Annotated in this window: 373 protein-coding genes, 1 tRNA gene, 1 other RNA gene, 1 CRISPR repeat array and 1 riboswitch (1 of these 377 only partly in view); of the genes, 176 read left to right on the top strand and 199 right to left on the bottom strand. The window is 52.6% G+C overall.

The window, feature by feature from the left end:
- The 6 genes from ACAW75_RS04425 to ACAW75_RS04400 form a co-directional block, all read right to left on the bottom strand.
- Positions 1–65, bottom strand: the 5' end (the start) of a protein-coding gene (locus ACAW75_RS04425) for a serine/threonine-protein kinase (protein ID WP_370727466.1). 1234 nt of this gene lie to the left of the window's left edge; the window shows 65 of its 1299 coding nt (coding positions 1–65); its start codon is at positions 63–65; its stop codon lies off the left edge, out of view.
- 6 nt (positions 66–71) lie between these two features.
- Positions 72–1661, bottom strand: coding sequence for a serine/threonine-protein kinase (locus tag ACAW75_RS04420; protein ID WP_370727465.1), 1590 nt, complete (start codon positions 1659–1661; stop codon positions 72–74).
- Positions 1662–1664: 3 nt separating this feature from the next.
- Positions 1665–2738 (bottom strand): PP2C family protein-serine/threonine phosphatase, encoded by a 1074-nt coding sequence (locus ACAW75_RS04415; RefSeq protein WP_370727464.1) that lies wholly within the window; start codon positions 2736–2738, stop codon positions 1665–1667.
- Between the two features lie 172 nt (positions 2739–2910).
- The gene (locus ACAW75_RS04410; RefSeq protein ID WP_370727463.1) at positions 2911–3942 is read right to left on the bottom strand and encodes an FHA domain-containing protein; all 1032 of its coding nucleotides are present in this window, start codon (positions 3940–3942) and stop codon (positions 2911–2913) included.
- A gap of 162 nt (positions 3943–4104) precedes the next feature.
- Positions 4105–4974 (bottom strand): alpha/beta hydrolase, encoded by an 870-nt coding sequence (locus ACAW75_RS04405; protein WP_370727462.1) that lies wholly within the window; start codon positions 4972–4974, stop codon positions 4105–4107.
- A 22-nt stretch (positions 4975–4996) separates the two neighbouring features.
- Positions 4997–5401, bottom strand: a complete 405-nt coding sequence (locus ACAW75_RS04400) for a hypothetical protein (RefSeq protein ID WP_370727461.1) — start codon at positions 5399–5401, stop codon at positions 4997–4999.
- A gap of 243 nt (positions 5402–5644) precedes the next feature.
- On the opposite strand from ACAW75_RS04400, the gene ACAW75_RS04395 reads away from it, so the two are divergent.
- Together ACAW75_RS04395 and ACAW75_RS04390 are read left to right on the top strand one after the other, a co-directional pair.
- Entirely contained in the window at positions 5645–6055 is a 411-nt protein-coding gene (locus ACAW75_RS04395; RefSeq protein ID WP_370727460.1) for a hypothetical protein, read from the top strand.
- Between the two features lie 154 nt (positions 6056–6209).
- On the top strand, positions 6210–6797 hold the full coding sequence (locus ACAW75_RS04390; RefSeq protein WP_370727459.1) for a DUF4405 domain-containing protein: 588 nt from the start codon (positions 6210–6212) through the stop codon (positions 6795–6797).
- A 104-nt stretch (positions 6798–6901) separates the two neighbouring features.
- Here the strand turns inward: ACAW75_RS04390 and ACAW75_RS04385 are convergent, their stop codons facing one another.
- The 4 genes from ACAW75_RS04385 to ACAW75_RS04370 all read right to left on the bottom strand — a co-directional run bounded on the left by ACAW75_RS04385 (position 6902) and on the right by ACAW75_RS04370 (position 12806).
- On the bottom strand, positions 6902–8401 hold the full coding sequence (locus ACAW75_RS04385) for a DUF6600 domain-containing protein (protein ID WP_370727458.1): 1500 nt from the start codon (positions 8399–8401) through the stop codon (positions 6902–6904).
- A 164-nt stretch (positions 8402–8565) separates the two neighbouring features.
- A complete protein-coding gene (locus ACAW75_RS04380; protein ID WP_370727457.1) occupies positions 8566–10197 on the bottom strand; it encodes a serine hydrolase domain-containing protein in 1632 nt (543 codons plus the stop codon).
- Between the two features lie 68 nt (positions 10198–10265).
- The gene (locus ACAW75_RS04375) at positions 10266–11282 is read right to left on the bottom strand and encodes a glycoside hydrolase family 5 protein (RefSeq protein ID WP_370727456.1); all 1017 of its coding nucleotides are present in this window, start codon (positions 11280–11282) and stop codon (positions 10266–10268) included.
- A gap of 102 nt (positions 11283–11384) precedes the next feature.
- Positions 11385–12806 carry a Gfo/Idh/MocA family protein gene (locus tag ACAW75_RS04370; protein WP_370727455.1) on the bottom strand — a complete coding sequence of 474 codons (1422 nt, stop codon included), beginning with the start codon at positions 12804–12806 and terminating at the stop codon, positions 11385–11387.
- Between the two features lie 105 nt (positions 12807–12911).
- Here ACAW75_RS04370 and ACAW75_RS04365 point away from each other — a divergent pair, with 105 nt between their 5' ends.
- Positions 12912–13163 carry a DUF3820 family protein gene (locus ACAW75_RS04365; RefSeq protein WP_370727454.1) on the top strand — a complete coding sequence of 84 codons (252 nt, stop codon included), beginning with the start codon at positions 12912–12914 and terminating at the stop codon, positions 13161–13163.
- A 1-nt stretch (position 13164) separates the two neighbouring features.
- On the opposite strand, the gene ACAW75_RS04360 is transcribed toward ACAW75_RS04365, so the two are convergent.
- From ACAW75_RS04360 to ACAW75_RS04310, 11 genes are all read right to left on the bottom strand, one after another.
- Entirely contained in the window at positions 13165–13920 is a 756-nt protein-coding gene (locus ACAW75_RS04360; protein WP_370727453.1) for a DUF1835 domain-containing protein, read from the bottom strand.
- Between the two features lie 367 nt (positions 13921–14287).
- Positions 14288–15442, bottom strand: a complete 1155-nt coding sequence (locus ACAW75_RS04355) for a sigma-54-dependent transcriptional regulator (RefSeq protein WP_370727452.1) — start codon at positions 15440–15442, stop codon at positions 14288–14290.
- 52 nt (positions 15443–15494) lie between these two features.
- Positions 15495–16550: an exo-alpha-sialidase gene (locus tag ACAW75_RS04350; RefSeq protein WP_370727451.1), complete on the bottom strand. Its 1056-nt coding sequence runs from the start codon at positions 16548–16550 to the stop codon at positions 15495–15497.
- An 87-nt stretch (positions 16551–16637) separates the two neighbouring features.
- The gene (locus ACAW75_RS04345; RefSeq protein WP_370727450.1) at positions 16638–17690 is read right to left on the bottom strand and encodes an FUSC family protein; all 1053 of its coding nucleotides are present in this window, start codon (positions 17688–17690) and stop codon (positions 16638–16640) included.
- Positions 17691–17839: 149 nt separating this feature from the next.
- Positions 17840–19015: an acyltransferase family protein gene (locus tag ACAW75_RS04340; protein WP_370727449.1), complete on the bottom strand. Its 1176-nt coding sequence runs from the start codon at positions 19013–19015 to the stop codon at positions 17840–17842.
- A gap of 39 nt (positions 19016–19054) precedes the next feature.
- Positions 19055–21607 carry a family 20 glycosylhydrolase gene (locus tag ACAW75_RS04335; RefSeq protein WP_370727448.1) on the bottom strand — a complete coding sequence of 851 codons (2553 nt, stop codon included), beginning with the start codon at positions 21605–21607 and terminating at the stop codon, positions 19055–19057.
- Positions 21608–21817: 210 nt separating this feature from the next.
- On the bottom strand, positions 21818–23551 hold the full coding sequence (locus tag ACAW75_RS04330) for a GMC oxidoreductase (RefSeq protein ID WP_370727447.1): 1734 nt from the start codon (positions 23549–23551) through the stop codon (positions 21818–21820).
- A gap of 40 nt (positions 23552–23591) precedes the next feature.
- Positions 23592–24146 (bottom strand): gluconate 2-dehydrogenase subunit 3 family protein, encoded by a 555-nt coding sequence (locus ACAW75_RS04325; RefSeq protein ID WP_370727446.1) that lies wholly within the window; start codon positions 24144–24146, stop codon positions 23592–23594.
- 213 nt (positions 24147–24359) lie between these two features.
- Positions 24360–24752 (bottom strand): putative toxin-antitoxin system toxin component, PIN family, encoded by a 393-nt coding sequence (locus ACAW75_RS04320; RefSeq protein WP_370727615.1) that lies wholly within the window; start codon positions 24750–24752, stop codon positions 24360–24362.
- 8 nt (positions 24753–24760) lie between these two features.
- Positions 24761–24997, bottom strand: a complete 237-nt coding sequence (locus tag ACAW75_RS04315; protein ID WP_370727445.1) for a hypothetical protein — start codon at positions 24995–24997, stop codon at positions 24761–24763.
- Positions 24998–25060: 63 nt separating this feature from the next.
- Complete coding sequence (locus ACAW75_RS04310) at positions 25061–26137, bottom strand: Gfo/Idh/MocA family protein (protein WP_370727444.1); 1077 nt, start codon at positions 26135–26137, stop codon at positions 25061–25063.
- Positions 26138–26357: 220 nt separating this feature from the next.
- Here ACAW75_RS04310 and ACAW75_RS04305 point away from each other — a divergent pair, with 220 nt between their 5' ends.
- Together ACAW75_RS04305 and ACAW75_RS04300 are read left to right on the top strand one after the other, a co-directional pair.
- On the top strand, positions 26358–27242 hold the full coding sequence (locus ACAW75_RS04305) for a DUF808 family protein (RefSeq protein ID WP_370727443.1): 885 nt from the start codon (positions 26358–26360) through the stop codon (positions 27240–27242).
- A gap of 138 nt (positions 27243–27380) precedes the next feature.
- Positions 27381–28751, top strand: coding sequence for an NAD(P)/FAD-dependent oxidoreductase (locus ACAW75_RS04300; RefSeq protein WP_370727442.1), 1371 nt, complete (start codon positions 27381–27383; stop codon positions 28749–28751).
- Between the two features lie 75 nt (positions 28752–28826).
- Here the strand turns inward: ACAW75_RS04300 and ACAW75_RS04295 are convergent, their stop codons facing one another.
- On the bottom strand, positions 28827–29225 hold the full coding sequence (locus ACAW75_RS04295; RefSeq protein ID WP_370727441.1) for a hypothetical protein: 399 nt from the start codon (positions 29223–29225) through the stop codon (positions 28827–28829).
- A 116-nt stretch (positions 29226–29341) separates the two neighbouring features.
- Here ACAW75_RS04295 and ACAW75_RS04290 point away from each other — a divergent pair, with 116 nt between their 5' ends.
- On the top strand, positions 29342–29929 hold the full coding sequence (locus tag ACAW75_RS04290) for an O-methyltransferase (protein ID WP_370727440.1): 588 nt from the start codon (positions 29342–29344) through the stop codon (positions 29927–29929).
- A gap of 168 nt (positions 29930–30097) precedes the next feature.
- On the opposite strand, the gene mtaB is transcribed toward ACAW75_RS04290, so the two are convergent.
- Together mtaB and ACAW75_RS04280 are read right to left on the bottom strand one after the other, a co-directional pair.
- Complete coding sequence (gene mtaB / locus ACAW75_RS04285) at positions 30098–31447, bottom strand: tRNA (N(6)-L-threonylcarbamoyladenosine(37)-C(2))-methylthiotransferase MtaB (protein WP_370727439.1); 1350 nt, start codon at positions 31445–31447, stop codon at positions 30098–30100.
- 107 nt (positions 31448–31554) lie between these two features.
- Complete coding sequence (locus tag ACAW75_RS04280; protein WP_370727438.1) at positions 31555–32553, bottom strand: phytanoyl-CoA dioxygenase family protein; 999 nt, start codon at positions 32551–32553, stop codon at positions 31555–31557.
- Between the two features lie 232 nt (positions 32554–32785).
- On the opposite strand from ACAW75_RS04280, the gene ACAW75_RS04275 reads away from it, so the two are divergent.
- The 3 genes from ACAW75_RS04275 (at position 32786) to ACAW75_RS04265 (ending at position 37088) form a co-directional block, all read left to right on the top strand.
- On the top strand, positions 32786–33631 hold the full coding sequence (locus ACAW75_RS04275) for an AraC family transcriptional regulator (RefSeq protein WP_370727437.1): 846 nt from the start codon (positions 32786–32788) through the stop codon (positions 33629–33631).
- A gap of 103 nt (positions 33632–33734) precedes the next feature.
- Complete coding sequence (locus ACAW75_RS04270) at positions 33735–36191, top strand: TonB-dependent receptor (protein ID WP_370727436.1); 2457 nt, start codon at positions 33735–33737, stop codon at positions 36189–36191.
- 57 nt (positions 36192–36248) lie between these two features.
- The gene (locus ACAW75_RS04265) at positions 36249–37088 is read left to right on the top strand and encodes a DUF4249 domain-containing protein (protein ID WP_370727435.1); all 840 of its coding nucleotides are present in this window, start codon (positions 36249–36251) and stop codon (positions 37086–37088) included.
- Between the two features lie 53 nt (positions 37089–37141).
- On the opposite strand, the gene ACAW75_RS04260 is transcribed toward ACAW75_RS04265, so the two are convergent.
- Complete coding sequence (locus tag ACAW75_RS04260) at positions 37142–39043, bottom strand: SPFH domain-containing protein (protein WP_370727434.1); 1902 nt, start codon at positions 39041–39043, stop codon at positions 37142–37144.
- Positions 39044–39507: 464 nt separating this feature from the next.
- Here ACAW75_RS04260 and ACAW75_RS04255 point away from each other — a divergent pair, with 464 nt between their 5' ends.
- The 6 genes from ACAW75_RS04255 to ACAW75_RS04230 all read left to right on the top strand — a co-directional run bounded on the left by ACAW75_RS04255 (position 39508) and on the right by ACAW75_RS04230 (position 49801).
- A complete protein-coding gene (locus ACAW75_RS04255) occupies positions 39508–40542 on the top strand; it encodes a glutamine synthetase beta-grasp domain-containing protein (RefSeq protein WP_370727433.1) in 1035 nt (344 codons plus the stop codon).
- Between the two features lie 280 nt (positions 40543–40822).
- Entirely contained in the window at positions 40823–43012 is a 2190-nt protein-coding gene (locus ACAW75_RS04250) for a glutamine synthetase III family protein (protein ID WP_370727432.1), read from the top strand.
- Between the two features lie 490 nt (positions 43013–43502).
- A complete protein-coding gene (locus ACAW75_RS04245; protein WP_370727431.1) occupies positions 43503–44066 on the top strand; it encodes a hypothetical protein in 564 nt (187 codons plus the stop codon).
- A gap of 98 nt (positions 44067–44164) precedes the next feature.
- Positions 44165–45004, top strand: a complete 840-nt coding sequence (locus ACAW75_RS04240) for an AAA family ATPase (protein ID WP_370727430.1) — start codon at positions 44165–44167, stop codon at positions 45002–45004.
- A gap of 96 nt (positions 45005–45100) precedes the next feature.
- Positions 45101–46321 carry a vWA domain-containing protein gene (locus ACAW75_RS04235; protein ID WP_370727429.1) on the top strand — a complete coding sequence of 407 codons (1221 nt, stop codon included), beginning with the start codon at positions 45101–45103 and terminating at the stop codon, positions 46319–46321.
- A gap of 192 nt (positions 46322–46513) precedes the next feature.
- Positions 46514–49801, top strand: coding sequence for a carboxypeptidase-like regulatory domain-containing protein (locus tag ACAW75_RS04230; RefSeq protein WP_370727428.1), 3288 nt, complete (start codon positions 46514–46516; stop codon positions 49799–49801).
- 2 nt (positions 49802–49803) lie between these two features.
- Here the strand turns inward: ACAW75_RS04230 and ACAW75_RS04225 are convergent, their stop codons facing one another.
- On the bottom strand, positions 49804–50745 hold the full coding sequence (locus ACAW75_RS04225; RefSeq protein ID WP_370727427.1) for a sugar phosphate isomerase/epimerase family protein: 942 nt from the start codon (positions 50743–50745) through the stop codon (positions 49804–49806).
- A gap of 137 nt (positions 50746–50882) precedes the next feature.
- Between ACAW75_RS04225 and ACAW75_RS04220 the strand changes: the two genes are divergently transcribed.
- The gene (locus tag ACAW75_RS04220) at positions 50883–51497 is read left to right on the top strand and encodes a deoxynucleoside kinase (RefSeq protein ID WP_370727426.1); all 615 of its coding nucleotides are present in this window, start codon (positions 50883–50885) and stop codon (positions 51495–51497) included.
- A 60-nt stretch (positions 51498–51557) separates the two neighbouring features.
- Here the strand turns inward: ACAW75_RS04220 and ACAW75_RS04215 are convergent, their stop codons facing one another.
- The 6 genes from ACAW75_RS04215 to ACAW75_RS04190 form a co-directional block, all read right to left on the bottom strand.
- Entirely contained in the window at positions 51558–52169 is a 612-nt protein-coding gene (locus tag ACAW75_RS04215; RefSeq protein WP_370727425.1) for an AlbA family DNA-binding domain-containing protein, read from the bottom strand.
- Between the two features lie 90 nt (positions 52170–52259).
- Complete coding sequence (locus ACAW75_RS04210; protein WP_370727424.1) at positions 52260–53183, bottom strand: EamA family transporter; 924 nt, start codon at positions 53181–53183, stop codon at positions 52260–52262.
- Positions 53184–53256: 73 nt separating this feature from the next.
- Positions 53257–55599 carry a metallophosphoesterase gene (locus ACAW75_RS04205; RefSeq protein WP_370727423.1) on the bottom strand — a complete coding sequence of 781 codons (2343 nt, stop codon included), beginning with the start codon at positions 55597–55599 and terminating at the stop codon, positions 53257–53259.
- 242 nt (positions 55600–55841) lie between these two features.
- Positions 55842–59276, bottom strand: coding sequence for a DUF7133 domain-containing protein (locus ACAW75_RS04200; RefSeq protein ID WP_370727422.1), 3435 nt, complete (start codon positions 59274–59276; stop codon positions 55842–55844).
- Between the two features lie 251 nt (positions 59277–59527).
- The gene (gene dnaK / locus ACAW75_RS04195) at positions 59528–61465 is read right to left on the bottom strand and encodes a molecular chaperone DnaK (RefSeq protein ID WP_370727421.1); all 1938 of its coding nucleotides are present in this window, start codon (positions 61463–61465) and stop codon (positions 59528–59530) included.
- Between the two features lie 348 nt (positions 61466–61813).
- Complete coding sequence (locus ACAW75_RS04190) at positions 61814–62365, bottom strand: hypothetical protein (protein ID WP_370727420.1); 552 nt, start codon at positions 62363–62365, stop codon at positions 61814–61816.
- 183 nt (positions 62366–62548) lie between these two features.
- Here ACAW75_RS04190 and ACAW75_RS04185 point away from each other — a divergent pair, with 183 nt between their 5' ends.
- Positions 62549–63016: a nuclease A inhibitor family protein gene (locus ACAW75_RS04185; protein ID WP_370727419.1), complete on the top strand. Its 468-nt coding sequence runs from the start codon at positions 62549–62551 to the stop codon at positions 63014–63016.
- Between the two features lie 88 nt (positions 63017–63104).
- On the opposite strand, the gene rplT is transcribed toward ACAW75_RS04185, so the two are convergent.
- The 7 genes from rplT to rlmD form a co-directional block, all read right to left on the bottom strand.
- Positions 63105–63446 carry a 50S ribosomal protein L20 gene (gene rplT, locus ACAW75_RS04180; protein WP_207327564.1) on the bottom strand — a complete coding sequence of 114 codons (342 nt, stop codon included), beginning with the start codon at positions 63444–63446 and terminating at the stop codon, positions 63105–63107.
- A 152-nt stretch (positions 63447–63598) separates the two neighbouring features.
- On the bottom strand, positions 63599–63796 hold the full coding sequence (rpmI, locus tag ACAW75_RS04175) for a 50S ribosomal protein L35 (RefSeq protein ID WP_370727418.1): 198 nt from the start codon (positions 63794–63796) through the stop codon (positions 63599–63601).
- A gap of 169 nt (positions 63797–63965) precedes the next feature.
- Positions 63966–64523, bottom strand: coding sequence for a translation initiation factor IF-3 (gene infC, locus ACAW75_RS04170; protein ID WP_370727417.1), 558 nt, complete (start codon positions 64521–64523; stop codon positions 63966–63968).
- 158 nt (positions 64524–64681) lie between these two features.
- Complete coding sequence (gene thrS, locus ACAW75_RS04165; RefSeq protein WP_370727416.1) at positions 64682–66640, bottom strand: threonine--tRNA ligase; 1959 nt, start codon at positions 66638–66640, stop codon at positions 64682–64684.
- 107 nt (positions 66641–66747) lie between these two features.
- Positions 66748–67953 (bottom strand): tetratricopeptide repeat protein, encoded by a 1206-nt coding sequence (locus ACAW75_RS04160; protein WP_370727415.1) that lies wholly within the window; start codon positions 67951–67953, stop codon positions 66748–66750.
- A gap of 123 nt (positions 67954–68076) precedes the next feature.
- The gene (locus ACAW75_RS04155; protein WP_370727414.1) at positions 68077–68985 is read right to left on the bottom strand and encodes a class I SAM-dependent methyltransferase; all 909 of its coding nucleotides are present in this window, start codon (positions 68983–68985) and stop codon (positions 68077–68079) included.
- Positions 68986–69098: 113 nt separating this feature from the next.
- Complete coding sequence (gene rlmD, locus ACAW75_RS04150) at positions 69099–70547, bottom strand: 23S rRNA (uracil(1939)-C(5))-methyltransferase RlmD (protein WP_370727413.1); 1449 nt, start codon at positions 70545–70547, stop codon at positions 69099–69101.
- 176 nt (positions 70548–70723) lie between these two features.
- Here rlmD and ACAW75_RS04145 point away from each other — a divergent pair, with 176 nt between their 5' ends.
- Together ACAW75_RS04145 and ACAW75_RS04140 are read left to right on the top strand one after the other, a co-directional pair.
- Positions 70724–72991 (top strand): T9SS type B sorting domain-containing protein, encoded by a 2268-nt coding sequence (locus ACAW75_RS04145; RefSeq protein ID WP_370727412.1) that lies wholly within the window; start codon positions 70724–70726, stop codon positions 72989–72991.
- 239 nt (positions 72992–73230) lie between these two features.
- Positions 73231–76653, top strand: a complete 3423-nt coding sequence (locus tag ACAW75_RS04140; protein ID WP_370727411.1) for a ThuA domain-containing protein — start codon at positions 73231–73233, stop codon at positions 76651–76653.
- Positions 76654–76737: 84 nt separating this feature from the next.
- Here ACAW75_RS04140 and ACAW75_RS04135 read toward each other — a convergent pair whose 3' ends face one another.
- A complete protein-coding gene (locus ACAW75_RS04135; RefSeq protein WP_370727410.1) occupies positions 76738–78660 on the bottom strand; it encodes an alpha-amylase family protein in 1923 nt (640 codons plus the stop codon).
- A gap of 83 nt (positions 78661–78743) precedes the next feature.
- Positions 78744–81446, bottom strand: a complete 2703-nt coding sequence (gene dnaB, locus ACAW75_RS04130) for a replicative DNA helicase (protein ID WP_370727409.1) — start codon at positions 81444–81446, stop codon at positions 78744–78746.
- A gap of 402 nt (positions 81447–81848) precedes the next feature.
- Between dnaB and ACAW75_RS04125 the strand changes: the two genes are divergently transcribed.
- From ACAW75_RS04125 to ACAW75_RS04110, 4 genes are all read left to right on the top strand, one after another.
- Positions 81849–82802 carry a PhoH family protein gene (locus tag ACAW75_RS04125; RefSeq protein WP_370727408.1) on the top strand — a complete coding sequence of 318 codons (954 nt, stop codon included), beginning with the start codon at positions 81849–81851 and terminating at the stop codon, positions 82800–82802.
- Between the two features lie 109 nt (positions 82803–82911).
- The gene (locus tag ACAW75_RS04120; RefSeq protein ID WP_370727407.1) at positions 82912–84228 is read left to right on the top strand and encodes a T9SS type A sorting domain-containing protein; all 1317 of its coding nucleotides are present in this window, start codon (positions 82912–82914) and stop codon (positions 84226–84228) included.
- Positions 84229–84249: 21 nt separating this feature from the next.
- A complete protein-coding gene (locus ACAW75_RS04115; protein WP_370727406.1) occupies positions 84250–84735 on the top strand; it encodes a GNAT family N-acetyltransferase in 486 nt (161 codons plus the stop codon).
- A gap of 2 nt (positions 84736–84737) precedes the next feature.
- Positions 84738–86861 carry a ComEC/Rec2 family competence protein gene (locus tag ACAW75_RS04110; RefSeq protein WP_370727405.1) on the top strand — a complete coding sequence of 708 codons (2124 nt, stop codon included), beginning with the start codon at positions 84738–84740 and terminating at the stop codon, positions 86859–86861.
- A gap of 14 nt (positions 86862–86875) precedes the next feature.
- Here ACAW75_RS04110 and ACAW75_RS04105 read toward each other — a convergent pair whose 3' ends face one another.
- A complete protein-coding gene (locus tag ACAW75_RS04105) occupies positions 86876–87838 on the bottom strand; it encodes a lysylphosphatidylglycerol synthase domain-containing protein (RefSeq protein ID WP_370727404.1) in 963 nt (320 codons plus the stop codon).
- A 32-nt stretch (positions 87839–87870) separates the two neighbouring features.
- On the opposite strand from ACAW75_RS04105, the gene ruvC reads away from it, so the two are divergent.
- The 3 genes from ruvC (at position 87871) to ACAW75_RS04090 (ending at position 91076) form a co-directional block, all read left to right on the top strand.
- Entirely contained in the window at positions 87871–88449 is a 579-nt protein-coding gene (gene ruvC / locus ACAW75_RS04100; protein WP_370727403.1) for a crossover junction endodeoxyribonuclease RuvC, read from the top strand.
- A gap of 460 nt (positions 88450–88909) precedes the next feature.
- Positions 88910–90331, top strand: coding sequence for a glycoside hydrolase family 125 protein (locus tag ACAW75_RS04095; protein WP_370727402.1), 1422 nt, complete (start codon positions 88910–88912; stop codon positions 90329–90331).
- A gap of 31 nt (positions 90332–90362) precedes the next feature.
- Positions 90363–91076: an EcsC family protein gene (locus tag ACAW75_RS04090; RefSeq protein WP_370727401.1), complete on the top strand. Its 714-nt coding sequence runs from the start codon at positions 90363–90365 to the stop codon at positions 91074–91076.
- Positions 91077–91149: 73 nt separating this feature from the next.
- On the opposite strand, the gene ACAW75_RS04085 is transcribed toward ACAW75_RS04090, so the two are convergent.
- The 3 genes from ACAW75_RS04085 to ACAW75_RS04075 form a co-directional block, all read right to left on the bottom strand.
- The gene (locus tag ACAW75_RS04085; protein ID WP_370727400.1) at positions 91150–92112 is read right to left on the bottom strand and encodes an alpha-E domain-containing protein; all 963 of its coding nucleotides are present in this window, start codon (positions 92110–92112) and stop codon (positions 91150–91152) included.
- 114 nt (positions 92113–92226) lie between these two features.
- Positions 92227–92685 (bottom strand): HAD family hydrolase, encoded by a 459-nt coding sequence (locus tag ACAW75_RS04080; RefSeq protein ID WP_370727614.1) that lies wholly within the window; start codon positions 92683–92685, stop codon positions 92227–92229.
- Complete coding sequence (locus ACAW75_RS04075) at positions 92631–92990, bottom strand: HAD hydrolase-like protein (RefSeq protein WP_370727399.1); 360 nt, start codon at positions 92988–92990, stop codon at positions 92631–92633. Before ACAW75_RS04075 ends, ACAW75_RS04080 begins: the two co-directional genes overlap by 55 nt.
- A gap of 98 nt (positions 92991–93088) precedes the next feature.
- Between ACAW75_RS04075 and ACAW75_RS04070 the strand changes: the two genes are divergently transcribed.
- From ACAW75_RS04070 to ACAW75_RS04060, 3 genes are all read left to right on the top strand, one after another.
- On the top strand, positions 93089–93814 hold the full coding sequence (locus tag ACAW75_RS04070) for an NIPSNAP family protein (RefSeq protein WP_370727613.1): 726 nt from the start codon (positions 93089–93091) through the stop codon (positions 93812–93814).
- 516 nt (positions 93815–94330) lie between these two features.
- On the top strand, positions 94331–94780 hold the full coding sequence (locus ACAW75_RS04065; protein ID WP_370727398.1) for a hypothetical protein: 450 nt from the start codon (positions 94331–94333) through the stop codon (positions 94778–94780).
- A 292-nt stretch (positions 94781–95072) separates the two neighbouring features.
- Positions 95073–97133 carry an alpha-1,4-glucan--maltose-1-phosphate maltosyltransferase gene (locus tag ACAW75_RS04060; protein WP_370727397.1) on the top strand — a complete coding sequence of 687 codons (2061 nt, stop codon included), beginning with the start codon at positions 95073–95075 and terminating at the stop codon, positions 97131–97133.
- A 39-nt stretch (positions 97134–97172) separates the two neighbouring features.
- Here ACAW75_RS04060 and ACAW75_RS04055 read toward each other — a convergent pair whose 3' ends face one another.
- The 9 genes from ACAW75_RS04055 to ACAW75_RS04015 form a co-directional block, all read right to left on the bottom strand.
- The gene (locus ACAW75_RS04055; protein ID WP_370727396.1) at positions 97173–97415 is read right to left on the bottom strand and encodes a hypothetical protein; all 243 of its coding nucleotides are present in this window, start codon (positions 97413–97415) and stop codon (positions 97173–97175) included.
- 98 nt (positions 97416–97513) lie between these two features.
- Positions 97514–98989, bottom strand: coding sequence for a M48 family metalloprotease (locus tag ACAW75_RS04050; RefSeq protein WP_370727395.1), 1476 nt, complete (start codon positions 98987–98989; stop codon positions 97514–97516).
- A gap of 10 nt (positions 98990–98999) precedes the next feature.
- Positions 99000–100199 carry a chromate efflux transporter gene (chrA, locus tag ACAW75_RS04045; RefSeq protein WP_370727394.1) on the bottom strand — a complete coding sequence of 400 codons (1200 nt, stop codon included), beginning with the start codon at positions 100197–100199 and terminating at the stop codon, positions 99000–99002.
- Positions 100200–100264: 65 nt separating this feature from the next.
- Positions 100265–101221, bottom strand: coding sequence for an isopenicillin N synthase family dioxygenase (locus ACAW75_RS04040; RefSeq protein ID WP_370727393.1), 957 nt, complete (start codon positions 101219–101221; stop codon positions 100265–100267).
- A 333-nt stretch (positions 101222–101554) separates the two neighbouring features.
- Positions 101555–102244: a superoxide dismutase gene (locus tag ACAW75_RS04035; protein ID WP_370727392.1), complete on the bottom strand. Its 690-nt coding sequence runs from the start codon at positions 102242–102244 to the stop codon at positions 101555–101557.
- A gap of 204 nt (positions 102245–102448) precedes the next feature.
- Complete coding sequence (locus ACAW75_RS04030; protein ID WP_370727391.1) at positions 102449–103399, bottom strand: TssN family type VI secretion system protein; 951 nt, start codon at positions 103397–103399, stop codon at positions 102449–102451.
- A gap of 103 nt (positions 103400–103502) precedes the next feature.
- The gene (pgeF, locus tag ACAW75_RS04025) at positions 103503–104252 is read right to left on the bottom strand and encodes a peptidoglycan editing factor PgeF (protein WP_370727390.1); all 750 of its coding nucleotides are present in this window, start codon (positions 104250–104252) and stop codon (positions 103503–103505) included.
- Positions 104253–104294: 42 nt separating this feature from the next.
- Positions 104295–105218, bottom strand: a complete 924-nt coding sequence (locus tag ACAW75_RS04020; RefSeq protein ID WP_370727389.1) for an aspartate carbamoyltransferase catalytic subunit — start codon at positions 105216–105218, stop codon at positions 104295–104297.
- Positions 105219–105340: 122 nt separating this feature from the next.
- Positions 105341–106885 carry an alpha-amylase family glycosyl hydrolase gene (locus ACAW75_RS04015; RefSeq protein WP_370727388.1) on the bottom strand — a complete coding sequence of 515 codons (1545 nt, stop codon included), beginning with the start codon at positions 106883–106885 and terminating at the stop codon, positions 105341–105343.
- Between the two features lie 457 nt (positions 106886–107342).
- Here ACAW75_RS04015 and ACAW75_RS04010 point away from each other — a divergent pair, with 457 nt between their 5' ends.
- The gene (locus tag ACAW75_RS04010; protein WP_370727612.1) at positions 107343–107693 is read left to right on the top strand and encodes a DUF6252 domain-containing protein; all 351 of its coding nucleotides are present in this window, start codon (positions 107343–107345) and stop codon (positions 107691–107693) included.
- A 417-nt stretch (positions 107694–108110) separates the two neighbouring features.
- Here the strand turns inward: ACAW75_RS04010 and ACAW75_RS04005 are convergent, their stop codons facing one another.
- From ACAW75_RS04005 to ACAW75_RS03990, 4 genes are all read right to left on the bottom strand, one after another.
- Positions 108111–109421, bottom strand: a complete 1311-nt coding sequence (locus ACAW75_RS04005; RefSeq protein ID WP_370727387.1) for a SusE domain-containing protein — start codon at positions 109419–109421, stop codon at positions 108111–108113.
- 134 nt (positions 109422–109555) lie between these two features.
- Positions 109556–111130: a RagB/SusD family nutrient uptake outer membrane protein gene (locus tag ACAW75_RS04000; RefSeq protein ID WP_370727386.1), complete on the bottom strand. Its 1575-nt coding sequence runs from the start codon at positions 111128–111130 to the stop codon at positions 109556–109558.
- Between the two features lie 15 nt (positions 111131–111145).
- The gene (locus tag ACAW75_RS03995) at positions 111146–114205 is read right to left on the bottom strand and encodes a SusC/RagA family TonB-linked outer membrane protein (protein ID WP_370727385.1); all 3060 of its coding nucleotides are present in this window, start codon (positions 114203–114205) and stop codon (positions 111146–111148) included.
- 254 nt (positions 114206–114459) lie between these two features.
- On the bottom strand, positions 114460–116145 hold the full coding sequence (locus ACAW75_RS03990; RefSeq protein ID WP_370727384.1) for a helix-turn-helix domain-containing protein: 1686 nt from the start codon (positions 116143–116145) through the stop codon (positions 114460–114462).
- Between the two features lie 144 nt (positions 116146–116289).
- On the opposite strand from ACAW75_RS03990, the gene ACAW75_RS03985 reads away from it, so the two are divergent.
- The 3 genes from ACAW75_RS03985 (at position 116290) to ACAW75_RS03975 (ending at position 118126) form a co-directional block, all read left to right on the top strand.
- The gene (locus ACAW75_RS03985; RefSeq protein WP_370727383.1) at positions 116290–116655 is read left to right on the top strand and encodes a hypothetical protein; all 366 of its coding nucleotides are present in this window, start codon (positions 116290–116292) and stop codon (positions 116653–116655) included.
- Positions 116656–116756: 101 nt separating this feature from the next.
- Positions 116757–117530: a hypothetical protein gene (locus tag ACAW75_RS03980; RefSeq protein WP_370727382.1), complete on the top strand. Its 774-nt coding sequence runs from the start codon at positions 116757–116759 to the stop codon at positions 117528–117530.
- Positions 117531–117541: 11 nt separating this feature from the next.
- Positions 117542–118126: a nucleotidyltransferase family protein gene (locus tag ACAW75_RS03975; protein ID WP_370727381.1), complete on the top strand. Its 585-nt coding sequence runs from the start codon at positions 117542–117544 to the stop codon at positions 118124–118126.
- Between the two features lie 72 nt (positions 118127–118198).
- On the opposite strand, the gene ACAW75_RS03970 is transcribed toward ACAW75_RS03975, so the two are convergent.
- The 4 genes from ACAW75_RS03970 to ACAW75_RS03955 all read right to left on the bottom strand — a co-directional run bounded on the left by ACAW75_RS03970 (position 118199) and on the right by ACAW75_RS03955 (position 123955).
- Entirely contained in the window at positions 118199–119161 is a 963-nt protein-coding gene (locus tag ACAW75_RS03970; RefSeq protein WP_370727380.1) for an AAA family ATPase, read from the bottom strand.
- Between the two features lie 136 nt (positions 119162–119297).
- On the bottom strand, positions 119298–120752 hold the full coding sequence (locus tag ACAW75_RS03965; RefSeq protein ID WP_370727379.1) for a peptidylprolyl isomerase: 1455 nt from the start codon (positions 120750–120752) through the stop codon (positions 119298–119300).
- An 82-nt stretch (positions 120753–120834) separates the two neighbouring features.
- Positions 120835–123204, bottom strand: coding sequence for a peptidylprolyl isomerase (locus ACAW75_RS03960; RefSeq protein WP_370727378.1), 2370 nt, complete (start codon positions 123202–123204; stop codon positions 120835–120837).
- Positions 123205–123277: 73 nt separating this feature from the next.
- Positions 123278–123955: a hypothetical protein gene (locus ACAW75_RS03955; RefSeq protein WP_370727377.1), complete on the bottom strand. Its 678-nt coding sequence runs from the start codon at positions 123953–123955 to the stop codon at positions 123278–123280.
- 65 nt (positions 123956–124020) lie between these two features.
- Here ACAW75_RS03955 and ACAW75_RS03950 point away from each other — a divergent pair, with 65 nt between their 5' ends.
- The 3 genes from ACAW75_RS03950 (at position 124021) to ACAW75_RS03940 (ending at position 126026) form a co-directional block, all read left to right on the top strand.
- Complete coding sequence (locus tag ACAW75_RS03950; protein ID WP_370727376.1) at positions 124021–124788, top strand: exodeoxyribonuclease III; 768 nt, start codon at positions 124021–124023, stop codon at positions 124786–124788.
- Positions 124789–124921: 133 nt separating this feature from the next.
- Positions 124922–125548 carry a pseudouridine synthase gene (locus tag ACAW75_RS03945; protein ID WP_370727375.1) on the top strand — a complete coding sequence of 209 codons (627 nt, stop codon included), beginning with the start codon at positions 124922–124924 and terminating at the stop codon, positions 125546–125548.
- Positions 125499–126026 carry an AAA family ATPase gene (locus ACAW75_RS03940; RefSeq protein ID WP_370727374.1) on the top strand — a complete coding sequence of 176 codons (528 nt, stop codon included), beginning with the start codon at positions 125499–125501 and terminating at the stop codon, positions 126024–126026. Before ACAW75_RS03945 ends, ACAW75_RS03940 begins: the two co-directional genes overlap by 50 nt.
- Here the strand turns inward: ACAW75_RS03940 and ACAW75_RS03935 are convergent.
- From ACAW75_RS03935 to ACAW75_RS03890, 10 genes are all read right to left on the bottom strand, one after another.
- Positions 126006–126515 carry a hypothetical protein gene (locus ACAW75_RS03935; RefSeq protein WP_370727373.1) on the bottom strand — a complete coding sequence of 170 codons (510 nt, stop codon included), beginning with the start codon at positions 126513–126515 and terminating at the stop codon, positions 126006–126008. The two genes, ACAW75_RS03940 and ACAW75_RS03935, sit on opposite strands and share 21 nt — an antisense overlap.
- An 83-nt stretch (positions 126516–126598) precedes the next feature.
- Positions 126599–127558, bottom strand: coding sequence for a methylenetetrahydrofolate reductase (locus ACAW75_RS03930; RefSeq protein WP_370727372.1), 960 nt, complete (start codon positions 127556–127558; stop codon positions 126599–126601).
- Between the two features lie 29 nt (positions 127559–127587).
- Positions 127588–128538 carry a phosphatase PAP2 family protein gene (locus ACAW75_RS03925; protein ID WP_370727371.1) on the bottom strand — a complete coding sequence of 317 codons (951 nt, stop codon included), beginning with the start codon at positions 128536–128538 and terminating at the stop codon, positions 127588–127590.
- Positions 128535–131894: a UvrD-helicase domain-containing protein gene (locus tag ACAW75_RS03920; RefSeq protein WP_370727370.1), complete on the bottom strand. Its 3360-nt coding sequence runs from the start codon at positions 131892–131894 to the stop codon at positions 128535–128537. Before ACAW75_RS03920 ends, ACAW75_RS03925 begins: the two co-directional genes overlap by 4 nt.
- A gap of 96 nt (positions 131895–131990) precedes the next feature.
- A complete protein-coding gene (locus ACAW75_RS03915) occupies positions 131991–132500 on the bottom strand; it encodes a hypothetical protein (RefSeq protein WP_370727369.1) in 510 nt (169 codons plus the stop codon).
- Between the two features lie 98 nt (positions 132501–132598).
- Positions 132599–133666 (bottom strand): histidinol-phosphate transaminase, encoded by a 1068-nt coding sequence (hisC, locus tag ACAW75_RS03910; RefSeq protein ID WP_370727368.1) that lies wholly within the window; start codon positions 133664–133666, stop codon positions 132599–132601.
- 112 nt (positions 133667–133778) lie between these two features.
- Positions 133779–134597: an ABC transporter ATP-binding protein gene (locus tag ACAW75_RS03905; protein WP_370727367.1), complete on the bottom strand. Its 819-nt coding sequence runs from the start codon at positions 134595–134597 to the stop codon at positions 133779–133781.
- Complete coding sequence (gene modB, locus ACAW75_RS03900; protein ID WP_370727366.1) at positions 134594–135259, bottom strand: molybdate ABC transporter permease subunit; 666 nt, start codon at positions 135257–135259, stop codon at positions 134594–134596. The genes ACAW75_RS03905 and modB overlap by 4 nt, the downstream gene beginning before the upstream one ends.
- A gap of 11 nt (positions 135260–135270) precedes the next feature.
- Positions 135271–136017 (bottom strand): molybdate ABC transporter substrate-binding protein, encoded by a 747-nt coding sequence (modA, locus tag ACAW75_RS03895; protein ID WP_370727365.1) that lies wholly within the window; start codon positions 136015–136017, stop codon positions 135271–135273.
- 13 nt (positions 136018–136030) lie between these two features.
- The gene (locus tag ACAW75_RS03890; protein ID WP_370727364.1) at positions 136031–136507 is read right to left on the bottom strand and encodes a molybdopterin-dependent oxidoreductase; all 477 of its coding nucleotides are present in this window, start codon (positions 136505–136507) and stop codon (positions 136031–136033) included.
- 245 nt (positions 136508–136752) lie between these two features.
- On the opposite strand from ACAW75_RS03890, the gene ACAW75_RS03885 reads away from it, so the two are divergent.
- On the top strand, positions 136753–137541 hold the full coding sequence (locus ACAW75_RS03885; protein ID WP_370727363.1) for an NIPSNAP family protein: 789 nt from the start codon (positions 136753–136755) through the stop codon (positions 137539–137541).
- An 81-nt stretch (positions 137542–137622) separates the two neighbouring features.
- Here ACAW75_RS03885 and ACAW75_RS03880 read toward each other — a convergent pair whose 3' ends face one another.
- The gene (locus ACAW75_RS03880) at positions 137623–138639 is read right to left on the bottom strand and encodes a helix-turn-helix transcriptional regulator (RefSeq protein WP_370727362.1); all 1017 of its coding nucleotides are present in this window, start codon (positions 138637–138639) and stop codon (positions 137623–137625) included.
- Positions 138640–138735: 96 nt separating this feature from the next.
- Here ACAW75_RS03880 and ACAW75_RS03875 point away from each other — a divergent pair, with 96 nt between their 5' ends.
- From ACAW75_RS03875 to ACAW75_RS03860, 4 genes are all read left to right on the top strand, one after another.
- Positions 138736–141162 (top strand): TonB-dependent siderophore receptor, encoded by a 2427-nt coding sequence (locus tag ACAW75_RS03875; RefSeq protein ID WP_370727361.1) that lies wholly within the window; start codon positions 138736–138738, stop codon positions 141160–141162.
- Positions 141163–141392: 230 nt separating this feature from the next.
- Complete coding sequence (locus ACAW75_RS03870) at positions 141393–142940, top strand: ankyrin repeat domain-containing protein (protein ID WP_370727360.1); 1548 nt, start codon at positions 141393–141395, stop codon at positions 142938–142940.
- 4 nt (positions 142941–142944) lie between these two features.
- Positions 142945–143454: a DUF2271 domain-containing protein gene (locus ACAW75_RS03865; RefSeq protein ID WP_370727359.1), complete on the top strand. Its 510-nt coding sequence runs from the start codon at positions 142945–142947 to the stop codon at positions 143452–143454.
- 23 nt (positions 143455–143477) lie between these two features.
- Positions 143478–145667 (top strand): PepSY domain-containing protein, encoded by a 2190-nt coding sequence (locus ACAW75_RS03860; RefSeq protein WP_370727358.1) that lies wholly within the window; start codon positions 143478–143480, stop codon positions 145665–145667.
- Positions 145668–145701: 34 nt separating this feature from the next.
- Here ACAW75_RS03860 and ACAW75_RS03855 read toward each other — a convergent pair whose 3' ends face one another.
- Together ACAW75_RS03855 and ACAW75_RS03850 are read right to left on the bottom strand one after the other, a co-directional pair.
- Entirely contained in the window at positions 145702–146688 is a 987-nt protein-coding gene (locus ACAW75_RS03855) for an FAD:protein FMN transferase (protein WP_370727357.1), read from the bottom strand.
- Between the two features lie 166 nt (positions 146689–146854).
- Positions 146855–149122 (bottom strand): aconitate hydratase, encoded by a 2268-nt coding sequence (locus tag ACAW75_RS03850; protein WP_370727356.1) that lies wholly within the window; start codon positions 149120–149122, stop codon positions 146855–146857.
- A 292-nt stretch (positions 149123–149414) separates the two neighbouring features.
- On the opposite strand from ACAW75_RS03850, the gene ACAW75_RS03845 reads away from it, so the two are divergent.
- The 3 genes from ACAW75_RS03845 to ACAW75_RS03835 all read left to right on the top strand — a co-directional run bounded on the left by ACAW75_RS03845 (position 149415) and on the right by ACAW75_RS03835 (position 151526).
- Complete coding sequence (locus ACAW75_RS03845) at positions 149415–149900, top strand: CHRD domain-containing protein (protein ID WP_370727355.1); 486 nt, start codon at positions 149415–149417, stop codon at positions 149898–149900.
- A gap of 189 nt (positions 149901–150089) precedes the next feature.
- Positions 150090–150902 (top strand): CHRD domain-containing protein, encoded by an 813-nt coding sequence (locus ACAW75_RS03840; protein ID WP_370727354.1) that lies wholly within the window; start codon positions 150090–150092, stop codon positions 150900–150902.
- A 144-nt stretch (positions 150903–151046) separates the two neighbouring features.
- On the top strand, positions 151047–151526 hold the full coding sequence (locus ACAW75_RS03835; protein ID WP_370727353.1) for a CHRD domain-containing protein: 480 nt from the start codon (positions 151047–151049) through the stop codon (positions 151524–151526).
- Positions 151527–151613: 87 nt separating this feature from the next.
- On the opposite strand, the gene hisB is transcribed toward ACAW75_RS03835, so the two are convergent.
- On the bottom strand, positions 151614–152762 hold the full coding sequence (gene hisB, locus ACAW75_RS03830) for a bifunctional histidinol-phosphatase/imidazoleglycerol-phosphate dehydratase HisB (RefSeq protein WP_370727352.1): 1149 nt from the start codon (positions 152760–152762) through the stop codon (positions 151614–151616).
- A gap of 315 nt (positions 152763–153077) precedes the next feature.
- Here hisB and ACAW75_RS03825 point away from each other — a divergent pair, with 315 nt between their 5' ends.
- The 5 genes from ACAW75_RS03825 to ACAW75_RS03805 all read left to right on the top strand — a co-directional run bounded on the left by ACAW75_RS03825 (position 153078) and on the right by ACAW75_RS03805 (position 157238).
- A complete protein-coding gene (locus tag ACAW75_RS03825; RefSeq protein ID WP_370727351.1) occupies positions 153078–154109 on the top strand; it encodes an NYN domain-containing protein in 1032 nt (343 codons plus the stop codon).
- Positions 154106–155413, top strand: a complete 1308-nt coding sequence (locus ACAW75_RS03820) for an anthranilate synthase component I family protein (protein ID WP_370727350.1) — start codon at positions 154106–154108, stop codon at positions 155411–155413. Before ACAW75_RS03825 ends, ACAW75_RS03820 begins: the two co-directional genes overlap by 4 nt.
- Positions 155414–155459: 46 nt before the next feature.
- Positions 155460–155801 carry a DoxX family protein gene (locus ACAW75_RS03815; protein ID WP_370727349.1) on the top strand — a complete coding sequence of 114 codons (342 nt, stop codon included), beginning with the start codon at positions 155460–155462 and terminating at the stop codon, positions 155799–155801.
- 138 nt (positions 155802–155939) lie between these two features.
- On the top strand, positions 155940–156551 hold the full coding sequence (locus ACAW75_RS03810; protein WP_370727348.1) for a DUF6992 family protein: 612 nt from the start codon (positions 155940–155942) through the stop codon (positions 156549–156551).
- 171 nt (positions 156552–156722) lie between these two features.
- Entirely contained in the window at positions 156723–157238 is a 516-nt protein-coding gene (locus tag ACAW75_RS03805) for an acyl-CoA thioesterase (RefSeq protein WP_370727347.1), read from the top strand.
- Positions 157239–157301: 63 nt separating this feature from the next.
- Here the strand turns inward: ACAW75_RS03805 and ACAW75_RS03800 are convergent, their stop codons facing one another.
- Complete coding sequence (locus ACAW75_RS03800) at positions 157302–157916, bottom strand: 3'-5' exonuclease (RefSeq protein WP_370727346.1); 615 nt, start codon at positions 157914–157916, stop codon at positions 157302–157304.
- A gap of 140 nt (positions 157917–158056) precedes the next feature.
- Between ACAW75_RS03800 and ACAW75_RS03795 the strand changes: the two genes are divergently transcribed.
- From ACAW75_RS03795 to ACAW75_RS03770, 6 genes are all read left to right on the top strand, one after another.
- Positions 158057–158941: an NAD(P)H-binding protein gene (locus ACAW75_RS03795; RefSeq protein ID WP_370727345.1), complete on the top strand. Its 885-nt coding sequence runs from the start codon at positions 158057–158059 to the stop codon at positions 158939–158941.
- 48 nt (positions 158942–158989) lie between these two features.
- Positions 158990–159485, top strand: an RNA gene (rnpB, locus tag ACAW75_RS03790) — RNase P RNA component class A.
- A gap of 106 nt (positions 159486–159591) precedes the next feature.
- Positions 159592–160164: a 30S ribosomal protein S16 gene (locus ACAW75_RS03785; RefSeq protein WP_370727344.1), complete on the top strand. Its 573-nt coding sequence runs from the start codon at positions 159592–159594 to the stop codon at positions 160162–160164.
- A 94-nt stretch (positions 160165–160258) separates the two neighbouring features.
- Entirely contained in the window at positions 160259–160846 is a 588-nt protein-coding gene (gene rimM / locus ACAW75_RS03780) for a ribosome maturation factor RimM (RefSeq protein WP_370727343.1), read from the top strand.
- A 7-nt stretch (positions 160847–160853) separates the two neighbouring features.
- Entirely contained in the window at positions 160854–161531 is a 678-nt protein-coding gene (gene trmD / locus ACAW75_RS03775; RefSeq protein ID WP_370727611.1) for a tRNA (guanosine(37)-N1)-methyltransferase TrmD, read from the top strand.
- 95 nt (positions 161532–161626) lie between these two features.
- The gene (locus ACAW75_RS03770) at positions 161627–162664 is read left to right on the top strand and encodes an aldehyde dehydrogenase family protein (protein ID WP_370727342.1); all 1038 of its coding nucleotides are present in this window, start codon (positions 161627–161629) and stop codon (positions 162662–162664) included.
- A 181-nt stretch (positions 162665–162845) separates the two neighbouring features.
- On the opposite strand, the gene ACAW75_RS03765 is transcribed toward ACAW75_RS03770, so the two are convergent.
- Positions 162846–163682 carry a glycoside hydrolase family 16 protein gene (locus ACAW75_RS03765; protein ID WP_370727341.1) on the bottom strand — a complete coding sequence of 279 codons (837 nt, stop codon included), beginning with the start codon at positions 163680–163682 and terminating at the stop codon, positions 162846–162848.
- 65 nt (positions 163683–163747) lie between these two features.
- Complete coding sequence (locus ACAW75_RS03760) at positions 163748–164593, bottom strand: alpha/beta hydrolase (protein WP_370727340.1); 846 nt, start codon at positions 164591–164593, stop codon at positions 163748–163750.
- Between the two features lie 101 nt (positions 164594–164694).
- Here ACAW75_RS03760 and ACAW75_RS03755 point away from each other — a divergent pair, with 101 nt between their 5' ends.
- The 4 genes from ACAW75_RS03755 to ACAW75_RS03740 all read left to right on the top strand — a co-directional run bounded on the left by ACAW75_RS03755 (position 164695) and on the right by ACAW75_RS03740 (position 168989).
- Positions 164695–165399 carry an esterase family protein gene (locus ACAW75_RS03755; RefSeq protein ID WP_370727339.1) on the top strand — a complete coding sequence of 235 codons (705 nt, stop codon included), beginning with the start codon at positions 164695–164697 and terminating at the stop codon, positions 165397–165399.
- Between the two features lie 45 nt (positions 165400–165444).
- Positions 165445–166554 (top strand): ATP-grasp domain-containing protein, encoded by a 1110-nt coding sequence (locus tag ACAW75_RS03750; protein ID WP_370727338.1) that lies wholly within the window; start codon positions 165445–165447, stop codon positions 166552–166554.
- A 201-nt stretch (positions 166555–166755) separates the two neighbouring features.
- Positions 166756–167781, top strand: coding sequence for an LLM class flavin-dependent oxidoreductase (locus tag ACAW75_RS03745; RefSeq protein ID WP_370727337.1), 1026 nt, complete (start codon positions 166756–166758; stop codon positions 167779–167781).
- A gap of 89 nt (positions 167782–167870) precedes the next feature.
- Positions 167871–168989, top strand: coding sequence for an alpha/beta hydrolase (locus ACAW75_RS03740; RefSeq protein WP_370727336.1), 1119 nt, complete (start codon positions 167871–167873; stop codon positions 168987–168989).
- 84 nt (positions 168990–169073) lie between these two features.
- Here the strand turns inward: ACAW75_RS03740 and ACAW75_RS03735 are convergent, their stop codons facing one another.
- The gene (locus ACAW75_RS03735) at positions 169074–169499 is read right to left on the bottom strand and encodes a hypothetical protein (RefSeq protein ID WP_370727335.1); all 426 of its coding nucleotides are present in this window, start codon (positions 169497–169499) and stop codon (positions 169074–169076) included.
- A gap of 162 nt (positions 169500–169661) precedes the next feature.
- On the opposite strand from ACAW75_RS03735, the gene ACAW75_RS03730 reads away from it, so the two are divergent.
- On the top strand, positions 169662–170579 hold the full coding sequence (locus ACAW75_RS03730; protein WP_370727334.1) for a histone deacetylase family protein: 918 nt from the start codon (positions 169662–169664) through the stop codon (positions 170577–170579).
- A gap of 78 nt (positions 170580–170657) precedes the next feature.
- Here the strand turns inward: ACAW75_RS03730 and ACAW75_RS03725 are convergent, their stop codons facing one another.
- Positions 170658–173630: a PD-(D/E)XK nuclease family protein gene (locus ACAW75_RS03725; protein WP_370727333.1), complete on the bottom strand. Its 2973-nt coding sequence runs from the start codon at positions 173628–173630 to the stop codon at positions 170658–170660.
- A 378-nt stretch (positions 173631–174008) separates the two neighbouring features.
- Here ACAW75_RS03725 and ACAW75_RS03720 point away from each other — a divergent pair, with 378 nt between their 5' ends.
- The 3 genes from ACAW75_RS03720 to ACAW75_RS03710 are packed head-to-tail and all read left to right on the top strand — an operon-like array spanning position 174009 to position 176139.
- Positions 174009–174404: a sugar 3,4-ketoisomerase gene (locus ACAW75_RS03720; RefSeq protein WP_370727332.1), complete on the top strand. Its 396-nt coding sequence runs from the start codon at positions 174009–174011 to the stop codon at positions 174402–174404.
- An 18-nt stretch (positions 174405–174422) separates the two neighbouring features.
- On the top strand, positions 174423–175361 hold the full coding sequence (locus tag ACAW75_RS03715) for a glycosyltransferase family 2 protein (protein WP_370727331.1): 939 nt from the start codon (positions 174423–174425) through the stop codon (positions 175359–175361).
- Positions 175354–176139: a class I SAM-dependent DNA methyltransferase gene (locus ACAW75_RS03710; RefSeq protein WP_370727330.1), complete on the top strand. Its 786-nt coding sequence runs from the start codon at positions 175354–175356 to the stop codon at positions 176137–176139. Before ACAW75_RS03715 ends, ACAW75_RS03710 begins: the two co-directional genes overlap by 8 nt.
- Here the strand turns inward: ACAW75_RS03710 and ACAW75_RS03705 are convergent.
- On the bottom strand, positions 176037–177941 hold the full coding sequence (locus tag ACAW75_RS03705) for a hypothetical protein (protein WP_370727329.1): 1905 nt from the start codon (positions 177939–177941) through the stop codon (positions 176037–176039). The two genes, ACAW75_RS03710 and ACAW75_RS03705, sit on opposite strands and share 103 nt — an antisense overlap.
- A 188-nt stretch (positions 177942–178129) precedes the next feature.
- Between ACAW75_RS03705 and leuS the strand changes: the two genes are divergently transcribed.
- Entirely contained in the window at positions 178130–180994 is a 2865-nt protein-coding gene (gene leuS, locus ACAW75_RS03700) for a leucine--tRNA ligase (RefSeq protein ID WP_370727328.1), read from the top strand.
- 60 nt (positions 180995–181054) lie between these two features.
- On the opposite strand, the gene ACAW75_RS03695 is transcribed toward leuS, so the two are convergent.
- Positions 181055–181819, bottom strand: coding sequence for a 5'-methylthioadenosine/adenosylhomocysteine nucleosidase (locus tag ACAW75_RS03695; protein WP_370727327.1), 765 nt, complete (start codon positions 181817–181819; stop codon positions 181055–181057).
- Positions 181820–182355: 536 nt separating this feature from the next.
- Between ACAW75_RS03695 and ACAW75_RS03690 the strand changes: the two genes are divergently transcribed.
- The gene (locus ACAW75_RS03690) at positions 182356–184425 is read left to right on the top strand and encodes a DEAD/DEAH box helicase (protein ID WP_370727326.1); all 2070 of its coding nucleotides are present in this window, start codon (positions 182356–182358) and stop codon (positions 184423–184425) included.
- Between the two features lie 106 nt (positions 184426–184531).
- Here ACAW75_RS03690 and ACAW75_RS03685 read toward each other — a convergent pair whose 3' ends face one another.
- The 4 genes from ACAW75_RS03685 to apaG all read right to left on the bottom strand — a co-directional run bounded on the left by ACAW75_RS03685 (position 184532) and on the right by apaG (position 188697).
- The gene (locus ACAW75_RS03685) at positions 184532–186064 is read right to left on the bottom strand and encodes a serine hydrolase domain-containing protein (RefSeq protein ID WP_370727325.1); all 1533 of its coding nucleotides are present in this window, start codon (positions 186062–186064) and stop codon (positions 184532–184534) included.
- Between the two features lie 79 nt (positions 186065–186143).
- On the bottom strand, positions 186144–187505 hold the full coding sequence (locus tag ACAW75_RS03680; protein WP_370727324.1) for a monooxygenase: 1362 nt from the start codon (positions 187503–187505) through the stop codon (positions 186144–186146).
- A gap of 10 nt (positions 187506–187515) precedes the next feature.
- Positions 187516–188295: an O-methyltransferase gene (locus ACAW75_RS03675; protein WP_370727323.1), complete on the bottom strand. Its 780-nt coding sequence runs from the start codon at positions 188293–188295 to the stop codon at positions 187516–187518.
- A gap of 15 nt (positions 188296–188310) precedes the next feature.
- Positions 188311–188697: a Co2+/Mg2+ efflux facilitator ApaG/CorD gene (gene apaG, locus ACAW75_RS03670; RefSeq protein WP_370727322.1), complete on the bottom strand. Its 387-nt coding sequence runs from the start codon at positions 188695–188697 to the stop codon at positions 188311–188313.
- Between the two features lie 170 nt (positions 188698–188867).
- Here apaG and ung point away from each other — a divergent pair, with 170 nt between their 5' ends.
- The gene (gene ung / locus ACAW75_RS03665) at positions 188868–189533 is read left to right on the top strand and encodes a uracil-DNA glycosylase (RefSeq protein ID WP_370727321.1); all 666 of its coding nucleotides are present in this window, start codon (positions 188868–188870) and stop codon (positions 189531–189533) included.
- Between the two features lie 71 nt (positions 189534–189604).
- Here ung and ACAW75_RS03660 read toward each other — a convergent pair whose 3' ends face one another.
- From ACAW75_RS03660 to ACAW75_RS03630, 7 genes are all read right to left on the bottom strand, one after another.
- Positions 189605–191209 carry a RagB/SusD family nutrient uptake outer membrane protein gene (locus ACAW75_RS03660; RefSeq protein WP_370727320.1) on the bottom strand — a complete coding sequence of 535 codons (1605 nt, stop codon included), beginning with the start codon at positions 191207–191209 and terminating at the stop codon, positions 189605–189607.
- Positions 191210–191311: 102 nt separating this feature from the next.
- Complete coding sequence (locus tag ACAW75_RS03655; protein WP_370727319.1) at positions 191312–194443, bottom strand: SusC/RagA family TonB-linked outer membrane protein; 3132 nt, start codon at positions 194441–194443, stop codon at positions 191312–191314.
- Positions 194444–195045: 602 nt separating this feature from the next.
- Positions 195046–196524 carry a RagB/SusD family nutrient uptake outer membrane protein gene (locus ACAW75_RS03650; RefSeq protein ID WP_370727318.1) on the bottom strand — a complete coding sequence of 493 codons (1479 nt, stop codon included), beginning with the start codon at positions 196522–196524 and terminating at the stop codon, positions 195046–195048.
- Between the two features lie 16 nt (positions 196525–196540).
- Positions 196541–199699 carry a SusC/RagA family TonB-linked outer membrane protein gene (locus ACAW75_RS03645; RefSeq protein ID WP_370727317.1) on the bottom strand — a complete coding sequence of 1053 codons (3159 nt, stop codon included), beginning with the start codon at positions 199697–199699 and terminating at the stop codon, positions 196541–196543.
- A 964-nt stretch (positions 199700–200663) separates the two neighbouring features.
- Positions 200664–201155, bottom strand: coding sequence for a hypothetical protein (locus ACAW75_RS03640; protein ID WP_370727316.1), 492 nt, complete (start codon positions 201153–201155; stop codon positions 200664–200666).
- A 61-nt stretch (positions 201156–201216) separates the two neighbouring features.
- Positions 201217–202701: a RagB/SusD family nutrient uptake outer membrane protein gene (locus tag ACAW75_RS03635; protein ID WP_370727315.1), complete on the bottom strand. Its 1485-nt coding sequence runs from the start codon at positions 202699–202701 to the stop codon at positions 201217–201219.
- Between the two features lie 24 nt (positions 202702–202725).
- The gene (locus tag ACAW75_RS03630) at positions 202726–205827 is read right to left on the bottom strand and encodes a SusC/RagA family TonB-linked outer membrane protein (protein ID WP_370727314.1); all 3102 of its coding nucleotides are present in this window, start codon (positions 205825–205827) and stop codon (positions 202726–202728) included.
- 211 nt (positions 205828–206038) lie between these two features.
- Here ACAW75_RS03630 and ACAW75_RS03625 point away from each other — a divergent pair, with 211 nt between their 5' ends.
- Entirely contained in the window at positions 206039–207298 is a 1260-nt protein-coding gene (locus tag ACAW75_RS03625; protein ID WP_370727313.1) for an amidohydrolase, read from the top strand.
- Positions 207299–207385: 87 nt separating this feature from the next.
- Here the strand turns inward: ACAW75_RS03625 and ACAW75_RS03620 are convergent, their stop codons facing one another.
- Both ACAW75_RS03620 and pyrE read right to left on the bottom strand, forming a co-directional pair.
- Positions 207386–208189 carry an SDR family oxidoreductase gene (locus tag ACAW75_RS03620; RefSeq protein ID WP_370727312.1) on the bottom strand — a complete coding sequence of 268 codons (804 nt, stop codon included), beginning with the start codon at positions 208187–208189 and terminating at the stop codon, positions 207386–207388.
- 83 nt (positions 208190–208272) lie between these two features.
- Positions 208273–208905 carry an orotate phosphoribosyltransferase gene (gene pyrE, locus ACAW75_RS03615; RefSeq protein ID WP_370727311.1) on the bottom strand — a complete coding sequence of 211 codons (633 nt, stop codon included), beginning with the start codon at positions 208903–208905 and terminating at the stop codon, positions 208273–208275.
- 139 nt (positions 208906–209044) lie between these two features.
- Here pyrE and ACAW75_RS03610 point away from each other — a divergent pair, with 139 nt between their 5' ends.
- From ACAW75_RS03610 to rodA, 3 genes are all read left to right on the top strand, one after another.
- Complete coding sequence (locus ACAW75_RS03610) at positions 209045–210103, top strand: SMP-30/gluconolactonase/LRE family protein (RefSeq protein WP_370727310.1); 1059 nt, start codon at positions 209045–209047, stop codon at positions 210101–210103.
- 231 nt (positions 210104–210334) lie between these two features.
- Positions 210335–212317 (top strand): peptidoglycan D,D-transpeptidase FtsI family protein, encoded by a 1983-nt coding sequence (locus ACAW75_RS03605; protein WP_370727309.1) that lies wholly within the window; start codon positions 210335–210337, stop codon positions 212315–212317.
- A gap of 103 nt (positions 212318–212420) precedes the next feature.
- The gene (rodA, locus tag ACAW75_RS03600; RefSeq protein WP_370727308.1) at positions 212421–213698 is read left to right on the top strand and encodes a rod shape-determining protein RodA; all 1278 of its coding nucleotides are present in this window, start codon (positions 212421–212423) and stop codon (positions 213696–213698) included.
- On the opposite strand, the gene ACAW75_RS03595 is transcribed toward rodA, so the two are convergent.
- From ACAW75_RS03595 to lysA, 10 genes are all read right to left on the bottom strand, one after another.
- The gene (locus tag ACAW75_RS03595) at positions 213691–213909 is read right to left on the bottom strand and encodes a cysteine-rich CWC family protein (protein WP_370727307.1); all 219 of its coding nucleotides are present in this window, start codon (positions 213907–213909) and stop codon (positions 213691–213693) included. The genes rodA and ACAW75_RS03595 overlap by 8 nt on opposite strands.
- Positions 213896–214612: a Dph6-related ATP pyrophosphatase gene (locus ACAW75_RS03590; RefSeq protein WP_370727306.1), complete on the bottom strand. Its 717-nt coding sequence runs from the start codon at positions 214610–214612 to the stop codon at positions 213896–213898. The genes ACAW75_RS03595 and ACAW75_RS03590 overlap by 14 nt, the downstream gene beginning before the upstream one ends.
- A 91-nt stretch (positions 214613–214703) precedes the next feature.
- Positions 214704–215831: a YncE family protein gene (locus ACAW75_RS03585; protein ID WP_370727305.1), complete on the bottom strand. Its 1128-nt coding sequence runs from the start codon at positions 215829–215831 to the stop codon at positions 214704–214706.
- Between the two features lie 14 nt (positions 215832–215845).
- Positions 215846–217825: a TonB-dependent receptor plug domain-containing protein gene (locus tag ACAW75_RS03580; RefSeq protein ID WP_370727304.1), complete on the bottom strand. Its 1980-nt coding sequence runs from the start codon at positions 217823–217825 to the stop codon at positions 215846–215848.
- Positions 217826–217908: 83 nt separating this feature from the next.
- A riboswitch (cobalamin riboswitch) is annotated at positions 217909–218127 on the bottom strand.
- A 56-nt stretch (positions 218128–218183) separates the two neighbouring features.
- Positions 218184–218588, bottom strand: a complete 405-nt coding sequence (locus tag ACAW75_RS03575) for a hypothetical protein (RefSeq protein WP_370727303.1) — start codon at positions 218586–218588, stop codon at positions 218184–218186.
- A 103-nt stretch (positions 218589–218691) separates the two neighbouring features.
- Positions 218692–219906: an alanine dehydrogenase gene (locus ACAW75_RS03570; protein ID WP_370727302.1), complete on the bottom strand. Its 1215-nt coding sequence runs from the start codon at positions 219904–219906 to the stop codon at positions 218692–218694.
- 98 nt (positions 219907–220004) lie between these two features.
- The gene (gene tsaE, locus ACAW75_RS03565; RefSeq protein WP_370727301.1) at positions 220005–220430 is read right to left on the bottom strand and encodes a tRNA (adenosine(37)-N6)-threonylcarbamoyltransferase complex ATPase subunit type 1 TsaE; all 426 of its coding nucleotides are present in this window, start codon (positions 220428–220430) and stop codon (positions 220005–220007) included.
- A gap of 78 nt (positions 220431–220508) precedes the next feature.
- Complete coding sequence (locus ACAW75_RS03560; RefSeq protein WP_370727300.1) at positions 220509–221228, bottom strand: hypothetical protein; 720 nt, start codon at positions 221226–221228, stop codon at positions 220509–220511.
- 193 nt (positions 221229–221421) lie between these two features.
- On the bottom strand, positions 221422–222135 hold the full coding sequence (locus ACAW75_RS03555) for a YebC/PmpR family DNA-binding transcriptional regulator (RefSeq protein ID WP_370727299.1): 714 nt from the start codon (positions 222133–222135) through the stop codon (positions 221422–221424).
- Between the two features lie 38 nt (positions 222136–222173).
- Positions 222174–223439 carry a diaminopimelate decarboxylase gene (lysA, locus tag ACAW75_RS03550; RefSeq protein WP_370727298.1) on the bottom strand — a complete coding sequence of 422 codons (1266 nt, stop codon included), beginning with the start codon at positions 223437–223439 and terminating at the stop codon, positions 222174–222176.
- A 215-nt stretch (positions 223440–223654) separates the two neighbouring features.
- Between lysA and ACAW75_RS03545 the strand changes: the two genes are divergently transcribed.
- The 5 genes from ACAW75_RS03545 to ACAW75_RS03525 all read left to right on the top strand — a co-directional run bounded on the left by ACAW75_RS03545 (position 223655) and on the right by ACAW75_RS03525 (position 228302).
- Entirely contained in the window at positions 223655–225046 is a 1392-nt protein-coding gene (locus ACAW75_RS03545) for an alkaline phosphatase D family protein (RefSeq protein ID WP_370727297.1), read from the top strand.
- A 41-nt stretch (positions 225047–225087) separates the two neighbouring features.
- Positions 225088–225573 carry an RNA polymerase sigma factor gene (locus ACAW75_RS03540; RefSeq protein WP_370727296.1) on the top strand — a complete coding sequence of 162 codons (486 nt, stop codon included), beginning with the start codon at positions 225088–225090 and terminating at the stop codon, positions 225571–225573.
- On the top strand, positions 225570–226394 hold the full coding sequence (locus ACAW75_RS03535) for an anti-sigma factor (protein ID WP_370727295.1): 825 nt from the start codon (positions 225570–225572) through the stop codon (positions 226392–226394). The genes ACAW75_RS03540 and ACAW75_RS03535 overlap by 4 nt, the downstream gene beginning before the upstream one ends.
- 83 nt (positions 226395–226477) lie before the next feature.
- Complete coding sequence (locus ACAW75_RS03530; RefSeq protein WP_370727294.1) at positions 226478–227050, top strand: PD-(D/E)XK nuclease family protein; 573 nt, start codon at positions 226478–226480, stop codon at positions 227048–227050.
- 28 nt (positions 227051–227078) lie between these two features.
- A complete protein-coding gene (locus tag ACAW75_RS03525) occupies positions 227079–228302 on the top strand; it encodes an MDR family MFS transporter (RefSeq protein WP_370727293.1) in 1224 nt (407 codons plus the stop codon).
- 1 nt (position 228303) lies between these two features.
- Here the strand turns inward: ACAW75_RS03525 and ACAW75_RS03520 are convergent, their stop codons facing one another.
- Positions 228304–229401 (bottom strand): hypothetical protein, encoded by a 1098-nt coding sequence (locus tag ACAW75_RS03520; protein WP_370727292.1) that lies wholly within the window; start codon positions 229399–229401, stop codon positions 228304–228306.
- 91 nt (positions 229402–229492) lie between these two features.
- Between ACAW75_RS03520 and ACAW75_RS03515 the strand changes: the two genes are divergently transcribed.
- Positions 229493–230254 carry a hypothetical protein gene (locus ACAW75_RS03515; RefSeq protein ID WP_370727291.1) on the top strand — a complete coding sequence of 254 codons (762 nt, stop codon included), beginning with the start codon at positions 229493–229495 and terminating at the stop codon, positions 230252–230254.
- Between the two features lie 64 nt (positions 230255–230318).
- On the opposite strand, the gene ACAW75_RS03510 is transcribed toward ACAW75_RS03515, so the two are convergent.
- Positions 230319–231461, bottom strand: coding sequence for a spore photoproduct lyase family protein (locus tag ACAW75_RS03510; RefSeq protein ID WP_370727290.1), 1143 nt, complete (start codon positions 231459–231461; stop codon positions 230319–230321).
- A gap of 283 nt (positions 231462–231744) precedes the next feature.
- Here ACAW75_RS03510 and ACAW75_RS03505 point away from each other — a divergent pair, with 283 nt between their 5' ends.
- The 4 genes from ACAW75_RS03505 (at position 231745) to ACAW75_RS03490 (ending at position 237287) form a co-directional block, all read left to right on the top strand.
- Positions 231745–233817 carry a TonB-dependent receptor family protein gene (locus ACAW75_RS03505; protein WP_370727289.1) on the top strand — a complete coding sequence of 691 codons (2073 nt, stop codon included), beginning with the start codon at positions 231745–231747 and terminating at the stop codon, positions 233815–233817.
- A gap of 140 nt (positions 233818–233957) precedes the next feature.
- Positions 233958–234977, top strand: coding sequence for a DUF8465 domain-containing protein (locus ACAW75_RS03500; protein WP_370727288.1), 1020 nt, complete (start codon positions 233958–233960; stop codon positions 234975–234977).
- Complete coding sequence (locus tag ACAW75_RS03495; RefSeq protein WP_370727287.1) at positions 234907–236388, top strand: DUF4403 family protein; 1482 nt, start codon at positions 234907–234909, stop codon at positions 236386–236388. Before ACAW75_RS03500 ends, ACAW75_RS03495 begins: the two co-directional genes overlap by 71 nt.
- Positions 236389–236486: 98 nt before the next feature.
- Positions 236487–237287 carry an alpha/beta fold hydrolase gene (locus tag ACAW75_RS03490; RefSeq protein WP_370727286.1) on the top strand — a complete coding sequence of 267 codons (801 nt, stop codon included), beginning with the start codon at positions 236487–236489 and terminating at the stop codon, positions 237285–237287.
- A 109-nt stretch (positions 237288–237396) separates the two neighbouring features.
- Here the strand turns inward: ACAW75_RS03490 and ACAW75_RS03485 are convergent, their stop codons facing one another.
- The 6 genes from ACAW75_RS03485 to ACAW75_RS03460 all read right to left on the bottom strand — a co-directional run bounded on the left by ACAW75_RS03485 (position 237397) and on the right by ACAW75_RS03460 (position 241583).
- Positions 237397–237846, bottom strand: a complete 450-nt coding sequence (locus ACAW75_RS03485; protein ID WP_370727285.1) for a putative quinol monooxygenase — start codon at positions 237844–237846, stop codon at positions 237397–237399.
- A 44-nt stretch (positions 237847–237890) separates the two neighbouring features.
- Complete coding sequence (locus ACAW75_RS03480) at positions 237891–238385, bottom strand: cupin domain-containing protein (RefSeq protein ID WP_370727284.1); 495 nt, start codon at positions 238383–238385, stop codon at positions 237891–237893.
- Positions 238386–238429: 44 nt separating this feature from the next.
- Entirely contained in the window at positions 238430–239155 is a 726-nt protein-coding gene (locus ACAW75_RS03475) for a carboxymuconolactone decarboxylase family protein (RefSeq protein WP_370727283.1), read from the bottom strand.
- A 147-nt stretch (positions 239156–239302) separates the two neighbouring features.
- Positions 239303–239980 carry a flavodoxin gene (locus ACAW75_RS03470; RefSeq protein ID WP_370727282.1) on the bottom strand — a complete coding sequence of 226 codons (678 nt, stop codon included), beginning with the start codon at positions 239978–239980 and terminating at the stop codon, positions 239303–239305.
- Positions 239964–240446 carry a nuclear transport factor 2 family protein gene (locus ACAW75_RS03465; RefSeq protein WP_370727281.1) on the bottom strand — a complete coding sequence of 161 codons (483 nt, stop codon included), beginning with the start codon at positions 240444–240446 and terminating at the stop codon, positions 239964–239966. The genes ACAW75_RS03470 and ACAW75_RS03465 overlap by 17 nt, the downstream gene beginning before the upstream one ends.
- A gap of 288 nt (positions 240447–240734) precedes the next feature.
- Positions 240735–241583 carry an aldo/keto reductase gene (locus ACAW75_RS03460; RefSeq protein WP_370727280.1) on the bottom strand — a complete coding sequence of 283 codons (849 nt, stop codon included), beginning with the start codon at positions 241581–241583 and terminating at the stop codon, positions 240735–240737.
- A 563-nt stretch (positions 241584–242146) separates the two neighbouring features.
- On the opposite strand from ACAW75_RS03460, the gene ACAW75_RS03455 reads away from it, so the two are divergent.
- Complete coding sequence (locus ACAW75_RS03455; RefSeq protein ID WP_370727279.1) at positions 242147–243028, top strand: SDR family NAD(P)-dependent oxidoreductase; 882 nt, start codon at positions 242147–242149, stop codon at positions 243026–243028.
- Positions 243029–243119: 91 nt separating this feature from the next.
- Positions 243120–244040 carry a helix-turn-helix domain-containing protein gene (locus ACAW75_RS03450; RefSeq protein ID WP_370727278.1) on the top strand — a complete coding sequence of 307 codons (921 nt, stop codon included), beginning with the start codon at positions 243120–243122 and terminating at the stop codon, positions 244038–244040.
- A 109-nt stretch (positions 244041–244149) separates the two neighbouring features.
- Here the strand turns inward: ACAW75_RS03450 and ACAW75_RS03445 are convergent, their stop codons facing one another.
- Both ACAW75_RS03445 and ACAW75_RS03440 read right to left on the bottom strand, forming a co-directional pair.
- Entirely contained in the window at positions 244150–245712 is a 1563-nt protein-coding gene (locus ACAW75_RS03445) for a sensor histidine kinase (RefSeq protein WP_370727277.1), read from the bottom strand.
- A gap of 381 nt (positions 245713–246093) precedes the next feature.
- Entirely contained in the window at positions 246094–247695 is a 1602-nt protein-coding gene (locus ACAW75_RS03440) for a carboxylesterase/lipase family protein (RefSeq protein WP_370727276.1), read from the bottom strand.
- 194 nt (positions 247696–247889) lie between these two features.
- Between ACAW75_RS03440 and ACAW75_RS03435 the strand changes: the two genes are divergently transcribed.
- Complete coding sequence (locus ACAW75_RS03435; protein WP_370727275.1) at positions 247890–248801, top strand: helix-turn-helix domain-containing protein; 912 nt, start codon at positions 247890–247892, stop codon at positions 248799–248801.
- A 283-nt stretch (positions 248802–249084) separates the two neighbouring features.
- A complete protein-coding gene (locus ACAW75_RS03430; protein ID WP_370727274.1) occupies positions 249085–250722 on the top strand; it encodes a two-component regulator propeller domain-containing protein in 1638 nt (545 codons plus the stop codon).
- A 328-nt stretch (positions 250723–251050) separates the two neighbouring features.
- Here the strand turns inward: ACAW75_RS03430 and ACAW75_RS03425 are convergent, their stop codons facing one another.
- The 4 genes from ACAW75_RS03425 to ACAW75_RS03410 all read right to left on the bottom strand — a co-directional run bounded on the left by ACAW75_RS03425 (position 251051) and on the right by ACAW75_RS03410 (position 255667).
- Positions 251051–253303 carry a xanthine dehydrogenase family protein molybdopterin-binding subunit gene (locus tag ACAW75_RS03425; protein WP_370727273.1) on the bottom strand — a complete coding sequence of 751 codons (2253 nt, stop codon included), beginning with the start codon at positions 253301–253303 and terminating at the stop codon, positions 251051–251053.
- A gap of 35 nt (positions 253304–253338) precedes the next feature.
- On the bottom strand, positions 253339–253794 hold the full coding sequence (locus ACAW75_RS03420) for a (2Fe-2S)-binding protein (protein ID WP_370727272.1): 456 nt from the start codon (positions 253792–253794) through the stop codon (positions 253339–253341).
- A 398-nt stretch (positions 253795–254192) separates the two neighbouring features.
- Entirely contained in the window at positions 254193–254645 is a 453-nt protein-coding gene (locus ACAW75_RS03415; protein WP_370727271.1) for a GNAT family N-acetyltransferase, read from the bottom strand.
- Positions 254642–255667 (bottom strand): RluA family pseudouridine synthase, encoded by a 1026-nt coding sequence (locus ACAW75_RS03410; RefSeq protein WP_370727270.1) that lies wholly within the window; start codon positions 255665–255667, stop codon positions 254642–254644. Before ACAW75_RS03410 ends, ACAW75_RS03415 begins: the two co-directional genes overlap by 4 nt.
- 35 nt (positions 255668–255702) lie before the next feature.
- Here ACAW75_RS03410 and ACAW75_RS03405 point away from each other — a divergent pair, with 35 nt between their 5' ends.
- Positions 255703–256623 (top strand): 1-aminocyclopropane-1-carboxylate deaminase/D-cysteine desulfhydrase, encoded by a 921-nt coding sequence (locus ACAW75_RS03405; protein ID WP_370727269.1) that lies wholly within the window; start codon positions 255703–255705, stop codon positions 256621–256623.
- A 3-nt stretch (positions 256624–256626) separates the two neighbouring features.
- On the opposite strand, the gene ACAW75_RS03400 is transcribed toward ACAW75_RS03405, so the two are convergent.
- On the bottom strand, positions 256627–257118 hold the full coding sequence (locus tag ACAW75_RS03400) for a DUF421 domain-containing protein (protein ID WP_370727268.1): 492 nt from the start codon (positions 257116–257118) through the stop codon (positions 256627–256629).
- 67 nt (positions 257119–257185) lie between these two features.
- On the opposite strand from ACAW75_RS03400, the gene cobT reads away from it, so the two are divergent.
- From cobT to ACAW75_RS03370, 6 genes are all read left to right on the top strand, one after another.
- The gene (gene cobT / locus ACAW75_RS03395; RefSeq protein ID WP_370727267.1) at positions 257186–258229 is read left to right on the top strand and encodes a nicotinate-nucleotide--dimethylbenzimidazole phosphoribosyltransferase; all 1044 of its coding nucleotides are present in this window, start codon (positions 257186–257188) and stop codon (positions 258227–258229) included.
- A gap of 69 nt (positions 258230–258298) precedes the next feature.
- Entirely contained in the window at positions 258299–259084 is a 786-nt protein-coding gene (locus ACAW75_RS03390) for an adenosylcobinamide-GDP ribazoletransferase (RefSeq protein ID WP_370727266.1), read from the top strand.
- A 98-nt stretch (positions 259085–259182) separates the two neighbouring features.
- On the top strand, positions 259183–259968 hold the full coding sequence (locus tag ACAW75_RS03385) for a HipA family kinase (protein ID WP_370727265.1): 786 nt from the start codon (positions 259183–259185) through the stop codon (positions 259966–259968).
- The gene (locus ACAW75_RS03380; RefSeq protein ID WP_370727264.1) at positions 259946–260329 is read left to right on the top strand and encodes a DUF3037 domain-containing protein; all 384 of its coding nucleotides are present in this window, start codon (positions 259946–259948) and stop codon (positions 260327–260329) included. Before ACAW75_RS03385 ends, ACAW75_RS03380 begins: the two co-directional genes overlap by 23 nt.
- Complete coding sequence (cobC, locus tag ACAW75_RS03375) at positions 260326–260919, top strand: alpha-ribazole phosphatase (RefSeq protein ID WP_370727263.1); 594 nt, start codon at positions 260326–260328, stop codon at positions 260917–260919. The genes ACAW75_RS03380 and cobC overlap by 4 nt, the downstream gene beginning before the upstream one ends.
- A gap of 53 nt (positions 260920–260972) precedes the next feature.
- Complete coding sequence (locus tag ACAW75_RS03370) at positions 260973–261515, top strand: DUF6580 family putative transport protein (protein WP_370727262.1); 543 nt, start codon at positions 260973–260975, stop codon at positions 261513–261515.
- A 146-nt stretch (positions 261516–261661) separates the two neighbouring features.
- Here ACAW75_RS03370 and ACAW75_RS03365 read toward each other — a convergent pair whose 3' ends face one another.
- The gene (locus tag ACAW75_RS03365; protein ID WP_370727261.1) at positions 261662–262216 is read right to left on the bottom strand and encodes a fasciclin domain-containing protein; all 555 of its coding nucleotides are present in this window, start codon (positions 262214–262216) and stop codon (positions 261662–261664) included.
- A gap of 311 nt (positions 262217–262527) precedes the next feature.
- The gene (locus ACAW75_RS03360) at positions 262528–264750 is read right to left on the bottom strand and encodes a S9 family peptidase (protein WP_370727260.1); all 2223 of its coding nucleotides are present in this window, start codon (positions 264748–264750) and stop codon (positions 262528–262530) included.
- Positions 264751–264846: 96 nt separating this feature from the next.
- On the opposite strand from ACAW75_RS03360, the gene ACAW75_RS03355 reads away from it, so the two are divergent.
- From ACAW75_RS03355 to ACAW75_RS03345, 3 genes are all read left to right on the top strand, one after another.
- On the top strand, positions 264847–265551 hold the full coding sequence (locus ACAW75_RS03355; RefSeq protein ID WP_370727259.1) for an RsmE family RNA methyltransferase: 705 nt from the start codon (positions 264847–264849) through the stop codon (positions 265549–265551).
- 43 nt (positions 265552–265594) lie between these two features.
- The gene (locus ACAW75_RS03350) at positions 265595–266272 is read left to right on the top strand and encodes a DUF4159 domain-containing protein (protein WP_370727258.1); all 678 of its coding nucleotides are present in this window, start codon (positions 265595–265597) and stop codon (positions 266270–266272) included.
- Positions 266273–266364: 92 nt separating this feature from the next.
- Positions 266365–267159 carry an acyl-CoA desaturase gene (locus ACAW75_RS03345; protein ID WP_370727257.1) on the top strand — a complete coding sequence of 265 codons (795 nt, stop codon included), beginning with the start codon at positions 266365–266367 and terminating at the stop codon, positions 267157–267159.
- Positions 267160–267297: 138 nt separating this feature from the next.
- Here the strand turns inward: ACAW75_RS03345 and ACAW75_RS03340 are convergent, their stop codons facing one another.
- Both ACAW75_RS03340 and ACAW75_RS03335 read right to left on the bottom strand, forming a co-directional pair.
- Positions 267298–268440, bottom strand: a complete 1143-nt coding sequence (locus ACAW75_RS03340) for an FG-GAP repeat domain-containing protein (RefSeq protein ID WP_370727256.1) — start codon at positions 268438–268440, stop codon at positions 267298–267300.
- Positions 268441–268480: 40 nt separating this feature from the next.
- The gene (locus ACAW75_RS03335; RefSeq protein ID WP_370727255.1) at positions 268481–269473 is read right to left on the bottom strand and encodes a glycoside hydrolase family 43 protein; all 993 of its coding nucleotides are present in this window, start codon (positions 269471–269473) and stop codon (positions 268481–268483) included.
- Positions 269474–269771: 298 nt separating this feature from the next.
- On the opposite strand from ACAW75_RS03335, the gene ACAW75_RS03330 reads away from it, so the two are divergent.
- From ACAW75_RS03330 to ACAW75_RS03300, 7 genes are all read left to right on the top strand, one after another.
- Positions 269772–270659, top strand: coding sequence for a hypothetical protein (locus tag ACAW75_RS03330; RefSeq protein ID WP_370727254.1), 888 nt, complete (start codon positions 269772–269774; stop codon positions 270657–270659).
- 103 nt (positions 270660–270762) lie between these two features.
- Complete coding sequence (locus ACAW75_RS03325; protein ID WP_370727253.1) at positions 270763–271398, top strand: FHA domain-containing protein; 636 nt, start codon at positions 270763–270765, stop codon at positions 271396–271398.
- 12 nt (positions 271399–271410) lie between these two features.
- Positions 271411–272115 (top strand): FHA domain-containing protein, encoded by a 705-nt coding sequence (locus ACAW75_RS03320; RefSeq protein ID WP_370727252.1) that lies wholly within the window; start codon positions 271411–271413, stop codon positions 272113–272115.
- A gap of 353 nt (positions 272116–272468) precedes the next feature.
- Positions 272469–277067, top strand: a complete 4599-nt coding sequence (gltB, locus tag ACAW75_RS03315; protein WP_370727251.1) for a glutamate synthase large subunit — start codon at positions 272469–272471, stop codon at positions 277065–277067.
- Positions 277068–277155: 88 nt separating this feature from the next.
- Positions 277156–277395 (top strand): DUF4926 domain-containing protein, encoded by a 240-nt coding sequence (locus tag ACAW75_RS03310; RefSeq protein ID WP_370727250.1) that lies wholly within the window; start codon positions 277156–277158, stop codon positions 277393–277395.
- A gap of 97 nt (positions 277396–277492) precedes the next feature.
- Entirely contained in the window at positions 277493–278983 is a 1491-nt protein-coding gene (locus tag ACAW75_RS03305) for a glutamate synthase subunit beta (protein ID WP_370727249.1), read from the top strand.
- A 149-nt stretch (positions 278984–279132) separates the two neighbouring features.
- On the top strand, positions 279133–279975 hold the full coding sequence (locus ACAW75_RS03300) for a hypothetical protein (RefSeq protein WP_370727248.1): 843 nt from the start codon (positions 279133–279135) through the stop codon (positions 279973–279975).
- Here ACAW75_RS03300 and ACAW75_RS03295 read toward each other — a convergent pair.
- The 10 genes from ACAW75_RS03295 to rpe all read right to left on the bottom strand — a co-directional run bounded on the left by ACAW75_RS03295 (position 279962) and on the right by rpe (position 295223).
- Complete coding sequence (locus ACAW75_RS03295) at positions 279962–281002, bottom strand: alginate O-acetyltransferase AlgX-related protein (RefSeq protein ID WP_370727247.1); 1041 nt, start codon at positions 281000–281002, stop codon at positions 279962–279964. The two genes, ACAW75_RS03300 and ACAW75_RS03295, sit on opposite strands and share 14 nt — an antisense overlap.
- The gene (locus tag ACAW75_RS03290; protein ID WP_370727246.1) at positions 280999–283704 is read right to left on the bottom strand and encodes a hypothetical protein; all 2706 of its coding nucleotides are present in this window, start codon (positions 283702–283704) and stop codon (positions 280999–281001) included. The genes ACAW75_RS03295 and ACAW75_RS03290 overlap by 4 nt, the downstream gene beginning before the upstream one ends.
- Positions 283705–283758: 54 nt before the next feature.
- On the bottom strand, positions 283759–285165 hold the full coding sequence (locus tag ACAW75_RS03285) for a protoporphyrinogen/coproporphyrinogen oxidase (RefSeq protein WP_370727245.1): 1407 nt from the start codon (positions 285163–285165) through the stop codon (positions 283759–283761).
- A gap of 54 nt (positions 285166–285219) precedes the next feature.
- Complete coding sequence (locus tag ACAW75_RS03280; RefSeq protein WP_370727244.1) at positions 285220–285981, bottom strand: glycosyltransferase family 2 protein; 762 nt, start codon at positions 285979–285981, stop codon at positions 285220–285222.
- A 133-nt stretch (positions 285982–286114) separates the two neighbouring features.
- Entirely contained in the window at positions 286115–287278 is a 1164-nt protein-coding gene (locus ACAW75_RS03275) for an acyltransferase family protein (RefSeq protein WP_370727243.1), read from the bottom strand.
- Between the two features lie 13 nt (positions 287279–287291).
- A complete protein-coding gene (locus ACAW75_RS03270; RefSeq protein WP_370727242.1) occupies positions 287292–289058 on the bottom strand; it encodes a hypothetical protein in 1767 nt (588 codons plus the stop codon).
- Between the two features lie 19 nt (positions 289059–289077).
- Positions 289078–290871, bottom strand: coding sequence for a glycosyltransferase family 39 protein (locus ACAW75_RS03265; protein WP_370727241.1), 1794 nt, complete (start codon positions 290869–290871; stop codon positions 289078–289080).
- A 61-nt stretch (positions 290872–290932) separates the two neighbouring features.
- Entirely contained in the window at positions 290933–293029 is a 2097-nt protein-coding gene (locus ACAW75_RS03260; protein WP_370727240.1) for an OmpA family protein, read from the bottom strand.
- 19 nt (positions 293030–293048) lie between these two features.
- Positions 293049–294485, bottom strand: a complete 1437-nt coding sequence (locus ACAW75_RS03255; RefSeq protein ID WP_370727239.1) for an alpha-amylase family glycosyl hydrolase — start codon at positions 294483–294485, stop codon at positions 293049–293051.
- Positions 294486–294548: 63 nt separating this feature from the next.
- Positions 294549–295223: a ribulose-phosphate 3-epimerase gene (gene rpe, locus ACAW75_RS03250; protein ID WP_370727238.1), complete on the bottom strand. Its 675-nt coding sequence runs from the start codon at positions 295221–295223 to the stop codon at positions 294549–294551.
- 154 nt (positions 295224–295377) lie between these two features.
- Between rpe and ligA the strand changes: the two genes are divergently transcribed.
- The 6 genes from ligA to ACAW75_RS03220 all read left to right on the top strand — a co-directional run bounded on the left by ligA (position 295378) and on the right by ACAW75_RS03220 (position 303995).
- Complete coding sequence (gene ligA / locus ACAW75_RS03245; RefSeq protein ID WP_370727237.1) at positions 295378–297462, top strand: NAD-dependent DNA ligase LigA; 2085 nt, start codon at positions 295378–295380, stop codon at positions 297460–297462.
- A 91-nt stretch (positions 297463–297553) separates the two neighbouring features.
- Positions 297554–298450, top strand: coding sequence for a 4-hydroxy-tetrahydrodipicolinate synthase (dapA, locus tag ACAW75_RS03240; RefSeq protein ID WP_370727236.1), 897 nt, complete (start codon positions 297554–297556; stop codon positions 298448–298450).
- A 233-nt stretch (positions 298451–298683) separates the two neighbouring features.
- Complete coding sequence (locus ACAW75_RS03235; RefSeq protein WP_370727235.1) at positions 298684–299067, top strand: Xre family toxin-antitoxin system antitoxin; 384 nt, start codon at positions 298684–298686, stop codon at positions 299065–299067.
- Positions 299068–299076: 9 nt separating this feature from the next.
- Complete coding sequence (locus tag ACAW75_RS03230; RefSeq protein ID WP_370727234.1) at positions 299077–299526, top strand: RES family NAD+ phosphorylase; 450 nt, start codon at positions 299077–299079, stop codon at positions 299524–299526.
- 292 nt (positions 299527–299818) lie between these two features.
- The gene (gene gyrA / locus ACAW75_RS03225) at positions 299819–302356 is read left to right on the top strand and encodes a DNA gyrase subunit A (protein ID WP_370727233.1); all 2538 of its coding nucleotides are present in this window, start codon (positions 299819–299821) and stop codon (positions 302354–302356) included.
- Between the two features lie 160 nt (positions 302357–302516).
- Positions 302517–303995: a tetratricopeptide repeat protein gene (locus ACAW75_RS03220; RefSeq protein WP_370727232.1), complete on the top strand. Its 1479-nt coding sequence runs from the start codon at positions 302517–302519 to the stop codon at positions 303993–303995.
- 246 nt (positions 303996–304241) lie between these two features.
- Here ACAW75_RS03220 and ACAW75_RS03215 read toward each other — a convergent pair whose 3' ends face one another.
- The 3 genes from ACAW75_RS03215 to ACAW75_RS03205 form a co-directional block, all read right to left on the bottom strand.
- On the bottom strand, positions 304242–305333 hold the full coding sequence (locus ACAW75_RS03215) for a YncE family protein (RefSeq protein WP_370727231.1): 1092 nt from the start codon (positions 305331–305333) through the stop codon (positions 304242–304244).
- Positions 305334–305490: 157 nt separating this feature from the next.
- Positions 305491–305967, bottom strand: a complete 477-nt coding sequence (locus tag ACAW75_RS03210; protein WP_370727610.1) for a helix-turn-helix transcriptional regulator — start codon at positions 305965–305967, stop codon at positions 305491–305493.
- Positions 305968–306103: 136 nt separating this feature from the next.
- Positions 306104–306931, bottom strand: a complete 828-nt coding sequence (locus ACAW75_RS03205) for a 2,3,4,5-tetrahydropyridine-2,6-dicarboxylate N-succinyltransferase (RefSeq protein WP_370727230.1) — start codon at positions 306929–306931, stop codon at positions 306104–306106.
- A gap of 982 nt (positions 306932–307913) precedes the next feature.
- On the opposite strand from ACAW75_RS03205, the gene gap reads away from it, so the two are divergent.
- The gene (gene gap, locus ACAW75_RS03200; RefSeq protein WP_370727229.1) at positions 307914–308909 is read left to right on the top strand and encodes a type I glyceraldehyde-3-phosphate dehydrogenase; all 996 of its coding nucleotides are present in this window, start codon (positions 307914–307916) and stop codon (positions 308907–308909) included.
- Between the two features lie 51 nt (positions 308910–308960).
- On the opposite strand, the gene trmB is transcribed toward gap, so the two are convergent.
- From trmB to ACAW75_RS03170, 6 genes are all read right to left on the bottom strand, one after another.
- Entirely contained in the window at positions 308961–309623 is a 663-nt protein-coding gene (gene trmB / locus ACAW75_RS03195) for a tRNA (guanosine(46)-N7)-methyltransferase TrmB (protein ID WP_370727228.1), read from the bottom strand.
- A gap of 5 nt (positions 309624–309628) precedes the next feature.
- Positions 309629–310921, bottom strand: coding sequence for a bifunctional folylpolyglutamate synthase/dihydrofolate synthase (locus tag ACAW75_RS03190; protein WP_370727227.1), 1293 nt, complete (start codon positions 310919–310921; stop codon positions 309629–309631).
- 3 nt (positions 310922–310924) lie between these two features.
- The gene (locus tag ACAW75_RS03185) at positions 310925–311863 is read right to left on the bottom strand and encodes a hypothetical protein (RefSeq protein WP_370727226.1); all 939 of its coding nucleotides are present in this window, start codon (positions 311861–311863) and stop codon (positions 310925–310927) included.
- Positions 311864–311994: 131 nt separating this feature from the next.
- Positions 311995–313149, bottom strand: coding sequence for an HU domain-containing protein (locus ACAW75_RS03180; RefSeq protein WP_370727225.1), 1155 nt, complete (start codon positions 313147–313149; stop codon positions 311995–311997).
- Between the two features lie 15 nt (positions 313150–313164).
- Positions 313165–314826, bottom strand: a complete 1662-nt coding sequence (locus ACAW75_RS03175; protein WP_370727224.1) for a TonB-dependent receptor — start codon at positions 314824–314826, stop codon at positions 313165–313167.
- A 4-nt stretch (positions 314827–314830) separates the two neighbouring features.
- Positions 314831–317866: a tetratricopeptide repeat protein gene (locus ACAW75_RS03170; RefSeq protein WP_370727223.1), complete on the bottom strand. Its 3036-nt coding sequence runs from the start codon at positions 317864–317866 to the stop codon at positions 314831–314833.
- Between the two features lie 204 nt (positions 317867–318070).
- Here ACAW75_RS03170 and ACAW75_RS03165 point away from each other — a divergent pair, with 204 nt between their 5' ends.
- A complete protein-coding gene (locus tag ACAW75_RS03165) occupies positions 318071–319900 on the top strand; it encodes a M61 family metallopeptidase (protein ID WP_370727222.1) in 1830 nt (609 codons plus the stop codon).
- A gap of 14 nt (positions 319901–319914) precedes the next feature.
- Here the strand turns inward: ACAW75_RS03165 and ACAW75_RS03160 are convergent, their stop codons facing one another.
- Positions 319915–320157 carry a hypothetical protein gene (locus tag ACAW75_RS03160; RefSeq protein WP_370727221.1) on the bottom strand — a complete coding sequence of 81 codons (243 nt, stop codon included), beginning with the start codon at positions 320155–320157 and terminating at the stop codon, positions 319915–319917.
- Between the two features lie 136 nt (positions 320158–320293).
- Here ACAW75_RS03160 and ACAW75_RS03155 point away from each other — a divergent pair, with 136 nt between their 5' ends.
- The 4 genes from ACAW75_RS03155 (at position 320294) to ACAW75_RS03140 (ending at position 326302) form a co-directional block, all read left to right on the top strand.
- Positions 320294–321328, top strand: a complete 1035-nt coding sequence (locus tag ACAW75_RS03155; protein WP_370727220.1) for a tetratricopeptide repeat protein — start codon at positions 320294–320296, stop codon at positions 321326–321328.
- 105 nt (positions 321329–321433) lie between these two features.
- Positions 321434–323659, top strand: coding sequence for a B12-binding domain-containing radical SAM protein (locus ACAW75_RS03150; RefSeq protein ID WP_370727219.1), 2226 nt, complete (start codon positions 321434–321436; stop codon positions 323657–323659).
- Between the two features lie 64 nt (positions 323660–323723).
- Positions 323724–325100 (top strand): cystathionine beta-synthase, encoded by a 1377-nt coding sequence (locus tag ACAW75_RS03145; RefSeq protein WP_370727218.1) that lies wholly within the window; start codon positions 323724–323726, stop codon positions 325098–325100.
- Positions 325101–325159: 59 nt separating this feature from the next.
- Positions 325160–326302 carry a cystathionine gamma-synthase gene (locus ACAW75_RS03140; protein ID WP_370727217.1) on the top strand — a complete coding sequence of 381 codons (1143 nt, stop codon included), beginning with the start codon at positions 325160–325162 and terminating at the stop codon, positions 326300–326302.
- A gap of 78 nt (positions 326303–326380) precedes the next feature.
- Here ACAW75_RS03140 and ACAW75_RS03135 read toward each other — a convergent pair.
- Both ACAW75_RS03135 and ACAW75_RS03130 read right to left on the bottom strand, forming a co-directional pair.
- Positions 326381–326453, bottom strand: a tRNA-Thr gene (locus tag ACAW75_RS03135).
- Positions 326454–326595: 142 nt separating this feature from the next.
- A complete protein-coding gene (locus ACAW75_RS03130; protein WP_370727216.1) occupies positions 326596–329040 on the bottom strand; it encodes a DUF349 domain-containing protein in 2445 nt (814 codons plus the stop codon).
- Between the two features lie 91 nt (positions 329041–329131).
- Between ACAW75_RS03130 and pdxH the strand changes: the two genes are divergently transcribed.
- Positions 329132–329773, top strand: coding sequence for a pyridoxamine 5'-phosphate oxidase (pdxH, locus tag ACAW75_RS03125; RefSeq protein WP_370727215.1), 642 nt, complete (start codon positions 329132–329134; stop codon positions 329771–329773).
- 66 nt (positions 329774–329839) lie between these two features.
- On the opposite strand, the gene bshB1 is transcribed toward pdxH, so the two are convergent.
- The 3 genes from bshB1 to ACAW75_RS03110 form a co-directional block, all read right to left on the bottom strand.
- Positions 329840–330562: a bacillithiol biosynthesis deacetylase BshB1 gene (gene bshB1 / locus ACAW75_RS03120; protein ID WP_370727214.1), complete on the bottom strand. Its 723-nt coding sequence runs from the start codon at positions 330560–330562 to the stop codon at positions 329840–329842.
- Between the two features lie 107 nt (positions 330563–330669).
- Complete coding sequence (gene menB, locus ACAW75_RS03115) at positions 330670–331491, bottom strand: 1,4-dihydroxy-2-naphthoyl-CoA synthase (RefSeq protein ID WP_370727213.1); 822 nt, start codon at positions 331489–331491, stop codon at positions 330670–330672.
- Between the two features lie 73 nt (positions 331492–331564).
- Positions 331565–332032, bottom strand: coding sequence for a DUF2452 domain-containing protein (locus tag ACAW75_RS03110; protein WP_370727212.1), 468 nt, complete (start codon positions 332030–332032; stop codon positions 331565–331567).
- A gap of 148 nt (positions 332033–332180) precedes the next feature.
- Here ACAW75_RS03110 and ACAW75_RS03105 point away from each other — a divergent pair, with 148 nt between their 5' ends.
- The 5 genes from ACAW75_RS03105 to ACAW75_RS03085 all read left to right on the top strand — a co-directional run bounded on the left by ACAW75_RS03105 (position 332181) and on the right by ACAW75_RS03085 (position 336666).
- Complete coding sequence (locus tag ACAW75_RS03105) at positions 332181–332639, top strand: QcrA and Rieske domain-containing protein (protein ID WP_370727211.1); 459 nt, start codon at positions 332181–332183, stop codon at positions 332637–332639.
- 1 nt (position 332640) lies between these two features.
- Positions 332641–333672: an AMP-binding protein gene (locus ACAW75_RS03100; RefSeq protein WP_370727210.1), complete on the top strand. Its 1032-nt coding sequence runs from the start codon at positions 332641–332643 to the stop codon at positions 333670–333672.
- A 134-nt stretch (positions 333673–333806) separates the two neighbouring features.
- Positions 333807–334748, top strand: a complete 942-nt coding sequence (locus tag ACAW75_RS03095) for a ribose-phosphate pyrophosphokinase (RefSeq protein WP_370727209.1) — start codon at positions 333807–333809, stop codon at positions 334746–334748.
- A 100-nt stretch (positions 334749–334848) separates the two neighbouring features.
- Entirely contained in the window at positions 334849–335415 is a 567-nt protein-coding gene (locus ACAW75_RS03090; RefSeq protein WP_370727208.1) for a 50S ribosomal protein L25/general stress protein Ctc, read from the top strand.
- 195 nt (positions 335416–335610) lie between these two features.
- Positions 335611–336666, top strand: a complete 1056-nt coding sequence (locus tag ACAW75_RS03085; RefSeq protein WP_370727207.1) for a saccharopine dehydrogenase family protein — start codon at positions 335611–335613, stop codon at positions 336664–336666.
- 57 nt (positions 336667–336723) lie between these two features.
- On the opposite strand, the gene coaD is transcribed toward ACAW75_RS03085, so the two are convergent.
- The 4 genes from coaD to ACAW75_RS03065 form a co-directional block, all read right to left on the bottom strand.
- Positions 336724–337194: a pantetheine-phosphate adenylyltransferase gene (coaD, locus tag ACAW75_RS03080; RefSeq protein ID WP_370727206.1), complete on the bottom strand. Its 471-nt coding sequence runs from the start codon at positions 337192–337194 to the stop codon at positions 336724–336726.
- Between the two features lie 28 nt (positions 337195–337222).
- Positions 337223–338107: a DUF3822 family protein gene (locus tag ACAW75_RS03075; protein WP_370727205.1), complete on the bottom strand. Its 885-nt coding sequence runs from the start codon at positions 338105–338107 to the stop codon at positions 337223–337225.
- Between the two features lie 8 nt (positions 338108–338115).
- The gene (locus ACAW75_RS03070) at positions 338116–338613 is read right to left on the bottom strand and encodes an NUDIX domain-containing protein (protein WP_370727204.1); all 498 of its coding nucleotides are present in this window, start codon (positions 338611–338613) and stop codon (positions 338116–338118) included.
- A 61-nt stretch (positions 338614–338674) separates the two neighbouring features.
- Positions 338675–339112 (bottom strand): CBS domain-containing protein, encoded by a 438-nt coding sequence (locus ACAW75_RS03065; RefSeq protein WP_370727203.1) that lies wholly within the window; start codon positions 339110–339112, stop codon positions 338675–338677.
- A gap of 179 nt (positions 339113–339291) precedes the next feature.
- Between ACAW75_RS03065 and ACAW75_RS03060 the strand changes: the two genes are divergently transcribed.
- A complete protein-coding gene (locus ACAW75_RS03060) occupies positions 339292–340794 on the top strand; it encodes an ATP-dependent DNA helicase (protein WP_370727202.1) in 1503 nt (500 codons plus the stop codon).
- Positions 340795–340814: 20 nt separating this feature from the next.
- Here ACAW75_RS03060 and ACAW75_RS03055 read toward each other — a convergent pair whose 3' ends face one another.
- A complete protein-coding gene (locus ACAW75_RS03055; RefSeq protein WP_370727201.1) occupies positions 340815–342362 on the bottom strand; it encodes a hypothetical protein in 1548 nt (515 codons plus the stop codon).
- 329 nt (positions 342363–342691) lie between these two features.
- On the opposite strand from ACAW75_RS03055, the gene ACAW75_RS03050 reads away from it, so the two are divergent.
- The 3 genes from ACAW75_RS03050 to ACAW75_RS03040 all read left to right on the top strand — a co-directional run bounded on the left by ACAW75_RS03050 (position 342692) and on the right by ACAW75_RS03040 (position 346320).
- Positions 342692–343159, top strand: coding sequence for a hypothetical protein (locus ACAW75_RS03050; RefSeq protein WP_370727200.1), 468 nt, complete (start codon positions 342692–342694; stop codon positions 343157–343159).
- Positions 343160–343332: 173 nt separating this feature from the next.
- Positions 343333–344079, top strand: a complete 747-nt coding sequence (gene fabG, locus ACAW75_RS03045; RefSeq protein WP_370727199.1) for a 3-oxoacyl-[acyl-carrier-protein] reductase — start codon at positions 343333–343335, stop codon at positions 344077–344079.
- Between the two features lie 138 nt (positions 344080–344217).
- Positions 344218–346320: a VWA domain-containing protein gene (locus ACAW75_RS03040; protein ID WP_370727198.1), complete on the top strand. Its 2103-nt coding sequence runs from the start codon at positions 344218–344220 to the stop codon at positions 346318–346320.
- A gap of 95 nt (positions 346321–346415) precedes the next feature.
- Here the strand turns inward: ACAW75_RS03040 and ACAW75_RS03035 are convergent, their stop codons facing one another.
- Together ACAW75_RS03035 and ACAW75_RS03030 are read right to left on the bottom strand one after the other, a co-directional pair.
- Entirely contained in the window at positions 346416–347210 is a 795-nt protein-coding gene (locus ACAW75_RS03035) for a hypothetical protein (protein ID WP_370727197.1), read from the bottom strand.
- 215 nt (positions 347211–347425) lie between these two features.
- Complete coding sequence (locus tag ACAW75_RS03030; protein ID WP_370727196.1) at positions 347426–349141, bottom strand: glutamine--tRNA ligase/YqeY domain fusion protein; 1716 nt, start codon at positions 349139–349141, stop codon at positions 347426–347428.
- 298 nt (positions 349142–349439) lie between these two features.
- On the opposite strand from ACAW75_RS03030, the gene ACAW75_RS03025 reads away from it, so the two are divergent.
- From ACAW75_RS03025 to ACAW75_RS03015, 3 genes are all read left to right on the top strand, one after another.
- Positions 349440–350477 (top strand): spore photoproduct lyase family protein, encoded by a 1038-nt coding sequence (locus tag ACAW75_RS03025; RefSeq protein WP_370727195.1) that lies wholly within the window; start codon positions 349440–349442, stop codon positions 350475–350477.
- A gap of 171 nt (positions 350478–350648) precedes the next feature.
- Positions 350649–352082, top strand: coding sequence for a pentapeptide repeat-containing protein (locus ACAW75_RS03020; RefSeq protein WP_370727194.1), 1434 nt, complete (start codon positions 350649–350651; stop codon positions 352080–352082).
- The gene (locus ACAW75_RS03015) at positions 352079–352867 is read left to right on the top strand and encodes a LytR/AlgR family response regulator transcription factor (protein WP_370727193.1); all 789 of its coding nucleotides are present in this window, start codon (positions 352079–352081) and stop codon (positions 352865–352867) included. Before ACAW75_RS03020 ends, ACAW75_RS03015 begins: the two co-directional genes overlap by 4 nt.
- Before the next feature lie 12 nt (positions 352868–352879).
- On the opposite strand, the gene ACAW75_RS03010 is transcribed toward ACAW75_RS03015, so the two are convergent.
- From ACAW75_RS03010 to yidD, 3 genes are all read right to left on the bottom strand, one after another.
- On the bottom strand, positions 352880–353305 hold the full coding sequence (locus tag ACAW75_RS03010; RefSeq protein WP_370727192.1) for a DUF4174 domain-containing protein: 426 nt from the start codon (positions 353303–353305) through the stop codon (positions 352880–352882).
- A gap of 28 nt (positions 353306–353333) precedes the next feature.
- The gene (locus ACAW75_RS03005) at positions 353334–353714 is read right to left on the bottom strand and encodes a co-chaperone GroES (protein WP_370727191.1); all 381 of its coding nucleotides are present in this window, start codon (positions 353712–353714) and stop codon (positions 353334–353336) included.
- A gap of 62 nt (positions 353715–353776) precedes the next feature.
- Positions 353777–353986, bottom strand: a complete 210-nt coding sequence (yidD, locus tag ACAW75_RS03000; protein WP_370727190.1) for a membrane protein insertion efficiency factor YidD — start codon at positions 353984–353986, stop codon at positions 353777–353779.
- Positions 353987–354113: 127 nt separating this feature from the next.
- Here yidD and lgt point away from each other — a divergent pair, with 127 nt between their 5' ends.
- Positions 354114–354962: a prolipoprotein diacylglyceryl transferase gene (gene lgt / locus ACAW75_RS02995; RefSeq protein WP_370727189.1), complete on the top strand. Its 849-nt coding sequence runs from the start codon at positions 354114–354116 to the stop codon at positions 354960–354962.
- Positions 354963–355147: 185 nt separating this feature from the next.
- Positions 355148–355774 (top strand): transposase, encoded by a 627-nt coding sequence (locus ACAW75_RS02990; protein WP_370727188.1) that lies wholly within the window; start codon positions 355148–355150, stop codon positions 355772–355774.
- A gap of 7 nt (positions 355775–355781) precedes the next feature.
- On the opposite strand, the gene coaE is transcribed toward ACAW75_RS02990, so the two are convergent.
- On the bottom strand, positions 355782–356366 hold the full coding sequence (coaE, locus tag ACAW75_RS02985) for a dephospho-CoA kinase (RefSeq protein ID WP_370727187.1): 585 nt from the start codon (positions 356364–356366) through the stop codon (positions 355782–355784).
- Between the two features lie 256 nt (positions 356367–356622).
- Between coaE and ACAW75_RS02980 the strand changes: the two genes are divergently transcribed.
- From ACAW75_RS02980 to ACAW75_RS02970, 3 genes are all read left to right on the top strand, one after another.
- Positions 356623–357177: an RNA polymerase sigma factor gene (locus tag ACAW75_RS02980; RefSeq protein WP_370727186.1), complete on the top strand. Its 555-nt coding sequence runs from the start codon at positions 356623–356625 to the stop codon at positions 357175–357177.
- Positions 357178–357656: 479 nt separating this feature from the next.
- Entirely contained in the window at positions 357657–358784 is a 1128-nt protein-coding gene (locus ACAW75_RS02975) for a hypothetical protein (protein ID WP_370727185.1), read from the top strand.
- A 10-nt stretch (positions 358785–358794) separates the two neighbouring features.
- Complete coding sequence (locus ACAW75_RS02970) at positions 358795–359919, top strand: hypothetical protein (protein WP_370727184.1); 1125 nt, start codon at positions 358795–358797, stop codon at positions 359917–359919.
- Here the strand turns inward: ACAW75_RS02970 and ACAW75_RS02965 are convergent.
- The 6 genes from ACAW75_RS02965 to ACAW75_RS02940 all read right to left on the bottom strand — a co-directional run bounded on the left by ACAW75_RS02965 (position 359916) and on the right by ACAW75_RS02940 (position 366946).
- Positions 359916–360563: a Pycsar system effector family protein gene (locus ACAW75_RS02965; RefSeq protein WP_370727183.1), complete on the bottom strand. Its 648-nt coding sequence runs from the start codon at positions 360561–360563 to the stop codon at positions 359916–359918. The two genes, ACAW75_RS02970 and ACAW75_RS02965, sit on opposite strands and share 4 nt — an antisense overlap.
- A gap of 139 nt (positions 360564–360702) precedes the next feature.
- A complete protein-coding gene (locus tag ACAW75_RS02960; RefSeq protein ID WP_370727182.1) occupies positions 360703–362103 on the bottom strand; it encodes a PQQ-dependent sugar dehydrogenase in 1401 nt (466 codons plus the stop codon).
- A 417-nt stretch (positions 362104–362520) separates the two neighbouring features.
- Positions 362521–364431, bottom strand: coding sequence for an acetate--CoA ligase (gene acs, locus ACAW75_RS02955; protein ID WP_370727181.1), 1911 nt, complete (start codon positions 364429–364431; stop codon positions 362521–362523).
- Positions 364432–364805: 374 nt separating this feature from the next.
- Positions 364806–364973 carry a hypothetical protein gene (locus ACAW75_RS02950; RefSeq protein WP_370727180.1) on the bottom strand — a complete coding sequence of 56 codons (168 nt, stop codon included), beginning with the start codon at positions 364971–364973 and terminating at the stop codon, positions 364806–364808.
- Positions 364974–365102: 129 nt separating this feature from the next.
- Positions 365103–365333 carry a DUF6814 family protein gene (locus ACAW75_RS02945; protein ID WP_370727179.1) on the bottom strand — a complete coding sequence of 77 codons (231 nt, stop codon included), beginning with the start codon at positions 365331–365333 and terminating at the stop codon, positions 365103–365105.
- A gap of 29 nt (positions 365334–365362) precedes the next feature.
- Complete coding sequence (locus ACAW75_RS02940) at positions 365363–366946, bottom strand: MFS transporter (protein WP_370727178.1); 1584 nt, start codon at positions 366944–366946, stop codon at positions 365363–365365.
- A 523-nt stretch (positions 366947–367469) separates the two neighbouring features.
- On the opposite strand from ACAW75_RS02940, the gene ACAW75_RS02935 reads away from it, so the two are divergent.
- The 4 genes from ACAW75_RS02935 to ACAW75_RS02920 all read left to right on the top strand — a co-directional run bounded on the left by ACAW75_RS02935 (position 367470) and on the right by ACAW75_RS02920 (position 371757).
- Positions 367470–369053: an FG-GAP repeat domain-containing protein gene (locus ACAW75_RS02935; protein WP_370727177.1), complete on the top strand. Its 1584-nt coding sequence runs from the start codon at positions 367470–367472 to the stop codon at positions 369051–369053.
- A 69-nt stretch (positions 369054–369122) separates the two neighbouring features.
- Complete coding sequence (locus tag ACAW75_RS02930) at positions 369123–370115, top strand: MBL fold metallo-hydrolase (protein ID WP_370727176.1); 993 nt, start codon at positions 369123–369125, stop codon at positions 370113–370115.
- Between the two features lie 120 nt (positions 370116–370235).
- On the top strand, positions 370236–371207 hold the full coding sequence (locus tag ACAW75_RS02925) for a helix-turn-helix transcriptional regulator (protein ID WP_370727175.1): 972 nt from the start codon (positions 370236–370238) through the stop codon (positions 371205–371207).
- Positions 371208–371265: 58 nt separating this feature from the next.
- Positions 371266–371757 carry a GyrI-like domain-containing protein gene (locus ACAW75_RS02920; protein WP_370727174.1) on the top strand — a complete coding sequence of 164 codons (492 nt, stop codon included), beginning with the start codon at positions 371266–371268 and terminating at the stop codon, positions 371755–371757.
- A gap of 55 nt (positions 371758–371812) precedes the next feature.
- Here the strand turns inward: ACAW75_RS02920 and ACAW75_RS02915 are convergent, their stop codons facing one another.
- A complete protein-coding gene (locus ACAW75_RS02915; RefSeq protein WP_370727173.1) occupies positions 371813–372622 on the bottom strand; it encodes a sterol desaturase family protein in 810 nt (269 codons plus the stop codon).
- Between the two features lie 86 nt (positions 372623–372708).
- Between ACAW75_RS02915 and ACAW75_RS02910 the strand changes: the two genes are divergently transcribed.
- The 7 genes from ACAW75_RS02910 to ACAW75_RS02880 all read left to right on the top strand — a co-directional run bounded on the left by ACAW75_RS02910 (position 372709) and on the right by ACAW75_RS02880 (position 378393).
- Positions 372709–373635, top strand: coding sequence for an alpha/beta fold hydrolase (locus ACAW75_RS02910; protein ID WP_370727172.1), 927 nt, complete (start codon positions 372709–372711; stop codon positions 373633–373635).
- Positions 373636–373693: 58 nt separating this feature from the next.
- On the top strand, positions 373694–374908 hold the full coding sequence (locus ACAW75_RS02905; protein WP_370727171.1) for a THUMP-like domain-containing protein: 1215 nt from the start codon (positions 373694–373696) through the stop codon (positions 374906–374908).
- Positions 374909–374936: 28 nt separating this feature from the next.
- Positions 374937–375614 (top strand): hypothetical protein, encoded by a 678-nt coding sequence (locus ACAW75_RS02900; RefSeq protein ID WP_370727170.1) that lies wholly within the window; start codon positions 374937–374939, stop codon positions 375612–375614.
- Positions 375615–376038: 424 nt separating this feature from the next.
- Positions 376039–376176: a hypothetical protein gene (locus ACAW75_RS02895; RefSeq protein WP_370727169.1), complete on the top strand. Its 138-nt coding sequence runs from the start codon at positions 376039–376041 to the stop codon at positions 376174–376176.
- A 99-nt stretch (positions 376177–376275) separates the two neighbouring features.
- A complete protein-coding gene (locus tag ACAW75_RS02890) occupies positions 376276–376962 on the top strand; it encodes a response regulator transcription factor (RefSeq protein ID WP_370727168.1) in 687 nt (228 codons plus the stop codon).
- Between the two features lie 35 nt (positions 376963–376997).
- Complete coding sequence (locus tag ACAW75_RS02885) at positions 376998–377939, top strand: sensor histidine kinase (RefSeq protein WP_370727167.1); 942 nt, start codon at positions 376998–377000, stop codon at positions 377937–377939.
- 73 nt (positions 377940–378012) lie between these two features.
- A complete protein-coding gene (locus ACAW75_RS02880) occupies positions 378013–378393 on the top strand; it encodes a hypothetical protein (RefSeq protein ID WP_370727166.1) in 381 nt (126 codons plus the stop codon).
- A 159-nt stretch (positions 378394–378552) separates the two neighbouring features.
- On the opposite strand, the gene ACAW75_RS02875 is transcribed toward ACAW75_RS02880, so the two are convergent.
- A complete protein-coding gene (locus tag ACAW75_RS02875; RefSeq protein WP_370727165.1) occupies positions 378553–379362 on the bottom strand; it encodes a DUF2490 domain-containing protein in 810 nt (269 codons plus the stop codon).
- A gap of 288 nt (positions 379363–379650) precedes the next feature.
- On the opposite strand from ACAW75_RS02875, the gene ACAW75_RS02870 reads away from it, so the two are divergent.
- From ACAW75_RS02870 to ACAW75_RS02850, 5 genes are all read left to right on the top strand, one after another.
- On the top strand, positions 379651–380043 hold the full coding sequence (locus ACAW75_RS02870; RefSeq protein ID WP_370727164.1) for a hypothetical protein: 393 nt from the start codon (positions 379651–379653) through the stop codon (positions 380041–380043).
- A 24-nt stretch (positions 380044–380067) separates the two neighbouring features.
- Complete coding sequence (locus tag ACAW75_RS02865) at positions 380068–381072, top strand: ABC transporter ATP-binding protein (RefSeq protein WP_370727163.1); 1005 nt, start codon at positions 380068–380070, stop codon at positions 381070–381072.
- A gap of 63 nt (positions 381073–381135) precedes the next feature.
- A complete protein-coding gene (locus ACAW75_RS02860) occupies positions 381136–382236 on the top strand; it encodes a carboxylate-amine ligase (RefSeq protein WP_370727162.1) in 1101 nt (366 codons plus the stop codon).
- A gap of 58 nt (positions 382237–382294) precedes the next feature.
- A complete protein-coding gene (locus tag ACAW75_RS02855) occupies positions 382295–383119 on the top strand; it encodes a type 1 glutamine amidotransferase (RefSeq protein ID WP_370727161.1) in 825 nt (274 codons plus the stop codon).
- 31 nt (positions 383120–383150) lie between these two features.
- Positions 383151–384356, top strand: a complete 1206-nt coding sequence (locus ACAW75_RS02850) for a hypothetical protein (protein ID WP_370727160.1) — start codon at positions 383151–383153, stop codon at positions 384354–384356.
- Here the strand turns inward: ACAW75_RS02850 and ACAW75_RS02845 are convergent, their stop codons facing one another.
- Positions 384357–385478, bottom strand: coding sequence for a hypothetical protein (locus ACAW75_RS02845; protein ID WP_370727159.1), 1122 nt, complete (start codon positions 385476–385478; stop codon positions 384357–384359).
- A 132-nt stretch (positions 385479–385610) separates the two neighbouring features.
- Between ACAW75_RS02845 and ACAW75_RS02840 the strand changes: the two genes are divergently transcribed.
- On the top strand, positions 385611–386867 hold the full coding sequence (locus tag ACAW75_RS02840) for an aspartate aminotransferase family protein (protein WP_370727158.1): 1257 nt from the start codon (positions 385611–385613) through the stop codon (positions 386865–386867).
- Positions 386868–386970: 103 nt separating this feature from the next.
- On the opposite strand, the gene ACAW75_RS02835 is transcribed toward ACAW75_RS02840, so the two are convergent.
- The 5 genes from ACAW75_RS02835 to argS all read right to left on the bottom strand — a co-directional run bounded on the left by ACAW75_RS02835 (position 386971) and on the right by argS (position 394748).
- Positions 386971–390093: an efflux RND transporter permease subunit gene (locus ACAW75_RS02835; protein ID WP_370727157.1), complete on the bottom strand. Its 3123-nt coding sequence runs from the start codon at positions 390091–390093 to the stop codon at positions 386971–386973.
- A gap of 18 nt (positions 390094–390111) precedes the next feature.
- On the bottom strand, positions 390112–391236 hold the full coding sequence (locus ACAW75_RS02830; RefSeq protein ID WP_370727156.1) for an efflux RND transporter periplasmic adaptor subunit: 1125 nt from the start codon (positions 391234–391236) through the stop codon (positions 390112–390114).
- 33 nt (positions 391237–391269) lie between these two features.
- Positions 391270–392163 carry a 1,4-dihydroxy-2-naphthoate polyprenyltransferase gene (locus ACAW75_RS02825; RefSeq protein ID WP_370727155.1) on the bottom strand — a complete coding sequence of 298 codons (894 nt, stop codon included), beginning with the start codon at positions 392161–392163 and terminating at the stop codon, positions 391270–391272.
- A gap of 56 nt (positions 392164–392219) precedes the next feature.
- On the bottom strand, positions 392220–392840 hold the full coding sequence (locus ACAW75_RS02820; RefSeq protein WP_370727154.1) for a glutathione peroxidase: 621 nt from the start codon (positions 392838–392840) through the stop codon (positions 392220–392222).
- Between the two features lie 105 nt (positions 392841–392945).
- Entirely contained in the window at positions 392946–394748 is a 1803-nt protein-coding gene (argS, locus tag ACAW75_RS02815) for an arginine--tRNA ligase (RefSeq protein ID WP_370727153.1), read from the bottom strand.
- 157 nt (positions 394749–394905) lie between these two features.
- Here argS and ACAW75_RS02810 point away from each other — a divergent pair, with 157 nt between their 5' ends.
- From ACAW75_RS02810 to ACAW75_RS02795, 4 genes are all read left to right on the top strand, one after another.
- Positions 394906–396537, top strand: a complete 1632-nt coding sequence (locus ACAW75_RS02810; protein ID WP_370727152.1) for a hypothetical protein — start codon at positions 394906–394908, stop codon at positions 396535–396537.
- A gap of 61 nt (positions 396538–396598) precedes the next feature.
- Positions 396599–397123, top strand: a complete 525-nt coding sequence (locus ACAW75_RS02805; RefSeq protein ID WP_370727151.1) for an L-threonylcarbamoyladenylate synthase — start codon at positions 396599–396601, stop codon at positions 397121–397123.
- 91 nt (positions 397124–397214) lie between these two features.
- Entirely contained in the window at positions 397215–398711 is a 1497-nt protein-coding gene (locus ACAW75_RS02800) for a CCA tRNA nucleotidyltransferase (protein WP_370727150.1), read from the top strand.
- A 35-nt stretch (positions 398712–398746) separates the two neighbouring features.
- Positions 398747–398950: a hypothetical protein gene (locus ACAW75_RS02795; RefSeq protein WP_370727149.1), complete on the top strand. Its 204-nt coding sequence runs from the start codon at positions 398747–398749 to the stop codon at positions 398948–398950.
- Between the two features lie 74 nt (positions 398951–399024).
- Here the strand turns inward: ACAW75_RS02795 and ACAW75_RS02790 are convergent, their stop codons facing one another.
- The 7 genes from ACAW75_RS02790 to ACAW75_RS02760 form a co-directional block, all read right to left on the bottom strand.
- Positions 399025–399840 carry a M23 family metallopeptidase gene (locus ACAW75_RS02790; protein ID WP_370727148.1) on the bottom strand — a complete coding sequence of 272 codons (816 nt, stop codon included), beginning with the start codon at positions 399838–399840 and terminating at the stop codon, positions 399025–399027.
- Positions 399841–399892: 52 nt separating this feature from the next.
- Positions 399893–400579: a type IX secretion system protein PorG gene (gene porG, locus ACAW75_RS02785; RefSeq protein ID WP_370727147.1), complete on the bottom strand. Its 687-nt coding sequence runs from the start codon at positions 400577–400579 to the stop codon at positions 399893–399895.
- Positions 400580–400583: 4 nt separating this feature from the next.
- Positions 400584–401603, bottom strand: a complete 1020-nt coding sequence (locus ACAW75_RS02780; protein ID WP_370727146.1) for a DUF6089 family protein — start codon at positions 401601–401603, stop codon at positions 400584–400586.
- 144 nt (positions 401604–401747) lie between these two features.
- Positions 401748–402623 carry an NAD kinase gene (locus tag ACAW75_RS02775; RefSeq protein WP_370727145.1) on the bottom strand — a complete coding sequence of 292 codons (876 nt, stop codon included), beginning with the start codon at positions 402621–402623 and terminating at the stop codon, positions 401748–401750.
- An 85-nt stretch (positions 402624–402708) separates the two neighbouring features.
- Positions 402709–403350 carry a CBS domain-containing protein gene (locus tag ACAW75_RS02770; protein WP_370727144.1) on the bottom strand — a complete coding sequence of 214 codons (642 nt, stop codon included), beginning with the start codon at positions 403348–403350 and terminating at the stop codon, positions 402709–402711.
- Between the two features lie 147 nt (positions 403351–403497).
- Entirely contained in the window at positions 403498–404277 is a 780-nt protein-coding gene (locus ACAW75_RS02765; protein WP_370727143.1) for an alpha/beta fold hydrolase, read from the bottom strand.
- Positions 404274–404864 (bottom strand): anthranilate synthase component II, encoded by a 591-nt coding sequence (locus ACAW75_RS02760; RefSeq protein ID WP_370727142.1) that lies wholly within the window; start codon positions 404862–404864, stop codon positions 404274–404276. The genes ACAW75_RS02765 and ACAW75_RS02760 overlap by 4 nt, the downstream gene beginning before the upstream one ends.
- 286 nt (positions 404865–405150) lie before the next feature.
- On the opposite strand from ACAW75_RS02760, the gene ACAW75_RS02755 reads away from it, so the two are divergent.
- From ACAW75_RS02755 to ACAW75_RS02730, 6 genes are all read left to right on the top strand, one after another.
- On the top strand, positions 405151–406398 hold the full coding sequence (locus ACAW75_RS02755; RefSeq protein ID WP_370727141.1) for a protoporphyrinogen/coproporphyrinogen oxidase: 1248 nt from the start codon (positions 405151–405153) through the stop codon (positions 406396–406398).
- A 74-nt stretch (positions 406399–406472) separates the two neighbouring features.
- On the top strand, positions 406473–408842 hold the full coding sequence (locus ACAW75_RS02750; protein ID WP_370727140.1) for a glycoside hydrolase family 20 protein: 2370 nt from the start codon (positions 406473–406475) through the stop codon (positions 408840–408842).
- 98 nt (positions 408843–408940) lie between these two features.
- Positions 408941–409459 carry a Rad52/Rad22 family DNA repair protein gene (locus ACAW75_RS02745; RefSeq protein ID WP_370727139.1) on the top strand — a complete coding sequence of 173 codons (519 nt, stop codon included), beginning with the start codon at positions 408941–408943 and terminating at the stop codon, positions 409457–409459.
- 141 nt (positions 409460–409600) lie between these two features.
- On the top strand, positions 409601–410641 hold the full coding sequence (locus ACAW75_RS02740; RefSeq protein ID WP_370727138.1) for a fasciclin domain-containing protein: 1041 nt from the start codon (positions 409601–409603) through the stop codon (positions 410639–410641).
- A 303-nt stretch (positions 410642–410944) separates the two neighbouring features.
- The gene (gene polA / locus ACAW75_RS02735; RefSeq protein ID WP_370727137.1) at positions 410945–414001 is read left to right on the top strand and encodes a DNA polymerase I; all 3057 of its coding nucleotides are present in this window, start codon (positions 410945–410947) and stop codon (positions 413999–414001) included.
- A 194-nt stretch (positions 414002–414195) separates the two neighbouring features.
- Positions 414196–416880: an MGH1-like glycoside hydrolase domain-containing protein gene (locus ACAW75_RS02730; protein WP_370727136.1), complete on the top strand. Its 2685-nt coding sequence runs from the start codon at positions 414196–414198 to the stop codon at positions 416878–416880.
- Between the two features lie 69 nt (positions 416881–416949).
- Here the strand turns inward: ACAW75_RS02730 and ACAW75_RS02725 are convergent, their stop codons facing one another.
- Positions 416950–417408: a hypothetical protein gene (locus ACAW75_RS02725; RefSeq protein WP_370727135.1), complete on the bottom strand. Its 459-nt coding sequence runs from the start codon at positions 417406–417408 to the stop codon at positions 416950–416952.
- Positions 417409–417453: 45 nt separating this feature from the next.
- On the opposite strand from ACAW75_RS02725, the gene ACAW75_RS02720 reads away from it, so the two are divergent.
- From ACAW75_RS02720 to ACAW75_RS02710, 3 genes are all read left to right on the top strand, one after another.
- Complete coding sequence (locus tag ACAW75_RS02720; protein WP_370727134.1) at positions 417454–417597, top strand: hypothetical protein; 144 nt, start codon at positions 417454–417456, stop codon at positions 417595–417597.
- Positions 417598–417876: 279 nt separating this feature from the next.
- Positions 417877–421969: direct repeats of the CRISPR family, unit length 37 nt; unit sequence GTTAACGTACCTATCCAGTTAGAAGAAGGATTGAAAC.
- Positions 421970–422141: 172 nt separating this feature from the next.
- Positions 422142–423797: a glycoside hydrolase family 28 protein gene (locus tag ACAW75_RS02715; protein WP_370727133.1), complete on the top strand. Its 1656-nt coding sequence runs from the start codon at positions 422142–422144 to the stop codon at positions 423795–423797.
- A 37-nt stretch (positions 423798–423834) separates the two neighbouring features.
- Positions 423835–424833, top strand: coding sequence for a pectinesterase family protein (locus ACAW75_RS02710; RefSeq protein WP_370727132.1), 999 nt, complete (start codon positions 423835–423837; stop codon positions 424831–424833).
- Here the strand turns inward: ACAW75_RS02710 and ACAW75_RS02705 are convergent.
- The 6 genes from ACAW75_RS02705 to ACAW75_RS02680 form a co-directional block, all read right to left on the bottom strand.
- A complete protein-coding gene (locus tag ACAW75_RS02705; protein ID WP_370727131.1) occupies positions 424830–425741 on the bottom strand; it encodes an alpha/beta hydrolase in 912 nt (303 codons plus the stop codon). The genes ACAW75_RS02710 and ACAW75_RS02705 overlap by 4 nt on opposite strands.
- 117 nt (positions 425742–425858) lie before the next feature.
- Positions 425859–426701 (bottom strand): metallophosphoesterase family protein, encoded by an 843-nt coding sequence (locus ACAW75_RS02700; protein ID WP_370727130.1) that lies wholly within the window; start codon positions 426699–426701, stop codon positions 425859–425861.
- Positions 426702–426862: 161 nt separating this feature from the next.
- Complete coding sequence (locus tag ACAW75_RS02695; RefSeq protein WP_370727129.1) at positions 426863–427651, bottom strand: hypothetical protein; 789 nt, start codon at positions 427649–427651, stop codon at positions 426863–426865.
- Positions 427638–428942: a glycerophosphodiester phosphodiesterase gene (locus tag ACAW75_RS02690; protein WP_370727128.1), complete on the bottom strand. Its 1305-nt coding sequence runs from the start codon at positions 428940–428942 to the stop codon at positions 427638–427640. Before ACAW75_RS02690 ends, ACAW75_RS02695 begins: the two co-directional genes overlap by 14 nt.
- Before the next feature lie 22 nt (positions 428943–428964).
- Positions 428965–429771 (bottom strand): hypothetical protein, encoded by an 807-nt coding sequence (locus tag ACAW75_RS02685; RefSeq protein ID WP_370727127.1) that lies wholly within the window; start codon positions 429769–429771, stop codon positions 428965–428967.
- Between the two features lie 73 nt (positions 429772–429844).
- Entirely contained in the window at positions 429845–431347 is a 1503-nt protein-coding gene (locus ACAW75_RS02680; protein WP_370727126.1) for a sodium:solute symporter, read from the bottom strand.
- A 105-nt stretch (positions 431348–431452) separates the two neighbouring features.
- Between ACAW75_RS02680 and ACAW75_RS02675 the strand changes: the two genes are divergently transcribed.
- The gene (locus ACAW75_RS02675; protein ID WP_370727125.1) at positions 431453–431731 is read left to right on the top strand and encodes an ATP-dependent Clp protease adaptor ClpS; all 279 of its coding nucleotides are present in this window, start codon (positions 431453–431455) and stop codon (positions 431729–431731) included.
- A gap of 103 nt (positions 431732–431834) precedes the next feature.
- Positions 431835–432452: a recombination mediator RecR gene (gene recR / locus ACAW75_RS02670; protein WP_370727124.1), complete on the top strand. Its 618-nt coding sequence runs from the start codon at positions 431835–431837 to the stop codon at positions 432450–432452.
- 521 nt (positions 432453–432973) lie between these two features.
- Here recR and ACAW75_RS02665 read toward each other — a convergent pair.
- Positions 432974–433183 (bottom strand): hypothetical protein, encoded by a 210-nt coding sequence (locus ACAW75_RS02665; protein ID WP_370727123.1) that lies wholly within the window; start codon positions 433181–433183, stop codon positions 432974–432976.
- A 145-nt stretch (positions 433184–433328) separates the two neighbouring features.
- Between ACAW75_RS02665 and ACAW75_RS02660 the strand changes: the two genes are divergently transcribed.
- Complete coding sequence (locus ACAW75_RS02660) at positions 433329–434042, top strand: DUF2461 domain-containing protein (RefSeq protein WP_370727122.1); 714 nt, start codon at positions 433329–433331, stop codon at positions 434040–434042.
- 83 nt (positions 434043–434125) lie between these two features.
- Here ACAW75_RS02660 and ACAW75_RS02655 read toward each other — a convergent pair whose 3' ends face one another.
- Entirely contained in the window at positions 434126–436657 is a 2532-nt protein-coding gene (locus ACAW75_RS02655) for a PIG-L family deacetylase (RefSeq protein ID WP_370727121.1), read from the bottom strand.
- A 118-nt stretch (positions 436658–436775) separates the two neighbouring features.
- Complete coding sequence (locus tag ACAW75_RS02650; RefSeq protein ID WP_370727120.1) at positions 436776–438038, bottom strand: N-acetylmuramoyl-L-alanine amidase; 1263 nt, start codon at positions 438036–438038, stop codon at positions 436776–436778.
- Positions 438039–438229: 191 nt separating this feature from the next.
- Here ACAW75_RS02650 and ACAW75_RS02645 point away from each other — a divergent pair, with 191 nt between their 5' ends.
- Both ACAW75_RS02645 and ACAW75_RS02640 read left to right on the top strand, forming a co-directional pair.
- Positions 438230–440920 (top strand): sodium-translocating pyrophosphatase, encoded by a 2691-nt coding sequence (locus tag ACAW75_RS02645; protein WP_370727119.1) that lies wholly within the window; start codon positions 438230–438232, stop codon positions 440918–440920.
- Positions 440921–441036: 116 nt separating this feature from the next.
- Complete coding sequence (locus tag ACAW75_RS02640; RefSeq protein WP_370727118.1) at positions 441037–441954, top strand: PhzF family phenazine biosynthesis protein; 918 nt, start codon at positions 441037–441039, stop codon at positions 441952–441954.
- Between the two features lie 13 nt (positions 441955–441967).
- Here ACAW75_RS02640 and ACAW75_RS02635 read toward each other — a convergent pair whose 3' ends face one another.
- Complete coding sequence (locus ACAW75_RS02635; RefSeq protein WP_370727117.1) at positions 441968–443806, bottom strand: ABC transporter ATP-binding protein; 1839 nt, start codon at positions 443804–443806, stop codon at positions 441968–441970.
- Positions 443807–444107: 301 nt separating this feature from the next.
- Here ACAW75_RS02635 and ACAW75_RS02630 point away from each other — a divergent pair, with 301 nt between their 5' ends.
- The 5 genes from ACAW75_RS02630 (at position 444108) to ACAW75_RS02610 (ending at position 449910) form a co-directional block, all read left to right on the top strand.
- Positions 444108–446750, top strand: a complete 2643-nt coding sequence (locus ACAW75_RS02630; protein ID WP_370727116.1) for a DNA gyrase/topoisomerase IV subunit A — start codon at positions 444108–444110, stop codon at positions 446748–446750.
- Between the two features lie 69 nt (positions 446751–446819).
- Positions 446820–447518 carry a SanA/YdcF family protein gene (locus ACAW75_RS02625; protein ID WP_370727115.1) on the top strand — a complete coding sequence of 233 codons (699 nt, stop codon included), beginning with the start codon at positions 446820–446822 and terminating at the stop codon, positions 447516–447518.
- A gap of 268 nt (positions 447519–447786) precedes the next feature.
- The gene (gene fbaA, locus ACAW75_RS02620; RefSeq protein ID WP_370727114.1) at positions 447787–448866 is read left to right on the top strand and encodes a class II fructose-bisphosphate aldolase; all 1080 of its coding nucleotides are present in this window, start codon (positions 447787–447789) and stop codon (positions 448864–448866) included.
- A 174-nt stretch (positions 448867–449040) separates the two neighbouring features.
- Complete coding sequence (locus ACAW75_RS02615) at positions 449041–449439, top strand: DUF2267 domain-containing protein (protein WP_370727113.1); 399 nt, start codon at positions 449041–449043, stop codon at positions 449437–449439.
- 270 nt (positions 449440–449709) lie between these two features.
- Positions 449710–449910, top strand: coding sequence for a hypothetical protein (locus ACAW75_RS02610; RefSeq protein ID WP_370727112.1), 201 nt, complete (start codon positions 449710–449712; stop codon positions 449908–449910).
- Between the two features lie 95 nt (positions 449911–450005).
- On the opposite strand, the gene porX is transcribed toward ACAW75_RS02610, so the two are convergent.
- The 3 genes from porX to kdsB all read right to left on the bottom strand — a co-directional run bounded on the left by porX (position 450006) and on the right by kdsB (position 453392).
- A complete protein-coding gene (gene porX / locus ACAW75_RS02605; protein ID WP_370727111.1) occupies positions 450006–451583 on the bottom strand; it encodes a T9SS response regulator signal transducer PorX in 1578 nt (525 codons plus the stop codon).
- Positions 451584–451696: 113 nt separating this feature from the next.
- Positions 451697–452557 carry a glutamate--tRNA ligase family protein gene (locus ACAW75_RS02600; protein WP_370727110.1) on the bottom strand — a complete coding sequence of 287 codons (861 nt, stop codon included), beginning with the start codon at positions 452555–452557 and terminating at the stop codon, positions 451697–451699.
- Between the two features lie 64 nt (positions 452558–452621).
- The gene (gene kdsB, locus ACAW75_RS02595) at positions 452622–453392 is read right to left on the bottom strand and encodes a 3-deoxy-manno-octulosonate cytidylyltransferase (protein ID WP_370727109.1); all 771 of its coding nucleotides are present in this window, start codon (positions 453390–453392) and stop codon (positions 452622–452624) included.
- A gap of 93 nt (positions 453393–453485) precedes the next feature.
- Here kdsB and ACAW75_RS02590 point away from each other — a divergent pair, with 93 nt between their 5' ends.
- From ACAW75_RS02590 to ACAW75_RS02580, 3 genes are read left to right on the top strand one after another with little or no spacing between them, the layout of a single operon-like run.
- Positions 453486–454649 (top strand): LysM peptidoglycan-binding domain-containing protein, encoded by a 1164-nt coding sequence (locus ACAW75_RS02590; RefSeq protein ID WP_370727108.1) that lies wholly within the window; start codon positions 453486–453488, stop codon positions 454647–454649.
- A gap of 41 nt (positions 454650–454690) precedes the next feature.
- A complete protein-coding gene (locus ACAW75_RS02585) occupies positions 454691–454936 on the top strand; it encodes a hypothetical protein (protein ID WP_370727107.1) in 246 nt (81 codons plus the stop codon).
- A 53-nt stretch (positions 454937–454989) separates the two neighbouring features.
- A complete protein-coding gene (locus ACAW75_RS02580; protein ID WP_370727106.1) occupies positions 454990–455805 on the top strand; it encodes a TIGR02757 family protein in 816 nt (271 codons plus the stop codon).
- A gap of 118 nt (positions 455806–455923) precedes the next feature.
- Here ACAW75_RS02580 and ACAW75_RS02575 read toward each other — a convergent pair whose 3' ends face one another.
- From ACAW75_RS02575 to ACAW75_RS02565, 3 genes are all read right to left on the bottom strand, one after another.
- Positions 455924–456721, bottom strand: coding sequence for an energy transducer TonB (locus ACAW75_RS02575; RefSeq protein ID WP_370727105.1), 798 nt, complete (start codon positions 456719–456721; stop codon positions 455924–455926).
- 83 nt (positions 456722–456804) lie between these two features.
- Positions 456805–458160: a hypothetical protein gene (locus ACAW75_RS02570; protein ID WP_370727104.1), complete on the bottom strand. Its 1356-nt coding sequence runs from the start codon at positions 458158–458160 to the stop codon at positions 456805–456807.
- A 104-nt stretch (positions 458161–458264) separates the two neighbouring features.
- Positions 458265–459257, bottom strand: coding sequence for a type I phosphomannose isomerase catalytic subunit (locus ACAW75_RS02565; protein WP_370727103.1), 993 nt, complete (start codon positions 459255–459257; stop codon positions 458265–458267).
- A 196-nt stretch (positions 459258–459453) separates the two neighbouring features.
- On the opposite strand from ACAW75_RS02565, the gene ACAW75_RS02560 reads away from it, so the two are divergent.
- Positions 459454–459795, top strand: coding sequence for a DUF6970 domain-containing protein (locus ACAW75_RS02560; RefSeq protein WP_370727102.1), 342 nt, complete (start codon positions 459454–459456; stop codon positions 459793–459795).
- Positions 459796–459906: 111 nt separating this feature from the next.
- Positions 459907–461244, top strand: a complete 1338-nt coding sequence (gene argH / locus ACAW75_RS02555; RefSeq protein ID WP_370727101.1) for an argininosuccinate lyase — start codon at positions 459907–459909, stop codon at positions 461242–461244.
- Positions 461245–461373: the final 129 nt, after the last annotated feature.

Genomic DNA, 461373 nt, shown 5'->3' with positions numbered 1-461373 from the left:
CCACGGCCCAGCTCGGCTAGTATTTCGTAATCGGGGAGGTGTGTGTTGAAACTTACCGTTGGCATTGAGTATCAGGGAATGTGTGGCGTAGTAGAACCGAGGCTATCCAGACTCAATGCATCGGCCCGAATCACTTCGGCACTGAACCGGGTCCCGCGCGGGCTGTCTGGTGCCACACGCACCACGGTGGCGTTGGGCGCAATCTGGTTGAAATACATAACGGTCGATTTATACAGATCGCCGCTTTCTTTGATGTATTTTACCCGGACAGCTACCGAGGTGAACAGGATCGTCGACGGATTACGCAGCTGAATAGTTAGGCCACGCACGCCTCCCAGTAAGCCAACTTTTCCGCCAAACGCCTCGGCGTTTAGTTGTTTTGTGGCCACAGCAACCTGCTCATCGTACTGGCGGTGGGCCGCTTCCAGCTTTTCCCGCTGTCCCGTCTCTGTTGGCTGGCGCAGAGCCGCGCTGGTCTGCGTGCTGTCGGTCGGCACCGTCTCATCGGAGGGTTCGCCGGTTGGCAGAGTCAAGTCAGACAGGCTCTCGTCTGCGCGCGCCGTTGTCGACATCGGCGTTTTGGCCCGCGAGGGTTTCGGTTTGTTTATGAACCAGTAAGTGCCCAGGCTCGCCAGCAAAAGGGCGCCCACCAGGGCTATGATCGGGATAAGGCTCCGCCTGCGGCGGCTTGCCACGTTGGCGGGCAGACTGGTAGGCTGCTCAGTGTGTGAGCGGGGAATAACCCGTGGCGCGGCGGGTTGATACGTCTCCGTCCGGTTGACAACAGCCGGTACCTCCTGCCCGTTTTCGCCCTGGAGTTGCTCTACTTCGGCCTGTTTCAGAATGAGCCGTACCTCATCAGGATGCTGAATGCGTTCGGTCGGATTTTTTACCAGCAGTTGTTTAATAAGCCTGACCAGGCTACTGGGTAGCGGTTGCGCCGTTGATAGAACCGGCGTAGGAGGGGGCGTGGTCAGCACGGCATTCATGAACGTGACGATGCCCGTTTCGCCCCGCATGGCAAACGGCACCTTGCCCGTCAGGCATTCATAAAACACGACGCCAAGGGCGTAATAATCAACGGCGGTGGTGATGTTGCGCGGATTATCGAACTGCTCGGGGGCTGCATACTCATAGGTCATCAGCGACTGCCCCGTCATGGTTACCGGCTGTTCGTGGAGCCGGGCTACGCCGAAATCGGTAAGCAAAAAATGAAGTTCGCCACTCGCCAGCCGGTGATAGAGGATGTTCTCCGGTTTCACATCGCGGTGGATGATGCCCTGCGCGTGAATCTGCCGAAAGGCGTTGATCATTTGCAAACCCAGCCGGATCGTCAGTTCGACCGAAAGGCCGCCCTGTTCGGCAATCAGCTGACGCACATTACCACCCTCAATATAATCCAGCACGATATAGGGCAGATCGGCCGCCAGGCGAACTTCCCGCACCCGTACGACATTGGGGTTCGACATCCGCGACATGATCTCCGATTCACGCTCGAATCGACGCAGCGTATCGGCGTCGGTGTTGAGGGCGAAGTGTTTGATGGCGACAAGATCACCGCTGGCAATGTGCCGGGCTTTCAGGACACGGGCATTGCTACGGCCGATCTCGCCCAATACATCGTACCCCGGAAAATTGGTATTAAAACTTACTGTTGGCATGGTTCACCGCGTTTGGCGGGTAGTATCGGGGTGAGTAGGTACATTATTGATGCCAGCGCTATCTGATGGCACAGTGATGGGCACGGTCCGTATCGAATCTGGCGCCGCCCGCGTTGGTTGGGGTGAAGCCAGGGGATCGTCCAGCCTCCTGCGCGTAACCAGAAACAACACAATGAACGCTACCAGGCTTAAAACGAGTATCGGCCATTTCCAGGTACGTTGCTGCCCGGGCTGACCGGACAGCCTGGGCGCAGTAGCCAGGAGTGCAGGGGGTGGATCGCTCGTTCGGCCGCGTGGCACAGGTACGTTACCGGGACTAGCTGTTGCGCCCAGATGCCGGGCCATCACGATGGTAATGTTATCCAGGCCGCCCTGGTCGTTAGCCAGTCGGATGAGTTCAGCGATCTGCTCATCGGCTGGCCTGCCCTGCGCCAGCACCTGCGTAATTTCTGCGCGGGTAAGCATGTCGGTCAGGCCATCACTGCAGAGCAGGAGCACATCGCCCGGCAGAAAATCCGTCTCGTTCGATTCAAGAAAATCGGGATCGTCGACGCGGTGAATCGCTGAGCCTATGTCACGAAGGATTTCGTTGCGGCGGGGGTGGCGCATGGCCTCCCGTTCGGTGAGCTGGTTGGCGTCTTCGCGTACCCCCACCAGCGAATGATCGTGCGTCAGCTTTTCGAGGCGCTGCCGAAACCGGTACAGACGCGTATCGCCCACGTGTACATACAGCAACTTGTTGGTCGACGTGTCGACGACAGCGGCGGTGAGCACGCAGCACATCCGGCCCCGGGCAGGGTCTTGCTGGCGGTGCTTCGCAATCTGGTTATTGGCGTGAATCACGGCTTCGCGCAGCATGGTCAGCGTATCGCCCGTGGGCGTCGCCATGTACTGACTAATCGACTCTTTAGCCAGCGCGGCGGCTTCGGCACCACCGGCGTAGCCGCCAACGCCGTCGATAACGACCAGCAGCGCGTCGTGCGCCGACCAGAGTGATTGACTGATAAACGTATCCTGATTATCCCGGCGAGAGCGACCAACGTCAGTCTGTCCGGTTATATAAACGGTACTGGTCATAGTGGGCTGTGGTACCAGTGGGGAAGTGAACAATGCGCCTGAGGCTGGCAGATTAGTGAACGTACCTGGCTGCTGAGGCAGCACGTTAGCGCGGCAACTTTCTAAAATGCTGTACCAGTAGTACCAGCACAAGGCTACTCAATAATAGGGCCGTAATTACATCGAGCATGGGTTACAGGTTGCTTTGAAAGGTGAGCGTAACGACTCCGTTGAGCAGAATCTGTGCCGAATTGGGCAGTGCCACCCAGACCGGATTACCCGGCTCGCTTCGGGCGATCACCTGTTCATTCAGCCGGGTCTCATTTCTACTGAAGGAAGCGAGTTGAAACTGACCCGTTGTGGCATCGTATCGAATGCGGGCGTGGGGATTCGAGACGTAGGGGGAAGCTAGCCGGATGTAGTTGCTAAACGACTCATTGTCAGGTTCCAGGCGGGCGATAACCACCTCCCGGTCTTTCATCCAGTAGGTTTCTTCGGCGTTCTGATCGGCCATGTAGCAATCAATTCGGGCGAGGGCGTCGGGGCGCACCGGACTTGGTGCTGGCGCAGGCGATGCAGGAACAGCCACCGGGGCTGAAGTCGACGGGGCGGCATCAGGCTGGCTTACGCGAGGGGTAAGCAGGGCCGGCTCAATACGGACGGCAAATGCACCCGACTCGCGGAAATCGATGTGGCTGAAGGCCGGCAAATTCAGGTCCAGTTTTTCGTAGACATTCGTATTTTTCACTTTCCTGGTTGCCTTCAAGTTTACATTGCCTGCTTTGGGAATACTCAGGCTGTCATTTTCGAGCGAGGCCCCGGTGAGCGACCCGATGACTTCAACATCGGCCGGTGTAATTGGCCTTCCATCAAATTCAGTACCCGGACCGAACTTGAAATGCCAGTGCGAAGCCACCGTTACAAGGCGGTTTGGCTCCCGGTTGCGTTCCTTCAGCCGGGTATTAAACGCGTTCACCGCTTCATTGACAATAACCGGTAGCGCGCCCAGCCGTTCAGCATAACTCGCCGGGTGAAGAATGATGACATAGTGGGCATCGAACAGCAGGCTTGTGCCGATACTTTCCCGGTTCAGCGATGTGTCGAAACAACGGATCAACTCCGCCAGAATCTGCTCATTGGTAACGGTACGGGCTGCGGTCGACTGGCGTTTAGGCACGAGCAGGTTGCCTAACTGATCCCAAAAATGACTGGGTGTTTTTTCCATTTTTCTACTAACGAACAGATGCCGTTCTCCTGCATATAAGACCAGCAGAGTGGTCGTTTAGTTTTCCAACGGCATGCGGCGCAGGTACGTTAAAGGGTCGCTGAACGTACCCAGGCTAACACATGCATGGCGCGCCAACAGGGGAACAAGTTGGTCGGGAAACTACTTTGTCAACGGATAAATCGCTTTGACGGCATTGTATACGCCTTGATGAAGCAGGGTAGCGTGGGTTTCTGTGGGAAGGTAGTCGAATAGCACCCGCAGTTTGCCGGCAGGTTGCCTGCCAAGCAGGTCGGCTAGTGCTTTCGCATCCTTGTACATGACCACGCTGCTGGTTTTTTCACAGGCCCCCACGTAAACCGTTAGCGGGTGGCGACCAAGGGTAGACCAGCCGGGCTGCCGCAACAGCGATTCGTTGTCCCACCAGAGGCTGGGGCTCAGAATGATGTAGGTGTTGAACAGGGTCGGTTTTCTAAGCAGTATTTCGGTGGCGAGCAAGCCGCCCAGCGATTCACCAATGAGCGTTCTGACCGTATTGGCCGCGTAGCGTTTCTCGATAAATGGCTGCAGTTCCTTCTCCAGGAAGGCCATGAATTTAGCCGAGCCCCCATAGGCGGTAAACTGACTCCTGCTGAACCCCGTCTTCTCCACAAAATCCAGATTGGGAACGGCAAACGTAAAATCGCGCCGACGGTTCACGTTCTGGATGCCCACTACGATAGAGGGCGGAAAGCGGTTTATCCAGGGAGTAGTGTTGTACCGAACCAGCCCGGCAATATGAACAAAGTCTTCGTCGATGCCTCCGTCGAGCAAATAAATGACTGGGTACGTCCGGGCCGAATCGGGCGAGTAGCCGTCGGGCAGGTAGATGTTCACCCGGCGGGTTTCGTGGAGGATCGTAGAAGCCAGCGAATCGGTAATGCCGAGCTGTATCGGTGGGGCACTGGCTGGTTGTACCCGGCCAGACTGGCCGAACGAACGGGTCGCTGTACAAAGAGCAAGGGCTATAAGCAGACGGATCGCCTGATGCATACGTGATTGAAGGTAGTTAAGCTTAGTCGCCGGTTCTGGTGCCGTAGCGGGCTTCCCGAATGGCCTGCCAGTCACTGGCCGTGCCACCCTTACTGAAGTGTTCGTCTTCATCCTGGATTTCCTGATCCCAGCTATAGGTAGTTGTATACTGGCCGGCAGCGGTCAGGTCGAGCTGAAGAACGTTGGCGCGGGGTTGTGCGTCGCTGTTGCGAAGCTGGTACAGCCGTTGTGTGGCCTCTGTCACTTCGTCGGGGAAATCGGTGGTGAGCGGTTGTGGCTCGCCCTGCTCGTCCAGGTAGGTACCCGAGAATTCGACATCGGTACCATTGGTCAGAAAATGGACGTTCAGTCGTGCAATCGTCCAGCCTTCGGGAAGGTGTTCTTCCATGGCTTCAATAAGCAGATCGTGGATGGTGGCTGGTTTCATGGGCGTTGAGCAGCAGGCGTTATCTGATAATCACTAAAAACCAAAGGTACGGATTTACGAATCCGAAGTGAACCACCGCCTACCGACCCACTCGCTAAGAAAGAACCGGTAGCGACTCCACTGTCACAGAAGAGCTTGACAAACGGCCGTGGGCACGCTACATTTTAGTAGTGTGCCAACGGCTCAAGTGCATCTGATGGCCACATTACTACGTAATCCTGTTCCATACTACTTCGCCTCCGAATGAATGCACGCCCGTTGTTACGGTGGTTGGCGGTCATGATGGGCCCTGAACTCCTGTGGTGGCTGACTTTCGAGGCAATTATCCTGCTTGTGAAAGCCAGCTATCCGCCGAGCCCGCTGACCGACAAACTGATGCGATGCCTGCCAATTGTCATGCCTGTCATCGCTGCATTGCCCTTTCTATCGTGGTACATTCCTTTCACTGAAAAGCGGTGGTTATTGGTCCGAATCTGGGTGGCGGGCATAATCGGAGCGCATTTGACCTTACCATCTGGTATGGCGGCCTACAGTAAAGGCCATGAGACCGGTACCATGTATCTGGCAGGTATGGTGCTTACCGTTTTCGTCCTGCTGGTCGGTAGCTTATTCGTGCAGCTACAGTTCAGAAGCCGTACAGCTGGGCGCCCGTAGCTCCCCGGCAAGGCGACTGCGTTTAAGTGCCAGACGACACGTTGCCGACTCGGTCACCGAAAAAAGCAAAATAGACAGACCTCCTTGGCAACGTACCTGAAGTATATTTCTTTGTGCTGTACTTTTCCACGCGAGTGGGCCTAAACAATTCGTCATGAAACAGAAGAACCTGGTCAGCCTGATGGTGGCTGCCGTATTCACCGTACTATCAATCAGTGGTTTGCTCATCTATTTTGGGCAAAGCAATCATACGATCGACCACACGCACGCGTGGTTTGGCATCCTGTTTTTTGCCGCTGCTGTCTTTCACATCGTAAACAACTGGTCGTCGATCAAGGGGTACTCAACCGATAGACGGACCGGCGGAGTTAAACGCGAACTGGTGATCTCAGCGCTGGTGGCATTGGTATTTGCCGGCGGTATTGCTGCTGATCTGCCCGTATTCAAAGACCTGGCCAATGCGGGCAAAAAGCTGTTTCGGCCAGAACGACCCGAAAAACGCGGCATGCCAAAGCCAATCCTTGATTCCATTGCGCTGAGTGCCACTACGACTGCACTATCCGTTGACGCTGCGAGTGTCCATTTCGATTCAACGGCGTCATTGGCCGAAAACGTGATCATGGCCCAGGGAACCGCCTCTCGCTCCAAACCAGACACGGCTACATTCCGGTTCACCGAAGTGCTGACAAAAGAGGGGAAAGACTGGAAAGTAGCCGCCCAACAAATAGCACCTGTAAAGTAAGGTCGCCGTAAAGAGTTGACGCGAATACGTTTTTACTGGTTACGCCGTGTATAAAAAAGGCCAGCTCGTCATCAGAGCTGGCCTTTTTTTGCATTGCCTGTTCATTAGTTATTGCCGCGAGAGCTGCCACGACCAGATGAGTAGCCGCCCTGGGTCTGGCCACCGGGAGACCCCTGTTCACCGCCCCCAACTCGCTGTTCACGACCACCCGACGGTTGCGCCTGGGGTTGTTGCCGGCTCTCGAAACCACCACGTTGTGGTTGAGGACTGGCGGGGGGCGGAGTGGCCTGTGGCGAATAACTGCCACCACCCCGTTGGCCGCTCCATTCGCGCTGAGGTTGTGGTGTCGCCTCTGGGCGGCCTGGCTGCTGTACGGGTGCCGTTTGCGTTGGCTGCGGGAACGGCTGGTTTTGCTGCGCTTCGTAGTTAGGCCTGCCATTGCCTCGCGATGAGCCGGTACGTGACGGGAATGACGGCGTAGCATCGGTTGGAGTTGGCCGTGGGCTGGCGTCGCCATAGGTACCGGCACCGCGCGAACTACCACCCGAATAAGTACCCGGGTTCGGTGTAGTCACCGGCGCCGGATTATCCTGGCCGTTTCTGCCACCATTGTACGTACCTGCGTTTCCGCGACCGTAGCCACCGTTGTATGAACCCGGATTGGGCGAGTCTGTACGGGGCGAGCCGTTTGTACGTGAACCATTGTTCCGGTTGTTGTCGAACGGCGCGTTGTAGACGCGGCTGTCGTTACCCCGGCTGTCCCGGGTACCGCGTGTGGCTTCGGGGCGGTAAATGCCAATCGAGTTATTGTTCCGTACTTCATCACGACCCGGACGACCGGCGTTCTCGATCCGATAGACCGGCACCGACCGGCGGGTTACGCGTTCGATATCTTCCCGACGGGGCCCGTAAGCATAGGCCCGGTTATTGACCCGATACACGTTGTTGATGATCGTCGTTTGCTGGTAGATGTTCACTACCCGTGGCCGAGGCACATAATAACTGTAAATGTTTGGGCTGGTGATGTAGATCTGCGGCACAAACACCCAGTAGTTAGCCGGAATATTGATGTTCACGTCGATGTTGATACCAGGGCCCAGCGGTGCCCAGCCATAGTAGCCGCCACCAGTTCGCCACGATACCCAGGCCGGACCCCAGTCGTAGCCAGGTACCCAGGCCCACCCCATCCGCGGATCCTGGTACCAGCGACCGTAGTGGAAAGGTCCCCAACCCCAGGCGTAGTCTGACACCCAGGTGTTGCCGTATTCTGTTACAACCCAGTGCCCATTGGTGGCATAGGGCTGAAACCCCTGCGGTACGTTCGGAATCCAGACGGTGCCATATTGGGGCGTTTGTACCCACTGGCCGTAGGGGCCGAGTTCATTATAAAAATCCTGCGGCTGACCGCCGTACTGGTTATAGCCTTGCTGGTTGTTATAGCCGTTATCATACCCAGGCTGGTTATAACCCGGTTGGTTCTGGCTATAATCGGGCTGGCCGTAGCCGGGCTGACTGTACGTGCCCTGCGCACAGGATGTAAGCACTCCGGCCAGGCTGAAGGTCAGGCCGACCAACACTATCAAATATTTACCTGCTGTTTTCATGGCCTTATTTGGGCGTTTATACCTGTTTGATGCATCTGACGCGCAAACGTTTAGTCGACCACCCAATGTTTTTCTTACAAACGCGAAAAGCGACCTCGTCGGGTCGCTTTTCGCGTTTGTGGCGCCAGAGCGCAGGTACGTTGTCGTTGGAACGTACCTGCGCTCTAGCCTTTCTGACTCAGCGCTCCGGCCTGCATTTTACCCTGTAGAACAGGCCGTGCATCTTTCGTTTTATTGATTTTAGCGATGCTGCTTTCGAACTCGACGGCAACCGAATCCGCGGTGAAGCGGCAGGTGACCGTTTCGTAGTGCGCCGTTTCAATAAACCGCCACGTCATCAGCAGCGTGTTGGGGTCTTGCCAGGTGGCTGTTCCCGCCATGCGTGTTCTCATTTCGCCGGGGATGGGCGTAGGCACCAGCTTGATTGGCTTCGTCGAGAGTGTTGATTCACTTTCTGCCCAGCGGTTCAGGCCACAGGTGAGCTGGTGGCTGCCCTGCTCGTCGCTGAGCCTGACCGTGCAGTTTCCATTGCCGAAGGTGAGCGACATGCTCCGGGTTTTTGTCGGGTTTGGCTCGAACGCATAGGTCTTGCCGCTGATCGTTGATACAAGCGGTGAGTTGGCTTCCAGGTTGGGGTACGTCAGGGCGAGGCTGCTCAGCTTCTTTGTCAGCGCGGCAGTACCGGCGGCATCGGCGGGAAGCGCATTCGGTTTGAAGGCGGTCAGGATGTTATCCCAGACGGCATCCATCACGGCCTGCATATCGCCCGTTTCCGACGTGATCGCCACCACCGCGTCCTGATCGGGAAGAACGATGCAATACTGACCCATGGCCCCATCGCCGCGGTACCCGTTGTGGCGACACCGCCAGAACTGGTAGCCGTAGCCCTGTAGCCAGTCGTTGACTTCCGCACTCCGCTTGCCACCCGCCGACATGACCTGTGCTTTGGTGGCGTCGGCCACCCAGGCTTCCGACAAGATCCGTTTGCCCTGCCACAGGCCTTTTTGCAAGTACAGCTGGCCAAATTTGGCGATATCTTCCGTATGCAGCCGGAGGCCCCAGCCGCCTGTATTGATGCCATTCGGGTCAACTTCCCAGTCGGCGCCTTCAATGCCCAACGGCCCAAACAGACGGGGTTGCAGGTAGGTGATCAACGGCTGCCCCGACAGCTTCTGCACAATGGCCGACAGCATGTAGGTCGCTCCGCTGTTATAGACAAAATGCGTTCCCGGTTTGCGCTCAACAGGGGCTGCCAGAAAGGCCTTGATCCAGTTCGTATTGCCGTCGGCGCGCATCTGGGGGGTTGGCTCTTTTTCATGCCCCGTCGACATCGTCAGCAGGTCTTTCACGCGCATGGCGGCCAGATTCTCGCTGACCGTTTCGGGCAACTGGTCCTTAAAGAACGAGATTACCTTGTCCTCAACCGTCAGTCGACCTTCGGCAACGGCCAGACCAACCGCCGTTGAGGTGAAGGCCTTGCTGAGCGAATAGAGCGTATGCTTTAGCTGCGGTGCGTAGGGTGCCCACCAGCCCTCGGCCACCACGTGCCCGTGCCGCACCACCATCACGCTATGTACGTTCAGGTTGGCCTTTTCAATGGCTGTGGTGAAGTTCAGCAGGCCCGCCGCTTCAACACCCTGCGTGGCCGGTAGGCTGCGCGGCAATTTCAACGTACGGGCGGGTGATAACAGGCTTTCGAGCGAAGTGCCTGCGTTGGCCCAGCCCGTAGTGGCCACGCTGAGGCCGAGGGCACCAAAGCCCAGTTGCTTTAAGAAATGTCTGCGGTTGTGCTGCATCGGGAAGAAGGGAGACGTTACCCGTCAAAGGGTAGGAAAGCCGCTTTTTACTTCCTGGTTATCCGCTGTCAGCGTTTGTCGGCCGCCCGTTGCATCGCCTGCTTGAAGTATCGGCCCTGTCGGGTGGGCGTGTAGTTCCAGTCGCTGAACAGCATGGGTGCCCATTGCGGGTCGAACACCCAGACAACATACGAAATGCCGTTGGTGGCGCAGTAACTGGTAATGGCGTCGCCGTACGATTCGTCACTGATCACCGGTACGTGGGCTCCTTTGTCGTCGGCCCCGCAAAAGCCGATTTCAGTCAGCATCAGCGGGTATTTCTGCGCGACAAAACCCCAGTCGGCGGTCCACTGGGGTTCCCAGGGTTTAGGGCGCTTCATGGGGTAGGGGTGGCTGACGTACCCGATACCGTCGGCGTTGATGGGGTTTTGCGCCACCTCTTTCAGATCATACGCCCAGTTGAAACCGGCCACCAGCGGAATGGCCTTGCTGCCGTTAGCCCGGATGATCGTGATCGTTTCTTCCATAAGCGATTTCCACTCAGCCCAGCTACAGGTGCCGAGCTTGCCGCCCATCACGGTCGGTTCGTTGAACAACTCGAAAAAAGCGACGGTCGTATTGCCCTTATAATGATCCGATAGGGTTCGCCAGAACTCGAACGATTCTTTGTGGGTCGTTTCGTAGTTCGGACTCTGGTACATTTCATTCTTCAGATTGCCGATACTGTGCCAGTCGATGACGACGTACAGGCCCAACTCACCCGCCCAGGCCACCCCCTTGTCGAGCAGTTGGAGATACTGCGTGGCTCCCCGGCTCCGCCAGGCCGACGGATGCACCGGAAAACGGACCAGGGTAGCACCCCAGCGTTTCATTTCCTCGAAATACGATTTATCCCAATGACCGCTTTTGTCAAGTTTGTCGGGATCGCTGGCGTTGAGTCCCCTGAAGACGATCGGTTTGCCGTCGGCGGTGACGAACTGGTTTCCCTGCACACGTAGCTGGCTCATCGGCGTCGATTGGGCCAACAACGGGCTAACTTGAAGAAGGAGTAGCAGGAGGGTTAGGTGGCTGAAAACTACGTTCATTCGTTGATGTAAGTATGACGTTTTAGTCAAAGAAAAGCCCCAATGCGAGCTACTGCCTGCATTGGGGCCCTGCATTTATACGGCTACACGGCGGCAATCTGCTTACACCGCGTTACCGATCTTCATTTTCACGGGGTCCCAGGTCATTACTTTTTTCTGGAACAGGCTCATGTTGCCGCACTGCGTTGGTCCACAGGCGCGTAGGCCGAAGGTGGCATCTTCGATGGCTGGTTTCTTGTCGCGCACCGAATTGAAAAAATTAACGAAGTGTTCATAGCGGTCGCCTTTGTACTCTTTGGGCACCGTGTACTTGAACTCCTTCGGCCCTTCCATTTCCGGAATAGACGGGTAGAGCTTGTTGTAATCAGCCAGGAACAACTCTTTCTGGTCTTTCGGGAAATTATCGATCGACATGCCCGGCGCTTTCGGGAATTTATTCCGGTGAACCGTCAGGCTATCCCAGCCAATAGACAGGTCGCCCTCGGTGCCGACGAGCCGGACCAGGTAATTGCCACCGCCGCCATCTACGAAGTTCGAGCGCGTGGTGAGGTTGAACTCGGGGTGCTCGGCGGTTTTTGGGTAGTCGTAGATGCTGAGCTGAATATCAGGTACGTCGCGGCCGTCTTTCCAATAGCGGGTGCCGCCGCTCGAGTACACGCGATTTGGTCCTAATGAACCGGTTACGGTATGCAGCGACGTGAGCAGGTGAACGTATAGATCGCCCGCGATGCCGGTGCCGTAGTCCTGGTAGTTGCGCCACCGGAAGAAGCGGAGTGGGTCCCACGGGCGCTTGGGGGCGCTACCCAGGTACGTATCCCAGTCGACAGTTTGCGGCGAAGCATCGGGTGGAATCGAATACTGCCAGGCCCCCATGGCACTGTGCCGGTCATAGATCGCTTCCGCAAAAACGAGCTCACCGATGTCACCTGCTTTCAATAGTTCTTTGGCTTTGGCAATAATGATCGACGAGGCGAACTGGCTACCGACCTGAAATACCTTGCCCGTTTCGTTGGACACTTTGATGAGCGTGTGGCCGTCTTCAACCTTTTGCACCATCGGCTTTTCGCAATAGACGTGCTTGCCTTTCCGCATGGCGTCCGACGAGATTTTTTCGTGCCAGTGGTCAGTGGTCGCGTTGATGATAACGTCGATATCCGGGCGGTCGAGCAGGGTGCGGTAGTCGCGGGTAACGGGCAGGTCATTGCCCCACAGCTCTTTAGCCCGGCGCAGGCGACCGTCGTAGAGGTCACAGGCGGCTACCATCTCCACGCCATCGACTTGTAATGCCGTTTGCGTATCGCCAATGCCCATGCCCCCCGTTCCGATCAACGCCAGCCGAACCTTGCTGTTGGCCGACGTGCTCGCGTGGTTTTTGATCAGGTTTAAATACTGCGTGGTGGGGGTGGCTTTAGCCGCTTCGGTCAGCGCAACGGGCGCTGTTGCTGCCAAACCAAGGGTTTTCAGGAACGTTCGCCGATCCGAAGAGCCATTGGGCGAAAGAGAAGATTGATCGTGTTTTTTCATCAGGTACGTTCAACTGGTAAAAGGCAATGCTATTTTTTATCGAGGTAATTTAGCACCTGTACGTACGCGCTACAAGCCGCTAGACTATTTATCCTGATCAAACACATGGCAGAACAGGCGCCCCCGGGCGATCCCACCTTATTGCTCGAATTGATTCGCTACCCAATGCCCTTCGGGAAATACAAAGGGCGGTTGCTGCGTCAGTTGCCCGTTTCCTACCTGGAATGGTTTGCGCAGAAGGGGTTTCCTGCCGGCAAGCTGGGTACGTTGCTGCAGACGCTATACGAGATCAGACTAAACGGGCTGGACTACCTGCTCGATGAACTGGAGAAACGACACGGAACGCCGGGCCACTAGCTTACCTGTTCATAAGGCTGTCGTACAGCGGTTTAACCTGCGAATCGCCGAAGCCGTAAATGCCCTCGCGTTTGTAAAACGCCGTGAAGACAGACGGAAAATCAGTTGGGCCCTCGCTCATGATTGTGTCCAGAACCCGTTCCGGTCTTCCCGGTTTCCCATCGATACCGGTGCGTTCGATGTGCGCCCGGCATACATCGTTCAGGTAAGGGAAACAGGGGGATTCGGCCGTTGCAAGTTCCGCCAGCCTGGCCAGGTCGTTGGTTTGGTACGCATTCCATAAAGCATTACCCAGTGCCAGATCAGCGCTGGTGAAGGCGACCTTATGCGTTGAACAGTACCGCAGATCGCCTACCGTTGCCCCGCCAAAATCGTCCCAGATAGCGTCTCGATTCAGATGAGCGGGGTATACGACGAAGACGCTGTATGTGTTGGTGTGCTTGTAGAGCAGTGACAGCACAAACCACATATTGACCTGACAAAAGAGATCGTAGCCAAACCACAAATTGATGTCTGACCGATCGGGCGCGGCAAGAATCTTGTCAAATTCGCCGACGACACGTTGGAAATAGGTGCCTCGGGTTTCGTGGTAGGTCGCTTCAATGTAGGCCGCCCGGTTGGCCCAGAAGTCGGCAAGGGTATCGCCGGAAACGTCGCCTACGATGAGGCATTCCCGGTCTATAACCACCTGACCGTCGAGTTGCGTGGCAACGAAACGGTCATAGAGTGCGTCGCCGTTTAATACGTGGTAGATCATTGTCAAGGCTTCGAACGTGGTTGACTACACAACTAAGCACTTTCCAGCGAATACAGCAACACCTGCCAGCCTTTCTGACGAAAGAGCCGTATTCCCCAAACGTCTGGCTTCACCAGAAACCCAGAACAGCCAGCCTGATTCAAACGGTTGTCTTTTTCATAATCCCAAGAATAGCCGCCGTAAATACGAGAAAAAAGAAGATAGCAGTCCACATAGTTTATAGCTGTTTTTAGGAACGTTGAGCCTAGACTTTAAATCTATCGGCCTTGTATATATAGCTAAGCAAAAAACTGGCCAACTTTTTTGTACTACTTATTATCATAATAAAAAATCGAGTATGTATACTTATAATTATCGACTGGTCGGTTCAAACGTACTGTTTTACCTCACTGAGCGTAATGGGCGCATCACACATAATGACTATCCGTTCTATAACATTGCGTAGTTCACGGTCATTGGCTTCCCACGGCAAAGTCGACAGGTAGTCTACCGCGGCTGGTTCTATGGCCTTGGTGGGTATGTTGTACGTCAGGCACATAGCAGCCAAAAACGCCTCGATCAGCCGTGGAATGTCATCCCGACGGTCGGCGAGGGGAGGAATATCAATGATGATTTCACCCAGGAGAGCGTATAAATCGGCTATGAAATGTCCACGGCTGACTTCTTCACGCAGGTCTTTACTGGTGGCAGACAGAATACGTGTATGTAGCGTAATGGCTTTGGTGCCACCCATCCGGGTAAAAGACTGGTCCTGAATCGACTGCAGCAACTTCGCCTGGACGGCCAGACTCATTTTGCTGATCTCGTTGAGGAACAATGTACCTCCTTCGGCCTGTTCGAGCTTACCGATTCGACGGGTAGCCGCGCCCGGGAAAGCGCCTTTTTCGTGCCCAAACAATTCGCTTTCGAGCAGCTCATCCGGAATGCCCGCGCAGTCAACGGTGACCATCGGTTGCCCTGTCTTCCTGCCTCCTTCAGTATGTATCCGATGGGCCACCATTCCTTTACCGACGCCAGGAGGGCCTGCTATGAGCACGCTTTCTGTTTGCTGACCTATCTGCGTGAGGCCCGCTCTGATAGCCTGAATCGACGGGGACTCACCCATAAGCTCGCCGACTCTGGCGATCGTTTTACGGAATGGCCGATTCGCCTCGACCCGCCGATACTGCTCAACGGCATTCCTGGTTGTAACAAGCAACCGATTGATGTCGGGTGGTTTAACCAGGAAATCAAACGCACCGAGTCTGGTTGCTTCAACTGCATTCTCAACACTACCGGCCGCCGTGACAATGATAATTTGGGTGCTTATTCCGGCTTCATGAGCGTGAAACAAAACATCAAATCCATGCATCCTGGGCATATGTAAATTGCAGAGAGCGACTTCGTAATAGGCAGTCACGAGCATCTCAATACCCTCCAGCCCATTTTCGGCTTCCTCTACCTCGTAGCCCTCATATTCCAGAATATCGCGAAGGGCGGCCCGAATAAAAGTTGAGTCTTCTATAATGAGGATTTTGGCCATTTTAGTCAGCGCGTTTAGAGTCGCAGTGGCAAGCTGGTTGGGCAGGGTAAGGCTAGTTCTTTATGGCAATTGCCTCCATCATAACCTGTCCATCGGCTTCCCAAACACAAATGGCTGACTGACCGGAAATAGCGAGGCTGGGCATTTTGCCTTTCCCCACCGCAACAGATACAGTGCCATTCTGTTGAAGCCAGACCGTACCGCCCTCGTCCCAGGCCATCGTGTTTCCCGCCGGGCCGTTGGTGATGGTCACGTTCTGGCCAATGGCGAGGGCCTTTTCCGGTTTGCCGGGCTGGCAGGTATACAACGTGTTCTCACGCCGCCATACCGTCGTTGGCTGGCCCGATTGGGTAAGCGTCAGCCCGCCGCCGTCCATGGGGCAGCCGGCCAGTTTCCAGGTGCCGGTGCCGAGCTTTTGTACCGAGCGGTAGGTACGTCCCCCGTCCGTTGAATGGGCCAGATACAGGTCGCGTGCCCCGTTGAGCCAGTTGCGGAACTGAACGTAGACGTTGTTGTTCCGGGCGGCAATCGAGACGCGACAGCATTCGCAGACCGACCCGCCGGGCGATTGATAAATGAGTTGGTTCGTTGTCCAGGTACGTCCTCCGTCGGTCGAGGTTGTGCCTGCGATTTTGTTCTGGTTATCGCCGCGCAGATCCAGCCAGACAGCGTGGAAGGTGGTTGATGACGCGCTGGCAACGGCCTGAAACCCTTCCTTGGCTACCTCAGGTACGTCGTTCAGGCGGGTGGCCCCCGACCATTTTCCGGTGTGGCGGTCGAGGGTGTAGGCAAACAGGTCGCCAGTCTTGTTCACGACCGTGATGACAACGTGCTTATCGGTGGCGGCTATCTGCGGGCCACGTTTAGCGGTGGTAACCAGGCCGTGTAGCGTGGCCACCGCCACCGGTGGCGAAAAACGGGCCGGTTGGCTGCTGGCCGTGGCGTAATAAATCGTAGAGTCCTGTCCGAAGGTAAGATGGACCGTTCCGGCTTGATCAGCCACGACAGCCGGTAAATGACCCGTTGCGATGCGCTGCCCCGAATCGGTTGGCTGGTTTGTGGTGAAGAAGGGAAAGAGAAAGAGCAGTAAGGAAAGGAGTGCGGGCATGGGAAAGGATGGTTTAATGCGCGGGTATCTGTTTTTTGCTTCGCTGGTCGAAGGGCACGACTAGCGAAGCAAAAACCGAAAGTTCCCTCACCTGCGACCCGCGATGAGGATTTTTGTGCGGCGCATCTGCCGGGTGGCTTTGTAGCGCAGTCGTTCACTATACAACATCCAGCCACCAATACCACCGAGGACACTCCCGATAAAAATATCGATAAAGCGGGCGATGATCAATGCCGTTGGGTCGACGGCTAATGATCTGCCCGATTCGGCCAGAAAAAGGGTGAGCACCGTGATGAAAATGACCGCCAGGCCATAGTTGCGCACCACCAGAAACTCGACAATCAGTTGCAGGGCGATGATACCCAGGCAGAATACCAGTGGCGTTGGCTGCAAGAGCAGGATGACCCACGTGACACCCAGCCCGATGAACGTACCCAGAATCCGTTGAACGCTGCGTTGCCAGATGTGTTTGGTGCTCACACCCTGCATCACGGCGGCGCAGGAGGTAGGTACCCAGTAGGGGTTTTCGAGTTTCAGCAGATTGGCAATCAACAAGGCCAGACCAACCATTGACCCGAACGTAGCCGATTCGATCAGGTTGACATACTTGCTCTTCGCAACGGTAATCGTCTGACTGTCATTGGGATGGCTTTTTATGGTCAGCAAACTGTAGATCACCGCCAGGGCAAAGGAGATCATCGTGCCAATGCCAATGAAGCCGATGTTCTGCGGAATGGTAGACAGGTTGAACGGCAGACAAACGGCGACCGATGCAATCATGATAAAGAAGAAATTGCCCGGTGGACGGGTCATCTTCAGGTAGTAAAGCGCCACGTGGACAATGAACGCGTACAGACCCAGCAGTAGTGGGGCAAGCAGCGGGTTAAAACTGAACAGGCTGCCTACCGAAAACGAGACCATGATACCAAACGAGCAGGCCATCAGGATGATGAGCCGGTTGGCAATGCGGATGGAGTGAATGTACAGAATGACCAGCCCAGCCATCGACGCCAGTTTGCCACCCGGCAACGTTCCGGTGAAGTAGCCCGCCAGAATGGGAATACCGACGCTCAGGCCCGCCAGCACCGGAATGTGCCACTTCCGGTCTGTTTCCTTAAACTCAAATAGCTGTTTCAACATGGTGCCGCCCGTTTATTTTCTGCCGGGAAAGTAATCCTTTATACGGCTCAATGCTATACGGATGGACGCTTTATCGAGTGTGTGCGTTTGAGACGTAACTGTGTATGGCTCGCGAAGCCTGGTGAGAGTCATCAGTACGCTAAAAACGCTTACACGCGCACGTAGATCCTGCGGCGGTCGAGGAGCCAGCCAACGCTCCAGCATAGGAGCATGAACGCAAGGGCAAAAAGCAGCGAACCCATAGGGCCAGGCGCGATGGTCTGAAAAATATGGACGCCGATCCAGCCCTGTACGCTCTCGCCTCCGCCCGCTGGAATCATGTAGCAGACGATGACCAGCACTTCAGACAGCAGGTAAATGAAGAGCGGATTCTTGCCGGGAATGACAAAAAACTGTGTCCAGTTGGCCTGGTTCCAGTGTTTGATCTCGATGGCGTAGATCAGCGTTGCCAGAATAGCCAGATCAAGGCCAGTGGTGAGCAGCACGAATGAACTGGTCCAGAGCTTTTTGTTGATCGGGAACACCAGGTCCCAGCAATAAGCCAGGAAAATCAGTGTGGCCCCTGCCAGCAGCAGTTTTGCCACACTTTCGTAGTTCTTGCCCACTCGCTGGACAAACTGACCGGCATAATAGCCGATAATAACGTTGACGATGGCAGGCAGCGTACTGAGCAGTCCCTCGGGATCAAAGGCTACCCCGCCGTTGCCGTGGTACAGATGTGCATCGCCCAGCATAAACCGGTCGAGTTTTCGCACCGCATTACCCAGCAGTCCCAGCGGATCGGCGGGGTCACCCCAGCCTAACAGTAGTAGCCAGTAGCCAACCAGAAACGCCACACTCAACCAGAAGACGGTTCGGGCCGAGAAGAAATAAACCAGCAGCGAAGCCAGCCCGTAGCATACGCCAATACGTTGCAACACGCCCCAGATACGGGTTTCGCCAATCGGAAAACCGGTGATCTCGCCCGAATCACTCAACCGAAAAAACGGAAACCAGTACATCAGGTAGCCAAGCAGAAAGATGAGCGCCGTTCGTTTGGCTACCTTACCCAGCACCGCCGACGTACCCAAGGCACTGTATTTCTTCATGGCAAAGCTCATCGCGTTGCCAACGGCAAACAGAAACGATGGAAAGACCAGATCGGTAGGCGTGAACCCGTGCCAGTCGGCATGATTCAGCGGACCAAACGACGCCGAGCCCGCCCCCGGCGTATTCACCACAATCATGAAGCAGATGGTCAGCCCCCGGAATACGTCCAGCGACAGAAAGCGGTTGTCCGTATCAAGGGCGACCAGTTGGGGCGGGGCGATCGAATGCTCTTCCACGGTAGGTGATGGCTAAGGTGAGTGCGGTGAATAGGTACGTTACTTCCTGATCGTTACCGTTTGTCCGGCCCGGCCAGCCGAATTGAATACCCGGAGTTTGGTTGTGCTGGTAAACGGCAACGGAGCCGTGTACACGGGGCTGGCTGACGTTGGCTCCGAACCGTCGGTGGTGTAGCGGATCGTTAGGCCGGGGAACTGCACATTGGCTATCAGCTTATTATCGACGATGCTGGCACCGGCCGTGGGGATCCGGTACTGAAACCCGCCCGCGTACGAGTCGAGCCGGGGCAGTTCCCGTTTGCCGACCGTGTGCAGAAAGGCTGACCAGGCCTGGTTATACAGTTGCTCGCTTTTTTGCTCGTCTTTTTCGAGGGCCCACTCAGGGTCTTTTGCCCAGGCCCGCTCGGCAACGGCCAGTAGTTTGGGTAATAACTTGTATTCAAACTGAGCCGGGCTGCGGTTGGTCTCTGACCAGAGCGGCGCCTCGATCCCGACCAGGTTGGTCTTCCCTTTCTCCGTGATCATCTCCCGACTTCGGATGCGATTCTGATCGATGCGCTGACCTGTATTGTCGTCTTTCAGGTTGCGGAGGTAGTTGTACGGAATAAAGTAAAACGGCTTGTCAATGTCGACGTACCCACCCCAGTACTGGCCCGCTTCTTCCGACAGCTGGTTATAGGCCAGATCGATGTACAAGTGCGTAACGCCCGTCAGAATGACCTTGTAACCGGCATTGGCCATCCGGTAGGCCAGGTCTTCTGCGCCGGAGCCCGGTTCGTTTTTCCAGACATTTACCCGGAATTTTTCGGGTACGAACGTAGGGTTAGGCACCCAGACCGACTTATTGTTCTGAACCACTTTTTTCAGGCCAACCTCTTCCCAGCCCGACAGGAACAAGCCCCGCTTTTTGATGATCTGATTCAGCTTCCCGAAGTAATAATACCACAAATCGTCGGTTGACTTGACGGTCGAATGGCTGGCCATCAGCCGTTGAACAGCCGGCGATTTTTGCCAAACACCCTGCGGCACTTCATCCCCGCCAACGTGAATCGTCTTCAGGGGAGCACCCGCCTCGCGATACATGCTCGCCAGATCATCGACCACCCGCTCCAGAAAGGCATAGGTAGAGGGCAGCGCCACATCGATCACGTTATCATCCCAACCCTGCACCGACTCGTACGTCGATTTGTCGGCCAGATCGCGAAGCAGATACCGCTCGGCCTCCGCTTTTTTGCCTGCTTTCAGCAACGTTTGGTACCGGAAGTCCATGGCCCTGAGCGCTGCGCGGGCGTGCCCCGGTGATTCAATCTCTGGAATCACCTCGATATGCCGGTCGCGGGCGTAGGTCAGGATATCGATAAAGTCGGCTTTGCTATAGAAACCGGAGCCCGCTTTGTTGCTGGCGTCTGGGCCGGAACCGTAGGATGGAAGCAGACTTTTGGACTGGTCGGCGTTGTAGGCACGCGTTCCGCCAACGGTGGTCAGCTCGGGCAGTGATGGCATCTCTACCCGCCAGCCTTCATCGTCACTGAAATGCAGGTGTAATACGTTGAGCTTATACAAACCCATCAGATCCAGCACTTTGATCACTTCCGATTTCGGTTGGAAATTCCGGGCCACATCCATCATCAGCGCGCGGTAGCCGAAACGGGGGGCGTCTTTAACCACTAAGCCGGGTAGCTGAACGGACCCTGTTCTTGCGGTGAGGGCGCTGGCAGGTATCAACGTCTGAAGCGACTGAATGCCGTAGAAAATGCCCGCCCGCGAAGACGCCGACACCTGAACGCCGTCCTGGTTGACGCGTAACTCATAGCCTTCGACGGTTATCGCCGGGTTTTTTACGAGCGTGATCGTCTTCCCCGATGCCTGCGTTCTGACCGCCAGCTTTTTAGCAACTACCGGAACGAGGCTGTTGACCAGAAAATTGGCTTCAGGAATGAATTCACCCGGCGACACGATAATGGTTTGCCCGTCGAGTACAAATGGCTGTCCCGTTTCCTGATACGAGGCTGGGGTGGGAAATACCTTGGTCAGCTGCTCGTCCGGAATGGGCTGAACCGCCGCGTTTTGGGTAAAGATACGTTCGGTTAGCTTGCGGTCAGACGCCTCGAACAGATCGCCCATGTCGACGGCTACATCGACCGGGAAAGCCTGCCCGGGGTCTTTATCGAACACGAGGTAAAACCCGGCGGGAAAATCGGTCCGGTTGCGTAGTCGCCGCGAGGAAATAGTCACCGTTGCCGACTGACCCGGCGCCACCGGCGAAAAGCCTGCACCCGGACTGAGAGCGTGCAAATCGCCGTTTACAGGCTTAACGCTGGCCTGACTGGCCGCAGTGCTGGCATAATTCCCACCGTTGAAGAACAGCCGCCAGCCGGTAGCTGGTAGCGGTGAACTGCCCGTATTCTTCAGCGTCAGAGCCAGGCGTGATCCTGCTTTTCCGTCATTGCTAACGAGCGTCAGCGTGATAGCGATGGGTTTTGAGATGGTCACTGGCTCGACTGTCGTCGGCAGCGAGCCATATGCCGTGTGTGAAAGAAAGCCTGAAAAAGGGAGGCAAAGGAGAAAAATACCGGGTAGGTTAAGGCGCATTAGAATGGGGGAGTACGTTGGGAAAGGCTCTTTGATTTAATGGTAGGTTGCTGTCGGGGATCGCAGCGGCGAACCGGCCTAGTCGGGGACGCCTAGTCGAAGGGACACGCGACAGCAACCTAATTCGCAATGCAATCCATAACTCAACTTAATCAAAAAAAAGCCCTGGCTTTCTGCGTTGAGCAGCTGGCCAGGGCAGGGAATAGGGCATTAGAGCATCCCGCGCTTCAATTCACTCACGGCGTGGTTCGCTGCGCGGGCCGTGAGGGCCATAAACGTCAGCGATGGGTTTTGTGTCGATGTAGAGGTCATACAGGCCCCATCGGTTACGAACACGTTTTTACAGGTATGAAACTGGTTCCACTTGTTCAGCAGCGACGTTTTCGGGTCTTTCCCCATCCGAACGCCCCCCATCTCGTGAATGTCGAGGCCGGGCGCCTTGTCGGGTCTGTCGTTGGTACGGATGTTTTTGAAGCCGGAAACGGTCAGCATCTCCGACATCTGCTCGTGGAAGTCCCGAATCATTTTCTCATCGTTGTCGTCGTAAGCTACCGAGATTTTGAGCTGCGGAATGCCCCAGGCGTCTTTCAGAGCGGAATCCAGCGCCACGTAGTTCGATTCTTTGGGAATGGTCTCGCCCATCATGTGCGAGCCAACCCGCCACGGGCCGTATTTGGGCTGCATCAGGCTTGCCTTCAGGTCATCACCCAGCCCCGATGTGTCGGTCTCTGATGAACGGTATCCACTAAAGCCCGCCGCGTACCCCCGCAGGAACTGGGACGCCAGCCCGGTCGATTCCTGCTTGAATACGTTGCGGAAACGCGGAATATAGCTGCCATTGGGCCGTATGCCGTCGGTGGTTGAGTCCTGAAATCCGTCGTGTTCGGCCGAGATCGTCGTACGGAAATTATGGAAGGCTACGTATTTACCCAGCAGGCCATTGTCATTGCCAAATCCGTTCGGGAAGCGGTGCGAGGTAGAATTAAGCAGAATCAGGTTGCTGTTGAGGCAGGCGGCATTCACGAACAGGATTTTGGCGTAATATTCCGTCATCTGCTTCGTGTTGGCGTCGATCACCCGAACGCCCGTGGCCTTGTTCTTCTGCTCGTCGAAGATGATGGAATGCACCACCGAATCGGGCCGGAGGGTGAGCTTTCCCGTGTTGGCAGCCCAGGGCAACGTTGATGAGTTGCTGCTGAAGTAACCGCCATAAGGGCAACCCCGCTGGCAAAGTGACCGGTTCTGGCATTGCCCCCGGCCCTGCTTCAGGTGAATGGGCTGCGGTTTGGTCAGGTGGGCACAACGGCCAATGATCACGGGCCGGGCACCGTTATACCGCGCCGCCATCTGATCGGTGAAATGTTTCTCGATGCACGACTGCTCGTGGGGGGGCAGAAACTCACCGTCGGGCAGTTGCGCCAGCCCATCTTTATTGCCCGAGATCCCGGCGAATTTCTCCACATGGCTATACCAGGGGGCCAGGTCGGCATAGCTGATGGGCCATTCTACGGCGAATCCATCGCGGCCTGGCCCGTCAAAATCATACTGCGACCAGCGTTGCGTTCCCCGCGCCCACATCAGCGACTTACCACCCACCTGATAGCCCCGAATCCAGTCGAACGGTTTCTCCTGAACGTAGGGGTGATCCGCATCTTTCACGAAGAAGTGGCTGGCGTCTTCGCGGTTGGCGTAACAGCGGCTGGCAATGGGGTTGGCGTCTACGTACTCTTTCGATAGTGCCCCCAGGTGGGCAAATTCCCAGGGCTGCATCATCGTCGTGGGGTAGTCTGTGACGTGTTTCACGTCGCGCCCCCGTTCCAGCACCAGGGTACGTAGCCCCTTTTCGGTAAGCTCTTTAGCCGCCCAGCCACCGCTGATGCCGGAGCCAACAACGATAGCGTCGAACGTGCGCTCTTTAACGGAATCTATATTGAGAAAAGACATAATCGATTGGAGTAAGGATAAACAAAAACACCGGACGTACCTACCGGCTACCAGCGGCGGTTAATTTCTCGACAGGTACGCAACCGTGGTAATAGCCCGGAGCCATATTGAATTTCTGCACAGTGGTCAGGTAGAACTCCGAGTTGGTATATCCCTGAATAGTCAACCGCTTGATCAGGTTGACAAACGTTTTTCCGGCGGGGTCTGTCGAGGCGGCAACAGCCGTCAGCACGGCTTTCCGCTGCATGGCGTCGCAGCCTGCAAATGGTTTGGTGTACAGCTGTTGCGCTGTAGCTTCCGTCAGCACCAGTCCCTGCTTCAGTGCCGTCTGGGCCGCTTCACCGTAGCAGTCCCGGATCATGCGCATGGCATACTGATACACCTTCAGCGATTTGGCGCCCGGCGTGGAGGCGCCCGGCGTCGTTGTTTCGGGAATAATGGTCTCAACGATCTCGCCAAGCAGCGTTTCGTCATCGACGGAACCAAGCGAAACCGGGCCGATCGAATCAGGTGTCCAGTTCGAAGCCCAGGCTGGCAGAGAAACCAGGCCGCCCAGGGCCATCGTCAGGCCCCGAAGGGCGGTACGTCTTTGCATAAGGATGAGATATGAAATTGACTGTGGTTCAGCTAGTAGTCGAAACAGGATGGCACCAGCTTACCAACGAATAGAATGCCTTAGAAAGTAAGTGTATCAAAAAAAGTGGGTGAAGTAGCTTTGGAACATAGCCTCTAGACCCACAGTAGGAAAAGCTACCAAGCCCGATTCAACTACTCTTTTGATCTCCTCCAGCGTGCGTTGAGCGTGCAGCTACAAGCTGTCTATCAGCATCTGTAAACGAATAATTGGAACACCTCGGTAAGGACTCAATGCGAGTAGATGCTTTTTGTCACCCGTGACAAGGTAATCTGCCTCGGCATCGATAGCCAGGGCAAGCAAGTAATTGTCATCGGGATCAGGACTGTCTGTAACCAGCGTTGTGGACTTGATAACCGACAGTCGTGGTGTCAACGTTGCAATAAACAGGTCGACCGTTTCGGGACTCACGTATTTCTGGAACTTCAGACGACTAGCCACTTCCCGGATCTCTGTTAATAAAGTGTCGTCTGCGAAGCGTTCGATTGCCGGGTTTTCCAGTACTATCGCCAGCTTCTCTCTATGTGATTTACCAATCAAAGCACTGATAAAATCATTGGTATCAATGACAATCTTTATTCAGTGCTTACTGATTTCGTTCCCGCCTTTTCACGTCGGTACGCGCTTATTTCATCCATAACATCCTGCTCACTAAGCATCGACTCAGTTTGAGGAAGCTGCTTGTCGAGTTTGTTCCACAACTCGACCCAGCTAGACTGAGGCGTTTTGAGTGAAATAATCCCCAGATCAACTAAGTCATCTATAAGTTTCCGCGCTTTAGGCGATTTAAGCTCAATCGTTAGGGTTTCCATAGGCTTCTGTTAGCTACCAGATGAAGCTAAACTACGAAAAATTCCACAGTGATAGCCACTCTTCTATAACCTGACCACCTCGCCGGTGCGTACACTTTCGTCGCAGGCGAAGGCAATGCGGAGGCTATTGACGGCGTCGGCCAGATGGTCGGTCAGGTCGAGGTCTTCCTGGATAGCCTGCAGGAAGTACCGTTGTTCGCGGTTGCACAACTCCTGATGATCCGGCTCATCCTGCATGTCGATCCAGGTGTCGGGCTGTACAAACTGATCGTCGGCGTTGAGCTGTGCATGGTGAACACGCAACGACTCGGTCTTGGTATGTGAATCCACATCGTCGGACTTGCCGCCAGCCCCGGCGTTCTTGGCTACGATGGAAACGCAGCCTTTCGGGCCGATCACGTCTTTCACGAAGAACGCCGTTTCGCTGACCATCGGGCCCCAGGCGGCTTCGTACCAGCCAACAGAGCCATCTTCAAAGCGCATCTGAAGCTGCCCGTAGTTGTAATTGTCGGCGGGAATATCATCGGTAAGCCGTGCGCCGATGGCCGATACCCAAACTGGTTTCGAGCGGGTCATCTGGCACATGACATCGATGTAATGCACGCCACAGTCGACAATCGGGCTGAGCGATTTCATCAGGTTACGGTGCACCGTCCACATATAGCCGTGGCTCTGCTGGTTCAGGTTCATGCGCATCACCAGCGGCTTGCCCAACTGCTGGGCTTCCTGAACGAATCGGGCCCAGGACGGGTGAACGCGCAAAATATAGCCGACCACCACTTTCTTATTGGCTTTCCGGGCAGCGGCCACCACCCGCTCCGATCCTTCGATGGTATCGGCCAGCGGCTTTTCGATGAACACGTGGCAACCCGCTTCCAGCGCCATGATCGCGTACGATTCGTGGGTATCCGGGTACGTTGAGATACAGACGGCGTCGGGTCGGGTGTCAACAAGCGCCTTCGCGTAGTCGTCGAAAAGGGGATAACCGCCGCCGAGTTTATCGTTCAGGGTGTATTTGCTTTGGCCGGTTGATACGATGCCGCAAATTTGAAAGCCGTCGAGAGTGTGGTAGGCGGTGGCGTGCGAAGCACCCATGTTGCCGCAGCCGACCACGAGTACGCGAAGAGAAGAAGATGTCATAAGCTAGTAAGCAGGAATAGAACGCAATATAATGCCAACACCCGAATCCATTTCGCTGGCAGAACCCCTACCGGGTAAACACAGGTATAAGGAGGCGAAGGTTTGTGGGGAGAGGCCGAAGACGTGACCAAGAACCTTTCGCTGCGGAATGAGTTCAACTTACGTAAAGGTTGACTTTGCCTTAAGCATACAGCCTTAGACTACTTAAAACCAATAGGAAGTGGCATCGGGAATTTTTGCAGTATTAGATGATATAGCGGCGTTGATGGATGATGTTGCGCTGGCAACAAAAGTAGCAACCCGCAAGACGGCAGGTATATTGGGCGACGATCTGGCCGTTAATGCTGAAAAGGCTACGGGGTTTCTGGCCGAACGAGAGTTGGCGATTTTGTGGTCCATAACAAAAGGATCCCTGCTCAATAAACTGATCATTGTGCCGGTTGCCCTGCTTCTAAACGTTTTTTTTCCGGCGGCCATAACCATCATTCTTTTACTGGGCGGTTGTTATCTGGCCTATGAGGGAGCCGAAAAAATAGTGGATTACCTCGGCAGTTTACTGAAAAAGAAACCGCAGGTAGCCCCGGCGCCTATACCCGCTAGTCCGGCTCTGGATCAGGAAAAAGAAAAGGTAAAGTCCGCCATTACGACCGACTTCATTCTGTCGGTAGAAATTGTCATTATTGCGCTGGGATCGGTTGTCGGCCAAAGCTCAACGGTACAGTTAGTAACGGTTTCGGCAGTTGCCTTGCTGGCTACGGTAGGCGTATATGGTCTGGTGGCGCTTATAGTCCGAATGGACGATGCGGGCCACCAGTTGATCAGGAAGGCCGGTAACAAAGGAATTCTCGCCGGACTTGGTCGTGTGCTGGTAGGAGCGCTCCCCGTTGTCATCAGATGTCTAAGTGTGGTGGGGACAATTGCTCTCTTGCTGGTTGCTGGCGGCATCTTTGTTCATAACATAGCTTACTTGCACACATTGCCTACGGGCCTTCCGCCTACGCTTTACGAACTGGGTATTGGTTTACTGGTCGGATTAATACTGGCAGGTGCCGTTGCCCTTGTCAGGATGGTTGGTCGCCCTGCCAGAGTGTCCGGTCTGGTCTGAGATCGCGGAGATGAGTTTGCCACCTTGCCGAATCCTGACGGGAAACACCCGTATATTGTGACGAAGGTTTGTCTGTGCCAGTATTGCCTTGGTCTGCCGCCGCCGGCCTAAGGCATCATCAAACATCGTCGTCAACATATGCGCCACATTGTTATACTAGGTAACGGCATTGCCGGTATCACTGCTGCCCGCGAGCTTCGCAAAGGGGGTGCTGATCGGATCACCGTTATCTCGTCGGAAACCGATCATCATTTCTCGCGAACGGCACTCATGTATATTTACATGGGGCACATGACGTACGCGCATACGAAACCCTATGAAGATGGGTTCTGGGCGAAAAATCGCATCGATTTGCTCCGGGCGCAGGTAACGACGATCGATTTTGACCATAAACTGCTGACTACCCAAACTCCTGGCGACGCCGAAACGACCCTGGCCTATGATGTGTTGGTGCTGGCTGTGGGCTCGTCGCCCAACCGGCCCGGCGTGTTGCAAACGGAAATCCGTGGGGTGCAGGGATTATACGGGATGCCTGACCTGGAACAGCTGGAAGCCCTGACCGATGCTAAGCAGTCAGGTACGTCGGTGAATCGGGCCGTAGTTGTGGGCGGTGGGCTGATCGGGATTGAGCTCTGCGAAATGCTGCTTTCGCGTGCTATTCCAGTGTCGTTTCTGGTGCGGGAAAATAGTTTCTGGCGGAGTGTATTACCGGCTGAAGAGTCGGCCATGATCGGTCGGCACATTCGCGAGCACCAGGTTGATCTGCAGGTGGAAACGGAAATTGCAGCGTTACACGATGATGGTACCGGCCGGGTTGGTGGCGTAACGACCAAAGCCGGGAAACGTATCGATTGTCAATTTGTAGGGGTATCCGTAGGCGTATCGGCGAATGTAGGCTGGTTGCGGGAAACCGATCTTGACATAGATCGGGGTATTCTGGTGGATACGTACCTGGCCACGAACGTACCTGACGTCTACGCCATTGGAGACTGTGTGCAGCACCGGACACCGCCACCGGGCCGAAAACCAACGGAGCAGATCTGGTACACGGGCCGCATCATGGGCGAAACGCTGGCACAGACGCTGCTGGGAAAGCCAACAGCCTACCAGCCCGGTGTCTTTTTCAACTCAGCCAAGTTCTTCGATATCGAGTACCAAACCTACGGCGACGTACCGGCCAATCTGCCCAACGATGGTACAATCCAGTCGCTTTACTGGGAACACCCGAACGGGCAGAAAGCTATTCGGATCAACTATGCTGCGTCTGATAGTGCCGTAACGGGCATGAATGCATTTGGCATTCGCCAACGGCAGGAGGTCTGGACACGCTGGATTACCGAAAAACGCTCGATCCAGTACGTACTGGAACATCTGGCTCACGCCAATTTCGACCCTGAATTCTTCCGGCAGCATGAGGCTGATGTGCTGGCTGTCTATAACGCCCAACATGCAGACGCTCCAGTACGGGCACGCGCTAAAAAGGGATTGTTTGCCTTGTTTGGGAAATGACAGTCAGGTCTAACTTATCCGTGGAGAGTAGCTTTGTAGGTTCTTGATGGCCAGCTAAATAGGTTTCAGTCAGCGCTACTCTGCTTCCGCTTTTTCAACCCGGATCTCCGCCGATTTGGCCAACGGATGAGTGGTGCCTGCCTGTAGGGGTGGAATAGCAACCGCCGTTGCCGCGTCTATCGTCCGATCAATGATGACGTGTTTCTCATCGATTCGCCGAAAGTGGTCATCAAAGTAATCGAAGCGAAGTTGTATTCGACGATAACGATGCTGGCTGGATGTGTTGGTAATCGAAAACCGGTGTTCATTAACCCGTACACCCGGTCGGCCAGCCAGGGGTTTAGGCGTCCAGAAAACGCGATCAATCAGTAAATCCCGGACCGGGTCTGGCTTGCTTTGGTAAGCTCGCTTATCCTGACCGCAAGCAACTGCCAGCGCAAGAAAAAACGCGTAGCTTAGGTTTGTATAGCGCATCGGCAACTCTGTAAGAAGGGCAACGGGTCAAACGAATCACTCGTGAAAGATAGGCGATTTACCCGTAGCCGTTAACCAGATAACGTACCTGCACCCGTAAGAAACCGTCAATTGCTATGAATTCTCAGAGAAAAAGTCAGTTCCTGGCCCTATACGAGACGTTCCGAGATCATGACGTTGCCGAGCCGGATCGGCTGAAGCGCTGGCGTAATCTGGAGCCGGAATCAGCGTTACTTCTGGCCATGCTGGTCCGAACGAAAGGGGCTCGGCGTGTTTTGGAACTGGGTACGTCGAATGGATTTTCTACCCTCTGGCTGGCCGACGCGCTTGAAACTACCAATGGTCGATTGACGACGATCGATATTGATGGAGACCGAACGGCGCTGGCACAAAAGTACCTTCGCCAATTTGAGCTGGACGACCGGGTTGATTGTCTAACGCAGGATGCTGGCCTGTTTCTGGCGCAGGCACAACCAATCTATGAGCTGATCTTTTTAGATGCAGAGCGTTCCGCTTACGTTGGCTATTTCCCGGATCTAAGCCGGTTACTGACCCAACGACCAGGTTGTTTACTGGCGGTTGATAATGTGCTTTCTCATGCCGGTGAGGTGCACGACTTTGTCAAGCTACTTGAGGCGGATGCCTCGCTTACGCAGATGACACTAAACGTTGGGGCAGGCCTGTTACTCTGTGTTGGCAACTGATGGCCCTGCCCTTAGCTTATTGATTGCCACAAGACTAGCATTCAGTGTGCTGGCCTGCTATAGACAGATATCCGTAAGCTGAATCAGCCTGTGGGCTACGTCTAGGAAACGCAATCCACAGGCTGATTGGTAACTCGTTAGCAGCGTGCAGCGACCGAGCTTTATTTACTAATGCGTGTCGTAGGCCATTTCGGGCTCAGTTACTTCGACCAGCCCCTCGGGATTGATAGCCGATAGTTGAACCGGGATCAGCTCGTTGATGCGGAGGGGATCATAATTGGCCACCACGCGCACGTAGTTTTCGGTGAAGCCCTGCATACGCCCGGTAGCTTCGTCTACATCATCTTCAAACAGCACCGTTGCCGCCCGTCCGATCTGCGATTCATAGAAAGCCCGTCGTTTTTTGTCCGACAGGATGTGCAGCATTTTACTCCGTTCGGCACGTACCTGGCCGGGTACTACCGGCTTGATCGTAATGGCGGTGGTGTTGGGCCGTTCCGAGTAGGTAAACACGTGCAGGTATGAAATCGGCAGCTCGTTCAGAAATTCGTATGTCTCGCCGAACAGCTCATTCGTTTCACCGGGATGACCCACAATGACATCGACGCCAATGCAGGCGTGCGGCATGAGCGACTTGATTTTTGCCACGCGCTCGGCGTACAAGTCACGCTTATACCGGCGGCGCATCAGGCCCAGCACCGTATCGGAGCCGGATTGAAGCGGAACGTGGAAATGCGGCACAAACCGTTTCGACTGCGCAACAAACGCAATTATTTCGTCGGTAAGCAGGTTTGGTTCGATGCTTGACATGCGAAACCGGTCAATACCCTCCACTTCGTCGAGCGCCTGAATTAATTCCAGAAACGTCTGGGTACGCCGAAGCGCAGGACCGTCCCCTGCAATGAGGCCAAAATCGCCGATATTCACGCCCGTCAGCACGATCTCGCGAACGCCGCGCCCGGCAATTTCGTGTGCGGCCCAAACCACGTTTTCAATCGTGTCGGACCGGCTTTTGCCACGGGCCAGTGGAATCGTGCAGTAGGCACAGGGGTAATCGCAACCGTCCTGCACTTTCAGGAAGGTTCGGGTACGGTCATTGAGCGAGTAGGCCGCGTGGTAGTCAATCGCTTCCTCGATGTTCGAATTCAGTACCCGCCCCGGCTGACCAGCGGCGGCTTTGGTGAACGTCGGCATCAACTCGGCCAGCCTGAATTTTTCGGCAGCGCCCAGCACGGCATCCACACCCGGAATCTCCGAAATTTCGGTGGGCTTCAACTGAGCATAACAACCCAGAATAGCTACAAACCCGTCTGGGTTTACCTTCTGGGCTTCGCGAACGATCTTACGGCATTTTTTATCGGCGTTATCCGTCACCGAGCAGGTGTTGATGATGAAAATATCCGGCTGCTGGTTGAATGCCACGCGCTCATACCCTTCTTTCTCCATCATGCGGGCGAGGGTCGAGGTTTCCGAGAAATTCAGCTTGCAGCCAAGCGTGTAAAAAGCCACTTTTTTCATATTCACTCTTAACACCCGTCATGCCATCGGGGTTTCATCCGGCAAAAATACAACATGGTCTTTAGACCTATAAGATTTCTAAAGCCTTATAGGTCTGCCTACGCCCGTTATCCCCACGAATCCAGCCCTACCAATTTTCGGCCTAAATCAGTTAATTCGGCGGTCTGGTAGCGGGTTTTCTCCCAGTTGCGCGGATCGCCGGGGAAGGCGTAGCCTTCGGGGGCTTGCCGCTCGCGCCAGGAGTTGATTCGCCATTGGCGAAGCGCTTCATTGTCTTCCTGGGCAGGCATCATGGAAATGTACTGAGCGATGCGCACCTTATCCGTCGAATGGTTTGGCCGGATGCCGTGGGCGAGTGTGCTGTTGAAAATGAGCAAATCGCCCGCCTCCAGCTTCACCTTCACAAAATCGAAGCCGGTGGTATCGGGTTTGAACCGGTCACGGTCGGCGGGCTGTGTCAGTTTCCAGGTGTCGTAGGTACGGAAGAGCTCGGGAATGCACTGAAAACCACCCATGTTTTCATCGGTCTGGTCGGCAAGGGCCAGCACACCCTGCACATTCTGGGGGCGTGTTTCGGGGTCGTAATCCCAGTGAATGAACCCTTTGAAGGGCTGGTCGGGCTGTACCGGGAAATTAAGGTTAGCCCGGTCGATGGTGACCCAGAGTTTTTCGGTGCCCCACACATCTACGAAGGCGTCATAGACACGCTGTGCTTGTCGGTTATCCCACTCGTGCTGGTGATTGTATAACTCAACCATCCCTGAGCCGATCAATTCTTTCATCCGCATTTCGGCGCGTGGTGGCGTGTGCCAGGTCGATTGATCGGTGGGGTCTTTTTCTTCAAACTCCCAGATCGTTCGCGCCAGTCGCTCGGCCTGCTCACGCGGAACGGCCTGTTTGATGATAACGTACCCATTATTGCGCCAGAATATCCAGTCGTCTTCGGACAGTACGCGCAATGGAGCCCCGTTTGAGCGGTCATTCAACGGGTATGTGCTGCTGGTGGCGGTTGACGGATTGCCCGGGATGTCGGTATGGGCATTGTCGGGCACCCTAGCGGCAGGCGTTCCTGTTGGGGTAATGGTTGGTTGCATTGTAGGAGTCATGAACAGGTTTTGTTTTATCGTGATCGAATAAGACAAAACTAGGAGGATGCGCTTAGGAGCTGTTAGCACGTACCTGACTGGTTTTTGCACTATATTGCTCTTGAGTAGGTAAAAGGAACCATAAAAGAGTAAATGAGTGTAATGCTGCGGCTCCAGCTTCGGTAGTTGATGATAAGCTAATACTACCGAAGCTGGAGCCGCAGCGGCGGACCGTTTCGGCAGTACACCTTACATGAAAATCGCCCTTGAAGAAATCCGGCCTGACGCAGACAGCTCGTTCCATATGCTACTGACACCGCACCTCGAGGATGTCTTTCTGTGGCATTATCATCCCGAGTACGAGATCGTGTACATTACCGGGGCCAGCGGCACCCGGCATGTGGGTGATCATATATCGCGGTATGAGGGTAGCGATCTGGTATTTATAGGCCCGAACATTCCCCACCTGAACTTCGATTACGGCGTAAAAACTGAGTACCGGAAGGTGGTGGTGCAACTCAGTGAATCGTTCCTGGGTGAAGGGTTCTGGAAGGCCCCCGAGTTTGCCGCGATCACCTCGCTGTTCGAGCGGGCGCGGGCGGGATTGTCGTTCACTGGCACCACGAAGCAGCTCGTTGGTGACCAACTTGAAGAACTCGCCAGGCTGGCACCATTTCAGCGAATGATGGCGCTGTTGACCATTTTTCAGCAGTTAGCAACCAGCAACGAGGTGCGCTCCCTCCACGGTAAACCGGTCTCGAATGCCTATAATCTGCGGGAACAGCAACGGCTGCGTAAGCTGCATCAGTTTGTCGAAGAACAGTTTACGCGAAAAATTGATATTGCCGAAGCCGCGAGGGTGGCCAGCCTGACCGAAGCCGCTTTTTGCCGTTACATCAAACGGATGACAGGACTGACGTTCACACAGTTTTTAAACCAGTACCGAATTAATCAGGCTCAGAAATTATTGCTCTCGGGCCATACGGTCACCGAAGCTGCCGAGGCCAGTGGATTCGAAAGCCTGTCGTATTTCAATAAAATATTCCGGCGTGTGACGGGCGAGAATCCACGTCAATTCAAGAAAAGGTACGCTAAGTAGTTATACATGCCTACTGAGCGGTTAAAAGGACCTGAAAGCTGCAACGAAGTGAGCGTGTTTTCCGTAAGGTGAAGTACGCTGTATAGCCAGCAGGTACTTGTCTATGACCAAACCACTACTTGTTCCATTACTGCTGTTATTAACCACGTTGACCTGGGCACAGGACTTGCCGCCTATGCGGGTGAAGCGGGTTCCGCAGCAGTACAACCTCACCGTTTCGGGGCGAATTACCGATGCCAAAAGCGCCGAAAATCTACCGTTTGCCTACGTCCGGGTACGTAACACCAAGCTGGTCGCCCAGACCAACGTAGATGGCTTCTTTACATTCCTGAACGTACCCAGCGATACCTGCACACTGGAGATCAGCTACATCGGTTTCAAAGATGCTGTTTATCCGCTTACGCCAGGTGAACCGACTCGGCGGTTGGTGCTCGAACTGGAGCAGACCAGTACTGACCTGAACGAAGTACAGGTGAGCGGGCAGAAAGCGGAAGTCATGAAAGCTGCCGAAACGATCGGTATGGTACAACTAACCCCCCGCAACCTGACCAAGTTGCCCAACGTGGGTGAGCGTGACCCGTTTCGGGCTCTGCAATTGATGCCCGGCGTCAGTGCTGCCAACGAATCATCGGCGGGCCTCTATGTGCGGGGTGGTACGCCTGACCAAACGCTGGTCTTGCTCGATGGCTTCACGGTGTATCAAGTCGACCACTTATACGGTTTTTTTTCTGCTTTTAATTACAATGCACTGAAAGACATTCAGTTGCAGAAGGGGGGCTTTGAGGCCAAATACGGCGGCCGCCTGTCGGGTGTGGCTGAAATGACCGGAAAGGAGGGAAGCCGTAAAGGGTTTAATGTGGGGGGCGATGCCAGTCTTTTGAGTGTCAATGCCGTTGCCGAAGGGCCAGTTGGCACTAAAGTAACGGTACTGCTGGCCGGACGGCGGTCGTTTAAAGGGCCCCTGTACACGAAGCTGTTCGATCAGTTCCAGACTACCCAATCAACGCAGCCACAAGCGCCAGCTGGCCGTGGCCGCCTGAATCAACTGACGACCACGCAGACGGTAGCATCTTATTTTTATGACCTCAATGGCCGCGTCACCTATCGCCCCACCGATCAGGATCAGGTGACGTTGAGCCTCTATAATGGACAGGATTACCTTGACAATTCGCAAAATCTGACGTTACCAGCGTTCAACCGGGGGCCAAACAGCACAACCGCTGCCACGGGCGGGAGCCTGAGCAATACTGACCTCTCGAACTGGGGCAATACGGGCAGCAGCCTGAAATGGTCTCGCCGCTGGTCTGATAAGTTCTATACCAACACGCTGGTCAGTTTCTCGAATTACTATAGTCACCGGAACATTTCGAATCAGGTGTCGATTCAGCGCGGCCCCAATGCGGCTAACCGGAACAACACCAATTTTGGTACGCTGGAAGATAATAACCTCGTCGATCAATCAGTAAAGACAGATCTCACCTGGCAACCGTCTGCAACGCAGCAGGTAGAAGCAGGCATTCAGTATACGCGGCTGGCCATCGATTACGCTTATAAACAGAACGATACGCTGACGGTGTTGGGCAAAAATGACCGTGGCCAGCTGCTCACCGCCTACGTGCAAGACCGCATTCGCCTGTTTGATAATCGTCTGACGATGACGCCCGGCATTCGCTTAACGCAGTATGGTGTAACCAATAAATTATATGCCGAACCCCGCTTGTCGGCGGTCTACCAAGTCAACCGGCAGTTTAGGCTCAAAGGTGCGGTGGGCGAGTATTATCAGTTTATCAAGCAGGTCACCCGCGAGGATATTTCGCAGGGTAACCGCACCTTCTGGTTGCTGTCGGGGAGTGAATCACTGCCCGTCTCCTCGGCCATGCATTCCATTGCCGGAGCGAGCTACGAAACGGCGGGCTATCTGTTCGATGTAGAGGCGTATGCGAAAGAACTCCGTGGAGTTACGGAATATACCCTCCGTTTTGCGCCACAGATTGGCCGGGGTCTTGTTCCAAGCGAAACGTTTTTCAACGGAACAGGAACGGTACGTGGCGTCGATGTGCTGGTGCAGAAGAAATTCGGGGCGTATACTGGTTGGGTCGGCTACACCTATGCCATGGCGAAAAGCAGCATTGCGGCTTTCGGTGATCAGCCTTATTACGCCAATCAGGACGTGCGCAACGAGTTTAAGTCGATCAACACCTATCACTACAAGCGCTTCGATTTGGCGGCCACCTTCATTTATGCGGGCGGTAAACCCTATACGTCGATCGTTGGTGAGTACAGCGTGAAACTGCTCGACGGGACCAGCAAGACCTTCACCACCCCCTCGGCTAAAAATGCCAATCGTTTTCCCGATTATCACCGCCTCGATCTGTCAGCAACCTATACCTTCAAACAGGGTAGCCTCGGCGTGTCGGTGTTTAACGTGTACGATCGCAAAAATATCTGGTACAAAAAATTTACCTCGGTCAGCGATGGAAGCAACAGCCAGTTGGTCGTGACCGACGTAACGTACCTGGGCATCACGCCAAACCTCATCCTTTCTTACCGCCTTCACTAGATGAAACCAGATCTATCCAAACCTTGTCAACGCAGCGCTGGCGACCCATTCGGCTCAATGGACCTACGGACCTGGCTCGTTACTTTCAGCTTGAATGTGTTGCTGTTCACGGTAGGCTGTCAGGAAAAAACGACGGTAATCGCGCCTGATGATCAACCTGTTATTGAGGCTTATCTGGCGGTTGGTCAGCCCATGACGGTGCGCGTTACCAAACAGATACCGTTTTCTACGGATACAACTGGTCAGGGAAAGCCCGTCGAAGGGTTAGCCATTACGATTACGGGCGGCGGCAGCACGTACCCGCTCAGGTACGTTGGAGACGGTCAGTATCAGTCGAACCCAGACGTGAAACCTAAAGTTGGCCAGACTTACACGATGGCGTTTGAGTACCTGGGGCAGCGTGTGACGGCCACAACGCAGATTCCGACGAGGCCCGTCAATTATCAGCAGGATGTAACGGAGATCATTCGCACAGCGCCCGTTCAGGGCGGTGGCCCCGGTGGTGGCGGAATTTTGCAGCAACTACAGGCAGCTGTGCATCTGACCTGGCAGAACCCGACGGCAGATTACTATTTTGTGGTGGTCGACAACATTGAAGTCGATCCAGTGCTCATCAATCAGAACGTGAACCCGAATCGGCCATTGGCACAAAACCGACGTTTCCGGAATGAGCCGACTCAGAGTGACTTTGACGATGTTCGCGGGCAAAACTTTCAATATTATGGCAGGCACCGCCTGATTCTCTTTCACCTGAATCCCGATTACGCCGCCTTATATAAGCAAAACAGCACGTCGACGCAGAACATTGCCACGCCCCCGACAACGGTCGTAAACGGGCTGGGCATCTTCACCGGCGTGAACACAGACACCTTGTATGTGAACGTGAAAGCCCAGTGATAGGGGCTTAGGGGCTGATGCCTATCCATCGCCCCAAGCCCTCTGCCCCAAGCTTATTTCCGGTTGTTGTTCAGTTCGAGCAATTTCAGGCCAAGCAATCCGTTCAGGCTACTATCTGAACCACCTTCGGCACCGCCATTGATGACCAGATCGGGAATGATCTTGATCTGCCCTTTGCCAATCTCTTCGGTGATTTTATAACGGGTAAAGTTATCGTCGCCCATGGCCTTCACCTGCAATTCATAGGCTTCGGCGGTCGACTTACCAATGGCCAGGATTTTTTCCGCTTCGGCAGCGCCCGTTTTCGCAATACGCTCGGCTTCTGCGTCGGCGGTCAGCTTGGTGGCATCCGCTTCGGCCGACGCCTGCCGACGGCGAGCCTCGGCGTTGGCTTCGGCACGCACTTTAGTGGCTTCCGATTCAGCGCCGACCTGAAGTTGCAGACTGCGGGCCTCGCCTTCGCTTTTCTTCACGGCTGCGTTGGCGGTACGCTCGGCAATCTCTACGCTCTGCTGCGCTTTCACGATCTCGCGCTGCATCTCGGCAATGGCCGTTTCGCGTTCATAGCCCTGTCGTTTTTCCTGCGCCATACGCTGCGTATCGTATGTCTTCTCTTCTTCCTGCGCCACCTTCCGGTCGGTCAGTGTTTTCATCAGCGCCTCGGGCGGCACAATATCGCCAATTAGTGTGTCAACGGCGTTTACGTTATACACTTCGAGTACCTGCCTGATATGCTCGCGGGCCGATTCCTGCCGTTCTTTCCGGGTGCTCAGGAACGCGATCACGTCGGAGTCCTGGGCGGAATTACGGAAATAGTTACCGATGGTAGGCTCCAGTACCTGCGACACCAGATTCACCATCGACCCAAACCGCGCAATCACTTTTGGCGCTTCGTTGGCCGGAATATGAATGATCTGGGCTACGTCGAGGTTGAACGGGAATCCGTCACGCGACCGAACCGTGATGGTCGACAGGTTCCGGTCCAGTGCATGGGCTTCCGAACGTGCGTTCGCCCAGTTCAGCACCAGATTCGTGGTAGGTACGTTCTCTACCTTCATGGTGTAGGTATTGATCGGGTATTTACCTGGACCGAGCGGTTCCATCCACACGCCACGAAATCCTTTCCTGACAATATTGCCATGCTTAAAGGTATCACCGGTCATATCTTCGCCGTCTTCGCCAATGTAGGAGATGACCACGCCAACATGCCCGATCGCTACTTCTGTCATCGGAATCTGTTCGATCTGGACCGCCCAGGGATTTATGTAATAGGAACCTGCCAACACCACCTGCGGCTGCAGGCCCCGATTGCCGCCGTTCTGTAGAAAGCTATCGATGTTCTGGAAGTTGTTATGCCCTTCTACCTGTTTGCCCGCAATCTGACCCGGCTGGAGCGGTGCTCCGTCGAGCGCGGTAATGATCCCGACCATGTTCTCTTTCACATCGGTCATGGGAGCCATCGTAACGGTAAACGCATAGGGGTTAATCCGGTACGTACCTGGCGTAAGAATCGACGTTTGTCGCCCTTTCTGTCCACCACTGTCGAGGAAACGAATGGTATCCTGAAAGTTATCGGATTCGACCCGACGAGCCAGAATATTACCCGTTGGCAACTCCTGCCCATCATTGGCCAGGACTAACCCGACCATTCCTTCCGGAACAACCGTGAACGGTTGCATCTCTACACCATATTGCCAGGGCCACATCCACCAGTACAGGCCAGGGGCAAGCATTCGGGCCTGATAACCGGCTTCTCCTTTAGTTGCCACAATTCGTCCGTCGGGTAATTCGCGGTCATTGCCGACCAGTACAAACTTTTTGGTTACCAGACCAATGCGGTCTTCGGGGACTATTACCATCCCGAACAGAAAGCGTAGCACGAACTTGTACAACACAATGGCTACAACTAGAATGGGTACCCAGGCCCACCCAGTTAACACGGAAAAATCAGTCATTATCCAGTTTAGATTAAGTTGTTTTCGACAGCCGCCGGTTGGTGGTTGATCGTGGGTCAAATGTATCGGGCCTCTTTATTCGTAGTGTACCGATCTGGATGTACGGTTGCTTTATGGCCGGATTGGTCGTCGGATTTGACGAATGGCTGAATCAGCTGGAATGAGAAAAAAACAGCGGAAAAAAGACTCATATGAACGAAGGCCAGTAGGAATATCGACGAGATTCAGTGTTGAAAATGAATTTTATCGAAATGGTCGTTCGTGCTGAAAAGAATCTGAAACCAGATGATAAATTGGTTAAAATTGGATTTAACAAATAAATTTTTTAATTAGTGGAATATACCTCTATAAAATCCTGCGATTCACAGCAATTGCCTTTTTTTATTTTGGAAACAGGGGTCTATATTTGATGCCGACAGTACCACCCACGTACCGCAAAACAATAAAACGACCTCTCCAAACACATGGCAAAGTCTAAATTAGAGTACATCTGGCTCGACGGTTACAAGCCCACCCAAAGCCTCCGGTCAAAAACGAAGATTGAAGATGACTTCTCAGGTAAACTGGAAGATTGTTCAATGTGGTCATTTGATGGTTCATCAACTGAACAGGCCTCTGGTGGTTCATCAGACTGTTTGCTGAAGCCTGTCTACATTTGCGCAGACCCACAGCGTAAGAACGGTTTCCTGGTGATGTGCGAAGTTCTGAATGCCGACGGTACACCACACCCAACCAACGGTCGTGCTACGATCGAAGACGATGACAACGATTTCTGGTTCGGTTTCGAACAGGAGTACTTCCTCTACGACACCGCTACCGACAAGCCACTAGGGTTCCCGGAAGAAGGTGATCCAGCCCCACAAGGCCCCTACTACTGCTCGGTAGGTGCTAAAAATGCGTTTGGTCGTAACATCATCGAAGAACACCTCGACGTGTGCCTCGATGCTGGTTTGAACGTTGAAGGGATCAATGCCGAAGTGGCGCCTGGCCAGTGGGAATTCCAGATCTTCGCAAAAGGTGCCCGCGAAGCTGGTGACCAGATCTGGATTGCCCGTTACCTGCTCGAGCGTATTGGCGAAAGCTACGACGTAGCCATCAACTGGCATTGCAAGCCGCTGGGCGTAGATGCGGACTGGAACGGTTCAGGTATGCACGCGAACTTCTCAAACACGGCCCTTCGCACGGCTGGCAATAAAGAGACGTATGATGCCATCTGCCAGGCATTTGGCCCTGCTGATGTAATCAAAGAACACATCGACGTATACGGTGCCGATAACCACCTGCGGTTGACTGGTAAGCACGAAACACAGTCGATCGACCAGTTCTCTTACGGTGTATCTGACCGGGGCGCCTCTATCCGTATTCCGATCGCTACTGTACAGCGTGGCTGGAAAGGCTGGCTGGAAGACCGTCGGCCAAACTCGGCGGCTGATCCATACAAAGTAGCGGCCGTCATTATCAAAACAGTTAAGTCAGCCGCGTTGCCCGAACTGGCCTAAACTGTAACCTATTCTTACCTTCCCTAAACGGTCCGTCCTTCCCGACGGACCGTTTTTTTTGTATGTTTGGCAGGAAAAATAGTAATCTTTGAGTAAACAGGTGGTTAGGTAAGTGGCTAGTCTGGATAGTGAATGGTCAGGGAGCTGATGTTTTTGTGAAGGGGTAATTAAGGGAAAACCCAATGCCCCATCCCTATATGTCCCGATTGCCCTTGCGCCAGCGTACCCGGTTGCCTACCGTCAGTTGCTCAGTTCAGCTCTTCACTACCAGACTTACCGAATGGCTTACCTACGTTTTAACGCTCTGGAGACGGCACAAAGCCGTCAGCCACTACCAGTTGCTGCCCCCGCCGAGCGGCTTACCGATTATTACGGCATACACACGTTCAGCAAAGAAATCATGCGGACGCTCCTGTCGCCCGAAGCGTACCTGCGTATCACCGAAGCCATCGATACGGGCGGGCGCATCGACCGGGAGATCGCCGACGAAGTGGCAAACGCCATGAAATCATGGGCCGTAAGCAAAGGAGCCACCCACTTCACACACTGGTTTCAACCCTTGACCGGTTCGACGGCCGAAAAACACGACTCGTTTTTCGACCTGACGGGCGACGGAAAAGCACTTGAAAAATTTAAAGGCTCAGCACTCGTTCAGCAGGAGCCCGATGCCTCATCGTTCCCGAGTGGTGGACTGCGTAACACCTTTGAAGCGCGTGGATATACCGGCTGGGATCCGTCATCGCCTGCTTTTCTGATGGACAATGGCGCAGGCGGGAAGACACTCTGTATTCCGTCGGTGTTTATTTCGTACACCGGCGAAGCGCTCGATTATAAAACGCCCCTGCTCAAATCGCTGGCCGCCATTGACAAAGCGGCTACGGCTGTCTGCCATTATTTCGACCGGAATATCGACAAGGTAACGCCAACCCTGGGCATTGAGCAGGAATATTTTCTGGTTGATAAAGCCCTGTTCGTGGCGCGGCCCGATCTGGTTATGGCTGGCCGAACGGTATTTGGCCATGCGCCCGCACGTGGGCAACAGCTTGAAGACCATTATTTTGGCACCATTCCGCCGCGCGTCAATGCGTTTATGGTCGATTTTGAGTTTGAAGCGCTCAAACTGGGCATCCCGGTTCGCACCCGACATAACGAGGTGGCGCCCGGCCAGTTCGAAGTTGCCCCGACGTTTGAAGAGGTCAACCTGGCGATCGACCACAATGCCTTGCTGATGGACCTGATGCACAAAATTGCCGAGCGCCACGGGTTCAAAGTGCTTTTTCACGAGAAACCGTTTGCGGGCATCAACGGCTCAGGAAAGCATAACAACTGGTCGCTGGGAACCAACACAGGAGTGAATCTGCTTGGGCCGAGCAGCAAGCCCAAGGAAACGCTCCGGTTCATTGCCTTCATGGTCAATGTGGTTAAAGCGGTACACGACCACGCCGATTTGCTGCGGGCCAGCATCGCGTCGGCGGGGAACGAGCACCGCTTAGGAGCCAATGAAGCACCGCCCGCTATCATGTCTGTGTTTCTGGGCGATACACTAACCAGGGCACTCGATGATCTGGAGAATAAGTCGGAGATCTCGCTCAGTAAAGGCGACAATGTTTATTACAAGCTTGGCCTGAACCGAATTCCAGCGCTCATTCGTGACAATACGGACCGCAACAGAACTTCACCCTTTGCGTTTACCGGCAATAAATTTGAGTTTCGGGCGGTCGGTGGCGGGGCCAATTCGGCCTCAACAATGATTGTGTTGAATACAATCGTGGCCGACCAGCTCATTCAGTTCAGGCGCGACCTGGAAGCCCGCCTGGAAACGGGCGAGAAAAAAGAACTGGCCGTGGTGGAGGTACTGAAACAGTATTACCGGTCGTCGAAACGTATTCTGTTCGAGGGGAATGGGTATTCCGACGAGTGGGTGGCCGAGGCCGAAAAAAGAGGGTTGTCCAATATCAAATCTGCCCCGGAAGCCCTGAAGGTATACCTCAAGCCTGAATCGATCGAACTGTTTGCCCGGCTCGGCGTCATGAATCAGGCTGAAGTAGAGGCACGCTACGAAATTGAACTGGAGAAATACATCAAGAACGTACAGATCGAGGCGCGGGTGATGGGCGATCTGGCTATCAATCACGTTGTGTCTACGGCCTTGAAGTACATGAACCAACTGGCTACAACCGCTAAATCACTGGTAGACCTGGATATGATCAACGAGGCCCAACCGGTAAAAGGAATCATCCGCGAACTGTCGGCACGGGTAATGGTGATCAGAAAACATGTTGACGCCATGATCGAAGCCCGGAAACGGGCCAACAACGTACCTAGTTCGGTAGAGATGGCCCGGCTGTATGCAACAGAAGTAAAAGATTATTTCGAGATGATCCGCTACGAAGTCGACAAGCTGGAACTGCTCATCGATGATGAAGACTGGCCACTGGTGAAATACCGCGAACTGCTATTTGTGAAGTAGCCCTGATTGGCCAGCCCCCGAAAACACTGATCATAGAAAGCCGAATACCCAGGTACGTTGTGAGGCTGGTGAACATACCGCCGAAAGGGTTGGGTTGACTAGGCATTTCTGAGAAAACGCAATGGTTATCCAACACGATTCATTGGGTGCAGATGCGCTCACGACCGTCGAACAAACCGCCCGTGTCGAGGTTATCCGGTATAAGAATGCGTTGTCGGGGCTGGATTGCCATTAAGCTGAGCAACCGGGTTTGCCCTACAGGCGGAGCCTGACTGCCGGCCGATTGCCAACGTTGACAACGTCTGGTTTGGGCGGAAGAGGAACCTGGTGTGCATTCGACATCGACGGCGCCATGCCACGTATTCGCCAGCCCGACAACGTACCTGACGACAAACAGCCACTAAAGGCCGCAATCGACCAGGCAGGAACAGTAGTGGAACATTGGTACAAACAGTTTAACTAACTTGCAGCAAACGAACGTTGCTCAATCATGAATTACAGGAATGAAGGTTACGCCCCCGAAGAGATTGAGGGGCTTCGCGAAGAGTGCCGGGAAACAGGGCGCTCATTTATATATGTAGAAGATGAAGATCTTGATGTATTAGAATCTGGTGAATGTGCTCATATTCAATTCGTTGGAAAAGACTTTGGCCAGGAGGTTATTTACGATGGACTGATTTATACACTCCGTCTTCACCATAGCAGCACGGTCTACGAAACGGCTGTAGCACAAATCCGGAAATCACACCCGGAGTACGTTCCGCCAGAAGAACGGCAGCCCGGCTACTCGATCGATGTGGCGAAAGATGAGGAAATCGAAGAACTGCTCACCGAACTGATCGAAGAACTGGAAGAAACGGAGGCGGTAAAGGTGCAGGAGCATGTTGAGCTGGAACACGACTTCGAGTATGGCATTGGGATCGATGTCTGTCTGAATGTCGAAGACATTAATGACGACGTGATCGACACGTTCATCAGCCAGTTTAATGCCGGTACCCTCAAGCTCGATAAAACATTATACTCCTTCACCAGTGACGAAGTAGACGAAGAGTAAGAGGTAATGAACAGGGTATAATGGCATACCTCACGAAAAGGGCTATTCGCCAGGCCTGCCATTATACCTTATTCCATATCCATCGTACAGCAAGACTTATGACTTTTCAGGGTACCGAATCCTACGTAGCTACACGGGAGCTGAGCGTGGCCGTCAATGCTGCCATTCAGTTGCAAAAACCATTGCTCATTAAAGGCGAACCAGGTACGGGTAAAACCTTACTGGCGTTTGAAGTGGCTCGCGCCCTGAACAAACCGCTCTTTACCTGGCATGTAAAGTCAACGACTACGGCGCAACAGGGGCTTTACGAATATGATGCCGTGTCGCGCCTGCGCGACTCCCAGCTGGGCGACCGTAACGTTGGAGACCTGGCCGCCTACATCAAAAAAGGGAAACTGTGGGAAGCGTTTGAAACCCCTGAGTCGGCCGTACTGCTGATCGATGAGATCGATAAAGCAGATATCGAGTTTCCAAATGATCTGCTGCAGGAGATCGACCGGATGGAGTTTTATTGCTATGAACTGCGACAAACGATAGCGGCCAGGCATCGCCCTGTTGTCATTATCACCTCTAATAACGAGAAGGAGTTGCCCGACGCCTTTCTGCGCCGTTGCTTCTTCCATTACATTCGTTTTCCGGAACGCGATACGATGCAAACCATTGTCGATGTGCATTTTCCAAACCTACCCGGTGAGTTATTGGCGAAAGCACTCTCGATTTTCTACGGCATCCGTGACGTGAAAGCGCTCAAAAAAAGGCCGTCAACCAGCGAGCTGATCGATTGGATACGGTTGCTGGTTGCGGCTGGGGTCACTCAAGATGATCTGGCTGATCTGGAGAACCTGCGCGAGCTGCCTCCGTATATGGGAGCGCTGCTTAAAAACGAACAGGATACCGACCTTTTTACGGCTTTACGCGCAAAAGGAAGGAGTTATTGAGGGACTATTTAACGGGCTGGTCTGGAGATAGCCAATGAATCAATATCCTCTTTATCCCGCCCCCTGGATTACTTAACCCCCTTGCGCCGCAATCGTATGTTTCTCCCGTTTTTTCTACTGCTTCGCCAACACGCGCTACCGGTTACCCTCCCGGAGTATCTGACGTTGCTCGACGCCCTACGAAGTGAGGCGGGTGGAGTGACCATCGATGACTTTTATTACCTCAGTAAAACAACGCTGGTCAAGCACGAACAGCACCTCGACCTGTTCGACAGATTGTTTGGCGAATGGGTAGCCGGTAACGTACCTACTGCCACTCAGTCGTTACCTGAGATTCCGCCTGAATGGCTTCGCCACGCGATGGTACACCAGTTGAGCGACGATGAAAAAGCCGCGCTCGACGCTGCCGGTGGACTGGATGTGCTCTACGAACGGCTTCGGAAACTACTGGATGAGCAGCAGGAACGGCGCGAAGGCGGAAACCGGGACGTCGGCCCGAACTGGATCGGGACCGGGGGGACATCGCCGTTTGGCACGGCTGGCCGTGCCCCGGAAGGCTTTAAGCTTGATCGGTCGGCCGACAGCCAGGGCAATAGAATGGCGTCGAAAGTATGGGAAAATCGCGCCTATAAAAACCTGGACGATAGCGTTGAGCTGAACACCCGCAATATGAAGATGGCCATGCGGCGCCTGCGGATTCTCACCCGCGAAGGCGCTGCCGATGAGCTGGATCTGACCGAGACGATCGCCGAAACAAGCCGGAATGGTGGTTACCTGGATATTAAACTGCACCCCTCGCGCCAGAATCGGGTCAAGGTGCTGATTTTATTCGATGTAGGCGGGTCAATGGATGAGCATATTGACCTGTGTAACCAGCTTTTCTCGGCAGCGCGGTACCAGTTCAAACACCTCGAATTTTTGTATTTCCATAACTGTGTATACGAAACGCTTTGGAAAGACAATACCCGCCGCCGAGACAGGTTACAGACCTACGAAGTGCTGCATAAATACAATAAAGCCTACAAGGTGATCTTCGTGGGCGATGCTGCCATGTCGCCGTATGAGATTACGCAGGCTCGCGGTAGCGTTGAGCATTACAACGAAGAGGCGGGTATAGTCTGGCTCGACCGGTTCAAAAAACAGTACCCGCACCTGGTCTGGCTGAATCCATCGCCGGCAGGTTACTGGCAGTATACCCATAGCACAAAGCTCATTCGGGAGTGGTCTGGTAACCGAATGTTTCCATTAACCCTGAATGGACTGGGGCAGGCCATGAAATCGCTGAAGAACCCGAAGGTGACGTTCGACGCGAAATAAGCAGGATTACTTACTGTCTGCCCAAAACAACTAAGTGGCAACTGGATACGTCGTCGTCCAGACGTAGCCGCGTGGACTTTCGAGGCGAAATACAGAGCAACTGTTTAGCTACCAGCCCGTTAAAGTCTGGTTTGTCCATAACTCCCGTTATTGTTAAGTTGCACATACATTTGAGTAAAACTGAGTAGCGACATGACTCGTATCTGCCGGCGGTACTTATTACTGATAGGGCTTCTACTGGGCTTATGCAGGATGCCTGCGTGGGCACAGGCAGTACAGCATGTAACCTTGTCGGGGCGGATCACCAACGCGAGCGATGGGCAACCACTGCCATTTGCATCTGTGTACCTGAATGGCACCACGCGTGGCGTAACGACAGACGAAAAAGGGCAGTTTAGCTTAACTAATGTTCCTTTTGGGGCCAGTGAACTGGTTGTTTCCTACACAGGCTTTACCGCCGTCCGGCAGCCCATTCGTATCACCGAAGCGAAACCCCAGCCAATTGCCATCGCCCTGTTGCCGATGGCGAATATGTTGACAGACGTAGTGGTGACGGCGAAGAAAGATAAGACCTGGCAGCGGCAGCTGGCGCAATTCGAGCAGGATATGATCGGAAATTCAGCGTTTGCCCGTCAGTGCACGATCGTTAACCCCGAGGTACTTCTGTTTGACGAACCTGGTGGGTATCTGATGGCCACGGCCCGTGAGCCCCTACTCATCGACAACCTGGCGCTCGGTTACCGTTTGATCTATTCATTACGGGCGTTTCGGAGTGAAGCCCGCACCGCCAAAGTGTTGTTCGGTGGCACCACGCTATTCAAAGAACTGACACCAGCATCGCCTAAACAGGCCAAGCAGTGGCAACGCAATCGGGAACAGGCGTACCAGGGGTCGTTGCGGCATTTACTAGCCAGTCTGGTAGCAGGGAATCATGAACAGGAGGGATTTCTGATCTTTCAGACCGACCTGACTCGTCCGCTTCCTGCCAATGGCTCTCCAGTACTCAGCACTGAACTGGGTCGACACCTGAAAGCGATCGATGTGAAAACGCTGGTGACACCAGGTACGTTGGCGCATGAACGCTGGCTGACCAGTGATAGCCCCATCGAGGTATTATACACAAAGGTCTCATCGAATAACTCGCCATATGTAGATGCCAAATTTGCCTTTTCGCAGCTCGTGTTGCCACAAAAAACACTCGGATTTACGATAACCGGCCAGATTACAGCGCCGCGTGGGTTTGAAGCTGTTGGTTTTCTGAGCAATGACCGGCTGGCCAACGCCCTGCCCGACGACTGGCAACAGGATGGTTCAGCAGCTACTCAGCTGGCAACCGCCCGGCTCGATTCGGTCCGACGGACACAGGTAGAAAACCGCCTGCCGCCCGGCACCCTACTCGACACGCTGGTGCAGCGTTGGCAGCGGCAGGCGGGTAAGCCAGCCCAGCCCGTGTTTGTGCAGGTTGATAAGCCGCTCTATATGACAGGTGAGAGGCTCTGGCTGAGTGGGTATGTACTCGATGCCCTCACCCAACAATGCGATACAGCTGAAGCAGGCCCGGCGCTGTCTGTTGAGCTGTGGACGTCAACAAACAGTCCGTTGCAACACGTGTGGCTGCCGGTGTCGCACGGGCGTGCTGCGGGTTCATTGCATCTCTCTGATACCTTATCGACAGGCACATACTGGTTGCGGGCTTATACGGAGACAGACCTGCCCTACAACAGGCCAGCCTTCGAACGGCCCATTTGGGTCGTGAATCATGAAACGACCGTGGGTGGCCAGGAGGAAGCGACCAGCCAGGAAAAAGCGATAGTGACCACACCAACCGAGTTTGTAGAGGAAGTACTCGGCGCTCCCTATCGGACGACCATGGCTGTTGATAGTGGTCAGCTGGCACTCACCCTCGATGCCCGTTCGAAAACGCGATTTCCTACGGCCTATGCCCTGATTGAAAGCAGAGGCAGGCTGGTACAGACCGCCTATGTTCCGGTGCGGAGTGCATCAACAACAGTACGCTGGTCGACACGTACCTGGCCACCGGGCACCGTGTTGCTTTCCCTGATGGACAGTACAGGACGGATCTGGACCAAGCGCACCATTCGGATTCCCGACCGAACGGCACCCATCCTGGCCAGTATTCAGCTAAGCCGGTCGGCTACAACCTCGTCAGCCGATGCGTTACTGATCAAGCTTCACGACGAAACTGGCCGACCGATTGCCGCGCATGCTTCTGTCTCGGTGACCGATGCTGAGCGTAGCCCGGCCGATTCGCTGGTGCCTGCGTTTCCAGCCTACTTGCAGGCCATAGACAGTCGACAGTCGATAAAACAGTCGGTGGCAGGTGTGTCCGGTATTACCCTGCATGGTCAATTATCGACAGCCGAAAAACAACCGGTGAACGTCAAGCTCATTATCGTTGATCGAAACGGAGTGTCGACCAGGGTAACCCAGACAGACGCTACGGGCCATTTTCAGGTTGGCCAGCTTTTCCTGTCCGATACCGCTCAGGTGCTGGTGCAGGTGACGAATCGTAAAGGAAAGCCAGTCGAGGCAAACGTTTCGTTCAACCCCTATGCGATGGAGCTGGGTACGTTGCCATTCACGCCGGATGCCACCCTGTTGTTCAGGCAGTGGCGCAAAATGATTGAAACGGCGAAACAACGACAGGCCGCCGAGCCAGGCCTGTATAGAGATAGCCCAGCCCGTCAATTGGCTGAAGTAGTTGTTCGCACAGCCAAATCGATCGACGAACGGCCTGCTGCTGTTCAGCTTCGGAGCCTGCATAACCAGGTGGACCAGACCATTGTCCTGAACAAAGACGCCACCGGGTTTGCTAATCTGTATTCACTGATTCGGGCCAAAATTCCCAACCTGCGAGTCGATGAGGTGCTGACAACCGGCCGAACAGCCTATTCGGTGAGTTTCCCCGGTGCCGCGTCGATGCTGAACGCGGCTGTTGCGCCACTGACCAGCCGTGGCGCACCGCCACCGCCGCCCGTTGCCAAACCAGCCACGGGTATCCAGAATCCATTTTTCCTGGTCGACGGCTTTCCAATCGATGATACAGACGGTACCCAATTGCTGGCCTTTTCACCCGCCTCCATCGAGCGTATCGAAGTGCTTAAAATAGGCGCAACGGCGGCTATGTATGGCACACAGGCCAGTAGGGGGATCATCGCTTTTTATAGCCGGGTAACGCGCGATGTGGCAAAAATGAAGGGCGTTACCCGACACAGGGTCGCAGGTTACCCGACAGCTGTTCCCTTCTCAGCCGGTAGCCCCGTTGTGGATACCAAACCCGATCTACGTGACGTATTGGCCTGGGAGCCGCTGGCCAGCATAGATAAAACGGGCCAGCTGGTCGTGCCAGTCGTTGTGTCCTCCTCCGCCAGGAAGTTGCGCGTGACCATTCAGGGCGTTTCAACAAGTGGTCGGGCCTTCTCCGTTGTGCAGTGGCTACAGACAGAGCCAAGTAGATGAAGCTACGTGAAGAGGGCTTTGGCAGTAACCAGATCCTGCCTGTGCGCCGAAACTGCATCCATCGTGTTGGGGGAACCTGTTTCCAGACACTGCTCCAGTACGATCAGTGGCTTAACAGCCAGACTTTTCAGGGTCGACCATAGCCGCGGGTAGTCAATGTCGCCGGTTGGTGTGAACGTCTCAGACCAGATCCCGGCGTTCGACTGCCGCACATGCAGCGCAACGATTCGTTTCCCATACAGCCTCACCACATCGAATAGGGCGACCTGTGAATTCCCGGAGCCCCGATATACCCAGTGGACGTCGAGACAGAGCGACACGTTGGCTGGGTTGCTAGCCACCATCATGTGGTGAAATTCCCGCGCGGCAGCCCGGTGTTCAGGCGCATGCGTGTGGTAGGCCAAGGTGAGGCCACGTTTCCGAAGTTCGCCACCCAGCCAGTCCAGATTACGTACCTGTTCGTCCAGTTCCGCATCCGATTTGTTGTCGGGCGATCCCCATTTGATTGGATTCGGGTTCGTTACAAGAAGGCGCGTACCTAATCGCCGTGCTTCGTCGGCAATAGCGAGGACCGATGCCATGGAGCCAGTTGCTTCCGCCTGCCTGTGCAGTGAACTGTTCACGTAGATTGATGGCATGGAGAGTTTAAACTGGCTTAAACGCGGAGCTAATTCCTGAAGTTGCTTCACCGAATTGAGGCCAGGTTCATAGGCCGTAAACCCAGACTGAACAAAGTCGGTTAACGATGCCACCGGGTCGTTCATCCAGATTTTTCCCGCCCGCCGGTAAAACGTATCCCAGGTATAGGAGTTGCAGGAAATAGGTTGGGTTGGGAAGACGGGTAGGGGCGTCGGCAACGTACCTGGCTGGCCAGATGCCGAGGTAACGATGGCTGAACTGCCAATCAGGGCAGATTGAAGAAACTGACGGCGGGTAACGGTCATTGCTTGACGTAGGCTTTTCCGGTAAAGCACAGGCCGATAGCAATTTCCTGCCCGGAGTTGTCTGTTTAGGTTGCGAAAGCCGCTGTAATGCCAGATTTTTGACCTGCTAACTTGTACCCTTCAATCTCCCTGCATTCATGCACATTGCCATTACAGGAAATATCGGCGCCGGTAAAACTACACTGGCCCAACGATTAGCCACTCATTACGGCTGGGACGTTCTCTATGAAGCCGTAGAAGGCAACCCATACCTGGCTGACTTTTACGGCGATATGGCCCGTTGGTCCTTTCATCTTCAGATCTATTTCCTGAACAGTCGATTTGAACAGGTTCAAAAAATACGTTCGTCGGGGCGCAGTGTCATTCAGGATCGGACTATCTATGAGGATGCGTACATTTTTGCCAAAAATCTGTACGACACCGGCAAAATGATTCCCCGCGATTATGAAACGTACCGGAGTTTGTTCGACAATATGGTTGGTATGGTGCGCCCACCCGATCTGATGATCTATCTGAAAGCCGATCTGCCAAAGCTGACTGCCCAGATCAAAAAACGGGGCCGTGATTTCGAACAGTCAATCAGTACTGACTATCTCGATAGCCTGAACGTATTGTACGAGGCGTTTGCCCACACATATGATGCCGGTGACCTGCTTACCATCGATGTGAACAACCTCGACTATGCCAACCGCCCCGACGATTTTCAGTATGTCATTTCGCTGATTGATCGCCACCTTTCCGTGAAAGTGTAAGCGCGTGAACGAGCAAACGGCAAGAGGCCAAGCTAGCGCACTTTGTCGCCGTTTGCTTGTTTACTTCAGTGAATAGCGCGCGGGGCGAGGTTTGTCGACCATGAGGAGTATTCCCTGAGCTGTCAGCGCACGCAGGAGTTTGGTCGCGCGATAATCAGAAATGTTCACCAGTTTCGCCAACCGGTCGGCGGTGATGCTGTCATGTTTACGAAGAAACTGCACCAGATTTTTTACCATCGGTGTCTGTAGCAGTTTTTTGTCAACAGTCTGTAAGTCAAGCATTAGCCGATTGGTGGGCACCGATTTGTCGCGTTGCCGAACGTAGATGGTTCGGTTACCCCGTTCGTCGAGGGCCGTGTGCGGCTTTTCGTGGCTCTCGGGTATGGTGAGCAGCAGGATTGTCTTGCCATCGTGCCGCTTTAACTCGTAGCTGATCGAGATGGGTGGTTCGATCAGGAAATCAGTGGCGCGTTCAATTTTCTGCATTTCCTGGTATTCAGACTCGACGCCCACCAACTTGCCATCATCGGCCACGCCGATCAATAACGTGCCGCCGCTGGTGTTGGAAAAAGCTGTGAGCGTCCGCGCAATGCGATACGGCGTTGAGAGCGTGCTTTTAAACTCCAGCGTGGTGCCTTCCCCTTTGGCAATCAGATCAGTTAATGAGATCATTCACTAGTTGGTTGCTGCTGTTACCTGTCACAATACGTAAAGAACCAGCATAAAGAGCAACTGGCTGCCGATGCCTATCCTGCGTTGGCCTTACCGCCTGCCCAGCGTCATGAGTGTGACACCGACCAGTGCTACACCAGCGCCAATCAGCGAACGAGCCGAGAATACTTCACCCGCAAACGTAACGCCAAGCAGCACGGCAATAATCGGGTTCACAAAGGCGTAAGTAGCCAACAGGGCAGGAGGCGCATGCCGGGCCAGCCAGGCATAGGCTGAGAAGCCGATGATGCTGCCAAAGATCACCAGGTAGAGCATTGACCCCAGCGCTTTGGCAGGAGCATGGAGGATACTCAACACCTGTGCCGGCTCAAAGGCCAGGCTAACGATCATCAGAAAAATGCCACCCAGTAGCATCTGCATACCACTAGCCAGCGTTTGATCAGGCTGCCGGAGCCGTGGGGTCAGCAACGTACCTACTGCCCAGGAGAGGTTTCCGACCGCCACCAGTGCGGTGCCGATCAGGTTGGCATCTGCGCCGCCTGCGGTCACGAGTTTATCGGGTTTGATGAGCAGGTAAATACCCGTAAACCCGATTGCTACGCCAATCAATGACAGGTTTCTGGGGCGTACCTGGCCAAAGGAAACCCAGTTCAGCAGTAACAAAAAAATGGGCAACAAGCCGCCAAGTAAGGCCCCCACACCCGACGGAATATACTGCAGTGCCAGCGTTAAGGCTCCATTTGCTACCGTGAGCAGGAAAAAGCCAATGATGGCCGTCGACTTCCAATGGGCGATTGTCGGGCGTTCGGTGCCGGTGAACCGGGCATAGGCGTAAAGGATACTGCCCGCGATAATGTAACGCATGGATGCCATGTATAAGGGGGGCATCTGTTCGGTCATGAAATGAATGAACAGGTACGTTGAGCCCCAGAGCACATAAACGGCAGCCAGGGATGCCCAGAGGCGCGTACCGCTGGTTACGGTGGCTGGAGCCGAGTCAATAGAAATAGCCATACTACGTTACTAATGCCCCTTCAGTCGGAATAGTGCCAGTCTATACGTGAAGGAGCCCGTTAAGAACAAGAAATTAAGGCAGGCGAACAACTTTCTTCATGAACAGGTCTTCGCCTATTCGGACCTGTACATAGAAAAGGCCAGCCCCTTCCAGTGGGATAGACACCCGTGTCGGGGCGGTTCCACTCCCCAGCTGACGGCTGAATACCTGGCTTCCCCGAGTATCGAATACATGCAGTTCGATAGGGCCGGTTTCTGCTTTCATGAACTCTACCCATACCTGGTTGACCGTCGGATTGGGATAAATTTGAACGCGACGTGTATCAGGTTCAACGGCGGTGGGCAGCAAGCCGGTCTGCTCACCGGCAACGAGTACGGTGCCGGTGCCACATTCATTGGCTACACCGGTGAGGCGCGTAATGCCCACGGGTATAGCCGGGAGCGTGAGGCTGGCTGGCTGGGAAGTAGCAGTAAACGAAGCGCCGTTAGAAAATGCCAGTTGCCAGGGAGCGTCGCCCGTCAAGTTCACCAGGACTGCTACAGGCTGACCAGCGAGTGCTGTGGCAGACCCCGTTACCGAAGCAGTGGGTAAGGAGCGTACGGTAAAAGCAGGGCTGGCTACTACATCGACCGTAGGTACGTTACGGGGAACTACACGTAGCCGATAGCCGGTTCCGGCGCTCAAATCAGCGGGTAACTGGGCCAGTAGCGTGGGCAACGTACCTGAGCCAATCGGCCGTGCCGAGGCAAAATTCCCCGCTGCATCAGACAGTTGAATATCGTACGTCCAGCTACTGGCAAGCGGCGCATTTTCACTGGAAACAGAAACAGACACTGACGCATTAGGGCAATAGGCCGCCGCTACCAGCGCGTTGGTGGTCAATTTGGGCCGGGGGAGTACCGTTACCGTGTACTCATCGGTCAGGCAACCCAGCCCATCGGTAACCCGGAACGTACCCGACTGATTGGCCGTCCTGATGGTTCGCCCCGTTTGCCCCGTCGACCAGACATAACGGGCTGCCTGTCCATTCCCCGTCACGGCATTGCCCGGCCACGAGGCGTTAAGTGCCAGCGTATCGCCGTAATTGATCGTATACGACTGGCGTCGGTTTACCTGTTTTAGCATCGTGAACCGGTCGAGTACACCACTAGGCGCTACCCATTGGGCATCCAGGCGATTTTCTGAGGCGTCGATCAGCATAGAGCCTCCCTCATCGGTATAGCTGTAGACCATAGCCTTGTGCGGGTAGTTGGGAGCCCGTCCCGTATTGGCGCCACCAGACCCGTTGACAATGTACACCAGGCTACCATCTTTCTGCACAATAGGGCAGGAGTTGGGCGAACCGTCGTACCGTCCTGTTGTTGTGTCAACGGCGTAACGTGTTTTGTCAAACGTTGTCGATAACCCCCGGTGTCCGCGCATCTGGTAGGTACGTTCATAGACATGGCTGTGCCCACTGATAACCAGATCAACATTATACCGCTCGAAAATGGGCGTGAGCCGTTCGCGATTCAGGATTAGATCCTGTTCGGTATCCGAATTACGCGACCCCTGTGTGTAGGGCGGATGGTGAAAAACAATGATCGTCCAGGGGCGTTTCGTGCCGGCGTCCCGGTTGGCTGCCAGATCACGTTTAAGCCATTGAATCTGGGTACCGGTAGTGTCCCAGATCCGGTATTTGCCCTCTTCATTGCCGAACGAATCGAGCGAGACGAGATGTACCGGGCCATAATCTACGGCGTAGTAAGACGCTGTACCCGAAGGAACACCGCCTGCTTCGCCCTGCTTTGGATGCGAAGTGATTGCGTAGTAAGGGACAGCAAAATCATTGTTATCGTCGTGGTAATCGTGGTTGCCGGGCGTGGCATAAACCGGTAGGTTTCGCAGGTACTCAGGCGCATAATTAAATACCCAGTTCTGGTACTCCTCATCGCGCCCGAATGAATAGGCATTGTCGCCCAGCCAGACCCAAAGGTCAGGTCGACGGTTTTGAATAGGTCCCTTTATGGCGTCGAATGTTTGTTTTTGCCGATCTGAACCAGTGCCGAAATCGCCCAGCATCCAGAACCTGACCGGCTCATTGGAGCCAAACGCGGGTGCTGTTTTGACAAAATATGTATCATCGACTGGTGAGAGATCGGCTTCCTGCGTACCGACCACGTAGGGGTACCGAGTGGCAGGTTGAAGGTTCGTCAGGGTAACCGTATGCTCGGTGGTCAATTGCGGGTCTGTCACCTGTTGCGTCAGGCCCGCGCCATAACGTACCCGGCTACTACCAGGCAGATCGGTCCGCCACCGAACGACCACGCTCGTTGGTGTGACTCGTTGTAGATAGGGTCCACGAACGATCGTTTGCCCGAACCCGACTGTGGCGGTACAACAGATGAGAAGAAGGAAACGTAATACTGACTGCATACGCTGCGGAAGTTGGCTGTATGCAAAGGTAGGTGCAAACAAATAAGCCCGCTAACTCTCGTTGGCGGGCTTATCCTGTGTGTGTGTACTGTGAGGCTGTGATGAACAGCACATTCATTTATGGGTATCAAGCATTTTCACAAAGACCATGCCAAAACAGTTTTCTGTTTACAGTTGCGCTGCTAGACAACCGTCGTGGCAGTAGCAGCGCAACTGTAAACAGAAAACTGTAAACTCCTTCTTCACCGGCCCCCTTTCAAATTTGTCAGGAACTCAACGACATCCCTGATTTCGCGTTTTGATAGGAGGTAGCCCATTGGCGGCATACTCGAAGGCATATTTTCCCGTTTTTTGATGCGGGATACAGGCACTTTCAAGGGTTCAGCCTCTGTGGTTTTAAGTACGAGTTCGTGGTCCGATTCCTGCATCAGTACGCCCGTAACTGTCTGTCCGTCAGCCAGCGTGACCATCACCGTTCCGTAACCGGGCGATAGGCGGGCACTGGGCTCGATCAACGCCTGTAGCAGTTGATCGCGGGTGAGTACATTACCAATGTTGGTCAGCGAGGGGCCAACTTCGCCACCCTGTCCGCCGATCGAATGGCAACGAACACATTGCCCGGTTGAGTTGGTCATGAAATACCGGCGACCGGCCTGCCTGTCTCCGCCAAACAAGGCATCCTGGTAGTCGGCCACTGTCATGCCCGTTGACCGATATGGCGCTAGTTTGGCAATAAGTGGGGCCGATTTTGTCGAATCAACGGCTTCGTTCAGTTCCAGTGCCAGGCTTGGTGGTAACGTTTTGGCCGCTATCCGGTCGATAAGCCCGGCCAGAATAGGTTCTGTCTTCGCTACGGGCATAGAACCAAGCACCTGAATCAGTTGCTGCTGTTCTTTTTCGGTGCCCTTCTCGAAAATAGTCTTCGACATATCAGCCAGCGCTGCCGCTGATAAGTTTTGTCCGCGCATGAGGCCCAGCGCGACTGTACGTACATCGGCGTTTGAATCGTTCATGCCCAGCTTCAACGCAGGTTCCATACCCGCATAATGGAGCTGGTTAAGGGCGGTTAACGCGGCTGCCCGTACCTCGGCCGAGCTGCTTTCCTGCTGGAGTTTAGCCAGCCTGTCTGCGGCACTGGAAATGCCCAGGTTACTAACCATCTGCGCGGCGGCTACCAGCACCACCGGCTCAGATGCCTGTAGCAGATCGCCGCTCTGCGGCTGCACAAGGGCCTGAACCGAAGCCAGGTTGTGCTGTAACACACCGCGATAACGGCCATCGACCCGGTCCATAACCGACGGGTTTGCCCACGTACCCAGCGTTGCGAGTGCCTCGGCCCGGAGCGTCTTGTCAACATCTGTCCGTTTGGCAAAGGCAACCAACTGATTGATCTGCTCGTTGCCGCCTACCCGTAAACAGGCGTTTATAGCTCGGCGAAGCAGTGGCTCTGACGTAAACCGTGTCGTAGCCAACGTACCTGCCAGGGCGGGTAATGCTGCTGGAATTGACTCATCGTCGTTGATCGCCCGCGCTGCTTCGGTAACAATGTACTCATCATTGTCTGTCAGGAAGAGGGCCACCTTATCGCTCTTCATGCGCCGTAACACCAGCACGGCTGCCAGCCGCTCCGATTTATTGCTGCTTTTTGCCAAGGCCGCGATAGGCTCAACCTGGCCAATGCGCGAAAGGGCGAGCACCGCCGCATGACGCAGGTACACATCGTCATCGTTGTTCGTTCTGATCATAGCCAGCAGGGGCTGAAGGGCCGCCTGATGGTGAATACGACCCAGGGCCTGTGCGCTGAAAAACTGAACACGTGGATGCTGACTGGCCAGAAGCGGAACCAGCGTGGGACCCGCTTCTGACAGGTTCTCGTCGCCGATCACTTTGGCTGCCTGCGCCACAATCTCAGGGTCTTTATCGGTCAATAAGGCCACAAGGGGCTTGCCATACGTCTTATCTTGCCGAGCCAGTTGCCCCAGTCCCCAGATACCGTGAATGCGTGCCAGTTGACTGCCGGTCTGACCAATGGCCTGGTTAAACTGAGCTGCACCGGTGGCCCCGCGCGTAGCCAGCTCAAACTGAGCTTTTAACCGAATGCGCATATCGGGATTGCTCAGCAGGCCGTAGAGCATTGCAACCGATTGAGCCGTGTAGTCTAGCTGCATCAGGCGTTTGGTGTCGGCCCGTAGCGCACTGAGGTCATTTTTATCGGTCGTGACGTCTAGTTTCCAAACGCGCCCGTAGTTTTTCGTATCCCAGCCGTTGATCCAGTCGGCAACATAGAGCGCACCATCCGGGCCAAAACGAATGCCCGTTGGAAGTAGACCCGACAGGATGTTCTGCTCGCCGTCGAGGACAAACGAGGCACCTTTCGGTTTCAACCCAAACGACCAGATCGGCGAACGGGCCGGATTGCCCACAAACTCAACCAGGAAAAACTTGTTCTTCCAGGCCGACCCCAGCGCTGTGCCGGGGTTATAGACCATACCGGTCGGGCCGTTGTGGAAGTTCATGATAGGAGGAATAATATAAGCTGCCTGCCCATCCCAGCGGGGCTTGTACAGCTTTTCGTCCATCCAGACCTTATACAGATTGTTTTTGGGGTCGGTGTATTTGCCGTACTGCCAGTTCGATCGCCAGCCCGCATCGGAACCCTCCACAACGTGCACCAGCCGTTCGCTCTCGCCCGGATGATCGCCGTCATTGTCTGAACTGATCAGGTTCCCGTATTCGTCGAAGACAAACTCATGCGTGTTCCGCAGGCCACCCGCAAAAATCTCGAAACCAGAGCCGTCAGGGTTCGACCGGGCGATGATCCCTTCATTGGACCGCTTATGGTTGACACCCTCGGCTGTAGTGATGTTGGCTCCGATATCGCCGATGTTCCAGTAGATTTTGCCGTCGGGCCCTTCGATCGGGTTCGACATGCCATGACCACTAAAGCCAACGTGTACGGCATACCCGTGGCTGATCGATGTTTTCTGATCGTACACGCCATCGTTGTTGGTGTCTTTCAGCCGCCATACATCGGGAGCAATGGTCACGAACGCATCTTTGGCCCGAACCAAAATGCCGCCCGCCACATCAGTTACTTCGTTGAAAAAGTCATTCAGCACCCGCATCGATACGTCTGCAAGTCCGTCGTTGTTGGTGTCTTCGAGCCGCCAGACCTCGTCTTTCTCAACGGCCAGATCGCGCCAGTCATGGCTGCCATCGCCATTCAGATCTTTCAGCCAGTCGTTTTCTTTACTTTTCGCCGGGTCAAATGTTTTGTGCAGAAAGGCCCGACGATCTTCTACCGACTGCAATCCGATCGATTCGGTCATCCAGTCGCGGTGCCCGCGAATGTCGAACTCCGAGTTTTTTTGCCGGTTCGTTCGCGTCAAATAAACGCGCCCCTGGTCATCGATCGACATGGCTACCGGGTCAGGAGCGAGTGAATCAGACGCCCAGAGGGATACCTGAAGGCCGTCGGCCACTTTTAACGGGGTTTTATCACGAACTTGTTTAGCGTTGGCAAGCCCATTAACAGGGTCTTCCCTGATGAGTTGCGCCGTCGATTTGGCCGTTTTCGACGAGCTGCTGCCGGGCGCCATTTTAATACAGGAGACAACAGCAATGGCCAGGAAAGCCAGCCAGAGTAGGGGGGGGGTTAGCGATTTCATGCGAAGCATTGAGCAGCGATGTGTCTTTAATCGGGTTACTGCCTAATGGCGGGGTAGCGATCAGAGCCAGTAACATACCCAATAAAGCCAAAACAGGCCAACCCTTACCGTCTATAGGCTCGCTTCGCGGAAAAACAGCGAAGATATTCGCAGCACCACGTACCCACCAGGCAACGGAAAAGCCCCTGCTGATTGAGCAGGGGCTTTCTTACTAAACTCAAACCTATAAGGCCCGCTAAAAGACCTTATAGGTTTGAAACTTATTTCACTTCTTCGTAAGGAACGTCCGATACGTCGCCGTCCGTAGGCTGGTTCTGAGCGCCGTTTGGCTGCCCGCCGCCGGGCTGTCCGGCGAAACCATCCATCGGGTTGGCGCCACCATCCTGACCTTGCGTGGCGGCGTAAATTTCCTGCGAAGCGGCATTCCAGGCAGCCGTGATCGCTTCCATGGCCGTGTCGATCGCGGCCACGTCACGTGAACCGTGGGCAGACCGCAGTTGCGTCAGGGCGCTTTCGATGGCCTCTTTATTACCAGCCGACAGTTTATCGCCGTAATCTTTCAGCTGTTTCTCGGTCTGGAAAATCATCGAGTCGGCGCTGTTTACTTTCTCGATTTTCTCGCGCTCAGCCTTATCCGATGCTTCGTTGGCTTTCGCCTCTTCGCGCATCCGGGTAATCTCAGCGTCGGTGAGGCCACTGCTGGCTTCGATCCGAATCTTCTGCTCTTTACCGGTGCCTTTGTCGCGGGCCGTTACGTTCAGGATACCGTTGGCATCTACGTCGAACGTTACTTCGATTTGAGGAACGCCCCGCGGTGCTGGTGGAATATCCGATAGGATGAACCGGCCTAACTGACGGTTCTGAGCCGCCATTGGCCGTTCGCCCTGCAAGACGTTGATCTCCACACTCGGCTGGTTGTCTGATGCCGTCGAGAACGTTTCCGTTTTCTTGGTCGGAATCGTGGTGTTGGCCTCTACCATTTTGGTGAACACACCGTTCATGGTTTCGATACCCAGCGAGAGTGGAATAACGTCGAGCAGCAGTACGTCTTTTACTTCACCCGTCAATACCCCACCCTGAATAGCTGCGCCAATGGCTACCGCCTCGTCGGGGTTAACGGCTTTCGACGGTTTTTTGCCGAACAGTTTCTCTACTTCTTCCTGCACTTTCGGAATCCGGGTCGAGCCACCCACCAGAATCACTTCGTCGATCTGGCTGGCGCTTAAACCTGAGTTCTTCAGGGCGCGACGGCAAGGCTCCAGGCTACGCTGAATCAGTGAATCGGCCAGTTGCTCGAATTTCGCCCGGGTCAACGTGCGGACAAGGTGCTTGGGTATGCCGTTTACAGGCATGATGTAGGGCAAATTGATCTCTGTCGATGAGGAACTCGACAATTCGATCTTCGCTTTTTCGGCGGCTTCCTTCAGGCGTTGCAGCGCCATTGGGTCTTTCCGCAGGTCAATGTTCTCGTCGTTGATGAACTCCTGCGCCAGCCAGGCAATGATCACCTGATCGAAGTCGTCACCACCCAGGTGGGTATCACCGTCAGTCGATTTTACTTCGAAGATGCCATCACCCAGCTCCAGAATCGAGATATCGAACGTACCGCCACCGAGGTCAAACACGGCGATCTTCATGTCCTTGCTCGTCTTATCAAGACCATAGGCAAGGGCCGCTGCGGTTGGTTCATTAATGATCCGTTTTACGTCGAGACCGGCAATCTGACCCGCTTCTTTCGTGGCCTGACGTTCGGCGTCATTGAAGTAAGCAGGTACGGTAATGACGGCTTCTGTTACTGTCTGTCCCAGATAATCTTCGGCCGTTTGCTTCATCTTTTGCAGAATGAGTGCCGAAATTTCCTGAGGCGTATATTGGCGGTCGCCAATGCGAACGCGGGGGGTGTCGTTCGGACCACGCTCTACGCTGTACGCCATTTGGCTGGTTTCGTTGGCCACGTCGTTGAAACGCTTGCCCATGAACCGCTTGATGGATGAAATGGTGTTTTGTGGGTTGGTAATGGCCTGACGTTTGGCGGGGTCACCAATTTTGCGCTCGCCATTGCCGTTGTCCATAAACGCCACTACCGATGGTGTGGTCCGACGGCCTTCGCTGTTTGGAATAACAACGGGTTCGTTCCCTTCCATCACGGCTACGCACGAGTTGGTGGTGCCTAAGTCAATGCCTATGATCTTTCCCATATTTGGTTAATTAAACCACCGCATCGGGCGCGGTAGTCAGATGCTGTTTAGAGTTTATGCTGTGGTTAATGATCGATCGGCTTCTAGCAAAGAAACCGGTTATCACTCCTACATCAAGCAAAATGCCAGTCGACTTTTTTGTTTGGTTTTGTGACAGATTGGCAGTCAAAATCAACGTAACGGGCCGGAATGACAGGGGGTAGGGAGTGGTGGCAGTAGTAGTTGGCAGTCGCTGCTTCGGGTACATTGCCTTTTAGGTGGCCTGCACATTGGTACATGAAAAAAGCCCGTAGTTGAAACCACGGGCTTTCTCAGGCACCCTTAACGTAGGGCAACGTATTACTGTTGTTATTTGCCGCCAAACAGGCCCCCCAGCATGCCACCAAGACCACCGGCACCGCCGCCGCCTAGTTGGCTACCTGCCACGCGCATCAGGTCGTTCATGTCCAGTTTGCCATCAGCCATTGCCGATCCGGCCATCCCCATCCAGTCGGTGCCCTGCTGTCCGGTAGCAGCGCCCATAATGGTGTTGCCATCAACGCTCGAATCGTTCGGGTCAGCGGCTTTGTGCATCAGCTTGCCAAGCACAACGGGCACCAGCGCACCAGCCACCGACATGGCAACCTGTGGCGAAATGCCGAGTTTCTGCATCAGGCTTTGCTCAACGTTTTGCTGGACACCCTGGGTCACCGGATTGTCCTGTACATTGCCACCTCCGTTGACAACCATGCCAAGGAGGTTGCCCAGGCCACCGCCCTGCGCCTGCTGGGTAAGGCCACCCAGCATACTTTGCACCACCGTTTCCATCGCGGCGTTGTTGTGTTCGTTCGGAATAGCAGGGTTATTGACAATAGCACTGCCTGCATTCTGCTGGACAAGGTTCATTAAGGTCTCGAACATGATCTTGGTTGGGAAAGAATTGACTATTGGTTAAAGTTAGTTTAGCTACCAAATGTAGCGACTTGAGAAGAAATGCTTATAAAAAATCAGAGTAGGCCTGGCTTTTTAACGGATTGGCTTACTACTGACGGCGGATAATCGGTACGAAGCTGTTACTTTACAGTACCTGATCAACGCACACCTATGACGACCGACCCATCAGATAGTAACGTACCTGAATCGAACTCAACGGCTCAACCAGAGTCGGAAACAAGTCCTTTTGCTCAACAGGTAACCCCCCTCTTAACCGATTTGTTATACCCCAGCGAGTCTGATGAGCCACTGGAGCCCGTAGACACGTACCTGCGTATGGCAGAACCGCTAACGGTCAGCCACATCAAAGATTGGTTGATGCTGCCGCCGTCCAACTACGTAGAAGAAATCACCGAAGCCGAGTTCTGGGAACCGGTCGTTACCATCGAAGACTGGTTTGGTGACGAAGAAAAAGCTAAAGCCGATCAGTTTCAGAAGCTAAAGACGTACCTAGAAACAACCCTTACTGATCGTCAGGTTTTCCGTGTGGGCCAAACCGAAATAGACATCTATCTGCTGGGCAAACCGAAGGAAGGTGAGCCGCGCGCAGGGTTGAAGACAAAAGTGATAGAGACATAGCTAAACCTATAAGGTTTCTGAAACCTTATGGTTTAAAAACAAAAAACCCCGGCTGAGTCAGCCGGGGTTTTGTATGGGTACGCTCTGTTTATTTAAGCTGGTCGACAACCGCTTTGAAGGCCTCCGGGTGGTTCATAGCCAGATCGGCCAGTACTTTCCGGTTCAATTCAATGCCTGATTTATTCAGGGCACCGATAAACACAGAATACGACATTCCGTGTTGGCGGGCACCTGCGTTGATCCGTTGAATCCAAAGACCGCGAAAATCGCGTTTCTTGGCTTTACGGTCACGGTATGAATACCCTAACGCTTTTTCAACGGCGTTTTTCGCCACTGTCCAAACGTTTTTACGACGGCCATAGAACCCTTTGGCCAGTTTTAAAATTTTCTTGCGACGTGCCCGTGAGGCGACGTGATTGACTGAACGCATTGTGTTTGCTTTTTTTGACGCGGGCGGTAAACATAGTGGGCAGTTGGCGGCAGCAGTTGGCAGGTTGTTTGCCGAAAAACTGCATTCTATAAACTGCTACTGCTTACTCTTTTGTGCCTTTTGTCGGGTGAAATAGATAACCGAAAAATAGACTAAGACAGACCCAGCAGGGCTTTGATGCGTGTCTCGTTCGTCGGGTGTACGGTCGACGAGTGAACGAGGTTACGCTTCTGCTTCGTGGTTTTCTTGGTCAGAATGTGTGAGTGGAAGGCGTGCTTCCGCTTGAGTTTTCCGGTGCCGGTCAGCTTGAAACGCTTTTTGGCAGCCGAGTTGGTTTTTTGCTTTGGCATGATTGAATTAGGCCGGTACGCCGGTCGCGTTAAATAAACAGGCCGCAAAGGTACAACAAAAGGAGGAAAGGGAGAAGGGAGGAACGGAGAAAAGGTAGCCTTGGTACATAACGTACCTGAGCGAAGCTACCTTTTCTCCGTTCCTCCCTTCTCCCTTTCCTCCCTTCCTCTATTTCTTCACCTGTACCGCTTTGGGTGCCAGGAACATGATCATGCGTTTGCCTTCTAGCTTAGGCTCCTGCTCAATTTTGCCGACGTCTTCGAGTCCTTTTGAGAAACGCTCGAGAATTTGAAGACCCCGATCTTTAAACACGATCGACCGACCGACGAAGTGAACGTAAGCTTTCACCTTCGCCCCTTCTTTCAGGAAGGTCAACGCGTGTTTCAGTTTGAAATCAAAGTCGTGATCGTCCGTGTTCGGGCCGAAGCGAATTTCTTTGATCACTACTTTCTGAGCGTTCGACTTAATCTCTTTTTGCTTCTTCTTCTGCTCGTACTTGAATTTCGAGTAGTCGATGACGCGGCAAACCGGAGGGGTCGCGTTTGGTGAAATCTCCACCAGATCTAAGCTCTGGGCTTTGGCAATGGCCAGGGCCTGCTGAATGCCAAAAATGCCTTGCTCGACGTTTTCGCCGACAACACGCACCTCGCGAGCCTGGATGCGTTCATTAATTCGGTAGGGTTCTTCCACCACGCGACGGGGTGGTCTCCGTTGGGGTAATGCCATATGGTTTGGTTAATGTGACTACTGGTTGGTTTGGTAAACGAAATGGAAAGGGTAAAGTTTCAGGTTTCACGTCTCAGGTTTCAAGTGCTTCGCTTTGTCAACGTCTGTCGATAAAGCGGAGCACTTGAAACCTGAGACGTGAAACCTGAAACCTGAAACTATACTTTCACTTGCTCGTGGAATAGCGCCGAAAATTCAGCAACAGTCATGCTGCCGAGATCCCCTTCACCTTTTCGCCGTACAGATACGCGCCCTTCTGCCTGCTCTTTTTCGCCGACAATAAGCATGAAAGGCACTTTGGCTACCTCTGCATCACGAATTTTGCGGCCAATTTTCTCATCGCGTACATCCACGAAGCCTCTGATGTCATTCTCCTGTAACGTCAGGAAAAGGTCATTGGCATAGGCTTCATATTTCTCTGAGATGGGCAATACTGCAATCTGATCAGGTGATAGCCAGAGTGGAAAATTACCGGCTGTGTTTTCAATCAGAATGGCAATAAACCGCTCCATTGAGCCGAAAGGAGCGCGATGAATCATAACGGGCCGGTGCTTCTGGTTATCGGCTCCTGTGTATTCCAATTCAAAGCGTTCGGGGAGGTTATAATCGACCTGGATGGTGCCTAACTGCCATTTGCGACCGAGGGCGTCGCGCACCATAAAGTCAAGTTTTGGCCCGTAAAAGGCGGCCTCGCCTTTCTCCATAACAGTGGGTAGCCCTTTCGCGTTCGCTGCGTTGATGATGGCCGCTTCTGCTTTCTCCCAGTTCTCATCCGAGCCAATGTACTTGGTGCCATTCTCCGGGTCACGAAGCGATACCTGAGCACTATAGTCGTTGAAGCCTAAGGCTTTAAAGACATACAGCACCAGGTCGATCACTTTCATAAACTCTTCACTGACCTGATCGGGCCGACAGAAAATATGCGCATCATCCTGGGTGAAACCACGTACCCGCGTCAGTCCGTGCAGTTCACCCGACTGTTCATACCGGTACACCGTACCAAATTCGGCCAGTCGCAACGGCAGGTCCCGGTAAGAGCGTGGTTTTGTCTTGTAAATTTCGCAGTGGTGGGGGCAGTTCATCGGTTTCAGCAGAAACTCCTCGCCTACATCCGGGGTCAAAATGGGCTTGAACGAATCTTCGCCATACTTCTCCCAGTGGCCTGACGTTACGTACAACTGCTTGCTGCCGATGTGCGGCGTTACTACCGGCGAATACCCGGCACGTACCTGCGCTTTTCGCAGAAAGCTTTCCAGTCGCTCCCGAATGAGCGCACCCTTCGGTAGCCAGAGTGGTAAACCCTGCCCTACTTTTTCTGAGAAGGCAAACAGTTCAAGCTCTTTACCCAGCTTCCGGTGATCACGCTTTTTCGCTTCTTCAAGCAGGGTTAGGTACTCATCCAGCTCTTTTTGCTTCGGAAACGTGATGGCATAGATGCGGGTCAGCATCTTATTTTTCTCGTCGCCACGCCAGTAAGCACCAGCCACGTTCATCAGCTTCGCCGCTTTGATGAAGCCCGTATTAGGGATGTGTGGCCCCCGGCAAAGGTCCGTAAAGTTACCCTGTGTGTAGAAGGTGATGCTGCCGTCTTCCAGGCCCTGTAACAAATCGATCTTATACGGGTCACCCTTCTCTTCAAAATAGGCAATGGCATCGGCTTTGCTGACGGACTTACGCTCGTAGGCATTTTTCTGCCGGGCCAGTTCCAGCATCTTGTCTTCAACTTTCTTGAAGTCATCCTGCGAGAAGTGCTTGCCTTCAAAATCGACATCGTAATAGAAGCCATTTTCGATGGGTGGGCCAATCGCAAATTTGATGCCGGGGTACAGTGCTTCCAGTGCTTCGGCCAAGAGGTGGGCCGATGAATGCCAGAAGGTCGATTTACCTTCCAGATCGTTCCAGGTCAGTAATTGAACCGACACCGGATTGCCGTCGGCTGGTGTATCAATCGGCAGGGTTGCATCCTGCACTTTTCCATTCACTTTAGCGGCCAGTACGTTCCGGGCCAGTCCTTCGCTGATGCCAAGGGCCACGTCGAGCCCCGACGAGCCGGCCGGGTACTCACGGACACTGCCGTCGGGCAGTGCTACCTGTAATTGTATATCCTGAGTTGTCATAGTCTTTCTGTTCACTGTCTTCTATTTCCTGTCTTCCGTTGCGCTGCTTGATCAATAGTTGTGATCAAGCAGCGCAACGGAAGACAGGAAACAGAAGACAGTGAACTTTATTTATCAATCTTTTTCACAGTAAAGGTCGAGTCATTCGTCGAATGAATTCGAGTTCGTGGCTGGATGGGTGCAATACGAATCCGGCTGGTATCGAGGGTTCGCCCGCCCGGCGCTTGTAAAATGCCCGTTTCTGGTCGTCCTGACGGCAGTAAATAGTCATCATACGATGCCGTTGCCTGTTGCTGGCGTTTCTGTACGCGCCATATACCAAACTGGGCAGCCTGGTCGCCGGGGTCTTTCTGCAACGCGCTGGTATACAGTGTCAGCGCCCTATCCCACTGGTAGGTCATTTCTGCGCCATGTGCTACATAGAAATCAATTCGGGGGAAGGTTGGGTTCCGCTTCTGCACCTGCTCAAAGTTAGTCAGCGCGGCTCCATAGTTACGAAAACGGTCAAAAATCAGACCAGCCTGAAAATAGGCCTGCACGTAATCAGGTTGTAGCGTCACTGTTCGTTGAAATGCAGTGAGCGCACTGTCGGCCCGGCCTGCGTACTGGTAGATCATGCCCCGCTGAAACAGCAGTTCGGCATTGATCGGGAAGTACTGCATGGCTTTCTCATTGTAGGTCAAGGCAGTGTTCAAATCACCCAGCGATCGATAGACGGCCGTCAGTTCATTGTAGGTGGGCAGGAAGCGTGGTTTCAGCTGTAATGCCTGCTGGTACTGGGCCAACGCCTGAACTGTGTCCCCCTGTTTGGCAGCCATCAGACCGCTATAAAAATGGGCTTCCCCGTCGTAGGGAGCCATTTGTAAGGCTTTGGCAACGTATAGTTTAGCTTTAGGGTATTGCGCCTGTTGTTGCAGCACATCACCAATCAGGGTAAACAGTTCTGGCGAACTGATGCCCAGAATCTCGGCCCGTTGTGCGTCGTCGAAAGCCCGGTCCGGCTTTTTCAGGGCCCGCATCACCTGAGCTCTGACCAGGAAGAAGAAGCCCGTACTGTTGTTTCTGGATATGGCCTCGTCGATATCGTCCAGTGCTTCGCCGGTGCGGCCCAACGATAAGAGCACCACCGCCCGTTTCGCATACGCAGTAGCTGAAGAGGACTGATTAATGGCGCGACTGAGCGCACGAAGCGTATTGGCTGTCTGGGCGCTGTCGGAGGCCTGGGGGAGGGGTGGTATACGCGAAAGCCGCCGGTCGCCGCTACTGCACGACGCCAGAGTGGCTACCACCAACAGGATCAATATGTACCGCAAAATGTCCCCAAAGCAATTGTAGTTTACTGTTTGCTGTCGTCTGTTTTCAGTTGCGTTGCAGACTTAGAATACTGGTTGCTGGCAGCGCAACTGAAAACAGAAGACAGCAAACAGTAAACTTTTTTACAAATCTACGGAAGAAAAACGAGAGAAAACGCCCAGTGGAAGTCGTTTCTGATGCGAATCGGTCAGGAAAAGCTCACCAGACTGTTCGTAACGCGGAGCTTGCCCCGCTTTGGCGGGGTTGCCGAAGCATTGGGCCATCAGGTTGTCTAGTATGAGCGCTGAAAACCCGAGCGAATAGAGATTGATAATGAAAAAGAAATCCTGACGGTCGAGTAGTGCCGCACAGGTCTTCAGCAGCTCATTCAACTGCTCTTCAAGTACCCACTTTTCACCATCAGGACCCCGGCCATAAGCGGGTGGGTCCAGGATGATGCCGTGATACGTATTACCTCGACGTTCCTCGCGCCGTACAAATTTTACGGCATCTTCAACCACCCAGCGAATATTGTCCAGCTTACTCATCTCCATGCTTTCCCGCGACCACGAAATAACCTGCTTCACCGAGTCGACGTGCGTAACGTCGGCACCCGCCTGACGGGCGGCTAGTGAGGAGCCACCCGTGTAGGCAAATAGATTCAGTACGCGTGGTTTTTCGATGGGCAAGGCCCTGACGGCCTCGTGAATATAGGTCCAGTTGGCAGCCTGCTCGGGGAATAGACCAACGTGTTTGAAAGATGTCAGGGCGAGTTTCAACGTGAGGTCGAGACCTTGCTGATTGAAACGAACCGTCCAGGGGTCCTGCATGGGTTTCAGTCGTAGCCAGTCGCCCCGCTCGGGCGATTGCCTGTCGCGCCGAAACGTGGCATGAGCCAGCTGTTCCCACTCAGCCTCTGACAGTGAGCAGTCCCAGATGGCCTGTGGTTCGGGCCGGGCCAGTATATATGAACCGAATCGTTCCAGTTTCATGAAATCGCCCGAGTCGATCAGTTCATAATCGGGCCAGGCAGATGGGGTGAGTAGGGTCATAGTAAGGGAGTTTCAGGTTTCAAGTTTCAGGTTTCAAGTTTCAAGTGGCTTCGCTTAACTACAGAATAGCGAATAAGCGAAGCCACTTGAAACCTGAAACTTGAAACCTGAAACTATTTTTTCATTAAAAGAACCACATTCTCGACATGGTGGGTATGCGGAAACATATCGACGGGCTGAACGGCTGCAACGCGGTAGGCTTCGTCGAGCCAGGCAATGTCGCGGGCCTGGGTGGCGGTGTTGCAGCTAACGTAAACGATCTTTTCGGGGCCGGCTTTCAGTAGCTGACGAACCACGGCTTCATCCATCCCGGCACGGGGTGGGTCGGTGATCACTACATCGGGCCGACCGTGTTGCGCGAAAAACTCGTCGGTCAGCAATAGTTTCATATCACCGGCGTGGAAAGAAGTATTGGTGATACCATTTACGTCCGCGTTCACGTGCGCATCGGCTACGGCAGCTTCTACATACTCAATACCAACAACGTACCTGGCTTCCCGCGCCACAAACAGGGCGATAGTGCCCGTGCCCGTGTATAAGTCATAGACTAGTTCGTTGCCCGTCAGGCCAGCCATGTCGCGGGCAATACTGTAGAGCGCATGTGCCTGAATAGCATTTGTCTGGTAGAATGACTTGGCGTTGATACGAAAGGTGAGGGGCGGATGATTGGCCGACGAAACCATCTGTTCCTCAATGTAAGGCGTTCCGGCATAGTTGATCACCTCCTGATCGCCGTAGTTATCGTTCTTCTTCTTGTTGATGATGTAATTGAGCGACGTGATCTGCGGAAAACGTTCGCGGAGGTGATCGAGCAGCGCCGCCAGTGTATCGGGGTGATCCTGGGCTACCTGCATCGTCACCATCACCTGACCGGTGGTGTCGGCCGTTCGGATGATCAGCGTACGGAGGTACCCTTCGTGCGTTTTCAGGTTATAGGCGGCCAGGTTGTGGGCAAACATATAATCGGCCACTGTCAGGCGAATGTCATTCGAGGGGTCGGGTTGCAGGTAACAGTGGTTGATCGGCAACACCTTGTCGAACCGGCCTGGCACGTGAAAACCGACAGCACGAAAATCCATGCGCTCGCCAGCGTCGACTTCGGTCTGGGTGAGCCAACGACCGGCGGCCACCGTAAACTCGAGTTTGTTCCGGTAATACTGCGTTGGTTCTGCCGCAACAATTGGTTGAAAATCCGGCAACGGAACCTTGGCAATACGCGTAAGGTGGTCAACGACCTGTTGCTGCTTGAAGCGTAGCTGCTCCGCATACTGGATGTGCTGCCATTTACAGCCTCCACAGATGCCAAAATGCTCGCAGAACGGCTGGGTACGTACCTGCGAGGGCGTTACAATCCGCTCGACAACGGCTTCACGGTATTGTTTCTTTTGATTGACCACTTTAACATCAACCAAATCGCCGGGGGCGGGCATCGGGTAGCCGGGGCGACCTTCTACAAAGATGACACCCTCGTCGGTTTTGATGATGCACTTACCCTCGGCGGCTACGTCGGCTACCAGAAGGTTGGCAATAAGCTGTGGTTGTTTGTGTTTATGACGGCGCATTAAAAAATGAGGTCGCTGGAATGACCTACTGGATGTGGCTACTGGTAAGTAGCTGATTAATAGTATTCTCCTTGAGAATGATGGCCGCGAAGCTATATTCACTAGCCATTTCTTTCGAGATAAACCGCTAAATTAAGCATCCGTTATCGGACCAAGTGTACCCTGCCCCAATTTGTATGACTCAACATTACCGTCCATTTTTCCAGTTCCTGCTCTTTGTTGGCCTGTTTGGGTTGTTGCCGGGAGCTGTAAAAGCCACTCATATAGTGGGTGGTGAAATAGAATTACAATACCTTGGCACAGGTAGAACGTATACGCATCGACTCAACCTGAACCTTTATTTTGATCAGCTTACCGGTAACCCAGGCGCTGAAGACCTTACGGTCGTGCTGGGTGTGTTCCGAAAACGGGATAACGTATTCCTGTCCGGTATTGAATTGCCCCAGACCAGCTCGCAACTGATTGCCTCGACGCTTCCTAACTGCACCCAGTCTACCCAGAGCACCCGGCTGATCCGTTACGGCCTCGACCTGACGCTCAATCCACAGGCGTTTAATGATCCGGGCGGGTATTACATCAGTTGGGAACGCTGCTGCCGCAACGCAGGTATCGTGAATATTGCTAATCCGGGTGATGCCGCCGATGCTTTTTACCTTGAATTTCCGGCCATCTCGGCTACCGCGACCGCGGTGTACAATTCATCGCCTGTATTCACGCTGCCTAAAGGAGACTACATCTGCCTGAACCGGCCCTTCACGTTCGATTTTTCGGCTAAAGATGCCGATGGCGACAGCCTTGTCTATTCACTGGTTACCCCCTACAACGGATACAGTGATCGGAATAACCCCAATCCGGGCGTTGGTGCGGGACTGACTGCGCCCCGTTTTTTCGCAGGCCCATACCCAACGGTCAGCTGGAGTGCTGGCTATTCGGCCGCCAACGCCATACCGGGTAGCATACCCCTTCAGGTCAATCCACGAACAGGCATTCTCAATGTCACCGCGAATCGGGTTGGACTGTACGTGTTTTCCGTCGAAGTAGTGGAGTACAGAAAAGGAGTGGCCATTGGGCGTGTCCGACGGGATTATCAATTGAAGGCGATCGACTGCCCGGTGAATGATCCGCCGGTGTTGCTGATGAAGGCGCAGGGCGCCAGCAGCTTTTATAAAGAAGGAACGTTGTTGACGCTAAACGACACCGATAACGCTTGCCTGACCTTATTCGTAACAGATCCTAATGCCAACCAGACGATCTCGATTGCGAACGGAAGCGGATCGCTGGCCGGACTGGCTATAACACCCGGCGTACTGGTATCACGAACGGGCCGAGATACCACAACCGCGCAGTTCTGCTTTGATGCCTGCGCCTTGTACAACAATGGGAACGCCGTTACGCTACAAATCAAAGCCACGGATAATGGATGCCCGCAGGGGCTCACCTCGACCCTGACTATTCAGGTACTGGTGAAGGCAACTTCTGCCACCAAACCCGCTGCGAGCACCGATTTACGAAATAGTCAATCGACAATTACGGTAGGTACGTCATTGACCTTCAATGGGTTCGGCAAAGATGCGCAGAATGGCGACGTGACGATACAGGCAGTCGGGCGCGGATTTGATCTGGCCAACGCCGGCATGACCTTTTCGCCTAAGTCTGGCACCGGCACGGTATCGAGTCCGTTTGTCTGGAAGCCAACCTGTTCGCAGGCATCTAAAACCGACTATATCGTCGATTTCATTGCCATCAACAAGAAATGCGGTATTGAACGCCGCGACACGACTACCGTTCGGCTAATGGCGCAGGGCGTAGCCAGCCAGCCACCCAGCATACGAACCTCGCTGCCCAGCCGGGTGATCGAGTTGGTCGTGTCGCCTGCCGACACTGCGGTGGGTGGCGTGCGCTTTACCGTCTTCGGCAACGACCCCGACCAGGCCGATACCCTGCGACTGACGGGGGCCGGACGGGGATTTTCGTTAGCCAGTACGGGTATGAGCTTTGCCAATAAAACCGGGCGCCCCGAATTGCAGTCGGTCTTCTCCTGGCAGGCGACCTGCGCAGTCCTGCAGGGAAAAAGCGAGGCAACGTTCACGCTCGATTTCGCGAATACAGACAGTAGTTGTCAGCCAAAAAATACGGATACAACCAGTGTTGTGCTGAAGCTGCGAACGCCGGTGATCAACTATGACGATATGAAAATTCCGAATACGATCACCCCGAACGACGATGGGAAGAATGATTACTTCGCCTTACTGAACGTACCTGTCGAAACCTGTTCTGACCGATTTGAGCGTGTAACGGTCTATAACCGCTGGGGAAAATCAGTATTCGAGTCAACCGATCGCGCTTTCCGTTGGTATGCACCTGATTACCCGGCTGGCGTCTATTACTACACAGTTCTATTCGGGCCCCGTAATTACAAAGGCACCCTCATGATTATGCGCTGATCAGCGCCTGATTGGTACAAAGCCACCACGATAATAGCAGCAGAGGCTGACTATCATCGTGGCGGCTTTGTGGTTCGACACAGCTACCCGCTCGTTTGCCGGATGGCCTGATCGCCAGCCAGTCAAGTTTAAATAGTAACATATTTTGACTTAATAGTAACGTATTGCAGCATATTGATCAAAAGTGAATAGTTTTTTGGGCTAAACGCCTTTGATAACTAAAGATCGAATTCATCTTCATGTTTAACACTTCTCTTCACCAGCGCCTAACTGGTACGCGCCGAGTTGGGCGTACCCTCGCCGTCTTTAGCGGCCTGCTTGCGGCGGTATATACACCAGGCAATCTGGCCATGGCGCAAGCGCCAGCGGCAAAACGGGTGCTTGTCTTTTCCAGTACGAAAGGATTTCGGCATCAGTCTATCCCAACCGGGCAACGTACCCTGATGGAGCTTGGCAAGCAGAATGGCTTTGCGGTTGATACCACCGAAGATGCCGGCAAGTTTACCGAAGCCAATCTGAAACGCTACAATGCGGTCGTGTTCCTGAGCACAACCGGCGACGTGTTGAACGACGCTCAGCAGGTTAATTTTGAACGATACATCCAGGCGGGTGGTGGGTACGTTGGTATCCATGCGGCGACGGATACCGAATACGACTGGCCCTGGTATACCAAGCTGGCAGGGGCGCAGTTCAGGTCGCATCCGGGTAACCCGAACGTGCAGGAGGGCGAGGCCTATGTTGTGAATAAAAACCACGCGTCGATGTTTGGTTTTCCTGACCGCTGGAAGATCAAAGACGAGTTTTACGACTTCAAGAATGTCAATCCAGCGTTGAATGTACTCGTTAAGATAGACGAGAAGTCGTATAAGGATGGCAAGATGGGCGATGATCACCCGATGGCCTGGTACCATGATTACGACGGGGGCAAAGCCTTTTATACCAATTTCGGTCACCCCGATGAAACCTATGCCAATCCGGTTTTTCTGAAGCACCTGTTGGGTGGCCTGCAATCCGTGATGGCTCCCAGCCTGGATTATGCTAAAGCCCGATCGATGCCAGCGCCTGAAGAAAACAGGTTCGAGCGGGAAGTGCTGGTCAGCAGCCTTGACGAACCCACTGAACTGGTTGTTTTGCCGGGCGGTAAAATCCTGTTCGGCGAGCGGAAGGGGATGCTGAAACTGTATAACCCGGCCACAAAGAAAACCAAGGTTGTGGCCCGTATGCCGGTCTATACCAAGTTCGAGTACGGGTTGATGGGCGTGAATATGGATCCGAACTTCGCCGCCAACAAACGGCTGTTCCTGTATTATTCGCCCGATGCCGCCTTGTTTGGCGCCGATACCGCCCAACACCTGTCGCAGTTCACATACGATGATGCACGCGATACACTGGTGATGAATACGGAGAAGGTCCTGCTCCGCGTACCTGTAAAACGGACAGGATGCTGCCATACCGGTGGATCCATCGCCTGGGATCGGAAAGGGAACTTATACCTGTCGACTGGTGATGATACCAACCCATTCAACTCCGATGGCTATTCGCCTTCCGACAATCGGGAAGGCCGTCAGGGCTGGGATGCGCTGAGCACCTCATCGAACACAAATGATCTGCGCGGAAAGATCCTGCGTATCAAGCCCGACGGCAACGGTGGCTATACCATTCCGGAAGGCAATCTGTTTGGTACAGGAAACCCTAAGGCTCGTCCCGAGATCTACGTGATGGGTAACCGGAATCCATACCGGATTTCGGTCGATCAGCGCACCGGCTTCCTCTACTGGGGTGAAGTTGGGCCGGATGCTGGCGAAAACCGGGCAAAGCGCGGGCCTCGCGGCCACGACGAAATGAACCAGGCCCGTAAGGCCGGATTCTTTGGCTGGCCCATGTTCGTAGCCGATAACAGAGCGTATGAGGTCTTCAATTTTAAAGACAGCACATCGATGGGCATGGCCTACGATGCTGCTAAACCCATAAACAACTCGCCGCACAACACAGGCCTGAATGAATTACCTCCCGCTCAGAAGGCATTCATCTACTATCCCTATGCCGACTCCCCCGAGTTCGGAGCAATCGTTGGCAAGGGTGGGCGTAACGCAATGGGTGGTCCCGTCTATTATTATGCTGATTACGCCGCCGATTCGAAGGTGAAATTTCCCCGTGCCTACGACGGGAAGTTCTTTGCCTACGACTGGATGCGCGACTGGATCAACCCGGTTACGATGACCCCGGAAGGGGACTTTGTGAAAATGGAGCGGTTCGCACCTAACATGAAGTTCTCGCACGTGATCGACATGCAGTTTGCACCAGATGGTAGCCTATATACCCTTGAATATGGCCAAAACTGGTTTGCGGCCAATGACGACGCCCGCTTGTCGCGCATCACTTACAACGCTGGTAACCGCAGGCCTGTTGCCGTGGCTTCGGCCAATAAGCTGGTAGGAGCTGCCCCCCTTGCTGTCGTTTTCTCAACAAAGGGAACCATGGACTATGATGGCGATGCGCTTACCTATAGCTGGGACTTCGGCAAAGGAATGGCACGCAGCACACAGGCCAACCCGACCATGACGTTCAGCAAACCGGGGATCTACACGCCAACGCTCACCGTGACCGATGCCGCTGGTAATAAAGCCACGCAGACGATCACTGTTAAAGTGGGTAACGATATGCCGAAGGTCGACCTGGCCGTTAAGGGTAACAAAACGTTCTTCTTCCCGAAACAGCCAATTGCTTATCAGACAGCCGTAGCCGATAAGGAAGATGGTACCCTGGCAAAAGGCATCAACCCGGAAGATGTTACGATGACGATCAATTATGTAGAAGGCTTCGATAAAACGATGCTGGCCCAGGGGCACCAGGCCAATCTTGGTTTTAGCGCTGGCAAACGGCTGATCGAACTGAACGACTGTAAGTCGTGCCACGCCATTGACCGGAAATCGATCGGGCCAGCTTACATCGACGTGGCCAAAAAGTACAGAAGTGCTACGCGGGTACGTGCGCTGGCCCAGAAGATCATCAGTGGTGGCGGCGGTGTTTGGGGCGAACAGGCCATGAGTGCCCACCCTCAGCTAAAGATTGAAGAAGCCGAAGATATGGTTCGCTATATCCAGTCGTTGGCTGATACGAAGGTAGCCGAGAAACACCCACTTCAAGGTAACTACATGACGCAGGGTCATACCAAAGATGGTTCATATATTCTGACGGCCACGTACACCGACCGGGGTAACGGACCGATCGGTCCGTTAACGCAGGTTAAATCGGTAGCGCTTCGTAGCCCGACATTCAAAGCGGTGAACTACGATGAGAAGAAGGATATCTCGACCTTCAAAATGCCGACCGGCAGTGAGGTTGCCATTGCCACGAAGAGCGGTAGCTACCTGGCCTATACTGATATCGACCTGACGGGGATTTCAGGTCTGAGTGCTTCGGTAACTGCACGGGCTGAGCGGTCGGCAGGCGGTAAAGTTGAGGTACGTGCCGATTCGCCAACAGGCCCCTTGCTCGGTGATGCCGATGTTTCGGTAGGTACGTCGGGACCCGTGAATATCCCGTTCAAAAACCCGACGTCGGGTATGCATAAACTCTATCTGGTGTTTGTGAACCCCGAGAGCGCCAACAAACCACTGATGGCCGTTGATGATCTTACGGTACAACAGAGCGGTATGTAGCTGCCGATACAGTTAACAAAAAGCGGCCATTCCCCAAAAAGGGATGGCCGCTTTTTTATGAACTAAAAGCAATCAGGAATGTACCTAGCCAATTGACAAGACCAATACGCCAAGTGGCGGCACCGTTACCGGAACAGTTGTACCTGCCGCGAATGTCGTTTTTGTCTGGAAAATATCGCGGTAGGTGTATGTCTTTTTCTGGACCACTTTCATCGCTTTCCACACATCGGCTGGGATTTGTAGCTGGGTACGAATCGTTTCTTTCCGGTCGAAGTTGCAAACAATCAGTAGTTTCTGTTTGGCCGAATAGCGCAGGTAGCTGAATAGCCGTTCGGGTTTTCCATACTGCTGCAGGTCATAAAACGCGCCGGTCTGAATAGCGTCGCTGCCGGTGACGAGCTGACCCAACTGAAGGTAAAACTGCCGTAGCTTCTTCTGATCGGCAGTTAGTTTTCTGCCGTCGAAAGCGCCGCCGTTTGTCCAGGCCTGAAATTCAGGTACACCCCAGTAATCGAAAATGGTCGTTCGGCCGTCATCACCCTGAAAACCTTCCGCCTGCTTCGGATTGACACCCACTTCCTGCCCGAAGTAGACCATCATGGGCCCCGTATGCAATGTGGCCGACAGGGTCATGGCGGGTACTGCCATCCACGGGTCATTGGCAAAGAACCGTGAGGCAATACGCTGTTCGTCGTGATTTTCCAGAAAGCGAAGCATGTGCCTGCCCATCGTACCCGACTCGCCCTGACAAACCCGCGAGATGGCAATCGGGCTTCCTTTACCTTCCATCAATGCCCGAACCGCGTCATACAGGCCCACTTTATCGTAGAGGTAATCAAACTTGCCTGTTTCGATATAATTAGCGTACTGGTCAGGATTGTAGATCTCGGCAATGAATACGATAGGAGCCGGAGCTACCACGGCTGCTTTTGGAGCCGTCGTTTTGGCAGTAGGTTTTGACGAAGCAACTGCGGTTGCTGGCGGAGTAAGGCTTGTTCGGCTTGCCTTGATTTGCGGAATTACCCAGCCCCAGAATTCGACGGGCACCATTTCGGCCATGTCGCACCGAAAACCGTCGACGCCTTTACCCGCCCAGAACAGCAGAATGTCCCGCATTTTGGTCCACGTATTCGGACGGTCTGCCCGGCCCGACGCATCGGTTGCGGCTGGCTCAAAATACGTTTTGCGATCGTGCTGGTAATCGACGCCGTAGTTCAACTTGATCGTTTCGTACCAGTCGTTTATATCGGGCTGGGCCTTGAACACATCATTCCCGGTCGCCTTCGCTGGATTTTCGTCGTAGTCGGGGGCAATTGTTCCTTCGGGCACCAACGTACCTGCTGGTACCTTGAACGCTTCGTCGGGCAGGTAATAAAAATTGTTCTGTGGATCAAAGGCTTTCGTTGCGTCATCCGTCTCCCCCAGATCCTGAACCCCCTCGGGCTTTGCATCGGAACTGTATTGCCGGGCCAGGTGATTCGGCACAAAGTCGATAAGTACCTTCAGACCGTTGGCATGTGATCGTTTTACCAGGGCCTCAAACTCAGCCATCCGGTTCCTGACATCAACGGCCAGGTCAGGGTCTACGTCGTAATAATCTTTGATGGCATAGGGCGATCCGGCGCGGCCTTTAACAACCTGCGGATTATCGGTAGCAATACCCAGCGATGAATAGCCCGTCATGGTAGCGTGCTCAATGACGCCGGTGTACCAGACATGCGAAACACCCAGCTTTTTGATCTCCTGAAGGGCTTTATCCGTAATGTCGTTGAACTTACCAACTCCGTTTTCGGCCAGGCTCCCCCAAGGCTTATTGGTAGTCTGCTGGTTGCCGAAAAGTCTTGTAAATAGCTGATAGACAATCAACTTGTCTGATGGCGCAACCGGGGTGCCGACATCCAAAAGGATAGACATCGCCTGGGCAACAGGCTGATGCAGCAAACCCAGGGCGGCCAGCCCCGTGGTAAAAGTCCGTCGCGAAAAGGTAGGAGAAGTAGAGGAGGGCATAGGATCTGGTAATAATAGATAGTAAGCTACAAAAAAAGCCCAGAGTGAGACCCTGGACTTTGGTTATAGCTGTTAATAGATGCCTAAAATGGTGTTTCCTGACCTGGGTCAGCATTACCAAAGTTCGAGAGGTCGTTTGCCCGGCTCCGCAACGTACCCGGGGTGGATACGCCTGGCGTCGGTGGAAGCGGGGGCATTGTTCCCGGCGGTGGTATTGACCCTGGCATTCCCGACGTACCTGATCCATCGAAACTGCTCATACCCGAAACGCCTTCGGGGAACGAGCCGGGTACTGGCGTGAAATAGCCGTCGAGGTCGCAGAACTTGGTGAACCGGTTAATGAAGCGAAGCTGGATCGTATCCAGCGAACCTGACCGGTTTTTGGCTACAATTACTTCACCAACGCCCAAGGTCGAGTTGCCGGCTTCGTCCTGCGTAATATTGTAGTATTCAGGGCGGTACAGGAACATTACCATGTCGGCATCCTGCTCGATGGAACCCGATTCCCGCAGATCGGACAGCTGTGGTTTCTTATCACCGCCCCGTGTCTCCACAGCCCGGCTCAACTGCGACAGGGCAATCACCGGTACGTTCAGCTCTTTAGCCAGGTTTTTCAGCGCTCGGGAAATCGACGCAATTTCCTGTTCACGGTTGCTGCCTTTGCTGTTATCACCACTCATCAACTGAAGGTAGTCGATCACCACCATCTGTATATCGTGTTGTGCTTTCAGTCGACGACATTTGGCGCGGAGCTCCAGAATAGACAGGGCGGGCGTGTCGTCAATATAGATCGGGGCTTCAGTAAGGCGCTGGATCTTGTGGTGCAATTGTTGCCACTCGTGCGGAGCCAGTTGCCCTTTCCGGATCTTCTCTGAGTCAATCTCCGCTTCCGACGCAATCAGACGATTCACGAGCTGTACCGACGACATCTCCAAGGAGAAAATCGCGACCGGCCGACCGTGATCAACCGCCGCATTCCGCATCGCTGACACAATAAAAGCAGTGTTGTGCGTCACGGTCATGTCTTCGAGCAGGAACAAATGATTCCCGTCGATGGTGAAGCCGTAGTACTCATCAACAATGTCCTTTTCGACCGAAATGCCGGTAACTCGCCAATCTGCACGGGCTCGTAGCGGACGAGCTTTCTTGCGTTCAATGCGCACGGGTATGCTGTCCAGATTGCCAAAAAGGCGAAGCCTATAAACAGTGGACGTATACCCACTCGTTGAAATTGAAGCCTGTTTTTCTTTCAATGAGCACTTAAAACCAAGCGAATCACACAGAAATTTAACCTGTTCGGCTAGCTCTTTACGCTTCTGCGTGATTTCGTAACAGTCAAATTCCCGTTGATAATGCCCATCACTGTCGATTAGCCCTGCTAGTAAGTTTAGCCTGTTCCTGGTTGAGTTGATCAGGTACGTTCTGGGTATATGCTTGTTCTCAAGGACCGTCAGTTTACGCAACTCGCCCTGGATACTGAATGTGGTTGGCTGGGCGCCTGAATGCGTCCCGCCCCGTTGCCCGGCAGTAATGGCATGGTTTGGCGCCTTGCCTGCTTGCTGGTAGGTAACCAAAGACAGGTTCAACGAGTCGGTGTAGGACTGCATGTACTCAACTACCTCCGAATCGACATTCGTGATTCTGGAACTGTAGCTGTGACCGTCGCCCAGCCATAAGCCAACAACGTAAGGGTCAAGAGCAACGGCCTGCTCCGGAAACTCGACGGCAACCTTATAGCCTTTGTAGTTACTTTTAAATGTCTCTGATTTTGGGAGGTAGTCCCGTACAGAAATGTTCAATACGTCACCCTTGGTGCATGACCCCGCGTTCCGTGACCGCTTAAGTGACAGGATATGGCTTTCATTGACTCGGTAATCAGTGCCTTCGTTCTGACGAACCCAGTACATCTGCTCCCGGCCACGGGCAATAGACAGCACACGACGGGGAGTAGAATCATCCCCCATCAGCAAGTCACCGGCAACTACGTCCTCAACCCGGCGTAGCGACCCGTCGAACATAACTACTTTCGTGCCTTTACCAAGACACTTACCCATCGCTGGCCTGGCCGCTATGATGACCAGTTCGGTGGGCTGCCAGCCCGACGTCAGCCGGTCGAGGGCCGTAAACCCGGAGGGGACACCCGTGAGGCCTTCCTGATTCTTCTTCGTCTCCATCTCCTTCAGGGCTTCACCCACAATGGAGCGCATGTCGGAAACGGTTTTACGGATGTTCGACTCGGTTAGCTGAAATAAGTCGCGCTCTGTACGGTCGAGGAGTGTGAAGACGTCGGTAGTGTCTTCGTAGGCGTCGCGCTGGATCTCCGACGACATCGTGATCAGCCCGCGTTTGAGGGCCTGTTCGGTGATGATCCGGGCGTGGTATTCAATGTTAGCGGCCGAATTGACCCGCAGGGTCAACTCAGAAATGTAGCCCCCCCCACCAACCAGCTCAATTTCGCCGGTTTTACGCAGTTGTTGCGTAACCGTCAGCAGATCAATGGGTTCTGAATTGGAGAACAGGGTCAGGATGGCCTTATAGACCCGCTGGTGAGCCTCTTTATAAAAAGTCTCGGGTTTCAGCAGATCAACAACGGCCGACAGCGCGTCTTTCTCGATCATGAGCGCACCTAATACCGCTTCCTCCAGGTCCACCGCCTGCGGAGGCAGCTTGCCGAGACCCGTGTCGAGGAATCGATTAATGCCCGCCTGCTGCCGGTTGCCCGGCGCATTGGTGGTGTTCTTCCGAAAGTTGTTATTGGGGCGGGGTGCTCCGCTATTGGTGTCCATAGTTAAACAAAAATAGGCGGAAATTACCGGTAAAGGCAAGCCATCATAAGGGTGCGAAAAGTGTAATCGGGTAACTTGTTATAGCTAATGCACTGATCACAAACGGGATGGTGAGCCACCAAAAATATTGGGTGTCACCAAAAAAAACGTTTGCTCAAAAATAGATTTTTTTCGCAGCCTGGCAACGGAAAAAGGCTGATCCGGGCAGCGCCCTGATGATCAGCAAGATACAGCAGCGTATGCGATTATTCAGCCTTTTAATTGTACGCTTATTATACGGTAGTAGTAGGGTATGTGAGCCAATTTTTTGAGAAACGTGTTGTGTAGGTAAGGCGATTCGGTATATTCAGCCAACCAAAATCTGTTCTCCAACGAGTAATCTCACTTAATCTGCTTATCAGTTTGGTCGAAAAAATCATCACTCTCGACGGCGACGTTTCCCTCATTGATTTCCTGGGCGTCGAAAACACGAACATCAAGGAAGTGGCTGCGGCCTTTCCGATGAGTAAAATCATTTCGCGGGGCAACGAAATCCGCATTAAAGGCACCACGCCCGAAATCTCACGCATCACTGACATTCTGGAATCGCTGATGCAGCATTACCAGCGTTATGGGAAGCTGACACACGAAAATGTGCAAACGTACCTGAGTGGCGGCAACGAATCGGACCAGAACAGCGTACCTGTGTCTGACGATGAAGTGCTGGTCTACGGAACGAAGGGCATTGTGGTACGGGCCAAAACGGCCAACCAGAAGAAACTGGTCGAGGCGGCCGAAAAAAGTGACCTTGTGTTTGCCATTGGCCCCGCCGGTACGGGCAAGACCTATACGGCAGTAGCTATTGCGGTACGTGCCCTCAAAAACAAGGAAGTACGCAAGATCATCATCACCCGCCCTGCTGTGGAAGCTGGTGAAAACCTTGGTTTCTTGCCGGGCGACCTGAAAGAAAAGATTGACCCCTATCTGCGCCCGATCTATGACGCCCTGGACGACATGATCCCGGCAGAGAAACTCAAATATTACCTGGAAAACCGCACCATAGAGATTGCACCGCTTGCCTACATGCGTGGCCGTACGCTAAACAATGCGTTTATTCTGCTCGATGAAGCGCAAAACACAACAGCCATGCAGATGAAGATGTTTCTAACCCGGATGGGGCCGTCGTCGAAGGCCATCATCACGGGAGACCGGTCGCAGGTCGATCTGCCGAAGCATCAGAAGTCGGGCTTGTCGGAGTCGATTGGCATTTTGCGGGATATTCCGGGCATTGCCTTTGTTGAACTCGATGGGCGCGACGTAGTGCGTCACCGGCTCGTGAAAGCCATCATTAGTGCATATGAAAAAGCAGGCCAGTAGGAAAGGAGTTTTCTGTTTACCGTTTTCTGTTTTCTGTTGCGTTGCCAACAAGATAACTGATGAACTGGGACACCAGCAGAAGACAGTGAATGGTAAACAGAAAACTGTTTTGGCTGGCCTTTTTTTGTGGCTATCGCTGACGGCTGGATTTGGCCAGTCAGGTACGTCACCAACCACGTTGGTCGATGATGACAGCCATAAAATCAGGTGCGCTAACCCGATCATTGAGGCCCAGTTGCAGCGGCAGTCGCCCAGGCGGCTCCAACAGGTCAACTCCCTGAATGAACAGGTACGTACCTACACGACCTTCAATCCACAAGCCAGGGGAGCGGCCGCGACCGTGTATCGAATCCCGGTGGTCGTACATGTAGTACACAACCAGGCCAACGGTACAATCGGTGGCGCCAATAACCCGAACATTACGGATGCCCAGATTCTATCGCAGATCCAGGTACTGAATGAGGATTATCGGAAAATAGCCGGAACCCCCGGTGGTACCTCAACGAATCCGGTAGCGGTAGATACTAATATTGAATTTTATCTGGCCACACAAGACCCCAATGGGCAGGCAAGTACGGGTATCACGCGCACCTATTACGCCGCCAAAAGCTCGTTCGACCTCTTCAACGACCTGTACCTGCTATCAGGCATTTCCTACTGGCCGTCGAACCGGTACCTGAACATCTGGGTAGTGGCTATCTCGAACCGGAATTACCTCGGCTACGGTCAGTTCCCAACGGCAGCCGATACCTTGCAGGGGCTGGGTGATACCGACGAACGCATCGACGGCGTGGTGATCGATCATCATTATTTTGGCCGTAAGACGGGAACCGTCACCAGCAGCCTGTACTGCTGTGGTCGCACCACTACCCATGAAGTAGGGCATTGGCTGGGGCTGATCCACCCCAATGGCGATACGCGTTGCGGTGATGATTACGTAGCCGATACACCGCCCATCGAGGGATTGAATGAGACGGATAAATGCACCGACATTTTCTCGACCTGCAAGCCAGGGGTTACCACGCGAAATCTGATTGAAGACTACATGGATTATACGCCCGACGCCTGCATGAACGTGTTTACGGCCGGGCAGCGTGACCGGATGTCGGCGGTGTTGCAACTTAGTCCCCGGCGCCTACAGCTGATCCTGTCCAACACCGTGCTCCCCGAAACCGAGCAACTCACGGTGCTGGTGTATCCCAACCCAAGTAGTAGCCAAAGCACGGTAAACATCCAGTTTAAAGGATCTCAGGCGTTTAGCACCGAACTGATCGACGCGCGTGGACGCACTATCCAAACGCAGACGTTTACCGCCTCGCTCAGCCGACAAATAACCCTTCCGGTTGCCGATTTACAGGCGGGAGTCTATATCTTTCGGGTCAGGACGCAGAACGAGACAGTTAGCAAGCGCGTGCTAATTCAGTAGATCGTTCCGTCTTTCACCGCTATGATCACTGTATCCACCATTCAATCGAAGGCCGATTTAGAAACCGTTTTCGCCATCCGCCGGGAAGTGTTCGTTGACGAGCAACAGGTGGCCGCCGAAGATGAGTACGATGAATTTGAAGAGACCAGCCATCATTTTCTGGCCCTGCTCGATGGGCAGCCCGTGGGAACGGCCCGCTGGCGCCGGACTAGCAAAGGAATCAAGCTGGAGCGATTTGCCGTACGGGCTGCTGCCCGGGGAAAGGGCGTGGGGAAAGCGTTGGTACAAACCGTATTGAACGACGTGTTTGCTCAGCAGCCCGAACCGATAGAAAGCATTTACCTGCACGCACAGGTATCGGCCATGCCACTCTACGCTGACTTCGGCTTTGTGCCGGTTGGCCAGAAATTCGATGAGTGTGGTATTCAGCACTACAAGATGGTGTTGCCCGGCAAGCGGATGCCCAGCGAACAAATGGCTGGACCGCAGATTCCTGCGGCCGAGTAGCCATGCGGGGCTATCCATTTTTTAGGTACGTTACCGCCCTGCTGGTTGGTATCGTACTGGCCGAAACATGGCCCGACTTGTTCTGGTGGCCTGTGGTGATCGGATTCGGCTGTCTGGGCGTTGCTGGCTATCTCATTCACCAGAACGAACGCCGGCTGATCAAGCCGCTGAACCTTTCGCTGGGCCTTGCGCTGCTGGGGTTGTTTGGTGTAGTGGGTTGGCTGGCTGTTTACCTCCAGTCGCCTTATCGCCAGCCAGCCCATCTGGTCAATGCCGATCAGTTACCAGATGCCTACGAAGCCGTAGTGACTAACCTGCCCGAGGAAAGGGCGAAGACCTATAAGGTTGAGCTATCGTTACGAAAAGGGCGGGTGGGCACTAAGACCGGTCCATTCAGGCACGTGGCGGGGCGCGTGCTGGTTTACCTCGATAAGGGCGACTCGCTACACGCTACGTCGATACCAGCCTATGGCGAGGTGTGGGTCGTCTCTGGCCAACCCCGGCTGGTGGATGCACCGCTGAACCCCGGCGAATTTGATTACAAGCGATTCCTGGCGCATCGGGGCATCTACCATCAGCAATACCTGCGGACCTGGCAGCGAACGATCGTGGGGTACGACCCACCCAATCGACTGGTTGAGCTGGCTTACACGACCACTCGTTGGGCTGATAGCGTTCTAACGACCCAGGTTGGCACCAGAGCTGAATACGGTATGATAAACGCGATGATACTGGGTGTTCGGGATGACCTTGACCCGGCACAGTATCAGTCGTATGCGGCGGCAGGGGCCGTGCATGTTTTGTCTGTATCGGGGTTGCACGTGGGCATTCTGTTTCTGGTGTTGAGTTGGCTGTTAAAGCAAATAGCACCAGGAAAAGGAAACAGCTGGTGGGTAGTTGGCAGTAAACTGGGCGTGCTCTGGTTCTACGCCCTCATGACCGGCTTTTCGGCCCCTGTACTGCGCTCGGCGATTATGTTCTCGTTCCTGCTGGTATCGGGGCTGACCAATCGGACCCAAAGTCTGATGAATACACTGGCCGCTTCAGCCTTACTTATACTGTGTTATGATCCTCTGGCGGCTTTTTCAGCTGGTTTTCAATTGTCTTATCTGGCTGTGGTTGGCATTGGTGCGTGGGTACCGTATCTGAATCAGCTGGCGAGGCCTACCTCTAAACTAGGCGTCTGGCTTTGGGAACTGTCTGTTGTCGCTGTGGCGGCCCAACTCCTGACATTCCCGTTGGGCCTTTATTACTTTCATGCGTTCCCCCTGTATTTTCTACTGGCGAATCCAATCGTCATGGTCCTCTCGGCAGTGATCGTGCCTTTATCAATGGCGACACTGGCAGTTGGGTGGATTCCGTATGCTGGCGACGCATTGGGCTGGCTTTTGCATAAAACGGCCTGGCTGATGAACCAGAGCGTGGATACCGTTGGTCAGTTACCCGGCGCTACGTTGACCAATATCTGGCTGTCATTACCAGTCCTGTTACTGATCTATGCGCTGATCTGGGTGGGTAGTCAGCTACTCCTGACCCGACAGAGGACGTACCTGCAGGGGGCGGTGCTGCTCGCCTTCTGTTTTGCTGCGCTGGTCATTGACGAACGCCAGCAGCAGGACACGCAACAGCGATTAGCGGTGCATTTCCTGCCCCGAAAAACGGCAGTCAGCCTGACCACAGGCCACCATACACTGATGCTGACCGATGACGATTGGCAAATGAACCCACGCAATTACGATTTCTACCTGAAAAATACGGTGGGTCTTTGGGGGATCGATAGGCTGACGGTGGGTCAGCTACGCAGCGATTCAGTGCCTGGTCCGCTGCCGTATCGGCGTTACCCGGATATGACACTGGCTGTTTGGCGGGGACGCAGCATTCTATTTGTCAACCGGCTGGCCGATTACCGGCGCTGGCGATTGCCCGAAGTGGTCGACTACGCCATTCTGCGTAGAACAGCCGTGCGTGATTGGGCATCGCTGACCCGGCGTGTAGTAGCCCGTCATGTCATTCTCGACGATTCGAACCTGGCACAGCCTACAGATAGCCTGTTGGCCCAAACACCTCCACCCGGAATGGCCGTGCATGCTATTCGCCGGGATGGTGTATTTACGGCCGAATGGTAGCTGCCTTATAGCCTTCACCGATTGACGCTACGAAGACGCCAGAGCGATACCAGACCGACCATCACAGGAAGGCCAATATTGACCAGCCAAAGGGTAAGTGTGGCCGCCAGTAGGGAAGGGGCCGGCAGCGCATATGGGGCAAACACCCACAGGGCCGCCGCTTCCCGAACACCCAGATCGCTCAACCAGTTGAAAGCCGGCGTGACGGTCTTGACCAAAAAAATTACGCCGATACCTGCCGCCAGATCACCCGCTGCCAGCGAGACGCCGTAGAGCCGGAATGCGCCGTACAACTGTAGTGAAAACGTAAGGTGCCGGAGCAGTGCCAACCCAAATACGGTTACCATGTCGGTATGGCTATACTGACCAATAAGTTGCCACCAGGCAACGTACCTGCCCAGTAACGGCCAGCGTGCCGACCAGTTGATGAATCGGGCTCGGTAAAAATTAAGTACCACCCCTAGCAGGCTCAGCCCGACCAGCAGATAAAGGAGTACCTGGCTTGCGCTTGCGTTGCGGGCGGGGACGTTGTTCAGGTACGTTGCCCAGGCAGCCGAGCCAACAACAATAGCCACGTAAAACTGCATGCCACCCGCCACCACCGCCGCCCCCATCGACTGGGTTCGGTGCCCCGATCGGATCGAGAGGGCCCTGCCGGCCGTGTCGCCAACTGGTCCGGGTAAGGCCATGCTCAGCGATAGCCCTGCCAATACCCCATCGAGTGCGTCTGAGAAGGTGAGGGGCGTTAATCGCTGGATGAGCCATTGCCATTTCAACGCTTCCAGCGACCAGTTAAGTGGTGTCAGCAGCACCAGCAGGATCAGCCAGCCCGACTGCCAATTGGTGGAAAGCAGCGGTTGACCGGCATCTTCCCAGCGAAAGGTCTGTTGTCGCAACGTCCAGCCAATGAAGCCGATAAGGCAACAAAATGTAGCTGCTTTAGCCCATAACGTGATTTTTTTGGATATGTCGGGCATGTAAACCGTTCCGAAAGCGTTACTTTGCACATATGGCCGCTAAAACTCCCGTTACTGAAAAAATCATCCTAGGTGTTGACCCCGGCACTGTGATTGCCGGCTACGGCGTCATCGTAGTTCGGTCGGGAGTAATGCGGATGCTGCAATATGGGGTCATTAACCTCTCCAAATATACGACGCACCAGTTGAAGCTGCAGAAACTGCACGAGACCATGCACCGGCTCATCGAAGAGCATAAGCCCGATGAAATGGCTATCGAAGATCCGTTCTTTGGTAAAAATGTGCAGGTGATGCTGAAACTGGGCCGCGCCCAGGGCGTGGTCATGGCCGCGGCGTTATCGCGCGGTATTCCGATTGTTGAATACGCGCCCCGGCGCGTGAAACAATCGGTTACAGGTAATGGAAATGCCGCTAAAGAGCAGGTGTCCCACATGGTTGCCAACTTATTACAGGTGGAGCTGAATCCTGAGTTTTTCGACGCAACAGATGCATTGGCAATTGCCATTTGCCACCATTTTCACGAGAATGCGCTGCCTGTTCGATCAACCAAAAAGACGAAAAAAGGGGCCTGGGGTGCGTTCGTCAGCGAAAATGAAAGCCGGATTGTCTAGTGATACCTTGTTGAGATATACCAGAGCAGCCATTTCTGTCGGGAGTGGCTGCTTTTTTCGTGCCCATCGGTAAAAAGTCAAATTCCTGTCCGGCAGGCGGGGATACGTTGCCTCAACAGGGTCTTTACCGATGTATAAAAACAAGCCTTTGGTAGCTGCGTCTACTTATAACCAGGGGCTAATGATCGGGGCGGCCTGGCGACCCATCCGCGCACGTACCTGGACGAAGCCATGAAGACGGCTGTCGTTACACGCGCTGACCCGTTCTGACCCCTTCCGGGTTAGTTAAAGCTGAAGGAAACGGTGACGGGGGGGTATTCAAAGCGGTATTGGTTCGTTACCTTGCGCAGGTAGCGGTCGAACCCGCCGCTCCAGCCACCGGAGCGATGCTGATGGAGGCCATGACCAGACTAAACTAATAGACACTCGCAGTTGGTGAACATACCGGGTAGTAATTCATATGCAAAGAAGAACATTTATTCGTACTGCTTCGTTGACCACTGTTACCCTGGCCACAGGTCAGGTAGCACTGGGGCTGGCAAACACTGATTATCCAGCGGTCCGGGTGCCGGTCGGTAAGCGGAATTTCCGTTCTGATGCAGTTGAAAAGACAATTTTGGCCGTCAAGAATGGGATAAAGAACCCAGAGCTGGCCTGGCTCTTCGAGAACTGCTTTCCTAATACGCTCGACACAACCGTTGACCACTCACAACTCGACGGCAAGCCCGATACCTACGTGATCACCGGCGACATTGACGCCATGTGGCTACGTGATTCAACGGCGCAGATCTGGCCTTACCTGCCGCTGATGGCGCAGGATAAGCCGTTGCAACAACTGATTGCCGGCGTTATCGCCCGTCAGGCCCGTTGTATTCGCTTCGACCCGTATGCGAATGCATTTTATAAAGAACAGACCACAACGGGTGAATGGAAGAACGATGTCACGGACATGAAACCGGGGCTACACGAGCGGAAATGGGAGATCGATAGCCTGTGCTACCCTATTCGACTCGCTTACTATTACTGGAAACACACCGGCGACACAACGCCGTTTGATGCCAACTGGCAGGAGGCGATGCGGCTGGTGGTGCAGACGTTTCGCGAGCAACAACGCAGGAACGGAAAAGGCCCCTACAAATTTGAGCGACGCACGTCCTGGGCTACAGATGGCGTACCCCTCGGAGGTTATGGCTACCCGGCCCGGCCAAACGGACTGATCTGTTCTATGTTTCGTCCCAGCGACGATGCAACGATCTATCCCTACCTGATTCCGTCGAATTTCTTTGCCGTAACGTCACTTCGGCAAATGACCGAGCTCCTGACTGTGTTGAAGGCCAATGCTGCATTGGCGACTGAGGCCCGCACGCTCGCTAACGAAGTAGACGCTGCCCTAAAACAACATGCCGTGACTACACACCCACGCTATGGAAAGGTGTATGCCTACGAAGTGAATGGATATGGCTCCTACAACCTGATGGACGATGCGAACGTACCCAGCCTGCTCGCCATGCCTTATCTGGGCGCAATGCCCGTCAGCGACCCGGTTTATCAGAATACTCGTAAAATGTTATTGAGCGAGGATAATCCCTTCTTTTTCAAAGGGAAAGCAGGCGAAGGTATTGGCGGCCCTCATGCAGGCATAGATATGATCTGGCCATTGAGCATCATCATTCGGGGAATGACGAGTACCAGTCCGGCCGAGATTAAACAATGCCTGCAGATGTTGCAACACAGCAACGCGGGGACCGGGTTTATGCACGAGTCGTTTCATAAAGATGATGCCAGTAAGTTTACCAGGAAGTGGTTTGCCTGGGCCAACACCATCTTTGGCGAGTTCGTACTGAAAACGTTCAACGAGCGGCGAGAGCTGCTGTCTGTATAAGGCTCACCCTCAAATTCGGGTTATGTAGCGTATGACACCCTACGAACAGACTGCCCAGCAAGAAGTTGCCCGCTGGTCGGAGAAGATGCGCCGTAAACCGTCGCTGACAAACCGGCTGGCTAAATCGTGGCAAACCCGGATAAACCGGCTCATCCCCAACCGGGTGCATGCCGTCATTACGGGTGCCATCAAGCACATGACACGCGCTGTGTTGGTCGGGTCTGAATTTACTGCCCCGACACCGGTGGCCAATCGGTTGCTCGATGAACGCGAGTCGGCGGTTTATAACCGGATAGCCTGGTACAAGCGCGTAGGCGCTGCGGAGGGCGGGCTGACGGGGGCGGCTGGTTTTCTGGTTGGGCTCACCGATTTCCCGCTGTTGCTCAGCCTGAAAATGAAAATGTTGTACGACATCGCAGCCCTGTATGGGTACGATGTGTCGGATTACCGGGAGCGGTTGTACATGCTGCACATTTTCCAGCTTGCTTTTTCCAGTCAGAGCCGTCGTCAGGAGCTGTTTGCGCAGATGGAGCAATGGGCCACCTATGCCCAGACGTTACCCGAGGATATACACCAATTTGACTGGCTAACCTTTCAGCAGGAATACCGGGATTATATCGATCTGGCCAAGATGCTCCAGCTGGTACCCGGAATTGGCGCCATTGTGGGCGTGGTGGCGAACTGGAGACTGCTCGATGAATTAGGTGAGGTAGCCATGATGGCCTACCGTATGCGTTTAGCATAGCGTTTCTGTGACCGGCTACGGCTGCGAGGTTGATTCAGCATCGCAGTCGTAATCGGTCACAGAAAGGGTGTCTTCAGGCCTCTACCGTTTTCAGGTCGAAATAAGTTTTGTAGATCGCCGTACCTATATCATTGGTCCGGGTCTGGAAATTGTCGAGAAATTCGTGCAGACCGGTCTGGAAAATATCATCAACGATGGTGAATTCAAGGTCGCTGCGCAGTTTGCTGATAGCCCGCTCGGCCCCATTGCCAAAGCCCTGCGTAACGGCCGTACCTGAGATCTCATACAGCGACAACTCAGCCTGACGGATACAATGAGCGGCTGCACGGGGAAAAAGTTTATCCAATAATAAGAACTCCACAATATTGGCCGGCGTGAGACTACGGTACTGCTGCCGGAACATATTATAGGCCGATACTGACTTCAGGACAGCCGCCCAGATAACCAGATCGAGCGTGGTGCTGGCCGACTTATCGGCTGGGAGCAACGTGAAATATTTCACGTCCAGGAAGCGGGTAGTTTTGTCGGCTCGTTCCGTGAAACGGCCAACGCGGGCAAAATGCCAGGCCTCGTTGCGGGTGATGGTGGCGTCGATGATCCCATAAAAAAGTTGCGCCCCGTAGCTGATCTCCGTAAAAAAATCCTGCGTCTGACCCAGCGACCAGTCGGCATGATTGCCCGTTCCCTGTACCATGTGGTACAACTCGTTCAGCTTCTCCCACATCTCCCGCGAAATAGTCTCGCGAACTGTTCGGGCATTTTCACGGGCAAAATTCAGACTTGATACAATCGAACTGGGGTTCCGCTTATCGAAGGTCATATATTCGATCACGTTGTCGCGCGTTGCCTCCTGGTAATGCTCGTAGAAACCATAGTTGTTGGCCGTTGCGATCAGCAGCGGTTCCCATTGAGGAACAACGTTTGGCGGAAGATCGAGCGCAAGGTTGAAGTTCACGCTCATGAAGCGAGCGTAATTTTCGGCCCGTTCAATGTAACGATTCATCCAGTAGATTGAGTTAGCAACGCGGCTGAGCATGGTGTTAGCGGGGGATTAACGTATAGATTTCTCAAAAATAACCCCCCTACAGGCCGAAACAAGCATTTTTATTAAAAGCCGCGCCGGTACGAGCCCTGCATCTTAGGCAAGCGCTTACCTGATCAGGCTAAAAATATGATCGAGGTTGACCTGGGTGTAATCATCAATTACCAGATCGGCTTTTTCAGTTGCTTCAGGTTCGTGACTGACGGTAAGGCCAACAAGGGCCATGTCGGCCCGTTGAGCTGCATCGACACCTTTTGCCGAATCGTCAAAGACCACACATCTCGATGCAGGGGCCGGTAATCGTTCAGCGGCAATTTTGACTACAGCTGGGTCGGGTTTGCCGGCAGGTACGTCGGCATCGGTGATCACCGTCTGGAAATAGGACCGGATACCCGGCTTATCGAAGACGAAATCTACATTCATCTGCGGAGCCGAAGTAGCCAGGGCCGTTGGCATGCCGGCTTCTTTCACAGCTCGCAAAAAGGCTGCAAGGCCACTGACTGGTGCGATCTTTAGGGCATATAATTGTTGAAAGAGCGTCTCTTTCTCATGGGTAAGCGCCCTGATCTGCTCCTTGGAAAGTTTTCTCCTTTCTGGCTGAAAAAATAAGTTAGAATATCCGGGTTCATTCGTCCAGATAGGTGGTCCTTGAAGTCGGCACCGGTTACGTTGATCTCATAACGGGCAAAAAACTGTTTATAGGTCGCTTTGTGGGTCGGATCACTATCAATGAGTGTACCATCCATATCGAAGATCAGGTACAGTGCTCGTCTTGACTTGCTCATGCCATGGATAAGTCTGTCGGACTGCCAATTGTTCGCCAGACTGCCTGTAGGTTGGGCATCAAACAGGTAATTATCTTTTACAGCCATCAGTATAATCGTAGAAAGTGTCTGCTTTTTTGGCTAAACTCTGCTAGAATTATCCCATGAAAAAAAGCCGTTTGACGCTCCTTTTTGTCAGTACCCTGATGGCCATTTGCTGTCAGCATGCTGCCGTTTATGCACAAAGCCCATCTACGAAATACTACGAAGTACGGGTTTACCACCCAACCCCTGGTAAATACGAGGCCATAGTCGACCGCTTTCGACAGTATACCACTAAATTATTTGAAAAGCATGGAATGGAAAATGTTGGCTACTGGACGCCAACAGATACGAGCCGTAAAGAATTGATTTATATTCTCGCCTATCCAAGCAAAGCAGCCCGTGACACCTCATGGAAACATTTTGGTGCTGATCCTGCCTGGCGGGCGGTGGTAGCCAAAACCGAAGCGAATGGCAAATTGGTGGAGAAAGTTGACTCGTATTTCATGACGGAGTCAGACTTGTCGCCGGTGATTAAACCAATGAAAAAATCGCCAATGCGCACTTTTGAGTTACGTACCTACACAGCCCAGCCGGGTAAACTGCCTAATCTGCTCACCCGTTTCCGGGATCATACCAAAAAACTCTTCACAACGCACGGTATGGAACACATCGGCTACTGGTTGACAGCTGAAAAAGACGATGCTCAACCTAAACTGGTCTACATTCTGGCGCACCCGAGTGAAGCGGAGGGAAAAGCAAATTTCGACTTGTTCCGTAAAGATCCTGTCTGGGAAAAAGTGAAAGCAGCGTCTGAAAAAGATGGGCCATTAACGGTGAAAGTAGAATCTGTATATATGAAACCAACCGATTATTCGCCGATCCAATAAGACAGGTTGTGATACGGATCATTCATTCGGCCTGACTCCGCTAACCCAAGTATTAAGTATACTTGGGTTAATTTTTGACTAATTAATATGTATTGATAATTGATTGTCAATCAGTTAAAATTAGTTGTTACTTGGAAACTTACAGGCAAATACACGATAATCCATGACTATATTTTACTGGAAAATGCCGATTTCTTTTGCATTTTCTTACAGGCAATAAGCTAAATAACATTGATTAATCGCATGATCAATTAGGGAGGCCTAGCTTATTGCCTGATTAGTCACTGCGTTTTGTTGGCAGTGTAACTACCATGTATACGAACCAGTTGTTGCGAAAAGAAATCGGTCGCGCTTACTAAACCGGAACTCGTTAGCCAATACGTCTAATAAAAGTGAGTCCTTATAGACTCGCTGTTAACCATACGCTTTCGGACGATTATAGGTTGTACGTTAAATTTTTTTGGACGTACCTGTATTAAGTGCGTATGTTTGCAGGGAACATATAATCCTAACACTATGCAGACTGGCGAAATCCGCTTCTTCAATCCTTCGGAAAATTCAGATGTTGCTCCTAAAAAACGGGCTAAAAAACCAGTCACGCTGACGGGCTATATCTCATCGACTGGTAAGATCGTATTACCAAATAAAACGGTGGAACAGCTGGGAATAAACCCTAGTGACATGGCTTTTAAAGTTGGGGCACAGGCTGGTAAACGGACGGCCAAACTTCTGTATTTAGTGCCTGCTGATGCGTCTGACTCTGCTGCTTTTGAGGTAGTGAAGGCCGCTAAGAGTTATAGCATTTCGTTGCCTATCATTCTGCAAAAGAACGGTCTGGACTATGTTGGCCAGAAATACACGTTCCTGATTACGCCGTTCGATTTTGACAACGGCCTGACAGGATACATGTTAAAGCTCAACAAACCATCTGAAAAGACAGGTAAAGTTGGTCGCCCCAAGGCATAAGCTTATTCGTAAGACGGCCTGTTGCATCGGTCACGATGCACATATACCTTATCTACAAAATTCCCCAGTCGACTTATCAATCAAATAGTTGGCTGGGGAATTATTGTTTCAACTGCTTTACGGATACACGTCTGATCGAGCTAGCGTGTGGTAGGCTATTCAATAAATTGACGCTACTGTTCAGAAGACCAACAGGCAATTGAACGATGGAGAAGGAATATAGTTATCCATTCAGTAGTCGCTTAACTCTGGTGAGGCCCGTTATTTTTGTGCCTCATTCGACTCCTTACCTATGAAGAAACAAACCCCGACAACCAAATCAAACCCTAAAATTGATACGGAACTAGCCGTTATTCCAGGCCAGATGCGCGTACGGATCGAGCGCGTTTCACCGGAGACAGATGCAGGGTATGATCGTCCCGGCCGGTACCCGATAAAAGCAATCATTGGCGATACGATTCCAGTTGAAGCAGATATCATTACCGATGGCCATGATAGGCTGGCTGCCCGCCTGCTGTATAGGCACATAGCCGAAAAAACATGGCAGGAGGTTCCCATGCATTTGGTAGTGAATGATCGCTGGTCAGGTACGTTCAGCGTCGATAAGCTCGGGCGATATCTATATACTATTGAAGCGTGGGTGGATCATATTGCTTCCTGGCAACACGAAATTGAACTGAAAGTGGCCGACGGCCAGCGGATAAGCAGTGAATTGTTGGCTGGCGCTGTACTGGTCGACGGAATGGCACACCGTGCCGGTGGCGGTCCAAATGCCAACGCCACTGACGCCGCAGCGTTAATTCGAACGGCTACGCTTTTTCGGGAAGGGGCAGAACTAACAAATGACGCCGCCTACCAGGAGGCTGTTCATCTGGCCGAAAGCGACCAGTTTCTGATTTGGGCGCAGCGGTATCCTGAGCGGCAGCATCCGGCCCGCTACCTGGTCGACCTGCAAGTCGAGGTTGATCGGCGAGCGGCTGATTTCAGTACGTGGTACTGCCTGTTCCCGCGATCGGCGAGCCGTGAACTGGGGCCTGGCAACGTACCTGTACATGGTACGTTCAGGGATGTAGAAAAACTTTTACCGCGTATTGCCGGAATGGGTTTTGACGTGTTGTATTTGCCGCCTATTCACCCCATTGGAATGGCCCACCGCAAAGGGAAAAACAACTCGGTAACCTGCCTGCCCGGTGAACCGGGGGTGCCGTATGGCATCGGGTCTGCAGAGGGTGGGCATGATGCGATTCACCCTGAACTCGGCACCATAGATGACTTTAAACAACTGGTTGACGCTGCCAAAGGGCATGGCATGGAGGTAGCCATGGACCTTGCCATCCAGTGTTCACCCGATCATCCCTGGGCCAGAGAACATCCGGAATGGTTCAAGAAACGCCCCGATGGTACTATCCAATATGCTGAAAATCCGCCCAAAAAGTATCAGGATATCTACCCCGTGTATTTTGAAACAACCGACTGGCAAAACCTCTGGCTCGAGCTGAAACGCGTGTTGCTCGTCTGGGCTGAATGGGGCGTTCGGATTGTGCGTGTCGACAACCCCCACACCAAACCGTTTGAATTTTGGGAATGGGTTATTGCTGAGGTGAAAGCACACCATCCAGATATGCTGTTTCTGTCTGAGGCATTCACAAAGCCTAAAGTGATGCAGCAATTGGCTAAAGTAGGCTTTGCACACTCGTATACGTATTATACCTGGCGTAACAACAAGGCGGAACTGCAACAATACATGACCGAACTAACGGCGGGCGAGATGCGGCACTATTTTCGACCTAATTTCTGGCCTACCACTCACGATATCAATCCGGGTATCCTGCAGTCGGGTCATGAACCCCAGTTTCTGATCCGCTATTTCCTGGCAGCGACCCTGTCGGCCAATTACGGCATATACGGGCCATCCTTTGAACTGATGGAGCATGTGCCTGTTCCGAATAAGGAGGAGTTTCTGAACTCAGAAAAATACGAGATCCGGCATTGGGATTGGGATCGTACCAATAAGTTGACGTACCTGATCAGTCTTACAAACCGGATTCGTCGCGAGAATGCGGCCCTACAGAAAACGAACAACCTGACTTTCTGCCGCCTGGATGATGAACACCTATTGGCTTATCTGAAAGTGACGGGTGATAACCGCCTGTTGGTTATTGTGAATATGGATGCGTACAATCGGCGGGCGGGTGTAGTGCAGGTACCTATATGGCAACTGGGTATTAGCCAGGAACAGCCTTATACCGTACACGATCTGTTGACCGGGAACCGGTACACATGGCAAGGGGAATGGAACTTCGTGGAGCTGGATCCTTACATCATGCCCATGCACCTCTTCCGAATCGAGTAGGGGTAAGACCAGAAAAGGCAGCCGGATGGTCTGCCTTTTCTAGTAAATGAAGTGACGAAGCAATTCAAACAGGAGAGAAACAATGTCGGCAAGCCGGTTGGCAAACCAGTTGGCGATACTAAAATCACCGACGTTTGGGAAACTGAGTGTTGGTCGCTGAAACGTAGTGGGCAGCATATACCGGAGCGCTATCGCCGCTGCAATACATAGTCCATTCAGCGCTAGCGTTACCGCCAACCGAATGGAAGACTGATCACTGAAAAAACGCGGGGCGCGACTCATACAACTACCTGTGGGTTGTCACCGCAAAAATAACAGACAGTCGTATATATTTTCTACTGACAAGCTAAATATTGTTAAGTCAAATGCCAGTTAGTCAACTATTTGGCAATTATTTTAAGCAGTGTTCCCTTCTCGACCGGGTCGTCGGCCTTCAGGCTATTGACAACCCCTAATTCGTCAATTCGGCTGGCAGTCATACCCATACTCGTCATTACCTCGCGGAACGTACCTGCCCGCGGTGCCTGGCGAACGTAAATACGGTCAGGTTTACGAGTCAATTTTTCGGGATCCGTGAGTGAACGGAACCCTTCTGACACAGTTCGAAAGGTTGGGAACGACTTCTCGAAATCAGCCGCTGATGAGAGGCCATGCAACGCATAGATGGCATTATTATACTGAATCAGGTACGTGCCGATCTGCAATGTATTGGCGGCCGTTTGCTGTGGCGACGTCTGGCCTTGCTGCTGTTGGGGTACTTGCTGTGAAATGACGACCAGTGCCTGGTTGCCGTTCACGGTCCGTTTGCCGCTTTCCAGTATTTTCAGACCCAGCTCTTTAGCCATTGTCTGGGCTGCTTCGTCGAGCGAGCTTCCCTTCGCCAGCATCATGATCATCGACGACTTGCCGTCTTTAGGCCCCATCTGGAACTGACTTGGTGAGTTCTGTGTCTGCCATCCGGCTGGTACCGGAAACTGAAACCGTAGTTCTGGGTGGTAAAAGATATTATTTTCAACGAACCCCTGCTTAGGATCGTCGCCGAACAGCAGGCCATCGATCAACCGTAAATAGGTATCGCGATTTACTTTGTAATTGCCCGGATTCTGTTGCTGATAAGCCCGAGCCAGTTCATGCACCTTGGTATAACGGTTCCCCGGATCGGGGTGAGTCGATAACATATTGGGTACACTCTGTCCCGAATTGTCCTGTATTCGTTTAATGGTGGCGAAGAAATCGGCCATTTTGTTGGCGTCATACCCGATTTTACTGGAGTAGCCAACCCCGATCTGATCCGATTCTGACTCATGGGCCCGACTGTAGCTGAGTTGCAATAACTGGGCCCCCTGCATGGCTGATTCCAGCAGCCCGCCCGATTTATCGAGCAAAATGGCGCCCAGCAACGCGCCTCCCGTTGTCAGGATCTGACTGGTTTGCTGGCGTGCCGCGTGCTTAGCCGTGATGTGGCCGATTTCATGACCCAGTACTCCGGCAAATTCAGCTTCGTTATTGAAATGCGCCAAAATCCCCCTGGTGAAATAAACGTACCCACCCGGTACGGCAAAGGCGTTTACAATGGGAGAGTCAACAATGTAGAATTGATAAGGTAGTTCAGGTCTATGCGAAATGGCAGCCATCGCTTTACCCTTCTCATTCATAAAGGCCTGTAGCCGGGCATCTTCATACAGGCCCATCGAAGCCACAATAGAGGGATGCGACTCTTTGCCGATGGCAATCTCCTGCTCGGTCGACATCATGCTGAGCTCACGCTTGCCGGTAACCGGATTGCGGGCGCAATTTGTGAGCGTCAGCGCGATTGACACGATGAGCACACGTGAAAGGGTAGGAAAGTAGGTCATGAGGGAGTTATTACAAAATAAGGCCGAGTCCAAGGCCACCAAGAATGAGGGTGTAAGGGGGCAACTTAGTAAATTCAAGTAATAATATGGTGCCAAGCACCACGGCCACAAAGGGCCAATGAGGCACCATCGGTTCAAACAGGATTATAGCTGAAGCGGCTGTTAACCCCGTACTGGCCGCATTGATACCTTCCAGTGAGGCCCGAACCGGCCGGTGCCGTTTGAGTTGATCCCAGAATCGATACACAAAAAAGATGAGGAACGTACCTGGCAGAAATATACCAACGGTCGAGACCAGACTCCCTAACAATTGACCATGAAGTCCCTCGGTGCGCATGGCCAGTGTACCAATATAGGACGCAAACGAAAATACGGGCCCTGGCATGGCCTGTACTAAGCCCAATCCCGAGAGAAACTCTTCGCGAGTGACGTACTGCTTAAACGCCACAAATTCGTTGTACAGGATTGGCGTCAGTACCTGGCCACCGCCAAAAACAAGGCTTCCGTTCCGGTAAAAATTTTCAAACAACCGAACGGGCAATGACTGGGTAACGGCGCCTAGTATGGCTGCCCCAGCCAGTACACCAAACCAGAGCCCAAAATTGGCCCACTGGATCTGCATGGGTTGGTGCGTCATCTTCTCATGTTTTCGGTATGCCAACGAGGTTGTCAGACCACCTATGAGTATAACGATGGGGGTCAGGTAAGGCGACCTGAACGCGTAGGCAGCCAGCGCAGCCAGCACAGCCAGCACCAGGCCGGTCTGATTCTGGATCACCTTGCGGCCAATGCGATAACCTGCCACCACCAGGAAACCAACAGCCATGGGCTGGATGTACCGCGTAAACGCCAGTGACCCGTTATGTATCTGTATGTAATAAACGCCGATGGCAGCGGCGGTCATGGCCAGTGTAGCCGGTAAGCACCAGATTAACAGCGTTAGATAGGCCAGATTGGGTCCCCCGATCTTATAGCCCAGAGCTGTGATGGTCTGGGTGGAGGTTGGGCCGGGCAGCAACTGGCACAATGCGGTGAGCTCCATCAGTTCAGCTTCAGTGAAATAGCGCCGTTTACTGACAAGCAGGTCGAGAAACATGGTTAAATGCACCTGCGGCCCCCCAAACGTTGTAACAGCCAGAATCAGCACATCTTTCAAAAAGATGATATGCCGAATTTTTCGTACGGGCGTCAGGGTAGAAGGGCGTTTCAACGGGTGATGGGCTGAGATAAGCTAACTTGCCGGTAGTACATCTTTGGCAAGTTAGCGTATCGCGACTATTTTTTAAGACCTAGCTCCATCAGCCGTTCGTTGAGAAACTCGCCAGCGGTCATATCTGAATAGAGTTTAGGATTTTCAGCATCGATGCAGCTGGCAAGGCTAGTCAGGTCCATGTCGGCCCGGGGGTGCATGAAAAACGGGATCGAATAGCGCGACGTACCCATCTTTTCTCTGGGTGGATTCACAACCCGGTGAATCGTTGACTTTAGCCGGTGGTTTGTTAACCGATCGAGCATGTCTCCTACATTAACAATGATCTGGTCGGGCAGGGCCGTAATGGCGATCCATTTGCCGTCGCGGCGCAGTACTTCAAGGCCATCCGCTGAGGCGCCCATTAACAGCGTGATCAGGTTGATGTCGCCGTGAGCCGCAGCCCGAACCGCCCCGTCGGGCGTTGTTGTAGGGTCGAGCGGGAAATAGTGAAGCGCCCGCAGAATGCTGTCGCCCTTACGGACTCTGGGTTCAAAGTAATCTTCGGGCAGGTTCAAATAGATCGCAATGGCGCGTAGGAGCGTCTTGCCCGTTTGCTCAAGAATACGATACGTTTCAATGGTATACTGGCCAAAGTCGGGATACTCGGCGGGCAAAATATTCGCTGGCATCTCACCTTCCGGCTCGGGTTGTCCAACATGATAGAATTCTTTCAGGTCAGCCACCTTGAACCCTTTGGCTGTTTCCCGTCCCTTCCCGATATACCCGCGTTGCCCGTTGAGCTCCGGGTGCTCATATTGCTTCTTTACGTCGTCTGGTGCTGAAAAAAAAGACTGAGCGGCCGAATAAAGGTTTTTAGTCAGGGCATCTGTCAGGCCGTGATTCTGTATGGCAACAAACCCAATATTGGTAAAAGCATTGCCCAGATCTTCCACAAATTGCTTGCGACGGGCCTGATCGCCTGACGTGAAATCCGCTAAATCAAGCGAGGGAATTTCGTTGTATTCTGATAAATCAGTCATAGTTGGTGACGAAGTTTGTCTGCGCAAAATTACAAAAACGGCCGTTAAAGTAACAGATTCCTTTACTCACCTGTGGCTACCTCAGGCCTTTCGTGCCTTTTCAGACAGGTAGCATCGCTATACACGATTAATCCAATCGTTTACTCGCCCGGCGAGTTGGCCGGATAGCCTATAACCTGGCTATCGAGCCAACTGAAGAGGGAACGCCATTCAATAGACGGGGCACTCCCAGGTTTCTTGTGGGGGGGGAATCAACTAAGCGCCAGCCAGGTACGTTTGCTGAATCTCAAAGCAAACGTACCTGGCTGGCGCTTAGGCAATGAGCCGGTTTAGTTAAGCGAAGGCTTTAGCGGCCTTATCCCAATCATATAGATTCCAGGCGGCAGCTACATAATCCGGGCGTTTGTTCTGGTACTTCAGATAGTAGGCATGCTCCCAAACGTCTAAGCCGATTAATGGTGTACCTGGCTTTTCGGCCAGTTTCATTAACGGGTTATCCTGATTTGGCGTAGAAATAATATCGACACCGTTGCCGTCTTTGATCAGCCACACCCAGCCAGACCCAAACCGACCGGTTGCCGCTTTGCCCCACTCTTCCTTGAACTTGTCGAATGAGCCGTATTTCTTGTTAATGGCTTCGGCCAGCGCTCCTTTGGGCTGTCCTCCGCCTTTGGGCGATAAGATATTCCAGAAAAACGTGTGATTCCAATGACCACCCCCGTTGTTCCGAACCGCAGCCGGCGTTTTGGCATCGATGCTACGGACTAGCTGATCAATATCCATGCTCGCCATTGCCGTACCTGCCACGGCCTTATTCAGGTTATCTACGTAGGCTTTATGGTGCTTACCGTGGTGGATCTCCATCGTCATTTTGTCGATGTGTGGCTCAAGGGCAGCTGCATCATAGGGAAGTGCGGGCAGGGTAAATGGGCCAGCCTGCTGTAGGGCCATGACACGGGTTTGGGCAAGCGTAAGACCGGCTGCCGCGCCGAAGGCTAACTTCAAAAATTCAGAACGATTCATGTCGACGTGATTTTAGTGCAAAAAGGGTAATTGGACAGTAAGAAACCGAACAATTGAGTAACTAAGGCTATTGGTAGTTCTGCCGCGGGCAAGGTGGCTACTGCTTACTGACCATTTACTCAATTACCTGATTTCCGTATGCGCCACTCCCTCCCTGGCAAGTAACGATGTTTTCAACGGACAGCCAAAATCCGGCCCATACCCTTAGCGCACGGGCATACCAGGGCGGCTGAGCCCAGCGGCTCCGGGGCGGGGTGCCGATCCCGGTGTTGGCGCCCGGCGACGTGAAACGATGCGGTCACCATCGCGAAGCTGGTTTTCTTCTACAGTTTTGTAGGGGTCTACGAACCGGTAGGGCCGGTACCATGCCCGGCGGATATAAAAATACCATTCGTAGAACTCGCCCCTGGGATTAGCGATCTGAATCATCCGGTTTGGATTTTTCCGGTTGTCTTCGTCGATGGTCAGCTTGAAGCCATCGCCAACGAGCATGACATCAGGAATCTTCGAGCGCATATCGTAAGGATTAGGCTCATTGTAGTTCACGTCGAGCACAAACGTGACCACCTTTGTATTGTTTCGATCGCGCTCTGTGAGGTTGGGGAGGCGGATCAGCGGATTGTATTTCCAGATTTTATAAATCTTGGGCGGAATCTGCTCGAACAGCTCATAGGCCCAGGTGATGAAATAGGGAAGTGGAAAAGCCAGCATCGTGCTAATCAGCGGTCGCACGTTACCGCGAAACTCCTGGGTATTGAGCGATTCAAATAGCTTTGGCGAGAACGTGAGCGCGAAGAGCGTAAGGCTGCCCACCAGGCCGATATATAGGGTCATGATGGTCCCTGTCATGTAATCGTCTACTTTGATCCAGCCGAACATGGAGCGCAGTACCGTTACATGAACCATGCCCAGTAGGAAAACGATGCCCAGCGTGATGGCATAGGTCCAGAGGCCGATGTCACTGGTGGCAGGCAGGAATTCGTTGATGACGATGGCATGGGCCAGGAAACCAACCAGGCCAAATACCAACATCGCCGCCAGCGTGTATAAAATTGTTGACCGTACGCTGGGCTTACGAATAAAACGGCTTTTTGCCTGATTTACGGTCCCCGTTACCAGTGTACGGGCTTCGTTACCAAAGTTGGGTGTGTACATGGAGGAAAAGGAATAGGTACGTACGTCGAATAGCGTGTGTATCGTGTTGGCAATAACGCGAATAAAAAGCAGAAAATGTAGCTGATCTTACAAAGCGGATACCTCACCGTAAGCCAATTATAGCCAGCATACGGCCAGTAAGGCCCGCCTCGAGCCGGTGCGAGAAATAATCACCGTTGTGCAAGACGGTCGAGTAGGGGGAAATCTCGATTTGGGTATCTGTTAAGCCGAAGGCGCGAAGCTGATCGGCAGTAGCCTGTTTCAGATCGACCAGCTGTTTTCCGGTCTCTGACCCGGTAGTCACCCTGCTGGCATTGAACTGGCTGGCAACGGCTGGTCCGACCTCGAACGAGCAGGCATCGATACACGTACCTACGTAGGCCAGGCAATCGGCGGGTTGGGTGCCGTAGTTTGTTTGCAGGGCCAGCAGTGTATTGGTCACGATGCCGCCAACCGTTCCGCGCCAACCCGCATGAATGGCCGCTACGGCCCGATTACGGGTGTCGAAAACCAGAATAGGCGTGCAGTCGGCGACGGTCACCCCCACGGCGAGGCCAGGTACATTGGTGATCAGCGCATCATACCCCGTGGTTCGCCCGCCTGCTGTTGCTACCTGCACGGCAGTGCCGTGAACCTGGTACGAACTGGCCAGATTTCCTTCGGTCAACTGCCAGTTGGCCAGCCACAGGCGGCGGTTTTCAGCAACGTGGGCAGGGTCATCGTCGGTGTTGATACCGAGGTTCAGCGAGCTGTAGGGCAACCGGCTGACGCCGCCGTGCCGTGTGCTTTCGGCAGCAATCAACTCAGCAAACGGCCTGAAGAGGGAAGGTGTTCTGAATGAAGCATTTTCCATACCGCAAAAGTAGCCGTCAATACGTGTTTTCAGGCAGCTGGTCTATTTCTCCTGGGCTAGAAGATACAGCACCGCCATGCGCACAGCGACCCCATTTTCGACCTGGTCCAGAATAATGCTATGAGGCGAATCAGCGGCATCGGAGGTTAGCTCAACGCCCCGGTTGATCGGGCCGGGGTGCATCAGTACAATGGGGCGGTCCAACTCGTCGAGCATCTGTCGGCTGATACCGAAATAAAGGCTGTACTCACGCAGGCTGGGAAAGTACTTGATCTGCTGCCGCTCTAACTGAATGCGGAGCACGTTGGCCACATCGCACCACTGTAGCGCCTCACGTACATTGTGGCCGACACGCACACCCAGCGATGTCATGTACTTGGGAATCAGCGTGGTTGGGCCGCAGACCATCACCTCGGCGCCCTGTTTTTGCAGGCAGAATATATTCGAGAGGGCCACCCGCGAATGGGTAATGTCGCCAATGATCGCGATGCGTTTTCCGGCCAGATCGCCCAGCTTCTCGCGCATCGAAAAGGAGTCGAGCAGTGCCTGGGTGGGGTGCTCGTGCGTGCCATCGCCCGCGTTGACAACGTTGGCCGGAATGCGCGACGAGAGGTAATGTGGTGCGCCCGGGCTACTGTGCCGCATGACGATCATGTCGACTTTCATGGCCAGAATATTATTGACCGTGTCGAGTAGTGTTTCGCCTTTTTTTACGGAACTACCCGACGCCGAAAAGTTGACGACATCGGCCGATAACCGTTTTTCAGCCAGTTCAAAGGAGAGGCGGGTACGGGTCGAATTTTCGAAAAAGACGTTGGCAATCGTGATGTCTCTCAGCGAAGGCACCTTCTTGATGGGCCGATTGATAACGTCTTTAAATTGGGTTGCTGTCTCCAGAATAAGCTGAATATCAGTCTGGTTCAGGTCTTTGATGCCAAGCAGGTGGCGCGTACTAAGTTGCGGCATGGGGAGGGCACGGTCCGACGGATCGGTAGGCGACGATTTGGCAAATATAATCCGTAACTAGGTAATTGAGGTAAGCGGTAGATTGGGTAACTGGTTTATTGAGGGGGTAGGGTGCTGCCCGGTTACCCAATCACAACCAGGCCAAACCCGGGCAGAGTCAGCATGCCGTCGGTTAACAACGTACCTGGAACTGTGTCTAACTGAACGTACCTGGCCTGCTCTTCAGCGGCCGATAACATAACATCGATGGGGGCTTTGGTTAGGTTCTGAATCACCCATACGGTGCCGTGTTCGTTGTGGCGGCCAAATGAAACGATTCCTTTCTGACGAATGCCGCTCAGCAGTAACCGACTACGGTTATCGTTCAGGATCGAATGACCATTGCGGAAAGCGATCAGGCGTTTGTAGTGGCTGAATAGTGAATCGGGGTCTGTCTGTTGTTGAGCAAGGGGCTTGACTGTCCGGCTGGTCGAAAAGCGGGCATGCATCCAGCGGGCGCGGTCAGGGTCTTTCTTGCCAATGTTCCAGATGAACGGTTCACGGATGGATTCGTCGGGTTTTAGCCCCAGCATGCCAATTTCCTCGCCGTAATACAGGTATGGGTTTCCGGGCAGGGTTAGCAGCAGGTTGGCGGCTACCTTCAGCTTGTTTATGTCGCCTTTCAGCAGGCTACCAATCCGGTTCTGGTCATGGTTGGACAGAATCAGGGCATCAATGAACTGATCGTTCACTTCGCCGTAGGCCGATTGCGTTTCTTGCAGGAAGGCCATCACGTCGTTGGCGTCATCGCCCTGCCGGATGATCTCTTCCAATTCAAGAGCCAGGTCGAAGTTGAAATTGGCCTGTAACCCCCGGAAGTAAGGTGCTACTTTATTGGGCCGGGTCCATACTTCGCCAACCAGGTACGCGCCCGGTTTTGCTGACTGCACCACCTGCCCGAACTCGTCCCAGAACTGATGATTCTTGGGTTCTTCGGCCTCCCGATACAGGTGCCGCGCCGCATCGAGCCGGAAGCCGTCTACCCCAACGTCGGTTAGCCAGTAGCGGACGATCTTATATATTTCTTCGCGCAGCGGCTGATGGTCGAAATTGAGGTCGGGCATACCGCTCCAGAACATCCCGTAATATTTCTCCGTTTGCTGGTCTCGCTGCTTGCTGCCTGGCGCGTAATGCCAGGGGCTGCGTTCGTCCGAATCGGCGGTGATGTCGCGGGTGGCCAGGTTGCGCCGTTTGATTTCGTCGGGCAGCATCCACTTGTAAAAGCTTCGATACGGATTATCAGGCCCTTTCGCCGCTTCCTGAAACCAGTGATGCTGGATGCTGGTGTGGTGAATGACCAGATCCATCAGTACGGCGATTCCTCGCTGGTGGGCCTCATCGATCAGGCGGCGAAAATCGTCCAGCGTTCCGTAGTCGGGGTCGATTCCGTAATAATCCGTGATGTCATATTTATGGTAGGTGGGCGAAGGATTGATCGGCATAAGCCAGATGGCCGACACGCCCAGATCGCGCAGGTAATCCAGCTTCCGGGTGACGCCATTCAGGTCGCCAATCCCATCGTGGTTACTATCGGCAAAGGCCCGTACAAAAAGTTCGTAATGTACGCCGGTGGAACCCACGCCTGGGTTTCCGACAGAACGCGTAGAGAGTAATACGTCAGGTGTCAAGTTGTAAGCGGTAATTGATGCTAAACTTATTAAGGGTTTGAAGACCTTATAGGTTTGATTGGATACAAAAAAACTCGCCAAGCGGCAACTGCAATGTAACCGTTTAATAATTAAAGATTAATCATTTTTTAACCGGACTTCGACTTTATATTTTGCCAGCCTTATACTATAGGATAAGAATAGAATGCTTTGGAATGAACAATTTAACGCTTTTGACCACTTTCATTATGCGATTTCCGACAATAAAATTGCCAGTCAACCTGTACCTAGCTCAAAAGCTTTTACAGTGTACGTTGACGCTGATGGTAGGGTTCGTCCTCTCCTGTAAGGAGGAACCTTACTCGAATTTGCCTGCTGCTACACAGGAGGGGAAAACACAATTGGCTGTTACATTGACGGTCAGCGTTGGACGCCCGTGGCAACCGATTGGAAAAGTTGAAGTGGTGTAACTCGCTATCTGGCTAAAGAGCGTACACTTCTGATTGGAGGAGGAAACGACAACAAGCGACAATACATATTGTTAACGCTCGCTAACTATTCAGAACAGCCAAGTACGTACAAACTGGATAGTTTATGTGACGACCTGCCTCGAGTTTGTGCTAATACCGCCTCTTATGGAGAGCAAAAAGCTTTGTCGTTTAATGAGGCATATTGGACTGAATATCAATTTTATGGCAAAATAATAATTACAAAACACACCGCTAGTTTTGTTTCTGGCACGTTTGACTTTACCGCTCGTCAGCGTGCAACTGGCAAAGTGGTTCACATTACGAATGGCCGTTTTGATACACCCTATATTACCTATTGATTAACCTCCCTAAACTTTTCATTTTATAACTGTTTTTACCCACCATGGTGGTGGGGCGTTCTACTCGTGCTTAGGCTGTTGGCCACGTGACTGATCAACACAATCGGTTTTTAAAATCTTAGCAGCAATTTTAAGTTAGCCCGCTCGTCGCGTAGCGGCAGGGGCGGACCTAACGTCTACAGGAAATTAAGCTGTTTAAGGAGCCACACCGTCGCGCAGCGACCTAACCATTCAGCGTGTGGTTAGGTCGCTACGCGACGGAAATACCTATAGCCAAGCCTTTTGGCTACAGACATTAGGTCGCTACGCGACGGTGCGGCTCCTTAAACAGCTTCTTATGGATTTGATTGGGTACAAAAAACTCGCCGGGGCTTTTAATCCGGCGAGTTCGATGAGGGAACGATCACAAAAAACTGCTTATTTCTTTGTGATCGTGATTTTAGGTGCGTTTGCGTTGGTGAAGTCCAAGCCGATATCGTAGGTGCCGGCTGCGGCAATTTTGATATTCGCTCCGTTCAGTTCGAGTGATCCGTTGGCGCCATCATCGCCGTAGTTGGTATCCCACTTATTGTCGGCACGAACTTTTACGTCACCAACTTTGAGTTTAACGCCGGTGAGTTTCCAGAGACCGTCTTTGGTCAGATCTGGGGCGAACGCCTGATCTGGGCCATCCCAGCCATTGGGTGTAGCGTCGCCAACGAGCCCCCAGGCTTTTACGGGCGTAAACGTGTATTTCAGGCCAGTCGCTTTCAGGTCCGCTACGATCAGGTACGTTCCGGCAGCAGCAACCTTGATGTTGTCGCCCCCCGCCGACAGTTTACCTGCCGAGCCGCCGTAGTTGATAGCCCAATCATTATTCTGGCGAATTTTAATATCTCCCGCCTTCAGCGCGACGATAGCAAACCACTGGTCAGTAGCCGGGTCATAGGTCAGCTTCTGATCTGGCCCATTCCAGCCATTAGCCGTAGCATCGCCAACAACACCCCAAGTCAGTTTGTCAACCGAGTAGACCAGCGTTGACGCATTGAAGGTCACGCTGTACGTACCTGCGGTCACCTTGATGTTGTCGCCATTCAGCGACAGCTTGCCTCCCGAACCACCATAGTTGGTATCCCATTTGTTATCCTTCCGAATTTTGATCTCACCATCGACCAGCGTCACATAAGCGACAAATACGTTCGGGTCAGCTGTTTTGTAGAATGGCTGGTCTGGGCCGTCCCATCCGTTGGCGGTGGCACTGCCAACCAGCCCCCAGGGCGAACTCAGGTCGAGCCGATCGAGGTAAGGCGTTGCCTTCACGCTGGCTAGGGCTGACGATAACACGGTACGGCCACCCAGGGCCGACTGCACTTTGACGTCTACATCGCCTGCGGTAGCGGGTACCAGTCCCAGACCGATTAACAGACTGTTCAGCTCCGATGCTTTAAATGTTTTGGTCAAGCTGGTGCCAACGGGAAACGAAGCAGCTTTCGAGAAATCACCCCCTTTCTTATCGATCAGAATGGTGTAGTTGGCCGCCGCATCGTAACCGTAATTGGGCTTGGGCCAGCTGATGGTCAGCGCGTCTTTATCGGCATTGTCTTTGGTTAGTACTACCGTTGGCGATGAAACGCTGACAACCGGTACCGCCGAAAAATCGAGTAGCAGCTTTTCCTGCTCTTTTTCGCAGGCTGTCAGTGTCAGCAAGGCCGACGCCACAACCAGGAAGCTTTTAAGTAACGATTTCATATCAATAGAGTTGATTGTTTAGTGTCAAGTGTCAAGTTTCAGGTGTCAAGTTTCAACTGGTGCTACTGATCAACGAGTTGGTTGACTGGCAACGCCACTTGAAACTTGACACCTGACACCTGAAACTCTTTTTCTTAATACCCTGAATTATTCTGCTTTAACGTTGGGTTGGCGACCAGGTCTGTTGCCGGAATCGGGTACAGATTGAACCGGACATCAACGGCGCGTCCTTCCTTCACACCGCCTTTCCACGGCCACAGATACGTACCTGTCGTAAACCGGTCGTACCGGATCAGATCGGTGCGGCGGTAGCCTTCCCAATACAGCTCACGCGCCCGTTCGGACAGAATAAAGTCGAGGTTAATAGCCGTTACCGTTGCTGCCTTGGCCCGTGTCCGCAGCAGGTTCACGTAGCTGATCGCTGTGGCCTGATCGCCTCCGGTTCCGCCGCGCAGAACAGCTTCGGCATAGGTCAGGTACATATCGGCCAACCGGATGAGTGGGAAGTCGGTATCCACGAAGTTCTGGTCAGAGCCGGCCTTACCCGTCGAGGTTACGTTCCGGTATTTGGAGATGGCATAGCCATCAGTGAACGTACCCAGCTCATTCAGGTCGCGTTGCTGACCATCGGTGTAAAACACGCCGCGTTTGTCGGCTGCTGCCGTGGCGTCGGGGAAAACGTCGGCCAGTTTCTGAGTCGAACGAATACCAGCCCAGCCACCATTGACTCCGTAACTGCTCACGTTCATGCTGCCACCCACCTGGGCGTGTACCAGGAAGGTCATGCCACCGTAGGTCTGGGTACGTGTGCCATCAAAGGTGATCGGGAAGATGATCTCTTTCGACAGGTTATTGTCGGCCGTAAACAGGTTCAGGTACGTTGGTTCCAGTTTGTAAACGCCCGAGTCGATCACCTTCTTCGCGTACGTGATGGCATCAGTATACCGGGCGGTACCGGTATACACCTGTGCATTCAGGTACAAACGGGCCAGAATAGCCTGCGCAGCGGCGCGGTCGGCCCGGCCATACTCAGCGGCACCTGGCGCTGCCAGTTCCGTTTCAATAGCCTTCAGCTCACTTTCAACATACGTGAACAACTCCTGACGGGTCGCCTGTTTAGGCAGGAATGAACCCGGTGCATCGGCTTCCGTCACGAATGGAACCGTACCAAACATGTCGATAGCATGGAAATACGCCATGGCCCGCAGGAAACGGGCTTCTGCCCGGTACGTCTTCGCATCAGTAGCCGACTGCCCGCTGATTCCGCGTTCACTCAGCTTCGCGTCTGACGTTTCGCGAATGAACTCGTTCGAGAGTGAGATCAGGTAGAAAATACGGTTGTACATCGCCGTAATGAAGCCATCGCTCGACGTCCAGGTAATCTTGTTGATATCCTGGATCGTGGCGTCGTTCCAGGCGATCTTAGCCTCGTCGGTGGGTAGCTCCTGAAGTTTCCATAGCAAGCGCATGTAATTCGATGTGCCTTCATCGATACCCGAAATGTCGGGCTTACCGGCTGGGCCTTGCTGGCCGCTCACCGCCAGGGTTGCATATAAACGCGCCAGCACCGACTTGTAGTTGGCCGGGTCAGCGTAGACCGACGCTGATGTTACTTCGTATTTGGGTACCCGGTCGAGGTCATTGGTGCACGACGAGGCCACTGCCATTGCAGCAGCCAGCATACCCACTTTTATCGTTAATTTAAACATGATTCGATTTGTCGTTTAGAAGTCAAGATTTAGACCCAGTGTACCCACCCGTGGCCGTGGGTAAAAATTGTTGTCGATACCGCCCGAAATCTCTGGATCGAGACCCGTGTATTTGGTGATCACAAACAGGTTCTGGAAGGTGGCGTTCAGGCGAAGCGTAGCCCGTTTCCGCATCACCTGACCGAAGTTATAGCCAAAGTTCAGGTTGTCGAGGCGCAGGAACGAGGCATTCTCAACGTAATAATCCGAGAAGAACTGCTGCGCGCGGAAGCGGGTGTCGAGCACGTTCGTTGAGGCGTTAGACAAGAAGCCCAGTGAGTTGACCATACTCTGCGTGGTACCGTTACCGGCCCGCACGTTATTATATACGTAGTTGCCGGCGGTTCCGCGCAAGACGAAGCTGGCGCTGAAATGACCCACGGCCAGGCTCGATGTAAACCCGAAGAGCTGAACCGGATTAGCCGTTTTGTACCGGTAGCGGTCGTTGACAGTGATGCTGCCATCATTGTTCAGATCCTGGTACACGCCTTCGATGGGCTGGCCATTGGCGTTGTATATCTGCCGGTTCACGTAGAACGTGTTGGTTGGGTACCCCACCGTCTGAATCTGGATGGTGTTGCCGGTGCCGCCCGAAATGCTGCCAACCAGAATGCCCGGATCGTTTGGCGTAGGCACTTTGGTCAGGTTCGTGATCTTGTTCTCGTTGTAGGTGTAGTTGAAGCCTACGTCGAGCTTTAAGCCTTCCCGCTGAATGGGTGTCGTGTTGATCAGAAATTCAACGCCCCGGTTTTGCAGATTACCAACGTTGGTCAGAATCTGGTTGGTCAGGTTTGAGCCTGCCGCTACGGGAATAACGGCGAGCAGGTCTTTTGTCTTCTTATCGTAGAAATCAATGCTACCCGAGATGCGGCCATCAAACAGGGCATAGTCCACGGCAGCGTTGATGGATTCGGTCTGTTCCCACTTGATGTTGGCATCGTAGCCGCCAGCCCGCAGGGTGTTATAAAATGTGTTGCCAAACTGGTACTGCGCCGTTGGGTCAGAGATCAGGTACGTTGGCAGATAGGGGTAGTTGCTCACGCCAGCCGGCAAATCCTGCTGACCAGTTACCCCGTAACCCAGCCGCAGTTTAAGGGCTGAAACCGTTTTTGAATCCCGCAGGAAGTTCTCATCCTTGATGCTCCACGAAGCACCTACTGATGGGAACCAGCCCCAACGGGCGCTTGGGCTGAACCGTGACGTGCCATCACGACGGATGGTAGCCGTTAACACATACTTGTCGTTAAACGTATAGTTCAAACGGCCAAAGAAGGCGAGTAGGGTGTACTGAGTACGGAAAGGATTACCTGCCGGATTGTACTGCGCACCGCTGGCGATGTTATCCGCGTAGCTGGGCTCATCGCGAATAAAGTCCTGGTACGAATAACCACCCGTTGCGTCAACGCGGCTCCGAATGCTCTTCAGGTCTTTCGTGTAGTTCAGGTAGAACTCCAGCGTTTTATTGCTACGTGTCTGGGTATATATCCGGTCAACACCACCCGTAGTGGCAAAATCGCCCGTAATGCCCGGACGACCCTGACCGCGTCCATAGCTTGATGCAGCGTAGGCTGGCACCTGCACCCGGCCATCTGTCGATGATACGTCCAGGCCCACGTTCAGGTTGGCCCGCAGTTCGCGCAGGAACGGCATGCGGTAGTCGAGCTGTACGTTCCCTACCAACCGGTTGATCTGATTACGGTCCTGCTTTTCGAGCAGTAACCCCAGTGGGTTACGCGTTGCCTGGCCATTTGGCCGTCCAGTGGTTGGGTCCAGCCATTCGAAGAAGCCACCATAGTTGTCGTTTCCACTGTAGACAGGCTTGGTCGGATCAAAACTGATGGCTGACCCGATCGCTCCCTGATCGGCAAAGCGGTTATAGACGATCGATCCTTTGGCGCTGACGTCAACACGCAGGTCATTGTTCAAAAACCTGGGAGAGAGGTTCAGGGCTACCGAGTGGCGCTGGAAATTCGAGGTTTTCAGAATACCGTTCTGGGTAGTGTAGCCGTACGAAACACGGTAGGGGATGTTCCTATACGATCCCGACACCGCCAGATTGTTATCGTTGCTAATGCCCATCTGATATATCTGATCCTGCCAGTCGGTGTACGTAGTCCCACTGGTAAGCGTACGCTGCTCGGGCGTGGTAAAGCCAGTAGCCGGTGTTACGTCATTGATCAGCGAGCGAAACTGATCGCCGTTCAGGACCGACACTTTTTTGGCAATCCGTGATAGCGACAGTTGGGTTGAGAACGTGAACTTGGGTGCACCCGAAGCGCCCTTCTTCGTGGTGATCAGGATAACGCCGTTAGCTGCGCGGGCACCGTAGATGGCCGCCGCAGAGGCATCTTTCAGGACTGTAAAGGTTTCAATATCGTTGGGGTTAATCAGGCTAAGCGGGTTAGCGGCTCCCGAAATTCCCTGATTGTCGACAGGTACGTTGTCAATTACAACGAGTGGGTCATTACTCGCGTTCAGCGACGAACCACCCCGGATACGGATGGTGCTGCCGCCGCCAGGCTGGCCGCTCGGCGGAGTGATAGACACCCCCGCCAGCTTACCGGCGATGAGTTGTTCTGGAGCAACAATGTTTCCTCGCTGAAACTCATCGGATGAAATCGACGCGATTGAACCGGTCAGATCTTTCCGGCGCTGCGTTCCATAGCCCGTCACGACTACCTCCTGCAATGATTTGGAATCATCAACAAGGGTTACATTGACGGTCGTTTTATTACCGATAGTAACCTCTTGGGGCGTTTTGCCGACGAAACTGAACACCAGCACACCTGTGGCTGGTGCCTGAATACGGAACGTACCTGTTGCATCAGTATTGGCGCCTTTGGTTGTCCCCTTTAGCGCGACAGTTACGCCGGGAAGTGGTGAGCCGTCTACTTCAGTGACGGTTCCTGTAATTGTTTGGTCCTGTGCCAGTGCCGGAAAAGCTACTAGTAGCATCAGCACCACAAACGCCTTCAGCGAACGGGAAGAGATCGCCGCTGCCGTTTGGAAAAACCTTCTGATAGAGAGGTATTTCATGGGGTAACGTATTATTTGTTGAAATGAACATAGAAGAAGCCAACCACACGCTGTGGAGACAACTTTATCTTGCAAAAATAATATATTGAGACACTATCTGTCGTTCCAGTTTCTACAAGGCAGCGTATATTTCCAAACAAGCTAACAATACTTATATAGATAACTGATAATCAGTATATTGAACAGTAAAAGCGGCGTACCATTTTTGAAAAATGGTACGCCGCTTTTACTGTTTTTTACGTGAAGCGAGTACGTTATTCTACTAGCTCAATGGGGCCAGGATGTAAACTAAGGTATTCGCTGGGTGTCTGGTTCGTTAACTTCTTGAACGAACGATTGAAGGCGGTTTTAGAGTTGAACCCTACTTCAAAAGCCATGCTTAAAACGGTGTAGGACCTAAACCGGGGATCATTTAATCGACGCTTTAATTCTTCGATCCGGTGGTGATTGATGAAGTCAAAAAAATTCTTCTGATACTCTTCATTAAGCAGTTTAGAGAGGACATGGGGCGGGATCCTTGAACGAATCGCCAGTTCGGCCAGGGTCAGATTGGGGTTGGTGAATGGTTTCTGTCGTTTCATGTAACTGTCTAACTGCTGGCGAAGTGCCAGCACCGTCTGTGTTGGTTCCGACACGGGTGGCAGGCCGGTTTGTCGCTCTTCTGTTGGAAAAAAGAGTTCGGTTGACCCATGTGCTGTTCGATCGGGAATCGGGACGGGCCGACTGTCGCTTTCCGACACTACTCTCGGCTCCGCGTCGAGCAGCGGGACCCGCTCCGTATCGGGAAGTTTGAACAGTTCGGGTTGGTGAATAGCGTAATAGCCTAACAGGTAAATGATGCTTGAGAAAGTAAGCCAGATCAGGTCAACATTTTTCTGGGCAATGGGAAGAATCTCGGTATTTGTCAGCATCCCAACGGCAACCAGGCCGAAGAAAAAGCACCACAACGCCAGACAAACAGCCTGGATAGTTAACACGGTATTTAAATACTGCACCTGGGGCTCTGTGGAGAGGCTCATCTGGTGTTGTTCCTGGTAAGTCTTGATGGCGCGTCGGCACAAGAGCCAGTAGAAAAAATTGTAGAGCAGACCAATCAGGCCAGCCACCAAAAACAGCCCTGATAACCAGGGATCCCGATTGACGATCTTAAGCTGTAATAGTTTATTCTCGCTCAGCAGATAAGGCATGTACACCACAATCTGCACCAGTGAGGGGACAAAATACCGCCACCAGTCGGCCGCGGGCCGACTGGTGTTGAACAGCAGCTTTCGGAGATAGATGTAAAAGAGGGGCGCATACAGGAACAGAATCAGTTCGGGAAACAAGAGCAACTTTGTGTAGGTCTGCGCCACTTCACGGTAGGCCGCAACAGTTCTCACAAAAATGAGCAGTGAACTGAATCCCAGCAGGAGCACCAGCCATCGGTTTGCCGATTTATTGTAATTCTGGATGCTCGGAATGGCGATTAAGAGCAACAGGCCCTGAAAAGCCGCAAACAACATTAGTAAGTCGTAGATGGAATAAAAATGGAACGTACCTGACAAGTCCTCCCAGCTACGCACCGCCACCTCTACTTCTACGGGGGCTTTGCTGGCCGAACGGGCAAGCACGTGGTTGGGACGGGCATTCCCATTCTCAAACCCTTCAACAGATTCCCAGGTGCCACGCGTTACTTTAAACTCCAGTCTGGGCAGCGCTGTCTGTATAGTGAGCTGATAGGATCCATCCAGCTTGCGTTGAAATTGGTAGTCGGGGTGAGCTGAATTCCATTTGTTGAAATTGCCGGATAAAAAGAGCTGCGCATCATGCGGCGTATTGATAGGCAACTCCGTCAGGACAAACCGATAGGTGGTGGGTGCTGATGGTGGCTGCGCCTGAAGAGCTGAATGACTACTGACCAGAGAAAGGAGCAGCCATAAAAGCAGCCAGATCGTCTTCATTCGTTGATTGCTGATGAATATGAGTAAAAGGGAGCGTTTGACTGTCACCTTGTTAAGGTAGAAAGCCCACAAGACAACGACTCGTGCTGCTAACACTTATACGGTTCTTTCCGTTACTAAAGTACAAATCTAACGCTCAGCGCAATGAAAATTAATGTAGAGGAAGGCCTCGATAAGCCTTTCCTGTCGGATGGCCGGCAGACTGTTGATATTACGAATATTGACGAAGGAAAAAGTGAATATAAGGACGTACCGTTTATCGCCTGCCGTTTTGAAAATGAAGACGGGTTTGTCAACCAGCGCTTTTATATTTCACCGGCAGGGATGCCTATCTTAATGGAGCTATGCCGGGCAGTGGGGGTAGAAACAGGCGCCAATAACCAGTTAGACACCAATAAACTGCTTGGAAAGAAAGTGTCGATCGAAGTCAGTGACTATACCTACCAGGACCCTGAAACCGGAAATGAACGGACGTTGAAACAGGCAACTGCTTTCGAGCCAGTGGCATAAAGTAACCAGCCATTGCTCAAAATGAGGCGTATATTTGCCGGCGACTACACTATGGTCAGAGGTTAGCCTGTCGGCTTTAACCTCTGGCTTTTTTTATGAACATGAACAACCTACGTTTTTTGCTTTTTTGTCTGTTGCCCCTGGCATCGTTCGCGCAGTCACCGGTTTCTACCCGTATCCGTTCCGGAGTGGATATTGAGGCAGGTTTTCGTCAGGATCAGATTAGTCCGTCATTATCGTATTACCAACTCCTGAATATTGGTGAACGAAAACGTTTCGCTATCGGCTGGACTACTTCGTTCAGAACTTTCTACGCCAGTAATGTAACGTATACAACAGCGCCTGCTTACATCTCAAGGGGCGGCAAATCGGGAATCTATGCGCTCGGAGCACCGCTGGTTCCACAAAACCTGGATACGCTCCGCATGGCGTCAGCTTCTGGTACGTCTCTGAACTTTGGTATCAGAGCGCAGTTTCACCTAAAGTTCATTGAGATTGGCGCCAGTGCTGATTTGCTGGGCATCACGATCGGTAAAAACCGGATAGGCCAATATGTTTCCTCGACAGGCTACTTTGCTGGCAAATCTGTAGCGGGTGCCGACTCGATTATCCGTTTCACCGGGTCTAATGTGGCTCAAACGGCCAAACCGACTATCGCCAACGTGCAGCTTCTGGGTGATAATACCATTGGCACGATTGCAACGGAGGTGTATGCCAAGGTGCTATTGGCCCAACGGTTTGGTGTTAAAGTAGGCTATCAATGGTTGACTACCGAATATACTGCATCGGTTAAAAACGTGGTAGATAACAATAACAGGTTTCGGAGCCATTCAGGGTTGACCTATGTGGGCATTACGATACCATTTTTCCAGTGACCGTCTTACCTATGAAAACGGGAATTATTGTGCTGGCAGCGGGGTCGTCGAAGCGTTTTGGGGGCATCGCCAAGCAGCTATTGACTGTAAACGGAACCTCGTTAGTACGGAACGCCGCCGAGATTGCACTCACCGCCGATTTAGGGGGGCCTGTGGTGATTGTGTTGGGTGACCGTCGTGAACAGATCGCTCCAGAACTCGATGGGTTGCGCGTCACACTGATCGACAATCCGACGCATGCGGATGGAATTGCATCGTCGGTGAAAATGGGGCTGGCGGGCCTGTTTCTGATGCAGCCAACGATCGATACATTTATAGTGATGCCCTGCGACCAACCTTTTCTAACGCCAGCGCTGCTTCAGCAACTGGTGGCCACGCAGCAGGAGACGGGAAAAGGGATGGTCGCCACACGGTATGGTGATCAGGTACATATGCCTGCGCTGTTTACCCGACAGTATGCAGAGGCGCTGTCGCAGCTAACGGCCGACAAAGCTCCGAAATGGGTTATTATTAAGCACCGGAATGATCTGGCCGACGTGCAGTTTGAACCGGCGGCCATCGATCTGGACTTCTGGGCGCAAGTAGAGGCTTTGTAAAGTGGGGACAGGGCTGGTGATCAGGGCCAACTCTATAGCTGACCCCTGATCACCAGCCCGCTGATCCCCCACCTACATCATCTTTTTCACTAATTGCTCGACCGTAATACCTTCGGCTTCAGCCTTGAAGTTTCGAACGACCCTGTGGCGAAGAATGGGCATGGCAACCGCCTGTACATCTTCGATATCGGGCGAATATTTGCCCATCAACAGGGCATTGCACTTAGCCGCCAGAATCAGGGCCTGTGAGGCACGCGGACCTGCGCCCCATTCCAGGTACTGATTGGCTTCTGTAGCGGCCATTTCGGTATTCGGGCGGGTTCTATGCACCAGCTTCACGGCATATTCCACCACATTATCAGCGACAGGCACACGGCGAACCAGGTGCTGGAATTCAGAAATCTCTTCGCCTGTAATGACCTGCTGTACCTGATACCGTTCATCGGTTGTTGTACTCTTAACGATCGCCACTTCCGACTGATAAGAAGGGTAGTCCAGGTAAATGTTGAACATGAACCGGTCGAGCTGCGCTTCGGGTAGTGGGTACGTTCCTTCCTGCTCAATCGGGTTCTGGGTTGCTAAAACAAAGAAGGGGCGACCCAACGGATAGTTCTGACCGGCAATCGTCACTTTATACTCCTGCATGGCTTCGAGCAGTGCCGACTGGGTCTTCGGCGGGGTCCGGTTAATCTCATCGGCTAGAATGATATTGGCGAAGATTGGCCCTTTGATGAATTTGAAATTGCGATCCTGGTCGAGCGTTTCAGAGCCTAGAATGTCAGACGGCATTAAGTCTGGGGTGAACTGGATGCGGTTAAAATCAAGGTCAAGCGCGTTGGCAATGGTCTGAATCAGTAACGTCTTAGCTAATCCCGGAACGCCGACAAGCAGGCAATGTCCCTGGCAAAAAATGGCCGTCAACAGCAGCCTAACGGTTTCGTCCTGACCTATAATGACCTTGCCAATCTCATTACTTAGTTTTTTGTAAGCGTCTTTAAGGGCTTCTGCGGCCGCCACGTCGGATGTATAAGGCATTAGGGGAAGTTTTATTAACAATGATGAATTTGAAGTGCAAAATGGAGAATCTATAACAAATAATGGCACTGCTCGCTACCAAATTGGTAATTCGCAATGCCATTATCCAGCTTACTCACAAATTATGTCAGATTCGTTAGTTAGCGGCCTGGGCTCCGCTGTTCTGAGTCGTGCCAAAAATTCGGCAACCAGTGTACTCAGGGTCAACCGTGATATACACATCACTGACTGATTTGCGGAACCACTCATCGATTGCCTTATTCTTCTTATTCTGCAAGACAATGTTTTGGAGCTTTTCGAAATCAAGCTTATAGTCGGCTGTGTGCGGGGCTATCTTGGTTTTGTAGTACAAAATCCGTACCCCTGTTTTGCCATCGTCGGAACGGTATGGCAAAACAGGGGTAATTTTTCCTACCGTCATGGTGTCCAATATGGAGAACATGGCATAATCCATGGTGCCGTCCATCGCCAGGCGGGCACTACCCGACTGAGCGTCACGGAGTAAGCCCCCAGCATCGGCCGTTGCCTTGTCTTCTGAGAAATCCTTGGCTGCTTTGTCGAATTTAATACTGTCCAGCTGAATCATAGTACGCAGGCTGTCGAGGAAACGGGTAGGCTCAGTCACTTCGAGGCGGTTGTATTCAGGACGAAGAAGGATGTGCCGGGCGTGGTATTCGGCGCCCCGCGTTTCGATCAACTGAATCAGGTGAAACCCGAAGTCCGATTCAACAATGTCAGACAATTCGCCTGGTTTGAGCTTCAGGGCAGCCCCTTCAAAAGGAGCCACCATCATGCCCCGCTTTGCGTAGCCCAGATCGCCGCCTTTCTCACCAGAGCCGACATCCTCCGAATTGGCTTTGGCCAAAACGCCAAAATCGGCACCGTGCAGTACGCTATCTTTCAAAGCCTGCAACCGCTGCCGCAATACATCTTTCTGCGCTTTCGTAACGACGGCATACCGGACAATCTGACCAACTTCTACCTCGGCTGGCATATAAGGCAAGCTGTCTTTCGGAATGGTATTGAAAAATTTCAGTACATCGCGGGGGGTAACTTTCGTTTTCGTGGTGATCGTCTCCTGCATTTTGCGCGTCAGCATCTGATCCCGCACCTGGGTACGTACCTCGCCTTTCAGCATTTCGAGGCTTTTGCCAAACTGCTCAACGATATTTTTCTCCGAACCATACTGCTGAACCATGTACGACATCCGACTATCCAGCTGGCTGTCGACCTGCTTTTCATCAACCACTACGGAGTCAATCTCAGCCTTGGCCAGCATCATCTTGTTGATGACCAGGCTTTCCAGCAACTGGCATTTCTGAGGGGCCTGCTGACCGTTGGCCGCGTAGGACTGTAGCGCCTCTTCCAGGTCCGACTTCAAGACGTAATAATTATCGACCTTGGCTATGATCTTGTTCAGCAGAACCGTTTCGTTATCCACGACGGTATCGGCAGGTGCTACAACAGCAACTGGCCGGGCCGCCTGCGGAAGGGTTGCGGGATGAGACGCAAATCCGCCGGTGCTAAACGCCTGGGCCAGGGTCAGTGTGGCCCCCAACAGACTCAGCGATGCGGTGTGTACTTTATTCATTTCGTAACTGAGAGTTTGCTGTCTTCTGGTCGCTGCTTTCAGTTGCTATTGGCGAAGCAACTGAAAGCAGCTACCAGAAGACTCATTTTAAGAGTCGTTTCAATTCGTCCTCGTTCACCCGAACGGGGTATTTCTGCCGTAGGTCAGCTAAAAACTGCTGCTCCAGATAGAGCTGGTAATCATTAATGACGGCCCCACGCGCCTCCGCAAAAGTGCGGGGGCGGGGTTGCTCTATTTTCGAAATGGTGACCTGCACAAGCCGGTTTCCTTTGGTAAAGGAATTGGTGCCTGTCTGCCACGGTAGCTCATCAACATACTGGTTCTGCCCTTTGGCAAAAATGCCTTCCGTAATGGTAACGGCATTGGCCACAGTTCCACTCACCACCCGGGCTATATCCTGCCTGGATGTTGTCAGGTACGTAAATGATACCCGGCGGGCGGTGGCACTCGTGGGCCGTGACCCCTGCAAATCTTTTTCATTGATGCGGGCAAGCTGAACACCGTTGCTGGTCAGGTAGGTGACAACCGATCGAAGCCGTCCGGCCGAGACGCTGTCTTTCTCCGTGGCATCGTGCGAAGCCGTTACGTCGAGTACATACGCCGGGTTCTTGACCATCGTCACCAGAATGTCGAACATGGCATCAGTAGCCCCAGACGACAAGGCGGTCTGATTTTGTTCGAACAGTAGATCAGGGGCCGATCGTTTCAGCGGATACGGACTGGTCGCCAGCCGTGCTTTGGCATCGGCCAACAGTTTTTCGTCGGTCGCGTCAAGAATGGTCGCTACGGCTCTGGCCGGGTACGTATATTTTGCCCGGTTCTGTTCAAAATATTGCTTCTGCCCAGTTGAATCGGCCAATGAGCGTTCCCAGACCTGCTCTTCCATCACTTGTGACAACAACACACCATCGCGTACTTCAGCCAGCAAATTCCTGAATTCAGGGTATTTTTTTTCCAAGTTGGCTTCTTCGGCCGCCATCAGTTGATCGCCCACAAACCGGGTGTAGAGGCGCTGCATGACCGCTCTGGCAGTAAGACCCATTTCTGAGCGTGGCAGTTGCTTCTGTTGAACGTAAGTAAAGAATTTTGAGGCCGGTATGCTGGCCGTGTACCCACCGGCACCAGTAATCGTCAGCAGGGTCGATTCGTCGGCGGGCGTTGGCAGGCGCCACCGGCCTTGCAGGAGACTTGAATCGGCGCGGGCGAGGGCTGTCTGTCTGACCGACTCGTTCTCGCCGACCGTGTATTCCCGGTTAAGGCGCTGAAGGGTGGTATTCCGTACCACTTCCGAGCGGGAATCGGTCACTACTTTTTGCCGGAGTGCCGGCGCCAGTTCAGCAAACGGTTCGATCGGCTTACGTTCAATGAGTTTGAGGATATGCCAGCCATAATTAGTTCTGAAAGGCGGGCTGTAGCTGCCGGGCGTGGTCAGGTTAAACGCGGCTTCTTCCAGGGCTGGTACATTCTGACCTGTTGCAAAGGGTGGCAATTTGCCGCCTGCATTTTTGCTCTGAGTATCGTCGGAATAAAGTTTGGCGAGGGCTTCGAATGAATCGCCTGCCTGTAGTTTGGCATAGGCCTCATCGATCCGGGCTTTGGCGGCGGCCACACCTGCAGGCTCGGCCGTGGGCGAAAGACGAACAAGAATATGGGCCACCTGTATTTTACCCCGCGATGGGCGCCGGTCATTTACCTGAATCAGGTGATACCCGAAACGAGTGCGAACAGGGGCCGACAAACTACCAACCGGAAGCAGGTAGGCTGCATTCTCGAATGGATAGATTGTTTGAAAGGCAGAAAAATAACCCAGGTCACCACCGTTTCTGGCTACTGTGGGGTCTTTTGATACTTGCCGGGCTACCGTAGCGAAGGATTCCCCGTCCTGAATGCGCTTGCGGATGGCCAGCGCCTGCTGGTAGGCGGCCAGGGTATCGGCCGGGGCTGCTTCTTCCGGGACTGGAATCAGAATATGCGAGGCCCGCACTTCCTGCTGCATCCGCTGGTAGGCCTCATTGGTCAGCTGTTCAACCAGCGTTTTATCGGTCAGGTACGGTTGCGCCAGCTGCTTCCGGTAAGTAGCCATCTCTTCCCGAAACGCTGCTGTCGTGTCGCGGCCAGATTTTTCTGCCGCCAATACTTTCAGTTTCAGGTTCGTGTACAGGTCCAGATAGCTACGAATATCGGTCCGCTGTGACGAATCGGCCGATAACTGGTTCTTCGTGAACGAGTCGAAAAATTCGTCGCTGGAAATTGCCTTATTGTCGCCCAGGGTCAAGACGACTGGCTTAGGCGTACCTACTGCCGGGGGCGTGGTGGCTATCGGCGCCGACGTTTTACAGGCGGTGACGAGCGCCAGCCAAAGGGCCGACCCAACAAACCGCCGACAAGAAGGCGAGCTGAAAGAGGGGGGAGGTTGCTGAGAAAACAATGACGTTGAACCAGGTAAGCGCATGTACGGATTGCTACAGTCAAAACAAGCAGACACAACCGAATAGTGCCCGAAAGAGAACCGACAAAGATAGGACTTATTGGCCAGAAGGCTCTATTTTAACGTTTTTTAGGCTCAGATCGTACGTCAGTTCATAGTCGAACGAATCGCGCAGGTGTTGACCGGTGAAGTGGGCAGGAATCCGCATTATCCGTTTGCCCGACTTGCGAATGGCGGCATCGGTCAACTCCACGCTGCTCTGCCCCAACACATCGTCGTCGTCGAGCTGATTGGCGAATTGGAGGCCCATGCCAGCAGCCGTTAGTCCTGCGGCCACATATTTCAACGGAGTGAGCGCTTCGGCACCAGCCAGCAAAATGCCCGCCGGGACGCTGATCACGGTGTTCACCCGCTGAATTTTCCCCAGCAGTTCCGACGCCTGATTGTAATCGTCTACTTCAATGAGCACCATCGACGCTACCATGCGGCCGTTTTTGGGCATCGGTAGTCGGATCGGGATCGATTTGGTCAGATCGGCCGACGTACCTTTTGTCATGGACTGAACGCCCCAACCGCCATTGACTACGCCGACCGCTTTATTCTGCGCGTCGTAACTGACCAGTGAATAGGCCAGCATGACCTCGTCGCGGCGGCTGATTGTCTCTTCCAGGTTATTGGCTTTGAGCGAGTTGGGTCTCAATTCGGCAGTCAATGGCCGCGGGGCCGCACAAGAAGCAAGGAACAGGAGTGTAAGACCACCGAGCGGAAGTTTCATAAAGGGGAGACAGAAGCTTTACGGTACAACGGATTTAGGGCTAAAAAAAGTCTTTTCTTTGCACCATGCGCTTAGTTACCTATAACGTAAATGGCATCCGGGCGGCCATCAAAAACGGCCTGATCGACTGGCTGCGTGAGCATCCGGTTGATGTGCTCTGCCTTCAGGAGGTGAAAGCAACGCACGATGTAGTCGATCTTAGTGTCTTCGAGGCACTCGGTTTTACGTACCACTGGCATGCCGCCGAAAAGAAAGGCTATTCAGGTGTGGCTACCTTCGCCAAAATGCCCGCCGACAAGGCCGTGTTAGGTTGTGGACTAGCGCATTACGATTGCGAGGGCCGCATTCTTCGCACCGACTTCGGTGATCTGACCATCCTGAACTGCTATTTCCCCTCAGGTACGTCGGGCGACTCACGGCAGGGCTTCAAGATGCAGTTTCTCAATGAGTTCTTCGAATACGCTCATACTCTTCGGCAGTCTCGACCTAACCTGATCGTAGTGGGTGATTACAACATTGCCCATACCGAGGCCGATATTCACGACCCCATCCGCAACAAAAATTCAACTGGTTTTCTGCCCGAGGAACGTACCTGGATGACCAACTGGTTTGCCAGTGGCTTCATCGATGCCTTCCGCGAAAAGAATCCTGAGCTGGTCGAATACAGTTGGTGGAGCTACCGGGCCGGGGCCAGAGCCAATAACAAAGGCTGGCGTATCGACTATATCTCGCTGGCCGAACCCCTTCGTGACCGCCTGCTGGCCGCCGGGCACCATGCCAATGCAGTCCATTCCGATCATGGCCCCGTCTGGGCGGAAGTGGCGGGAGAGTGAAAGCGTGAATGGCGAACGAGTGACTAGTGCAGGTGCCAGCCAACTAGCGAAATGATCAGTTGCTCTGTCCCCCCCCCTTCTCTCGTTCACTCATCCGCTCTTTCACTCTCCCGCCCTTTCACGCTCTCGCCCCATGCATTACCTGCTTTATAAACCCTTCGGTATGCTGTCGCAGTTTTCTCAGGAAGGCGACAAGGCTACTCTGGCAGATCTATCCTTTGCCTTCGGGCGCGACGTGTATCCGGTTGGTCGGCTGGATGCAGACAGTGAGGGGCTTTTATTACTGACGAATGACAGGTCGATCAATCATCGGCTGCTCGATCCGCGTTTTGCGCACGAACGTACCTATTATGTGCAGGTCGACGGAGCGATCACGGAGGAGGCCGTTCAGCAATTAACTGAGGGTGTATCGATCACGGTTGATGGAAAAATGCATCGCACCCTGCCTGCTGTTGCCCGTCGTATCGAAGAGCCTGACTTGCCGCCCCGAAACCCACCGATCCGGTTCAGGGCCACTATTCCCACCTCATGGATTTCGTTAACACTAACCGAAGGAAAAAATCGGCAGGTGCGCAAAATGACGGCAGCTGTTGGTTTTCCCACGCTGAGGCTGGTACGCTGGGCGATCGGGCATCTGACGGCTGACGGCATGCAACCCGCTGATGTGCAGATCGTAGCGGAATCGGCAATCACTCAACTCCTCAACACGCATGGCGCAGCCACTACGCGTTTGCCTCTACGGCCCCGAAAGCGTCGGTAAAACCACGATGGCCCAGCAACTGGCCACTCATTACCAGACCATATACGTACCTGAAATGGCGCGCGATCTGATTACCTCGAACGACCTGACCAGCGACGACTATGCCCGCATTGCCGTTGCGCAGACGGCGGCTGTAGAACGTGCTGTTCCGCTGGCAAACCGGGTGTTGATCTGTGATACTGACCTGATCACCACGCAGTTATATGCTACCATCTACGGCGTGCCGCACCCCGCTATTCTCACCGAACTAGCGGCTCAGGAACAATTTGATGCCTACTTTCTGCTCAACCCGGACGTTCCCTGGGTGGCCGACGGGCTGCGTGATCTGGGTCACCGTCGGACTGAAATGTATGCCCGATTCGAGCAGGCACTGAGCGAACGTGGCATTCCGTACGTAGTTGTTTCGGGGGCTGATTATGCAGGCCGGACGCAACAGGTTATCACCGTAATTGATAGGTTACTGGGCAAGGTAATATAGCAAACTGCCGAACGTCGATCCAATCACTCCGCCCGTTAGAAGCTCGACTACCGTATGCCTGTTCAGTTGGCGTCTGGACCAGCCAATCATTGGAATGAAGGCTAGCAATAACACCCCGAGCTTTACGTCTAGAAGCAATAACAGGAAAGCTAGGTATGTATTCAGTGATACATGTAAGGAGCTTTTGATGAACAGGTTAACGAGTTGCGACGTGACCAGCAGCAGCGTGGCCAGCAGGAAGCCAATGCGCAGGATATAGGACTGGTTGGTCACGTACAGAATGAATGTGACACCCCCCAGCAAACTTATGACCAGATAATACCAGGTCTGGCGCTGCCGCTGATCTGAGACATCAAAATTGGTATGAACGCCCTTTACCTTTACCTGATTTCGATACATACTAACTGCGAGAGGCACAAACAGGCCACCCACAATCAGCAACGCCAGTATTGATGCATTGGCGAGCGATTCATAGCGAAATAGAGCCATCAGTGAACAGACAGGGAGCGTAAGCAGCGGATGCCCAGCAACAGATATACCCTGAGCAAGTATGGTCGATAGGGCCCGTTTGGTCAAAACAACTCCCCTGCTATTTTCTGTACATTATCACCCTTGCCCATCGTGTAAAAATGAAGCACTGGAGCACCGGCGGCGATCAGCTCACGGCCTTGTTGAACGCTCCACTCGATACCCACCTGCCGGGCTTCCGCGTCGTTCCCACAGGCGGTAATCGCATTGACCAGGTCATCGGGCATATGGAGGTGAAACAGGCGCGGTAGAATGTCGAGCTGCTTCCGGGTGCTAATCGGTTTCAGGCCCGGAATGATCGGAATAGTGATGTCGTGTTCGCGGCAACGCTTCACAAAATCGAAGTAGCGCGAATTGTCGAAAAACATCTGGGTCACAATGTAGTCAGCCCCCTTAGCAATTTTCTGTTTCAGAAAATCGAAGTCGATGTCATGGTTTTCGGCTTCAAAGTGTTTTTCTGGATAAGCCGCTACGCCGATGCAGAAGTCGGTGGGTGTCATGGCCGTATCTTCTTCATGCAGATAAAGCCCCTGGTTCATGCTGGCCACCTGCTCTACCAGTTCGCTGGCGTAGGAATACCCATTTTCTTTGGCCTTGAACGTTTTAAATGGTTTAGCCGGGTCGCCGCGCAAGACGAGTACATTGTCGATCCCCAGGTAGTTGAGGTCGATCAGGAAATCTTCGGTCTCGTCGCGCGAGAAACCGCCGCAGAGCACATGAGGCACCGGATCAACGTTAAAGCGGTGCATGATGGCCGAGCAAATGCCCACGGTGCCGGGCCGTTTCCGGGTCACGATCTTGCGAATGCTGCCGTCGGGCTGTGGTTGTTCGATGTATTCTTCGCGGTGGTAGGTAACGTCAATAAAAGGTGGGTTGAACTCCATCAGCGGCTCAATGTTGTCGAGCAGGTTTTTGAGGTTGTCTCCCTTGATGGGGGGAATTACTTCAATCGAGAAAATAGGTTTGCCGTTGGCCCGGCGAATGTGTTCGGTAATTTTGGTCATCAGGTGGGTGCCAGTCTGGACGGGTAACTTTATTCGGTAACAAAACTAGGGCTGGAAATACTCCATCGGAGCGAAAAGCCACTGGCTAACCCGCTGCTCCAGGGGGTAATCGATACATTGGTCCGGCCGGCTGGTCGACGGCGGCTGTGCCTGGTTTCGTGGAGCTTGGGAATAGCCCAGCCTGCCAGGGAGCCAACAGCGGCGCCAACTACCAGGTCGCTCGGAAAATGTTGACCGGCTTCATACCGCAGATAGGCAGTTCCCGTTGCCAGGCCCAGCGACCCAACCCAAACCCAGGCCTTGGCCCTTGAGGCTGGATGGTAATGGCGAAACACTTCGGCGGCAAAAACGGCGGTAGCGAAGGCATTGGATGCATGGCCCGAATAGAACGATCGCTGCGTGTCTTTGTCCAATTTCTCGCCAAGTGCAACCGTGGGGTTGTAGGCAAAGGGTCGGGTACGTTCCACGGCGTTCTTGACGGTACTTTTTAGGCCATTGGTGAGCAGCATGGTCTCCACATACATGACCCCGACGGTATAGAGCTCACTGTTGAAAAACGAAGAGGTGAGCGGGGGTTTCGGTTCGCCCGGGACTATCTGGGGCCGCCCCGGATGGGCCTTGGCTGGTGCTTTTGCCGATAAGATCACGATACCTGTCAGACCGATGCCAGCACCCAGCGTGAGGTCGCTGAGGTGGGCCGCACCGGTTGAATAATGGTTCGTTGCCGATCGGTCGAATCCGGGGATAGCGGCCCTATTGAGTTCCGCAATCCCGTTAGCAGTGAGCGGAGTCAGCTGTTTGTTGAAAACATAGGCCGTTCCGTACGTCACTGCGCCAGCACCCAGAAGAATAGCTTCACGCCCCGTTTTTAAGGCGTAAGGCGAACCAGTGACCTGGTGAGGAGATTGAGGTAGTGAGTCGACCTGACCATGCGCCGTAAGTGAAATCGACAGCAGCCAACTCCAATGTATTTTTTTCATAACCGGTTTATGCTGGGTACGTTGCCTAGCCACACAATGAGGCCTTCGACGGTTGAGTAACCCATCTCTTTGTATAAGCCAATAAAGGTAGGCAGGTAGGATTCGGGTTGCTCGCCCAGACTGGCGTACTGAACTAGAATTACCCCCCCACCCGGCCGGTGAACAACCCGGTGGGGGGCTCCTTTCGCCTGCTTTTGAGTGAGAATACTGCGATCTGTATCAATTCGCCGGTCGTAGCCAAAGACATCAGCTAACTGCGGATGGTTGATAATAGCGGCCAGCGCCCCCCGCAATTCTGGTACTTCAACAGAGCGAATGACCCCTTCCCGAACCAGCCGCGCCAGGGTCTTATCAAGACAGTCGGCTCCTTTGATAAGGCTCAGGGCAGCACACAGTTTACGGTCGCGTTCACGATTCTGTTCAAAGGTGCGGGTATCGAACACGCGTTCGGCCATTCGGCGTAACTGCATATTCTGGCCACGTGAGCCGCTCCGAATGGGCTGTAAATCAATGGCATTGCCCTGATTTGCCTGAGCAGACCGATCGGCCGCCGGCCGGGCACCGATGCCCTGAACCAACGTATACTGACGACGGCCTTCTTCCCAATAACAGCCCGCCTCTTTGGCCATCTGGCTGTCGCGCAGGAAGCTGTGTAGCCAATAAGCGGCCGTAGCCTGTCCGCGCTGGGTCGAGAACTCCTTCCGTTCAGCCATGATGTACAGCCGTTCTGCAGCACGGGTAAACGCCACGTAGAGCAGGTTCATGTTTTCGATGAAGGTGCGGCTTTTCTCGTTGATATACTGCTCTCTGACTTCATCGGGCGTGGCATCGAGCTGTTGCGTGAGGGCTACCTGGGCGTTGAGCAACCTGTTCAGGCTCCCGTCGGGCATGGCCACCGTAAGCGGATCGGTCTCAACGCGGCTCAGATCGACCCAGATCGTATCTCTGGGCGTAGGGTCAACGCCCCAGTCGGCGAATGGAATAATCACGACCGGGTATTCCAGGCCTTTCGCTTTGTGAATCGTTTGAATGGTAACGGCGTCACTGGTCAACCCTTCGCTGACCGATACCTTCGCTTTTGCCGTTTCCCAGTGCAGCAGGAAATCGGCCAGATGGCCACTTTCCCGGCTCGAAAACGTTAGAATTTCGTCGAGGAAACGAAAGAGGAAAGGCTGGTCGTGTGGCTGGTCGAAGAGGCGGAAGCGGTGCGTCAGCTTTTCAGTTAGTTCATACACATTCAGCTGCACCAGGCCCGCGGGGTCCAGATCGTACCCGTCTCTGGCCAGGTAGTCGAAAATGGGGGCTTCGTCGGGCGCACTGGCTACCAGGCGCAGGCGTTCCGTTTCGTTGTCGTCGGGTACGCGGTTGTGCACCACACTATGGTAGAGGTACAACACCTCGTAACGTACCTGAGGCTGGCCGGGTCGGCTGAGCATCGTGAGCAGGGCGATAAGCAGTCGGACCGGCTCGGAAAATTGCAGCGACAGCGAATCGGCCGAGGAGAGGGGAATACCCAGTCGGTTCAGTTCGTTTGCCACCAGCTGGGCATGGCGCCGACTGCGGGTAAGCACGGCCATCTCCCCAAAGGTGTACCCATCGGCCTGCGCCTGTCGGATATGCTCAATAGTCAGCTTCACCATTTCGTTGGCCACCTTGCTGTCGGTCCCCAGCTCGTCGGCCCCGATGAAGTCGAGCTGAATATGACCTTGCTCAGCGGCGTTGGGGGCTGGTTTCTGCTGAAATACGTTCAGGGCATCATACACCTCGTCGATACGCTCATTGGTATGGGCATACTGGCGGGCTACGAAGCCGAAAAAGTGGTTGTTGAACGCCACGATGGGCCGCGCTGACCGCCAGTTAGTGTCGAGCGTTTTGGGCGCAATCAGGCCGTTCAGGGCATCGATCCGTTCGGCTGTCCAGGTGGTAGGGCCATGCAGCCGCTGTAGGTTGGTGAGGTTCCTGCGGTGCAGGGCCACGATCTGGTCCATATCGCCCCCTCTGAACCGGTAAATTGCCTGCTTGCCATCCCCTACTGCCAGGTTAAAATAGCCGCTGCCCAGGGCATTCTCGATCAGCGGCATCAGGTTGGCAAACTGGAGTTGCGAGGTATCCTGGAACTCGTCTATCAGAATGTGATTGTACTTGCTGCCCAGCCGTTCAAACAGGAAGGGAACAGGCTCTGTTTCCACAATGGCCTTGATACGCTTATTGAATTCCGAGATATGCACCCGGTTATCTTTCCGAAGCAGATCGACAAACTCATCACGAATCTGCTTGAGCAGGGCCATTTTCTGCAAATGCGGGTCAATCGCTTTATAGAGCGTCAGCAGCTTGGCGGTCGACTCGCGTTCGTGCCTTATCGTGTTAAAACAGGTGCTCAACTCACTGGTCATGGAATCTATGGCCGCCTGAGTGGCCAATGGGGTCGACTTGGCACTGTACCAGACCTGCTCGTCAACAGCGGCCAGGTGATAGCTGTTGATATTCCTGGTAATGTCACCTTCAGCTACGGCTTTAAAGAAAGTACCAATTCCCGTTGATTTTCTATTGAAATCCTGCTCAGACAGGCCAGCGGCGGCAATAAGTTGCCAGGCGATTTTCCCCTGTTCCTGAATGCGTGCGGCTACAGCTGCGTTGAACGCCAGCAGTTGCTGCCTGATCGTTCGGATCTGACCGGGCGTGAGATCCGCAATACGGCCAACGGCTTCGTAGTGCTGATCGGAGGTCAGCACATTGCCGAATTCGCGAAGGGCCTCGGCAATCTGATTCCAGCTTCGTCCATCGCGGGCTGTTTCCTCAAACAGTTGATGAAGAATCGCCGTGACGTCAGCCATTTCATCGGTGCCGACCCGCTCGATCAGGTTATCGACGGCGACCTCAAGGACCCGATCGGTTTCCATCTCTACTTCAAAGGAATAGGGCAGGCCCAACTCATCGGTGAAAGCCATGACGAGCCGCTGGGTGAACGAGTCGATCGTGGTCACCGAGAAATCGGAGTAGCGGTGCAGAATGGACTGAAAGAGCCGTTTGCAGCGCCCTCGAACAAGGGCTGTCAACGCGGCAAAGTCAGGGTCGTCGGGTGTTTTTTCGCTTAATTCGGCGGTTAGTTCGGCCAGAAACCGATCGGATTTAGGATCTCCCTGCGCAATGCCTGACACCTCGCGCAGAATCCGTTCTTTCATTTCATTGGCCGCCGCATTCGTGAACGTGATGGCCAGAATCGTTCGGAAGTACGTGCCTTTGAACGAATCAGCGAGGCGCACCGTCCGGCCTTCCCCCAATGCCAGTTTGAGGTACTCTTTGGTCAGGGTATAGGTTTTTCCCGACCCGGCAGAGGCACTATACACGTTGAACATGGATTTGTCAAGTGTCAGGTTTCAGGTGTCAGGTGCGCTGCTTATTACAGATTGGTAACTGAACAGCGCACCTGACACCTGAAACCTGACACTTTTTCAGAGATTAAAGCGTATGCCCAGGCCTGAGCTGACGCTTAAGAAGAGGGGAGAGGGGAGCACTTCGGCGTAGAGCCCCAGTTCGGCGAAGATGGAGTACTGCTTGTTGGGGACGAAATATTCGAGGCCCGCCACCGCCGAACCGCCCAGCGCAATAGCGCTTTCGTAAGGATCAGGACTATTTGCGCGGAATTCGGGATAATAACGACGGCTATTGATCTGACCACCGAAGCCATAATAACCGCGAATATTGTCATTGCCGAGCACCCGATCGTGCCAGAGGTAATGCCCCTGAACGCTCAGCCCCACCGTTTTATAGGAGCCACTCCGATACAACCGGTTTTGGCCATACAACCCGCCATACGTACCTATATTGAGGTCGAATGCATGATTTTCACCAAAATACTTTCGGATATTAAGACCCGATGGCTCACCAATCCGAAAGCCAAATGCCCAGTTGTTATATTGTGCAACGGCCTGCTTTGGAGCAGCCACGAGGGCTGTAAGCATGGCAAGTAGTAAAAAGAAGCGGCGCATAGATGTGTACGGTAGATGGTAGAGCACGGGAAGAGAACGCTACAGGCAGGTTGACCTATAGCGGTTTATAATTAGGTCGTAACGGAAATGGAGTGCAGGACATCGATCAGGCGGGCATTTTCAGCGGCGGTACCAACCGTAATTCGCAAACAGTCTTCACAACGCGTTACGCTCGACCGGTCTCGCACGATGACTTTACTCTCGATGAGTTGCTCGAATACGGAATGCGCCTCATCGAACCGGACGAGCAGGAAGTTGGCGTCTGACGGAAACACATGCTGCACAGTTGGCAACGTACCCAACTGCCTGGCCAGATAGTCACGTTCCTGCAGCGTCTGGGCTACCATCGCCTCTTTGTCGGCCACATGGTCGAGCGCTTCCAGGGCCAGGGCCTGAGCAGGGGCCGAAATGTTATACGGCGGTTTGATGACGTTCATGATGCGAATCAGCTCGGCCGAGGCGAAACACATGCCAAGCCGCAGGGCTGCCAGCCCCCACGCTTTCGAGAATGTCTGTAGGACCACCAGGTTAGGATACGTAGCCAGGTACGTTGTCCAGGAGGCGTACTCTGGGCCGGCAAAGTCGATGTAGGCCTCATCGACCACGACCAGCGCCGTCTTGGCTGCTTCGATTACCTGCTTAATTGCTCCGGGATCGATCAGGTTGCCCGATGGATTGTTGGGTGAACAGATCCAGACAATTTTCGTCTGCGCGTCGATAGCGTCCAGCACGGCAGGTACGTTCAACTGGTAGTCAACCGTCAACGGGACTTTCTTCACGAGCACATCGTTGAGCCGCGCCGACACTTCGTACATGCCGTAAGTGGGTGGTAGCAGCAACACATTGTCGACCCCCGGCCGGCAGGTAGCCCGAACCAGCAAATCGATGGGCTCGTCGGAGCCGTTGCCCAGGAAAAGCTGATTAGGCTGTACCCCCTTCAGGGGGGCTAATTTGGCTTTTATGGCCGATTGATGCGGGTCAGGATACCGATTGTAGTGCCCGGAATGAGTTGCCGACCCGAGTGCGTTCTCGTTGGCGTCAAGGAAGATGCCTTCGGTTCCCGTGTACTCGTCACGGGCCGATGAATAAGGCGTCAGGGAAGCAATATGTGGCCGAAGAACGGCAGCTAAATCAAACATAGACTAAAGGCAAACAGGTCGCTTCACAAAGGTAACGCGCTGCTCCTAATGTTTAGCCGAAGCACCGGTTTGTTGGCGGATGAAAAGGTGGGAAACGATGAAAACGTGGGGGTCAGTGCCACGAGAGGTCGATGAACGTACCTACTTTCAGGTTGCCCCAGGCTGGATTGTCGGAACGAAGTTGCAGGCCCTCGGTGTCGACTACCCACTGTCCATTTGCCTCATCGAACCAGATGCGCCTGATTTTCCCGGTCAGACTGGTTGACGTATCGGGGCGTGTGGATGGCTTATCCTCCACAATCTTACCCTGCCTGAGCTGCAGAATACGGTCGGCCAGCGCGTTTACATCGGCCGCATGGTGGCTAACCAGCAGGGTAGTTGTGCCCCATGCCCGATGCAGGGATAGCAGCAGCTGGCGGAGCTGAGCGGTCGCCTCGGCATCCAGCGCCGAGAAAGGCTCGTCGAGCAACAGCACTTGCGGCCGGCGGACCAGTGCGCGTGCCAGCGCCACCCGCTGGCGCTGCCCGCCCGATAACCGGGTTGGTTTACTATGTGCAAAGGTGGTTAACCCCGTGGCTTCGATCAGTTCCTCGACCTGGGTACGTGGTAAACCGCTGGCAGCATACGTAATATTCTCCAGAACGGTCATATTCGGAAACAGGGCCGTGTCCTGAAAAACATAACCGATCGATCGCTGTTGGGGCGGCAGGTTTTTGCCTGATGGCTGATCATACCATACCTGTCCGCCGACCAAAATGTGGCCTTCCTGCGGTGTTTCCAGCCCCGCGAGTAACCGAAGAAGGGTAGTTTTTCCGGAGCCCGAGGGCCCAATAACCGCCGTTAGGCTTCCCTGCGCCAGTGAAATATTGAGTTCGAGATGACCAGTCCCTTCCGTAAACAGACGGGGAAATGCAACCGCTAGCTCGATCATACGGTTACGCGCTTATTGACACTGTAGACAAACAACAGAATAGCCAGCGAGAGCCCAAGCAAGAGAGCGGCGTAGGCATGGGCTGTGTTAAAATGCAATAATTCCACTTCATTATAAATAGCTATCGAGGCAACCCGTGTCTCGCCGGGCAGATTGCCGCCTATCATCAAGACCAGCCCGAATTCACCGATGGTATGGGCAAACGTAAGGATAATGCCGGTCAGAACGGCTGGTTTACAGTTCGGTAACAGCACCCGCCACAAGGTGCGCGCGGGTGACTGCCCCAGCGTATAGGACGCCTCCCGCCACGAAACGGGCAGATTTTCTAACCCCGCCTGAATGGGGTGGACCATAAACGGAAGGCTATAAAGCAGGGAGGCAATCACCAGCCCTTCAAACGAAAAAACAAGTTGCAGGTCGAGCGTTCGCAGTAACCAGGCCCCGAATGCGCTGGTTGGGCTAAAAGCCAGGAGCAGGTAAAAGCCAACAACCGAAGGCGGCAACACGAGCGGTAAACTAATAACGGCCTCGACCAGCGGTTTGAGTCGGAATTTATGTAGTGCGAGCCAGCCCGCCAGTGGTACGCCTACCAGCAGCAGCAGCAGGGTGGTAACGCTGGCCAGCCGGAGCGTAAGCCAGATGGGTTCCCAGTCAATGGGCATATAGAATCGAATCAGGAAGCGGGTGATCGGTAACCAAACTGCTGGAAGATACGCCGGGCGGTTGCTGTTTGTAGAAAACGAACCAATCGGGCGGCGGCGGCCGGCTGATTGGCTCGTTTCAATACCACAACACCCTGCGCAATGGGAGCATAGCCAGGCGGGGGTAGGTCAATCCAATGCCCCCGCTGTTTGAGGGCAGGATCGAGCACAACGGATTTGGCCGTAATCCCTACTTCAGCCGCCCCCGACAAAATGTATTGGTTTACCTGCGCAATACTCTCTCCATACACAAGGCGCGATTGACTGGCGGTGAGCAGCTTTCGGGCGGTCAACAGCGAGATGGCCGCTTCACCATAAGGGGCTGTTTCTGGATTAGCAATGGCAATGTGGTGCACCGCCGGATTCATCAATACGTTCAAACCTGCGTTGAGTGGCAGGTCACTCAACGTCCAGAGTACCAGCGAACCATAAGCATACACAACAGGCGCTCCGGTTGTTAACTGCTGCTGGTGTAAGGTGCGCGGATAATCCATATCGGCCGACAGGAATACATCGTAGGGGGCACCCTGCTGAATCTGGGCGGTGAGCTTTCCCGACGAATTAACAATGGCCTCGATACGGATGCCCGACTCTTTCTGAAAGGCATTGCTCAGGGCTTCCATAACGAATTGTGCATTGGCAGCCACCGCAACCCGTAATGACTGCGCCTGGAGGCCAGATGCCCAGAACAACAGCCCGAGCAGGACTACTTTTTTCATCAGCCGAGCGAAGTTATCGGGCAACACATATCTCAATGGCCTGGACCTGACGTACCCAGCGCGCCTGCTTTTTTTCGTCGGGTACCACAATCCGGTATGGTCCGGTGGCAGCGGTCAGTGGCTCGCCGTCGACTGCATCGGCCAGAATGATGGTCCGGGTGGCAAAATCGGGGTCCAGTTCAGGCAGCGCGAAAACAGCTTCGTACCCGTCACTGGCCCTGACAACAGCGTACTTGACGAGGTTTTTACCGCGTAGTTCGTTGCCAAGCGTGACACCGGCCTGTTTCAACAAGTCGGCCACCGGCACACCCGAATACCGGTGCGATTGACCATCATGGTCTTTGCCTGTCACTGTTGTATGGGGCATGGCTGTCAACGCATCGGACTTCAATGTCAAGGATTGGCTGACGGCGCCGGCAATAGTCAGGGTTTGCCCGTAGCCAGTACGTAACAGGCAGGAACACGCTAGAAATAGAAGCCATTTATTCATATGGAAAACCGATAGGTTGTCGACTCTAAAAGCGGACAAAAGCGTTGGTCGTTATTTTCGGTCAAATATAACGATCGGCTGACGAGTTGCCTAGCAGGTTGGCGCGCCCGCCTGCTGTTCCAGCCAGCGGGCTATTGAACGACAGTCAAAATGAGTGGAAAGGCCGGATGAATTTTAACGTAATCAGGGTAAAAGAATGGCCAGGTTGCGCTTTTCCGGTCTGTTTACTTTATCATACTCTCGACATGCAACGATCAACTAAACTCGGCAAAACATTTATTCCGGCCCTCTTCGTGGCTTTTTTCCTTCTGACAGATGTAGCGCTTGCCTTTGCGCCAAAACGGGAGTATTACCAGTTGAAAGTCTACCACCTGGCCGACAATAGCCAGAAAGAACGATTGGAAACGTACCTGAAACAGGCTTATCTACCCGCCCTGCACCGCGCAGGGATCGAGAAAGTGGGGGTATTCAAACCCGGTGCGGAAGCTGATTCGCTGGTGTACGTACTCATTCCATTTAAGTCGGTCGATCAGTTTGTGGGGCTAGCCGATAAACTGGCAAAAGACAAAGCGTATGCTACCGCTGGGCAAGACTACATGAATGCCGAATTCAACAAGCCGGTTTTCAAGAAGTTTGAATCGGTGTTGATGGAAGCCTTTGCCGGGATGCCTAAACTGGTGCAGCCCAAACTGACAGGCGCTGCCGCACAGCGTGTTTATGAACTGCGGCTCTACGAAGCAGCCACCGAGAAGCTACACGAAAACAAAATCAGCCAGTTCAACAATGGCGAACTGGCTATTTTCAGCCGGTTGGGCTTCAATACCGTGTTTTGTGGCCAGGTGAAAGCAGGGGCTAAACTACCCAGCATGATGTACATGACTTCCTTCGAAAACAAAACCGAACGCGACGCTCACTGGAAGTCTTTCAGCGCTGATCCCGCCTGGAAAACGCTGAACGCCCTCCCCGAATACGCGCACAACTTCCTCCGCGCCGATATTTACCTGCTTCACCCAACCGACTATTCGGATATTTAGTCGGCTCTAGTCTACAGGCATAAAAAAGGCTCAGGTAACGTACCTGAGCCTTTTTTATGCCTGTAGACTAGAGCCGATCTGTCAATGAATAGATCGTGTTGAGTCGTCTGCATGCGTCCGGATTGTACTTGGCAAGACACCGAAGTAATGCTTGAAGGCGACCGTAAAGTGTGCCGGGTTTTTGTAGCCTACCCAGTACGAAATCTCACCGATACTTTTCTCCCCCTCCAGCAAAAACCGTTTGGCTTCCTCCATTCGGCGTTGAGTGATGTACCCTAAAATAGTGGTGCGGAATTGAGCTTTGAAGCCGCGCTTCAGGCTAAATTCATTCAGACCGACTAGTTTGGCCAATTCAACAATCGTTGGCGGGGAAGCATAGCTCGTATCCAGCAGGTCACGCGCTTCGTTTAACTTCCGAATAGCTGCTTTCTGAGCCGGCGGTTCAACTGCCGGAGAGCCCTGTAGCTGCTCGAGCTGAAGCAGGAGCAATTCGGTTACCCTGGATTCGATCAATAACCGCTTGAATGACCCTGTCCGCTGGCTGGTGCGTATGTCCCGAATCAGCCACTCCATAGCCGACGTCATTGTGAACTTCTGAGGCGTCATAAAGGTGGCCTTCCCCTGAACCATATGGGCCACAAAGTGCCGGTTCAGGGGAAGGCCAGAAGGCAGCAAGCGAAAATAAACTTCCAGCGGGATCACAACGACGCAATAATCCAGGGGAAGATCCGACTCGGGAAAGTCGAACCGGCTCGTTGAGCGAGGCGTGTAGCAGATCGTATGCTGGCCTGTATTGACGTCTTGCGGGGCGACAGATTTGTCGATAAAATACTGACTGTCACCTTGTAAAGCGAAAAATAGCTGGATCACGTCTGCCTCAACTTCCCTGATCAACTGGATAGGCTGCGCGAGCTGACCTGTATAATAATCGATGTAAAAATTACCGGTGGACAGTTGGTCATTCACGAATGAGCCTACCAACGCAGGCTGAATAACAACCTGATTCTCACTAAAAACGTCTTGGTGCCCATCCGGTATCACCAGTTCTTCCCGCCGCATGAATAGATCTGTACCACTAACCTTTAGGATTATTTCCATAACTGCCCGATTTCGATAACAATGCTCCCAGTTCCGATAGTGCTGTGACTGATTCGCGCTACAAATTTGCAACAAGTTAGAATTGATCTAAATAAAATGAAGCAGATATATCATATTTTCTTGTTGTCGTTCAGCCTGGCCTGTCTGGCTAATTTGCAGAGTGTAGCCCAAACGAGTGGGTCCTTGAGTGGTATCGTTAAAACAAGCGATGGTAATCCGGCCGCTTTCGTCAACGTCAGCCTAAAGGAGAGTCGTAAGGGCACGACCACAACCGAAAGTGGCGTCTATCAACTGAAAGGGATCAGCCAGGGTACGTACACTATGCTGGTCACTTTTGTGGGGCTGGAGCCCCAGGAGAAAACCGTTACCGTAAATCCAGGCCAGGTTACCCATGTAGATTTTGTGCTGTCGGAGAGCACGGCACAATTAAGTGAGGTGGAAGTGACCGGCGTTAACAGAACCGTAACGCTTGGAAAAGCCAGCATCGCCCCGCTTGATCTTCCGCAGATGTCGGGCATTGTGAGTAATGTGGTTATCGCCAATCAGCAGGCCTCCCGGCTGGGCGATGTGCTCAAAAACGTGAGCGGCGTATCATTGACCCAGCAACGGGGTGGGGTAGCCGAAACATTTTCGGCACGGGGCTACAGCATCGGTGTTGCCGGAGCAGGTGGCAGCATCTTCAAAAACGGCGTGATCTCGAACACCATGGGCTTTCCCGAAGCCAGCACGCTGGAATCTGTTGAAGTGCTGAAAGGAAGCTCGGCCCTGCTGTACGGTAACGTGTCGGGCGGCCTGATCATCAACATGGTCACTAAGAAGCCGAAATTTGAGTACGGCGGCGAGGTGTCGATGCGGGCAGGCAGCTTTGGCTTACTGAAACCGATTGTTGATTTGTATGGCCCATTGGCAAAAAACCTGGCCTTCCGGGTGGTGGGTACGTATGAAACGGCTAACAGCTACCGGGATGTGGTTAAAACGAACCGGGTGTACGTCAATCCGTCGTTGCTATACAAGCTGGGCCAGAAAACAACCGTGTTGCTTCAGGGCGATTACCTAAAATCAAACCTGACGCCCGACAATGGGGTTGGCGCGTTGAATGCGAATCAGGACGCCATTCTGCCAAACGTACCCCGGTCACGGTTCATCAATACGCCCTGGGCTTACAATAATGTGGGCCAGACGTCAGGCTCATTGACCATTGATCATGCGGTCAATACCAACTGGAAACTGACCGCTATTGCTTCTGCGCAAGGTACAGACGTGACAGCCTACGGCGCGGGCGTACCCAACAACACCATCTCGGCTACCGGCGACTGGACGCGTACACTCAGCCGCACAATGACCAGCGAAGCCAACAGCACGGGTCAGATAAACCTGAATGGTCGGTTTAACACGGGCGTTATCAGCCATCAGCTATTGGTAGGGAGCGATCTGGTCGGGATTGTTACCAAGAGCACGGCCTATACGGTCAATTACGGGGCAGGTAAAACAGCATATGATAAACTAAACATCCTGAACCCAAGCCTTTACGAAGCCCGCACCGACATCCCGGAAGCGACGGCAACAACCCGCACCACATCACCCTCGACCCGGTTGGGCTTTTATGTGCAGGACTTGATTAGTCTGACTGAGAAAATTAAAGTGCTGGCCGGTGTGCGGTGGTCGCAGCAGCGAACGGTACAGACAACCATTCTGAATCTGATCACCCAGGCTGAAACACGGGGAACGGCCGAGACGAAAACTGACGCCGCCTTCTCGCCTAAAGTGGCCCTGATGTATCAGCCAACCCGAACCACCTCGTTCTTCGGCAGTTATGCCAATAACTTCACGATCAACACGGGCGTCGATATTTACGGACAAATTCTGAAACCTTCTATTGTCGATCAGTTTGAAGCGGGCGTGAAAAACGAGCTGTTCAACGGCCGGATCACCGCGAACGTGGGTGTTTATCACATTGTGAACAGCAATTTTGCGCAGATGGCCCCGTTCAAACTTGACGGTACAGCCAACGCCGATGCCAACGTGAAAGAATTTACCGGCCAAACCACCAGCGACGGATTGGAAGTGGACCTGACGGGTAACCTGTCGAAGAACTTCTATTTCATTACGGGCTATGGCTACAATTACATGCGGTATACCAAAACATCGCTGGTGAAGGGATCGCCGATCGAAGGCGAACGCCTGACGAACAACCCGGCACACACGGCCAACGCAACCATCTTTTACACCTTCGATCTGCCTCAGCTTCGGGGCCTGAAACTCGGTGCCTCTGCCTTCTACACGGGTGCCCGCTACGGGGGTAACAACAACACATACGGTCAGACCCCCGAATTCAGCCGCCTGATTCCCCTGACTGGTTTCACTACGTTCGACCTGTCGGCGGGTTATACGTACCGGAAAGTGTCGATCCTTGCCAAGGTATCGAACATCACCAATGAATTGAATTACCTCATTCACGACCGGTACAGCATCATGCCAATCCCGCCCCGGCAGTTTGTTACAACGCTGTCGTACCGTTTCTAGGTCGCCTACAATGGAGTGGCTAAAACACCTCTCTTCCTCGTCCAGACGAATGAAGAGAGGTGTTTTGCTGAACTAGCGGTCCAGAAGCGACATGGGCATACCGAAGCATCAGGCAATTATAAGTTTATCTTTCATGCTTATTTAGACTAATTCCTATTAACTTGCAGGCCGATTCAACCAGGTCAGCACCCACTCCCGTACCGATAATGGTCCAACCCCAGTATAGTCGCATGAAAAAACTAGCCATAGCCATTCTGGTAGGCCTTTCACTGTCTGCCCAGGCCCAAAAAAATGTGCTGCTCGAGCAATCGTTCTGGCAGGGCAAGCCAGACATGGCTCAGGTAAAAGCAGAAGTCGAGAAAGGCAACAGCCCTTCTCAGCTTAATCCGTCCAGCTTTGACCCCGTCGTTATGGCGATCAACGCGCAGGCGCCCAACGAAACGATCAAATACCTGCTGGCGCAGCCTGGCAATGAGGTAAACAAACTGACGCACGACAGTCGTACCTACCTGCACTGGGCTGCTAACCGGGGAAACGTGGAGATTGTAGAGTACCTGCTTGGTAAAGGCGCTAAAGCTACTGTAGAGGATAGTCACGGCGCTACCCCGTTAAACTTTGCGGCAGCAACCGGGATGCCCAATACTCAGCTGTATGACCTGCTGATCAAGGGAGGAGCTGACCTGAAAAAGAATGTTAACCACGACGGGGCCAACGCGCTCCTGCTGGCCATTGCCAACGACAAAGAACTAAAGCTGACCGACTATTTCGTCTCGAAAGGGATGAACCTGAAAAGCACAGACGCGGCTGGGAATAACGCCTTTGGCTACGCGGCCCGAAGCGGTACTATCGACGTACTGAAAGCACTTCAGCAGCGTGGTGTATCCGTAGATCCAAATGCCATGATTATGGCCGCGCAGGGTTCGCGCCGTGGTCCGGCTCCGATGGAGGTATTTCAGTACCTCGAAAGTGTGGGCGTAAAACCGGCGGCCGTCAATAAAAATGGTGAAAACGCGCTTCATGCACTCGTCCGTCGGCCAGGACAAAACGCACTGATCGATTACTTTCTGGGCAAGGGTGCCGACGTCAACCAGGCCGATGAAGACGGGAATACACCGTTTATGAACGCTGCCGCCAGTAATCGCGATCTGGGTACGTTCGAGCTACTGAGCCCCAAAGTAAAAAATATTAATCAGGGTAATCAGAAAGGAGTAACGGCGCTGGCTATGGCTGTGCAGAGTAACTCGCCGGAAATTGTCACGTACCTGATCAACAAAGGCGCTGATGTTCAGGCGACTGACAAGGCGGGTGACAACCTGGCCGTGTATCTGGTGCAAGGGTATCGTCCTGCCGGTCAGGGAGTGCCAGGCGGACCACGTCCTGAAGGGGCTACGGCTCCCCGCCCTGAGGGAGGAAATGCTCTTTCACGCGTGGATGATTTCGACGCTAAACTGGCCTTACTTCAACAGAAAGGGTTAGACGTGAAGGTGCCTCAGCAGAACGGAAACACGCTATACCACCTGGCCGTTGCCAGAAATGATATGGGACTGATGAAAAAGCTTGAGCCGCTTCAACTTGACATAAACGCCCGCAACAAAGAGGGATTGACTGCGCTGCACAAGGCAGCAATGGTGTCAAAAGACGACGCCATGCTGAAATACCTGCTGTCGATCGGCGCGAAAAAAGACATCGCCACCAACTTTAAAGAAACCGCTTTCGATCTGGCTAGTGAAAACGAAACGCTGGCTAAAAACAAAGTATCAGTTAACTTCCTGAAATAAGTATATGTCTTGTTCGCATAAAATTGGCTTGCTGGTGCTGGCCCTGGCCCTAACGGTTGCCAGTCCATCAGCTTCCGTAGCCCAGCAGTCGGGTACCACCAAGTATAAGTGTATGATCCAGATGACCAATTATATGGGCGAGGGTGCCTATATCGTGGTGTCGCTGATCAATGGAAAGGGGGCTTACGACAAAACGCTGTATGTGCTCGGTTCCAACAAAAAATGGTACCCGGATGTGAAGGAGTGGCATAAGGCTTATGCCAAAAAACGAACTGACATCAGTGCCATCACCGGCGCATCGGTGGCGGGGGGCGATCGCAGCGTTACCGTGCTGGAGATCGAAAGCGCAAAAATGGATAAGGATTACAAACTTCGGTTCGAGAGCGCGGTAGAAGACAAGCCGTATTACGTGAAAGACCTGGAAATTCCGTTAACGACAACGGCTCTTTCCGCTAAAAATGAAGGCACAGGCTATATCCGTTACGTGCGCTTCAGCCCTAACACCAGCAACTGAATTGCCAGCGGCCGGCTTCATTTATGACCATTTCTGTCTGGAGATACAGCCACTTAGCCCTGGCTGTATCTTCTTTTCTTTTATTGACCCTTGCCGCTGTAACGGGTATCATTCTGGCGTTCGACCCTGTATCGCAGAAGCTTCAACCCTACCGGGTCGACAATTTCGACCAGCTTACACTGGCCCAGACGCTGCCTGTACTGAAAAAAAACGTCACGGAACTCAGTGAGTTGAGCGTTGATGCCAACCAGTTTGTACAGATCAAAGGGAATGATGCTGAGGGTAAGCCCCTGACCGCTTACGTTGATCCGCAGACGGGCAAGCAGTTGGGCGTGCCAACCAAACAAAGTGAATTCTTTGAGTGGGTAACGGCGCTGCACCGGTCGCTGTTTCTGCACGAAGCCGGTCGGTTTTTTATTGGACTAACGGCCTTTCTGCTCCTGCTGATCACCGTGTCGGGCACTATGCTGATCATTCAGCGGCAACGGGGGGTGAAACGATTCTTCACCCGGATCGTCCGCGACAATTTTGCTCAGTATTACCATGTTGTACTGGGCCGGTTATCGCTGGTTCCTATCCTACTCATCGCTCTCTCAGGTACGTATCTCTCACTGGCCCGCTTTGGCCTGATCAAAACGGAGAAGAGCTCCCCAACAATCGACGTTGATGCTATCCGGTCGCTACCCCAGCGAAAACCAGCCGACTTTGCGGTGTTCAGAAACACAAAGCTGGCGGAGGTGCAATCCATTGAATTTCCATTTTCGGAAGACCCGGAAGACTATTACACGCTGAAACTTAAGGACCGCGAAATAACGGTCAATCAGCTAACGGGAGACGTCCTGAGCGAAAACCGATATCCAACCGCTGAATTGCTGACCAACCTGAGCCTGGATCTGCACACCGGGCGGGCAAGTGGTATCTGGGCTATCGTTCTGGCCATTGCGTCGGGCAACATTCTGTTTTTTATCTATTCGGGGTTTGCCATCACCTGGAAACGGTTGAGGAACCGCGTAAAAAACAACTACTCAGCCGACGAGAGCCGGTTCATTATTTTGGTCGGCTCTGAAAATGGAAGCACCTACCGGTTCGCACAGTTTGTTCATCAACAGCTGCTGAAACAGGGCGAGAAATCGTTTCTGACCGAACTGAACAACTACACAGCTTTTCCTAAAGCGGATCACCTGCTTGTACTGACCGCTACCTACGGACTTGGCGACGCACCGACAAACGCGCAACGGTTTGCCTCTCTGCTGGAAAAAACGCCGCAGGCGCAGCCTGTCCGGTATTCGGTGGTGGGATTCGGGTCGCGTGCTTATCCTGATTTTTGCCAGTTTGCCTTTGAGGTGAATAAACTTCTGAGCCAGCAATCATGGGCTGTTCCGCTGGTCGATATACATACGGTGAATGATCGGTCGCCCGCCGAATTCAGCTTGTGGGCAGAAGCCTGGTCGCAACAGACCGACCGTCTTCTACCGGTGTTATCCGATAACACACCAGCCCCCCGTTTCGACACACTGACCGTAGTCAGCAACACGCACACCACAGAGCCAGATGGCACGTTTCAGGTTAAGGTGCGGCCAGAACGCCGGCGAAACGTTACGTCGGGGGATTTACTGGCTATTTACCCGGCCAATGACCACCGCGAACGGCTATACTCGATTGGTGTACTGGACAAAGAGCTTCAGCTCAGTGTCAGACTGCACCCTGATGGACTAGGCTCCAGCTACCTGCACAGGCTGACGCCCGGTGAAGTGATCCAGGCTCGAATTATCACTAATGCCCATTTCCACTTTCCGAAAAAAGCGCCGGTGGTGGTCATGATCGCCAATGGTACGGGCATCGCCCCGTTTTTGGGCATGATCAGCCAGAATAACCAGCAGACAGCCTGCCATTTGTACTGCGGTTTTCGGCAACGTACCTCGTTTGAGATGTATCGGGGCTTTCTGGAAAAAAGCAAGGCCGCTAAACAGCTTGCGACCCTACACGTAGCCTACTCCCGGGAAGGGAATAGGCAGTACGTCAGCGAACTGCTTGCCCACGACGCTGATTTTGTGGCTACGGTGCTCAGGACAAACGGCGTTGTGATGATATGCGGGTCGCTGGCCATGCAGAAGGACGTTCTTGACCTCCTCGAAACCATTTGTCAGACAAAGCTGGGCCAGCCCGTCAGCCATTACCAGTCGCACAGCCAGATTCTGATGGACTGCTATTGAGTATAGACGTTGACAGGCGCCAGGACGGGGTCAACTACAACCTATGCTGTTCTAGTTTCAAACTACGGGACGACAACACCTGACCCGTGTCGGTGATCAGGATGTAGGTGTATTCCGGGTATTTTCTGATCAGCTTCAGGCCGGCTTCCCTGCCTAGCACCATCAGGGAGGTGCTGAAACCATTGGCTGTTTCAGCGCTGGGGCCAAAGACCGTGACACTGCTCAGGCCGGTAGCCGGGTAGCCCGTTTTCGGGTTGATGATGTGCGCATACCGTTTGCCGTTGAACACCACAAACTTCTCGTAACTCCCGGACGTAACGACCGCGCTTTTCCGTAAAGGGACCACCGCAAATACCGTATCTTTTTGGAGCGGATTGGTAATACCCACTGCCCAGGTCCGTCCGTCGGGACGTTTGCCCCAGGTGCTCATATCGCCAGAGCCGTTCACAATGCCGGCCTTGATGCCCCTCGCCAGCATCATATCGCGGCACCGGTCGGCGGCATAGCCTTCGCCAAGGGCACCAAAGCCGATCTTCATGCCTTTGCGACGGAGAAAAATGGTCGATTTCGCCCGGTCCAGCACGATATGTTGATAGCCGACCTTGTCAACCGATTTCTTTACGGCCTGCGGACTGGGCATTTCTGTCATTGACCCGTCGAATTTCCAGATCCGATCCATCGCCGCAAAGCTGATGTCAAAGGCTCCGTTTGTGATGTTGGAGAAATGGAGTGCACGTTCTGTCAGGGCAAACACTTCAGGGTCGACCCTGACGGGGGCAATACCCGCCTTTTTGTTGACCTGAGAAATTTGTGTATCTGATTTCCAGTCAGAGATCAGGTTCTCGATCCGCGTCACCTCGGCAATAACGGTGTCGATGTTTTGTTCGGCTGTCAGCGAATCGGCGGCAACAAGGGTAATATCAAAGCGGCTCCCCATCAACTTGACGGTCCTCTGCCGGAGTACCTGCGCGTGCGTGCTGAATCCTGTCAGCAGCAGGAATAGAACGAGAACTTGTTTCATACTGCAAAAATCGGAAGCCCGGATCAATTCAGGTACGTTACCCGTATGAATTACATGAAGGTTAGTTAAGGACTCAGCCAGTACTGGCCAGTCGGGGCGACTGGCAGAAAAAAGGCCCCAACTAACCATAGTTGGGGCCTCATGATCAATAAAGCTGAAAATGGCCTTACGCCTGCACCTGCATCTTGATCAGGTTCAGGGCTGAGCCCGCTTTAAACCACTCAATCTGACCTTGGTTATAGGTATGGTTTACCGGGAATTCGTCGGTCGACCCGTCGGCGTGGTGCAGCACAACCGTCAGTTGCTGACCGGGCGCAAACGTAGTCAAGCCTTTGATGTCGAACGTGTCGTCTTCCTGGATCTTATCATAGTCGGCAGGATTAGCGAATGTTAACGCCAGCATGCCCTGCTTTTTCAGGTTGGTTTCGTGAATTCGGGCAAACGACCGAACCAGAATGGCCCGAACACCCAGGAAGCGAGGCTCCATGGCCGCGTGTTCCCGTGAAGAACCCTCACCGTAGTTTTCGTCACCGACCACTACCGAACCGATCCCGGACGCTTTGTAGGCACGCTGTACGGCAGGCACTTCGCCATACTCGCCCGTCAGTTGGTTCTTCACCGCGTTGGTTTTCTCCGTGTAGAAGTTCACCGCGCCGATCAGCATGTTGTTCGAGATATTGTCGAGGTGACCCCGGAACTTCAGCCAGGGACCAGCCATTGAAATATGGTCGGTCGTGCATTTGCCTTTTGCTTTGATCAGCAGTTTCAGACCGCTCAGGTCCGTACCTTCCCAGGCCGGGAATGACTCTAGTAATTGCAGCCGATCTGAGGTTGGCGATACGGCGATCTGTACCCCTGACCCGTCTGCGGCGGGAGCCTGATAACCGGCGTCGTCAACGGCGTACCCTTTCACCGGTTGCTCGATGCCCTGTGGCTCGTCGAGCATTACCTGCTCGCCGGCTTCGTTGGTCAGGGTATCGGTCATTGGGTTGAACGTCAGGTCACCGGCGATGGCCAGGGCCGTAACGATCTCGGGCGAGGCCACGAAGGCGTGCGTGCTGGCGTTACCATCGTTCCGCTTGGCGAAGTTCCGGTTGAACGACGTGATGATCGAGTTCTTACGGGTAGGATCGTCCATGTGACGGGCCCATTGTCCGATGCAGGGACCACAGGCGTTGGCCAGTACCACACCGCCAATGCTTTCGAACGTAGTCAGCAGCCCATCGCGCTGGGCCGTGAACCGAACCAGTTCAGAACCGGGCGTAACCGTGTATTCCGATTTGGTTTTGAGGTTTTTGGTGGCAGCCTGCGCGGCAATCGAGGCGGCGCGGGTCATGTCTTCGTAGCTGGAGTTGGTGCATGAGCCAATCAGGCCCACATCCAGTTTCTCGGGCCAGTTATTTTCTTTGACCGCTTTGGCGAAGTTCGACAGCGGCCAGGCGAGGTCGGGCGTGAACGGGCCGTTGATGTGCGGTTCCAGCGTGTTCAGGTCGATTTCGATCAACTGATCATAGTAGGTAGCTGGGTCGGCATAGACTTCGTCATCGGCCCGCAGGTGTTGTTTCACGGCTTCAGCCGCCGCCGCAATGTCGGCCCGGCTCGTCGCCCGCAGGTAATCGGCCATTTTCTCATCATAGGCGAAGATGGAGGTAGTCGCCCCAATCTCAGCGCCCATGTTGCAGATCGTGCCTTTGCCAGTGGCTGACAAGCTTTCTGCCCCTTCACCGAAATATTCAACGATGCAGCCTGTTCCGCCTTTTACGGTCAGAATACCGGCTACCCGGAGAATAACGTCTTTGGCCGAGGCCCAGCCCGACAGTTTGCCGGTTAGCTTAACCCCAATCAGTTTTGGCATTTTCAACTCCCAGGGCAAACCTGCCATGACGTCGCAGGCATCAGCGCCCCCTACACCAATGGCGATCATACCCAGACCCCCCGCGTTTGGTGTGTGCGAGTCGGTACCGATCATCATACCTCCGGGAAACGCGTAGTTTTCAATCACCACCTGGTGAATGATCCCAGCGCCCGGTTTCCAGAAACCGATGCCGTATTTGTTAGAGATAGATGCCAGAAAATCGTAAACCTCTTTGTTTTTGCTGTTGGCCGTGGCTAAGTCGGTGGTAGCACCAACCTCGGCCTGGATCAGGTGGTCGCAGTGTACCGTTGAAGGGACCGCAACCTTTGGCCGACCAGCCTGCATGAATTGCAACAGGGCCATCTGGGCCGTTGCATCCTGCATGGCCACCCGGTCGGGCGCGAAATCAACGTAGGCTTTGCCCCGCTCGAAAGACTGGGTAGCCGAACCCGACGACAGGTGCGTGTATAAAATTTTCTCCGACAACGTCAGGGGTTTGCCGACTGCCTGCCGGGCTGCTTCGACACGCTCGCCTAATTGGGCGTACACGTGCTGAATCATATCTAGGTCAAAAGCCATAATAAAAAAAGAGATAACGATTACTGAATAAGGGGATACACAGGAATAACCAACGAATTGCAGGCATTCATTCCAATTGTTGCGCCAAAATTAGGTGATTCTCGTTCGTCTTGGAAATATTCTCTGAATGAGTCTTTACAAGCGGCTTTTTAGGCCGGTCTGCAAGGGCCGTTGGCTCATATTCACACTTTTTTAAACACCATAAGCCACGAACGAGCCGTTTACCAGGCAACAGATTACATAAGTAAGTCTGTAGATTAACTAATTAATTAACTAACTCATTTATTGACGTATGAAAAACAAGACAGCTCTCCTGTCCGTGTCAGCTTTGCTTGCCGTAGGACTTACCTTTACAGCGTGTAAGAATGACAACAATCCGGTAACGACGCCGACTACCACCCGGTTTACGGCTACCCTAAACGGGGCCAGCGAAAAACCGACGTCTACTACCTCACCAGCGACAGGTACGTTCGTTGGCAACCTCGATGAGACAAGTCGGGTAATGAGTTATACCGTTACTTATGCCGGTTTTCCTACGTCGTCGTCAGTGACAGCCGGCCATTTGCACCGGGTTATACCGGGTGATGCGGCGGGTGTGAATGGCGTGAATCCTGCGCCTGAAATACCTTTTGCCTCCTTGACATCGCCGATTATCGGAACGACGCCCACCCTAACACAGGCTAGGGTCGATAGCATGAAGAACGGCTTTTATTACGCGAATATTCACACAAATGATTATCCGAACGGAGCCATTCGTGGAAACGTGGTGCGGCAGTAACCGGTCTGATTGGATGTCTATTGCCCCGCTGGCGCCCTCAATAAAGAGGTCGCCAGTTTTTTTATGTAGTCATCGGAACCGCGTGAGTAAAAATAGTTGACAACTTATTGGGTACCCGAAGCATCCTTTTGGCAAGTAACTACGTACCTGGATTAGCTTCGGCTTTTTCACGTTTACTCACAATCAATTATGACGCTTAAATCTACACGGTTGGCACTGGTTGTCCTGGCTTCAGCTGGTACCTTATTCACTGCCTGTAAGAATACTGACACCACCCCTGTGGTTGTTACGCCGGACCCGCCGATTCAACTGGTGTCTACCCTCTCGGGCGCTGGCGAAAAACCGACATCGGCCACTTCGGCGGCCACGGGTACGTTTGTTGGGCAGCTAGACCGCGCCTCACGGGTGCTCAGTTACACACTGACGTATGCTGGCCTTACACCAACGGCCGGGCACCTCCATCGGGTTACGGCTGCCAACGGTACGGGGGGCGTTGATGTTCCCTTTGCGAGCTTAGCCTCGCCCATTATTGGAACAACCACCATCAGTACGGTTGGGAAAGTTGATAGTCTGCTCAACGGGTTTTATTACGCCAACCTGCACACCACGGCCTATCCGGGTGGTGAAATTCGGGGAAATGTACGGGTAAGCGGACCGGTTAAACTAAACGCAACGATTAATGGAGCAAGCGAAAAGCCCGCGTCGAACACGTCGGCTGCCGCAGGTACGTTCGCTGGCGTCATTGATCCGGCCACACGGGTACTCAGCTATACCGTTACGTATTCAGGCTTAACCCCAACAGCCGGTCATCTACACCGCGTAACCGCAGCCAATGGTACGGGCGGTGTTGAAATCCCCTTCGCCAGCCTGGTATCCCCAATTATCGGAACGGCCACCCTGACCACGAACGGCCGGGTCGATAGCCTGTTCAACGGCTTCTATTATGCCAATTTGCATACGACTGCCTTCCCTGCCGGGGAGATCCGTGGGGATATTAAGTAACCTCGATGGTGACCCACAGCAGCCTCGCTTTTCAGCTACCGAGACTGTTGTGGGTCTACCATTCACAAGAATGAGCAGGGGGACCTGTAACATTTTCGGTGTATTTCTGCTTATTTAGCCGTGATCAACCAAATCAATACAACCATGTTTACGACGCGACAACGCTTTAGTCTGGCTGCTACACTCCTGATTGGCTCCGTACTGGGCCTCAGCAGCTGCTACCAAAATACACCGGCTACCAGTTTTGCGACCATAACGCCCGTGCAGCAGCCTATTCTGCTGACGGCTACCCTAAACGGTGCCAGTGAAAAACCAACGTCGACCACATCGACAGCTACAGGGACGTTCGCCGGCAGCATCGATCAAACATCGCGTGTATTGAGCTATACTGTCACCTATTCAGGTTTGACTCCAATTGCCGGGCATCTACACCGTATCACCAATGCTGACGGTACAGGCGGCGTGGCTATCCCGTTTGCCTCACTGACGTCACCGATTATTGGCTCAACCAGTACACTTCGGCAGACGCAGGTCGATAGTATGAAAAACGGGTTTTTCTACGCTAATCTGCACACAAGCGCTTATCCAGCCGGCGAAATCCGGGGTGATGTTAAAGTGAAGTAGCGAGCGTTTTTGGTTTACCGTGTCAGGGGCTCCGCCGATCTACACTATGATAGATCAGCGGAGCCCCTGACACGGTAAACCAGAAACTTATAATACCCCTTTCGTGCTTGGCAGGCTGTCCAGTGCATTGATGTCGCGTTTTACCGCCATTTTTATGGCTTTCGCGAACGCTTTGAAGATGGCCTCAATTTTATGATGCTCGTTGTCGCCTTCTACTTTGATATTCACGTTTGCCTGGGCCGTATCCGCGAATGACTTGAAGAAGTGGAAAAACATTTCTGTGGGCATTTCGCCAATCTTCTCCCGCTTGAATTCCGCGTCCCATACCAGCCAGGGCCGACCCGAGAAGTCGATGGCGACCTGCGCTAGCGCTTCGTCCATCGGCAGTAAAAACCCATACCGGCTGATGCCCCGCTTGTTACCCAGCGCCTGCCGGTAGGCGTCACCCAATGCCAGGGCCGTGTCTTCAATCGTATGGTGCTCGTCGATGTGTAGATCGCCGTTGACGTGAATGGTGAGGTCGGCCCCTGAATGCTTGGCCAGTTGATCGAGCATATGATCGAAGAAACCAAGGCCGGTATGCATAGCGGCCTGGCCAGTCCCGTCGAGGTTCAGCTCTATCTTTATTTTCGTTTCGTTGGTATTGCGTTCTACCGTGGCCTTACGGGTTGGCAGGCGCAGAAACGTGTAGATGTCATTCCAGTCGCTGGTCGTGAGGGCAATGGCTTGTTTCATCTCGTCGGTCATACCTTCCGTGTCGGCTGCCTGCGTGTCCGGATTGATATTAGGCGGGATGAACAGAATGGCTTTGGCGCCCAGATTCAGGGCCAGCTTCACGTCGGTTAGCCGGTCGCCGATCACGTAGCTGTTTGGTAGATCATAGGCATCGGAAAAATAGCTGGTGAGCATCCCGGTGCCGGGTTTGCGCGTAGGTACGTTGTCGGCGGGGAAGGTGCGGTCGATGTGCTGGGCGGCAAAATGGATATTTTCGTTTTCCAGCGTGCGCATCATCTTGTTGTGGGCGGGCCAGAAGGTATCCTCTGGAAAAGCGGCGGTGCCGAGACCGTCCTGATTGGTCACCATCACCAACTCATACGGCGTTTCTTCAGCAATTTTGCGCAGGGCCGACAGAACGCTGGGAATGAATTCGAGCTTTTCGAGCGAATCGATCTGGAAGTCAGACTGCGGTTCGATAATCAGTGTACCGTCGCGGTCAATAAATAATACTGGTTGCATGGCCGCAAGTTAGTGGGTGATTGAGAAAGAATTGGTCGCAGCGGCGTTGAAACCGGTTTTTACTCTATATTTGGGCGTACAGAAAGTGAATAGGCCGAATCAGCAGGCACATAGGTTACCCTCAGTATAAGGCAGGGGAACGATTTTACCCAAAGGCATTCAAATAGGTAGTTGTTAGCGATACAATTAATAAGGGTGTCGGTAGTTTAATTAGATCTACCCCCGTTTTAGTAGTAACGATGCTCGATAAGCCAGGATTTCTAGACAAGTAATTAATAACCAAACGTTCATATATAATCATTTTTCGTACTAAAAATGCAGCAGTCAAGACGTACTAAACTTACCCGTATTGGGGTGTTCTATGACGGAAATTATTTTCTTCACGTAAGTAACTATTACAATTATTCGCACGAGCGCCGCAGCCGTATCAGCATATCGGGGTTGCACGCTTTTATTCGTTCTCAGGTAGCCGAAGTTGAAGATACAGATAGTAATCTATGCCAAATTGTTGATGCGCACTACTTCCGGGGCCGTTTAAATGCCCATGAAGCCAGTCAGCGCGGTAACCAGCTTTTTTATGACCGACTGTTTGACGATATCCTGATGTCGGAAGGTGTTGTTACGCATTATCTGCCCGTAAAAACGTATCAGGGGTATCGCCAGGAAAAAGGCATTGATGTGTGGCTGGCATTGGAGACCTATGAATTGGCTACCTATAAAGAATTCGACGTGGTTGTCCTGATCACGGCAGATGGCGACTATGTACCACTGATTCGGAAGCTAAATACCCTGGGCACACGGGTAATGGTGCTCAGCTGGGATTTTGAGTACCTCAATGATGAAGGCGAAAAAATGGTGACACGTACCTCGCAGGATCTTTTGGAGGAGGTATCGTATCCAGTACCGATGCATGATATCATTGATACACGCCTGAAAATGAATGATCAGCATATTCGGGATCTGTTTGTAAAACAACAACCCCGCACGGATGCGCCCGCCCGGCAGTTTTACCAGAATGGATCGACTCCCGGAAATGGGAATGGCGTTTATCAGCCGTCGAACTTTTCCGATGAAAATGTGCAGCTGTTGACTGGCGAAGGCGATGACGAGTTACAGCCTGACTTCGAGAATATGGATGAGCGGCATATCAGCACGATCCGTAGTTTAAAAACAGGGTATGGCTTCATCAACTGGCCCCCCAACAACCTGTTCTTTCACTACACAAGTGTTACGGCCGGTGACTTCAACGACTTCCAGGTCGATGATGAGGTGTCGTTCCGGCTGGGGAAGAACAACGAAGGCAAAGATATTGCCGTTGATGTGCAGGTGGTTGATTATCAGGCATGAACGAATACCGCTTTTCGGCCGATAACCTAATTCAGGCTGGTTTGTCGAACTGGCGGGAAGCGTTACTGACGGCCGCTGAAGCAACTTTTGAACAGGTCGTTTATCTAACGAATAACGGCCTGACCTACCCGAACGACCCGTTTCCAAACCGGCTTTATGCTGGAGCGAAACGGGTTGTTCCGTTTTCTGGCCGGCACGATTTGCGAGTGCTTAGCGAGTTTCATCAACGAAACCGCTGCCACCTGGTTGGGTACGTTGGCTACGATGTGAAGAACCAGCTGGAGAATTTGCAAAGTCGTCACCCGAACCGCCTGGGTTTTTCGGATACCTGGTTTTTTGAGCCAGTATACCTTGTTGACTTTGCGCCAGAAGGGGTACTTGTTCGCACTGAACTATCCAGCGCGGGGCCGTGGGAAAACTGGTTGCTACACCCAGGTACGTTGCCCGTAGCCATACCCGCCGCAAATGTGCCTGGTCAGGTTGAGGCCAGAATGGCTAAAACGGCATACCTACAGGCTGTGGAACAGATCAGGTCACTGATTGAAGCCGGGGAGGTGTATGAACTGAACTACTGTATCGAGTTTTTTGCCCGTGCGCTTCAGTTATCGCCCACACAGGCCTATCAACGGCTCTGTCGGCGTTCGCCCATGCCGTTCTCCGTTTTTCTGAAACAGCAGGCCAACTACGTGATGGGGGCATCGCCAGAGCGATTTCTGCGTAAAACGGGCAACCGGCTGGTTTCACAGCCAATAAAAGGGACCATCCGTCGTGGACAGACAGCCGCCGAAGACAACGAGCTCAAGCACCAGCTTCGACACAGCGAAAAAGAGCAGGCCGAAAACCTGATGATCGTTGACCTGGTACGGAACGATCTGGCCCGGTCGGCAGAGACCGGGTCTGTACAGGTCGATGAGCTGTTTGGTATATATAGTTTCCAGCAAGTGCATCAGATGATTTCGACCGTTTCGGCCACCGTCAGGCCAGAGGCTTCGCTAGCCGACGTGCTGGGCAATGCCTTTCCGATGGGCAGTATGACGGGCGCCCCCAAAATCCGGGCTATGCAACTGATCGACGAGTTGGAAGTTAGTCGGCGGGGCATTTATTCGGGGGCCATTGGCTACATCACTCCGGCTGGGGATTTTGATTTCAGCGTGGTCATTCGCAGCCTTTTCTACAATGCTGAGCAGCAATACGCCAGCTTTTCGGTGGGTAGCGCCATTACGTATGATGCTGACCCTGAGCAGGAGTACGCCGAGTGTTTGCTCAAAGCGAATGCCATGCGGGCTGTATTGGAAGGAGCGTAGCCCGCGTGCAGTAACTTGCCGGTAAATCAATTAATCGGAAAGTCCTATGGCTCTATATTTCATGGCAGCGGGTTACATTCTGGCCGGCATCTGGCATTTTGTACGTCCCGCTTTTTACCTGTATATCATGCCGCCATACCTCCCGGCCCATAACGCGCTGGTATTCTGGAGCGGTGTGGCTGAAGTGCTGGTAGGCGCAGGGCTGCTTTTGCCGGCAACGCGTGTTTGGGCGGCCTGGGGTGTTATTGCCTTGCTGATAGCCGTGTTCCCCGCCAATTATTACATGGCTGTGGGTGAAAAATTTCAACAGATGTCACCCTGGATACGCTGGGGTCGTTTGCCCCTCCAGGGCGTGCTGATCTGGTGGGCGTATCAATACACAAAGTAGCTGGGTACGTTGCCTTGCCAGTGCTACGGTTGGGCCCCGACAAAACCGGGCTGGCGTTTGTGCGGTGAGGCAGTCAGAACAAAAAGGCCTGTTCCCGACTTTAACGCACAGCAGTTCTATCGTTTCAAGCCACTGACCATGAGCCGTATTCAGTCACTTCTGTACACTATTGGCACCACCTTGCTGGGGCAGCTTGCCTATTCGCAGACGCCTCCGGAGGCGTCTGCGAATAGGCAACAGTTTAGTCAGGAACGATACGACCACACTCGCACACTGGGACTGACCCTGGGCGGGTATGCCTTGGCCAATCTGGCCGTGAGTGGGCTGGCAATCGGAAACTCGTCGGGCGAAGCCAGGTACGTTCACCAGATGAACCTGTACTGGAATGCAGTTAATCTGGGGATCGCCGGCTTAGGGCTACTTGGATTACGTAAGCAGCATCCGGCAACAGAAACACTGGGCGAAGCCGTACAGAAACACAACGCGCTCAAGCAGACATTGCTGGTCAATGCGGGGCTTGACGTGGCCTATATCGTGGGCGGCCTATACCTGACCGAACGGGCAAATTCGCATCCCGACCAGGCCGACAAGCTTCGTGGGTACGGAAAAACGGTAATGGCGCAGGGCGCTTTTCTGCTGGCTTTCGATGTGGTCAATTACCTCATCGTCAAGCGCCGTGGCGATCCGCAGCAGATCCAGCTTATTGGTCAATCGCCGATGGGAGTGGGGGTAACTATTCCAATCCGTTAATATTTCCGCGAATCGTCTGTTATTTGCGGCCTGAATTTTCCAGAAACAGGACGCACAGGATTGCGCTGACTTCAGCTTTATTGGAAAGAGAAAGCCTGTCAAGCCTGTCACCAGTTCGTTTCAGCCGATCACATTCCATCAACCAGCAGACGTTGACCGTCAACAGTATTAATGCCGCAACCCAAACGCGCCAGTGAATCACATACCATCATGACCGAGATGGTATTGCCCAACGATACCAATACCCTGAATAACCTGATGGGGGGGCGCCTGCTCCATTTCATGGATATTGCTGCCGCCATTGCCGCCCAGAAACATTCAAACCGCGTTGTCGTAACGGCTTCTGTCGATAATGTTTCATTTGCCGAGCCGATCAAACTGGGCAACATTGTGACGATGAAGGCCCAGGTAACCAGAGCCTTCAGTTCATCCATGGAAGTGTTCATCGAAGTGTGGGCCGAGGATATACCGGCGGGCGTACGGGTGAGTACCAACAGTGCGTACTACACCTTTGTGGCCGTTGACCAGAGCGGTCGCCCCATTGAAGTTCCCCCCGTCATTGCCGAGAGCGACGACGAAAAAGCACGATACGAGTCGGCGCTCCGTCGCCGCCAGCTACGACTGGTACTGGCTGGCCGAATGAAACCGCAGGAGGCCACTGAGCTTCGGGCTCTGTTTGAGATGTAGCGCAGCCATGGAATCCCGCACTAGCCCGGCATAAGCGTGGCGGGGTTCCGCTTCAGGATGATTCTATGCCATTTTGAACCCGTCGCCAAGCGCGAAAATGGCTTTGAGGCATTGCGCCGTCAGGATGGCGTCCTCGAGTGCGTTGTGGAACGAATCTTCGCGTTCAAATCCAAAATGGGCTGCAATAGCGGTTAAACTGAGGCCTTTAGGCGTTGGCTTGCCGTTTTTCTGGAGTACTCTGAATACGAAATAACTCAGCGTGTGCAGATCGACCAGTGTACGTGAAAACGGCCATGTCAATTTCTCATCGATGTACGCCTGTTTCAGGAAATTGATGTCGTGCATCACGCTCTGCCCGCAAATGACCACGTGGCGCAGAAAAGGCGTTTTATCCAGTTGATTCGGTGGAACGCGGATGGCCAGCTTTTCGCAGATCCAGTTCTCAAATTCGGGGAGAACATCGTAGATCATGGGCGCGTCATCCAGGTCCGCCAGCGAGAGGTTATGCACTTTTTCGGCCGACGCCGTGAAGGCATCGGCATTCTCCGGGTAAACGTTGGTCAGGTATTGCCCCTTCTCGATCCAGTTATCGTCGAAGAGCACAGCACCTAACTGGATAATTTCGTTGTAGCCCGGTTCGGGGCCAGACATTTCTAAATCGAGAACTAAAAAAGGCATCTGTAGGGTGCGCTGCGGCAGAAATGAAGTAAACAGGTAAACAAAAGTAAAGAAGGGCGCGGTGCGGATGAACTTTTCGGAAGGCGAATAACTTCATTTGTATGTACAAGTATTGATAACTTACTAACCAACCAGCGATCATGCATTATGTAGTTACAGGTTCTCTCGGCCACACTGGCAAACCCATCACAGAAGGGCTGCTCAAGGCAGGCCACACGGTCACGGTATTGACCAGCAAGGCCGAAACCGCCGTCAAAATTGAAGCACTGGGGGCCAAGGCCGCCGTGGGTGATGTCGCCGACCCTGCGTTTGTAACGGCCGCCTTTACCGGTGCTGATGCCGTTTATCTGATGATTCCGCCTAAGATGGACGTCACCGATTGGCGGGGTTATCTGAATCGGGTTGGTGATAATTATGTGTCGGCGATCAACGCCAACGACATTCGGTTTGCCGTAGTCCTGAGCAGTATTGGCGCCCATAAAGGGCAGGGGACAGGACCGGTTGATGGCCTGCATGACCTGGAACAAAAGCTAAAAACGGTAAACGGGCTAAATGTAAAAGCCCTGCGGCCGTCTTACTTTATGCAGAACCTTTTTGCGATGGTGGGCATGGTGAAAGGCATGGGCATCATGGGCGCCAATTTTGGGGACGATAAAGTGGTGCTTGTACACACCGACGACATTGCAGAGGTTGCCCTCGACGAGTTACTTCGGCTTGATTTCACCCGCTTCCAGGTACGTTACATTGCTGGTGACGAAAAGACCGGTGCCGAAATTGCCCAACTCCTGGGCAAGGCCGTGGATAAGCCCGAAACGCCCTGGATCGTATTTACCGACGAACAGAACAAAGCGGGTATGCTCCAGGCTGGCCTGAACGAAGAAGTTGCCAGCAAATACACGGAGATGGGCGCTTCGCTTCGCGATGGAACCATGCAGGCCGATTACGCCGCCAACCGGCCGACGCTGAGCAAAACCAAGCTGGAAGACTTCGCCCGAAACGAGTTTGCCCCGGCTTATCAGTCATAACAACGCTGATTAACTCAGAATCCCCTTACCTTTGTCGGGCGTTACAAAGGCCTGGGTTGTCTTATCGCCTCGCTCTTGGGCGGGGAGGAAAGTCCGGACAGCACAGAGCACCCTACTTCCTAACGGGAAGGCGGACGGTGGGTAACCTCCGTTCGACAGCCAGTGTCACAGAAAAGATACCGCCAACGTTGGAGTTTACAGTTTTCAGTTTCCCGTCATCTTGCTGTCCTGCAAGGGCGAAGCACAGAAAACAGGCAGCTGAAAACTGTAAACTTCTTCATGGTAAGGGTGAAAAGGGGGTGTAAGAGACCACCGCGCGCTGGGTGACCAGCGGGGCAGGATAAACCTTAGGGGCTGAAAGACCAAATATGTGCCGGATGCGGGGCTGCTCGTCTCCATGCCAATCCGAAAGGGGAGGCTGCCGGTACGGGTAGGTCGATAGAGGGGGTCGGTGACGGCCCTCCCAGATAAATGGTAAGACGGTTCGATGCGCCTACGGGTACGGTCGGGCCGACAGAATCCGGCTTATAGACCCAGGCCACTGTAGCGTAATTAACGGAAAAGCCGTACCTTTGCGGCCATGTTTCACCCGGGGGACGAGTTCCCCCCATGGAAAGACGAGTTCTTTCCGGGTTTTAAAGCTCCAGATAATGGCAGTTAAAATTCGCTTAGCGCGTCGTGGACGCAAACGTATGGCTATCTATGATATCGTAGTAGCCGAGTCAAGATCACCCCGTGATGGTAAGTACATCGAGAAAATTGGTTCGTACAATCCAAACATCGACCCTGCCAGAATCGTGTTGCAGGCCGACCGGGCTGTACATTGGTTGATGGTAGGTGCCCAGCCAACCGATACGACTCGTTCGATCCTGTCGCACGAAGGTATCATGCTGAAAAAACACTTACAGGTAGGTGTGGTGAAAGGCGCTATTTCGCAAGACCAGGCCGATGAGAAATTCAACACCTGGAAAGAAGGAAAAGCTAGCCGTGTAGCGGGAACCGCCGATACGAAAGATCAGGCGAAAGACAAAGCCCGTCAGGAACGTCTGGAAGCAGAGAAGAAAGTGAGCGCTGCCCGTGCTGAAGCCATCGCGGCCAAGTACAAAGTGGAAGAGCCCGCTGCTGAAGAAGCCCCTGCTGCTGAGGCTGCCGCTGACGAAACACCAGTTGCCGAAGCGCCTGCTGCTGCCGACGTACCTGCTACTGACGAAACGGCTGCGTAATCCGCATTCATGTTGATGAGAAAAGCCTGTTCAGCCGAGCAGGCTTTTTTTGTACGAAAATCTGTTTCTTACTAAACAGTAAACTTATTACGGCATGACCAAAGACGATTGCTTTCAACTAGGCCATATCACCAAAACGCATGGATTGAATGGGGAGGTTGTGTTTTTTCTTGATGTAGATGATCCGTCGGAATACGAGGAGCTAGACTCTGTACTAATCGAAGTACGTGGTGAACTAACCCCTTACTTCATTGAGTCATTGTCCGTCAATCGTGACCGGGCGATTGTGGCGCTCGAAGATGTGGAATCACTGGATGAGGCCAAAAAACTAATTAACTGCCCGGTTTGGTTACCGCTTGACAACCTCGAAGAAATCACTGACCCCGACCGGTTCTATTACCATGAGATTATCGGGTATCGGATCATTGATGAAACAGAAGGACCACTGGGAACCGTTACATCGGTGATGGCTATGCCCACACAGGACCTGATCGCTATGGATTACCGGGGGCAGGAAATGCTGATCCCGATCAACAGCGCCATTGTGAAAACGGTGGATCGTACGGCCAGAACACTGCGTGTGGCGCTGCCGGAAGGGCTGCTGGAGGTATATCTGACCGATGCCGGTTTGCCCGACGATGCCGTGGAGGACGACGTCGACTATGATGACGACAAAGCTTAATGAACCAATGCGGATCGATATAATTACCTGCCTGCCTCGCCTGCTCGATAGCTTCTTCGGCCATTCGATTCTGCAACGGGCTCAGCAGGGCGGGCATGTGGCGGTACAGGTACATGACCTTCGCGAGTACACGGCCGATAAACATCGCCGGATCGACGACTACCCGTTTGGCGGAGGGGCGGGCATGGTGATGCAAATCGAGCCGATTGCCAACTGCATTCGGCAGTTGCAGGCCGAACGTACCTACGATGACGTGATCTACATGACGCCAGACGGTGAACGGCTGGCTCAGCCGCTGGTAAATCGCCTGTCGCTGGCTCAGCACCTGATCATTCTTTGCGGGCACTATAAGGGAGTGGATGAACGGGTCCGTGAGCATTTTATTACGCGCGAAATCAGCATCGGCGATTATGTGTTATCAGGCGGCGAACTGGCTGCCGCCGTGCTCTCAGATGCCATCATTCGGCTAATTCCGGGTGTGCTGGGCGATGAAACCTCAGCGCTGACAGATTCCTTTCAGGATAACCTGCTGGCTCCACCCATCTACACTCGTCCCGCGAGCTTCGAGGGCTGGAACGTACCCGACATTCTGTTGTCGGGGCATGAAGCGATGATCGATAATTGGCGATATGAGCAGGCACTGGCACGTACCCAGGCTCGCCGCCCGGATCTATTAAACGAATAAACAGGCTACTGGTGCCCAGGTTCTGTTGCCTTGCTCAATGATGATTGGCCCGCTGGCAGCGCAACAGGGAACGGGAACCAGAAAACGTACCTATAATGAATCGTCAACAACGAATTGATGCTTTTGTGAAGCTGGGGGATGTCTTACGCGATCCGGCTCGTCGGGCTGACCGGGAAGAAGCTGCCTACCGGGCTAACTCGAAAAATAACTGGTTCAATCCCGCCAGCGTGCAGCGGGCCCTGGATGCGATTGCCAATCGTATGCTGACTCTCGAAGCCCTGACCGACTGGATGAGCCATTATCCGGCCGAGCCCGTTACCCCGCGCTGGATCGGGGTGGTGATGGCAGGTAATATTCCGGCCGTAGGTTTTCAGGATCTGCTGTGTGTAGCGATCAGTGGACACAAGCTGATGGCAAAGCTAAGCAGCCTGGACGAACTACTAATGCGCTACCTGATTCAGACGCTGAAAGAGGTAGCACCCGCCTTTGCGGATCGTATCCGAATTGTTGATCGTTTGAACGATGCCGACGCATTTATTGCCACGGGCAGCGACAATACAGCTCGCTATTTTACCTACTACTTTGCCAAAAAACCGCATATCATTCGGCGTAATCGCACATCGGTAGGAGTGTTGACTGGCGATGAAACTACCGATCAGCTAGCGCTGCTGGGCGATGATATACTGACTTATTTCGGCTTAGGTTGCCGCAATGTGTCTACCCTGTTTGTGCCGGACGATTACGATGGACAGCCGTATGATTTCACGCCACTGTTACACACGCTGGAACCTCGGGCGTCGGAGTTTTTGAGTCAGCATAAGTACTCAAACAATTACGATTATAACCGGTCTATCTATCTGGTGAACCGGGTAGATCACCTGGATAATGGGTTTCTGATGATCACCGAACAGCCTGGTTTAGTGTCACCCATTTCGGTCGTTTTTTACCAGCGGTACCGGGACCTGGCGCACCTGAAATCGTTGCTGGATGAACAGGCCGATAAGATACAGGTAGTAGCCTCGGCCAACGGCTGGTATACTGGCTCTGTGCCCTTCGGTCAAACGCAATCCCCGGGACTAATGGATTATGCGGATGGTGTAGACACGATGGCCTTTCTCGCCACTTTACCCTAGCTGACCAGTAGTTGACCCGTCGATACTCTGAAGCAACAGCAAAAGAGGTGGTGCTGGGGTGCCCATCAAGGCGCTAGCTCAACGCTGACCTATCCACTAACCCACTCTGTTCGACAAGCCGAAACAGCGCAGTCGATCAGTTAGGCGGAGTGCTGAAGAAACGTACCTGACCAGCGCAGGATTACTGGTAGATGCGCACGTAATCGACTTCCATCCGCCGGGGCCATATTGTTTCATCGACCCCTTTCTGACCACCCCAGCCACCGCCCACGGCTATATTCATGATCAGGTAGAAAGGTTGATCGAATGGCCACTGCGCCTCGGTTTTGCCAAGTGCAGCTTTCGTGACGGAGTTATAGACCTGCCCATCGACCGCAAAATCGATCTGCTCCGCAGTCCAGTCAATCGAATAGACATGAAACTCGGTCGACGCTGTGGGTACGCTCGTATGCTTGCCTTTCTCGGTCTTCCTGACGTGATTATACGCTTCGGAATGAATGGTACCATGAACAACACCCTGATCGAATCCGACATGCTCCATGATGTCTATCTCGCCCGAGAGCGGCCAGCCAGCGGTGGCAATATTCTTGCCAAGCATCCAGATAGCCGGCCAGGTACCCACACCCGACGGTAACTTGGCCTTGATCTCAAAACGGCCATACATCCAGGTGGCGGTATTTTTGGTGAGTAGCCTGGCCGATGTGTAATCACGTCCCTGAAACGCTTCTTTGTGCGCCTCGATAATGAGGTGGCCGTTTTCGACCCGTGCGTTTTCCTTTCTGTCTTTAGTGTAATACTGCAATTCCTTGTTTCCCCAGCCATTTCCGCCAACGTCATACCCCCATTTGGCTGGGTCAGGCACACCGTCTGTCGTAAATTCATCTGACCAGACCAGCTTGCGGGGGGCAGCTACCGGCTCAGAAGCAACCGGGGCTTTCTGCGAAGCCACCGGCAGAAAAACGGGAAGTCGACTGGTCGTTAACAGGGCGAAAACCGTAATGGGCACTAAGAGTTTCATGCGTATGTAGAACTTATAGTCGAGGTTACTTACTTGACAAGGAAGCGTGGCCGCCTCGCTATTTACTAGTTTCCGAACGCCCAGATCAGGAAATTGGGCATTATTTCGCTCCAGGTACGTTGGTTATGCTCACCGCCCGGCACTTCAACGTACCTGATGTCGTTTGGTTGCCCGTTGCTCTCCCGCTGGAATCCTTTCTTTTCCAGCTCCTTGATAATGTCGAGCGTATCATCGATCGAGTCGATCACGCCATTGTTGTTCCGATCACTGGTTTCATCGTTCGTACCGGTCTGCAACCAGAAACGGACGGCTGGTTTGATGGTGCTCTCGCGAATGAGGCTGTGCATGATCCGGTCCGTGTCATCGTCATAGGCGCTGCTAAACTGCTTTTTACGCCACCAGAACGACCCGGAAAAAACGCCTACCCGACTAAACTGGTCTGGATGGTGAAAACCAAGATCAAAGGCCGACAGGCCACCCAACGAAAAGCCTGCAATGGCATTCCGGGCTGGCTCCGCCGACACATAGTACCGTTTTCGGATGTAAGGCAGCAGTTCCGTCAGCACAAAATTGCTATAGGCCCCCGCTTTACTGCCACGTTTCATATAATCGGCGCGGGCGGCGGTGCCATACTCCTGAATCCGGTCGACGTTGGCATGCATGGCAACCAGTACAAAGGGCCTGATCGCCTGCGCTTTGTAGAGGGAGTCCAACACATCGCTCAGGTGAAGCCGCGGCAGGTCCTGGCCATCATTGAGGTAAAGAACCGGGTAGCGGGGCCCCGTTTCAACGTAGTGTGGAGGTAGTATGATGGTCAGCTGAACCGTGCGGTTCAATGGAACAGACACGATCGAGTCATCGGGCAATACCGTCACAGAAGCCGACGGCTGGGCTGCTGCAGAGGTAAGCATAAGCACAAGCAGAGAAGTAAACAGATGTTTCACAGTCGGTAAAGTTCCCACATTTTAGCCAATAGTCCGTTCTGGCTGACCGGCTTTCGTACTTTTGTGGTATGAAAGAATCGTACATCAAGTATTATTCACACCATCTGGGGCGCGACATCGAGATGCTCGTCTATGGTCACTGGGGTTATCCGGTACTGCTGTTTCCGACAACAATGGGCCGTTTCTACGAAGCGCGCGATTTTCAACTGACCGAAGCCGTTCGGGGGCACGTTGAGTCGGGCCACATTAAACTGTACTGTATCGATAGCATCGACAAAGACAGTTGGTACGCGCGGCATCTTCACCCCGGCACCCGGATCTGGAACCATACGCTGTATGATAAATTTCTCTGCGAAGAACTGGTACCCTCTATTCAGCGTGACTGTAACGTTGGGAAGATAGGGGTAGCCGGTTGTAGTTTCGGTGGCTTTCAGGCGTTGAATTTTGCCTTTCGCCATCCCGATCAGGTAGCACACCTCATGTCGATGGGGGCCAAATTCGATATTCGGTCGTTCATGGACGGGTATTACGACGATAACGTTTTTTACAATAATCCGCCCGATTACGTACCCGGTTTGCAGAATGATCATTTGTACCAGATGCGGATTGTGCTGGGTACGTCGGCCTACGACTTCTGTAAAGATTCAAACATTCAGATGTCGAATCTGTTAGGGGCAAAGGGTATACCGCATTGGCTCGATATTAAGCCGTGGGGCGATCACGACTGGCCAGTCTGGCGTGAGCAGTTTCCGGCCTATCTGAACGGTGTGTAGCAGGCTCTAATCCAGGTTCCATCATATAACCAACAAACAACTCATATGAAAAAAATTGGCATACTATTTGGCATGGAGCGGTCTTTTCCCCATGCCTTTGTTGACCGTGTTAATGAAAAACAGTCTGATTTTCAGGCTGAATTTGTGTCCATTGATCGCGTAGAGCAGGGCGTCGGCAATGACTACGCGGTGATCATCGACCGTATATCGCAGGATGTTCCTTTCTATAAAGCGTTCCTGAAGAATGCCGCTCTGACGGGCACTGCCGTGGTGAACAACCCGTTCTGGTGGAGCGCCGACGAGAAGTTCTTCAACAACGCGCTGGCTGTTCATCTGGGCGTACCTGTTCCGAAAACGATTTTACTTCCGTCGAAGCAACGGCCCGACGATACGAAGCATGAGTCTTTCTCGAACCTGCAACACATGAACTGGGAGGCCATCTTTGCCCGCATTGGTTTCCCTGCCTTCATGAAGCCTCACTCGGGTGGCGGCTGGAAAAACGTGTACAAAGTGGATAACGCCGACGAGATGTTCCGGGCCTACGACGAAACGGGGCAGCTGGTGATGCTGTATCAGGAGGCTATCGACTTCACCGATTATTTCCGGTGTTACTGCATTGGCGGGAAAGACGTGCTGATCATGCCGTACGAGCCACGTAATCCCCATCATCTACGGTACGCGACGGAGATGAAAACTACGGGCGATGCCGGTAAAAAGCTCCTGGCTACCATGAAAGAGTACGTGCTGAAACTGAACCACGGCCTCGGCTACGATTTCAATACGGTAGAGTTTGCCGTTCGCGACGGGATACCCATCGCCATTGATTTCTGCAACCCGGCGCCCGATGCCGATGTGAATTCGGTGGGGCAGGCGAACTTTGAATGGGTGGTGGAAGCCGCTGCGAACATGGCCATCGAACGGGCTAAACAAGTGCAGAAAGGCAAAGACAACCTCACCTGGGGTACGTTCGTGCGGGGGTCCATGGCCGGTACTGGCCTGGTTCAGCCTAAACCCGAAAAAAAAACGCCCCCATCGCCCGTTAAGCTTGGCGAAGCGGTGAAAGAGACGAAACCGAAAAAATCGGAACGCGGCTCACAGGTAGAAGCGAAATCCGACAGGGTGCCCGAAGAGGAAAAGAAGAAAAAGAAAAAATAAGAGATCGGTAACTTACTGGCGGTCCTGTCTGGCATTTTGCTGGACAGGACCGTTTTTTATGCCTACACCTCAACAGAACCAATCACGCAGGATTTGACATTACCCAATAGGATGCGTGAGGGCTGCACCGATCAACAAAGCAGGCGACAGGCCATTGGCAGCCCTCGGTAGTCGTCGCCAGCCAAACCATCTGACTACAACGTGGAAATAGGAATAGATAGTTTTGCATCAGCCATGCTGAGCAATGTAGACAAAGAGGCGATCAGTGCCGTTGATGCTATGAGCCAGCTACTCGATCGTATTCGGTACGCGGATGAGGTCGGGCTCGATGTATTCGGCATTGGAGAGCATCACCGCAGGGAGTTTCTCGATTCGGCGCCAGCAGTCATTCTGGCTGCGGCAGCGGCACAAACAACACAGATTCGTCTGACCAGTGCCGTAACGGTGCTGAGCGCCGCCGACCCCGTTCGGGTGTTTCAAAGCTTTTCCACGCTGGACCTCATCTCAAAAGGGCGGGCAGAGTTAGTAGTAGGCCGGGGTTCATCGGTGGAAGCTTTCCCTCTTTTTGGCTTTAATCTGCAGCAGTACGACGAACTCTTCATTGAAAAGCTTGACCTGCTGCTAACCATTCGTGACCACGAATTTGTAAACTGGTCGGGCCAATTTCGGGCGCCGCTGAAGAATCAGCCGGTCTATCCCAGACCGTTGCAGCGTGACCTGCCCATCTGGCTGGGCGTAGGCGGCACACCCGAATCGTTTGCGCGGGCAGGTACGCTCGGTTTGCCCCTGATGGTAGCGATCATTGGTGGTGAAACACACCGGTTTCGGCCCCTTGTTGATCTGTACAGAGCAGCCGGAAAACGGGCCGGTCACCCGCCCGATAAGCTCAAGGTGGGCCTGCACTCACTTGGGTACGTTGCCGACACCAAACAGAAGGCGATCGATGCGTATTACAGGGGCTATGCCGAAACAATGACCCGGATTGGCCGCGAACGGGGTTGGCCGCCTGTGACGCGCCCCCAGTTCGATGCGCAGATCGGCCCAAAAGGTGCCCTGCTGGTGGGTAGTCCGGAAGAAGTAGCCGGGAAGATACTGGCGCATAGCGATGCATTGGGGGGCATCTCCCGCGTGACCTTCCAGATGGACAATGCCGATCTCTCGCACGCTCAGTTACTACGGGCCATCGAACTGATCGGTACGCAGGTAGCCCCGCTACTGCGTGCCTGACCGAGTGGGTTGCCTGCGTGCCCGTAGGTACGTTATGTGCCAGCGAAAGGAGACATTTAAGCCTGGCTGATTGTTTGGTTACTATGACAATGCATTCGCTGACAATTAACCTGAAAACGCCTGCTATCGACGATCGGCCCGTTTTTATCACGGGAAACTTTTGTGAGTGGGCCTTAGCTATAGAAACGCTTCAGTTACAGCAACAACGGCCGGGGGAGTACACGCTCGAGCTCCCGATCGATGAGAGCTGGCCGCCGGTCCTGGAGTATAAATATTACCGGGGTGGTGAAGGAAGTCTTGAGCTGGACGAGCAGGGCGAACCGACGCCGAACCGCAGCATCCCGCGGGAGACTGTACACGTAACCGATGAGGTACCATACTGGCAGTGGAATGGCCTGAGTGTCAATCCGGCGTTTATGCCAATTGAAGAGGTAAGGTATATCGATTATCCGGGAAGTGACCAGCCGCGTCGGGTGCAGATCGTATTGCCTTATGATTATGAGAGCAGTGGACGGGTGTACCCGGTTCTTTACCTGAATGACGGGCAGAACCTGATCGGTGAGGGGCAGGGCTTTGGGTCCTGGCTAACAGAAGTCCGGCTGGCCCAACTGGCTAGTCGCCAGCATCATGGGGTGATCATTGTTGCTGTCGATCATTCGGGAGCAGACCGACTGGCAGACTATACGGTTGAAGCGGTAAGGCCCGGATTTGGAAAGGGGAGGACGTACCTGGATTTTTTAGTGAACGTTCTCAAGCCAATGATCGATTCCAATTTCAGAACGCTGGCTGATGCCGTCAACACGGGTATTGGTGGTTCATCACTGGGTGGGTTGATCTCGATCTGGGCGGGTTTACTCTATCCGGACGTGTTTGGCAAGTGGCTGGTTTTTTCACCATCACTCTGGATTTCGCCGGGCATTTACGCCAGAGCTGCCCAGCAGTTGTTACAACCCTATACCAGGGTATATCTGTATGGCGGTGAAGCTGAGTCGAAATCGATGAAAGCTAACCTAAACCGGTTGCGTGCTAACCTGCGCTGCCGGGCAGATGCCTGTGCCTTTTTGCACATTGCCATCGACCCTGCCGGATTGCATGAAGAAAGATGCTGGAGCGCCGAACTGCCCAGGGCTATTGACTGGCTGTTTTTCAACCCGGCCGACGAGACGCGTCAGGAACAGGCGACACAGCAGCCAGCGAATTCATCGTAACAGAGCAGCTGGTAAAACCAGCCGGGCCTCAACGGCTACCAGCCTTGGTAACTGTTGAGGCCCGGCTAGCCTGATCAAGTTGTTTTATCCCCGGCAGAAAGCTTCCCAGAGGCGGGTGTAAAGCACTTTCGCGTAATCACGGAGCCCATTGAGACTGCCATTGATTTCTACGGGTGTGAACCGGCGCTGCGAAGAAGGGAGCGACTCAAACCGGATGGAACGTCGGTTGGTACCGCTTACGGTTAACCGAAGGCCAGCGTCGGGCAGATCCATATAGCCAACGTCTGGCCGGGTGCCGTGTGCGAGCTGATATGTGAACTGATGCAGCCTATTGGCGTCGAACCAGGTCAGTAATGGCATCTTTAACCGATCCGTTTGTCTGCCACGCTTTCCGATGAAGTGGAGTGATAACAACGAACGGTTTGCCTCCTGATCGTTACGGTTTTGAACCAGTACGTCAAGTAGCTCAAAGGGGGCCAGTTCGGCAGAGGTAGAGAGTTCGATGTTCATAGGTTGATGAAGCTATTCTTATACTGGTTAAACTGCCTGCGAAAGTTTTGGTTTTAATTAAATGGATACTAGCGGTTAACTAAGCTACTAACGTTTCTGCCTATACGTTCATAAACAGTTCGTGAGTGGGAGCGTGTTTTATCCAATGGCCCACTGCCCGTTATGCTACAAATTGCTTACGCTCCCCTGTACAAACATGAACTCCCGCCAAGTGCCACGGGAGAGCCACATCGCTTTCCAATGCTCAAGTACGAGTTGATTCATGAGCAACTTCTCTACGAGGGTACTTGTACTGACGCAAACTTCTTCGCTCCGTCACCTGTCGATGACCGCTGGGTGCTCGGGGTGCATACGCCGGCCTACGTTCAGGCACTAAAAACCCAGACTGTGGATGCCCGAATGGTCCGGCGCATCGGTTTTCCAATGTCGCCCCGCCTGATCGAACGGGAGTGGGTCATTACACAGGGAACGCTTGATTGCACGTACCTGGCTCGGCGCGATGGGGTGGCCATGAACGTGGCTGGTGGCACACACCACGCCTACCCCGACCACGGTGAAGGGTTCTGCCTGTTGAACGATGTGGGCGTTGCCGCGCATCATCTGCTCGAGACTGGGCACGCCCGCAAGCTGCTGGTGATCGATTTGGATGTGCACCAGGGAAATGGCACGGCTGTCATGTTCCAGCGCGAACCACGGGTTTTCACGTTCAGTATGCACGGGAAAGATAATTACCCCCTGAAAAAGGAGCAGTCTGATCTGGACATCGAACTGACAACGGGTACGTCCGACGAAACGTACCTAACCCTGTTGGCCGACACGTTGCCACGGCTGCTCGACAAGCAACAGCCAGATTTTCTGTTTTATGTAGCAGGCGTCGATATTCTCGAAACCGATCGCCTGGGTAAACTGCGTGTGTCGATGCAGGGTGTGCGGGAGCGCGATCAGTTTGTGTTCGAACAGGCGAAACAGCGGGGACTGCCCATCGTCGTCTCGATGGGTGGTGGCTACTCGCCTCGGGTTGCCGACATCGTCGAAGCCCACTGCAACACGTTTCGCGTAGCAGCGAATATGTATTTTTAGGTGAAGTGTCAGGTGTCAAGTGCTTCGCTTATTCACGGATTGGTTGGTAAGCGAAGCACCTGACACCTGACACTTTATTCACCTGCCACAGATCTTCGTGTAATGGCAGTATTTGCAGGTGTCAATGGCGTCGGTCATGGCAAAGGGAGTGGTGGTGTCGAACATACGCTGGACCATCTGCCGGATCAGTGCCTCGGTTTCGTTGATGTAGGTATCGCGGTCATTATCGTCCGAGAAGGCGACGCGGTTAGTCAGGAATTTCGGCTCTTTCTGAAAGGTACGTAACGAATAAAACCCCGCCTCAACAGTCGTGTCAGGGTATAGGTTTTCCTTTAGAATCAAGTATTTGTAAAGCCACAACTGTCTGATCTTCTCCCATTTATTGTCTTTATCGGCCAGCGTGGTTAGCGATTCGGCCAGGTTTTCGATGTTGGCAGGCAGTTTAACTACCCCCGATTTATAGTCTACGATACGAATGGTTCCGTTGGCTAGTTGCTCCAGCCGGTCGATCTTTCCCCCGATCTTAACCTGAACCACTTCCCCGCCAATATCGACCGGTAGGTACGTTACCAGCGTTCGTTCTGTGGCCAGCACGCGAATTCCCTGCTCGATCGTTTCTTTGTTCTGATAGGTCTGGAAAGCCTGCATCAACTCATTCGCCAGTTGATAGAAAAGCAGGTTATAGCCTGTATCGGCCACGCGACCTTTCATCAGCTTACGGTATTCATCCTCCAGTACAGCTTGAACCACATCGGGTGTTACAGAACGGTTGAGCATCCTGTAGTTTTTGTCGAGGCTCTCCATCGTGTTGTGCAACCAGGTACCAAACTCGGCGCTATCGATTCGTTCGTCGACTTCCTCTTCCTCCCGGATGCCCACGATCCGCTCGAAATAGAACCGCATCGAGCAGGCAACAAAGTGGTTCAAAGCCGTTGGATACAAGCCTTTATCCGTGAGGTACGTCTTCAGGGATTGGCGAATCGTATCGGTCTTCGGCACCGACAAAACCACTGGTTCGGCCCGTGCAGTACCATCCGTTGGGCGAATCAACGGCTTACTGAACTGGATGTTACCGTTGGCGGCCCGAACCAGTTCGTGTTCGATCTGGCGCAAGAAACGGCTTGGCTCCCCCTTGCTGTTGCCGTAGGCGTCGGCTGTTGTGGTGTAGAGGAACGTAACATCCGAGGCACGCTGTAATAACCGGTAAAGGTGATAGGCTGTGACCGCCTCCTGCTCACGGTATGTGGGCAGGCCCACTTCAATGGCAATATCGAAGGGAATAAGCGAATTCATCCGGCGCGATTGGGGCAGTACCCCTTCATTGGCCGACAGGATGATGACCCGTTCAAAATCCAGTGTCCGTGTCTCAAGTAAACCCATCAGCTGCACCCGACTGTCGCCCTCGCTGGTGAACGGAATGGTCGTCTGGCGAATCAGTTCGTACAGAAACTGCTGAAAGCTCCGCACAGTGACCGTTGGCGCATTGGCGGAAGGATGCTCTGCCTGCCGATTCAGGGTTGTTTCGAGTTGCTTCAGCAAGCTGAAGAACAGGTAGAGGTATTCGATCTCGATCGTATCCTGGCTGTCGCGGTATACTTCGCGTAGCAAGTCAATCAACGTGAAAAGCGACTCAATCGCATCAGCAGGGCGACCAGGATGCCATCGTTTAAACAAAACCTCGAACAAGGCATCGCCCTGGCCTAGCTCAAGCATGTCGTGCTCACCCAGATAAGCCCGTTTCCCGGTCACCACCTCGCTCAGAATCCAGTCGATCAGGGGGCGGGGAAGTTCGTTGATCTGGTCGGGAGCCATCAGGCCGTGCAGTTTCTCGTATTGCCTGACAAACGGATGATTCAGCAATTTTACGACCTGGCGATGGTGAAATTTCGGAACCCGGGTCACCTCGCCACCTTCCGTTTTAAATTCCATCATGGTTCGCTGCAGCTCAAACAGCGTATCGATCAACGTAAAAAGAAGGGAGTTCCTCAGCGAAAGTCCCATGGTTACGTTCAGTTCGGTGACCGATTCATTCAGGGAATAAAGTACGGGTACCAGTAAGGTCTCGTCGGCCAGCACAATAACTGTACGGCTGGTTGGGTCCTCCTCCTGAACCTGGTCGATCAACTGGCCCGCTACTTTGGCCTGCAAAGAAGCCGTTGGGACGCCCACCATACGCATTTGTTTGGGCGTCGTCGTCAGCGTATTCCCAATCCCAACGGTCTCTGCTTCGCCCTGCCCGACATGACCCGTCCGGTTCTTGAAGCCGGGAAATCCCTTCTGATTTTTATACTGACGGAGAAAATAACCGGCTTCCTGCTCAGTATCATCGAGGTAATAGCTATCCAGGTCCCAGATCAGCTCCGCTTTGGTTGTATTGGTCAGTACCCGGATGATATGTTCCTCAGAAGCAGTAAGAGCGTTGAACCCGACAAAATAGAGTTTCTCGTAGTCTGGGTTGTCAAGCACCCGCACCCGCACATCATCGGCCAGCAGCCGATAAGCCATGCCCCGATAGGCCAGTCCATTAGCCAGCAACCGGTTACGAAGCGCAAAATAAGCTGCTTTCAGATTGCTGAAAAGGCCGAAATAATTCGATACGGCTGGTGTATGGCCCGTTAGCGAAGGAGTATACTGGTGATTTTCGGGTGTCCAGCGTTCAATGGCTTTCGCCTCGGTCAGGTACTCGAACAGGTAGGCGGGATCAATGCGGTACTGGTCTATCCGGTCGAGGTCATTCAATAGAACGGAGGCCCACCCCACAAACTGCTCGAACTCAAGCTTCTTATCAATCTCTCGAAACACGTCGTATAACTCGAACAGCAACGTGACATTGTCGATCAGCTGTACACCCGCAGCATCGGTAATGAAATCATCGACGGCCAGCATGTGGGGTGCCAGCATGGGCCGGTCTGCCAAGGCGGCCAATTCCTGTTGAAAGACCGATACCGCCCGGCGCGTTGGTAGGATCACCCACACATGGTCGAGGGGCTGTTGAGCCGTGGCGCTGTGTTTAGCGTATATATATTGGGCTGTTTGTTGAAGGAACGACACAGAAAAAGTAGCAAAGTATCAGTAAAGATAACCCCGTCTTGACCGACAATGAAGAGTTACTGCCCGGTAAAGCCTGATTAAACCAAGGAACGCTGTATTATTTGGTGGGTGGCTTTATTCTAACCCGTCTTCAGCGTAAATTTATGGATGTGTATGTTGGCAGTGCCTGAGTGAACAACTCGCTGCCAATGATCGGAAGGGCGCAGCCGGCTTCAGGTAAGTAGTAATAGCAGCCGCGAATTGTTGGGTGGGCTGCAGCAAGGCTGACTGTTAAGTTTTTAATCTCGGTTTAATCTTTCCGCAATTTTTTAAGCCGGAAATAAAAGAACTGCGTATTTTTCCTGCTACAAATCCAAGACAGGACCTAATTTAGTCATAATGGCCGAAATTTTTACGCTAGATACGTTTAACTCTCTATCTGGTAACTTAACGGTATACAATAATACCCTACCCGGTGATATTAAACGTGTTTTTTACATTCACGGAGCAGGTAATGCCCAACGCGGTGGACATCGCCACCATAATGCCTGGAACGCACTTATCTGTTTGGTAGGCCATTGCCACGTGTATGTACAGGATAGTGAAACGGAAGGAGACTATACCTTAGCAAGCCCGAATACCTGTTTGGTATTGGAACCCAAAGATTGGCATGTGATGGACCAGTTTAGTGATGACGCGGTGTTGCTGGTTTTGTCGAATGAACCGTACGATAAGGCTGATTATATTGACGAACCCTATCCTGCATGCCGGTATGCGTCCGTAAACAACTCATAATAACTAACCGCATCCGTTGTGGAGCTAAGCATTATTATACCTGTCTACAACAGTGAACGTACGCTGATCCCGTTGCTGGAGCGGCTGGAAGAATGCCTGACAGGGCGGGCATTTGAAGTCGTGCTGGTCAATGATGGCAGCAGGGACCGTTCTGAGTGGGTCTGCACCCGGCTAGCCGACCGGTATAGTAATGTGAAAGTAGTTAGCCTGCGACGGAATTTCGGGGAATTCAACGCCGTACTTTGCGGCCTGAACTTTGCCGTTGGTCAGTTTGCCGCCGTCATCGACGATGATTTTCAGAATCCCCCCGAGGCAATCCTTTCGCTGCTGGAATCGGCTCAATCTGAAGGATACGACGTTGTTTATAGCCGGTATGATCAAAAGCAGCATCACTGGTTTCGGAATATAGGCAGTGACCTGACCAACACGCTGGCAACGTACCTGCTGCGCAAGCCCAGCGACCTGTATCTATCCAGTTTCAAACTGATCCGACGGGAGGTCATCGATGAAATTATCCGGTACACTGGCCCATATCCATATATCGATGGGTTGATTTTCCGGGTGACCAGCAACGTTGGCAGTGTACTGGTGCCGCACCATTCACGTCAGGAAGGCAGATCGAACTACACCCTTCGTAAGCTGATCTCCTTATTTCTAACCGTGCTGGTTGGGTACTCGGTATTGCCGCTCCGGGTACTGACGGGCATCGGAGCGGCGCTACTGGGGTTCAGTATCTGGTTAGGTATTGTTCTGTTTGTTGGTGATACGGCTGGGTGGCTGGTTGTCCGTGAATGGGAACTGGCCTTCTGGGTAGTGGCTATGTTAGGCGGGCTGCAACTGTTATTCGTTGGGATCATCGGTGAGTACGTTGGCCGTCTATCTATGACCCAGAGTGGTATGCCGCCCTACGTGATCAAACGTACCTGGGGGGTATTGGAAGCGAAAACGCATGATTGAAAAGACCGGCGAATTCGGCCGGATGTTTGCCGTTGAAGAGCAACTCTGGTGGTATCGTCATTTACATGATCAGGTTATCCGGCGCATACAGGCCCGATTCGGGCAACGCAGAGACCTCACCATTCTCGATGCAGGCTGTGGAACGGGCGGGCTGTTGAGTCGCCTGCGACAAGCGGGCTACACCGCTATTCATGGGGTAGATGGGTCACCGGAGGGCGTGACGTTTTGTCGGGAACGTGGTTTGCCCGTAGACTTACTCAATCTAAATCAGCTGGCTTCCTATTCGCCAGCGGGGATGAGTGACGCCTCATTCGATGTGATCATCTGCAATGATGTATTCTGCTACTTTGTAGATACTGACCTGATTCCCCTGTTGTCGGAGTTTGAACGGCGACTGCGTCCGGGTGGTATACTGATCTCGAACAACAATGCTTTCTCCGTCTTCTGGGGCGAGCACGATCTGGCCGTAGGTAGTCTGCGCCGGTTTGTTCGTGCGGATTTCAATAGGCTGTTAGTCGATACAGGACTGCAAATCCGGTCAGCTACGTACTGGAGTTTTTTACTCTCACCGTTGATTTTATTGGTTCGCCAGTGGCAGGCGCTCAAACTGCGGTTACGCAAACGGCCAGCAGCCGAACTGACGTCTGACGTTGAGCTGTCGCCCCCATTGCTCAATCAATGGCTATATAGCGTAGTATCCTTTGAACGGAAACTGATCCCGTCAGCGCCATTCGGTAGTTCACTGCTGCTCGAAATTGAACCAGGCACACGCGCCTGAGGACGCTGATGCAAAGGCAGAAAAAGCAACCGCCCAGCTGTTGGGTAACTGCTCGCTACAGTTGCAGGCCCATATCGCGCCAGAAAAGCGGCTGTCTGACTGGGGGTCAGCAGGTCGGGATAGAGATTGATCCCGGCGAACTGATTGTCCCGGAGGAAGCGATCTAAAAACAGCCAGTCAGCTTCCGTAAACCTGTAGCCGGGGTCAAGCAAACGGGGCCATTCAGCCGTCCGAAACGGCTTGACAAGGTCGGGGTGCAGCCGCCCGACATACTGGCCAACGGTGGCTTTGTGGTAAAAACGCCGGAGGGTGTTCACGCCATTTTGAGCCAAATAATGCGGACAAAGGCCATCGCCGTTCATGACTCCATCGGCCCCCTGAATACAGAATGGCCAGTCGAACACAGCTTTGCCAGGTGTGTCACGAACAACCCGGAGGTAGGTTGCCAGGGAAGGCGACAGCTTGTTGACCGGAAAAGTGCGGCGGTATTCGTAGCCATGGTACCATTCAGCCAACATGAGACCAACAAGGCCAATTACAGCCAGCTTACCTACCCGATTGGCAGGCGCCCGAAACGGAAGGGCCAGCATACAGAATAGCACTGGATACACCATGCTGGCCCGGCCGCCATGGCGATTAAACGCAAACCAGGGAAAGATTTTGAGCGTGGGAACGAGCGCTGGATGGTAGAACAGACAGAGCAGCAGCAGCAGAACGACGGGCCCCCACAGCCCTGCCCGTCTACGCTGTTGCCACAGCCCCGCCGCCGCAAGCATGACAAGGTATAGGCCTGGACTGGTTTGCGCATAACTCTCAAACGAAGCATCTTTAAAGTAGCTTTCGTAGTGGATAGCCGCGCTGTCCAGGCCAGCTAAGCTTGGGATGAGCAGCCTGAGCGGGTGCGACCAGGCACGCAGTTCGCCACCCTTCGGGAAGACGTACCCAAGCGCATCGAAACTGATCTGCGCCGACAGGGGAATATAGAGCCAGGCGGTAAAAAGGCAAAGGAAAAGTAGAAAGAGCACCGTGCTTTTATCTTTCGTATAGCTAGCTGTTAACCAATTGGTTAACAGTGTTAAGTTGGGTTGCTTGTCAGGCCTGTTTCTGAGCCAGAGGCGGTAGCCGATAAATGGCAAAGAAAGGGTGGTAAAGGCTAGTGCATAGCCCGCTACGTAGCCTAATTCCAGGCCTAAAATGGCCAGGTGAAGCCAGATCCAAAACAACCAGAAAGGTAGGCTCACCTGCCTGGACTGGTAGAGGTCATACAAAAGCAGATAGGTCGCCAGCATACACAACGCCGTCCAGTGAACGACTGCCATGTTGAGGTGGATCGGGTATTTAAACAAATTATAGAACGTAAATACCGAAACGATTAACCCTACCAGTCCAGCTTTACTATAACCGAATCGAGTATGAAGTAGCAAGAACGTACCTACCGCGCCGACAGCCAGGCTGTACAGGAAATAGAGTTGCAGGAACGGTTTGTACTCTGCATCGGCCCAGCAGCTTAGCAGCGCGTAAAAAAAATCGCGCTCAAATCCCCAGGGTAAGAAAACATGGTGGGTGCCATACGGATAAAGGGTCTGATTAGTATGCAGATCGAGCCAGGGTACAGGCCACAGCGAGAGGTTACTGGCGAAATAGTAACACGTGTAGGCGTACTGGTCGGTATCGTCACCATCGAGCAGCGGACCGCTAAAATCCTGGATGATACCGATACCCAGTGCCACCACCACAATACCCAACAAGATGGCAAGAAGCAGGGTATTCCGGCGTGAATCGGGAAGGAGTGTGATGGTCATACCGCGTAAAAGTCCACACGATGGGCTACTTTTGCAACTAAATTCCCTAGCAGGCGCAACCGGAAGAAAAATGGATTACGTACCTGGCATAGCGGCCCATTGGCTAGCGCTGTCAGCGTGCAGGCTGGTTTTCTAGCCCACCTGCCAGACACGGACCCACACTTCCTGTTCCCTTTATTTATTCCCCAATGGCCGATTATAACCACCGCGAAACCGAACAGAAATGGCAGCGGTTCTGGGAGAAAAACCAGACGTACAAGACTGATTCACCATCTGAAAAGCCCAAATATTATGTGCTCGACATGTTTCCGTACCCATCAGGAGCAGGGCTGCACGTGGGGCATCCTCTTGGCTATATCGCGTCTGACATTGTAGCACGCTACAAACGTCTTAAAGGATTTAATGTGCTCCACCCAATGGGATTCGATTCCTTTGGGCTCCCTGCCGAACAGTATGCTATTCAGACTGGCCAGCACCCGGCGCTGACGACCGAACAGAATCTGGCCCGTTATACCGAGCAGCTAAAAAATATCGGCTTCAGCTATGACTGGAGCCGCGAGGTACGTACCTCTGATCCGGCGTATTATACATGGACGCAGTGGATTTTTATGGAGTTGTTTCGTTCGTGGTACAACCGCGAGACAGACAGGGCAGAACCCATCGAAACGCTCCTGGAGAAGTTCGCTCAGCATGGTACAACGGGTGTTCAGGCTGTTTGCGATGAAACTTCGTTGCCGTTTACGGCTGAAGAGTGGAACGCTAAATCGGAGGAACAACAATACGCCATTACGTTACAGTACCGCTTAACGTACCTGGCCGATGCAATGGTGAACTGGTGCCCCGGTTTAGGGACAGTACTGGCCAATGATGAAGTAAAAGATAGTCCCAGCGGACGGGTTTCAGAACGCGGCGGCTATCCCGTTGAGCAAAAGCTGATGCGCCAGTGGATGATGCGCATCACGGCCTACGCCGATCGACTATTGTACGGCCTCGATACCATCGATTGGTCGGAGTCGATCAAGGAGCAGCAGCGTAACTGGATTGGCCGGAGCGTTGGGGCCAGCGTAAAATTTTCGCTTGGTAGTGAAGGCTTCATCGAGGTGTTCACCACGCGTGTTGATACGATCTACGGGGTTACGTTCATGGTGCTTGCCCCCGAACATGAGCTCGTTGCCGACCTGACCACGCCCGAACAACAGGAAGCCGTAGATGTTTATATCGCAGCCGTGAAACTTCGCTCGGAGCGCGACCGGATGATGGACGCCAGAACGGTGTCGGGTGTATTTACCGGTAGCTACTGTGTCAACCCGATCAGTGGCGCGCAGGTACCGATCTGGCTGGCCGATTACGTGTTGGCTGGCTACGGAACAGGGGCGGTCATGGCCGTACCATCCGGCGATCAGCGCGACTACCTGTTTGCGAAGCAATATGATCTGCCAATCGTACCGATTCTGGACGCCCAGAAGGGGCTGGATGAGCAGGCCGACAATACCAAGGAGGGCCATTACATCAACTCTGACGTGGTGAACGGGCTAACGTACCCAGCGGCTACGGCCCGACTGATTGCCTTGCTGGAAGAAAGAGGGGCTGGTAAGGGTAAAGTCAATTACCGTATGCGCGACGCTGTTTTCAGTCGTCAGCGTTACTGGGGTGAACCCGTACCGGTATACTTCGCAACCAACAGCCAGGGCGAACCCATTCCGTACTTGATCGATGAGGCCGACCTGCCGCTCGAGTTACCCGCTATTGACAAGTATTTGCCGACCGAAACCGGTGAGCCACCACTGGGCCGGGCCGAAGACTGGAAATACAAAGCGGACGGCCGCCCCGGCGAATACGAGTATGAACTCAGCACCATGCCTGGCTGGGCAGGATCATCGTGGTACTGGTACCGCTACATGGACCCGCAGAACAGCGACGAGTTTGCCGATCGCAAGGCCATCGATTACTGGCAGGACGTTGACTTATATATGGGTGGTTCTGAACATGCAACCGGCCACTTGCTCTACAGCCGTTTTTGGAACAAGTTCTTAAAAGACCGTGGGTACGTTCCGCAGGAAGAGCCGTTCAAAAAGCTCATCAATCAGGGCATGATTCAGGGCCGGTCAATGCTGGTGTATCGACTCGAGGGGGCTGGCGGTCCGGCGGGTCGGCAGCAAGGCAAGGCACCAGTATTTGTGTCGCATGGCCTGAAGGATCAATACGAAACCACCGAACTTTATGCCGATGTCAACATTGTTGAAAACGATCTGCTAGACATTGAAGCGTTTAAAAACTGGCTTCCCGATTATGCCAACGCTGAATTCATTCTTGAAGCCGATGGAACTTACGTTTGTGGTTCGGCCGTCGAGAAAATGTCGAAGTCAAAATACAACGTCGTTAACCCCGATGTAGTGGCTGAGCGGTATGGGGCCGATGTGCTTCGGTTATACGAGATGTTCCTTGGCCCATTGGAGCAGGCAAAACCCTGGAATACGAACGGCATCGACGGTACGTATCGGTTTATTCGCAAATTCTGGCGCTTATTCTACAAAGATGTACCCGGCACGGAGCAGTCAGACTGGATCGTCACTGATGAAACGCCAACTGCCGAGGAGCTGAAGGTTTTGCACAAAACCATTAAAAAAGCGCAGGAGGATATTGAGAGCTTCTCATTCAACACCTCGGTATCGGCGTTTATGGTCTGTGTAAACGAATTGTCGGCGTTAAAGTGTAACAAACGGGCCATTTTGCAGGAGCTGGTTCTGCTGCTATCACCCTACGCACCGCACATCACCGAAGAGCTGTGGGCCGCTTTGGGCAACGAGCCGGGCACCGTTTCAAAGGCAACGTACCCAGTATTCAATCCGCAGTATCTGGTTGAGAACACATTCGAGTACCCGATCCAGATCAACGGCAAAGTACGGACCACGATCAACTTTGCGCTCGACCGGCCAACTGCTGACATCGAGCAGGATGTACTGGCCAATGAGGTCGTTCAGAAATGGATGGAGGGCAAGGCTCCCAAGAAGGTCGTAGTCGTGCCCAAGCGGATTGTAAACGTAGTCATGTAAGGGAGAGTGAAAGAGCGGCTGACGCAGGATTATGCTGGCGTCAGCCACTCTTTCGCTCTTTCACCAATCACTCTTTAGCATTTCCGTTACCAGCCTTGCTGAATTCCTGGCGGCAGTGCTCAAAAAGGCAAGCAGGTCGATAACGGCGTGGCTGTCGGCGCGGTCGCTCAGGCTGCGAATAACGAGGCAGGGAATTTGTTGCTGATAGCAAACCTGCGCAACGGCGGCCCCTTCCATTTCAATGGCGTCTGCGCCATATTCGCTGCGCAGTTCGTCCGACCGTTTTGCCGAGTGAACAAATTCATCACCCGTCAGAATTCGACCAACGGTAACAAGAGGCGGCCGGTCGAATCCCGGTACCGTTTCAAACTCGATTGTTTGCGCGCTCGTTTCAGCTAACCTGAGCATAGCCGCATCAGCCGGGAAATAGAGCGGGTTCAGCGCGTAACTGACAGGATGCATACTCTGTCGCGTAGGTTCCATAGTAAGGGTCACGGAACGCACATCGTGAAACCCCACTTCACCGCCAATGACTAGATCGCCGGGTTGCAGATCGGCACGTACCCCGCCCGCAATACCTGTAAAGATGACCCGGCTGGGCCGGAAATGGGCCATGACAAAGGCAGTTGTCATGGCGGCGTTAACTTTACCGATGCCCGTCAGCGTAACAACGACTTGCTGTGTGCCCAGCATACCCGTCACAAAACGGTGCCCCTGTAAATCGACAACTTCAGGATGTTGCAGCGCTTCTTCAATAAGCTTCACTTCTTCGCCAAAAGCCCCCAATAAGGCTGTGATTGGCGACACTGTATTCATTACTTGCATGCTGCGAAGCTACTGGTTACAGGAATGTCAACTCAGAAGAGGTCCGTTTTTTTCGATAATTGGCATACAGCGTTTGGCGACAACGACATTCTACAGAAAAGAAACGGGGAAAAACAGGCGAGAGCCGGTTTAAGCCTCTTGTTAGAAAAGTACAAAAATATTTTGCGCTGACTTGCTTTTTTCGGTAATTAGCCTTACTTTTGCACTAGAATTTCAAGCGACATCCGTCGGCTTCTCTCTGTTCTAAGCGACCAATCACTGGTCGCACTCGTTTGTAAGATGTGGTCTACAGAGCCGGCACGGATGTACAAAAGACAGTACAGGCTGTGGGGCGGTGGCTTTAAGATAACGAGGGTCAACTACGCTAGTCTAAGCGATTTCAAATTCACCTGGGTACTCAATGGGAGTAGGGGTTATTTCCATGTCGGTTACGACAAACTAGCCTGGGTTGGTGCTTAGTGGGTATCCTGCACACGTCACTGTCTGCTTGACGAACTTCCGCCGTATGCGGAACGAATTAATTTTACCAATTTCCTATGAATCTGGACAACATCCAGCCCGAGACCGACGAGATCGTCGATCAAACTCCTGTGCAGGAAGAGGCCGCACAGACCAACAATCAACAAATCGACGCTAATGCCGCTTTTGAGGCTGCTATCGCTGACGTTGATCTACCAGCCAACGAGGTTGAACAACCCATTATCAAAGAAACAATCACCGTACAGCCTGTGGCTACCGGTCGCACATTTGCTGACCTAAACGTGTCGGCCGATATTCTGGCTGCCGTTACGGAAATGGGCTTTACAACGCCTTCACCCATTCAGGCCGAGGCCATCCCGCCAATTATGGCTGGCCGTGACGTGATCGGACAGGCGCAGACCGGAACGGGTAAAACAGCCGCTTTTGGTATTCCCGCCCTTGAACTGATCGATCCTAGCGACCGTAGCGTACAGGTGCTCATTCTATGCCCGACGCGTGAACTGGCCGTTCAGGTAACCGAAGAACTGCGTAAGCTCAGCAAGTTCAAGCGTGGTATCTATATTGAAACGATCTACGGCGGCGACTCAATCGAGCGGCAGATCCGGTCGTTGAAAAAAGGGGTTCACATCGTGGTTGGCACGCCCGGCCGGGTGATGGACCACATGCAGCGGAACACGCTGAAGCTCGATGATGCCAAAATGATCATCCTGGACGAAGCCGACGAAATGCTCGACATGGGCTTCCGGGAAGATATTGAAAGCATTCTGGAAGACTTCCCCCAGGAGCGCCAGACCGTATTGTTCTCGGCTACGATGTCGAAGCCAATTCTGGCTATGACCCAGCGGTTCCAGGAAAACCCGGTGATGGTGAAAGTGGTGAAGAAAGAGCTCACCAACGTTAACATCGAACAGGTATACTTCGAAGTGAAGCCCCGGGCCAAAACCGAAGTGATGTGCCGTCTGATCGACCTTTATGACCTGAAACTGATGCTGGTGTTCTGTAACACAAAGCGGAAAGTTGAAGAGATCGTGGAAGATATGATGGTCCGTGGCTATCAGGCCGAAGGGTTACATGGTGACCTGCGGCAGGCGCAGCGGAACAACGTGATGAGCAAATTCCGCTCGGGCGTAACAACGATCCTGGTGGCTACCGACGTAGCTGCGCGGGGTATCGACGTCGATAACGTGGATGCCGTCATTAACTACGACATTCCCCTCGACGAAGAATACTACGTACACCGGATTGGCCGGACGGGCCGGGCTGGTAAGTCAGGCCGTGCGTTCTCGCTGGTCAGCCGTGACGAGAAATTCCGGTTCCGGGATATCCAGTCATATACCAAAGTACGGGTCGACAAAGGGGTTATCCCCTCGTTCGAAGATATCGTAGGCATCCGCAAAGCCCGTTTCATCGAGCAACTGGAAGCTGATATTACGGAGAGCAAAGACCTGCATCTGTACGATGATATGCTGACGCAACTGCAACACACTGGTTTCTCTACGGAGCAGATCGTAGCTGCCTTGATGAAGCGGAGCATGGGCATCGAGAAAAACGAATTCTCAGACAAAGACCTGAACGAAGAAGACCGTCGCAATGGTCGTTTTGACGACCGCGGTGGCCGTGGCGATTCGCGCGAAGGCGGTCGTGGTCGCTTCGATGACCGTCGTAACGATTCACGCGGCGGCGATCGGGGCGGGCGTTTCGAGGATCGTCGTGGCGGTGATCGGGGTGGTCGCTTCGAAGATCGTCGTGGCGGTAATGATCGGGGTGGTCGTTTCGAGGATCGTCGTGGTGGCGGTCGTTTTGACGATCGTGGCCCCCGTCCTGAGCGTGAAGGCGGTAAAGAAGGTTACTTTGCCCGCAACAACGAACGTCCTGTTCGTGAGCGTGAGCCAAACATGACCCGCCTGAGCGTGAGCATCGGTCGTCGTGACTATGTTCGTCCAGGTGACCTGGTAGGCGCTATCGCTGGCGAGTCGGGCATTCCCGGCAGCAGCATCGGTAGCATCGATATTTTCGATAAACACACGTTTGTCGACGTACCCAATGATGTAGCTAACCGTGTGGTGCAAGCCATGGACGGTAACAACATCAAAGGCCGTCAGGTGAACGTAGAGATCGCTAAATAAGTAGCGTTCATAATGATTGAAAAGCCGCTCTGGATAATCCGGAGCGGCTTTTTTTGTGTATTGAGTACGTCGTTATCGGCGGGGGGCTTCGCCGATAACGACGTACCTACCTTTTCGCCTCCGTCATATCTAACTGCTGAATGAGCGGATTGGCCTCGGGTGTCAGCGTGAAAAAAACATGGAGCTTACCTCGTTCGCCATTGATGGTGAACGTACCACGCAGGTTGTTTTCCGGAACCAGTTCGCCGACGCCGGTGACCTGACCAATCTTGTCAAATAGGGCCTGGGTTGCTTTCCTGCGTAACGCAATTGGTGTGTCGGGAAAGAAGTTTTCGGCAAAAATGCCGCTTGCTTCGCCGTTCTTCCAATCGGGCAGGAGGGAAACTAGTTCCACTTTCCGTTTGGCTAGTATTGGGGACACTGGTATGGGGCGGGGCTTCAGCCCGGCGAGCGCAATCAGCGTGTCGAGGGCGATTGTGTTGATACCGCGCAGTCCGGAATACGTCAGATTGGCGCAGCCGATAACGCCTATTCCGTAGTCAGGGAGCACCTGCCATTCACTGCCAAAACCAGGTAAACCGCCGCTATGCCCAACGCTGACCCGTCCTTCGCAGTCACGTACCCATACCAGGCCGTAGGCATAGCTGATTGTTTGCGGGCATAGCCTGCCGGAAGCGTACCTGAATTGGGGATTCAATCCCCGAAAATTCCAGGGTTGCTGCATCTCCCGAATCGAACTTCGTTTTACCGGCCCCGTCTCGGCTCCGTCGCGGGCTGGCCAGGCGTTTAGATGTAGGGCCATGTATGCCGAGAAATCCTCGACAGTCGTTATCAAGCCACCCATAGCGCCCCATGACCCGTCGGCCAGCGGAATTTCAGGAAGGTGCTTCCCTTCCTGCCAGCGGTACCCGTTCACGTAGCGGGCGGGGTCTGCTTGCCGGTAGTCCCAAATCGTACTGGTCATACCCAGTGGCTTCAGAATAGCGTTGGTGATGTACTGCTGATACGGTTGTTTTGTTACGTTCGTGATAATTCGACCCAGGAGCGCAAAGCCCAGGTTGGCATACTCATAAGCGACCCCCGGCGCATTAGACAGCGATATACCTCCCTTCAGAAACTGCGTCAACTCAGCTTCCGAATCGGCCAGTTGACGGTCACCCCAGGGGTTGTCTTCCGGGAAGCCTGCCGCATGGGTGAGCAGATGCCGAACGGTGATGGCGGGAGCGTCGGATGTGAGCGGCTTCAACTGCTTCAGTTCAGGTACGTAGTTGGCAGCCGGGTCATCGAGGCGGAGTTTGCCTTCATCCCGAAGCTTCAGGATCGCCATGGCAGTCAGGCTTTTCGTCATGGAGGCGATGCGGAATTGCGACTGTGCCGTGGCGGGCCGTTTAGTGGCCAGATCCGCAAAACCCGCGCCCTGGCCATGCACCAACTGCCCATCAACCACAACCCCGAAGCCTAGTCCAGGTACGTTGCGTTGTGCGGCATAATCGCGGTATAGCTTGTCAATGACTGGTAGCGCAGCCTTGATTCTGGCGAGCCGGTCAGGGTCAGGGGAGGGGTTGGGGCTCTGCCCCATGGCCGAGAGGCAGATGCCGGCCGATAGAAGTAGCGTTGTAAGGAAGTAGCGATGCATCATACTGCAAAGTACGAGTCAGCGCACAAAAAAAGTGGCCTGCCTGTATGGAAAGCCACTTTTCTGCAAAAAATATAAGCCTTTAGTTGACCTCGTAATAATACCCGAAGATGATTCCCATCTCATCGTCGCTGGTGAGGCCAAACTGGACGGTCTTGTTGGTGGTGTTATTATAGGTGATCTCAGACGTGAGCCCTTCGCCTTTCGCCAGCTGTATGGGCGTGGCAAAGTTGATGACGTCCGGATGTTCCCAATCAGTAGTCGTATACACAATTTCGCCGTCGCGAGCGCCCCCTTTGATTCGGATAACAAACTTCTCACCCAGTTTATGCATGTGTGATGTGAGCGACAAAATCAGTGAAGGCTTGCCAACAGTGAATGATTTTGTGAATGTCTTCCGGGCGCCAGCGGGTATCGACAGGCTGGTATTAGCCATATTGAGCGTCTTGACCACCTTGGTCACAGATGCCTGAGGCGTTGTGTACATATTGATATAGGACTCCCCTCTGATGACTGACGTGCTCTTGTTCACGTAATGCACGTTCAGGTCGAAGGATGAGTTGGCCGGAATCAGCAAGGCGGCACCCTCCGGGAACTTGTACTCATAGGCCATGCTCGGGCTACCCATCAGGTACGTATGATTCGACATTTGCAACGCCGTCAGCAGGTTTAGGGTGCCATCTGCGTTACGCAGGTCACGTACCTGATCCATGGGTGGAGCAACGGCTTTATTGTCGAAATCGTAAGCCAGAAAGTGGTGGCTACCGGGGCGCATGCTGACCGTAAACCGGTTTACGTAAATGTCGGTGGGGTTGCCTACCGCCCGCCGAACAAAGATTTCCCGCTCAAAATTGGTGGCCACATCAAACGCATCGACTTTCAGCTGATACCCTTGTCCGCTGGCGGGGGCGGCGGGTGGTGTAAAGGCGCTGTTAGGAGCCGTGCTGGGCGTTTTGTCATCCAGCAGGGCCGGATCGATCGCGTTACCCGTCGCCAGTGCCCCACCTTCAATCCATCGACGAACAAACTCGATTTGCCCGACAGACAGTGCCTCGCTGCCCAGCGGCATTGGGTTGCCGTAGCTTTTACCGCTGTGATGCGATGCGTCGACGTTCAGCTTATGGAACAACAGGCTTTCCAGCGACACAAACGGCTTTACCCGCTTATGTCCGTCGGCCAGTGATTCGGCGTTTTTGGGAGCAACACCAACCAGATTTTTATAGGCTACACCAGCGGCTAGCACCAGCCCATGCTGCCGGAATGCGGCGTCTGCTTCTGAGGCGTGGCAGCCCGCTGTGGCACATGAAGGCGTGAGAATACGATCCTGAATCAGCTCAAAAGAGGTTTTCGCTAAATCGGGGGTGGTCACGTCAGCGTTTTTCTTGCAGGAAGCGACTAGCAACGCAGCGCCGAATGTGGCAGTCAGTAAAACGCGGGTCATCATACCAGAATGGTTAAAAACGAAGAACAAAATGCTGTTTAGGCTGCTCCCGGCGAAAAAAGACCAGCCCCACGCCAAACAGATCGATGGTAACCTGAACCCGGGGATGCCCTTTTATCGTCTCCCAGGCCTGCTCCATTTCTTCCGACCAATGAATGTCATCAAAGATAAACAGTGTATCATTATGAATGTGGGGTAAGCACGTCATAAAATACTGAACTGTAGGCGTATACCGATGATTCGCGTCGAAAAAAACCAGATCGATAACAGGGAGGGAAGCTACCGTTTCGGCCAGCGTTTCGTCCAGGTTACCCACAACCAGCTTTACCGCTGGATAGCCGAGTTGATCGAGATGGGTGCGAGCCAGTGTTGCCGTGTTCGGGCAGCCTTCAAACGAATAAAGCTGACCGCCCGTTTGCGAAACGGCATTCGCCAGATAGGCGGTAGTTAAGCCCAGCGACGTACCCAGTTCGAGAACGTGCCTGGCCTGAAAGTGCAGCACCAGCCGATGGAGCAGCCAGGCATACCGGGCTGGCTTCTGGGCATGGCGGGCAATCGTGGCTAGGTGTCGGAGGTTACCTGCCGATTGACGCGAACCGGCGCCCAGATCGGTAACTGATATCGTTTTATCGCTACGAAGTAAAGCCGATCGAAGCGCTTCGATCGGCAACGTACCTGGCGGGGCAGCATGCTTCGGACGAAGTACGTCGCGATAGAGCGCGTAGACAAAGGGCGAGTGCAACCCATGCAGGTTGCCGGCCCGCCACAGATAACGGAGGTACGCCGCAATCACAGATTCCTGGTAACGTTAATTCAGCTGGAAAGGCACCACCATCGTGAATTCGGGGACCTGAATACGAAATTGTTTCCCATCGATCAACCGCTCGACGAGGTAGGAGCCCACCATTTTGCCCATGCTGGCGTGCAGGTTACAACCCGACACATATTCGTGCCGTTCACCAGGTTCGAGTACGGGTTGCAGGCCGATAACCCCTTCGCCTTCTACTTCCCGAACCTGCCCATTGGCGTCGTAGATTAGCCAGTGGCGGCGAAGGAGCTGAATGGTGTGTTCGCTATGGTTTTCAATGGCTATGCGATACGTGAATACATAATGCGCCTGCATTGGGCTGGAATACCCATGCTGGTATTCTGTTTTCACGCTGACTTTAATGCCTTCCGTTACTGCCGTAATCATAAAAAAAACTCGTTTTCGACAACTTTAGAACGTAAAGTACGAGCTAAAGTTTGTTTCCTCAACCAGAGAAGTCTAAAATAAATTTCAGGTATGTGCTCTAGCATGTGTTCAATTCTTTAGACAAATTAGCCTCGGTTCGGTTAATTTGTTACCAACGTATTCTTCACTTTATGAACGTAATCATTGCTGAGTCCTGGAAGCCCTACCTGCAACCCGAATTCGATAAACCCTACTTTACCAAATTAGCTGAATTTTTGCGCGAAGAGTACTCGGCGCAACGAGTCTATCCGCCAGGAAAGCTACTGTTCAACGCCTTCGACAAATGTCCGTTCGAAGAGACACGCGTGGTCATTCTGGGGCAAGACCCCTACCATGGGGAAGGGCAGGCCAATGGCTTAGCCTTTTCGGTGGCTGATGGCATCACCAAACCGCCCTCGTTGATTAATATTTTCAAAGAGATTCAGGATGATCTGGGTAAGCCGATTCCTAAATCGGGTAACCTGGAGCGCTGGGCTTCCCAAGGTGTAATGCTCCTCAACTCAACGCTGACTGTGCGGGCGGGGCAGGCCGGTTCGCACCAGGGAAAAGGCTGGGAAACGTTTACCGATGCAGTCATCAAACTACTTTCGGAACAGAAAGAAAACGTGGTGTTCTTGCTCTGGGGCGCCTATGCGCAGAAGAAGGGAGCCGTCATTGATGAGAATAAGCATCTGGTATTGAAATCGAAACACCCATCGCCGATGGCGGCTCAGTGGGGGGGCTGGTTTGGTAACAAGCACTTCAGCCAGGCCAATGAGTACCTGACCAGCAAAGGGCTGGCTCCGATTGAGTGGTAGCAACGTACCTAAGTAACTAAAAAAGGCTCTTCCCGAACTGGGAAGAGCCTTTTTTAGGCAGTACTGACCAATTAATACCCTGGGTTCTGCTGAGCCAGCAATGTGGGGTTCAGCGAAGCTTCTGAGGTCGGGATGGGCCACAGGAAGCGGTAATCGTTGTAAGGAATAGCCGCTACAATACCGGTCAACACGGGCCGGGTGGTTAAGTTGTAGCTTGTATTTCTGATCTGTGATACGTCGATCTTAGCCGGAATGCCACCTGTCGAGTATTTCGGATCCAGGGCAAGGCGGTGAATATCCGGCCAGCGGCGACCCTCGCCCGTGAACTCAATCCGGCGCTCGTTCAGAATCGCCAACGTCAGATCGGCGGGGGCAGTGGTGTAGCGCTCGGCAACCGGTACCGCCCGGTTACGAACGGCGTTCAGCAGCAGCAGTGCCTGGGCACTGTTTCCCTGACGCGAATAGGCTTCCGACACGTTTAACAAGACTTCAGCATACCGTAAAATGGGGGCCCAGTCGGCACGGGTAGTATACTGACGGTACTTGTAATTGAAGTAGAACGGATAGCTACCCGTTGTCTGGGCAACCTGTAACAAGGTACGCCGTGTATCGCCGGCTACCCAGAAGGGGGCATTGTACAGGTTCGGGCTTGTGGCAATCAGGTCACGACCACCCAGTGAAGTTGGGCCGAACATACTGGGCAGCGCCCCATTGACACCCGGGTTCGAGTTCAGGCTATTGGCAATGGAGAAGATAGACTCTGCGTTGGCTGTGTAGTTAACAAACGGTGCATCCACGCTGGCCTCCAGTTTATAGCTGCCAATAGGACTGGTGAACGTACCCGTTGTTGCTGCTGTACCGAGTTTAGCGCCTTCCGTAATCACACCGGCCCAGTCTTGCATGTGCTGTTTAACCCGTGTTTTCAGGGCAATGGCTGCCCCGGAAGTGGCCCGTGAAATAGACGTTGCCAAGGCTGCACGTGCTGCAGGCAGGTTCGTTTCTGCGAAATCGAGGTCAGCCAGGATCTTGGTATAGGTCTGCGCCACAGTACCACGGCCTTGGGCCAGGCCGTCCTGCACCGACGTGGTTGAGTTGATCGGGTTCTCGCGGTACGGTACGCCTGGGTTCCCACCGTTGTTATCGGCGTACGGACGCGAAAAATGAATCAGCAGTTCATGGTGAGCCATTGCCCGCAGAAAACGACCTTCCCCTTCATACTGAGCCGCCTGAGTGGCAGTGATGACGCCATTGGTGCCTGCCTGCCGAACACCTGTGATCAAAATGTTCGCCTGGTTGATCAGGGCATAGAGTTGCTCCCAGTAGTTTACGTTGTTGGCCGTAGTGGTTGAATATACAGCACGGTACGTGAAATCGTAGAATGCCTGAAGATTAACCATGTCTTCGCCGCGCATCTCGTTCTGCTCAATCGAAGCGGCGCCGAACGGATAGCCGCGACCGGCACCGCCCGAATAGGTTCCGATGGCTGCCGACTGATAAACGCCATTGGCAACCAGCTCAATACTATTGGCCGATGTGAATGCCGTATTCTCCGACAAAGAAGCCAATGGGTTGAGTTCTGTAAATTTTTGGCAGGAAGAAACAACCAGCAACGTACCCAGCAGGGTCGCTTTGGCTAGCTTTCCTTTATTCAGAAAATTGATTATCACTTTTTTCATGTGTGTCTGTCAATAAACTAACGCGATGGGTTGGGTTCAGCCGGTTGCGATGAGAATGAATTAGGCGCATCACGGCAGCCCGATCATGGCAGCTAGCAGTGCTTAGAAATTCATGTTGAGACCGACAGTGTATGTGCGTGGAACCGGGTTCGTCCGGTTGTCAACACCCGGAGCAACGTTTGTGGTGACGCTGCTGCCCAGTTCGGGATCAAGTCCTTTGTACTTGGTGAAGACAAACGCATTCTGCACTTGGGCATAGACCCGGAAGCTGCTGGCGCGGATCGACCGGCGCAAACCGGCTGGCAGCGTGTAGCCTAAGCTGAGGTTCTGCACCCGCAGGAATGCACCGTCTTCGAGGAAGCGGCTGTTCAGGTTGCCGTTTTGCAAGACCGTCGCATCAGAGTTGAAATACAGCTTGGGTACGTCGGTCACCTGTCCGTCAGTTGTCCAGCGATTCAGCAGTTCACGACCCGAGTTGGCAAACACCTGGTTGTTCAGCTGCTCCTGGCGGGTAACGTTGTAAATTTTGTTGCCACCTGCAAAGGTCAGGAACACTGTTGCGTCGAAGTTCTTATACGAGAACGAGTTGTTGAATCCGCCATACCAGGTTGGGTTACCCACGCCCAGTACGCGTTTGTCGCTGTTGGTCAACGCTGCCGCAGAGGTAGCAACATTGGTTGGGTTAGCCGGATCGTAGCGAGCCCACACGAAGTTGTTTGTGGCTGTGGTTACTTTGCCTGTCAGGTATTGCACCAGTGTTCCGTCTCCTTTTTCAAAGATTGGGTTACCGTTCGATGGGTTTACACCACGGCTCACGTAGCCATAGAAAGCACCAATCGACTCGCCCTCGCGCAGGATGTTGTACGTCGACGGAATGTCGCTGCCGTTTACCAGCTGCTGAATTTTGTTTTGCACAAACGTCAGGTTGAAGTTGGTGCGCCACGCGAAGCTATTGGTCTGGAAATTAACCGTGTTCAACGACAGCTCAACGCCCTGGTTGTACATCCGACCAATGTTCTGGGCAATCTGGTTGGCTGGAACACCCAGTGAAGGAGGTGTTGGCGCCTGCAGGATCAGATTGTCGATGTTGTTGCGGAAATACTCGGCCGTGAAGCTAATCCGGTTAGCCAGGAACGACGCATCAATACCGAAATTCAGTTTTTTGCTGGTTTCAAACTTCAGGTTACTGTTACCAACCTGGCTATACCGAATCCCCGTCACATCGCCATACTGCGTGGCCGAGAAGATACCGGCGTAGGGGTAGTTACCAATCTCGACGTTACCTACAACAGCATAGCCACCGCGCAGTTTCAACTCATTGAGGAACGTTACCGATTTCAGGAATTTCTCCTCCGATAAACGCCAGCCCACCGAAATACCCGGTAGCACCGCGCTTTGGTTACCGATAGGCAGCGATGAAATCTTGTCCTGACGCACGGTGGCACTCAGCAGATACCGGTCGCCGTAAGCGTAGTTGGCCCGGCCAAATACGGATTCAAAAGCGCGTTGGTTAGCCGTACCGCCGATTTGCTGGTTGGTCAACGAACCACTGATGATGTTGCCGTTTACGCCAAAGTATTTGTCAGATAAGCCCGTACCGTAAGCTTCAAAGTAGCGGTAGTTCGTTTTCTGGTTCTCGTAGCCTATGACTGCACCAATCTTGTGTTGACCGAACGTCTGGTTGTAGCTCAGCGTGTTCTGCCAGTTATAGCGGAACTGATTCTGGTAAATCTGGTCGAGTGAGCCTTTTACCGAAACGCCATCGCCATGATCTGGATTCAGGTACGTGAAATCTTCGTTGTTCAGATAATTTACACCAATCTGCGTACGGGCATTCAGGCCCTTGGCAAGCTGAAGATCCACGAACGTGTTGCCCGTCAGGTTCAGGTTTTGGTTCGTGTAAATGTTGTTATCGAGGATGAACTTCTGGTTTGTGTAGTTACCATAGATAGCCCGTGTATTGGCCCCCCGGCCCAGGCTCTGTCCTTCGATGTTGTACGTTCCGTCCGGGTACTGAATGGCTACGTTCGGAAAGGCATAGATTGCCGCCGCGATGTTGCCAGACAAGGCATTGGTGCCCTGGTTCAGGCCCGTATTCTTGGTCTGAGTAGCAAACACATTGATACCAAATGTCAGCTTGTCGTTGAACGCCTTCTGGTCGAGTTTGGCGCGAATGCTGTACTTCGTCTGGTTGTTGGCATTGATGTTACCCTCCAGATTGGCATAGCCTAGCGAGAAGTAATAGTTCGTCTGGTCTGTAGCGCCGCTGAACGACAAGGCGTGGTTTTGCTGAAAACCAGTGCGCAGAATAACGCTCTGCCAGTCTGAATCGTAAAAACCGCCGGTTGCTGTATTCGACGTCGGGAAGGCCGCCGCCGCAATACCGGCATTGGTCAGCTTCTCATTGGCGATCGCGATGAACTCGTTGGCATTCAGCAGATCGAACCGTTTTGAAGGTTGTGCCAGCGCAATCCAGCCGTCGTACGACAGGCGAGGTGCTCCTTTTTTGCCGCGTTTGGTTGTGATCAGGATTACGCCGTTTGCTGCCCGTGACCCGTAAATAGCTGTTGCCGAGCCATCTTTCAGCACTTCAACGCTTTCAATATCGTTGGGGTTAATGTCGCCCAGTGGATTGTATGGGTTGCTGGCCGTTGCGCCCTGGTTACCCGTAATATACGGAACACCGTCAACGACGTAGAGAGGATCGGAACTGTTCGAAATCGAGTTTGTTCCCCGAATACGTACCCGGGCTGCCTGCCCCAAAACGCCGCCAGGCACCGATGCCTGCACACCAGCTACCTGACCTTGCAGGTATTTATCGAAGCTGGGAACGGCAATGTTTTTGATGCCATCGCCTTTTATCGTTCCTACAGACCCCGTCACGTCGCGGCGCTGCTGCGTTCCGTAACCTGTTACGACCACTTCACTCAATTGCTGAGAATCGCCGGTTAAAGCGGTGTTGACGGTGGTCCGATTACCAACGGCAGCCTCCAGCGTGGTATAGCCGATATAGCTAAATACGAGCGTGCTGGTTCCTGCGGTATTGATCCGGTAATTCCCCTGCGCATCTGTAGTGGTACCACGTGTAGTACCTTTCACCTGTACGGTTACACCTGGCAGCGGAGTGCCATCGTCTGATGAAGTTACCCGGCCCTGAACGGAGATATCCTGTGCCAGCATGGGCAACGCGAATAGCAACAACAGTAGCAAACTTCCTATAAACTGTCTGTTCATAGATGTGTCTGATAAGTGAGTTTGTTGATTAAATAGTTATAAACTGACGCCCTTCGAATACCAATGAATTCGACTTCTAGATTTGGCTTCTCACGTGTATGACAGCGTGAATGGCGAGTAACTGGACGATGAAAGACCATTGGCGAAGCGACTACTTCTACTTAGAGTAGTCAGTCGCCCTGCTTTCAATATCTAGTCTATAGAATTGTTTTGATAATTCGGTAAACGTGCCGCAAATGTAAGGAATACGATCATAATCCCGAATGGATATTCTGAGAAAAGTATAATTATGAGGCTGTTTTTAGCTTGGAATTGAAATGGTAAAAATGATAGATAAACGCCTGATTTACATTTATTTTATAAGAATAGTGCAAGAAATATACTCAATAAGTATTTTCGCTAAATATGAGTAAAATTATATTAATGTGAAAATTTATTGTCTTGACAATCAATATAGTAGTGTTCTATTAACGCAGCAGATGCTAAGTAGTTCGTGAAAAAATGAACTCGTTTTATAAAAAAATCCCGGGCTACTTAAGTAGTCCGGGATTAGTGGCAAAAGTTGCAGCGTTCAAAAAGAACAGCTGTGTCTGAAAGGAAAGCTAGTTATCCGTAATCAGCGCATTGAGCGCTAGTTCGGCTGATGAGATTGGCCAGATATAGCCTGATTCCGATGCTGCTTTTAAAGGGGCCGTTCCTTTGGCAGGAATCGTTTCGAGCAGCCGAACCAGGTCATTGTTCCGTAGGCCTTCTCCTAAAAACTCAATCTCGCGTTCCAGCATGATTGAGTTAATCAGGCTGGCCGAGGTGGGGAAACTGGCCGTCGTGTAGGTGGTAGCTGCATCTGATCGGTTACGAACCGCGCTAAGCAAAGCCACAGCCTGTGCATCTACCGAATTGGTGCTGCGCACTTTTGCTTCGGCCAGGTTCAGCAGTACTTCTGCGTAACGAATCACAGGTACGTAGTCGGTGTAGGGACTGGCTACTTTGTATTTGGTCCACCAGCTCTTGGCCGTAGCGCCTGAACCACTCGTTTTAATGAATTGTCGACGCTTGTCAGTGGCTGTCCAGGTAGGTTCAGTAATGATCCCATTCGGATTCAGGGAATATTCACCACCGCCTACACCACCATTGGCAGCAGTGGGCGAGAAGTAGAACGCCAGCTGATTCTGCGTGCCAGGTGAGTCGCCCGATGTGCTTGTCATCGGCATCGAGAAGATTGACTCCGTTGTGGTGTAGTTCGTGAAAACAGTGGCAACGTCGGCCTGTAACCGATGCGCAACGCCCGTTGCTGCCGCAAACGGAGCCGTGGCGCTGACAATCTTGTTGGCTTCGGTAATCACCGCGCCGTAGTTCTGCATGCTGAGGTATACCCGGGTTTTCAGCGCAATCGCCGTATTCTTGTGCGCACGGGTTGTGTTATCCGTTGCTGCCGTGTATGACGAGGGCAGCGCTGCTTCCGCATCATTCAGGTCTTTTAACACCTGTGTATACACCTCCGCGACGGTGCTCCGGGCAATATTCGATTCCCCCGATCCAATGATGCCTTTCAATCGAAGCGGAACGCCGGGTTTCGAGCCGTTGCCATCAGCATAGGGGCGCGCATAATACTGAAGCAGGCTGTAATAGGTTAACGCCCGGATCAGCTTGGCCTCGGCCACATATTTAGGCGCCAGATCAGCCCCAACTACCGCCGCACCGCTTGTTGCCATTCCATCAATAAAGATGTTGCATTTATTGATAACCAGGTAGGCAGCGCTCCAAAGGGTTTGAACGGCCGTAGCGCTGTTTGTCGCGTTTAAGGCCCACACGTCTGAGCCAGTTACCAGGTTCGACGTTTCATTGATGAAGTTTTCCCCTCGAATATCGCCGTAAATGACGTAACGGCCCCCGTAAAAATTGCCAGACTTCAAGCCAGCATACAGCGATAACAATTGCCCCTGTACCCGCGAAGGTGTGCTGAAGGCCGAGGCATCCGAAACGGATGTTTGTGGAATGGGGGTCAGCAGATCACGATTACAGGCTGTGAGTGCTGCTATGAGTGTGCCAACGATGGCAAAGTTGATGATTGACTTTTTCATGATGGTTGTTGTACGGTTAGAATCCTGCACGTAGTCCGATGGTGATTGTCCGGGAGTTACCAACCGTGTTGCGGTCAATGCCCTGTGAACTGGTGCTGTTCCCATTCGACGATACTTCTGGATCTGGACCGGGGTATTTGGTCAGGACTGCCAGGTTCTGACCGCTAACATACAAGCGGAGATTGCTGATTTTGGCCCGGCTTGTCAGACTGGCTGGCAGCGTATAGCCAAGGGTCAAATTGCGCAGTTTCAGGAAATCGCCTTTGAACACGTTGATATCCATGGGCGTAGCTGATCCGTTCGACACGTTGTCACCAAAGACAGCCTTGGGATACAGCTTGCCGGTATCACCTTCCTTGGTCCATGTTTCGGTCAGCATATCCCGGTCATTGTTCCAGAAACGCTGATCGTGCAGGCCGGCGTTGGTGCCGTAATACACATTGAAACCAAGTTGATACGTAAGCAGAACACCCAGATCGAAGTTGCGGTACTTGAAGTTGTTATCGAAGCCACCGTACTGTTTTGGGCTGACGTTGCCGTACATCACACCATCAGCCGCCTGTGTAATGGAGGTACCACCAGTTGGACTAACGTACCTGGTTTTACCATCTGGCGTTGTCGAGTAGTTAAACTGACCGGTTGGCGCGTAGAACTGATAATAAACAGGTGTGCCGGCTGAATTTAAGAAGATACGTTTGCCAGACGTGGGGTCAACACCGCCCGTACGTAATACCCACAGTTGGCCAAGTGGATAACCGACCATCGTCTGGCTAACTGTCTCCAGGCCAGAGGTTACCGTTTGTAGCGACGTTAAACCGGGAGCCAATGCCGTTACTTCGTTCTTGTTGAAGGTAATATTGAAGTTAGACGTCCACTGGAAATTCCTGGTATTCACTACCCGTCCGGTAAAAGACAACTCCAGCCCTTTGTTGTACATCGCCCCCACGTTCTGCGGCGGGCTTGATGGCAGACCCGTCGATGGTGACTGAGCAACGTTTAGAATCAGGTTGTCGATGTCATTCTTATAATAGGCCACTTCACCCGTAATCCGATCATTGAGCAAACCGAACGTGAAGCCGATATCGGTTTTCTTGCTGGTTTCCCACTGCAGATTTGGGTTACCCACACTAGAGAAGTTCAGCGTAGCCACACCACCATACAGACCTGATCCATACGTAGAGTACGGCGTGTAGTCGCCGATACCGCCAATGTTACCTACTTTTCCATAGCTGCCACGAATCTTGAAGCTGCTAAACAGACGGTCTAGACCGGCGCTTGCCCAGAAGTTTTCCTTCGTGATCTCCCAACCGGCCGACAAGCCGTAGAAGATCCCTTTTTTCACACCCAACGCCGAGTATTCGTCCTGGCGGATGTTGGCGCCCAGCAGATATTTCTCTTTGTAGTTGTAGTTCAACCGGCCAAAGCCAGACAGTAGGTAGTTTTCTCCGTAGCCCAGACCCGTGGCATTGTTTGTCACGAAGCCCGCCTGAATCACGGTGTAGGCAGGGTCTGAGAGGGTTTGGCGGTTCAACCCATAGGCCTGCGAGGTGCGGCGCTGTTGTTCCTGGCCCAGAAGCAGGCTGAAATTATGTGCGCCAGCGATCGTTTTGTCAAATTGAGCCGTATTTGTCCAGAGTGAGGTTTTGTAGCGACCGAAGATGCTCGAGGCAGACCCGCCCGTTGAATTACCCTCAGCGGTGATTGGTGACGAGAACAGATCATTGTCGATATACAGGTAGTCGATGCCGAAGGAGCTCTTCAGTGTAATCCAGTTTACCGGCTTGATCTGTAAATAGATGTTCGACTGGATGTGGTTATTTTCCGAATTCGACCGGTTCAGATCAAGCGAGGGTACTGGGTTAGGGTACGAAATCGCCGTGCCCGTCACGTTTGTCCCTGTGCCAATGGCAGGGCCGCTTACGTTATACGAACCATCGTTGTTGTAGGGCGCCAGGATTGGAGGCAATACCAGACCAACACGCCCCAGACCACTGGTAGCAAAGGCTTCACCACTCAATGAACCCGATGACGACGACGAATAGTTTTGCTCATTGGAGTACGAGATTTTGCCGCCGATGGTAACTAGCTTTCCTACTTTACTGTCTACATTGAATAAGGTATTGATCCGCTGGAAATCATTTTTCCTGATAATACCTTCCTGCTTGGTGTACCCGGTTGAGAAGTAGTAGTTTGTGTTCTCGCTACCGCCCGACACGTTGATGTTATGGCTCTGCGAAAAACCCTGCCGATAAATATAGTCATACCAGCGAGTGTCGATCGGATTGCCGTTGGCATCATTGGTCTGAACAAACTTGGCGGTTGAGGTTGGGTTGTTGGCAACAGCCTGCGTTTTAAAGGCAATGTATTCGCTGGCATTCATCATGTTGGGCAGCCGGTACGTATTTGAAAAGCCAGCCCAGCCATCGTAATTCACTTTTACCTTGCCTGCTTTCCCCCGTTTGGTAGTTATAAACACAACCCCGTTTGCGGCCCGGCTACCGTAGATCGCGGTAGCTGCGGCATCTTTGGCGATGTCCATTGTTTCGATATCATTGGGGTTGATACTGGCCAGTGGGTTGGCGGGGGCATTCGTCGAACTGAAATCACCCGTATAAGTAGGGATTCCATCGATCACGATCAGTGGGTAAGAGCTCAGCGAAATCGAATTGGTACCCCGGATGCGGAACACAGGTGGATTATTTAGTACACCGTTTGGGACTGTGATCTGAACCCCGGGACTACGGCCTGCCAAACCAGCTTCAAAGCTCTGGATAGGCGTTTGGGCGATGGCCGCTCCCTTAATCGTTGTAATGCTTCCGGTGGCATCCTGACGAGATTGCGTACCGTACCCGACAACCACTACTTCGCTCAACTGTTGTGAATCACCAGAGAGCGCAACGTTAATTGTGGTCTGATTGCTAATGGCTACCTCTTTGGCAAGGTATCCGATAAAGCTGAAGACCAGCCGACCACCAGCAGGAGCAGTCAATTGATATTTTCCCTGCCCATCTGTCGAAATGCCACGTGTTGTTCCTTTTACCTGTACACTAACACCTGGGAGTGGTGTGTTATCATCGGCAGTGGTGACTTGACCACGGATCGTAATATCCTGTGCCAGCATCGGAAACGAGAGCAGCATCAAGAGTAGCCAACTTCCCGTAAAGAGTTTTCTCATGGTTCTGTAGATTATTGATTTGTTAGGTGAAGCAAAAGGGGATCTGTACTTTCCAGTAATTTCTATACGCCTGAAAAAGTAGAAGACCACTAAGTAAAGCAGGAGATAATTTGGAAAATGATACTTTGACAATGTAAAAATAGTGTCTAAGGGTTTAGCATAGGCTTTTTATTCTGAAAAAAAGTTATTTGGCAGGATAATTTTAAACATTACAAGATAAGATATAAATACTCAGGCATTCCTCTATGTTTAGTGAAATAATTAACCTTATTAATTATATGAATTGTGTTTTTGGTAGTTTATAACTAGCTATAGGTTAGTTGGCTCTGAAAAAAGACCCTAAACTAAACCGCCCAGGGCAAGTCGAGTTGCGGCACTACATTACTCCCAGGCGTCGATGAGCTGCTCCGGCGACAGTAACTTCGTGCCTTGCTTGTCGAACACAAAAAAGCTGCCCTGACAATTCGGGGCAGCTTTCTGAATAAGTCAACTAATAAACTCTACGATAAAATAAAAAACGGGCATCAGAGTGGATTCTGGATAATCGCCTTCGTGAAGTTGATTCTCCGAATCGGGACCAGAAACTCCCAGCGGTAATTACTGGCTGGCACATCGAAAAGCACGGCTACAGTTGAAGTGTATTACCAATAATAGTATTCCCAGAAGCAGCTGCGTAAAACAGTGATCTAAAAAAATACAGATACTAGGGTATTATTTGGCTATTCCGCTATCGGTAGTATAAAAATAAGGTTAACCTTGTTATAATCAAATTTTAATTCTGTGTAAATGTGACGGAAAAGAATATGGAATAGTCAACAGGTTGACAAGGCTGTATAACTATTGCAAGATTCCGTTAAAGTATAATTTTAGCATGTATACATTTTGTAGGCTGATATGCCCGTAAAACGGGCATAAAAAAACCGCTCTGATTGCTCAAAGCGGTTTCAATCTCAACTTAATCGGTCTATTGTCGGAACGTGTAGCCGATTCGTTTGTAGTTCTGACTCGGTTTGTAATCGGTGCTTGTGCTGTCGATCACCAGAATCAGGTTACCAAATGGTGCTGCCGCGCTGCTGGCTTTGGCCACCGTGATGGTCATAGCCACCGTACTTGATGTAGGCGCGCCGGCCGCCGCAAATGTAGCCACACCACCATTGGCAATAGTGTACGTTGACGGGGAAGCCGTTGAGGTAGGATCAACAAAAACACGGACCGGTAGCTCAGCACTCCGCTGACGGCCAACCAGATTCAGCTGGGGAGCGATTGTAGCGCCAGCCGTTGTGCTTGTTGCCACGGTCAGTAACGGGTACGTCCGTCCTACACTGGCTGCATTGACAACCGCTGGTTGAAACTCAATCAACGTCTGGTTATCAAATACCTTATTGATATCGTTGTTGCAGGCATATAAACCCAACAGGGCCAGTACACATGCCGCAAGAGTTGTTATTTTTTTCATTGAAAACAGTAGTTAGGCAAGCCTGGCTTCAGCTGGTCTGGTGAAGCCCGACATTGCGTGATTAGTAGCCGAAATTCTGCTTGATGTTCTTGTTTGTCGACAGGTCGTTCACAGGAATATTTGCCAGAATACGGAAATCCGTGTAGACTAATCCACCACCTTGTGCAGCTGCTTTTACCACATTCTGACCGGTCCGTTTCAGGTCAAACCAGCGATGCCCTTCAAAACCAAATTCCAGGCGAGCCTGCCGATAAATCTCAGCCAGCAGCGCAGCGCCTGTCAATGTGGAAGCCGGTAAGCCAGCGCGTGTCCGAATCACGTTCAGGTCAGCCAGCGCAGCGTCTGTGTTACCCAAGTAGTAGTTGGCTTCGGCCCGATTCAGATATACTTCCGATACCCGGATTACAGGTACGTTATCAAGATTGATAGTACCGTTCTTACCCAGAAACTTGGTTGTTTCAATAAAGGCTGTACCCCGGCCAGTTGTACCAAGCTCGTACAACTGACGACGAATATCCAGAATAGCGCCTGTCGAGCTTTTTTCAGCTTCGAGGTCAGCGATGAAGGAGGTGGCGCCCGCTGTTGTAGGGACCAGATCTCCAAAACCGCCGGTGGTTGACCGGTCGCCAGTACGAACCAGCGTCGTGTATGTCGTCTGTAATGAGGTATTTACACCAATGTTTTCAGACGCAACAGCGAACTGGACTTCAAACAACGATTCCGGGTTTTGAGGGGCCCGCCAGCCGCCGACATACGATGCATTAGGCGACAATTTGATTGATCCTGCAATGGCATCTGTAGCATATTTAACTACAGTAGCATAGTCTTTATTGTACAAGGCAACGCGCGAGAACAACGCCTGAGCCGCCTGCAAGTTACCGTAAGCAGGTGCTGACGGGTTCGATTTTGTGAACGTGGCAATTGCATTCTGCAAGTCAGAATAAATCTGCTTGTATACGTCAGACACGGCCGGACGGGCAGGAAATGTAATGTTCGCCTGATCCGTTACGCCGGTTAACACGATCGGTACACCGCCCCGGTTTTGTGAAGCAACTTCAACACCTGGATCGTATGTATAAGCACGGCTTAGGTCATGGTAAAGCAGTGCCCGTAGAAAATAGGCTTGCCCCTGAAAACGGTTCCGACGGGCGGTATCAGCCGCAGCGAAGGTCACTTTAGAGACATTGTCCAGAATCAGGTTAGCCTGATTGATGGCAAAGTACGATGTAGCCCAGTTGGTAAATGAAGCGTTGGCTACGTTCCGGTTTTCATTAACCAGACGACCTGACTTATTTGTAAACTGAGCGTTATCAGACAGGGCCTCCGACAGAGCCAGGAAATCCCGCCCGTAGAGTACAGTTGACTGTAGACGGTCATAGATACCGTTGATGGCTGCATCAAAACCTTCTGGTGTTGTCAGTGCAGTTTGCGAGTCTGCCGCTGTACGGGGCTTTACTTCGAGCAGGGTGCTGTCTTTACAGGCCGAGATCGTCAGTAGACCCGCTGTCAGCAAGCTTGCCGACAGGATTAGTTTATGTGTACGCATAGCGTCTAAGATCGTAGTTCTGAATTAAAACGTTATGTTGATACCAGCCTGGTAGGTCTTCGAATTGGGTACCAGACCGCTGTTACCCGAGCCGAAGTTCAGGAACTCTGGGTCATAACTTGTCCATTTGGTTACCGTAATCAGGTTGGCGCCCTGGATGTAGACACGTGCTTTCGATGCCTTGATCTTACGGGTAAACGTAGCCGGAATGTCGTAGGCAAGTGTTACCTGTTTCAGGCGTAGATATGAAGCATCTTCCAGGGTACGCGTACCCGACAGGTTGCTAATACTGTTTGCTTCAGCATTGGCGTTAAACGCACGGGGTACGTCGGTGATGTCACCTGGCTGTTGCCAGCGACGATCGAATGTTTCCTGCAGGGCGTTGAAATTACGGCCAGCGTTTTCCGCCAGGAACGACGTTTGGGAGTTGAATGACCGACGACCATAGTCGAACTGAAACAGGAAGTCGAGCGACAGACCACCGTAGATAAACGTGTTATTGAAACCACCGTAAAACTTAGGCAATTCAGAGCCGAAGAATTTCAAATCGCGTGGATTTTGCGGACGGTAAGTAATGTTCCCGGCGTAGTCATACCACATAGCCCGGCCGGTTGCCGGGTTAACACCAGCATAATCGGTGGTATAGTTAACCTGGAGTGGACGACCCAGAATGGCACTCCGGCCTACACCATAGAAATCAGTATAGCTCAGCACCAGTGCGCTATCCGGGTTGTTTAATGGGACGATACCTGGATAAAGCTTCGTCACTTTGTTCTGGATGCTGGTGATGTTGAACGCCGATTTCCATTGGAACTGGCCAGCACGAACGTTGACGGTATTGATCTCGAACTCGATCCCTCGGTTCTGTACTTCGCCAGCGTTACGGGCAATGGTGCTGTAGCCGCTGGTGAAAGGCAGGTTGAAAGGCAGGAGCAGGTCTTTACTGGTCCGCTGGAATACGTCGACCGAACCGGTAATGCGGTTGCCTAACAGACCGAAGTCAAGGCCAAGGTTGATCGTTTCGTTGGTTTCCCATTTCAGATCGGGGTTTGCCAATTGAGTAGGAGCAAAACCAGCCGATCCATTATAGTCAAAACCTGGGCTAACCAGACCTAACCCCGGGAAGTTAGACGCACCAAAGGCCGACCCTAACTGGTCATTACCCGTTGTACCAAACGAAGCCCGAAGTTTCAGATCGTTCAATGTGGTGTTGCCTTTCAGGAAGCTTTCTTCTGAGATCAGCCAGGCACCAGAAATGGAGGGGAAGAAACCAAAGCGGTTGTTGGCTCCGAAACGGCTTGACCCGTCCAGACGGCCAATGAAGCTGACGTCATACTTCTTGTTGAAGTTGTATTTAACGTTCCCGAACAACGACCCTTTCCGATACCCTGTCCAGCTGCCGCCGATGCTCACGGGCAATGCCGCTGCACTGGCATACTGGAAATCAGGCGTAGGTACGTTCGTGATATTACTCGAGAGGTTTTCGTTAATATCCGACCGGTACTCTGCACCGACTAATGCGCTGATTTCATGTTTACCCGCAAACAGCTTGTTGTAATTCGCTGTGATGTTGGTCAGGAAGTTCTTGTTCTCGTTCAACTGATCCTGAACACGGCCACGTACGTTGACACCATCAGCAGTGCGTGGGTCAGAGAAGTTATGACCACGAATCGACCGATAGTCCATGCTGACAAAAGGACGAATGGTCAAATTGTCATTCACTTTGTAGTTCAGCGCAAGGCTACCCACGAAGCTGTTCTGATTGGCGCGAATGGTATTCAGCTCACTTACCTGAACAATGTTCTGGTTCAGGATGCCTGGAATACCACCCAGTGCCGGCGTACCATAGTAGCTACCATCTGGGTTATAGATGGGTACACTTGGCAGAATCAGGGGTGACGAGAACGCCGCAGCACCCAGGAACGAACCACCGTTTGGTGATCCAAACTGGCCACGCGAGGTGATTGTGCTCAGTTTCAGTGTTTGTTCCAGCGTCAGTTTGTTGTTGATCTGGTGCGTCAGCGTTGTATTGATCGTACCACGCACGAAGTCAATGTTGATGATGTTGGCGCTCTGCGTGTAATATGAACCTGACACGAAAAAGCGGGTCTTCTCATTACCACCGTTCAGGCTCAACTCATAGTTGTTGGTCTTGCCTTGCTTGTAAACGGCATCCTGCCAGTCGTAGGTTGGCAGCGCTGCGATCTCAGCGTCGGTCAGCGTCGTTGGCTGACGAAGCGTTGATAAGATCGTAGAGCGGGCTACGTCAGCAGCAGTACCGGCGTTAACCAGGTTTTCAGTCCGAAGCTTGATCCAGTCCTGGGTGTTCAGCACGTTCAGCTTTTTGATCGGATCAGAGATGCCCGTGTAATAATTGAAGGAAACGGCTGTTTTGCCGGCCTTACCCCGTTTGGTCGTTACCAGCACCACACCATTGGCCGCCTGCGACCCGTAGATTGAGGCTGCCGCGGCATCTTTCAGGATCTCGATGTTCTCGATATCGTTCGGGTTCAGGAAAGCCAGCGGGTTGCTACTCGTAAAGCTGGAGTTGTTGGTGGTGTTCAACTGTACCCCGTCAATAACGTACAGCGGATCGCTACCAGCTGAAATAGAGCCGACACCCCGGATACGAATCTGGATAGCACCCCCTGGTACACCATTGGCCGATGTTACCTGAACACCTGCTGCCCGACCAGCCAGGGCCTTGTCAAAACTACCTACAGGTAAGTTGCTTATTTTGTCGCCGCCAACTTTCGAGCTGGCCCCCGTAAATTCCCTGCGGTTTACCGTGCCGCCATAACCTGTTACAACTACTTCGTTCAGGTTTTGCGAATTCGTTGTCAATTTTACATTCACAACGGTTTGTTTTCCTATAGCAATCTCCTGATTATCATAGCCAATAAAGCTAAAAACGAGGCGAGCCCCGGCAGGAGCGCTGATTCGGTACGAACCAGTGGCATCAGTCACGGCACCCCGTGTGGTGCCTTTGACCTGCACACTAACACCCGGCAAAGCCGAGTCGTCATCGGAAGAGGTCACTCGGCCGCTGACCGATACATCCTGCGCCATGGCTGGCAGCGTGATGATCAGTAGAAGCAGCCAGCTTCCCAGAAAGAATTTTCTCATAGAAGTTTGACGATAGAATTAGTTTGTTAATTGTGATTAAACGGTTGCAAAATTATTTAATAGAACGTTATTGCAGCGAATTTGTTCGGAAATTATTTAACTTTTGCGCTTAATCTACTTCTAAACATAATTGAACTATACCATGATGATTCAAAGGTTTATTGCAGTATTAATGCTACTAATTGGACTTACTGGTGTTTCTGTAGATTGCATGTATGCACAGGTAATCCCTTTAAAATCACAAATTGATAAAGCGGCTGCCTCCGTAGAGGGAAAGGTTGTGACATGGCGCCGGGATTTTCATCAGAATCCTGAACTGGGTAACCGGGAAACCCGCACCGCCGGAATAATTGCAGCTCATCTGCACTCGCTGGGGATTGACGTTACAACCGGTGTTGGCAAAACTGGCGTTGTCGGGATTTTAAAAGGAGGAAAGCCCGGGCCAGTGGTAGCACTGCGTGCTGATATGGATGGGCTACCCGTTACTGAGCGCGTGGATCTACCCTTCAAGTCGACGGTAAAAACAGAGTACAATAACCAACAAACAGGTGTCATGCATGCTTGCGGTCATGATACACACGTTGCCATGCTCATGGGAGCTGCTGAAGTACTTGCTTCCATGAAAAGCGAGTTGAAAGGCACGGTTAAATTCATCTTCCAGCCAGCTGAAGAAGGAGCACCTGCTGGTGAGGAAGGGGGCGCCCAGCTAATGGTTAAAGAGGGTGTGCTCGAAAACCCGAAGGTTGATGCCATCTTCGGCTTGCACATCAACTCACAAACCGAAGTGGGAACGATCAAATACCGTCCTGGTGCTACCATGGCGGCTGTTGATCAATACGCCATTAAGATTCATGGCAAACAGACGCACGGTGCTGCTCCCTGGTCGGGTGTAGACCCGATTGTAACGGCTGCTCAGGTGGTGATGGGTTTACAGACCATTGTGAGCCGGAATGTCGTTTTGACGGATAATGCGGCCGTTGTTACCGTTGGAGCCTTACACGGCGGCATCCGTCAGAACATCATTCCCGAAGAAGCAAACATGATCGGCACTATCCGCACCTTCAGCCCCGAAGCACAGCAGTTGGTACACCGCCGGATTAACGAGATCGCTACGGGGATTGCTGCCAGCGCCGGCGCTAAAGCCGATGTGAAAATCGATATCATGTATCCGGTTACTTATAACGATCCGGCATTGACCGACCGGATGGTGCCCACGCTGGAGGCAATGGCCGGTAAAGACAATATTAAGCTGACACCCGCCCAGACGGGTGCCGAAGACTTTTCATTCTACCAGCAGAAGGTGCCTGGCTTTTTCTACTTCCTGGGTGGTATGGCAAAGGGGAAAAAAGCAACGGATGCGGCCCCGCACCACACGCCTGATTTCCAGATCGACGAAAGCTGCTTTACCCTGGGTGTTCGGTCACTCTGCCATCTGACCGTTGACTACATGGAACAGAAAAGTAAAAAATAACACGGTTAAGTTGCTTTCTCTAGCCATTGCCAGCCCGGTAGGTACGTTCTTCGTACATCAGGCTGTCAATGACTAGTCTGTTCATTATCACTCCTCTACGTTTCTATTGCGTAGTATTCTGGCGAGCAAAGCGGGGAAGAACCGCTTCAGGTAAATCCCGAATAGCTCAGAGCCGCCAATATAAACCTCTTCGCGGCCCGCGGCCACAGCAGTCAACATCTTGCTGGCGCACTTGTTGGCGGGCATTCCCTGTTCCTGGTGTTTATCTGACTTGCCATAGTTTCCTCCCTGTGCTGTCAGGGCTGACGTTGAGATAGGGGTACGAATATAGCCCGGACAGACCATTGTGACTTGAAGGCCGGCAGCGGCAACTTCTGCGCGAAGCGCGTCAAAATAACCGTGCAAGGCATGTTTGGAGGCGCAATATCCCGTGCGTTGCTTTACGCCGATCTTTCCGAAAACGCTGCTCGTCACCACAAAGTGGCCGCTCTTTTGGGCTAACATAGCCGGCAACACAACCTGAACGAGGGCTATGGCGCCAAAAAAGTTAACGTCCATCAACCGGCGGTACACCGCAAGGTCTGTATCGATGGCAAAGCTTCGCTGGGTTATACCCGCATTCAGGAAAAGATAATCGATCTGCCCGAACCGGGCCAGTACGGCAGCAACGTACCCAGGCAATAGCTCGTCAGCGGTCACATCGAGCGGGAGAATCAACAGCTGGCTGTCGGGCAGGCCCGTGGCCAGAGCCACCCGGTCTAACTCGTCGGGGCGGCGGGCCGATAATACCAGCCGCGCACCCTGGCGGGCTAAGCTGATTGCCAGCGCTTCGCCAATACCTGACGACGCCCCGGTAACCCAGGCTACTTTCTGCTTGAAAGAGGAGGCCATACGTTTTGAATTAGCCAGTTAGTGAACTAAGCCAGATGGAAACACGACAGCTATCAGCGATGACGGAACGCCCCGCCCGTAACTTAGTTGCCCCAATCAGCGGGATTTTTGCGCCATTCGGCCAGCGATTCGAGGGCATCGGCGGGGATGTACGCCAATGCCTGCGCTTCCTGTACCAGCTGATCATACTCGCTGAGACAGACTAGTTTCACGCCAGCCCGTTCGAAGTTCTCATCGGCCGTGACAAACCCGTAGGTGAAAATAGCGATCATGCCAATAACCTCCGCGCCAGCCTGTCGCAGCGCATCGACAACTTTCAACGAACTGCCACCTGTCGAGATTAAATCTTCAACCACGACCACCTTCTGGGCGGGCGCCAGTTGGCCTTCGATCTGATTACCCATGCCATGCTTTTTGGGTTCCGGGCGGACATAGCAATAGGGCAGGCCCAATTCATCGGCGACAAGGGCACCTTGTGGAATGCCGGCCGTGGCGACGCCAGCCATTACCTGGGCCTCTGGGAATTGCTGCCTGACAACATCGGCCAATGCCTGTTTAATGTAGGTACGTACCGCCGGATACGCCAGGGTGACGCGATTATCGCAATAAATGGGTGATTTCCAGCCCGAGCTCCAGGTGAATGGAGCAGACGGGCGAAGACGAACGGCCTGTACATCGAGCAGATGACGGGCAACAGTTTGGGCAACGGACGACAAAATAGATGGCTTTGCTTGATTGAACTGCAAACTTTGCCAAACTTCGGCGCTTTGGCAAAAGTAGGTTCAGGCACCAGCCTATTTTTTTAGGCGAACGCAAGCGAGAACCCTACCTCAACACCGATAATCCAGTATCACCATGATTAAAACGCTGCTGCTGCTCGCGCTCCTTCCAGTTACGTCGCTTTGGGCGCAAACGTACCCAACCATTGGTGAAGTGGTAAGGCTGGACCCGAGGCTGGATCACCTACTGGCGAAGAACGCAAAAATAGACGTGCTGGCGGCTGGTTTTATCTGGGCCGAAGGGCCAGTATGGGTTAAAGGCGGTCCGGCTCCGTCGGCGCCCTTATCCGGCTCATCGGCTGGCTACCTGCTTTTTTCGGACGTACCCAAAAATACGATCTACCGCTGGACGGCAGCGGATGGTTGTCAGCCGTTTCTTACACCAGCAGGTTATACAGGGTTAGGCACCTACAGCGACGAATCGGGCTCGAATGGATTGACCGTCGACGCGCAGGGGCGACTGATCACCTGTGAGCATGGCGACCGGCGGGTGTCGGCTATGCCACTAAACGGGCCGGGTGGAAAAATTACCCTGGCCGACCGTTACCAGGGCAAACGGTTCAACAGTCCGAACGATGTGGTCGCACATCCTAACGGCAGCTACTATTTCACGGATCCTCCCTATGGTCTGGCTGGCAAAGAAAAAGACCCAACGCGCGAAACAAGTTTATTCGGGGTGTATCGAGTCGCGCCATCTGGTGACGTTTCGCTTGTGGTCAGTGAGCTGACACGGCCTAATGGACTCGCTTTTTCGCCAGATAACAAAACGCTATATGTCGCTCAGTCTGATCTGCAACAGCCTGTCATTCGGGCTTATCCGGTACTGGCCGATGGGTCGGTAGGGAAAGGGTACACAATCTTCGACGCGTCGGCCCTGATGAAGCAGGGGTTGAAAGGCGCTCCTGATGGGTTGAAGGTAGACCAGCAGGGAAACCTATGGGCTACCGGGCCGGGTGGTGTACTGGTTATTGCGCCTGCGGCAAATGCCGCTTCGCCGGGTACGTTGCTGGGGCGAATTGATACCGGCGAAGCCACGGCCAACTGCGCCTGGGGCGATGATGGCCACACGCTCTATATAACGGCCGACATGTACCTTTGCCGGATCCGAGCATTGGCAAAAGGTGTCGGTTTCTAGTGCATAAAACAGCGATTTATTGAATCGAGAAGTAACAGGATAAACGGATAAAATTGGATTTATGGCAGGCCATAGAAAAGCCTGTTAGCCCCAAAATCCGGTCGAAAAAATAAACTATGAACTTGTTGATTCCTGCACTCTTTGAATCAATGCTAACTTCGTAGATTTGTAGTAAGGTTCGAAAACCGTAATTCGAACTAGTTAGAAGCGTCTCTCAGGAGTTGAGAACCAATGATTGAAAACCGGAAGTTTATTATTATCGGCGTCTTCTGTTTAGTGGGCCTGATTTACGCCGCCCGCCTGTTCTACCTGCAAATTCTGGATGACAGCTACTCCCTTGAATCGTCCAGCAATTCCATCAAGCGTGTCATCGAAATACCGTATCGCGGCCAGGTCTATGATCGGAATGGTAAATTAATCGTTTATAACACACCGGTTTATGATTTATATGTTACACCCAAACGGGTGAAGATACCGGATACGATGGCCTTTTGCCGAATGATGGACGTGACCAGAGCCGAGTTCGATAGCATCATGGAGCTGGCCAAGGCGTATTCGCCTGTGAAACCGTCTGTATTTCTTCGGCAGCTCTCCAAAGAAGATTACGCCCGGATACAGGATGCACTGGTCGATTACCGGGGTTTTGAGCCGGTGATGAGCTCCATGCGAACGTACCCGGCCCATACCTTATCGAATGCGCTGGGGTACGTGTCAGAAATCAGCAAGAAAAAACTGGAGGAACAGGAAACACCCTATTATCGGCAGGGCGATTACGTAGGCCACAACGGACTGGAGGAGGAATATGAGGAAGAGCTCCGTGGACGTAGAGGTATTAAATACGTCATGCAAAACGTGCGGGGGGTGGCTAAAGGCTCCTTCAAAGGCGGTGAATATGACACGGCCGCCGTTGCCGGCAAGAATCTATATACTGGTATCGACGTAGAGGTGCAACAGTATGCCGATAGCCTGATGCAAAATCGGGTGGGTTCTGTATTGGCACTCGATCCGAATACGGGGGAAATTCTGGTATCCGTATCGGCTCCCACCTACGACCCCAACCAGTTGTCGTCCCGTTTCTTTTCGAAGAACTTCCGGAAACTGCTAAAAGATCCCTACAAGCCGCTGATCAACCGGCCTATCATGGCTAGTTATCGCCCTGGTTCAACGTTTAAATTGATTCAGGCGCTGATTGCCCAGCAGCAGGGGTCGTTGTACACGAACACAGTTTATGGCCACGGGGGATCGCCTATGCGGTGTCACTGCCACGGGGGCAACAACCTGACGGGGGCAGTCCGTTTTTCGTGCAACCCCTATTTTTATCAGGTATTCCGAAAGTATATCTACCATAATGGGAATCCGAATACCTTCAAAGCATCGGCAACGGGCCTTCAGGAATGGCACGACCACGCGATGAAGTTCGGCATAGGCCAGAAATTAGGCGTTGACCTGCCCAGCGAGTTGCGTGGCAATCTTCCGTCTGTTGACACCTACGACAAAGCCTATAAAGGCGAATTACGCTGGAAGTTCTCCAATATTTACTCGCTGAGTATTGGCGAAGGCGAACTCCTGATCAGCCCATTGAAGCTGGCTAACCTGGCCGCCACCATTGCCAATAGAGGGTGGTATATTGCTCCGCACTATGTGAAAGGCATCGGCAAACTGGGCGAGGGAATTCCGGCTAAATACAGGGAAAAACATTATACCGATATAGACCAGAAATATTTTGTGCCGGTGATTGAAGGCATGCGCATGGCGGTGATGGCAGGTACAGTAAAACGAGATGCCGATATTCCTGGAATTGACTTATGCGGGAAAACAGGTACGTCGCAAAACGCCAAGTTCGGCCATGCGCATGACCACTCCATCTTCATCGGTTTCGCGCCCATGAACAATCCGAAGATTGCCATTGCGGTCTTCGTTGAAAATGCCGGTTGGGGTGGCGTAGCTGCTGCATCGACGGCTGCGCTGGTTGCTGAACGGTACCTGAAACGGAAGAATGAGGAACAGGGACAGCGTTTACAGGCCTGGCTGATGAAGCAAAACTATATGCCGCCCCTTTCTATGCTCCCGAAACCCCGGACGCCCAAAAAACCGGATTCGGCGGCCAAGCAGCCTCCTGTAAAAGATTCGGTCCGCAAACCCGAAAGCCGCCCTACGCGCCCGCTCATGACCCGGATTGATAAGGATCTGAACGCAACGGTTAGCGGAAAGTAGAAAAGTGATTCATTGAAAAATTAAGAAGTACGAATTGTCCTGTCGCTCCAGATGAGGGTGCTCTTCACAGGCTATTCTTACTGCTTCATTCTTAATTGTGCTAATGCCCCGTAACGCTGAATTAACCCGAAACATTGACACCCTGACGTTGTTGCTGTACATCAGTTGTGTACTGATGGGCTGGCTCAATGTTTATGCCGCCGTGTATAGTCCTGAAGATCAGACCAGCCTGTTCGATTTTACGACCAACGCCGGTAAGCAGTTGATATGGATTGGCACCGCTGTGTTGCTCATCATCTGTGTGCTGGTGATCGACCATAAATTTTACGACACCTTTGCCTTCGTCTTCTACCTGTTCATGATCGCCATGCTGCTGCTGGTGATGGTCGCGGGCACAAACATCAACGGGTCGCGTTCCTGGTTTAAATTTGGTTCGTTTACCATCCAGCCTGCCGAATTTGCCAAGCTGGCCACCAGCCTTGCCCTGGCCAAATACCTCGATCAACCGGGCATCAACCTGATGAAGCAGAAAGACCTGCTCTGGATTGGGGGCATCATTGGCCTGCCAGCCATCCTGATCATCCTCTCGAACGAAACCGGATCTACGCTCGTCTTTTCGTCGTTTGTGATTATGCTCTACCGCGAAGGCTTGCCCGGCTGGATTCCCCTAACGGGCGTTGTATTGGCTGCCCTGCTGATCCTGGCACTCGTTGTCCCGCCCCTATACCTGTTTGCGGGTATTGCCGTGCTTTGTGGAATCGTCATTTTGCTGCTACCCCGCTACAACCGTACGGCCCGTAGCATGATCGGGATCGGGCTTATTGGCGTGGCGATGATGGTGACAGCGACCGGCGTTGACTTCTTCGTGAACAAGGTATTACAACCGCACCAGCGTAACCGGATTAAAGTGCTGATTGATCCGAACGTTGATCCGTTGGGTGTCGGGTGGAACGTAACGCAGGCAAAAATTGCCATTGGCTCTGGTCGTCTGGATGGAAAAGGGTTTCTGGAAGGGACGCAGACCAAATTCGACTTTGTGCCCGAACAAAGCACTGACTTTATTTTCTGCACCATTGGGGAAGAGCACGGCTTCATTGGTAGCCTGATCGTCATTATTCTGTTTATCGGGCTGGTCAGTCGTATTGTTGTGCTGGCCGAAAAACAGCGCAGCAAATTTGCCCGGGTGTATGGCTATTGTGTGGCGGGCATTATGTTTTTCCACATCCTGGTGAACATCGGCATGACAATTGGCCTGATGCCGGTTATCGGTATTCCCTTGCCCTATTTTAGTTACGGAGGCTCTTCGCTCTGGTCGTTTACCCTGTTGCTGTTTATTTTCCTGAAGCTGGATTCGCGCCGAACGAATTCGCTGTTCAACTAGCGGCTCGTTTGGTCTGTAGCTCTTGCAGGCAACGCATACACAGACACGTGTATGAACCAAAGGCCAGCTCGGTATATGCCCGGATATAGGTGAGGTCTGCCGTCGACAGCTTCAGCCACATGCAATCACATTTGAGTACGGAGTTGACGCCGCACGTAAATGCCTTACCACACCGCGGACAGTTGTCTGGAGCGTGTTTATCCGTGTTCATTTTCAGTTAGTTGTAGGTCGGCGAAGTAATAGGTTGAGGTACGTTCCTGACCGTCGGCATCCGAAAAGTGGTAGGTACGTTCTACTACGCTACCCACCGACACATTGATCGGACTGCTAAAGTAAGGGGCGTCGAAAACAAAGGTGTGAAATTCGCCATTTTCGCCGCAAGGGTCAACATTAGCAGGTAAGTCGGCTACAAACTGCCGGTCGAGTACGCGCCCGCAAAATGACTTAGCGAGGCGGTCGCCATTTACCGCTACGACGATCGTCTGAAAACCGGCTTCCCAGAACTCATCCAACAGGGACAGTGAGGGCACCTGCCACAGCGGAAAGACGCCCGTTAAGCCAATCGATGCCAATTGCTTTTCGCGCCACGCCCGAAGATCTTCCAGGAAAATATCACCAAAGGCAGCCTGCAAGATCCCACTAGCCACTAAGGGACGTAAAGCATCGTCCATTGTAGCCTGGTATTGCTCCATGCTGGCCGTTTCGGGGAGCCGAACCGTTAGTAGTGGTAATCCTAGTCGGGCGGCCTGCGCGGCGATCAACTCTTCGGGTACACCATGCATAGATACCCGGCCGTGGGCACTGTTGATCGTGGTGAGTAGCTGTTGTACCGAATACTGGCTCTGCTGTTGAATTCGGTGTAGCGCCAGTGCCGAATCTTTACCGCCTGACCAGTTTATGACCATTTTCATCATGGTGATTAAAGAGTAGAAACTGGGTAGATTGGATGAGAGGGTAACTTGCCAGAAAATATATTACCTGCTCATCCAATCACCCTATTAGCCACTACTTAAAATAAAACCCGACCGGTGAGATTTCAACTTTTACTGAATCTACCAATTGCCCAGTTGATTGGTAGCGGTAGACGTACCCAGCTTGGACGTAGTTGGGTGAGACGCCCGCATAAATCACGTTTGTTTGTGGATCGTAGCCTAAAGCAGTGATGCCCTCGCCTGTAAATGTACGGCCGACAACAGGGGTTGTGGGGGTAATTGTCGTATCGTCGATGCCAAACCGGAAAATATACTGGCTTAACATCTTGTAGCTAGCATCGGAGTTTGTATAGCTGTAGTAGAATGTACGCCCGTCAGCACTGATTGCCAGTTTGCCCGGTCCACTGGTACCCGTAGCTGCTCCTATTGGAATTGTTGTCTCAACGGTTTTAGTCGAAGGGTTAATGCGGATGGCGTTTTTGCCGGCCAGTCCCCACAACTTATTATTAGCGTCGCGCAGGAGTTTGTCTGGGTCAGCCGCAACAGTTATCTGCTGTTTAACGGCGTCAGTCTGCGTGTCAATCACGGTGATAGTCTTTGCGCCGCTATAACTGACACTCGCTACAAAGGCTTCGCTGCCGACAACTGTAACTCCCTCGGCCCCTTTCTGTACTGAAATCTTCTTGGTGATCGTATTGGTAGTCAGGTCAATAACGGCAACGTACCCAGGATTAATAAAGGTATTGGGGAATGATCCTGTTGTTCCCCAGCAGGTCACATACACTTTCGTATCGCTGATGCGGGCGGCGTAACGGGGGTTCTCAATGTCAGGTGCCCCCAGCGTTTTCACCGATCGTAAAGAGTCGGCCGTGACGATCTCGGCTCTGTCGAGGCCCGCAGTCGAGTTATCGACCAAAAATACCCCCCGATTGCCTGCTTCCACGTACTCCTGAATATATCCTGACGTGGGGCGGTTGTTGCGTGTCCGGAAAATGTCTGTTTGGGCCAGATTACTGGTCCGGCTCAGCCAGGAAAGGGAACCGTTGTTAGACAAGAAATTACCTGAGTTCATCACGATTACGCCGTTCGTGTAGGGGCCGGTCGGCGCTGGATCGGTGTTACTTGAACAGGCGGTGAACAGTGCAGCAGTGGTAGCCGTAGCCAACAGGTAGGTGGCTAGGGTTGTTAAACGATTTTTCATGTTGAATTCTATTGTCAATCAGGTTTTGTATTCGCCGTGAAAACAAGGGTCAACGCCACACTACGGCCCGGCATGACGTTATTTTTTACATTCAGGTAAAATTCATTGAACAGATTATCCACCTGCACCACGGCTTTCCCCTGCCAGCCATGCACACGTACCGCTGTTTCAAAAAGAAGATTAACGAGTTGGTAGTCAGGGAGATACTTGCTATTGTCGAAGGTGGAGGGGCGGCGATCGCTGCCTTGCCAGGTAAGGGTTAGCCGATGCAGCCCGCGCTGCACGAAGGTATTAGCTGACGCAGTGTGGAGTGGCAGATAAATCAGTTGCTTGCCTACCACGTCGATGGCCGATGGGTCGTACACCCGCAGTTGGGTAGACCGGGTGTAGGCGTACTGCCCAAATGCGCCAATCCGCCACCCCGCTCTGGCGGGGCTGGCTCCCCTCAGTATTTTGGTCAATTGCCCCTGCACTTCTACACCCCGCGCCAGCACTTCCTGCAAATTCTCGACCCGGTAGTTTTTGGCCGGGTTCCAGTACGTCCAGTCGTCTACGTGGTTGCGGAAGGCGCTCAGGCTGAGTGACATGGACCGGCCAGGTACGTTGCGCGACAGGTTCAGGCCCAGATCCTGCGAAAAGCCGCGCTCGGGCCGGATGTCGGGATTACCCAGCGTTTTCCAGTATCGCTCGTTCAGCGTGGGCACGCGGTAGGAGCGGGCTACATTGCCCCGCCCGTCAAGCCGCCAATTGCCTAAGTTGAGCAGCCGGTATTCGACACCGAATGATGGTGTAAAAGGTGGGTCGTAGCGGGTAACAAACGCCTGACGAAGGTTCAGCGCCGTTACCAGCCGGGGAGTAGGCTGATAACGGATCAACGCGTAGAGGTCGGCCCGCTGTTCGGTGAGCGCACCACCATCGCCGTAGCCATCGACCCGGGCGGTGTAATGAACCCATTCGGCCCCGGCCCGGATGCTCAGCAACTGCCCCGACGCGCCCAGCGATTGCTCCAGTTCGTGTTCAGCCCGCAGAAGTAGCCTGTCGGTTTGGGAATGGCTGGGGGCCGTGTCGAAACCTTCCCCTTTACCATAATCGAGGATGTCGCGGATGAAACCTGCCCGTAGCAATGTTCGGCCAGATAACCACTTCCCGGGCTTGGTTTCGCCAAATTCGTAGTTTGTCAAGAAACGGTAGGCCTGGGTACGTGTAATCTCACGGCCTGTTGGGCTGGCGGGGGATATGGTAAGTTTGTTGTCTGTTAACCAGACGTTTAGTGACAGTTGATGCTGTTTTTTTGTCTGGTAAAACAGATCCTGAATTAACCCCTGCTGCGCTGTTTCCGATGGCTCGACGGAATAGCCCCGTCGTTCGCTATAGTCTGGTAGATACCGATTAACGCTGCCATAGACCAGGGTTTTTCCGGCTAGTTGCCCTCCGCCAGCCAACGGCGTGGCAAATCGAACGCCTGCCTGCGTTTGTCCCGAATTCCAGCTGCCGAACCGGTGCCCCAACGTGGCTGCGACGCCCTGCCGTTTCCAGCCGGGAGTACTGTTGAGCAGAATACTACCGCCCACGGCGTCGGTGCCCACGCACGAAGCCGCTGATCCATATTGAATGCTGAGCTGATCGAAGCCGTTGACGGGAATGGTCGAGAAATCGGTCTGTCCGAGGTAGGGCGGGTTGATATTCACCCCATTCCAGAGCAGGGCCGTGTGGTTGGCCGAGGTACCGCGCAGGCCAACGGTGGTGAGCTGACCAGGGCCGTAGCTTTTAAAGTTAATTGGGGCCTGCAAAGCCAGCAGATCGGCCAGCGTCTGGTAACGGTAGGCTTCGGTCAACGCCGAGTCAGCACGCTGAATCTTCAAGCCCGCCATAAACCGGTCGGGCGCGAAGCCACGAACGGTAACGACCTGTAATTGCCGAACCGACAAAGAGTCCTGCGCGTATGACGTACACAACGCGCTGAACCACAGCAGGAAAGCTGTGAAACGAAACATACTACTTAGTAACTCAACAACGACCCTCCAGCGAACGGGTCTGGGTATTCGGGCGGTAGGTGGCACATCCTCCGTGTAGCCCCTGCAGCAGCGAATTACGGGCAGGTCTCCTGGCTTCGCTCACCGATCGGCACCTTCCCGGATGTAAGCCCAGTGGTGATGAAGATCAATCGGCTGTTGGTTGAGCGTTACAGTTGCGGGGACAGCCCCGGATTGGCCAACATGGCGTCACCGATGTTCCCTATTAAGCCGTCGGGCCAACGCAGAGGCTGGCAGTGGGCACCCATAATCTGGCGCAAAAGTAGCCCTTTTATTTTGTCCGTTAGGCCTCGTGCAAGTACTTTAACAGAAAACCTACTTAATCTTCGGGGTAGGGGATGTAAACAAAGCCGGTGAACTCGCCGAGGACTACGAACAGGCAGCAGTATTCGTCGGGGGTTTTGTAGTTCTCCTTCCAAAGTTCATAGGAATCTTCGCCGATCAGTTCGCGCTGAACGAATTCATCGTAGAAGGAGGCTTTATAGGTGAAGGTGTTGCCCAGATCGCCTTCTGCGTATAGCAGTTGCCCCACCGGAATCTCCTTCTTGGAGGCGACGAAAACCGGGTACTCCGAAAAGCCGCGCTTACGAATCTGGTAGGAGGCTTCCTTGAGATAATCGGCCACCTTCACAAAATCGGTCGAGACCATGCCCATCAACTTTTTGTTCAGATCGGGCGAATTGGCATCGTCCATCAGGACGTTTTCGTTGCTGTTGTTAATCATATTGGAGTTCTCAGTTTGCTGTTTACCGTCTCCTGTTGCGCTGCCTGCTGCCGATGACGATTGATCAGCAGCGTAACAGAAGACGGTAAACAGCAAACTGTAATTAAAACCTCGATGCGCCGAGCAACAGTTCCAGGTCTTTAAAGCGCATGCCGAACTTACGGGCCATGTACAGATTTGTCAGCGATCCTTTGTGGCAATAGACGCCTTTCATAAACCAGCGGTTGGCGTAGATCATCGCCTCAATGCCACCGTTGGTGCCCGTTTGCAGCAGGAAGGGCAGGAAAATATTGCTCAACGCAATACTGGCCGTGTGGGAAACCCGAGCGGCAATATTCGGGACACAGAAATGAATGACATCATGGACCCGGAACGTTGGGTGTTTATGTGAAGTCATCCGCGACGTTTCAAAATTACCCCCCTGATCAATGGCTACGTCGATAATGACCGAGTTGGGTTTCATACGACTCACCATCGTGTCGGTCACGACAACGGGGCTATGGCCGTCTTCGCCCCGTAGGGCACCAATCACCACATCGGCCCGTTCAATGGCTTCCGTGAGCGTGTCTGAATCCAGGATGGATGTGTAAACCGACGTACCTACGGCATATTTGAACCGTTGCAGCTTGTACAGGTCTTTGTCGAACACTTTCACATCGGCGCCCATTCCCAGTGCCGTTCGGGTAGCGAATTCTGTTACCGTACCCGCGCCAAGGAAGACCACTTTAGTGGGCGGTACACCCGTGATACCACCCAGAATAATACCCCGGCCGTTGGCACTGCTGCTTAAGTATTCGCCCGCGATCAGCATAACAGTACTACCAGCCATTTCACTCATCGACCGGATCACGGGCATGCCACCGGCCTGGTCTTCGATGTATTCGTAGCCGATACCGGTTACATTTCTGGCGTTCAGTTTCTCAAAGTAGGCCCGTTCCCGGGCGGGCAGGTTCAGGGCCGAAATGACCGTTGTGCCATTTTTCAGATGCGCGAACTCGTCATCTACCAAGGGTTCGATCTTGAGGATCAGGTTCGCTTCAAATACCTCCTTGGGGGAGTAAACGATCTGTGCGCCCGCTTCACTGTAATCAGAGTCACTGAATTTTGCCCCGACGCCGGCATTGGTTTCCACAATGACGTGATGACCGTTTCGCACCAGAATTGCAACGGCTTCGGGGGTCAACGCAATGCGATTCTCCTGAAGCGACACTTCTTTGGGCAGCCCAATCAGCAGATTCGTCTGGGTACTGCGTACCATCGCCGGAGATTCCTTTGTGTAAAGGGCCGTTTGTTTCGCTAATTCTTCAAAACCAGTCATAATACAGTTGACAACTGGCGGCATGAGACGGGCACTGCACTCTACATCGGTGTACTGAAAGACCGGATAAAGGAATGGCTATCTGTTACCGCCAACTGTTACTTAAGTTTGGTTGTTACCGTACGAATACCGGCGTGGTCTGCGGATAAATTGATATGATAATAGTGTGTAGGCCAGAGCGATTCAATGCGTTCGGGCCATTCAATGAAGCAATAAGCACCCGAATCGATATACTCTTCCAGGCCAATGTCCATCGCCTCGGCTTCGTTCCGCAGGCGATAGCAATCGAAATGATAAACTGATTCACCGGTCTGGGTAGTGTATTCATTCACGAGTCCATAGGTTGGGCTTTGCACCACGCTAACTACACCGACTGCCCGGCAGAGCGCTTTGATGAGCGTTGTTTTACCGACGCCCATATCCCCCTCAAACAGCCATACATGTTGATTCGACGCCTCGGCAATGAGTTGCCGGGCCACGGTATTCAGTTCGTCCAGTTGAGCAAAAGTCGTTATCACAGGCATGCAGGTTGGCCCGTAAAGATACGAAAATCAAGTTGCTGATTGCGATTGGGCGCATCAGCGCTGGCAGCTTGCGGGCAGCTAAGCGGTAAATGAGCGCACCAGCTGCCGAAGCGAAGAATAGCCGAGTAGCAGCAGGTAATTACCGGTGATGAACCGTTTGGAGCCGTCTCGATGGATTAGGCCGGCCTGGTAAACGAGTTCGTTGTAGTAGTCATCGGTTGCTTCGAACAACGTGTCCCATTGCTCGGTAATGTCTGCACGGATAGGTTTACTATGTACGATCAGCCGCTCGTCGACGGGGTCCTGGAAACGGCGTACGTTCTTTACAAACTGCTGGGCAAATTGATAGATCTCGGGGGTGATGCGGTTATTCTTGAAATGAACCAGCTTGTGCTGCACCGACATGATCTGGATAAGCCGGGGCGTTGGTGTGCGGATGGCAAAGGCGTACTGTTTCAGGAAAAACCACTTGCCAAGGGTCTGTTGCATGTAATACCGGCTGATCCGGTAGCCCACGCCACGCCCTGCAACGGTAGCATCCTGAAAGGCCAGACCACCATAAATAAATGGGACGGGGTGTCGGAAAAAAGGCGTTTTCAGCCGGTACATATTATACGCCTGAAACCCAACCAGCCGCTTGTCCTGGTGCGCCATGACAACGGTCGGGTTGTGCGCAAAATGGGCCGTTTTCAGGTAAGCTTTCTCCAACGGAAAACCAGTGCGCTGAGCCAGTTCACGGAGGTTAATAACTTCCTCTGCAGATAGATTTTCGGCTGATTGTAAGGTAATTGTGAGCACGGTTAAACTGCCTGGTTCTGTAACCGACAAGATACAGGCGTAGGTAGCGTAACTGACTTACCGTTCAATCAAAAGATAACTGTAGCTACAGGTAAGATTTGTGGATCTATTTGAAAAAATAATGGCTGCTGAACATACCTGCTGGTTAGTATCAGGTGCGTTCAGCAGCCAGACTGCTTTTGAGGCGGTGCTTTTACTTCATATTGTGGTAAACCATCTGCACATCATCGTCTTCTTCGATGCGCTCGATGAGTTTCTCCACGTCAGCCACCTGCTCGTCGGTCAGCTCCTTGTAATCGTTAGGAATCCGCTCGAATTCGGCTCCTTTCAGTTCGTAACCCTTTTCTTCAAGAAACTTCTGAATCGCCCCGAAGGCCGTGAAGTCGCCGTAGATCACGATCTGGTTGGCTTCTTCGTCCATTTCCAGTTCATCGGCGCCGTAATCGATTAGTTCCAGCTCCAGTTCGTCGATGGCTACTCCTTCGGCCGAAATCCTGAATACAGACTTGCGGGTAAACATAAAATCGAGCATACCCTGCGTACCCAGGCTTCCACCCAGTTTGTTCAGATAGCTACGAATATTGGCTACCGTGCGGTTCAGGTTGTCAGTCGCTGTTTCAATGACCAGCCCGACACCATGTGGCGCATAGCCTTCGTAGACGATCTCTTTGTAGTCTTCCTGCTCTTTTGACGATGCCTTTTTGATGGCCCGCTCCACATTCTCTTTGGGCATGTTGGCGGCCTTGGCATTCTGGATAATAGCGCGTAGCCGACCGTTTGTATCGGGGTCGGGTCCAGCGGCCTTAACGGCAATCACAATGTCTTTACCAATGCGGGTGAAGGTCTTGGCCATCTGCCCCCATCGTTTCATTTTTCGGGCTTTTCGGTATTCAAATGCGCGTCCCATTTTTTAGGAAATTAAGGAGTAAGAGCAAGTAAATGCGCTTAATTCAATTCGTCTACTACTTCAGTCTTATTGATCAATTCATTACTAAATACATCAACCATACCCCGCGTCAGGTCTTCGAAGGTGTCGCGCTGACGGATCAGGTGGGCCTGCCCATTATAGACCAGTACTTCGGCTGGCCGCTCGCGGAGATTATAGGTAGAGGCCATGCTGAACCCATAGGCGCCGGCATTCTCGAATGAGACAACGTCCCCCGTCCTGACTTCGGGTAACAGCCGGTCGGTAGCGAAAGTATCAGTTTCGCAGATGTAGCCCACCACATCATAGCGCGTTGGCGTACCAGCTGGATTCGACAGGTTGACAATATCGTGCCAGGCGTCGTACATCATCGGACGGATCAGGTGGTTAAGGCCCGAATCGACCTGAACGAAACGTCGGGTAGGGTGTTGTTTCACCACATTCACCTGCGCCAGCAGGTGGCCAGACTCACTGACCAGGTATTTGCCGGGTTCGAACCACAGCTCCAGGTCCCGCCCATACTGCCGGCAGAATGCCTGAAAAGCGGCCGACACAGTGGCGCCAAGATCAGCCAGATCGGTCACGAGATCCCCTTCGCGATAGGCAACCTTGAACCCGCTTCCAAAATCAATGAACGCCAGATCGGGATAATCGGCTGCTAGCTCGAAAAGGACAGAAGCTCCTTTCAGGAACGTACCTGCATCTTTAAAATCAGAACCGGTATGGATATGCAGCCCGGTGACGTTTAGGCCATACTGAGCTACAATGGCCTTAATCTGAGCACGGTAGTCGTTCGGAATGCCGAATTTCGAGTTGGCGTGCCCGGTCTGGATCTTGATATTTCCGCCATCAGCCACACTGGGATTGATGCGCAGGCAAACCGCGACCGAATCGCCGTACGTTTGCCCAACCTGCTCGAGTAACGGCAGACTGTCGACATTTAGCCGAAGCCCCAAGGCTATCGCTTCCTGGATTTCGGTCCAGGCATTGCCACTCGGTGTGTACATGATCTGCTGCGGCGAATAACCCGCCAACACCGCCAGCCGGGCTTCGTTTACAGACACCACGTCGACATCCACGCCCTGCATCCGCATCAGCTTAAGGATAGACAGGTTGGTGAGCGATTTTGCCGCGTACTTGATCTTCAGATTGACCCCGGTAAATGATGATCGGAACGTGTCGATCTGCCGAATAATCCGGTCGGCATCGTACACGTAGAGGGGGAGGCCGAACTGCCGGGCGATTGCCAGCGTGTCGAGGCCCTGAATCTGATAAGGCGATTGCATAGTGAGCGTAAAAAAAACAGGCTGCAAATATACGCGTTGATCAACGGAGGGGCAAGGTTCCGCCAGGACTGGCTTGGGCAATAGCCAGGCTCCAGTCGCTGCCAGTGGATCAATCTGGTGGTTACACCAGCCGAAAACAGGACACTGATGTACGCTTAGGGGGTGCTGGCAATAAACATTACGCTACTTTTAGCGCCTCAACCGCCTTTTTACTCATGCGTCAATCCTGTCTACATTTTGTTGCAGTGCTTGTATTCTCGCTGGCCAGCTACGCCCACGCTCAGGTGGTAGCTGCTCAATCGTCCCGGTCGGCATCAGGTCGGCAGCCGGTTTCTCCCCTTCAGGCAGGGCCCATGCTGGGGTACGCGGATATGCGGGAAGTGATGCTCTGGGTGCAGACCAAAAAACCAGCGCCCGTACAGATCAGGTACGTTGAAGTAGGTACGCAGGCGCCAATTCACTACACCGACGAAGTTGTCACCGCGGCCGCTACGGCCAACACGGCGCACCTGGTGGCCAATAAGGTGATGCCCGGCAAACGATACCGTTACGATGTGCTGGTGAATCATCGACCTGTATCCTTGCCTTATCCGACGATCTTCCAGACACAAGCACTCTGGCAGTTTCGGACCGATCCGCCCAACTTCACGTTTGCGCTGGGTAGCTGCACCTACGTGAACGAACCGCCTTTCGACCGGCCTGGTAAGCCCTACGGCGATAGCTACGGGATTTTTACACAGATCGCTGCGCTGAAGCCTGACTTCATGTTATGGACCGGCGATAATACATATACGCGTGAAGTAGACTGGAACTCGCGGACGGGCGTGCTGAAGCGGTATACCCATACCCGCTCACTGCCCGAAATGCAACCGCTGCTAGCCAGTACCCATAACTACGCCATCTGGGACGATCATGATTATGGCCCCGACGATTCAGATCGCAGTTATTGGATGAAACCCGTTACCCTGGAAGCCTTTAAATTATTCTGGGCAAACCCAAACTTCATCTTTGAGGAAGGATGTACGGGAACATTCTCATGGGGCGACTGCCAGTTTTTCATGCTCGACGACCGCACCTATCGGGCCCCCGACAAGCAGCCCGATGGCGGAGCTACCGGACCAGAAAAAGCGTATTTCGGCGTTAAACAACTGGATTGGCTCCTTGACGCACTCCGGTATAGCACGGCTACGTTTAAGTTTGTCGTAACCGGCGGGCAGATCGTCAACCCAACCGCCGCATTTGAAAACTATGCCGTGTATGGCACAGAGCGCGCTCAGTTACTGAATCGACTGGCCGACGCCAACATTCCTGGCGTACTGTTCATCACGGGTGACCGGCACCATAGTATCATCCACACCCTACAACGGCCCGGAACGTACCCATTGCATGATGTGACCATATCGCCGCTGACATCTGGTCCGGCTCAACCGCTGGCTTCCGAACTGACCCAGCCCACAGCAGACGCAGGTACGTTGCTGACGGAACGGAATTTCGCCACAATGGCTGTCAGCGGACCACAAAATGCCCGTTTGCTCACAATTCGGGCCTATGATTCTACCGGTAAAGAGAAATGGGTGCGCACCATTAGGGCTGACGACCTGCGGTAATTCGTGCTTTTACCTATATTTGGCGAGCATACTCCTCTACCGTGAAATCACAATCCTTTCTGGTCCCTGAAGAACTACTGCTTCGTAAGCTGAACCGGCGCGACGAACTGGCGTTTCAGTGGCTGTATGACCAGTACGCCCATGTACTGTATGGAGTGATTTTAACCAGTGTAGGTCAGCCATCGATTGCCAGTAGGCTGGTAGAAGACGTATTTGTTAAAGCCTGGAATGATTTTGATCAGTTTAATCCGCGAAAAACCAGGCTGCTCACCTGGATGCTTTCCCGGGCGCGGGCCGAAATATCGGTCAGTTTAGCAAAAACAGTACCATCATCCGCAAAATCTACGATCGATTACGAGGTGATTGACAATCCAATTACCGCAGAACAACGTATTTTACTTGACGCTGTCTATTTTCGAGGTCAAAGCATTACTCAGTTGGCTGAAATGAGCCAACAGCCCGAACGTACATTACAAGCTCGCCTGCGTCATGTTCTTCAAGAACTTAAATCTTTATTTAGCCAATGAATATTCCCGACTACATAACCTCCGGTATCCTGGAATCCTACGCGTTAGGCACCGTTGGTGATCAGGAACGACGAGAGGTGGAGTGTCTGTCGGCAATCTATCCCGAGGTTCGTCAGGAACTTGATCGGCTCACATTAGCGCTGGAAAATTACGCGCTCATGCATAGCGTAGCCCCCCCGATTGAGTTGCAGGATAAAATTCGTAAGCGATTATCGTTTGCGAACAGCGAAAGCCCGGCTGTGGCCGCAGAGGAAACAAAGGTGATTCCATTGCAACGGGAGCGGCCTGTTTTCCAGGTTGCCTGGCTGGCTGCTGCGGCCGTAGGGCTGGTGCTGATCGCGTTTGCGTATTTCCTGATGAGCCAGTTGCAACACAAACGGGCATTTGCCGATCAGCTGGCGCAGGTGAACACACAACTGCAGGGCGAAATAGGTCAATTACGTCAACAGCAAACGTATTCCACACAACTGCTCGCCCTGCTGCGGGAGCCAGGCACCGAAACCGTGCGCCTGGCGGCTGCCAAACCAGACGGCACGCCCGCCGATGTACTCGTTTACTGGAACCGGCCCAAAAAACTCGTGACACTGGAAGTGGAGCGGTTACCGACGCTACCTGCCGACAAACAGTATCAGCTGTGGGCATTGGTTGACGGAAAACCGATTGATGCCGGTGTGTTCAATACCCAGGTTGATCGCTACTCATTGCAACAAACCAACCGGTCTATCCAGAACGCTGATACGTTTGCTATCACCGTTGAAAAAGCGGGTGGAAGTCCTGTGCCCACGCTTTCAGCGCTCGTTGCGCTGGGCAAGGTAGGGTAACTTTGTACGCCAATTTCAGGTTTCCTGTATGGGCCAGTCAGCGGAGCAACCAGTTTCCTGACGGGTCGATACAGGAAATTTTTATGTCAACAACCTACCGATTTTATCCCACCCTGCTGAATACGTTTTCGCGGTATCTGAACGGCGGAACGATTACGGAGCAACAACTTCTCGACGCCATCAACCGGGTACCGACGCCCACTACGCCGGCCCAGCAACGGGGTACTTCATTTGAAGAAACGTTGATTAAAGGAACGGGCGAAGACCAGTTTGATACCGAGCTGCTGGAGAAGATGCGAAAACTGCTGCCCCGGCCAATCGTCGATGTGCAGGTCTATTGCCAGTGGCAGTTAGACGATGTACTGTTTTATGGGTACGTTGATTTGATTGGCAAATACAAAGCGGTAGACATTAAAACCACAGGCTCCTACCAACCCGGTCGATTCCTGTTCAATCATCAGAATTTATACCTCCATGCGCTGAAGCGGCAGGGGATAAAGTTGATGGAATACCTGATCACCGACTTCAAGGAGGTGTACGTTGAGAGCTATGCGCTAACCCACCCGATTGACCGGCAACTGGAGGAGATCCGGCTCTTCAAGGCATTCATCAACGAACACCGGGATCAGATTACCGATAAGAAGATTGTGCACTAGTAAACGGTGATTCCTGTACCTTGCCCGTATGATTATACAGCTGTATCGGAATGCCTATTCGGGTTTATCGCGGCCGGTATGGTTACTGGCGGGCGTGATGCTCATCAACCGGTCTGGTACCATGGTGCTGCCTTTCCTGTCGCTGTACCTGACTCAATGCCTGCATTACTCTGTAGAGCAGGCCGGTGTCGTGCTGGCGTTGTTTGGCATCGGCTCATTGCTGGGTACGTTCCTGGGTGGCCGACTAACCGATCACATTGGCTTTTACCCGATCCAGGTGATCAGCCTGCTTTTTGGCGGGCTGATGCTCCTCATCATGCAGTTCATTGTCCGGTTCGAGTGGCTATGCCTTACTGTATTTGTTTTTACGGCACTGGGTGACGCATTTCGACCCGCCAACTCAGCGGCTTTTGCTTTTTACAGTACACCCGATACCCGAACAAGGGCCTACTCGCTGAACCGGCTGGCGATCAACCTCGGCTGGGCGGTCGGAGGGGGGCTGGGTGGTTTGCTGGCGAGCCTACATTACCAACTCCTGTTCTGGGTCGATGGGCTCACCTGCATCTGTGCCGCGCTGTATCTGTTTTATGCACTACCGGCCCCTGCCCGTTCGCCGACGACAACCCATGAAGCCAACACACAGTTGCCAGCAGTCAGGTCGCCGTACCGCGACGGCCTTTTCCTGTTCTTCACCGGCTGCGTGTTTCTGTATTCAACGGCCTTCATGCAGTTTTTTAGCCTGCTGCCACTGTATTTTAAAAAGCACCTGGGTGTGTCGGAAGGAGGCATTGGCCTGTTTATGGCCCTGAATGGACTGCTTATTGTGGCGGTGGAGATGGCGTTGATCTATGCCCTGGAGCGGCGCACTCAGCAACGGTTGCTGATCTCGGCGGTTGGCGCCATCCTGACCGGCCTCGCCTTGTTTATCCTGACGCTGACGCGCTGGCCGGGTATAGCCTGGGTAACGATCACGTTGCTCACGCTGGGCGAGATGCTGGCTATGCCTTTTCTGCTCACCTTCGCTGCCAACCGGTCCGACGAGCGGAATCGAGGGCAATACCTGGGGTTGTATTCGATGGGCTGGGCGCTTTCGCAGGTAAGTAGTCCGCTGATTGGCTCACAGGTTGCCGAACGGTTTGGTTTTCAAACGCTCTGGACCCTTATGCTGGGCATTGCTGTGGTGGCAGCGGTAGGTTTGTTATTGGTAAACCGGCAGGTATCGGCCAACCCAGCATCGGCTGTCAGCGTATAACCTAAACAGACGCACCTGTCTGCCTTTCACGTTGTAGGACCAGGTACTCCAGCAGCAAAACCCGGTTATGGTCGTCGCATTGCCAGCGGATGTGCCAGAAGGACCGGCTGGCCCATCGGTAGAGCCAGGGCTGCGTGTAGGCGGAAAGCATGCCTGCTATAAAGAAAGAGAATGAGGCGAAATCGGCTTCTATACCGGCCAAAGGCACATTGGCCAGCGGTTGTTCACCAAGTCGCATAAGTGCAATGGCCAGCAGCAGCTGATCGGGTCGATTCGTGGTGGTCCTGAAATCGGCGTGCAGGTCAGCGACCAGTTTGTCCCGTACTGATTGCAGCCGTACGGGGTTAAACACACCAATCAGCCGGGCCAGATGGTATTGGATCAGCGGTGGCCGGGCGTAATTGTGTGCGCAACGGAACGCATCGGTACGGTACCGGTCAGTCAGGATAATGTCGTGCAAAAAGGTCAGGCTATCCTGGGCATGCGCGTCGATGGGCAGGGCATATTCGTAGACCACATACAGCATGTTGGCAATGGCGCAGGCGTCGAATTCGATGGGCATATGCAGGCCAAACCAGGTCGAGTAAGCCTTCAGGTCCCGGTAGTCGGCAAAGGAATGCTGTACCGTCAGCCGGGTTCGGTTGGCGTGCTGGGCCAGTTTGCGGGTCAGAAAATCGAGTTGCTCAACTGATGGCGTCGTGGTCAGATAGACCATCGCGGTGTCATCAATATCATCCGGTAATTTAAAATGGTTGAACCGGTGCATCAGTCTGCCATGCGGAAAATGCGCTGTGGGCTTTGTGCCGTAGAAATTATAGGTAGCCAGCCCTGCTTTGTTCTGAAAATGGGCGTATGTCGGTAGGGCGAGCGCTAAAATCCGATCAGCAACGGCCTGTTCATCGGGGGTAAAAGACGAATGTAATCGCTGGACGGTGAAGGCGCTGATAGCCGTATAAAAGAGGTTCGGATCGGGCCTCCGGTAGCTCCAGGCTTGATTATATCGGTAGGCGTGAAGCAGACCGGGATTAAAAAATGGTGAGCTTACCTGCTGATTATCAGCTATTATGATGAGAAGGTCCAGTGCGGATTGCTGATGCATAAGCCAAAGAACGGAAACAGAAATTAATTCTGGCACTGCATTTGTGACAAGCGTTCGTAACAAACTAATGTTCTGTTACAAACGCCCAACTATGAAACGGATCGTTTTACTCTGCACGTTACTGCTCACTGCCTCTGCTGGCATGGCACAGAAAGCTTTTATTTACAATACGCTTCAAAAAAACGGCTTTATTTCTATATCCGCCGGTGTTAGCCAGCCACTGGGTACGTTCGGCAGTCGGACGGGGGAAGCGGGCAACGGCCTGGCCCTGCGCGGGCAGTCGATGAGTGTGTCGGGGGGCTACCGAATGGCTGGTCCGCTGGGGTTGATGGCCCGCTATGAACAGACCTACAATGGGATCGACGCAACAGCGATACTAAATCAGTATAATCAGACGCCGGGTAGTGAACTGACCGTCATCGCCGCCGATGGTCGGGCGGGGCAATGGCAAACGCGTAGCATCATGGCCGGGCCGTACGTTACGATCCCGATCGGTCGGGTTGCGCTCGATCTGCGGGCGATGGCCGGGCAAGTATGGGCTACCTGCCCCGAAACCTGCGTACAGGGAAAGGTGAATCAGGTGAACACGCTCATTCGCACCGATAACCAGGAAGCAAAAGCAATAGCGGGGGGATTAGGGTTCACGGCGCGGTACCGCCTAACGCCAGCCGTTGCCCTGCACGTGAATGGTGATTACACTTCTTCCCACTTCACCTTTGCCAACGTACCTGTCGAATCACAGTTGGGAGGACTTTCCCAAAAATCTACCGTCAGCAGTCAGAAAACGCTGAGTATGGCTGTCTTGTCAGTCGGGCTCACGTTCCAGTTCAGGGCTAGAAACTACGTTTTTTAACCCCCATTACTAAGTCGGCCCGAAGACGGCCCGTCACTGCGGCGGACCGTCTTTTCAGGGTAGATCAGGTCCAGTACAGTATGGGCGCGGCGGGGAATCGCTTCGCCCATTCGTCGTAAAAGAACCGCTTCATCGACTGCATATCCGCCGGCTGATACACGTATTTCGTACCACCAAACTTATTCCGCTTCTGCGCCCGGTCGGCCTCGTTCATGTCGAGCGAAGTGTTCGGGTACCATTGCAGCAGCACGTCTTTCGACCCCGGTGTAAAGCGGTGGCTGATGAACTCGACATTCAGGTCGATCAGATCGGCGTTCTGGCCATAATCGAGCGCCGCATAAATCCGGTCGAGCAACTCACCATAAGCGTCCTGCCACCCCGGAATAGGCATAATGGGTGCCAGTACAACACCTACCGGATAGCCGCCGCCTCCCTGTGCGCGGGGCAGGGCCAGCTTGCGCAAGGCTTGTAATCGGGCTTCTATAGAGGCGGTGCCCCCTTCGAGGCGCCGGGCCACTGTTTCGGCATTCAGGCTAAACCGGGCGCGTGTCTGTCCGTTATGGGGAAGATCGATCAGCGTATCGACCTGATCATACTTCGTTACAAACCGGAGCTGGCCGTTTTCCCGCGTGCCATAATAGCGAATACATTCGGCGAGACTACCGGTCAGGTGTTCGATACCCAGCACGTCGGTGTAACAACTCACTTCAAACGTAGTTGGGCGACTGGCATCTGTGGTCTGCCAGCTCTTATTGGGTGGGTACGTGCCTTCATACGTGGCCGTATGGGCCAGCATCGTTGGCAGGTTAGCATACACCCGTACCACGGGTGGCCCCTGTAAGCTGCCGGCCAGGTAGCAGTACTGGCAGTGGGCGGGGCAACCTTCGGCCAGGTTCATCTGCCAATCGGCCGAAGGAGGAATCGGTTGCAACCGCATGGCCGACGGCGGCGCGTTCACGACCGCCAGGGTATTTTTGGCTATACGGTATGTGTCGCGTTCGTCAGCCCCCCGTAACCCGGTAAGTCGGTTCGACTTCAACACCTCAATGGGCAGGTTCAGCGCCGACACCCGTTCGTATATCTGCTGCCCAAAGGGTTCATTCAGGGCGTCGGGTGTAAATAACACCCGTTTCGGCATCCAGATCCGCGCCGACCGAACATCGGTTTTAGGCGTCATGTCTACACTATTCTCCAGCACATCTTCCATCAATAAGAAAACACGAAAAGGGCTTTAATCGGTCCATTTTGGCCACTATTTGCTCAACAAATCGCCTTTATTTTACGGCTAACCAAGTCGTTGCCGAACCCCGAAAATGTGTTTTGAGCGGGGCTGAACCAGCATGGAACTCGCTTTTGAATGAACGGAAGTCCATTGGCCTGGCTTATTGGTTAGGAGATAAAAAAGGCCGCTCCTGGCTTACATACTACAGGTCGGTTTACTTTTGCAACCCATGATCAACCATTCGCTACTCGCTGGAATTTTAGCCTGTATGATTACGCCGTCGCTGGCTCAGACAGCCGACTCGACGGTGGTAGCTTCCGCAGATACGCTAACCGCCCGACCCCTGGCCGAAGTGGTTGTCCGGGCTTATGAAAGCAATCGATCACTGCTGACCACAGCGGCGTCTGTTGGGTTGTTGTCGCGGGCCGAACTCGTACAACGATTTGCCACGCCAACGCTCGTGTCGGCCATGAATACGCTGCCGGGCGTGCGGATGGATGAACGGTCGCCGGGCAGCTACCGCCTTTCGATTCGTGGGAGCCTGATCCGGTCGCCATTTGGCGTTCGAAACGTGAAAGTGTATTACCAGGATATGCCCCTGACCGACGCGGCGGGCAACACGCCCCTGAACGCACTTGATGTCAGGATGCTGGGTAGGGTGGAGGTCATCAAAGGGCCATCGGGCAGTTTATACGGGGCTAATACAGGCGGCACGGTACTCCTCAGTGGACCAGCCCTAACGGCCGGCGTAAACCGGGCAGAGGTCAATGTGCTGGGTGGTAGCTATGGGCAGGTAGGCTACGGCGTACTGGCTCAGTCGGCTACAGCTCAGTCGGCCATAACGCTGAGCGTGACTCATTTGCAGTCGAATGGATACCGTGAGCAAAGCGGCCTGTCGCGCGATAATGTGGCCTTCACAGGTACGTTCAGACCAACCGACAAACAAACGCTGGCTGCCCTGTTCATTTACTCCGATCTCGCGTATCAAACGCCGGGCGGACTAACGCAGGCTCAGTTCCGGGCAAATCCGCAGGCATCGCGTCCAGCCACGGCTACCTTGCCGGGGAGCGCGGCGCAGGGGGCAGGCATTTACCAGAAAGTTGGGTATTTGGGCCTGTCGCACACGATGGCCTGGAGCAGCCGGTGGCAGACGACCAATACCATATACCTGTCGTCGACAGAGTTCAACAACCCGTTTATCACCAACTATGAGCGGCGTACCGATCAGGGGATTGGGGTCCGTTCGGTCACGCGCTTTACGCAGGTGGCCAGTGATAATGCCGTGCCGATGGCGCTGGTCTTTGGGGGCGAGTGGCAAACCAACCGGACAGGCTCGCGTAATTTCGGCAACCGGCGCGGCCAACCCGATACGCTGCAAACCGACGACGAGCTTCGGGCCAAGCAGTGGAATGTGTTTGTGCAGGAAGAGATAACCATTCGTCCAATCGACCTGGTGTTGACTGCCGGTCTCAGTCATAATCAGTCGAGCTACGATTTCACCCGGTTTTCCATCGCTGGCAAGCCAGGGCCGGGCCCGCAACATCGGTCGTTCACACCCGCCTGGCTGCTGCGGCTCTCGGCTCTGAAACCGCTGGGACAAAACGCGGCTGTGTTTGTGAACGTCAGCAGTGGGTATTCTACGCCCACCAGCCAGGAGGTGCTTTCGTCGGCCGGTTTTTTCAACGCTGATCTGAACCCGGAACGGGGCATTCAAACGGAACTGGGAGTACGTGGTCGGTTAGGCAACCGGCTGCAGGTTGATCTGGTCGGGTACTCGCTTCAGCTGCACGAAACCATTACCCGCCGTTCACAGGAGAACGGGGCCGACTATTTTGTGAATGCCGGCAACACCCAACAAACGGGCCTGGAAACGGCGCTGCGGTATGACCTGCTTCGTCCGCAGACCAGCGTTGGAGGCCCCCGATTGAGTGTCTGGCAAACGATTACCCTTGCCCGTTACACGTACCTGAACTACCAGCAGCTGGCCGTTGATCTGTCGGGCAATCGGGTGCCGGGTGTTGCACCGTTTACTGGCGTTTGGGGGCTTGACTACACGACCGTTGCCGGGCTATATGCGCACTTGACCTTTCAGTTTTTACCCCCCTTTGCGCTGAACGATGCCAACACCGCTATGGCCGACCCCACGCGTTTGTTACAGGCTACGGCAGGCTATCGGCGAACCATCGGCAAACACCTGGCCGCCGACCTGTATGCAGGCGGCGACAACCTCCTCGATCAGACATACAGTCTCGGTTATGACCTAAATGCGGTGGGAAACCGTTATTACAACGCCGCGCCCCGCCGAAACTTTACGGTGGGACTTCGGTTGGAGATTAAGTAACTAGGCAATTGGTGAGGAGGAAATCCGGTGATTGAGTGATCGGGCAATTAGGACGCAGGGAGTCGTTGATGTGTTGGCACGAATGGCCTATGTAACCAATTACGCACTTACCAATCTCACTTGCATAAAGATTGACAGCTATGAATATTGGGGATAAAGTCCGGATGATCCGGGCCAAAGAGCAGGGTGTCGTTGTTCGTTTTTTGACGGGCAACCGCGTCGAGATTGAAATTGAAGATGGGTTTCGAATTCCGGTTATGCAGTCGGAACTGGTCGTTGTGTCGCCCATGGAAGCCGAACGATTCAAGCCATCGAGCCAGGCAGCAGCGCTGCGCGAAACAATTGCCCCCCAGCGAACCAGCACGCCGATGGGTACGTCGGCTGGCCTGGGCGCTTCCGGACAGATCCTGTCGAATGTAGGGTTGTATCTGGCCTACGTGCCGCAGAACGACCGTGACGTGGCCTTACACATCGTGAACAATACCGACTGGGAGATCCTGCTCACGGTTTCTGAAGAACGCGAAGGCAAGGCCCGTGGCTTGCAGGCAGCTACACTTAACGCCAAGTCGCAGGTTAAGCTCAACGAAATGTACGTCATGGACCGGTTTGAGCAGTGGCCGACGCTCTTGTTTCAGGCGCTCTACTTTCGGCCTGGCGTTGGGCAGCCCCCCCGTTTGCCGCTGGTGAAACGATTGAAACCACGTGCCCAATCGTTTTTCAAAAGCAAGCAGAATGTACCTGTGTTGCTGCAGCCGGGGCATCTGTTTCAACTCGACGACGAGACCAGCAACGCCGCCATGAACCAGCAGGCCGACGCCATTAAAACTGCCTTGCTGGAGCCTAAGACGGAGCAGGAACTGGTGGCGGTGACCAGACCCGATGCGGTGGTTGACCTGCACATCGAGAAGTTGCTGCCGAACAACCCCCAGGGTAACGTACCTGGCGATCTGGTGGCGATTCAGTTGCGGGCGTTCGAGAAGAATTTAGAAAATGCCATTGCCAGCGGCATGCCCGATATTACGTTTATTCACGGCGTAGGCAGCGGTAAACTCCGCCAGGAACTCCACCGCCAGCTGAGTCGCCACCCTCATGTACGTTTCTTTGAAGATGCCCAAAAACAGAAATTCGGCTACGGGGCCACGAAGGTCACGCTTAAGTAGCTGGCTGCTGGTTGTTGCCCTGTGGCCTGCCTTGTTCACTGCCTGCCAGTCGGGTACGAAACGCCTGAATCCCGCTGCCCCCCAAGCGGCTTACACGAACTCAAGTATGGATGTACGCACGGATGCTCTGTTATCGACGGTCAATATTCCGGTTGCCATTGCGCTCGCCGATGTGGAACGACAGATCAACGCACAGGTGACCGGGTTAATTTATGAAGACAACTCTTTCGACGACGATGGGGGCGGCACACCGTTCATGACCAAAGTCTGGAAACGCGCTCCGATTGGTGTAAAAGCAGGCGTTGTTCGGGGCGACAGCCTGTTCTATTTCTCCGTTCCGTTGACAATCTGGGCCAGGGCAGGAAAAAAAGTGCTGGGTTTCATGCAGTCGGGCGAAACTACGTTCGAGATTGACCTGCGGTTTGCCACCCGTTTTTCTATTGATAAAGACTGGTCGGTGAATACCAGGACGACCGCAGAAGGGTTCGAGTACGTGACCAAACCAACGATTCGGTTGGTGGGCCTTGATATTCCAATTACGGGCCTCGTCAGCAAAGCAATCAACAGCAACCTGGGCACCGTGACCCAGACGCTGGACAAACAGGTACGTGAGAAGATCGACCTCCGAACCCCGGTGCTGCGTGCCTGGAATGTAGTTCGTGAACCGTACAATGTGTCTGATGAATTCAGGACCTGGCTGATGGTAGTGCCCCGGCGCGTACTGATCACACCACTGCGTTTCGAGCAGGGCGAAATCCGCGCTACCATTGGGCTGGAAGGGCACACGCTGACAACCGTAGGGCCAAAGCCGATCGTTCGACCTGCCATTGATCTACCCGATCTGTCGGTCGTGCCGCACGTGAACGATGATTTCCGGGTCGGTATCATTGGCGAGGCAACGTACCCGGAAGTAGCTGATCTGGCCAAAAAACAGCTGGTTGGTAAGTCGTTCAGCTTCAGTACCTACTCCGTGACTATTTCGGACCTGGATCTGTATGGCCAGAACGATAACCTGATCATCAAAGCGGGACTCACTGGCAGCGTAACCGGCGATATCTACCTGCGTGGCCAGCCTTATTACGACGCACAGACCCGCTCAGTGACGCTCAGAAACCTGACGTATGATCTGGATACCCGGAATCTGCTTCAGAAAGCGGCTAGCTGGCTGCTCAAAAGCACGCTGGCTAAAACCCTCGAGAAGAACCTGAATTTCCCGGTTGGCGGCCAGATCGATGCCGTTCGTCAGTCGGTTGAAGAACGGCTGGGTACGTTGCCGCTGGCAAAAGGCGTAACCCTGACAGGAAAGATCAATGAGGTTCGACCCGATCAGGTGTATCTAACCCCCACGTCAATGGTTGCCGTAGTGCATGCCAACGGGAAAGTAAATATTCGTGTGCAAGGTCTTGAGTAAAATGAGTAGGCTGAGTCGGGAACGCCCGATCGTGCTTCAGGTTAAAAACGATACTACCCGATGCTGAACCAGCGGGCATTCCCGGTTCAGGCTTTTTTATGAAAACGTTCTCCCTGCTACTGACCGGCCTGTGCCTAACCATCACGGCATTGGCGCAAACCACCCGTGAGCCGCTGTTTACCACGGCAGACGGGGTGAATATTCACTATGATCAGATTGGGAGTGGCCCAGCCGTTGTGCTCATTCATGGCTTCATCGGCAATGGGGAATCCTGGAAGCGAACGGCCCTGCGCACGATGCTGGCCGATTCGGGCTACACCGTCGTGACGCTTGACCTGCGCGGGAATGGCCGTTCAGACAAACCGCATCAGGCAGCCGCTTACGAGAAAGACAAAGAGGTATATGACGTTATCGCGCTGATGAAGCACCTCGGCTTTGTCAACTACGATGTAGTTGGCTACTCACGCGGGTCAATCATTGCGGCGAAGTTACTGGCTGTAGCCCCCAAAAATCAGGTTCGTCGCGCGGTACTGGGCGGCATGGGGCTGGATTTCTCGGACCCCAACTGGATTCGCCGCCGAAACTTCTACGAAGCCCTCGCCAAACCGGGCAGCCACCCCGACCTGCAGCCAGCCGTCGACTACGCCGTGAAATCGGGGGCTGATACCACCGCGTTAAAATTTATGCAACAGTTTCAGCCAGTGACCGTTCCGGCCGAGCTGAAACGGATCAAACAGCCTGTATTGGTTATTGCTGGTGACCAGGACGAAGACAATGGCCGAGCCGCCGACCTGGCCAAGGTGCTGCCTAAGGCTACCTTGGCGACTGTGCCTGGTACGCACAACACCACAATGGGTACGCCGGCATTTGCCCGGAAAGTGGTCGCGTTTTTAAGGTGATAAAGAGGGTATTGAAGCCGAGTGCTGTGGTAATGCTGTGCCGGTCGGGCTGTCCTTTGCGTTAGGTGACCGCGGTGCAGAAGTTGACTGCTTCGCAGAAATAGAAAAGTTATCTGTCAGCTAGTTTGCGGAAAAGTAGAGGCATTGTCGCAGCATCTACTGATTCCATCTCGACCAGCTTCAGTGACTTTACCATATTGAGCGTAGTCGCTTTGTACTTCTGGAAATGTGGCGTCTTAAGGTGTTGCTCGTAGGCAGATCGGCTGGCATATATCTCCAGAATCCGTACCGATGTAGGCGATCCCTTTTGGTACATCGGGAAAATGGCAATTACGCCCGCCTCCACTTTCACCGAAGCTGCCGCCTCTTCAGCCAGCATCGCTTTATACGCCTCAAGGTGAGCCGGGTCTATTTCGATTTCGGCTATACGTACCATCATTGTCTGTTGCTGGGCCAGTGCCGTTTGACCGTCAGTGATCAGTGAGAACACAAAAACGATAGGGAGAAGTGCGTTGTGTAGCGTTGTATAGGTTGATTTGATAAGGCTGGGTACGTTCATTGGTGAGGTTTCGGTCGGATTCGTTTTCCGGCAATGATGGCTGCCTATTTCTTTACACTGGTATAGTCCGCATCGCTCACCGGCTGCATCCAGGTTACTCGCCCGGTGGCAGTATTAGGCGTGATGGCGACCTGCATGAAGCCCACCGTTGGCGAAGCGCCGTGCCAGTGGGGTACGTTCGGTGGACATTTCACGGCATCGCCTTTTCGGAGAATCTGGATCGGCTTTCCCTGCTCCTGGTAGTAGCCAACGCCGCCCAGGGCCAGCAGTACCTGTCCGCCTGCGTGGCGATGCCAGTGCGAGCGGGCCCCCGGCTCGAAGGTGACGTACCCCACCGGAATATTCATCGCACTGTCGGGTTCGATCAATGGCTGCACCCAGACGGTTCCGGTAAAGTTACTGGTCGGTGCCCGCTGTCCCTTTGGGAAAATGGCGCCCGCATCTGTCACGGTTGCCGGCCGGGTCTGGGCGATTACCTGACTGCCGATCAGCGAGATCAGTAAACCAACTGCCATCAGGCCGATCACATTAGTTTTCATAGAGTTACCCAGTAAAGCTCACTCTGTTTTTATTCGATTTTCGCTTAGCGCCTTGCCGACGTAACCTGGGTCAACACGATCCGGCCAGCGGCGGCTTCCGATTTGCCAACGTTGGTTTCGATCAGCGCCATCGCCTGTTCCAGTTGGGGTCCGGTCAGGCCCACCCGTAAACAGATACCCAGATGGCTTTGCAACATGGGTTCGACCCCTCCGATACTGGTCAGCACCGAAATGGTTGTCAGTTCCCGGTCGGCATAGCTGAGCACATCCCGCTCGAACAGATCAGCAAAGAGATGTTCTTTCAGAAAAACCTCAATCTCCGGGCTGAACGCCGCGTAGCCCCGCTTTGGTCCGGTTTCGGGTTGGCCAGACAGTTGTTCGAGTACCTTTTTGCCACGCTCGTACTTGGGTACGTTGCTGATGATTGGCGAGGCTTCCTTGCCTATGTTGTCGGTAATACCCTTTTTCTTCCGCTCGTCCAGTACCGCCATCAACGTCTGCAACCCACGAAGGCTCCGTGGGAAACCACAATACGCGTACAGATGCACCAGCACTTCCTTGATCTCATTGACGGTCAACCCCTCGTCTAGCCCCGCACGTAGGGCCGGTTGTAGCTTTTGCAGGTCTCCCTTCGCCGTGAGGGCCGCGATACTGACAATGCATTGTTGCTTCGCTGACAAGATAGCCGGTTGATTGGGCTGGTTTTGCGCGTTAAGTCGACAGATCCCCATGAAAGAGACAACAATGAGCGTGAACAACGAAATACGCATGCGACTACAGGTCGTGTTAATAAATGAAGTACTGGCATTTTAAACGGTTGCCAAACTGAAAGGGAGCTTATGGATGCGCTGGCCCGTCAAATCGAAAATGGCGTTGGTCAATGCTGGAGCAAAGGCCGATATACCCCGATGAGCTGCTCAATTCGGCCTGTTTAGCTTTCGTAACCAGCTTATTACGTTCGTTTCAACTTCTCTGGCTTTTTCTCCGTCAATGACCAGGTATCGACCGTCTCGTTCAGAACCGCCCCTGGTCGTAAACCCCTCCAGTACCTTACTTTCGGGACATAACTCCCTCACAGTCTGAAAACTACTGCCAATACCGTAACCGCCATTGGTATTAAACGGAATGACGGTTTTGCCCTGAAGCGGATACCGGGTCAGAAAGCTTTTTATGGGTGGAGGAAGCTGCATACCCCAGGTTGGGAAGCCAACGAATACCACGTCATATTGCTGGATGTTGTCAATCTTGGTTTTCAGTGGTGGCAGGAAACCCGTTTCGTTCTCCTTTACCACCTGCTCCACCGTAGCGCGGTAGTTGGCGGGGTAGGGAGTCACTAATTCGAGCGCCATCAATGTTCCGCCCACCTGCTGATGAATGATCTCTGCAACCGCTTTGGTATTCTTGGTACGCGATAGATACACAATCAGTATCTTTTTGGCTGACCCTGATTGTGCCAGTGAATAGACGGGCAACAAGTAGAACAAAAGCAGTGCGGATAGCAACAGTGCTTTTTTCAGGCGGGAGATGCTGCTATCACTGATCGCGTGAGTCGCCAAGTGAATCTTGACGGACGCCTTGTCAATGCTTAATAACATGGGTGTCGCGAACACTACTGAATGTCAGGGCTAACAGTTTCCAGTCTTTCCGTTGCTTCTGATAAACTTCGGTCACGGTAAACTCAACCTTGGCCTCCGTGCCCCGAACCGTAGACTCTAGGGTAATGCGGCTCCAGATGATGGCTGTATTGTCAAAAAGCTCGACCGCTACGTCATGTACATCGGCTTTGCGGTACCAGATACTGCCAGTTTTGATGATGTCAAGTTCTTCGTCCTTTTTCCAGGTGCCGCTCATGTGGACAAACTTGGCCTTATCGTCAAAGAGCACGGCCAGCTTGTCCACGTTCTTGTCGGCCATCCACTGCCACTTCTGCTTGGAGAGGTCAATAATTTCCTGCTGCGCTTTTGTTGGGAGGGGGGTAGCTGTGCTTGACGTTGGCGTCTGAGCGAAAGATGCCTGCATAGCCATCAGCAGGAGACACAAACTGAGCATTGATGTTTTCATATAGTGATTGATTTTTGGGATTAGATAAACAAGTGAACTCGACTAATTTTTAACGGGCCTCATCAGCTTGGCAAATGAAACCGGGCCGCCGGTGCGGTTGTCCCATCGTCCATTTGCCGTTTTCCTTTACATAAACCTTCGAGAGCGTGATGATTTCCTGTTCCATACTGGTACCAGCCGTTGCTATGTTTGGTTTTTGTGACTGGGAGAAGGCTGTTTGCCTGCCATCAGGAAGCAAATGCCGATAATTGATGCTTTTAGGCTGTTTTTTATTGGTGCCGTGTTTGATTAATTCACTTTTCGTTCGCCCAGCCATTTGACCATAGCCGGATCGCGGTGGTCGAAGAACAGGCTGGCCTTGGTATCAAGCCCTCTGATGGCTGCCATATCGGCGGCACTTAACTCAAAATCGAGGCTGTTAACATTTTCTTCCATCCGCTCTTTGCGAACGGACTTGGGGATGGCTACCACCCCCCGTTGCGTCAGCCAGCGCAAGACGACCTGGGCGACCGACTTGTTGTACTTCGCCCCAATGGAGGCCAGCAACTCGTTGTGGAACAAATCGTTCTTGCCTTCGGCGAATGGCCCCCACGATTCGATCTGCACGTTGTTGTCGACCATGAACTGCTGGGTGTCGACCTGCTGGTGAAACGGATGCGTTTCAACCTGGTTGACCGCCGGCACGATTTCGTTGTGAATGATCAGGTCGATGAGCCGGTCGGGCTGGAAGTTGCTCACGCCAATGGCCCGAACCCGGCCTTCTTGGTAGAGTTCCTCCATGGCTCGCCACTCGCCGTACACGTCGCCCATCGGCTGGTGAATCAGGTACAGATCCAGGTAGTCGAGCTGCAGCTTTTTCAGCGACGCCCCGAAGGCTTTCTTCGTGCCCTCGTAGCCCTGGGACTGAATCCATAGCTTGGTGGTAATGAACAGGTCTTCTCTGGGTACGCCACTCTTTTTGATGGCCTGGCCCACCGCTTCTTCATTGCCATACGAAGCTGCCGTGTCGATCAGCCGATAGCCGGTGGCGATGGCATCGAGTACACTGCGTTCACACTCAGCCGGATCGGGGACTTGAAAAACGCCGAAGCCGAGGATGGGCATTGCTACCCCGTTGTTCAAAATTACTTGTTGCATAGGTTGGTTACATTGATAAGACAAAGGTCTCTGCATTTCTTCGCCTGCGTGTTATACAGATTACGGAGATTATTACCATTATTCCTGATCAATGTTTACGCGTCAGGTAGGCTGGGAGGAACGGAATAATTTTACTGTAACGGGTTAGGTAGTCGCCCAATAATTAGCGGATGCTGAACCGATCCGAAATAAAAAGGCCGGGCGATTGGTACGAAACTGCCTTAGTGGCTCTGTTGCGCACTCTCGCTGGTATGTATCGTCCTGAAACAGGTTTATAACTGCTGACGGTTCGTTGCCCTTTTAGGCCGTGTCAGGCAACTCCTGTTTGGTGCATTCCCGCAATTCGTTGGAACAGGATCTGACTGTTAGCCAGGCGTTCGCAGCTAATCGGGTAAGTTCGTAATTCCCTGGCAATGCATCGGAAGCGATCAGTCCAGTAATACGCCGTTCAGCGCCACTGGTGGGGTTTTCTCATTTCGACTACAAATCCCCCCAATTAGACTACAGGCAGCGACTCATAGGCCCTGACCTTTGATGTATCATTAACCAGTAAGTTTTAGATCATGATACATCAACATGAAAAGGCAGGTGTTTACCCTGCGGCGGCACCCCAGACGACTCCTAAAGTCTGGTTCATTACGGGCACTTCCCGCGGGTTTGGACGGGTTTGGGCCGAGGCGGCCCTTAAGCGCGGCGACAAGGTGGCGGCCACTGCCCGCAATCTGGAAAGCATTGCTGCCCTAAAGGACGAATATGGCGATAATGCACTAACGCTGGAGCTTGACGTGACACGGCCCGAGCAGGTAAAAAATGCCATAGAGCAAGCTTACGCTCACTTCGGCAGGCTTGATATTGTGCTTAACAATGCTGGGTACTCGCTGGTTGGCACCATTGAAGAGGCTAGTGCAGATGATATTCGCGCCTTGTACGAAACGAATGTGGTTGGCCCGGTTTCTGTTATTCAGGCGGCTTTACCCTTGTTGAGAAAGCAGGGTAGTGGCCACATCCTGGGTACGTCGAGCAACCTGGGCCATGTGACACTACCGGTCATCGGCTACTACTGTTCGTCAAAATGGGCCTTCGAAGCTATTCATGAAAGCCTGGCTACAGAGGTTAAGCCGTTCGGTATCAACGTGACCATCATTGAACCAGGTGCCTATGCCACTGAGTTTGGCAGTCAGGAATCCCTGAAGTTTACACAAAGTCTTGATCTCTACACTGCGTTTAAAAACCATTTTTTCGCGGATTTAAGATCGCTGGAAAGAGGTGATCCGAAGGCAACACCTGAAGCGCTTTTTGCCGTCGTTGATGCCGACAATCCGCCGCTACGCTTCTTTCTGGGCAGCCATAATTTGCCCTGGGTACGTAGAGCTTATACGGAGCGCCTGGCCACCTGGGAAGCGTGGGAAACTGTCTCCAACTCAGCGCAGGGTGAGGCCAGGTAAGGAACTTGGCAACAGGTCAATACATTGATAAATCATTCATGATAACCGATAGTTAACCTGACATCGGTTATCATTTTTTACGTGCTGAGCTATGAAAAGAGATGAAAACAGTCCCTATAAAATTGAATCGCTGGCCGATGCGCACCGAGCTTTTGGGTTACCCGCCCCCAAGCATCCGTTGGTCAGTTTGATCAATGGGGCTCATTACCCCGTTGCTATGAATGCATTACCTGGCTCTCACGTGCTGGGCTTCTATAAAGTATCGTACAAGCCAAAACTCAGTGGCAAATTAAAGTACGGTCAGAGCTATTATGATTTCGACGAAGGGGGGCTGCTATTCGCTTCGCCAGGGCAGGTAATTGGCAGCAGTACCGATGAGGGCAGCATCTGTTCGCAGTATACGCTGCTCATTCATCCGGATTTCTTTTTAGGGTATCCCTTGGCCAAGGCCATAAAGCAGTATGGCTTTTTTTCATATTCAACCAACGAAACGCTGCATCTGTCGGAAGATGAAAAAGCAACAATCATTGCGCTGTTCAACCTGATTGAAAAGGAGTTGGACAGCCGGATTGACGATTTTAGCCAGGACGTGGTGATTGCTCAGGTCGAGCTGCTGATGAACTATGCGAATCGGTATTACAAACGTCAGTTCATTACCCGCAAAGCGGTGAATAACGATCTGTTACAAAAACTGGAAGACTTGATCGATCAATATTTTGCCAGCGAAACATCTATAAGTCAGGGTTTACCGACCGTCGGTTACCTGGCAGAGCAGTTAAACGTATCCCCCAGTTATTTAAGTGATATGCTGCGGTCATTGATCGGACAGAGTGCCCAGCACTATATTCATGATAAGCTAATCTCAACCGCCAAGGAAAAACTGTCTACCACTACGCTGACGGTAAGTGAAGTGGCCTATGCACTGGGATTTGAGCACTCACAATCATTCAGTAAGCTCTTCAAGACGAAAACCAACCTGTCGCCACTGGAATTCAGGCGGTCGTTCAATTAAGCAGACTGATAAAGAGGTTGTGGCTGGTGATGAGGAGCTACAGATAAAGTAGTTGATGACCGCGAAAGCGATTAATCACTTCTCCACTTTACAAAAAGGCGAAAGGCTCCTACACGGGTAGGTACACGCTGAACGTAGCCCCCTGGCCGAGCTGCCCTCTAGCCGTGATCGCTCCACCGTGATTGGTGGCCACCTTTTCGCAGATGGCTAAACCAATGCCGGTCCCTGTGTAGTTGCTCTGGCCATGCAGGCGCTGAAAGACCTGAAAGATGCGCTCCGCATATTGCTGCTCAAAACCAATGCCGTTATCAGCTACGTCAACCCGGTGATAGGCCTCTGCTGACTGGGCTGGTTTGACGCCGGGCGGCAGGTGGCTACGGTCGACTACCGTTGCGTCTATATTGATTTGGGCTTTTCTGGTAGGTAAACGGAATTTAAGGGCGTTGCTCAGGAGATTTTGAAATAGTTGTCCTAACTGCGACGCATCGCCCTTTACGACAGGAAGCGCGCCTATCTGGATGGTCGCCTCTGTTTCACTAATAAGCACGTCAAGATCCGTCAGTATCAGATCAATCACACTGGCCAATGCTGTAGGTTCACCGGTCCCGCGCTGAGCCGTAATTTGGGCAAAGGTCAGTAGGTCACGAATCAGCGTGGTCATGCGCAAGGCCGCTGATTGCATCCGCTCCACCAGGTCGGCTCCCTGGCCCAGCGCTGGAGCGTATTGCGCCTGAAGCAAGGTGCCGAAAGCCTGAATTTTGCGCAAGGGCTCCTGCAGGTCATGACTGGCCACATAGGCGAACTGCTGCAGGTCGTCATTAGAGCGCTTCAGTTCGTCGATTTTCCCTTCAAGCTGGTGTTGTAGTTGCCTCAACCGGGTGAAATCAGTGAAGTGGACGATGACCTCCTCCTCCAGTTTGGCCGTGCTCATTAAGTTGTACAGGTCGAGTCCATCTTTATCGTAGTGGATCTCGAAGGTAAGTGGCTGTCCCGTTTTATAGGTTTCGACGGGGTTGGTAAAACTCACCGTGTCAAAATAACCGGGGAATACGTCGCCTACCCGTCTTCCCTTTAGCTCGTCCGGTGTTGCGTTGGCATAGGCTGCGTAAGCCTGATTGGTCAATGCATAGCGGAAATCAACCAGTTCGCCTTGCTCAAAAACCGGTTGAAGCACCTGCATGGGCTCTTTAAAGGAGTTTATGATCGCCTGCAGGTACTGATTATCGCGGGCCACCTCCACTAACATCGTTTCAGGAGTAACATCGTGTATCGTGTGGATGATGTAGAGCAGTTTTCCATCGGGACCATCCACCGGTTTATTAACCACGCGCCAGGAACGCCACTCCGGTAAGCCTGTTTCAACGTTGGGCCACTGGTAACGCTGGTCAGTCATTAAGTGGGGCCGTTTTGTGTCGATTACCTGGGTTAACGATTGCCGGAGCTGCTCAGAGCTGATCGGGTTGTGGCCGTCCGGGAAAAATACCTCGAACAGCCCACGGCCCAGCAGCGACTCACGCTGGAGGCCGACGGCTACCAGGTACTCGTCTGAAACGGCGGCAATGGTAAAGGTAGGGGCGTCGGACAGGAGTACCAGATGATTGCCTGGCATGGCATCGATGAGTAGCGAGTTGATGGCTGGGCCCTCCGAAGAAGTTGCTGGCGTAGGCTTCATGTGTTCGATGTACTCCTTTTGTTTTGGTCGCCTCCATGGTAACCTGGATAAAGGCGTGCCAGAAAACCGACCGTATCTTCCGGCGGGCTAAACTATTAAACAAGCAACGTATTTGCTGTGGCCTGACAGAGCGGCTTACCCAAAAAGGGGTGCTTTCGCCTCTATTTCTAGTTAGTAAGCCGTCGGACCGGTGAGCTTGACGTAGCTGACCAGGCCAACTGCGGGTAGCTACCTGTCGGGATCGCAGTTAGGTACGTTCGTTGGTAATTTACAACGAAAGGAAACGAATAAAGCGGTCCGGTTAAGCAGAAAAGTGCTTAACCGGACCGCTTTAGTTAATTGTGCCCGTGCAGGCACTCGCCCAATTGCCCTAAATAAACGTCAGTGCTTTGCCTTCGCTGACTTGACGGCCTTCTCGATAACGTCCAGCCGTGCTTTCCGTTGATCTGGCGTGTTGGCTGCCGATCCATCTGATGCAAACTCGAAGACTTCGTTCTTTTCTGGATCGTAAACCGGCCACTGGGGCAGCCCCTTGCCATTTGGACTGCCCGTTTTGGCGAAGTTAGCCCAATACGTGTTCATCATACTGGCAACGGCCTTGTCTTGGGGGGAAATGGTGGCTCCCTGCCGGCCTCTCAGGTTGTCGAACACGTACCCGATTTCAAACGCGTGGGCGGCGCCATATTTCATCCACTGCTTCGCCGAAGCAGGGACGTAGGAGAAAAGATAGACATAAGCCGGTGCACCCCTGGCAATGAACGAGCGTGCAGTGAACCGGGCTGGCTCCGCCCATACCTTGTCGGTATTGACCAGACTCAGCATTTGGGCAAATTCTGTACGGCCATCAGGATCGTAAGCCTTTTCCATTTCGTCTTTCTGCGGCCCGAACTGCGCGAGCAGCTCTTCTTTCGATTTGGCCTTGACAAAGCCTGCGGGTACTTCGGCACTGTTCGACCCAATGAGAAGCGGAATTTTCGCCTGCCTGCCCGCGGTGAAGGCGCTCTCGGCTGTTTCTACCACAAGCTTACCATCGAGGATAGGTCCCGAATACGTGGGCGGGCCACCCGGCCCAGCCGTTTCCTGCCCGCCATCGACAATCTCGGCCGCGCTGAGTGCCCGCAGTGTAGCCAGCGCGGCCGCATCTGTACCTTCGATTCCATAGCGCCTGGCGAAGTTTACGCCGATGGTTTCAGCCGATATCGGATAGTTTACATCCGCATTGTCTTTCTTGATCGGCCGCCCGGTAAGCACGCCGTCACGAGCACCACCCGATTCACTGATCGCTTTCTGGAAAAGACCTTTCGCCGCTGGTATGGACAGGAGCGAAAGGACCGAAACACCCCCTGCCGACTCACCGAAAATGGTCACGTTTTTGGGGTCACCACCAAAAGCGGCAATGTTCTTTTGCACCCACTGGAGAGCGGCAATCTGATCCATATAGGCATAGTTACCCTTGGGCTCATCCGGCTGTTCGTTGCTTAGCGCGGGGAATGCGAAGAAACCGAGCCGGCCCAACCGATAGTTGAACGTAACCAGAATGACACCTTGTTTGGCAAACTGAGTGCCGTTGTAGTCTGGCTGTGATCCGCTACCAAATACGAAGGCACCTCCATAGATCCACACCATGACCGGAAGCTTTGCTTTCGGGCTGGCATTGGCGGGTCGCCACAAATTAAGAAACAGGCAATCTTCGGAAGAGGTAGTCGACATGGCAGCGGGACCTGGTCCAAACCCTCGTTGCGGGGGATCTGCGCCAAACGTACTGGCATCGCGCTCGCCCTGCCAGGCCGTAACCGGCTGGGGTGGTCGCCACCGATTGGCGCCAACCGGGGGGGCGGCGTAGGGAATGCCCTTGAAACTGGAAACATCGCCTTCAGTCACGCCGCGTACGACTCCAGAGGCTGTACGAACGGTGGGGCCTGCTTGTTGTGCCTGCAAGGCGTGGGTAAGCAAAAGGGTAAATCCCAGGAGTAGTTGTTTCACGATGTTCTGGTTTAGGTACGTTGCCTGAGCGTGTAGATCGGCTGTTTGTGCTCGCTTGGGCAAAGGTCTGCCCGTTGCTCTAGCTGACGGGTATACAGATTACGGGCATTACTACCAATATTCCTGATTCGCGAGCACGGGTCGGGTAGCGTATTTGGAATGCCTTAATTTTGAGGCGTATAACAAGCCGGACTATGGATACCCTACGACGATTCGAGACGATCAGCGATTACAACGTATTCAACAACCACGAAACGTTCCACCCGCTCATCAGTGTGATCGACTTCTCGAAAGCAGCCCCTCGAAAAGGGTCTGGTATGTATTTTGGCTTCTACGCCATTCTGCTGAAAGATGTAAAATGCGGAGATATGGTCTACGGTCGTCACACGTACGACTATCAGGAAGGCACCCTGGTTTTTCTGGCGCCGGGTCAGGTGGCGGGCCTCAATAGCAATGGAGAAACGTATCAGCCTAAAGGCCACGGGCTGGTCTTCCACACAGATCTGATTCATGGTACTTCCCTGGGCCGCCATATGCAGGACTACACCTTCTTCAGCTACCAATCGAACGAAGCCCTGCATCTATCGAAACGGGAGCGGGAACTGGTGCTGGATTTCTTTGCAAAAATCGAGTACGAATTACAGTACGCCATTGACAAGCATAGCAAGAAGCTGATTGTCAACAGTATCGAACTGTTTCTGAATTACTGCGTCCGTTTTTATGACCGGCAGTTTATTACCCGGAATCATGTGCATCAGGGAATTCTGGAGCGGTTTGAGAATTTGCTGAATGCGTATTTTCAAACCGATAAACCCCAGACGATCGGGTTGCCTTCAGTAGCGTATTGCGCGGGTGAGTTGAATTTGTCGGCCAATTATTTTGGCGATCTGATCAAGAAAGAAACCGGCAAAACCGCGCAGGAATACATCCAGGCGAAGGTGATCGACGTAGCCAAAGAACGCATCTTCGACCAGAGCAAATCCGTTAGTCAGGTAGCCTATGACTTAGGCTTTAAATACCCACAACATTTTAACCGGCTATTTAAGCAGCGGGTCGGTCAGTCACCCAACGAATACCGCCGGGCCGCCGATGCGGATGCTGCATGAGAATTGATCGGGGCTACGCGTGATCTGTTGCTACATACCCTGCTTTTGTAAGGAAGCCCTCGCCGGCCCGGCGACGCTGCGCTGTGAAATCCCTACGGCGTAAGCCGCCCGGTCATGTTCTGAAAAGCGATAGTATCAAGCAAATCAGCGGCAAAAACCGGCCTCAATTCGTAAAAAGCAACTTTTACGTTTCGTTAACATTCTTTTACCAGCCCTTCAACACATCTCAGCATAAAGACTGGTAGGTTTGTTGCTATTCGTTGGTAGCAAAAAAGAAAAAACGATGAATTACTCCCGGGTCTATGCTTTACTCTTACTGTTTGTTTTTCTCACTTCCTGCGGACAAAACCAGACAGACGTAGCAAACGATGCCATCAAGGCTGACAGTAAAGACATAGGGCCCAACATGATGGCCCGTAGCATAAAAAAAGGCAGGAATGGCACCATCTTGATGGCTGGCCCCAACAACGCATCATTTGGTGATGTTTTTCGATACGATGGAAAATCATTTACTAACCTTACCAGTAAACTAGGTCAGCACCGATTCTGGGATGTTTTGGAAGATCGACGGGGCAATAGTTGGTTCACGTCTACCGATGCAGGCGTTTTTTATGACAACGGGAAATCCGTTCAACAGTTCACTACCACGGAGGGGCTTGCCAGTAATCGGGTCATGTCTGTTTATGAAGATAAAGCCGGCATTATTTGGTTCGGCACTGGACGTGGAATAAGCCGCTACGATGGGAAATCGTTTCGCAATTTCACCTCGCCGAACGCGCCGCTATTTTATAAAGAAGCGCATTTGAATAATGATATCAATACAATCATTGACGATAGAACAGGGAAATTATGGGTTGGCACAAGGGGCGACGCCTTTGTTTATGACGGAAAAAAATTCACCACGTTAATCCATAACGGCGAACCCTTTCTCCACGTTTCGGCTATACTGGAAGATAGAAAAGGCAACATTTGGTTCAGCGGTAACAATGGCTTTAAAGTAGGTCGGACTGGTGGCCTTTGGCGCTATGACGGCAGTAGTTTCACGAAAGTATCAGAGAGAGGTGCTTATGCTATAATCCAGGATAAAAAAGGAAATATCTGGACTACAGGCCCGGTAAATCCTGCTAATTCGACGGTCCAGGCAGTTTCCCGGTATGACGCCAGTTCCCTGGCTAGTAACAAGCCCACGGTAACCGAAATCAGGTCAGGAAAGGCTTTCTTCGGGATTTCGGAAGCGAACGATGGAAGTATCTGGTTTGGCGATGCAACCGGCGTGTATCGCTATGATGGAAAGACCATCACGGACTTTTATAATAAAAATGGTCAGAAAAAATATAGCCTAGACACGAAGCAGAGTATTATAGTATGGAGGGGGTCTATGCTACTTGGTGGATGGGACGGTTCTACGTTTCTCGGTGAGGGTACCCGTACAGGGAACGTCGGTCTATTAAAAGGCGAATTGTTGGTCGAAAACCGGCAGCTGGTAGGCGGTGCCGTTGACGTCGATATGAATACTATTGAGCAAAAATTGGATGATAATGAACGTTCCTACAATAAATTTCCCCCATTTTTTGATGTCAAAAAATTTCCTGTGTCGACCTTCACCATTACGAAGGTCGACACAGGAAATGCTGCAAATACAAACGTTCCACCTGATGGGAGTATACGAGTTACAACTGAAGGCAATATAAAAGTTACAGGCAACCTGACCATGGAAGGGATCACGAAGGCCGTTACTTTCCCCGCCAAAATGCATTTTAAGGACGGAATGGATGGAACTCTCGAGATGAATGGCACACTGATCATTGATCGAACCGATTGGGGTATCGATTCTGGATCAGAAAAGCTCTTTTTTAAGTCTGGCGATGGGACTATTTCGGACGATATTAAACTATTTATAAAAATCGTAGCAAAAAAATAAATAGGCATCGCCGATTAAATTGCTCACGGAAGACAGCGGCCACTTCGGTTTCCTGCAGGAGCAGACGCAGTCAATATAGAGTAAATTACCGGCTGCTAAAAAGCAGGTGTACCCTTAAAAAATGTTGGGGAATTATGTGTAGCCTACTGGTCAAACTTGTTGAAGCCTGAGCTGGATGTTGGTCAGATACAGGCAAAAAGCCGGCACCGATCTGATCGGTGCCGGCTTTTTGCCTGTAGTTAAGTAATGCTTTTGTCATCCCGAAGAAGGAGGGATGACAAAAGCGCCAGGTATCAATGACCAGAAACTAATTGGTCAAGCTCTAGCCTTAAATCTGTTTGTCAATCTCAGACTTGAAAGGCTGATTGTAGAAACGCTTGCCTTTGTTTTTGTACAGGGCGTTGGCCACCGCGCCAAACACAGGCGGGAAGGGTGGTTCGCCCAAACCGCTCGGGTCGAGGTCATTTTCGACGAAGTGAACCTCAATTTTCTGAGGTGCTTCGTTGTGCCGAATCATCCGGTAGTTGTGGAAATTGCTTTGCTCGGCGGCACCGTTCTTGTGCGTCAGGGAACCGTAGAGCGCATTGCCGATTCCGTCGACCACCGCGCCCTGTACCATGTTCTTGGCCGCATCGGGGTTTACCACGATACCGCAGTCCATAGCGCTGAAAACGCGTTCTACGTAGGGTTCGCCATCGCGGGTGACCATATCAACGACGTGGGCTGCGTAGGAGTTGTGGCAGAAATAAGCCGCGACCCCCCGGTTGTACTTCTCGCTGCCCGGCTTGTTCCAGCCCGACTTGTCGCGTACCAGCGTGAGTACACTCGCGTACCGGTCGGCATCATATTCATTGTTTTTACCAACCGGGTTAGTCTTAGCCCGCATTAAGAGTTCGAGTCTAAGATCGATGGGGTCTTTACCCATGGCCTCGGCCACTTCGTCCAGGAAGGACTGTTCAGCAGCGGCGTTAAAGTTGGAACGCGGCGCCCGGAAGGCACCAATGGTGATATTAGACGGAATCTCCCAGCCTTCGGCCAGATAGTTGTCTACGGCACCGGCCGGAAAACGGTTGGCGTGGATCGCGTGTTCGGGTATGCCACCTCCTTTCACATGGAAGGCAATCAGGTTTTTATTGGCATCCAACGCCGCCCGGTAGGTTGCCGTGTACATCGGCCGGTAGATGCCATACGTCATGTCATCCTCGCGGGTGTAGATCAGCTTAACAGGTGCTTTTACCTGTTTGGAGATCAGGGCTGCTTCATAGAGATACTGGCCATATGCCCGCCGACCGAAACCGCCACCCATGCGCGTCATCTGAATCTCGATCTTGTCGGCGGGCAGGTTGATTAGTTTCGACAGTGTTGGTTCAGCCCAACCCGGTGCTTGCAGGGGACCGGCTACCACCGCTTTTTCATCGGTCACATGCGCGAAGAAGTTCATCGGCTCCATGCAGTTATGAGCCAGAAACGGAGCATTGTAGGTACGTTCGATGATCTGAGCCGCATTTTTGAAGGCCGTTTCGGGGTCACCGTCTTTCCGAAGTTGCTGGGCCGGTTTGCCCGCCAGTTCCTGCATTTTTTCAAGCTGGGTGCTTGTGCTTTCCAGCCCTCCCGGAACCGTCACCTCGCGTTTGCCGCCCCTGCCCATCATGGTGTCTTTTGTATCACCAGTCGGCTCCCATTCTACTTTCAGCTTTTTGCGGGCGTTCATGACCTCCCAGGTGGTCTTGCCCACCACAACCAGTAAATCGTTGAAGGTACGGGTGTCGAAACCGCCCTGCTCGAAACCTTCCTGGTATAGTTTCAGGGTGAATACGTCCTTGATGCCCGGCATTTTAATGGCCTGCGAGGCATCGAACGACTTCAATTTCAGGCCGAAAGCCGGTGGATGCTGAATCATGGCGATCAACATACCGTTTGCCCGATAGTCTAACCCAAACAATGGCTTACCCGTTACTATCTTTTTGCCTTCAACATTCTTCCTGGAATTCCTGACGATCGTAAAGTCTTTCGGGGCTTTTAGCTTCATACCCTTGGGCACGGGCAGCGTAGCCGCTTTACTGGCCATGTCGCCGTATTTCGCCGATTTTCCGCTTGCATGATGCAGGACACCGGCTTTGGCTGTCACTTCACCAACGGGCACATTCCAGGTTTGGGCGGCCGCTTCGCACAGCATCTGGCGGGCGGCGGCCCCGGCTTCGCGAAGGGGTTTCCAATACATCCGAACCGAATTACTGCCCCCCGTAAACTGAGGGCCCAGTTTCGCATTGTCGTGCGGGCCCATCTCAACGATCACGTTTTTCCAGTCGGCATCGAGTTCTTCGGCCACCATCATGGGCAGCGAGGTCATCACGTTCTGGCCAAACTCCGGGTTGGGGCAAATGAGTTTGATGACGTTGTCGGGCGTGATCTGAATGTAGCCGTTCAGTTGCGCCCACTGCTCCGGCAGGTTCAGCGCCTCCAGTTTATCAGCGGCCACGGCCTTCGATAGCCAGCTCACGCTGAGCAGCATGCCACCGCCTGATAGGAGCGAGGTCTTTAAGAAGGAACGCCTGTTGTAGGTAGTTCTGCTTGTTTTCATGGTCAAGGTGCTGTTTCCGAATTAGCAACAGGGAGTTACTTCTTCGCTGTTGATTTGATCGCTTCTTTGATGCGCAGGTACGTTCCACACCGGCAAATGTTGCCACTCATGGCCGCATCGATATCGGCATCGGTTGGTTTCGGGTTCGTCTTCAACAGCGACGCCGCGCTCATCATTTGTCCCGCCTGACAGTAGCCGCACTGTGACACATCGTGTTCCAGCCACGCTTTTTGCACAGGGTGGTCGCCATTCGCCGACAGCCCTTCAATAGTAGTGATGGCCTGCTTACCGACAACTGAAACCGGCAATTGGCAGGAACGAACCGCCGTTCCGTCGAGATGAACCGTGCAGGCGCCACATTGGGCTACACCACAGCCATACTTGGTGCCGGGCATATCCAGATGATCACGTAATACCCAAAGCATAGGCGTCGCTGGATCAACATCCACCGGCCTGATTTTTCCGTTGACTTTTAAGTTATACTTTGCCACTGTTGTCGGGTTTACTTGGTTATAAAAGCGTTTTGCAGGTAGTACTGGTTCTTACAAAGGTCTCGGTTGTCAGGAAAGTGACTGGTATACAGATTACGGATGTTATTACCAATTTTACGGATGGCCGCCTGGACAGAGCTTGTTCGCCGATCGATACGCCTTGCTTGTGATGAACAGAGACCTGTAGAATCTTTTTGCTTTTAAATGTAAGTATATCAAGGCAATAATCAGTTTTCTGAGGCCTGATTACGGGCCGTCTCCCGTTGTTTACACGGATAAGGTGTCAGACGGTTCTGATACGGAAAGAACCCCGGAAAGCTCCGTGCTGCGTATTCGTTGATGAATGTTCAGCCCAAAGCTTTCCGGGGTTCTTGAGTAGGTAACTTGCAGAAAACCGGTTAAAAGTCGAGGTGGCAGTTGGTCCAACCGTCGTCGAAGCGGGTGCCGAACTGTTTGTAGAAGCCAATCGCGGGTTCGTTCCAGTCGAGTACCTGCCACATCATGCCCGTGCAATTCAGCTCGCGGGCTTTGGCGATTGTCGCATCGAGCAACACCTTACCCAGCCCCTGGCCGCGGTGACTTTCCGTGATGATGATGTCTTCCAGGTAAAGGCGCTTGCCTTTCCAGGTCGAATAGCGGAAATAATAGAGCGAGATGCCGACGAGTTTCTTCGTGACATCATCTTCGGCCACCATAAAATGGAAGAGCGGATTTGGCCCGAAGCCGTCTTCGCGAAGTTGCTCGACCGTGTTGGTCATCTGGTCGGCGGCTTCTTCGTAAACAGCCAGTTCAACAATTAGGTCAAAAACCTGGGGGATATCGGCTTCTACACCGGTGCGGATTGTCATCATACTTTATGACGCCACTTGTCTAAAGCAGCCTGAAAATCAATGGGTAGGGGTGAATCAAATTGATACCATTCCTGGGTACGCGGGTGTTCGAAACCCAGCGAGCGCGCATGCAGCGCCTGCCGGGGTAACAGGGCAAATGCATTATCGACAAATGCCTTGAAGGTGCCATTGGGATTGCCGCGCAGAATGCGGTCGCCGCCATAGGTGGCGTCATTGAACAGCGGATGGCCGATGTGCCGGAAGTGCGCACGGATCTGGTGGGTACGTCCCGTTTCCAGGTTGCACTGCACCAGCGACACGTAGTTCAGGGCTTCGAGCGTCTTGTAGTGCGACACCGACCATTTGCCTTTGCTCTCCTCGTCGTAGACCGTCATGACCTTCCGGTCACTGGCCGACCGGCCAATGTACCCCGTGATCATGCCATCGGCGGGGTCTGGAACCCCCCATACCAGCGCATTGTAGGTACGTTCAATCGTGTGTTCAAAGAATTGCCGCGCCAGGTGGCTCATGGCATATTCCGTTTTGGCAATCACCATCAGGCCCGACGTGTCTTTGTCGATCCGGTGAACCAGCCCCGGTCTGCCTTCGCCGTTTCGCGTGGTGGGCAGGTTTTGCAGATGGTAAACGAGTGCATTCACCAGCGTACCGTCCCAGTTGCCGTGGGCCGGGTGAACAACCATGCCGGCGGGCTTATTCACGACCATCAACTCGTCATCTTCAAAAACAATGTCGAGGGGAATAGCCTGGGGGATAATCGTGGTATCACGGATCGGATGGGGCAGCGATACCGTGATCAGATCGACCGGCTTCACCTTATAGCTGGCCTTCACGGGCTGTCCGTTTACTTTTACGCTGCCCGCGTCAATGGCCGCCTGTAGCTTGGTCCGCGACGTATTGGCTAATTTCGTGTCTAGAAACCGGTCGATTCGAAGCATGGCCTGACCCGCGTCGACAACGATTCGGTGATGTTCAAAAAGGTCATCCTCTTCGAGCTCATCGGGCTGGGTATTGTGTTCGATCATTCGTATTGGGTACGTTTCCCGTAAAATTACGCAGCATGTCTGATTTAGCGACTCAACTGGCGGATATTGTCGGGAAGTCGACCCTCGATTTTTTGCCTGACCCATTCCCCGAACCCGTACCGATTCGCCTCTACCTGAAGCGCGATGATTTGTTGCATCCGCTGGTGTCGGGTAATAAATGGCGAAAGCTAACCTATAACCTGATCGAGGCAGAGCGGTTGGGCCTCCAGACGTTATTGACGTTTGGGGGAGCGTATTCCAACCACGTATACGCCACCGCTGCCGCTGGCCGACTGCTTGGCTTTCAGACGATCGGGTTGGTCAGGGGAGATGAACTGGCTTATAAACCGCTCAATGCCACACTGGCTTTCTGTCAGCAGCAGGGCATGCAGCTTCAGTTTGTTGACCGGGCAACGTACCTGAGGGCCAACGAGCCGGCCTTTCAGCAGGCGCTCCGGGCGCGGTACGGGCCTTGTTATATCCTGCCGGAGGGTGGTACCAATGAACTGGCCATTCAGGGTACCGCCGACCTTGTACCCGAAGTGATCGATCAGCTGGGTACGTTGCCGACAACGGTTGCCTGTGCGGTCGGAACCGGTGGTACGCTGGCCGGCCTGATTCGAGCGGCTCCGGCAGCGGTGCAGGTGTTGGGTATATCGGCTTTGAAAGTGCCCCAGGGCGAACCGCTGCGTTTCGCGGGACTTCCCCATCCGTTACCGCCCAACGCAGCGGTAAACACGGCCTATCATCAGGGAGGCTACGCCCGCACTACGCCTGAACTGCTCAAGTTTATGCGTGGGTTCGAAGAGCGAACAGGAATTAGGCTCGAACAGGTTTACACGGGAAAATTGCTGTTTGCGTTGTATGACCTGGCCAGAAAGGGCTATTTCGCCCAGCAGGCAACCGTAGTGGCGATCCATACAGGGGGCTTGCAGGGAAGGAGCCAGGACCTGTAGCGGCTATTTCGTCAGAACACTGAGTGCCCCGCTTCCTTCCAGGTAACACTGTTTTACGTCAGCTACTTTATCAACGCCCTGTTGCCGAAGCAGGCTTAGCAGCTCATCCTCGGTAATCAGTTCGCGTTTAAGGTTCTGCCGCTGGATGACCCCGTTCTTCACCAGCAAGGTCGGTGCCGGGTTACCCAATCGATCAAAAAAGGCCGATCGGTAGCCCATCCAGTTAATGAAATAGTCCCAGCCGACCAACGTACCTACAAGCGCAGCGCCTTCAGTGACCGATTCGTACGTACCTGCCATTGCGTTCTGCGAGGCGTCGGAGATAAGCGTGATGAGCAAAATATCCGTGATGTTTAGTTGGCCGCTACTGCGCCGGATAAAACGCATGTACAGAAAGACAATCCAGTAGGTTAATGTGCCCCGGACAAGTATCTCCAGAACAGAACCAGAGGGAACGAACATCGTCTCCCAATCAATAGCAGTAAGCTTTTCCATGGCCGTAGTGTCGTGAACAATCAAAACGGATTTGCACCTTTGCGGTTTCGTTTTCTTAGCCATTAACATGCCTGCTTCATCACTCAATCGATCGCTGGAACCTCGTTTACGACACCTCATTGATCAGAAAACCAAACCAGTTGGCTCACTTGGCCAGCTCGAAAGCCTGGCGCTGCAAATTGGACTGATCCAGCAGACCCAGTCGCCTGTGCTGATCAATCCGCACATACTGGTGTTTGCCGCCGACCACGGCATTGCTACCGAGGGTGTCAGCGCGTATCCGGCGGAGGTGACCTACCAGATGGTGCATAATTTCATCCGTGGGGGGGCAGCCATCAACGTGTTTACCCGGCAGTTGGGGCTGCAACTGGTGGTTTGCGATGTGGGCGTGCGGGGTACGTTCGAGTCGACTGTGGCGACCGGGCCCGGGTCCAGCTTCGTGAAGTTCAAGGTACAGCCCGGCACACACAATATGCGGCATCAGCCTGCTATGTCGACCGATGATACCGAGGCTGCGATGGATGCGGGCCGACTGCTGGTCGATGGCGTACATCACCGGGGCTGTAACGTAGTTGGGTTTGGCGAAATGGGCATCGGGAATAGCTCGTCGGCAGCCCTGCTGATGCATCGACTGCTACACCTGCCCCTCAGCCAGTGTGTCGGGCGTGGCACCGGCCTGGCTGACGGTCAACTGGCGCATAAACTAACTGTGCTGACAGAAGTGGCTGACCGGTATGCCGCGTTAACCGACCCGATGGCTATCCTGTCGGCGATGGGTGGATTTGAACTGGCGGCGCTGGCTGGAGGAATGTTACGCGCGGCCGAAAATGGCATGCTTATCCTGGTCGACGGCTTCATGGCTACGGCGGCACTGCTGGTTGCCCGGGCACTCGACCCCGCCGTGCTCGACTATTGCGTGTTTACCCACCAATCGGCAGAGGCAGGCCATCAATGGATGCTCGATCACCTGAATGCCCGTCCATTACTGACGCTCGATCTGCGCCTGGGCGAAGGAACGGGCTGTGCGCTGGCCTATCCGCTGGTGCAGGCTGCTGTGGCCATGCTCAACGAAATGGCGTCTTTTGAACAGGCCGGTATCAGTACTAACTAGTCGTGGGCGCTGTCTACCAAGTCTTTGTGCATTACTTCCTGCCGACCGCTACTCACCACTACACTACCTATGTACAGGCTCTTCTTCACGGCCCTGATGTTTTATACCCGGTTACCCGTGCCGAAACACATCGACCACTCGGCCGATCTGCTGAACCGATCTACGTTGTTCTTTCCACTCATTGGCTGGATCATTGGCGCTATTGGCGTAGGTACGTATTGGGTTGGGAGCCTGCTCTTTCCGCCCGAACTGGCCGTACTTGTCAGCATGGTATCGACGATCTGGGCGACAGGCGCTTTTCACGAAGACGGATTCGCCGATGTGTGTGATGGCTTTGGCGGCGGCTGGACCAAAGCCCAGATTCTGACCATCATGAAAGACAGTCGGCTGGGTACGTTCGGGGTAATTGGGTTGGGTTTACTGCTGGCCATCAAGTTTTATGCGCTGCTCAAACTGTTGCCCGGCGAGCCCTTCGGCTGGAAGGTCGCCTTAAAATACATCTCGGCGCATAGCCTGAGCCGCTGGGTCGCCACGACACTGATTGCCAGTATGACTTATGTCCGCGACGATGAAACGGCGAAGGCCAAGCCCATTGCGCAGGGTGGCATTCGCGGACTGCCGCTGGCCGCTGCCACGTTTTTTGGGTTGGCACCAACCTTACTTCTCGTCATACTGAGCGGGTTATGGGTGTATATCACGTTCCTGATCCCGCTTTGGCTGGTGCGCTGGCGCCTGAAACGATACTTTATCAGGTGGCTGGGCGGGTACACCGGCGATTGTCTCGGGGCAACTCAACAGCTAACAGAGTCGGTGGTCTACCTGTCATACGTTTCATTGGTATGGGTCAGCCTTTGACAAAAAATGCCATCAGGCGGCGGCAGACGTTACCAACGAATGACAGCGAGTGTACTGACAATCAATAACCACCCACTAACGATAAATGACCTGTCTATATGGTAGAGCTTAGAACCGTTGACGTGCTCCGGTACGTGCTTCCGTTGCGTGAAGGAGGATCGCTGCCGGCGCTGGTCGAGGCGGATGATGATTTTCTGTATGTCCTGAAATTCAGGGGTGCCGGGCAGGGCACCAAAGCGCTGATTGCTGAACTGATTGCCGGTGAACTGGCCAGAACGCTCGGCCTGCGTGTACCCGAGATTGTTTTCGTTAACCTGGACCCTGCATTTGGACGGACAGAGCCTGACGAGGAAATTCAGGATTTACTGAAAGCCAGCGCCGGGTTGAATCTGGCCCTGCATTACCTGTCGGGAGCAATCACCTTCGATCCGCTGGTCACTTCTGTTGATGCGCGGCTTGCCTCGCAAATCGTGTGGCTCGACTGCTTCGTGACGAACGTTGACCGGACCGCCCGAAATACCAATATGCTCATGTGGCACAAGGAGTTATGGCTGATCGATCACGGGGCGTCCCTTTATTTTCACCATAGCAGCCAACCCTGGGAAGAGCAGGCCATTCGGCCATTTGCGGCGGTAAAAGATCATGTTCTGCTTCCGCGTGCGGCTGAACTGTCGGCGGTCAATACAGAATTTCGGGGACTGCTGACGCCCGACCGGATTCAGGAAATCGTGGGCCTTATTCCCGATGATTGGCTCACGACGGAGGGGGCCGATCTGACACCTGCCGAACAGCGTAACGTGTACGTCCAATTTTTAACGACCCGGCTTGCTGAATCTGACCGGTTTGTAAACGCCGCCAACGATGCCCGACATGCACTTATTTGAATATGCCGTCATCCGCGTGGTGCCACGGGTCGAGCGCGAAGAGTTTATCAACGTAGGGGTGATTCTTTACTGTGCTTCACAGGGTTTTTTGCAAACGCGCTGTATGTTGCCCGTTGACCGGTTAGCTGCCTTCCCGAACGTACCTGAACTGACCGAACTAACGGACCGGTTGCAGGCGTTCGAGCGGATATGTGCCGGGCGAAAACTGGGTGGCCCCATTGGTCAGCTACCCGTTGCGTCCCGATTTCGCTGGTTAACCGCCACCCGGAGTACCGTAGTGCAGACATCGGTCGTTCATCCAGGCCTTTGCCAAGACCCACAAAAAACGCTCGATCGTCTGTTTGAGCAACTGGTAGTATGATCACTGTGTACCTTATTCGCCATACCGAAGTAGCCGTTGACAGGGCAATATGCTACGGTGGGTCAGATGTAGCACTGGCGCTAAACTATGCGCGGCAGCTTGATAAACTGGCAACGAACCTTCTCGAGGTCACGCCTGATGTTGTGTTTTCCAGTCCGCTGAGTCGTTGCATGCGGTTGGCCGGCGATTTAACCCCTAATCGATCTCAAGAGGATATCCACTTCGATGATCGCTTGCGTGAATATCACTTCGGCGACTGGGAGATGTTGCCCTGGAGTGCTATTCCCCGGGAGGAACTTGATGCCTGGATGGCCGATTTCGTGAACCTGGCTCCGCATAAGGGCGACTCGTTCCAGCAGGTGTTCGATCGGGTACGTGCCTTCTGGAACGAAATGGTGCTGCCGCTTGCCGCAGAGGAGTCTCCCAAAACAGTGTATATCGTTTCCCACGGAGGAGTCATTCGGGCTTTGCTGTGTTTGTTCCTGGAGTTACCTTTGCAAAATGCCTACCGCCTCCACCTCGACTATGGAGCCGTGTCGAAGCTGACAGTTCAGAACGGAGCGTACACGGTAGCATACATCAATCGTTAAACAAAACGGCCCTTTTGTGGCTTGAACGTAGAGCCATAAACGTCATTTTATCTATGAAACCACTTCAAATTCGACTGACCACTACTGCTTCGCTCGTATTGCTGGTTGCCCTTGCCCGGTTTAGTCCGCATCCGCCCAATGCGACGCCAGTGATGGCCATGGCCCTGTTTGGCGGTGCCCTGTTCGAACGGAAGTGGCTTGGGTTGGTTGTACCGGTATTGGCCATGCTGCTGAGCGATGCCTTGATTGGTTTCCACGGCACAATGGGCGCAGTATACGGTTCGCTGGCCCTCGCCTGGCTGATCGGTGTAGTTGCCTTGCGTAAACCAACGTTTGGCCGGGTAGTGGGTGGGTCAATTGCCGCCTCTATCCTGTTTTTCCTGATCACAAACTTTGCCGTCTGGTACGGTAGTTCCTATTACCCGCAAACTGCTGGCGGCCTTTTGGGTTGCTACACGGCTGGTCTCGCTTTCTATAAGCATCAGTCATTTTTCCTGAATGGCTTACTAGGTGACCTATTCTTCAATGGTGTCCTTTTCGGAGGATATGCGCTCCTGCAACGTCGCTTCCCGGTACTACGTCCAGAAATGGCCTGATCGACTGCTGATAAAACAAAAAAGCCCGGGCCCAATGGTCCGGGCTTTTTTGCGTCCAGGCCCTGGAACAACGTACCCATACGTACCCACAAAAAAGCCCGGACCATTGGGCCCGGGCACATCGACATAGGGGGTAAACCGTGCGCCTAGTTAGGCATTAACACGGTATCGATTACGTGAATCACGCCGTTCGACTGGTTTACGTCGGCGATGGTCACAGTTGCCATGCCGCCTTTTTCGTCGGTCAGCATGATTTTTTTACCTTTCTGAGTGGCTGTCAGTGTGCCACCTGCTACCGTTTTCAGCGTTGCTTTTCCGCCACCCGCTTTGATCTTGTCCATCAGGTCCATGGCGCTGAGTTTACCCGATACTACGTGGTAAGTCAGAATACCTGTCAGTGTGGCTTTGTTTTCTGGTTTTACCAGTGTCTCCACTGTGCCGGCAGGTAGCTTATCGAACGCTTTATTGGTAGGCGCAAACACGGTGAACGGGCCAGGGCTCGACAGGGTTTCAACCAGCCCGGCAGCCTTAACGGCAGCAACCAGCGTTGTGTGGTCTTTCGAGTTTACCGCGTTTTCAACAATGTTTTTTGATGGGTACATAGGGGCACCACCAACCGTAACTGTTTTCTCCTGTGCAAAAGCGCCTGTGCCGATCACAGCTACGGCAATCATCGAAAAAAGAAGTTTAATCGTCTTCATGTTATGTAATTTGTTTTACTTACTTGTGAGTGAAAAATGTGTGTGATCGATCGACGGGAAGACCTACGGGAATACTTGATAAGTTGGATTTTATTGACATTAAACTATTTTGTAACTGCTTGACATATAGTCAATTAATGTGTTATATTAAATTGAATAAACGGCCGGGCCATCGGGGATACTTATTGGCTCAGGTTTAAACTACTTAGCAGAAAAGCCGACACCGTACGCTCCGGGTTGAGCAGCACCGTGTCGGCTTTTTTGCCAGATAGTGTAAGCAAAGCGCCCTGAATGAGCGACAGTAAAAGCAATTACCGAGCGCCTGGCGGACAGTTTTTCTTTAGAAAATCGGTGTATAGCGTGCTTAAATGCTGACGGGTGCCAGCGCCCTCATAGATGCCATGCGACCGGTTGGGATAGGCCATGAACTGGAACGTTTTGTTGTACTTCACTAATTCGTTGACCAGCATTTCGGCGTTGGCATAATGAACGTTGTCGTCGCCTGTTCCGTGAATGTACAGCAAGTTACCCTTCAGCCCTTTCACGTGTGAAATGGGTGATCCGGCGATGAAATCGTCCCGGTTCTCCTGGGGCAACCCCATGTACCGTTCCTGGTAAATATTGTCGTATGTCAACTGGTTGGCCACGGCGGCAACAGCAATACCGGTCTGGTAAAGTTCGGGGTATTGAAACAACAGATTCAGCGTGGTAGAGCCGCCACCACTCCAGCCCCAAACCGCTACCCGGCTGGTATCGATGAAGTGATGACGGGCAAAAAGCGCTTTGGCCCCCATCGCCTGATCGCGAATGTTGATTCGGCCGATCTGCCGGTAAATGCTCTTTCGCCAGGCGGCTCCTTTGAGTGCGGGTGTACCCCGGTTATCGAGGGCCGCATAAATGTAGCCTTCCTTGAGCATATCGCCCATGAACAGGTCGTTGTTACCCGCCGAGAAAACATCATTTGTTGTCACGGCTGCTGGTTCACCATATACCTGAAAAACAATGGGGTATCGCTTGGTGCTATCGAAAGCGGGTGGGAGCGCCATCCAGCCGTCGAGGGTGACCTTATCGGCGGTGGTGACGGTAAAGAACCGAATGTTTTTACCACGTGCCTGACCGGATCTGGAAGCGGCAGTACCAGCGCGCAGGGGGGAGTGATCGGGAAGTTTCACCCAGTTGCGCGTGGTGGGCGTGGTGGCGTTCGTAAAGGTATGCATGGCAAACTGACCGTTCGGCGACACATCGTACCCATGCGTACCGGCCTGATTGGCTGGCGAAAGCCGCTCCGCTTTGCCCGACCCGCTCAGCGGTACCCGATACAAATACCGTTGCGTCGCGTTGTCGGGTGAGGCCGTGAAATAAACGTACCCAGCCCCGTCGCTGCGCTCGTCGATACGCTCCAGTTCGGCCATGTCGTAGTTGCCCGGCGTCAGCAAGGTCTGTGTTTTTCCGTCGCGACTGAACTGGTAAATGTGCCGCCATCCGTCTTTTTCTGACACCCAAAGAAACGATTTCCCCCCGTTGGTCCATTCCCAGCCCGTTGGGTCATCGCGGTCCCAGCGGGCTTTAATATCGATCCAGGCGTTATCTTTTTCGGTGAAAACGGGCGTCACCGTATTTTTGGCAGGCTGGCAGACATACAGGATGCTTTCATTCTGCTTACGGTTCAACTGCTGGACAATCAGTTCGTTACCCGTCGGGAACCATTCGGCCCGAACCAGGTAATGCTGGGCCGGGTCGCCAGGGATAGCCAGCCATTTGGTGGGTGGTACGGCACCCCGCCCGGCCGTAGCAGACACAACGCCGAGGCGAGTGGGGGAGGGCGATTCCCCGACTTTAGGATACTCGACGGGAATAGTAAAGGAATAGATCGAGTCGGTATTGTCGATCATTAAAAAGTCACGGATTTTACTCGCGTCGACCTGCCAGTACAACAGTTGCTTGCTGTCGGGGCTCCAGCGGAACCCATCGCGGCATCCGAACTCTTCTTCGTAGGCCCAATCGAACGTACCGTTGATGCGCTGGCGGGTGCCATCGGTCGTTAGCTGCGTGGTGTTACCCGTTGCCACTTCTTCAGAGAACAGGTTGCTCTTGCTCACGTACGCCACCCGTTTGCCATCGGGTGATAGTTTCGCGTAGAGCAACGATTGAGCAGGTTGTCTAACGCCAACCTGCCGCAACGTACCTGGCCGACCATTGGCCGGGCGGGTGAGTACGTAATAATCCCCCCGGGTATTATACCGCCAGACCCGGGCGGTATTGGTAAAAATCAGCACGGTGGTAGAGTCCTGGCTGAAAGTGAAATCAGCCACGGTGATGGGGCTTTTACTGCCCGCCGGTGTGAGTTGTGCGGACGAGACCAGTTCTGTTTCCGTGCCGGTTCGAACATCGGTACGGATGATTCCGTTTCTGGCACTAGAAAGGGTCGCATTGCCGTCGGCCGACCAGCGTAGGGCGCGGGACCGAAACTGCGCAGGTGCCAGATGGGCGATCAGCAACCCAGTGAAGAGAAGTAGGGATCGATTTAAACGCATAGAAGATGAATTGAAGAAGTGAAGTTACATGCTTTTTACACAGCTGGTCGGCTCTACTCAGCGTTTCACTATTTTTACCGGCACCATTCTCCCATCATGCACCTGTTTTACCAACCTACTCTTACGCCTGCTGATGCAGCGGGCCTGCTCACTGACGACGACGCCCGCCATGCTACGCGAACCCTGCGATTAGGTATAGGCGATAAAATTGGCATCACGGACGGGCGCGGAAATCGTTATGACAGCGTTATTACCAAGGCCGACAAGCATTGTGCATTCAGGATTCTGGGCATTCAGTCGACACCGCCCCGCTCGTTTTCCATCCGCGTCTGCGTGGCCCCTACCAAAAATCTGGACCGTATTGAATGGTTCGTGGAGAAGGCCGTTGAGCTGGGCATTGAGCGGATCAGTTTTTTTATTGGTCAGCATTCAGAACGACGTGTGCTGAAACTGGATCGGATAGAAAAGATTGCGGCTGCTGCCATGAAACAATCGCTTCAATCCTGGATGCCCATACTCGATGAAGCCGTGCCCTTTTCCCAAATGCTCTCATCAGTTACAGAAGCTGGGCGATATATTGCCCATCTTCCCGCCAACGTACCTGTACGTCCGCTGGGAAAACAAGCCGTTCAGGCGGGCCGGTATGCCGTGTTGATTGGGCCTGAGGGTGATTTTTCGGCCTCTGAATTGCAGAAGGCAGAACAGGCAGGCTTTCAACTGGCAACCCTGGGCCCAAACCGGTTGCGTACCGAAACGGCAGCTTTAACGGCATGCCAGGTGTTAAATTTTATTAATCAATAGCTTTAGTTTCATCAATAAGCACCCCGTAGGTTTTCGAAACGCTATGAAACAACTGGTCATCTTCGCCCTCTTAGTACTTGGGCAGTTCACAATAGGCCATACCAGCGTACAGGCACAGCCGTATGCTTATCGGATTGCCAAGTTGAAGTATAATGGCGGCGGCGACTGGTACGCCAATAAAACAGCCCTGCCCAACCTGATCAAGTTTGCCAACCAGCAGCTCAGGATGAATATTTTTCCGGAAGAAGACATCGTTGACGTGGGTAGCCCCGACTTGTTCTCGTACCCGTTTGTACACATGACCGGCCATGGTAACGTGTCATTCTCAGATGCCGAAGTGCAGAATATGCGCCGTTACCTGATGTCGGGCGGTTTTTTTCACATCGACGATAATTACGGACTCGACAAGTTCATTCGGCGGGAGATGAAGCGCGTTTTTCCTGAACTCTCTTTTGTTGAATTGCCTTTTTCACACCCGATCTACAATCAGAAATTCAAGTTTCCGAGTGGCTTGCCGAAGGTGCACGAGCATGATGGCAAGTCGGCCCAGGGGTTTGGGCTGATCTATCAGGGCAGGCTGGTCTGTTTTTACAGCTATGAGTGCGACCTTGGTAATGGATGGGAGGATCAGGCCGTATACAATGATCCTGAGTCGGTTCGGCAGGCAGCCTTGCGGATGGGCGCAAATTTATTGCAGTACGCCACGACAATAGCCAACTAAATGGGCCTAAATTTCGTATATAAGGCATAGCAACCCGGAAAAATTGTATTTTTGTTCTGTTTGTTGTCTAACACCTTTAAACACATTAGTCTGTGATAGTTGTAGCCGCTTTTGTTGCGCACTGGTATCTCTCTTTGTTTTGCCAAACGTTCTTCCTGCACCGTTACTCCGCGCACAAAATGTTCTCGATGAGTAAGTTCTGGGAGCGTTTTTTCTATGCGCTGACCTACGTTTCGCAGGGCTCATCGTATCTGAGTCCCCGGGCCTACGCCGTGTTGCACCGGATGCACCACGCCTTCAGTGATACGCCCAAAGATCCGCACTCGCCGCACCACACCAAAAACGTGTTTACGATGATGTGGCAAACCAAGAACATCTACAACGCCGTGTTGCACCGTAAACAGGCCATCGAGCGCCAGTTCGACCGTAACTATCCCGAGTGGAACCTGATCGAAAAGCTGGGCGATTCGTGGGTGTCTCGTCTTGGCTGGGGTGTTGCCTACAGCCTGTTCTACATCTTCGCGTTTATTTACCTGGATATGCACTGGGCGTTTTTCTTCCTGTTACCCGTTCACTTTGTAATGGGACCAGTACATGGCGCCATCATCAACTGGAGCGGTCACAAGTACGGATACTCGAACTTTGATAACCACGACAAGTCGAAAAACTCACTGATTTTAGATGTGGTCATGATGGGCGAACTGTTCCAGAATAACCACCACAAACGGCCTAACGCAGCCAACTTCGGCGCCAAATGGTTTGAATTCGACCCAACGTACCCAATGATCAAAGTGCTGTCGGGGTTGAAAATCATCAAGATGCGTCCGGTAAAGGCAACGGCTGAATTCGAGACTGGCCACGAACGCCGGGTTGAAGAACTGGTTTAGGCGTCTCCTCGTTAAAAGGGCTAATATAGCGCCACGGAGAATACTGAGTTGCAAGAGTTCAACCTCTTTCCTCAGTGCTCTCCGTGGCGCTTTTTGTCTGGTTATTGTCCGCCTTTCGTTCTGGCGGTCAGGTACTCCCTACTTCTCCGTAAAGAAGACGTACAATCCGTCTTTTCCCGCCACCACAATATCGGTTCGACCGGAGCGCCGGAGGTCAGCCGTAGCAAACTGAATGCCGGTTCCTTTGCCTTCACCGGCTGGTCCATAGCTGATCACGTTCTTTTTAAACACCCCTTTATCCACCGTGAAATAGTAGAGGCCGACCGGGTCATTTGAACCAGGGTCGTTGTCGTTATGAGCGCGGAACCGTTTGCCGGTTACAAGTTCAGGTTTGCCATCGCCGGTGATATCGACCCACTCCATGACGTGGTACTGCGAGTTCTCTTCGTCGATACTGTGTTTTTCCCACGAAGAGGCGCGCTGGGTACGTTCCCCGGCAGCCCGTACCTGCCTGTACCAGTGAAGCCCATAGCCGTGCCCCTGCCCGACAATCAAATCGTTCAGCTTGTCGCCGTCTACATCGACCACCAGGACGGGTACGCTGGCGGTACCTAGCTTGAACTCAGGGTGATGCGTCCAGGTTGGATGGGTCTTTTCGCCCCCCTGTTCAAGCCACCCATCGCTGATAATAAAATCGCCGCGCCCGTCGCCATTGATATCCCCGAAACCAAGACCATGCCCCTGTGTGCTATGAACAGCGACCGGTGTAAACGTATGATTGGGCTGGTAGCTGAGGTAAACGAGCGGTTTATTCGGGTTGTTCGGGCATAGTTCCGGTTTGCCATCGCCATCAACGTCCCAGGCGCGGGTAGTTTCCACATTGCCGACATTGGCAATCTCGTGGATGGGCCAATCCCCTTTGGGTACGTTCTCCAGCCAGCGTAATCGTCCACTCCACCAGCCACCCGTGATTATGTCTGGTCGACCATCGGCATTCACGTCAAAGGCAATGGTCGAAAAATCATCGTAATACTGATCTTCCCGTTTCTGATGGCCAATCAGGTGGCGTTTGCGAAAGCCAGGTCGGGCAGTCCCGTCATTTTCATACCAGAAATCGCCCGAGATTATATCCAGCGTACCGTTGCCATCTACGTCGGCCACCCCGGCCGACTCGTAGCTCTCGGCGGCAACAAAATACTTGACAAAGTGCGGCGGATTGGCCGACTGCGACAGGGTGAAGCCGGCGAATACCAGACAAGCCAGGGTGATTCGTTTTTTCATGAGTCGAGCGATGTAGGTACGTCCCGGGCTTGCTGGTCAGCTATTTCAGCGGATGAGCGTGCACGCCTTCTACTGTAATCTGGACCGGTTTTATAGCTCCTTTTTCGTCAAATTCCAGTTTGTCGATGCAGGTTTCGCGATGGTTGCCGTCGGTTTCGGTGAGCGGCCGACGATGGTACACGATGTACCAGTCTTCCTCAGCCCGGTTCTTGCCCGGCACGCGCAGGATCGAATGGTGACCGGCGCCGGTGGCTACCTTAGGGTCTTGCTGAAGAATTTTGCCTGCCCGCTCAAAGGGACCGAATGGGGAGTCGGCAATAGCATAGGCCACCGAATAGTCGGGGCCAGTCCACCCGCCTTCCGACCACATGAAGTAGTATTTCCCATTGCGGATAAACATCATGGGGCCTTCAACGTAGCCCTTGGGCGTTATTTCGCGGAATGTTTTACCGTCTGAAAAAGGCGTAAACCCCTTGAAATCGTTGGTCAGCTTAGCGATATTGCAGTGCCGCCAGCCACCATAGAGCATATAATACTGCCCGTCTTTATCCTGAAAGACAAACTGATCTATGGGCTGTGCGCCATTCTGGATGGTGCCGATCAGGGGTTTGCCGAGGTAGTCGCGAAAGGGTCCGTCAGGCTTGTTCGCGACGGCTACACCAATGCCGCCAATCTCCCCTTCATGAACGTCATTGGCCCCGAAAAACAGAAAGTAGTTGCCCCCTTTTTCAATGACCGATGGAGCCCACATGGCCCGTTTGGCCCATTTGACCGCGCTTGTGTCGATAATTCGTGGGTGCTTTGTCCAGGTAATCAGGTCGGGGGAAGAGAAGGCATCCAGAAAAACCTGTTGGTTGTACGGCGCAGAAAAAGTAGGGTAAACCCAGTACTCTTTTTTGAAAATGGCTACCTCTGGATCCGCATACCAACCAGGAAAGAGGGGATTGCCCGACGTAGCGGGTTTTGCCGACTGGCCAAAGCCGGCGAAAGAGATAAACAATAGTAAATAGACTGATGGACGAAGACAACGCATGGTGTTGAGAGGTTTTCAATACAAAGGTAAAGTCGGCGTCAGATTACCCCGCCCTGCCTGGTGTTGAGGCTGAACTGCCGATCGATCAACGATAGGCTGGTAATTATCTGGATTAGGTAACCAGTAAATAAATCAAGCGCTTAATTGTCCTGTATTATCTATTCTTTTAAATTAGTAGCAAATCTTTTCAATTCTGACCTCGTTAGTAAATCGGTCGATTAGCCTGTTGAGTCTTGTTTTTTTACTCACGGCTGCTGACCCGTTTTTCACGATAGAGTCCACTAAACGCCAACTGTCCATGTACGAAAATAATCCCGCTTATCAGGAGTATCCGGAAGTGACGCCCGATGCCAACACCATTGAAGAGCCGAATGATCACAAGAAAGCCGTTGCCGCAGCGGTTGGGGGCTCCGTTGTGCTCGGTGCTGCGGCTTATGGCTTGAGTTTGCTTGATGATGGGAGCGGTACTGAAGCGCCCATTGATGACAATGCGTCAGACATTGCCGCAGCAGCGGCTGCCGACGCGCGCGCCAGGGCGTCGGTACCGGTTGTGCCGGTTGTCATGCCAGTGGAATCCCCCGATGATAAATTGAACTGGCCGCTCGACCGTCTGGACGAACTGACATTCGATGAAGCTTTTGCCGCGGCCCGTCATCAGATGGGGCCTGCGCATCATTTCAACTGGCACGTCGGTAAGCCAGAAGGTGGTCTGTTCAATACATACTTCAAGGATGAAGAAGAAAAACTGACGCCAGAGGCAAGGGCCGCCTTCATCGCCACGTTACCGATCGACAATGAGGCTACATCGGCCGTTGAACCAGCCATGCCGTCGCGGGTGGTTCATCCATCCGTTGAGCCGCATGAGCATCACGTACCTGCGGCCGAACCGCAGTTAGCCGTTGCCGATGATCACCCGACCGAACAAGCTGTACCGGTGGCGGCGGTAGTTCCCGCCATGACCGTTGTTCCGTTGGCGGCCGTTTCCGATCAGGAAGTCACTCCGATGCCCTTAGCTGCTGACGTTCATCCAGCCGAGCCATTGCTGGCTGAACACGATGCCAGTTCTGTACATCATGGAAGTATAGCCGGCAGTACAATTGATTCAATTGACCATCATGCTCAGTTTGAGTATGATCCGTCGCACGATAACTTCGACGGAATGGACCCGCACCACCTGGGTGAATAGCGGCGCGGTATCATTTTTTGTCGTAATTTTTCAGCGGTCAGGCGGCGTTTCGTCTGACCGCTGATTGTCTATAGACCATCGAACAAGTCGCAGATTCGTTTTCATGAATTCGGAACCCGCTTCAAAACAGTCGATTACCATCGGGCGCGGTAAGGCCAATCATATTGTGGTGCCTACACTGTCGGTCACAGAGTTACATGCCCGTGTCACCAGGCAGCCGTCGCGAGAGGGGGATGGCTATTGGCTGGAGGATAATAACAGCTCGAACGGTACCTACGTGAACGATTTTCGGATTGTCAGGCGTCGACTACAGCCAGACGACCAGGTACGTGTCGGGAATCAGGTACTTACCTATCGCCGCTTAATAAAAGCGTTCTCCCGAAATCCAGATGACTATACCCGCGAATTTGCCGAACTGGAAGGTGTCTGGGAAGACTATGTTTCGCTGAAAGAGCAGTTGGAAAGCCGGAACCTGGCCGATCAGGTATCTGACCTAACCGTTGGGGTGCCCCTGATCGGGATGGCGCTAGGTCGGTTACTGGGCGCAGAGCGGTCGGCCCGAAAGAAACGCGAGTTAGCCGATCTCGAAGCCCAGATGACCCAGGTATACGCCTGTCCCAAATGTGGGACCCCCTTTCCATTGACCCGCGACTCAAGTTTCAGGATGTTATTGCAACGGTCTGTTAACCAAAAACAGGGCCATTGCCTGGCCGGTTGCGGCGCCATCTGGACCATATAACCTTATTCTGCCATGGCCATTTATAAGTTCAGTTGCCCTGATTGCCTGAAGCAGTTCGATACTGAGAGTGATTTTGCCTGGAAGGCCGATCAGAAGGCTTCCGTAAACTGCCTGGTTGGTAAACAACCCAAATGCACGGTGGTCTGTCTGGGCGTTGCCGAACCGCGTCCTCAACCAGCAGCGGGAGAGACTGCCGCCACCGGTACCTTGCCGCCGTCAACCACGCCTACTATTCTGCTCGATGACCCGATGCCGTCCGCTAAACGAACGGCCTATCTGGAAGTGCAAAGTATGGACGGTGGCATTCTGCGGCTGATGATCGGCGAAGGGCGGGTGCAGACATTTGGTCGAAAATCGGAATTTGACCTGAGCGATCATCCGATTCAAACTGACGACAAAAAAATGAGCCGTCTGCACTTCCAGATTGACTCACGCATGCACAACAAGCAACCCTCGTACATTGTCTCTGACCTCAGTAGCGTGCATGGTACCCGGATTACCAGGCAGACGGTAAACGGGATCACCAGTGTGCAACTCTACGCCGATAAGGATGACAAGCCATCCCGCGATTGTATCTGTCTGGAGCACGACGACCTGATCATGGCGGGAAGTACCATCCTGCGTTTTGCCATCGACAGTGTCTCTTCCGCCGACTTTTCGATGAATGATCTGCCCGATCAGACCAACTATGACCCCAACCGAACGACCGTATTTTAATCGGTCGGGCCTGCGTATCGTGCAATAGAAGTATTAGGAATTGAGCACCCATTCAATCGCGAATATCGTGGCTCAGGCGCTATATCCTTGAAAAATAGTCATTTTTTCAGGAGTTTTATTACTTAAATCATAATTCGTTCAGAGCGAACGAAATTTGGCCGGTTCGCCTTTTTACCGAAGAATGCAACGTGTATATTGCGTGGCTTTCATCACAGACAATACGAACATACGCTCCAGCATACTGACGTTTATTCGTAACCAGAATCGCTCGTTGTTTCCGTAATACAGCGTCGGTTCCACAGAGCCCTGCACACGGCTCCTCGGCTACCGGCCATCTAACCTACATCTCGTTCATGGCTGACCAAGTCGACCTGGGTACAGATCAACCTGCTCAAGCAGGTCTATATCGTTCCGAATTTGAGCACGATAACTGTGGTATTGGATTTGTTGCCCACATCAAGGGCCGTAAATCGCACCGCATCGTATCCGACGCGCTGTTCATGCTGCGCCGGATGGAACACCGGGGCGCGGTGGGTGCCGAAGGAAATTCCGGCGATGGGGCTGGCCTGCTCATCCAGATTCCGCATGAGTTTTTTGTGGATGAATGCCGGAAACTCGGCGTTCATTTGCCCGCCGCGGGCGCTTATGGGGTGGGGATGGTTTATTTTCCGAAAGATGTATGGCTACGGGAAGAATGCCGGGCCGTTCTGAACCGGAAAATGAAAAAACTGGGCCTCGAACTGCTCTGTTACCGGGTTGTTCCCGTCAACAACAGTGAGCTGGGCGGTACATCACGTTCCTGCGAACCGCAGATGGAGCAGGTGTTTATCAAGCGCCCCGCCATTGTCACGAACACAGATGATTTCGAGCGTAAGTTGTACGTGCTTCGGAACACCAGCACCCGCATCATTAACGAAAGCATATCGGGCGTGGGTGACTTTTATTTCTCGTCGCTCTCCTGCCGAACGATTACCTATAAAGGGCAGCTGACAACCGAACAGCTTGAGCCTTATTTTCCTGACCTGGAAAACGAAGATGTGGTGTCGGCACTTGGTGTTGTTCACTCCCGTTTTTCAACGAACACCTTTCCATCCTGGAAACTGGCCCAGCCTTTCCGTTATATCGCTCACAATGGCGAGATCAATACGGTGAAAGGTAACGTAAACTGGATGAAAGCGGCCGAATCGCTGCTGGAATCGAGCCTGTTTACGCCAGAAGAGATGGACATGCTGTTACCCATCTGTGACCATCGGCAGTCTGACTCTGCCAATCTGGATAATGCCATTGAGCTGCTGGTCATGAGTGGCCGCTCGTTACCGCACGTGATGATGATGCTGATTCCTGAGGCCTGGGACGGCAACACGCACATGGACCCCGTCCGGAGAGCGTTTTATGAATACCATGCTGCGTTAATCGAACCCTGGGACGGCCCTGCTTCAATTTCGTTCACCGATGGCCGGATCGTTGGCGCTACACTTGACCGGAATGGCCTGCGCCCGTCGCGGTTCTGGGTGACCGACGACGATGTGGTGATTATGGCCTCTGAGGCGGGGGTGCTCGATATCGACCAGAGTAAAGTGGTATCCAAAGGCCGGCTCCAGCCCGGAAAGATGTTCGTCGTCGATATGGAGCAGGGGCGAATTATTGCCGACGAAGAAATCAAAAACGAGATTTGCTCTGCCCAGCCGTATCAGCAATGGCTCGATGAGAATAAAATAAAGATCGCAGACCTCACGGCCCCGGCACGTACCTACAGCCGTTACAACGAATCGTCGTTGCTTCGCTTGCAACAGGCGTTTGGTTTTACCACCGAAGACCTGCGGATGATCCTGGCCCCGATGGTCGAAACGGGCAAAGAAGCCCTTGGCTCGATGGGGACCGATGTACCGCTGGCTGTGTTGTCGGAGCAAAGCCAGCATTTAAGCCACTACTTCAAGCAACTCTTCGCCCAGGTAACCAACCCACCCATCGATTCGATTCGGGAACGGGCTATTATGTCGCTGATCTCGTTTGTGGGCGCCACCAGCAACCTGTTGTCGGAAACGCCTGTGCATTGCCGTCAGGTAGAACTGGAGCAGCCCGTACTGACCACGCAGGAGTTTGATAAACTACGGTTTATTGACCGGCCAAATTTCCAGGCAAAAACGGTGAACACCCTGTTCCTGGCGGATGGGAAAGGCGAATCGCTTGAACGGGCGATTGACCGGGTTTGCCGCTATGCAAAAGATGCCATTGAAGACGGGTACACCATCCTGGTGCTGTCTGACCGCGCCATCGACTCAAACCATGCGCCCATCCCTTCCTTGCTGGCAACGGCAGCGGTGCACCACTACCTGATTCGCGAAGGACTGCGTGGTAAAGTAGGCATCCTGGTCGAGGCGGGGGATGTCTGGGAAACGCACCACGTGGCCACCTTGATTGGCTATGGCGCGTCGGCGGTGAACCCCTATATGGCGTTTGAGTCGATCGCCAGTCTCCGAGAAAAGAACCAGTTGCAGGTGGATTACGACCTGGAGAAACTGTACAAGAATTATATCAAAGCGGTGAACGGTGAGTTGCTGAAAATCTTCTCGAAGATGGGTATCTCAACGCTTCAGTCGTACCAGGGGGCCATGATTTTCGAGTGCCTGGGCCTGAACAAGTCGGTCGTTGATCATTACTTCACGGGTACGGTATCGCGGATTGGTGGCATGGGGCTAGCCGAAATAGCCCGTGAGGTACTGGTTCGCCATCATACTGCCTTTCCACCTCTTCCGTCAGTGTCTGCCCGCAGGTTAGAAGTAGGGGGAATATATCAGTGGAAACAGCGGGGAGAGAAGCACATCTTTAACCCGGATACCATTCACCTGCTGCAACAGTCGACGCAGAAGAATGACTACAAGCTGTTTAAAAAATACAGTCAGCTGATCGACGACCAGACCAAGAATGCGCTGACGCTTCGTGGCCTGTTATCGTTTAAGAAAGCCACGCCTGTTCCGATTGAGGACGTGGAGCCGATCGAGGCTATCTTCAAACGATTTGCCACAGGGGCCATGTCGTTTGGGTCTATCTCGTGGGAAGCCCACACCACATTGGCCATTGCCATGAACCGAATTGGTGGAAAGAGCAATTCGGGTGAAGGCGGAGAAGATGAATTGCGATTTGCACCGATGCCAAACGGCGATAGCATGAATTCGGCTATCAAGCAGGTCGCATCGGGCCGGTTCGGCGTTACCAGCCATTACCTAAGCAATGCGCGTGAACTCCAGATTAAGATGGCGCAGGGGGCAAAGCCAGGCGAAGGTGGACAACTACCGGGTCATAAGGTTGATGACTGGATAGGACGTACCCGGCATAGTACGCCGGGAGTTGGCCTGATTTCACCGCCCCCCCACCACGATATCTATTCTATTGAAGATTTAGCTCAGCTGATCTTCGATTTGAAAAATGCTAACCGCGCCGCCAGAATCAGCGTTAAACTGGTATCTGAAGCGGGAGTGGGGACCATTGCCGCCGGGGTTGCCAAAGCGCACGCCGATCATATCCTCATCTCGGGTCATGACGGGGGCACGGGGGCCTCTCCGCTATCGAGCATTCGTCACGCCGGATTGCCCTGGGAGCTTGGCCTGGCGGAGGCGCACCAGACCTTAGTTAAAAATAAGTTGCGTGGCCGGGTGACGGTTCAGGCCGATGGTCAGATCAGAACGGGTCGTGACCTGGCTGTGGCGGCTATGTTGGGAGCTGAAGAGTTTGGTGTGGCCACGGCAGCTCTGGTCGCTGCGGGGTGCATCATGATGCGTAAATGCCATCTGAATACCTGTCCGGTAGGCGTTGCCACGCAGAATAAAGAACTCCGTGCCTTGTTTACAGGCAAGCCTGAACATGTAGTGAATATGTTCACGTTTATGGCGCAGGAACTTCGCGAGATCATGGCCGAACTCGGTTTCCGCAGTGTTGCCGAGATGATTGGCCAGGTACAGATGTTGCAGATGCGTCCGGAGATTACCAACTGGAAATACAAAACGCTGGACCTCTCGGGAATGCTGTTCCGCGAGCCAGCCAGCCTTGATGTGGCCTTGTACAAACAGGAAGATCAGGATCACGGGATCGATCATATTCTTGATCGCCAGTTGATCGAACTGGCTCAGCCAGCACTCCAGCACGCCGAAGCAGTATACGGCGAGTACACAGTGCAGAACATCAACCGGAGCATTGGTACGATGCTGTCGAATGAAATTTCGAAAGCATACGGCGGACCAGGCTTGCCAACCAATACCATTCACGTAAAAATGCGTGGTACGGCGGGCCAAAGTTTTGGGGCCTTCACCACAGCCGGCGTGCGGCTCGAACTTGAGGGCGATGCCAACGACTACTTTGGCAAGGGCCTCTGTGGGGCAGAGCTGATTGTTTACCCAGACCGTACCGCTACGTTCAAGCCCGAAGAGAACAGCATTGTCGGTAACGTTTCGTTCTACGGAGCTACAGCCGGAGAGGCCTACATTCGGGGGATGGCGGGTGAGCGGTTCGGGGTACGTAACTCAGGCGCGAAAGTCGTCGTTGAAGGCGTTGGCGACCACGGGCTGGAGTACATGACGGGGGGGCTGGCCATCATTCTCGGCCGCACTGGGCAAAACTTTGCCGCCGGTATGTCGGGCGGTGTGGCTTACGTGTATGATGTCGATGGCACCTTTGCGCCAAAGGTCAATGCAGAAATGGTGAGCCTGGATGCACTGAATGAGGAAGATCAGGGTATTCTGCGGCAGTATGTGGAGAAGCATTTTCAGTACACCACCAGTAACGTTGCGCTGTCGCTCATTCAGGATTGGGAGGCACAGATCAAGAAATTTGTGAAGGTGCTTCCGACCGATTTCAAGCAGGCACTAGCCAGCCGTGGTATTGCATTGAGCGATCAGATCCGCGATAAGAGTGTAGTTTATCAGGATATTGTCGTTGATGTGGCGCAGGGGTTGTAGTGGATGAAACTACCAAACGCTGTACTCGCCGACGTACCTAATCGGAAGCTGGGTGGATACTTACAGTAACGGCCTATCCGAACTGATTATGACACTAATTGATGAAACTGACCTTGTAGCGCTGCTGATTGATCTTCCCGGTGCGAACTTAGTTCGTGGGGATGTTGGTACGATAGCAATGATTCATGGCGATCAGCAAGCTTTTGACGTAGAGTTTGTAAACGCTGTCGGAAAAACAATTGCGTTGAAACACTCGACCGAACCAAATAAAAAAATAGATCAGGCTATGGCTATTCTTCATGTGCCTGAACTGCAACTGGCGGCTTGAACTAACCTTTCATAGTGGCGAAAAACCTTGCATTGTAGTGACCCAGTTAGATGGTAACTTCATCCAGAACGCCACTCATTCACTCATTCATTGTAAAATGGGAAAACCTACCGGATTTTTAGAATTTACCCGTGAATTACCCAAAAAGCGCGACGTAACTACGCGGGTACACGACTATAAGGAGATTGAGCAGCCATTTTCGGAAGCAGATAGCCAGAAACAGGCTGCCCGCTGTATGGACTGTGGAACGCCATTCTGCCATAGCGGCTGTCCACTGGGGAACATCATCCCTGAGTTCAATGATGCCGTTTACGAGCAAAACTGGGAGTATGCCTGGGAAATCCTGTCGTCGACAAACAACTTTCCGGAGTTTACCGGACGGATCTGTCCGGCCCCCTGCGAATCAGCGTGCGTACTGGGCATTAACAAACCCCCGGTTGCCATTGAGTTCGTTGAAAAGTCGATTGCTGAAGTAGCTTTTTCAAAAGGATACATAAAGCCATTGCCGCCCCTGAAACGTACAGGTAAGACAGTCGCTATTGTAGGGTCTGGACCAGCTGGCCTGGCCGCCGCCGCTCAACTGAACAAGGCTGGTCATACGGTTACGGTCTTCGAGCGGGCCGATCAGGCTGGTGGACTGCTCCGGTACGGTATTCCGGATTTCAAGCTGGAGAAGTGGACGATCGATCGTCGGCTGGCGGTGATGGAAGCGGAGGGAATCATATTCCAAACGGGTATTAACGTGGGCGTTGATCTGAAGGCCAAAGATTTACTGGCCGATTTTGATCTGGTGATGCTTACCGGGGGCTCAACCGTTCCCCGCGATCTGCCAATTGCTGGCCGTGAACTGAAGGGTGTTTATCCGGCCATGGAATTCCTGAGCCAACAGAACAAACGGGTCGCTGGCCGATCGGTTACGATAGATCACCGGGGGGTGCCCTACTACAATGGTGAGCTACTGGCCACTGGCAAAAACGTCGTGGTGATTGGTGGGGGCGATACCGGGTCTGACTGCGTAGGTACGTCTAACCGGCATGGAGCGGCCAGCGTGACACAGATTGAGCTGATGCCTATGCCGCCGAAAGAACGTGCAGACAGCACTCCCTGGCCCCATTGGCCGATGATGTTGCGTACGAGTACCAGCCATGAAGAAGGGTGTGACCGGCACTGGTCGATCAACACAAAGGCATTCATCGGGGATGAAGAGGGCAATCTCAAAGCGTTACGGCTTGTTGATCTGGAATGGAAAAACGAAAACGGCCGCATGCAAATGGTGGAAAAGCCGGGAACAGAACGTGATGTGCCTTGTGAACTAGCGTTGCTGGCCGCTGGCTTCCTGCACCCGCAACATGAAGGACTACTAACTGATCTGAACCTGGAACGCGACGAGCGGGGGAATGTAAAAACCCACAATTACCAGACGGTTTCGAACCCGAATGTATTTGCAGCGGGAGATATGCGTCGTGGGCAGTCGCTGGTTGTCTGGGCGATTTCGGAGGGTCGTGAAGCGGCGCGTGCCGCCGATAGCTACCTGATGGGGGAGAGCCTCCTGGAAGCCAAGGCGGTGTCTTTGCTGGCAACAACTTAACAGGCGGAAGGCATACACGAACAGCCCGGGCAGGATATTCCGCCCGGGCTGTTCGTGTATACGATAGTAGTGACCAACTCCATTAGCAATTACCAGAACAAGACCTTCCGGGCAGCCCATAAACAGCCTGGCCTGACAAACCTTGTACGATGCAGGATAAGGATATAACGACATCTCGGGCGTACTCGATCGGATTGGGGCTGATCATGAGCGCTTTGTGTTGTTGGCTGATCGTTGGCTGCCAATCTGGTGCTGACCGCGCAACTACCCGGTCAGACGGCATTCAGGCGGGTACGTACCTGCTGACCAGTGTGCAGCCGCTGGACAGTCAGCCTACATTGGACATCCTGTCTGATTCTACGTTGATGAGCTATGTGCGTTCACTGGCCTATAGCCTCTACCTCTTTGCTCCCGATGGCCGTTGCCACCGCATCCGGCAGGGGACGCTCGAGCAGGGTAGGTACGTTCAAACCGCACTCACCTTCGGTCTGGAAACGTATGACAGGATCATCCTTGGAAAACAATCGCTAACGCTGGTTGTCAGCCGGCAGGTTGGACAGGCGAAGGTGCCGCTGACATACAAACTCTATCGCTTGAACCTGGGTACCGATCAGCTTCGCTTTACTGCGTTGGCGGAGAACGTATTTACCCATCCAGTCCGGTCAGAAAGCGATGAAAAACTGCGGGACCGGGTGAAGAATAGCCTGTACTTCTATTCGCTCTTCTTCCGTACCATTTATACCAATCAGTTCAACCGATTTAAACCAGCGGCTATTAGCTTACCGATCAGGTATTATAGCGGGGGCATTCGTGTACCGGTTAAATTCGATTCGACGGCAAGCTGGACCGCCTTGTTTGCATCCGTCGACGATGCCCGCAAGGCCCATTCACTCTACAAAGAGGCGGCTAAAAAAGTGAAACGATACCCGGCAGGTGAATCAATGATCCATGAATATGGCCTGGTGCTCGCCGACATGGCTAACGCGCTGTAACCGATCTTGAACGGAGCTGCCTGGTAACCTCGTTGAGCCAGATGGCGCGGCCCATGCAGTTCCAGTGAGAATCGCCACGGGCATAAACCAGTTGCCGTTGTTGCCGGTAGGGCGAATAGACATCCACCACCGGTACGTTCAGGGTTGGTTGAGTTTGCACCCGCTCAATCAGGTGATTATACGGCGTTAAGGTTGGGTCGAGAATGGTGGCCTTATTGGGAATAATCGAGAGAAGAACCTGGTCGAACCCGGCCGCCTGGTAGCGCGCGGCTGCCCGATTGATCGTTTCAACCAGATCGGTCACCTCTGTGTCAGGCAAAGGAGCCGTACCGGCGTTAAGCCGTTTGGTCGAATCAGTATCGAGTGCAATGAACACGTGCTCCTTATTTTGCGAGAGCGATACGTTTGGGCTGACCCGGTCGAATACTGCCCACGTTAATGCGGCCTTCAACTCCCTGAACCATAAAAAGACAGCCTGGCTGAACAGAACCGTTTCCAGCCGTTCTTCGATACCTGCCGAGTGCACCAGATCAACGAGCTGTTTGCCAACAGGTACGCTGGCTGGTTGCAGACCGCTCATTCTATTGGTGTCGCTGACGATGACCAGATTATCGATAGGATTGGCAGTATGCTTCCTGGCGTGTTCGCGAAAATGCCGCTCAACCGATTCGATCAGCAACACATTTCTGGCAGATGGGTCTAGCTGAATCGTGTCTTTATACTCCCATTTCACCTGGCGCAAATAAGAAACCGGGAAATCCTGCTTGCTCAATCGTTCCGGCTCAGTAAAGCTATCCCCAATGATGTACAGATGCGTGCGCGAGGAATCAGGCGCGGCTACAGGCGACGGACAGTTGACCGCTGGTTCTTTAAATTGAGGAAGATTCGACAGACGGTACAAATCACCGAATCGGTACTCGTTGGCAATGATGTTTGTTTCGTACAGTAGATGCCTCACTGTCTGTGAGCAGCCGCCCAGCCAGAGTGTACAAACAACCAGTAGGGTAAAAATTTTAATCAGCTTCATTGAAGGCGGATAGTGAATAACTGTACGGCTTTTTGGATACTGCTGACAACATACAATTCATTCAATTGGGCGTCGTATTGCAGCGTGACCGGAAACAGACTGGGAATGGGTCGGTCACCAATGCGTTGGCCTGTCAAGGTGTAAAGCGTAGTAAAGTTACCTGATTTTACGGCAAGCACGTCTACACCGTTACCCAGCCGGTGGTATTGCAAATGGGTATCGGCGGGTCGAAGGTTTCGCAACTCGAACTGACGAACGCCCTGATCGTTCAGGATCGCTACGTCAGTATCCGTTGACCGAAGCAGGACGTACCCAGTCTGCTCAGTAGCGGGAAACAACCGGAATTGCCCACCGCGCAGTGGTCGATACAACTGCTTACGCCTGGCTACCTGCCCATTGGCGTCCAGCGAAAGTAATTCGCCGGATGTCGTAATGGTGGCAATCCTGTTTTCGGCCGGTAGCCACAGGGCTGGCCCGGCAAACCGGGTGCTATCCCCCTGCAGATCAAGCAATACCGGAAAATGGGGGGATTGAAGTAAACCGGCAGCCCCGCCCTGATCGGTCCAGCGATTGAGCCATCTAGTGGCTTGCAGGCCCAGAACAGCTGCCCCCTGCCCCTGATTGATCACCTGGAAGGGCAGTAAAAGCGGTGAATTATTTCGACTGGCAAAGAGCCGAATCAGTTTTTGCTGTCGTCGATCCAGTCCGTAAATGGAACCATCCTGATGCGCGATCAGGGCAACTACATCGGGTAACTGGCTACTGCCACTAAAACGGGTAATCAGCGAAGCGGCTAATCCAGGCGGCCGGGCAATTCGCTGAAGCTGTACCGTCCGGTTACCGAGATCAGCGACGTACAGCGAACGATCGGTCAGGAAGAGGTACTGAAGCCGCCCATTATTTCGCCAGTCGACCCCCACGACATTGCTACGAATGGGCCCATCGGTGGTATCCTGTACGATCTTATCCTTCGCAGTGGTCAATAAGACAAATTGCCGAGCCGAATTTTGGGCCCATATCTGCGCTGACGGCTCTGCCAGACGGCCGACAACCACTGGTGAGGCTATCAGGCTGGCATTGAAGGGAATACGCTTTCTAAGCAGCAGTTTATTCAGCACCGTTGTATCAGCCTGCCGGGTAGTTCGTCCCAGGATAACCGTCGACAACACATGATCCTGGCCGTAGGCTGCCTGGTAGGCCAGATTCTCCACCTGCCCGAAAGGAAGTGGCCCGAGCAGGGTTTGCCAGGCAGCAGGCCATTGCCGCGTGACCGAAAGACCCGATCGGTTCAATTGAGTAAACGTAGTCAGGTGGGCGGGACGGAGGGTTTGATCGAGCAGCTGACTCAATCGGGTATCGTTTGTCCACACCGCCTTGTTGGCCAGTTGCGTCAGGTACGTTTGCAAAGCGGCTTCTGAATTGCCCAGCACAACGTACCTGCCATGCTGGGTGATCCAGGTTTGCGAAAACCCGGTAAATAAACTCGACAGTAACGTGGCAGGGAGTTCACTAACTGATAAGGGTAATAACTGATGGCCCAGAAAAGCACGGGGAGCGCCTGATCGGCTTGCCCCTAACCGGTAGGCTATTTTTTGCAGGGCCTGACTGAGCGTACGCACATCGGTTGCTTCCAGCAGGACGATCTGGCTCGTTGCCTCGTTGGTCGCTTCAGAACGACACAGCAATAAATCACCAGCCAGGCTCGCATAAAAAGTGGGCAGGAGGTCGTCGAGCCGATCAATGCGTTCGATAAGCCCCTGATTATCGGTGGACCGAATCAAGCGTGATAAGGCCTGCCCGAAGCGGGGACTATCCGACAAGCCGACGTGGTAGAGTGTTGCCAGACGGGCGGGAATCAGGGTGCCACTCCGAATGCGATGTGGTGTTTGCCCAACGAACAGGTCAGCTATGGCCTGGCGGTTACCGACGGCATCAGACGCAAAGCCCAGCCAGTGCGTTGGTGAAGCCGACCGTCTGAACTGCAAAGTCATCGTCTCCGGCAAAAAAGCCCGTAACAATGATCCTGACGATGATTTAGCCGAAACAAGCTGATCCAGGGTCTCGGCCCGAACATAAAGCGTAGCCAGGTTATCGGGCGAATCGGGAAATGTAAGGCCGCCTGCAGGCACTGTGTGTTGAAGGTGCCGCGCTACATTCTCGGCCAATACGCCTGATGGGCTACCAATGAGGTAGTTATGATGGAGCAGAAAAAATCCATACGACTGATTGGTCAAATCGCGCAGGTTGTAGATGGTCTGCCCGTCATACTGCCGGCTCAGCACCCGAAAGCGATTGGGGTCAGGTTGTTGTAACTGATCAACCAATCGTTGGTTGTCGTTTACCGGTACATAAACGATAAAATCAAGCACGTCGCGAGTGACGGAGTGGAGCGAATAACGAATCGTTTTATGCTCCAGTAACCGGGCTGTACGGCCTGAGTCGAGGCCACTGGCGACAACGCGTTGCAGCCGTTTGATGGCGGCAGTGAAGAGTGGAAGCTGGCGAATGGATAATCCCTGTCGGGTACTGCCCGGGTGAGCAGAGAGACCGCTCTGGAATTCACGGCTTTCAAGGATGAGCAGCGCATCGTCGGGAACGTACCTGGCCACAGATTGCTGGGCACTGGCCCAATACTGATAACCAAACCAGCCAAGTAACGCCAGAACGGCGCTACCGAGGAGCCACCAGACGGGTCGTTTCATCGCGCGAATAAAATAAAAAAGGCGGCTGGCGTTAACCAGCCGCCTGTAAGTCAGTTATTTACCCCACATGGCGTTGGCCGTTTCGGGGAAGAACAATGTGAGTTCAGGTACGTCGGCCACCACCCGGTTGGCCCATTCAACCCCCTGCATGAGCGAGTGATCCTGATTACTTACCTCGTATTTCCAGGCACCAAATCGGCCCCGTGACTTGATGCCGAATGGCTCGAGAGCAGGCAGTACCGCTTTCAAGATACCGTCTCGCTCTACTGATGGAGTCGGATACCCGTAGTCAAATGCTTTGTGGAAGGTAGAAACGACATCATCCGCCGACTCGATCAACTGGTCTTCAAGCAAGGCCTTGATCGTGTCTTCGATCAGGGTTTCCCGGTTAACTGGCTTCGCCGATGACTCGCTGGTTTCGGTCATCAGCGACCAATACTGCTCGCCGTCGGGCGAATCCGCGTTGGGTACGTTATTAGGACTATAGTTGGAGAAGACCGTCACCCGATAATAAGGACTATTCGATTCCGGGAAGTACATCCAGCACATAGTTTCCAGGCTCTTCTTCGGTTTACCTTTCAGGCCAATGCCGACCACGTTGGTCGAGGAGTGCTTCAGTCCCTGTGCTGTTTCCACAATCTGTGGATCCAGTCCCTCCACTTTACGTGTAAAGATATCGAGGGGGACGGTGCTCAGCAGGTGATCATAGGTAATGGTTTCGCCACTAGCCAACACGATCTTTTTCTCTGGACCAACGACTTTGTCAACCGTAGCATTCAGTTTGATCTTATCGCGGCCAATCAGATCGCCTACCGCTTCCCAGATACCACCCGTTCCGCCATGTTTTGGGAACTGGAACGTACTGTTCGGTCCCCAGGAAAAATCGTCCTGGTCGTAAAGGATGTTTTTGGTTACGCGGCCGAGATCGGTCACTGCCACGCGTTCACCTACCCAAACGGCATTCATTTCTTCCGTTGGGTACGCCCATACTTTGAAATTGTAGGGAAACATGAATGTCTCTGCCAAACCCGGACCAAACGTTTGCAGGATCCATTCCCTGAAGTTTTTAGGCTTCTGGCTGGTTGGATTTTTATAGACATGAATAATCCCTTCCAGGCATTTCCACATCGTATCGGTCGTCAGATACTTGATGTTGTTCTGAAACGGGTAGGGAACAAAGCGGTTCTCGATCCAGACCCATGACTCACGCTGGTGTTTAAGCCAGCCATCTTCGCCCAGTGCTTTACGCATGAGCTCGTCGAAATAGCTGTAGTGCGAGAACTGCACATGGCCGCCCACATCCCAGGTGAATCCTTTGTCGTCGACGAAACTTTTTGATAAGCCTCCGATGCGATTTTCTTTTTCGAGGACGACAAAGTCTGTGACGCCCAGTTCGTTGAGTCGGTAAGCGGCGCCCAGACCGGTTGGTCCTGAACCGATTATTACGTATTTAGTGTGCATTTGTGAGAATAAATAAAACGAATCGTCAACGGAAAAGTCGTTGTGTTGACTTACTTATAGCAAAACAGATTCAGGTTTACGAAGTGCTGCTACTTTATCACTCAGTTCCAGACGGAACTGGGCCAGTTCTTTAAAACTTTGAAGGCAAACCTTTAGCAGCTTCCATTTCAAAATGGATACTGTGCCTGTCAGGCGTTCTTTATGCGTGATGGGAATATTGAACAGGTTATTACCGGCTTTTCGGGCCATCACCGCCAGAAAGATGTTCGGCGCGAAAGGAGTAGGGCTAGGCAGTTGAGCCAGGAGCCGCTTTAGAAAAGTACCTCTGATCAGCCGGAATGGAATGTTGCTGTCCTTGATATACGTACCGTAAATCAGGAAGATACTGAGCCGGAGAATCCGAGTGATGATCAGTCGGGCTGGGGCATCATACCGAACTTCGCGGCAGCCCAGAATAAAGGGCGAATCGAAGCGCTTGCTCCATAACTTCATGAAATCATCGGTCACAAACTGGTCATCGCTGTCGGTCTGAAAGACGTATTCTGAGTCAACCGCAACAGCCTGCCGGTACGCGTTGACAACCGCGTTGCCGTGCCCACCGTTGGACTGATGCACAACGATCAGTTTGGGGAAATTGGGTTTGATGCGATCCAGAATCGCACCGGTTTTATCTTTTGAGCCATCATTAACGACAATCAGCCGGGTGGACTCCGTTGGGAAGTGCTGGTCTAACAAGCCTGTCCACAAGTTTACAACGTCTTCAATACAGGCTTCCTCGTTGTAGGCCGGCATGACAATCGATAACAATACGCTCATGAAGTTTAGTTGGTCAATAGGAGCTGAATGATGGAGACAGCGTATTTAGTCTTTAACTGATTAACAAGGCAAAGATAGGTATTTGTTTGGCCCACCCGCCCTACTGGGACAGCGGGTTAGGGAGCGGACCGCCTTAATACGCAAATCGGTCTTTCAGCCGGTTGATTGGTTTCTCGATCAGGTACCACGAAATGGTGGCTATACCAACGGTAATTGCCAGGAAATAAAGGAACTGAAAGGCAAATGAAGCATCCAGCACCGGGAAAAAATGAACCAGCTTTCGCCATGTCCGCAGGGCAACGTGTGTTTGCTGGGTATGGTACGCATTATAAATAAAGTTGTGGTACAAATACAGCCCGTAGCTGATTTGCCCCAAGTACTGACTGACGGGGTGAATCAGCAGGGCCTTCATTGGGCCCTTGAAGCCCAGAATCGCTTTTCCGATGAGGAAAAAGCCGATGAACGATGCCGAGAGCCGTTCCCACACATGCGTGTACACATTGAAGGTGTGGTCGAGATCGGGATGGTTACTCGCGTAGTTTTTGGACAGCCAGACAACACCGCCAAAGGCGAGAATGCTTACCAGCAAACCAACCGGAGAACGAAACAGGGCTTCGAACTGGGACCGCCGATACAGCCATAACCAGGCCATGGCCAGGCCCAGCCCGAAGGCATCCAGGCAGGTTGGCATCGAAACGTACCCAATGAACCACGGATCGCCGTGTACCAGCAGGCCGTACCGGAGCACCACGCTACCAACCAGCATCAGCAACGCCGTGGGAATGACCCAGTGTCGCGGCAGGAGAAACAGGAGCATTGGCATGATCAGGTAGACCTGCTCTTCAACGGCCAATGACCACAGATGATCGACCGTACCCATCCAGGTGGCATAATGCGCGATATAAATATTACTGGCATAGAGTGCCAGCCACCCAATTGTCCGGCGGACGGGGGGCTCATTCAGCAGGTACAGGATAAACAGGGTTAAGTAATAGATCGGAAAAATGCGCAGGGTACGGCGGATGTAAAACGTTTTCAGATAGCCGCCGAGGTACCGGCGTTTCGGCAGAGGTAGTTTGTCTTTTCCTGATAAGAGAATCCGGGAGATCAGAAACCCGCTCAGCACAAAGAAAATCGTGACGCCCAGTGAGCCAAGCGGAAACGTAAATGCTGGTGGAAGCTGTTCGGCCGTCCAGTGGTCGAATAAGACAAGCGCCACAGCCAGAAAGCGTACGCCATCTAATTGGATCAGGTGGTTCAGCGCCGGGCGTGTAGTTGAGGTAATAGATGGTGTCATAGCGATAGCCGGGCTACCAGTTTTTTACTGGTCCGGTGGAAAGCTTGTGCGGGGCAACGGTCAGCAATTGAGTAGTTGGTCTGACCACACCGGCAGGCTGTTCAGCCGTGTACTGCACAACGAATAGTTTATACGTACCCACCTCAAGTTCATCGATTGGAATGCCGAGCTCGATCGGCGCGTCAGCGGTGTACAGGGGTAAGCGATTCACCAATACCCGCCAGTGCCGTCGGGGGGTGGGGAGGGCTCCATACAGGTACGTGCGTTTGGTTGAGCGAAGCAGCACATTCACGCCCAGGTCTGGATTGGCCAACGTTGGCAACATCGACGCTGGTTGCCCTGTAGTCCCTAACCGAACAACGTAGGCGTGGTCACGTTTAAACAAGGTGTCGATAGGGAAGAGGGGGGCTGAACTCTCCGTGAAAAAAGCGGGTAGGGCAGCGTCATAAAAAGCAGGCGAATTATCGATCAGCCGACGGGTCGTGGCGTCGATGGCCGACTCCGGGCGGTTACCTGTATACGTCCAGTTGTATTGCATGGTCAACAGCATCCGACGCAGGAAAATGCTCTCATGCGTGTTGAACCGGAAGGCGCTCCACCACAATAGACCGCTCACCAACAGCCCACATCCGGCCGCCCAAAAGGCCTTAGCGGACGAAACGGCCTGTTTACTGTAAGCAGCTGATAGCCAATAGGTATATGTCAGTGCTAACAGTGTTAAGGAATAGATTCTGTAGCGGCTGGTCAGGAGTGTATCCTGCCCATAGCCATACCGGCCCCAGACAACCACGATCGCGGTGCCAAGGATAAACGCCAACGCGCCCAAACCAAACGATTCGAGGGGCGTCCAGGCTATTTTTTTTCCAAGCCTGGTCAGCGAAGGGATCAGCACGGTGAGCCAAAAGACAAGCAGTGTGCCACCAAGCAGCATACTGAATAAATAGGGTTTGCTAATCGGTAAGGCTTCAGCAGCGGCGCCGATGAAGGCTAAACAGCCGCCTGCTAGTTCTGCTGCGCTACCTCTGGTTGGCGGGTGCGTTGTTGGCTGCACGTAATCCCCGAAATACACCGCGATGAGTAGGATGGCAGCAATCCCCCAGGGGATCAACGCTTGAAAGCGGCGTTGGGCAACCAGTAGGAAAAAACCGATTGGCCAGACCAGAAAACCATTGCCACTCACCAGCGTAGCAATGATAGCCAGCCCAATGGCCCAACCAATGCGAGACTGGTGTGAGAGCACCAACAGACAGGCTAATGACCAGCCGACGATCGAGAAATTCTGGATCGATGACAGGGCCCAGTACAGATTTTCCCATTGCGCCAGACTAATGATGAACAGGGCTACGGGCGGTAAAAACAACAGCCAGTGTTTGGTATACCGGCTGGTAAACCAACCGAACAAGGCAACCAGTGCCAGCAGACTCAGGTCACCATAGACCATTAACCTTTTGAAGCTCAGCTTGCCGAAGAAGGTGTAATCAGCCCAGGTAAGCAGCCGGTCATAGGCGATCCGGTGTTCATTATGTTGTTTGATCACCTGCCGAAACCACCCAAGCGGCGAGGTTTGCTGCTCGAGCGCCAGGAGAAATTCCTTAAGGGCATGATCATCCCATTTGGGTACGTTCACGGCTGCCTTTGACCAGGCCCAACCCACGACCAGGATGGGTAAAGCAGTAAAGACGAGCGCATACAGCCAGCTTAATCGCCACAAATAGCTATGCTGTTCGCTGGACTTGGAGGCGGCAGGTGGTACTGGCTGATGCGGCTGAGCAACTGACATAGCTGTCGATAAAGGACCTTTAATAACGGAAGGTCTGCCCTTTGAAGTCAAAGATAAGCACCCGGTTGCCGGTTTTTCCTTTTATCAGCCAAATCCGATCAGACTGCGTAGTGTCCATTCGCTGAAAATAGGTGGCCTCTTTAGGTAAATACAGGTTGGTCAGCTGCGCGTCTTTGATCGAGAATGGCCAGTATGTTTTTTCGATCTCATCGGCCGGACGCATACGCATGGCTGGATAGAGCACCGTATCGCCAACCGTGTACTGCTTACGAATCGATTCGGCAGCGGTCATGTACGGATTTTTGATACGGGGGGTACCGAACTGCGTGTATTTGGGGGCTCTATCGTCCAGAATTCGTTTGTCAAGCGCTAAAATGTAGTATCCCTGCACCAGCGCCACGGCCCCGAGCGTCCACTGCAGAAAACGGGGAGAACGCACCAGCTGATCCAGCATCATGCCGAGCAGGATGAGCGCATAGGGAAACGAGAAACTGGTATAGCGTTGCGTGATGCCGTAGGTATGATCGTTTTTGAAAGCCATCACCAACAGAAACAACGTTGGTGTGATCAACAGCATGATCAACAACACCGTGAATTGCCGTTGGTAGGATTGGGTATATTGCCGGATTGCCTGGTAGAGAACGTACCCAAATAACGGAACGGACGCCAGAACAAGCTGCTGGCCTGTTTTTATGGTAACCACCAAGAGCACGCTACCCAGCAGGGCAGGAACGAGGGCTGATACCCAACTGGGAACGAGTACTGCGCGACGATAGCGCCAGACAACGGCTAGCGCGATTAGCCCCACAAAAAGCCCGATCAGAGTGTTTCGCCTGCCCAGCGCGTCGATCGTTAAGCCGTTTGTCAACCAGAAAAGGTCGGCAAAAACGGGGAGCGCCATTTTCAGGATGTTGGGAATCGTACCCGGTAATATATACCCAAAGCCATTGCTGGTCGGGTTGGTATAGGCCAGATTCCGATAGAAATCAGCCTGATAGGCCATGGTCATGAAGATGTACTTACCCCCACCAAGGGTAAACCAGGGCGCCAGCAACACAAGGGTAGCGATCAGCCAGGTTGTCCCCAGCGCCAGGTACGTCTTGCTATCGCGGATGTACAGCAGGAGGTATACGCCATGCGCCACAAACACCATTGCGCCCAGGCTATGCCCCAAAATGGTCAGGGCGTAGGTAAGGCCATAGCTGATATATAAGCCCCAGGAATGTTTACCCTTGTTACGCTGCTCGATGATCAGCAGAAACAGGTACGTGGATAGCAGCGACACGAAGATGGTCATGCTGTAGCTGCGAGCTACGTGCGCGTAGGCAACAAAGAAAGGTTCGGTGGCGGCCAGCGCCGCGCTGAACAGGCCCACACGTTCAGAATTCGTGTACCGGAGGGCCAGCAGGTAGGTGAGTACCAGCACGCCCATGCTGAAGAGGACCGACAGGAACCGGGTTGAGTAATCACTGATGCCAAAAAGATCGATCCAGAGTGCGAGTAGTCCGGTATAAGCGGGACTATTGCTGATGTCGCTTCGGCTGATGGCTTCGTTGTAGTCCGCCCAGGTTTTGGGCTTCCAGAATTCGGCCGGGGTGAAGTACGTTTTGCCGGGGGTGAAAAAGACGTCTTTCTGATTCGACCCTTCCTGAACAACGCCCTGCGTACAGACCAGCGTAAATTTCTCATCCAGAAAAATGCCGTGCGCATCGAGTTGATAGATACGTAGCCCGAACGCAACCAGCAGTATCAGCGAAAGAAGGAGCAGGGTAAACCTGGAAGAGGTAGTGGAGCCGGGTTGGCGAAACGTCATGTGCAAAAGTAGCCCGAAGGCAAACGGGGGTGGTTGCAAAGTAAGCCAAGCCCCCGCTAACTTACAAAGTCAGAATAGTGAATTCTACCCGCCGGTTGAGCCGCCGTTTTTCTTCCGATTCGTTGCTGGCGATGGGTTTGCTGGGCCCCCAGGCCTTGGTTTGAATGCGGGCTTCTGTTACGCCTTTCCCCATCAAATACTGTTTGACACGCTGTACCCGATCTTCAGCCAGTTTCATATTCAGGTTCCACTCACCCTGATTATCAGTATGTCCTTCTACCAGGATAGTCATAGACGGGTATTGCGCCAGTAAGCTCGTGAGTTGATCCAGTTCGGCCTCAGAACCGGGGAGCAGTTCGGCTTCGCTCTGCTGGAAAAGCACGCCACGCAGCACGACCTTGGCACCTGGCTGAATGGGCATCACATACAGGTTTCGGCGGATATCGCGGAATCGCTTGTCACGGCTCAGGTCCAGCGTTTCTGTCATGGGGAAGTAGCCATCTTTGCGGGCCGACAGTTTATAGGACTTCTGGGTAGGGAGCACCATTTTGTATTCGCCGGTTTCCGGGTCATACTCTACTTTGCTGAATTCCTTGTCATTCTCGAGTAAGCCCGACACCACTTCGGTCGGTACTGGCTTTTTGCTGATGGCGTCGAGCACCTGCCCCGACACGATCGCCACTGGCTCCGGGCGAATAGCGGGGTACAGTTTCAGACGGAAGATATCATCTTCACCCATTGAGCTGGCCCGTGAACTTAAATAGGCATACTCACCCGAAGCGGGAATCGTGAAATAACCATCCCATTTATCCGTATTCACGGCGGGCCCCAGATTTTCCGGGGTTGACCAGTTCGTCCAGCTATCATCCAGCCGATGGGTCACAAAAATGTCACCCTGTCCAAAGCCGGGATGTCCTTCCGACGTGAAGTAAAGCGTTCGGTTGTCGACAGCCAGGAACGGGGCACTCTCTTCGGCGGCCGTGTTAACCACCGTTCCCAGTGATTTTGGTTCACTCCAGGTGAGGTCGGGCTGCCGGAACGAGACATACAGGTCGCGGTCTCCTTCGGTTTCATTGCGTTGGAGGGCCAGGAGCATCGTCAGCCCATCGGGCGAGACGGTGATCTCCATCTGAGGAGCTTTTACCTCCTGGGCACCTGATTCGGCCGTTTGGCGCGTGTAATTGTTTGTGATTTTACATTCGCGGGGAAACGACCAGCCGCCTTTCGAGAACGTTGATTTGGAGACCCCGAAATTCAAACTACCATCTGGCTTATACACATTGAGGAGGTAGATCGTTTTACCGTCGGGCGAAATACCACTGATGGCATTGTTGTCCGCATTGTTGATAGGGGGACCGATATTTTTCGCTTCACCCCAGCTTCGGTCCGCGTTGAGGGTAGCATACCAGACGTCCTGCGTTTTCGGGTTGCCGATATTGCCTTTGTTCACCCGTGTCAGATACAACGTCCGGCCGTCGGGCGAGATGACGGGGGCTACTTCCTGGCCTGTTGAATTGATGTTGGGGCCCAGGTTTTCTTTCTCGAGCGTTTTGGGTGTATTCGGGGCTACGCTGACGCTGACCACGACGGGTTTTTCGGCAGAGGTGATGCCAATGGCGTCGATCTGATTGACCCCTTTCGTGCGACTCGGGTTGATAATCACCTTCACCTGTTGACCCACCAATGAACTATCCTGGAGAATGATCCGAAGCATCGGGTCAATTGCCTTGTCATTGGCCCGTTGCGCTGCCTGTTTTTCCGAAAAAATGATATGCGCCTGATTCTTCGTGTCGTAAACAATGACCTGTACGACAGCCCCCGGCGTACCTGACTCGGCCACCAGTACCTGCCTGATTGGCTGCGGGCGCTGCATGGCCACCTGAATGTATTCTTCTGTGTTGCCGTCTATGTTAGCGGGTGTCCAGGCACAGGGTGTACTTTTTACCAGTTGAAGCACGCTGGGTGGCCCCAAGGCCTGCGAGGCCTTCTGCTGTTTACCGCCGCCTTCCCCCCGGCCTTCAGACGAAACGCTTATTACCTTGTCGGCCCACTGGATCGTCTGGCTCATTCCCATAACCGGAGCAAGCAGCCAGAGCAGACACAGCCAGTGACAGCTTACCCGTACTGTGCGAAAAGAATGAGGCTGATCAGAACGCATATAGTTGATAAAGAGTAGATTAATTAGTCATAACGTGATATTCCCAGGGTTTGAGCGTCATGGTCATCCCGGCCTTTAATTCCATCGGCTTGTGCTCGAATACATCCGTATATAAACCGGCATAGCCATCGCTGCCCAGTCGAATGGTCTGTAATTGGTTACTCAAATTAATAACCACGGCAATGCGATCGGTATCGCGCTGCCGGAAAAAGGCATAAACCTGGTCGTCATGGCCAGTCGGGATCTTTACCAGGTCACCGCCTTCCTCGCCGTTCCATAACGCCCGGTTACGATGTTTCAGCGTTAATAACGATTTGTAAAAGGTTGCGTCGGTATAGGTGCCCCACTCGATCGGGTCCTTGTCAAAGAAAGACAGGCGCCGGTTGAGCCCCGATTCCATGCCGTTATAGACCAGTGGCATACCGTTAAAGGTGCTGGTCAATACAACAAAAGCCTTGCTGCCTGCGCCAAACGATTCAGTCAGTGTACCGTTCCAGGAGTTTTCGTCGTGATTTTGCGTAAACTGCATCTGATAAGCCCAGTGAGGGTACAGTTTCTTGCGTGAGGCCAGCAGGGAGTCAATAGCGGTAGCCTTGGCGGATCCTTTGGCAATCTTTTTCAGCAGCGTGTGCATGGCCCAGCCGTAATTCATATTGAAGCAGGAGCGGAAGTGGTTTGGCTCAGCCTCCCATTCGGCCAGCATAAAGACAGGCTTGATCTTGTCCAGCGCTGGCCGGACTTCCTGCCAGAAATCGTTCGGCACAAACCCGGCCACATCCATCCGGTAGCCATCAATATCGGCCTCACGTACCCAGAACGTCATGGCATCGACCATCGCCGCCCGCAGATCAGGGTTGTTATAGTTTAAATCGACCACATCATCCCAACCGGTAGGTTTCCCGTTTTCGTCGAGGGGCGACGTCATTTTTCCATTCACCTGTGTATACCAGTCCGGATGTTGCTTCACCCAGGGATGATCCCAGGCCGTGTGATTGGGTACGTAGTCGAGAAGAACGCGCATCCCCAGATCGTGAGCGCGCTGCACCAAGTGTTTCAGGTCATCGAACGTACCCAGTGCAGGATTGATCGTTTTATAGTCAGCTACTGAATAAGGGCTTCCGAGGGTACCTTTCTTCTTCTCCACACCGATCGGGTAAATAGGCATCAGCCAGACAATGTCAACGCCCAATTCCTTGAGGCGGGGTAGTTGATTTTCCACGCTGACCAAATCGCCTTTGGCCGAAAACTGCCGCACGTTCACTTCATAAATGGTCGCGTTTTTAGCCCACTCAGGAGCGGGAATGGCAGGGGCGATTTGAACAGTAGTGTCTGGGCTGGTTGTGGCAGTCCCCGACAAGGTACTGGTCTGATCGGCTGTTTGCTCGGATCCGGTTCTGCACCCGCCAACGATCAACGTCAGAGCGAAAAGAGCCGTAAAAATAAAAGTACGTGTCATTGGTGTCAGTTTCGGTACGGTGAGCCCAGACTCAACTGGGAAATCCTACTGCTACAAAAGCGATTAGGCAAGGGCGGTTGTCGGTTGAGATTTTAATTGCTTCATGGCGGCCAGCGGATCGGTTGCGCCAAAAACGGCTGTCCCTGCCACGGCATAGTGGGCACCGGCCGTCACGACTGAGCCAACGGTGTGCAGGTCGATACCACCATCGACACCGATCAGGGCCGGGCTGCCTGCTTCCAGTAGCAATCGCCGCATTTTTTGAATCTTGGGAATAGACAGTGGTAACAGTTTTTGGCCACCGAAACCCGGATTAATGGTCATGATCAGCACCTGATCAAACGCATCGGTCAGGTCGGCAAGTGCGTCAACGGGCGTTTGCATATTCAGCGCTACACCCGCCCGGCATCCGGCCTCCCGAATCTGGGAGAGGGTCCGGTGCAAATGGGTACAGGCTTCGTAGTGGACGGTAATCGCGGCGGCGCCGGCTTTGGCAAAGGCGTCGATGTAGCGTTCGGGCTGGACGATCATCAGGTGAACGTCGAGCGGTTTTGTGGCGTGGCGGTGGACGGCTTCCATCACGGGAAAGCCAAACGAAATATTGGGAACAAAGAGGCCATCCATTATATCGATATGGAACCAGTCGGCTTCACTGCGATTAATCAGTTCGACATCGCGTTGTAAATTGGCAAAATCGGCGGCCAGTATCGACGGAGCCAGTAGTAAATTGGTCTTCATGAACTCGTGAGCAGGCGTGTTTATGACAAATACGCTTGCGGACTGTAAAGCTAAGTCTGTAAAACTAAGTTTTTTTGCCTGAATGCCGAAACCCGGCCATCTTCGTAACCGAATTCAAAACGGCACCGCGCGTACCGCTATTGCCTCTTTATCCATGTCTCCACAAGACCGTATTCAGGAGCTGACCAAGCTGCTCAATTACTACAACGACCAGTATTATCAACACAGCCAGTCTGTTGTTGATGACTTTACGTTTGATAAGCTGCTGGCCGAACTCCAGGCGCTGGAACAGCTCCACCCAGCTTTCGTTCAGCCAGATTCGCCTACCCTGCGCGTTGGCGGCACGATCAGCAATGGTTTCTCGACGGTTTATCATCGTTTTCCAATGCTCTCGCTCGGAAATACCTACTCTGAAAGTGATCTGGCTGAGTTCGACGCACGGGTTCGTAAAGGGCTCAATGGGGAGGCATTCGACTATATATGCGAACAAAAATTTGACGGTGTGGCCCTGAGTATGACGTACGAGCAAGGCCTGCTTGTGCAAGGAGCTACTCGTGGCGACGGGGTTCGTGGCGATGATATTACCAACAATATCCGTACCATTCGGACGATGCCGCTCCGCATAACGGCTGATGAGGCGCCCGCCTTGTTTGAGGTACGTGGCGAAGGTTTTTTGCCGCTGGCCGAATTTGAGCGGATCAACAAAGAGCGTGACGATATTGGTGAGCCCCTATTGGCCAATCCGCGCAATGCAGCCTCCGGTACGTTCAAGCAACAGGATTCGGGGGCCGTAGCTAAACGACGGTTAGACTGCTATATCTATTCGTTTCTCTCTGACGAAGCCATTTTTGCCACGCACGAAGAGAGCCTGCAAACCCTGGCTACCTGGGGGTTCAACGTATCGCCCACCTGGGAGAAATGCGCTGATCTGGAGGCGGTTATGGCCTACATTGCCAAGTGGGAAACCGAACGCTTTACGCTGCCGCTCAATACCGATGGGATTGTGATCAAGGTGAATCGCTACGATCAGCAGCGGGAACTTGGCTACACGGCGAAAAGTCCGCGCTGGGCGATTGCGTATAAATACAAGACCGTGGCGGCAGCCACCACCCTCCACCGGGTGAGCTATCAGGTGGGGCGCACGGGGGCGGTTACCCCGGTGGCGCACCTGTCGCCGGTCTTGCTGGCTGGAACCGTAGTGAAACGGGCTTCGTTGCATAACGCCAATGAAATTGCCCGGCTTGGTATCCGATTGGGCGACACCGTTTTCGTCGAGAAAGGAGGGGAGATTATTCCGAAAGTGACGGGCGCAGACCTGAGCAAACGACCTGACTCGGCGCAACCGATCCTATATCCCACCCATTGCCCAGCCTGTGGGACCACGCTGATACGGCGCGAGAATGAAGCGCATTTCTACTGCACCAATGACAAGCATTGCCCGCCTCAGCGGCAAGCCCGGTTCGAGCATTTCATTCAGCGGAGGGCTATGAACATTGAAAGTCTTGGCGAGGGGAAGATCGAACTGCTCATCGATCGCGGATTGGTGGAAAGCCCGGCTGACTTATATGAGCTGACCACCGAAAAATTGCTGGGTCTTCAGAAGACGTACCCAGCGGCCCCGATGGTGCGCGACGAGGGGACTGGCCTGCAGCCGACGGAAGAGCCGGGAAAAGCGCGCACGGTCAAGTTTGGCCAGAAAACGGTTGATAATATTCTCTCGGCCATTGAACGGTCGAAGTTGCAGTCTTTCGCCAATGTGTTGTTTGCGTTGGGGATCAGGTACGTCGGCAGCACTACCGCCGACCGGCTCGTCGATTATTTTGGCTCGATTGATGCGCTGATGGCCGCTCCGCTCGACACCCTTTCCGGGGTGCCTGATGTTGGCCCGCGCATTGCCGAGAGTGTTTACCGCTGGTTTCAGGACGATGAAAACAAGGTATACATTGAGCGGTTACGCGCGGCTGGGATAACCTTTGTCTCCGAGAAGAAAGAAGTGGCTCAGGAAAGTGAGGCGCTGGCCGGCAAGACGTTCCTCTACACCGGTACGTTTGCTCATTTCAGTCGTGAGTCACTTGAAGAGCGTATTGCGGCTAATGGGGGGCGTTTGTTGAGTGGCGTGTCTAAAAAACTGAATTACCTGATCGTTGGCGACAATGCCGGGCCATCCAAAGTACAGAAAGCCCAACAGTTGAATGTTCCTCAGATTAGCGAAGATGAATTTTTGGCCATGCTGGGTTAAGTGTCAAGTTGCCGGCGACTTGACACGCGACGCCTGAAACCTGAAACTTAACTCGTACCTTTGTAGAGGCCAATATGACCTTTACCTGCTCATGCACACACAGTTTCACGGTGTGGGTGTTGCCATCGTAACACCTTTCAATGCGGACCATTCCATCGACTTCGACGGATTTGGCCGAATTATCAATCATGTCTCAGACGGAGGCGTGCGGTATTTTGTGCTTCAGGGCACTACAGGTGAGTCGCCGACGGTGACGAAAGCTGAAAAAAAGCAGTTGCTTCAATACCTCAAGGAGAACAATCCCCGGAAGCTGCCCATCGTCTTTGGCGTTGGTGGCAACGTGACGGCCGATGTTGTAGCCGGCATGAAAGATATCGACTTCGACGGTGTTGCTGCGATTCTGTCTGTTTGCCCGTACTACAATAAACCAGGCAAACGGGGCGTAATCGAGCACTTCACCCGCGTAGCCGATGCCAGCCCTGTACCCGTCATCCTCTATAATATTCCGTTCCGGACGGGCATCAATATGTCGGCGGAAACGATTATCGAACTGGCTCAACACCCCAATATCATTGGCGTGAAAGAAGCATCGTGCGTCATTGAGCAGTGCCTGGAAATTGCGCGCGATAAACCGGAGGATTTCCTGTTGATCTCTGGCGATGACGTACAGGGCGTGCCCATCATCAGCATTGGTGGGGTAGGGGTTATGTCGGTGATTGCCAACGCGTTTCCCGCTCGTTTCTGCGGACTTATCGATGCTGCGCTTCAGGGAGACTTCCGCACGGCGAGCCGTGAATTAGGCCATTTCCTCCGTATCGATCCACTGTTGTATGAAGAGGGCAATCCCGTGGGCGTGAAAAAAATTCTGGAACTCTGTGGCCTGATCGGTTCTGATGTTCGCCTTCCGCTTATGAAAGCATCTGATGATCTGGGCGACCGCATGAAGGCTGTGCTTCAACAGGATCACCTGCTGGAACTGGTTGCCTGATCGTTGTTTTAAAAGCCGGGGGAGTCGCTATTTCTCCCGGCTCCCTACTTCATCGATAGCCCCACCGGTAGCACTCTTGCCGGTGTGTTGCCAATCCGCCTAGAAAAGGTATGGCTTACCACCTGACCCAACACTTTTTTGTTGGCCGGTTATCAACGTACCTGAACAGTCAGACAAAATTCTGTGTTCATCAGACAAATGTCTATCTTTGCAGGCTATAACCGACTAGTTATATGGTAGTTCAGGATCGAAACAGACTGGTATTGGCGGCCTTGCGGGGGGTACCCGCGCTGCTGTTCTTCGAAATGGCCGACAAAACGGGCTATCGTCGCGAGCAGGTAGCCGAAGTATTCGACACATCCCTAAAAACATTCCAGCGCTATGAGCGGGAGCAGCGCAACCTCAATCCACAGGATAGCGAGAAGGTGCTAAAAATTCAGGCGTTGTTTAGCCGGGGTACCGATGTCTTTGGCTCGGCCGAGGCCTTCAGACGGTGGATGGATAAACCCGCTTTTGGCCTGGGCGGACAAATTCCATTCAACCTGTTGCATACCTCCGGGGGGATAGACCTGATTATGGATGAACTCGTCCGTATCGACTACGGTGATCTGGCCTAGCAACTGCTTGTGGAAGTGTATCGCATTACCCGCGCCATTTATACGAACCAGTTGGTGGCTTCTGGCGGAGCAGCCCGCTGGAACACCCGGGGACGTTTCGTGATCTATACCGCAGGGAGTCGGCCGCTGGCGTGCCTGGAGAACGTAGTTCATCGGAGCGGCGAAGGGTTGCAGGAGTTGTTCAGGGTAATGGTGATCAACGTACCTGACACGCTGCCTGTTGATACCATTACCCTGGTTGAGTTGCCGACCGACTGGGCCGATTATCAAAATTATGATGAGTGCCAGCGTAGGGGAGAAGCCTGGTTGAGCCGCGGGCGTTCGCCGGTCTTGTGTGTCCCCTCGGCGATTGTTCCTCAGGAGTGGAACTACTTGATTAATCCTGCCCACCCCTTGTTTTCACAGATCGATTTAGTGCGTACAGAGGCCTTCGCTTTTGATCCACGGCTGAAAGCCTAGCAGCGCTTTTCGGAGCTAACCAGCTGGAAAGCAGGCAGTCGTTCAGCAGCCTGTTGAAAGGACTGTTTTAGATGGCGGATAATTGTATTTCGGTAAGAATATAAGGGTGTTCCACGGTCGGAAACGTAGCTGGCTCAGCCGGCCACAAATTTGCTTACATACGCCGTATTAATGGGCATTTGCGGCTTTATTTTCTATTCTGCCAGGAAATTTGTATATTTGTATATAGTCCTTCCGTGTGGAACGGTTGGGCAAAAATTGCAAATTTTCGCGAAATTCCCCCCTTCCGTTTATGGCAGAACAGACTCCCGAAATGGAGAATCCCCGCAACATTGTCCCCATTAATATTGAGGACGAAATGCGTGGCGCATACATCGATTATTCGATGTCGGTTATCATCTCCCGGGCCTTGCCCGATGTGCGTGATGGCCTCAAGCCCGTTCACCGCCGTGTATTGTTCGGTATGGCCGAACTGGGCGTAAACTATAACAAGCCACATAAGAAATCAGCCCGTATCGTTGGTGAAGTGCTGGGTAAATACCACCCGCATGGCGATGCATCCGTGTACGACACCATGGTACGTATGGCACAGGATTGGTCGCTGCGTTACCCGATGGTCGACGGCCAGGGTAACTTCGGGTCAGTCGATGGCGACTCACCGGCCGCTATGCGTTATACCGAGGCTCGCTTGAAGCGGATTGCCGACGAAATGCTAGGCGATATCTACAAAGAAACGGTTGATTTCCAGCCCAACTTCGACGATTCACTCGAAGAGCCAACCGTAATGCCGGCTAAACTGCCCAACCTGCTGCTCAATGGGTCTTCAGGTATTGCGGTGGGTATGGCTACCAACATGGCGCCGCATAACCTTACCGAGATTGTCGATGGGATCACGGCTTTTCTGGATAATCCAGATATTACGATCGACGAACTGATCAAGTTTGTGGTTGCTCCCGATTTTCCAACAGGAGGTACTATTTTCGGCATGAGTGGTGTTCATTCCGCGTTCCATACGGGGCGGGGGCGGGTCGTTATTCGGGCCAATGCCACCATCGAAGAAAACCGGGGCAAAACGCAGATCATCGTTACGGAGATTCCATACATGATCAACAAGTCGGTCATGCTTGAAAAAACGGCCGATCTGATCAACGAAAAGAAGATCGAAGGTATTTCGGCCTTCCGGGATGAATCGGACCGTGACGGTATGCGGGTGGTGTACGACATTAAGCGGGATGCCAATGCCAGCGTGGTGTTGAATAACCTCTATAAGCATACCTCCCTGCAGTCCTCGTTCAGTATCAATAATGTGGCGCTTGTGAAAGGTCGCCCCATGATACTGAACCTCAAAGACATGATGCGCTATTATGTAGAGCATCGCTTTGAGGTCATTACCCGACGTACCCAGTACGAATTGCGCGAAGCAGAGAAGCGGGCACATATATTGCTTGGGCTGCTGATTGCCCTCGATAATATCGATGCGGTGATTGAACTGATTCGTTCGTCGAAGGATGCTGAAGTTGCCAAGAATGGCCTTATCGCGAAATTCTCGCTGTCAGAGATTCAGGCTAAGGCTATTCTGGAGATGCGTCTGCAACGGCTAACCGGCCTGGAGCGCGCTAAAATTCAGGGTGAGTATGATGAACTGATGGCCGCCATTGCCGACTACAACGACATACTTGCCCGGGAAGAGCGCAAACGTCAGATTATCAAAGATGAGCTGGCTGATTTACGGGCCCGTTATGGTGATCCAAGACGTACTCAGATTAATGCGCTGGGTGATGGAGATCTGGACGATCTGTCGTTGATCGATGATGAGGAAATGATCATCACTATCTCGCACGAAGGGTATATCAAACGGACACCACTGACTGAGTACCGCCAGCAGGGGAGGGGCACAAAAGGCTCGAAGGGAGCCTCTTCGAAAGATGGTGATTTTACCGAACACCTGTATTCGGCCACCATGCATAATACGTTGCTGATCTTCACCCAGAAAGGGCGCATGTATTGGCTACCAGTGTACAAGATTCAGGAAGGTGCCCGGGATGCAAAGGGCAAACCGCTGCCGAACTACATTCAGATCGATAGTGATGATAAAGTACGGGCGGTCATTAATGTCAAGAACCTTGATGATCCCGATTACATCAAGAATAACTTCATTGTCATGTGTACCGAGCAGGGGACCATTAAGAAGACCTTATTGGAAGCCTATTCAAACGTTCGCCGGACCGGGATTATCGCCATTACGATCGATGAAAGTGATCGCCTGCTCGATGTCGTAATGACGAATGGAGATAATGACCTGGTTATTGCGTCGCGTGCGGGTAAAGCCGTTCGCTTCCATGAAACACGGGTTCGTCCTATGGGTCGTACAGCGGCTGGTGTAAAAGGGATTACGCTGGATGACGAGGCAGAAGATGATCGGGTGATTGGGATGGTCTGTATCGGGCGTCCGGACGCTCAGTTGCTGGTTATCTCGGAAAACGGGTATGGGAAACGTTCACCAATCGACGAATATCGGGTCACGAACCGGGGCGCGAAAGGCGTCGGTACGTTGAAAATCACGGACAAAGTAGGCGCCCTGGTCGGTATCCTCCAGGCGTCGGATGAAGATGATCTGATGGTCATTAACCGATCGGGTATCTTACTGCGTACACCAGTCCATGCCATCAACGTAATTGGCCGTAATACGCAGGGCGTACGCATCATCAAGCTGCGGGAAGGAGACGCTATCTCGTCGGTAATGACTGTGTTGCGCGACGAGGTAGAGGCCGCCGACGAACTGGCGGAAATGCCTGTAACGGACGAGCCAACGCCAGACGTAGCTGAGTAATTTGGTAAACAGGCGGTAAAACGAGTAGTATTCTGAGCCTTCGGTTTAAACCGAAGGCTCTTTTTTCTGTCAAAATGCCGGGTGAAATGTGTATTTTCGCCCTATTGTTGAACAAAACATAGTAACAGACTACATGGCACATCAAACGATGGCACATTCCATGACACATTCCATGAAAACCATGATGGCCGTATCGGCCGCGACGCTTTTATCGGTGTCAGCAATGGCCCAGAATAAAGCCCTTTTATTCAAAGAGCAGGGTGCCCTGGATAAAGCTAAAACGGAAATCGACCAAAACGTTACTGACCCAAAGCTGACTACGAAAGCTAAGACATGGGTTAGCCGGGCTCAGATCTATGAAGCCATTGCGAATGATGCCAAGGCGTCGGCACTTGATTCAAATGCAGCCATGGTAGCCTACGATTCGTATAAGAAAGCGCTTGAGGTCGAGCCAAATGGGAAGATGACCAAAGAGATTAACGATGCGTTATCGGGTCAGATGCTGTATTCGGCGATGATGAACCAGGGTATTCGACGGTACCAGGCCAAGAATTACGATGGCGCCTATACGGCCATGTCGATGGCTACCACAATTAATGCTAAAGACACCACTGCTCCCATGTATGCGGGTATCAGTGCACAGCAGGCAATGTCAGCGAAAGGCGAGGGGGCTAACCGCGCTGAGTACATGACAAAGACGAAACAGCAATTTGAAAAATACGCCGAGAATGGTGGTCGTGATGTAACAATTTGGGCTAGTCTGGCGCAGATGTACAATAGCGATAAAGAGACAGATAAGGCCCTGTCGACGTTAGACCGTGCCATGAAGCTATTCCCGAGCAATCGGGATCTGGGAACTACCCGTGTAAGCATTCTGCAGTCTTCGGGCCGTATGGACGAGGCCATCAACAGCATGAAAGAGCTGTATGAGAAAAACCCGAATGATGCACAATCTGCGGTGAATCTGGGCATCATGTATGATAACAATGCACAGCAGATATCGGCCGATGCCAAGAAAGCATCCGATGATGCCAGAAAGGGCGGTAAGCTGAGCAAGAAAATGGCCGATGAAAAAGCCCTGCTGGATACGTATATGAGTGAGATTGTTCGCCTGACTGCCGCTATCAAGAAGCAGCCGAAAAGCGCTGATTTGAAACGTCAGCTGGCCGATGTACAAGCTAAGGTAGCCGAGCAGAAAACTAAAATAGCCGAAATTGATCAGCAAGCAAAAGCTGAAGCGGCGAAGGGGGTAGATGGTGCTGCCTTGCAGGCAAAAGCAACCGAGTTGACCAAAAAGGCAAATGACACTAAAGCCATTGCCCGTGACTACTACATGAAGGCGCTGAATACGGATGCGAATAACTTTGAAGCCAATTTCAACATGGGCGTAGGGATTTTCAACGATGCCGTAGAAATGAAGAGCGAAGTTGATAACATGAGCATGGCCGAATACACCAAGAGCGGAAAAGAAGTTGAAGGCCGGGTATGTGGCAAATTCAAACAAGCGCTGCCTTACTTCCAAAAAGCGAAGGCTGTGAAAGCCGATGATTCAACGCTGAACAGTACGCTTGAGCAGCTTGAAGGTATTCTGAAGCAATTCGAAGAGAAGAAAGTAGCCTGCACAGATCCAGGTAAATAGACTAAAAAAGGGAGGCTGACGAGGCTTCCCTTTTTTAGTCTATTTATTACTTAACATAATATAAATTATAAAACTAAATGAATGGACGTTATCCACGCTCTATCCACAACGTATCCACGTGAAACGTTAATGTGTTACTAGAGAGTGAGTTACCTAAAAAAGGCGTCCTACACACTGTAGGACGCCTTTTTTAGGGGAGTTGAATGGTAAACTATCCGTGGAGGCCGTCCGTCGGATACGTACCCATCACTTGAAGTAAAAACCGCTAGGTACGTATCCGACGGCAACAGAATCGATTCGGCTACCTGACGAGTGAAATCGCTTAACGAAGCCGGTCGTCGTTGAGTCACGGGCGATGCCGCCGTAAAGAATACCGGCTGGATCAACACCGAAGCCAGTAAAAGACTGATTGATAAATGGTTTATCAATAGAGATACTGGACGCCGTAGCAGGAAATGAATAGACGGCCCCCTTGAGGAGAAAATAAAAGGATTGATTCGTCGGGCTATAGAGCAGGTTTGATGGATTTCCTGCTATTGGCCGACCACCAATGATAAGTCGGCTGATGACTTGCCGGGTGACGGGGTTGATCTGGACTAGTTCAGCCGTAGTTGTTCCGTTTGCATTAAGCCGTGCTGGCTTACCGCTACACAGGACATAAAGAATACCTTTCTCTGGATTATACTGAATGGATGTGGGTACGTCCCCCACCGGAATTGAGGTAACAACCTGGTCGGTGGTCGTGTTGATCACCGATACGGTATTGCCGATGTCGGCCCCCCCTGAATTAGCTACAAAAAGTTGGTCTCCGACAACAGCCATCTGTTCGGGGCCTGCTCCTACTGTGATGTGATTAATAACCTTGCGATCGGTCAGGCTAACGATAGCTATGCCGGGTGCCATTGTCTTCCCACCCCAGTAGCTGACGTACCCTTTCAGGAAATAGCCATCCTGAGGTGGAGCCGCTACCATATATCGACATCGTTCAACGTTTTTATCAATAATGACGATACTTCGGAAGGTGCTGTTTTCTACAACCTCAACCTTATCGCTATTGGTAACGACTAAATAGCCTTTCCCGTCAATTTCAGTGTAAGAGCGCAGATAATCGCCCAGGTTTCGATCGTTCACGGTTGAAAAAATAGTCGGTATCGCCCGCCGGTCGGGTGTAATAAAACTGACTGACGAATTACTCTTACCAGATTGTCCTGTCTCGAGAACAACAACGCCCTGCTCATAGGGTTCAGTGCGCAGTGGTTCAGTAATTGTACAAGCAGTAGACAGAGCAGTCAAAAGACCAAGTGAAAGTAGCAAGCGAGGGGTACGAGGCTGAAACATGTAATATGGACCGAGTTGATAAACACCCAATGACAGACGCGTAAGCTACTACGGCTGGTTAAGAGTGGAAAGCATTACGCCAGGTAATAGCGATATAATATAGTACATGTACGCTAATTGATCTAATCCGTGTAGCCCGGAGGTTGAGGGAGAAAAGTTATAAGTTGCCTACAGCTGCGGGCAGATACTCACGAAACGTACCATCTGAGTAAAAAATCAAGATACGATCAATCGCCGGTTTTAGGGCAGGATTATTTTTTGGAATATTCGTTCCATTTTTCTCATTTTGAGCAACAGCATTAGCACGGTGGGGCTGTTGTCTCAGCGTATTAGTAGAGGGAACCCCAGCAGGATCGGCTAACTGAGCTGAATGAGTAGCGGGCCAATTAGCTGCTGCGTTGTTACTAGACAGCAAGCCCGAAGGAGGAAATGAGGAGTCTTCCTCTAAAAACCATTCGTAGGAAAACTCAGGAAAACGGCGCACTATTTTCTGAATGATATCTAGGCTGGGCCGATTTCTGCCAGATAGGATGTGTGATATGCTAGACCGTTGAACACCAATATCATCGGCTAAATAGGAAGGAGACAGGTTTTTGATTGTCAACACCTGTTTAATTTTGTCATTTATTGACATTTGTATATTGATAGCTAGTGATTTGACAAATGTAAACAAACGACAGTCAATTACAATTGTTAATGGTGTATAAATAAAGAAGGCGGCTGATTACAGATGTAAATCGCCGCCCTGGGGTATTCGGGAATTGAAAATGTTAAACGGCTATGTTGTTATCTCGCAAGGCCTCATTTAGTGATGTCTTTAAATCGGTGGAGGCTTTACGCTGTCCAATAATTAGTGCACAGGGAACCTGATACGATCCAGCTGGAAATTTTTTAGTGTAGCTACCTGGAATGACTACTGAATTGGCTGGTACAAACCCTCTGTGTTCGATTGGCTCTTCCCCTGTAACATCGATTACCTTCGAGGAGCCTGTAATGGTGACGCCCGCTCCAAGCACTGCTCTGCTGCCAATTCGCGCTCCTTCAACGACAATGCAGCGAGAACCAATGAAGGCTCCATCCTCGATGATAACGGGTGCTGCTTGAGGTGGCTCCAGGACCCCTCCTATTCCAACGCCACCACTAAGGTGAACATCGCTTCCTATCTGTGCACAGCTACCAACCGTGGCCCATGTATCAACCATCGTGCGTTCGCCAACGTACGCACCAATATTTACGTAAGAAGGCATTAGGATTGCACCCGGTGCCAGATAGGCTCCGTGGCGAACTGTAGCAGGCGGCACTACCCGAACACCTGCTTGTGAGAAGCCAGACTTAAGTGGGATCTTATCATTGAACGAGAAAATTCCCACCTCTTCAGGTTGCATCGATTGGCTGATGAAGTAAAGAAGAATGGCTTTCTTGACCCATTCGTTTACCTGCCACTCCCCTCCTGCTTCGTTATTAACGGGCTGAGCAACACGGATTCGCCCATCGTTCAAATCCTGTACCACTTCATCAACTGTGGCTTTATAAATTGGATTGGTGAGCAGAGAACGATCGGCCCAGGCGGCTAGTACTTGGGTTATTTGGTGACTCATAATAGAAAGTAAAACTTTATTAACATGGTTATAAATACTTGATAAACAGCTAATCTAACTTAGATGAATTTTTAGAGAGCAAATTTTATTTTGTCATAAAAATTGAGCACTCAGTCGTTAAAGTCAAATCTATTCCAGATCAGATGATTATCGTGTAAATATAACAGCATTCAAACGAATGATACGGTTGGAGTCACTAGCTACTGTCTACCTGGCGATGTCTACTTTTAAACAAGTAGACATCGCCAGGTAGCTCATTAAACTAACTGTGTATTTTGGTTGCTATCTTTTTATAGGGCTAGGTGATACTGGTAAAATGAAGAGTGTATTTATAGATGAGTTTGATCTGTCAGTAGCTGGCTTTACAATGTCGAGTATAGACAGATCAACGTTGAGCGTATTTCTACAAAATAGTTTTAATGCGTACAAACAATAGGATGGACAAAGGCTTGTCTGGTCTGGGTTTTTGAAATCGATAGAGGTTTTTAGAAGCGTTTGTTGTTATGCTTTTAAGGTATTTATTAATTGGTTGGTGTGTGTGCCAATATTTATGTTTACGTAGATTCTGAACCAGAGGGCGATGATTCTTTTATAGAATGAACGGGAGTGAATGGCAAATTTAAAAATACGACGTACTCTTTCTCCCTCTCTCTCCTTTTTCCAACCTGTAAACTTTCAAAGAGAAGGTTTGTTAGTAATTCCTATTAGTAAAACAACGCTAATATATTAGTATTATTAGCAAGGCACATTAGTAAAATGCGTTATTTACTAATGTGTTGACTAAAAATCAATTATTTTGACAATTTTTTTTGGTAAAATAACATAAAATTAGTGCAATGTTTAGCAATTTTACTTAATTACTAAAACTCCTTTTCCCATTTACTAATCTGCTTGCTAATGCCAAGTCTTTTTACTAAATGTCTGTTCATGTCATATACCTCCCCTATATTTGACCTGTTAACCAAACCTGTTTGCATAACGAATGGCAACCATTAAAGTAGCGATCAACGGATTCGGACGCATCGGCCGTCTATCCTTCCGTAGATTATTGGAAAAGGAAAACGTAGAGATTGTTGCAATAAACGACCTCACTGACAATGCCACTCTGGCACATCTCTTGAAATATGACTCCGTTCATGGTCGATTCTCAGGTCAGGTAAGTGCTGACTCCACCAGCATAACAGTCAATGGCAAGCGCATCAACGCGTATGCTGAGCGCGATCCTAAATTATTACCCTGGAAAGATTTGGGAGTCGATGTAGTATTAGAATCGACAGGACGGTTTGTCGACGAAGCTGGAGCTGGACAACACCTTACAGCAGGTGCTAAGAAGGTCGTCATTTCAGCGCCTGCAAAAGGAAACATCCCAACAGTTGTGTTAGGTGTTAATGATAATACCCTAACAGGCAGCGAGACTATAATTTCAAACGCTTCCTGTACCACCAACTGTCTAGCGCCTATGGCGAAAGTTCTCGATGATAATTTTGGTATCGAGAAAGGCTTTATGACAACTATTCACGCCTACACTGCGGATCAGAACTTGCAAGACGCACCTCACTCTGATCTTCGTCGTGCCCGTGCAGCAGCCCTGTCCATTGTCCCTACCTCTACCGGTGCTGCTAAAGCCGTTGGTTTAGTACTACCTCACTTGAAAGGGAAACTCGATGGGAACGCAATGCGTGTGCCAACACCGGATGGCTCAATTACCGATTTGTCCGTTATTCTTAAGCGTGAAGCTACGGCTGAAGAAATCAATGCCGTGATGAAACAAGCTTCCGAAACGACCATGAAAGGCATTCTGGAATTTGCTACTGATGAATTAGTATCTATTGACATCATCGGCAATCCACACTCTTGTATCTTCGATTCAAAGCTGACTACCTCTATGGGTAACTTCGCTAAAGTCGTCGGATGGTACGACAATGAGTATGGCTATTCTAGCCGGGTTGCCGATCTAATGGAACGGTTATTCAACTAATCATTCCAAAATAACGTTGATCAAAAGCGTGGTTGAAGGGCATGATTCCCTTTAGCCACGCTTTTGGCTTTGTAGATAGTTGATCGAAAATCCCTTCTCGTAGAACATTCCTTCATATTTTGTCTTTATCCCTAAATGAATGTCATTCAATTCTGACTGATATAAATCAGTAGTCGATGCAAGCACCGCGAACTCATTTTTTGGCAAGGATGCAAGACTATACTCAAAGAATGGACGATGATCGGTCTTAAGATGAAGTAGCCCATCGGGCTTAAGTATAGCACTGTACAACGCTAAAAATGACGAGTAGGTCAGTCGGTGCTTCTCCTGCTTGTCACGAGGTTGTGGGTCAGGGAACGTTATCCAAATTTCATCGACCTCGCTGTCGTCAAAGAATTCGCGCAAATACTGAATATCGGTTCGTAGAAAGGCCACATTGGTCAAGCCCCTTTCAATGGCGGTTTGCGAACCTCTGGCTATACGATCTCCTTTTATGTCGATGCCAATAAAATTTCGGTCAGGATACGCCTGAGCCAGACCTACCGTATACTCTCCCTTCCCACAGCCAAGTTCTAACACAATGGGATTCGTATTGGCGAAATAATCACTGAGCCAGCGCCCTTTGATGGTTGAATAAACTGGTTTACCACGCTCAATCACGTTATTCGCTTCCCGGTTTTGTTCAAACCGGTACATCTTTCGGCGTCGTGCCATACTACCTACAAGCTATAAAGTTCGGCAACCACATAGGTACTGCCCGTAATAAGAATACAATCGTCAGGACCAGCCGCCTGTAAGGCCGCCGATAAAGCAACATTGACATCAGGAAACCCTGCTCCCGATAAACCAGCATCTGCCGCCAGACGCACTAACTCATCAACGGGCAATGCTCTGGGAGAATCTGCCTGGCAAAAATAATAGATAGCGTCAGTTGGCAACAAAGACAGCACAGCAAACACATCCTTATCCTTAACGAACCCTACAACGAACCGAAGACGAGTATATGAAAGGGTCGCCATACTGGCCAATAGAGCGTCAACGCCAGGCTTATTGTGAGCTGTGTCGGCAATGACAAGTGGGTGCTGTTGAAGCCACTGAAAGCGTCCTTTCAACCCCGTCTGGCTCGTAACCAGCTGACACCCTTTGTCAATCGCGTCTTTGGATACTGGCAGGTAATCCTGAACCATTTCAACTGTAGTCAGTACCGTTTTAAGGTTGGCTAACTGATACAGACCCAGCAAGGAGAGATGAATAGTAACTGGCTCATCATCAACGGCATACTTCTTACAAGCAGCTTTCCTAACACCGTTAGTTAGGCCCAAATCGGTCACTTCCCACCGTTGATCAGCAAAAACAAGAACAGAGGCATTGAGGGCGGCTACGGAGGAAAAGGTCGCTTCCGTTTCGGGCTGCGTTTCTCCAATTACGACAGGTACGTTCGGTTTAATAATACCAGCCTTCTCAGCGGCAATTTTAGGTAACGTGTCACCCAGTACCTCCACATGATCCCAGCCGATATTGGTGATCACACTCACCAGAGGCGTAATGATATTGGTGGAGTCGAGCCTCCCTCCCAGGCCTACTTCCACAATGGCGATATCCACCTGTTGACGGGCAAAAAATTCAAACGCCATGGCAACCGTCACTTCAAAAAAAGACGGCTGCATAGCGTCAATCAATGAACGGTATCTGGTCACAAAGTCGGCTACATCGGCTTCGGGGATCGGCACGCCTCCTAAACGAATGCGTTCGGTGAATGCTTTTAGATGCGGTGAGGTATACAGCCCGACCCGGTATCCGCCCGATTGATAGATGCTGGCCAGAAGGTGTGAGGTACTCCCCTTTCCATTGGTGCCAGCCACATGAATACTACGAAATTGATGCTGGGGGTTTCCCATCGCTTCACACAGCGCCAGCACATTGGCCAGGCCAGGTTTATAAGCAGAAACGCCCACCCGGTGGAATACGGGCAGGCGATCATATAGATACGAGATAGCCTCGTTATAAGTCATACGTTAATTAGCACTAATGGCGATTGTTAAGGTACCAACGGCCAGTTCAGAGGGGGTGACAGACCCTTTAGGACGCAATTTAAACCGCATTACCTGACGCCGATAAAAACTTTCAACCGAAGGGCTCACGGTCTGCTGCATCGGGCGGGCCGAAACAATATTCCCATCACTATCTACGCGAATCTGGTAAATGATTTTGCCGCCTTCGTCCGAGTCATCCTTATCCAGCTTGTTATTGCCAAAAGACCAGCCAGATACATTCAGGGCCACCCCACTTTTACTGCCGCCTGGCTTCCCATAAAATTCTTTGGCATTGATATTTCCATCCGGATTTCCTTTGTCACCCACGCCAGACTTATCATCCCCATTATTGTTGCCGCCTGTCCCGGCCGCGCGGCCATTGGTTCCGTTAGAGCCAGCACCGCCAGACGAGCGCTTGTATAAGGCGCTCGGGTCGACGGTCTCCACTTTTTTCACGGGTTCAGCTCTTGGTGGAGCCGGCGTACTTTTAGGGGAGGTGGCTTCCGGCCGTTTGGTCTCAGGCCGGTCAGGCACACTAACCGGGCTTTCAGCACGACTGGCAATAATCGGTTTTTCGGCCGGGGCTTTATTGGTTTTTGTTTCTTCCGAACGTGTAGTTGGCGCTACGGGTGTGCGTTCCACCCGAGGTGTTGTGGTCACCTTCGGATTGGGTCTATCGTCCGATTTCTTGACGTTCTCGGCCCGTAACGACGGGTTAGGCTTATTATACGTTTGCACAGAGCCACTACCAATAGCAGATGTACCGAAATTCACCTCAACGTATTCTACTGGCGGAGGGTTGGGCGTTGAACTGGAAAGGGTAACCAAAAACAAAATGATCAGGATACCCACCATAGTTACTGTAGCCGATGCAAAAGCAACGGTACGGGCTTCAGTTTCATTTTCGTAAGCAATCCGCATAGTTAAGTATCGGTTAATTAGACCGATTTATACCCTAACGAGTGAAAATCGTCTTTCGTTGTCCCTAATGCCGACAAACATAAAAAAAGGCGGCCAATTGGTCGCCTTTCTACATAAAATGAGCTGTATTCTTAGTTACGCATGATCCAGGGAGCGATACCGGTCAGGGAATTGAGGGAATCGATTCCCGCCTCTGCCTCAGCTAACGATTGAGTCCCGATAGCCGCCACTTTAATCAACCCCTTCCCCTGAAGAATGTAGGCATCTGAATAACCGGCTTTCACCAATCGCTTCTTAAACCGAACCGCATTGATCCGACTGGCAAAACTACCTGCAATAACCGTGAAATTGGTTTTCGCCTGGGGCTGTACATAGGTAACGGTGGAGGCAGGTACGTTAGCCGGCTCTACTACAGATAGCCGAACCGACGCTCTACCTGTAGCTACTGATTCCGCAGGTTTCGAGTCAGCAGCAGGCCTTACAACCTCTACGGCTGGTGGGGCCGTAACGGCTGGCTCGTTTATCGGTGCTCCGGTGGCGGGCACTTTCGATGCTGACTCGTTGCTGCTGAAAGTAGGCACCCGGAACAAGGAAGCGGGGTTCAGGCTGCTTTGCAGCGGATCACCGGGTCGGATCACAGAGAAATAGCTGATAAAGCCCAGCGAACCGACCAGCAAGGCAGCCGCAGCCCAACGCCAGACAAAACCAGATCGACGCATTGGCATGGCCATTACCACTCCTTCCTCCGCATCAGAGACGATAGCCAGATCGGTAGACGCAGCTTGAGCTACAACTGGCAGCTGCCGACCATCCATTACCGATGGTTGCAGTTGGTTGATAACCGGCACGGGCTGAGCCAGGTGTATGATTTTCCCTGGGAGCATCACTGGCTGCATGCCGTACGCATTGCCAAGAAAATTATGCCGCAGCTCCGGCTCGAACTGAAGACTGTTCTCCTGATTGTACGAGAACAACCCTAACCCCTCTATCGAGAAGCTACCCATCTGGCGGGCCTGTTGTTTCAACGTACCCACAAATAAGTTAATCCCTTTTAACGCTTCTTCCCGCGAAATGCCTTCATGCAGCATGACGTAATTCAGCAGAATGCCGTCGTCGAGCATCAGCGCTTCGTTGAAGGCAACTTTACGGCGTGGCGGCAGAAACTGACCGGTCACTTCACTAAAGGAAGCCGAAACCGCATGCGTCAGAAACGCACCCAGCGTCGGAACGACAATACAGTCGTATTGATAGAGCAGTTTCTTCAGGTAATCGCCGATGGGTTGCATAGCTAAAGGATAAGATTAGAAGGAGTACGAAATTCCTCCGAGAAAGTTAAGGCCCTGCACCCGATAATACAAATACCGCTGGTAGGTTTGCCCAAAGATATTATTCAGCGACACAAAGGCAGACACCTGTTTACCAAGGAAATAATCGATCTTCAGGTTCAGGTCATAGATAGCCGGGAGCGCTATCGTCTCGTTGGTCATAAAGTTTTTGTTCCGTATACCGGTGTTTACGTAGAGGTCGGACGTAACAAATAACTTTTTGTTGAGCGTATAACTGTTGAGCCATTGCACGGTGGCACGTGGCCGCCCCCAGGCATCTTCCAGCCGGTCAAGGTCGTAGCGGAACACATCGGCTTTCAGCGTTGATGTAAAGCGTTCGTTGAGCGAATAACCGACCTGTCCCGAGATAGTCAGCACATGCGCGATACCGCCATCGTAGAGAACGGCGAATTTCGACGTGTCGGGCCAGGCGTTATTGATTCCGTAAAAATTTCGGTACCGTGCATATGACACTTTCCCTTCGTAGGTAAAGCCATTCCCCAACTGCCCTTTCGATCCACCATACAGGTCATATGACTTGATCGTATTGGCCAGAACGACATTGGGCGCTAGCCAGCGGTTTTCACTTAACAGGCTTCGCAGGGTATTTCTGACAATGTCACCGTCGATCCCTGCGAAGAAGTGAATATTGCCGCTCGGCACCACGTCGACGTTGGCTACCGGGAAAGCCAGCGTGTTGTTGATTCCTAACCGCTTGTCTGTTTCATTCACGGCATTCAGCGCAACCGTAACAGTCAGTGCGGGCGACGAATAACGAAAGGCAGGACGGAGCCGGAACAAATTCCGGTTATCGACGTCCTGATCGCTACGCTGGGTAACATAGGCATCGGCATTGACGAGTGCAATCACTTTATCGGTGATCGCCAGCGATGTTTGCAGCGTGGTTGCCCAATCTGTTTCAGACGCCCGGTACGCATCTTTTACCGTAGTCAGGCTCGTTTTGAGGGTGTAGTCCAGCGTCTGGTCTTTGCCGTTATTTTCAATGCCCAGATTAACCCGGAAGGTACTCAGCTGCTGACGTAAAGAGTCCCGGTCAGGCACCACCCGGTTACCATCCAGAAATTGCGGTCGATACCCATAGAAGTAGTACCGTTCCTGGTCGTAGCCCAGGCCGCCCGACAACTTAAACAGATCGGTGTTGTAGGTTCCCTTTACATCGATCCTGGTCTCGCGCTGAGCGGAGTTCGCCCCATCTACCGGCCCAATGCCAGACCCCAGGTGCCGAAGCGATGCCTCGACACCCAAGCCACTCTGTGTAGCCGTTTTATAAAACCCTTCGCCATAAAACGTATTATAGTTGCCGGCGCCCAGTTTGAGATAGTTCGAAAAAGCAGGGGGTACCTCTGCTTTTGTCGCATTCAGGGGTAGCACAGTTGGCTGAATCCGGGGATCGCCGATCGTCAGTTTACGGTCCTGAAATTCGTAGGTCAGTTTTTTAGTGTCCGTATTGGCTTTGGGTGACGGGATCTTGTTCTGAATCCGGTCGGCGGGTGGCAGGTCAATACGGCGATTTTTTTCAACCGTTATTTCCTGGTTATCAATTTTTCCGGGCTGTTGTGCATGCGCCACCGATAGGGCCAGCATACTCAGAAACAGCGATTGGTAGGTACGTGACATAGGGCTATTTCGTCTCGATGGCGGCTAATTTAGTTTTGGCTTCGGCAACAATCTCCGCTTCAGTCGCATTCTCAATGATAGACATCAACGTCCCTTTAGCCTGAGCAATTTCACCAGTGGCTACGTTATTATCAGCCACTAACAAAAATGCCTTGCCTTTCCAGTACTCAAAGCCATCGAACTGCTCATTGAACCGGAGCAACGTGGCCACCGACTCTTTATACTTCTTCTGCTTGTAAAGGGCTTCACCAATCAGGTAGTTAGCCTCTGCCCCACTCACGTCTTTCGCCAGCGAAATTGTTTTTTCAAAATCAGTCACCGCCGTTTTATAATCGGCCTTCGACAAGGCCACTTTTCCGAGCATTAGTTGGGCTCTGTTTTGTGCGCCCGGCACGATGTTTCCTGCCGAAACGATCTGACGGGCCAGTACAGCCGCCGAATCGACCTTGTAGTTATAATAGGTATCCATCAGGCCCAACTGTGCCGTAATCTGGTCGGTGCGTTCATTAGAACGCGACAGCACATACTGGTAATTTTTGATGGCGCCGGGATAGTTTTTCTGACGGCGCTCCAGCTCAGCCGCGCGACTGGCTGCTTTGACGGCAAAGGTCGATTTTCCTTCCTGAATCAACTGCCCGTATAGCCGCAGAGCCGCCGGCACATCGCCTGTTTTCGCATACACGTCCGCCCCGTAATACCTGGCTTCGTTCCGGTTGGGGCTGTTGGGGTACTCCTGCGAGAACGCCTTGAAAGCGGCCAGTGCCTGCGGATACTTCTCGGCGAAATACAATGACTTGGCGTTCTCGAATTCGGCCTTCTCAACATCCGTCGACCCCGGATTCCCTTTCTTGTATTTGCTGAGCACATCCGAAAATTCATCCGTCCGGTTTGCATCATCAAGGGTGTTCTGAAGCCCAAGCAGAGCACTTTGCGCCTGTGGCGTGTTCCCATACTCATCCAGAATGCGCTTGTAATCGGCAACAGCCGGGTCATACTGCTGCTGGTTAGCGTAGGCAACAGCCCGTTTCAACAGCGCAGATGGCAGCAGGTAACTAGTAGGCCGCGTGGTAATCAGTTTGGAATAGCCCGAAACCGCCGCCGCAAAACTGCCTTTTTCAAAATCGACATTGGCCGTCTGCATCAGCGCATCGTCGGCATAGCGAGACGATGGATTCCGTTGCACCTGATCGAATAACGTCTTGGCTTCGGCATCCCGGCCAACATACGTGAGAATTATGCCTTTCTGATAAGTAGCGTAGTCAGCATCAGCCCGTCCCGTTGCAATAGCCTGATCGTAGGCCCGCATCGCCTCGTTATACTGCTTGGTCGCCAGCAGGCAGTCCGCTGAACGGATATAGGCATCGCCCACCGTTGGATCATCCGAACCAGCGGCCCCTTTCAGGTAGTCCCGGAAATAAACTAGCGCTCTTGTGTAGTCTTTCTGGTTATAGTAGGCGTAGCCAAGGCCGTACAGGCTTTTCAACGCATACTCCCCACCACGTACCTGGGTATACAACGGAATGGCTTCGGCCCACTTCTTTTGCGCCGACAGGGCCTCTGCCTTCCAGAACGTCGCATTTGCCTTAGCGTCAGCGTCGCCCGATACAGTCAGCGATTTGTTAAAATTGACCAGCGCCGCCGGATACCGCTCTGCGTTGTAATCGGCCACCGCCTGGTTGTATGTTAGTCGCTGGTAGGTAGCATTTATACGCGCCGTCCGGTTTTTCAGCTTTTCGATATAGGCAATGGCTGCCGGATAGTTGTTCGAGGCCAGATAAGCTTCACCAACCAACTCATTGGCTTCATTCTCAAACCGGCTATCCGGGTATTTCTTCAGGAAATCGTTCAGTTCAGTAATCGCCTCTGACCCTCGTTTCTGGTCCAGTTGCAACTTGGCATGGGTGAAACGGGACTCCTCCTGAATCGATGGGTTGAACGACAAACGAGCCGCCTGATCGAACGCGGTTAAGGCATACGATGGGTTGTCTGTCTGTAAATAGCTAATCCCCAACGTATAGGCGGCATACTGCGCGGTCGTATCTTTTCCCGACGCTACCGGTTTTAGCTGGCTGATCGCATCTGTAAAATTGCCGGTTTTGTACAACGACTGCCCATACCGATATTTCACGGCGGCGGGTGCCGAGGCACCTTTTACTGCCAGATAACGCCTGTAGGCAGGAATCGCCTGGGCGTACTGCCCCTGCCGGTAATAGACTTCGGCCGTAAACAAAGCCACCTCGGCCAGGGCAGGCCCCGTGTTTCGTTTCAACAAGGGTTCGGTGTAGGCGGTCAATTCGTCGAACCGCCCCTGTTTATAATAGGCCTGCGCCAGCCAGTTAGGTACCTCGCTTTGATAGGTTGGGTTGGTTTCAATCCGCTTGAAATCGCTGATAGCCTCGTTGTACTGTCCGTTCCTGAAATTGATGACACCTGCGTAATACGAAGCCGCAGGCGCATTCACGTAGTCAGGCTCCGTTTTTACGTTGTTCAGCAAGGGCAACGCACGGGCCAGATCCTGTGTGTTGTAATAGGCCAGGGCCAGATTAAACTGGTAATCACGCTGTTTTCCAGCCGTATTGGACTGGTTAACGGCTTTTTGCAGGTACGTTATCGCATTGGTATAATCGTCACGGCTGACGTAGTACAGCCCCAGATCCCCGTATAACTGCCCTGCTTTCGGATGCTCGCTGTGGTTACGCACAAACCGGTCAACCAGTGCTTCGGCCCCCGGCTCATCGGCATACAGGCTCGACAAGGCCATGTAATACGCGGCCGACACGGCGTTCGGATCACTGGCTGGCGAGCCGGCGGCGGGTGTACCCGACGTATTGAGCAGCGGACGCCGCTGGCTGAGATAGCGCTCAAACTCAGAGCGGGCAGCTGCGTAGTTGCTTCGTTCAAAAAGCTCAACCCCATTGCGGTAGTGCAAATCGGGTTCGGTGTAGGTTAAGGTTCGTTGGGCCAGGAGTACCGACGGAGTCATTAGTGATCCGATGGTTACACAAGCGGCCACCCAAACGCGGTGAGAAGCTGGATGCATAGAACCGATTAACGGTTGTGTAATGAAGAGAAAGGGTTGTAGTTTAGCTGACCAAACCGACATACGACATGTTGGTATAGCTCCATAAACTTACCCATACTACGATTGTTTCAACGAATGTACTGGTCTTTCCGTATGAAAAAATGCTTGCTCGTTCTGATTTTACTGCTAACTCAACGAACACTATGTACTGGCCTGTTGGCGATGCCCGCTCCTATTCTGTCGGCTCTCCGATCAGAAACTGGCCTACTGAACAATGATCCTGCCGAAGCAGCTACTGCGCGAATCAGTTACACCCTGGCCATGCCGCAGCCGCAGACTCACTATTTTGAGGTAGACATGCGCCTACAGAACGCGGCTTCAGCAACCAACGCCCGGAAAAACGGGTACATCGATCTTAAAATGCCTGTCTGGACACCCGGCTCCTACTTGATCCGCGAATATGCCAAGAACGTCGAGGGATTTTCGGCTAGGGCCGGTGGCCAATCGGTACGCGCCGAAAAAATCAGGAAGAACACCTGGCGCGTATACACGAATGCCGACGATGTAACGATTCATTACCGGGTCTACGCCTTTGAATTTAGTGTTCGGAACAGTTTTCTTGACGACTCACACGGGTATCTGAACGGAGCCAGCGTCTTCCTGTATACCGATGCGTTGAAAAATCAGCCGCTCACGGTGCAGGTAATTCCCTTCACCGGCTGGAAAAAAGTGTCGACCGGGATGAAACAGGCGACGAATGCCTCCTTTACGTATGAGGCTCCCAACTACGATATACTGGTCGATTCACCGATTGAAATAGGCAACCACGCCACGTTTACGTTTACGGCTTCGAACATTCCGCATACCGTGGCGATGTACAGCAACGGTCCACTTGATTACAATGCAGAGAAAGTAGCGGCTGATTACAAGCGGGTGTGTGAGACGGCGGCTACCGTGGTTGGAGAACACCCCTGCACCGATTACACCTTTCTGGTCCATCACACCAATCAGGGCGGCGGCGGTCTGGAACACCTGAACTCAACCACCCTGCAAACCAACCTGAGTGCCTATGCCACCGAGCGCAGCTACAAGGGGTTCCTGACACTGGTGGCACACGAGTATTTTCACCTCTGGAACGTAAAACGTATTCGCCCGATTGCCCTTGGCCCTTTTGATTACGAGAATGAGAATTACACCCACATGCTCTGGTTATCAGAAGGTTGCACTTCATTTTACGAAGATTACATCTTACGCCGGGCTGGTTTTCACACGCCCGACGACTACTTAAAGGTGGTGGCAGGCGACATTACCGGCGTTGAGAATCAGCCGGGAAATCAGGTACAGTCAGCGGCCGAATCAAGCTGGGATGCCTGGATCAAATATTATCGGCCAAACGAGAACTCAGCGAATAGTACGGTATCCTACTACTCAAAAGGGGCTGTGCTGGGTACGTTGCTGAACCTGGCCATTCTCACGGGCAGCAAAGGACAGCGCTCCATGGACGACCTGCTCCGGTTGCTGTATACTGAGTATTACAAGAAACAGAAACGTGGCTTTACTGACGACGAATTCCGCCACGCAGCTGAACAGGTTGCTGGTACGTCGCTCACTGATTTCTTCGAAAAGGGCGTCAACGGCACCGGCCCAATCGATTATAACCGATACTTTGAACCCGTTGGTATGCGGCTGGTGAACACCGGCCCTCCCTCGACGGACGGATTTTTTGGTGCGTCGGTAACACCGGCCCTGTCCAGTAGCCGGCAGGTGATTGCCTCGGTGCGCCGGGGCAGTCCGGCTGAACAGGCCGGGCTGAATGTCGGTGATATTGTCCAGGCTATCGATGGCAATCGCCTTACCGAGGAGCTCTCGAAACAGCTGGCGGGTAAAAAACCGGGCGATATAGTTAAACTGTCGGTCAACCGGGGCGGTCAACCGAAAGAATTATCGGTTCAGCTGGGCACCAATCCCCTGTTATCGTACAAGATTGAAGCCCTGCCTAACGCGTCAGAAAGCCAAAAAGCGCTCTATAACAAGTGGTTGTACATTAACTAAGTGTAGTTACGCCGTTAATGGTCGCTGTCAATAACGGCTGTCCAGTCGGCATCCATCTGTCGGAAGCGAGACAGCACAGAGGCTAAAAAGGAGTCCGTTAGCAGGGGCTCGATTGCTTCAGGGCCGGTTACGTCGAACTCAGCCACTTTGTAGGTCTGTTCGTAGGGACCGGCCTCTATTTTTACAATGTATTTACTGTTCCAGGAAAACAGACTGATTTTCAGCTGTGGGTGAGCAATGTCCTTTATATAACGCATGTGCTAAAGTAGTCATCAATAAAACCTGCACAAGGTATACACTGCTCTGTACTGAACTGTTCCACGGCTGGTTTGTCGAAATGAGCAGCCCTTTCAAGGTATATTTGTCCGCCAAACTGTACCAATAACTTGTTCCATGACTCATAAATGGCCCTTAGTCGCCTTAGTTATCGGCTCCCTGCTTGGCATCGTTGCCTGTTCGTCCTCCACGACTGACGAAGCGGCTCAATTTTTCTTGCGGGGCAATGTTCAACTACAAAAGCGAGAGTATAAGGAGGCGATCCGGTATTATTCGGAGGCTATCAACAAGAAAAACGACTTCGCCGATGCCTTTAGTAATCGGGGGCTGGCCGAATTTCGGGACGGTCAGGCAGACGCGGCTCTCGCCGATTATTCAAAGGCTATCGCGATCGATACCAAGTTCGAGACGGCCTATTTTAATCGCGCCGACACGTACCTGACGCTCGGCAAAGCCCAGTTGGCATTAGCTGACCTACTGTTCATTCAGCAGACGTACAAGGACTCAACGTTCTACCAAACCCGTCTGGGTGAGGCCTACGCCCAACTGAACAATATACCCATGGCACAGGCCGCCTATGATAAAGCCTTGTTGATCAATGCGAAGAATGTTGAGGCGCTGACCAACCGGGCGGCACTGGCATTTGCTCAAAAACAATACAGGGAAGCCAGAGCCGATATAGCCAAAGCCCTGACGATTAACCCGAATCAGGCAGAAGCACTGAATAATAACGCCCTTTTATTGGCTATTGAGGGTAAATACCAACCGGCTCTGACTTCCGTCACGAAAGCATTGTCGCAACAGGCCAATGAGCCATTTTACCTGAATAACAAGGGGTATCTCCTGCTCATGCTGAACCGCGACGCAGAGGCCCTGCCCCTGATTCGGGAAAGCCTGCGCCTGAATGATCAGAATGCCTGGGCGCATCGAAATCTGGGCCTATACTGGCTTCGTCAGAGAAAAACGGCAGCCGCGCTTGCTTCGTTGAAACAGGCCGAACAACTCGATCCGTCAGTCGAAAAACTGTATACCTATTTAGGACGTACCTATCAGATGGCAGGCAACAAATCGGCAGCCTGTACAGCCTGGAGCCGGGGGAAACTAGCGGGCGATTCGGAAGCGGCTACCCTCTTGATAACGACCTGTTCATAAGAATGCGTAGCACGTCACCGAGCAACATGACGGTCTAATTCAGTAGCAAAGGAGTTATTGTCTATCGTTCGGTGTTCTTTGAGCATCGAATAAACATCGCCGCCAGTGACAACCAACGTACTGCTGCTTACGCCTCCGTTTACGCAGTTAAACACCCCTTATCCAGCCACTGCTTATTTAAAAGGGTTTCTGAACACCCTGCAATGGGCAGACGGGAACGTAATGGTACAGCAGGCTGATCTGGGCATGGATACCATCCTCGCGTTGTTCTCTGAAAATGGCTTAGCCAGCGTTTTCGATGCGGTGGATAACGCAGTGGCATCGGGGGTAAGTTTATCAGACAACGCAGGCAGAATCAGCCGATTACGCGCAATTTACATTGGTACCATCGCGCCAACGATCCTGTTTCTTCAACACAAAAATCCGGCCCTTGCCCATGCCATCGCCGGTCGGAGCTATCTGCCGGAGGCCAGTCGATTTGCAGACATTGACGATCTCGAGTGGGCCTTTGGCAGCATGGGACTCCAGGATAAAGCCCGTCATCTGGCTACCCTTTATCTGGAAGATATCAGTGATCTGCTGGTAGAAGTGATCGACCCGCATTTTGGATTCAGCCGTTATGCTGAGCGATTAGGCCGATCAGCTACTCAGTTCGATGAGCTACACAACGCTCTCCAAGCGCCGCCAACCGTGGTAGGTACGTTGCTGCTTCACTTGCTCGAGCAGCAACTAACGAAGCACAAGCCCGATCTGGTTTGTTTGACCGTTCCGTTTCCCGGAAATCTCTTTGGTGCGCTGCTGTGCGGGCAATACATCAAGCGAACCCATCCCGGCATACAGCTTGTGCTCGGAGGCGGTTACGCCAACACCGAACTCCGAAGTCTTGCCGAACCACGCCTGTTCGGGTACGTTGATTACGTGAGTTTAGACGATGGCGAAGCGCCGCTTCGTTCTCTGTTGGCCTATATCCGAGGCAATCGTCCGCAAAAAGAACTGAAACGTACGTTCCTGCTCAATGCCGATCAACAGGTCATATATGTGAATGGCGCGTCTGAAAAGGATGTTCCTCAGCGCGAGGTAGGTACCCCCGATTATAGCGGTCTGGCGTTAGACCGCTACCTATCGGTGATCGAGGTGGCGAATCCTATGCACCGGCTCTGGAGCGACGGCCGCTGGAATAAGCTTACACTGGCACACGGCTGCTACTGGGGAAAGTGCTCTTTTTGCGACATCTCTCTTGATTATATTGCTCGTTATGAACCGGTTACAGCCAACTTACTCTGCGATCGAATTGAAGAACTGATTCAACAGACCGGACAGCATGGCTTTCATTTTGTTGACGAAGCAGCCCCACCGGCGTTAATGCGCGACCTGGCGCTGGAAATAATCCGCCGGGGCTTGACCATCGTCTGGTGGACAAACATTCGCTTTGAATCTGCTTTTACGGCCGATTTATGCCAGTTGCTCAAACTATCGGGTTGCATTGCTGTTTCGGGTGGGCTGGAAGTGGCGTCTGATCGATTGTTGGCCCGTATGCAAAAAGGGGTCACCGTCACTCAAGTGGCTCGCGTTGCCCATCATTTCACGCAGGCAGGCGTCATGGTGCATGCCTATCTAATGTATGGATTCCCAACCCAGACCGCCCAGGAAACCATAGATTCACTCGAAATGGTTAGGCAGCTTTTCGAAACGGGGGTCGTGCAGTCAGGTTTCTGGCACCGTTTCGCCATGACCGCCCACTCGCCAGTTGGTCTTCAGCCAGCGCTATTTGATGTACAGCGTGTTGGTCCCGAACCAGGCTCTTTTGCGGATAACGACCTCTATCACGACGATCCGCTCGGCGCCAATCATGAGGTATACAGTGACGGGCTGCGCAAATCACTTTTTAATTACATGCACGGCATTGGGCTGGATTTTCCACTGAAGAAATGGTTTTCCTTTTCGATTCCACCCACGTCGATTCCTCGCCAGTATATCGCAAACGCTATTGCTGAACCGGACGTACCCAGACCAAGGGCGAATGCGCTGCTGATTTGGCCCGGGCATGCCCCCAACCTTGACCGCATTGTAACAAAGCAGGGAAAACGGTCTGTTCAACGAGCTGAGTTACTGATCTCACGACAACAGGATGATGTCGTGATCGATATGCCTCCTGAAATCGGTGAGTGGTTAATCGGTATGTGGCCTAAACTAACCACAAAAGCACCCTCCCCGTTGACATTCAGGCAATTTCAGCTGGATTTTGAACAGGCCAATATGGGATCTGTTGATGCACTGATGGCCTCCGACATCTGGGCCGACTGGAAAGAAGCAGGCTTGTTACTGGTTTAATGGTTAACCGGCAAAACCCCGGGGCACCTAATTGTCTTATAGATGTAGTAAACTATACTTCGTCATGAACTACTACGAATCAATCATCGACACGATTGGCAACACACCGCTGGTCAAGCTGAATAAAGTTACTCGGGGCATACAGGGCACTATACTGGCCAAGGTTGAATATTTCAATCCCGGTAACTCCGTAAAAGATCGTATTGCAGTGCAGATGATCGACGACGCTGAAGCAGCCGGCCTCATCAAACCCGGCGGAACCATCATTGAGGGTACCTCGGGCAATACCGGAATGGGCCTGGCACTGGCGGCTATTGGCCGGGGGTATAAGTGCATCTTTACCATGGCCGACAAACAGTCCCAGGAGAAAATAGACATTCTCCGGGCTGTTGGTGCAGAGGTCATTGTTTGTCCAACGAACGTTACGCCCGAAGACCCTCGCTCCTATTACTCGGTGGCCAAACGCCTCAGCCGCGACCTTCCCAATTCACTATATCCCAATCAATACGATAATTTGTCGAATACAGCCGCACATTATGCAACGACTGGGCCGGAGATCTGGCGCGATACAGCTGGAAAGATCACCCATTTTGCGGCTGGGGTTGGCACCGGAGGCACGATCTGTGGCACCAGTAAGTTTTTGAAAGAACAAAACGGAACGGTCGTTTCAATTGGTATAGACACCTATGGGTCTGTTTTCAAGAAATATAAAGAGACGGGCATTTTTGATGAGGGTGAAATCTATCCGTATTTAACGGAAGGTATTGGTGAAGATATCCTGCCCAAGAACGTCGACTTCAGTCTGATCGATCAATTTGTAAAAGTGACGGATAAAGATGCCGCGATCATGACCCGGCGGCTGGCTCGCGAAGAAGGGCTGTTCGTAGGCTGGTCGTGCGGGTCGGCCGTGCACGGTGCGCTCGACTGGGCGAAGGACCATCTAACGGACGACGATGTGCTGGTGATTCTTCTCCCCGATCATGGCACTCGGTATCTGGGTAAGGTCTATAATGATACGTGGATGAAAGATCACGGTTTTCTGGAAGCACGGCAGTTTGCTACGGCCCGCGATATTGTCAAAAGTAGAAATGGCCATAGCTCACTCACCACCATTGCCGGAAACGTTCCTGTCAGTCAGGCTATCAAACTCCTGAATCAACAAAGCATCTCCCAAATGCCGGTAACGGATACCAGCGGGCATATTGTGGGGAGCCTTACCGATTCAGTGATCCTGTCATTGCTGATCGACGATCCGTCCATCAAAGACCAGCCTGTTGAGACCGTAATGGACAAACCGTTTAAGTTTGTTGGCCTGGACAACACACTCGATGTATTATCCTCGCTGATCGACCGCGAAAATAGGGCCCTGCTCGTCCGCGACGAATCAGATACCATTCATGTCATCACCCAGGCCGACCTGCTAGCCGCATTAACAGCCTGAATCAACTTACCGTTTTTCTGGCGCCCACCACATGTAGAAAACTGGGTGCTCCTTCTACTATGAACTTTGGAACAAAAGCCATTCACGCGGGTGTACATCCCGACCCCACTACCGGGGCAATAATGACGCCTATCTACCAGACGTCGACTTATGTACAGGAATCACCGGGCGTACACAAAGGCTATGAGTATGCACGTACCCAGAATCCTACCCGTGATGCCCTTCAGGCCAACCTGGCGGCGTTGGAAAACGGCCAGCATGGCCTATGTTATGCCTCTGGGCTGGCGGCGACCGATGCTGTTCTTAAATTATGCCAACCCGGTGATGAGATCATTGCCAGCAGCGATCTATACGGGGGGACTTACCGAATCATGGTGCGGGTGTTTGCGCCGCTTGGCCTGACATTCAAATTCATTTCGCTCGATGACCCCGCCAATCTGGAAGCCGCCCTCTCCGAAAACACGAAGATGGTATGGATAGAAACACCGACCAATCCGCTATTGCGTATCGTTGATATTCAGGCTATTGCACAACGTACCCAGGCGCTTGGTATCCGGCTCGTCGTTGATAATACCTTTGCTTCGCCCTACTTACAAAATCCACTCGATTTGGGAGCCGATATAGTAGTTCATTCCGTGACTAAATATTTAGGTGGTCATTCTGATACGGTGATGGGCGCTATAATTTGTAATGACGACGACACAGCCACACGACTGAAATTCATTCAGAATGCATGTGGTGCCGTACCTGGTCCTCAAGACTGTTTCCTTGCGCTTCGGGGTATAAAGACCCTGCACATTCGGATGCAGCGGCATTGCGAGAATGCACAACGAATTGCGGAGTATTTACAGCACCATCCCCGCGTTGGCCAGGTTTATTATCCGGGGTTACCCACGCATCCTGGGCATGACCTGGCCGCCCGGCAAATGCGGGGTTTCGGTGGTATGCTCTCTTTTGAGTTAAAGGGCAATTCGTACCCCGAGGCGATCAAGGTTATGGAAAGCATCCGACTCTTCGCACTGGGTGAATCGCTTGGCGGCGTTGAATCACTGTGCACCCACCCCGCCAGCATGACCCACGCTAGTATTCCGAAGGAAGAACGCGAAAAAAATGGCCTGAAAGATACGCTCATCCGCCTCAGCGTAGGTATCGAAGACGCCGATGACCTGATCGCCGATCTGGAACAGGCACTGGCTCAATAAATCGGCGCGTATTAAAGGTATAGAGGCTCTTAAACAGAAAAATCCGATCAATACATTGATCGGATTTTTCTGTTTAAGAGCCCCCAGTCGGGATCGAACCAACGACCTACTGATTACAAGTCAGTTGCTCTACCAGCTGAGCTATGGAGGCTTTTACGCTTCGCATTGGCTATGCTTCCTGCGAATTGTGGTACAAAAGTAGGCCTTTATAGGCGCACGTGCAAGCATTTCTGTCAAAAAAAATGGCCTGCTAACCAAAAAGCAGCGGGCCATTTTATAACTAACTGATTGTCTTATTCCTGACTACGAAGCTGCTCAATCTGACGCTGGGCATCAGCGATTTTTTTCTCAATGTCGGCTCGTAACTGATCCGCATTTTTCGACCGGGCAAAGAATTCGATGTTGTTCTGGTAGGTGGCAATGTCATTCTCCAGTGCTGAGATCCGCCGACGTGTTTCGCTTCCACTCCCTTCGCTGCTCCGGCGATAGGCTGCGTAATCGCCGCTGTCACGATAGCCCCCGTTATCACGGCCGCCACGGAAACCTCCTTCACGAGGCGCACGATCACGACTGGTGTTATCACGGCGAGGCGCATTACCTTCGCCACGAGGTCCACGGTCACCACGACCGGCATTCCCTTCCCGAGGTCCGCGATCGCCACGTGGCGCATCGGAACGCTGGCCACGATCACCGCGAGGTCCGCCAAAACGCGACACTTCGGCTTCGTTATCCTGAATAGCTCGTTCTTTCTCCGTCGTCGACAAAGCGCCATTTGCACGTACCAGCGCGTTGATTGCAGCGATGTAGCCTTTCTGAATTCGCTCTTTGTCCTTCTTCGGCACAAACCCAATGCTGTTCCACTCTTCTTTAAAAGCGTTTAGTTGCGAGAGGTCTGCACTCTGTGTGGCAGAGGCGTCAATCCGGGCAATCAGTTCTTCTTTCCTGGTCAGGTTAGCCTCAAATTCCCGATCTGTATCCTGGCTCCGGTTCCGCTTCTTATCGAAGAAGGCATCACAAGCCGCCTTGAATCGTTCGAAAATGCTGTTCTTTTGTTTTTCAGGTACCTGCCCGATATTCTTCCACTGCTTCTGGTAATCGATTACCCGTTGAGTCGCATCCGCCGATTCGTCATTAGCAGCCAGGATAGCTTCTACCTGCTCACACAGATCCGTTTTAGCCTTCAGGTTTTCTTCTCGCTTGCTTTCCAGCTGACGGAAAAACTCACCTTTATTGGCGAAGAAAGTTTTTAAGGCTGCCCAGAATTTCTTGCTGAGTTCCTTACCTTCTTCACGCGGCATTGGCCCCTTAATGGCATTCCAACGATCCTGAATCGCCATGACCTCTTTGGTCTTGTCGTTCCAGTCATTGATGCCGGATGAGGTGAATGAGGTTAACGGAATCAGTTCCTCGTAGATCTTCGATTTCTCTTCGTAAAGCTGCGACGACTCTTTTCGATTCTCTTCATTCTGGCCACGGCGTTTTTCGTAGAGCGCATCGAGGGCCACTTTCATCCGCTGCCAAAGCACTTCCTGCTCTGCCTTTGGAGCCGGACCAATATGCTTATACTCCTCGAACAACGCGTTCGCTTCGTCGATTGTCTGCCGCGTCACTTCTTTCTCAGCAGACGCTTTTACGATCGCCTCAACCTTATCGATCACTTCGGCCTTCTGCGCAGCGTTTTTCTTACGATCTAACTCCTTGAGCTCGAAGTAGATATTCCGGTTGCTGTAGTAGCGGTCTACCAGGGCATGGTAGGTAGCCCAAAGCGTTGCATTGTGGGGAGAATTGATGTTACCTGCCGCCTTCCACTCGTCCTGAATAGCTTTGAAGCCATTCCAGCTTGTTTTGGCATCTCCAGCATTTGATTCATCCGACTCTACCAATTCACGCAACCGACGAAGCAAGTCTGTTTTAGCGTTAAAATTGGAGTCTTTGGCTTTATCAAGGGTTTGGAAATATGTATTCTTCTGCGATTTGATCTGCTTGTACAGATCTTCGTAGCGAATGGCCAGATCATCGGTGCGGAATTGGAATCCTTCTTCTGATCCGGTTTCGTCAACATATTTGGCAAGCGCAGCCTGACGTTCAGTTCGTTTTAACTGATCCATTACAGGCTTACTCTGTTTCAACACGTCGTCTGCCTGACGGAACAGGCCAGGGGCAACTGTTTCCGCCTTCAGGCTATTCAGCGTCTGGTCGAGCAGGGTAACCAACTCCTGCTTCGTATAATTGCTGTAATCTACAGCAGGTTCAGCAGGTACGTCCTCAACTGCTTCTGCTTCGCCATATGAAGCCTCAGGTGTTTCTGCTGCTTGTATCGGGGCTTCAGCTAACTCAGCCGATGTTTCTGGTATACCTGCTTCAGCTGGGTCTTCCGCTGGTACGGCCTCAGCCACAGGCTCTTCTGTAACGGACTCTCCCGTAACATCCGCCTCGGCGGGAGTAGATACTTCCTGACTGTCAGTATCGGCAATTTCGCTGATGGCTGGCGTTGGCTCCCTATCAGCGACATCGGCAGTAGGTTCTTCGGCAACCGGCTCTGCTGGCGCTTCATCAGCCGCCGTTGAGACCGACTGTTCAGGCATAGCGATTTCGGCCGACTCAGGCACAGAGGCTTCGTCAGTTTTCGATACGGGCGTTGAAGCGACCTCTTCGGTCGCCGTAGTCGTTTCCGGCAGTTGGTTGTCAGGTTGATTCACACCCTCTGGCCGGTCGATTTGCTGTTCTTCGTTTGTCATGTTGGTTACGCACCAATTACTTTTGCAAAAGTAATGAAAATACGCGGCTTTTACCCATTTACCCGGTTCTTGCCCACTCTCTCCGCTCAGTATGACAGCCAAAATTGCCGACTTGCGTAAGGATTATACGCTAAACGGTCTGGATCAAACAGATGTTTCAGCCGATCCTTTTGCTCAATTTCAACAATGGTTCGACGCCGCACTGGCAGCAGGGATCAATGAACCGAACGCCATGCATCTGGCGACGGTTAGTCCCGAAGGCCGACCGGAGGGGCGGATAGTCCTGGTGAAAGGGATTGATGATACAGGTTTTTCGTTCTATACGAATTATTCCAGTAGAAAAGCTGCGTCACTAGCTGTACATCCATTTGCATCGCTTACTTTTTTCTGGCCAGAGCTGGAACGACAGGTCCGAATTGAAGGAAGAGTTGAAAAAGTAACTGAGTCAGAATCTGACGCCTATTTCAACAGCCGACCACGCGGTAGCCAGATAGGCGCCTGGGTATCACATCAGAGTGAAGTTATCACTGGACGCGACGTACTGGCAACGAAACAACAACGCCTTGACGATCAATTCAACAATCAACCCATTCCCCGGCCACCGTTTTGGGGTGGTTATCGGGTAATACCGGATCAGATTGAGTTCTGGCAAGGTCGCCCGAGCCGGTTGCACGACCGGATCCGGTACCGCCTGGAGGCAGGCACATGGCTCATTGAGCGGGTTTCGCCTTAGCGTAAAGGAGCGAAAGTTGTTTACGTTAACAATTGCCGAACTAGGCAACGTTCGCCCTTTCATGCTTTATTTCAGATCGAATAAATTCGTCACGCCTAGCATTCGCTTGCTGATAAACCCTTCGCCGAATTCAGCGTTGATCATGTGGCCATGATCGCGCGTCCGTGATTCCAGAAACTTCATGAAAGGTTCACCAGAAATATAACTCTGTGGCTCAGTACTTTCGGGATTAAAAAACTGACTTTTATACGCTTTGATAGCGTCCAGCTTCTTGGCCCAATAGGGTGTGATATCCACGACAAAGTCAGGTGTAAGCCATCGATCCTGGATAAAATAATAGATATAATCAGGGCGGTGTGCGCCCTGAGGATCACCAGTGACGGGATCGACCGTTTGAATCTGCCGTAGTCCACTATAAAAACAGGCGTCGGTTACCAGTTGTGCGGCCCGACCATGATCGGGGTGGCGGTCATCAACGGTATTGGTCAATACGATGGCTGGTTGATAATGCCGGATCCAGGCCATCAACACGCGTTGATGTTCTTCATCATTTCGGAAAAAACCGTCTTTGAATCCCAGGTTCTGGCGATCAGTCAACTGCATGATCCGGGCGCCTTCTTCCGCTTCCCGGGCTCTGATCTCCGGCGTACCACGTGTTCCCAGCTCGCCACGGGTCAAATCAACTACAGCAACTGTCTTCCCCTGGTTTACCAATGAAAGCACAGTGCCGGCACTGGTCATTTCAACATCGTCAGGGTGGGCTGCGATACACAATACGTCAACTTGCATAGAAAGAAAGTTTCAGGTTTCAAATCTCAGGTTTCAAGCACGTTGCTCATCATCATCTTTTAACAAGCAACGTACCTGAAACCTGAGACTTGAAACCTGAAACTCATTTAAGGAAACTTAGGAAACTTACTGAAATCGGGTTTACGCTTTTCAAGGAACGCGTTTTTGCCTTCCTTCGCCTCATCCGACAAATAATAGAGTAGAGTGGCATCGCCAGCCAATTGCTGGATACCCGCCTGCCCGTCGAGTTCTGCATTGAACGCTGCTTTCAGCATGCGCAGCGCAATGGGGCTCTTCTCCAGTATTTTCTGACACCAGGCCACTGTTTCTTCCTCCAGCTTATCAAGCGGAACAACCTTGTTGACAAGACCCATATCGAGGGCTTCCTGCGCGTTATACTGATCGCAGAGGAACCAGATCTCACGGGCTTTTTTCTGACCAACAATTCGGGCCAGATACGACGCGCCAAACCCGCCATCGAATGACCCAACATTCGGGCCCGTTTGACCAAACCGGGCATTTTCGGCTGCAATGGTCAGATCGCAAACTACGTGGAGAACATGCCCCCCGCCGATGGCATAACCAGCCACCATAGCTACAACTGGTTTTGAACTACGGCGAATCTGCATTTGCAGGTCCAGGACATTAAGGCGTGGGACTGCATCTTCACCAATGTAGCCGCCGTGGCCCCGAACCGACTGATCGCCGCCACTGCAAAAGGCATCGGGCCCTTCGCCAGTCAATATAATTACGCCAATGCTTTCGTCCTGCCGGGCCAGTTCCATCGCCTCCGACATTTCTTTGACAGTCAGCGGAGTGAATGCATTCCGTTTGTGTGGCCGGTTGATGGTGATCTTGGCGATTCCCTCAAAATAGTCGAACTTAATTTCGCGGTACTCGCGAATTGGTTGCCAGTTATATGTGCTCATAAGGTGAATGAGCGAACGAGTGAACAAGTGAATGGACTTTGTTACTTACGAAATGATAAGCAGCAAAGTCCATTCACTCGTTCACTCGTTCACTATAGTGTACTTCGTGATACGTAACGTCCCAGGTATGATCAGCCAGCATTCGGACCGTGGCGATGCACCGTTCAAACGGGAATTTTCGTCCCCATTCGTGTGGTGCAATCATTGACAGCGCATCGGTACCGTTTTTGCGGAGATAAAAGTAATAGGTATGGCCAATGACAGGCTCGAAGCTCATCTGAGCGCTGTAAATGCGCTCCGACACCTCAACCCGATTCCGAATGGCGGTGGCCTGTTCGGCCAGCAATTGCATCTGCTTGTATAGCTGCGCAATCTGCATATCTGTCTGCTCACGCATGGCCGTTACCGCGCGACCAGTAATTTTGCCTTTATCTTCCGGCCGGATAATAGCCCCCCCCGCTGTGTGGGCGTATTCGAGGAGTCCGGGCCGATCGGTCACCTTATCGGGCGAGATCGGATTAACGATTTTGGCTTCTTCCATACGGTTAAGTAACTACCCGTTCAAGGTATTGTTCGGGGGCACCTGTCACGGGCAACTGTCGGAGTAGTATTGCTGATAAAGTGAGGCCGTCATGCACGGTTTTGTGCACAAAAGTAGTTTATTTGAGTATCACCCTGACTCCCAACTTATGGAAAATACATTCGACCCAACGCCAACCTCTTCACTGTCGCGCGCTGACTTCATGCGCCTTGTTGGTACCAGTATCGGCCTGATTGCGTTCACTACCTGTGTCTCTGCCTGTGGCAAAGAGAACAGTGATCCAGCACCTGCTGCCAGTGTCGACTTCACGGTGAACTGGGGAAAAAGTCCATATAGCAACCTGCAGGCAAAAGGTGGGTACGTTGTTGAGCAGGGAGTCATTATCGCTCAAACGCTTAGTGGCGATTTCGTTGCTGTGTCGTCTGTGTGTACCCACGACAAGAACACACTGGTATTTCAGGGCGCCACTAACCGTTTTTATTGCCCGGCCCACCAATCGGCCTTCAGCACTAGTGGGGCCGTTCAAAATGGACCAGCCGTTAACTCGTTGAAAACGTATACGATTACGGTAAATCAGGCTACAGGCGATGTGCATGTAAAGGGATAAGATGGATAACCAATCCTTTTTGGAGGCATGGCGGGCAGGGCAGCTTTTTTTCACGTTGCAAACCTCCGGCTCTACAGGAACACCTAAACCTATTCTATTGACGCGCGCTCAGATGGAAGCGTCGGCCCGGTTGACAGGGCAAACGTTTGGCTTACAACCGGGTGATAAAGCGCTGGTCTGCTTAGCTACTGGGTACGTTGCCGGCGTGATGATGCTGGTCAGAGGTGAAGTCCTCGGGCTTGACCTGACCATCGTTTCCCCTTCGGCCAACCCACTGGGTACGTTCGACCCGGCAACAACCCGGTTCGATTTTGCCGCGTTTGTGCCGCTACAGCTACAAACCATGCTGGCCGATCTGGATCCGTTGGGAAGGCCAGTGGCTTTGCCGATCCTGAATGGGATGAAAGCCATTCTGGTGGGTGGCTCGGCCACCAGCCCGGCGCTGGAAGCGGCCACTCAGCTCATTCAGGCGCCCGTTTTCAGCACTTACGGCATGACAGAAACGGTATCGCATATCGCGATTCGACGGCTGAATGGCCCTGAACGGACCGGCTTATTTCATGTTTTACCCGGCGTTGCCGTGGGAACCGATGAACGAGGGTGTCTACACATCACGGCGGCCGCGACTAATTTCGAGCGTATTCAAACAAACGATGTAGTCGAGTTAGTGCAACCGGCTTCCGTACATGATCAGGTTCGTTTTAGGCTGATTGGGCGCGCCGACTCAGTCATCAACTCAGGCGGGGTGAAGATTCAGCCCGAATCCGTTGAACGCGTTGTGGCCGATGTACTGGCCGAATACAGGCTGTCTCCAAGGCTTTTCGTGGCTGGCCTCCCCGATGAGCGGCTCGGCCAGCGCGTTGTGCTGTTTCTGGAAAATACGCCATTGACAGACAACCAATGGCAGGTCATTCGGCAGGCGGTTCAGAGCAGTCTGGGCACCTATGCCGCGCCAAAATCATGGCGGAACGTACCTGCGTTTATGGAAACGGCTACGGGAAAGATCGACCGGCGAGGAACAGCGAATCTGTAGTTTTCATTGGTCGCCCACCCCCAATTCGTTTCGATTCAGCCCGGATTATCTGCATCGCGGCAAGTAATGAAGTCGTTTTACTGGATTTCGTCAGATTAACTCCGTACTTTTGCGGGAAATTAAGGCACCGTTCCATGGCTTCGTTTAATCCCGTCAAGATCTTTTCAGGCAGTCAATCCACCTACCTCGCGGAGAAGATTGCCCACTATTACGGGAAAGATCTGGGTGGGTATACCTGCCGCCGTTTTAGCGACGGAGAGATGTCGCCAAGTTTCGAAGAATCAGTACGGGGTTGCGATGTGTTTCTGATTCAGTCGACGCCACCACCGGGCGACAATCTGATGGAGTTACTGCTGATGGTTGACGCAGCGCGGCGGGCTTCGGCCCACTACGTAACCGTGGTTATTCCCTATTTCGGGTATGCCCGGCAGGATCGGAAAGACAAACCACGGGTTTCCATTGCCGCTAAACTGGTCGCGAATATGCTGGCTGCTTCGGGCGCCGATCGCCTGATGACCATCGACCTACACGCGGGTCAGATTCAGGGCTTCTTCGACTTCCCCGTTGATCATCTGGAAGGTACGTCCGTGTTTGTGCCCTACATCCGTAGCCTTAATTTGGAAAACCTGATCATTGCGTCGCCCGACGTGGGTGGTGCCAACCGCGCCCGAACGTTTGCCAAGCACTTCAACGCGGAAATCGTGTTGTGCGACAAGCACCGGAAACGTGCCAATGAAATTGCGTCGATGCAGGTTATTGGTGACGTAGAAGGAGCTAACGTTGTGCTGGTCGACGACCTGATCGATACGGGAGGTACCCTGTGCAAAGCGGCACAGATTCTGCTCGATAAAGGCGCCAAAACAGTACGGGCCGTGTGTACTCACCCCATTATGTCGGGAAAGGCACACGAAAACATTGCCAACTCGGTATTGGAAGAATTAGTGATAGCCGACACGCTGCCATTAAGCCAGCCCAATCCGAAAATAAGGGTGCTGTCGGTAGCCGAATTATTTGCGAAAGCCATCGGCCGCATCCGTGACCACGAATCTATTAGTTCACTTTTTATAAGGTATTAAAGAGTGAAAGAGTAAAAGGGTGAAAGAGCGTAAATCTCGGCCACTCTGTTTCGGCATGCTGATTCACTCTTTCGCTCTTTCACGCTTTAAATTTACTATCATGAAAAAAATCGAGATTGTAGGGTATCAACGAGCGAATCTCGGCCGGACGGAATCACAAGCCATTCGTGCCGAGGGTAATGTACCCTGTGTGTTGTACGGAGGCGCCGAACAGGTTCACTTCACCGTGCCTGCCATTTTATTCCGTCCGTTGGTGTTTTCGCCTGATGTCTATGATGTCACGCTGAACATCGAAGGCGCAGAGTACCGCGCCATTTTGCAGGAAACTCAATTCCACCCAGTGAACGACTCGCTGATCCATGCCGACTTCCTGTTGGTTACCGACAAGCCAGTGAAAGTAGCAATTCCAGTTCGTCTGAACGGAACGGCTCCTGGCGTGCAGAAAGGGGGAAAACTGGTTACCCGGATGCGGAAGCTGCGCGTTCGCGGGCCAGTAGATAACATTCCTGAGTATATCGACGTAGACGTATCGAAGCTGGATCTGGGCAAGGTTGTCCGGGTAGGTCAGATTGAACTTAATGGCATCGAAATGCTGGAGCAGGCGGCTAACCCAGTAGCCAGCATCGAAATCCCACGTGCACTGCGTGGTCAGGTTTCGGCCAAATAATTTACTGTCTTCTGTTTACTGTTGCGCTGCTGAGTAGCGGAGCAACAGTAAACAGAAGACGGAAGACTATTTTACGCTAATAGATACACGAAAAGCCGACCCTGATGGGTCGGCTTTTCGTGTTATTTGGCGATCTGGATTTTTTATCGCTGGTTTGCGTAGCTGTCCATTCACGTCATCAACTAGTTCTGTGTTATGAAAAACCTTGTTATCGTTGGCTTAGGCAAAGTTGGCTCATTAGTTGGCCTATTACTCCATAAACAGTTCACTGTCAGTGGCTTTGATCAACGGCTGCCGGTATATCCCCTCCCGTTCCCTGTTCACAAAGGCAATGTCAGCGACACAGCAGCACTCTATGAAGCGATGAAACAGGCCGATGGTGTTGTGTCCTGCTTACCTTACAACCTGAATTTGCCGATCGCCCGCATCGCCCACGAACTGGGTATTCACTACTTTGACCTCACCGAAGACGTACCCACCACAGAGGCCATTCGGGAGATGGCACGTACAGCGAAAGGCGTGATGGCCCCCCAGTGCGGGCTGGCTCCGGGTTTGATCGGTATTGTTGGGTCGGACCTGGCCAAACGGTTCGACCGCCTTCGTGATATTGAATTGCGCGTTGGCGCCCTGCCCCGTTACCCAAATGGACTTCTTGGCTATTCGTTTACCTGGTCGCCAGCGGGTGTCATCAATGAATATCTCAATGATTGCGAAGTGATCGCCAATGGGCAGCGGAAGATGGTGCCTGCGCTCGACGGAATCGAAGTCATCAATATTGAAGGGCAGGAATTTGAGGCATTCAGCACGTCCGGCGGACTGGGTACGTTATGTGAGACCTATGCGGGCCAAGTCGACACGTTGAATTACAAGACAATCCGCTATCCTGGCCATTGCAAGCTAATGCGTTTTCTGCTGTATGAGTTGATCCTTAAAGACCAGCGTGAACTGACAGAGAAAATTTTGACCGAGGCCAAACCACCCGTTCAGGATGACGTCGTCTATGTATATGCAGTGGTAGAAGGCTGGCGCAATGGCCAGCTTGCCCGGGAGGAGTTCTACCGCGCCTACCATCCCCGGCTAATTGATGGGCAATCGTGGCGGGCTATATCGTGGACGACGGCAGGTTCTGTGGCGGCCGTGGTAGAACTGGTAGCCAACGGCACCTTGCCCCAGCAGGGTTTCTTAAAACAGGAAGACATTCCGCTGGCAACGTACCTAAAAACAACGAATGGGGCCTTTTTTAACGAGTGAACGAGCGAAAGTAGCTTACGCTGGAGGTAAACTCTTGCGTAAGCCACTTTCGCTCGTTTACTCGTTCACTCGTTCACCCAGTTTATAAGGTAGAAAGGCGTCAACTGGCTGACCATATCGGTGGAGGTCACGAATGATACTGGAGCTGATGGGGGCCAGATGTGGCGAGGTAATTAAAAAAACGGTTTCTACCTCTTCGTATACGTATCTGTTCACCTGGGAAATACCGTTTTCATATTCAAAATCGGTGGTGTTCCGCAAGCCACGGAGCAGAAAACGAGCGCCCAGCTCTCGGGCAACATTGGCTGTCAGGCCATCATAGCTCATCACTCGCACGGCAGGTTCATCGCGAAAGGTGCCTTCAATCCAGGTGGTCATCTGCTCCAGGGTAAAATACCGCCGCTTATTGGCATTCCGTCCGATACCAATGATTATTTCATCAAACAGGTGCAGGCCTCGACGAACAATATCTTCGTGGCCTTTAGTGAAGGGGTCGAATGAGCCGGGAAATAGCGCAATACGGGGCATAACGGGGGCTTATGTTTGCTGGGATTGATTACCCCAGCAAACATAAGCCCTGGAGGCCAAGATACCTGTGTTCGGGGAGTTCTTCGAGTTCGGCGGAAGGAGTGAGCCCTGGTGGTAACTGGCCAATGGCTATTGTCGGCACAAAACGCGACAGCGCTACATAGCTCTCGGCAAACGGTGTACTTTCTCCATATACGAAGGTGTGGGTCGTTTCAGGATCAACGCCCAGTTCGTCGAGCACATACAAAACGTAGTATGTCAAATCCTGCACATTTTTAAACCCAAACCGGTTGCAATACCGAAGTTGGTGCGCATCGCGAAACAAGAGGGTCACGTATTCGTCTTCAAAGTACAGGAATAAGTTCTGATGGCTTGTCAGGTTTAGATCAACCGCCCTGGTGGCCTGAATCAGCGTTGTTTGCTGGTGAGCATACGTGACTGGCTGCAACGGGTACTGCTCACTCATAAACTCAGTGATGTCCCGATCTATGCCAAACACGGATACAAACCCCTCCGGGTGCGCGTATGCGTGTGCCAGTTCATTGGGTGGTGGCTGGTGACCCCGCATCAGGGCCAGGTAGCTGCTGGCGTATTCCTTGCGGTACAGTTGGCCTGGTATTAGAGTAAAGGCAGGCGATAACACGGATACGCGAATATGCAGGAACTCGTCGTATCGGAGCAACGGGTGATCTTTGAAAAGAGACGGCAGATACGTCTGTATCGATTGCTCCGTCAGCAGCGACGGCTGCGCGTATTCATCTAGCCACACCATACGCCGCTGCGGATCGAGCAGGGTAACCCGGAGACGTTGTGAAGCCATTTCCAGACACAGGACAGAACTTGACGCCTGTTCGGGAGTTATGGCCTCGGGTCGAATTGACAGCGTTGGCGCAAGCGTAGAAAGTGTCACCATATTCATCATTAATCGCGATACCCTGTCAAGCTGAAAACCTCATCGAGCGACTGGCAACCAGCAAACAGGTGATGTACTTCATTGGCAGGCAACTCCTTTATCTCCTCGAACGGCATAAACCGCACGTCAAGTATGAGTTGCTCCTCCTTGTTCGTTTCCGGGTCGATTCCCCGACCTATTATTCCGCCCACACGCTGCACGTCAAAAAATAATTCAATCGCGTGGAGCGGCAGCGCTATCAATTCATTGACAAACAGTAACCGTGTTGCGTCAATAATCAGGCCGGTTTCTTCCAGAAATTCACGTTTCAGCGCTGTGCTAGCCGGCTCACCGAACTCTACGCCCCCACCGGGAGGCGACCAGAGTGAACCAGCCGTACCTACCCCCCAATGCTTCACCATCAGCAGGTTATCTCCTTCCCTCAGCAGTCCACAGACCCGTACACGCAGGCGCTGTCCGTACACTTCATGTACCAGCAGTTGGGAAGTAGAGCGTATAGAAGGCACGGACAGGCTAGTTGACGTAAAACAGGGGGGCAAAGATAACTAAACCCGCCAGAGAACGTACCTAGTACGAGCTACCGGTAATATAGCTTTCCAATGAGCTGATACGGGCTTTTTGTTCGTGAATAATTGTGTTCACGACATCATTGATCGAGATAATGCCGACTAGTTTTGCGCCATCCATGACAGGCAGATGACGAATGTGTTTGTCAGCCATCGTCACCATGCATGACTCAAGCGACTGTTCGGGTGTGATGGTGATGACATTAGCCGTCATTACATCATGGATCAGCGTATCTTTTGATGCGCGACCCTGGAGAATACCTTTCCGGGCATAGTCGCGTTCCGAAAATATCCCGACCAGTTCCCCGCCTTCCAGTACTAATACGGCCCCTATGTTCTTGGCAGCCATCAGTTCCAGGGCAGCGTAAACAGTTTCACCGGGAGCAACCGAATAAATCGTGTTGATTGTTTTTTGGTGTAATACTTGGCGGATGTTCATGAGGGTGAAGGAGTTAGAGAGGGTGAATCTAGGCAATTAAAATTGCCTCTGCAACGGCCTGCTGTAAAATAGGTGGCTATTCCACTAAGTTTATCCAGGGATCGTAAATGGCGCTGATCAACCGGTTTTCGCCTCACGTTGGCCTTCCCTTTCTGGCCAATTTTTTGTAATTTAGAGGTATGAACGAAACGCAAACGGCAACCCAACTTTTAGTTAAACGGTTTCCGTACAAGCCAACTGAAGGGCAACTTTCTTTCTTCGGAAAAATTGGCGAATTCATTACCCGCGAAGATTACGAACACTATCGGGATTGTTTTTTACTGCGCGGCTACGCTGGTACCGGCAAAACCACGCTCATCAGTACCCTCATCAAAGTACTGCCCCGCTTCGGTTATAAATCGGTGTTACTGGCTCCTACTGGCCGGGCTGCCAAGGTAATGTCGAACTATGCGAAGAAATCAGCCCAGACCATTCACCGCAAGATCTACCGGCAGGTAGCCGAACAGGGATCAGGTACGTTGGCGTTTCAACGCCAGAAGAACTATCATGAAGAGACCCTCTTTATTGTCGACGAGGCTTCGATGATCTCCGATGAAGCCGAATTTGGCGGTAAAGGTTTGCTGAGTGATCTGATTACGTTTGTGTTTGAGAATCCAGGCAACAAGCTCATGCTGGTGGGCGACACCGCCCAGTTACCCCCTGTTGGCCGTGATGGCAGCCCCGCCCTGGATCGTGGCTTTCTGGCGCGTTCATTTGACATGACTGTCTACGAGCAGGAACTCACGGAAGTGATGCGGCAGGATGTTGAATCGGGAATTCTGTACAATGCAACCGAATTACGGCAGCTCCTGTCTGACGATATTCTCAATCCATCAAACGAGCCGGTAGCGGTGAATTTCGAGCGGCTGATGAGCGACAATGCACCCGGCACGCCAGCGCCTTCCTCGCCGATACGCATTACCACCAAGCCCTTTCACGACCTCTTCAAGATGCCGCTGAACAAGCTGGAAGACGGGATCCGGTATGCCTACAACAAATACGGACGCGAGAACACCGCTATCTTATGCCGGTCGAATAAAATGGCGGTGCAGTATAACCAGTTCATTCGGCGGATGATCGATAACTGCGAGGATGAACTCGATGCCGGCGATATGCTGATGATCGCCCGAAACAACTATACAATCCTGGGCGATGACTCACCGGCCGGCTTTTTGGCGAATGGCGAATTTGCCGAGGTGATGAAGGTTCGGCGGCAGGAAGAGATGCATGGGTTCCGTTTCGCTACCGTAACGCTTCATCTGGTCGATTATGAGGACCAGCCCGATTTCGAAGCTAAAATTATTCTCGACACCTTGCATACGTCGACCCCCTCGCTGAGTCAGGAGCAGAATAAAGCCCTCTACGAGAGCGTATCGCAGGATTACCTCTACATCACCAACAAAAAGGAGCGTGCCGAAGCCATCCGACGCGACCCGTATCTCAGCGCCCTACAGGTAAAATTTGCCTACGCGCTGACCACTCATAAAGCCCAGGGCGGCCAGTGGAGCGCTGTTTTTATCGATCAGGGGTATCTACCGGAAGGGCAGACCAATCAGGAGTTCATCCGATGGCTCTATACAGCCCTTACTCGTGCCACCGACGAAGCCTTCCTGATGAACTTCAATCCTGATTTCTTCGTGTAGAGAGACACCGGCAGTAGTCTTCAATGCGGCTGTGGCTTGGCTAATATCCGGTAAAAAAAACGGTGCTGAGGCTCCAGCGTGTAGTAATAGGGCAAGCTGGACAGTACGCCATTCTTATCTGTTTCAGCACTTACCTTTGGTCTTCGCAGCGAACCAATGTCATCGGCCAAGCGAGCAGGCTGCCCAAAAGTTGGTGCCTTGCTGAGTAAAATAAAAGGACCAATCCACGAGATCAGTACCACAACAGCAAAAGCCCAGATCGCCAGTTGATTACGCTTTTCTACGAACGCATTGATAACCGCCTGTAGTGAGAACACAGCCAAAATGGTTAAAATTGGGATAGAGGCTCTTGAAGCAAAATCTCGCCAAACCCCAACTTCCCACACCGGAATAAACAGCAACAGACCAAAAGACACCCAGAATGTCGGCTTATTCAAACGATATACGGCAGGGGATAACCATCGAATAAGCAGGAAGAAAATGCCCGCCTCCAGCGTGAATGTGAGTAGGTAATTCACGAGAATAGTAACGCTTGCTGACACAGATTGACCAATAAATCTGACAACGAAAAACTGACTATACAGGTCCGCTGTACGCGCTTTGTACATCGCTATGAATGGCAAGACAATGGCAATCATGGAAGCAGCTAAACTAACCTTTTCGGTTCGTTCCCATAGATAAAGTAACGTAGAGCTGAAGTTAGTCTCACGAAGTTTTGTCGCTACGTCGAAAGCGAGAACCAGCGAGATATAAAGCGTAAGACCCATAAACGGAAAGGGCGCAAAAGGAATGAGTAGAGCTAAAGGGAAAACAGGGATTATTTTTCGATATTGAATGGCCCACAGCGTAACCAGCCAGCCTGGGATCGTTTGATTGAAGACATCGAACAGATCAAACGTAAAGGATGTATATGAGAAAAAATAATACATCTCAATTGGCTCATTATAGCCAACGATATGCTGTTGAATAAGTAGTTTTCCTAAAAAATCCATACCGCTCCAAAGAGCGAACAAGCTGGATATGAACAATATATAATTAAAATTAAATAGTTTATGAAGTTGAAAGAAGACAAGCAACACCCCAATATAATTCCACAACAATAAGGCAGTATTTGCCGCGGATTGACCGAACCATTTACCAATCAGCCCAGCAGGTAACCAATACGTAAAATAATAGTTAAATGCTGTCTTATGCCCGGCTAAAAACTTGATATCAAAGTCATTCGGGAAGTCAAAAAAAACGGGCCATTTATATTGAGCCAGATCACGCAGGAAAGCATTTTTATAATGGTAATCCCAGTCCTGGTTAGAGAAACCGCCAGCACCAGACAAATAAACCCAGGCAAAAGAAAGCACGATCACTAGAAAAAGCTGCCAGTAGGAAATCTGTTGGTTCGTCAGATCGCCTACTGGCACTTTCTGCATATAAAAATATATCCCCGCAATAAGCATACCCGTGAAGGGCAGTCCATACATGGGTTTAAGCCAACCAATTAGAAATAAGGCAACTGGAATACTTAGATAAATTAATACTGAATAGTCTAATATGCGCTGAATTTTATTAGGCATTGTAACGATGGCGTTTGGGCTCATTTGAGTGTCAAAGCTAAATCCCGCATCTACTTAAACCAAATTGTGTATGCTCTTGAGCGGTTTGATAAAACCCGCTGACAGCTGAAGCAGCGGCCTGCATCGCTCACGGAGAGCGCATCACGTTCAGCTAAGTCATGGATCAGCCCCATACGCGATAAACTGTCAACCAGTGCAAAGTATATCCGATCTGAAATCTCATTTTTACTACGTTTTACGTTACTACGTAAACTGCTTCGTATTTACGCAGGCACGATTTTTGAAATTTTACGTGTTCGTACAACAGTTCACCCATAACATCCAGCATCATGAAATATTGGGCTTTTTACCTACTCATTTTGGTAGGAACGGCCAGTGCCTGTAAAAAATCAGTGACCGACGTGGTTACGCCTGTAGTCGATCCACGTGATCGTATGGTAGGAACATACGCGATCGGGTACAATGTCGTGATCAGGTTCGGCTCAAAAGCCACGGCCCCCGAAACGTATACAGGTACGTTAGGCGTAAGTAAATCTCAGAATGCCAATGAATTACTATTGGATTTTGATGCGCCAGGTATTAAAGAACGGCAGACGGCCGGCCTCAAGGACAGTACGTTTACGATTCTCGACAAGAAAACGCAGCCTATCGTACTTAATGGCACCTCTTTTACAGGTCAGTACAGTGCCACCGGGCAGTTTGTCAGGGAGAGTGGCCAACAGAAGATGACCTATACGGGTGTCTCTGAAGATGTAGACCTGAAATTGGTCATACTATTAACGGGCACGAAAAAGTAGTTATCATCACCTAACAATCCCGTAATTTTGGCTCAATAGGCAACGTACCCATACAGGTACGTTGCTTTTCGGGCTAACGATTACGGCTTTTTTGTGGGCAATCACATCAGTAGGCTGTTCCCAGTTACTTTCGTAACCGTCCCAGTTGTTTATTGAGTCAATTTTCTACCTGCATGAATTTAGTTACCGGAAAAGTCGCCCTCATTACGGGCGCATCGCGTGGAATCGGACGGGCCATTGCCCAGCGATTCGCGCAGGAAGGCGCCAATGTGGCGTTCACCTACCTATCGAGTGTTGAAAAAGGACAGGCACTGGAGGCCGAGCTGGCGGCCTTCGGTATCACAGCCAAAGGATACCGGTCGGATGCGTCAGATCATAAGGCCGCCGAAGCGTTGGTTAACCAGGTCATGGCCGACTTTGGTCGGCTTGATGTACTCATCAACAATGCGGGCATTACACGCGATGGCCTGTTGATGCGCATGACGGAAGAGCAGTGGGACTCGGTAATCAACATCAATCTGAAATCAGTATTTAACCTCACCAAAGCGGCCATCAAACCCATGATGAAAGCCAAGTCAGGCTCGATAGTGAACCTGACATCGGTCGTAGGATTGCGCGGAAATGCCGGTCAGGCCAACTACGCGGCATCGAAAGCCGGTATCATTGGCTTCACCAAGTCGGTAGCGCTTGAATTAGGGTCACGGAATATCCGTTCAAATGCCATTGCCCCTGGTTTTATTGAGACGGAAATGACGGGTGAATTAAACGAGAAGGCCATCGAGGAATGGAAGCAGTCAATTCCACTGAAACGAGGTGGCCAACCCGATGAAGTAGCGGATGCCTGTCTTTTTCTTGCCTCTGACCTCTCCCGCTACATTACCGGGCAAGTGCTGCAAGTCGATGGCGGTATGCTAACGTAATCTATTCAGATAAAGTGAGCCAGGCGTTAACTGCCACTTACAGCTAAGAATCAGCCTGTAGGCTCCTCTTATGAACGCGCACCGGCATCGCTCCATTGCCTGTACAGACTTAAGACACCCGACTTACGACTTTTCTTTATGTCCTTGATCTTTCAGAGTTCCCCCTGGTGGGTAGCCGTTTGTTTGCTGGCTGGTGCGGTGTATGCGGTGGCGATGTATCAGCCGTTACCGGGCAGCTCCATTCCAGGGGGCTGGGGACGTAGCCTGAACTGGGGACTGGCGATACTGCGGTTTGTGGTGGTTAGCCTGGTTGCCTTTCTTTTATTGAATCCCCTGATCCGAAGTTTTCAGACGCGCACCGAAGCCCCAAAGGTGGTATTAGCTATCGATAATTCCGAATCGGTAGCGGCGGCGGGCCGCCCGGCGCTCAATCAGACGCTGACTTTTCTGAACACGCTCCGCCAACAGTTGACGGACAAAGGCTATGAGGTAGCGGTACGGACACTATCCGATACCTCAGCGACTGACGACCTCACACAAATCCCTTTCCGGCAGCGCACTACCGATCTGGCCTCGCTGCTCACCGGCATCCGTTCAGATTATGAAGGGCGGCATCTGACCGATGTGGTACTGGTGACCGATGGCATCACGAACCAGGGCCTGTCGCCGACATTTACTTCCTACCCATTTGCCGTGCATACGGTGGGGTTAGGCGACACTATTCCCAAAAAAGATGTGTCGTTGAAAGGCGTAATAGCCAACCGGGTAGCCTATCTGAATAATGCTTTTCCGGTGCAGGCGGAGATTATCAGTCATGGCTTTCAGGGGCGTAGCGCCCAAGTGGTGCTACGACAGGGAACGCGGGAGGTAGGTCGTCAAACCGTCCGTTTCGATCGTAGTCAGACATTTACGCAGGTACGTTTCCAGACATCGGCCACCCAGAAAGGTGTTCAGCGGTTCACCGTTGAGGTTCTTCCACAGGCTGGCGAATTTAGTACGGCCAATAATCGGCAGGATGTTTATCTCGAGGTGATCGATGGCCGCGAGAAAGTCCTGCTCCTGGGCTTAGCGCCTCACCCCGACCTGAAAGCCATTCGTGCCATTCTGGAGAAAAATCAGAATTACGAAGTCGATGTTCGTACACTGACCACAGCCGAAGGTACCAGTATTCCGATCGACAAAACGTATGACCTGCTGGTGCTGCATCAGCTTCCCGACCTGAGCAACCTGGGCAACGCGGCTGTTGCCAAGTTGATGGCGCAGAACACACCTACTTTATTTGTTGTTGGCACCCAATCATCCACCGCCGCCCTCAACCCCATTAACCCGGTCATCAGCGTACTCGGACCACCTAACCAGGTCGACAAAACGACGGCTTACTTTAACAGTGGTTTTAAGCAATTGAACCTGGACCCCTCTAAACTGGAGCTACTCGACAAGTTGCCGCCGCTTACTTCGCCTTATGGCGAATACAAGCTCTTGCCTGGAAGCGAAACGGTACTCTGGCAGCAGATCGGAACGGTTCGTACCACAAAGCCCATGCTGGCCATTAATACAACGGGTAGCCGCAAAGCGGCCGTTCTACTGGGTGAAGGCATCTGGCAGTGGCGGTTGGAAGAATATGCGCTGACGGATAAACAGGAAGTGGTTGATGAACTGATCCAGAAAGTGCTTCAGCTCATTGCTGTAAAAGAAGATCGACGTAAGCTCCGGGTATATCCCATCCGAAACGAGTTTATAGCCGGCGAAACGGTCTCGTTTGAAACGGAGCTTTACAACGACATTTATGAACGGCTCTATGACTTGCCCATCAAACTCGATGTTGTTGATGAACGGAGTGTGACACGGTCGTTTACGTATACGCCGACCGAAGCCAACAGTCGATTCGACATCAGCCGTTTGCCCGAAGGCGTTTACCAGTATAAAGCAACGGCTACACTGAATAATCGGGCCGAGCAATCCTCGGGCCAGTTCATTGTGCGTGATGTACAACTGGAGGCGCTGAATACAACGGCCGATCATGGCTTGTTACGTCAGCTGGCCACGCAGACGGGAGGTACTTTTCGTACAGGCACCAGTGCAGCCAGTTTGGTCAACGACCTGACCAGGCGAGACAATCCTGCCAGACTCAGCAGCACTGAGGCCCTGAACGAATTGATTAACTGGCGCTGGCTATTCTTCCTGATCCTTGCCCTGGCTGGCACTGAATGGGCCCTTCGGAAATACAACGGAGGGTACTAGGTACTTATGGGAGTAGGCGAAGCAACGGATGGGTACCTGGCTGGGAGGTCGGCGTTGCTGTTGCCCACCCCTTAATGAGCCTACAAGCGATTCCCTTATTGCGGTTTCGCTTTCGTGAATGACTGTTCGAACATCAGTTCTATTAACGTACCTGAGGGGGACGGGTAACTCAGGTTCAGGTACGTTGCCGCCGCCATTTTAGGGATATAGACAAATCCACGGACGGTTTCACCGGGAAGAATCATCGAACGTTTCAGCGCCAGTTCCCGCCACCGGTAGCCCTCGAATTGGTAACGCTGCATCCGATCAGCGAAAACGCCGTGGTCTATGACGCGCTTGGCCTGGATCAGATTATAGGCGACATCATGCGTTACCCGATTGCTGGCCCAACTCTGAACATCCCGATTTGTGCTTCGCGAACTGGAAGTAGCAATATCGCTGGCAACAATCGCCACCAGCGCTACCGTATTGAGGATTTTAGCTGTTTTAAGCCGTCTCTCCTCTTTCTTGATCTTATACTCAGTCCGTCCTGCTTCGTAGCCTGGGTCAGCAGCCTGTCGCACTGATGGCCCACCTGACCCAGTCAATGGCTGGCGCTTGGCGTCTAGCGCCGTTACCTGCATATTGGCCGGGTTGAATTCGATAGCGTTGGCCGTCCTGTTTTTGATTTCGATGTCCAGGGCCAGGAATTCCATATCCTCCCGTTCATACGAAGCCACAATCTCCACGCTATCGGCCCCCGCTTTTGTAACGAGTCGACCATCGAGCGAAGCAACAGGTCCAGATATAGGTTGGAGCCGGGCATACTGTGCTGGCGTGCATCGGCTCAGCAACCCTACCAAACCCGTCAGAATCAGCAATCGATGCGTAAAGTAGATGAGTCGAGTCATAGCTGCTTAGGTGGTTTAGTTGGGAGGTAGCCTACAGAGACAATGGTTTACCAGTCAAGCGAGTACAAAAATCTTTCAGCGGTTGTAAAATACCAGTAAAAAAGTGATGAATGGGTAATTTTGACGAATCTGATGCGCGTTTAGCCAACAAAAAAGCACTGGCTCTCCCCTACTCGCAGGAGCACCAGTGCTTTTTGTATTCGATTCCTATGGGCTTACCCTTTTTTCGTCTCTTTTGCCCAGGTATCTTTTAGGGTTACTGTCCGGTTGAAAACCAGATGACCGGGAGTTGAATCGGCATCAACGCTAAAGTACCCTTTCCGCATAAACTGCACCCGATCACCCACAGCCCGGTCTGCCAGATTAGGTTCAACCAGCGCTTTTACGATCACCAGTGAGGCGGGATTCAACAAGGACAGGAACGCGTTACTATCCTCCGATTCCAGTTCTTTTTCCTCAACCGCTGGATTTTCAACGGCAAACAACCGATCATACAGCCGAACTTCGGCAGGTACGGCATGAGCCACCGACACCCAGTGGATGGTTCCTTTTACAACCAATCCCGACGTATCCTGCCCGCTCTTGCTTTCGGGAATGTACGTACAATGCAGTTCAGTTACTTCACCAGCTTCATTTTTGACCATGTCGTCGCAGCGGACGATATAAGCCCCTTTGAGGCGCACCATCTGTCCGGGAGCCAGCCGGAAATACTTTTTCGATGGAAACTCCATAAAATCGTCGCGTTCCACATATACCTCACGGCCAAAAGGAACAGCACGTGACCCCGACGCCAAATCTTCGGGATTGTTCTCGATTTGCAGCGTCTCTTCCTTGCCTTCCGGATAGTTCGTCAGCACCAGTTTAATGGGCTTGTCGTCAACCACGGCCATGACCCGGTCAGTCGTGCGGTTCAGCTCCTCGCGGATGCAGAACTCCAGCAAACCAACGTCGATCAGGTTATCGCGCTTGGCTACACCGATCCGTTCGCAAAACTCACGAAGGCTGTCGGGCGTGTACCCGCGCCGCCGAATTCCTGCCAGCGTAGGCATACGGGGATCATCCCAGCCAGAAACGAAGCCACCTTCAACCAGTTTCTTAAGTTTCCGCTTGCTCATGACGGTATACGTCAGGTTCAGGCGGGCAAACTCGTACTGCTTTGACGGGAATATTTGCAGTTGCTCAATGAACCAGTCGTAGAGCGGACGATGCGGAATGAATTCTAACGTACAGACCGAGTGTGTGATCTGCTCAATCGAATCAGACTGCCCGTGGGCAAAGTCATACATCGGATAAATACACCAGGCATCACCCGTGCGGTGATGATGCGCATGTTTGATCCGATAAATGATCGGGTCGCGGAAGTGCATGTTTGGCGAAGCCATATCAATTTTTGCCCGCAGCACTTTCGCTCCATCGGGGAATGTACCTGCGCGCATCTGCCGGAAAAGCGCCAGATTCTCCTCAGCCGATCGATCTCGGTAAGGGCTATTCTGTCCGGGTACCGTTGGGGACCCCTTCATAGCCGCTATTTCCTGGGGGGTCGACTCGTCAACGTAGGCTAATCCTTTTTGAATCAGGGCTTCCGCGAAGTTATACAGCTGCTCAAAGTAATCTGAAGCGTATCGTTCTTCGGCCCATTCAAAACCCAGCCAGCGCACATCCGCCTTGATCGAGTCAACGTATTCAGTGTCTTCGGTGACCGGGTTTGTGTCATCAAAACGCAGATTCGTTTGTCCACCGTAGCGTTGGGCAAGGCCAAAATTCAGACAGATCGATTTAGCGTGCCCCAGGTGCAGGTAACCGTTGGGCTCGGGCGGAAAGCGCGTCAATACGCGACCGTCGTGCAGACCCGCCGAAATATCCTCTTCAATAATCTGTTCGATAAAGTTCAGCGACCGCTCGGTCGATGATTCATGGGCGGCTGGTGTCATAGTTGATGCGCTGCGGTTGTATTCTCGTAAACCATCAAAATTACGGTGATTGGGTGGGTTTGACAAACAAAACCCCTCCCGTCGATAAACGCGTTTGCCGCTGTTCCAGGTACGTTGCAGTAGTGTTTTCGCCTGCTTTTACCAGCTACAGTAGAAGAAAGACAGCTGGTCAGGATCTACGTTCAAATGAATCTCAATAAACAGTTAACCACCTATAAAACAACAGGTTAGAACTAAAAATACAGGAACATTTACTGCGCTGGGTACGTTCTGAATGTAGACTACTCAACCTGATACTATGCCCGATTTCAAGCCCTCTGTGGTGCTCTATACGGCCGACGCCATGAACGAACAGGGAGAGACCATTTTAGCGCAGTATCCCGACGCCGAAGCCCTGCAGATCACCCAGCATAACCGCCTTCCCGAACTGGGTCTGAACCACTATAAAGTAAAATCCGACGTGCTGGTATTGGGTAAGCTGAAGACCCAAGCCTGCAAATGGAGCGGCCGCAGCGCCGATTACATCGCGCCAAGCCTGGCGAACGGTTGCTTTGCGGGCTGCGCCTACTGTTATGTTGATCGCCACAAGCCGGTAAACCCAATTACGGTGTTCACAAACACCGATGAGATTATTGCCACGGTTGATGCTCACGTGCAGCAACTGCACTGGCCCAAGCCAGCCAATCAAACAGATGACACCTTCTGGACCTACGACATTGGCTGTAATTCAGATATCTCGGTTGACTATAGTCTGACGAGTGGGGTGCGCCAGGTATTTGATTTTTTCCGTGATCATCCTCGTGCTAAAGCCACTTTCGCTACCAAATTCGTTAATCGGGAGCTGCTCAAGTATGACCCGAAAGGCAAGGTACGTATCCGGTTTAGCCTCATGCCCGCCCACGTGAGCAAGCTGGTTGATGTGCGGACCGATTCAATGGAGAAACGAATTGCGGCAATCAATGATTTCTACGATGCCGGTTACGAGGTGCACGTCAACTTTTCACCGGTGATCGTTTACGGCGGGAAACAATGGCGGGACGATTACCGGGGGCTGTTCCGGCAACTGAATGAAGCCCTCCGGCCAGACGTGAAAGCGAAGATCCAGTGTGAAGTTATCTTCCTGACGCATAATCAGTTTCAGCATCAGGCCAATGTGATGATCAATCCGAAAGCGGAAGAGTTGTTGTGGGTTCCTGAGCTGCAGGAAAACAAACGCAGCCAATTTGGTGGCTGGAATATACGGTACGACCATCAGTTGAAAAGCAAAATGATCGAGGTGTTCGAACGCATGCTCCAGGAAGAAATCCCCTGGTGTTCTATTCGGTACATCTTCTAAATTCATCGTTTGACCACAGGTTCCCGATAAATAATCTGCGTTTTATCGGGACTTAACGGGGTTTATCTGACCAGCAGCCCACTTCGTCAGAAAGCGCTGGCCGTATGCGTTGCGTACCTGTAGTTTTGCCAGCACTGATACTCAGGTACGTATTCATTAACCAATCGCTACATGACGCGTGAGCAACTCATTCAACGAACCACCGGGGTAAAGGGGGTAAAAATGCGGGGGCAAGACCTGGGCAGGTTCGATTTCAGCGGGCTAGATCTGACCGACGCTGATTTTAGCTTTTCCAACCTGACGAAGGCCAATTTTGAAGGCTCTATATTGAAGGGGGCTAACCTGATTTTTGCGGCACTTCGGGGAGCCAATTTCACCAATGCAGACCTTAGCAACGCCGACTTAAGTTTCAGCGATTTATCGGCCGTTTCTATCGAAGGGGCCAATCTGTCGGGTGCCAAAATTAACTTCTCGGCTATCTCAGCGAAACGAGAAAAATTCCCCGAGCGGTCTGAGCCATTAACGCTGGCCTCATTACTGGCCAAACCAGGTTGGGGAGTGCTGATCGGAATGGTATTTGGCGCACTGGTCGTTTATGGGTTTAGTGGAATTATTTATTTCACGGCTCAGATCATCACGACGAAAGACCCGGCAACGGCCATGCTCTATCGTTTCCTGATCGCTCAGAATATATTGTTGGGGGCAACGACTTTTCTGCTTGTCTGGGCTATTTCCCGTTGGCTCATCCGGACAAACTGGAGGCCCTGGGCGCGTCATCTGCTGGTCAGCGGGCTGGTCGTTGCCTCAAGTACAATTGTCAGTTTTTCAACTTATTACCTCATTGGCTATCAGGCCGTCATGATCCTTCGTAAGCGTGCAGATTATGTTGATGACAATGCACCGGGCGGGGTCTACCTGCTCTCATATATTCTGGTGGCAAACGTGATGCTGTACCTGTTACAACAGGGACGCGAGGTAACCCGTAAGCTCTCTGAACAGGAGTTTCAGCTATTGAACATGGAGAAATTGAAAAATCGGGCTGAGTTGGATGCGCTTCAGGCAAAGATCAACCCGCATTTTCTGTACAATTCGCTCAATAGCATCGCCAGTCTGGTGCACGAAGATCCCGATAAAGCAGAAACCATGACCTTGCTTCTGTCTAAACTCTTTCGCTACACAACCGGTCGGGATAGTTCGCATTTCAGCAGCCTGTCGGAAGAAATTGATATGGTGAAGACGTACCTGGAGGTGGAGGCTGTCCGGTTCGGGGATCGACTCACCTTCACGATTTCGCCGATTAGTGAAACGACCAACCGGTTGCAGGTTCCGCAGTTTCTACTCCAGCCAATTGTGGAAAATGCGATCAAGCACGGAATTGCTAAACGGGCCGACGGAGGGCTTATCAGTATTGCCATCACGGATGAGCAGGGCTGGCTGACCCTGTACATTCACGACAACGGGCCGGCATTTCCGGATACCATGGGCGCTGGTTATGGGCTGCGGAGCATTCAGGATAAACTGCGGCTGCTCTACGGTGAATCGGCTACGGTATCGCTGCAGAACGAACCCAGGAAACAAGTGATCATTAAACTTAAAGCCGCATGAGTTTCCCGCTAAACACGATGCTAATTGACGACGAGGCACTAGCCATCAGCCGGTTACGCCGGTTACTGCTTCCACGCGCAGATACATTCACCATTATTGGCGAAGCTCGTAACGGCGCCGAAGGGCTGGCTCTGGTTGAAGCGGAACGCCCCGACCTGATTTTTCTCGATATAGAAATGCCCCTGTTGAATGGCTTCGAGATGCTGGCCCGCCTATCCTACATGCCGATGGTTGTTTTTGCCACAGCCTATGACCAGTATGCCATTCGCGCTTTTGAAGAAAACTCGATTGACTATCTGCTCAAACCCGTTGAAACAGAGCGACTCGATCGTACTGTTTCCAAAATACGTAGCCTGGTCGGCAGTCGTGTCTCGGGTGGCCTGCCCAACGTGGCTAATCCCTACACAGATAATCTGTTGTCCCTGCTGGAGCAGATGAAACCTAAAAAAGAACTGTACTCGATTTCGGTCAAAACCGGCGAGAAGATCATCTTACTCCCGCTCACCGATATCGCCTATTTTGAAGCAGAAGAGAAGTATGTGTTCGTGGCTACGCTGGACGGCCAGAAATACCTTACCTCCTATACCCTAACGAATCTATGCGAACGCCTGCCCGACACCTTCGTGCGGGTGAGCCGGTCAGCGGTAGTGAACAGCCACCGGATCCGCGAGTGCCAGAAGCAGTTTGACGGCAAGTTCGTATTGACCCTCACCGACAAAAAGGCCACCAGGCTGATCACTGGCACTACCTATTCCGAGGCCATCAGGCAATTGCTAAGCCTTTAGAACTGTCGTAAGCTATTCATTCTTTCCGCGCATCTCGCTCTGCCTCATGGGCATGGCATCTATGATACGAAACAGGTCGGTGGCGGGTACCGGCGTTGAAAATCGTTGCTTCACGCCACCATCTTTTCCGATCAGGTACGTCGCAAACCGGGCCGAAGGGGGCAATTTTCGGTCACCGCTTTGCAGGTATTTCCGGTCAATGGCCGAGAGGTCACTGTCTAGCGCAACAAGTACGTCCATGTCGCGTTGTGCTATTCCGGCCTGCTGAGCGGTCAACAGCTGTTGCTGGCTCAGCAAATCTTTGTGGCCGGCGTCCGGCGCATAGATAAGGACCGTTCGCCGTTGCCACTTCCTGACCGACAATTTCGATTCCAGTGATTGAGCCAGAGTGGGCCAATAGCTCCCCAATAAGCTGGTGATCAGCCCCAAACGAAACATGCTGCGGATACACATAGGGCTCAACAACCTAGTCAAATAAATTTTCTGACCGCTCAAGGAGCAATATCGATGATTGCGGAACAATGACATACGCAACGCCTTCATAATCAAGCTCAATGGCGTTTCGCTGAAGGTAGATGGCTAAATCGCCTTCCTGCGCTTGTAAGGGCATATACTTGATACGCTCCTCTGTTTCTTTCCAGGGCTCCTCTTCCGCAGCGGCAGGAATTGGGTAGCCGGGTCCGACTTTAACAACGTACCCAGACTGTACCTGCTCTTTTTCCTGGACAGTTGGTGGCAGATACAGGCCAGATGATGTACGGTCGCTTGGCGATTTTGGTTTCACCAAAACCCTGTCTCCAACCACGAATAAGCGGGTCAATTTGTTATCAGGTGTGATGTTCAACATACTCGTGTTTTTTGCTGTCGGTCGCCAGCTTCTTAGTCAGCTCCGGGTGCTGCGTAGTTAATTTATGGAACAGGATCATAGCCATGGGTACCCCAGGGATGACAACGCCCAAGTCGTTTCAGGCCAAGCCAACCGCCCTGCATTGCCCCGTGTTTCTGGATGGCCTCGATCATATACTGCGAACAGGTAGGCGTATGGCGGCATGCATTCGGAAAATAGGGAGAGACCGCCCCCTGATAGAACCGCACCAGACCAATAAGTAGATACTTCATGTTAAGTGGCAGATTAGACCAGATAGCCGACCACCTGGCGGGATTCCACCGCCTGATGGATTGAAATCTGTCTATCTTTGCCATCTTAACAATAAAAAGCCCGTTAGATTCCTCACTTCTCACACGAATGCTTTCTTATATCCTCTGGGACGCTGATCCGGTCCTCTTCGCCGTCGATGCGTTTACGCTTTTTGGTATCAATTTTGGTCCTTTTGAAATTCGCTGGTACGGGCTACTGTTCGCCGCTGGTTTCCTGATCGGCATGCAGATCATGACCCACATCTTCCGGAAAGAGCGTAAACCGCAGGAAGATCTCGACGCCCTGCTCATCTTCATGGTCGTTTCTACGGTGCTTGGCGCCCGTATTGGTCATTACCTCTTCTATGAACCCGAAGTGCTCTTTCGTAATCCGCTGGAGGTGATTCTGCCACCCTACCGGGGGTTGGCCAGCCACGGTGCCACCATCGGCATCTTAACGGCCCTTTGGTTGTATTCGCGTCGTCAATCGAGTCGGCTGACCGGGCAAACGTTCCTCTGGACAACCGACCGCATCGTTATCGTGGTAGCGCTCGCCGGGGCCTGTATCCGAATGGGTAACCTGATGAACCACGAGATCGTCGGCCTCCCGACAACCGTACCCTGGGGGTTCATCTTTAAGTACAACAATGAGTATCCGGTAGGTGTACCCCGCCATCCGGCGCAGTTATATGAGTCGCTGTCTTGTCTGGCCCTGTTCTTTATCCTGTTTGCGCTCTGGAATCGAATGAAGGAAAAAACCCCGCGGGGTCTGTTCCTCGGCATTTTCCTGATCTGGGTCTTCGGACTTCGGTTCTTCTACGAGTACCTGAAAGAGAACCAGGTGGCCTTCGAAAACACGCTGCCGTTGAATATGGGGCAGATTTTAAGTATTCCCGCCGTACTGGTAGGCATTTATTTCGTCGTAAAAAGTCGTCAGACACCAGTACCATCTACCTGATTCGTAGCTAGGTTTGGCGTGACATGAAAAACGGACCTGGTTTATACCGGTCCGTTTTTTTTATGCCATTGGCGCCGGGCAGGTATCCGTTCGTTACGCTTACTCAAATCATGGCCGTTAAATTCAGAGGAGCAATGTACATTGGCCAACGAACTGATTTTCTGACTAGTTAAACCTAAATCTTTATGATTAACCAAACACATCTCAGGCTGTTCTTCTGCGCGACCTCCTTTTGTTTCGTGTTTATTTGCGCCAGTTGCGGAAGCAGTGACGAGAAAAAGGATGAGGCCTCTGTTTCAATGGGTGGTGCGCTGAATGCCGTTCAGGAAATGGCCAAACAAGCGGAAGAAACCCAGAAGAACGGACCGGTTGAAACCGTCGACTTTCGGAAATTGAAAGACTTATTACCTGCCGATGCCGATGGAACGCCCCGGAAGAGCGCCAATGGCGAGAAAAACGGGATGGCTGGATTTACATTGTCAACAGCAACGGGCCGGTACGAAAATGCAGACAATTCTGAGCATATCGAGCTGGCCATTGTTGACACGGGAGGCTCAGGAGCCATAATGGGTATGGCCGCCTGGTCAATGCTCGACATGGATAAAGAAACAGAATCGGGCTACGAGAAAACAACAAAAATTGGCGACAACAAGGCTTACGAAAAATACGACAACGCCAGCAAGTCAGGCGAAATAGCCGTGATGGTTAAGAACCGGTTTATCGTTACGGCAAAAGGTAATGGCGTGAGCATGGACAAACTAAAAGCGGCGCTCGACGATATTGACCTGGAGAAACTGGGCGACATGAAATAAGCCCCGATTACCGACAGAATTGCTCATGCAGCCGAATAACCTGCGGGATGAGCAATTCTGTCTCGCTGTTATCCAGGGTGTAGTTGGCTAGCTTCAACCGCGCCTCGTCGCTGATCTGCCGGGCAATAATCGCTCTGATCTCTGACTCGCTGCGTTGTGGGTCCCGCTGCCTGATCCGGTCAATACGTAAGGCAAGTGGCGCCGTGACGACCACCACCGTATCCAGGTCATTGTGGTCGCCCGCCGCCCGCATCAATGCCGCCTCTTTGATGACATAAGGAGCCTGCTGGTTCTTAACCCACCGATCGGTGTCGGCGAAGACCCGTGGATGAATCAGCGCGTTAAGCGCCTGTAACCGTTCAGGCTGATCGAACACCTGACTCGCCACAAATGCACGATTATAGTTGCCTGATTGATCATACGCTTCGGGCCCAAGTAACCGAGTAATATCGGCTTTCAGGATCGGATCGTGCTGGGTTAACCATTTAGCCCGCGCATCTGCCTCGTAGACGGGAATACCAAAGAGCTTAAAAAGGTGACAGACAATACTCTTGCCAGAACCTATACCACCAGTGATGCCTATTTTCTTCATCTAGTCAATTGTATCAACTGTCTTTAAATCAATTCTAACTCATTGGTAGGAATAATTGCCTAAAAATCACCTATCTCATACTTATAATTTGATTTACAGCCATTTTTGGTCAATATTTAGAAAGGAAAAACCGGAATGGCACCTTTTAATTAATATCAATCCCATTAGCACATAATCTGACCCTGACGCTTTCGACCAATGTTTCCAGTGGTTTACTTCGTACTTTCACCAACTTAACTCATTCTACTATGTGATTATGACAGCCTCAGTCAACAAAGATGAAGACTTGATACGCCTGTACCTGTCGACACACAAGAACAAATACTTTGAAACGCTCTACCAACGGTATGCGAACAAAGTCTTCCGACGATGTTACTCGCTCACTAAATGCAGCGCAAAAGCTGAAGATTACACGCACGACATTTTCATCAGAGTTCACGCAAACCTCACGAATTTTAAAGAACGTTCTACCTTTTCGACCTGGCTGTATTCCATATCCTACAACTATTGTATGGATCAGATCAGGCAAAGCAACAGGCTCTCTACAGTAACTATCGATGAAGAGATGGTTCACTCGATTGCCGATGAATCAGAGACTGAGCAACATGAGGAACAACTTCAAACACTGACACTAGCCATTCAATCCATTACGAATGAGGAAGTGAAGTTGCTCCGATTGAAATACGAGCATGATCTTGACATCAAAGAGATTGCGAAACGGTATAATCTTAAAGACAGCGCCGTTAAAATGAGACTCAAACGTACCCGCGACAAAATACGCGACCAGTACACGTACCGCCTGAATATCTGAGTAAAAGAACGTCGTACCTCCATGATTTGTGTTGTGTGCCTGTCGGCACAAGCCTCCTTCACAGATCATCCCGAGGTAAAATGAGTGAACGATACCTCGCCCAGGTGCCACGTACCTGACGCTCCCTTTAGCCTGTTACCAGAGCCCCGCACAGCCTGTGCACGCCTGCTGCCCCTCTCCAAGCCTGGTCAACGGCCTCGATCTACTTCATTAATCCCTTAATCGAAGAAATGATCACTCATCCTGATACGTCCACAGCCATCGATACAATCGCTCGGTAGCGTTTAGGTTTCTTTTCCGGGGCATTTACCGTTGGGCTGTATTCTTCTAAGACACACGATCAGGTCAGGGCACTAAACCACTCAGTAAAGGCAAGCAACGCCTGATTCAACCAGGTGACGAGTTCCCCGCCACCAGAAAAATAGTTTCCTTTTACATGCTGTTGGTTAACCTGAATAGCTTGTTTAGTACATTTAGCCATGATGAAGCTGTCTGCCCTTTCTAGCTTACTACTCATTTGGCTGCTTGCGTATCCGTATACCACACTGGCGCAGCCAGGCAGTGTCTCCTCTGCCCCAGCAGCAACTGATAGTTTGAGCGGAGGTGGAAAAACGGGGAAAACAACCGACCTATTTGTCCGGGAAGATCCGATCACATTCACCATCAAGGCCAGAATGCAATCCATTGTGCGTGATCGGACAAAACCCAAAGCCGATTCATTAGCGGTCAAGCACCCGGCCCAACTTCTCTATCTGGACATGTCTAAAGCCGACACCGTTACACTTCCGCTTACACTGGTCGTTCGGGGCAACTTTCGCCGGAACGCCAACAACTGTGATTTCCCCCCGCTTTACCTGGACTTCGTCAAAAAAAAGACAAAAGGCACTCTCTTTGCAAAACAGAATAAATTAAAGCTCGTAACACACTGTCAGGCAGAGGATTATGTTGTACGTGAATACCTGATATACAAACTATATAATTTACTGACCGACTTGAGTTTTCGAGCCCGTCTGGCGCGCGTTAGTTACGTAGACTCGTTGCGAAAACGGCAGACCGAAACCCGCTGGGGCTTTCTGATCGAAGATGAAGACGACATGGCGAAACGTAACCGGCTGACTGAATACAAAAAAGGGGTTGAATCGGGAGCGGCCGATTCGCTCTCGATGGCCAGGCTGGCCGTGTTCGAGTTCATGATCGGCAATATTGACTGGTCAGTCCCTTACCGCCATAACATCCGACTGGTCACAGGCACAGGTCACTCCAAGCCGGCTGTTGTTCCCTACGATTTTGATCATGCCGCCCTGGTTGATGCCCCTTATGCACACGCGCTTGAACCAGACAATACCACCGGCATACCCGATCGCCAGTACCGCGGACCGCTGTATCCGGGTTGGCTACTGAAAAAAATCTTTACGGAGTTCAACCAGTTAAAGCCTCAGTTTTATGCCATCTATGAAACGGACAAACGGTTAAACAGAGGCTATGTGAAACAGACAATCCGGTTTCTGGATGCCTTTTATTCGCTGATAAACGATCCGGTAGCCGTGCGAAGTCATTTTTTCAACGGTGATACCAACGGTATTCTTTTCAGTAGCTTTAAGCCGTAAATGCACCGCCATGCGCTATAAATTACCCTTGGTTGTCAGTGTCGGTCTGGTCATGGCTAGCCTGCTGCTGCTCCCGGCTGCTGTTTCTGCCCAGACCGATTCAACTAATAAAGTGACGGCCAAGAAGCTTAAAACCAAAAAGCCGGTTTCGGTGAAACCACTTTTTGTTACAGACCAGGTCCTGTCATTGACGCTCGCCGCCCGGATGCAGCCAATCCTCCGCGACCGGATTCCGCCCAAAGCGGATGAAAAAGGACTTATTCATCCGGCCCTGCTAACGGTTACTGCTGACTCGGGCGGAGTGGCCAATCTGCCAGTTAAAGTACAGGTACGTGGCCATTTCCGACGTAGTTCGGCAAACTGCACGTTTCCCCCACTCTATCTGACCCTGCCGAAGCAAATCCGGAAAGGAACGCCATTTGCCAAACAGGCCTCGCTTAAACTCGTCACGCACTGCAACGATGAGTCGATGGTGGTCAATGAATACCTGGTGTATAAGCTGTATAACCTACTGACAGATATGAGTTTCAAGGCTCGTCTGGCGCAGATCACCTACGCCGACTCAGCCAAAAAGCAGTCATCGATCACCCGATGGGGAATTTTGCTGGAAGATGATGGCGACATGGCGAAACGCAACCACGCACGCGTCTATAAAAGCCGGTACCGGGCTGAGCATTGCGATACGCTGGTGACAGCCACGATGGCTATTTTCGAGTACATGATAGGTAACACAGACTGGTCGGTCGTGTATCAGCATAATATGCGGCTTGTGCTGGATTCGACCCGCACCAGACCAATGCCTGTACCCTACGATTTTGATCATTCAGGCCTTGTAGGGGCGCCTTATGCCAAACCGGCAGAACAACTGAGTATCACGTCCGTTAAAGAGCGACTTTATCGTGGCCCTATCTATCCAGCCTCGGTCTTGAATCAGGTGATCAGTCGTTTCAATGCACTGAAGCCGCAGTTCTATGCACTCTATGAAAATGAAAAGCGGGTGAACCGTGGGTACGTGAAGCAAACACTCGCTTACTTCGACGATTTTTATGCGATCATCAATGATTCAAAAAGAGCGCGGGAGGTATTTCAGGACCCGACTGGGCGAGGCGTGCAGATAAAAGGCCTGAGTCGCTAGCGATTCAACAGCAGCACCATTACGCAGGAGACCACTACTACCGAAAAGCCAATCATAAAAAAGCTGTAGGCAATGGTCAACAACCGGTATTTTTTCACCAGTACCCGGCCCTGGGCATAAATATTGTCGATCAGGCTATTATACAGCCGTTTGTCATCACCAATCAGGTCACGCACCTGCTGGCGGTATTCAGCGGCCGTTAACTGGGTATAGTCACCAAAAAACAAGAGATCAACAGGCCGTTTGCTCGCCGGGTCATCAATGGCATCGGGCGCCATTTTCTTCTTGAGTGAGTAGGTCGGTTTAGTGGCAAAGATGGAAATCACTACCGTAATCAGAGAAACGATCAGCAGGAGAATTTCGGGGATCAGCAGCCGTTCCATTCCGGTTACCGGTTTCAGAAAGGACGACATGGTGATCGAAATCAGGATGGCATTGATCGAAATCATCAGGTTGGCCTTCCGATCAGCCATTTCACTCAAACGAAGATGATTGGCCAGCGTGGTTCGGAACATGGTTTCTACCCCCTTGCTGGCTTTTTTTTTCTTTTTCTTTTCTTTCTTGGCCTTCTTCTCGGCTGCTTCGTCAACCGGGTGCAGGATGGTCGATTGGTCGGTTGGCAGCGTAGTGTCGATCGGATTCATAAACGCGGGGCTTTGACTCAAAGATAGCAAAAACGCCCTGTGGGTTGCAGTATGCAGTGGTACAAGCGGAAGTTGATGCTGGATGTACGGTTAAATTCACTGGACAAAAAAAGCCGGACAACTTGCCCGGCTCGCTTTATTATTGATTAACTGGCAGCAATCGAAAGACGTACCCAGGGTCTTCAACAGAAACATAGAGATAACCATCGGGGCCCATGTCGACGTTACGCAGTCGGCCAATATTCTTCAGGATAGTTTCCTGTCTGACAATCTTGTCTCCGTCCAGTACACATCGGTTCAGGTATTGAAAACGAAGCGAACCAATCATGACGTTATTCTTCCAGCCCGGATAGGTTGAACCGACCACAAAGGCCATTCCGCTAGGTGCGATCGAAGGAAGCCAATACGTCAGCGGTTGTTCCATGCCTTCTTTCGCCGATAAATTTGTGATTGGCTTGCCGTCATAGTTAATGCCGTAGCAGATGACTGGCCAGCCATAATTGGCTGCTTTTCGGATGATATTCACTTCATCACCGCCCCGCGGTCCGTGTTCATTTGCCCAGATTTGCCCGGTTGTGGGGTGAAGCGCCATGCCTTGCGGGTTACGATGCCCATACGAATACACCGACGAACGTACCTGACTGCCAGCCACAAAGGGGTTATCGGCCGGAATACGTCCATCATCGTGCAGGCGATGAATTTTTCCGGGAGCCCTGTCCAGTGACTGCGGGTTTTCTTTTTCGTTGCCTCTATCCCCGACCGAAATGTAGAGGTAGCCCTGCTTATCAAAGGCAAGCCGCGACCCGTAGTGATGCCGCGTTTTTGAATAGGGCAACGCTTCAAAAATCACTTTCTGGTCGGTGAGCGCATCACCAACCAGCTTAGCCCGCATAACGGCCGTTGTTGATAGTTTCTCGGCGCCTTCCTGTTTTGAGGCTGAATAAGACAGATACACCAGCTGGTTAGTGGAAAAGTCAGGATGTACTTCAATGTCGAGTAAGCCACCCTGCCCTTCAACCAATACCGTTGGCCCGCCCGTCAAGTTGGTTTTGCGGTTGCGTTTGTCTACTCGATACACCTCGCCCGACCGGTCAGTAATCAGCCTCTCTCCGCCCGGCAGAAACGCTAACCCCCAGGGCGAGTTCAGACCACTCGCAATGGTGTCTAGCTTAACGGTCATCCCATCAGATGAAAATACATTCGAGGTGGGCTTGCTGGCAAATTTATACTGGTCTACGTTTTTCAGGCTTTCCAGGATAAGGTCAGCCATGTCGTCAATCTCTTTCTGCGACAGAACCGCACGCCAGGTGGGCATTCCTAAGTCAGGATATCCACCAGCGATGCTTTTCACCAGTTCTCCCTTCGCTTTACCATGTTTCCAGTTGCGGTCGACAAAGGCTTCTACTTTCTCGCCGTGGCAGGAAGAACAATATTGTTGGTAGTTCTCCCGGGCCGTTCTGGCCACTCGCTGTGGTTTGGGCAGGAAACTGCTCAGGCAGAAAACAACGGCAAAAGTGACGCCGATCGTAAATTTGAACATAGTTGCAGTGAATTTAGCCTAAAACAAATTGACCAAATCATTTCTACTGATAAATCCCGGTAGCCTTAGAAGTATCCTTTTTGCCAGTGTCTCGACTCACGTTACTGCACTTAAAAACCGTATACTGCTCACTACGTTACCACACTGCTCCATGCTCCATCAGTGCCACAGTTCCCGGCCAGTCATGGTATTTGTGAGTCGGACAGATGGTCGAAACGTATGAGCAGGGCTGGTCATCCTGCGTTTCGAAACCAGCGATTTTCGAGGAGAGGCTAACGTACCCAGAGCCCGTTCGGACCTGTTGGCTCAAGACAGTGACGCTGCCTACTGGCTTGTAGTACATCCGCTACTCAATTGATTTATATAAAAAAGAGCACCCTGTACAGAGTGCCCTTTTTGCCGGCAAACAGCTTCAGCTTATATGGCTCCAGCTTTAATATCGTCCACCACGGCTGGATCGAGCAGTGTAGTGGTGTCACCCAGATTCGAGGTGTCGCCTTCAGCAATCTTTCGTAGTATCCGACGCATGATCTTACCGGAACGCGTTTTGGGCAGGCCCGATACAAACTGGATTTTGTCGGGCTTGGCAATCGGCCCGATAACCCGGCTTACAGTGGCCAGAATATCACGCTTGGTCAGGTCGGCATCATGCTCGGCGGGGAACTGATCGGCAATGATGTACGCGTAGATACCCTGTCCTTTAATGTCGTGCGGATACCCAACCACGGCGCTCTCAACAACACCGGTGTGCATGTTGATGGCATTCTCTACTTCGGCCGTTCCGATGCGGTGTCCCGATACGTTCAGGACATCATCGACACGGCCCGTAATTCGATAATACCCATCTTCATCGCGCAGGCAACCGTCGCCGGTGAAATAGAGCCCGGGGTAGGTAGCAAAGTACGTTTGTCGGCACCTTTCGTGATCACCGTAGGTCGTCCGGATAATACCCGGCCAGGGAAACTTGATACAGAGATTACCACTTACGCCGTTGCCCACTATTTCTTTGCCGGCTTCATCGACCAGAATCGGCTGCACGCCCGGCAGCGGCAGGGTAGCATAAGATGGTTTAGTTTTGGTGATACCCGCCAGCGGTGAAATCAGGATACCACCCGTTTCGGTCTGCCACCAGGTATCGACGATCGGACAGCGGTTTTTCCCGATATTATCGTCGTACCAATGCCAGGCTTCTTCGTTGATGGGTTCGCCAACTGACCCCAGTACCTTCAGGCTGCTCAGGTCTTTATCTTTCACCGGGTCCAGGCCAAACCCCATTAAAGACCGAATGGCCGTCGGGGCTGTGTATAATACATCAACCTGATGTTTATCAACAACATCCCACATCCGGCCAGCGTCGGGCCAGGTGGGTACGCCTTCGAATAGCAGGGTTGTGGCACCGCAGGCCAATGGCCCATAGACAATGTAGCTATGGCCGGTTATCCAGCCAATATCGGCCGTACAGAAGTGAACAGGGGCCCGTTCGCCAGGCGGGGCGTCATACTGAAATACATTCTGAAAGGTGTAGGCCGTATACACCATATAACCACCGCAGGTATGTACTACACCTTTAGGCTTACCCGTACTGCCCGATGTGTACAGAATGAAGAGCATATCTTCGGCGTCCATCTCTACGGCGGGGCAGTCTGAGGTGACCTGCTTTAGCTCCTGCTCCATCCACACATCGCGGCCTTTCAGCATAGCCACCGGCGTCCGGGTACGTGTCATCACGATCACACGCTCCACCGTTGGGCAACCGATCAGGGCATCGTCAACGGTCCCTTTCAGCGAAATTTCTTTGTTGCCGCGATACGATCCATCGGCCGTGATGATCAGTTTACACTGGGCGTCATTGATCCGGTCGGCAATACTCTGGGCCGAAAAACCCCCGAAAACGACTGAATGTACCGCGCCAATGCGGGCACAGGCCAGCACGGCAATGGCGAGCTCTGGCACCATAGGCATGTAGATACAGACACGATCTCCTTTCACCACGCCATTACGTTTCAGCACGTTTGCCATCCGGCAGACCTGCTCGTGAAGCATTCGATAGGTCAGTGTCACACCGGTTTCGGCCGGGTCGTTGGGCTCCCAGATCAGCGCAGGCTGATCACCGCGAGTGGCCAGGTGCCGGTCAAGGCAGTTTTCAGTGATATTCAGCTTACCACCAACGAACCACTTTATAGTAGGCTCCTCGAAATTCCACTGAAGGGTTTTCGTCCACGGCTTACGCCATTGAAACTCCTGAGCAATCTCTGCCCAAAAAGCTTCGGGGTCTTCAACGCTTTTCTGGTAAGCGGACTGGTATTGATCGTAGGTTTGGATACGCATGGGTAATGGATGATTAATGGGTTTAAAAGTACAAGCATCGGCCGACTTTACTTTTAATCGATCCTATCAAACTTGCTTTATCGGTATAGGCAATTCTTGAGTTCATCCCTCATCTGCTGGTTACGACCCGGCCACTTCCTGGCAATCAGCAGCCTGTCAGAGATGTACAATGCAGCCGGCTGGCGGCGGCTTCGCTCTCACCAGCGTTGCCCGTAAACAGCGTGGGCTGAGCAGAAAACTTCACCCACCTGCCGAAGCAAAAGTTGATTGGCAGGTCGGTAAAGATGGTTTTGATCGTGTCAATAATGGCCGGATCATCTATAGCGAGGCCAGTGGTTATTGACTCGCCATCTGATCATGTGCCGCAACGGGAGCTACCCGATCAGGGCCATGCTACTTGAGCCGGGGAACATGGACCCAAGCGGCATGCCCTTTGCGGCTACCGGCCCTGCGCTTCGGTCGTCGGCCCGGAGAGACAGTACGTCAACAAACAGCACCGGACTCCCGCCAACCAGGAGTGGCCGGTCAGCAACTGGCCGCATCGGTACATTCACTAAAAGAGCAACCTCTGCTAAGTGCTGAGCGCGTGGTTCTCATTAGATGTCAGGAGCCGGTGGGACTAAAAAAGGGCGGACCCGCTACGGCCCACCAGCCCCGATCCTACCTACTGATCACTCTTCGTTGTACTCGCCCTGCAGCGCATAGAGCCCGAAGCAGACCAGCCCCCCGACAATAAGGGGCAACAGAACAAAAAGGATGATAATGCCGAAAACGAGATCGTCTGATTTACCCGAGGCCAGCTTGGGCAGGCCGAAAAACAGGACGCCGTAGTAAGCGCATAGCGCAGCTAAGGCCAACCAGACAATGCCTAAATAACGCCGAAGTGCGTCCATAGTGGTCATACGTTTAAGATTGATAGCCAGGCATAGTGTTAATCGATGACCCGGCGTGAACTGTTGATGTACACGAGCCCGATCGCGAGGCTGACTGCCGCGATAATGATTGGATACCAAAGACCTTCCAGGTAAGGAGCCGCATAAGGCAACACACCTCCTGCCTTTTCGGCTGCCACATTGGCTTCTTTGGCCCCTGTAGCCAGGTACGTTGCCACCGCAGGCAACAGGCCCCCAAATACGCCATTACCAATGTGGTAAGGCAATGACATCGACGTATAACGAATCTTGGTCGGGAACATCTCGACCAGGAAGGCAGCAATAGGCCCATACACCATGGTCACGAAAATAACCTGAACGAACACCAGCCAGATCAGCGACCAACGGTCTGTATCGTTGATAATCACCGTCTTCTTTGTTTCAGGTTTGGCAGGGTCAGCAGCAGGGTCAGCAGCAATTTTCGTTTTGGTTACCTCTGTCAGTTTCGTACCGTCGGTATACTCTTTCGTCACGGTAAGCGTCTTGATCTGTCCACCTGCCACTTTTGGGTCGGCCACCGTTTTCTCCGCAGAGGTCATCCTGCCGGCTACCTCAAGTTTTACGTTAAGGTTGGTTGTCTGGTACATCTTTTCGTAGATGGCCCGGTATGACAAGATCGCGATCAGCATACCCGCCATCATGATGCCTTTGCGCCCGATACGATCAGAAAGCCAGCCGAAAAGCACGAAAAACGGCGTACCCATCAGCAGGGCAACGGCCATCAGTTCATCGGATTGCAGGGCATCGACATTACAGACCGTTTTGATAAAATTCATGGCGTAGAACTGACCCGTGTACCACACCACCCCCTGTCCCATAGTGGCCCCAAACAAAGCCAGCAGCACAAACTTGAAGTTGTATTTGTTGCCGAAGCTCTCTTTTAATGGGTTTGTCGATGCCTTACCTTCCGCTTTTACTTTCGCAAACAGGGGCGATTCGCTCATGTTTTTCCGAATGATGTAGGAGATAAACACCATCACGATCGACACCAGGAACGGCACACGCCAGCCCCAGTCATCAAAGGCTTCTTTTGACAGTGATTGACGCGTGATCAGGATAACGATCAGCGAGACAAAGAGACCAATCGTGGCCGTCGTCTGAATCCATGACGTCCAGAAGCCGCGCTTGTCCGATGGTGAGTGCTCGGCCACATAGGTTGCGGCACCGCCATATTCGCCACCGAGTGCCAGGCCCTGTAAAAGGCGCAGGATCAGCACCAGCAGCGGTGCCCAGAATCCGATCGTTTCATAGGCAGGAACAAGGCCGATCAGGAACGTTGCACCGCCCATGAGCATCAGCGTCACCATGAACGTGTATTTACGGCCAATAAGATCACCCAGCCGCCCGAAGAACAAGGCCCCAAACGGACGGACTACGAACCCCGCGGCAAACGTAGCGAGTGTAGACAGGAAGGCGGCGGTTGGGTTGCCTTCGGGAAAGAACTTGGTGGCCAGTATCACCGCCAGTGATCCGAAGATGTAAAAGTCGTACCACTCGATCAGCGTGCCAACCGACGAGGCGCCGATCACGCTGATGAGCGACCTGGTGCTTGACGCTTTGACAGAGGATGTTTCAGTTACCATGCGAAAATGTAAAGGGAAAGACGGTTAGTTAGTGGGAAAGGCAGTTAGTATGCGAAGACGGTAAGCCATACTAATCGTGAGGTGACGATTGTTTCCGTATTGAGCCCCTTCGAATCGGCTGTCGATGTACCGAAGGCAGCAGCGGTGGATTCATACTCAGCCCCGATTTTGAATTTACCGGCGGTAAACTTCACCTGGTGGCCACACATAACAGGGTATCAATGTCGGTTATGCCCGTAGAGCCATGCCGCAGCAGTAGCGTTGTCGTTCGTTCCGCCGCTCTGGCAATAACCGACAGACAGGCCCGGCACACACGTTTTACTATGACTGTGTATTTCACCTCAAACCGATCTGCGTATTCAGCCTTTTGGCGGTAGTTTTGTTCACTCTCGCGTAAAATCAAACAACGATCATCGGTCAACTTAACCAGGACAGACCGCTTTGACCCGCCCAGCGACTCCCCTATCCGAGTAGTTTTTTCCTATATATGATGCCTTGCTCCCGTTCAATTGCCCTTTTAGTATTGGTTGTAGGTTTATTCCAGGCCTGCCAGTCACGCCCATCTGCTGCGAGCGCCCCGGCTGCACCCGCTACTGCTTCGAACCTGACTGGCCAGCAACTGGCTACTGCTTATTGCAGTAGCTGCCATCTGTATCCAGAACCAGCCTTGCTGCCCAAATCAATCTGGAAAAATAAAGTGCTTCCGCAGATGGCCCTGCGCCTCGGATTCATGGCCGACTCGATTTCGCCGTTCATGTCGCTGGAAGATACCCAGGAAATCAACCGGGTCATTCAGTCGGGGGTCTTTTCAGGTACACCCGTGTTGCATCCCGATGACTGGAAAAAGATTTTTCAGTTCTATGCAGACAATGCGCCCGCTGAACCCGTACCGCCAGTTGCCAAGCCCGCCGTTGCCGTTGGTTTACCACTGTTCAACGTGCGAAGGTTGCCAAAGCGCCTGAAAGCCTCGCTCACGATGCTCCGTTACGATGCACTGCATCACCGTATTCTTGCCGGAAGTGCCGAAGGACAGCTTTATAGCCTGAACAGCCAGTTACAATTGCTCGACTCGATATCGGTAGGGTCAACGCCAACCGATGTCCGGTCGCGACCCGATGGGTCAATTGACGTATTAACGGCTGGGAATATGGAGCCAAACGACCAGTTGAAAGGCAAGTGGCAGCATGTGAGCCTTTCGGGCCAGTCGGGCAGCTTAACCAAACCGACTGGCAACTCCTTAATTGATTCGCTGGGGCGACCGGTAGCAGCCGCCTATGCCGACCTGAATCAGGATGGGCAGGAAGATGTGGTGCTTTGTGAATTCGGTAATTACATAGGTCAATTAAGTTGGTACGAAAAACGGGGAGGGACCTATTTTCAGCACGTGCTCGACCCGGTCCCAGGCGCACGGCGCGCACTGATCCGGGATGTCAACCAGGATGGCCGACCAGATATTGTTGCCCTTCTGACGCAGGGCGACGAACAGATTGCTGTGTACTACAATGACGGCAGCGGACGATTCACGAAAGAAACCCTGCTGCGCTTCCCCTCGGTATATGGGTCCAGTTATTTTGATCTGGTAGATATGGATAAAGACGGAGACCTGGACATTCTGTATACCAATGGCGACAACGGCGATAAATCCTATTCGCTGAAAGCCTATCATGGCGTTCGGGTCTTTCTGAACAATGGCCAGTTTACGTTTACTCAGTCGCTGTTTTATCCACTTTTCGGAGCCACTCAGGCCATTGCCCGCGATTTTGATCAGGATGGCGACCTGGATATTGCGGCGGTTTCGTTCTTTCCAAACTACGACCATCAGCCGGTCGAAGCGTTTGTCTACCTTGAGAACCAGGGGAATTTTCGGGTGAAAGCTCATACGTTTTCGCACCCGGAGCAAGGCCACTGGCTGGTGATGGAGGTGGCCGATGTGGATCAGGATGGCGACGACGACCTGCTGCTTGGTTCTTTCTACCGGGCTATTACCGCAACGCCCCGTCCGCTTTTGCAACAGTGGTATCGGGATGGCAAGGGAATACTCGTACTGGAAAATCAAAAACGACAGCCTGCCCGCCCGGCAACGTACCCAGCAAAGCCACGGAACTGACACGTTGACTCACCAGATTGAACACGATTCATTTCTATAGGTTAAGTAGTCATTATTCGACATAACACTATGGAAAATCAAGCAACAGCCAATTCTGACATCCAGTTTACGGTTGATGAGGCCGATTATAGCATTCCGGAGCGCTCAACGCCCTACGACGTTGCCGACGATGTTTTTGGCATCAAGACGCTGTTCGTCAACGTCTATTTTATAGGTGAGCCGGGTATTGGTAATCCGTGGACACTGATTGATGCCGGTTTTTATGGCTATGCCGACGCCATTCGGCAGCGAGCACAGCAGTTGTATGGGCCCAATAATCCCCCCAGGTCCATAGTTCTAACCCACGGGCATGCAGACCACGTGGGTACGTTGCATACGCTCCTGGCTGACTGGAAGAACGTACCTGTCTACGCTCATCGGCTGGAACGCCCCTATCTTACGGGTGTATCCAGCTACCCACCACCCGACCCGGCCATTGGCGGAGGTGGCATGTCGGTGATGTCGTGGATATTCCCGATCGGGCCGGAAGATTTCAGCGAAGCACTCGTAGAAATTCCAGCTTCCGGCAGAATTGATGAGTTACCTGACTGGCGGGCTATTCACACACCAGGTCACGCGCCGGGTCACATCTCCCTGTTCCGGGATAGAGACCGCACGCTACTGGCTGGCGATGCCTTCGTGACGACCAATCAGAATTCGCTTAGTTCGGTTATCAACCAAACTGAAGAAGTGCACGGGCCACCCGCTTACTTCACCTGCGATTGGGCAGCGGCTGAAGAGTCAGTTAAAAAATTAGCGTTGCTCAATCCACTTCAAGTAGGCACCGGGCACGGGGTCTCGATGCGTGGATTGGATTTACAACTCGAGCTGGGCCGATTGGTCAGCGAATTCCGCCAGCGTTCTATTCCATCAGAAGGCAGATACGTTAAAGAAGCGGCCAAAACCGATGAGAATGGCATTCTATCCATGCCAGCGCCGACATCATACAACATCGCCCGGGCTATTGGCATTGGTATCGCCGTTGGGTTCCTCTGGGGACTATTCCGCTCTGTGCGTAGCTAGCGCTTTTAGTGTAGCTTCGTAGCTGCTGCGCTGTCATTTGTCGTTATCAGTTGTTCATAGTATTGGCAACTCATGACGACAAATGACCATTTTATGGCAGTGCAATAACACGATAACGCCATGAACCGCATCGACCGCCTGACGGCCATACTGATTCACTTACAAAGCAAGCGGGTTGTGCGGGCGCAGGACCTCGCAGATCGATTCAGTATCAGTCTTCGCACTGTGTATCGCGATATTCGAGCGCTGGAAGAAGCAGGCGTTCCCATTGGAGCAGAAGCAGGGGTTGGCTATTTTCTGGACGGCTACCATCTGCCCCCCGTCATGTTTACCAACGCTGAAGCCAGTGCACTCGTGTTTGGCTCGAAACTAGTTGAGCGCATGGCCGACATGTCGCTTCGGGAGCCGTTCGACTCGGCATTGTATAAAGTAAAATCCGTGCTCAAAAAAGCGGAGAAAGATCATCTCGATGAGCTGGAGCCGTTGATCAGAATAGCCAGTTACCGACGCTCCGCCCCGTTTTCTGATCAGCTGCTCAATCAGATCCAGTCGGCCTGCGTGCAGCAACAGGTGTTGGCTATCGACTACCAGACGCCTTATGAGAGTGAACCAACAACGCGTGAGGTAGAGCCTATTGGCCTGTACCATTACAGCTCGGGTTGGCATCTCATCGCTTTTTGTCATCTGCGGCAGGATTACCGGGATTTCAGAACTGACCGTATTCGGCAACTTACCATCACCGGCAGGCTCTTTTCGCGCCAGTCGCTGCTTTCGCTACAAGGGTACCTTGACCGGATGCGGGCAATGGGAAACCGGAAAGACCTGACCGAAGCGATTATCTGGTTCGACAAAAATGCCGCCCGCTACACACAACACCAACGCCTGGATTTCGGCTACCTATCGGAGGAGGTAGCGGGTGATCACGTAAAGATGATCTTCCTGACCCAGTACCCCGAAGGACTGGCCCGGTGGCTCCTGATGTTTGGCAACGCAGCGTCGATTGAGCAACCTGTACAGTTAAAAAAACGGATGGTCGTTCTTGCCGAAGAAATCAGCACGCACCATGCTCAGGCGCAAACGCTGCTGACATAGGGTTGTCATGCCACCCACCTACTTTTGGTCTGGTCGTTCACCAAAACCAAACAGACTAATGACAACTCTACTCTCCATTCCCGACAATGCATTAACAGTCATTGAGACAGCGCCATTCACCGCGCTGACTACCAGTTTACGGGCCAGTTTAGCAACCCTTGCTCAGCTAGGCATGACGGCAGACAGCCGGGTACGTGCTGAAGCGGCCCGGCTTGGCCTCGATCCTGCCCTGGCCACGCAGTGGATTTATACCGGCATTTCCGGTCATCCTGATGATGAGTTCGACCTTCAGGTCGCCTTGCCGATGCAGACAGCCATTACCGGCACACCTGGTCAGTCATTTGCGATTCAAACAATACCTGCTTTCCAGTGCGCACAATACACCTATACCGGAGCCTGGAGCAATCTGGGCGATGTATACGACGCGCTTTTCGTTCAGTTCTATGCCGATGAGCACGTATACGATGGCCGGATGCGCGAAATCTACCAGGTTGTTGACAGGACCAATCAGGCAAACTGTATCACCTGTATCCAGCTAGGCATTGCCTGAATGGGCACGTACCCAGCCCGCTTGCCAGAAGCGGGCTGGGTACGTCTGCCGTCCTCTATTCACTCCCGACAAGCTCTTTCTCGGGCACAGCTGCCGGTTTCTCGGTCACCCGCGCAAAGGCAGCAGCATAATCGGGTCGGGTCGTGCCCATCCATTCGTCCCAGAATCGAAAATAGAGGCCGTAGTTCCCTTTGACATACTGGTGATGCTGATTGTGGTTTACCGACGTGTTCAGCCATTTAGCGAACCAGTGGCGGTTCCAGCTGGCGGGGAACAACTCCCAGCCCAGATGGCCGTACACGTTGTAGACGATCATGAAAAAGAGAAAGGCCAGAATCGTGAACGGATGCAGGGGAAGCACAAACGTAGCCAGCGGCACAATGGCGGCTTCAACAATGGCTTCGAGCGGATGAAACGCGTAGGCAGCCCAGGGCGATGGGTTCGTCGATTTATGATGGACCAGGTGTGTTGCTTTAAAGAGCCGGGGATGGTGCATGGCCCGGTGGGTCCAGTAGAAATAAGTATCGTGCAGGAGAATCAGCCCCAGGAATGATAACAGGCCATAGGTGGTGCCATACTCAGCCCAGTTCAGGTAGACCAAGTTGTCCTGTCGGCGCCCCATGACAACGACCAGCCAGGTTACACCCGTGAAGACCAGCGTGGTGCTTATTGAGTACAAAATCTCGCGCCGGTAGTCGTCCTTTTTCGGGAATCGGGGCTGAATCTTCTTATACGCAATCGCAGCCCGCTTCCCCCCATAAAAGAGCGCGAAGAATAGCCCGGCCACCAGCAGGTAGCGCAACAAGTGGGTTATCCAGACGGCTACTAACCCCCAGCCAGGGTACGATCGTAGAAGCGTATTCATAGTCTCGAAACAGGAATTGTACACGGTCAGTTTCCAGATAGTTCTGCCAAAAATAAACGGAATGGGTTGGGATCGGTTCTACCTGTATGGATATGAACGTCATCCGGCTCGGCACCGGCAAACCTCTGCTGCTCATCCACGGAATCGGCAGCAGCCACCACTCCTGGGATACGATCATCAACGAATTGGCCACCCGGCGCGAGGTGATCGCCATCGACTTGCCCGGATTTGGCGACACGCCCCCATTAGCGGGCGAAACAACGATCGGCGCCCTCGCCGATGCGGTTACTGAGTTCCTTCGCGAAGAGGAATTGCTTGGTATAGACGCTGTGGGGAGTTCAATGGGCGCGCGGCTCGTGCTTGAACTGGCGCGCCGGGGCGGCGTACTGGGCGCTGTTGTTTCCCTCGATCCCGGTGGTTTCTGGCAGGGTTGGGAGATCCCGTTCTTTTACTATTCTGTCCGGCTCTCGGCACAGCTGGTAAACAACCTCCAGCCATTCCTACCTGCATTGACGGGTAACCCAATCTCCCGAACGGTGTTATTGGCCCAGTTCTCGGCACACCCCTGGACTATTCCTGCCCCAATCGCGTTGCAGGAACTCCGCACCTTTACGCCCACGCCCACATTCGTTGCGCTGCTCGACAATCTGGCGCATGGCGAAAAGCAACAGGGGGCACCCGCTGGCTCGATTCAACACCCGCTCGTCATTGGCTGGGGCAGACAGGATCGCGTCTGCCTGCCCAGTCAGGCGAAGCGGGCGCAACATCTTTTTCCCGACGCAAAGCTCCACTGGTTTGATGACAGTGGCCATTTTCCTCAGCTCGACGTCCCCGAAGCAGCGACGAAATTGATTCTTCAGGTGACCGACGGAACGTACCTACCGCAGGAACCAACGCTGGAAACAGCTGTATTACCGACCCGGAGCGAGCCCGATACCCTCCTCATCGGCGTTGGAACAGCCGTCATTGTCGCAGGTTTGTTTATCGCGATTCGTTTGGCGACCAGCCGGTAAATCACGGAAACGTGTCGCGTTGAGCTTCGTCTCGAAGCCCCGTTTTTTACCTTTGTCTATGCCGCTCCCCAATTTATCTGACGCTGACCGAACCTTTATCACGAACCACCTGAACGCCGATGTGCAGTCGTTGTTACTTCGGCCTCCGGCAGGCATATCGGGCATACGCCTTCGTGAATTGGCCGAACAGATTCAGTCGCGACAAAAAGCCAGAACGAAGTTACCCGCCTGGTATGCCAACCCTGACCTGACCTTTCCTCCACCCTTATCGGTTGAGCAGGCCTCATCGGAGCGAACAGCCACCTACAAAGCGTCGCTCGTATCGGGCCACAGCCTGGCCGACCTCACCGGCGGCATGGGCGTCGACACGGCGGCGTTCGCCCGGAACATGGCGCAGGTCGTGTATGTGGAACGTACCCAGTCGCTCGCTGCGTTGACGGCCCTGAACCTGTCAGTACTTGGCCTGCATACTGTTTCCGTACAGACTGGTGACGGGCTTGACTGGCTCGCCAGCCAACCGGAGCCGCTCGACTGGCTATATCTTGACCCCGCCCGCCGCGACACGCGGGCGGGCCGAGTCGGTGAGCGCGTAGTGGGCCTGACTGATTGTGAACCGGATGTGCTAACGCATCTGTCCCTGTTGCTCAGCAAAGCACAGAACCTGCTGATCAAGACCTCCCCCCTGCTCGATATTGAAGCGACGCTGCGTCAGTTGCCCACTACCCGCGCTGTTCACACAGTGGCTGTTCGGGGCGAGGTAAAGGAAATCCTCTTTGTGCTTGGTCAGCAGCACCTACCCAGCGCCGATGTGCAGATGTCGGCCATCAACCTGCGTGAGCAGGCTGAGCCACACCTTTTCACTTATCGACGCGGCAATGAGGCCACAGCGCCCGTATTACTTGCTGATCCGGCAGCGTACCTGTATGAACCCAACGCCGCCCTGTTGAAAGCAGGCGCTTTCCGGCTGGCGGGTGACCGGTTTGGCTTGAGCAAACTGGCCCCGCATAGTCATCTGTACACGAGCGATACCCTGGTAGCCGACTTTCCGGGACGGATATTTCAGGTCGATGCTGTTTGTCGGGCAGACCGGAGATCAGTGCTGAACCACGTACCTGACGAACAGGTAAACCTCACGGTCCGCAACTTTCCACAGTCCGTTGCTGTACTTCGTAAGCAACTGGGCCTGCGCGAAGGTGGCAGCGTTTACGTCTTCGCCACAACACTCCGAAACGGCGAGAAACGATTGATTGTTACCCGCAAAGCTGTAATATAGGCCCCAATTTCAACCATCTTTACTAACTATGAACCTCCGTAACGTACTGGTAAGCGTCAGCTTTTTGCTGACAGCGGCAAACGTCCAGGCACAAACAGTGTATGCTGGCGAACAAACCATCGATAAGCAGCTATACAAAGGGTTATTCCTGACCATTCCGCTGAGCGACAAGCAGGTGGAAAAAGAGTGGGAGGAGTACATCAAACCCTTCGGTCGAACTTCGTCGTCGCGCGGAACGTACCGGATCACCACCGCCGACATGAAAGACATTTCGGCCGAGCCAGTCAATTTCACCAGCCAGGTGAAGGGGAACAAAAAATCGACCACCATTTTCACGGCCTATGATCTGGGCGGCGGGAATTATGTCAGTGCCGGCAATGGCAATTACGATGCGGCCGATAAACTGCTGAAAGATTTTGCGGCCAAATCGCTCTTCAATGACGAGGTCCGTGTGGCCGAAGATGGCTTCAACGAGTCGCAGAGGAACCACCAGAAACTGGTCAAGAAAGGTGAAACGCTGGCCCGCGACATCGAGAACAACAAAAAGGAGAAGGAACGGCTGCTACGAAAGATCGACGAGAACGCGAAGGAACTCGAGCAACTCCTGAAAGATGTTGAGACGAACAAGGTAGACCAGACCACGGCTTCGACAGACATGGATAACAAGCGTAAAAACGTGGAAACGGTAAAAGCGAAGAAACAGTAGGCTCGTCTGCGTCTAGCTTTTTAGTCCCCCCAATAAGCCATTCAGGTACGTTGGAGGGACTTTTTGCGTTTTTCGATACTGATCGCCCAAAATGATTTCGCCTAAAAAGAAGCGTTTACCGCACCCATGCGTTATCTATGCATCAACATGTGCGCCTGATTAGCGGTAATCTGCTTTCGATCCTCTGCATTGACGGTGTTGACCAAGCCAGTAACCAGCCACATGTACACTCAGTAACTTCCCCGTGTCTGCTAGACGCTTTGGGTACGTTACTCCTCTCTTTGGCAGTTGACATACTGCACGTACGGCCTGCCTGCAAAGGTGCGCTTACCAGTCAAATCATTTCGCGGTTCATCGGCTCTATCCTGGTTGATAGTGCCCCTGTTACTGCATATTCTTTCCAACAAGTAAATCTGAGTCAACCATGTCGATCGATATAAAGAAGGCGAAAAAAGTAGTCGCTAAAGGAGCTAAGGCCGGGCATAAAGTTCCGAAGTACGAGCAACGCGAAACCGACGCAGCACCAGCTGCGCCAAAACCTGCACCGAAAGGCGGTAAATAGCGATTCAGCCGTGGATCGGCAGTTGAGCTGATCCACGACTGAACTGATTGAGGTGGGTTGATCAACACGCTCGTCAAAGCCCACACACGTAACTCCGTCATGAATACACTCATCGTAGAAGACGAGCCCGCAATGGCTGAGGAAATTGCTCACTTTCTGCGAAAAGTAGGGTTTGTCTGCGATGTGGCGAGTACGGGAAAAGAGGCATCTGAACGAATCTGGATGAACAACTACGATTTCGTGCTTATCGATCTGGGCCTTCCCGATTACGATGGCTTTGACCTCCTACAGGAAACCATTCTCTGTCAGCATGATGCCTCATATCTGATTCTGACGGCCAGTGGCGAGTTGGGCAGTAAGCTAAAGGGCCTAAATCTGGGAGCCGACGATTATATCACGAAGCCGTTTTCATTGCTAGAGCTGCACGCCCGTATGCTGGCGATCAATCGCCGAAAACACGGGCTCACCGAACCTGACATCATTTTCTCTGGCTTTGTCCTTGATCCGCTGGCCCGGCGGGTTCATTTTGGGGCGCGGGAACTGGAGCTTACGCGCCGCGAATACGATCTGCTGCATTATCTATTGCTTTACCGGAATAGGGTGCTGACGCGCCTGCAACTGGCAGAACATATCTGGGGAAATATGGCCGACGATGGGCCCGACTCCAATTACATTGATGTGCATCTGAAAAACCTGCGCAGAAAGTTGGCGGTCCATGCGTCAACAGACTGGCTGGAAACGGTGCGAGGCGTAGGCTACCGGGCGAATTTACCCCGAATCCTATGAGGCTGGCCGTCAAAATAATGCTGTACAACACGCTCATGCGCTTTCTGCTGGCGGGTGGCTGTTGGGCATTCTGGCCGGTACCAATTACCCCGTTATGGTATATCGTGGTCCTGGTGAGCCTGAGCCTCATGGTCCCGGCAGACCTTGGCTACAGCCATTTTTTGCTGCAGCCCATGCGCCTGCTTATTCGGCGAAAGCTACGCCTGATTCAGGATCCGGGACAGTTCGACTTTGTTCCGCTGAAAACAACAACGACTGACCTGCGTCAGCTCGACAAACGGATCAATAACCTGATGAGTCAGCTCGACATTCGGTTCGCCTGCGAAAAAGCGTTTACCGCCTATGCGTCTCATGAGCTACTAACACCAATCGCCGTATTACGCAATCGATTCGATAACATCATTGCCGACGACGAAACGCCTGACCACATTGCCGCCCGCCTTGTCGACTCGCAACAGACACTCCTTCGGTTAAGCCGGATTGTGCAGATGCTGCTTTGTCTGGCGCGGATCGAAAACCACCAGTACCTGAAAAACGAAACCGTGTCAATCAGGTCTGTCCTGCTGGAAGTGCTTCACGCGCTTGATGACCGCATTGCTATGAAAGAGATCATCCTGACACTGGAACCCGGTCCCGACATTGTGAGTATTTCAGCGAATCATTCGTTGCTGTACACCATGTTGCTCAATCTGATTGGCAACGCAGTTCGCTACAACCGGGACCAGGGGCATGTAACGATCGGGTGGGGTCAGTTTGGCAATCGACCAACGTTAACTATTTCAGATAGCGGCCCTGGAATGACAACTGAACAGATTGCGATGCTAACGCAGTATGGACGCCCGGTGAAAGCCACTGGCAACGGCATCGGCCTCCAGGTAATCCAAACAATCAGCCGTTTTCACCATATTGGTATTTCAGTTGACCTACCCGTGGAGTCAGGCACATTAATTACATTAAAATTTACTGATATTCAATAAGTTATATTTCATACTCTCTTCATAATCGAGTAGTATGTTTAGGGGAAATACAACCACCTACCATAAATCGACTATGAAATTCTTCATTCCATTCACCATTAACCCCATTCAGGCAGAACGCGTCTATAATCGGGTGGCCAAACGAATCAGGAGCATGGGGTATGACCTTAAATCTGATCGGATATACAAAGTTATTTTCAGACGCGGCGACAAGCTCGTTAGTGAAACTGTGGGAGCCGCCTCAGATAATGGAGAGGTTGTCGTCACTATTTTTAAAGACAACATTGGCTATTTCGTTTGCACCTACAGCCACGGTGTTGTCTGGGGTGAACCCACCCTGGCCCGGTACACCGAAGTTGAATCAGTCGATTTTTTTGATAAAGCTGATGTTGTTCTGTCAGGAGCAGAACCCTATCTATTGGCCACCAAACTGCCTCCCTTGGCTGCTGAATAACACACGTTCGCCAATACTTACCTGACTCACCACTGAAGGGCATACGGATGATCCGATGCAGATGCATTCCGGTGGTGTTGACGGCTCTACAGCGATAATGATGGGTACAGTCTCGCTGTTGCCCCCCTACAAGTGACGAGCAAAGGGGGTATTGCGGGCCTACTTAGTCCCCCCCTTCCCGGCCGTAAAATCAATGGAATAGACAAGATTGAGCCTGAAGCCATTGTTCACTTCAAAAACTGGTTTGCCGGTAGCCTGGTCAAGATCGGCATGCTGCACAACCTGATTCAGGTAGTTCAATTCAAGCTGAACGTTATCGCGGAACTGATAGCCCAGGCCGACCGAAATACGGTTCTGATTAAAGATATTCTGCCCCACGTTTCGTCCGAATCCGATAAAAACCTCGTCGAAAAAAGTCATGTATACTTCGCCGTCATCGATTGTCGGGCCAGACAGCGGCAACTCCCCGGCCATCTGATAACGGATCCTGTTCTGAAATTCCCAGTCAGCGACATTTCTCGGGTTCTGGTCCGATAAGGTAGCCAGCCAGCGTTGTTCCAGCCGAAATCGCTGCGTTATGTCCAGCTTTCCATACTTACTTATAAATTGAATATCCTCATGAATCCGACGTTCAGCATAGGGCACTCCGGCATCAGCTTGTGGATACCTCCCATACGGAAACGTGGTAAAATAGGTGAACCCACCCCCAATCTTTACCTGCTCATTGAGACTCCGATTTACCCCAAGCCGGGCAAGCGACTGCTGCCAGGTACGTATCAGGTCAATGCGCCGCCACTGATATTCCGTATGAATTGACCAGTTTTTACTGATCGTATGGTCGCCATTATAGGTATACCAGCCAATGGTATTATGGTCAAGCACACGGTTCTGCCCATCGACAGTGCCACTAAGCAGGCAGAGCAAAGCCGTGATCACGAGCTGGCAGTTGCTGTATTTTCGATTGATCATGGAATGGCGCGGCCAGTTGCAGCAAAGCAGAACCCAATGTCTACTCACTCAAAGTCGGAACAGCCAGTTATAGGGTTTGTTTAGCAATGCGCGCCTATGGGCAGATTGAGTGGGTTGTCTCTACCCAGGTTGCGGAGACGTACCCCTGCTTGTGTCCCGTTAACTGATTAAAAAAAAGATAATTTTTGCATTTTTCTTGGGACAGTCTTCAAATTATATAGTTTTACTTATTCTTCCTCTTTTTACTCACACGTCCATCTTATCGCCCATTCTTATTGGCATCTTGTCATGGCGACCACTCAACTAACCACAGAACGTTTTTCGCTTTATCAGCACGAACATCAGCAATGGCTTCGGGCACTCGCCCTCTACTCTGACCAGGAGAGCTACTTTACCTCGCTCCTGTCCTATGTCTGCGACACGACAGCCGACTTCGACACAGTGAATCGGTCGGTGTCTTTTCGCCAGTGGTTTACCGGTCTTCGGGCTCAGATGGCACAGCTCTCCGAATTAATTGAGATGGAGGAGCAGTCATCGGCTAAACGAACACCGAACTGGCAGCGTCGCCAGGAGATTGACGAGCGTCACCGGCGGCTGCGTAGCGGCTATCAAATGCTCGAACAACAGTTCATCAACGTTCGTCAACAATTTTACGCCTTCATTACACCTTATGTAGAGTAAGCATTCCGGGCTTAACTTGCCCCCATGCTAGTTGCCTCCCACCTGTCTAAATCATTTACTGATCTTCCCGCCGTCCGGAATGTTTCACTAACGCTCGACGGCGGACAAATTATGGCCCTGGTAGGTGCCAGCGGGTCAGGAAAAAGCACCTTGCTGCACCTGATTGCCGCCCTCCTCGATGCAGACCGGGGCGAAGTGCGGCTCGATGGCCACCTGATTCCCGGTCCAAAAGACGTGCTGGTGGCGGGGCATCCCCAGATTCGGGTGGTGCCGCAGGAATACCAGTTGATGCCCAACGTGTCAATTCGCGAAAATATCAGTTATGCGCTTCGGTTCTATGAACGTACCTACCGCGAAGCCCGGGTCGATGAGTTACTGAAGCTCTGCCGGCTGGAAAACGTTCAGCATCACAAACCACGCGAAGCATCAGGTGGCGAAAAGCAACGCACGGCCATTGCCAGAGCAGTAGCCGAACCCGCCCGGGTCTTACTGCTCGACGAACCATTTAGCCACCTGGACTTACCTAACCGCCTTATTATCCGGGATTTATTGTTTGAGTTGATCAAACGTCACCCCCACGACTCTCCGCCGCCCGCCTGTCTGTTTGTGACCCATGATGCCACCGATGCTTTGTCTATAGCGGATCAGATCGGCATTCTTCAACAGGGACAATTGAAACAGGTGGGCAGCCCGCGCGCGATTTATGCCAACCCCGGAACAACGTATGCGGCCCGGATGACTGGCCCGGTAAACAGCATCCGGGGGAAACACCTCGCGGCCCTGGGCCTTCCGCCTTCCGATGCCCCTGAAGCAATCTTCGGCCTCCGTCCCGAGCATATCGTCCTCGACAGCGACGGGCCAATAGCAGGACGGGTTCGGGCGGTATTTTTTCAGGGTAGCCGAAGCGAGCTCGACGTGACAATTAGCCGGTATGTTTCGCTACGCCTGCTCACCGAGCGCGACGATGTACAAATTGGTGATCAGGTACGTATGCGCATCAGCGCAAATCGATTGATGCCCATAGGCTAATGTTCAGGTTTGTGGTCTCGAGGGAATCGCTTAACTTTCCCTTCATACAACAATCAGGAAACTATGCCCGAATTCACGCTTGGGATTGAAGAAGAATTCCAGACCATTGATCCCGAAACCCGCGAGTTGCGCTCGCACATGTCGAAGCTCGTCGATGGTGGGCAGATCATCCTTCAGGAACGTGTAAAGGCCGAAATGCACCAGGCGGTTGTGGAGGTTGGCACAAATATTTGCCACAATATTCAGGAGGCGCGCCAGGAAGTGACCTTTTTGCGGCGTGAAATTATTGAACTGGCCGAACGGCAGAACCTGCATGTAGCCTCTGCAGGCACGCATCCGTTTTCTGACTGGCAGCACCAGCTGATCACGCCCAACGAACGGTACGACCGCCTTATTGAGGAGATGCGGGATGTGGCCCGCTCAAACCTGATTTTCGGCATGCACGTGCATGTAGGCATTGCCAGCCGTAATGAAGGGATTCAGATCATGAACGCGGTGCGGTACTTTTTGCCTCATATTTACGCCCTTTCTACCAATTCGCCCTTCTGGTGCGGTCGTAATACAGGCTTCAAATCGTACCGGTCGAAGGTGTTCGATAAATTTCCGCGCACCGGTATTCCCGATTATTTCAGCAGCGCTGCCGAGTACGACGAGTACATTGCCCTGCTGGTAAAGACGGGGTGTATCGACAATGGCAAGAAAATCTGGTGGGATATCCGGCTCCATCCTTTCTTCGACACCATCGAGTTCCGTATCTGCGACGTACCTATGCGGGTCGATGAAACTGTTTGCCTGGCGGCGATCATGCAGGCGCTCGTAGCCAAAATCTACAAGTTGCAACAGGCCAACCTGAACTTCAGGCCCTACCGACGGGTGCTTATATCCGAGAACAAATGGCGGGCGGCCCGCTACGGTATCGAGGGCAAACTCATCGATTTTGGCAAACAGATAGAAGTGCCCACCCATGAGTTGATTTATGAGCTTCTCGCCTTTGTCGACGATGTTGTCGACGAACTGGGAAGCCGCGAAGAATGCGAATACGTACACGAAATTCTCAGGAACGGAACCGGTGCCGACCGCCAGTTGGCGGTTTTCAATGAAACCAACGATTTAAAAGCCGTGGTCGATTATATCGTCAAGGAAACTTCATACGGACTCAGGTAGTTGACCAGGTAGCAGCCAACTGGTTTATCTGGTTGGTTGCTATGATCTTTTTATCCCTATGAGAATTGCTATTTTAGATATGTACAACAACGTGGCCAATGAAGGCATGCGTTGTATTTTACAGGCCATCCAGCGAATCGAAGCTGCCGACGGAATAGCCCTGCCCTACACGGTTTTCAATGTGCGGGCCGAGAATCAACTCCCAGACCTCTCCTTCGACGCTTATATTTCGACGGGCGGACCAGGCATTCCGTTACCCCTGGGCGAGCCCTGGGAGGTGCCTTATTTCGAGTTGATCGATGCCCTCTTTGCGCATAACCTGACGCAGGAAACCAGGAAGCACTTATTTTTAATTTGCCATTCCTTTCAGCTGGTAGCGGGGCACCGACACCTTGGCACCATCAGTAAACGCAAATCCACTTCGTTTGGCATTTTCCCGATGCACCAGACCGATGCTGGTCAGAACGAACCGTTGTTCAGCCCATTGCCCGAGCCATTTTACGCGGTCGATTCGCGTGATTACCAACTAACGGAGCCCCAGATGGCCGAATTTGAGGCACAGGGAGCCGAGTTGCTCTGTCTGGAGAAAATCCGTCCCCACGTCAATCTGGAACGGGCCGTAATGGCCATTCGGTTTACCAATGAAATCGTGGGTACGCAGTTTCACCCGGAGGCAGATACCGAAGGCATGCTCCGGTACTTCTTGAAGGAAGAGAAACGGACCCAGATTGTTACCAACTATGGGCAGGCTAAATATGATGAGATGGTGGACTATTTGCAGGACCCCGCCAAAATTGCGCTGACGGAATCGGTGATCTTACCTGGTTTTATCAGGAACGCTATTCGTGAACAATCGGCGGTCGAAGCCAACTATCCGGCTTAAAACGAATTCTCCCGGCTTACACTATTCTGTTATGATCGAATCCATTCGCAGCCAATACAACGCGCATTTTACCGTTGACCGGTACCACGCCTTTCTCGCCCAGATACATGCCGACTATCCGGGACAGTTAGATTTCCGCGTGGCCGAAACACCTGTCTTTGTTCCCAAACAACTGACAGCTAAAATGCTGACAGCCTGCGATGATATTGTTCGTACCATCACCCAGCCCGATTTTCGGTCGAAGACCGAACCAGCCATACCGCCCGGACAATACGTACCTGGCGAAGGGGTCGGCAGCCACACCACGTTTATGGCGGTCGATTTTGCCATCTGCCGCAATGAGTCGAGCGGCGAGCTAGAACCGCAGCTTATTGAGTTACAGGGCTTTCCGTCGCTTTATGGTTTTCAGCCTTATCTGTCAGCGCGTTTTCGCGCCCATTTTCCAATCCCCGAGTCAGTCAGTCACCTCTTCGGCATCAACACCAACGCAGACTACATCGCTGCCCTGCGCCAGTTGATCGTCGGCGACTGCGATCCTGAAGAAGTGATCCTGCTGGAGATCTATCCTGAAAAACAAAAGACCCGCATTGATTTCGCTCTGACGAAGCATTACATCGGGATCGACGCCGTCTGTTTAACCAAAATAAAGAAACGGGGCCGTCAACTCTATTATGAGAAAGAGGGTCGAGAGGTGCGCATTCGTCGAATCTATAACCGGTTGATTTTTGATGAACTGGCGGCGATGCCTGACCTGGACACTGCGTTTAAACTGACCGATGAGGTAGACGTACACTGGGTCGGTCATCCGAACTGGTTTTTCCGGATCAGTAAGTTCACCCTACCGCTCATCGAGAGTGCCTACGTACCCAAAAGCTACTACCTCAGCGACCTGACAGCCGTACCGACGGATCTGGAGAACTATGTACTGAAGCCCCTCTTTTCGTTTGCCGGCAGTGGCGTCAAGATCAACGTGACGCCCGCTGATATTGACGCCATTCCCGCCTCGGAACGGGGTAATTATCTGTTGCAGCGGAAAGTACGCTATGAACCAGTCGTTGCCGCGCCCGATGACCACGTAAAGTGCGAAGTTCGCCTGCTGTTTATCTGGCCCGACCATGCCGACAAGCCGCAGCTAATCACCAACTTAGCCCGGCTGAGCCGTGGGGAAATGATTGGCGTTCGCTTCAACAAAGACTTCGACTGGGTTGGCGGCACTATCGCCTATTTCGAGCAGTAATTATTTCCCGATACGTACCTGGTAGCTGGCTGATGGCAGAAAAAATAAATTCGACCCCGCCATGATACCATCGGGGCCAAATGGTATGTTGACCGACAAATCAAACGAGTGCCGCTGCCTGTCGAACCTGAGCCCGGCCCCCAGCTTACCAAGCGAAACGTTGTAGCCCCCCAGCAACAGCATGTTTTCGCTGATAAACGTGAGCGACGGCCTGATCTTCCGAACAACACTCACCGAAAGCAGTTGGACTGGCTCATTACCACTTGTGCCTGTACCGACACCGACCGTAATGTTATTCTGCGAGTCGCCGACAGAAACAAGGCCCTGCAAAAAACCGGTTGTTGTGGTTCGGTCAAACAAGGAACCGTATAACAGCTGTGCCTGGATACCGATTCTGACCCGAGGCCCCAGCGGCGCTGACAACTTCGTCGTGAAGGCGCCAAACAACGTAGGCACAAACGTAAAAAACGTGGCGCCAACGCTCCAGTTATCGGTAATGCCTACATCAAACTGACTGAAGTACAGGGCCGTATTCCGGTAATATACCCGTCCTCGCTCAGCCTGATAGGCGCTCGGAAGTAAATTCAGATACTGCGGAAACAGGTTCGGGTTTCCGCTCGACGACTCCCGGCGGCCGACCAGCTCAGGTACCCTGGGGCGCTCCATGCGAACAACCCGCCTGGCTGGTATGTAAACGGTGCCCAGGGCTTCATTCTTCACCACAACCCGACTGGAATCCTGGCTGATGACCGCTGCGTTAAGGCGTGTACCATCCGTTAGCGTAATCTCGTAGGTGCTGGGGGAAACCGTCGTTGATACTGGCTGATCAACAGACCGTACCGAGCCCAGCGGCGCGTAGTAGATGGCTGTATCAGCCGACACCGGTGCAGTAGCGCTCAACTGTTTCAGCAATTCTTTCTCAACATACGTCAGTTGCCCGTTTTTCATCCGTACCGTATACATCATACTGTCCCGTCTGATGATACGGCCCTGAATATGTGACCCGTCGGTCAGCAGGATGTAGTAGGGTTTACCGTTCGTTGTATCAACGGGTGGGGCCTGCGCCCAGGCAACGGCCATAGTTACCAGCAGTAGAAGTGAGGCAAGCAGAACTGTTTTCATAAGCGGGTTGGTTTAGGAAGAGAAGCAGACACCGGCATTTGACCCTACTTGTCGGCCAACCGTTTAATTCAGGCCTGAATTTAAACCAGCCGATTTCGTAACGACCAAACTACACCTCCTGTGCCAATTAGCGTGACACATCGACAATTATTCTTCCAGCATATTGCCCAGACCACTGACTTCCCCCTCGCCATAGAAATTGAGCGGGCTGAAGGTGTCTATCTCTACGGCCCAAACGGTGAAACGTACCTGGATCTTATTTCAGGAATTGGGGTCAGCAATGTGGGGCATCGGCACCCGGCAGTATTGGCCGCCGTCCATCAACAGCTTACTAAATACATGCACCTGATGGTGTATGGTGAGTATGTACAGGGACCTCAGGCAATGCTCGCTCAGGCACTGGTTGCCTCGCTGAATGGGGCAGAAACAGGCTACGGTCTCATCGATAATGTGTATTTCACGAATTCCGGCACAGAAGCTATTGAGGGGGCTATGAAAGTGGCCAAGCGCTTCACCGGTCGCACAGAATTGATCGCCTGCCATAATGCCTATCATGGCTCCACGCAAGGGGCCCTATCGCTCAGCGGTGACGAGAACTTCAAGCGCAATTACCGACCACTTCTGCCCGATGTCCGGCATATTCAGCATGGCCGGTGGGAAGATCTGGCGCAGATCACCACGCGCACCGCAGCCGTCATCATGGAGGTGGTTCAGGGCGAAGCCGGTGTGCGTGTGCCCGACCCAGCCTATCTCCACGCGGTTCGGACTCGTTGCCGGGAAACAGGTACGTTGCTGATCTTCGATGAAATTCAGACTGGCTTCGGCAGAACGGGCTCATTCTGGGCGTTTCAGGGAATTGACCCATCCGGGAAAGCGGTAGTGCCCGATCTAGTGGTTAGCGCCAAAGGTATGGGTGGTGGCATGCCCATCGGTGCCTTTATGGCTTCTGAAAGTGTGATGGCCGTCATCAAGAATAATCCGATGCTTGGTCACATCACAACATTTGGTGGCCACCCCGTCTCCTGCGCCGCCTCGTTGGCTACTTTACAGACAATACAGCAGGAGCAACTGTACGCCGAAGCCGAACGAAAGGGGCAACTGATTCGCTCGTTGCTGGTGCATCCGCTGATTCGTCAGGTACGTGGTAAAGGCCTGATGCTTGCCGTCGAATTCGATTCATTCGAGCAATTAAAAGCGATTATCGATCAGGCAATAGAACCACGCAACGGTTCTGTTGGCATTATCACCGACTGGTTTTTATTCTGTAATAATTCGATGCGGATTGCGCCACCACTAACCATCACGGACGACGAGATTGAGATGGCCTGCCAAACGATTTTAAATAGTATCAACCACCTCGCTTCGCAGTCGTCGGTGAGCGTACATTAGATTAGACACCATTAACAAGTCACAAAAGCAGCCGGGGTTTACATCAAATCACCATTTGATGTAAACCCCGGCTGCTTTTGTGCTATACCCTGCTGGCAGCTTCCTAAGCAACTGCCTCAGCAGACTGCCTTTCCAGGTTTTCTTCCTCGGTCGATTCGCCGATTGGCTGTCCAGGTTTCCGGCGCGACATGAAGATGTACATGGCCGGAATAACGAAGAGCGTAAGAACCAGCGAGAACAATAACCCGCCAACAATCACCACGCCGAGCGGTACCCGGCTCTTTGACGCTGAACCTAAGGCCAGCGCCAGCGGCAACGCCCCAAATGCGGCGACAAGCGTGGTCATCAAAATCGGCCGTAAACGCATAGCGGCCGATTCAAGCGCGGCGGCCACTTTATCTTTCCCTTCGGCCATTTGCTCATTGGCGAACTCGACAATCAGGATACCGTTCTTGGTCACCAGCCCGACCAGTACAATGATCCCGATCTGGCTAAAGATATTCAGCGTCTGATTGAACAACCAGAGCGAGAACACCGCCCCAGCCAGTGCCAGCGGCACGGTCAGCATAATAATGAATGGGTCAATGAACGAGTCGAACTGGGCGGCCAGGATCAGATAGACCAGAATGAGTGCCAGGGCAAAAGCGAATAATGTGTTCGACGAGCTTTCGGAGAAGTCACGTGAAGAACCCGTCAGGGCTGTTTGGAAGGTGTTATCCAGCACGCGCGCCGCAATGGCATTCATAGCGGCTACGCCGTCGCCAATTGTTTTGCCTGGCGATAAGCCGGCTGAGATTGTCGCTGATTTGAACCGGTTGTAATGATACACACTTGGTGGACTGCTTACTTCATCAAACTTCACTACGTTGTCGAGTGGAATCAGTTCCTGCCGGTTATTCCGCACATAAAAGGTACGTAAGTCGGTTGGTTCGTCCCGGTTTTCGCGGTCAACCTGTCCAATCACCTGGTACTGTTTCCCATTCATCAGGAAGTAGGCCAGACGGCGATTGCTCAGCGCCAGTTGCAGGGTGTTCGACACATCGAGTACCGATACACCGAGGTCCGTTGCTTTTTCGCGATCGACGCTGATGTTCAGTTCAGGTTTATTGAATTTCAGATCGACGTCTGAGTTCTGGAACGTAGGATCTTTACGGACCTCATCGAGGAACTGGGGAAGCTTTTCCCGAAGCTTATCAAAACTCAGGTTCTGGATGACGAACTGAACGGGCAGTGACGAGCCAGAACGGCCACCCGTCGAGATCGTCTGCTCCTGCGTTGGGAACATCCGGGCATCGGTAAAATTCTTGAAGTTTTTGGTCAGGTTATCAACTACCTGCTGCTGCGATCGTTTCCGGTCCTGCGGATCCACCATATTGATGAACACAAACCCGGAATTGACGGCACCCGCCCCTGAGTTACCGGGTGCCACCACACTAAAGGTGAGCTTTGTTTCTGGTACAGAATCGAGCACCAGTTTAGTCACCCGATCGGTCAGTGCGCTCATCGCCTCGTAACTGGTACCTTCCGGGGCGGTAATCGGTATCCGAATCCGGCCACGGTCTTCCAGTGGCGCCAGTTCAGACTTGAGCGTGGCTCCGATACCAAATACGATAGCCAGACAGGCTACCATCATGATCCAGGCCCAACGACGTTTTTTGAGGAAGCTCCCCAGCGAATCCCGGTACGTATTATCAAGCCAGGTAAAGAATGGCTCTGTCTTCTTATAGAACCACGATGTCTTACCATGATCTTTCGACGTCAGCTTTACGCTAAGCACGGGAGTGAGCGACAACGAAACGAAAGCCGAGATCAACACGGCGCCTGCCACTACAATACCGAATTCACGGAAGAGCCTGCCAACAAAGCCCTGCAGGAAAATGATGGGCAGGAACACGATGGCCAGCGTAATAGACGTTGCAATGACGGCGAAGAAAATCTCTTCAGACCCCTCTTCAGCGGCCCGTTTCGGCTCCATGCCTTTCTCAATCTTCTTGAAGATGTTTTCGGTTACAACAATCCCGTCATCCACCACAAGACCTGTCGCCAGCACAATACCTAACAGTGTTAGGATATTGATACTAAAGTCGGCGATGTACATAATAAAGAAGGCGCCAATCAGCGAAACGGGTATATCGATAAGGGGGCGGAAAGCGATAAGCCAGTCGCGGAAGAAGAAGTAAATGACCAGTACAACCAGCACGAACGAGATCAACAGCGTCTCTTCAACTTCTTCAATCGCTTTACGGATGAATGTACTTCGATCGATTCCAACGCTGACAATCAGATCCTTAGGCAACTCTTTTTTGATCTCGTCTAGCCGCTTATAGAACTCGTCGGCAATGCTGACATAGTTTGCTCCAGGCTGTGGGATCAGCACGAGAATCACGCCCTGCACACCATTTTGCTTAGACGATGTTTCTTCGTTTTCAGGGCCTAGTGTGGCATAGCCCACATCGCGCAGGCGGAGAATTTGTCCACCGGTTTCCCGAAGAATAAGGTTATTGAAATCATCTTCCGTCGTGAGTCGTCCAACCGATTTGACGGTTAGTTCGGTATTGTTTCCGTAAATCTTACCACCTGGTAATTCAACATTTTGTGCGGTCAGCGCAGCCTGGATATCCTGAACCGTAATGCGATAGGCAGCCAGCTTGGCTGGGTCGAGCCACATGCGCATGGCATACCGCTTCAGACCGAAAATACTCACCTGCGACACCCCCGGAATGGTCTGCAAGCGCTCCTGCAATACGTTTTCGGCGTAGTCAGAGAGTTGCATCGGATTCCGCGTGGTGCTCTGAATCGGCATGAAGATGATAGGATCTGAGTTGGCATCGGCTTTGGTTACCACCGGAGGCGCATCAATATCCTGGGGAAGCTGCCGCTGCGCCTGCGACACTTTATCGCGAACGTCATTGGCGGCGCGTTCCAGATCGGTGTCGAGGTTGAACTCAACGGTGATATTACTGACGCCAAGTGCCGAGTTCGACGAGATGGTCCGAATACCTTCGATGCTGTTCAGCGTTTTTTCGATAGGCTCAGTGATTTGCGACTCAATGATCTCGGGGTTTGCGCCCGTGTAGCTGGTTCGCACCGAGATGACGGGCGGGTCAATGGCCGGGTATTCGCGCACACCCAGGAAGGTATACCCAATCACCCCGAACAGCACGATCACGATAGACATCACCATCGCAAATACGGGCCGTTTTAATGAAAGCGAAGAAAGGCTCATACAGTTGAGTTTACAGGGCTAGCTGCTGATTTTTACCACTTTAACAGGTCCGTCTTTCTTTACAAACAACAAACCAGTTGTGACCACGGTATCACCGGGACTGAGTCCTTTTGTGATCTGAATATTACTCTTATCCCGAATGCCCGTCTGCACCTCAACAAAGGTCGCTTTCCCGTTCCGCACAATCACCAGCTGTTTACCCCGCGTTTGAGGAAGTAACGCCTGAGACGGCACGGTCAGTGCCTGGTCTTCACGGAACACAAGATTAACCTTTGCAAATGCACCAGGCCGAAGATCACGGCTCGTATTGGCGACTCTGGCGCGGATACGCAGGCTGCGCGTTTCTACGTCTACATCTGGCTCAACCGCGTAAATCTGTCCGCTAAAGCTGCTTTGAACACCATCCAGCGTGAAGTTAACCCGTTCACCACTCCGTACCGACGAGCTGTACCGCTCCGGGACGGTGAAATCCAGCTTCATTGGATTCAGTTGCTGCAACCGGGCAATCAGTGTCTGCGGTGTAACAACCGCCCCCGGACTTACGTTGCGAATCCCAATCACCCCAGCGAATGGAGCGCGAATCTCGGTTCGCCGAAGCGACGCTTTCGTTAGGTCAATGTCAGCGAGAGCCCCTTTCAGGTTGGTAACAATGATATCGTACTCCTGCTGGCTGATACCGCCACGCTGTAGTAATTGTTTGTTACGCTCCTCTGTACGCCGGGCGTTTTCTTCAACGACTCTGAATTTCTGCAACTGGGCCTGTAGATCGCCGTCGTATAATTTTAGTAGTAAAGCGCCCTTGGCAACGGGTTGTCCTTCCCGAATATTCAGTTCAACGATTCGGCCACTGATCTCAGGAAAAATATCTACCTGTTCGTTTGCCACCAGCGAACCTGTAGCTACTACAGCATTGGCAATGACTGTTGGTTTAACGATATAACCATTCACCGATGTTGGGCCACCAGCACCAGCGGCACCCCCTTTTCCGCCTTTCCCCCCGGCACTACCACCGCCCGCGGCAGGTGCGCCACCACCACCACCACCAGGTCCACCCGCACCCGGCGACGGATTCAGAATTTTATTGTACACAATGAGGCCCCCCAGGACCACCACGACGAGACTAATTGCAATCCAGCGTTTCAAAATATAAGTTGAGGTTATAGATGAGATCAGTGCTTAAAGTAGTACGCCCAGCCCAAACAACAGAACGAACAATAAGGTCGATAAGGCTAACTGGCCCAATCGTGGATTCAATTCAGCCGGATTGGTATGGCTTGCTACAGCCCGGCCGTTCAGCACAAAAAGTGGAAACGATACTAGATAGATGTAGGCAGTCCAGCTTTGCGCAGTTAACATGGAATAGGCCAGCGCACACCCCATTCCACCAAGTAATAAGGCCCAATGGTACCGAACAGCGTTTGTCCGGCCCAGGCGGACCGGAATAGACTGTTTGCCCGTTTTGGCATCGGTCTCCATATCACGAATGTTATTGATAGTCAGTACGCCTGTCGCAAACAACCCAACCGCACTGGCAGGTAGTAGCAGCAACGTACCCAGCGACTGGGTATGCAGAAAATACGTACCCAGTACGCCTACCCACCCGAAGAACAGTAATACGGCAATGTCACCATAGCCAGCGTAGCCATATGGCCGTTTCCCGTTGGTGTAAGCAACCGCTGCCGCAATACAAAGCAATCCGAGGAGCAGGAATACCCAAAATAACCAGGCACCAGCCTCACGGGTGGCCTCGATCAATAACCAGATGCCTGACACCAGCGATAATGTGCCGGTGAGCAGAATAGCCCGAAACATGGCCTCTTTGGTTAGATCGCCGGTGGCAACTGCCCGACGCGGCCCTACCCGATCTGGTGTATCCTTACCGGATACAGCATCGCCATAATCGTTGGCAAAATTGGAGAGCACTTGTAAGAAAATAGTCGTTAGTGCTGCCAGCGTGAAGGTAAGCCAGCTAAACCGACCTGCCGAAGCGGCTAGAAAGCTACCCAGAATAATACTGGCCAGCGCCAGCGGAAGCGTTCGCGGGCGGGCCGCAGCAATCCAAGCTTTCATTCGAATGGTCAAAAAATGATCGGATCAGCACGAAGGACGTGAGTGCTGATTTTATGTTAAATACCAACCGCTTTTTTGAAGGCCTCATCGCCAGGTTTCACTTTTGAGGCAAAAAAGTGCGTTAACTTGCCATTTTCGTCGACAACGTATTTGCAGAAATTCCAGCCAGGCGCCTCCTCGTTCCAGCCATTCAGGCTTTTTGTGGTGAGCCACTTGTACAAGGGTGCCTGTTTTTCGCCAACGACATCAATCTTTTCGAAGAGCGGAAAGGTCACCCCATAATTTTTCTGGCAGAACGTCGCAATTTGCTCACTGCTGCCCGGCTCTTGCCCGCCAAAGTTGTTGGCTGGAAAACCCAGAACAACGACCTTATCTTTATGCGCCTTGTAGAAAGCCTCCCAATCGGCATACTGTGGCGTATAACCACATTCGGAAGCTGTGTTGAGAATGACCACCTTTTTGCCCTTAAACTGGCTAAGTGCCACCGACTTGCCGTCCAGGCTCTTCATAGTGAAGTCGTAGAGGGATTTTGCAGGCGCCTTTTCCAGGGTCGCCGGCGCTTCAAACGCAGCGGATTTATCGCTGAATACGTGTTTTACTAATCGGGAGAAAGACATAGTGACTACCAGGGTAACGACCGCAACGAGTGCCAGGCCGATTTTTGATGAAGTACGCATAATTGGTTTGTAGTAATGGAAGAACGCAAGATACGGCTGGTTCCCTATCGAAGGGCATGAACTGTACTAGTCTACCAGTCAAACTAGGCGATAACAGACTGATCTTTACATTTTTTCGGGTACGTCGATACCCAGTAAACCCATCCCCTTCCGTATAGTTTCAGCCACCTGGGTCGAGAGTGTTAAGCGGAACTGTGTTTTAACCGGGTCAGGCTCTGACAATATCGATACCTCGGCAAAGAGTCTGTTATACGCTTTTGCCAGATCGTACATATACTGAGCGATCAACGAAGGGGCAAACTGATCGCCAGCTTCTTTCACCCGTTGCGGGAACTGCCCTAGCCAAACAATAACTTCCCGCTCCGTTTCATGTAGCGCCACCTGCACATCGGCAAGATCGTTGGTTGCCAGACCAGCTTCCTGGGCCTTTCGTAAAACAGACCGGATTCGGGCATGGGTGTATTGAATAAACGGCCCCGTATGACCATGCACATCCACCGACTCTTCCGGGTTAAAGAGCATCCGCTTTTGCGGGTCTACTTTCAGCAGGTAATATTTCAGGGCACCCAGCCCGATCATTCGGAACAACTCTATTTTCTCGGTCTCCGAAAATTCGTCGAGTTTCCCTTTTGCAGCCTGGTCAGCGGCGTTGGCAGCCACCTGTGTCACCTCCTTTACCAGATCATCGGCATCAACGACGGTACCTTCCCGTGATTTCATTTTTCCAGAGGGCAAGTCGACCATCCCATAGCTGAGATGGTAGCAGCCATCAGCATAGGAGCGGCCCAGCCGTTTCATGATGGCAAACAAGACCTTGAAGTGATAGTCCTGTTCGTTACCGACTACCCATATCGACCGGTCGGAATGAAAGTCGCTGAATTTCAAATCCGTTGTTCCTAAATCCTGCGTGATATAGACGGATGTTCCATCACCACGGAGCACCAGTTTCTGATCAAGACCGTCTTCGGTCAGGTCGATCCATACCGAGTTATCATCTTTCTGATAGAAAACGCCACTGGCCAACCCTTCTTCAACCACGTCTTTGCCAAGCAGGTACGTGTTCGACTCGTAATAGGTCTTGTCAAAGCTGACACCGATGCGTTTGTAGGTATCAGCAAAACCAGCATATACCCAGCTATTCATCTGCTCCCAGAGCGCAACAGTGTCACTGTCACCCTGTTCCCACTTTCGGAGCATGGCCTGCGCTTCCTGCATCAGGGGTGCTTTCTTCTCGGCTACATCCTGCGCAGTGCCATTGGCAACCAGCGCATGTACTTCCGCTTTATACGCTTTATCAAACAAGACATAATATTTGCCGATCAGGTGATCCCCTTTCAGGCCCGATGAAGCGGGGGTTTCGAAGGTACCATCTTCCTGCTGCCCGTATTTCTGGTACGCCAGCATCGACTTGCAAATATGAATGCCCCGGTCATTGACGAGACAGGCTTTCGTGACGGCAAATCCATTGGCCGATAGGATCCGGCTGATGGAGTCACCAAGGAAGTTGTTTCGCAGATGCCCCAGATGAAGCGGTTTGTTGGTGTTGGGCGACGAGAATTCAACCATTACCGACTGGCCATTGGGCGGCGCAACGCCAAAGTCGGGCTGTGCCGCTATGCCATTGAGCGAGTGTACATAGGCAGCATCTGACAGACTAATGTTCAGAAAGCCCTGCACTACGTTGAAACTGCGTACCACCGGCGCCTGTTCCTGCAACCAGTTCCCCAGGGCCTGGCCAATCTCAGCCGGCGATTTTCTCAATGTTTTTACCAGTGGAAAGAACACATAGGTATAGGTGCCTTCAAATTCTTTTTTAGTGGCCTGAAGGGCTATATCGCCTGCTGAACTGGCGTAAAGGGTCTGGATGGCCTGTTGAATAGCCGCTTTTAAGTCTGCCTGTAAATCCATTGCTATGTGGCCGCTATACTGGGCCGAAACGATCCGTCGATGCGGTAGTGTATCGACCACAAAAGTACGAAAGGGCTACGCATTTGGGCAATTCAGCCGGAAGATGTAGCTTTCGGTGTAGCCGACCATTTTCTAGCGATGTCGGTGCACATTGTCTATGCGTTTGTTTCTGTTGCTTTTTCTGCTGTTCACCACCCCATATAGCCTGGCCCAACTGGTGCCTGTGCTCCGGGCCGATTACCCCATCGACGATAATGCCGATGAGGACTATCACGTTCTTCCATTAGGCGAACAAGGTGCTTTATTGACCTACCATAAGCATGATGACTACAGCCGCAAACCGCATACCTACACGTTTACCCGCGTGGATACGACCCTCAAGGCCCGCTGGAAAGTGGAGTACACACTGGCCGAAAACTTTACGCCCCATCTGGCCTTCGACAACGCCAGGTACGTCTTTTACCTGGCTACTGAAACAGACACCGACAACTTCAGCCTGGCCCGCCTAAACCTTGATGACGGTACGCTGGATACGTATACAGGCAAACTGCCCTCGAGCCTGAGCCTGATCGACTTTAAGGTGATGGGCAATGTTGCTTACCTGGCGGGATATTACCGGGCCAGACCCGTTGTCATGGCTTATTCCCTGTTTGATGGCAGCATCAAGATATTCCAGGGGCTCTACATCAACAACGTTGAATTGGGAAGTATGGAAGTCGACGAGTTCAGACAGGAGATCCATATAGTGACCCATACCCTGAAAAAAGAATGTCATTTCACCCTTCGCTCCTATTCGCCGGATGGCAAACCGTTGCGGGTTATTGAATATGGTGGTACGCAATACAGCCTGATCTCAGGCAAGATCTTACCCATAAGCACCGATGAGTCTCTGTTGGTTGGAAACTATTCAACCGACTGCACGCCTTATTCGCAGGGAATTTTCATTACGCGAATTCGCCACAACGAAACCGGCAAGCTAACCGTTACCACCGACCGGGGCGAGGCAATCAGGTACGTTGATTTTTCGGGACTGAAAAACTTTTTCAATTACCTGAAGCCTAAACGGCAACTGAAGATGCAGGCTCGCCTCGCCGAACAGAAACGGTTGGGTAAGGAATACAAATTCAGGTATCGGCTGCTGGTTCATGATCTGATTCCTACTCAAAACGGGCTGCGGTTAGTAGCTGAAGTGTATTATCCGCAGTATCGGGGGGCTATTTCTTCCCCCACCTCGCGATCGTGGCGCTCTGCGTCAAGTCAACCCATTCGCTCCAGGCAAACACCAGCCATCGCACCAAGTACCAGCCAGATGTATTCTGATGGCTATCGCTACACACACACGTTCGTCTGTGAGTTTGACCGGCAAGGAAACCTACTGTGGGATAATTGCCTGCCTATTGATGATTTAACTGACGATAACCCGATCCAAAAAGTGGAGGTCGCTGCCCTGGGCGAGCACTTATTGATGGCCTATGAACAGGATAGCGAGGTTTCCACGGCCGTGATCGGTCGCGACTCCATGCGGGTGACTGATGAAGCCCTGAAAATCATGGCTGGTTCTGAGCGCGAAAAAGTACAGGCGGCGGCCGATGAACGGCTGATAGCCTGGTATGGCTCCTATTTTTTGGCCACGGGTTACCAGAAATTAGTACCAGAACGAGGGTTTTCGAGTGAGAGCCGTGAGTTGTTCTATGTCAACAAGCTGGTTCACAGCACAGTTAAGCCAGACGAGGGACCCGAAAAATCACAGAAGCAGTCGACGAAAAAAGCAGCGATCAGAGACCACTGACCGGTCGGTGCTCCTGGAGCAGGGCGGAACCGAGCCCCACAATTGTGGGTTCTTGTAGCTTATGATACCCAATAATCGCGAACTGATCTTTGCTCTTCGCCAAGGTCAACTCCTCGGTATTGCCGACGAAACTGGCTGGTCGGTAGCCGCCGATCCGCAGAACGAAAGCGCTGTCGAGCAACTAATTGCGTTGAAGGCAGCGACAAAGAACCCGTATGAACTGACCGTGTTGGCCAGAAACACGGACCAGGTAGTGATGTATGTGCAGAAAATGCCCGACGTAGCCTTTGACCTGGTCGAATTCACGGACATTCCACTCACTGTGCTCTTCCAGAAAGGTAAAAACGTGGCTTCAGGTGTGGGTGAGAGCGAGATCGCTATTCGCAAATCGCTGAACGAAGACGTCCAGTTTCTACTCGGTGGCTTTGGGAAGGCGCTCCTTACCTTGCCTTTCGAAAGTTTTGCGCTGCCCGACGCGGCCCGTAAAGTAGTCAGCCACACCCTCGGCGAAGCATCCCGCAACTTTCGTAAACCCCGGATACTTCGGCTGGGCATGGGCGGCGAAATTGAATTTCTCCGAAAATAAGCAGTCATCCGACCTATTAACCGTGTACTGCTCCATTTTTCCGTGGCAATGGCAATAGCGTGTCATCTATTGCCGTTGCCACTTTTAGTCTATGAATTTTGCAGATTTCTTAGCGACCAAGCCTGTCTTTGCCCGCATTGCCGAGTCGGCCCGTACACTGCACATACCTGCTTTTGTGGTGGGTGGGTACGTTCGTGATCTGGTGCTGAAACGGCCATCGAACGATATTGATATCGTTTGCCTGGGCAGCGGCATTGCGCTGGCCGAAGCAGTTGGTAAGGCGGCGGGTGTGCCAGTGGCGGTGTTCCAGAATTTTGGTACGGCTATGCTTCGTCTAGATGATCCGGTAGATGGATACATTGAGGTTGAATTCGTTGGGGCCAGAAAAGAGTCATACCGGGCCGACTCGCGTAAACCCATTGTTGAAGATGGCAGCCTGGCCGACGATCAGAACCGGCGTGACCTGACGATCAACGCCATGAGCATCAGCCTCAACCAGACCGATACCGCAACAGGCACAGGCAACGTACCTGGCGCGGCGTATGGGGAGCTGATTGACCCGTTCGGCGGGCTTAGTGATCTTAAACGCCGCCTTATCCGCACGCCACTTGCCCCGGACCTGACTTTCTCCGACGACCCGCTTCGGATGATGCGCGCCATTCGGTTCGCCACTCAACTCAACTTCGACATTGATCCTGACACCTTCGACAGCATTATCCGCATGAAGGAGCGGCTGGGCATTGTGTCGATGGAGCGCATCATCGATGAATTGAATAAGATCATTCTGGCCCCAACGCCCTCCTACGGCTTTAAATTACTGTATCACGCCGGGTTGTTAGAGCTGATACTGCCCGAATTAGTAGCGCTAAAAGGCGTGGAAACGGTTGATGGAAAAGGGCATAAAGACAACTTCTTTCACACTCTTCAGGTGCTGGATAACGTTGCCCGCAGGAGCGACGATCTGTGGTTACGCTGGTCAGCAATCCTGCACGATATTGCCAAAACGCAAACAAAACGATTTGATAAACGGGTTGGCTGGACATTTCACGGGCATGAAGAAGTGGGTGCCCGGCTTGTGCCGAACCTTTTTCGGCGGTTGAAGCTCCCGCTCAACGAGCATATGAAGCAGGTGCAGAAGCTCGTTCGGCTACATATGCGGCCGATACCGCTTGTTAAAGAAAGTATTACCGATTCGGCACTTCGTCGCCTCCTGTTCGATGCCGGACCTGACCTTGAGCTGCTGCTGACCCTCTGCCGGGCCGACATTACTTCCAAAAACCATGATAAAGTGCAACGGCACCTCAGTCGTTTCGATCAGGTAGAGCAGAAACTGCACGATCTGGAAGCGAGGGATCAACTCCGCAATTTTCAGCCAATTATCACGGGCGAACTGATCATGGAAACATTCGGCCTAAAACCGTCGCGCGAGGTGGGCGAAATCAAAGTAGCCGTCCGTGAAGCGATCATTGAGGGGCTGATTCCAAATCGATACGACGTGGCGTATCCCTATATGATTGCCGAGGGCCAAAAACGTGGATTACCCGTGATAAAATACGTACCTGAGCCTGTAAACAATATCGTCAGTTGACGAGTACCTAGTTTTGTTTGTTTCTTGCAACCATTATGGAAAAAAATAACTTTCGTCGCTCATTCGGAGCTGGCCTGACTATCCTGGGGTCTGTTGTCATTCTATTCGCCTGCGTTGCCTTTCTCTCGAATGGAAAACCAACCCTGGGTCTTGAGGTGTCGCGTGGTGCCGCCGCAGCCCCTTTCATTGTTGGGCTGATCTTCTTTCTGTCGGGTATCAACCTGATCAACAATTCATAGTGCCAACGTACAATGGCTTCGCGATGGAACGTACCTGAGCAAAGCCATTGTCCTGCCTTCAGTATGGATGAACGCTACTCTTTTTTGGCGGCCAGCAGCCAGTTGTAGGTATTTTGCGGGAGTGGCAACCCGTTGGCCTGAAGCTGCAGATACATCAGGTGTAGGTGGGTCGGCGAACGGGGCTTATAGGCGTTTAACCCTGTACGGCCCACTTCCGCAATTTTCTGGCCGGCACGTACCCAGTCACCCATCGCGACGATGACCACGTTGTTGTGCGCGTAATAAAACAGGCCGTTCCTTACGGGGTCGTACACCCAGATCCAGTTCCCGCCCCGATATTCCTGGGCAGGCGTCCAGCCGGTTTCCATCGCCACAACCAGCCCATCTGACATCGATAGGACATCGACAGGCTTTCCATTCCGATCGTCGACGGAATCCTGATTCTGATCCCGGATAAAAATGTCCTGGGCGGGGTGGCTCCCCCGCACATTATAATCGAACAGGTCGAACCCATTGCCTCGATAGCCCTCTCCGTGTGTACCGCCAATAGCGCTCGCTGAATAGCCCTTCAATGGAAACCACAGCACCTGACGGCCCCGGCCTGCTTCTGTCGTCGTGTCGGCAGGAAAATCTTCGTTTGCCCTAAAATGAGTGCGTAGACCCAGCATCGTCCGGCTGAAGGCGGCCCGGGCAGAGTCGGGCAGAATGCTCTCCTCACGGATTTTGATGTACAGTGTATTGAACTGCTGACAGTAGCTGTAGGTCGTTGGCTCCGGATTTTCGGTGAGCGGCACCTGCGAAGAAGCCATATTAAGCCCACCCAGGAGCAAGGCAACGACTACGCTAAAGAATCGCCTGAGTAGATAGGCAGAGGTCGAAATTGTCAGCAAAACGGATAACTTTTTGCCAAAAATAAGGAATAGTCGGCAGGCAGCTACGTTGTCAGTTACTTCCCGGCGGACAGAACACCCGATAGAACGTATAACTGACTGTCAGGAAAATCATTGTATAGTGGTCTTTTCGATCGGGATCACTTTGGTTGAGTTTAGGAGCGCCTGGCTTCGGCGTCCCCAAGCCGTCCAGATTATCTGTTGTGGTGAATCGGGTGGTGTATTCCAGGCCAATGCTCCAGGGCTGGGCTATCTCGTACTTCACGCCAACACCCAGCGGAAAGGCGATCTCGACGGGCTTATCCCCCGGCTGTCTGAGTCCGTGCGAAAAAACGGCCAGGCCGCCAAATACGTAAGGTGTCCAGTTTTTTACGTTTCGGAGCGGCGTATAATTCCGAAACTTATATTCACCCAGTAAGGCCACTTCACGAATTGTGTTTCTGAAAGCCGCCCCACGCGCCTGTTGAAATACATCTGTTGTGATGCTGTCAGTACCGATGATCCGGCCCAGCGACACCTGTGCCCGCGCCGCAAAGGAACGGCTGGGGTGATACCTAAAAAAGAGCCCTCCTCCTGGCCGAACAAACTTGGGATTGAGCACCGGAGCTACGTCGCCAGTGTACAGCAGGCCGCCAAAGGCGCCCCCCACCTCTATCTTCTGACTTACGCCCAGCAGTGGGCTGAGAAAAAGCCCAACTGCAGCGAGCCGGGCCAACCTGCCTTTGAGTTGTATAGTCACAGAGTTAGCGAATCGGCGGGCATTTGATCTTTGCCGGAATGATATAGTGTATCTGGAAGCTTGTCAGCAGATACGAATCTTTTAACGGAATGCGGGCACTCGTCCCGCCCCGTTCAGTCAACGCGTCGGGGCTGATTCCCGCTGACGCTATTTGATTTAGACCCGCCTGCCGACTATCGCCTGTGCGGGCGGCATACAGTTCTTTAATCACCGTGTTCCCACTGGCATCGGTAGCAAAGGCACGGTTCGAAAACGCCCTGGCCAGCGGCGTCGCCAGATCAGCCGGGTTCGGATAGCCCCCCCCTACATCATCCAGGTAATCGGAGAACGTTGGCGTCATGCGCACTTCTGCGGCGAGATTCCAGTTTTCGTTGAGTTTATACCGTACGCCAATGCCCACTGGAATTGAAATAGTGACCAGCGAATAGGGCTTGGCGTATCCGGGTTGCCCCTGACCCTCTGTGCCTAACGGTTGCAGCGCAACCCAACGCTGAGTGCTGTCGGGTTGCCCCGGTGCCACTCGACCGGTGAGGGCTTTAGGATTGTGTGCCACCAGCGCGATCCCCAGCAAGGCATAGGGCGTTAGCTTGGGGCGATCACGAGGGGTACGTCCGCCGGGAATAAAATCGTAGATCCCGGTCAGGGCAAATTCTTTCAGGTCATTCCTGAAATGAAGATTACGGGCAAACTGAGCGGCATATTCTACCGGATTTCCTTTTGCATACGTGTAATCGTCACCCGTGATACGGGCCCAGGTAAACGAAGCGCGAACACCAAGTCGGGGGGTGAAATGACGCGTGTACATAACACCGGCATTCCATCTGGGCAGGGTGAACAGTGACTTTAAGGGTTGTCCATAGCCAGCGAGTTCACCAAAATAGGTCGACGTACCTGCCCCAAAACCGACTTCAGAATAGGGCAAAAAATGGGGATTCGATCGACGCTGCGCGTACCCCTCGTGTCTGCTTCCGCCTACCAGCAGTGCCGACAGAATCCCCAGCGTAAAAATGGGTCTATATGTCATGGAATTGATTACGAAATAAAATCGGTTTGCCTGTCACAAGACCACCGACCTCCAGCTGAGTGTAGGACTCCAGTATCAGTGGTCTGCTTTGAAAACGGCCTGCCGATTAAAATATTGGCCTGTACAAAACTTTTCTACGGATGCTCAATTCCGTACATCGAAGCCCCAGTTCAGTTTACTACGGAGCGTATTTAAAAAATTATCGTCACTGAGCTTTACCAGCCTTGCCGAAAAACGCTCGCGTTGAACATGAAGTTTAGTGGTCGCATCCACTGTCTTTGAGCGGGAATCCAGCGCTACCAGAAAGTTGCCACTCCGGCTTTCCACCTCGAAAGATAGTTTGCAGGAATCCATGATGACCATCGGGCGAACGTTGAGGTTGTGCGGACTGATGGGCGTGATAATGAAATTATTTGTCTGGGGCAGCAAGACTGGCCCCCCACAACTGAGCGAGTAACCGGTTGATCCACTCGGTGTTGAGATGATGATGCCATCTGCCCAGTACGAATTCAGAAATTCACCGTCCAGGTACGTATGGACCGTAATCATCGATGAACTCTGGGTTCGGGTGATGGTGAAGTCGTTCAGGCCAAACGGAATGCCATCGAAAATATCGGTATCAGCCTGTACACTGACTAACGAACGCTCGTCGATCGTATATTTTTTATGGATCAGGGCGTGCAGCATGAACTGGATCCCCCCCGGCGACACCGTGGCCAGAAAGCCAAGCCGCCCAATATTGATACCAACGATTGGAATTTGCCGGGGAGCAACGTGCGACACAACGTCGAGCAATGTACCATCGCCGCCAAGGCTAAACGCAAAATCAGCGTCGAATAGCTCTGATGGCGTGTGATACGTCTGCTGACTATGATGCGAAATTCCAGCCGATTCTAAAAACTGACGATACGTTTCAGATAGTTGAATTTCAGCACCGCGTGCCGCCAGCGTATCGAACATCGACTGCACGAAGGGTCGGGCTGCCTCCTGGAAAGTGCGTCCGTGAATGGCGATTTTCATGAAAAAATAAGTCGTACGCCGTTTATAGAAGCCTGCAATCCCTTACCTGATCATCGGGCAACGCAACAAGCAACGTACATCAGAATTATGTATTCAAAAAGCGCATAAGCGCATTAAGCCGTTCCTGATCCAAACTGTCAATCGGTGTACTGGCAAAGGCAGCATCGATGGTGTACCCAAAGCGTTCGAGCGTAGACACTACCGACGTGATTTCTCTTCGGTTCAATTTGAGCGTCAAGCGGGCGCGTTCTGTCAGGCCGTACCCTGGGCTGCTATAATAACTGCTGATGATCTTGACATTGTTTGTTTCGATCAGGCGGCTGATCTCGGCCATCGAATAGTCGTGCTCATCCAGGGCCAGCACCAGAATCGCGCCGGATTCCTGGATACCGAGCTCCCGTGAGAACTGCCGCAATAAGTCGGTTGTACCTACCGATCCGATGCATTCATTCTCTTCATTGACGATAGCCAATACATCGAGGCGATGTTCGGTCGTCAAGGCGATCAATTCCAGCAAATGCTGATTCTCTGTGGCAAACACCTTTTCGGCCAGGCGCATCACTTCGCTGATCGGGCGTTCATCATCCGGAATGTTTAGCAACAGATCTTCGCTTACGATGCCCAGATACTGGCTATTATCAACCACTGTCAGCTGTGTCAGATGCTGCTCCTGCATCCAGTCCAGGGCTTCAGCAACTGAGTCGCCCGGCTTAAGCGCGGGAATCATAGGGTCGATAAGTTCAACAGCAAGCATACTAACGAAGAGATGAGTGTCGACTGAAAACTAAGAAGAAATTCCGATAGTTCTGAAATTCAAGGTTGCGTTGGTCCAAATTGTGACACAATTCGCTTAACGTACCCACTCGGGCCTTGATTAATAACTCATAACCGACGCGACCGGATGTTTCTCGAGCCACTGGGTCAGTAAGCTATTGAACCTGGCAGGTTGCTCCATCATGGGGGCGTGGCAACACTTGTCGATAAAGTGTAATTCGGTGTCATCAATTAGCCGATCGAATTCATGCGCTACATGCGGCGGCGTAATCGTATCGTTCAACCCCCAGACAAGCAATGTCGGCACTTTGATCCGATACAACTCTTTGGCGATGTTTGTCCGTTGTGCCGATTTCGCGATCTGCACAATGTTGAGGCATTTAGGGATGCTGCTGGTCACCTCGAATACTTCATCGATCAGTTCTTTTGTGGCCACAGCCGGGTCGTAGAACGTATAGGCAACGCGCTCGGCTACAAAGTCATAGCTTCCCCGTTTCGGAAATGAGCCGCCCATGCCGTTTTCAAACAAGCCCGAGCTTCCGGTCAGGACAAGTCGTTTTACGTCGTCAGGGTGTTTAAAGGTATACAGCAGGCCAACGTGTCCACCCAGCGAATTACCGAGCAGGGTCAACTCGGTCAGCTGCCGAAAAGCCACAAATCGCTCAACAAAGGCCACCAGCCCGTCCAGACTGGCCTCCCGCATGGGCATATCGTAGATGGGCAGTACCGGAATGACCACCCGGTACTTCGGCGAGAAGGTGCGGATCACATCATCCCAGTTACTGAGTGCGCCAAACAAGCCATGCAACAGCAACAAGCAGTCGCCAGCCCCTTCGTCTATGTAACGAAATTCACCTTCCTGGTGTACGGAATAATTCATAGCGTGGAATCGTGTTTTGTTGTTTTCAGGAAGTTACGGAGCATCAACAGCCCTGATTGAGTCAGCACAGCTTCGGGATGAAATTGTACGCCGAAGATTGGCCAGTGTTGATGTCGTATTGCCATTATCTCATTAGTTCCATCTGTCCGGCACCTCGCCGTTATTGTCAATTCAGGCGGTACATCCGTCAAGGTCAGCGAATGATAACGGGTAACCTGCAGCTGTGTAGTCAGACCCCGGAAAAGTACATCTGTGGTATCCACGTCGATGGTTGATACTTTTCCATGCATTGGCCTGGCACTTTTCATTAATTGGGCGCCAAAATACTGACCAATGGCCTGCTGACCCAAACATACGCCCAGCATTGGGCAGCGCGTATGATAGTGATCTATGACCGCCATCAAATTACCGGCACAGGCGGGCACACCCGGACCAGGCGATAACACGACGGCATCATACGCATCGGCCGTTATTTTTTCCAGTGATGCGTTATTACGGTACACAACGCAGTCTGCTCCAGCCTGTTTCAGGTAATCGACCAGTGTGTATGTAAACGAATCAAAATTATCAATCAGCAGCAGGCGCATTTAATTTATCAGGAAGCGATGACAAAATAGGCATTTCTAAAAATAATTGTCAAATGGTAAAAATTAATACACTAACAATCAGTGTGTTATTTTTTTATTAACTCCATATAATGCAATTTTTCATCAAAAAGTCATACGCAGAATCAGTGACAGTGGCCAGAAGTACTGTAGCGGGTGAATCTGCTGACGCACGCTTGCTGGCCCCTTCATTCTGAACTTTCGATAGGTATGTATCTCTAAGAACGCTTTTCTTTGCTGAAAGCTTCTTATTCTCTACGTACACTTTATGCCGATTGTTATTATTGGTGCCGGTATGGCCGGCCTCACCTGCGCCAATTATTTACACCAGAAGGGGCGTGATGTGCTCGTACTCGATGCCGATAACGTACCTGGCGGTCGCGTTCGTACTGATTTGGTCAACGGATTCCGGTTAGATCGCGGGTTTCAGATTTTGCTCACTGCCTACCCCGAGGCCCAGCGTCTGCTGAATTACACGGCCCTGGATTTACAGTTGTTTCGCTCGGGTGCGCTGATTCATCACGAAACGCCATCGGAGACCCAGTGGATGAAACTGCTCAACCCGTTCAGTGAGCCGCTCGGTACGTTCCAGACCTTATTTTCGCCGATCGGAACAATGGCAGACAAGTTCCGAATCGTTGACCTGATCAGGCACGTCCAGGCGTTATCATCTACCGATCTTTTCAATCAGTCGGCAACCACAACAGCAACGTACCTGCGTGACCATGGCTTCTCGGAGCAGATCATCGAGCGCTTTTTCCGGCCGTTCTTTGGGGGCGTGTTTCTGGAAGATGACCTGACCACGTCGAGCAATTTTTTCGAATTCTGTTTTAAACATTTTTTTCTGGGCGAGGCGGCCATCCCGGCAGCCGGTATTGGTGCGATTCCCAAGCAGTTGGCTACTAACCTGCCTCAGCGGGCCATTCGCCTCAATACACCTGTTGATCGCATTACCGGCAATACCGTTCAACTGGCATCGGGCGAAGCCATAAGGGCCGACGCCATAGTGCTGGCCGTGGATGCCCGTTCTGCCGCCCGGCTCCTTAATAAACCAGCGCCCAGCCTTCCCCCGTTTAATCATACCACCTGCACGTATTTTACCGCCCCCGCTGGTGATCGGCCTGCTGCTCTAACGGCCGATAAGCTGTTAATCCTGAACACGAAACGAACTTCCCCCGTGCACAACATGACGGTCGTCAGTGACATTGCCCCCGCCTGCGCGCCAACCGATCAGCTGTTGATTTCCGTTAGTACACAGGGACTTGCGCAGGTTGATGCCGACACGCTGACGGCACGCATCCGTACTGAATTGACAAATTGGTACGGCGAGTCGGTGCGGGGCTGGCAACACCTCCGAACCGATCATATTCCTGAAGCACTACCCTCCTACGGACCTGCCTCGCCGCATCAACCGCTCCGGCTGGGCAGTGGCCTCTACCAATGTGGCGACCAAACGGCCTACCCTTCCCTGAATGCTGCCATGCAGACCGGCCGACTGGTTGCTGATATGCTTTAACAAAGTCGCCAGGTACGTTCGGTCCGGGATGTATCTGTACCCTTTTTTTCATCACTCACTCTACATCCCCTTCCATGTCCCGTTTTCTAACTGCGGTTCTTCTTAATTGCTTCCTGCTGGTTCAAGTCAATTCATTTGGCCAGGCCTCTGAGAATGAATACAACCTGGTTCCCTTTCCCGCTCGCTTCACCGGTCTGAGTGGCCGCTTTACACTCGCCAGTACCACCCGCATTCTGGTAACAGGAAAAGATGCGGCGCAAACAGCCGCTGCCCAGTTGCTGGCCAGTCAGCTACAGGCAACGAGTGGACTGGCCATTGTTGTGACACCCTCTACGCCAGTGCTGGCCAAAGGAAAACACATCATCTTCGACAAGCATACGGCCGGTCGTTGTGGTCCTGAAGGATACACGCTTCGCGTAACGCCAGAGGGTGTTCGCTTGGGGGCAGAAACCCCGAAGGGCTACTTCTACGGTGTGCAGACGCTGCTGCAGTTACTGCCTGCTGATGTGTATGGCGCCACCAAAAATGCAGCGGCCAACTGGTCGATGCCCGCCTGCGACCTGCTCGACCGGCCCCGCTACGCCCATCGTGGCCTCATGCTCGATGTATGCCGTCATTTCATGCCAGCCCCATTTATCAAAAAATTCATTGACCTGCTGGCCATCCATAAAATGAACACTTTTCACTGGCACCTGACCGATGATCAGGGCTGGCGAATTGAGATCAAAAAGTACCCAAAACTCACACAGGTAGGCTCTACCCGGAAGCAAACGCTGGTGGGCCACTATGCCGAAAACTATCCGCAACAATTTGACGGAAAGCCGCATGGTGGCTTTTACACGCAAGAGCAGATCAAAGATATTGTGCGCTATGCGGCCGCCCGCCACGTTACCATCGTACCCGAAATTGAATTGCCGGGACACGGGCTGGCCGCTTTGGCCGCCTATCCAGAGCTTGGCTGCGAACCTGCCAAAGGCTATGAAGTTGGCTCGCGATGGGGGGTGATCCGCGATGTATATTGCCCAACCGAGAAGACCTTTACCTTTTTTCAGGATGTACTGACCGAAGTAATGGCCCTTTTCCCCGGAAAGTACATTCACATTGGCGGCGATGAGTGTCCGAAAGATGCCTGGAAGAAGAGTGCCTTTTGCCAGGATCTGATCAAAAAACTGGCACTCAAAAACGAGGACGAACTCCAGAGCTATATCATCCGCCGAGTCGAGAAGTTTGTGGTGAGCAAAGGCCGGGCCATCATTGGCTGGGACGAAATTCTCGAAGGTGGTCTGGCGCCCAACGCCACCGTTATGAGCTGGCGAGGCATTCAGGGGGGAATCGAAGCGGCCAAACTAAAACATACTGTCATCATGACGCCCGGCGCATTCTGTTACCTGGACAAGTACCAGGCTGACCCCACCACCGAACCGCTGTCTATCGGGGGTTATTTGCCCCTCGAAAAAGTATATACCTACGAGCCCACCCCGGCTGAGCTAACCGCCGCCGAGCAAAAATTTATTCAGGGATTACAGGGCAATATCTGGACTGAATACATTCATACGCCCGAAGAGGTAGAGTACATGGCTTTTCCACGCGCCATTGCGCTGGCCGAAATTGGCTGGATGCCAGCCGGGCCCCGCAATTTTGAAGACTTTGCCGCCCGGCTGAAAAACCATCTGAAACGCCTGGATCGCCTGCACGTCAACTACGCCAAACGGCTGCTCGATGTACGGTCCGAAACGCAGTTCACCGGAGAAGGGCAGTTGCAGGTACGTCTCAGTAAGCTCGATTCAGACGGTAAGATTTTCTTTACCACCAATGGCCGCGACGCCACGGCGGCGGCTACTGAATACATTGCTCCGATCACCCTGACAAAAACGACAACGATTAAGGCCGTGACCGTACCGGCCAATGATAAGCCATACGCCGAAACGTTTTACATCCACCGGGCAAAGGGCAAGCCATACACCTACGATTCGCCAAAGCAGGCCGGTTCTGCTGAGTCGGCCGATGAAGGCCACAAACGATTAACCGACGGGCAGGTGGCTGCCAGTCCCCGCGACGACCGCCCCTGGGTGCAGGTGTACGGCGGAAATGACATTGCGTTGACAATAGATTTGGGCGAGGTAAAACCCGTGACGAAAGTGACGGCGTCGTTCCTGAAGAAAGTAATGTTCGGGATATTGCCACCTAAATCGGTCGACGTGGCCTTATCGAAGGACGGTGAATCGTTTAAAGATGCCATAGCCCAGCCCATCAACGAGCCGCTCGAAGGCCCATGGCGGGTTGTTCCGGTTGTAGCTGATTTCAAAACAGCCCGCGCCAGGTACGTTCGGGTCGTGATTAAACACTATGGTACTGTTCCCGGCAACGAATTACCAGCGAACATCGCCAACGAGCGTACGGGTCAGCAAGCCTCGCTGGCTGTAGACGAGATCATTGTCGACTAGCCGGTTATAGTAGCCTGAACGGCCGGAATCAGCTTAAAACAGCCAGGATTTGGCAGTGGCTCAGCGAATGAAACCAGGCAAAAAAACGTTTTACTGACATGGAACAAACAGCAAATACACTCGACAAATTAACACAGCCCATTCAGCCCGACGAGATTGAGTGGCGGGTACAGATGCAGACCAAAACCGGTAAACTGATCGTGGTCCCGTACATCACCAATCGCTGCGTGATGGACCGCTTCGACAAACAGTTTGGCTGGTATGGCTGGCAGAACGAAATCACCGAAATTCAAGGCGGGTTCCTCTGCAAAATAACCGTCACCGTGCCGGCTACACATACCACACCCGCTCAGGTGCTCTCTAAAACAGATGGCGCCAGCCGGACGGATATTGAGCCGGTCAAAGGCGGCATCTCCGACGCTATGAAGCGCTGTGCCGTTCAGTTTGGCCTGGGTCGTGATCTGTACACCTACCCGCGTGTGATGGTTGATACGCCAGATAAGTTCATACCCGACTGGGCGCACCCACAACTGGAGATGCTCGTAAAAAAGATAAACGATGGTAGCTATAAAGGCGGTGATGTGGTAACACTGCGCGCCTCCTACCAAAAAGCGTAGCCTTGCCGCTTGGTACCCTTTATCGACAAAGCCGACTGAACCACATAAGTTGGTTCAGTCGGCTTTTCCTTAGCAACCTGGTGAATAGCTCCCTGTGATTGTCTGTCAACCAGTCATATTTTGTTGAATCTTTTTACAAAAATGTTAAACAAAACGCAACATAGCCGGGTTGATACAGGCAGTGATAAGGGGTGGTATCTGGGTGCAGAGCCAGTCGGTCGCACCAGCAGCGCTGCGTTTTTTCGGATAGCGAAAGCGCTGTCGGTAAGCCTACTGGTCATAGCCTTTCTCGGCTCTTCCTGTAAGCACGTAGATCCGCCCATTACAACGACGCACACGATCACCGATATTATTTTAGTCAACAACAGCTTTACGTTCCTGCGGGCAGCCCTACAGCGAACCGGGATGACAGATATGCTTCGGACTGGCACCTACACAGCCTTCATGCCTACTGACGACGCGTTCAGGGGCGCTGGCTATGCGGATGTGGCGGCTATCAATCAGGCACCGGTAGCCAACCTGACCGCGTTGTTGCAGTATCATCTGGTCAATAAACGGGTGGCTGCTGCAGATATTCTGGCCGGGGCGAGCACCGCCGTGCAAACCCTACTGGCGACAAATGGGCTGCTCTTTGTCAGTAAAACGAACAACTATCTGTCAGCGAACGGCAAACCGATTACGATAGCCGATGTTGCCGCTGATAATGGTGTTGCGCATGTGGTTGGCAGCCTGTTGAGGCCACCCACTACCGATGCGATCAGCACGGTCGTAGGCGATCCACAGAATTTTAGTCTGCTGGCGGCGGCGGTGCAGCGGGCAGGGACGGGCCTTGTCAGTGCACTCCAGTCAACGAGTGCGGCTACCCTTTTTGCGCCGACCAACGATGCCTTCCTGGCTTCGGGCTATACGGCCTCCTCCATTGCGGCGGCTACTCCGGTATCGCTGCAACGCCTATTGTCGTATCATATCTTGCCGGGTCGCTTTTTTATAGGGCAGTTTACCAATGCCCAAACGCCTAAAACCCTTTTGGGGGCCAGTGTGCGGGTAAATGTGCTTGGAAGCGCCGTATCGATCACATCGCTGGGCGATACAACCGTAGCCGTCCAGGTCAGTCGGCCCGATATTCTGACCACCAATGCAGTCGTTCATGCCATTGACCGTGTGCTGATACCGCCGCCCTGACAGGCTTTCAGCTATTGGTAGGTTGGACAGTCCCGGTCCGGTCTTGCGTTGTTGCCTTTCGTAGCATGCTGGCCGGACCGGGGCTTTTTCATAGCCTGCGGGCGGGAAAACAGGAATCAAAATACAACCCCACCTGTTGTAAAGTAGACGTCATTTGTAGTCATTTGTGCGGTCTCTCAGGGACTCCCAGCCACCGCGGTGATTACGGGTCATTCTGTGTATACGGCACTGAATGGTACCGTTGACGATTAATGAACGCGGCGACCGAGCGTCCCCGACAGCCCGTACAACTGACTTTTCATAATGGCTAAACCACAGAAGAAACTCTTCCTTTTAGACGCCCTGGCGTTGATTTACCGGGCCCATTTTGCCTTCAATAAAAACCCGCGTATTTCCAGCAAAGGCGTCAATACCAGTGCCATTTTTGGGTTCATGAATTCGATGATGGAAGTACTTCAGAAAGAGAAGCCTACCCACATCGGTGTTGCCTTCGATCATTCAAAAAAGACCTTCCGGCACGAGCAGTTTCCGATGTACAAAGCCACCCGGCAATCGCAGCCGGAAGATATCTCGGTGGCCATCCCTTACATCAAGCAGATTGTGGAGGCTATGAACATCCCGATGCTGATTATGCCGGGCTATGAAGCCGACGACATCATTGGCACACTGGCTCACCGCGCCTGTGCAACCGGCGAGTTTGAGACCTACATGATGACACCCGACAAAGACTACGGACAGCTGGTCAACGACTGTGTATTTATCTATAAGCCAGCGTTTATGGGCAAAGCAGCCGAGAAGTTGGGGGTAGCCGAGATCCGCGAACGCTGGGGCATCGAAAAGATCAGTCAGGTGGTGGATATGCTTGGGCTTGTGGGTGACGCGGTCGATAATATTCCGGGCATTCCGGGTATCGGCGAAAAAACCGCCCAGAAACTCATTGCCGAATTTGGCAGCGTTGAAAACTTGATTGCCAACGCCGACCAGCTAAAAGGTAAACTGAAAGAGAACGTAGTTCAATACGGGCAACAGGGGTTGCTCTCGAAAGAACTGGCCACTATCCATATGGAAGTGCCGATCGAGTTTGACGAAGCCGCCCTGTTGCATTCCGAATACGATACCGCGCGACTGGGGGCGTTGCTCGATGAGTTGGAGTTCAGGCAGATGAAAACGCGCCTGCTCGGCGATACACCGACTCCGCTGAAGAGCGATTTTGTGAAACCGGCGGGCGGTCAGATAGGGCTTTTCGATCCGTCGCCCGCTTTCATGCCGGTGCCGTCAGGTATGTTGGGCAACGGTCTGACGCCAAGCGGAGCCGATGACCTTCCGTTTGATTTTGGTGATAGTCCTGCTGTTGACTCGCCCAAAAAATCCCGTGCCGCCAAGCAAACCGCCGTCCGGGTGCCAGCCGCTTCAGGTGAGGCAGCCACGCCAGCCACTGTCACCGATTCAGCACCGGGTGCTGAAGTGCCCGCCGCAACGGATTCTGCCAGCTGGGGTGACGATGCGCACGAATACGAGATTGACGATGCATTCGCTACGGAACGCCGGAAAACAATTCATTCGGTTCTGCACGACTACCGGCTTGTCGATACGGCGGCGCTCCGCGACAGTCTGGTCACGTACCTGTGCCAGCAGACCAGCGTCTGTTTCGACTCTGAAACTACAGCGATCGATCCGGTCGAGGCTGATCTGGTCGGCTTGTCGTTTGCCTATACAAAAGGCGAAGCGTTCTACGTGCCGGTGCCGGCCGAGCGCGACGAAGCCCAGGCTATTGTCGATCAGTTCAAGCCGTTTTTTGAGAGTGAATCGATTGAGAAGGTAGGCCAGAATTTGAAGTATGACCTGCTGATGCTGAAGAAATACGGCGTGCAGGTACGTGGTCCGCTGTTCGATACCATGCTGGCCCACTACCTGATCGAGCCGGAACAGCGGCATAATATGGACGTGATGGCTGAGGTATACCTTAATTACCAACCCGTTGCCATTGAATCGCTGATCGGCAAGAAGGGGAAAGGCCAGCTCACCATGCGCGAGGTAGACATACAGCGCGTGGTCGAATACGCTGCTGAAGACGCTGATATCACGCTGCAGCTGCGCGACACCTTTGCCCCGATGCTCAATAAAGACAATTTGCACAAGCTGTTCGATCAGGTAGAAATGCCCCTCGTTCAGGTATTGGCCGACATTGAACTCGAGGGCGTTTCACTGGACACGAGCGCACTGGCGGAACTCTCGGCTACACTGGAAACCGACATGAAGCAGGTGCAGAGCGAGATCTACGAGATTGCAGGCGGCGCCTTCAATATTGGTTCGCCCAAGCAACTGGGCGAGATTTTGTTCGATAAGCTCAACCTCGACAAAAACGCCAAAAAGACCAAAACGGGTCAATATGCGACTGGAGAAGAGGTACTCTCGAAACTGGAAGCCGAGAACCCGATCATTGGCAAAATCCTGGATTATCGCGAACTGATCAAGCTAAAGAATACCTACGTAGATGCGCTGCCACTGTTGATCTCGCCGCGAACAGGTCGCGTTCATACGTCATTCAACCAGGCGGTGGCCTCAACCGGGCGACTTTCGTCGACAAACCCCAACCTGCAGAATATTCCCATACGTACTCCGCGAGGCCAGGAGATCAGGAAGGCGTTTGTGCCACGTTCCGATGACTTTCTGATCATGTCGGCCGACTATTCGCAGATTGAACTTCGTATCATGGCCGCCTTCAGCGGCGACCAGACCATGCTGGATGCCTTCAATAACCATATTGACATTCACACCCAGACAGCCAGCAAGGTATTCCACGTACCTATTGCCGACGTAACGGGCGAGATGCGCCGGAAGGCCAAAACCATCAACTTCGGGATCATCTACGGCATTTCATCATTTGGTCTGGCACAGCGGTTAAAAATTCCCCGGAAAGAGGCCAGCCAGATCATCGACGAGTACTTCCAGGAGTTTTCGGCCGTGAAAGCGTATATGGATCAGAGCATCGAGAAAGCGCGTGGCTTTGGCTACGCCGAAACGATTCTTGGCCGTCGACGTTACCTGCGCGACATCAATTCCCGGAACGTGACCGACCGGATGTTTGCCGAGCGAAATGCCGTGAACGCCCCCATTCAGGGCAGTGCCGCTGATATGCTGAAGATTGCCATGATCCGTATTCACGAGTTCATGAGCCGCGAACAGTTAAAGTCAAAGATGATTTTGACGGTACATGACGAATTGGTCTTCGACGCCCACAAATCGGAACTCGACTACCTGAAAGAAAATGTAGATCACATCATGAAAACAGCTATTCCTATGGCTGTGGCGATGGAAACAGGTGTCGGTTTCGGCGAAAACTGGTTAGTCGCGCATTAAGCTTTAGCGGCTCGGAATTGTATAGATTCTGTCTACTAACTCGTTCATTGTCACCAGAGCGATCCATTTTTCAAGGAAATGATCGCCCTTTTCTATGACTTTTCCGGGAATTGGCGCCAGTATGCAGGGATAGCCGTATTTTTAGGCCTCGAAACTGCTGTACTGTACTAATCCGATCGTTTTAAGGAGTCTTTATGCCTGCCGAAGCTGAGAAACTACGTATATATGACCGGGCCGATAATAAGGGCTGGAAAAAGTGGGGGCCTTACCTATCCGACCGTGCCTGGGGCACCGTTCGCGAAGACTACAGCCCTTACGGTGACGCCTGGAATTACGTTAGCCACGAAATGGCCCGCTCCAAGGCCTATCGCTGGGGCGAAGAAGGTATCGGCGGTATCTCAGACAACAAAGGACACATCTGCTTCGCGCTGGCTTTCTGGAACCACAACGACAACATCCTGAAAGAACGTTTTTTTGGCCTTACCGGGCCAGAAGGGAATCATGGGGAAGATGTAAAGGAACTGTACTATTATCTGGACAGTACACCGACGCATTCCTACATGAAAATGCTGTATAAGTACCCACAGCAGGAATTTCCGTACAATAAGCTCGTGATCGAGACCATGCGGCGGTCCAGGCAGGAGCCAGAATATGAACTGCTCGACACGGGCATCTTCGATACCAGCGAGTATTTCGACATTGAGATTGAATATGCCAAAGCCGACCAGAATGACTGGCTGGTGAAAGTAACGGCGCATAACCGGGGGCCTGCCGATGCTCCCCTGACGCTCTTGCCGACAATCTGGTTCCGCAACACCTGGTCGTGGGGGTATGAGCAGTACAGCACCCGCCCCATGCTGACGGGTATCTCCACCAGCCAGATCGAGGTCAATCATAAGCTGCTGGGCAAGTTCAAACTCTACTGCGAGGAGGCCGATGAACTCCTTTTCTGTGAGAACGAAACAAATACCGAACGGCTCTACGGACGTCCCAATACAACACCTTATCCGAAAGATAGTATCAATAATTACATCGTAACGGGTAAGCCAGACTACGTGAATCCGAATCGGATTGGCACCAAAGCGGCGGCACGTTACACGCGGAACGTACCTGCAGGCGGTAGTGTCACCATTAAGTTACGGTTTAGCGACCAGACGCACCAGGCCCAGCCCTTCGGCGATTTCGATCAGCTGTTCGATCTGCGTCATGGTGAAGCCAATGGATTTTACGATCAGCTACAGGCCAGTGCACTGACAGGCCCGAACGCCAATACGGAGCTGGTGACTATTCAGCGTCAGGCGTACGCAGGTATGCTGTGGAGCAAGCAGTTTTATTATTACAACGTGAACGAGTGGCTCAAGGGTGACCCCAAGATGCCGATTCCGTTCCAGGGGCGCGTGTATGCCCGCAATGAATCGTGGCGGCATATGTACACGGCCAACATCCTGAGTATGCCCGATAAATGGGAATACCCCTGGTTTGCCGCCTGGGACCTGGCCTTTCACACGCTTACGCTGGCCCGGCTCGATCCGCACTTTGCCAAGCGACAACTGGCAGTTATTCTGCGTGAATATTACATGCACCCAAACGGGCAGATTCCGGCCTACGAATGGAATTTCTCGGATGTGAACCCACCCGTTCATGCCTGGGCCACCTGGAAGGTCTACGAGATCGACAAGCAGTTGAACGGCGTTGGTGACGTAAATTTTCTGGAACGAATCTTCCACAAACTGCTGCTCAACTTTACCTGGTGGGTCAACCGCAAAGATGTAGAGGGCAACAATATTTTTGGGGGTGGTTTTCTGGGGCTAGACAACATCGGTGTGTTTGACCGCAGTCAGCCCCTGCCGATGGGCGGCCGGATCGAACAGGCCGACGGGACAGGCTGGATGGCCATGTATACGCTTAATATGCTGCGGATTGCGTGTGAGATCTCGTTGGTGCGCCCCTCCTACCAGGATATGGCCAGCAAGTTTTTCGAGCACTTCCTGCACATTGCTTCGGCGATGAATAACCTTGGCAAACAGCATATCAGCCTTTGGGATGAACAGGACCAATTCTATTACGATATCCTGCATACACCCGATAAACAGGCCCGGCTGCTGAAAATCAGGTCAATGGTAGGGCTCATTCCCCTTTTTGCCGTTGAGATCATCGACGATGAACTGCTCTCGAAACTACCCGATTTCCGTCGTCGCCTGGAATGGGTACTCACCAACCGGCCCGATCTGGCCTCGCTGGTATCGCGCTGGCATGAACCTGGCAAAGGGTCTACGCACCTGCTCAGCCTACTGCGCGGTCACCGCATGAAAATGCTGATGCGCCGTATGTTCGACGAGGCCGAATTCCTGTCTGACTACGGCATTCGGGCCCTCTCCAAATTTCATGAAAAGCAACCGTACGAGCTGCACATGAACGGTGAGTTATTGCGGGTAAAGTATGTACCCGCCGAGTCAGAAACGAGCATTTTTGGTGGAAATTCAAACTGGCGTGGCCCCATCTGGTTCCCGTTGAACTTCCTGCTGGTCGATTCGCTCCTGAAATTTTACCAGTATTACGGGGATGATTACGAAGTGGAGTACCCTACGCATTCCGGGCAGGTGATGAGCATCAAAGAGGCGGCGTTATTGGTTGCCGAGCGCCTCATCAACCTTTTCCGGGCCGATGCGTCGGGCAACGTACCTGCGATGGGTGACCTGAACCGATTTAGCGCCGACCCGAATTTTAAGGGCCTTCTACTCTTTTACGAATATTTCAACGGCGATACGGGCAGTGGCCTGGGGGCCAGCCACCAAACCGGCTGGACTGGTCTGGTGGCCGATCTGATCGAGTATGTGTCGCAATCGGTGAAGAAGGAGGCCGTACCAGTCACCAAATAAGACACGCGCCGACCCGAGCCACGTCATATCATTTCAATGGCGCGACCGCTTGCACGGGTGTTTATGGGGTTATTCGCAAGTTGTCTTCGTCAGCGGAAATTGCTCACTGAACGTGATCCGTGAGCGCGGACTGAATACCACTTTGCCCGCTTTGTCTGCAACTGGCCCGAAGCCTTCGATCATTGTATCACCGTTTAGCAGAAAGGCAACCTCCCGAACAGATTCGACGCCTTCGGACTGAAAACGGTAGTCAGCCAGCAGCGTATCGCCCCGCATTTGCCCTGAGATCGTCCCGGTATTTCGATCCTTTTCGGCGAGTTGATACTGTAGATTTCCGGTCACGACGGCGCCTGACGAACGTAGTGTCAGCCGAATCGTATCAGTCTGCGACACATAGGCATAACAGGTTTTCCCGGCAGCCGCTTCGGCCACTTTTTTCTCCTGCCCTTCCTGTTTTTGTTGTTGACATCCCAGCAGGAACGCGGTCGGCCCTATCAGAAAGGCAAAGCTTGCCCATGTTCGCTTCATATCACCGTTTTTTAATAAGCTTGCTCCTAGCCAACAGCCAGTCCAATGGCTTGGAAATACCCGCTACTGGTCACTGATCGGCTTATTTACCCGACAGGCTTAACCCGGAAAATGACGCAATGGTTTGTGGCGGTGTATACCCGTAGCAAACAGATTGCCCCCGTTGATCCTCGGCGAGAATCCGCTTAAAAAGTTATTGCCCTGAGCCGTCGACTGAGTGTTGCCGGGTTGTAACTTGCCTTTACAACAGTTTCGTCACTTGGGCCAGCGATACTGCCTTCCGTCGGTCAATGTATGCCAAGGGTGGCTAATTTTGGCATTAATCTACTGGCAATCAAGCCGTTTAGTTTACGGAAAAACACCAAAAAACGCCTCTTTTTGCTCTTTGACATCCTGTAATTCTATAAAAGGAGGTGTTCGCTATCAGCCCCAATCGGCTGATTACCTGCCCCTTACACGCCCTGACGAGTTAACGTACCTATCCAGTTAGAAGAAGGATTGAAACATATCCCCTACTTTCAGTAATCGAACTTCACGACCGGGGTTAACGTACCTATCCAGTTAGAAGAAGGATTGAAACGAGTTGGTTTTATCATGACGTTTTGACGTTTTGGGGTTAACGTACCTATCCAGTTAGAAGAAGGATTGAAACATGACTACCGTTGGTTCGATTGCGGTCAGCAGCCACCGTTAACGTACCTATCCAGTTAGAAGAAGGATTGAAACTTGCCAAAATCAAAGGTCAGTCAGTCCCACTACCTGAGTTAACGTACCTATCCAGTTAGAAGAAGGATTGAAACCCCCGGTTGTCGAGTTGCCAGAAGCGGGCCAGATGCGTTAACGTACCTATCCAGTTAGAAGAAGGATTGAAACATAGCCACTGCTGTTTCGTCCGCAAAAAGCCCGGCTGTTAACGTACCTATCCAGTTAGAAGAAGGATTGAAACGCGGCCGTTTCGGCTAAGTGGCTGTTGTCTGTTTTGTTAACGTACCTATCCAGTTAGAAGAAGGATTGAAACGCATTGTCGATTTTCACCGGATCGGGAATATCAATGCGTTAACGTACCTATCCAGTTAGAAGAAGGATTGAAACCAGGATCAGGCCGGGCGAAATCTCACAATCCCGAATGGTTAACGTACCTATCCAGTTAGAAGAAGGATTGAAACTGGCTATTGATCAACAAGGCTAAGTCTGATTGTAAGTGTTAACGTACCTATCCAGTTAGAAGAAGGATTGAAACTCGAACACGTAGAGTGGTGCCGCGCCGATCAAAGCAGTTAACGTACCTATCCAGTTAGAAGAAGGATTGAAACGTCCATTATTGAGTGCGGCATCATTAGCCAGTTTCGGTTAACGTACCTATCCAGTTAGAAGAAGGATTGAAACATTGCCCCATCTGCACCTGCCATCAGGAAGTCAAAGTTAACGTACCTATCCAGTTAGAAGAAGGATTGAAACTCGCTACGGGCGTCGGCAGGTAGTAGCCTAGTAGCAGGGTTAACGTACCTATCCAGTTAGAAGAAGGATTGAAACATTCGGGCGTGGTGTAGTCGTATTTCTGAGCCGGTATGTTAACGTACCTATCCAGTTAGAAGAAGGATTGAAACCAATTCCTTTGCGTTTCTGACACGCCGGCAAAGGGCGTTAACGTACCTATCCAGTTAGAAGAAGGATTGAAACCCGACGAGGGCCACAGCATCTTTGGGCGCACCATCAGTTAACGTACCTATCCAGTTAGAAGAAGGATTGAAACGTCAACTGCATGTTCACCATCGTTGAGGGATTGACCAGGTTAACGTACCTATCCAGTTAGAAGAAGGATTGAAACGCCGTAAAGTTGGGCCGGTTGTGCAGCAGGGCCCGGTCGTTAACGTACCTATCCAGTTAGAAGAAGGATTGAAACTGCCTCCCTCAACGCCCAGCACCACAACCGGCTGGGTTAACGTACCTATCCAGTTAGAAGAAGGATTGAAACCATCATTGCAGCGTCCAGTTCAACCGGCGTCGACTGTTAACGTACCTATCCAGTTAGAAGAAGGATTGAAACTTGAGTAACGCCTGCGCCCCGTTGAGTGTAACAAGGTTAACGTACCTATCCAGTTAGAAGAAGGATTGAAACATAACGTTCGACCTGGTGAGCCGTATTTCAGTGAAGGTTAACGTACCTATCCAGTTAGAAGAAGGATTGAAACCCCGATTTGCCTTAACGAGCGCGCGCGACTCGCTGGGTTAACGTACCTATCCAGTTAGAAGAAGGATTGAAACTGTCAACGAAACGGGGAAGTAACCCGCACCACACACGTTAACGTACCTATCCAGTTAGAAGAAGGATTGAAACACCGTAGCCAGTCCCTCTTTCGCGGCAGTAGTTCTGGTTAACGTACCTATCCAGTTAGAAGAAGGATTGAAACTCAATAGATAAGAATTCTATAATTTTCTTATCAAGTTAACGTACCTATCCAGTTAGAAGAAGGATTGAAACAATAACCTAATTCAGTTTACCTCCCTGACCAGCACCGTTAACGTACCTATCCAGTTAGAAGAAGGATTGAAACGTGATTTTGCCAATGGCTGACAGGCTGAGGGCTTACAGGTTAACGTACCTATCCAGTTAGAAGAAGGATTGAAACCCGGAATGAGTTAATCTTTTCAGAAAGGCGGCATTGTTAACGTACCTATCCAGTTAGAAGAAGGATTGAAACTGTCGTATTTGATCGCGTTGATCACGTCGATATTATGTTAACGTACCTATCCAGTTAGAAGAAGGATTGAAACACGGAAAGGCTTATGCCGTTGCGCTGCATAACAAAGTTAACGTACCTATCCAGTTAGAAGAAGGATTGAAACAACATCTGTTCTCATTAACAGATTTCGTCTCATTTGACGGGTTAACGTACCTATCCAGTTAGAAGAAGGATTGAAACATAACGTTCGACCTGGTGAGCCGTATTTCAGTGAAGGTTAACGTACCTATCCAGTTAGAAGAAGGATTGAAACGTTGACGATGAGCAGTACTGCGGAGCCGAGGGAGCCAAGGTTAACGTACCTATCCAGTTAGAAGAAGGATTGAAACGCGAATCGTTCAAACTGGCTCATCATGGTCTTCGCCAGAGTTAACGTACCTATCCAGTTAGAAGAAGGATTGAAACCGCTGGTCAAACAATAACAAAGAGCCCCGCCAGATCGTCTGTGCGGGGCTGTTAACGTACCTATCCAGTTAGAAGAAGGATTGAAACACAGCCTGATCGACGCTGATGTCCGAGGAGTACGAATTGTTAACGTACCTATCCAGTTAGAAGAAGGATTGAAACTGCACCTGGTCACCAGTGGCAACCGCCGCACGCCCAGTTAACGTACCTATCCAGTTAGAAGAAGGATTGAAACAAGTAGCTGACGCACACCTTGCCGGTTGTACCCACAGTTAACGTACCTATCCAGTTAGAAGAAGGATTGAAACCCCATCAGATTCTTGTTAAGCGTTTCGTCGATCTTGGTTAACGTACCTATCCAGTTAGAAGAAGGATTGAAACCATTTCATGTCGTCACAGCCCCTTCAATCGGCAGACGTTAACGTACCTATCCAGTTAGAAGAAGGATTGAAACGCTTCTGCTTCTTTCTTAATCGCTTCCAACAGCACCGTTAACGTACCTATCCAGTTAGAAGAAGGATTGAAACTTAACAAAATCCTCAACCATGCCGGTTAATGTGTCCGTTAACGTACCTATCCAGTTAGAAGAAGGATTGAAACCTTTAACGTTGGCGATTTTGCGCTGCTGAAGGGCTAGGTTAACGTACCTATCCAGTTAGAAGAAGGATTGAAACTTATTCGTATTACCCAGGCGATCTGTATAATCACTATGTTAACGTACCTATCCAGTTAGAAGAAGGATTGAAACACGCACGGCTGCTGCCTGCAAAACGTACTCGCCCGATGTTAACGTACCTATCCAGTTAGAAGAAGGATTGAAACAAGAAGCCGATCAATTTGGCGTTCAGGGACTGGGCCGTTAACGTACCTATCCAGTTAGAAGAAGGATTGAAACTGAATCCGGTTGCCTACCATGATGAACCTGGCCCCTGTTAACGTACCTATCCAGTTAGAAGAAGGATTGAAACCCCCTCCGTTTGCGTCCAAGCGTTTCATAACCCCGTTGCACCGTTAACGTACCTATCCAGTTAGAAGAAGGATTGAAACCTCAGTAGAGTGCAATCGCTCAATAATAAGTACCGCCGTTAACGTACCTATCCAGTTAGAAGAAGGATTGAAACTTGTCAGGTGTGTTGTGCGCCAAGTGATTGGCGCAGTTAACGTACCTATCCAGTTAGAAGAAGGATTGAAACAAGCCGACGCAGTACTTCTTCAGGCCGTCGTCGTTGTTAACGTACCTATCCAGTTAGAAGAAGCATTGAAACACGAATCGATTCGGCAGCATTAGTCGAGCAGGTCTTGTTAACGTACCTATCCAGTTAGAAGAAGGATTGAAACGAATCGGCCTGTATGTGGTCTGATCTGGCATTTCGGGGTTAACGTACCTATCCAGTTAGAAGAAGGATTGAAACGGGGCCACCCCTGTGTCGGCGTTGTGAGTCCTGTAGTAGCAGTAATCATTGCCCCGTTGGCGGGCCAGGCAGGTCTCCCGCGTACTGGCAACGTTCCCGGTAACGATTGCGCAGAAATAGTCGGCCGGTACGTTGTTAAGTTTAGGTACCTCTACGACTTTGGTACCTACACATGAACAGAACAACTTCTCTGATCGCACTGGCCTTCGTGGCCTTGCTCAGCTTACGTGTTGAGGCCCAGGCTCCCCCGACTTATAGCTGGTCTCACTTGCCCACCATTGCCCAGCCCGCTTTCCGAAAAGACACCATCAGTATCCTGGCATTTGGGGCTAGGCCAGATGGGCAGCTGCTGAATACACAGGCCATCAATAAAGCCATGCTGACGTGCAGCCAGAAAGGGGGCGGTGTGGTGGTGGTGCCACCTGGATTATGGCTGACAGGCCCCATTGAGCTGAAGAGCCGGGTCAATCTGCACCTGCAAAAAGCCGCCACCCTGTTGTTCACCACCGATAAAAGTCAATATGCGTTGGTGGAAGGGGTGTACGAAGGCAAACGAGCCGCTCGAAATCAGTCGCCTATCTCTGGGAGTAACCTGGAAAATATTGCCATCACCGGGCAGGGCATCCTCGATGGGAATGGTGACGTGTGGCGGGCAGTAAACAAAAACCAGCTCACCGAAAGCCAGTGGCAGGAAAAACTAGCGTCGGGGGGCGTAGTAAAAGACGACGGCAAAACCTGGTATCCCAGCCAGCAATTTAAAAAAGCCAGCACCGAAAACCGGAGTATGCTCCTGACAGAGGGTAAGAAACCCCAGGATTTCGTCGACATGAAAGATTTTCTGCGGCCCAACCTGCTGGTACTCACCAATTGCAAAAACGTATTGCTTGAGGGCGTGACCTGTCAGAACTCGCCGGCCTGGTGCATACATCCGTTGATGTGCCAGGATCTCACGCTTCGGAACCTGACCGTCAAAAACCCGGACTATGCGCACAATGGAGATGGTATGGATATTGAATCCTGCAAGAATTTCCTGATTGAAGGCTGTACGCTCGACGTGGGCGATGATGCCATCTGTATCAAGTCGGGCAAAGACGAAGAAGGGCGTAAGCGAGGAATGCCAACCGAAAACGGCATCATTCGCAATAACACAGTCTACAATGGCCACGGTGGTTTTGTGGTGGGAAGCGAAATGAGTGGCGGAGCCCGCTACATCTTCGTTGCCAATTGTACGTTTATGGGCACCGACAAAGGACTCCGGTTCAAGTCAGTTCGTGGCCGGGGTGGTGTTGTCGAGCACATCTACGCCAAAGATATAGTCATGAAAGACATTGCTCAGGAAGCCATCTTCTTCGATATGTACTATTTCGTGAAATTTGCCACCGACGGTCAGCGGGATGAACGTCCCGTACTCAACGAAGGCACGCCTGTTTTTCGGTCCATGAAATTTGAGAACATTGTTTGTCATGGGGCAAAAAAAGGCGTTTTCATTCGGGGACTACCCGAAATGCCCGTCAGCGACATCAGCCTGTCGAGGCTCGTTTTACAGGCCGATAAGGGCGTTGAACTGATTGATGCCAGCGGGATCAGTCTGGATAATGTGCAATTAATAACTACCGAGACGCAACCAGTGGTACTGGCCCAGAACAGCCATCAACTCACTTTCAACGCCATTCAGTATCCCCCGGCCGCCACACTGCTCTTTTCGATAAAAGGAGAACGTAGCCAGGCCATCCGAGTGACGAACACCGATCTCACCCAATCTCAGCGCAGCGCAGAATTCAGTGAAGGGGCCGTGGCGAGTCAGTTGCTTCTCTCCGCCAAACAATAATCGAAAGCTCCCTGCTCACCTGTCTGCTCGCCCCGCCATGCTTAGACGCCTACTGCTTTTCTGCCTGCTGACGTGGACAGCCGCTGCCAAGGCCCAAACGACTGGTCCAGCCTCGGCAACGTACCCCGCCTCGTTTACAGTGGCGCAGGATGGCAGCGGCAGTTTCAAAACCATTCAGGAGGCGGTAAACGCGTTCCGTGATCACTCGCAGGTGCGGGTCACACTGTTCATTAAAAATGGCTTATACGCCGAGAAACTGGTCATCCCCTCCTGGAAACCCAACATTCATCTGATTGGTGAAAGCAAAGAGGGCGTCATCATCACCGGCGATGACTTTTCCGGCAAGGTTTATCCCGGTGGCAAGGATGCAACAGGTAAAGACAAATTCAGCACCTACACGTCCTATGTAATGCTGGTCGATGCGCCCGACATTATCCTCGAGAACCTGACCATCCGGAATACAGCCGGCCGTGTTGGGCAGGCCGTTGCCCTGCACGTGGAAGGCGACCGTTTTGTTTGTCGAAACTGTGTGCTACTGGGTAACCAGGACACGCTCTATGCCGCCGCCGAGGGCAGTCGTCAGTATTATGACCACTGTACGATCGAGGGCACGACCGATTTTATTTTCGGCAAGTCAATCGCCGTATTCCAGTCCTGCACCATCAGAAGCCTGCTCAACTCATACATAACGGCCGCCGCAACTCCCGTCTACCAACCGTACGGCTTCGTTTTTTTCGATTGTACGCTGACGGCCAGTGAGACGGCTCAAAACGTTTTTCTGGGCCGTCCGTGGCGACCCAATGCAAAAACTATTTTTATCCGTACCCAGATGGGCAGACATATTCTTCCCGAGGGCTGGAACAACTGGAACAATCCCCAAAACGAAAAGACAGTCACCTATGCTGAATTTGGCAGTACAGGTCCTGGCAGTAATCCAGGCAGTCGAGTAGCCTGGTCGAAGCAGTTGACCCGGAAAGCGGTGAAACGGTTTACGCTGGCAGCTATTTTTTCGGGCACAACCAGCTGGTTACCCTAATCGGTCAGGATGTTCATTTCCCGCAGCCAGTTCTCGCAGAGCGTTACCCACTGCTGGGTCGAGCCGGGGTTGTTGCGTAGCGCGATGGCATGCCCGCCCTGCGGAAAGATGTGTAGACTGGACTGTATCTTTTTATCGACGAGCGCCTGGTAGAACAACAGGCTATTGCGCTGGTCAACGCCGGTGTCATTGAAAGCATGGACCAGAAAGCAGGGCGGTGTTGCGGCAGTTACAGCGTTTTCCAGCGAGTACGTGCGGCGTAACTCCGCAGACGGATTTGGCCCAAGTAAATTTTTCCGGCTGCCAGCGTGCGCATAGGCCCCCATGGTGATAACAGGTGAGATCAGAATGGCAAAATCGGGCCGAAACGCAAATCGACTTACTGTATCTGCAATGAACGATGCGTCGGTACGGCTGGTGGCAAGCAGGGCCGCCAGATGCCCCCCTGCTGACGTACCCATGATACCCACTTTGTCTGGCCTGATACCCCAGCGTCTGGCGTTTGCCCGTACAACACGCATGGCACGCTGGGCATCCTGCAACGGCCCGATTTCGCGCTGTTGCAGGTCGGGGGAAGTCGGCAGGCGGTAGTTCAGCACAAAAGCGCTGACCCCCATCGTGTTCAACCACTTCGCCAATTGCCAGCCACTTACCAGATAGGCCAGGCGTTCGTAGCCGCCGCCCGGACAGATGATCACGGCGGCTCCTTTGTTTTCCTGCACCGACGGCAGAAATACATACATGCCTGGGGTGCCTACCCGGTAGATACGTTCGTTGGCAAGGCTATCAGAAATAAGCAGTCCAACTGAATTGGGCATACGACCCGCAGGCCAGATAGGCATAAAATCCTGCGCACAGACCGGTCCGGTAATTAGTAGCAGCCAGGCGACTAAGCGTATTTTGAGCATAAACAACGTACCTGGCCTATTCGGAACGACAGCCCTGCCAGCTACAGCGTATAAAAACGCCTTTCGCGCTAAAACATACTGTCGGGAACGTACCTGGCTTTTGCCAGCGAGTAACGCTTACACCACAAACCCGTAGCCATCCGTAAAGCCTTTTTGATCATCGGTAAGTCGGTGCGAACAGACATGTAGCTTGTCCTCGTCGCGCCAGACCGTCAGGTAATGAAACATAGGCTTATAGTCGACGGCCCGGTCTTCGTACTTACCGGGGTTCTGATGCAGTGGCTGGCGCAACCCACCGCCCCCACCGATCACCAGGAATATTTTTCCGCCCACCTCGAATTTCTCGAAAGCATGCGCATGACCGGTAATAAATAGTTTGGCCTTTTTCGAGGCCTGATACGGCGGAACAAACCGTTGCTGAACAGGTTTACTCGACCCCACCAGCCGACTGTTTGAGAAAGGGGCATAGTGTGTCGTGACGATCACCGTTTGAATGGCCGGATCGGCATCGTAGTCCCGTAATGTGTTCTCGTAAAACGTCTGTTGCTCCGCCTGTTGCTGGGGCGTCAGCGTGCTGAAGTTTGAGTTCAGCAAAATCACGCCTACGCCATCCGTTACATGAGCATAGCCCGTGGGTACGTGGTCGGGGAATCGTTTCTGAAAATTACGTTGCCCCTTCTTGGGTCGCCCCATCACATCGTGATTGCCCATGATGGCCTTCACCTCAATGCCAGCTTCTTCACAATTGGCCAGAAAAGTATCGACCATCGGCCAGGCGGCATTCTTGTAGCCCAGCACCACCACGTCGCCCAGCCAATACAACGTTTCGGGACACCGATGTAAGATTTCACGAAAAATGGCCTGTGTGGCTTTTACGTTGTTTCGCTGTTTCAGAAACAGGGCTTCGATCCACATAGGCGCCTGGGTATCAGCGAGAAAAGCCAGGAGGGGTGCGTCCATTATAGGTTCAGGGTTCAGGTTGGTGTTCAGGTTTCAGGTCTCAGGTTTTAGGTTTCAGGTCTCAGGTCTCAGGTGTCAAGGGCGCTGCGGATCGAACCTATGGGTGATCCGCAGCGCCCTTGACACCTGAAACCTGAGACCTGAAACGTCAAGCTATGTTTTTACCAGGTCAACGCCCGCCAGACCAACGTTGCCTGCGCAATAAAACAGGCGTCGTCGGTCTGCGAAGCGTCATACCATTTCAATTCGGCGGCAATGCCCAGGTTTTTGGTAATTGGTTGCGTATACGTACCCGCTGCCATCCAACCGATGCTGAAGGTGCTGCCACGGGTAACTCCATCGTAGTTCAAATGCGAATTGATCAGGTAAGGGCCAGTCCCCGCATACAGGGCAAATCGTTTAACGACCGACATAGAAAAAACGGCCAGGATCGGGATGGCCGACACCCGTACCTGCGCTGGCTTGTCATTGGCAGTACCCGAATAGTTGTACATACTCACATAACCGGTTTCAACGCCTAATCGAAGGCGATGATCGGTCTGCCACATAACCCGTAGTGAGAGCGGAATACTCCATCGGTTTTTCTGTTCATCCTGCAACGTACCCGGCGTTCGGAGCGGTGCCGAATAGTACGACGCTCCCAGACTTCCGTAGACCAGTAACCTGAACGCCCCCCGGTTCGGGCGCGTCGAATCAGGTTTTATATCCCAGAGTTGATCAGGGCTCAATTTGCGCTGCGTTCCTTTTCGGGTGTAGGCAGGTTTGTATGGCGTGGGAACAGGACGAGGCCGTCGTGGGCGGCGGGATCGGCCTGTCCGGGATTCCGTTTTTTTTATACTTTCCGGCCGGGGTTGAACAGGCTGCTGCGCATTCGTGGCCACCACGCTGCCCAGCCAACAGCCAACAAGTAAAAGCCATTTCAGATAGCCTATGCGGTTATTGTTGTACATAATGGTAGTAGGCGACAATGGGCGCGTAATTAGACAGGATTCCATCGAATGTGTCGTTATCCACAAATTGCTGAATAAATTCAGGTACGTCCAGCGTCCAGACAAATACCTTCCGTCCCTGTTGCTGCATTGCCAACGTCGACGGAATTTGTTCGCCCAGCGTCCAGCGCGGCGCCCACACCTTAGCGTTAATACGCCGGGTAATACTGGTGTCGAGCTCACAGATCGATTGCAGTTGCAAATGGTCGGGCAATTGTTCAAACTGGGCAACCCGTTCGTCGGCGGGTAGGCCAATGTAAATCGTTAGCCGCCGCCCTAGCTGGGCGGCACGTTGCTGATACGTTTGCTGGATGTTTCTGACCAGATCCATATCCCGCACATCCTTTGAGTCGAGCCAGACAGTTTCCAGGGCCGTTTCGTTCAATACAGCCTCGAGCACCTGGGTGAGCATCGGGATTTTCTCGCCGTTACGCAGCCGGACAAACGTACTCAACTGATCGTAGGTATAGTTTTCAACGGCACCGATCAGGCCGGTTTTCTGAGTCAGCCGCAGGTTCAGCTGGTTGTCATGATAAATGATCGGCACACCATCTTTCGTTTGTCGAATGTCTATTTCAACCCCCGTGGCACCCAGCCGCTCGGCCAGCCGAATAATCTCGACGCTGTTTTCAGAGGCAGGCAATAAATCGGAGGTCCGGCCGCCACCCCGGTGTGCCAGTATCTGAAACGGCTTTGCATTCAACGGGCGGTTATACGTCAGAACGAATGACTGAGTACGTTTTGCGGTCCCATCCCCATAGATACCTTTAAAGATCACGTCGCCTTTTTTGATCGACGTGCAGCAACCGGGGGCAAGCAGCACACTGGCGCCGCTCGCTTTCAGCACCACAAACCGGGCGGTACCTGTTTCTGAATTGACCAGCCGTCGCCAGAAGCCTTCAAAAACCAGTGAATCGCCCAGCTGCCGACCTTCCAGCACGAAAAAAGCGGCTTGAGGCTCACAAAACAACGACATGTAATAGGTTGTATCCCCCGGCCCTTTGGCCAGATAACTCCATTTAGCAGCCACTTCATCACCAAAGACGGCGGCTCCCTCCGAGACCTGATACACACCTTCGCAGGCTTTTCTAGTCTGGCTAAACAGCAACTTGGCTCCTTCTGTGGCCAGCTCTCCACGCTGCAGTTCAGGAATCAATACAGCATCGTTCAGCCCAGGCCGACATCCAGCCCAGTAGCCTGCTGACAGAAGCAACAGGCTGTAAAAAAAATAGCGGAGAAAAAGCGTTTTCATGAGCCTGTTGTTGCGTCTGGATTCATAAGAAGAAGCCAATAAATGCTTCTGGATAAAAAATGTTCCGATCAAACGTGTCATACAGCGACCAGAACTGCCAGTTGAAGTTGGTATATAACGCCCGGAAGCCCAGGGCTACGTGCCTGCGTCCAAAAAATGCCTGCTCCAGTGTTACCGTTCCCCCATACCCATTGAGCAGCACCTGCCCGCGATCGCTAACCGTCTGGCCTACCCTCGACCGGTAATACAAACCCAGGTCGACTTCACCCCGCAAGGTGACGAGTAAGTTGCGCGAGGACCGAAAGCCAATGGCTAGATTGGGCGTTCCCTGCACGCCAAAGCCCCGGTTGTTGAACTGCGCCAGTTGCAATGAGCCGAACCAGGCGCCCACGTCGGCGCCGGCCGAAGCATAGAATCGACCTTTCACCGGGCGACTATAGCGCAGCCCAACGGAAGCATTATTCTGCAAAAACTGAAACGTAAACCGTCCGGTAAGGGCCAGTTTGTCTGTTAGCCCATGCAACACGACCAAATCGCCCGCCGGAATGCTGAGCTGAATTTCTTCCGTTATGTCTCGGGGCGAGGTGGTGAACGTTACGCCCAGTGTTGCCCGACTGGTGCCTTTAGCCAGCGGATATGGGAAATGGACATACGGCACGCGCGGAGATGTGGAGTCTACCGGCGCAACAAACTCCCCTTTCTGGTAGGTCCGCCGATAAGGGTTTACCGGCCTTGATTTGCGGGTTCTGCGGGGCTTTTGGTCCTGCCCCATTACAGCAGTCAGGCTAAGCCCGGTCAGGAGTAGCAGAAGTGTCAAAAAACGCAGCATGGTAGAGAATGGAGTACACTTTATAGCTTAAATAAAGGGATAACTCCATCCTTCTCCTAAAAGTTAGACGAATCTACTGCACAGCAGCCTCTACCCGCTGGCTGGTAACAGGGGCATTGATCGATAGCACCCACAAACCAATATACGTGAACAGGCCGTTCAGTAATAACCGCTCAAAACTGAACGTATACCCGTTGAACCAGGCCGCCGAGTGCGCATTGACGTAATAGGTGACCAGGGGTGATAGCACGCAGACCAGGGGCACAAACCGGTCGCGAACGGGCCGATGGCTAAACAGGCCAAATGAATACAGCCCCAGCAGCGGGCCATAGGTATAGCCGGCCAGATCGAACACCGCCGTGATGACGTCTCCGCTGTTGAGCCGATTAAAGATGACGATCACCATCCAGAAAAGCACCGAAAAGCCGATGTGTACCCAGTGTTTGATCCGGGCCCGCTCCACTTCCGGCTTCCGCTCAACGTTCATAAAATCAATGCAGAAGGAAGTCGTTAACGCTGTCAGGGCTGAATCAGACGACGCATAGGTAGCAGCGGTGATGCCCAGCAGAAAAGTGATGCCAACCACCGGTCCGAAGTGATTCAGCGCCAGCATCGGATAGAGATCGTCGGTCTTGGCCGGAATGGCGATACCTTCCGTGTTCGCGTAGATGTAGAGTAAGGCACCCAGGCATAGAAACATGAAGTTCACGATCGTGAGTGTGATCGTGAACCAGAACATATTCTTCTGCGCTTCCCCAATGTTTTTGCAGGTCAGGTTCTTCTGCATCAGGTCCTGGTCGAGGCCGGTCATCACGATGGCGATAAAGATTCCCGAGATGAACTGCTTCAGGAAATGGCGGGGATCGTTGATGTTATCGAAGTAAAATACTTGTGCATACGGGCTGCTTTTGATCGCCGCCGTTACCTGGCTAAAGCTCATATTCAGCTCATTGGCAATCAGAATAATCGTGAGTACGACGGCCGTCACCAGAAACGTGGTCTGGAGCGTATCGGTGATGATGATCGTTTTTACCCCGCCCTTAAACGTGTATAACCAGATCAGGAGAATGGTAATGGCTACCGACACCGAGAACGGAATACCCAGATCGTTGAAAATAGCGAGCTGCAAAACACCCGCGGCGACATACAACCGCACCGCAGAACCTACCGTACGGGCCAGCAGGAAAAAGCCTGCGCCAGTCTTGTACGACCAGAAGCCAAACCGCTTTTCGAGGTACCCGTAAATCGAGATCAGGTTAAGCCGGTAATACATGGGCATAAGTACCGTGGCGATCACATAATACCCGATGATGTAGCCTAGTACCACCTGAAAATAGAAAAACCCCTTATTCCCGTCAAAACCTTTAAAAACACCGCCTACGGCCCCTGGGACAGATATGAACGTAACGCCAGACAGGGATGTACCGATCATGGCAAAGGCCACCAGGTACCAGGGCGACTGCCGGTTGGCCGTGAAAAATGTGTTGGTGTCGGCCCCACGGGAGGTGAAATAGGACACCGTGATGAGCATGGCAAAATAAGCGACGAGAATGACGAGAGCGATGGTTGAATTCATCCGAAACAGGCAACTTTTAGCAGGCTGATGGGGTTATTTTAACGGGTAATAACCGGCCAAATTTCCGTAAATTTGCACAAGAATCAACTATTAAGCTTTTTAGTTATGATGCCGTTTTTTGAACCCGAAGTGACCGTATTGGACGAAGTCGTAGAAACTGAGGTGTACAACCTGGTGGTCTTCAACGATGAAGTCAACACGTTCGAGTACGTCATCGATACACTGATCGAAGTTTGTGACCACTCGCCCGAACAGGCCGAACAGTGTACGCTGCTGATTCACTACAAAGGCAAATGTACCGTCAAAAATGGCGGTTTTGAGGAATTGGTCCCCCTGCGGAATGAAATTTGCCGACGGGGCATTTCAGCAGAAGTCTTACACTAATGAGCGAAAGGATGTAAACTCGAACGATTGACTTTGCTCACCAGCTGATGCCTCACGAAGTCACCCGTTCGATGCTGCACCCTTTCGCTCTTTTCTTCACCACATGGAGTTTCCCTCAAAGCTTATTGAAGATGCAGTAACAGAGGTGGCCAAGTTGCCGGGCATTGGCAAAAAAACAGCCCTGCGGCTTGTGCTTCACCTGCTGAAACGCGACGAAGAACAAACCCAGTCCCTGGCTACCGCCCTGACAACGATGCGGCTGAATGTGCAGTACTGCAAAAAATGCCATAACCTATCCGACGATACGCTCTGTAGTATCTGTGCCAATCCCCGCCGCGATGGCTCAACCATTTGCGTAGTTGAAGATACACGCGACGTGCTGGCTGTAGAGAACACGGCGCAGTATAAGGGCCTTTATCATGTGCTGGGCGGCATTATTTCGCCCGTTGAAGGCGTTGGCCCCAGCGACCTGCACATCGACTCGCTGATTCAACGGCTTACTCAGCAGGGCGACGACGATGAACCGGTCAAAGAGATTATCCTGGCCCTTAGCCCGACTATGGAAGGCGACACCACGGCGTTCTACCTGCAAAAGAAACTGCGGCCCTTCCAGTTGAAGATCTCGACCATTGCCCGGGGTATTCCCATCGGTGGCGACCTCGAGTATGCTGACGAAGTCACGCTTGGCCGGAGCATTCTGAGCCGGATTGCCTACGAATAGACAGCGATAGGTGATACACAACGTACCTGGATAATCCCAGCCTGCGCGTTTCGGGCTGGGATTATTGGTTTGAATCAGCCCGCTGACATTCTTTTTATGCTGCTTTTTCTGTAGACGTAATTAGTTTGTCAATGCTGCCTAGAAACTCAGCTGATTGCCGGGTGAGGGAACGGGCAAACGACGAGCTAACGCTAACGTCTGTAGAAACGATGCGTACTGTTGCCTTTGAAGAGCATGTCAGGCTGCCCGAACTGACCAGCCGACTTGAAGATCGCGGCCAATCCTGACCAGTTCGCCGGGTTTGCTCACCTCCCGAAGCGGCGGCCGATGAGTTGGAACGTACAGTCACCGGGCTAAACCTCTGCGGCGCTATGAGCAACGGGCTGACGAATACCCTGTTTCTCGACGATCTGCAGTTGGCCCCATGCTGGCGCAGACCCCAAACAGACGTAGCCCGTAGAGCCTGATTCGTTTTTGACTATCAGGCTCTACGGGCTACGTCTGTTTGGGACTAGGCGGGGTTACGAATTTCCGTGCCCACCTTTAGTGCCGCCGGTTGAACTGCCGGCACTGTTGCTACCTTTGCTATGCTTGCTGCTCTTGTGTGATGTTGAGTTTCTGCCCGCTCCGGCGCTGCCATGCCCGGCACCATTGTCAGCTTTATCACCGGCTGGCACGTCTTTGTATTCTTCTTCGACTTGCTCCAGCGCTTTTTCGTTTTTCGTTGCCATAACGTTAGTTGTTTATTAAGCTATTCAACCAAGTAATTCGATAGAGTGTTTGCAGTATCTGAGACAGCGGTCTGTCAACCCGTGCGTGTCTTTCCGACACGAATTTGACGGAGGGCAGATGGCAAATCCGTATATTTGATCCTCTATGGCAACCAAATCCAACACGCGCAACGCTGTTATCACGGCGCCAACGTTCGCTTTTCTGACAGACCTTGTTCAAAACAACCATCGCGACTGGTTTCATGCCAATCGGCCGCGGTACGATGCCGCTAAGTCAGAACTGGAAGCATTCACTGCCTGCCTGATCGAAGGGGCCAATACGTTCCATCCGCTGCCGAATACCAGCCCGAAAGACTGCATATTCCGAATCAACCGCGACATACGCTTCTCAAAAGACAAAGCTCCTTATAAACCAAATTTTGCCGTGGCGCTTGGTCCGGGCGGGCGGCATTCGGGCCAGATTGATTACTACCTGCATATTCAGCCCGGTAACGAGTCGTTTTTAGGGGCAGGTATGTGGCAGGCAACTCCCGCGCAACTGGCGGCCTTCCGCCAGGAGATTGACTATAGTCCTGCTTCACTGAAAGACATCATTGAAGCCGACGCTTTCAGGGCGTACTTTCCAGAGATTTGGGGAGAATGCACCAAAACAGCCCCCAAAGGCTACTCGGCAGATCACCCTGATATTGACTTGCTGAAGCGTAAGCAATTATTCTTCATGCACCGGTATACCGATAAAGAGGTACTGAAAGCCAACTTCGCCGATGACGTACTTCTCGGCTGTAGACTGGTGAAACCGTACTGTGATTTCCTGAACGAACTGTTCTTCGCCCAGGAAACCCAGGATATTCGGCTATAGACCAGTTCGCCTTTACCCAAAACGGGGCGGGTACGTTGCCAACGATTTAAGCAACGTACCCGCCCCGTTTTATTGATTCGTCTTTATTTATTCGTTGCGCTGGCCGAGATCAGATTAGCAAATAAGCGATAGGCTCCGGGAACCCCATTGGGCAGTTGACGGAAAAAGGCCAGGCCTGTGTAGATGAAATGGCCTTTGCCATAAGCCGTGTAGATCAGGCTGCCGAGCTTGGGGGCTTCGCCGGCATCGTTCATCGAGAACAGCGATTCGTAGGCTTGGCCATAGTCCTGGGCGAAGTAAAGCCCCCGCTCCTGCACCCAGCCTTTAAAATCCTCTTCGGTAATCTTATTGGGCTTATTCAGCAAAAACTGACTTGGATTCAGCAGCGTGATGGCCGCATCTTCTTCGGTCACCCGGTCACGACCAACCGCGAAGGGGAACGGGCCAATCTGATTCACCTTCATGCCCGACTGTAAAACGGCGTTCCCCGGCGTTACGTACTGCACCACCATTGTCCCACCTTTTTTAACGTAGTCCATCAGTTTCTCCTGTGTGCTTTTCAGGTATTCTTCCGTGTTGTAGGCACGGATACCAACCACGATGGCGTCGAAACGGGAGAGATCTTTCCCTAATTCAGCTTCGTCGAGGAGTGAGACGGTGCAGCCCATCTGGCGCAGGGCGGCAGGCACTTCGTCGCCCGCACCGGCAATGTAGCCAACCTGTTTGGCCTTCACGATCACATTTAGCCGTTCAACCGTAGCCTCAGCGACCGGGAAGAGTGTCTGTGGTGGAATGTGCGGATAGTCGACGGTGCGGATGCTATTGGTGAATCGGCTTCCGTTTACCGTGGCAACGGCTTTTAGTTTACCAGTAGCGGCATTACTGTTACCCGGAGATAACGTAAACGTGACGCGCTGCTCCTGTAACTTGTCGTTCAGGCTAAACGATTCGGCCGATGGTGTAGCCCGCCAACCCGTTGGCAGGTCGAGGCTAACGGACCCTTTTACCCCGGCGCGATTCGCTTTAACAACGACATCGACCGTCTTGGGTACGTTGTCGGCGAAGGCGTAGACGCGCTCGGTCAGGTTAACAGTTACATCGGGCCGCACGTCAAACGATCGGTACAATTCGCCGGCAACGGGATCCGTGTATTTGTATAGCCAGGGCTTTGTGTAGGTGAATGACAGGCCATCGATGTCGACCGTGAACTCAGCCGTCAGTTGGGGTGGATTTTCGGGTAAGCCGATCAGCTGTTGGTCCGTGACCGTGAACAGGCCTTTCTGCTGCGGCTTCTCCAGCCAGTAGGGTTGGGAATAATGCAGACTGGCTGGGAGTTTGGCCGATAGGGGAATAACGAGTTGTTCGTTAGGCTTCATCACAAGGCTCAGGGTAGTGTCCCGATTGAGCTGGGGCAACCGAATTTTTGTCAGCTTCACCGGCGAGTTGACGCGGTTGATTGCATTCAGCCGGAGGTCAACCTGCCCCCCTGGCGTAGCGGCATAGTCGGCCGGGAGCGCTTCAAACACTAACCCCAGGCATTGCTGAATCAACGTTTCTACCTCGGCCAGTTTGGTACGGACAAACACCTGACTCATGTCGAGCTGACTGATTTCGCGGTGAAGCGCCACCAATGCGGGAACGCTGGCGGCAGGCTGGGCCGCGTTGAACTGACTGGTCAATTTATACACCTGCTCCTGGATGCGCTCGCTGTTAGGAACCCGGTTCCAAGTCATATCAATGCCCTCCATGAGGTCGCTCTGGGGCTTATCGCCTTCTTTCAGCAGCAGATAATCAATTTTGTTACCCCGGTTGGCCGCCACCCCAAATCCCTGGCTCTTGTGCTGGCTACGGCTTTCGGCAGCCAGTTCACCATACGATTTTCCCAGCAGTGGATTATACAGCCCGGTCTCGACGCCGATGATCGTACCGGCCTCGCTGGGGCGGTTATTACTGGCGAACTGACCGGGAATAAACGCATTCCAGAACAGCCGCCGAGCCTGCCAGGGCTTCACCAGCTTCAGTTGCTCTGGATACACTGTCGGATCATTCGACAGTTTAAAGGCTTCTTCGGCCAGAAAACCCGATGCGGAGTGGTGCCCATGCCCCGCCCGACTGTCGGGGGGAAAACGGGTTATGATCACATCGGGCTGGAACTTGCGGATCAGGTAGACAATATCGCTCAATACCTGATCGCGCCCCCAGACCTTCACCGCTTCATCGGTGGATTTGGAAAAGCCAAAATCGTAGGCCCGGCTAAACAGTTGCTCCGGCCCATCGATCCGGCGGGCGGCCAATAGCTCCTGCGTCCGGATAACCCCGATATATTCGCCCTGCTCAGCCCCGATCAAATTCTGCCCGCCATCGCCTCTGGTCAATGACAGGTAGGCCGTACGCAAATTGCGCTCATTGTGCAGGTACGTTAACATCAGCGTGTTTTCATCGTCGGGGTGCGCCGCAATGTAGAGCACACTGCCCAGCACATTTAGCCGACGAATGCCGAGTTGAATATCACCGGGAGTGGCTGTTCGGGGCTTTCCAAACGGCACCTGCGCATAGGAAACAAGGGAAATCCAGCTGGTTATAGCCGTTAATAGCAGTAGATAGATCGATCTCACAGGATGAATGACAATGGGGTTTCAGAACAAATTAAGCAGTTTGTTCGATACACCGTCAACCCGTTTGCCAGGGCAGGCGTTCACTACCCGCCTGTTTAACCAGTTTTGCCTCATTTTTTCACTCCCGACTATGCCATATCTGCTTTACGGCCGATGCTGGCCCATCTGTATACCGCAGAAAAAAAAGGCCCGTCGGCAGTGATTCCGAGGCAACCTGCCACGTATCGGCTCCCAGATAGGTCGTCCGTACAGGCCAGTGGTTACCGAGCAGATCGAACAGGTCGAAACGTACCTGAAAGGGGTCGTTGCTCCGGTACCGCACCTGGAACATGGCCCGCGATGGATTAGGGTAAACCACCCAGTCAACGTCTGACGATCCCGTAGCCAATGGCGTTGGTTCAAAGGAGCACACCTGGCCAACTTCCTGCCGGATGGCAGGCAAGGCAGCGTACAGATTATTGCCGGGGCATTCTGTCGTGCAGACCCCATCGCGGTGCCCGGAAATAACATCCAGTTGTTTGGCCGACCCTGGATGAAAGGCCATACCAATCGGCTGCAGGCCTTCTTTTTTTAATTTCCAGCCAATCAGTTTGGCAAGCGATGCGATAGCGGATGAGCCAGGTTGCGCCTCGTTGAAATTGCCCAGCAGGCAAATACCCATCGTTCCTGAGTTCTGAGCGCAGAAATGAGCCCCCAGCACATTATCGCCATCCATCATTCCCTGTCCATCCCGGCCTTCGTAAATGACCCCATCGCGCCCGATCAGGAAGTTGTAGCCAATATCATTCCAGCCGTTGGAAAGGGTGTGCAGCAAGTAAATATTACGCACCTCTTCTACCTGGTCGGTTGCCGTATTGCTGGTAACTGAATGATGGACAACGATGAACTGCACCTTTGTCTGAACCGGCAATTCCTTGGGGGGCGTCAGGCCCGCACGCCATACCGATGCGGGGATAACAGCCGGCTTTACGCACTCGCTACCCTGGCGCGCCAAAGCGGACACCTGCGCCTGAACGTACCCGGCCGGCAGCGGTGGAGCATAGAACAACTGAAGCAAGACTGCCCCCGCTAACGTACCTGTCTGTAAGGTCAACTGCGTCACCGGCTGCCGGAACACAACAAGTGCCGACATTGGCTTTCCAGCCCCGGCATGGGGGTCAGCCTGTAGGGGCAGTGTATCGCCCGCCACAACCAGGTACGTTCCCTGTAGGGTTTCGCCGGTCGGGTAAGCGATCAACGCACTTGTATAGGGCTGATCGACAGTGAGCCGGTACGCCTTATTCGAGTGAACCACCAGCTCCCGGCCATCAGCCTGGCGCCGGGTCTGTGCCATCGCCGAGGCGGTCAGTAGCAGCAAAAGAAGGAAGAAACGAGGCTTCATCGGTGATAGTCAGGCTGCTAGCGTGGATTTTACACGAAATGGGGCACTCGAAGGCATCAAAAACGCATGATTTATATCAAAAATAAACTAAATAACCCTGTTAAAAGTCAAAATTGAGGCTCATTAACCGTGTATATGCTACGGCAAATTCTATCTTTGCGCCCATTCAAACAACCTTTTCTTAGTCAAATATGAATAATAGTCTTTACATCGTACCGCTGCTAGGTTTAGTGGGGCTGGTGGTGATGATCGCCAAATTTAGTTGGGTAAACCGGCAGGAAGCTGGCGATGCACGCATGCAGGAGATTGCCGGTTACATTGCCGATGGAGCCATTGCGTTCCTGAAAGCAGAATGGCGGGTATTGATCATCTTTGGAGTGATCGTAGCCGCAGTGCTGGCCTTCGCGGGGTCGCAGGTCGAAAACTCACATTGGTTTATCGGTGTGGCCTTTGCCATTGGTGCATTCACCTCGGCTTTTGCCGGCTACATCGGCATGAAAGTAGCCACCAAAGCTAACGTCCGTACAGCCCATGCGGCCCGTACCAGCCTCACCCGCGCCCTCGACGTATCGTTTACGGGTGGATCGGTGATGGGTATCGGTGTGGCTGGCCTGGCCGTACTGGGTCTGAGCGTACTCTTTATTTTACTCTATAACTACTTCGTTGCCAACTCAGGAGGCAGTTTCGGCGATGTAAACGGCGTGCCTATGGAACGGGCACTGGAAGTACTGGCCGGTTTCTCGCTGGGTGCCGAATCAATTGCGCTCTTTGCCCGGGTGGCGGGCGGTATCTACACCAAAGCCGCCGACGTGGGGGCTGACCTCGTTGGTAAAGTGGAGGCCGGCATTCCGGAAGACGACCCACGCAACCCCGCTACCATTGCCGACAACGTGGGCGATAACGTCGGTGACGTAGCTGGTATGGGCGCCGATCTCTTTGGCTCGTACGTAGCCACTATTCTGGCGACCATGGTACTGGGCCGCGAAATTCGGATTCCAGAAGCCAGCAATATTGTTGGCCACGCTCCTATTGTGCTCCCCGTTCTGATTGCCGGTATGGGTCTGATTTTCTCCATCCTGGCCTGTTATCTCGTTCGGGTAAAAGACGATAACGGAAACGTTCAGGGCGCGCTGAACCTGGGCAACTGGGGCTCGATCATTCTTACGGTTGTGGCTTCGTATTTTCTGGTAAATGCCGTGTTGCCCACCGGTACGTTAGAAATTCGCGGTGTTGAATTCGACCGCCTGGATGTGTTCTACGCCATTGTGACCGGACTGGTCGTTGGCGCACTGATGTCGACCATCACCGAGTATTATACGGCAATGGGTCGTCGGCCGGTCATGTCAATCATCCGTCAATCGGCAACGGGGGCAGCTACCAACATCATTGGCGGGCTGGCCGTGGGGATGGAATCAACAGTGCTGCCCATCCTTGTGCTGGCCGCGGGCATTTATACGTCGTATCATTTTGCCGGTCTTTATGGGGTAGCTATCTCAGCCGCCGGTATGATGGCCACCACTGCCATGCAGCTCGCCATCGACGCCTTTGGCCCCATTGCTGATAACGCCGGCGGTATTGCCGAAATGAGCTACCTGCCCGAAGAAGTTCGCGGTCGGACCGACATTCTGGATGCTGTGGGTAACACCACCGCCGCTACCGGAAAAGGCTTTGCTATTGCTTCGGCGGCCCTGACGGCCCTGGCCCTGTTTGCCGCTTTTGTGGGTATTTCCGGCATTTCTGCCATCGATATCTACAAAGCCGACGTCCTGTCGGGGCTGTTTGTGGGGGCCATGATTCCGTTCATCTTCTCGTCACTGGCGATTGCCGCCGTAGGTCGCGCCGCCATGTCGATGGTTGAAGAGGTCCGTCGCCAATTCCGCGACATTCCGGGCATTATGGAAGGTACTGGCAAGCCCGAGTATGAAAAATGCGTGGCGATCTCGACCCAGGCTTCGATTCGTGAAATGATCCTGCCCGGCGCCATCGCGCTTTCAGTACCCATTATCGTTGGCTTTATTTTCGGGCCTGAGGTACTGGGTGGCCTGCTGGCTGGGGTAACCGTATCAGGCGTGTTGATGGGTATATTCATGAACAACGCCGGTGGTGCCTGGGATAACGCCAAGAAATCATTCGAGAAAGGGGTGCTGATCAACGGTGAGATGTACTACAAAAAGTCGGAGCCACACAAAGCCTCCGTAACGGGCGACACGGTTGGTGACCCTTTCAAGGACACGTCTGGCCCATCGATGAATATCCTGATCAAGCTGATGTCGATCGTATCGCTGGTCATTGCTCCTTATATCGCGATCAAATCAGCAGACGTACCTGGCTTCAACAAAGAAGGAAAAACAGCGGCGGGTACCGAGGTGCCGTTGGAAGAGTCAACCGCGGCCGATAACAAGGACGTCAGCACGCCTAACCGCGAGTTCACGCCTATCGACATCAACCTGGGTGCCGTATCGCTGAAAGGTGTGAACGCCACGGGTGTAGAAGCAAACCTGGTTTCGTTTATCAAATCAGACAAACCTGTTGACAAGACCACCTGGTTCGATTTCGACCGGCTGACGTTTGAAACGGGTAAGGCTACGTTGAAACCCGAATCGCAGGAGCAACTGTCAAACATTGCCGAAGTGTTGAAAGCCTACCCAAACGTTACCATTAAGCTGGGTGGCTACACTGACAACACAGGCAATGCCGATGCGAACCTCAAACTTTCGGGCAACCGCGCTCATTCAGTAAAAAATGAACTGGTAGCACTCGGTATTGCCACTAGTAGATTAGAAGCAGAAGGCTATGGGCAAGAACATCCGGTGGCTTCGAATGATACCGAAGAAGGTCGCGCTAAGAATCGCCGTATCTCCATTCGGGTTACGAAAAAATAGACGTTACTGAACTTGTATCCAGGCGGCCTCGCTTTCTTATGAAGGCGGGGCCGCCTTTTTTAGGTGGCGAGCTTCCGCCTAATTGCCAGTCACCCAGTTCCTTCCCCCCCCCTTTTATGAGCGGCATTCCTTACTACATCGTCGATGTCTTTGCAACAGAACAGTATCAGGGAAATCAACTCGCGGTTTTCGTTGACTTCGACCAGCGCTTATCGGACGGGAAAATGCAGCAGATCGCCAGAGAAATCAACTTTGCCGAGACAACGTTCATTCGGACAAATCAGAATAATCAGCAGTTTGGCGTACGCATCTTCACCCCTGAACACGAGGTCCCCTTTGCCGGTCATCCTTCCCTTGGTACGGCGTATATCATCGCCCGTTTTCTAGTACCCAACGTACCCGACAGGCTGGTGTTGCAGTTGGCCCACGCCGACATCCCGATCACCATCATTGACCCGAATTCCCTGTCGGACAGTATCCTGTTCATGCAGCAGGCCCAACCGGAGTTTCGCGACCTGTTCAACCCCGATGAGGTGGCCAGCGAACTGGGTATCGATCCTGGCCAACTCGACCGGGCCTTACCCATTCAGGAGATCAGCACGGGACTCCCTTACATCATTATTCCACTGAAAAGCCTGGCCGCCTTGCAAACCCTCTCGCTGACCTACGATGCATTTCAGGCCTTTCTGTATAAGCGAAAAAAGTACCGGACCAACAGTAGCACAGGCCATTCGACCTCCCTGTTTTTTGTCACTCCCGAAACGTACGAAGCCGACAACAGTTTTTCAACCCGGATGCTCTTACTGGAAAACGGTCATGTAGCTGAAGATGCCGCGACTGGAAGCGCCAATGGCTGCCTGCTGGCTTATCTACTGTTACACCAGCGCCAATCAGTAACGGCCACCATTGAGCAGGGCTTTCAACTGGGCCGCCCGTCGTATATCTACCTGAAAGGAGACAGACAGGAAGGGCAATACCGGATTCTGGTGGGCGGACGTACCCAGCTCATTGCCGAAGGCAAGTGGTACAGTTAACCAGCTGCTTTTGTCAGACGCTGACCGTTACCGTTGCCTCTTCCCTAACCCGATTCACCGAATCGGCCTGGTGAAGCCACATTTCCTTGAAAATCAGCGAACGTTGCCGAAGTTCAACGAACGTACCTTCATCGACCATGGCGCCCTCCCGCATGATGTAGATATAATCGAACATGGGCAGTAGATGAAGCCGGTGTAACGACGACACAACGACCTTATCCGCGAAAGCACCCAGCAGGTTGTGGTAAATGTGGTATTCTGTTTTGGGGTCAACACTGCTGGTGGGTTCATCCATCAACACGATGTCGCTCTCCCGGGCGGCCAGAATACCACGCGCCAGGGCCAGACGTTGTTTCTGCCCGCCCGACAGGTTCACGCCTTTTTCCTGAATGGGCGTTTCCAGTCCGTTTGGCAGATACCGGGCTACATCGGCAAAATAGGCCAGTCGGCACACTTCGTCGACCTCGTGCTGCGGAAAAGGCAAACCCAGTGTAATGTTATAGGCGACTGTGTTCTCGAAAATCTCTGGCTCCTGCGGGAAGAGGGTGACGGTGGACCCTATGGCCGACCAATCGACGGACTCATCACCGTCCACGCTCAGCCGGGCACCCGCCGTTGGCGGATACAATCCGCGCAGCAGGGTGAGCAGCGTACTTTTGCCTGAACCACTTTCGCCAATCAATGCAATTCGTTTTCCGCGTTTCAGTTGCAACGTCAGGTTCGTTAACGAGGCGGGCCGACGGGCTTCTGTAGGTATGGCAGCGTCGTCGATAGGTACGTTACTGCCCGAATGAACAAACGACAGGCGCTCAATTGACAGCGATTGCCAGTTTCTTGGCAAGGTCAGTTCTTCGCTGGCAGCCAGGCCCCGGTGCTGCCGAAAGGTTTCCCCGATAGTCGCGGCAGTTTGCACGTCGGTGTTGTACTGCACGATCTGGGTATACTGCCAGGCCACATCACTGAAGACACTGGTGAACTGGTTGACGTATCCGAGCAACGTGACCAGCCCGCCCACATAAAAGACCGAGCCAGGTACGTGGTGTTCGTGAACGTACCCAACCGTGATCACGATGTACACAATCGCAATCATCATCGTGGCCACAAACCATTTCCATTCGTTGATCCTGATTTCGCGGCGAAACGGAACACGAATAGCCGATACTTTGTCGAGTAGCCGTTCTTCCATGCGTCCTTCCAGCCGAAGCGTGATCACCGTCACGATATTCGACAGGCTATCGAAAAGCGACGAGGCCAGGTGGTGCTCCCGTTCATTGGTTTCTTCCAGCGCCTGCACAAACGGCTTATCGAACCGCCGGATGATCCAGACCGTAAAAGCGCCCAATACCAGGCCGATGCTGCCATAGAGGGGGGCGAAATAAAGCATGGCCCCGAACGACAGTGTGAATTTGGCCACCACGTGTAGGTAGGTAAATCCATTCTGAAAAAACGATTTCAGGGCTACATACGCTTTGTTCAGCCGGTTGATCGTGGCCCCGCTATGATTTTGCTTGTGCCAGGCAACGGGCAGGCGTAATGTTTGCTGATAAAGCGTCTGCAGAAAGTTTCGACTGACATCGAAGGCCAGTTGCCGTTCCATGACGCGGGCGGGTCCGTGAAAGGCCCACTCCAGGAGCTTGAGACCGATAAACAAGCCCCCGAACTGAAGAGTAACAGGCAGTACAGACCCGGCATCACGCTGAATGCGGTCGACAAACCAGCCGAAGAGAAGCGGATGTGCTGCACCCACCAGGTTGGCACAGATAAACAGGAGATATACGCCCAGGTAGCGGCCCCGTTGGTTACGAGCATACTGCCACGCGGTGTGGAGTAATGCCACGTAAGGATTTTTCATGAAGATAGTGTCGTTACGGTACGACGAAGATGCGATTATTCGAGCATATTCACTACTTACCCTACCGTGATAGATATAAAATTAATCTGAATTTCAGCTGGCGCTGAGGACCAGCTGCAGATAGGGTTCATTTTGGGACACCGATCTGTCAAACTCCTTGGAAACGGACAAATTAGGCCTCTACGTGGATTTTTGGCCGTTTTTTCGTATCTTTAGGGGGTAAACATTTTGCCAGAATACGCCACCCTACAGACATACTGAGTATTGGTATAACAGGGTATTTTTAACACCTCGCTGCTACATGGTGAACGACGAACATCAGGAACCGTCTGACGACACAACAACAAACACTCATGAAACCGAAGAAGTCCTGCACGACCAAACCGTGGTGTCGGGCCTCTACGAAACGTATTTTCTCGATTACGCTTCCTATGTTATTCTGGAGCGTGCCGTTCCTGCCATCGAAGACGGTTTAAAGCCCGTTCAACGCCGGATTCTGCACGCCCTGAAAGAAATGGACGATGGGCGCTTCAACAAGGTGGCCAACGTGATCGGGCAAACCATGCAATATCACCCCCACGGTGATGCATCAATCAATGAAGCGCTGGTCAATATTGGTCAGAAAGAACTCGTTTTCGATACCCAGGGAAGCTGGGGCGACGTGCGGACCGGCGATGGTGCTGCCGCGGCGCGGTACATTGAGGTGCGTCTGTCGAAATTTGGGGCCGACGTGGTGTTCAATAATGACACCACCGAATGGCAGCTTTCGTACGACGGTCGGAAAAAAGAGCCGGTCACGCTGCCGGTTAAATTTCCGCTGCTCCTCGCGATGGGAGTCGACGGAATTGCCGTTGGCCTCTCGACAAAAATTCTTCCGCATAATTTCAACGAACTGCTCGACGCTTCGATTGCCATTCTGAAGGACAAGCCGTTTACGCTTTTCCCCGATTTCCAGACAGGCGGGTATATCGACGTCAGCAACTATAATGACGGACATAGGGGCGGTAAAGTCCGGGTACGGGCCCGCATTGAAGAGATCGACAAAAAAACGCTGGCCATTCGCGATGTTCCCTACGGAGTGACGACCACCACGCTCTGCGACTCGATTGTCAAAGCGGCTGAACTGGGTAAAATCCGTATCAAATCACCCGGCAAGAACATTGCCGCCGTGGTTGACAACACGGCAAAAGAGGTCGAGATCATCGTGCACCTGCAACCCGGCGTTTCGCCCGATGTCACGATCGACGCCTTGTATGCCTTCACCGATTGCGAAGTAAGCATCTCTCCGAATGCCTGTGTCATCATCGGCGATAAACCGCATTTCGTCAGCGTATCGGAGATTTTGAGGTACAATACCCAGCAGACGGTAGCCCTGCTGAAACAGGAGTTGGAGATCCGTCGTGGCGAACTGATGGAGAAACAACTGTACGCCTCGCTGGAGAAAATCTTTATCGAGAATCGTATCTACCGTAAAATCGAAGAGTGCGAAACCTTCGAGGCGGTACTCGAAACCATCGATAAGGGCCTCAAACCGCACAAGAAGCTGTTTTACCGCGATATTACGCAGGATGACCTTATCCGCCTGACCGAGATTCGGATCAAGCGGATCTCGAAGTACGACGGTTTTAAGGCGGATGAACTCATGCGGCGACTGGAACAGGAACTGGCCGACGTTGAAGACAATCTGACCAACCTGACGCGTTATGCGATCAATTATTTTAAAGACCTGCAGAAGAAGTATGGCAAAGGCCGCGAGCGCCGTACCGAAATCAGGGCATTTAACACCATCGCGGCCAATGTAGTAGCCGCCGCCAACCAGAAACTATACGTCGACCGTGAAGGGGGCTTTATTGGGTACGGGCTGAAAAAAGACGAGTTCATCAGCGATTGCTCGGACATTGATGACGTCATCATCTTCCGGCGGGATGGCAAATGTCTGGTGACCAAAATTCAGGAAAAAACCTTTGTCGGGAAAGATATCATTTACGCCTCCGTCTTTAAGAAAAACGACGAGCGTAAGGTATACAACCTGATTTATCTCGACGGCAAATCAGGTATCTCGATGGCCAAACGCTTCCCGATTACCGCCGTTACCCGCGACCGGGAATATGACCTGACCATGGGCAATCCGAAATCGAAGATCACCTATTTCACCGCCAATGACAACGGCGAAGCCGAAGTGATCACCGTCAGCCTGACAGCCCAAAGCGCGGCTAAACTGAAGCAGTTCGACTTCGATTTTGCCCCTATCGGAATCAAGAACCGCTCAGCGCAGGGCAATATCCTGACGAAGTATTCGGTCAGGAAGATTGTTCAGAAATCGGCGGGTTCATCAACGCTTGGCGGAACCGACATCTGGTATGACGACCACCTGGGCCGCCTGAATCGGGATGAGCGGGGCCGGCTGCTTGGCAACTTTGATGCCAAGGACAGCATTCTGGTTGTCTACAAAAATGGCGACTATGAACTGACCAGTTTCGACCTTACAAACCGGTATGAACCATCGGATATTCTTGTCGTACAGAAGTTCGACCCCGAAACGGTAATTTCAACGCTCTATTACGAAGCGGCTCAGAAATTATATTATGTGAAACGTTTCAAAGTGGAGACCACGACCATCGACAAGAAGTTCAGTATCATCGGCGATGTGAAGGGGTCCAAACTGCTCGCTGCAACAACCGACGCTTTACCGCGTATTGAGGTACAGTATCAGTTGAAAGATAAAGCGCCGCTTGAAAAAGTGATCCTTGAGCCTGCCGAGACGGCTGATGTTCGTGGCTGGAAAGCCCTGGGCACCAAATTACCGTATGTCAGAGTGAAAGAAGTTAAACTCCTGGCGCCAAAACCGGTCGAATCGATAGCGAGTTTTCCCGTCGTTAGCCCGGCAGGCAATGAGCCGGTTACAGAAGAGACAGAAGCAGTTATTCAGTTAGGTTTGTTTTAATAAAAGTAGGCCAAGGAAGGTTTCAGGCTTTTAGGCAGACGAAAAGCCTGAAACCATTCCCTCAACGAGATGATCACTGTCCGCCACATTGACCGCGTAGCCGCCCGTCGGCGGCTCTCGCACCGGCTCTCGGTGCGGGCGTGGAAACGTGTGGTGAAGGTGGGGATCGCAATTGGCTTTGGCGGCATTTTACTTGTTTTACTGTGCAACTGGTGGGTAGTTTACAGCACGAGATCGCAGATTTATTTTGATCTGAACGGTTTACCGGCCAATGACGTGGGTCTGGTATTAGGAACCAGCCGTTTTGTAAAAGGCGGAAAAGAAAATCTGTTTTTTCGGTATCGGATGGAGGCAACTGCCCGGCTCTGGAAAGAAGGCAAGGTGAAGTACCTCATCCTGAGTGGCAACAACGATTCTGAGTTTTATAATGAACCGGAGGATATGCAGAAAGCGTTGCTGAAGTTGGGCGTCCCCTCCGACGTGATGATTCCCGATTATGCCGGGTACCGCACGTTTGATTCTATACTGCGGTGTAAAGACGTCTTCAAGCAGCACCATATCACGATTATTTCCCAGAACTTTCACAATGCCCGCGCCCTGTACATCGGCAACCATGAGGGAATCAATGCTGTTGCCTTTGCAGCGCAGGACGTACCTGATGGCTATTCGCTGAAGACGCTTTTGCGTGAGTACATGGCTCGTCCGCTGGCGATGCTTGACGTCCACCTACTGCGTCCGCAGCCCGAGACGGGTAACAAAAAATTGTAAGCCGACTTTGGCAACCGGTTCTATCCGGGTGGAATCGCCGGCGTGTTCAGGTTCCAACAAAGCTTCGGTTTCACGCCGCTTTTCAGGATATCAAAGCCTGGTCAATGCTGCAAGCCTGTCGAAAAATAGAGCAGTCCCGCCGCCCTCGTCAACGGGGGTGGCAATAATTCAGGCCGAAAATTGTACTTTGCGGTGCTGTAAAGCCTCCACTTCGTCACTGCTACCTTTGACATAATTTTTTCTTTTTAAAGTTCAAAAAACCTCTTCTATGAGCGAAGTAGCCACCCGTTTTTCGCCCGGTGTTATCACGGGCGCAGGTGTTTCAGAGATTTTCCGCCATGCCAATGAAAATGATTATGCCTTACCGGCAGTCAACGTGGTTGGGACCAATTCGGTAAACGCCGTACTGGAAGCGGCCAAAGCCGTGAACTCACCTGTTATCATCCAGTTCTCGAACGGCGGCGGTATTTTTTATGCAGGCAAATCGCTCTCGAACGAAGGCCAGCGTGCAGCAATCGCCGGTTCAGTATCGGGCGCCCTGCACATTCACAATATCGCGGAGTTATATGGTGTTCCCGTTATTCTGCATACAGACCATTGCGCTAAAAAACTCCTTCCCTGGATCGACGGCCTGCTAACGGCCTCTGAAAAGCATTTCGACCAAACGGGCAAGCCCCTTTTCTCGTCGCACATGCTCGATTTGTCGGAAGAGCCAATCGAAGAAAACATCGAGATCTCGTGCACCTATTTTGAGCGGATGGCCAAGATGGGCATGACGCTGGAAATCGAGCTGGGTGTAACGGGTGGTGAAGAAGACGGCGTTGACAACTCAGACGTTGATGACTCAAAGTTGTATACCCAGCCTTCCGAAGTGGCTTATGCCTACGAGCACCTGAGCAAGATATCGCCAAACTTTACCATTGCGGCTGCTTTCGGTAACGTACACGGCGTGTATAAACCGGGCAACGTGAAGCTCTCGCCGATCATCCTGAAGAACTCGCAGGATTACATCATCGAGCAGTTCGGCACCGGTCCGCTACCCGTTAACTTTGTATTCCACGGTGGCTCGGGTTCGACCCGCGCCGAAATCCGGGAAGCGATCCAGTACGGTGCGGTGAAAATGAACATCGATACCGACGTGCAGTGGTCGACCTGGGAGGGTGTACTGGCCTACTATAAAGCGAAAGAAGGGTATCTGCAAAGCCAGCTTGGTAATCCGGAAGGGCCTGATTCGCCAAACAAAAAATATTACGATCCACGCGTATGGTTGCGTAAAGGTGAAGAAACAATGGTAGCCCGCCTGAAAACGGCCTTTGAAGACCTCAATTGCATTAACCGCCTGGCGTAAGGATATAGGGCCGAAGCTCCAGCCTCGGGCGAGAAATAGTAAACGAGTTAAAGCTTCGGCCTACCCTCAGCCCATCAGCCTTTACTGACTGATGGGCTTTTTTTACACCGGTTCAGCAAACCCTTTGGGCATAGTGAGGTTGATGTAGAATAACCTATTTAGTCGACCAATATTATGCAGTATCCAGAATTTGTGCACGCAGCAAAAGAGCAGCTTGGGGTAACGACCGAGACAGCGGTTCTGACCATTAGCCGGGCCTTCCTGCACACCTTGACCGATCACCTCGCCGGGAACGCAGCCGATAACCTCGGGGCGCAATTACCCGCCCAGCTTCTCGACATTATCCGGGAGATCGGCCCGGAGGATCGCGACCAGGGAGAACGCTTCAAGCTGACCGAATTTTACGAACGCGTAGCCGACCGCGCGGGTGTGGATGACGAAACGGGCAAACGATACACCCACCAGTTTGCGCAGCTCCTCGGCCAGATGGTAACGGCTGGCGAGATCCAGAAAATTGCGGGTACGTTGTCGGATGACTACGCGCCACTTTTCGAAACGGCGGGCAGCTTGTGACCATTGGGACGTACTTAACAGAACGTACCCAGCTATCGAGAGTAGGTTGACACTACCATCGATAGCTGGGTACGTTCTGTTTTACAAAACACGTTGACCTATATTTGATCAATTAGTAGATCATTATATGTCCCGTTTTTTTCTGCTCCTAGCGGTCTTCGTTTGCCTGGATGCCTGTCACCTTCGCCAGCTGACCTATTCAGACAAGGAACTGCTGTACTGTAGGTGAACACATCAGCTTTTTGGCAGTCTGACAAAGCCGTAGATTGTGTGATTGAGTTCGATGAGCTGAATGATACAATTACCTATCTAGCATTCGAAATGGCCCGGTCGAACGCCCTCGACTTCGACCTGCAGACTGAGCTCTTGCCCATTCTGAAGGGGCGCATACCCGACGAGCCCTACGCCAAATCGATACTACCCGCCACAATTGCACAGCTAAATAAGTGGCAACAGGACATGGCTGGATAGGGCGTTCTTCTGGCTCTGCAACCATACCTACCACCAGCAATGGCCGCTATGTCTTGTAGCGGCCATTGCTGGTGGTAGGTATGCAGGTACGTTGCCTACTTTTTCGGCGTCAGGTACACGAAGGGAATGATCACCTCTTCGAGCGAGATGCCGCCGTGCTGGAAGGTATCCCGGTAGTAGTTGACGTAGTAGTTGTAATTGTTCGGGTAGGCGAAGAAATAATATTCTGTCGTGAACACGTAGGCGGTCGATACGTTGGGCTTGGGCAGGAATAACCGTTCAGGTTTACGGGCCACAAACAGGTGATCCTCATCGAAACCAAGGTTTTTGCCCTGCTTATACCGCAGGTTCGTGTTGGTTTCCCGGTAACCCACAATCTTGGCCGGTTTTTGTACCCGAATCATACCGTGGTCGGTGGTGATCACGAGCCGACCACCTTTATCAGCGATCTTCTTAATCAGTTCAAACAGGGGTGAATGCAGAAACCACGAGCGGGTCAGGCTCCGGTAGCCAGCTTCGTCAGGGGCTAATTCCTTGATCATCGCCATATCAGTACGGGCGTGGCTCAACATGTCCACGAAGTTGTAGACAACGACATTCAACTGATTCTGCATCAGGTTATTTACGTTGTCGACCAACGCTTTTCCCTGCCCTACATTCAGAATTTTGTTATACGACGTTTTGATGTTTAAGCGAGCCCGGTCAAGCTGCCGTTTCAGGAACTCGTCCTCGTGATTGTTCAGACCGGCCTCTTCATTATCGTCGTTTACCCAGATGTCTGGATGCTGTTTTTCCATTTCACTGGGCATCAGACCCGAGAAAATCGAATTACGGGCAAAGCTGGTCGTCGTGGGCAGTATCGAGTAATAGGAAGATTCTTCCTGCACCGTAAAGAAGTCGTTCACAATAGGCTCGATCACTTTCCATTGATCGTACCGCAGGTTATCGACCAGTATAAAAAAGAGCGGCGCACTCGGCGGCCCTGTTTCTGTCGTGTTCAGGAGTGGGAACACTTTCTTCCGCATCAACTGGTTCGACATGATCGGCTTATCGATTTTCGGGTCGTTGAGCCAGTCTTCGTAGTTCTCCATGATGAACTTGCAAAAATTCGAGTTGGCTTCGCTCTTCTGCATGTTCAGCACTTCAATCATGCTGTTATCCTGGGCACTATCCAGTTCTAACTCCCAGTATATCAGCTTTTTGTATACATCCGACCATTCATTAAAATCCATACGGTCGTTGAATTGCATGGCCAGATTCCTGAAATCCTGCTGGTATCCGATGTTCGTGCGCTCGGTGACCAGCCGTTTGTTATCGAGATTTTTCTTCAGCGACAGCAACAACTGACTTGGATTGATCGGTTTGATGAGGTAATCGGAAATTTTAGACCCGATGGCCTCTTCCATGATATGTTCTTCCTCGCTTTTGGTGATCATCACAACCGGCAGATTGGGCCGCATCTGTTTGATCTGCGCCAGTGTTTCAAGGCCCGTCATGCCAGGCATCATCTCATCGAGCAGCACCAGATCGAATTTTTCGCTCTCCACCTTATCGAGTGCATCGGCACCCGAATTGACGGGAGTAACGTCGTACCCTTTGTTTTTCAGGAAAAGTAGGTGTGGTTTCAGCAGATCGATTTCGTCGTCGGCCCAGAGTATAGTGTAGTTTTGCATAAAGACTCGAAGTCTGAAAAGTCAGAAGTAAGCGTTATTCGTCTGCCAGGTCCTAGCAGGTCAGCACTGTTAGTTAAACGGTTAACGACCCAGTCTGTTCACGCAGTTTATGTTTATGATAGTTTAACAGTCTGAACGGCCATGAACAGCTCATCAGGAACGCCCCAGGCCAGTAAGTCGGCCAGCGAGGCAACATCAGCCGGACTATTCAGCAGCTGTGCCACCTGCCTGTACACCATATCAGGTACGTTGCCCTGGTCCCGAATGGCTCTGATTGTTGCAGTAGCCATGCCGCTGCGCCCCGCCGATTTAGATAACTTGTTCCCCGCCTGATCGGTCAATACGGGATGGTGCCAGACCTGCGCATGCAGGAAGCCCCCCCAATGGAGCACCTCTGCCAGTTGCCGTTGCCGATCGGTTGAGTCAACGAGGTCGTTGCCACGGACCAGGTGCGTTACTCCAAAGTCATGATCGTCTGTCAACGAAGCAATCTGGTAAGCTGGCAGCCCGTCGCGTCGCCGCACCACAAAATCACCAGCCCCGCCGCCCTCAGCCCGGAAACGCCAGGCGACTCCGGGCTCACTGAGTAACAGGTGTTGGTTTCGGCCATGGGCCGGGTACGTTGCCCCGTAAGTTGTCAACTCTTTACGGGAGAGTCCGCAGGCGTATACCCTACCTGACGCCCGTAGTCGCTCAAGCGTATCAACGTACCTGGCCATCCGGTGATGTTGCGACCAGTTAGCCTCGAAATCTGTTGGCGATGATGGTCCCAGATCGTAATCAAGCCCTAGGAAGTCAATGGTGCGGAAAACATCATCCACATATTCCGTTCGTTTTCGAGCGGCATCGAGATCATCGATTCGGAGCAGGATCCTGGCGCCCCGTTGTCGGGCCGCCAGCCAGGTCAGCACAAAATTCAGGGCATTGCCCAGGTGCAGGTAGCCAGAAGGCGTCGGAGCAAGTCGGAACAGCATGACAGGTAGTGATCAATTGCTGGTGAAGAGGCAGCAGGGAGCCATTGGCCGGCATACATCAGCTTCAGCCAATCGGTCCTTGTTCATTGATCGCTGTGACTTGTAAAAGATCTGCCGGCGAATCGATCCCGTAGCTTTCCAGGTCGGTTTCGACCACACGGATACGGTAGCCATTTTCGAGCCAGCGAAGTTGTTCCAGTGCCTCTGCTTTTTCCAGGAGTGAAGGAGGCAATTTGGTTATCTGGGCCAGGATATCCGTTCGGTAGGCATACAGGCCAATGTGTTTCCAGTAGGTATGCTGCTGGAACCAGGCGTGCGGCTCGTCGGGCTGGTTACGTTGGTAGGGAATTGGCTGACGGCTGAAGTAGAGGGCCTCTTTCAGCTCGCCATTTGCCTGACTCACCACCACTTTGGGTGAATTCGGGTTCAACAGTACAGCCGGGTCTGTGACTGCTTTTACAAGCGTTGCCAGTTCTGTAGTGCCATCCAGTACGGAGGTCAGCAGGTCAATCTGACGGGGTTGAATAAACGGTTCATCGCCCTGAATATTCACCACATAGGGGTACGTTCCACCTACTTTTTCCACCACTTCCTGGCACCGGTCAGTGCCGCTCTGGTGGTGCATTCCTGTCATAACGACCTCACCACCAAATTCCTGCACATGATCGTAGATACGACTATCGTCGGTTGCGACAACGACGGCAGTTAACGAGGCGGCCTGCCGAGCCTGTTCATATACCCGCCGGATCATTGTCTTCCCGTTAATATCAACCAGTGCCTTGGCCGGAAATCGGGTTGATGCATATCGGGCGGGGATAATACCAAGAATGTCCATATAGGCGTTTTCTTGCAAATATGAGTGCTTTTCTATTTAGTTTTACGATACAAGCCCCCTGCAATTTTGTTAGTGTCGGGCTGCTGATCTACCATGAATCGCTTACTTACCTTCGCTCTTCCTGCCTTCCTGCTCCTGGCACCAGCGTCCTTTGCCGCCATGTCCTCATCCGTTATCCCTGCTGATTCAATAGGAATTGAGCGAAAAGATGGAAAGCGGTTTGTGCTCCACCGGGTCGACCAGGGCCAGACGTTATATGCCGTTGCCCGCCGGTATAATACGTCGGTGGATGCCATCAAAGCGGCCAATCCAGATCTGACCGATAACTCTGTACGCTACGATCAATTGTTGCGCGTGCCCATGGCTGCCGACGTGACGCTATCGCGCAGGGAACAACGCGAAGCGGAAAAAGCGCTCAAAAAAGAAGAAAAAGAAAGGGCAAAAGCCGCCGAACGAACGGCAGAAGCAGCGGCGACCGCTCCTAAAACGGTCGTTAAGGCAGAGCCTGCATCTAAGTCTAGAGACGAGAAGCCAGTCGAAAAAGCAGCCACCAAAACGGCAGCCAACCCGGGTACGGGCATTCACGTGGTCGAGACGGGTCAGACGCTGTACAGTCTGGCTGTTCGCTACAGCGTAACCATGGCCGACATCCGCCGGTGGAATGACCTGGGCGCCGACGGTATCCAGGTAGGTCAGTCCCTGATCGTGTCAGAGAAAGCGTATGAAGCCAAAAAAGCGGACAATGCCTCTGCAACGGCCACGACCAAACCAAAGCCTGCTTCCACTAAACCATCAGAGCCTGAACCGGTTAAACTGGAGGCCAAGCCAATTATTACACCGGCCCCACTTCCCACGCCCGGCACCAAACCCAAAGCCAAGCCAGCCGAAGCAAAGCCCGCAGACGCTAAACCAACCGAGAAGGTAACAGAGCCGAAAGCTACCGAGCCTCGCTCCGACAACGAACCAGTAACCAACGTCCGTAAGGCCAATGTAAAGTCTGAAGTAGGCTTCGCCGATCTTATTGAAGGCAACGACGCCTCCACCAAATATCTGGCCTTGCACCGTTCGGCCCCCATCGGCACACTTGTGCAGGTGCGCAATGACATCACCAATCAGAGCTTGTATGTGAAAGTAATTGGCAAGCTTCCCGACACAGGCATCAATAACCAGGTGCTGATTCGGCTGTCGGGCCGGGCGTTTGAGAAACTTTCGCCAAACGGGCAACGTTTTCGAGCAGAAGTCAGCTACTCAAATTAGGGTGTCATCCTACTGGTCGCCGTTCCACATGCTGTGCGGTAATGGCAATCAATCTCGATGAGTTCATGAAAGTTATGGAAACAAAAGAAGAGCGGCTTGCCCGTCGTCATCAGGAACGGGACGCAAAAATGAGAGCATCAGCGGGGTTTAAAACCTTCAACGTGCTGTTTATCCTCTCCTATCCGTTCATCGCCATTTTCACATTCGTAATTTCCTCCTTACTCGCCATCATGTCAGGCATTTCACGGGCGGGTGCCTGGATCGCCAGCGGTGGCCGTAGTAAATAGGACAACGGCTGCCGCTCTGGTGCAGTATACCGGGCGTTCGTTCCATTCAACCCATGCCCCTCCCCGATTCACCTGCGTCTGTTCGTGCTTTTCTGGATCAGAAAGCGCAGCAGTACAACCAGCCTTCGTTTATCGATCGCGACCCCATCAGTATCCCGCATCGATTCACCCGACTACAGGACATCGAGATCATGGGGTTCTGGGCGGCAGTGCTCGCCTGGGGCCAGCGGCCCGTTATTCTAAAAAAAGCCAATGAGCTGATCACGCTCATGGAAGGCGTACCGTATGACTTTGTCCGGTATCATGAAGACTCAGACCTGCGGCGGTTTCTGAATTTCAAACACCGCACCTTCAACGCAACTGATGCCCTCTATTTCCTGCATTTTCTGAAGCAGTATTACCTGAAGCATGACTCATTGGAAGATGCCTTTCTACCGGCCGACAATCTAGACAGCGAGACCGTGGAGCCGCATCTACGGATTTTTCACGATCGCTTTTGTGGGCAGTCAGGGGATCACGAGTTGTTTTTCCCGGAACGTACCCGGAAGCACGTTGCCACGCCCGCCCGTAATTCGGGCTGCAAACGGTTGACTATGTTCCTGCGGTGGATGGTGCGACGCGACGATGCGGGCGTTGACTTTGGCCTGTGGCAGCGCATTCGCCCCGGTCAGTTGGTCATTCCTATCGACGTTCATGTTGGGCGGGTCGCGGCCAAACTGGGTCTGCTGGCACTCAAGAATGACGAGTCGCCAAAAACAGACTGGAAAGCCGCCGTTGCATTGACCACCCTTCTCCGGCAATTTGACCCTATCGACCCCGTTCGTTACGATTTCGCCCTGTTTGGTTTAGGGGTCGAGGGAGAAATGTAATGGTTCACCTCCGATTCGGAGCAATTAGCGTGTAAGCCTTATAGAAAGGTATTCTTACCGTGGGCTGCGAAGACGCCGGTAAGAATACCTTTCTATAAGGCTTACACGCCCTTCTTCTCTATTCCAGCGAAAACGTAATGGGTAGTGTAAAGCGAACACGTACAGGCCGACCCGACTGGCGGCCCGGTTTCCAGCGGGGCATGGCTTTCAGTACGCGTAACGCTTCTTCGTCTGTACCGAATCCAAGCCCTTTCAACACCTGCAGATCGGTCAGGCTGCCGTCTGAATTGACCGTGAAAGTTACCGCGACCCGGCCCGATACGCCCGCGTTGCTTGCCGCACTCGGATACCGCAGGGTCCGCTGCAGAAAGTCGCGCAGGGCCGTTTGGCCGCCGGGAAAATCGGGCATCTGCTCAACAGTCACGAACGGCGCGTCGTCTTTCACCTCGGGCGTCTCCACGGCCTTTTCGATCTTCGTCGGGCCGTTCGTTGCTTCCGGCGCCAGTATCAGTTCTTCCTCGCCGGTTCCTTCCTGGGTTGTTTGGCCAGAGGTGGCATTCTCCAGTTCCTCAACGGTAGCTACTGGTGGATTTTCCTCAGGCGCATCGGCAACAACCTCAGGCACCCTGTTCTTCACAGTAGCCACGACCGGTGCCATCTCCTGTTTAGGGGGAATAACGATTTTCTCATCGGGCGGCGTTTCCTGCACTACATCCTCCAGCGTAATCTCCTTCATGTACGCCTGCTTATCAGGCTTTACCCAGCTATAGAGGGCGGGTAACTGTAACGCGCCCACAAACAGCAACGTACCCAGCATCAGTGCGCGGCCCAGCGTATGGCGATAGGCCTGCCGCAAGGCGAAAGCCCCATAGGCCTGGTTACGGCCCGCAAAAAGAATGTCATCGAAGTTTGCCATGTCAACACAGTTTAGTTTCCGTGTTGATGCAGTTTGGCCAGGCAATCCACAGGCTGAAGAGAGCCAGCCGGACAACCCAAGGATCAGTGTATCACAAACTCCTGGTCTAGTGGCTCACTGTCCCGATACGTCGTTTCCGTGTCGTATACCCGTAGACTAATCTGGTACCGACCTGCCGGAGTACTTGCCGGTAACGTGAACATGGGGGTTCCGCCACCATCCGGGCCAGCAAGATAATACGACTCAGGAATGGTTATTGGGATCTCGAAAGCACCGTTTCCCGCGTTGAGAGGCGTGAATACCAGTCGGTCTTTTCTGACGAGCGATATACTGGACATGCTCAATCTGTAAGGCGTGAGCAGGCTTAACGTTTGTAAATCGCTATTTTCTGCTGACCCGATTCTCAGATCCAACAAAATCGGCTGATTGGCATACCGCAGCACCTGCACTTTTGATGTTAGTGCCGATTCTCCTTTTGCCGACACCACCCTTGCTGAATAACTCCCTGGGGGAACACTAGTCGGTATGCGGATAAAGGCCTCTCTTTTTTGCTCATTGAACGCTGAAATCGGTAAGCGAACAACGTCGCCTTTTCGTGTAGCCAGCACTAGTTCAGGGTTGAATTCAGCGTATAAATTAACCCCCTGAACGAGTACCAACGCTTCATTGGCCATGGCCCATTGCACACCCGTCACCACTGGCTTGCCTTTTACAACGACAATTGCCCTGGGCACCGTAACCTGTCTGCCATCGGCCTTTGTCAGTGTTACATCGTAGAGGCCAGGTAAAAGGCCATTGGTACGTACATAAATTCTGTCGTAACGAGGGGGTATGAAAGGGGGAGCTGACCGCTCGAAATCAGCAAAGGTTTTGAGTTGTATACCAGTTTCAGTGTTCGTCAGCAGTGCTTCAGTATACTGCAAATCCAGAAAATTGCGCACCTCTAACCCAGGGAATTCGTAGCTCCCTACCTCAACGGCTACCGGGTTTGACCCAGCCAACACGGCAAACAGCCCGGTGGGTTTTATACTTAATGTGTAAAGACTACTGCTGGCGTTTTGAGCAACAGCATAAATTGGTCTGGACACAACAGGGCTGGCACTGCCAATGTGGGCTAATTGCAGGGAAAATGAGCGACTCTGATCGGGTAAAGTGCAGGACGTACAGGAAAATGTGAATGATAAGGTTGGGTTGATAATCGAATAGTTTTCTGGTAATGTCACCTGGATGGTGTTGGTCACCGTATCAACCAGAATGTTTCTACTGGGTACGTCTGGTATACTGACCGCTACGATTTCGGGCGCTACTACATTCTCTTTGGGTAACGTTGCTGGCGCCGTAAACGGGGTTAAGTCCCGCCGCTGTTCACAGGTCGTTAGCAGCCCGATGCATAGGATGCCAAACAGGACCAACCGCAAATTTTTGACACACTTTCCCATGCAGAACTCACCTATAGCATACTCATCGTATAGGAAATGTATGCAAAAGGAAAGTGATCACAAATTAAAATTAGTGTATATAACTAGCGAACACCTCGAAGGCACTACGGCACATAGGATTCAAGCACCGTCATGCTGCCGTTTGGCACGAGCGTAACGGATGTTACAGAAGCGGGAATCAATGCGCACTCACCCATTTTCAGCGCTACCGAATACCCGCCTGTTGCCTGGATGGTCAATGAGCCTTCCACGCAAACCAGAATCACAAACGAGTCGAGGTGGGTATAGTCGTGGAGCACTTCTTCATCGAACCGGAGCACATTTGTAACGAAATAATCGCTGGTCACAGCGTTGACGCCTTCGTTCAGCTTCCTCTCGTAAGGTGTCTTGTACTCAGCATGATACGTGTAGTCGATAGCATCAACGGCCAGTTCGGTGTGTAGCTCACGGGTATTGCCTTTATCGTCTTTCCGGTCGAAGTCGTAGATGCGGTATGTGATGTCAGACGTCTGCTGAATTTCGGCCAGCAGCAGCCCTTTACCAATGTAATGCACTCGACCGGCGGGCAGAAAAAACACGTCGCCGGGATGGGCTTCTTCGATGTTCAGAAGATCGGTGATCGTGTTGTCGGCAACGGCTTTCACGTACTCGTCTTTGGTGACTTCCCTGCTAAAACCTGAATTCAGTTTAGCCCCAGGGTCGGCCTGCATGATGTACCACATCTCCGTTTTACCGAAGCTGTTGTGCCGTTTATGAGCCAGTTCGTCATTCGGGTGTACCTGGATGCTCAGGTCATCATTGGCATCGATGAACTTCACGAGTAGCGGAAATTCGTTTCCGTAGCGCTCGTATACGTGTTGGCCAACCAGCTTAGGACCAAATTTTTCCAGCACGGCCTGCAGGCTTTCGCCAACCAGTGTACCCTCTTTCACTACCGATATATTGCCTGGAACACCCGAAATTTCCCAGGTTTCGCCACAGTTGGGCAAGGGGCCGGATGGCCCCGACGGGAATTCTTTGCCGAGAATGGTTTTGATTTTGTGTCCGCCCCAGATTTTGTCTTTAAAAAGCGGCGTGAATGTCAGTGGGTACAGCATAGGAGTTTGCTTCGTTTTACGTAACAACCGGCAAAGATAGGGTGGGGTTTGAGAAGGGCAGAAACGCATATGGAACGGATTGTTCGTCTCGTTCTCTTTTATAAAGCACGGGCATAGTAGCACACCCAGCTAATTATTCTTGGTTTTCTTCCAACTAAACAACTTAGGCAGGAATCTTCAGGCAAAATCTATCGCCATGAAAGTTTACTTTGTTCTGATCGGACTATCATTGTTACTCTCATGCCAACGGGATGAGCCAACGCCGAATGACATCCCGGCCTGCATTCAAACGATTATTCAGAAGAATGGGCAGTTGAATACGTACCCGAACGTTGTAGCTATCACGCGCTACAAATACCAGCATCGGTATGTATATCTTGCGCTCTCTGACTGCTGCGACTTTCCCAACCTGCTATATGACAATACGTGCCAGACGTTGTGTTCACCGAGTGGAGGGTGGACGGGGGGCGATGGCCGATGCGCTAATTTTTTCACGGAAGCCACGGAGAAAACAGAAATCTGGCAAAAGACACGCTAACCAGGTTGGTAAATCTATTTACCATCTGTTTGCTTCCCCCGAGCTTTCTTTGCGACCTTTGTGGATTAAAAACGAGCGCGTCTATCTGCCGCTCATTTACTCTTTCACTCGTTGGCTAAGCTCTGGCAAAAAGAAGGCGTATCAACCGCCGCTGAAATTGATCGGTTCACCGTTGGGCGTGACCGCGAAATGGACCTTCACCTGGCTCCGTTCGACGTACTGGGCAACCTCGCCCACGCGCAGATGCTGGCAACAATCGGCCTGCTCTCACCTACCGACTACGAACAACTGGCGACAGAACTGAAGCGCATTTACCCTAACACACAGTCGGGTGAATTCGTGATCGACGATGACGTCGAAGATGTACATTCGCAGGTGGAGCTACTGCTCACGCGGGCATTGGGCGATGTAGGGAAGAAGATACACTCGGGTCGCTCGCGGAATGATCAGGTGCTGGTTGATCTGAAACTGTTCACCCGGTCGCGGCTGTGGCAGGTTGCCGAGGCCACCCAACGCGTATTCAACCGGCTCATTCAACGGTCAGAAGCACACAGGGATGATCTGCTGCCGGGGTACACACACCTGCAGATTGCCATGCCGTCTTCGTTTGGCCTTTGGTTTGGCGCCTATGCCGAGGCGCTGGCCGACGATATGCTGACGCTTCAGACAGCCTATCGCTACGCCAACCGTAACCCCCTGGGCTCAGGCGCAGGCTACGGCTCGTCGTTCCCGCTGAACCGGACACTCACGACCGAACTACTTGGTTTTGAAGGCCTTCACGTCAATGTAGTGTACGCTCAGATGAGCCGGGGCAAAACCGAACAGACGGCATTGAACGCCCTGGCAACGGTAGCTACTACCCTGGCCCGGTTGGCCATGGATGTCTGCCTGTATAACAGCCAGAACTTCGCTTTCCTGACCCTGCCCGACGCACTAACGACCGGAAGCAGCATCATGCCGCACAAAAAGAACCCCGACGTGGCTGAGTTACTTCGGGGAAAGTGCAACCGGCTGAAAGCGCTACCGATGGAAGTGACGCTGGTGATGAGCAATCTGCCCTCCGGCTATCACCGCGACATGCAGTTGCTTAAAGAAGTGCTGATGCCTGCCTTCGATGAGTTGCTCGATTGTCTCGATATCACCGCGTATATGCTTGACCATATTCAGGTAAAACCCAACTTGCTCGACGACAGCAAGTACGATCTGCTCTTTAGCGTGGAGCGCGTTAACGAACTGGTTCTGAATGGCGTACCGTTCCGAGAAGCCTACCGCACCGTTGGTAAGGAGATCGCCGAGCATACGTACCACCCCCGCCGTGACCTGCAGCATACGCACGAAGGCAGCATCGGCAATCTGATGAATGACCAGATCGTATCCTTCATGAATCAGACACTAGCCGGGTTCGGTGCCGACAAAGCGCAGGCCGCCGAAATGGCCTTGCTAGCCTAATCAATCCTGATAAATCGGAACAGGACAGGTACGTTTCTGGTTTTGAAGTAGCGCCGAACCGGGCGGGCGTCGCCGCTCCAGCTCCGGTAGTATCCGCCCGTCAACAACTACCGAAGCTGGAGCGGCGAC

Source organism: Fibrella arboris (assembly GCF_041321095.1).
Lineage (GTDB): Bacteria > Bacteroidota > Bacteroidia > Cytophagales > Spirosomataceae > Fibrella > Fibrella arboris.
Note: the sequence above shows the minus strand (reverse complement) of the source record. Positions and strands in the feature narration are given on the sequence as shown.

Excerpts from the sequence above, each read along its gene's own strand:
- ACAW75_RS03870 (WP_370727360.1), top strand. The coding sequence starts at position 141,393 with ATGAAAAAACTAGCCATAGCCATTCTGGTAGGCCTTTCACTGTCTGCC.
- ACAW75_RS03815 (WP_370727349.1), top strand. The coding sequence starts at position 155,460 with ATGGCTCTATATTTCATGGCAGCGGGTTACATTCTGGCCGGCATCTGG.
- ACAW75_RS04300 (WP_370727442.1), top strand. The coding sequence starts at position 27,381 with ATGCGCCACATTGTTATACTAGGTAACGGCATTGCCGGTATCACTGCT.
- ACAW75_RS03885 (WP_370727363.1), top strand. The coding sequence starts at position 136,753 with ATGCAACGATCAACTAAACTCGGCAAAACATTTATTCCGGCCCTCTTC.
- ACAW75_RS03825 (WP_370727351.1), top strand. The coding sequence starts at position 153,078 with ATGCAGCAGTCAAGACGTACTAAACTTACCCGTATTGGGGTGTTCTAT.
- ACAW75_RS04030 (WP_370727391.1), bottom strand. The coding sequence starts at position 103,399 with ATGTACACACCCAACTTTGGTAACGAAGCCCGTACACTGGTAACGGGG.
- ACAW75_RS03595 (WP_370727307.1), bottom strand. The coding sequence starts at position 213,909 with ATGAACACGGATAAACACGCTCCAGACAACTGTCCGCGGTGTGGTAAG.
- ACAW75_RS02705 (WP_370727131.1), bottom strand. The coding sequence starts at position 425,741 with ATGCTCAAAATACGCTTAGTCGCCTGGCTGCTACTAATTACCGGACCG.
- modA (WP_370727365.1), bottom strand. The coding sequence starts at position 136,017 with ATGAAAAAAGTAGTCCTGCTCGGGCTGTTGTTCTGGGCATCTGGCCTC.
- ACAW75_RS03355 (WP_370727259.1), top strand. The coding sequence starts at position 264,847 with ATGCACCTGTTTTACCAACCTACTCTTACGCCTGCTGATGCAGCGGGC.
- ACAW75_RS03065 (WP_370727203.1), bottom strand. The coding sequence starts at position 339,112 with ATGAACATCCGCCAAGTATTACACCAAAAAACAATCAACACGATTTAT.
- dnaK (WP_370727421.1), bottom strand. The coding sequence starts at position 61,465 with ATGGGAAAGATCATAGGCATTGACTTAGGCACCACCAACTCGTGCGTA.
- ACAW75_RS03090 (WP_370727208.1), top strand. The coding sequence starts at position 334,849 with ATGAAAAAAATCGAGATTGTAGGGTATCAACGAGCGAATCTCGGCCGG.
- ACAW75_RS02685 (WP_370727127.1), bottom strand. The coding sequence starts at position 429,771 with ATGCTGCGTTTTTTGACACTTCTGCTACTCCTGACCGGGCTTAGCCTG.
- ACAW75_RS03530 (WP_370727294.1), top strand. The coding sequence starts at position 226,478 with ATGTCAACAACCTACCGATTTTATCCCACCCTGCTGAATACGTTTTCG.
- ACAW75_RS03695 (WP_370727327.1), bottom strand. The coding sequence starts at position 181,819 with ATGCAAGTAATGAATACAGTGTCGCCAATCACAGCCTTATTGGGGGCT.
- ACAW75_RS03860 (WP_370727358.1), top strand. The coding sequence starts at position 143,478 with ATGACCATTTCTGTCTGGAGATACAGCCACTTAGCCCTGGCTGTATCT.
- ACAW75_RS03995 (WP_370727385.1), bottom strand. The coding sequence starts at position 114,205 with ATGAAATACCTCTCTATCAGAAGGTTTTTCCAAACGGCAGCGGCGATC.
- ACAW75_RS03555 (WP_370727299.1), bottom strand. The coding sequence starts at position 222,135 with ATGGGACGCGCATTTGAATACCGAAAAGCCCGAAAAATGAAACGATGG.
- ACAW75_RS04350 (WP_370727451.1), bottom strand. The coding sequence starts at position 16,550 with ATGCCCGCACTCCTTTCCTTACTGCTCTTTCTCTTTCCCTTCTTCACC.
- ACAW75_RS03690 (WP_370727326.1), top strand. The coding sequence starts at position 182,356 with ATGAATCTGGACAACATCCAGCCCGAGACCGACGAGATCGTCGATCAA.
- ACAW75_RS04415 (WP_370727464.1), bottom strand. The coding sequence starts at position 2,738 with ATGACCAGTACCGTTTATATAACCGGACAGACTGACGTTGGTCGCTCT.
- ACAW75_RS02750 (WP_370727140.1), top strand. The coding sequence starts at position 406,473 with ATGTCCCGTTTTCTAACTGCGGTTCTTCTTAATTGCTTCCTGCTGGTT.
- ACAW75_RS02990 (WP_370727188.1), top strand. The coding sequence starts at position 355,148 with ATGATTAACCAAACACATCTCAGGCTGTTCTTCTGCGCGACCTCCTTT.
- trmD (WP_370727611.1), top strand. The coding sequence starts at position 160,854 with ATGCGGATCGATATAATTACCTGCCTGCCTCGCCTGCTCGATAGCTTC.
- ACAW75_RS03960 (WP_370727378.1), bottom strand. The coding sequence starts at position 123,204 with ATGCGCTTACCTGGTTCAACGTCATTGTTTTCTCAGCAACCTCCCCCC.
- apaG (WP_370727322.1), bottom strand. The coding sequence starts at position 188,697 with ATGATTACGGCAGTAACGGAAGGCATTAAAGTCAGCGTGAAAACAGAA.
- ACAW75_RS02635 (WP_370727117.1), bottom strand. The coding sequence starts at position 443,806 with ATGAAAAATCCTTACGTGGCATTACTCCACACCGCGTGGCAGTATGCT.
- ACAW75_RS03170 (WP_370727223.1), bottom strand. The coding sequence starts at position 317,866 with ATGCATCCAGCTTCTCACCGCGTTTGGGTGGCCGCTTGTGTAACCATC.
- recR (WP_370727124.1), top strand. The coding sequence starts at position 431,835 with ATGGAGTTTCCCTCAAAGCTTATTGAAGATGCAGTAACAGAGGTGGCC.
- ACAW75_RS03260 (WP_370727240.1), bottom strand. The coding sequence starts at position 293,029 with ATGCGTTCTGATCAGCCTCATTCTTTTCGCACAGTACGGGTAAGCTGT.
- acs (WP_370727181.1), bottom strand. The coding sequence starts at position 364,431 with ATGCGTATCCAAACCTACGATCAATACCAGTCCGCTTACCAGAAAAGC.
- ACAW75_RS03155 (WP_370727220.1), top strand. The coding sequence starts at position 320,294 with ATGACTCATAAATGGCCCTTAGTCGCCTTAGTTATCGGCTCCCTGCTT.
- ACAW75_RS02855 (WP_370727161.1), top strand. The coding sequence starts at position 382,295 with ATGAGAATTGCTATTTTAGATATGTACAACAACGTGGCCAATGAAGGC.
- ACAW75_RS02715 (WP_370727133.1), top strand. The coding sequence starts at position 422,142 with ATGAACAGAACAACTTCTCTGATCGCACTGGCCTTCGTGGCCTTGCTC.
- ACAW75_RS03055 (WP_370727201.1), bottom strand. The coding sequence starts at position 342,362 with ATGCCTAATAAAATTCAGCGCATATTAGACTATTCAGTATTAATTTAT.
- ACAW75_RS04190 (WP_370727420.1), bottom strand. The coding sequence starts at position 62,365 with ATGTTCGAGACCTTAATGAACCTTGTCCAGCAGAATGCAGGCAGTGCT.
- ACAW75_RS02565 (WP_370727103.1), bottom strand. The coding sequence starts at position 459,257 with ATGCTGTACCCACTGACATTCACGCCGCTTTTTAAAGACAAAATCTGG.
- ACAW75_RS02640 (WP_370727118.1), top strand. The coding sequence starts at position 441,037 with ATGAGCGGCATTCCTTACTACATCGTCGATGTCTTTGCAACAGAACAG.
- ACAW75_RS03485 (WP_370727285.1), bottom strand. The coding sequence starts at position 237,846 with ATGAACGTACCCAGCCTTATCAAATCAACCTATACAACGCTACACAAC.
- ACAW75_RS04205 (WP_370727423.1), bottom strand. The coding sequence starts at position 55,599 with ATGCAGTCAGTATTACGTTTCCTTCTTCTCATCTGTTGTACCGCCACA.
- ACAW75_RS02920 (WP_370727174.1), top strand. The coding sequence starts at position 371,266 with ATGACAACTCTACTCTCCATTCCCGACAATGCATTAACAGTCATTGAG.
- ACAW75_RS03930 (WP_370727372.1), bottom strand. The coding sequence starts at position 127,558 with ATGACCAAAATTACCGAACACATTCGCCGGGCCAACGGCAAACCTATT.
- ACAW75_RS03465 (WP_370727281.1), bottom strand. The coding sequence starts at position 240,446 with ATGAAAACATCAATGCTCAGTTTGTGTCTCCTGCTGATGGCTATGCAG.
- ACAW75_RS04265 (WP_370727435.1), top strand. The coding sequence starts at position 36,249 with ATGGACCTACGGACCTGGCTCGTTACTTTCAGCTTGAATGTGTTGCTG.
- ACAW75_RS04420 (WP_370727465.1), bottom strand. The coding sequence starts at position 1,661 with ATGCCAACAGTAAGTTTTAATACCAATTTTCCGGGGTACGATGTATTG.
- ACAW75_RS04065 (WP_370727398.1), top strand. The coding sequence starts at position 94,331 with ATGCAGACTGGCGAAATCCGCTTCTTCAATCCTTCGGAAAATTCAGAT.
- ACAW75_RS03705 (WP_370727329.1), bottom strand. The coding sequence starts at position 177,941 with ATGACCATCACACTCCTTCCCGATTCACGCCGGAATACCCTGCTTCTT.
- leuS (WP_370727328.1), top strand. The coding sequence starts at position 178,130 with ATGGCCGATTATAACCACCGCGAAACCGAACAGAAATGGCAGCGGTTC.
- ACAW75_RS03740 (WP_370727336.1), top strand. The coding sequence starts at position 167,871 with ATGCATTCGCTGACAATTAACCTGAAAACGCCTGCTATCGACGATCGG.
- ACAW75_RS03730 (WP_370727334.1), top strand. The coding sequence starts at position 169,662 with ATGCTACAAATTGCTTACGCTCCCCTGTACAAACATGAACTCCCGCCA.
- ACAW75_RS03605 (WP_370727309.1), top strand. The coding sequence starts at position 210,335 with ATGATTGAAAACCGGAAGTTTATTATTATCGGCGTCTTCTGTTTAGTG.
- polA (WP_370727137.1), top strand. The coding sequence starts at position 410,945 with ATGGCTAAACCACAGAAGAAACTCTTCCTTTTAGACGCCCTGGCGTTG.
- rpe (WP_370727238.1), bottom strand. The coding sequence starts at position 295,223 with ATGAAGACCAATTTACTACTGGCTCCGTCGATACTGGCCGCCGATTTT.
- ACAW75_RS03380 (WP_370727264.1), top strand. The coding sequence starts at position 259,946 with ATGCCCGACATGCACTTATTTGAATATGCCGTCATCCGCGTGGTGCCA.
- ACAW75_RS03920 (WP_370727370.1), bottom strand. The coding sequence starts at position 131,894 with ATGTTCAACGTGTATAGTGCCTCTGCCGGGTCGGGAAAAACCTATACC.
- ACAW75_RS03875 (WP_370727361.1), top strand. The coding sequence starts at position 138,736 with ATGAAGCAGATATATCATATTTTCTTGTTGTCGTTCAGCCTGGCCTGT.
- ACAW75_RS03505 (WP_370727289.1), top strand. The coding sequence starts at position 231,745 with ATGATTACGCCGTCGCTGGCTCAGACAGCCGACTCGACGGTGGTAGCT.
- ACAW75_RS03400 (WP_370727268.1), bottom strand. The coding sequence starts at position 257,118 with ATGGAAAAGCTTACTGCTATTGATTGGGAGACGATGTTCGTTCCCTCT.
- ACAW75_RS04335 (WP_370727448.1), bottom strand. The coding sequence starts at position 21,607 with ATGCGCCTTAACCTACCCGGTATTTTTCTCCTTTGCCTCCCTTTTTCA.
- ACAW75_RS03410 (WP_370727270.1), bottom strand. The coding sequence starts at position 255,667 with ATGATCGAACACAATACCCAGCCCGATGAGCTCGAAGAGGATGACCTT.
- ACAW75_RS03145 (WP_370727218.1), top strand. The coding sequence starts at position 323,724 with ATGAACTACTACGAATCAATCATCGACACGATTGGCAACACACCGCTG.
- ACAW75_RS04315 (WP_370727445.1), bottom strand. The coding sequence starts at position 24,997 with ATGGAAACCCTAACGATTGAGCTTAAATCGCCTAAAGCGCGGAAACTT.
- ACAW75_RS03365 (WP_370727261.1), bottom strand. The coding sequence starts at position 262,216 with ATGAAGACGATTAAACTTCTTTTTTCGATGATTGCCGTAGCTGTGATC.
- ACAW75_RS03640 (WP_370727316.1), bottom strand. The coding sequence starts at position 201,155 with ATGAAAAAAATAACAACTCTTGCGGCATGTGTACTGGCCCTGTTGGGT.
- ACAW75_RS03020 (WP_370727194.1), top strand. The coding sequence starts at position 350,649 with ATGACGCGTGAGCAACTCATTCAACGAACCACCGGGGTAAAGGGGGTA.
- argS (WP_370727153.1), bottom strand. The coding sequence starts at position 394,748 with ATGGATTTACAGGCAGACTTAAAAGCGGCTATTCAACAGGCCATCCAG.
- ACAW75_RS04370 (WP_370727455.1), bottom strand. The coding sequence starts at position 12,806 with ATGAAAAAACACGATCAATCTTCTCTTTCGCCCAATGGCTCTTCGGAT.
- ACAW75_RS03105 (WP_370727211.1), top strand. The coding sequence starts at position 332,181 with ATGGAAAATACATTCGACCCAACGCCAACCTCTTCACTGTCGCGCGCT.
- ACAW75_RS03785 (WP_370727344.1), top strand. The coding sequence starts at position 159,592 with ATGGCAGTTAAAATTCGCTTAGCGCGTCGTGGACGCAAACGTATGGCT.
- ACAW75_RS03005 (WP_370727191.1), bottom strand. The coding sequence starts at position 353,714 with ATGTTGAACATCACACCTGATAACAAATTGACCCGCTTATTCGTGGTT.
- tsaE (WP_370727301.1), bottom strand. The coding sequence starts at position 220,430 with ATGCCTGTGATAACGACTTTTGCTCAACTGGACGAACTGAATACCGTG.
- ACAW75_RS03865 (WP_370727359.1), top strand. The coding sequence starts at position 142,945 with ATGTCTTGTTCGCATAAAATTGGCTTGCTGGTGCTGGCCCTGGCCCTA.
- ACAW75_RS02980 (WP_370727186.1), top strand. The coding sequence starts at position 356,623 with ATGACAGCCTCAGTCAACAAAGATGAAGACTTGATACGCCTGTACCTG.
- ACAW75_RS02590 (WP_370727108.1), top strand. The coding sequence starts at position 453,486 with ATGAATCGCTTACTTACCTTCGCTCTTCCTGCCTTCCTGCTCCTGGCA.
- ACAW75_RS04245 (WP_370727431.1), top strand. The coding sequence starts at position 43,503 with ATGAATTACAGGAATGAAGGTTACGCCCCCGAAGAGATTGAGGGGCTT.
- rplT (WP_207327564.1), bottom strand. The coding sequence starts at position 63,446 with ATGCGTTCAGTCAATCACGTCGCCTCACGGGCACGTCGCAAGAAAATT.
- ACAW75_RS03990 (WP_370727384.1), bottom strand. The coding sequence starts at position 116,145 with ATGAAGACGATCTGGCTGCTTTTATGGCTGCTCCTTTCTCTGGTCAGT.
- ruvC (WP_370727403.1), top strand. The coding sequence starts at position 87,871 with ATGGCCGCTAAAACTCCCGTTACTGAAAAAATCATCCTAGGTGTTGAC.
- cobC (WP_370727263.1), top strand. The coding sequence starts at position 260,326 with ATGATCACTGTGTACCTTATTCGCCATACCGAAGTAGCCGTTGACAGG.
- ACAW75_RS04390 (WP_370727459.1), top strand. The coding sequence starts at position 6,210 with ATGAAACAGAAGAACCTGGTCAGCCTGATGGTGGCTGCCGTATTCACC.
- ACAW75_RS03760 (WP_370727340.1), bottom strand. The coding sequence starts at position 164,593 with ATGCTTACCTCTGCAGCAGCCCAGCCGTCGGCTTCTGTGACGGTATTG.
- ACAW75_RS02745 (WP_370727139.1), top strand. The coding sequence starts at position 408,941 with ATGGAACAAACAGCAAATACACTCGACAAATTAACACAGCCCATTCAG.
- rimM (WP_370727343.1), top strand. The coding sequence starts at position 160,259 with ATGACCAAAGACGATTGCTTTCAACTAGGCCATATCACCAAAACGCAT.
- ACAW75_RS03475 (WP_370727283.1), bottom strand. The coding sequence starts at position 239,155 with ATGCGTATTTCGTTGTTCACGCTCATTGTTGTCTCTTTCATGGGGATC.
- ACAW75_RS02865 (WP_370727163.1), top strand. The coding sequence starts at position 380,068 with ATGCTAGTTGCCTCCCACCTGTCTAAATCATTTACTGATCTTCCCGCC.
- ACAW75_RS03650 (WP_370727318.1), bottom strand. The coding sequence starts at position 196,524 with ATGAAAAAGTCAATCATCAACTTTGCCATCGTTGGCACACTCATAGCA.
- ACAW75_RS03470 (WP_370727282.1), bottom strand. The coding sequence starts at position 239,980 with ATGTTATTAAGCATTGACAAGGCGTCCGTCAAGATTCACTTGGCGACT.
- ACAW75_RS04255 (WP_370727433.1), top strand. The coding sequence starts at position 39,508 with ATGGCAAAGTCTAAATTAGAGTACATCTGGCTCGACGGTTACAAGCCC.
- ACAW75_RS03635 (WP_370727315.1), bottom strand. The coding sequence starts at position 202,701 with ATGCGTACACATAAACTAATCCTGTCGGCAAGCTTGCTGACAGCGGGT.
- ACAW75_RS02940 (WP_370727178.1), bottom strand. The coding sequence starts at position 366,946 with ATGGTAACTGAAACATCCTCTGTCAAAGCGTCAAGCACCAGGTCGCTC.
- ACAW75_RS02710 (WP_370727132.1), top strand. The coding sequence starts at position 423,835 with ATGCTTAGACGCCTACTGCTTTTCTGCCTGCTGACGTGGACAGCCGCT.
- ACAW75_RS03755 (WP_370727339.1), top strand. The coding sequence starts at position 164,695 with ATGAAAGAATCGTACATCAAGTATTATTCACACCATCTGGGGCGCGAC.
- kdsB (WP_370727109.1), bottom strand. The coding sequence starts at position 453,392 with ATGGACATTCTTGGTATTATCCCCGCCCGATATGCATCAACCCGATTT.
- ACAW75_RS04260 (WP_370727434.1), bottom strand. The coding sequence starts at position 39,043 with ATGACTGATTTTTCCGTGTTAACTGGGTGGGCCTGGGTACCCATTCTA.
- gyrA (WP_370727233.1), top strand. The coding sequence starts at position 299,819 with ATGGCAGAACAGACTCCCGAAATGGAGAATCCCCGCAACATTGTCCCC.
- ACAW75_RS02870 (WP_370727164.1), top strand. The coding sequence starts at position 379,651 with ATGGCGACCACTCAACTAACCACAGAACGTTTTTCGCTTTATCAGCAC.
- ACAW75_RS03295 (WP_370727247.1), bottom strand. The coding sequence starts at position 281,002 with ATGAAGCTGATTAAAATTTTTACCCTACTGGTTGTTTGTACACTCTGG.
- ACAW75_RS02810 (WP_370727152.1), top strand. The coding sequence starts at position 394,906 with ATGCGTTTGTTTCTGTTGCTTTTTCTGCTGTTCACCACCCCATATAGC.
- ACAW75_RS04005 (WP_370727387.1), bottom strand. The coding sequence starts at position 109,421 with ATGAAATCGTTACTTAAAAGCTTCCTGGTTGTGGCGTCGGCCTTGCTG.
- ACAW75_RS04055 (WP_370727396.1), bottom strand. The coding sequence starts at position 97,415 with ATGAGTCGCGCCCCGCGTTTTTTCAGTGATCAGTCTTCCATTCGGTTG.
- ACAW75_RS02895 (WP_370727169.1), top strand. The coding sequence starts at position 376,039 with ATGTCGATCGATATAAAGAAGGCGAAAAAAGTAGTCGCTAAAGGAGCT.
- fbaA (WP_370727114.1), top strand. The coding sequence starts at position 447,787 with ATGAGCGAAGTAGCCACCCGTTTTTCGCCCGGTGTTATCACGGGCGCA.
- ACAW75_RS03905 (WP_370727367.1), bottom strand. The coding sequence starts at position 134,597 with ATGATCGAGCTAGCGGTTGCATTTCCCCGTCTGTTTACGGAAGGGACT.
- ACAW75_RS02765 (WP_370727143.1), bottom strand. The coding sequence starts at position 404,277 with ATGAATTATTCCGTACACCAGGAAGGTGAATTTCGTTACATAGACGAA.
- ACAW75_RS03935 (WP_370727373.1), bottom strand. The coding sequence starts at position 126,515 with ATGGCTCTATTTCGCTATGAATCGCTCGCCAATGCATCAATACTGGCG.
- ACAW75_RS03515 (WP_370727291.1), top strand. The coding sequence starts at position 229,493 with ATGAAACGGATCGTTTTACTCTGCACGTTACTGCTCACTGCCTCTGCT.
- ACAW75_RS04110 (WP_370727405.1), top strand. The coding sequence starts at position 84,738 with ATGCGGGGCTATCCATTTTTTAGGTACGTTACCGCCCTGCTGGTTGGT.
- ACAW75_RS02700 (WP_370727130.1), bottom strand. The coding sequence starts at position 426,701 with ATGGACGCACCCCTCCTGGCTTTTCTCGCTGATACCCAGGCGCCTATG.
- ACAW75_RS03915 (WP_370727369.1), bottom strand. The coding sequence starts at position 132,500 with ATGCTTACAGCCCTCGTGGCTGCTCCAAAGCAGGCCGTTGCACAATAT.
- ACAW75_RS03610 (WP_370727310.1), top strand. The coding sequence starts at position 209,045 with ATGATTAAAACGCTGCTGCTGCTCGCGCTCCTTCCAGTTACGTCGCTT.
- ACAW75_RS02930 (WP_370727176.1), top strand. The coding sequence starts at position 369,123 with ATGGAAAATCAAGCAACAGCCAATTCTGACATCCAGTTTACGGTTGAT.
- ACAW75_RS03510 (WP_370727290.1), bottom strand. The coding sequence starts at position 231,461 with ATGGAAGATGTGCTGGAGAATAGTGTAGACATGACGCCTAAAACCGAT.
- ACAW75_RS03645 (WP_370727317.1), bottom strand. The coding sequence starts at position 199,699 with ATGAGAAAACTCTTTACGGGAAGTTGGCTACTCTTGATGCTGCTCTCG.
- ACAW75_RS03165 (WP_370727222.1), top strand. The coding sequence starts at position 318,071 with ATGCCCGCTCCTATTCTGTCGGCTCTCCGATCAGAAACTGGCCTACTG.
- ACAW75_RS04075 (WP_370727399.1), bottom strand. The coding sequence starts at position 92,990 with ATGGCTGTAAAAGATAATTACCTGTTTGATGCCCAACCTACAGGCAGT.
- ACAW75_RS04085 (WP_370727400.1), bottom strand. The coding sequence starts at position 92,112 with ATGCTCAGCCGCGTTGCTAACTCAATCTACTGGATGAATCGTTACATT.
- ACAW75_RS04290 (WP_370727440.1), top strand. The coding sequence starts at position 29,342 with ATGAATTCTCAGAGAAAAAGTCAGTTCCTGGCCCTATACGAGACGTTC.
- ACAW75_RS02945 (WP_370727179.1), bottom strand. The coding sequence starts at position 365,333 with ATGACCACTATGGACGCACTTCGGCGTTATTTAGGCATTGTCTGGTTG.
- ACAW75_RS03630 (WP_370727314.1), bottom strand. The coding sequence starts at position 205,827 with ATGAGAAAATTCTTTCTGGGAAGCTGGCTGCTTCTACTGATCATCACG.
- ACAW75_RS02960 (WP_370727182.1), bottom strand. The coding sequence starts at position 362,103 with ATGTTCAAATTTACGATCGGCGTCACTTTTGCCGTTGTTTTCTGCCTG.
- ACAW75_RS03945 (WP_370727375.1), top strand. The coding sequence starts at position 124,922 with ATGCATTACCTGCTTTATAAACCCTTCGGTATGCTGTCGCAGTTTTCT.
- ACAW75_RS02890 (WP_370727168.1), top strand. The coding sequence starts at position 376,276 with ATGAATACACTCATCGTAGAAGACGAGCCCGCAATGGCTGAGGAAATT.
- ACAW75_RS02825 (WP_370727155.1), bottom strand. The coding sequence starts at position 392,163 with ATGAAAGCTTGGATTGCTGCGGCCCGCCCGCGAACGCTTCCGCTGGCG.
- rpmI (WP_370727418.1), bottom strand. The coding sequence starts at position 63,796 with ATGCCAAAGCAAAAAACCAACTCGGCTGCCAAAAAGCGTTTCAAGCTG.
- ACAW75_RS02925 (WP_370727175.1), top strand. The coding sequence starts at position 370,236 with ATGAACCGCATCGACCGCCTGACGGCCATACTGATTCACTTACAAAGC.
- rodA (WP_370727308.1), top strand. The coding sequence starts at position 212,421 with ATGCCCCGTAACGCTGAATTAACCCGAAACATTGACACCCTGACGTTG.
- yidD (WP_370727190.1), bottom strand. The coding sequence starts at position 353,986 with ATGAAGTATCTACTTATTGGTCTGGTGCGGTTCTATCAGGGGGCGGTC.
- ACAW75_RS03130 (WP_370727216.1), bottom strand. The coding sequence starts at position 329,040 with ATGACAAACGAAGAACAGCAAATCGACCGGCCAGAGGGTGTGAATCAA.
- ACAW75_RS03100 (WP_370727210.1), top strand. The coding sequence starts at position 332,641 with ATGGATAACCAATCCTTTTTGGAGGCATGGCGGGCAGGGCAGCTTTTT.
- ACAW75_RS04325 (WP_370727446.1), bottom strand. The coding sequence starts at position 24,146 with ATGCAAAGACGTACCGCCCTTCGGGGCCTGACGATGGCCCTGGGCGGC.
- ACAW75_RS03680 (WP_370727324.1), bottom strand. The coding sequence starts at position 187,505 with ATGATGACCCGCGTTTTACTGACTGCCACATTCGGCGCTGCGTTGCTA.
- ACAW75_RS04140 (WP_370727411.1), top strand. The coding sequence starts at position 73,231 with ATGTTTAACACTTCTCTTCACCAGCGCCTAACTGGTACGCGCCGAGTT.
- ung (WP_370727321.1), top strand. The coding sequence starts at position 188,868 with ATGAACGTAATCATTGCTGAGTCCTGGAAGCCCTACCTGCAACCCGAA.
- ACAW75_RS02835 (WP_370727157.1), bottom strand. The coding sequence starts at position 390,093 with ATGAGCCTTTCTTCGCTTTCATTAAAACGGCCCGTATTTGCGATGGTG.
- ACAW75_RS02570 (WP_370727104.1), bottom strand. The coding sequence starts at position 458,160 with ATGGGAAAGTGTGTCAAAAATTTGCGGTTGGTCCTGTTTGGCATCCTA.
- ACAW75_RS03840 (WP_370727354.1), top strand. The coding sequence starts at position 150,090 with ATGACGCTTAAATCTACACGGTTGGCACTGGTTGTCCTGGCTTCAGCT.
- ACAW75_RS04395 (WP_370727460.1), top strand. The coding sequence starts at position 5,645 with ATGAATGCACGCCCGTTGTTACGGTGGTTGGCGGTCATGATGGGCCCT.
- ACAW75_RS02740 (WP_370727138.1), top strand. The coding sequence starts at position 409,601 with ATGTTAAACAAAACGCAACATAGCCGGGTTGATACAGGCAGTGATAAG.
- trmB (WP_370727228.1), bottom strand. The coding sequence starts at position 309,623 with ATGGCACGACGCCGAAAGATGTACCGGTTTGAACAAAACCGGGAAGCG.
- ACAW75_RS04280 (WP_370727438.1), bottom strand. The coding sequence starts at position 32,553 with ATGACTCCTACAATGCAACCAACCATTACCCCAACAGGAACGCCTGCC.
- ACAW75_RS04220 (WP_370727426.1), top strand. The coding sequence starts at position 50,883 with ATGCACATTGCCATTACAGGAAATATCGGCGCCGGTAAAACTACACTG.
- infC (WP_370727417.1), bottom strand. The coding sequence starts at position 64,523 with ATGGCATTACCCCAACGGAGACCACCCCGTCGCGTGGTGGAAGAACCC.
- ACAW75_RS02690 (WP_370727128.1), bottom strand. The coding sequence starts at position 428,942 with ATGAAAACGCTTTTTCTCCGCTATTTTTTTTACAGCCTGTTGCTTCTG.
- ACAW75_RS03180 (WP_370727225.1), bottom strand. The coding sequence starts at position 313,149 with ATGCAACCCATCGGCGATTACCTGAAGAAACTGCTCTATCAATACGAC.
- ACAW75_RS03525 (WP_370727293.1), top strand. The coding sequence starts at position 227,079 with ATGATTATACAGCTGTATCGGAATGCCTATTCGGGTTTATCGCGGCCG.
- ACAW75_RS04050 (WP_370727395.1), bottom strand. The coding sequence starts at position 98,989 with ATGACCTACTTTCCTACCCTTTCACGTGTGCTCATCGTGTCAATCGCG.
- ACAW75_RS03405 (WP_370727269.1), top strand. The coding sequence starts at position 255,703 with ATGTCTGATTTAGCGACTCAACTGGCGGATATTGTCGGGAAGTCGACC.
- ACAW75_RS04210 (WP_370727424.1), bottom strand. The coding sequence starts at position 53,183 with ATGGCTATTTCTATTGACTCGGCTCCAGCCACCGTAACCAGCGGTACG.
- ACAW75_RS02625 (WP_370727115.1), top strand. The coding sequence starts at position 446,820 with ATGATCACTGTCCGCCACATTGACCGCGTAGCCGCCCGTCGGCGGCTC.
- ACAW75_RS03265 (WP_370727241.1), bottom strand. The coding sequence starts at position 290,871 with ATGACGTTTCGCCAACCCGGCTCCACTACCTCTTCCAGGTTTACCCTG.
- ACAW75_RS03765 (WP_370727341.1), bottom strand. The coding sequence starts at position 163,682 with ATGAAACTCTTAGTGCCCATTACGGTTTTCGCCCTGTTAACGACCAGT.
- ACAW75_RS03220 (WP_370727232.1), top strand. The coding sequence starts at position 302,517 with ATGACACATTCCATGAAAACCATGATGGCCGTATCGGCCGCGACGCTT.
- ACAW75_RS03575 (WP_370727303.1), bottom strand. The coding sequence starts at position 218,588 with ATGATTAACAACAGCAACGAAAACGTCCTGATGGACGATGCCAATTCG.
- ACAW75_RS03110 (WP_370727212.1), bottom strand. The coding sequence starts at position 332,032 with ATGGAAGAAGCCAAAATCGTTAATCCGATCTCGCCCGATAAGGTGACC.
- ACAW75_RS03660 (WP_370727320.1), bottom strand. The coding sequence starts at position 191,209 with ATGAAAAAAGTGATAATCAATTTTCTGAATAAAGGAAAGCTAGCCAAA.
- ACAW75_RS03290 (WP_370727246.1), bottom strand. The coding sequence starts at position 283,704 with ATGAAACGACCCGTCTGGTGGCTCCTCGGTAGCGCCGTTCTGGCGTTA.
- ACAW75_RS04060 (WP_370727397.1), top strand. The coding sequence starts at position 95,073 with ATGAAGAAACAAACCCCGACAACCAAATCAAACCCTAAAATTGATACG.
- ACAW75_RS02900 (WP_370727170.1), top strand. The coding sequence starts at position 374,937 with ATGAACCTCCGTAACGTACTGGTAAGCGTCAGCTTTTTGCTGACAGCG.
- ACAW75_RS03390 (WP_370727266.1), top strand. The coding sequence starts at position 258,299 with ATGTACAGGCTCTTCTTCACGGCCCTGATGTTTTATACCCGGTTACCC.
- ACAW75_RS02965 (WP_370727183.1), bottom strand. The coding sequence starts at position 360,563 with ATGAATCCGATCGACACTACGCTGCCAACCGACCAATCGACCATCCTG.
- ACAW75_RS03545 (WP_370727297.1), top strand. The coding sequence starts at position 223,655 with ATGCGTCAATCCTGTCTACATTTTGTTGCAGTGCTTGTATTCTCGCTG.
- ACAW75_RS04135 (WP_370727410.1), bottom strand. The coding sequence starts at position 78,660 with ATGCCCTCCTCTACTTCTCCTACCTTTTCGCGACGGACTTTTACCACG.
- coaD (WP_370727206.1), bottom strand. The coding sequence starts at position 337,194 with ATGCCCCGTATTGCGCTATTTCCCGGCTCATTCGACCCCTTCACTAAA.
- ACAW75_RS03590 (WP_370727306.1), bottom strand. The coding sequence starts at position 214,612 with ATGATGAAAATGGTCATAAACTGGTCAGGCGGTAAAGATTCGGCACTG.
- ACAW75_RS03095 (WP_370727209.1), top strand. The coding sequence starts at position 333,807 with ATGGCTTCGTTTAATCCCGTCAAGATCTTTTCAGGCAGTCAATCCACC.
- ACAW75_RS02905 (WP_370727171.1), top strand. The coding sequence starts at position 373,694 with ATGCCGCTCCCCAATTTATCTGACGCTGACCGAACCTTTATCACGAAC.
- ACAW75_RS03880 (WP_370727362.1), bottom strand. The coding sequence starts at position 138,639 with ATGGAAATAATCCTAAAGGTTAGTGGTACAGATCTATTCATGCGGCGG.
- ACAW75_RS02880 (WP_370727166.1), top strand. The coding sequence starts at position 378,013 with ATGAAATTCTTCATTCCATTCACCATTAACCCCATTCAGGCAGAACGC.
- ACAW75_RS03950 (WP_370727376.1), top strand. The coding sequence starts at position 124,021 with ATGCGCTTAGTTACCTATAACGTAAATGGCATCCGGGCGGCCATCAAA.
- porX (WP_370727111.1), bottom strand. The coding sequence starts at position 451,583 with ATGCAAAACTACACTATACTCTGGGCCGACGACGAAATCGATCTGCTG.
- ACAW75_RS03940 (WP_370727374.1), top strand. The coding sequence starts at position 125,499 with ATGGCGCAGCCACTACGCGTTTGCCTCTACGGCCCCGAAAGCGTCGGT.
- ACAW75_RS02720 (WP_370727134.1), top strand. The coding sequence starts at position 417,454 with ATGGCTTGGAAATACCCGCTACTGGTCACTGATCGGCTTATTTACCCG.
- ACAW75_RS04360 (WP_370727453.1), bottom strand. The coding sequence starts at position 13,920 with ATGATCTACCACGTATTAAACGGCGACGCACTCTATGACCGTTTCGTT.
- ACAW75_RS02910 (WP_370727172.1), top strand. The coding sequence starts at position 372,709 with ATGGATATGAACGTCATCCGGCTCGGCACCGGCAAACCTCTGCTGCTC.
- menB (WP_370727213.1), bottom strand. The coding sequence starts at position 331,491 with ATGAGCACATATAACTGGCAACCAATTCGCGAGTACCGCGAAATTAAG.
- ACAW75_RS04400 (WP_370727461.1), bottom strand. The coding sequence starts at position 5,401 with ATGAAACCAGCCACCATCCACGATCTGCTTATTGAAGCCATGGAAGAA.
- ACAW75_RS04215 (WP_370727425.1), bottom strand. The coding sequence starts at position 52,169 with ATGATCTCATTAACTGATCTGATTGCCAAAGGGGAAGGCACCACGCTG.
- ACAW75_RS02755 (WP_370727141.1), top strand. The coding sequence starts at position 405,151 with ATGCCGATTGTTATTATTGGTGCCGGTATGGCCGGCCTCACCTGCGCC.
- ACAW75_RS03445 (WP_370727277.1), bottom strand. The coding sequence starts at position 245,712 with ATGAAGCCTACGCCAGCAACTTCTTCGGAGGGCCCAGCCATCAACTCG.
- ACAW75_RS02845 (WP_370727159.1), bottom strand. The coding sequence starts at position 385,478 with ATGAAAACAGTTCTGCTTGCCTCACTTCTACTGCTGGTAACTATGGCC.
- ACAW75_RS02615 (WP_370727113.1), top strand. The coding sequence starts at position 449,041 with ATGCAGTATCCAGAATTTGTGCACGCAGCAAAAGAGCAGCTTGGGGTA.
- ACAW75_RS02770 (WP_370727144.1), bottom strand. The coding sequence starts at position 403,350 with ATGATTCCCGCGCTTAAGCCGGGCGACTCAGTTGCTGAAGCCCTGGAC.
- ACAW75_RS03085 (WP_370727207.1), top strand. The coding sequence starts at position 335,611 with ATGAAAAACCTTGTTATCGTTGGCTTAGGCAAAGTTGGCTCATTAGTT.
- ACAW75_RS03350 (WP_370727258.1), top strand. The coding sequence starts at position 265,595 with ATGAAACAACTGGTCATCTTCGCCCTCTTAGTACTTGGGCAGTTCACA.
- ACAW75_RS04410 (WP_370727463.1), bottom strand. The coding sequence starts at position 3,942 with ATGGAAAAAACACCCAGTCATTTTTGGGATCAGTTAGGCAACCTGCTC.
- ACAW75_RS04295 (WP_370727441.1), bottom strand. The coding sequence starts at position 29,225 with ATGCGCTATACAAACCTAAGCTACGCGTTTTTTCTTGCGCTGGCAGTT.
- ACAW75_RS03500 (WP_370727288.1), top strand. The coding sequence starts at position 233,958 with ATGAATATTGGGGATAAAGTCCGGATGATCCGGGCCAAAGAGCAGGGT.
- ACAW75_RS02585 (WP_370727107.1), top strand. The coding sequence starts at position 454,691 with ATGGCAATCAATCTCGATGAGTTCATGAAAGTTATGGAAACAAAAGAA.
- ACAW75_RS03075 (WP_370727205.1), bottom strand. The coding sequence starts at position 338,107 with ATGGTGACACTTTCTACGCTTGCGCCAACGCTGTCAATTCGACCCGAG.
- ACAW75_RS03370 (WP_370727262.1), top strand. The coding sequence starts at position 260,973 with ATGAAACCACTTCAAATTCGACTGACCACTACTGCTTCGCTCGTATTG.
- ACAW75_RS03805 (WP_370727347.1), top strand. The coding sequence starts at position 156,723 with ATGCCGCAACCCAAACGCGCCAGTGAATCACATACCATCATGACCGAG.
- ACAW75_RS04385 (WP_370727458.1), bottom strand. The coding sequence starts at position 8,401 with ATGAAAACAGCAGGTAAATATTTGATAGTGTTGGTCGGCCTGACCTTC.
- pgeF (WP_370727390.1), bottom strand. The coding sequence starts at position 104,252 with ATGGAAAATGCTTCATTCAGAACACCTTCCCTCTTCAGGCCGTTTGCT.
- ACAW75_RS02795 (WP_370727149.1), top strand. The coding sequence starts at position 398,747 with ATGGAAAAAAATAACTTTCGTCGCTCATTCGGAGCTGGCCTGACTATC.
- ACAW75_RS02725 (WP_370727135.1), bottom strand. The coding sequence starts at position 417,408 with ATGAAGCGAACATGGGCAAGCTTTGCCTTTCTGATAGGGCCGACCGCG.
- ACAW75_RS03335 (WP_370727255.1), bottom strand. The coding sequence starts at position 269,473 with ATGCGTTGTCTTCGTCCATCAGTCTATTTACTATTGTTTATCTCTTTC.
- ACAW75_RS02805 (WP_370727151.1), top strand. The coding sequence starts at position 396,599 with ATGATACCCAATAATCGCGAACTGATCTTTGCTCTTCGCCAAGGTCAA.
- thrS (WP_370727416.1), bottom strand. The coding sequence starts at position 66,640 with ATGACAACTCAGGATATACAATTACAGGTAGCACTGCCCGACGGCAGT.
- ACAW75_RS02760 (WP_370727142.1), bottom strand. The coding sequence starts at position 404,864 with ATGCGCCTGCTGCTGATTGATAATTTTGATTCGTTTACATACACACTG.
- ACAW75_RS04000 (WP_370727386.1), bottom strand. The coding sequence starts at position 111,130 with ATGTTTAAATTAACGATAAAAGTGGGTATGCTGGCTGCTGCAATGGCA.
- ACAW75_RS03210 (WP_370727610.1), bottom strand. The coding sequence starts at position 305,967 with ATGTCAATAAATGACAAAATTAAACAGGTGTTGACAATCAAAAACCTG.
- rlmD (WP_370727413.1), bottom strand. The coding sequence starts at position 70,547 with ATGCGCCGTCATAAACACAAACAACCACAGCTTATTGCCAACCTTCTG.
- fabG (WP_370727199.1), top strand. The coding sequence starts at position 343,333 with ATGAATTTAGTTACCGGAAAAGTCGCCCTCATTACGGGCGCATCGCGT.
- ACAW75_RS03455 (WP_370727279.1), top strand. The coding sequence starts at position 242,147 with ATGATACATCAACATGAAAAGGCAGGTGTTTACCCTGCGGCGGCACCC.
- ACAW75_RS03040 (WP_370727198.1), top strand. The coding sequence starts at position 344,218 with ATGTCCTTGATCTTTCAGAGTTCCCCCTGGTGGGTAGCCGTTTGTTTG.
- ACAW75_RS03025 (WP_370727195.1), top strand. The coding sequence starts at position 349,440 with ATGCCCGATTTCAAGCCCTCTGTGGTGCTCTATACGGCCGACGCCATG.
- ACAW75_RS03415 (WP_370727271.1), bottom strand. The coding sequence starts at position 254,645 with ATGATGACAATCCGCACCGGTGTAGAAGCCGATATCCCCCAGGTTTTT.
- ACAW75_RS02970 (WP_370727184.1), top strand. The coding sequence starts at position 358,795 with ATGCGCTATAAATTACCCTTGGTTGTCAGTGTCGGTCTGGTCATGGCT.
- hisB (WP_370727352.1), bottom strand. The coding sequence starts at position 152,762 with ATGCAACCAGTATTATTTATTGACCGCGACGGTACACTGATTATCGAA.
- ACAW75_RS04230 (WP_370727428.1), top strand. The coding sequence starts at position 46,514 with ATGACTCGTATCTGCCGGCGGTACTTATTACTGATAGGGCTTCTACTG.
- ACAW75_RS03520 (WP_370727292.1), bottom strand. The coding sequence starts at position 229,401 with ATGCATCAGCAATCCGCACTGGACCTTCTCATCATAATAGCTGATAAT.
- ACAW75_RS04375 (WP_370727456.1), bottom strand. The coding sequence starts at position 11,282 with ATGAACGTAGTTTTCAGCCACCTAACCCTCCTGCTACTCCTTCTTCAA.
- ACAW75_RS03340 (WP_370727256.1), bottom strand. The coding sequence starts at position 268,440 with ATGAAAAAACGAATCACCCTGGCTTGTCTGGTATTCGCCGGCTTCACC.
- ACAW75_RS03570 (WP_370727302.1), bottom strand. The coding sequence starts at position 219,906 with ATGACTGGTTTTGAAGAATTAGCGAAACAAACGGCCCTTTACACAAAG.
- ACAW75_RS03035 (WP_370727197.1), bottom strand. The coding sequence starts at position 347,210 with ATGACTCGACTCATCTACTTTACGCATCGATTGCTGATTCTGACGGGT.
- ACAW75_RS02675 (WP_370727125.1), top strand. The coding sequence starts at position 431,453 with ATGATGCCGTTTTTTGAACCCGAAGTGACCGTATTGGACGAAGTCGTA.
- ACAW75_RS03160 (WP_370727221.1), bottom strand. The coding sequence starts at position 320,157 with ATGCGTTATATAAAGGACATTGCTCACCCACAGCTGAAAATCAGTCTG.
- ACAW75_RS02860 (WP_370727162.1), top strand. The coding sequence starts at position 381,136 with ATGCCCGAATTCACGCTTGGGATTGAAGAAGAATTCCAGACCATTGAT.
- ACAW75_RS03235 (WP_370727235.1), top strand. The coding sequence starts at position 298,684 with ATGGTAGTTCAGGATCGAAACAGACTGGTATTGGCGGCCTTGCGGGGG.
- ACAW75_RS03275 (WP_370727243.1), bottom strand. The coding sequence starts at position 287,278 with ATGACACCATCTATTACCTCAACTACACGCCCGGCGCTGAACCACCTG.
- ACAW75_RS04115 (WP_370727406.1), top strand. The coding sequence starts at position 84,250 with ATGATCACTGTATCCACCATTCAATCGAAGGCCGATTTAGAAACCGTT.
- ACAW75_RS02600 (WP_370727110.1), bottom strand. The coding sequence starts at position 452,557 with ATGCTGTTCCGACTTGCTCCGACGCCTTCTGGCTACCTGCACCTGGGC.
- ACAW75_RS03585 (WP_370727305.1), bottom strand. The coding sequence starts at position 215,831 with ATGAAAAATCGTTTAACAACCCTAGCCACCTACCTGTTGGCTACGGCT.
- ACAW75_RS03175 (WP_370727224.1), bottom strand. The coding sequence starts at position 314,826 with ATGTCACGTACCTACCAATCGCTGTTTCTGAGTATGCTGGCCCTATCG.
- ACAW75_RS03985 (WP_370727383.1), top strand. The coding sequence starts at position 116,290 with ATGAAAATTAATGTAGAGGAAGGCCTCGATAAGCCTTTCCTGTCGGAT.
- ACAW75_RS03435 (WP_370727275.1), top strand. The coding sequence starts at position 247,890 with ATGGATACCCTACGACGATTCGAGACGATCAGCGATTACAACGTATTC.
- ACAW75_RS04145 (WP_370727412.1), top strand. The coding sequence starts at position 70,724 with ATGACTCAACATTACCGTCCATTTTTCCAGTTCCTGCTCTTTGTTGGC.
- ACAW75_RS02560 (WP_370727102.1), top strand. The coding sequence starts at position 459,454 with ATGAAAGTTTACTTTGTTCTGATCGGACTATCATTGTTACTCTCATGC.
- ACAW75_RS04225 (WP_370727427.1), bottom strand. The coding sequence starts at position 50,745 with ATGACCGTTACCCGCCGTCAGTTTCTTCAATCTGCCCTGATTGGCAGT.
- ACAW75_RS03810 (WP_370727348.1), top strand. The coding sequence starts at position 155,940 with ATGAGCCGTATTCAGTCACTTCTGTACACTATTGGCACCACCTTGCTG.
- ACAW75_RS03495 (WP_370727287.1), top strand. The coding sequence starts at position 234,907 with ATGTACGTTTCTTTGAAGATGCCCAAAAACAGAAATTCGGCTACGGGG.
- ACAW75_RS04330 (WP_370727447.1), bottom strand. The coding sequence starts at position 23,551 with ATGTCTTTTCTCAATATAGATTCCGTTAAAGAGCGCACGTTCGACGCT.
- ACAW75_RS03850 (WP_370727356.1), bottom strand. The coding sequence starts at position 149,122 with ATGGCTTTTGACCTAGATATGATTCAGCACGTGTACGCCCAATTAGGC.
- ACAW75_RS03800 (WP_370727346.1), bottom strand. The coding sequence starts at position 157,916 with ATGCCTTTTTTAGTTCTCGATTTAGAAATGTCTGGCCCCGAACCGGGC.
- ACAW75_RS03060 (WP_370727202.1), top strand. The coding sequence starts at position 339,292 with ATGAACGAAACGCAAACGGCAACCCAACTTTTAGTTAAACGGTTTCCG.
- ACAW75_RS03185 (WP_370727226.1), bottom strand. The coding sequence starts at position 311,863 with ATGCGGATTGCTTACGAAAATGAAACTGAAGCCCGTACCGTTGCTTTT.
- ACAW75_RS02775 (WP_370727145.1), bottom strand. The coding sequence starts at position 402,623 with ATGAAAATCGCCATTCACGGACGCACTTTCCAGGAGGCAGCCCGACCC.
- dapA (WP_370727236.1), top strand. The coding sequence starts at position 297,554 with ATGCACACACAGTTTCACGGTGTGGGTGTTGCCATCGTAACACCTTTC.
- ACAW75_RS04200 (WP_370727422.1), bottom strand. The coding sequence starts at position 59,276 with ATGCTTCGCATGAAATCGCTAACCCCCCCCCTACTCTGGCTGGCTTTC.
- ACAW75_RS04365 (WP_370727454.1), top strand. The coding sequence starts at position 12,912 with ATGGCAGAACAGGCGCCCCCGGGCGATCCCACCTTATTGCTCGAATTG.
- ACAW75_RS02665 (WP_370727123.1), bottom strand. The coding sequence starts at position 433,183 with ATGGCAACGAAAAACGAAAAAGCGCTGGAGCAAGTCGAAGAAGAATAC.
- ACAW75_RS03140 (WP_370727217.1), top strand. The coding sequence starts at position 325,160 with ATGAACTTTGGAACAAAAGCCATTCACGCGGGTGTACATCCCGACCCC.
- ACAW75_RS02885 (WP_370727167.1), top strand. The coding sequence starts at position 376,998 with ATGCGCTTTCTGCTGGCGGGTGGCTGTTGGGCATTCTGGCCGGTACCA.
- ACAW75_RS02730 (WP_370727136.1), top strand. The coding sequence starts at position 414,196 with ATGCCTGCCGAAGCTGAGAAACTACGTATATATGACCGGGCCGATAAT.
- ACAW75_RS02575 (WP_370727105.1), bottom strand. The coding sequence starts at position 456,721 with ATGGCAAACTTCGATGACATTCTTTTTGCGGGCCGTAACCAGGCCTAT.
- mtaB (WP_370727439.1), bottom strand. The coding sequence starts at position 31,447 with ATGAAAAAAGTGGCTTTTTACACGCTTGGCTGCAAGCTGAATTTCTCG.
- ACAW75_RS03770 (WP_370727342.1), top strand. The coding sequence starts at position 161,627 with ATGAATCGTCAACAACGAATTGATGCTTTTGTGAAGCTGGGGGATGTC.
- ACAW75_RS03425 (WP_370727273.1), bottom strand. The coding sequence starts at position 253,303 with ATGAAAACAAGCAGAACTACCTACAACAGGCGTTCCTTCTTAAAGACC.
- ACAW75_RS04345 (WP_370727450.1), bottom strand. The coding sequence starts at position 17,690 with ATGTTGAAACAGCTATTTGAGTTTAAGGAAACAGACCGGAAGTGGCAC.
- ACAW75_RS03460 (WP_370727280.1), bottom strand. The coding sequence starts at position 241,583 with ATGCAACAAGTAATTTTGAACAACGGGGTAGCAATGCCCATCCTCGGC.
- ACAW75_RS03190 (WP_370727227.1), bottom strand. The coding sequence starts at position 310,921 with ATGACTTATAACGAGGCTATCTCGTATCTATATGATCGCCTGCCCGTA.
- ACAW75_RS03955 (WP_370727377.1), bottom strand. The coding sequence starts at position 123,955 with ATGAAACTTCCGCTCGGTGGTCTTACACTCCTGTTCCTTGCTTCTTGT.
- modB (WP_370727366.1), bottom strand. The coding sequence starts at position 135,259 with ATGCCCATTGACTGGGAACCCATCTGGCTTACGCTCCGGCTGGCCAGC.
- ACAW75_RS03625 (WP_370727313.1), top strand. The coding sequence starts at position 206,039 with ATGTATGCACAGGTAATCCCTTTAAAATCACAAATTGATAAAGCGGCT.
- ACAW75_RS04250 (WP_370727432.1), top strand. The coding sequence starts at position 40,823 with ATGGCTTACCTACGTTTTAACGCTCTGGAGACGGCACAAAGCCGTCAG.
- ACAW75_RS02680 (WP_370727126.1), bottom strand. The coding sequence starts at position 431,347 with ATGAATTCAACCATCGCTCTCGTCATTCTCGTCGCTTATTTTGCCATG.
- ACAW75_RS02780 (WP_370727146.1), bottom strand. The coding sequence starts at position 401,603 with ATGACATATAGACCCATTTTTACGCTGGGGATTCTGTCGGCACTGCTG.
- ACAW75_RS03720 (WP_370727332.1), top strand. The coding sequence starts at position 174,009 with ATGGCCGAAATTTTTACGCTAGATACGTTTAACTCTCTATCTGGTAAC.
- ACAW75_RS03980 (WP_370727382.1), top strand. The coding sequence starts at position 116,757 with ATGAACAACCTACGTTTTTTGCTTTTTTGTCTGTTGCCCCTGGCATCG.
- ACAW75_RS02915 (WP_370727173.1), bottom strand. The coding sequence starts at position 372,622 with ATGAATACGCTTCTACGATCGTACCCTGGCTGGGGGTTAGTAGCCGTC.
- ACAW75_RS02645 (WP_370727119.1), top strand. The coding sequence starts at position 438,230 with ATGAATAATAGTCTTTACATCGTACCGCTGCTAGGTTTAGTGGGGCTG.
- ACAW75_RS03280 (WP_370727244.1), bottom strand. The coding sequence starts at position 285,981 with ATGAGCGTATTGTTATCGATTGTCATGCCGGCCTACAACGAGGAAGCC.
- ACAW75_RS04310 (WP_370727444.1), bottom strand. The coding sequence starts at position 26,137 with ATGACATCTTCTTCTCTTCGCGTACTCGTGGTCGGCTGCGGCAACATG.
- ACAW75_RS02695 (WP_370727129.1), bottom strand. The coding sequence starts at position 427,651 with ATGTACAACAATAACCGCATAGGCTATCTGAAATGGCTTTTACTTGTT.
- ACAW75_RS03285 (WP_370727245.1), bottom strand. The coding sequence starts at position 285,165 with ATGCACACTAAATACGTAATAATCGGTTCAGGACCAACCGGTCTGGGC.
- ACAW75_RS03325 (WP_370727253.1), top strand. The coding sequence starts at position 270,763 with ATGAATTCGGAACCCGCTTCAAAACAGTCGATTACCATCGGGCGCGGT.
- ACAW75_RS02650 (WP_370727120.1), bottom strand. The coding sequence starts at position 438,038 with ATGAAGCCTCGTTTCTTCCTTCTTTTGCTGCTACTGACCGCCTCGGCG.
- ACAW75_RS02975 (WP_370727185.1), top strand. The coding sequence starts at position 357,657 with ATGATGAAGCTGTCTGCCCTTTCTAGCTTACTACTCATTTGGCTGCTT.
- ACAW75_RS03450 (WP_370727278.1), top strand. The coding sequence starts at position 243,120 with ATGAAAAGAGATGAAAACAGTCCCTATAAAATTGAATCGCTGGCCGAT.
- ACAW75_RS03490 (WP_370727286.1), top strand. The coding sequence starts at position 236,487 with ATGAAAACGTTCTCCCTGCTACTGACCGGCCTGTGCCTAACCATCACG.
- ACAW75_RS04270 (WP_370727436.1), top strand. The coding sequence starts at position 33,735 with ATGACCAAACCACTACTTGTTCCATTACTGCTGTTATTAACCACGTTG.
- dnaB (WP_370727409.1), bottom strand. The coding sequence starts at position 81,446 with ATGGACACCAATAGCGGAGCACCCCGCCCCAATAACAACTTTCGGAAG.
- ACAW75_RS03845 (WP_370727355.1), top strand. The coding sequence starts at position 149,415 with ATGAAAAACAAGACAGCTCTCCTGTCCGTGTCAGCTTTGCTTGCCGTA.
- ACAW75_RS04020 (WP_370727389.1), bottom strand. The coding sequence starts at position 105,218 with ATGCCGCAACTTAGTACGCGCCACCTGCTTGGCATCAAAGACCTGAAC.
- ACAW75_RS03970 (WP_370727380.1), bottom strand. The coding sequence starts at position 119,161 with ATGCCTTATACATCCGACGTGGCGGCCGCAGAAGCCCTTAAAGACGCT.
- ACAW75_RS04040 (WP_370727393.1), bottom strand. The coding sequence starts at position 101,221 with ATGACTGATTTATCAGAATACAACGAAATTCCCTCGCTTGATTTAGCG.
- ACAW75_RS03835 (WP_370727353.1), top strand. The coding sequence starts at position 151,047 with ATGTTTACGACGCGACAACGCTTTAGTCTGGCTGCTACACTCCTGATT.
- ACAW75_RS03890 (WP_370727364.1), bottom strand. The coding sequence starts at position 136,507 with ATGAATAAATGGCTTCTATTTCTAGCGTGTTCCTGCCTGTTACGTACT.
- ACAW75_RS04105 (WP_370727404.1), bottom strand. The coding sequence starts at position 87,838 with ATGCCCGACATATCCAAAAAAATCACGTTATGGGCTAAAGCAGCTACA.
- hisC (WP_370727368.1), bottom strand. The coding sequence starts at position 133,666 with ATGTTTGATTTAGCTGCCGTTCTTCGGCCACATATTGCTTCCCTGACG.
- ACAW75_RS03710 (WP_370727330.1), top strand. The coding sequence starts at position 175,354 with ATGATTGAAAAGACCGGCGAATTCGGCCGGATGTTTGCCGTTGAAGAG.
- ACAW75_RS03535 (WP_370727295.1), top strand. The coding sequence starts at position 225,570 with ATGAATATTCCCGACTACATAACCTCCGGTATCCTGGAATCCTACGCG.
- ACAW75_RS03580 (WP_370727304.1), bottom strand. The coding sequence starts at position 217,825 with ATGTTTCGTTTCACAGCTTTCCTGCTGTGGTTCAGCGCGTTGTGTACG.
- ACAW75_RS04355 (WP_370727452.1), bottom strand. The coding sequence starts at position 15,442 with ATGGCCAAAATCCTCATTATAGAAGACTCAACTTTTATTCGGGCCGCC.
- ACAW75_RS02820 (WP_370727154.1), bottom strand. The coding sequence starts at position 392,840 with ATGCGTACTTCATCAAAAATCGGCCTGGCACTCGTTGCGGTCGTTACC.
- ACAW75_RS03310 (WP_370727250.1), top strand. The coding sequence starts at position 277,156 with ATGACACTAATTGATGAAACTGACCTTGTAGCGCTGCTGATTGATCTT.
- bshB1 (WP_370727214.1), bottom strand. The coding sequence starts at position 330,562 with ATGCAAGTTGACGTATTGTGTATCGCAGCCCACCCTGACGATGTTGAA.
- ACAW75_RS03360 (WP_370727260.1), bottom strand. The coding sequence starts at position 264,750 with ATGCGTTTAAATCGATCCCTACTTCTCTTCACTGGGTTGCTGATCGCC.
- ACAW75_RS03430 (WP_370727274.1), top strand. The coding sequence starts at position 249,085 with ATGAATTACTCCCGGGTCTATGCTTTACTCTTACTGTTTGTTTTTCTC.
- ACAW75_RS03975 (WP_370727381.1), top strand. The coding sequence starts at position 117,542 with ATGAAAACGGGAATTATTGTGCTGGCAGCGGGGTCGTCGAAGCGTTTT.
- ACAW75_RS02630 (WP_370727116.1), top strand. The coding sequence starts at position 444,108 with ATGGTGAACGACGAACATCAGGAACCGTCTGACGACACAACAACAAAC.
- ACAW75_RS03330 (WP_370727254.1), top strand. The coding sequence starts at position 269,772 with ATGTACGAAAATAATCCCGCTTATCAGGAGTATCCGGAAGTGACGCCC.
- ACAW75_RS04380 (WP_370727457.1), bottom strand. The coding sequence starts at position 10,197 with ATGCAGCACAACCGCAGACATTTCTTAAAGCAACTGGGCTTTGGTGCC.
- ACAW75_RS03820 (WP_370727350.1), top strand. The coding sequence starts at position 154,106 with ATGAACGAATACCGCTTTTCGGCCGATAACCTAATTCAGGCTGGTTTG.
- ACAW75_RS03925 (WP_370727371.1), bottom strand. The coding sequence starts at position 128,538 with ATGAAAAAAATACATTGGAGTTGGCTGCTGTCGATTTCACTTACGGCG.
- ligA (WP_370727237.1), top strand. The coding sequence starts at position 295,378 with ATGTCTCCACAAGACCGTATTCAGGAGCTGACCAAGCTGCTCAATTAC.
- ACAW75_RS02850 (WP_370727160.1), top strand. The coding sequence starts at position 383,151 with ATGATCGAATCCATTCGCAGCCAATACAACGCGCATTTTACCGTTGAC.
- ACAW75_RS03795 (WP_370727345.1), top strand. The coding sequence starts at position 158,057 with ATGCATTATGTAGTTACAGGTTCTCTCGGCCACACTGGCAAACCCATC.
- ACAW75_RS04275 (WP_370727437.1), top strand. The coding sequence starts at position 32,786 with ATGAAAATCGCCCTTGAAGAAATCCGGCCTGACGCAGACAGCTCGTTC.
- ACAW75_RS03685 (WP_370727325.1), bottom strand. The coding sequence starts at position 186,064 with ATGATGCATCGCTACTTCCTTACAACGCTACTTCTATCGGCCGGCATC.
- ACAW75_RS03305 (WP_370727249.1), top strand. The coding sequence starts at position 277,493 with ATGGGAAAACCTACCGGATTTTTAGAATTTACCCGTGAATTACCCAAA.
- ACAW75_RS03655 (WP_370727319.1), bottom strand. The coding sequence starts at position 194,443 with ATGAACAGACAGTTTATAGGAAGTTTGCTACTGTTGTTGCTATTCGCG.
- ACAW75_RS03050 (WP_370727200.1), top strand. The coding sequence starts at position 342,692 with ATGAAATATTGGGCTTTTTACCTACTCATTTTGGTAGGAACGGCCAGT.
- ACAW75_RS04185 (WP_370727419.1), top strand. The coding sequence starts at position 62,549 with ATGACGACCGACCCATCAGATAGTAACGTACCTGAATCGAACTCAACG.
- ACAW75_RS02660 (WP_370727122.1), top strand. The coding sequence starts at position 433,329 with ATGGCAACCAAATCCAACACGCGCAACGCTGTTATCACGGCGCCAACG.
- ACAW75_RS03030 (WP_370727196.1), bottom strand. The coding sequence starts at position 349,141 with ATGACACCAGCCGCCCATGAATCATCGACCGAGCGGTCGCTGAACTTT.
- ACAW75_RS04090 (WP_370727401.1), top strand. The coding sequence starts at position 90,363 with ATGACACCCTACGAACAGACTGCCCAGCAAGAAGTTGCCCGCTGGTCG.
- ACAW75_RS03855 (WP_370727357.1), bottom strand. The coding sequence starts at position 146,688 with ATGAAACAAGTTCTCGTTCTATTCCTGCTGCTGACAGGATTCAGCACG.
- ACAW75_RS03255 (WP_370727239.1), bottom strand. The coding sequence starts at position 294,485 with ATGACACGTACTTTTATTTTTACGGCTCTTTTCGCTCTGACGTTGATC.
- ACAW75_RS03205 (WP_370727230.1), bottom strand. The coding sequence starts at position 306,931 with ATGAGTCACCAAATAACCCAAGTACTAGCCGCCTGGGCCGATCGTTCT.
- ACAW75_RS03300 (WP_370727248.1), top strand. The coding sequence starts at position 279,133 with ATGCAGGATAAGGATATAACGACATCTCGGGCGTACTCGATCGGATTG.
- ACAW75_RS03965 (WP_370727379.1), bottom strand. The coding sequence starts at position 120,752 with ATGAATAAAGTACACACCGCATCGCTGAGTCTGTTGGGGGCCACACTG.
- ACAW75_RS03215 (WP_370727231.1), bottom strand. The coding sequence starts at position 305,333 with ATGTTTCAGCCTCGTACCCCTCGCTTGCTACTTTCACTTGGTCTTTTG.
- ACAW75_RS03270 (WP_370727242.1), bottom strand. The coding sequence starts at position 289,058 with ATGTCAGTTGCTCAGCCGCATCAGCCAGTACCACCTGCCGCCTCCAAG.
- pdxH (WP_370727215.1), top strand. The coding sequence starts at position 329,132 with ATGACAGCCAAAATTGCCGACTTGCGTAAGGATTATACGCTAAACGGT.
- ACAW75_RS04155 (WP_370727414.1), bottom strand. The coding sequence starts at position 68,985 with ATGACCCTACTCACCCCATCTGCCTGGCCCGATTATGAACTGATCGAC.
- ACAW75_RS04405 (WP_370727462.1), bottom strand. The coding sequence starts at position 4,974 with ATGCATCAGGCGATCCGTCTGCTTATAGCCCTTGCTCTTTGTACAGCG.
- ACAW75_RS04070 (WP_370727613.1), top strand. The coding sequence starts at position 93,089 with ATGGCCATTTGCTGTCAGCATGCTGCCGTTTATGCACAAAGCCCATCT.
- ACAW75_RS03320 (WP_370727252.1), top strand. The coding sequence starts at position 271,411 with ATGGCCATTTATAAGTTCAGTTGCCCTGATTGCCTGAAGCAGTTCGAT.
- lysA (WP_370727298.1), bottom strand. The coding sequence starts at position 223,439 with ATGCAATCGCCTTATCAGATTCAGGGCCTCGACACGCTGGCAATCGCC.
- ACAW75_RS04095 (WP_370727402.1), top strand. The coding sequence starts at position 88,910 with ATGCAAAGAAGAACATTTATTCGTACTGCTTCGTTGACCACTGTTACC.
- gltB (WP_370727251.1), top strand. The coding sequence starts at position 272,469 with ATGGCTGACCAAGTCGACCTGGGTACAGATCAACCTGCTCAAGCAGGT.
- gap (WP_370727229.1), top strand. The coding sequence starts at position 307,914 with ATGGCAACCATTAAAGTAGCGATCAACGGATTCGGACGCATCGGCCGT.
- ACAW75_RS03735 (WP_370727335.1), bottom strand. The coding sequence starts at position 169,499 with ATGAACATCGAACTCTCTACCTCTGCCGAACTGGCCCCCTTTGAGCTA.
- ACAW75_RS03015 (WP_370727193.1), top strand. The coding sequence starts at position 352,079 with ATGAGTTTCCCGCTAAACACGATGCTAATTGACGACGAGGCACTAGCC.
- ACAW75_RS02875 (WP_370727165.1), bottom strand. The coding sequence starts at position 379,362 with ATGATCAATCGAAAATACAGCAACTGCCAGCTCGTGATCACGGCTTTG.
- ACAW75_RS02800 (WP_370727150.1), top strand. The coding sequence starts at position 397,215 with ATGAATTTTGCAGATTTCTTAGCGACCAAGCCTGTCTTTGCCCGCATT.
- ACAW75_RS04035 (WP_370727392.1), bottom strand. The coding sequence starts at position 102,244 with ATGAATCGTTCTGAATTTTTGAAGTTAGCCTTCGGCGCGGCAGCCGGT.
- ACAW75_RS03385 (WP_370727265.1), top strand. The coding sequence starts at position 259,183 with ATGGTAGAGCTTAGAACCGTTGACGTGCTCCGGTACGTGCTTCCGTTG.
- coaE (WP_370727187.1), bottom strand. The coding sequence starts at position 356,366 with ATGAAGAAAATAGGCATCACTGGTGGTATAGGTTCTGGCAAGAGTATT.
- ACAW75_RS03480 (WP_370727284.1), bottom strand. The coding sequence starts at position 238,385 with ATGAAAACTAATGTGATCGGCCTGATGGCAGTTGGTTTACTGATCTCG.
- ACAW75_RS03010 (WP_370727192.1), bottom strand. The coding sequence starts at position 353,305 with ATGTTTCGTTTGGGGCTGATCACCAGCTTATTGGGGAGCTATTGGCCC.
- ACAW75_RS04240 (WP_370727430.1), top strand. The coding sequence starts at position 44,165 with ATGACTTTTCAGGGTACCGAATCCTACGTAGCTACACGGGAGCTGAGC.
- ACAW75_RS02580 (WP_370727106.1), top strand. The coding sequence starts at position 454,990 with ATGCCCCTCCCCGATTCACCTGCGTCTGTTCGTGCTTTTCTGGATCAG.
- cobT (WP_370727267.1), top strand. The coding sequence starts at position 257,186 with ATGCCTGCTTCATCACTCAATCGATCGCTGGAACCTCGTTTACGACAC.
- ACAW75_RS02950 (WP_370727180.1), bottom strand. The coding sequence starts at position 364,973 with ATGCGGCCAGTTGCTGACCGGCCACTCCTGGTTGGCGGGAGTCCGGTG.
- lgt (WP_370727189.1), top strand. The coding sequence starts at position 354,114 with ATGCTTTCTTATATCCTCTGGGACGCTGATCCGGTCCTCTTCGCCGTC.
- ACAW75_RS03750 (WP_370727338.1), top strand. The coding sequence starts at position 165,445 with ATGAAAAAAATTGGCATACTATTTGGCATGGAGCGGTCTTTTCCCCAT.
- ACAW75_RS03620 (WP_370727312.1), bottom strand. The coding sequence starts at position 208,189 with ATGGCCTCCTCTTTCAAGCAGAAAGTAGCCTGGGTTACCGGGGCGTCG.
- ACAW75_RS04235 (WP_370727429.1), top strand. The coding sequence starts at position 45,101 with ATGTTTCTCCCGTTTTTTCTACTGCTTCGCCAACACGCGCTACCGGTT.